The following is a 461373-nucleotide window of genomic DNA, read 5'->3' on the forward strand; positions in this document are numbered from 1 at the left end:
AGCTGGAGATTAACAGCGTTAGATAACATAGCTTTAACAAAAAACTTTGATAATTTAGTATACCACGTTTTTTAGACAATGAAGAAATGTAAAGCAAAAAGAAGAGGAATAATCCCTCTCCTAATGAGAAAATATTTCTTCATAGAACTTTTACCCTCTCTTAACATACAGTAAATAATTATCTAGATTGTTTATGGTATATATGAAGAGAGGGTACTTATTCCGAAAGAAAACTCACCGTAAGATGATTTCCTTTATTTATATCCATTCGATTGCTTTTCCTGTTTGTCATCCAAGTTCCTTTTTTCATGATTATTTAAATTATCTTTTTGTTCTTCAATCGCTTTTGCGGGAGTGGGGTTTTGAATATCCCCTGGAACTTCAGGGATAATTCTTGATGTAATGTCCGAAAGTTCATTTAAGATTCCGCGAACTGGTTTTCCATGTTGGATATCTTTAGCCACTTCTTTAATCCGAGCATTTAAGTCCGGATCAGCAACAACCACGGCCTTAGCTCCAAACGGGTCATGCTTTAATGTTTCTCCAACTGAATATTTGATCGTCCCAACCTGTGAGCGTTCAATATCAGAATCAATATCTATCCCAACAATGGCATAGTCACCAAAAACTACTGCAGTTGCATCATTTACATGAGGAACCTTTGAAGCTAAATCAATAAGTCTTTTGGCAGTGTCAGAATCTGTTACCTGATCTGTTTGTTGAATCGTTGAATGATTCACATTTGTTGCCTGTTGCCTCTTCGTATTAACATTCTCTTGACCTTGTTGATGTGAAGAACAGCCGCTCAGTAAAAGAAAACTGGCAAAGAAATAAGGTATAATGCGATTTATCAATTATAGGACCTCCTTTATGTTCATATTTTTCATGTGTTTTTCTAGATTATCAAAGGTAACTATCCACAAGTACATAGAGCGGGAATGCATATACTGATGGAAGTTTCCTTTATAGTCTGTAATTGTTCTTCTATCTTTATGCAGATTGACATATATTTTATCAACAGTCGTCTCGTCCACTATAAAAAGGGGCATTCACCTTAGTTTCGATCAATCGAGCAAATAAAAAATGTGAAGGGATACGCCGGTGGAACTTTATCATATATGAAGTCACCACCTTGAATAACAACACAAATATTCCGACAAAAGATTAGGCGGGAGGCGTCCTTTTGAACAAAATTTATGTGTTAGATACGAATGTTTTACTGCAAGATCCATACGCTATTTTTTCATTTGAAGACAATGAAGTTATCATTCCTGCAGTTGTATTGGAAGAATTGGATTCAAAGAAAAGATATATGGATGAAATCGGCAGGAATGCGAGACAAGTCTCAAAGCTTATAGACGGTTTTCGTGAAAAAGGAAAATTGCATCACGGAATTATGTTGCATAATGGTGGGGAATTAAGAATTGAGCTAAACCATCGTTCTTTTCATGAGCTCCAAGAGATTTTCATCGAAAAGACAAATGATAATCGAATTCTTGCAGTAGCTAAAAACCTTTCACTTGAAGAACAAACGAAAAAAAATGGCAAGTCAGTCATCTTAGTTAGTAAAGATACCCTTGTTCGTGTGAAGGCTGATGCAATTGGGTTATTATCCCAAGATTTTCTAAGTGACCGAGTTGTTGAGCTGGATCATATTTATAGTGGCTTTCAAGAAATTTTAGTTTCGCGAGAGCTACTTAATCAATTTTATGGAAAAGGAAGTTTGCTTGTTTCAAGTATTACAAAAGAAACACTCCATCCTAATCAATTTATATTGATGAAAGATATTCTAGGTACCTCCGCTTCTGCTGTTGCTCTCGTTGATTTTACTGGAAAGACCGCAAGAAAATTGATCTTTGATGAAGATCATATATGGGGCATTAAAGCTAGAAATGTTCAACAGATTATGGCGATGGAGATTCTTCTTAGATCAGATATTCCTCTCGTTACTCTAATTGGAAAAGCAGGTACAGGTAAGACGCTAATGGCTCTTGCGGCAGGCTTAATGCAAACTGAAGATCTTGGCCGATATAAAAAGCTACTTGTTGCAAGGCCTATCGTGCCGGTAGGAAAGGATATAGGGTATTTGCCAGGGGAAAAGGAAGAAAAGCTAAGACCATGGATGCAACCGATTTTTGATAATTTAGAGTATTTATTTAACACAAAAAAGCCTGGAGAATTGGATGCAATTTTGGCAGGTATGAGTTCGATTGAGGTCGAGGCACTCACATATATTCGAGGTCGAAGTATCCCTGATCAATTTATCATAATAGATGAAGCTCAAAACCTTACGAAACATGAAGTGAAAACGATTTTAACGAGGGTTGGCGAAAGAAGCAAAATCGTATTGATGGGGGACCCCGAACAGATAGACCATCCATATCTTGACGAATATAATAATGGGCTAACCTATGTAGTGGAGAAATTTAAAGAACAACAGATTGCGGGTCATGTTAAATTAATAAAAGGAGAAAGATCTGGTTTGGCCCAGCTTGCCGCCACTCTACTTTAAGTGCGTATTTAATAAGGAGGATAAGTACGAGGAGCGATTGTCTCTATCAATTCGCGTATACAGTAACGTTGAGGACCGGGCTTGCACAGGACGTGCGCGATTTTAACAGAAGGTCATTTATGAGCCTTAATGCAATTCGTAAGCTTTTTAACCGAACTTTTTGAACAACCTCTTTAAGAGAGGCTCTTTTCGTAAAGTTTGTTGTTTTTAACAAGTAACAAATTCGAGCAGATGTTGATTGTAGTTGATATGCGAGACTCCTGCTTAGAGAAGCGTGTTGAGGGAGACCCCGTAAGTGCAAAGCACTGAGGAGGCTCCTTTAGACCGCCCGTACAAAGGAGTGTCTGCAACGGAAATCACCCCAGGATATTCGTGTAAATATCATTTAAAAGCAATAAAGTATGCGAGAACAGCCTAAAGAAAAAACGTTGCTCCTTGACGAAGAGTCGGTAAAACACTCAGACACTTTGTCATGGATCTAACTTTACATTATCGCATAATAAATGCCTGTACATCTTTAATTGGTTGATTAATATTGGATCCATCTCCAAAATAAATGTACATTGGGCCATTTTCTTTTATAGGCTTACCATCAATAGAAAAGCCTAGAACAAATGCTTCGGCAGCTTCTTTAGTAAACACTTGTTCCGTATTCGCTGTTTTGACAACAACTTCAGAGGCATTAGAATCGGGTTCAGCATTATCCAGAAAAGGCTTGAAAGGAATGACAAACGTACCTTCTAATAGACGTTGTTTCTCAAACTTTCTTTCTGTCTTTAATGTTGGGGGCATTGTTGCTCCCTCGCGGATTTCTTTTTCCCAATGCTTGGATGCTGCAATCGTATATTCCTCTAATTCATTTTCCACTTTCTTCTCAGCATGAAAATAGGTTTCAATTTCAACTTTACGGTCGTCAAAGATCCAAACCCCAGGATCTAATGTTATTGGAAATTTCACTTTCCCTTGAATAAATACGATGGGCTCCATCTATAAACATTCCTCTCTGTATGTATGGTCAAAAAGACTCTAACAATAATTATACAAGAATAAGTATAAAGAAACTTGCTAAAAAAGTCACAGAAAACCTTTTCATTTGTCCAGGTGGTTTCAAAGTCGTTCTCCCAAATGGTTCGGTTCTTGTTCGCGTCTAAGCTTTCTGAAGCATACAGGGTGTATAATACTATAAAGGCGCTACCAAAGGACATGGTCCACGCCGACGAAGCCAAAAATTCAGGAGCGATCAGTTTGTCCTTATACAATAAGACGTTAACGTTTTTCTAAGAGTTAAATTGGCTTACTATTATATGTTTGAATAGATAGATTATTGTAGACAAGAGCTGGGTGACGGCTTATCTAATTATCCTTGCTTTTTTAGACAACTAAGGGTAAAATTTATAGATAAGAATGTACGCTTCATTGGCGGGGGGATTTCGTATGGCATCTGAAATGCTTGTCAATCATCAAGAAAAAGCTTATGCTTTATTAAAAGCAGATGCTGACAAGATTCTTAAATTGATAAAAGTACAAATGGATAATTTAACTATGCCTCAATGTCCTCTATATGAAGAGGTTCTAGATACTCAAATGTACGGCCTATCTCGTGAAATAGATTTCGCTGTTCGTTTAGGTTTAGTCGATGAGACGGAAGGAAAGTCACTCTTAGAATCGCTTGAGAGGGAACTATCTGCTTTACATGAGGCTTCTTTACGAAAATAATATAGTAAGAAATTAACTCAAACGAATCATCATAGTTGTTTGAGTTTTTTTATATAATTCAATTATATTATATTAGATTCCTATTATTGTTATATACTTTTTTATTATAATTGTATTATACTATGCAATAATAAATTCTATAATCAAAACTATTTTGAATTTTAAAAAACCATTGACTAAAACGGTTTTTTGGACCAGAATTATGAATAAAAATGTCGTAATGTTCAAACTATGCCTCATAATAAAAATTGTTTAAATGTGCAATAACTATGTGTGAATAAGATCTTGATTTGAATCTTGCTCTTTTTACAATATACAAATGAAAAATACATAAAAGTAGGTGTGAGTTAATGGTAAAACGTATAAAAAAAGTTTTGGCAGCAAATCGGGGAGAAATCGCAATTAGGATTTTTCGAGCTTGTACAGAATTAAATATCAGAACTGTAGCTGTATACTCAAAAGAAGATCAAAATTCTTACCATCGTTTTAAAGCGGACGAAGCATATTTAGTTGGGGAAGGAAAAAAACCAATTGATGCTTATTTAGATATTGAAGGGATCATTGAAATTGCCAAGAAAAAAAATGTTGATGCGATTCATCCTGGATATGGATTTTTAGCAGAAAATATTGATTTTGCTCGTCGTTGTGAGGAAGAAGGAATTATTTTTATTGGTCCTGAGACAAAACATTTAGATATGTTCGGTGATAAAGTAAAAGCAAGAACTCAAGCTGAACTAGCGAATATTCCTGTTATTCCAGGAAGTGATGGTCCTGCAACTTCTGTGAAAGATGTAGAGGCATTTGGTCAAACGCATGGTTTTCCAATTATTATTAAAGCATCGCTTGGCGGTGGTGGACGAGGCATGCGTATTGTTAACAACCTAGAAGAAGTTCAGGAGGCGTATACAAGAGCAAAATCTGAAGCGAAAGCGGCTTTCGGTAATGATGAAGTATACGTTGAACGCTTTATTCAAAATCCAAAACATATTGAAGTACAGATCCTTGGAGACAAACATGGGGAAATTGTTCATTTATATGAGCGTGACTGTTCCGTTCAAAGACGTCACCAAAAGGTAGTGGAAGTAGCTCCATCCGTTTCTTTAACAGAAGATCTAAGAATGAGAATTTGTGAAGCTGCTGTACGATTAATGGAAAATGTTAACTATGTGAATGCGGGGACGGTTGAATTCCTTGTTGCAAATCATGAATTTTACTTTATAGAAGTAAACCCACGTATACAAGTTGAGCATACTCTTACTGAAATGATTACTGGAATAGATATTGTTCAGTCACAGATATTAATTGCTGAAGGTCATAAATTATACGAAAAGGAAATTGGTATCCCTCATCAAGCTGAAATTACAACGAATGGTTTTGCTATCCAGTCAAGGGTAACAACTGAAGATCCATTAAATGATTTTATGCCGGATACTGGGAAATTGGCGGTTTATCGTTCTGGCGGTGGCTTTGGAGTACGTTTGGATGCAGGGAACGCATTCCAAGGTGCAGTTATAACACCTTATTATGATTCCTTATTAGTTAAAGTTTCGACTCATGCACTTACCTTTGAAAAAGCTGCAGCGAAAATGGTGCGTAATTTAAAAGAATTCAGAATTCGTGGAATTAAGACAAACATTCCGTTCCTTGAAAATGTAGTAAAACATGAGAAATTTATAACTGGCGAATATGACACTTCGTTTATTGATACAACACCTGAACTGTTTTCCTTCCCTGTGCGTAAAGACCGTGGTACGAAGATGCTTTCCTATATTGGGAATGTAACAGTAAACGGCTTTCCTGGAGTGGAAAAGAAGAAGAAACCAGTGTTTGAAAAACCAATCATTCCAATCATCTCAGCAGATGTTCCGACACAGCCAGGAACAAAGCAGATACTTGACGCAAATGGTGCTGATGGTCTCGTGAAATGGATTAAAGAACAAAATGATGTCCTGATCACAGATACGACGTTTCGTGATGCTCACCAATCTCTTTTAGCAACAAGGATTAGAACAACAGATTTATTGCAAATTGCTGAACCAACGGCAAAACTGGTGCCGAATCTGTTTTCTCTTGAAATGTGGGGAGGAGCTACGTTTGATGTAGCTTATAATTTCTTGAAAGAAGATCCATGGGACAGGCTTCTTGGGTTAAGAAAGAAAGCACCAAATGTCCTTTTCCAAATGCTTTTACGCGCATCTAATGCTGTTGGCTATAAGAACTATCCGGATAATGTAATTGAGGAATTCGTCCAAAAATCTTCACAAGCAGGGATCGACGTATATCGGATTTTTGATAGTTTAAACTGGGTTAAAGGAATGGAAGTTGCTATTGACGCTGTTCGACAATCCGGGAAAATAGCAGAAGCAGCTATTTGTTATACAGGAGATATAAACGACCCAACACGAGTGAAATATTCAATTGACTATTATAAAAATTTAGCGAAGGAATTGGAGAACCAGGGAGCACATATTCTTGGAATCAAGGATATGGCAGGTCTCTTAAAACCAGAGGCTGCTTATCGATTGATTTCGGAACTTAAAGATACTGTAGATATACCGATTCATTTACACACTCACGACACAAGTGGAAATGGTACGTATATGTATGCAAGGGCGATAGATGCAGGTGTTGATATTGTTGATACAGCACTTGGTTCAATGGCTGGGCTCACTTCTCAACCAAGTGCTCAAACGCTTTATTACGCCCTTGAAGGAACGAAACGTCAACCGAAGCTTGAAATTAATTCTCTTGAGAAATTGTCTACCTATTGGGAAGGTGTAAGAGCGTATTACCAAGATTTCGAAAGTGGTATGGTTTCACCACATACAGAAATTTATCAACACGAAATGCCTGGCGGACAATACAGCAATCTTCAGCAACAGGCAAAGGCAGTAGGGTTAGGCGATCGATGGAATGAAGTGAAAGAAATGTATCGCCGTGTAAATATAATGTTTGGGGACATTGTTAAAGTTACGCCTTCTTCCAAAGTTGTTGGTGATATGGCTCTATTCATGGTCCAAAACGATCTATCTGAAGAAGATGTCATGACAAAAGGAAAGACAATGGATTTCCCAAATTCAGTGATTGAACTTTTTGAAGGGTATTTAGGTCAGCCAGAAGGGGGATTCCCTAAAGAATTACAAGAAGTGATTCTAAAAGGTAAAGCTCCAATTACCGTAAGACCTGGTGAATTATTAGAGCCAGTTAATTTTACTGCATTACGAGATGACTTATTTAAAGAACTTGGTAGACCGGTTACAAGTTTTGATGTGTTAGCCTATGCGCTTTATCCTAAAGTATTTTTGGATTATGTAAAAACATGCGAACAGTTTGGTGATTTATCGCACCTAGATACGCCAACATTCCTTTATGGTATGGGGCTTGGTGAAGAAATAGAAGTGGAAATCGAAGTAGGTAAGACTTTAATTGTTAGACTTGTTTCGATCTCCGAGCCGCAAGCTGATGGTACGAGAGTGATTTATTTTGAATTAAACGGTCAATCCCGTGAAGTAATCATAAAAGATGAGGGCATAAAGTCATCTGTTCAAGCCAAGCTTAAAGCAGACTCGAAAAATCAATCACATATTGGAGCTACAATGCCAGGCACAGTACTAAAAGTAGTTGTTGAAAAAGGAGATCAAGTTAAGCAAGGGGATCACCTTATTATAAATGAAGCAATGAAAATGGAAACGACTGTACAAGCTCCATTCTCTGGAGTTATTACAGATATCCATGTTAAAAATGGCGATGCAATTAGTACAGGAGATTTATTAATAGAAATAACTAAATAACGAAAAATAGAAGGCTGACCTAGGTCAGCCTTCTATTTTTCGTTTGTATTAATGAATCGTGACTGAAGAACTTGATGTGTCTTCATCTTTATTTTTCATATGCGTTGTTTGTATTAATGCCAATTCATTCTTTTTGCTTCTAGAGGTTAAAAGTAGTAAATAGCTGAGAACGCCAAAGAAACAAGCGATAAATAAGGCATGAGAGAGTGCGATTATCAGATTCAGTCTTGAATAGATAATAAGAGCCCCAGCGACTACTTGAAGAAAAACAAGGATTAACGCATAAAGCCAACCCCAATAGAGTACTTTCTGCTGTCGATACCGCCTAAATGCTAGAACCGTTATATAAAGGACCCAAATGAAGATGAGCCCAGCAGCTGCCCTATGACCCATTTGTACCCATTCATACATGTTAGAAGGTAGTATAAACTCATCATTGACACAAAGCGGCCAGTCTTTACATACAAGACTGGATTCTGTATGCCTTACTAATGCGCCAGTATAGACTACAAAAAAACAATAAGAGATTAAACCGAAGATATGAAATTTCATTCGTTTGTCAACGATCAATTTATCTGCTTCAAACTTCTTGTCCACTTCAAAGATCAGTAATGTTAGCAAGAAAACAGCAGCAAAAGAAATTAATGAAATTCCAAAATGTGCAGCGAGTACAAAATCGGATTGCCCCCATTTAACCGCTGCTGCTCCGATTAATCCTTGAAGAAGAAGAAAACAAAAAGAGAGAGCAGAAAGAAATTTAGTTTCCCGGATATCACCAATCTTTCTCCAGCTCCAAACAGAAAGAATGAGAACCATGAGACCTACAACACCGGATACTATTCTGTGTGCGAATTCAATTAATAGTTCTGATGTAATTACTTTTGGAATGAGCTGGCCTTCACATAATGGCCAAGAACGCCCACAACCCATACCAGAATCCGTTTTAGTTACGAGGGCACCTCCTAATAAAATAAGCAACATCCCTAACGTTGTTAAAACAGCAAACCATTTTAAACGCTTTTGCATGGTACTCCACCTTCTTTAAGTGCTTTTGAATAATTACAATTTCGACTATGTATGTATCTTAGCATATTTATATCAACTATGATGTCAATATTTCGACAATTGTTGTAATTATATGTGTAATCAGTTATTTGGGGACTTTTTGAACACGCACTTTTAGTTATAGAAAAACACTTACTTGATAATAGCCACGATAGCCACGTGAAAAGGATATTACAATAAGAGTTATACATCGTTATACCTTTAGAACTAATCTAACTTAATCAGTGGAGAAAAATTATAGTCTAATTATTTAGATTTTTCATAAAGAAGGTTGAAAGTTTTCAAAGAGTCTGGTAGAAATAAAGAGTATGTATAAAAATGATTTCTAATTGTTTATTCCTTAGGCAAGGTGGAAGTGAAGATCTTTCCTGATAGAGTCACAATTCCGTCATAAAGAAAAGGAAAAACATACACAAAAGAATTGGAAAGTGTGTTTTAATATCAGAAAAAGGTATTTACTTCATTTTGCTTTTATAGTATTTTGGGTGCCAGTCTCTATATTAGGAAAGTTGTCGAAGCTTTGGGTAACATTGCTTTTAATAATTTGACGCTTCCATAGTTACAAATAATGAAAAGTATGGAATAATGGTAAGGAACCTAAATACATTAACGTATTTGTCGAAATACTCTAAGGAGGAATGAATAATGTCTGATTCGAGAGTATTGACAGAAGCTGATATGAAAACTAACTCTATATCTATTTCTGACAATGAAACAACACCATGGAAGGATTTCCTTGCTTTAATAAAAATAGGAATCGTAAATTCTAATTTGATAACAACCTTTACTGGTATATGGCTTGCACTGCATTTTACTGGCATGCCATTTTTAACGAATTTGGATAAAGTGTTCTTTGCTTTGGCTGGCTCAGCTTTAATAATGGCTGGCTCATGCAGTTTTAATAATTATTATGATCGGGATATTGATCATTTGATGGAAAGAACGAAAAATCGTCCTACTGTTACCGGCAAGGCAAGTGCTTCAAAAGTTCTGATTCTTAGCTTTGTATTGATTGGCCTTGGGATCGCTATGCTAGCAATGACTAATATGACAACTGCAATCTTGGGTAGTATTGGCGTTTTTGCTTATGTTGTTCTGTATACAATGATTACCAAAAGAAGGTATGTATCAAATACAGTAGTTGGCAGTATTTCCGGGGCAATGCCACCATTAATTGGGTGGGCAGCAGTTGATCCTGGATTAGGAATCATTCCCTGGATGTTATTTTTAATTATGTTTTTATGGCAACCTCCACATTTTTATGCACTCGCAATGAAAAGAGTGGAAGAATACCGCGCTGCTGGTGTCCCGATGCTTCCAGTTGTTAAAGGATTTAAAGCTACCAAAAGATCTATGGTCATTTGGGTAGCATGGTTGATTCCTGTTCCGTTTTTCATGACAGCTCTTGGGACAACATATGTAGTATTAGCAACAATCTTAAGTGTTGGATGGTTTATCCTTGGGATTTATGGATATAAAATGAAAGACGACTTAAAATGGGCCAAGCTAATGTTTGTCTATTCATTAAATTACATGACTATTTTGTTTGTAGCAATGGTCATACTTACACTTATTTAAGTAGTTAACTAAAAAAATTCTAAGAATGTCTCAAAAGGGCAGTACCCTTATGAGGCATTCTGATAATACATAGACAATTGTTTAAGAGTAAATAGAATTGTTATCATACCGCATCACTTTTATCCCACATTAATGGGCAGTAAGACCCCATCCCTTAAGGCTTCGAGGAATCAAAGAAGCGTAAGAGAGGAGAACTGCCTCATAAAAGCCTGATTGAAGATTCACTTTATTTTTTTTTATTCCTTCAAAAGGGAATTCTTTCTTTAATTAGAAATTTAAGATAGAAAGAAATTCAAAACTTGCACATTTAATAATTGTGAGAAATTTTTTACGAAAGAGGGGTTTCTAAAGCATGAAAAAAAGGCTTAGAAAGTGGCGTCTGATTTCATTATTCGCGATAATGACGCTAATTCTAGCAGGCTGTGGAGAAGCAAATCTATCCGCGCTAAAACCAGCTGGAGAAGTAGCGCAAAAACAGTTTGACTTGATGGTATTAAGTACGTTAATCATGGTAGTGGTTATCATCGTGGTAGTCATTCTTTTTGTTACCGCTATCGTTCGTTTCCGTCGTAAAGATGGTGACGAAAGTATTCCGAAACAAGTTGAAGGAAGCCACAAACTGGAAGTGATTTGGACGACTATCCCAATCTTGCTTTTAATTATTATGGCGATTCCAGTCGTAACTTACACATTCGAGTTGGCTGATACTTCCGCTATGGAAGTGAAGGATAAGGATGGTAAAACAAAGGATGCTGTAGTTATTAACGTCCGAGCAAACCTATACTGGTGGGAATTTGAATATCCCGATTATGGGATTTTCACAAGCCAGGATTTAGTTGTACCTACAGATGAAAAGGTTTACTTTAATCTTGAAGCTTCAGATGTTAAGCATTCATTCTGGGTACCGGCAGCAGGCGGTAAAATGGATACGAACGTAGACGGCGTTAACCAAATGTATCTTGTATTCGATAGTAAGAAGTCTAATGAAGCGCAAAATTTATTTTACGGAAAATGTGCAGAACTTTGCGGACCTTCCCATGCCTTAATGGATTTTAAAGTCGTAACGAAATCTAAAGATGATTTTAACTCTTGGGTAAAGAGTATGCAGACTGTTGCCAAAGAACCAAAAGTTGCTGAAGGCGAATTAGCACAACAAGGACAAGAAATCTTCAATCAAAGTTGTATTGGATGTCATGCTGTTTCAACAAGTGGCAATGGCGCTGGGATGGGACCTAACCTTGCAAACTTTGGAGAGCGTGAACGTATTGCTGGTTTTCTGCCTCATGATAAAGAAAATTTGAAAAACTGGATTAAAGCTCCAGATGATTACAAACCAGGTAACACAATGGCTGGTAAGTATGGCAAATTGACAGATGAGCAGATTGATGCACTTGCTGAATATTTACTTAATCTTAAAGTTGAAGATAAGTAAACATATTGATTGAATTGGAGGTTAAATCGTGAGTACGTACGCTAAGAAACAAGGATTTGGCGCAACGTTATGGGATTTTATGACAACAGTCGACCATAAAAAAATCGCCATTCTTTATTTAATATCCGGCGGACTATTCTTTATTCTCGGTGGCTTGGAAGCGATGTTCATTAGAATTCAGCTTGCAGTACCTGATAATAACTTTATGAGTGCCGGAGTTTTTAATGAAATGATAACGATGCATGGTACTACCATGATTTTTTTGGCAGCGATGCCTATATTATTGGGAATAATGAATGCTGTCATGCCGCTTCAAATTGGAGCGCGTGATGTCGCGTTTCCATTTCTAAACTCTTTAGGTTTTTGGATGTTTTTCTTCGGTGGTGTTATGCTGAACCTTTCATGGTTCCTGGGCGGCGCACCTGATGCGGGATGGACATCATATGCATCATTATCCATCCATTCTCAAGGACATGGAGTAGACTTCTATGTATTAGGACTTCAAATATCAGGATTTGGTACGCTTATTGCAGGAATTAACTTTCTTGTTACGATCATTAATATGCGAACTCCAGGTATGACCTATATGAGAATGCCTATGTTTACATGGACAACTTTTGTTGTTTCTGCACTAATACTTTTTGCTTTTCCTCCGTTAACGGTTGGATTAACTTTAATGCTTTTTGATAGAATGTTTGGAGCGAATTTCTTTGATGCTGCTGCAGGCGGTAATACAATTATCTGGGAGCATTTATTCTGGATTTTCGGGCATCCTGAGGTGTATATCTTAATTTTACCTGCGTTTGGTATTTTCTCTGAAATTTTAGCAACATTTTCAAGGAAAAGACTATTCGGATATTCATCTATGGTATTTGCAACTGTTTTAATTGGTTTCTTAGGATTCATGGTTTGGGCTCACCATATGTTTACGGTTGGCTTGGGTCCGATAGCGAATGCGATTTTTGCAGTAGCTACGATGGCGATTGCTGTACCAACAGGAATCAAGATCTTTAACTGGATTTTTACCATGTGGGGCGGAAGTGTCAGATTCACGGTTCCAATGCTATATGCTGTATCATTTATCCCGTCGTTTACGATGGGGGGAGTAACTGGGATTATGCTTGCTGCTGCACCTGCAGATTATCAATATCATGACAGTTACTTCGTTGTAGCTCACTTCCACTATGTAATTGTTGGTGGAGTTGTCCTTGGTATTCTAGCTGGTATTACGTATTATTGGCCAAAAATATTTGGAACGATGTTAAATGAAACATTAGGGAAGTTTACTTTCTGGTTATTCTTAATTGGATTCCATTTAACTTTCTTCATCCAACACTTCCTAGGTTTATGGGGGATGCCGCGCCGTGTATTTACGTATCTTCCAGGGCAAGGTTGGGACATATCTAACTTAGTCAGTACAATAGGAGCAATGTTTATGGCAGTGGGAGTAATAATTTTGTTAATCAATATTATTATTACTTCTGTGAAAAACGTAAGAGTTGGCAACGATCCATGGGGAGACGGACGTACATTGGAGTGGGCGATTCCTTCACCACCGCCGTTCTACAACTTTAAGCAGTTGCCACTTGCTCGCGGCTTAGATGCTTATTGGATTGAAAAAATGGAAGGTAAAAAGGAAATGACACCTGCAGAACCGCTCGGTGACATTCACATGCCAAATGGATCTATCATTCCTATATGTATTACTTTCGGTTTGTTCATTGCATCATTTGGGGCATTGTACAACATGGATGATAAGCCTTGGACAATACCAGTTATTATTATTGGTTTATTGATTACATTCGGTTCAATGCTGATTCGTTCGATAAAAGACGATCACGGGTTCCACATTCATAAAGAAGACTTGATGGACGATAAAGATAAGGAGGTAAAGGCATAATGCACGTAGAAGAAAAATTTACAGATGCTACATGGCCTGCGGCTCCTGAAACAGCAACGCTAGAAGGAAAAAATAAATATTTAGGATTTTGGTTGTTCCTTGGTGGAGAGACTGTTCTTTTCGCTTCGCTTTTTGCAACCTATCTTGCGTTAAAAGATAAGGTGCCAGATTCAGGAATGCTGCTTGCTAAGGATTTATATGAAATCCCGCTAACATTTGCAATGACAATGATCTTATTAACAAGTTCATTAACAAGTGTTTATGCAATGTATCACATGAAAAATAACAGTTTCCAGAAAATGCAAACTTGGCTTCTTATTACGGTTGTGCTTGGCTTTAGTTTCCTAGCATTAGAAGTTTATGAATTTAATCATTATGTTCATTTAGGTCATACATTTACTAGTAGCGCATATGGTTCAGCCTTCTATACGCTTGTAGGATTTCATGGCGCGCATGTCACGTTTGGTCTAATGTGGTTTTTATCACTTATGTTGCGAAATGCAAAACGTGGTTTAAGCTTATATAATGCACCTAAATTCTTTGTTGCAAGTTTATACTGGCACTTTATTGACGTAGTTTGGGTATTCATCTTTACGGTCGTTTATTTAATGGGAATGGTGGGATAACTGATGACAAATCAACAATCTAATTCAGCGAACCCGAATTTAAATTTAGAATATCGACGCAAACAAAATGCAGAAGAAATGAAGCATCAAGTCATTACTTTTTCAATGATGATTTTCTTTACGCTTATCGCCTTTGCAATGGTGGCAATGGAATCAATCTCACGTTGGTTTACAATTCCAGTCATTCTTCTTCTTGCTGCAATTCAGGTCATTTTTCAGCTTTATTATTTTATGCATATGAAGCATAAGGGACATGAAACGATTGCGTTATTTATTTATTCTGGATTGACAGTAGGGTTAATCACTGTCCTTGTCTTTCTTACAATCGTTTGGCTTTAATTTTTGAGAAAGAGCTGGCGCTTTAAACTGCCTGGTTCAAAAATACTAACTAATCAATCTGGATTATAGTGTTACAGTTGAGTCGGTGCTTTAGGGCCGGCTCTTTCTTATCCTGTCTATTATTGGATAACAATGTTTTGGTTCATACGAAGACTGGATTGTTAAAAGTAACCAATTTTAAGGGAAATACTAGTCTCTGTTATAGAAAAAGAGGTATAATAGGGGTAATAAGTGTAAAATAGAGGTGTTAAATATGTCTATCGATATTTTTGGTTTTCGTGCATTATGGAGTCCATATTTCTTAGTTTCTTTGATTCTGGTCATTGTCAGTTATGTTTTACTCGTATCTAAATTTCGCCGTAAGTTTATTAATAATGAACCAGTAGGAATAAAGCAGCAAGCACTTTTCATTACAGCAATTGTGTTATTGTACGTTGTTAAGGGATCTCCTTTGGATTTACTGGGACATATTATGTTCAGTGCACATATGACTCAAATGGCTTTTTTGTATTTAGTTGTACCGCCCTTGCTAATAATGGGAATCCCTGAATGGCTTTGGCGTTATATCCTTCACGTACCATTAATTAAAGGGATGTTTAATGTCTTTACGAAACCACTTTTTGCATTAATTACTTTTAACGCTTTATTTTCTTTTTACCATATTCCTTTAGTTTTCGATTTTGTGAAAACTGATATGTTGTTACATGCAGGGTATACGATACTGCTGTTTATTTCGGCCATATTTATGTGGTTTCCACTAGTCAATCAATTGCCTGAACGAGCTAGTCTTTCTGGTGTTAAGAAAATTGCCTATGTATTTGGAAGTGGAATCTTAATGACGCCTGCTTGTGCACTAATTATTTTTGCAACTGATCCGTTGTTTTCAACTTATTCAGATGCGTCTGCTTGGTTAGTGGCAATGGAATTATGTGTTCCAGCTTCTGCACTGTCTGGCTTAACTTTAAGTGGTCCTGAAATGTTTAATGGACTTCCAATCATGGATGATCAACAACTTGGTGGCGTTCTTATGAAGATTATTCAAGAAATTGTTCTTGGCGTTACACTAGGTTATATTTTCTTCGCATGGTACCGTAAGGAAAACGGATCAAATGATGAAATAGACCCTATCCCGCCCCATTTACAGCCAGTTAAATAGAACTTTGCATGAAAATCTTAACAATAAAAATAAATTAGAAGATTTTATCGAGGATTTCTCAAAAGGGTCTGACCTCGCACTCTAATCAGTCTGTAGTGTCTCTTACACTAATCTTGTACTGTATTTAGTTGTTGCGTGGTCTGACCCTTTGCTTTTTTGTATCGTAAATAGGCTTGTGATTGACGCTAGAAATCATAACTTTAAGAAAAAATAAAGCAAGTTGCATTCATTTGATCTTTAAAAGTGAGCATTCTGTTAAGAATATACGAACTTGTTGAATTTTTGAATGATGTCTTATAAAATGAATACGATGAATATAAATAGAGAGGGCGTTAAAGCAGATTATGTCTTTACCAATTCTTCCAACGATTAGTACGTTTTTTATTGTCTTGAGTTCAATCACCGTGGCAATTGGTTGGTATTTAATTAAGAAACGTAATTTTAAGGCTCACCAGAATACAATGTTAGCTGCGGGTGTATTTGCTATCATTTTCTTTATCATTTACGCTTCAAGAACAGTTTTTCTTGGGAATACGTCCTTTGGTGGCCCAGATGATATTAAAATCTATTATACCGTTTTTCTGGTCATTCATATTACCCTAGCAACTGTAGGAGCAATACTTGGTATCATGATGTTTACTTTAGCTTTTAAAAAGAAATTTGCTACTCACCGCAAGATTGGGCCATTTACAAGTGTTATTTGGTTCTTAACTGGAATAACGGGGCTTGCAGTGTATTTTCTATTATATGTTCTTTACCCAGGTGGAGACACTACATCGCTTATTAAAGCTATTCTTGGCACTTAAATTGAAAAGATTGAATACATTCTAGAAAAAAGGGGATGTCCCAAAAACAAAGGTTTAGGCTCCACTATTACAATATACAGTTTAAGTTAAGTGTTTGTAACACTATAAACTGTGTGTAAAGTGTGAGGCCAAGACCCATTTGGGGCATCCTCTTCTTTTTGATATTTCTTATAATCCGTTGAATTCATCCAGTTCTTTTTTCAACTCTGCTAATATGCTCTCACATTGTTTAACTAGGGTGGATGGGAACTGTTCATCTTCTCCATATTCTAGACCGTGAGGATAGTAATGCTTGCCTAATAGTGGAACTAGTAACTTAATAACTGCTTTATGAGCCCCTACATCACCTTCAACCGCATACCCTTGTACACGAAGATAAAAAACACCATCCTTCACTTCGAATTTACGATCGTAACTGACACGTTCGTAATCCCATTGTTCAGCTCTAACTAAACCATAGTCAGTCATTAGACTATCAAGGCGATTTAAATCTCCAGTCATGTTTTCAAATCCATATTGTTCGAATCTCACGAAAAAACCCCCTATTCATACAATTAAATATGTAGTAAATAAAATAAATCAATGGTACATGTTATAATCCTTAAAGGTTTGTATAGACCAAATTCCCTCATATTTTATAATAGTATGAATTTATACAAGTTGCAATCGCTATCTTTCCGTTTATTGGTATCATTCACAGAAACTCCATAAATATTAACGGATTTTTAACATTTATTCTAAAGATATCAGCGGTCCATTTTCTATAATAAGTGTAATAATCATGATATAATTAGGATTAGGCATGAAGGGGTAAATTAGTATCATATGATTTGTTCTCGAAATTTAGGAATTAATAAACGAGTACTAATTATTTTGACTTGTTATATGGGCTATAAAATCCATTTACGGTATGTAGGATCATGCGAGAATGCCTGCGGGTGCGGCTTTTTAAAATAGACTTTGTCAAATGACCATCAGAAAAGGAACATAAAATACGGAATTTCTTAAGCTCAGAAGGCGTTCTAATAGGAATTAAGGAACTTCGTGATTCTTTCATAGTTCAGGACGCTTTTACTTTTTTAAAAAGAAAAAGAGAGGGGAGTGTCTTCTGAAGACGTTCGCTAGAATTATTTTTTTCGTTATTGTATTTTTTATTTTAGGAATTTATTTTAATTTTGATTGGAATGTCAAGCAGGATGCAGTTCTTGATGGATCAAAGGAGGCCAATTCAGGGGGGATGACGAATCTTGAGAGAAGTAAAGCCCCTACACTTGAAAATGGATTAATCAAGCCTAAAAGCGGATTGGCGTTGACAATAGGGAAGGGTCAAGATGAAGTCTTAAAGTCTTTTGGTGAACCAGATAGAGTAGATTTATCAGCATATGGGTATGACTGGTGGATTTATAATAAAAAGCAAGATACTTATTTTCAGCTGGCAATGGAGAAAGGGAAAGTAGTATCTGCCTATGGAATAGGTGATTCAACAGATGTTTCACCGTTTTCTATTGGACAACCGATCGACGAAATATATTCAAGTTTGTTTTTTGAGACATCTGTTGATATAGATACGGATTTAGGTTCCTATCGTTTTGAGTTATCAGAAGAAGATATGAATATAAGACCGTTAATTAAGATAGGTGATATTTACATCCAGCTCTATCTAGATAAATTTACAGGGACCGTGTCCAGTGTTCGATATTTAAATGCTGAAACATTGATTAAGCAAAGACCATATGAGGTAACATACAGTGGTGAATTAGTGGGCGAACCTGAATTTTCTGAGGAAGACTGGTTAAAGGTAGAGAATGGAAGTAAACAGCAAATATTCGATTTCACTAATATTATACGAGGTCGTTTTGATTTGGATCCGTTAAGCTGGGATGAACCTACTTCAGAGGTAGCTTTTCTTCATAGTTCTGATATGTATCATGCTGAGTATTTTTCGCATACGTCACCAACTGAAGGGGAGCTTGCAGAGCGATTGAAGACAGGTGAGGTCATGTATACAATCGCAGGTGAGAATATAGCAGCCAAATATGTAGATGCTATTGAAGCCATGGAAGGATGGTTGAATAGTAAAGGTCACCGAGATACCATGCTAAATAAAGAATTTACTCATTTAGGAGTCGGAGTTTATCAAAAGTATTACACGCAAAATTTTATCGGGAAATAACGGTTAGGCGAGAAATAAAGTTATTTGAATAACTTTATTTCTCGCTTTTTTTTTGGATACTCTAAGATTTTATCTCGCATTAACGGGCAGTAAATCCCTCACTGATTGAAGTTTCACTTTATTGTATGGCGTTCTTCATATTATATGAACTCTAGATTGTTTTGTTTAAGTAGCACATATTTTTTCGTTCAGCATAATTTGAAAATAGGCTAATGCTTTATTGTGAGGTGAGGAAGAATGGTTAAGAGAAAACGCCCATCCGTTGATAAATTTAAGGAATTCGTACGAACACATCCTGGATTGACCGATCAAGTTAAGGCGGGAAAATATTCTTGGCAGCAGCTGTTTGAAGAATGGTATTTATTAGGTGACTCTCATGAGAAATGGATCACATATATGGAAGAGAAAAAAGATCAACCAGTAGAGGAAACAAAAGAAACGGATACAGGGGATATAGTTAGTACACTTGTAAATACATTTAAAAACATGGATATTGCACAAGTTCAACAATATATTTCAAATGCCAACCAAGCTTTGGGAGCCATCCAAGGCATTCTCACTTCCTTTCAAGGAGATCAGTCTGTAAAAGTAGAGCCGAAAAAAATAGAAACACGCAAAAATCCATTTGAGTTTAAAAAAGACTGATAAAAAGGGGGAGATCTTGATGCGTCAAGACGTTTATGAGGTAATTAAAGAAAATGAAGATTTATTGAAATTGTTAAGGATGCAGCCACATTGGTATCGTAAATTAATGAGGAATCCCCAATTGCTTGAAAAATTAGATACAGATGCAGTTTTTTTCTTTAAGAAGTCGATTCCAGACCGAGTGTCGAAGTTTTCTGATGGAGTTCAATTTGCTTCGATGATGATGAATATGTTTCAAGCGATGAAAACACCTTCAACATAAGTTATATGTAGAAAAGGGGATAAATCTCTCTCCGTTGCAGAAGCTAAAAGCAAAGGGAGGGCTATTTCATGCGATATTTTGTAGTTATTTTACTCATTGGGAGTTTGTTGACTGCTTGTAGTAATAAGATTCCAGAGCCAGAAAATGTAGCAAAGGCTGCAACGAAGAACGAAATCAGCGATCCTTTCAATGTAAATTATTTCGTTAAGGGAAATTCGGTATTCGTGGAATGCTATATAAAGGATTATTCTTTTTCAAATCATAATCAAAAGCACCAGACGACTGTTTATGTTTATATGGACGACAAGAAAGTAAAAGCAGTAAATACAGCTGCCTTTATTATAAAAGATATACCAGTTGGACCTCATCAGATGAGACTTGTCATTCATAATACCGGAAAGAAGGTTGATCTTATTAAACAATTTAAGGTACATATAAGTTCAACAATCTGAGTGAAATGAAATTGAACAATGGAATTATATTGAAAAAATTAAGAAAAGAAGGTCGCTTCTAGATCCTATACATGATAAAATAATAGTGGAGGTGAGCGAATCTAATGCTTGCTACTATGGAAAGAGTCAGTATTTTACAAAAAGCAGAAGCCTTGGCTGAAATGGTTATTGAATCCAAAATTGGTCAAGAGTATTTTGAGCTTTTATATAATTTGCGCCATGATCAAGGGGCTCAAGATAAGATAAGGAAGTTTACATCTTTAAAAGACCTGTTTGAAGAAGTGCAACGCTTTGGAAAGTACCATCCTGACTATAAGCGTGTAAACTTAGAAATTCGTCAGGTCAAGCGGGAGATGGACATCCATCCTTCTATTGCTGCCTTCAAAAGAGCAGAAACAGAATTACAGGCTGTATTGGATGAAATCAGTCATAGGATAGGACATGCTGTGTCTCCTTTTATAAAAGTACCTGCAGGAAGCCCGTTTTTCGAATCAGGGTCAAGCTGCGGTGGCAGTTGTGGCACGGGTGGTAGCTGTGGATGCTCGGCATAAAGTGAAACTTCCATCAGTGGAGGTATTACAGCCTGTTAAACCGGGATAAAAGAAAAAGGTCTGGATGTCCAGACCTTTTTTATTAAATATAAAACTAAATGAAATTAGTTGTGGCAATCATATCGAATCGTACTTCGTCAAGCTCCAAGGCGTTATAGAAAGATAGTTGAAAAAAAAGGAACCGCTATGCTAAACTTAACTAAACTTATTTTGAATTTTTCGTAATTTAGAGAAACATATCGGGGATAAATGGTTGATTCGTTGTTAAAACATTAAATTAATCACATTATTCAATTATTCTTTAATAAAACTACTATTGATGGAATTCTGTCAATAAAAAAGGAGCAATTATAAAGATGTTTGGAACAAGACAAGCTCTTATTGTATATTTACATACATTGAAACAAGCTAAAATGCTTCGGAAGTTTGGCAATATTCACTTTGTCTCTAAAAAGATGAAATACGTGGTCATATACACAAATATGGACGAAATCGAGACATTGTCTCAAAAATTGAATAGCTATTCATTTGTGAAAAAAGTTGAAGTGTCCTATAAGCCGTTTTTGAAAATGGAATTTGAGAACTCTAGGCCTGACAAAGCGAAAGAATATGATTATAAAATGGGAATCTAAAAAAGAGCCAGCTCATAATAAAATGAGCAGCTTTTTTTTATTGAATGAAGTATTTGTTTTTCAAATAAGTTTGGTGCATTTGCTGTCCTTATTGAATAATCAGCATTTATCATTGTAAAGCTGGTAAGTATCTGTTCATGCGAAGAATCCCGATAAGATGCTGATAGTATAGCCCGATTTCAGCGAATTGTTTGGAGTTTTTTACCTGTAATTCGATGATTGATTTATTTAATTCAGTAGCAAGATTAAAAAAAAGTTCGTATCGTTTATTCGCTTTATGATTTGGATTTGGAACGCCTTCCCTGCACACATATAGTGGTTGGAAATCACCAGGCTGTGTAGGTTTTAAAACGATTACAAGGGAGGTGATGGGTGTATCATCCAATTCGGTATGTAGTGCAAGTAGATGGACAATTCTATGCTTGTTTGATCTTCCAATTTCTAGTAATTCATATAGATCTGAATAACCACTTCCAAGCTCGATAAATCGTTGTATCAATTCAATCGCTCCTTCGTCTTTTCATCATCTTTACTTTATCATTTTAAAAAGCGTATGTAAAAGTAACAAAAAACAATCGTGAGCAAAAGGATGGGTGCAAGAACTAGGATGATTTCTTCCAATATAACTTCTAAGTACATATACTCTTTCTTGAAAACAGGCTTGAGGATTTTACTAAAATCACATTCCTTTTAAAATAGGAAGGGGTCATAATAGATTAGATGAAAAAAATGACAAATATGAAATATATGTACTGCTTTTAGAACGTGATAGTTCTTTTGCTTTATCCCACTCTTAACTGGTAGTAAGATCTCCACTGATGGAAGTTTCACTTTATAAATCTGATGTTAGTCTTCGTTTGAATGAACAAAACCTAAAAAAAACCTGCAGAGTATGCTCTGCAGGGTCCTTCTATTTCCTTCATAAAAGGAAGAAGGTAAAGGGAGAGGAGAAACCGGAGGAAGGTCTTATGGGGAAATGTAAGACTTCTCCGCGGTTGGCAACAACACCTACGAAAGTGATGTTGTTACTCTTATTATCACCAAATATCTCTTTCTTATTCAAAGGAATTAGAATTTTTTTCACCTAACTTGTTATATCGTTCTAACTGTTAATAATATGCATAGACAAAAGTATTACTTTATCTCGCGATAATGGGCAGTAAGGCCCCCGGTGATTGAAGATTCACTTTATATTGGTATATGAGCGAAATAGACTTGGAGCTCTTTATGTAAAGTGTTGGCTTACATTTTTGAATATGATAGGATAAATGAGAAATGAAATTAGTTGAAAAATGTGGTGGAAGATATGAGGGTTGTTTCTGGAACATGTAAGGGAAGACCGTTAAAAGCTGTATCAGGGACAGGGACGCGTCCCACAACAGATAAAGTAAAAGAATCTATTTTTAATATGATCGGACCGTATTTTGATGGCGGACAGGTACTTGATTTGTTTGCTGGAAGCGGTGGACTTGCGATTGAAGCGTTAAGTAGGGGTATGGATAAGGCCATTTTGGTAGATCGCGATTACCAAGCATTTCAAACAGTGAAAATAAACCTTGAAGCATGTGGATTTACAGATCGCTCAGAGGTATATAAAAATGATGCTGAGCGTGCCTTGAAGGCCATTATAAAACGCAGTCTATCCTTTTCGCTGATAGTGCTTGATCCTCCTTATAAGCAGCAAAAGTTAGTGAAATTGCTTGAAATGATTCATGATGCAAAGATTCTTGAAGAATCAGGTATTATTGTCTGTGAGCATGGCGATGATGTTGTGCTTCCTGAGAACGTGAATGATTTAGTTAAATGGAAACATGAAAACTACGGAATCATTTCTGTTTCAATATTTAGATGGAGAAGTATCCGTGGTGAGCAGGAGGAATTGTAAATGGGGAAAATCTCTATTTGTCCAGGTAGCTTCGATCCAATTACACTAGGACATCTTGATATTATCCAAAGAGCTGCAAGAGTGTTTGAAGAGGTAAATGTAGTGGTTTTAAATAATAGCTCGAAAGCATCGCTGTTTACAGTCGATGAGCGTCTCGGATTAATTCGTGAAGTTACGAAGCATATTCCAAATGTTAAAGTTGATTACTTCCAGGGTTTAACAGTAGATTATGCCAAAAGCGTTCATGCAAGTGCAATCATTAGGGGGTTAAGAGCTGTATCTGATTTTGAATATGAAATGCAGATTACCTCCATGAACCGTGTCTTAGATGAGCAAATTGAAACTTTCTTCATTATGACGAATAATCAATATTCTTTTTTAAGTTCTAGTATTGTGAAAGAAGTGGCCAAATACGGTGGAGATATTACAGAATTAGTCCCAGAAGTGGTTGCACAAGCACTGTGTGAAAAATTTGCTGATCAATAAAAGATTGGATGAACAAAAAGCGTCGAACCTCTTTGTGCAAGAGATAGAATGCTTTTGTTCATCTATTTTTTATCTGGGGAATTCCATAATATAGTTAGTTTTTTTAGGTATAAGATGACGCTGATCATATTCAATGTACAAAGTTTCTCTTAATTCCGATGATGAGATAGAGTGTCAAAAATGCAAGTGTAATTAAGGGACCATAATCCATCATTTTTTCATAAAAATGAATGCCAATACCATTGTCATTCATCATAAAAACGGGATTGGAGTTCGAAGGCTGTCCATTTAAGCCGATTTTTTCGTAGATGGGTTTCCAAAGAATAAAGGTAAAAGCAGCAGCCAAGAAGCCATGAACAATTCGAGCGAAGAAAAACGGTGAAAAACGAATGTCAGTGTCAGCTAGGATACTCGCTACTTGAGCTTGGATGCTAAACCCGCTAAAGCCAAGAATAAAACTTGTAATAATTGCCTTCTGCATGAGAGTTGCTTCTTCGACACCACTTGTCATTTGAGAACCAATGGTTATCTCGGAAAGACCAGAAATGAATGCCATACTCAATTCTTCTGGAAGATGAAGTGTATGTAATATGGCGATAACTCCTTGTGCAAAGAAGGTAGTAATATTCATGTGAAATAGTAATTTATTGATTACAGAGAATAAGATAATAAATCCACCAATCATTAATAAAGTGTGGATGGAAGAAAGCACAGCGTCGCCGAGTAATTTACCAAGTGGTCGTTTTTCGTTCATACGGGTCCGATGCATTTGCTGGAGTGCAGTCTTAATGGAAGATGTCTTTTTATGATAAGAGTTCGACTTCTCTTCATCTTTTCCGTAAAATCTCATCATAAGCCCAACGCAAATATTACCTAAATAATGAGAAATCGCGAGCATAATGCCAAGACTAGAATTATGAAAAAAACCGACTGATACGGCCCCAAACATAAACAACGGACTTGAATAATTAGTAAACGACACAAGCCGCTCCGCTTCAATTCTCGAGAGCTGCTTTTCTTGACGCATTCTTGCCGTATATTTGGCACCAGATGGAAATCCGGATGCCATACCCATTGCCAAAACGAATCCCCCAACCCCTGGAACTTTAAATAGAGGCCGCATTACTGGTTCGAGAATAACACCGATAAATTTAACCACCCCAAACCCAATTAGTAATTCCGAGATAATGAAAAATGGCAGCAAGGATGGAAAAACGATTTCCCACCACATATTCAATCCTCTAATAGACGCTTCAAAAGCATCTTCAGGAAAGGATATTAAACCTATAGCCATAGTAATTGCTGAGGCAGCTAATACGATTGTTTTGATTTTTGTTTTAAACAAAATCCAAGCCTCCTTAAAAGGGAATATGCTATGCACTTATTTAGAGAAATGATAAAATAGGTATAATATGTAAATTTGTTCATTGCGATAGAGTAATCTTGTCCACCTAGATACACAATATGCACATAAGCCCGCAATTAAGACCATAACTTTGATAAGAAGTCTGAAATAACTAGATTGTTCAAAGAAAGGGGGAAGTTAACTTTGAGAGAACCGAAAATCGGGCTGGCCCTTGGTTCAGGTGGAGCTCGAGGATTTGCTCATTTGGGAGTTATAAAGGTTTTAAAAGAGGCGGGCATTTCGATTGATATGATTGCAGGCAGCAGTATGGGGGCGTTAGTTGGATCTTTTTACGCGGCAGGGTCGGATGTAGAACGGTTATATCGGTTATCTAAAGCGTTCAAAAGAAAGTATTATTTGGATTTTACCGTTCCTAAAATGGGGTTTGTCGCGGGGAAGAAGGTGAAAGAGCTCATTCGAGTATTTACATATAACAAAAGGATTGAGGAATTGGATATTCCGCTTGCTATTGTTGCCACTGATATCAAAAAGGGAGAAAAGGTTGTTTTTCAAAGTGGCCCTATAGCAGATGCTGTTAGAGCCAGTATTTCTATTCCAGGAATCTTTGTCCCTGAAAAAATTGGTGATCGGTTATTAGTAGATGGCGGTGTCATTGATCGAGTGCCGGTATCGGTCGTAAGAAGCATGGGGGCAGATCTTGTGATTGCTGTTGATGTTTCAAATGTGAAAAAGGAAATAGAGATTACCTCCATTTATGATGTGATTATGCAAAGTCTCGATATTTTACAAATGGAGCTAACTGAAAGTAGAAAACTTTCATCTGATGTGATGATCCGGCCACATGTGGAAAATTATAATTCAAAATCTTTTACAAATATAAACGAAATAATTACTATTGGAGAAGAAGAAGCTAGATTAAATATCGATAAAATTAAACAATGTATTCATACTTGGAAGGAGTCCCACAATAATGAGTCGTAAAATTTATATACGCTCTTTCCTTATAGCGTTAGTCCTGATTGTCGGTTCAACCTTTTATTATTTGCCTTACTATGTAACAAAACCGGGCATGGCGCAGGAACTTGAACCGATTGTTACTGTAGAGGGTGGAGATAAGGCTGAAGGTAGCTTTATGCTAACTACAATAAGAATGGGAAAAGCAAATATATACTCTTATGCTATCGCGAAGTTCAGTGATTATCAGGAGTTATTTGCTGAAAAGGACATTCGTATAGAGAATGAAAGCGATGAAGAATATAACCTAAGGCAGCTGCATATGATGGACGGATCAAAGAATCATGCGATTCAAGTTGCATATAAAAAAGCAGGAAAATCGATAACTTTTGATTATCATGGGGTTTATGTGCTAGGTGTAATGGAAGGGATGCCTGCTGCAGAAGCATTAAATCCTGGTGATCAGATTATTAAAGTAGATCACTTGAAGTTCCGATCTTCCCAGGAGTTTATTGAATACGTTGCTGAAAAAAAAGAAGGCGACGAGGTTGAGATTGTTTATATTCGCAATAATAAAGAGCAAACGGCTAAGATGAGGCTGAAGGCATTTAAGGAACAACCGGAAAAAATCGGAATCGGGATTTCGCTTGAAGATGATAAGAGTCCCGTCACAAATCCAGCTATTAAAATTGATAGTGAGCAAATAGGTGGACCTTCCGCAGGACTGATGTTTTCACTTGAAATTTATAATCAGCTGACAAAAGGTGACCTTACAAAAGGGTACCGAATTGCAGGAACTGGTACAATGTCTGAAGATGGAACAGTGGGTCCAATTGGCGGGATTCAGCAAAAGATTGTAGCTGCAGATAAAAGTGGAGCGGAGATTTTCTTTGCACCAAACGAACGAGGCAGTCAAAATTCGAATTACGATGAAGCCTTAGTAGCTGCAAAGGATATTAAAACAAAGATGAAGATTGTACCTGTAGATACATTTGATGATGCGCGAACTTATTTAGAAAACCTACCTTATAAAAACAAATGATGACTCATTGGGCTGCCTCTTTCAGAAATGAATGTGGGGAAGACCAATAGCCATCTTTTTTTAGTCTATGCTAATGGGTGTGTGATCCTGTAATTTCATACGATATATGAGTAAGTCTATTAACTGATAATAACAGGTGATTCATATTCACGCTTCATTAATAAGTGTTGGTAAGGTTGGCTTAGGCCAAGAGCGTATACCTGAGAAGCACGTATATCAAGTTGGATGGATGGATCATTAAATGCGGACAGCTTGGATATAAGCGGAATGGGAAGATTTTTCTTGATTTCACGTAAATATTCCCGTCCGTTTGCATTCATCCCGAGTAACCTTAAATAGGATGGTGCTTTTTGGAATGCTTGCATATCATCTTTTTTCGTTCTGGTTAATAGGTGAACACACATTCTTTGAATCCTTGTCCATGTATAGCGTTTTGTTTTTAGTAGCGTCATAAATTCATGAAAGGATGAAGCAAGTGCTGCCATTTCCTTCATTCTAAACTCGATTCCTTCTTCAATTTCATAGATATCGGCAAGTTCTGCCACTGATGCTGAAAGAATTTGATATTTTAGCAATGGCCAGAATTTTTCCCAATCGTGAAAAGAATGGTAGACTGTTAAATATTGCTGTAGTACCTCTTTTGTCGATTTAGGTACGTATGTAATGATGTCCTTCAAGTTTGTTTTATCGGCTATCGCTTTACGTATACTTGTTGCACTAGCAATTGGGCTTTTAGAAAGCTCAGTTTCATGATAGCCCGCTGCAATTCGGTGAATGGTCAATGGTTTGATTTTAAATTGTTTTGACAAGGCTGCTTTAACGTATTCTAGACCGAGAATATTATTGGGCTGTGTTAAATCGAGTACTTCTTCATGTCCTACTAGCTCATTAAACGCTAACGATGCTGCCTTAGGATAACTGCATCCGGCCTTTAGGTGGTGACGAACCTTTTCATCAAAATCATCTTTATTTTCCATTAAAAATTGATAGGTAAGCATAAAAGGTTCTAGACGACCATCTTCACTCCCAAAACAAAATGCATCACAATCAAGTGCTTCAAGAATACTAATAGCACCTTCGGCAAAAATTCCCGCCTGCTGTGTAGCAAAAGGATAAGGCAATTCAAAAACAAGATCTACTCCTCCGGCAAGAGCCATTTTTGCACGGGCCCATTTATTCACTAAGGCAGGTTCGCCGCGTTGGAGGAATGGACCGCTCATGATAGCGATGGTTACGTCGGCATTTGCCGCTTGTTTGCTCTCGAGTGCATGATATACGTGTCCATTATGAAATGGATTATATTCAACTACGATACCTACTGCTTTCACTTAACTACCTCCTTAAAAATAGCGTATATAGTTCTACACTTACTTTATCATGAAAATGTAAGGGCTCCAAATCACGAAAAATCACAGTTTAGCAAAGTAATGTTTGCATTGCTGTGAAAAATGGATATTATAGTAGGAGTGAGATTCGCGAAACCTGTGAAAACTAGAATGATGAGCGAAGTTTAATACATTTGGTTGCTTAGCTGTAGACGCCATCGTATCGAGTCGCTAGCTGAATAATCTGTTGGGGAGAAACCCACCGTGCAGCTTGCTCGTCTTATGCTTATCGCCGATAAACGTGCGCCTTCCGCTTTTCTGGGTGTAAAGAAAAAATATTGACAAACGGTAGATAGACAGCTATAATTACCTTTGTTGCCTTGAGGTGATTGATTTGAAATGGACGATTGGCCAACTTCAAAAATTTCGGGATAAAGAATTACGGATAGATGAATTTGTGGATATTTCCGATATTAAGGAAAGAGATTCACAAATTCGCGATGTATCGCCAATAAAGGTAACTGGAAGAGTTGATATTCACTCATCAGACATTACCTTTCATCTGCATTTATCTGGAACATTAATTCTTCCTTGTTCTCGAACACTGGTAGATGTGAAATATCCGATTGATATTGATACAACAGAAACCTTTATACTTAAAGCGGAACTTGCTGAATATGCAATGGATGAAGCGACTGCTGTTATTGGTGATGTTGTGGATCTTATACCAGTAATTAAAGAAAATTTATTGCTTGAAATTCCGATGCAGGTTTTTTGTGAGGATGTCAATGTTGAAGGCGCTGCTCCTCAATCTGGGGAAAACTGGTCTGTTTTGAATGAGGAAGAACAGAAGCAGAAAGTAGACCCTAGATTAGCAAAGCTTGCAAACTATTTTGACAACAATAAAGAATCGTAATGGGGAAACGAGAAGAATGGAATCATTCATTCTTCATTGCTTCTTGACTTTTTATAAGGAGGTGGGAATAATGGCTGTACCTGCTAGAAGAACGTCTAAAACTGTAAAAAGAAAACGTCGTACACACTTCAAATTAGTAGTACCTGGTATGACAGAATGCCCAAGCTGCGGTGAAATGAAACTTTCACACCGTATCTGTAAAGAATGTGGAACTTACAACGGAAAAGAAGTTGTAAGCAAATAATTTCTTAAAATAAAAAAGCACAAAGATTATTATAATCTTTGTGCTTTTTTTATTTTAATGAAAGCAGTTTGAACCGTTTAACTATTCACAAGAATGAGGAACTAAGGTTATTACAAGCAGGAATTGATGGCCATCATAAAGAATACTATCTTATTCAATGAAAGTGAGATTTGTGTACATGAAAACTGTGTTTTATTGGAAGTGTACAATGAACTTGGGTTTTTAAAGCTTATCATTAACCAACCTAAAAACAGAAATGCTATTAACTATGAAGTTATGGATAAAGTGAAACTTCAATCACCAGCTACCTTCGATACTTCTAAGCCTTGAGGTGGGGTCTTACTGCCCGTTCATGCGGGGTAAATTAGATGATGTCCTAATAAACTGCTTAAAAGAATGATTCTGTGGAATTGTATGCCAAACATTAGAAGACAACAGAACATCATAGAGCAGTAGCAAAATTTATAGAAAAATCAGGTATGATATTTTTTCCCTTCTTCTATCTTATCTAGCAAGTGCATATGAATGTAGTACAGTGAGGTTGACTTGTAACCAATAGGGGTAGACCCCTTGCGAGTCGCACCCCATCATCTTTGAGTAAAGAATTTGTACAGAAATAAGCCAAGTGCAAACTGGTCTTTTAAGAAACAGACTTCTTACCCAAAAAGTATGAGAGTACACAGTTATGCATAGAGGATAAAAAATAAGTTGGGGGGATTTCAATGTCAATAGCAAGGCAGGATGCATGGACTCAAGATGAAGATGTTCTACTGGCTGAGGTGGTTTTACGTCACATTCGCGAAGGAAGTACCCAGCTCAATTCCTTTGAAGAGGTGGGAAAGAATTTATCACGAACTGCTGCTGCTTGCGGTTTTCGCTGGAACTCACATGTAAGAAAACAGTATAAATCCGGTATTGAACTGGCAAAAATTCAAAGAAAAGAAAACAAAAAGCTTCCGTTAATAGAAAAAGAAGAAGTTGTCTCTACTATGACAGAAACCTCTGTTGACATTCCACAATTACAACTAACTAACTCAACAATTACTATGCAAGATGTTGTCCAGTATCTTACGCGTGTAGCGGAACAAACGTTAAATGATAGCCGTGACAGACAATTGATTACACAAGAGTATGATAAACTTCTGCGAGAAAACGAGAAATTGAAACATGATAACAAAAAGCTGTTTGAAAAACTGAGCTCAGTTGAAGATGACTATAATGCGTTGCTTCAGATTATGGAACGAGCAAGAAAATTAATTGTGTTAGAAGAAGATAAAAAAGAAAAAAAGGTGAAATTCCAAATGGATAAGAACGGAAACTTAGAAAGGGTAGAAAAGTAGCTGAAGGAAAGAGGGAACGTTTACTCTTTAGGAGAAAACTTTTGTGAAGATTGACTCTATATTAAAATCGTTGGAGAAATTTAATTCTTACCATAATAAATAGCACAAGCGGTACTAGATACCTGTTTGTGCTATTTATTATGTTTTTATTGGATTATAGTAGTTTCAGGTGTCCATAATAATGGATTTTCCCCCAAATCTCGATCCATGTCATATGAAACTGAATGAAAGTCCATTTTATCCCAGAATTTCTCTGATTTAACCCTAGGATTTGTTTTAATCGGTTTTCCGAAGCTTTTCGCGAATTCAACGAGTGACGATCCGTAATGTTTTTGTCTATAATACGGCAATACTTCAAGCTTCCATAATTCTAAAAAATCTTGTTTCGGTTCGAAATATTGATCGAATTTTGCTTTTCTTTCGTAAAGGCTCATCCTAGCAACAAGCTTGTCACCAAAGTAGATTCCGTAAAAAGGAGACTCACTATCGTTTTCGATAATATTTGTTTCTAAGTCATCCATCATCGATAGCTCTTGAATGCCATACTCTTTGAATTTTTTAAATTCTTCCAGCGTTTTATAATTTACCAATAATCGTTCCACTTTATAGTCCATAAAAAGCTCCCCTTTTTTATCGCAGTTTGTGTGAGTATTAGGAATCTGTTAATAGCAAGTTTAGCCGGGCTATCAATAGAATTCTGAAAAAGAAACCGTTTTACACGTATTATATAATATTTAGTGAAACAATTCCCTAGAAAGATACCTAATTAACATAATATAAAAAATAATTGGAATTATGTACATTTTTTAGGTGTGAGAAGGAGATCGCGATAGATAGTCGTATAATAAGTAAAAAATTGACCGTTACATCATCTTCGAAAATAGTTTCTAGATAAAGAAGATTTCATTCCAAGTGGTGGTTAAGTTTGGTAACATAAATGAATAATGACATAATCGCGTGTTAAAACGCAGTGAACTAGTGTGAAGGAAGACGATTTGTTAAAAATAGGGAAAATCAACCTTAAAAAAGTTGGTGTGGCGGAGCGTAGCAGCAAATTAGACTTTTTATACAAAATCTAGTTTACTTTTCAATTTAAGCGGTAATGCTGTTTAAATTAATGATGCACTGCCCTATTTCCCATCATAAAAAATGGAAGGTAGGGAGTTATGAACATAGGGATAATCGGCGGCGGATCAATCGGCCTACTTTTTGCTGCTTATTTAAGTGATACATATGAGACTACATTATATACAAGAACGAAAGAACAGGCTGATGAACTTATGGAGCTAGGGGTAACGCTTAAAAGAGATGGGTTCACTATGATTAATAGGGTAAAGGCGGTACCAATTTCCATGGGCATTACTGATCATAACTTATTGTTCATAGCTGTTAAACAATATCATTTTGAAGATGTTTTCCCCATTATTCAGGACATGGTAATTCCGCTTGTTTTTTTACAAAATGGATACTCACATATAAAAATGATGAAAGAGGCAGCTTCAAAAGAAATTTATGTCGGGGTAGTGGAACATGGGGCACTAAAGCAAGGCAGTACAACGGTTGAACACACTGGAATAGGGGTGACCCGAATTGCAGTCTATTCGGGTCATCTGGATAACTTTCCATTGATTCACGGAAATGCAGGGACGTTTCCTTTTATAGCTGAAAAAGATTATCAAGAAATGCTCCAAAAAAAATTATTAGTAAATGCAATGATTAATCCTTTGACTGCCATATTAAAGGTTGAAAATGGTAAATTGATTGATAATCCCTATTTATATGCCTTGTTTAAAAAGTATTTTGAAGAGCTCTCGAATATATTTGAACTTGAAAATAGTGAACATGTTTTATGCCATATTGAACAAGTTTGTCTGGCAACTTCGAAAAATCGTTCTTCCATGTTAAAAGATATCGAATCAGGAAGGAGAACGGAAATTGACGCCATTACAGGTCAAATAATGGAGACGGCAATAGAGAGGGAGAAACCGTATGAAATGACCGCATTTATATATTCCTTAGTTAAAGGGATGGAAAGTAGGGAGAGTGAGTAACATGATATCAATTTTCTCAAGTGTAGCGGCGACTTTCATAACAATGCCTATCCTTGCGTATATCATTTTTTTCATTGCTGTGAAGCAAGTAACCGGAAATCATCGGCGGTCTGTTCATGTCGCAATGGATATCAGCACCCTCTTGTTTATGTTTTCTGTGCACTATCTCATAGTGGCTATCTGGGATCGCCACATTATTTGGATTCTACTCTTGGCGATGATTGCAATTGCATGCATGGTAGTAGTTGTTCACTATCGGGTAAAGGGTGAAATCATATTTCAAAAAGTATTAAGAGGTTTTTGGAGGCTTAATTTTGCTTTTTTCTTTTGTGTTTATTTTGTCTTGTTACTTTATGGAATAACAACTAGAGTTCTGTTAACCTTTTAAATGACAATATAAAGGAGCGCTAAAGTTTTATAGTGCATGTTCAAAAAGGAGGATAAAGTGAAACTTCAATCAGTGGAGGGACTGCCCGTTAATACGGGATAAAAAGAACCGAGAAGTTCGAGGAGCACATCTCGAGAGGATCGGAACGTATGAGGTAATACGTGAGGACCGGAGAGGCCGAGCTTGGATGCAATTCTTTTTTACCGGACTTTTTGAACATCCTCTTATAAGTAGACTAGAGGTCGTGGGCAACTTTTTTTGTATTCTGTAGATGTGATGATATACTCAATTTAGAATTGTAGAAGCAGAGAAAGGGAGTACATAAATGGAGTTGAAAGATCTCGCTTTACCATCACTAAATGCATTTGCTTCAGACTATCTTACTGATCAATTAGAAGTAGATGATTTTTTTCATTACAGTTTATCTGATAATGAGAAGTATCATAAACGATATCAAGAAGTGATGTCACGAAATTTCTTTCGTGACGAATTGGCTGATTCTATAGAGAAATATATGGCACAGTATTCTTTGTCGATTCCCGTTAAAGAAAATATAGAGGCATTCCGAAAAGAAGATTCTGTCGTAGTTATTGGAGGACAGCAGGCAGGTCTGCTGTCAGGCCCCCTTTATACGATACATAAAGTGATTTCCATTATTAAATTAGCGGAAGAACAAGAAAAGGCGTTGGGTAAAAAGGTGATTCCGGTTTTTTGGATTGCTGGTGAGGATCATGATTTAGCCGAAGTGAATCATGTTTATACGTTGAAGAATGGAATTCAGGAGAAAAACACGTACCCATTCTATCATCCTTTTAAATCGATGATTTCGGATCTTGAACTGAACACAGAAACAGCGCAAGCTTGGGTAAGTGAAATTTTCGAAACATATGGGGAAACAGACTTCACCAATAAATTACTAGCTGATACAAATGAAGTCATTAAGCGTTCTACTACCTTTGTTGATTTTTTTGCCTGTTTAATTGATAACTGGTTTCATGACTTTGGTCTTTTGATGATAGATGCTGCTGACCCTGGATTAAGAAAACTGGAATCAGAGTTTTTTGCAATGTTCATTGATAAAGCGGAAGAAATTACTAAGGCTGTACACGCGCAGCAGTCTTTTATGCAGCAAAAAGGATATAAGCGGATGATTGACATTCAAGAAAAAGCGGCTAACTTGTTTTACTATGATTCGAAGAAAAAGGATCGGATGTTACTAGAAGTGGTGAATGGTGTTTTTTCTGGAAAAAATAAGGAAGTATTATTTACTCAGCAAGAGCTTCGTGAATGTTCTAGAGTAACACCTGAACGATTAAGTAATAATGTAGTAACGCGGCCAATTATGCAAGAAATGCTATTTCCCGTGCTTGCATTTATATCTGGGCCTGGGGAAATTGCCTATTGGGCAGAATTGAAGCAAGCTTTTGAACTATTCTCTATGAAAATGCCCCCAATCATTCCAAGGCTAAATATAACGATAATCGAGCGAGGGATTGCCACAGATCTCAAAGAGGTAGGGATGAATCTTGAAACTGTGCTAACAACTGGGACTAAATCAGCACAGAGCGAATTCCTTAATACTGTCAAGGATCATTCAATCGAGGTATTATTCCATGAAATGAAAGCGAAGCTAAGTGAGAATCATGAATTGTTTACTGAAAGAGCTATAAGCCTTGATAAAGGGTTAGACCCATTGTTACAGAAAAACCGGAGATTTATCGAGAAACAGCTTGATTTTATTTATGGGAAAATGAATGAAAGTTCACGTAAGAAGCATGAAGTGGTCTTGAATAAATATCAGCGGATTGAACATTCGTTATTTCCACTCGATGCTCCTCAGGAAAGATTGTGGAATATTTTCTATTATTTAAATAAATATGGTACAGATTTTATAAACGAACTGGTTCAGCAGCCATATACATTTAACAACAAGCATAAAGTTATTTATCTATAAGAGGTTGTTCAATAGTCCGGAAAAAATGATAGGCGAATTTTATTATTTCTAGTGCAACTAAAGGACCGCACGTATTAACTGTACATACTTTTAAGACGAAAGGGATTATCATTCCTCGAGTTTGCCGGATTTTTTGAACATCCTCTTTAACGAATCATGATAAGAAGACAGGCGATTTTTTTGGCGCCCGTCTTCTATTTTTTTTGCTTGAAGGACATGGGGCGGGGCTTCACGACTTAATAATATAGCCAATCTGCTTAACAGATATACGTACATTATTAAGAAAGTATTTCAAATCCGACTCCGCACCGCCACCATTGTGATTAGGTGAATGTAGTGTGCTATAGGGATGGATCCTTCGTGGTAAATGGTGATGTTATACGCCATATTCGTTTTGTTAGGATTATCGTCAAATTAGTCAGATCATTTGAAGGGAAAATACGCTGTAAAGAAAATTCACTTTATAAAAAAACTGGATATTTAAGGAGGGATAACTTACTAAGTACAGAATTTATATAATAAGTGGTGAAAAGTGGAGGAATGTGGTACATTGTTAAAAGAAAGTGGGGGTAGTGGGCATGTTCATGGGGGAATATCATCATAGCATTGATCCAAAAGGGCGTATTATCATTCCGTCTAAGTTCAGAGAACATCTCGGGGAATCATTTGTTTTGACTCGCGGTCTTGATCAATGCTTGTTTGGCTACCCGATGGATGAATGGCGTCAATTGGAGGATAAGCTGAAGGGCTTGCCATTGACAAAGAAAGATGCCCGGGCTTTTACTCGATTCTTCTTTTCTGGTGCGACTGAATGTGAACTGGATAAACAAGGAAGAATTAATATTCCCACACCACTTACTTCATATGGAAAATTAGAAAAAGAATGTGTTATTCTCGGAGTTTCCAATCGAATTGAGATTTGGAGCAAGACCATTTGGGAAAACTATTTTTCAACATCAGAAGATTCTTTCGCTGAAATAGCCGAGAATATGATAGGCTTCGATATTTAAACGAAGAATCTACATCATTAATCGATTGGAAGGATGTATTACATGTTTCAACACACTACCGTACTACTCAAAGAGACTGTGGATGGATTACAGATTAATCCAGATGGCATATATGTCGATTGTACACTTGGAGGAGCAGGCCATAGCGCTTATTTAGCATCTCAGCTTTCGGATAAAGGCAAACTCTACGCTTTTGACCAAGATGAAACAGCCATCAAGAATGCTCATGAAAAATTGAAAGAATATGGCGATAGAGTGATATTAATTCAAAATAATTTCAAACATATTGCAGAAGAACTTTTACTAAGAGATGTTCATGAAGTGGACGGAATTTTATATGATTTGGGTGTTTCATCTCCGCAACTTGATACCCCTGAACGTGGATTTAGCTACCACCATGATGCACCACTAGATATGAGAATGGATCAAAGTGCAAGATTATCCGCTTATGATGTAGTAAATACTTGGACATTCCAGGAGTTAACGAAAATTTTCTTTCGATATGGTGAAGAGAAGTTCTCCAAGCAAATTGCTCGGAAAATAGAGGCAGCTCGTGAAATTAAGCCGATTGAAACCACCGGTGAGCTTGTTGAATTAATTAAAGAAGGAATACCAGCTCCTGCAAGACGTAAAGGCGGTCATCCGGCCAAACGTGTATTCCAGGCGATACGAATTGCTGTAAATGATGAGCTGGGTGTTTTCGAAGACTCTCTTGAACAAGCGATAGCATTACTTAAGCCAGAAGGTAGAATTTCTGTGATTACATTTCATTCATTAGAGGACCGTATTTGTAAATCTGTTTTTAAACAGAACAGTGATTTACCGGAAATGCCGCACGGTCTACCTGTCATTCCTGAAGAATTTCAACCCATTCTAAAATTAATCACAAGAAAACCTATTCTACCATCGCAAGAAGAATTGGAAGAAAATAATCGCTCACGTTCAGCCAAGCTGAGGATCGCTGAAAAAAGATAAGGGGGAATCAAAATGAGCTCGGTTGCGAAAAAAATTCAAGAACAACAGATTCAAGAGCAACAAAGATCTGTACAAACCGTCATTGTCCGTAAAATGAAAATTTCCTTTGGTGAAATGATATTAATCTGTGCTCTTGCTCTTGCCATTGCTTTTCTAGGGACCAAAGTTATTTCCAATCAGGCAGCGATTTATAAAACGAATAAATCAATTCAAATGACAAATCATTCTATTGATGAGCAGACTCGGTTGAATGTAGATTTAAAAGAACAAGTCAGTGAATTAAGCACATATGAAAGGATTTGGAAAAAAGCAGCCGACCTTGGTTTAAAGCTTAATGAAAATAATGTAAAGGTTGTGCAGGAATAATGCAAATGAAGCAAAAAAATATGAAGCTTGGAGCAGCGTTTTTATTCGTAGTATTCGGGCTGCTCTTTTTTGCGTTACTTGCCCGTTTTTTCTATATTGAGGCTACAGGACAAGCTGGTGGAGAAGTTCTAGCAGCAAAAATGGAAAAAAAATACGAAAAACAACGGGTGCTTGAAGCGAAAAGAGGCAGCATTCTAGATACAAATGGAGAAGTCATTGCGGAAGATACGGCTTCATACACTCTATTTGCCGTATTGGACGAAAAGATGAAACCCAATTATGTGGTTGATCCGAAACGAACTGCCAAAGAATTAGCTAAAGTAATTGATATGGATGAAGCGGGGATATACGCTCTACTTTCAAAAGATAAGAAACAAGTGGAATTCGGAAATGCCGGCAAAGATATTTCCTACGAGGTTAAATCAAAAATTGAGAAATTGAAGCTCCCTGGAATTGCATTTAGTCGAGAAAATAAACGTTTTTATCCAAATGGAGTGTTTGCTTCCCATTTAATTGGCTATATTGAAAAAGATGAAAAGTCAAATGAAATGATTGGTAAGATGGGGATTGAAAAATTCTTAAATAAAGAATTAAAGGAAACAGATGGAAAGCTAACGTTTGATGGTGATAGATGGGGCTTCTCATTGCCTAATAGCAAAGAAAATGTAATAGCTCCAGTGAATGGTACAAATGTTTCTTTAACAATTGATAAAAAGATTCAGACCTTTTTAGAGGATTCGATGTCTAAAGTACAGGAAAAGTATGACCCAGAACAAATCATTGGAATCGTGTCCAACCCGAAAACAGGTGAAATTTTAGCGATGGGTCAAAGGCCGACCTTTCATCCGAAAACGAGAGAAGGACTGACAGATACGTGGAGAAACCTCGCGATCGAGGAGCCTTATGAACCTGGTTCAACGATGAAGATATTTACCTTAGCGGCAGCGGTTGAGGAAGGTGTATTTAACCCTAATGACACCTTTGTTTCAGGAAGTTATAACATAAAAGGAACGAAACCTATTAATGACCATAGCGGAATGCCTAGCGGGGAAAAGATGTCATTTCTGGAAGGGATTCAACGTTCCTCTAACGTTGGAGTTGTTACGATTGCGATGGACCTCCTTGGAGAAGATAAACTTCGTGATTATCTTACAAAGTTTGGTTTAGATCGTCTTACTGGAATTGATTTACCTTTTGAAAAAACTGGTACGATTCAGTACAAATATAAACGTGATAAAGCAATGACTTCTGTTGGACAAGCGTCTTCGATGACTGCTATTCAGCAAATTCAAGCGGCGTCTGCTATAGCTAATGATGGAAAAATGATGGCACCTTATGTGATTAAAAAGCTGAGTGATCCAAATACGAACGAAACCATAAAAAAAACCAATCCAACTATGGCAGGTCAGCCGATATCAGCTGAAACTGCGAAAAAGGTTCGTGAGTATTTAGGTACTGTCCTTACTGCAGAACATGGGACAGGAAAAAAATACAAAATTGATGGCTATGAAGTAGCTGGAAAAACAGGGACTGCTCAATTTAGCACAGGTGATGGTATATCGAGAGGTGGCGGAAACTATATTTTTTCTTTTTTAGGAATGGCACCACTTGATGATCCGGAACTGGTTGTGTATGTCGCGATAAAAAAACCAAAACTGAAAGCCGGTGAAGTTGGGTCAGACCCAGTAGCCGAAATCTTTAACCCAGTTATGAAAAGCAGTCTGCAATATTTAAATATTGAACCAGCTAATATTCCGAATCAAACCTCAGAGAAAATTAGCGATTATACGGATCGACCTGTGAAGTCTGCAGTGGAAAGTCTTAAAAAATCGGGATACGAAGTCGTTACGATTGGAAAAGGTACTACGGTTATAAATCAGGCGCCAAAAGCTGGAACCAATTTACTAGAAGGTGAAAAGATCATCCTCCGAACGGAAGGAGCTATGCTTGCCCCAGATTTAACTGGTTGGTCTTTAAGAGACGTCATGAAGCTGGCGAATATTGCGAAATTGAAATTAAATGCTGCAGGAAACGGGTATGTCGAGAGTCAGAACTTTAAAGTAGGCGCCGTTATGAAAGAGGCAGATTATTTCCTCGTAAACTTGAAAAAGCCTGGAGATATTGTTCAAGAAGAAATGGAATCTAAAGATAAAGAAGAAATGGAATCTAAAGATAAAGAAGAAATGGAATCTAAAGATAAAGAAGACGAAGTGGTTGATTAAAGGGTAAGGATGAGGATTTCCTCATCCTTTCTTTTTTTTGTATGAAGGACATGGGGCAGGTCTGCGCAACTTACTAATATAGCCAAACCATTTATCGGGCATGCTGGTTTTATTTGGGAAAGAACAAAAATTCTGGCTCCGCACCGCCACCATTGTGATTATGTGAGTGTAGCGTACTTAATGGTATATTCTTCATAATAATTGGTGGTGTTTTAACACCAATCGGTTTTTGTATTAAAACTAGTATTCTTAAATCCAGCACCTTCATTTTGTTCTAGTTATTTCTTGAACAACATATAACTTGTACAAGCAGGATGAAAATGGAGGTGCCTTTTTGTGCGTGTTTCAAATGTAACGGTAAGAAAACGGTTGGCAATCTTCTTGCTTATTGGGCTTACGGTCTTTACGATCATTGTTATTCGATTAGGAATTGTTCAATTTTATCTTGGAGAGAAATTAACGGGACTTGCTGAAGATTCTTGGAGCAGAAATATTACTTTTGAACCCATGCGAGGGCAAATTCTCGATCGGAATGGTGTCCCATTGGCAACGAATATCTCGGCTCCGACGGTATATGTCATTCCAAGGCAGGTTGTCAATCCTGCTGAGACAGCAGAACAACTTGCTTCCGTGTTGGACATGGACAAAGAAAAAGCATATAAACTAATTACAAAACATACTTCGAGCGAAAGAATTCCCGAAGGAAGAAAAATCTCTCATGAAAAAGCAAAAAAAGTGAAAGCTCTAGGTCTAAAAGGGGTATACATTGCCGAAGATTCGAAGCGATATTATCCATTTGGTGAATACTTATCCCATGTGCTCGGATTCACCGGAGCTGATAATCAAGGATTAATGGGAATTGAGCTTTCCTATGATAAAGAATTAAGCGGTGAAAAAGGGTATGTGAAATTATACACCGATGCAAAGGGGAAAAAATTAGAAAATATGGCGGATGACTTTAGTGCGCCCGTAAATGGTGATGATCTGAAATTGACCATAGACAACAGGATTCAAACGATTATTGAAAGGGAGCTAGATCTTGCTGAAGCGACTTATAATCCAGATGGTATCATTGCCATTGCAATGAACCCAAACAACGGGGAAATTCTAGCAATGTCAAGCAGACCGACATTTGATCCTGCCAACTTTCAAAATGTGAAAAGTGAAGTTTATAACCGAAATCTTCCTGTGTGGAGTTCTTATGAGCCGGGTTCAACTTTCAAGATTATTACTCTTGCCGCAGCATTGGAGGAAGGGAAGGTTGACCTTGAGAAGGATACGTTCTATGATCCAGGATACATCGAAGTGGCGGGAACAAAGCTTCATTGTTGGAAAAGAGGCGGACACGGATCGCAAACGTACATGGAAGTCGTTCAGAATTCATGTAACCCTGGTTTTGTGGAGCTAGGAATGCGGCTTGGGAAAGACAAACTTTTTCAATATATTAGTGATTTCGGTTTTGGGCAAAAGACAGGGATTGACCTTCAAGGTGAAGGGACAGGAATCCTGTTCGATATCGATAGGGTAGGCCCTCTCGAACAGGCCACTACCGCGTTTGGACAAGGTGTATCAGTCACTCCAATTCAACAGGTAGCGGCTGTAGCCGCAGCGGTAAATGGCGGTACATTATATACCCCTTACATCGCTAAAGAAATGGTTGATTCACAAACAGGTGAGACAATCATGCGAAAATCGCCCCAAGCGAAAAGGAAGGTTATTTCTGAAGAAACTTCGGCAAAAATCCGTGGGGCACTGGAGGCTGTTGTAGCAAAAGGAAGTGGTACTGGGGCATATGTAGATTCATATCGTGTTGGTGGAAAGACCGGTACTGCGCAAAAAGCGGAGAATGGACGTTATTTAGAGAATAACTATATCGTTTCATTCATCGGCTTTGCACCAGCGGATCATCCTGAAATTGTCGTTTATGTAGCGGTCGATAACCCGAAAGGAACTGTTCAATTTGGTGGGGTAGTAGCTGCACCTATCGTAGGAAATATTATGGAGGATGCACTGCGGACAATGGGTGTGAAGCCACGCGATACACAAATTGAAAAGAAAACGAAATGGGACGATCCTGTTATGGTTGAATTACCGGATGTAGTAGGATTAACTGCAAAGGAATTGCAAACACAACTTATCGGCAAAGTGAATCTAGATGTAAGCGGGGATGGGACTATGGTAGTAAAACAATCTCCAGAAGCAGGTGTGAAAGTAAAAGAAGGGTCAACAATTAGAATTTATCTTGGCGAAAGTTCAGAATAAGTATAGAATAATAAAGAAACAAATCAAGCGGCTGGGTTAATTTCAGCCGCGGTTTTTTTACGCAGTGAAAGGATTGTTCATGTCTGTTTTACATAAGGACTAATCCTAACCTCGACAGATTGATTGCATTACATTATAATTATGCCTTTAAATAGGCAGAGAGGAATGGAAAAATGAGACTTCAAGCGATACTTTCAACCTTACATTCTTTGACTTTGTTTGAAGGGGAAAATCCTGAAATAACCTCCATTGAACATGATACAAGACAAGTAAAAGAGGGCAGTTTATTTGTTTGTGTGAAAGGTTATACAGTGGATGGCCATGACTTTGCAGAAAAAGCAGTCGAACTAGGTGCAGCCGCTATTTTAGCTGAGAAACCAATGAATGTAGGAGTTCCAGTGTATGTCGTTCGTGATACCAAACGAGCTATGGCAGTCGTTGCCGATGCCTTTTACAATCATCCTACCCAAAAGCTTAAACTAATTGGTATAACAGGAACAAATGGCAAGACAACAACGAGTCATTTGCTTGAAAAAATCTTTCAGGATGAGCATGTGGCAACAGGTTTAATCGGAACGATGTACACGAAAATTGGCGACAAAAAAGCTGACACAAAAAATACGACACCAGACAGCATTACGTTACAACAAATTTTTCATCAGATGACGCAAGTTCAAGTGGATACAGCCATTATGGAAGTATCTTCTCATGCATTGGAACTTGGAAGGGTTCATGGCTGTGATTATGATATTGCCGTATTTACGAATCTTACCCAAGATCATCTTGATTTTCATGGAACGATGGAACGATATAAGTTTGCAAAATCCTTGTTTTTCTCACAGCTTGGCAATGCTTACCTAGATAATCGACCAAAATACGCGGTGTTGAATGCAGATGATGAGGCGACAGAAGATTTCATCAAGGCAACGGCTGCACATATTCTTACATATGGAATTGATCAAGAAGCAGATATTATGGCTAAGAATATTTCAATCCATTCTAGTGGAACTCAATTTACATTAGTAACAGCTGGAAGAGAGCAATCCGTGAACCTAAAGCTAATTGGTAAATTCAGCGTCTATAATGTTCTTGCTGCCATAGGGGCTTCTTTATGTGCTGGAGTAAAACTTGATTCAATTATACGGTCACTTGAATCTGTTCAAGGAGTGGCTGGCCGCTTTGAGCTTGTCCAGGGAGGTCAGGATTTTGCGGTAATTGTCGATTATGCCCATACGCCAGACAGTCTTGAAAATGTCTTGAAAACAGTGCGTGAATTTGCACATAAGAAAATATTTGTTGTCGTGGGTTGTGGTGGGGATCGTGATAAAACAAAACGGCCAATCATGGCGAAAATTGCATCAGAGTGGGCGACAGACCCTATTTTCACTTCCGATAATCCTAGAAGTGAGAATCCAACACAAATTTTGCGAGATATGGAAAAGGGAGTTCATGAGAAGAATTATCAGGTTATCCAAGACCGTAAAGAAGCGATAGATTATGCAATCTCTATTGCAACAAGTGGAGATGTTATATTAATCGCTGGAAAAGGACATGAAACTTATCAAATTATAGGTGATCAAGTGCTTGACTTCGATGATAGATTGGTCGCGAAAGAATCGATTTTACGAAATAGGAAGTAATTAGAGTTAGTTTGCGTATACTAAAAAAAGAGTGGAATTTATTTCCTTTAACCTAGATAACTATATGTTATTTCAACCAATTTTGATGTCTAGCGAAAACTTCTACTCATAAGCCAAGCAATATCAAGGATTAGAGGAATCGAAGAGGCATAGGGGGGGGAAGCCCCCCACACTGATTGAGTTTCACTCTATTATACGTACTATAAAAAACAGAAAGAGATGGAATTTTGAAAAATGATTATTATGAAAAGTAATATAAGTATTCTGAATAAAACATCTGAAACATATTATGGAATGGATGAAATAACGGCAGTGGAATTTATAAATTGTAATACTGCATTAGGAATGAGGGAATAGATTCATGTTAGAACAAGTAATTTTTTATACAATATTGACAGGGTTTTTAATTACAGTTCTTCTATCACCAATTTTTATCCCTTTCTTACGTAGGCTCAAATTTGGACAAAGCATTCGGGAAGAAGGACCTAAATCTCATCAGAAAAAATCTGGGACACCGACAATGGGCGGCTTGGTCATTTTACTTGCTGTTGCGATTACAACATTGACAATGGTATTTAAATTTTCTGAACCATCTATAGAAATTTATTTATTGTTGTTAGTTATGATTGGTTTTGGCCTTTTAGGTTTCCTTGACGATTTTATAAAAGTGGTAATGAAACGTAATCTGGGCTTGACATCACGTCAAAAGCTAGTTGGACAAATTATCATATCCGTCATTTTTTATCTAATCTATCGCAAGACAGATGCTTTCGTACCTGAAATTGCTATTCCAGGAACCGACTTGGCGTTAAATGTAGGTTGGTTTTATATCATCATTGTGATTTTCTGGTTGGTTGGTTTTTCAAATGCTGTTAATTTAACAGATGGCTTGGACGGACTTGTCTCAGGAACGTCTGCGATTGCTTTTGGTGCATTTGCTGTGTTAGCCTGGTACCAATCACAATACGATGTCGCGATTTTTTCTGTATCCGTAGTAGGGGCCGTCCTTGGATTCCTTGTATTCAATGCCCATCCTGCAAAAGTGTTTATGGGAGATACCGGATCTTTGGCATTAGGTGGCGCTGTTGCTGCCATCGCACTGTTAACAAATCTAGAGCTACTATTGGTTATTGTCGGCGGGGTATTTGTCATTGAAACACTATCTGTTATTTTACAGGTTGCCTCCTTTAAAACGACAGGAAAACGGATTTTTAAAATGAGTCCTTTGCATCACCATTATGAATTGGTTGGCTGGTCCGAGTGGAGAGTTGTCGTTACATTTTGGTCGGTTGGCTTATTATTTGCTATTTTAGGAATCTATTTAGAGGTGTGGTTATAAGTGAAAGAGACTACAAGTTATTTAAGGAAAAAAATATTAGTGTTGGGATTAGCGAAAAGTGGAGTAACCGCAGCATCCCTTTTACATAAATTAGGTGCTTTTGTTACAGTCAATGATATGAAGCCATTATCAGAGAATCCAGAAGCACAAGGCTTACTGGAACAAGGGATCAAAGTGGTTTGTGGAAGTCATCCGATTGAATTACTTGATGAGGGCTTTGAACTCATTGTGAAAAATCCAGGGATCCCTTATCGAAATCCGCTTGTTAAGGGCGCAATTGAAAGAGACATTCCAGTCATCACGGAAGTTGAATTGGCCTATCATGTAAGTGAAGCGCCATTTGTTGCGATAACGGGAACGAATGGAAAAACAACAACTACGACGCTTATCTTTGAAATGCTCAAAGAGGGTGGAAAGTTGCCGTTGATCGCTGGGAATATCGGTACGGTTGCTTCAGGTGTGGCAGAAAATGCAACAGCTGATGAAACGATTGTGATTGAATTATCATCATTCCAATTGATGGGGATTGATAGATTTAAGCCAGAAATCGCAGTTGTAACCAATATTTATGATGCTCACCTTGATTACCATGATTCAAGACAGGAGTACATTGAAGCGAAAACGGCGGTTATGAAAAATCAAATCGGCAGTGATTATTTTATCTATAATGCGAATCAAGAAGAAACGATGAATATGGCAAAGAATTCTTTGGCAGAGCTTGTTCCATTTTCAATAACTAACAAGCATGAAAATGGAGTGTATATTGAAGGTAATGCCGTATATTTCCGCGGTGAGCGTATTGTTAATGTTTCAGATATTCGTCTACCTGGAAAGCATAATTTAGAAAATATACTCGCGGCTGTAGCAGTTGCAAAACTTAAAAATGTCAAGAACGAAGCAATCCAGCATGTTCTTCAAACCTTCCAAGGAGTTACACATAGAACTCAATATGTAGCAACGATTGAGGGAAGAATGTTTTATAATGACTCTAAAGCAACGAATATTTTAGCGGCTCAAATGGCACTATCATCATTTGATGTTCCGGTTATCTTGCTTGCTGGAGGACTTGATCGAGGCAATGAATTTGATGAACTAAAACCATATTTAAAGCATGTAAAAGCTGTTATTACATTTGGTGAAACGGCAGAGAAAATTGAACGAGTTGCACGTGATGTAGGAATATCTATCGTAAAACATGTCGATAATGTAGAGAAAGCCGTACCAGCAGCGTATGAAGTTTCAAAAGAAGGGGATTGTATCCTACTTTCACCTGCATGTGCAAGCTGGGATCAGTATAAAAGTTTCGAAATAAGAGGAGACATGTTTATGGAGGCAGTGCATAAACTGAAATAAGAGCTTCTTATCAGAACACTGAGCTTGCATAATGGAGAATGATTTTTGCTTCTCTTGTTTGAATGACATCTTTTAAAAAAAGTGATAGAGTAAAACTCCTATTATTTGGAGTATAGTTTATACTCAACGGATGGTTAATCTCATTCTAGTATCGCGAATCTTGATTAACGCTATGAACCCGATTGATTGAACTAAACCTCCACTTAAGCTTCGGTACGATTACAGTCCGATAATAAGGGGGAACGTACTTATCACTTTTTTTGACTTATTATGCTTAAATTAGCGTGATAAGAATAGAAGGCTCGTACAGGCTCTAATACGTACTAGAGGTGTATGACAGTGCCGTTGAAAAAATCAAATCCGGATTTTATTTTAATTATTGTTACTTTAAGTCTGCTGGCGATTGGGTTAATCATGGTGTATAGTGCTAGTGCGATATGGGCTGCTTACAAGTTTGAGGGAGACTCGTTCTACTTTGCAAAACGACAGCTTCTATTTGCTGGAGTTGGGGTCGTCTGCATGTTCCTCATCATGAATGTTGATTATTGGACATGGAGAACATGGGCAAAGCTCATTGTTATCGTTTGTTTTGTTTTGCTGCTCGCTGTTTTAGTCCCTGGTATAGGTGTAGAGCGAAATGGTTCACGAAGCTGGATTGGTGTTGGTGCATTTTCGATTCAGCCATCAGAGTTTATGAAATTAGCCATGATTGCATTTTTAGCGAAATTTTTATCAGAACGGCAAAAGTTCATTACCTCCTTCAAGAAGGGATTAATGCCTTCGTTGGGACTTGTGTTTTTAGCGTTTGGCCTAATCATGTTACAGCCTGATCTTGGGACAGGTACAGTCATGGTAGGAACTTGTGTTGTTATGATTTTTATTTCAGGGGCAAGGGTGATACATTTTGCTTGGCTCGGTTTACTTGGAGTAGCGGGCTTTGTGGCTCTCATTGCTTCGGCACCTTATCGAATAAAGCGAATTACCTCTTTTCTAGATCCTTGGGCAGACCCACAAAATAGTGGCTTTCAAATGATTCAGTCCTTTTATGCAATCGGTCCTGGCGGATTGTTTGGACTTGGACTTGGACAAAGCCGACAAAAGTTTTTCTACTTACCTGAACCGCAAACGGATTTTATTTTTGCCATAATTTCAGAAGAACTTGGGTTTATAGGTGGGACATTGGTGATTTTATTATTTGCGTTGCTTTTGTGGAGAGGGGTCCGGATTGCGTTAGGAGCTCCAGATCTATATGGGAGTCTTGTTGCAGTCGGAATCATTGCAATGGTAGCAATTCAGGTGATGATTAATATCGGAGTCGTGACAGGGCTAATGCCTGTAACTGGAATAACACTTCCGTTACTAAGTTATGGCGGATCATCTTTAACCTTGATGCTAATAGCAATAGGAGTGTTATTAAACATAAGTAGATATTCAAGGTATTAAAAATCAAAGCATTGCCTCCTATTGATGATTTGAATGGACGGTAGCGCTGTCATATCTAACTATATGTCAAGGTGAATAGGAATTGCCTGAAGAATGAGGAATCTCTTTCTATGGGCAATTCCTATTTTGAATCATAAGGGCGTAGTATGTGTTCTGTACTAGATAGGAATAAGAACTATCGAGAAATAGTTATGCATCACCCGATCATGTATCTGCAACACCATAAGGTCAAAAATTTCCTACCCTCTGAAAAAATAGTACTAATTTCTTTTTCGAGCGTACATAAGCCTGTTTAATCTGTATACTAAGTACAAACTTTTATACATTCAAAATTGTGTTATGGGTCTTTAGGATTATTTTTGAAAAGGGTTTGCATATTCCTTATTTAATTCAAATATTACCAAGTTGTTTCTGGATTAAAAACCAGTGTTTATTGTGGTAATGAAAGGGTGTTTAGACTATAGTATAAGAGGGTAAAAGCTGACAGTGCTTTGTTTTCTATATCTTAGAAAAAAATTACTAGGAAATTTAGTGAAAAAAGATCATTGATATTCACCGTTTCTATACATATAATATGCGATGTCTCATCAGAATTTATTCCGTATTAACGGGCAGTAAACCCCTCACTGATTGAAGTTTCACTTTATAGAGAGGCGATCGGATTATTCAAATCGAACCGTTCAAACTTTTATAGCATACAATGGAAGAACTTGAAATGAAGGAGGATTATGATGAAAGAAGTAATAGAGAAATTAAACCAGATGGAAGTGGGTAAGGTGCGTGAAAACGAACCACTTGCAAACCATACAACAATGAAAGTTGGCGGTCCGGCAGAGATTTTCATTGAGCCATCGTCCCTTGAAAATTTAGAAAAAGCGATGGAGATCATAAAGGAACATAACATCGAGTGGCGAGCAATAGGTCGTGGATCAAATCTGCTCGTCTCAGATCAAGGTATAAAAGGTGCTGTTATTAAATTAGGTAAGGGATTAGACTCATTAGAAATAGAGGGTACTGATATCACAGCAGGGGCAGGTTTCTCACTTGTAAGTCTGTCTGTACAATTTAGCAGGAAAGGACTTTCAGGTTTAGAATTCGCGAGTGGAATACCTGGTTCAGTTGGTGGCGCTGTGTATATGAATGCTGGTGCCCATGGTTCAGATATTTCTAAAGTATTAAAAAAAGCATATATTCTGTTTGCTGATGGAACACTACAATGGTTATCAGCAGCAGAAATGGAATTCTCCTATCGAACCTCGATCCTTCAAAAAAAACGACCGGGCATTGTTTTATCGGCTGTTTTTCAATTAAAGTCAGGCAACCGGGAGGAAATTGTTGCTGCAATGCAGAACAATAAAAATTATAGAAAAGAAACGCAGCCATATGATTTGCCTTGTGCAGGAAGCATCTTCCGTAATCCGCTGCCACATTATGCTGGCCAGCTTGTTCAGGACGCTGGATTAAAAGGACATGCAATTGGTGGAGCAAAAATTTCTGAAATGCATGGGAATTTTATTGTCAATACAGGTGAAGGTAGTGCAAAGGATGTGTTAGCTTTAATCCAGCATGTAAAAGATACTGTATACGGAAAATTTGGGGTTAAACTTGAAACAGAAGTCGAAATTATTGGTCGAAAATAACTTCTGTAGTATACGAATCATGCTTAATCGTGTGCTATAAAAATATCCTGAAATAATCTCATTCGTATTATTATGAGATCTTATTCCTGCCAATTGGCAGCAGGCGGATTACAGCATAGTCCATTTGTTTTCAGGAAGAGGTGAGGGAGATGGAAAAAGGAAAAATTGTTTCCATTGAAGATCGTATCCCAAAATTAAAGAAGCTTAGAAAAAGAAAAGCGAATAGAAGGTTGATTCTATTGCTATCATTCTTTTTTATTCTAATTGCTAGTGTTTTGTATTTTCTTTCTCCACTTAGCTATATTAAAGAAATTAAGGTAAGGGGGAATCAATATTTATCATCAGATCAAATTATTACGTTAAGTGGCTTAACAATTGATACTAACATTTGGAAAGTTAACAAAAGTGAAATGATAAAAAAAATGAAAGAAAGTCAAGAGGAAATTGAGTCTGTTAGCGTTTCAACACAATTTCCAAATTCAGTGTTGCTCACGATAACCGAATTTGAAAGAATCGCTTATCTTTCAAAAAACAGTCGATTTTATCCAATCATGGAAAACGGCAAGATCCTGACCAAGCTTGAACGCGGAGAAATTCCAGTTTTCGCGCCTGTGCTGATTGATTTTACTGAAGGTGATGCATTAAACCTATTATTGGATGAATTGAAAGAATTGCCTGAAGAAATTCGAAACTCAATTTCTGAAATTCGTAAGGAACCTACCAAAACGGACGCCTATCATATAACGTTGTTTATGAATGATGGGTTTGAAGTGAGTGCGACTAGCAGAACTTTATCTAAGAAAATGATACATTACCCTTCGATTGTTGCTCAATTAGATCCAAATATAAAAGGGGTCATTAATCTTGAAGTGGGCTCTTTCTTTAAAGCTTATAATACCCCTAATCTAACGGAAGAGATTGATGGGGAGAAACAAGATGAAAATCATTAAAGGTAGAAAAGTCATCCTTTCCATTGTGAGTCTTGTCCTTGGGTTTATGGTTGCTTTTTCCTATAATCTAACAAAGCAAAAACAGAGGGAAGCCAACCTAGTAAATCAAACGTGGGATCGAGAATATGAGCTTAGAGAACAGCTAATCGAACAAGAAAAAGTGAACAGGAAACTCAGTCAGGAATTACGGAAAAAGCAGGCACAAGTAACAGATATTGAAAAAGACCTTTCAAAAGAAAAGGAATCCTCGTTTAAACTTGCAAAAGAAGCTAAGAAATATCGGATGTTTCTAGGGAAGATTAAAGTGAAAGGACCAGGACTTACCGTGACGCTTGCAGACGGTATGACTGGAAAAGTAGATGATAATATAAATGATTACCTAGTTCATGAACAGCATGTTTTTAAGGTCATTAATGAATTGTACATATCAGGTGCAGCTGCGGTGGCTGTTAACGGACAGAGGCTGAATCATAATTCGTATATTGTTTGCAATGGTCCTGTAATTACTGTGGACGGACAGCAGTATCCTGCCCCTTTTGTGATCACGGCAATTGGGGATACTAACGTGTTGGAGGCTTCACTTAACTTAGCTGGAGGAGTCAAAGATCAATTAGTGAATGAAAATATCATATTCACGATATTGAAGCAAAATGAAGTGGAAATGGAACCGGTATTTAGTAGCTAAGAAAATTCACCGTACCAAAGAAAGCTTGGTGACACTTTTGAAAAAAAGGAATAAAATCGCCTTTACTTTAATTGCGGTGATCATTGGATTTATGGTAGCCATTCAATATAAAACGATTAAAGAACCATCCATCAAGCAGGTAAGGGATACGCGTGATTCCTACGAGCTTAGAAGCGGTATATTAAAGGAGCAGAAAGTCCAAACTGAATTGGTTCAGGAAATCAGTAATTTAGAAGAAAAGCTTGCTCAATACGATACAACAAGAAGTCAGAGTAAGGAGCAAATTCTAAGTGAAACGTTGGAAGAGCTCAAAAGCGAAGCAGGAATGACTGAAGTGAGTGGAAAAGGAATTATTTTAACCATTAAACCAATTGAGGAAAACATTCTATTAGGTGAGAACATTCCGAATGCTTCTCCTGAGCTTTTAAAACGGCTGCTAAATGAGTTATACCTATACGACGCAAAAGAGATTTCGATAAATGGGCAGAGGATTATTACTACATCTGTTATTCGAGATATTAATGGACAAACAAAGATTGATGGCAAGAGTGTATCAAGGGATTCAATTGAAGTAAGGGTACTTGCAAAAGACGCCAAGAAACTTAAAGAAAGGATTCAGGTTTCTCCGACAATAGATAATTTTTATGTGGATAATTATGAGGTTACTATTTCTAACCCATTGGACAAAGTAACGCTACCTTCTTATCAAAACTCATTAAATATTCAATATATGGAACCCATTGATGAATAGGAGGACAAATAACCTATGTGGCTTCCTATTTTTGGCCTTTTAGTAGGCATCACTTTAGGCCTTTTAACAGATATCAAAATTTCCGCTGAATATGCGAATTATTTGTCGATCGCGATTCTTGCAGCATTAGATACTTTAGTTGGTGGAATTAGGGCGCATTTACAAAATATCTATGATGAAAAAGTTTTTGTATCTGGATTTTTCTTTAATATCATCTTGGCTGCAAGTTTAGCTTTTCTAGGCGTACATCTTGGTGTAGACTTATATTTAGCTGCTGTTTTTGCATTTGGTGTAAGATTGTTTCAAAATATAGCAGTTATACGACGCGTAATGTTAACAAAATGGTCCCTTTTTAAAGAAAAAACAGAAAAAAATTAGTGTTTTTTTAAAGGAAATATGTTATGCATGACGAATATTGTTAAGAAGTGTATCGTTTATGAAACAGATGACATGACATGTGCAACTCGAATTTGTTTAACACATGTACGATTCTGCTTTGAAAAATAGACAGACTATCCAAAGGGAAAACGATTCTTTGGTAGCTATATCACTACAAGTGCGTGTTCAAAAAGGAGGATAAAAAGAGCCGAGAAGTTCGCAAGCTTTTTTACCGGAGTTTTTGAACAACCTCTACAATATGGTTATGAAGGATAGAAAGAACATTTGTATTACCTACTGTTGTTTTTTAGAAAAATGTTAAAACTTGAAGGAGGTGCCATGGAATGAACAGCAATGAAATTTACGTAAGTCTCGACATCGGTACATCCAGTATTAAAGTAATCATTGGTGAAATGGTTAACGATACATTAAACATAATCGGTGTAGGAAATGTAAAATCAGAAGGATTAAAAAAAGGGTCAATCGTAGATATAGATGAAACCGTTCAATCTATTCAGCGAGCCGTTGAACAGGCAGAACGAATGATTGGGATGGAAATCAATAAGGTAATAGTCGGTATAAGCGGTAATCATGTAATGTTACAACCTTGCCATGGCGTTGTCGCAGTTTCAAGTGATAATAAGGAGATAACCATTGCGGATGTTGTAAGGGTTAGAGAGGCAGCCGAATTGATTACGATTCCTTCTGACAGGGAGATTGTCGATATTATCCCAGTTCATTATAAAGTGGACGAGCTTGATGAGATTAGCGATCCAAGAGGCATGATTGGTGTTCGATTGGAAATGAGAGGGATATTAATCACAGGTATGCGCACGATTTTACATAATTCATTAAGATGTGTAGAAAGAGCAGGCTTGGAGATTACAGATATTGCGCTTCAACCACTTGCTGCGGGCTCTCTTGTGCTATCAAAAGATGAAAAAGAACTTGGTGTTGCGCTTCTCGATATTGGCGGTGGTTCAACAACACTTGCTGTTTTCGAACAAGGGTATTTGAAACATACATCTGTGATACCAATTGGCGGAGAGACGATTACTAAAGACCTATCTATCGTATTACGTACAACAACAGATGATGCAGAGAAAATCAAAGTTAAACATGGGCATGCTTTTTATGATGATGCATCAGAAGAAGATGTGTTCAATATACCTATTATCGGTAGCGACCAGCACCAACCTTGCAATCAGCTGATGTTATCTGACATAATCGAAGCAAGGATGACAGAAATATTTGAACTTGTTCAAAACGAATTAAATAGAATTGGCGAGAGTGATCTTGCAGGAGGATTTGTATTGACTGGCGGCGTTGTAAAGATGCCAGGAGTTTTAGAACTTGCTCAATATATTTTCCAAAACCGAGTGAGGACAGCTGAACCGAATTATATTGGTGTTCGTGAACCTCAATATACAACAGCTGTTGGATTAATTAAACATGCTTGTAAAAAGGCAAGAACACAAAAAAATAATCAAGCTCCTGTAGCTGCAAGTCCAGCTTACGAAAATCGGGAACAGACTCAAAAAATGCAGCAGCCTCAACCGAAAGAACGAGTGGAGAAACCTCGGACCGAAAAAGGTGAATCTAAATTCAAAAAGATCCTTGGTTACTTTTTTGAATAGACAGGAAATTATCGGAATATCGTCAAATTAGGAGGATTATCATGTTAGAGTTTGATTCTAATCTAGAAACATTAGCTACTATAAAAGTCATCGGTGTAGGCGGGGGCGGTAACAATGCCGTAAACCGTATGATTGAGCACGGGGTCCAGGGGGTAGAGTTTATTTCTGTTAACACAGATGCGCAAGCTCTAAATCTATCAAAAGCAGAAATTAAAATGCAAATCGGGGGTAAACTTACTCGTGGATTAGGTGCAGGTGCAAATCCAGAAGTAGGTAAAAAAGCGGCTGAAGAAAGCAAAGAACAAATTGAAGAAGCGTTAAAAGGCGCGGATATGGTATTTGTAACGGCAGGAATGGGTGGTGGTACGGGTACTGGTGCAGCGCCTGTTATCGCTCAAATTGCAAAGGACTTAGGAGCGTTGACTGTAGGTGTTGTTACACGTCCCTTCACATTTGAAGGACGCAAACGTTCGACACAGGCTCAGGGTGGAATAGGTGCAATGAAGGAATCGGTCGATACGCTAATTGTTATTCCAAATGATCGATTACTTGAAATCGTTGATAAAAGTACGCCAATGCTTGAAGCATTCCGTGAAGCTGATAATGTCCTTAGGCAAGGTGTTCAAGGGATCTCTGATTTGATTGCGGTTCCTGGGTTAATTAACTTGGACTTTGCAGATGTTAAGACGATTATGTCTAATAAAGGTTCTGCGCTCATGGGAATTGGTATTTCTTCTGGTGAAAACCGTGCAACTGAAGCAGCAAAAAAAGCCATCTCAAGTCCACTTCTTGAAACATCTATCGACGGTGCTCAAGGGGTCTTAATGAACATTACTGGCGGAACGAACTTAAGTTTATTTGAAGTTCAAGAGGCAGCGGACATTGTTGCAAGTGCTTCTGATCAAGAGGTAAATATGATTTTCGGTTCTGTTATTAACGAAAACTTTAAAGACGAAATTGTCGTAACAGTGATCGCTACAGGCTTTAATGATGCGGAAGAGATTAAACCTGTATCGTCAAGACCTTCTTTTGGACAAGTGCGACCTTCATCACCAACTTCAACTACTGGAGTTAAACGTGAAGTAAAAAGGGAAGAACATGTCGAGCAGCAACAACAACAACAGCCTGTTCGTAATTCTAATCAAGCAGAAGAAGCATTGGATATCCCAACCTTTCTACGTAACCGTAATAAACGACGCTAATTTGTTGAGTTATAAAATTTAACAGGTTAAAAGAGCATGTTCAAAAAGAAGGATAAAAGAGCCGAGAATTTCAAGAAGAGACAGAGCTTTGATGCAATTCGTAAGCTTTTTTACCGGACTTTTTGAACACCCTTTATAATAAGACTCTTTTCTACAGAATAAAGAGAGGATGCCCATTAAGGCTCTATCCTCGCACTCTATACACATAAACTGTGTATAGATGATGTGAGGTCTAACCTTTTTGATATGGGGCATCCTCTTTTTTTGCGTGCTTATCCATTCCTTTTTGAAAATTGGGAGTTTCACTTTATCGAATTCCCTGATTCAATGACAACTAAGGTAAGAATGTTACGTTGTTTAATCATTATTTGTGTCACTCACTTTTTTTAGTAGATAACGTTTTACTTTGTAGCCTGTATGCTCTAAGTAGCGCTCCTTGTCCCGTTTCCTCCACTAACAAAGATCATCAGCGAACCATCTTCCCTTGATTTTTTCTACAAAAAAGCAGAAAAACTCCTAAAATATCCAGTCATAATGTGACACACTTTCTGATGCAAGGTACGATATACTTTTTGCTAACAGAAGGTGTGCAAGCTATTCTGTAAAATGATAAAAATTATTATGATTTTTTCGGTCTTGTTTTAACAAGACGCGTTCCCTTTTCTTGCGAGAAAGAAGATATTCATTAACAAATTCTGGTTGTTGCGCAAGTAGCCGAACTCCTGCATGGTCCAGCTCAACCTGATTGATGGGGTAGAAGAGTACCCTTTACAGGTTTACGCAGGACGTGCTGACTTCTGAGTTTGCGCAATTCTAAAAGGGGGGTGTATATTTGACGCTCTATTTGGATGTTATCTGGTTATTGAATTGGTTGTTTGATTGTCTTTTGCTTTACTGGACTGCGATTTTGTTAAAGCGGAGAGTTCCTTTCTGGAGAGTTCTTGCGGGGGGGTTCCTTGGTTCTCTCATTATTGTCTTATCTTTTACTTCATATCATTTGTTTACTGATAGAGTGTTAGTAAAACTATTATTCTCCATTTTTATGATTTTAACAGTGTTTGGTTTTGGCAGGTTTAAAGTTTTCGTGAAAAATTTGGCTGCGTTGTATTTCGTTACTTTCTTGTCTGGAGGTATTTTGCTCGGTCTCCATTATTTATTTGAATACAAGGTTTTATCTGGACAGCACACTATGTATAAAGGGATTAATCAATTCGGTGACCCAGTCAGTTGGATATTTGTTATGATTGGATTCCCGCTGGCATGGCAATTCTCAAGGAGGACTTTAGAATCGATAGAAATGACGAAGATTAACCATCAACAATTAGTTAAAGTTACGGTGAAAATTGATGATTTCATTTGTTCAGTTGAAGGTTTTATTGATAGTGGAAATCAGCTGTATGATCCAATTTCGCAGTCTCCAGTCATGATTTTATCACTAAAAGGCCGAGAAAATATGATTCCAAAAGATATGGTAGCACTTTTTGAAAATCCAGATATTCTACTTAATGACGTGGGAGGCACTCAGTATACGTGGGCGGATCGATTACGAATTATTCCAAGTAAAGTTGTTGGAAATGATCACCAGTTGTTGACTGCGATTAAATCCGACTGGATTGAAATTATTCAAAATAAAGATATTTTTCGCGTGAAAACTGGACTAGTCTCTTTTACCTTCCAAACGTTATCGGCAGATGGAAAATTTGACTGCATTGTCCATCCGAAAATGGTAACGGGTATTCCAGTCCAAGCCGTTTCATGAGAAGGGATATATAAAACATACTCACATTTGTAGAAAATAGAAGGGAGAATTCAATTGAAAAAAACTATTCTGCGTCTCACCTATTACTGGTATAAACTATTGTTTAAGCTCGGGTTGAAAACAGACGAAATTTTCTACATTGGAGGGAGTGAGGCCTTGCCACCTCCGCTCTCCAAAGAAGAAGAGGAAGTGTTAATTAATAAATTACCAAAAGGTGACGAAACAGCACGTGCCATGCTAATTGAGAGAAACTTACGACTTGTTGTTTATATTGCGAGAAAATTTGAGAATACAGGCATTAATATCGAGGATTTAATCAGCATTGGTACAATAGGCTTAATCAAAGCTGTTAATACTTTTAATCCAGAGAAAAAAATTAAATTAGCTACATATGCATCCAGGTGTATCGAGAATGAAATCCTCATGTATCTGCGGAGAAATAATAAGATTCGTTCTGAGGTGAGCTTTGATGAGCCGCTTAATATCGATTGGGATGGCAATGAGTTACTGCTTTCCGATGTACTTGGAACAGAGGAAGATATAATTACGAAAGATCTAGAAGCTAATGTAGACCGAAAATTGTTAACAAAGGCACTTACGCAGCTTTCTGATCGAGAGAAACAAATTATGGAACTACGATTTGGATTAGCAGGACAAGAAGAAAAAACACAAAAGGATGTAGCGGATATGTTAGGGATTTCTCAATCTTATATTTCTAGACTAGAAAAAAGAATTATTAAAAGACTTAGAAAAGAATTTAATAAAATGGTATGAAAAAAAATTTTCTAAATGCAAATAGCGATTGGCACTGGGTTGATCTTTAATCGGTGTTTTTAACGATCCCTCACTGTGCATATTTTTCAAACTCCGGGAGATACTTAATTTTGAAAGGCAGCTCCTGTGAGGAGGGAAAAATTTTGTCTCGTAACAAGGTTGAGATTTGCGGTGTTGATACATCAAAACTACCGGTATTAAAAAATGAAGAAATGCGGATACTCTTTAAAGAAATGCAAGGTGGCGATACATCAGCGAGAGAAAAACTGGTAAACGGCAATCTTCGGCTCGTGTTGAGCGTAATTCAGCGCTTCAATAACCGGGGGGAATTTGTGGATGATCTATTTCAGGTAGGCTGCATTGGTTTAATGAAATCGATTGATAATTTCGATTTGGGTCAGAATGTTAAATTTTCGACATATGCTGTCCCGATGATTATCGGAGAGATTAGAAGATATTTACGTGATAATAATCCAATCAGGGTTTCCCGCTCGTTAAGAGATATCGCCTATAAAGCTTTACAGGTAAAAGAAAAGTTGATGAGCCGAACATTGCGCGAACCAACTGCTGCAGAAATTGCCAAAGAATTAGATGTATCCCACGAAGAAATCGTCTTTGCACTCGACGCAATTCAGGATCCAGTTTCATTGTTCGAGCCAATTTATAATGATGGTGGAGATCCGATTTACGTATTAGACCAATTAAGTGATGAAAAAAATAAAGACAGTCAATGGATTGATGAGATTGCGTTGAATGAAGGAATGCGTCGTCTGAATGAACGAGAGAAAATGATTCTCCGAAAACGATTTTTCCAAGGGAAAACCCAAATGGAAGTGGCCGAGGAAATTGGCATCTCACAAGCACAAGTATCAAGACTTGAGAAGGCAGCAATTCGGCAAATGAATAAGAATATCCAACAATGAAAAATTATTGTTTGGACAGTAACCGACTCCATTTCTTGGCATATGTCAAGAATATGGAGTTTTTTATGTATTAATGTGTGTATTAAAAGTTGAACTAAGAAAGTTTTAAAATCAAGTACATGTGGTTTCTTTTTAAACATATACATAGTATTAAGAAATAACATGGCGTAAAACTCTACAATTTAGTTTGACGGAAGGCTTGATAAAATTGAGAAACTATTCAAATAAATTGGCGGAGCAGAGTTGCAGTTTTATCCTGCATTAACGGGCAGTAAGACCCCCACCTTAAGGCTTGGAGGAATCTAAGATGCGAAGGTGGGGGATGAAGAAAATCCTCACTGATTGAAGTTTTACTTTATTAAAATGATATTTAATTTTGAATAAAGAAGAGGAGCTGATCAAAATGGTCAGAATATCTGAATTTCAAATAAAAGATATTGTCAATATAGGGGATGGAAAAAGATTGGGAAATATGGTGGACCTTATTATTAATCCTCAAGCAGGTTCCATTGAAGCGATCATTGTATCGAATGGAAGCAGAATGCTTGGTATTTTTGGAAAAGACGAAGAGATTATCATTCCATGGAAAAAAATAAAAAAAGTCGGTGAAGATGTTATTCTAGTTGAACATTCATTTGCATTTAAAGAAAACCTTGATGATTAGCAAGTAATTCTGCTTTTCATAGTGAAAATAAAGGGTAATGTGATACACTAAATAAAAAACAAGAGGTAGGGATTATGACAGAACCATTTCTATTGCATGAAGAAGAGTTTTTTTATCTCGAAAGCTGGATGAATAAGTTTCCAGGGCTAGTCGCAGGTTTCACTACAAAAAATGGTGGAGTTAGCAAGGCGCCCTATGCTTCGTTGAATATTGGCTTTCATGTGGGTGATAACAAGGAGGATGTTGTCGCAAATCGCAGTCTGCTAGCCGAAAAGCTATCTTTCCCTTTAACCGAATGGGTTTGTGCCGAACAGACGCATGAGACAAAGGTTGTGAAAGTTTTGCCGTCTGACTGTGGAAAGGGTGCGAAGGATTATCTTTCCAGTCTCAAAGCAACGGACGGACTTTTTACAACAGAGAAACAAATTCTCCTCACCCTTTGTTATGCGGACTGTGTTCCTCTTTATTTCATCGCACCAAAGCATAGCATGGTGGGAGTAGCTCATGCGGGGTGGAAGGGAACAGTCGCAGGGATTGCAACTTCCATGATCCAGTCATGGAATCAAGCGGGTATCCTGTCATCAGATATTCATGTAACGATTGGTCCATCCATTTGTGGCGATTGTTATGTTGTCGATGATAAAGTTGTCAAGTTTGTGCAGAAATTGCTGGAAGATTATGACGAAAAGCCATATAATTTAATTAGTGAAGGACAATATAACCTAAATCTGAAACAGGTCAATGCTGAAATTCTAGTAAAGGCCGGGGTTCCTCGAGAACAAATAGACATTTCTACACTATGTACCAGCTGTGAAAACGAAAAGTTTTTCTCTCATCGACGTGATCAAGGAAAGTCAGGACGTCTCATGAGTTTCATTGGCTGGAAGGAGGAATAAAGGGAACATTGAGAGTAGTAGATAATAAAACGATCATTGATGAAAAAATAAAAGCTGCATGTCAGAAAAGTGGCAGAAACAGTGATGAAATTACGATAGTAGCCGTGACAAAATACGTTTCAGTGGAGCGTGCTAATGAAGCAATAGAGGCTGGGCTTATGTCTCTCGGTGAAAATCGAGATGAAGGGCTTTTAAATAAATATGCTGTATTAGGGGACAAGCCAACCTGGCATTATATTGGCAGCCTGCAAACTAGGAAGGTCAAAAATATCATTGATAAAGTGGAATATATACATTCTCTTGATCGGATGTCATTGGCTGAAGAAATTGAAAAACGGGCAACTAGGCCGATAAAATGTCTAGTGCAGGTAAATGTTTCTGGTGAAGAGTCTAAGCATGGAATGACTCCTTTAGAGACGTTATCGTTTATTCGTAATTTAGAATCTTTTACAAATATTCAAATAGCTGGGTTAATGACAATGGCTCCTCTTACGGAAGATGAAAATGAACTTCGGGCTTGCTTTAAAAAATTAAAGGAGCTACAAAAAGAAGTTCAAGCTGCCAACATGACACATGCACCATGTATGGAGTTATCAATGGGAATGTCGAATGATTTTACTATTGCCATTGAAGAAGGTGCAACGATGATTCGCATAGGAACTGCATTAGTCGGTGGGGAATCCTAAGGAGGTATACGTTTCATGTCATTCGTATCAAAATTTAAATCATATTTCGCGTTAGATGATGAATATGAATACAGAGAAGAATTGGTCGAGGAAGAGGTGAAGGAAGCGAAACCAATGAAATCATCGAAAAGCGCGCATTCCTCCCAGAATGAAAATAAGAATGTAGTAAGTTTGCAAAGTGTTCAAAAATCTTCTAAAGTAGTATTATTAGAACCGCGTGCATATGCAGAAGCCCAAGAAGTAGCAGATCATTTAAAAAATCGTCGTGCAGTTGTCGTAAACTTGCAACGAATCCAGCATGATCAAGCTAAACGTATTGTCGATTTCCTAAGCGGAACAGTTTATGCGATCAGTGGTGACATACAAAAAATTGGTACAGATATATTCTTATGTACTCCGGATAATGTGGATGTTTCCGGAAATATTACCGGGTTTGCTTTGGACGAGGAGTACGAAGAAGCGAGGTGGTAAAGCGAAATGACAATGTTAGTTGGGATTTTATTAACGGTAATTAGATTTTATTCATATGCACTAGTTGCCTATATTTTAATGTCATGGTTTCCTAATGCAAGAGAAACAGCGATTGGGCAGTTTTTAGCTAGAATCAGTGAGCCATATTTAGAACCGTTTAGAAGATTTGTTCCGTCTTTTGGAATGATTGACTTTTCACCAATTGTTGCAATACTTGCTCTGCAGTTTGCAGGATATGGGATCAGGCAGATTTTCTCATGGCTCTAAAGGCTTTTTATAGTGCGTGTTCAAAAAAGCCAAGAAATTTTGCGAGCGATAGTCTCAAACCTTGCGGGTATCCAGTAATACGTAAGAACTGAAGAGACGAAGTGACAAAGAAATTCGCAAGCTTGTTTACTGGACCTTTTGAACAACCTTTTAAAGGGAGTATTATTTCATGAATATTTACCAGCATTTCAGGCCGGAAGAAAAAGAGTTTATTGATCGTGCACTTGGATGGATAGAGGCAGTAAAGCAGAATTATTCTCCCAGATTAACTGATTTTCTTAATCCGCGTGAACAACAAATCTTACTTGCTTTGGCTGGAAATGATGCTGCCGCTTTGCTGCGATTTTTTGGAGGCAGTGAAGTGGTAGAGCGCAAACGTGCCCTCATTTATCCCGATTATTATGTTCCAGAGGAAGCAGACTATCAAATGACTTTATACGAAATATCGTATCCAAAGAAATTTATTTCGCTTACGCATAGGCATGTTCTAGGAACACTTATGTCGCTTGGTTTGAAGCGTGAAAAATTTGGTGACATTTTAGTAGATGGACAGAATATTCAATTTATCGCGGCTGCGGAAATTGAGGATTATCTTACTGCAAACTTAGAAAAGATGGGCAAAGCTTCTGTTTCCATAAAAAAGCTTTCTTTAACAGAAATTATTGTAGAGCAAGGGAACTGGGAGGAGCAGAGTCATACCGTATCATCGCTTCGACTTGATGCCCTACTTGCAGCCTTTACTAATTTATCGAGACAAAAAGCCCAAGCCTTACTAGCTGCTGGCAAGGTAAAGGTCAATTTCAAAAGTACTGAGCAGGGTTCAATGGAATGCCGTGAAGGTGACACTTTATCTGTGAGAGGATTTGGTAGAGCCAAGGTCTTGTCGATAGATGGTAAAACGAAAAAAGATAAATGGCGAGTTAGTATCGGCAGGAAAAAATAACGAAGAAATTAGTAGGAAACACGTGAATGTTGTCATAAATATAAGACTTATAGAGAATACGTGGAGGTGCATCATGCCATTAACCCCGATTGATATACATAATAAGGAGTTCAGTAAAGGCTTCCGTGGATATGATGAAGATGAAGTAAATGAATTTCTTGATCAGATTATTAAGGATTATGAGCTGATTCTCCGGGAAAAAAAAGAACTTGAACAGAAACTGAATGAAGTAGACGATCGTCTTGGCCATTTTAATAATATTGAGGGAACACTGAATAAATCCATCATCATTGCTCAAGAGGCTGCCGAAGAAGTAAAACGTAACGCCCAAAAAGAAGCAAAGTTGATAATTAAAGAAGCTGAGAAGAACGCAGATCGGATAGTTAATGATTCACTCAGCAAAGCAAGAAAACTTGCTCTGGAAATTGAAGATTTGAAAAAACAATCCAAAGTATTTAGGATAAGGTTCAAGATGCTAGTTGAAGCGCAGTTAGATTTGCTAGGTTCAGATGACTGGGACCACCTAATGGAATATGAAGTCGATGCAACAGAATTTGCAGACAAAGATTCATAATCCCTTCTTGACTTTTTGCACTTATTTCGCATATAATTTCTTACAATCAACTTAATATTGATATGAAACGATGATAGGGATAGTAAATGCATTCATACACTTATTTAAGCGAACTGGAGATGGTGGAAGTCCGGTATAAGTGAACGTATTGAATATCACCCTGGAGTTCCGAGTCGAACCCGTTAATGGCAGTAAACAAGGCGTTACATTCACGTTACGAATGCTTGAGAGGATAAAGATTGTCTAATACTTTATCTAGCCAGGGTGGTACCGCGGGAATATAAGTCTTCTCGTCCCTATTTTAGGGATGAGAGGACTTTTTTTGTTGCTTAAAAACGTTACAGAATTTTTTATGTCGATAGAGACTGGGTCTATCTGTATTCAGCAAAGCATAACCCCGTATAGCCTCCAGTTTAGGGAGTCAAAATACAGACTATTTATTTGGAGAACCACATGCTTTATCAGAATTATACAGGATGTGCTGACTACAATGTTCGCCAGAGGATGTGGTGGACGATAGGAGAAGTTCCGTAAAGGCGTTTTAAGCTTTTCTAATAGGATGGAGGAAGAATAATGGAATACAAAGATACTTTATTGATGCCAAAAACAGAATTTCCGATGAGAGGAAATTTACCGAAAAGAGAACCTGAAATGCAATCAGCATGGGAAGAAATGAATATTTATCAAAAGGTTCAGGAAAAAACGAAAGGCCGTCCGCTTTTCATCCTTCATGATGGACCTCCCTATGCAAATGGAGATATCCATATGGGGCATGCTTTAAACAAGGTTTTGAAGGACTTCATTGTTCGTTTTAAATCAATGAATGGTTTTCACGCGCCATACGTACCTGGTTGGGATACACACGGTCTTCCAATTGAAACGGCTTTAACAAAAAAAGGTGTAAAGCGGAAAGAAATGAGTGTCGCAGAATTTCGTAAGCTTTGTGAAGAATATGCATATCAACAAATTGATGGTCAACGTGAGCAATTTAAACGTTTAGGTGTTCGTGGCGATTGGGAAAACCCATATATTACTCTAAAGCCTGAATACGAAGCACAGCAAATTAAAGTGTTCGGTGATATGGCGAAGAAAGGGTATATTTATAAAGGGAAAAAACCAGTTTATTGGTCTCCTTCAAGTGAATCTGCACTTGCTGAAGCTGAGATCGAATACCAAGATAAACGCTCAGCATCGATTTATGTTGCGTTTGATGTTGTAGACGGTAAGGATGTCCTTGAAAAAGGCACGAAAATCGTGATCTGGACAACGACTCCTTGGACCATTCCAGCAAACCTAGGTATTTCCGTTCACCCTGATTTGACATATGTTGTCGTAGAAGTGGATGGAACACACTATGTAGTTGCACAAGCACTACTTGAAGCAGTCACTGCGACAATCGCTTGGGAAAATCCAACTGTTGTTAAAACGGTAAAAGGGAATGAACTAGAACACGTTTTAGCGAAACATCCTCTATATGACCGTCAATCGCTTGTTATGCTCGGTGAACATGTAACAACAGATGCTGGTACTGGTTGTGTGCACACTGCGCCTGGACACGGGGAAGATGACTTTATCGTTGGTCAAAAATACGGTCTTGATGTTTTGTGCCCAGTTGATGAAAAAGGGGTTATGACTGAAGAAGCAGGAGAGTTTGCGGGTCTTTTCTATGATGAGGCAAATAAACCGATTACTGAAAAGTTACAGGAAATTGGCGCATTATTAAAATTGAGCTTCATTACCCACTCATATCCACATGACTGGCGGACGAAGAAACCGACAATCTTCCGTGCAACTGCTCAATGGTTTGCATCCATTAAAGATTTCCGAAGTGATCTATTGACAGCAATTGAAGAAACAAAATGGGTTCCAGCTTGGGGAGAAACTCGTCTGTATAATATGGTTCGTGACCGTGGAGACTGGTGTATTTCTCGTCAACGTGCTTGGGGAGTTCCGATTCCTGTCTTTTATGCAGAAGATGGCCAGGAAATCATCACAGATGAGACGATTAATCATGTATCTGATTTATTCCGCGAACATGGATCAAACGTTTGGTTTGAACGTGAAGCGAAGGACTTGCTTCCGGAAGGATTTTCACATGTTGGTAGTCCAAATGGTCTCTTTACAAAAGAAACAGATATTATGGATGTTTGGTTCGATTCAGGATCATCACATCAAGCCGTTTTGGAAGAGCGTGAAGACTTGCAACGCCCTGCTGATTTGTATTTAGAAGGGTCAGACCAATATCGCGGTTGGTTTAACTCATCGCTTTCAACAGCAGTAGCAGTAACAGGGAAAGCGCCGTATAAAGGCGTACTAAGTCATGGTTTTGCTCTTGATGGCGAAGGTCGTAAAATGAGTAAGTCAATTGGCAACGTCGTAATACCAGCAAAAGTAATGAATCAACTGGGAGCAGATATTCTTCGTTTATGGGTTGCTTCTGTAGACTATCAATCAGATGTACGTGTATCTGACCCCATTCTTAAACAAGTGGCAGATGTATATCGTAAAATTCGAAATACATTCCGTTTCCTTTTAGGGAATTTGGAAGGATTTAATCCAGAAACCGATAAAGTTGCATTTGAAAATCTTCATGAAGTCGATCAGTTTATGATGATTAAATTGAATAAATTGATCAAACAAACAAAATTGGCCTATGAAAACTATGAATTTGCATCCATCTATCACCTTGTCAATAATTTCTGTACGCTTGATTTAAGTGCTTTCTACTTGGATTATGCAAAGGATATTTTATATTGTGAGGCACCGGATAGCCACGATCGCAGAGCTATTCAAACTTTCTTATACGAAGCACTAGTAAGTTTGACTAAGCTTGTTTCACCGATCCTTTCTCATACAGCAGATGAAGTTTGGGCATTCATTCCTGGTGTTTCCGAGGAGAGCGCTCAGCTAACATTAATGCCTGAAGAATATTCAGTGACCAACACGAACACCATCGAAGAAAAGTGGAATGCTTTCTTAGATCTTCGTGATGATGTACTCAAAGCGTTAGAAGAAGCAAGAAATCAAAAAGTGATTGGGAAATCTTTGAACGCCAAAGTAACTGTTTATGTAGATGAAAAAGAAAAGACTTTGTTGAATAGCATCGAAGAAAATCTTGAACAACTATTCATTGTTTCTAAGTTTGAAGTAGGTGGAACAGTGGAAGAGGCTCCTGATCAAGGAATTAAATTAGACAAAGCCGTAATCGTAGTTGAAAAAGCTGAAGGTGAAACATGTGAACGCTGCTGGAATGTTTCAGAAAAAGTCGGGACAGTTGAAGCACATCCAACTCTTTGCCCTCGCTGCGCTACAGTTATGACGGAACATTATACAAACTAAATTAGCCATCCAATAAGGATGTGTCATCAGGTCTGTTTTCCACATCATGATATCCAGAGAACATCATGATGTGGGGACAGGCCTTTTAGAGGTTGTTCAAAAAAGTCCGCTAAAAAAGCTTGCGAATTGCATCAAAGCTCTGTTGCTCCTCGAACTTCGCGGTTCTACTTAATCTCCTTTTTGAACACGCATTTTTAAAATTCGGCTTAAAAAACAATCTTCATTATGCAATGAATCAAGATTATGCTACAATTCATAAGAAAAGATTGCGATTAGTTTGGGGGATTGAATGTGTTCTACTATATAATTGCCCTGTTGGTTATTGCAGCTGATCAGTTAACGAAGTGGTTGGTTGTAAAAAAGATGGAATATGGGGAAAGTATCGAAATTATTGAAAATTATCTATATATAACTTCACATCGAAATCGTGGTGCTGCCTGGGGAATTCTTCAAGGTCAAATGTGGTTCTTTTACGTGATTACGATAGTCGTCATGATCGGCATCATCTACTACATTCAGAAATTGAGCAAAGAAAGTAAACTTCTCGGAGTAGCGCTTGGCTTAATGCTAGGTGGAGCGATTGGTAATTTCATTGATCGAGTGATCAGAAAAGAAGTAGTGGATTTCGTTCATACGTACATTTTTAATTATAGCTTCCCAGTATTTAATGTTGCCGATTCAGCACTTTGTATTGGTGTTGCCTTACTCGTAATTTATATGTTTTTATCAGAAAGACAAGAAAAAAAGGAGCGAAAGAATGACTAATTTTACATACAACATTGAATCAACAGAAAGTAAAGCGCGAATTGACAAGGCGTTAGCAACTTTGAACGCAGAATGGTCTCGTAATCAAGTTCAGCAATGGATTAAAGAGGGCCATGTTCTTGTGAATGGTGTTGCTGTGAAAACGAATTACAAATGTCAAGAAGGCGATGAGGTCATCGTTACAATTCCTGAACTTGAAGAATTGGATGTTGTCGCAGAAGAAATGAATTTAGAGATTTTCTATGAAGACAGTGATGTTCTTGTCGTGAATAAACCTCGCGGGATGGTCGTTCACCCGGCACCAGGTCATACTTCTGGGACACTCGTGAATGGTTTAATGGCACACTGTACGGATTTATCAGGAATTAATGGCGTCATGCGTCCAGGAATTGTTCATCGTATTGATAAAGATACATCTGGTTTATTAATGGTTGCTAAAAATGATATGGCCCATGAAGGTCTTGTACAACAGTTGGTTGATAAATCCGTAACTAGAAAATATCAAGCAATTGTACACGGTGTGATTCCCCATGATTTTGGAACGATTGATGCACCAATTGGTCGTGACAAGAAAGATCGCCAAAGTATGACTGTGACTGATGAAAATTCAAAAAATGCTGTCACTCATTTCAGGGTAATCGAACGATTCAAGAATTTCACTCATGTTGAATGTCAATTAGAGACAGGGAGAACCCACCAAATTCGTGTTCACATGAAATATATCGGGTATCCGCTCGCTGGAGATCCGAAATACGGTCCAAGGAAAACATTGGATATAAATGGACAAGCTCTACACGCAGGACTGTTGGGCTTTGTACATCCAAGATCGAAGGAGTATATAGAATTCGAAGCACCGCTTCCAAAAGAGTTTGAAGAATTGTTGGATTACTTAACTAAAAGTAATTGACAGCTTTGAGAAATAGAGATAAAATAAAAATAAGTTAAATATGAACCTTTAAACCGGTCCAGTGAGACCGAGAAGGAAAACGGATTAATTGGCCGACCTTATGTTGCCAATTTTTAAAAAATCCCTATGCCTTCTTGGTATGGGGATTTTTTAATGATAATAAACCCATCATATAGTGAGAAGGGGAGACATACATGACTGAGAAAGCCATAGTGTTAGATGAACAAGCGATTCGTCGTGCACTGACTAGGATTGCGCATGAGATCATCGAGAAAAATAAAGGCATTGAAAATTGCGTTTTAATTGGGATTCGAACACGAGGAATTTACCTTGCAAATCGATTGGCAGAAAGAATCAGTGAAATCGAAGGCAAGGGGATACAAGTGGGAGAGCTTGATATCACACTTTACCGCGATGATTTATCAAAAACGACAGCGGATGGAAATCCGATCGTAAACGGATCAGATATTCCAGTCGAAATTGAGCAAAAAACCGTTATTCTCGTGGATGACGTTTTGTATACAGGCAGAACAGTACGGGCAGGAATGGATGCACTAGTTGATATGGGAAGACCTTCACAAATCCAGCTTGCAGTCTTAATAGACAGAGGTCATCGAGAATTGCCGATACGTGCGGATTTTGTGGGTAAGAACGTACCAACATCCCAAACAGAGAAAATATCTGTCGCCTTAACTGAAGTTGATCATGAAGATCAAGTAAGTATATTAGAAAAATAAATAAAGCCCTTTTTAATAGGTGGTCCTGAGAGGCTGACAAAGGGGAGTATGCTAAAGACGTGATCATGCCTTTATACAGGCATAATCAACTCTTAAGCAAACCTCTTTGTGCACACGGCAAAGAGGTTTTTTTATGTGAATGGGAGGAAAGTTTCGTGGAACAAGTAAAGAAAAAAGACATCATGTATGATGTAGAAGATGTACCTAAATTAGGACATTGGATTACATTAAGTTTACAGCATTTATTCGCCATGTTCGGTGCGACAGTACTTGTTCCCTTCTTAGTAGGACTAAGTCCAGCGGTAGCACTCGTATCAAGTGGACTAGGAACATTAGCATACCTACTTATTACAAAAGGAAAGATTCCAGCCTATCTAGGATCATCGTTCGCCTTTATTTCACCAATTATTGCCGCTAAAGCTTCGAGTGGTCCCGGCAGTGCCATGATCGGCTGTTTCGTTGCAGGTTTGGTATACGGGCTTGTTGCATTAATTATTTATAAAGCAGGTTTAAATTGGTTAATGAATATCCTACCGCCGGTTGTCGTTGGTCCAGTTATTATGGTTATTGGCTTGAGCTTAGCTCCAACGGCTGTCAATATGGCGATGTATATGAATCCAAATACAGATCATCAAATTTATAGTATTACGAATATCACAATTGCCCTGATTACTTTAATTGTAACGATTGTTGGGAACATTTATTTTAAAGGCTTCTTCGGATTGATCCCGATTTTAATCGGTATTACCGTCGGATACATTTGCTCCATTATTGCTGGCATCGTTAATTTTGAACCAATTCGAGAAGCAAATTGGTTTGAAATACCAGAATTCATGGTGCCATTTGCAACATACACACCTACATTTTCTTGGGGTGTCATCGCCATTATGGTTCCAGTCGCGATTGTGACTCTTTCCGAACATATTGGCCATCAAATGGTATTAAGTAAAGTAGTGGGACGAAACTTCCTTGAAAAGCCTGGCTTACATCGTTCGATTGCAGGGGATGGTGCAGGGATTTTGATTGGCTCAATCATTGGTGGGCCACCCCTTACCTCATATGGTGAAAATATCGGTGTGCTAACAATGACAAGAGCATACAGTGTATACATTATCGGTGGTGCAGCGGTAACAGCCATCATTTTCGGATTTGTTGGTAAAATTTCTGCAGTAATTAGCTCGATTCCTTCAGCAGTTATGGGCGGCATCTCCATTCTCTTGTTCGGAATCATTGCATCAAGCGGCTTGAGAATGCTGGTCGATAATAAAATCGATTTTGATAAAAAACGAAATTTAATGATCGCCTCTGTCATACTAGTATTAGGGATTGGCGGTGCATTCCTGAAATTATCGGCTGAAATTTCCTTATCTGGAATGGCATTATCTGCAATCGTCGGCATCTTACTAAATCTTATCTTACCTGGAAGAGAAAAAGTATCAGGAGATATGTTTGAAAATTAATCCTTTTAATAAAAAATACCATATAGATTTTATCACCTTTTAAACGAAGTCCAGAGAGGCTACTAAGGGTGTGATAGGAAAAGAGAGGTGAATGTACTTCATCTTCTATCTTTGCCTACCCTCACCCTGTCCTTTTATGGCAGGGTATTTTTTTAAGCTTAATCGTTAATGGGGAGGGAGCCTTATCATGAAAAATTTATTGACAATGAGTGAATTGACTACGATGGAAATCGAGCAATTGCTTATAGAAGCAGAGCAGTTTGCTAATGGAGAAACGTGGAGACCGTCGCAACAGACAATGATTGCTAATTTATTCTTTGAAGCTAGTACAAGAACAAAGAGCAGTTTTGAAGTGGCTGAAAGAAAGCTTGGCTTAGAAGTTATTCCTTTTGATGCGGGAACATCTAGTGTTCTGAAAGGAGAAACGCTTTACGATACGGCAAAAACATTAGAGTCAATTGGTGTAGGGGCTCTTGTAATTAGACATGAGACGGATCAATACTTTAATGAACTTATCGGTAAATTGAAAATCCCGGTGATCAATGCAGGTGATGGTTGTGGTCACCATCCTACTCAATCCCTTCTCGATTTAATGACGATTAAGCAGGAGTTTGATAGCTTTAAAGGGTTGAAAATTGCCATTATTGGTGACATATTACATAGCAGGGTTGCGAGATCGAATGCAGATGCCCTCACTAGATTAGGTGCGAATGTCGTTTTTTCCGGACCACCTGAATGGTTTAATCAAAATATGAATCAGGGAAGTTATGAACCTATTGATGAAGCGGTTGCCACTGCTGATGTTGTTATGCTTTTACGTATCCAGCATGAACGTCATCATCAAAACAGTGAGAAAATGATCGATGATTATTTACAAAGATACGGCCTCACAAAAAAACGTGAAAAAACGATGAAAAAGCAGGCTATTATCATGCATCCAGCACCAATTAACCGCGGTGTAGAAATAGATAGTGAATTAGTTGAATGTGAGCGATCACGTATCTTTAAGCAAATGGAAAATGGTGTATATGTAAGAATGGCCGTATTAAAAACAGCGCTAGCAGAAAAAAAAGGGGGAAATATTCATGAAGAAACTAATCAAAAATGGAGTATTGCTCGATAAGAACCACCAATTATTTCATGCAGATATTGAAATAGTAGGTAATGTCATCACGAAAATTGGGCCAAATTTATCAGGGGAAAATTGTGAAATGATCGATGCTTCAGGACTGCTTGTTGCTCCAGGTCTTATCGATCTTCATGTACATTTACGTGAACCAGGCGGTGAACATAAAGAAACGATCGCTTCTGGAACGCTTGCTGCTGCAAAGGGCGGTTACACTACACTAGCTACGATGCCCAATACACGACCTGTTCCTGATACGAAAGAACATCTTGAGAGTATTCTTTCAATAATTGACGAAACAGCACATGTTCGTGTATTGCCATATGCCTCAATTACGATAAGGGAAGCAGGAAAAGAACTCACGGAATTCGCTACATTGAAAGAAACAGGCGCATTTGCTTTTACTGATGATGGCGTGGGGATTCAGAGTGCAGGGATGATGCTTGAAGCGATGAAGCGAGCGGCAAAGCTTGGAATGCCAATCGTTGCACATTGTGAAGAAGAAACATTAATCAATAAAGGGTGTGTACATGAAGGGAGTTTTTCTGAAGCCCATGGACTCAGAGGGATCCCATCTGTATGTGAATCCGTACATATTGCTCGTGACATCCTACTTGCAGAAGCAGCGGGCTGTCATTACCATGTGTGTCATATAAGTACAAAGGAATCGGTAAGAGTAGTCAGAGATGCTAAACGGGCAGGAATTCATGTTACGGCCGAGGTGTCTCCACATCATCTTCTTCTATGTGATGAAGATATACCAGAATTGGATACGAATTATAAAATGAACCCACCGTTAAGAGGGAAAGAAGATCGGGCTGCTCTGATTGAAGGATTATTAGACGGTACCATTGATTTTATCGCGACTGACCATGCCCCACATCATGAAAAGGAAAAAGCAGAAGGTATGGAATTAGCTCCATTCGGAATTGTTGGATTAGAGACTGCGTTCCCGCTTTTATATACAAACTTTGTAAAAACAAACATCCTTACTATCGGACAGTTACTTGATTATATGACAAAAAAACCTGCCGAAGCATTCTCCCTTCCATATGGTGAGATCAAAGAAGGAGCTTGCGCAGATATTGTTTTGCTAGATTTAGAAGTAGAACAAATCATTGATCGAAATGAGTTTGTTTCTAAAGGAAAGAATACACCATTTCATGGGCAAACATGTACAGGATGGCCGGTTATGACAATTGCAGCAGGTAAAGTAGCATGGGAAAAAGGAAGTGTAAAACAATGAAAAGACAACTAATCTTAGAAGATGGTACGGTTTTTATTGGCAAAGCATTTGGTAGCACGACTGAAAAAATTGGTGAAGTTGTATTTAATACAGGAATGACGGGGTATCAAGAAATTTTGTCAGACCCTTCATACTGCGGACAAATTGTAACATTAACATATCCACTGATCGGAAATTACGGAATAAATCGTGATGATTTTGAATCGATTCATCCAGCGATTGCTGGAATGGTCGTTAAAGAAGTGGCGGAACTCCCGTCAAATTGGCGCAGTGAATTGTCTTTGGATGAATTTTTAAAACAAAAGGGAATCCCAGGGATAAGCGGCATTGATACGAGAAAGCTCACAAGAATCATTCGTAACCATGGAACATTAAAAGGGATCATTTGCGGCCTGAACCATAAATCGGAAAGTATTATCGAACAAATGAAAGCAACCGTTTTGCCTGTTACCCAAGTTAAGCAAGTTTCGACGAAAACAGCATATCGCAATCCAGGCAGAGGATATCGGGTCGTACTTGTTGATTATGGAATGAAACAAGGTATTTTAAGAGATTTGAATGATCGTGGATTCGATGTAATTGTTGTGCCACATAATTCTACGGCTAAAGAAGTGTTAAATCTCCATCCTGATGGCATCATGCTATCGAACGGACCTGGAGATCCAGAAGATGTAACGTGTGCGATTGAAATGATCAAAGAACTACAAGGTAAAGTTCCGATTTTTGGAATTTGTTTAGGTCATCAGTTGTTTGCTTTAGCAAATGGATGCAAAACCGAAAAAATGAAATTCGGCCACCGCGGTTCGAATCATCCTGTGAAAGACTTACGAACTGGAAAAGTTGCCTTAACTTCTCAGAATCATGGCTATACCGTAAACGTAGACTCGATCCAAGGAACAGACCTTGAAGTAACTCATATTGCATTGAATGACGAAACAATTGAAGGGTTAAAGCATAAAACATACCCAGCATTTACTGTGCAATACCATCCAGAAGCATCACCAGGTCCACAAGACGCTAATTACTTATTTGATGAATTTTACAAAATGATTGAAGCCCATGCGGCGGGAGGGGAAGTATTATGCCAAAACGTACAAATATAAAAAGCATCCTTGTGATTGGTTCAGGTCCTATCGTCATCGGTCAAGCAGCAGAATTCGATTATGCAGGAACTCAAGCTTGTATGGCTTTAAAAGAAGAAGGATACCGCGTCATTTTGATTAATTCAAATCCAGCAACGATTATGACAGACAGTGAAATGGCTGACAAAGTTTATATAGAGCCGATTACACTTGAATTTGTAAGTAAAATTATCCGTAAAGAACGTCCTGATGCTTTATTGCCAACATTGGGAGGCCAAACAGGACTAAATATGGCAGTAGAGCTTGCGAATGCTGGAATTCTCGAAGAATGTGGCGTCGAAATACTTGGAACAAAGCTATCTGCGATTCAACAAGCGGAGGATCGAGATTTATTCCGTAACTTAATGAATGAACTTGGCGAACCTGTACCGGACAGTGAAATTATTCATAACCTAGAAGAAGCAAAACAATTCGTAGAACAAGTAGGCTACCCAGTCATTGTCCGCCCAGCCTTTACATTAGGTGGAACAGGCGGTGGGATTTGTTCAGATGAAGACGAATTACTTGAAATTGTAACTGGAGGACTAAAAAGCAGTCCGGTTACTCAATGCTTGTTAGAAAAAAGCATCGCTGGCTTCAAAGAAATTGAATATGAAGTAATGCGTGATGCGAATGACAATGCAATCGTTGTCTGTAATATGGAGAATTTCGATCCGGTAGGTGTCCATACAGGCGATTCGATCGTAGCTGCGCCAAGCCAAACATTAAGTGACCGTGAATATCAAATGCTTAGAAACACATCATTAAAAATCATCAGAGCGCTGAAGATCGAAGGGGGCTGCAATGTCCAGCTTGCACTTGACCCAGACAGCTATCAATATTATGTTATTGAAGTGAATCCGCGTGTAAGTCGTTCTTCTGCACTTGCATCAAAAGCAACAGGCTATCCGATCGCTAAACTAGCTGCAAAGATTGCCGTTGGGTTAACGCTAGATGAAATGATGAACCCGGTAACAGGTAAAACATATGCAAGCTTTGAACCAGCTCTGGATTATGTCGTAACGAAAATTCCTCGCTGGCCATTCGATAAATTCGAATCAGCTAATCGGAATCTCGGAACACAAATGAAAGCAACGGGCGAAGTAATGGCAATCGGACGTACATTTGAAGAGTCAATCTTAAAAGCGGTCCGTTCACTAGAAGCAGGTTTCCATCATTTAGAGCTACAAGAAGATACGGATGATGCTGTAATCGAAAAGAGAATCCGAAAAGCTGGTGATGAACGATTGTTTTATATCGGTGAAGCCTTACGCAGAGGTGTGACGATTCAAACGATTCATGATTGGAGCGAAATCGATTTATTCTTTTTACAAAAATTAAAAAACATCGTTGATTTTGAAAAAGAATTAAAGCAGAATCCATTTGATGAAGAAGTATTATTGACGGGTAAGCAAATGGGCTTTTCTGATAAAAAAATTGCATCTCTTTGGCAAGAACAAGAAATAACGGTATACAAGTGGCGAAAAGAAAAAGGGATTATGCCGGTATACAAAATGGTTGATACGTGTGCAGCAGAATTCGAGTCAGAGACACCATACTTTTACGGTACGTTTGAGGATGAGAATGAGTCAGTAGTGACAGATAAGAAAAGTGTTGTTGTCCTTGGATCAGGCCCAATCCGCATCGGTCAAGGCGTAGAGTTTGATTATGCGACCGTTCATTCCGTTTGGGCGATAAAAGAAGCAGGGTATGAAGCCATTATCATCAATAATAATCCAGAAACTGTATCAACTGATTTCAGTATTTCTGACAAATTGTATTTTGAACCGTTAACCATTGAAGATGTTATGCATGTGATTGACCTTGAAAAGCCGATTGGGGTTATCGTTCAATTTGGTGGGCAAACGGCGATCAATCTTGCTGCACAATTAGCGGAACATGGAGTGACGATCCTCGGTACATCACTTGAAGATTTGGATCGGGCAGAGAATAGAGATAAGTTCGAACATGCATTATCAGAAATGGCGATCCCACAGCCAAAAGGAAAAACAGCCTTTTCGGTTGAAGAAGCAGTCAAAATCGCAACAGAAATTGGCTATCCTACATTAGTCAGACCTTCCTATGTGCTTGGTGGTAGAGCGATGGAAATTGTCGATAAAGAAGAAGAACTTCTGCACTATATGAAACATGCAGTGAAAATTAATCCGGAACATCCTGTCCTAATTGACCGTTATTTAACAGGAAAAGAAATTGAAGTAGATGCCATTTCAGATGGGAATACAGTTGTTATTCCGGGAATAATGGAACATATCGAGCGTGCTGGCGTCCATTCAGGCGACTCTATTGCCGTCTATCCTCCGCAAAATATTACCACTTTGCAAATGGAGAAAATCGTAGAATATACGGAGAAATTAGCAAAAGGACTCAATATTATCGGCTTACTTAATATTCAATATGTCATAAGTAAAGATGAGGTATATGTAATTGAAGTAAACCCTCGATCTAGTCGTACAGTTCCGTTTTTAAGTAAAATCACGAATATTCCAATGGCTAATCTTGCCACGAAGGTCATTCTAGGTAAGACATTAGAGGAACTAGGGTTTAGCAATGGACTTGTGCCTGAGAAGAAAGGTGTCTATGTAAAAGTACCTGTGTTCTCTTTTGCGAAATTGAAAAGAGTTGATATTACTTTAGGACCTGAAATGAAATCTACAGGTGAAGTAATGGGTAAGGACGTCACATTGGAAAAAGCGTTGTATAAAGGGCTTGTTGCATCTGGTATGGAAGTTAGGGAACATGGGTCAGTCTTGTTGACAGTGGCTGACAAAGATAAACAAGAAGTGTTACAGCTTGCAAGGCGCTTTCATGCAATTGGTTACAACCTTATTGCAACAAGCGGTACCGCAGCCATGCTGAAAAATGAAAACATCCCAGTATCAATCGTTGATAAAATCGGCTCTGAGCATAAAAATGTTCTAGATGTAATTAGAATGGGTGAAGCACAGCTTGTTGTGAATACATTAACGAAAGGAAAACAGCCTGAGCGTGACGGTTTCAGGATTCGCCGCGAATCGGTTGAAAATAATATCCCTTGTCTAACATCACTTGATACAGCTGAAGCGATTCTTGGGGTAATTGAGTCGATGAATTTCACAGCAGAGCCAATGGAACATGCATCTCAGAGTCGGGAGGTTATCTATACATGATAAAAAATGAGGCAATGAAAATCGTCAGCCAACAAGAAATTGCAGAATCGATTTATGAGCTGACTTTATCCGGAAGCCTTGTTTCTGAAATGAATCAACCAGGGCAATTTGTACACATTAAGACAGGAAACGGGTATGAACCACTTTTAAGAAGACCGATTAGCATCTCGGCAATCGACAAAGAGAATAATACCTTTACAATGGTATATCGTGCAGAGGGAAAAGGGACCTCTCTGTTATCGCAAGAAAAGAATGACGCTGCAATTGATGTTCTTGGGCCACTTGGAAATGGATTTCCGGCAGAGGCTGCGATGCCAGGAGAAACAGCGTTGCTAGTCGGAGGAGGGATTGGTGTTCCTCCTTTATACGAACTATCACAACGGTTAACGAAATTAGGTGTAAATGTTATCCATGTCCTAGGTTTTCAAAATGCTGCGACGGTTTTTTATGAAGAGAAGTTCCAAGCGTTGGGTGAAACCTATATTACAACAGTCGATGGCAGCCATGGAACAAAAGGTTTTGTAACGGATGTTATTGATAAATTAAGTGATAGCTATACAACAATCTTTGCTTGTGGGCCAACCCCAATGCTTCGTGCATTGGAGTCTGCCTACAAAGAAACGAAAGAGGTATTTCTTTCACTTGAAGAACGGATGGGCTGTGGAATCGGCGCTTGCTTTGCTTGTGTGTGTCACACAGCCGATGATCCGACAGGTTTTCATTATAAAAAAGTATGTAGTGACGGTCCGGTCTTTCGTGCGGGAGAGGTGGTTCTATGAATATGCTTGATATCCAATTACCAGGGTTAGACTTAAAAAACCCAATCATGCCTGCGTCTGGCTGTTTTGGCTTTGGTAAGGAATTTGGGAATTTATATGATTTGAATGTTCTTGGTGCGATTATGGTGAAGGCCACAACCCCCGAACCACGTTTTGGTAATCCGACACCAAGAGTTGCTGAAACGTCTTCTGGGATGTTAAATGCGATTGGACTGCAAAACCCAGGTTTAAAGCACGTTATGGAAGATGAATTACCATGGCTTAACCAGTTTGATGTGCCGATTATTGCTAATATAGCAGGATCTCAAGTAGAAGATTATGTAACGGTTGCTAGGGAAATCAGCAAGATAAGTAACGTGAAGGCGCTCGAATTAAATATTTCCTGCCCCAATGTCAAGGAAGGAGGGATTACGTTTGGAACGGATCCTCTCGTTGCAAAAAACGTAACGGAAGCGGTTAGAGCAGTCTCAGAAGTTCCAGTATACGTGAAGTTATCTCCAAATGTTACAAACATCGTGGAAATGGCTCGAGCTGTCGAGGCTGGTGGCGCCGATGGTTTGACAATGATTAACACATTAATGGGCATGCGTCTTGATATGAAAACGGGTATTCCAATCCTCGCCAATAAAACAGGTGGATTATCAGGTCCGGCGATTAAACCAGTCGCTATACGAATGATTTATGAAGTGAGTCAAGCAGTAACGATTCCGATCATTGGTATGGGAGGCATCATGACGGCAGAAGATGTTATCGAATTTTTCTATGCAGGAGCAAGTGCTGTCGCTGTCGGAACTGCTAATTTTACCGATCCATTTGTTTGCCCGAAAATTATTGAAGAGTTACCCGTTCTTCTAAAAAAATTAGGATATAATCATATATCAGAATGTACGGGAAGGAGTTGGAATAAACATGAGCAATTTGCCAATCATCGCGCTTGATTTTCCAGGAATTAAGGAAACGAAAGATTTTTTATCAAAATTCCAAACAGAAAAATTATTTGTAAAAGTCGGGATGGAATTATATTATCAATCGGGTCCTGGGATTGTAGAGTACTTAAAAGAAAATAATCATCAAGTATTCCTTGATCTAAAGCTTCATGATATTCCTAATACAGTGAAAAGTGCTATGAAAGTACTTGCCAGCCTTGAAGTGGACATTACAAATGTACATGCTGCAGGTGGTCAAAGAATGATGGAGGCTGCATTGGAAGGTCTAAATTCCGGGACAGTATCCGGAAAAAATAGACCAACTTGTATCGCGGTTACGCAGTTAACGAGCACAAGCACTAGTCAGATGAATAAGGAACAATTAATTGAAGGAGAATTGGAACGATCAGTGCTCCACTATGCTCGCCTTGCTAAACAATCAGGATTAGATGGAGTGGTCTGTTCACCACTTGAAGTAAGTAGTATCCATTCTGAATTAGGTTCGAACTTCCTAACTGTGACGCCAGGTATTCGTTTGGCTGATGGAAACGCACATGACCAGATTAGAATCGCAACTCCACAAAAAGCGAGAGAGCTCGGTTCAGACTTCATAGTCGTCGGCAGGGCGATTACCGGAGCAAATGAGCCACTATCCGCTTATCAAACAATCAAGAGAGCCTGGGAGGGTATACAACATGTTAAATGAACAAATTGCAGAACAATTATTAAAAATTAAAGCCGTATTCTTACAACCGAATGACCCATTCACATGGTCCTCTGGTATTAAATCCCCTATTTATTGTGATAACAGATTAACCCTTTCTTATCCTGATGTTCGCAGACAAATAGCGACTGGCTTGCAAACATTAATTGCAGAACATTTTCCTGATACCGAAATTATTGCTGGGACAGCGACAGGAGCGATTGCCCATGCTGCTTGGGTAAGTGAAAATATGAATCTGCCGATGTGCTATGTGCGTTCTAAACCAAAAGGCCATGGTAAAGGCAATCAAGTAGAAGGAAAAGTAGGGCCGGGTGATAAAGTTATTGTCATTGAAGATCTTATTTCAACGGGAGGAAGTGTGATTGATTCCGTACAGGCTCTTCGTGAAGCTGGTTGCGATGTATTAGGGGTTGTATCGATCTTTACATATGGATTAGAGGAAGGAAGAAAACAACTTGAAACAGCTAATATACGATCTTATTCACTAAGTGATTATGCTAGCTTAATCCAAGTTGCGAGCCGTGAAGGGTATATTTTAGAAGAAGATATTGAGAAATTGAACAATTGGAGAGTAAACCCTACGGATACAGCGTGGATGACCGTATAACTGATTTAAAATACCCCCGCATACAACAAGTGTGCGGGGGTGAAATTTATATTCATTTCTCTTCCTTCATATTAATGACTTGATCTGGGCTAGGCGTCACATAAACCGTTTGTTGGTTATCGTATATAACAAATCCAGGTTTTGAACCATTCGGTTTTTTTACATGGCGCACTTTTGTGAAATCGACCGGTACTGAACTGGACGTTTGCGCTTTACTGAAGTAAGCAGCCAATCCTGCAGCTTCTTTGATCGTTTCACTGCTTGGATCTTCGCTACGGATGATGACATGGGAGCCGGGAATGTCTTTAGTATGAAGCCAGATTTCATCACGACGTGCAAATTTATTCGTTAAGTACTCATTTTGTTTATTGTTTTTACCTACAAAGATTTGCGTGCCGTCGTTCGAATAATATTGTTCAAGCACAGGCTTTGCATTTGCAGGCTTTTTCATGCCTTTTTTTTGTTTCTTTTTTATATAACCTTCTTCTTGTAGCTCTTCACGTATTTCATCAATATCTTTTGGTGACGCGGATTGTAGCTGCTGATGTAAACGATCGAAATAGGCAACCTCAGCTTCCGCTTTCTCAATTTGTTCTTGAACAAATACAACAGCGTTTTTTGCTTTCTGATATTTCGAGAAATACTTCTGTGCATTTTCTGCTGGTGTCTTTTGCGGATTCAGATTAATGGTAACAGTTTGGCCATCTTCTTCGTAATAATTGATGACTTCAATTTCTTTCATGCCACGTTTCATTTGATAGAGATTTGCGGTTAACAGCTCACCGAACAGTTGATATTCTTCTCCACGTTCGCTTTCTTGCAATGTTCTTTCAAGCTTGCCAATTTTCTTTTTGTTTTTTTCCAATTCATTCGAAATAAATCGTTCTAGATCATTGCCTTGCTGTTTCACACGATCTCTTTTGGCCTTGCCAAAATAATAACGATCTAGCATCTCGCTTAAGGTTGCAAAAGAGCGTCCTTCGCCTTGAATATGTTGTAGTTCTATCATATAGAATGATTCTTTTTCATCAGAATTCACAATACTAGGCGAATATTCACGGTTCGCAAGTTTCTTGATTAACGATAAAAAAGCGGTGGGAAGTGTAGCCCGGTTTACTAGTCCGGCTGTATGAATCACTTCTTTCGCAAATAGTGGGGAGACACCAGCGAAACGGGCCACTATTTGTTTATCCACTTTACCTGCATTAAAATCAATTGCTTTTAACACATCATCTTCAGTTGCGGTGAATGGATTCATTTTTTCCTGAGCTGGTGGTGCAATATAGGTTTGTCCAGGCAAGATAGCCCGGTGACTATTTACCGCATATGAAACATGCTTAATGCTATCTAGAATCGTGTTCTTTTCCTTATCGACCAAGATAATATTACTATGGCGCCCCATGATTTCCACAATTAATAGTTTCTGTGACAGGTCCCCGAGCTCGTTTCTCCCTTTTACTTCAATCATTAGCATCCGATCGAGGCCTTCTTGGTAAATGTTTTCAATTGTATAGCCTTCTAAATGTTTACGCAGTAACATGCAAAACATCGGTGGCTCTTTTGGATTTTCGTAGGTTTCTTCTGTAATTTGAAATCGTGCATAACTTGGGTGTGCTGATAATAAGAGTTTATGATTTTTCCCACCCGCACGAATGATTAGGATGAGTTCATTTTTATAAGGCTGATGAATTTTACTGATTCTCCCACCGTTCAATTGCGAAAATATTTCTTCTGTCATTGCTTTTGTAAATAATCCGTCAAAAGACATATGTATATACTTCCTTTATTTTAATTTTTTTTACCTGTCTTAAAAGGGTCTGACCTCGCACTAATCCGCAATATACAAGGCTATTACACTAGATGTAATCTATGTACAATAATTGCGGGGTCAGACCCATTCGTTATGGGTATCTACCTACTTTTCGTAATTATAGCATGTTTTAGGACGAGTCTGAATAAACATGGATTAAGACAAGTTTAAGGAGAAATTATTCAAAGCTTAAAAGATAGCTGAAGTTGGTTACAGCAAGAAGCTGGAAAGTAAAATTAATCTACATTGTCTGGGCAGGGTTGGATTCATTCTATGTGGAGGATGTGTGATATGTAATGAAGTTCAGGGAAATGGATACGCAACAAATAGAGATGGCCTTAGAAACAAGCGTCCGGCTTGGATTGGAAGAGACAGAGGTGAATAAAAGGCAGCAATTGAAGGGCTATAATGAACTTCAAGAAGGAGAAAAGCAGTCAGCTATCCTGTTATTCTTTGCACAGTTTAAGGATTTTATGGTTATCGTTCTACTTGCTGCGACCTTAATCTCAGGGATTCTTGGAGAATACATCGATGCTATCGCGATCATTGCCATCATTTTAGTGAATGGTTTTTTAGGATTTTTTCAGGAGCGGAAAGCAGAGAAATCTCTTGAAGCATTAAAGCAGATGGCTGCACCACAAGTACAAGTGCTTAGAAATAGTGAATGGAAAAGGGTACCATCCCGAGAAGTTGTCGTAGGTGACATTTTGAAGTTTACGAGTGGCGACAGGATAGGTGCCGATTTAAGAATTATAGAATCAGCATCTTTAGAAATTGAGGAATCCGCGCTTACTGGAGAATCTGTTCCTGTAGCAAAGCTGAGTGAAGCAATTCAATATGAAGTTGAAAGTATCGGTGACGAGGCTAACTATGCATTTATGGGAACGATGGTGACTCGAGGAAGTGGAACAGGGGTAGTCATTGCAAAGGGAATGGAAACGGCAATGGGGAAAATAGCCGACTTACTCCAATCCGCAGAAACGCAGATCACACCGTTGCAGCGCAGACTGGAGCAGTTAGGTAAAATCCTTATTTTCACCGCACTTTTATTAACTTTTGTGGTTGTGGTGACAGGGATATTACAGGGGAATGATCTTTATACGATGTTCTTGTCGGGGGTTTCCCTTGCGGTAGCTGCGATACCAGAAGGTTTGCCCGCAATTGTTACGGTTGCATTGTCACTTGGTGTGCAGCGAATGATTCGAAAGAATGCGATTGTCAGAAAACTACCTGCCGTTGAAACTTTAGGGTGTGCTTCGGTCATTTGCTCCGACAAAACAGGAACGATGACGCAAAATAAAATGACGGTTACTCATCTTTGGAGCGGTGGTAAAACATGGAATGTATCAGGAACTGGGTATCAGCCTGATGGCGAATTCTATGATGGAGAGAAGAAAGTAGTTCCAAAATCAGACAAATCACTGCACCAGGTGCTTACATTTGGGCTCCTTTGTAATCATGCCAATTTGGTAGTAAAAGATAGTAAGTATGTAGTAGATGGAGATCCAACAGAAGGCGCCTTGCTTGTAAGTGCTATGAAAGCAGGATTAACCCGTGAATCGATCATGAACAATTTTACGATTGTGAAGGAATTTCCATTTGACTCAACAAGAAAGATGATGAGCGTCGTTGTTAAAGACGAGAATGGCAAGCAATTTGTTGTAGTAAAAGGAGCTCCTGATGTACTGATCTCTCGTTGTGATTCGATTCTATGGTCACAGAAATCACAATTCCTTTCGAAAGAAAATATCCAACATGTACAAGAAGCGATTAATGATTTGGCAAGTCAAGCATTGCGGACCATTGCGATTGGCTTTAAGCCATTATCGCCAGGGACCATTCTGCTGGATGAAGCAGAAGCTGAAAGAAATTTAGTCTTTATCGGTTTACAAGGTATGATAGATCCTCCAAGACCTGAAGTTGGGCTTGCAGTTAAAGAAAGTAGAGAAGCAGGGATAAAAACGGTAATGATTACAGGTGACCATGCACAAACGGCAAAAGCCATTGCCAGTCAATTAGGAATTTTACGAGGAAAAGAAAAGGTGATTGAAGGGAAGCAGTTGGCAGAAATGTCAACGGGCGATCTAGAAGATGTTGTTGAAGATGTGGCTGTGTTCGCTCGTGTATCACCTGAAGATAAGTTGAAGATTGTCAAAGCATTTCAGAATAAAGGGCATATTGTGGCAATGACTGGTGATGGTGTAAATGATGCACCAGCCATTAAAACCGCAGATATTGGGATTGCCATGGGGATTACCGGAACCGATGTAGCAAAAGAAGCTTCATCTTTGATTCTGCTTGACGATAATTTTGCTTCCATTAAAGCTGCAATTGCTGAAGGGCGAAATATATATGAAAACATCCGAAAATTCATTAGGTACTTGCTTGCTTCCAACGTTGGCGAAATAATGGTTATGTTTTTTGCAATGCTAATGGCATTGCCGCTACCTCTTGTCCCAATCCAAATTCTTTGGGTAAACCTTGTAACAGATGGGTTGCCGGCTATGGCTTTAGGGCTGGACAAAGCAGAGGGAGATTTAATGAAACGCAAGCCACGTCATCCAAATGAAGGCGTTTTTGCAAGGGGCTTAGGGTGGAAAATTATTTCACGCGGGATTCTAATCGGGCTAGCAACATTAATTGCTTTCATTGTGGTGTATAAAAATAATCCAGACAACCTCGTTTATGCACAAACGATTGCTTTTGCAACATTAGTTTTGGCGCAGTTAATTCATGTATTTGATTGCCGTAGTGAAAAATCTATTTTTTCGAGAAATCCCTTTGGTAATAAATATTTGATTGGTGCAGTAATCTCATCACTACTGCTATTGCTCGTTGTAATCTATTATCCGCCGTTTCAACCGATTTTTCATACAGTGCCGATTGCTATGCGTGATTGGCTACTAGTAATAGGTATGGCATCAATTCCAACTTTTTTGCTTGCTGGAACGTTTTTAGTAAGAAAAACAAAGTAAAGGGAATCTTCCATCAGAGGACAGCTTCCTCTAGATAGTTAAGGCCTACACGATGTGAGTCACATAGACATAGACATGAGGCCATATTTTTTAGTCTGTGATCATTAATTCCGGGGTTTTCTAAACTGTTATTCTTCACAAACTACTCTTTGATCTGCTCATAAAAATTGAAGTGAATGGTATTACAGCCTGTTAAATGGGGGTGAACTATGATATAATTTTTAAGGTAGTAGAGATTGTCTCTATTACCTTTTTATTTGGGTAGATTATATGACGACATACCAAATTACATATACAGGTATAAGTGCGTGTTTAAAAAGGAGGATAAAAAGAGCCGAGAAGTTCGCAAGCTTTTTTACCGGACTTTTTTAACAACCTCTATTAAGTATGACTAATCTTATTTTGACGTATATATTGAACTGTTCAACATCGGCCAATGGTGGTTCCTTCGATTGTTTTCATCTATCATTTTGTTAAGTAGGAAGTGATGCTATGGTAGTTAGTATGACCGGTTATGGAAGAGGTAAAGCTGAACAAGATAAAATCAAGGTCACGGTAGAAATGAAGACCGTTAACCATCGTTTTTGTGAATTCGTGATTCGCCTACCTCGTCAGCTTCTAGTCCTTGAAGACAAATTAAAGAAAAAAGCGAATGAATACATAAGAAGAGGTCGTGCAGAAATATTCATCACCGTTGAGGGTGAAGGACTTGTTTCTAAAAAACTTAAGTTAGATTGGGAGCTGTCCGATCAATTTTTTTCATTGATGGACAAAGTGAAAGAAAAATATCAACTGGAAACATCTGTAACCCTTCATGATGTACTTCAACTGGAAGAGCTATTATCTGTCGAAGAGGAACCTACCGAAAATAAGGATATGGAGCAAGTCCTCTTTGACGCTTTTATGGAAGCACTTGAAAAGCTTAAGGAAATGAGGCTTCGGGAAGGGGTAGAGCTGTATAATGATTTGCAGGGTCAACTCGAAAAATTTCAAGTTGTCGTTGCGGAATTAAAGCAGTATGCACCTTCTGTTGGTGATCAGTATCGAGAACGTCTTGCCCAAAAGCTGACTGATTTTACAAATGGGCTTGTGGAAGAAAGTAGACTCTTGACTGAAGTCGCCGTTTTTGCTGATAAAGCCGATGTTACTGAAGAATTAACTAGGCTTGAAAGTCATAAACTTCAATTTTTAGATACACTTGAGCACACAGAACCTATCGGGCGAAAACTTGACTTTCTAGTGCAGGAAATGAATCGCGAAGTAAATACGATAGGTTCGAAGGCAAATGATTCAATAATAACAAAGAATGTAGTCGAAATGAAAAGTTTACTTGAAAAAATGAAAGAACAAGTTCAAAATATCGAGTAGTCTGTTTATGTTCTTTTGATTGAGGCGACACTAGATATGGATGGGGGACAAAAATGTCTATTAAGCTCATAAATATTGGTTTTGGAAATATTGTTTCGGCTAATCGTATTGTATCAATCGTGAGTCCAGAATCGGCTCCGATCAAACGAATCATCCAAGATGCACGTGATCGCAGTTCATTAATAGATGCAACTTACGGTAGAAGAACGAGGGCGGTAATCATTACAGACAGCGATCATGTCATTTTATCCGCCGTCCAGCCTGAAACGGTTGCAGCCCGTCTTCATGACCGGGATGAAAGTGTAGAAGAGGGGTAATGGAGTACTATGAGAGAAAAGGGTTTATTAATTGTTTTATCTGGTCCATCCGGAGTTGGAAAGGGAACAGTAAGGAAAGAAATATTTTCACAACCTAATACGGCATTCGAATATTCGATATCCATGACCACTCGTCTTCCGCGGGAAGGGGAAGTCGATGGGCTTGATTACTTTTTTAAGAGTCGCGAAGAATTTGAAATTCTGATTGAACAAGGCAAACTACTGGAATACGCAGAGTTTGTTGGTAATTATTATGGAACGCCAGTTGATTATGTTCGTGAAACACTGGATTCTGGTAAAGATGTATTTTTGGAAATTGAAGTGCAAGGAGCTCGTCAAGTAAGAGAAAAATTCCCTGAAGGGTTATTTATTTTCCTTGCCCCGCCAAGTCTTTCAGAGTTGGAGAACAGAATCGTTAACCGTGGAACAGAATCAGAAGAACTAATTCGTCAACGAATGCTTGCTGCAAAAGCAGAAATTGAATTAATGGATTTATACGATTATGTTGTTGAAAATGACCATGTTGTTCATGCCTGTCAGCGAATCAATGCAATTGTGGTTGCTGAGCATTGCAGACGAGAACGCGTATCTACCCGTTATAAAAAAATGTTGGAGGTTAAATAAATTATGTTATATCCATCTATCGATTCATTATTGCTGAAAATTGATTCTAAATACTCACTTGTATCTGTTGCAGCTAAACGTGCAAGACAAATGCAAATTAAAAATGACTGCAAAATCGAAAAGCCTGTGTCTTATAAATCAGTAGGTCGTGCTCTAGAAGAAATTCATTCAGGTAATTTAACGTATGATAACCAATATGAAGAAAAGTAAGTATTAATTGTACGAAAGCAAAAACAGCTTTTGGCTGGACAGTAACTATTGACAGACAAGGGTCAGACTTTCTAAAGAACAATAGCAGATGAAGCTATTGATTGGGAAGTCCGGCCCTTTCTTGCATTTTTATTCAATTTAAGCAGTCCGTCATTAGTCAAGTAATGTATAACGCATAAGAAAACTTCTTTTGTATCATTTTGACTTATGTATGATTTTTAGTCACTATAGTGAACACATAAGGTATGACCCGTTATGGTGTTCAGCCTAAAATCAAGATGCTTGCGCTTTTTATCCCGCATTACCAGGCAGTAAAATCCCCACCTCAAGGCTTAGAGGAATCAAGGAACGTAGGGTGGGGGATAACTGCCCGTAAAAGCCTGATAGATGAACCAATCGGGTTCGTAGAGTCGCTTTATCGTAGCAGAGCGGAGATGTTAGCGACACTAGAACGAGACTAACAATCGGTGGGGAATGAAGAAAATCCTCACTGATTGAAGTTTCACTTTATGTTATCCTTCATAATAAGAAAAAAGAACATGTGTTGGGGGGAAAGTGTATGCTTACTAATAAAAAGATTCTTCTTTGTGTAACTGGTGGGATTGCGGTTTTCAAGGCTGCTGCATTAACGAGTAAACTAACTCAGGCTGGTGCACAAGTGAAGGTGATGATGAGTGAATCAGCGGGGAAATTTGTGACTCCGCTAACGTTCCAAGCCTTATCAAGGCATGATGTATATATAGATACATTTGATGAAAAAAATTCAGCAGTGATTGCCCATATTGATTTGGCTGATTGGGCGGATGTGATCTTAATTGCACCAGCGACAGCTAATATAATTGGAAAGATGGCAAATGGAATTGCTGATGATATGATTTCAACGACATTACTCGCAACCGTTGCTCCTGTTTGGGTTGCTCCGGCGATGAATGTTCACATGTATGCTCATCCAGCTGTTCAGCAAAACATGGCAACTTTGAAAAGCTTTGGTTATTCATTTATTGAGCCTTCTGAGGGGTACTTAGCTTGTGGCTATACAGGAAAAGGGCGTTTAGAGGAACCTGAAACGATTGTGGAACAGCTTTCTGCCTTTTTTTCAAACAAAACGAAAGAACTATCTTTGAGCGGGAAAAAAATCGTCATAACAGCAGGGCCTACCAGGGAACATATTGACCCTGTACGTTATCTTTCTAATCGATCTACTGGCAAAATGGGTTATGCTCTTGCTGAACAAGCCCTTGCTTTAGGTGCGGAGGTTGTATTGATCACAGGACCTGTTTCATTATTGCCCCCTGCCAAAGCGGAAACTGTGCAAGTTGAGACTGCATCGGAAATGTATGACCAAGTGATGAAAGTGTATGAAGGGGCGGACGTGGTCATAAAATCAGCCGCCGTTAGTGACTATACACCTAAATTCGCTCATTCGAAAAAAATGAAGAAACAACCAGGGGAAAGTGCCCTTGAACTAGAACGAACGAAAGATATTTTGCTAGAGCTTGGTAAGAAAAAAACAACGCAAATACTGGTAGGTTTTGCAGCAGAAACAGACAACCTAAAAGAGTATGCGGTAGGAAAACTGCACAAAAAGAACGCTGATATGATTGTTGCTAATAATGTAACAACCGAGGGAGCGGGGTTTGGCCATGATACAAACATTGTCACTCTATTTAAGAAAGACGGTACAAATCTTGAACTTCCTTTGATGAGTAAAACTGAAACCGCTAAAGCAGTCTTGCTGGAAGTTGTGGAGATGTTGAAAAAGGAATGATGATACATGAACATTGCGACAGTCATTGTTGACGTCCCTGCGAAACAAACCGACCGTGAATTCGATTATACGATTCCAGATAAATGGCTTCATATTATCCAGCCTGGTATGCGAGTCATTATTCCGTTTGGTCCAAGAATGGTTCAAGGGTTTGTGACTGGTTTGAAAGATAAAAGCGAATGGAAAAAACTTCGGTCTATTAAAGAACCGATGGATATCGATCCTGTTTTAAATGATGAGCTCTTAGCATTAGGAGATTGGTTAACAGAAGAGACACTATGCTATAAGATTTCTGCTCTTCAGGCGATGCTTCCGTCAGCTATGAAAGCAAAATACGAGAAAATTATTAAAGTAAATGAACAAAAAAGAAATCAGGTTCATCCGGATATTTTACAAATGATGGGGAATAAAGATGCTCTTTCCTGGAAGGAGGTCATTGACGGTGATAAAGCCTCCCTTTTCCAAAAAGAGGTCCAAAAAGGTCATCTAGAAGTTCTATATTATGTAAAAAACCGAAATAATAAAAAAACGATGCGAATGATAGTACCTGCACTAAACATGGAAGATTTAATTAAGGCCAAGCAATCACTTCCTACAAGCGCAAAGAAGCAGCATGATATTTTGGCTTATTTCGTTGCAACGCCAAAAAAGGTCTTGCTTAAAGAATTATTAGATATCACACATGCATCTAATGGTACAGCGAAGTCACTCATCGATAAAGGGATTTTATTGGAAACAAATGAGGAGGTATATCGTGATCCGTATGAAAATCGAACATTTGAAAAGAAACCGTTCTTTGAGCTAACCGATGAACAAGCAATCGCGATTGCCCCTATTAAAGAATCGATTAAGAATAATTGTCATGACGTTTTTTTACTGTATGGCGTTACAGGTAGTGGTAAGACAGAAATTTATTTGCAAGCGATTGATGATGTGATAAAAAAGGGCGGCGAGGCAATCATGCTCGTTCCAGAAATTTCATTAACTCCACAAACAGTCAAACGATTTAAAGAGCGATTTGGTGAACAAGTTGCTGTGATGCATAGTGGCTTATCGATCGGTGAGAAATACGATGAATGGCGAAAAATTCACCGTAAAGAAGTAAAAGTCGTAGTCGGTGCTCGTTCTGCCGTATTCGCTCCGTTTGAAAATCTGGGAATTATTATTATCGATGAAGAGCATGAATCCAGTTATAAACAAGAAGAAACCGTTCGATATCATGCAAGAGATGTGGCGATACAACGAGCAAAATCACATAACTGTTCTGTCATTCTTGGCAGCGCGACTCCGACACTTGAATCATTTGCAAGAGCGCAGAAAAACGTGTACAAGCTCCTTACCTTAAGCAAGCGAATGAATGACCATGCACTTCCTGCGGTAGAAATTGTTGATATGCGAGAAGAATTACGTAACGGCAACAGATCGATGTTTTCTGAATTATTGTTTACGAAGCTTCAAGATCGCTTAGAAAAAAAACAACAAACCGTTTTGATGCTAAATAAAAGAGGACACTCTTCTTTCGTGATGTGTAGAAGTTGTGGGTATGTATCAAATTGTCCAAACTGTGAAATTTCACTTACATATCATCGATCGAATCATTCGTTAAAATGCCATTATTGCGGGCATGAGGAAGCGATGTTAGCTGAATGTCCAGAATGTGGAAGTGAACATATTCGTTTCTTTGGTACAGGTACCCAGAAAGTTGAAGAGGAATTGACGAAAATATTGCCGGAAGCTAGAGTGATTCGAATGGATGTAGATACAACTACTAGGAAAGGGTCGCATGAGCGTCTGCTTCAAGCATTTGGGGAAGGGAAGGCAGATATCCTTCTTGGTACACAAATGATTGCAAAAGGACTAGATTTTCCGAATATCACCTTAGTCGGTGTTTTGTCAGCAGATACGATGCTACATCTGCCGGATTTTCGTTCCTCAGAAAAGACCTTTCAATTGTTAACCCAAGTGTCAGGGCGAGCGGGCCGCCATGAATTGACAGGAGAAGTTGTCATTCAAACGTATTCACCGGAGCATTACAGCATTGAGTTATCAGGACAGCAGGATTATAACACCTTTTATCAAAGAGAGATGACGATAAGAAGGAGCAATCACTATCCGCCTTATTATTATATCGCCCTCGTTACGGTTTCTCACGAAGACTTAATGACCGCTGTTTCAGTTACTGAAAAGATTTCAGGTTTCATGAGAAATGGATTAAGCCCAGGTGCAATGATTCTCGGACCATCAGCATCACCAATTAGTCGGATTAACAATAGATATCGCTACCAATGTCTGATAAAATACAAACGGGAACCAAACCTTCATCAATGCTTTAAAACAATTAATGACCATTATCAGCAGGAACTCGCACAACAACATTTACAAATATCGATTGATTTAAATCCTCAAATGATGATGTAAAAATCAACCGTGTTTTTCTATAGGAGGAATTACAAGTTTTGGCTATTTTACCGATTGTTTTGTATCCAAATGAAATTTTAGAAAAAGAATGTGAAAAAGTAACAGATTTTGATAAAAAGTTGGCTAAGCTGTTAACAAACATGTATGATACGATGATCGAAGCGGATGGGGTAGGACTAGCGGCTCCGCAAATTGGTTTAAAGAAACAAATTGCCGTTGTTGATATCGATGATCATCATGGAACAATTGAAATGATTAATCCGGTTGTTTTAGAGACCGACGGAAAACAGGTCGGTCCTGAAGGGTGTTTAAGTTTTCCAGATTTATACGGAGAAGTTGAACGTCCATATAAAGTGAAGATCAGAGCCCAAAATCGTAAAGGTGGTTTTTACGAATTAGAAGCTGAGGACTTTCTTGCTCGTGCAATCCTACATGAAATCGACCATTTACACGGCGTGCTTTTTACAACTAAAGTTAGTCGATATCTAACAGAAGAGGAATTGGAAGAGGAGGAAGCATAATGACGAAAAAAATTGTTTTTATGGGAACACCAGATTTTTCCGTTCCTGTGCTGCAACGCGTAATTAAAGAAGGCTATAATGTAATTGCTGTCGTTACACAGCCAGACCGGCCAGTGGGACGAAAAAGAGTACTGACTCCTCCACCTGTAAAGATCGAAGCAGTGAAACAAGGAATCCCTGTATATCAACCTGAAAAAATCCGCAATGAAGCGGAATTAGCAGAAATCCTTGCCTTAAAACCGGATTTAATTATTACAGCTGCCTTTGGTCAAATTCTTCCGAATAAGTTGTTAGAAGCTCCAGAATATGGCTGTATCAATGTACATGCTTCGCTTTTACCAGAACTGCGAGGTGGAGCACCTATCCATTATTCCATTTTACAAGGAAAAGAAAAAACCGGAATTACCATTATGTACATGGCGGAGAAACTAGATGCCGGAGATATCTTGACACAAGCAGAAGTTAAGATCGAAGAAGAAGATAATGTTGGTACATTACACGAAAAATTAAGCCAAATTGGATCTGATTTGCTTGCTGAAACGATACCTAAGCTTTTCAATCGAGAAATCACGCCTGTTAAGCAAAATGATGCCAAAGCAACATTTGCCCCTAATATTAAACGAGAACAGGAAAAGATTGACTGGGACAAAAGCGGTGAAGACATATATAATCATGTTCGCGGATTAAATCCTTGGCCAGTTGCTTATACACTATTAAAGGGTGAAACACTCAAAGTATGGACTACAAAAAAAATACAGCTCTCGTCCCCTGTACAGCCAGGTGTTGTGATAGATGTTCTTGAAGAAGGATTTGTTGTTGGTACCGGAAACACGACGGCTGTTTTAATTCTTGAGCTTCAGCCTGCAGGCAAGAAAAAAATGTTGGCGAAAGATTATTTACGCGGAGCGGGCTCTTTTATTAAAGTGGGCTTAAAGATTGGAGAATGAAATGAAACAAACGAAAAAGGGTGTAAGGGATATTGCGCTTGATGTCCTCGAATCCGTTGAAAAGAATCAAGCATATAGCAACCTGCTACTAAACTCAATGATTAACAAACATCAATTATCATCGGCTGACAGCGGTTTGCTCACAGAAATCACATACGGAACGATTCAAAGGAAAATGACGCTCGATTACTATTTGCAGCCTTTTATCAAAAATGAAAAAAAGACGCTTTCCTGGGTAATCAACTTGCTACGTTTATCGGTTTATCAAATGGTTTATCTTGATAAGGTACCCGATCATGCGATTATTTATGAAGCGGTTGAAATTGCAAAAAAACGGGGACATAAAGGCATTACATCTATGGTGAATGGGATTCTACGGAATGTACAGAGAAAAGGTCTCCGGTCACTAGAAGATATTGAAGATAACGCCGAGCGACTTGCCATTGAGACGAGTCATCCGACCTGGCTCGTAAAGAGATGGATTGAACAATTCGGATTTGAAAAAACAGCTGATATGTGTGAAACAAATTTAACGGCCCCTGTACAATCAGCAAGGGTGAATGTTAAGAAAATCTCTAGAAGTGAATTGGTTAGTACGCTGACGGAAGAAGGCTATGATGTAGAAAAAAGCCCGATACTTGATGAAGCAATTTATTGCTTAAAAGGGAATCTTGCACATTCAGAAAGCTATAAAATGGGCTTTCTCTCTATTCAAGATGAAAGTTCTATGCTCGTTGCTCATGCATTGGATGCCACTGGAAATGATATCGTTCTCGATTGTTGTGCAGCTCCAGGTGGAAAATCGACACATATTGCAGAAGGGTTGACTACCGGGCAAGTAGTGGCGATTGATCTTCATGAGCACAAAGTCAAACTAATTAAAGATCAAGCCCAGCGGTTAGGATTAAGAAATATTAAAACCGAAGTATCTGATAGTAGAAAAGTTCAAGAATTATTTAATAAAGAAGGTTTTGACAAAGTTCTAGTAGATGCTCCTTGTTCCGGTTTAGGTGTAATGCGCCGAAAACCGGATGTGAAGTATACGAAAACAAAAGATGATATAATAAAACTTTCTAGTATCCAAAATCAACTTTTAGAAGCAGCTGCACCGCTTGTGAAGAAGGGCGGCAACCTCATTTATAGTACATGTACAGTCGATCAAGAAGAGAATGATACTGTAGCTAATCATTTTTTGGAAAAACATCCGGACTTTGAGCGAGATTTGACGTTAAAAGACAGAATGCCAGAAAGCGTGCAGCCGCTTGTCAACGATTATAAATTGCAAGTATTTCCACAGGATTTCGGCAGTGATGGATTTTTCATTGCTAGTTTTAGAAAGAAGGTGCTGTAATGGCAGAAACGGTAACAACAAGAAGAAAAACAGTAACGAAACCAGAAAAGCCATCTATTTATTCATTGGAGCTTAACGAATTAAAACAATGGTTAACAGAAAATGGGGAAAAAGCTTTCCGTGCGGAGCAACTTTTTGAATGGTTGTATAAAAAGCGTATAACAAGCTTTGAAGATATGTCTAATTTATCAAAAGAACTACGTGGAAAACTCGATGCTAGCTTTACGATTACAACGTTGAAGACGCTTGTTCAACAAACTTCCATTGACGGAAATACGATGAAGTTCTTATTTGAATTGCATGACGGTTACTCGATTGAAACTGTGCTTATGCGCCATGAATATGGGAATTCTGTTTGTGTAACAACTCAAGTTGGTTGCCGTATCGGCTGTACGTTCTGTGCCTCTACACTTGGTGGCTTAAAAAGAAATTTAGAAGCAGGAGAAATTGTTGCCCAAGTCGTAAAAGTACAACAAGCCCTTGATGAAATGGATCAACGAGTAAGTTCAGTCGTTATTATGGGAATCGGCGAACCATTTGATAACTATGATGAAATGATGAGCTTTTTGAAAAATATCAATCATGAAAGAGGATTGAACATCGGGGCTCGCCATATTACAGTTTCAACAAGTGGGATTATTCCAAAAATCTATAAATTTGCTGATGAAGAATTGCAAATTAATTTTGCTTTATCCTTACATGCGCCAAATTCCGAGCTGAGAAGTAAATTAATGCCAATCAACCGTGCTTATAAATTACCGGATCTTATTGAAGCGATCAAATACTATACCGAAAAAACGGGCAGAAGGGTTAGTTTTGAATACGGCTTATTCGGCGGTGAAAACGACCAAGTTGAGCATGCTGAAGAATTGGCAGATTTAATTAAAGGAATAAAGTGCCATGTAAACTTGATTCCAGTAAACTATGTGCCAGAACGCAACTATGTTAGAACACCTCGTGAGCAGATTTTTGAATTCGAAAAAACGTTAAAGAAACGAGGCGTCAATGTCACGATTCGTAGAGAACAGGGTCATGATATCGATGCAGCTTGCGGCCAGCTTCGTGCTAAGGAGCGCAAAGAAGAGACGAGGTGACAGAAGTCTATGAATGACATCTTTTTAACAAATCAGGGGAAAGTCCGCCAACATAATGAAGATAATGGCGGAATCTTTCTTAATCCCCATGGAGTTCGCCTTGCCATTGTAGCCGATGGCATGGGCGGGCACCGTGCTGGTGATGTAGCAAGTCAAATGACCGTTGAATTTTTGCAAAAACGTTGGGAAGAAGAATCAGGTCCGATGTTTTCACCAAATGAAGCGGAATCATGGCTTCAGCGGGAAATAAAGGAAATCAATCGTCTTTTGTTCATATATTCTGAGGAAAATTCAGAATGTCAGGGAATGGGTACTACAATTGTAGCTGCCATTTGCACGAATAAATTTTCAACGATTGCTAATATTGGCGACAGCCGCTGTTATTTGTACAATGAATCAGGTTTTAAACAAGTGACTGAAGACCATTCTTTAGTAAATGAGCTCGTACGAAGCGGTCAAATTTCAAAGGAAGATGCTGAGAATCATCCTCGTAAAAATGTCTTACTTCGTGCTCTAGGAACTGAAATCAATGTTGAGATGGACATTTTCACGATTATATGTGAAGAAGCCGATGTACTTTTACTGTGCTCTGATGGCTTATCGAATAAAATTAGTGAACAAGAAATGATCACCATCATTACGAATCAAGATGAATTAGATAAAAAAGCCAATTCTTTCATTACAATGGCGAATGAATATGGCGGAGAAGATAATATCACCCTTGCCCTACTTCGATTTTTTGATAATAGTGAGAGTAGGTGAGCCTTATGTTAATTGGTAAAAGAATTAACGGCCGTTATAAGTTATTGGAAATGGTCGGCGGCGGTGGGATGGCCAATGTATATTTGGCTCAGGATATGATTCTTGAACGCGAAGTAGCGCTTAAGATTCTCCGTATGGATTTCAATAATGATGAAGAATTTATCAAGCGTTTCAATCGTGAGGCCCAATCTGCAACAAGTCTTACTCACCCGAACATCGTCAGCATTTATGACGTTGGAGAAGATGGTGATATTTATTATATTGTTATGGAATATGTGAAAGGCCTAACCCTTAAACAATACATACAAAAGTTTTATCCGGTCCCGATTGAAAAAGCACTGGACATTCTTAAACAAATTACGTCTGCTATTTCTCAAGCGCATCATAACGGAATCATTCATCGAGATATTAAGCCACAAAATATCCTGATTGATGATCATGGGAATGTGAAGATTACTGATTTCGGTATTGCCCTTGCATTAAGCGCGACCAATATTACGCAAACGAATGCTGTACTTGGCTCCGTTCATTATCTGTCACCAGAACAGGCAAGAGGAGGCATGGCAAATAATAAATCGGATATTTATTCGCTTGGCATTGTCATGTTTGAACTATTGACAGGAAGACTGCCGTTTTCGGGGGAATCGGCTGTTTCAATTGCTCTGAAACATCTTCAATCAGAAACACCTTCTCCGAAACGTTGGAATCCTTCTATCCCGCAAAGTGTCGAAAATATTATTCTTAAGGCGACTGCCAAGGACTCTTATTATCGCTATGGAACTGTAGATGAAATGGAAGATGATATAAGGTCTGCACTGAATCCCGAACGCACGAATGAAACTCCGTTTGTGATCCCTGAGGATATGGACGCGACAAAGGTAATTCCAATTATTACAAGTGACAATATGACTGGGATAGATGAAACGATTATTCGTGGACCGGAGAAAAATACGGTGGTTTATCCAGAAGAAGAACTAGATGAACCACAAAAAGGGAACAAAAAAACTAAAAAGGTTAAGCAAAATAAACAGAAACGAAAAAAGTGGCCGCTGATCTTATTATTTACTTTCCTTTTATTGCTGGCTGTAACAGCTGGAGCGATATATGCTTATCCATATATTATGGGACCGAAAGATGTCACAATCCAAGATGTAAGTGGAGAAAAAGCAGATGATGCGATTGCGATTCTTGAAGAACAAGGCCTTGTTGTAACGAATCCTATCCTGTTAGACGACGAAGTAGTACCTGAAGGAAATGTCATTCGTATCGATCCACAAGAAGGGCAGATTGTAAAAGAAGGAAGAGAAATTAAAATGTTCGTAAGCAGCGGCAAAAAGAAGATTGTTATTGCCGACTATACAAACAGGATCTATGATGATATTCAATCGCTAATAGCTGGCCGTTTTAAGGATATAATCATCACCCAAGTTTTTGATGAAAGTGAACCAGGTACGATTGTCTCACAAAGTCCAGCATCCGAATTGGAGCTAATACCGTCTGATACTGTGCTTGAATTGACGGTAAGTAAAGGACCTGATTATATACCTTTAAAAAATCTTAAAGAATTCAATCAAACAGGGCTGGATGACTACGAGAGTGATGCAGAAATTACGATTAATGTAGTAAGAGAAGAATATAGTGATACAATTGGTGAAGGTCTTGTCATTTCTCAAGAACCCGCCCCTTTTACGAAAATAAAAAAAGGAAGCCAAGTCAATGTTGTACTATCGAAAGGAAAGGAAGAAATTCCTCCCAAACAAGTGAATGTAAACATTACAATACCGTATGAATCGGAAGAAGAAGGAAAACCGCAGGAAATTCAGATTTTCATTGAAGATATGAATCATAGTATGACAGAAACGTATGAACCACCATTCTTTATAACTTCTGAGGCGTATCGAACATTAGAATTCACCGTTCAGCATAATAAAAAAGCCGGATATAAAGTCGTCAGAGACGGTCAAGTGATTTTGGATGAAAAAGTGGAATATCCGAAAGAGTAATCAAACATCTAAGGAGTGAGTCTATGCCAGAAGGAAAGATCATTAAAGCACTGAGCGGTTTTTACTATGTGTTGGATGGGGAGGAAGTCATTCAGTGCCGTGGTCGAGGGGTTTTTCGGAAAAATAAAATCACCCCGTTAGTTGGTGATTCAGTCGTGTATCAAGCTGAGAATCCTACTGATGGATATGTCTTAGAAATTAAAGATCGCAAGAATGAACTAGTCAGACCTCCAATTGCCAATATAGATCAGGCGATTCTTGTTTTTTCTGCAGTGGAGCCAGATTTTAGTACAACCTTGCTAGACCGTTTTCTAGTCGCTATCGAGGATAATGAAATTGAGCCAATCATTATTATTAGCAAAATTGATCTTGTAGTGGAAGCTAAAAAAGCAAGCTTGGATCAATACATGAGAGATTATCAAGAGATTGGCTACACCGTTATTAAAACATCTAGTATTACAAGCGATGGGATTGAAGCGCTACTGCCGCAATTATCAGGAAAAACAAGCGTCTTTGCTGGTCAATCCGGCGTAGGGAAGTCCTCCTTGCTAAATACAATCAATCCAGAATTAGCGTTAGAGACAAATGATATATCCAGCCATTTAGGACGAGGGAAGCATACTACACGTCATGTAGAGCTTATTCATGTAGGTTCAGGTCTCGTTGCTGATACACCTGGTTTTAGTTCACTAGAATTTATGGACATTGAAGTAGACCGTTTAGCTTATTGTTTTCCAGAAATCTATCAAGCAGGTGAAAGATGTAAGTTCCGAGGTTGTTTACATGACAAAGAACCTAAATGTGCAGTAAAAGAAGGGGTAGCTCAAGGTGAAATCCCTAGCTACCGCCATAAACATTATCTTCAAATATTAGAGGAAATAAAAGATAGAAAGCCGAGGTATTAACAAATGGTTAAAATTGCACCATCGATTCTTTCTGCAAATTTTGCAAAGCTAGGTGAAGAGATTAAGGATGTCGAAAGAGGGGGAGCGGATTATATTCACGTTGACGTGATGGATGGCCATTTCGTTCCGAACATTACTATAGGTCCGCTAATTGTTGACGCAATCCGTCCGGTTACTGATTTACCATTAGACGTTCATTTAATGATTGAGGCCCCTGATCAATATGTGGAAGCATTTGCAAAAGCAGGAGCGGATTATATTACTGTTCATGTTGAAGCTTGTCCGCATCTTCACCGAACAATCCAATTAATCAAATCTTTTGGTGTGAAAGCAGGTGTCGTGCTTAATCCAGCTACACCGGTTTCATCGATAAAGCACATTATTGAAGACATCGATCTTGTTCTTCTGATGACGGTGAATCCCGGTTTTGGCGGACAGAAATTCATTCACGCAGTCCTGCCTAAGATTAGCGAAGTGAGAGAGATGGCCGATGCTTTGAATCCGGAACTTGAAATCGAAATCGACGGTGGAGTAAATGAAGAGACGGCGAAATTATGTGTTGAGCATGGTGCAACCGTTTTAGTAGCAGGATCAGCTATTTATAATGAAAGTGACCGAGCTTTAGCAATAAAAAAACTTCGCGGGTAATAATGAAAAACCGACTCCTTTAGCGGATGGATCGGAGAGGGGAATCCTTTTCGAATCTATTTTGAATAAGGGGCGGTTTTTTTATATTCTAAAATGGAGGTACAGCTAATGATAATTAGTATTGTAGCGGGTGGACCGGTAGCTTTACTCCCCGATTTGAACGTATATCGAGAGAAATCAAGCATATGGGTGGGGGTGGATCGAGGTGTCTACACGCTCATGCAACACGATATTGTCCCAGATGTAGCGTTCGGAGATTTTGATTCTGTTACAGAAGCAGAGCTTGCAGACATCAAGAAAACATTGAATCATCTGGAAATATATCCAGCTGAGAAAGATGAAACTGATTTAGAGATTGCCTTCAACTGGGCGCTTTCAAAACACCCAGAAGAAATCTATGTATTTGGTGCAACGGGGGGAAGAATGGATCATTTTATCGGAAATCTTCAACTCCTGCTAAAAAAACCACTCCTCGAGCAAAAAAATAATCTGAACATTTTTATCGTAGACAAGCAGAATCTAATATCGTTCAAAACACCTGGTACATATTCTCTGGAAGCTATGAATGATAAAAAGTATGTCTCTTTCCTACCTATTTCAACTGAAGTAAAAGGAATTACATTGGCAGGTTTTAAATATCCGTTGACCAATCATGTTCTGCCCCTTGGTTCAACCCAATGCATAAGCAATGAACTTATTTCGCAATGTGGGAATTTTTCATTCACTGATGGCATATTAATGGTGATAAGAAGCAGTGATTAATCATCACGCTTGGCAGGATAAACGGACGTATTTTATTTTACCGATATCTGCTAATGAAATGATAACAGGCAATTAGTGATGTTTCTGAATGTAAGAGCAGATGTATACGAGGAGGGGCATTATGAAATTTTATACAATTAAGCTACCAAAAGTCATAGGCGGCTTGGTAAGAGCGATGCTTGGAGCGTTCAAGAAAGGCTGAAGATATATATTTGATAACAAACACCCGGATTTTGGGTGTTTTTTTTGAGAAAAAACTAAAGTTCTTTATAATACGTGTTCAAAAAGAAGGACAAAAAGAGCCAAGAAGTTCTGCGAGCGCATCTCAAGAAACTTTCGCGTATGCAGTAACGTTTGGATCGGACTTGCACAGAAGGTCATTCATGTGCTTTGATGCAAGTCGCCAGCTTTTTTGCCAGTTTATTATACATCCTCTTATAGCGGTGACTAGTGGATCTTATTGAATGGTACAATTCTGCTTGAGGAGAAAGCAGCGTTATGTATCCAATGGCAGGTTGGGACTTCTAGGCATTGTTGCCGATAAATTAAAAAGGCACCCTTATGCAAGGATGCCGTTTACATTATACGCGTTCTACTTTACCAGATTTAAGAGCTCTTGCAGAAACGTATACACGTTTAGGTTTACCGTCAACTAAAATACGTACTTTTTGAAGGTTAGCCCCCCATGTACGTTTGTTAGCATTCATTGCGTGTGAGCGTTTATTACCAGATCGAGTTTTTCTACCAGTGATTACACATTGACGTGCCATATTAAATTCCCTCCTAACTACTAATGCTTAGGTTTTCATAGTATCTTAAGTCTTATGAAATACCTTAATAATTTATCACACCTATCTGGAGAATGCAATACTTCTGTTCATTACTTTCAAGAAAAATACCTTGACATACATGACAGATAATTGATTTATACTAATACGGCATGACAATTCCTTTTAATACACTTGCCAATATAGTAAAATGTTTATAGCTAATGAGATTTTGGGAGGGGAACGTATATGTCTATTGAATTAAAAACTAAATTTGGACAAATTGATATTTCTAACGATGTAATTGCTACAGTTGCAGGTGGCGCTGCAGTGGATTGTTACGGTATTGTAGGAATGGCTTCTAAGAAACAAATTAAAGATGGCATAACGGAAATCTTGCGTCGTGAGAACTTCACTAAAGGTGTGATTGTACGCCAAGAGAATGATGAAGTCCACATTGATATGTTTATTATTGTAAGCTATGGAACAAAGATTTCCGAAGTTGCGCACAATGTACAGTCAAAGGTAAAATACACCCTGGACAAAACGGTCGGATTAGCTGCAGATTCAGTTAATATTTTTGTACAGGGAGTTCGCGTAACGAACCCTTAAATCGAGGAGGAAGTTTTGTGTCAATAACAAGCTTAGATGGGAAACGTTTTGCGGAAATGATCATTCAAGGTGCCAATAATCTGGCAGCGAATGCTAAAATAGTTGATGCATTAAACGTTTTTCCTGTTCCTGATGGTGATACAGGGACAAATATGAATTTATCGATGACTTCTGGTGCGAAGGAAGTACAAAATCATGTACAAGTTCATATAGGGAAAGTTGGGGCGGCGCTTTCAAAAGGGTTGCTGATGGGAGCACGTGGTAATTCAGGTGTTATCCTTTCCCAACTATTCAGAGGGTTTTCAAAATCGATTGAAATGAACTCCGAAATAAATAGTCAGGAATTTGCACGAGCATTTGAAGCTGGTGTTGAAACAGCATATAAAGCAGTGATGAAACCTGTAGAAGGAACCATTCTCACCGTTGCGAAAGACGCTGCAAAACAAGCGATGATGTCTGCTATGAAACATGAAGACCTGATCGTGGTGATGGAGGAAATAGTGAAAGAAGCAAATGCTTCTTTGAATCGTACACCAGACTTGTTGCCAGTATTAAAAGAAGTCGGGGTAGTAGACAGTGGTGGACAAGGTTTAGTGCTTGTGTATGAAGGTTTTTTAGCTGAATTAAAGGGTGAAGATCTTCCTGGTACACTTGACCGTCTTCCGTCTATGGGTGAACTAGTTAGTGCTGAGCATCATATGAATGTCCAAAGCCACATCAATACCGAGGATATCGTGTATGGTTACTGTACAGAGTTCATGGTGAGACTTGAAGATGCCAAGACTTTAAAAAAACCATTTGTCGAGGAGACATTCCGGAATGATTTAAGTCGATTTGGTGATTCCTTACTAGTGATTTCGGATGATGAAGTGGTAAAGGTACATATTCATTCGGAGACTCCTGGAGACTGTCTGAATTATGGACAGCAATACGGTAGTTTAATTAAACTAAAAATCGAGAATATGCGCGAGCAGCACACAGCTATTGTGGGTGAAACAAATGCTACTTTAACTGTAGGGTCAAAACCGAAAGTAAAAGAAAAATACGGCATTGTTTCAATATCAATGGGTTCAGGTATTAGCGAATTGTTTAAAAGTATTGGTGCGACCGTAGTTATTGAGGGTGGACAAACGATGAATCCGAGCACTCAAGATATCGTTAAGGCTGTCAGAGATGCGAATGCAGAAAAAATTATCATCCTGCCGAATAATAAGAACATTATTATGGCTGCACAACAAGCTTGTGACCTTCTTGGAGACCATGTAGTTGTTATCCCTTCTAAAACGGTTCCTCAAGGGATGTCAGCGCTCTTAGCGTTCAATCCATCCACCGGCATTAACGAGAACGCTGTAGCTATGGGAGAAGCTTTGTCCCATGTCAAAACCGGTCAGATTACGTATGCGATCCGTGATACGAATATTGATGGATTGGAAATTGAAACAGGGGACTTCATGGGCTTATCAGAAGGTAAGATTCAAACGAAGAGCAAAGAAAAGCTTCAAACGGCTAAAGATCTTTTGACAAGCCTGATCGATGAAGATGCTGAAATTCTAACGATCCTGTTCGGAGAAGATGTAACGCAGGACGAAGTAGACCAATTGGTAGAATTCTGTGACGAGACCTTTACTGATATCGAAATTGAAGTTCATAGCGGAAATCAGCCGCTCTATTCTTTTATCTTCTCAATTGAATAATCATCTTTCAATCGTCCATTAAGAAAAGAAATAACTAGGATTACTCCCAATCTTTTCTCTTGCTGATCTAAGTTGTAAATGTCAAAATAGAACTGCGTGCCTTCTCGGTATTGCGGTTCTTTTTTATCATTAGAAACATTGACATACTTATGTGTTCCGAAGTTTTTTAGAGTGAATGATTCGTAATATTCTTACGCTTGAAGTTTCATTTTATTGGAACTTGTTCTTGATTTATTAATAAAATAATAAAAGGTATGGTTGATAAAGAATCTGAAACCTAAGGAGAGTAATCGATGAAGTATAAAAGCGTATTTGACATTATCGGTCCCGTGATGATAGGTCCTTCAAGTTCGCATACCGCTGGTGCGGCAAGGATTGGACGAGTTGCCAGAAATCTCTTCGGACGCGAACCGGAGTGGGCTGATATTTATTTGTATGGATCATTTGCAAAAACATATAAAGGGCATGGAACAGATGTTGCGCTTGTTGGCGGTTTACTAGATTTTGATACATTTGATGAACGAATTAAACAATCATTAGATTTAGCAGCTTTAAAAAAAATGAAAATTTCTTTTCATGAAGAAGAAGCGGTGCCAGACCATCCAAACACAGCGAAATTAGTGATTGGTGACACGCAAGGTGAATTGGAATTGGTTGGTATTTCTATTGGTGGCGGAAAGATTGAAATTACTGAACTAAATGGATTCAAGTTGCGATTGTCTGGTCACCATCCTGCTATTCTAGTTGTGCATGATGACCGTTTTGGAGCGATTGCTAACGTGGCTAATATTTTATCTAAGCACGAAATGAATATAGGTCATATGGAAGTGTCACGTAAGGAAAAAGGAAAAATGGCTTTAATGGTCATTGAAGTAGACCAGAATATCGATGACATTGTTTTAGCGGAAATTGAAGGACTTCCTTATATTACGCAAGTTGCGAGAGTAGTGGATTAACGATTACTAGAACATACAAAATAAGAAATATGAAAATATTAGTGCGTGTTCAAAAAGGAGGATAAAAAGAGCCGAGAAGTTCGAGGAGTGATCGCCTCTAGACCTGCGCGGTTTTAACAGAAGGTCATTCATGAGCTTTGATGCAATTCGCAAGCTTTTTTACGGGACTTTTTGAGCATCCTCTATAAGTTTTTTTTAAGCAGTTAAGATGTCTAGTGCAAGGCGCCATCTGTTTAAGGTTACAAGCCAATCCGTTAAGAAGGTCAAGAACGATATTCATGTCGGCTCTCTTGTGCTTGTCACGGATAAGCGAGAGACTTTTAGTTTGTCTAAGGAGGATATTAAATGTTTCGAAATGTAGCGGAATTAGTAGAAATGGCAGAGTCCCAACAAAAGAAAATTTCTACAATCATGATTGAACAGGAAATTGAAATAACCGGAAAAACGCGTGAACAAATCTTGAAACAAATGGAAAATAATCTTGATGTCATGGAAAAAGCGGTGGAAAGGGGACTAGCAGGAGTTACATCTGTCTCAGGGTTAACGGGTGGCGATGCTGTTCTTATGCAAGAATATATAAAAAAAGGAAACTTTCTTTCTGGTGAAGTGTTGCTTGATGCAGTAAGTAAAGCGGTTGCGACGAATGAAGTGAATGCTGCGATGGGAACGATATGTGCAACGCCGACTGCTGGTTCCGCAGGGGTTGTTCCAGGAACACTTTTTGCAGTACAAAAAAAGTTAAATCCTACCCACGAACAAAAAATTGAGTTTCTTTTCACTTCAGGCGCTTTTGGGTTTGTAGTAGCTAACAATGCATCCATTTCGGGCGCTGCTGGCGGTTGTCAAGCTGAAGTAGGGTCAGCGGCAGGAATGGCAGCAGCGGCAATTGTGGAAATGGCAGGAGGCACGCCACAGCAATGTGCACAAGCAATGGCTATAACACTGAAAAATATGCTAGGACTTGTTTGCGATCCAGTGGCGGGGCTCGTGGAAGTACCTTGTGTAAAACGGAATGCAATGGGAGCGGCAAATGCAATGGTAGCGGCTGATATGGCTCTAGCTGGTATAACAAGTCGTATCCCTTGTGATGAAGTAATTAGTGCAATGTTCAAAATTGGTCAATCGATGCCATCTGCACTAAGAGAAACGGGTGAAGGAGGATTGGCGGATACACCAACTGGTCGAGCTTTAGCAGCTAAAATCTTTGGTATGCCGCTTACGCAAGAGTGAATCTGTCATTATTAGATCCTGTGACCGCCATTAAGGGAATTGGAAATGAAACAGCAGTGGCCCTAGAAGAGCTGGCCGTTACAACTGTTTTGGACCTATTTGAATATTTACCATTCAGATACGAGGATTATCGATTAAAAGATTTAGAAACGACTGAGCATGATGAACGGGTTACAGTTGAGGGGAAACTTCACAGCCAGCCATCGCTTACTTATTACGGCAAGAAAAAGTCGAGGCTGATGCTAAAATTATTAACCGGCAGATACTTAATCACGGTTATTTTTTTTAATCAGCCTTATTTAAAAAGCAAAATGAACATAAATGATGTAATTACTGTGACCGGTAAATGGGATCGTCATCGCCAAATGATAACCGGAAATGAATGCCATTTTGGTTCTCATAAGGTGGAGAATGAGTTTGAACCCGTTTATTCGGTGCGCGGAAGTATATCTGTCAAAGGACTACGAAGATATATTACAAATGCTTTTGCACAATATGGAGCGTTGCTTGAAGAAAACTTGCCGGATTCATTACTAACTCGTTATAAGCTGATGCCTCGTCCAAATGCACTTCATTCAATGCATTTCCCTGAAAATGCACAGACTGTCAAGCAAGCTAGAAGACGATTTGTATACGAGGAATTTTTATTATTTCAGCTAAAAATGCAGGCCATGCGTAAAATCCAAAGAGAGCAATCACGCGGAATCCAGCAAATATTTGATGAGGAAAAGGTAAAGCTGTTCATCGAATCTTTACCTTTTCCGTTAACAGATGCTCAAAAACGTGTGGTAAATGAAATTTCAGTTGATATGACATCTCCTTTTCGAATGAATCGTCTGCTTCAAGGAGATGTAGGATCAGGGAAAACCGTTGTGGCTGCAATTGCTCTTTTTTCTTCTGTCACAGCAGGATATCAAGGTGCACTAATGGTGCCTACAGAAATATTGGCGGAGCAACACGCCCATTCCTTAAAGGCTATGCTTGAACCAGTAGGGATTTCGACTGATCTTCTTACAAGTTCGGTCAAAGGGAAAAGACGGCGTGAGCTTCTTTTAGCTCTGGAAAAGGGAGAAATAGATATTTTAATTGGTACCCATGCGCTCATTCAAGAAGAAGTGAATTTTTGCAACTTAGGTTTAGTGATCACGGATGAGCAGCATCGTTTCGGTGTGCAACAGCGGAGAATTCTCCGAGAAAAAGGGGAAAGTCCTGATGTACTCTTTATGACTGCGACGCCGATTCCGCGAACATTGGCGATTACGGTTTTTGGAGAAATGGACGTTTCTACTATCGACGAAATGCCTGCAGGTAGAAAAGTAATTGAAACGTATTGGGCAAAACATGATATGCTCGACCGAATACTCCATTTTATTGAAAAAGAATTGCGTCAGGGACGTCAAGCATATGTCATTTGTCCACTTATCGAAGAGTCTGAAAAACTCGATTTGCAAAACGTGTTGGATGTTCATGGGATGCTCACCCACTATTATGCGGGGCGTTTTCATGTAGGGTTAATGCATGGACGTTTACCTGCTGACGAGAAAGAAAGTATCATGAAGCAATTCAGTGAAAATGAGGCTCAGATACTTGTCTCCACAACCGTGGTTGAAGTGGGTGTGAATGTTCCAAATGCGACGGTCATGGTCATATATGATGCAGAGCGGTTTGGTCTTGCCCAATTACATCAATTGAGAGGCCGTGTCGGTAGGGGGAGTGATCAGTCGTATTGTATCCTTCTTGCAGATCCTAAATCAGAAAATGGTAAAGAGCGGATGAAGATTATGACAGAAACGAATGATGGCTTCGTTCTATCTGAAAAGGATTTGGAGTTGCGTGGTCCTGGTGATTTTTTTGGAAAAAAACAAAGTGGATTACCTGATTTTAAAGTAGCTGATATGGTTCATGATTACCGTACACTTGAGGTAGCGAGAGATGATGCAGCTCGATTAATTGCTTCAGAAAGTTTCTGGAATGACCCCCAATACGAACTACTTAGAAAGAGCCTTGAAGAAACGGGCGTATTGACTGGTGAGAAGCTTGATTGATAGATTTTTTAAGTACGTGTTTAACAAGTATTGAAGCTTTTCCTAGCACCTGCTACGAACGGGGGACAGTTATGTTAACATAACTTGTTTTTTGTAGCCCAGGACTGGTGACAGTTTAGTTTGAAAAATATGAGAGATATATGTTTTAAACGAGTTTTGATGTCTAATTCAAGCATCCGAACTCCTCTAGCCCGTAAGCCAAGCAATCTGATGGGGGAGAAGGCCGTTCCTCATGCAGCTTTGCTTGGCTTATGTAGATTTTAGGTTGATCAATCTGCTTGCGCTTTTGTTCTTGCAATCTGCTTTTTTTATCTATATACTACTATTAGTACCTAGTCATAATACTATGGATGGTGACCTTCAAAATGCGAAGAAATAAGAAGGAACGCCAGCAGTTGTTAATCGAAACGATAAAGGAAAACCCTTTTGTTACAGATGAGGAGCTGGCTAATAAATTTTCGGTTAGTGTACAAACTATACGTTTAGACCGACTTGAATTATCAATACCTGAGCTTCGTGAGCGCATTAAAAATGTAGCGGAGCAAACATTAACTGATGAAGTACGAGCTTTACCGTTGGAAGAAGTCATCGGTGAAGTAATTGATATACATTTAGATCAACAAGCTATTTCAATTTTAGATATAAAAAAAGAACATGTTTTCCAACGAAACGGGATAGCAAGGGGACATCATTTATTTGCACAGGCAAACTCTTTAGCGGTTGCTGTCATTAATGACGAGTTGGCTTTAACAGCAAAAGCTTCTATCTTGTTTACCCGTTCAGTAAAGGAAAACGAAAGAGTTATTGCTAAGGCGAAGGTGCAGAAGACTGATCATTTGGCAGATCGTTCTCTCGTTGAAGTAAGTAGTTTTGTAGGGAATGAACTGGTTTTTAAGGGAGAGTTCGAGATGTTCCGATCATGTCAGCAAGAAAAGGATGAAAAACGATGAAGATAGCGATGGATGTAATGGGTGGAGACCATGGTCCGAAAGAAACAGTACTCGGAGCGATGAAGGCTGTTCAAGCATTTCATGATGTAGAGATTATTCTTGTCGGAGATGAAGCTCAAATCAACGCCCACTTGACCAATAATGAACGAATCACAATCATACATACAGAAGAAAAAATTCTAAGTACGGATGAGCCTGTGCGTGCAGTACGAAGGAAAAAGACGGCGTCGATGGTATTAGCTGCCCAGCAAGTAGCAGATGGAGTAGCGGATGCATGCATCTCTGCGGGTAATACAGGTGCTTTAATGGCAACAGGACTTTTCGTTGTCGGTCGGATTCCAGGTATCGAGCGTCCGGCACTTTCACCGACTTTACCAACAATCGATGGTAGAGGTTTTGTCTTGCTTGATGTCGGTGCGAATGCAGATGCGAAGCCTGAACATCTTGTCCAATATGCTATTATGGGTTCGATCTATGCTGCGAAAGCTAGGGGGATTCAGAACCCTCGTGTTGGCCTACTCAATATTGGGACCGAAGAGAAAAAAGGTAATGAATTAACAAAACAAGCTTTTACACTCTTAACAGAAGCTAATATTAACTTTGTTGGGAATGTTGAAGCTAGAGACTTGCTTGAAGGTCCTGCAGATGTGGTTGTTACTGATGGGTTTACTGGCAACATCGTACTCAAATCCATTGAAGGGACAGCCATGAGTGTATTTACGATGTTAAAGAGTGCATTAATGAGCAATATGAAAAGTAAGTTGGCAGCAGCTGTACTAAAGCCAGAGCTAAGGGTAATTAAAAACCAAATGGATTACTCTGAATACGGTGGAGCAGCCTTATTTGGATTAAACGCCCCTGTCATTAAGGCACATGGATCATCAGATGCTAATGCCATCTACAATGCAGTAAGGCAGACAAGAATTATGGTTTCTAATGAAATGGTAACAACGATTAAGACTGCAATCGAATGAAAATAATACATGTAGGGAGAGAAAGCTATGGGGAAAATTGCTTTTGTTTTTCCAGGTCAAGGATCACAAATCGTTGGAATGGGGAAAGATATGTATGAACAAAATGAAAAAGTACAACAAATTTTTCATTCTGCTGATACAACACTTGACTACTCGTTATCAGATCTTATTTTCAATGGCCCACAAGAAAAGCTTACATTAACTTATCATGCACAACCCGCTATTTTAACTGTGAGTTATGCATTGTTTGAAGCATTGAAGGGTGAAGGGATCTCTCCTGATTACACAGCAGGACATAGTTTAGGAGAATATTCGGCTTTAGTTGCTAGTCAGGCAATCGACTTTAAAGATGCCGTACATACAGTGAGTAAGCGTGGAGAATTTATGGAAGAAGCGGTTCCGAATGGTCAAGGAGCAATGGCCGCGATTTTAGGGATGGACCGTGAAATATTAGCGGACATTACAGAATCTGTTACAAAAAACGGAGAACCAGTTCAATTAGCGAATATTAATTGTCCTGGTCAAATCGTTATTTCAGGAAGCGCAACAGGGGTAGAACTTGCGGGAAAAGAAGCGAAAGAACAAGGTGCTAAGCGTGCTATCTCACTTGATGTTAGTGGTCCTTTCCATTCTGTTCTTATGGAGCCGGCTGCATCTAAACTTCAATCTGTTTTGGACGAAATTGACGTTCGTGATTGTAGAGTTCCTGTTATCTCTAATGTAACGGCACAACCAGTAACCGCTGCAAATGCTATTAAAGAAAAATTAATTGAACAGCTGTACTCCCCTGTCTTATGGGAAGATAGTGTGAAAACATTGCTTTCTTTAGGGGTAGATACGTTTATTGAAGTCGGTCCTGGGAAAGTCTTGAGCGGACTGATTAAGAAAATCGATCGTTCTGTTACGATTTATTCCGTCTATGATACAGAGAGTTTGAATAAGACAGTAGAAGCATTGAGGGGGGAATAAAATGTTATTAGAAGGGAAATACGCACTTGTAACAGGTGCTTCACGTGGCATTGGTAAGGAGATAGCGCTTGAACTGGCCCGACAAGGTGCGCATGTTGCAGTAAACTATGCTGGAAGTGAAGCGAAAGCAAATGAAGTGGTGGAAGAGATTCAATTATTAGGTCGAGAAGCTTTTGCTATTCAATGTGATGTGGCTAATTCTGATTCTGTGACAGCGATGATCAAAAGCGTTACTGAAAAATTTCCGCGCATTGATATTATGGTGAATAATGCTGGAATTACTAGAGATAATTTGTTGATGAGAATGAAAGAAAATGAATGGGATGATGTCATCAACACAAACTTGAAGGGCGTATTCCTTTGCACAAAGGCGGTTACTCGTCCAATGATGAAACAGCGCAGTGGTAGAATTATTAATATTGCTTCTATCGTTGGTGTTAGTGGAAACGCTGGACAGGCGAATTATGTTGCTGCTAAAGCGGGCGTGATTGGATTAACGAAAACGGTAGCGAAAGAGCTTGCTTCAAGAGGAATTACAGTGAATGCTGTAGCGCCTGGGTTCATCACTTCGGATATGACTGAAACGCTTACAGATGAAATACAAAGTGCTATGCTTTCACAAATTCCGTTATCCCGCTTCGGTGATCCAAAAGATGTTGCTGGAGTTGTAACTTTTCTAGCATCAGAAGCTAGTGCTTATATGACTGGACAAACACTACATGTTGATGGTGGTATGGTCATGTAAAGACCGCTTTTCATTTTAAAGATAATAAAAGGCTATCGAATTTTTTGATAAAAATTCTTGCGCTTTTGAAAAAAAACACTATAATGGCTTGAGGGGAGGTGAATGCAGTGGCAGACGTATTAGAACGCGTAACGAAAATCGTAGTAGACCGATTAAATGTTGAAGAAGCTGAAGTTAAATTAGAAGCTTCATTCAAAGAAGATCTTGGTGCGGATTCCCTTGATGTAGTAGAACTAGTTATGGAACTTGAAGACGAGTTCGGCATGGAAATTTCAGACGATGATGCAGAAAAACTTACAACAGTAGGAGATGCTGTGAATTACATAAAGAGCACGATGTAATGAATTAATCTCGGAGAGAACTACTATAGGTAGTCAGTCAAGGACCAGATTCCATAAAACCATTCATTTTGAAGCTTCATGATGAATGTGGAATCTGGTCTTTTTCTATATGTTCAAAAGAAAACGGAATACAGATACGAATATGGGTTTTTGTTCCAAAATTAAATAGTTAACTGCGAGATGTTAATATGTGGCATACTAAAAGTGTATGTTTAAAGAATAAAAAAGTAAGAGTGGCGTAAAAATTCGTCTGCTATTTTACTGGGCTACTTGAGTAATCCCTAGTACGAAAAAACACCCTCTAATTTTGATTGAGATATGCCCAATTGAATGGGCGTATGGGTTTTTCTTATGATATAATACAAAATAAGCTTGGCTGTCTTTGTCAAGCTTATTTGCACTACTGAATTCATTTGGTGTCCAACCGCGGGCGAATTGGTTCGTGGTCATAAGCCCATTCATTTCGATTAGGAGTAACACTTCCGGTCCTCTTGTATGACTTGTGCGAAAATCGATATGTGGGCTCCCTTTAGTTTTTAGTTTAGCTAGGATTATTGAGTTGTTAGTGGAGGGTTTTTTAAGATGAGAAACAATGGAAATAAGCGAAAGTCAGCAATGAAAGATTCGATGTTTAAACAATTTCAAGAAAGCACAGGTTTTCTTTTTACTAATGAAAAATTGTTAAAGCAAGCTTTTACCCATTCATCTTATGTGAATGAGCATCGCCGGAAGCCTTATGAAGATAATGAAAGGCTTGAATTTTTAGGAGACGCAGTACTTGAATTAACAGTATCCAAATACTTATTCAATAAATATCCGATGATGAGTGAAGGGGAACTTACGAAGTTAAGAGCAGCAATCGTTTGTGAGCCTTCTCTTGTTTCGTTTGCGAATGATATATCATTCGGTAAATTGATTTTGCTTGGAAAAGGGGAAGAAATGACAGGTGGAAGACAGCGTCCTGCTTTACTTGCCGATGTATTCGAAGCATTTATCGGTGCCTTGTATTTAGATCAAGGACTTGAAAGAGTCGTTCAGTTTTTGGAAAAAGTAGTGTTTCCTAAAATTAATGAGGGTGCTTTTTCTCATGTGATGGATTATAAGAGCCAATTGCAGGAACTCGTGCAGCGAGATGGAGTTGGAATACTTGAGTATCAAATTATGCATGAAAAAGGACCAGCGCATAACCGGGAGTTTGTTTCAAAAGTGTCCTTGAACAATGGAGAGCTAGGGATTGGGAGCGGTAAGTCAAAAAAAGAAGCAGAACAACGTGCCGCTCAGATTGCATTATCAACTCTTAGAGAAGCAAGGAAATAGATAGAATGAATGATTCAACGAGTAGAGTTGAAAAGAGGGGGAGAAAGTATGTTCCTCAAACGATTGGACGTTGTGGGATTTAAATCCTTTGCAGAAAGGGTTTCCGTAGATTTTGTGCCGGGAGTAACAGCGATTGTCGGTCCAAATGGAAGCGGAAAAAGTAATATTATTGATGCTGTTCGTTGGGTATTGGGTGAACAGTCTGCAAAATCACTAAGAGGCGCGAAAATGGAGGATGTCATTTTTTCTGGGAGTGACTCAAGAAAGGCGCTTAATTTCGCTGAAGTAACTTTAACCTTAGATAACGAAAACAATACGCTTCCAATCGACTTTCATGAAGTCAGTGTTACTAGAAGAGTGTATCGTTCAGGTGACAGCGACTTTTTGATTAATAATCAATCTTGTCGACTCAAGGATATCATTGACTTATTTATGGATTCAGGCCTCGGCAAGGAAGCCTTCTCTATCATCAGTCAAGGGAAAGTCGAAGAGATACTGAGCAGTAAAGCGGAAGAAAGAAGAGTCATCATTGAAGAAGCTGCTGGTGTATTAAAGTATAAATCCAGAAAGAAAAAGGCAGAACATAAGCTATTTGAAACACAGGAAAATTTAACCCGGGTACAGGATATTCTTTCTGAATTGGAAGGGCAGGTCGAACCATTAAAGATTCAATCTTCCCTGGCAAAAGAATTTTTAGAAAAAAAAGAAGATCTTAAACAAATTGAAGTCGCTTTAACTGTTCATGAAATTAAAACACTTCATGAAAAATGGAATAGGCTATCTCAAGAGTTAAAGCGGCATACTGATCAGGAAATGGAATTATCAATATCACTTCAGAAAAAAGAAGCAGATGTAGAAAACATTCGTGATCATATTTATGCATTGGATGAGTCTGTTAATGAACTTCAGGCGGTATTGCTTCACGCAAGTGAGGAGCTTGAAAAACTTGAAGGTCGTAAAGAAGTTTTAAAAGAACGTAAAAAAAATGCCTCACAAAACAAGCATCAACTTGAGAAATTCATTGTAGATGGTGAGAAAAGCATTCTTTCTCTAAAAGATGAAAAGGATCGTGAAGGTAAAGTATTAGCGATTTTAGAGAGTGATGTAAAAGGGCTTCAGAAAGATCTTAATGAAAAACAAAAAAGTATCGGGCTGTTGAGCGCAAATCTTGAGGAAACAATTGAAACCTTGAAGAGTGACTACATTGAATGGCTGAATAAGCAAGCTGCTGCAAGAAATGAAACACAGCATCTGCAACAACAGCTTAATCAGCAGAAAACGAGAAATGCCCGTCTTGATCAGGAAAACGGTAAATATCTCAGTGAACGTGCAGAGGTTGAAAAGAAGAAAGTAATCAGTCTCGATGGTTTCAATGAAGTGACACAGCAAATTGAACAGCATGTTTTTTCTTTTCGAGAAGAACAGAAAAAGCTCGAGTCTATTAAAGCAACCTATCAAAAACAGGAAAAGCTTCTATATCAGGCCTATCAATTCCTTCAGCAATCCAAGTCCCGTAAAGATATGCTTGAAGAAATGCAGGACGATTATGCTGGATTTTTCCAAGGTGTCAAAGAAGTGTTAAAAGCGAAGAATGATACGTTACATGGAGTGGAAGGGGCAATTGCTGAGTTAATTAAAGTGCCTAAAGAATATCAGCAAGCCATAGAAACGGCACTTGGAGCTTCCATGCAGCATATCGTAACGGATACAGAAAATCATGCAAGACAAGCGATCAGCTATCTGAAACGAAATGGATACGGTAGAGCGACCTTTCTGCCTTTAACTGTTATAAAATCGCGTGAGCTCTCACCTTCACAGCTTCAGTTATTGAGCAATCACCCTTCATTTATTGGGACAGCTGAAAGTCTTGTTCAATTCAATAATAGGTATTCGAATATAGTTGCTAACTTGCTCGGCACCGTCATCATTACAAGTGAACTTAAGGGTGCAAATGAGCTAGCGAAGCTTACTTCTTATAAATATCGCTTCGTCACACTGGAAGGTGATATTGTCAATCAAGGTGGATCGATGACTGGAGGAGCTGTGAAGCAAAAGCAATCATCCCTTTTATCAAGAAAGAATGAGCTTAATGAATTGAATGGGAAGCTTTTGGCAATGGAAGAAAAGACAGCTTTGCTTGAACAGCAAGTTAAACAGCAAAAGCGAGATATTTCAGTCGAAGAAGAAAAAATCGAAGAAATTCGTAAAGTTGGGGAAACACTCCGTTTAAAGGAACAGTTATGCAAAAGTGAAATCCGTGAAATTGAATTGCAGGAACGAAATATTAATGAACGATTGCATTTATATGACCTGGACAAGCAAGCTATCTTAGATGAATCTCGTCAGAAATCAGCTCGACTTCAGGAAGTAAATGAACTGTTAAATCGATGTTTGATTGAAATTAATAAACTGGATGAAGAAATTTCCTCATTAAGTAAGCAAAAACAGTCTCAGCAAACGTCAAAAGAAACGCTGATTGAAGAAACAAATGAGGTAAAAGTGCAGCTTGCTTCAAAGCGTGAGCAGCTCCAAAATCAATCCGAAAAATATACACGAATTAACAATAGCCTTATGGAAGAAATCCGTAAGGTAGCGGATTATCAAGAAGATCTGTCTCTATTATCGAGTGAGATGACAGATAGTTCAAGCGGTGAGGAAATAATAGAAACAGCTGCTCAAAATAAGCTTGTTGATAAAAATGAAGCAATAAAACTCATTGCACAGAAACGTAAAGAAAGAGTTGATTTACAATCACAATTAGAAGATTATGAATGTGAGAGTAAGGAACAGAAGCGAGTTCATAAAGGAATTGCAGAGGCAGTAAAGGATGAAGAAGTTCGGCTTAACAGATTGGATGTTGAACTTGAGAATCGACTTAATCATTTACGTGAAGAATATTTTCTTTCCTATGAGGGAGCGCTGGAGCAGTATCCATTAACGATTGAGGCAGATATTGCTAAAAAAAAGGTTAAATTAATTAAGCTTGCGGTGGAAGAGCTTGGGACGGTTAATCTTGGGGCAATCGAGGAATATGATAGGGTAGCAGAGCGATATCAATTCCTCTTAGAACAGAAAGATGACCTTCAGACAGCTAAAGACACCCTTTTCCAAGTGATTGATGAAATGGATGATGAAATGAAACGGCGGTTTGCCGAAACCTTTTATGCGATTCAAAGTCAATTCGAAACAGTATTTAAAGCGCTGTTTGGCGGAGGTAGGGCTGAGCTTAAGTTGACGGATGCCAATGACCTTCTACAAACAGGTGTAGAGATTATTGCGCAGCCACCTGGGAAAAAACTGCAAAATCTTGCATTACTTTCGGGCGGTGAAAGAGCATTGACTGCAATTGCCCTTTTGTTTTCAATATTAAAAGTTCGTCCAGTTCCTTTTTGTATTCTTGATGAAGTCGAAGCTGCCCTTGATGAAGCAAACGTTCTCCGGTTCAGCCAATTCTTGAAAAAGTTTAGTGAAGAGACACAATTTATTGTAATCACTCATCGAAAAGGGACGATGGAAAGTTCAGATGTTCTATATGGAATGACGATGCAGGAATTAGGTGTTTCCAAGCTAGTATCCGTTCGAATGGAAGAAACGAAAGAATTAGTGAAGTCTTAGTATTTTATATAAATGGAGGAAGTGATTAGATGAGTTTTTTTAAAAAGCTTAAAGAGAAATTCACAACACAAACCGATTCAGTTTCCGAAAAATTTAAAGAAGGCTTAACGAAAACGAGAGATTCATTTGCTGGAAAAGTAAATGATCTTGTTGCTCGTTATAGAAAAGTGGATGAAGAGTTTTTTGAAGAACTAGAAGAAATTCTCATTAGTGCGGATGTTGGTTTTGAAACGGTTATGGAATTGATTGACGAGCTCAAAATGGAAGTGAAGCGTCGCAATATTTCAGATACTAAGGAAGTACAGGCTGTCATTTCTGAGAAGTTGGTTGAAATCTATAACAGTGATGATGAAGGCTCATCTACATTAAATCTGCAAAAGGATGCACTTACTGTTATTTTATTTGTTGGTGTGAATGGTGTCGGGAAAACGACAACAATTGGCAAACTTGCTCACAAATTTAAGTCCGAAGGGAAATCTGTTCTGCTTGCTGCTGGTGATACATTCCGTGCTGGAGCGATTGAACAGTTGGAAGTATGGGGCGAACGTGTAGGTGTTGAAGTCATTAAGCAAGGGGAAGGATCTGATCCTGCAGCTGTGATGTATGACGCTATTCAATCTGCTAAGGCGAGGAAAGCTGATATACTAATATGTGATACAGCAGGTCGACTTCAAAACAAAGTAAACCTGATGAAAGAATTAGAAAAAGTAAAGCGTGTGATTGAAAGAGAAATACCTGGAGCCCCACATGAAGTGCTGCTTGCTTTAGATGCTACGACGGGACAAAATGCGTTAATTCAAGCGAAAACATTCAAGGAAGCTACAAATGTTTCTGGAATTGTATTAACGAAGCTTGATGGGACTGCAAAAGGCGGTATCGTCCTAGCCATTCGCAATGAATTGAAAATTCCCGTTAAATTCGTCGGTCTTGGTGAAAAAATGGATGACTTACAGGAATTCGACGCTGAAAAATATGTGTACGGACTTTTCGCTGATGTAATCGAACAAGAAGCCTAGAACGTAACTTAGATAATCTGATAAATAAGCTAATTTCTTTTGAGGCAACATCCTAAACATTAAGAATAGAAGTTGATTTCATCTCTGAAAACAACTTCTATTAAAAAAAACGGTAAATCTGAAACGGAAGAATATATGTAGCGTTTGCACCAAGTAAAAAAAATCAGAAACTGTATTCTGTAAAGGTTTCAGCTTGACATCCGAATAATAAGCAGGTAAACTATAAACTTGTAAAGGGTTTTCACTTAACAGGCAGGGGGTTACACTTATGCTCGAGAAGACAATGCGGATTAATTATCTGTATGATTTCTACCAAACATTGTTAACTGAAAAACAACAGAGCTATATGTCCCTCTATTATCTGGATGACTACTCTCTAGGCGAGATTGCAAATGAATATGAGGTAAGCAGGCAGGCAGTCTATGACAATATAAAACGAACTGAAGCAATGCTAGAGGAATATGAAGCGAAATTATTGCTATTCCAAAAATTTCAAGAGCGTAATGAATGGATTTCCAAGGTGAAAAAGATGGTGGATGAAGGTTCACTATCGCATGAAACCCTTATAATAGCGATTTCCGAGCTTGAGAAATTAGATTAGGAGGCGGTATGTATGGCATTTGAAGGATTAGCCGACCGACTGCAAGGCACCATGCAAAAGATTCGCGGCAAAGGAAAGGTTAACGAGGCGGACGTAAAGGAAATGATGCGCGAAGTTAGATTAGCGCTTCTTGAAGCCGATGTTAACTTTAAGGTTGTCAAAGATTTTGTCAAACGTGTGAGTGAGAGAGCGGTAGGCCAGGAAGTTCTCAAAAGCTTAACCCCTGGTCAGCAGGTCATAAAAGTCGTTAAAGAGGAATTAACTGAGCTGATGGGCGGCGAACAAAGTAAGATTGCCGTGTCTACCCGTCCGCCAACTGTTATTTTGATGGTCGGTTTACAAGGCGCGGGGAAAACGACAACAACTGGAAAGCTTGCCAATCTTTTAAGAAAGAAATACAATCGAATGCCTATGCTCGTTGCAGCTGATATTTACCGTCCAGCAGCAATCAAACAATTAGAAACACTTGGTAAACAAATTAATATGCCTGTTTTCTCCCTTGGTGATCAAGTCAGCCCTGTTGAAATAGCAAAACAGGCGATCGAAAAGGCGAAAGAAGATCATCATGATTATGTGCTGATTGATACAGCTGGACGACTTCATATTGATGAAAACTTAATGGATGAATTGAAGGACATTAAAGATTTGACGAAGCCTGATGAGATTTTTCTAGTTGTTGATGCGATGACTGGTCAGGATGCTGTCAATGTCGCCCAAAGCTTCAATGAACAGCTCGGTTTGACTGGTGTTGTATTGACGAAGTTAGATGGGGATACACGAGGTGGAGCAGCTTTATCTATTCGTTCGGTTACAAATACTCCGATTAAATTTGTCGGAATGGGTGAAAAAATGGATGCACTAGAGGCGTTCCATCCAGAACGAATGGCTTCAAGGATTCTCGGTATGGGAGATGTACTAACTTTAATCGAGAAAGCACAGATGAACGTCGATGAGGATAAAGCTAAAGAACTTGAGAAAAAAATGAGAACAGCATCTTTTACGTTCGATGATTTCCTCGAGCAACTTGGCCAAGTGAGAAATATGGGTCCGCTTGACGATTTACTGAAAATGCTCCCTGGAGCAAACAAGATCAAAGGAATGGATAATCTTTCTATTGATGAAAAGCAAATTGGTCATGTCGAAGCGATTATTCGCTCGATGACACTTCAAGAAAAAGAACATCCTGAAGTCATCAATTCAGGTCGGAAAAAACGAATTGCTAAGGGAAGTGGACGATCGATTCAAGAAGTAAATCGCTTACTTAAGCAGTTTGAGGACATGAAGAAGATGATGAAACAATTTACAAACATGCCTAAAGGCAAGAAAAAGGGATTTAAACTCCCATTCATGTAAAGTTTTTAACAGATTACACACGTCTGTTAAGAAAAAAACCTTTACAAACATGCTAGACATTTGATAATATATTATCTTGTGTGAAACTATTCGGAGGTGCTTATTTAAAATGGCAGTAAAAATTCGCTTAAAACGTATGGGAGCTAAAAAGACTCCTTTCTATCGTATCGTAGTTGCAGATGCTCGTTCACCACGTGATGGACGTTATATTGAAGTTGTTGGGACATACAATCCAGTAACTCAACCTGCACAAATTCAAATCAACGAAGAGCTTGCTCTTAAATGGTTACAAGACGGTGCAAAACCATCTGATACAGTACGTAACTTATTCTCAAACCAAGGCATTATGGAGAAATTCCACAATGCAAAACTAGGTAAGTAATTTTCCTAGATGAAAGACTTAATTGAAACAATTGTTTCAGCTCTTGTCGATCATCCGAGAGATGTTCAAGTAATGTCTCGGGAAGAAGATGACCGAATCCTTTACACCCTCTCTGTTCATAAGGAGGATATGGGGAAAGTCATCGGAAAACAAGGGCGTGTAGCTAAGGCGATTCGGACTGTGGTATATGCAGCAGGATCCTCACAGCATAAGAAAATCTATTTGGAGATTTCCGAATAAGGGAGGGTTAATACCCCTCCTTTTTTTGTAATAAAAAAATAGTACCACTCTAGAAATATACTCGCCGTAAATCCAAATCAATGAAATCATCGTTACATATTGGGTATAATAAAGCATGCATATTAAAAGTTGTTTAATCTTACATATAGAACAAAAACGCAAATGCTGAATAACTTATAGATATCACATTGTAAGGGTTTAGCATGAAAGAAATACAAACATGTAGGAGGCGCTGGAATGAAAATTATCAAATCAGTCATGGTTAATCAAGTATTAACAGAGACCAGCAAGAATCAACTCCTTGAAAAGTACAAATCAAAACGTCTTCAACTTCAAAAAGAATCGGAACAATTGCGCTTTGAATTGAAGAAATTAGAGAAGACGAGAAATTTTCAACCAGCGAGTCTTCGTACCCACTTCGAAAAAGAAGTCAATCAACGACAAGATAAAATTAAACTAATAGAATTTCAAATCGAACAATTGGAAATATTACCAATTGGAAGCGAATTAAAAGAACGTGAAATCCAAGGTATTGTAAGTGTAGAAATAGGCGACAACTGGGATGAAATCATACACACAAAAACGATTGTGATAAAGGATGGAGTTGTCTCTGAAATCCGTTAGAGGTGATAGTATGGAAAATTGGTTTAATGTAGGGAAAATTGTAAATACACATGGAATCAAAGGAGAAGTCCGAGTCATATCTAAAACGGACTTTGCAGAAGAGCGTTACAAGCCCAAAAACGTTTTACATCTATTCAAAGGAAATGATAAACCGATGGCACTCACAATTGAGAGCCATCGTAAACATAAGAATTTTGATTTGTTGACCTTTGAAGGATATTACAATGTAAACATGGCTGAGTCTTTAAGAGATGGGATATTAAAAGTGCCAGAAACACAGCTTGGTCAGCTAGATGAAAATGAATTTTATTTTCATGAAATTATTGGGTGTATGATTTTCACAGATGCTGGTGAAGAAATTGGCCAAATTCATGAAATTTTAACACCTGGTGCTAATGATGTTTGGGTTGTGAAAGGTAAAAAAGGGAAAGACATCTTAATCCCTTATATCAAACAAATTGTAAAAGAAGTGGATATAGCTAACAAAAAGATCATCATTACTCCTATGGAAGGGCTGCTTGATTGATGAAAATTGATGTCCTCTCCTTATTTCCGGAAATGTTCGAAGGTGTTTTCGGTTCTTCGATATTGAAAAAAGCTAGCGAGAAAGATGCCGTAACCTTTCAAGTAACAAACTTTCGTGAGTATGCCGATAATAAGCATTCGACTGTAGATGATTATCCATATGGCGGTGGAGCTGGCATGGTTTTGAAGCCGCAACCGATTTTTGATGCAGTTGATGCTTTAAGCGCTCAATCCGAGACAAAACCAAAAGTCATTCTTCTTTGCCCACAAGGGGAACGCTATGATCAAAGGAAGGCAGAAGAATTGGCGAAAGAAGATCATCTCATTTTCATTTGCGGTCATTACGAAGGGTACGACGAACGAATTAGAGAACATGTCGTAACAGATGAAATTTCAATTGGCGACTATGTACTAACCGGTGGTGAACTGGGGGCAATGGTCGTTATTGACAGTGTTGTTCGGCTATTGCCAGGTGTGCTTGGAAATGAAGACTCACAAGTCCATGATTCTTTTTCCACAGGCTTGCTAGAGCATCCGCATTATACAAGACCCTCAGATTTTAGAGGTATGAAAGTACCGGACGAGCTTATTTCCGGAAATCACAAGAAAATTGATGAGTGGCGAACAAAGGAAACACTGCGAAGAACGTGGAATCGCCGTCCTGATTTGTTAGAAAACTACTCATTAAATGATAGTGAGAAAAAATTATTAGCAGAGATTCAAAAGGAAAAATGACGACACTTGTAATTCTTCTAATATTATGATATGATATTTTTCGTGACTTGAGCAATAATGTTCAGTCTTATAACGATGTTCCGCTGCAACGCTAATGTTGGCAAGAGCATCCGGGAGGAGTAGATAAACATGCAACAACTTATTCAAGAAATTACTAAAGAACAACTTCGTACTGATCTTCCAGCGTTCCGTCCTGGTGACACTGTACGTGTACACGTAAAAATAGTTGAGGGAACTCGCGAACGTATCCAGTTATTTGAAGGTGTTGTAATTAAACGCCGCGGTGGTGGAATCAGCGAAACTTTCACAGTACGTAAAATTTCGTACGGTGTTGGTGTTGAGCGTGCATTTCCTTTACACTCACCAAAAGTAGCTAAATTAGAAGTAGTTCGTTTCGGTAAAGTCCGTCGTGCTAAACTTTACTACCTACGTGAGCTTCGTGGTAAAAAAGCACGTATTAAAGAGATGCGCCGCTAATCAGCATAATCTCATTGATTTTGCGTGTTAACAGGATTGAACTTAACAGAAACAGTATATAAGTGCGTGTTCAAAAAGAAGGATAAGAAGAGCCGAGAAGTTCGAGGAGCGAATCTTGAGAGGACCGGAGCGTATGTAGTAATACGTGAGGACCGAAGAGACAGAGCTTTGATGCAATTCGACAGCTATTTTTACCGGACTTTTTGAACATCCTCTATAAGGTAAGACATCCGTCGGTGGGGATTAGGTCCACCGATGGTCAGTTGAACCGATTGGGCTTTTACGGATAGTTGATCCTCATCATGCTTCTTTGGGCTTAGATAGAGGAAACGACCGTTAATGCGGGTGAAATTAGGAGCTTGTTTATCAGGCTCCTTTTTTGTACCCGAAGTGAGAAAGACCTCGTATAAGATACCTAGTAGTTTTCCTTATCCCCTATATTCTAGTGAAATGAGAAGTGCTTCACTGCAAGGAGGATTATTGTGGCAAAGAAAAAGAATGAGATTTGGGAATGGACAAAAGCGATTTTGATTGCTGTTCTTCTTGTGGTAGTCATTCGTTATTTCCTATTTGCACCGATCGTTGTAGATGGATATTCTATGGCTCCTACTTTGGATACACAAGAACGAATGATTGTCGATAAATTCAATTACAAAATAAGCGATCCAGATCGCTTTGATATTATCGTTTTTCATGCTCCAGAAGGTAAAGATTATATAAAGCGGATAATCGGTCTTCCAGGAGATAAAGTTGAATATAACGATGATACCTTATATGTGAATGGAAAAGCTTATCCTGAGCCGTATTTAGATGAATATAAGAAGCAGCTGACAGATGGCGGTCCGTTAACAGAATCATTTACCTTAATGGATATTACCAATAGTGACACAGTACCTAAGGGGCATCTCTTTGTAATGGGTGATAATAGACGCGCAAGTAAAGATAGCCGGTATATTGGATATGTATCATTTGATAAGGTGGTAGGCAAAACAAAATTAGTATATTGGCCAATTAACAGATTTAGATTGGTTGAATAGTTAGGAAGGTGGATTCCATTGACGATACAGTGGTTCCCAGGCCATATGGCCAAAGCGAGAAGAGAAGTAACGGAAAAACTAAAATTAGTTGATATTATTTACGAATTAGTGGATGCAAGAATCCCGCTAGCATCGAGAAATCCGATGATAGATGAAATTATTCAGCATAAGCCAAGAGTTATTTTATTAAATAAAGCTGATATGGCAGACCCAGCCAGAACGAAGGAATGGCTCGCATATTATCAATCACAAGGAAAAAAGGCCATTGCCATTAATTCGCAAGAAGGACAAGGTCTTGGGCAAATTACCGCGGCATCAAAAGAGCTGCTGAAAGATAAATTTGACCGTATGAAAGCAAAGGGAATCAAGCCAAGAGCGATTCGTGCCATGATCGTCGGTATTCCAAATGCTGGAAAGTCGACGCTTATTAATCGATTAGCGAAGAAAAACATTGCTAAAACGGGTAATACACCAGGTGTAACGAAAGCACAGCAGTGGATTAAGGTTGGTAAAGAGCTTGAGTTATTGGATACACCAGGTATATTATGGCCAAAATTTGAGGATCAAGAAGTCGGCATGAAGCTTGCGTTGACAGGTGCCATTAAAGATACTTTATTAAATCTACATGAAATATCTCTATACGGTATCCGCTTTTTAGAAAAAGAATATCCTGCACGTTTAAAGGAACGTTATAATCTTGAAGTGATTCCCACAGAAACAGTGGAGCTATTTGATGTGATTGGGAAATTCCGAGGATGCTTAGCAGCTGGGGGAATGGTCGATTACGATAAAACAGCCGAGCTAGTTGTTCGCGAAATCCGTTCTCAAAAAATGGGCCCATTAACCTTTGAAAAGCCAAGTGATATGGCTGAACAAACTGAAGAATGAATAAGGAGCAGGAGTGCATGTAAACAGTCAAACTGTTTGACGCAAATTCCTGCTTTTTTTGTATGGAGGACATGGGGACTTAGGCTTCGCGACTTACTAATCTAGCCAACTTAGCGGGTATACTGATTTTATCAAGAAATATTCAAAATTTCGGCTCCGCACCGCTATCATTGCGATTAGGTGGCGTTTTAACGCCATACAAGTTTTGTATTACAGATTATAAAAAGTATTATGAAGATGCCGATAAATAACACAAAGGTGAAAAAAATGACAAAGAATATGAAAATAAAGGACATTGCCGAAAGACTATCTACAATTAAAGAACCCAGTGATCTTTTCCTTGATCAATGTAAAATGGATGATCGAAAAGGTGTGAGTGATCTTTTACTAAAATGGAACAATCATTATCAAAAAGAGCTCCATTTACAAAAAGCATTTAAACAAATGTGTACAAATGAAACTGAACTTAGAAAACAAGGTTTCTCAATTGTTGCTGGAATTGATGAAGTAGGTCGCGGGCCACTCGCCGGACCTGTTGTCGCTTGTGCTGTGATCCTACCGGAAGACTTTTACTGTCTAGGTCTTACTGATTCAAAGCAGTTATCCGAAACAAAGCGAAATCATTATTTTGATATCATCCGCGATCAAGCGGTGGCAATTGGTACAGGTATTATAGATAACGAAGAAATTGATAAAATAAATATTTATGAAGCAACAAAGAAAGCGATGCTAATGGCGATAAAGAATCTAAGTATATTGCCAGACTATTTACTAATTGATGCAATGAAACTTGAAATTCCTGTTCCACAGCTGTCGATAATAAAAGGCGATAGTAAAAGTATCTCAATTGCGGCAGCATCAATCATAGCAAAAGTAACGCGAGATCGAATGATGAAAGAGTATGCAGTTCAGTACCCACACTATGCATTTGAGAAGAATATGGGATATGGAACGAAAGCGCATTTAGAAGGATTAGAACAATTTGGGATCACTCCATGGCATAGGAGGAGTTTTTCACCTGTAAAAGAAATGTCTTAGAGAGGATATTCAAAGAGTTCGGTAAACTAGCTTGAGAATTATGTCATCGCGCATGTCCTGTGCGCAACATAGAAGTCAGCACAACCTGTGTAAGTCCAGTCACAAATGTTGCTGTATACGCGCAAGGTTCCAGAGATGTGTTCCTTGAACTTTTTATCTTCCTTTTTGAACACGTACTAGAAATAAAACGAATGGTTTTAGGATGTGGCATAATGCAACCGACTCAATTACTAACGCACACAAGACCGGTGGATGGGCTTCAAGGGAAAATGACATTCCATAGTGGCCAAATTTTGCTTGGGAAAATGACAAAGCTGTTTCCGAATAATATGGCATCGGTACAAATCGGTTCACAAATGGTTATGGCGGCTTTGGATGTACCTTTGAAGGCTGGAGAAAGATATTGGCTTCAAGTGCAACCAGATGACGGACAAGTCCGTTTAAAGCTTCTTGAAGCTATTGCTTCAAGTGAGATGGGAAGTAGTAAGGCGGCAGAACAAGTACTAACACATCTATCTCTGGGCAAGAGCAAAGAAGCAACCTTCATTGCAGACTATTTTTTGAAAAATGAATTGCCGATTACAAAAGAGATTATGGAGGAGTCACTTCGTTTTTTTAAGGATTCTAGTATAACAGGTCAAGGACTTACCATCATTAAAACGATGCTTGTTCAAGAGCTTCCGTTTGTAAAAGATGTATTTATGGCCCTACAATCTGTGGAAAACGGAAAACCATTTCATATCATTTTGTCAACTCTTCTTCAGAATCTATTAAAAAGTGAAAAACACACGCCTACTTCGGCGCAAACAAAAGAACTACTAGAAACTCTTGTACTTCCGAAACAAGAGTTAATGGAAAAAATGGGTATGCAAAAGGTCCTTTCGCTATGGTTAAAAGCTGAAACTCCTGTTCATGTCCGTGAGGGAGCCTATACACTCCTGCAAAATGCTGGGTTAATTCCTCATCATGTATCTGAATCAGAGTTACTGTCTGCTTTTCTAGACAAAATCATGCCTTCGGGAAGAAGCAATGCAACAGCTGTCGTAAGGGAGGGTTTATCGTATCTTTCCAGTCAAGGACTCATTCAGCCTACTGAAACAAACGATATATTAAGTGAATTAAATCGTTTATTACGTAATGCTGGAGAAAGACAAAACCTACATATCACGTCACTTGCAAAAACGCTCTTGTCGGCTGTTCATGCAAATTTTGAAGCGAAGGCTTTTATCAGTGCTGACCAAGGACAAAATCCAGTGATAAAGCTATTAAACAATAATCCAGATACAGTTCAAGTGGCAAGCAGTAAGATCGGTGAACTTTTACTAAAAGTTGCTACATCTGACCAAATCGTAACTGATACAACGGAACCCCAAACTGTTGCATTAAAATCTGTTTTACAAAACGATTTTAAAGTAGTCAATTTTTCGAATGCTGGATCGTTATCTTCTTCATTCAAAAAGATCATATCTCAAATGGGATTTGGATTTGAATCCGTCTTAGCTACAGAAAAGCAAGTATCCGATAATCAATTGGAAACGCTAAAACCATTATTAATGAAATTGATGCAGGAGGATCTGTCAATGACCGTTAAAAATTCGGCGGAGCAGGCTATTCAACGAATTACAGCCCAGCAAATTCTGGCTCAGGAAAATGGTCCGCTTCAACAGCTGTTCATGCAAATTCCATTAACAATGGGGACACATCAAACTGATTTAACGATGCAGTGGACGGGAAGAAGAAAAAAAGATGGTACGATAGACCCGGCATATTGCCGAATTCTCTTTTATTTAGAACTTGAATCTCTTAAAGAAACAATCATTGATATGGGCGTTCAAAATCGTGTTGTTAACGTGTCGATTATCCATGAACATCCTGATCGGCTTGAAATGCTTGTGACGCCATTTATTGAAGTGCTAAAGAAAAATTTAGAGGAAATGGACTATAAGTTATCAAGTATTGTTTTTGAAAACGAGGCTGGAAAGACACAGCTAAAGAAAAAGTCACAAGTTGCCATTAATATGAACGATACTTATAGTGGATTGGATTTACGAATATGAGTGAAAAACGAAAAGCAGCGATTGCTCTGCAATACGATGCAAAAAAAGAATCAGTCCCGAAAGTACTTGCAAAAGGCAAAGGAAAAGTTGCAGAAAACATTCTTGAAGCGGCCAAAGAACATAATATCCCGATTCAGGAAGATCCATCATTAGCAGAGCTACTTGGTAAGCTGGACATAAATAAAAAAATACCAGAAGAGTTATACATTGCGGTTGCGGAAGTATTTGCTTTTGTATATAAGGCAGATAAAGAAGCGAATAAACAAAAAAATGATAATTTAGGATATAAAAAGTAAGGGTCGGACTTCACACTTCATACACAATAAGCTGTGTATTGTAGTTGTGGAGTCTGACTCTTTTATTTTGGTGAATATGTAAAAAATGATTGGAATAAATTTTCATATAAAACTATATTCCAATCAATTTTTTTAAAAGTACCTGCTTATTACACGAATATAGAGGAGGAGAAATTGGATGAATTTAAACAATATTTTAACTGAAAAAAGAAACCCTAATACGATGAATATCGATGAACTTTCCAGTATTGATGTCATAAAAATGATTAATCAGGAAGATAAAAAAGTTCCTGCAGCAGTTGAGTCTATTCTTCCTGAAATCGCCGATATGGTTGATAAAATTGTGAATTCTTTTCAAAATGGCGGAAGGCTAATTTATGTTGGAGCAGGAACGAGTGGAAGATTGGGTGTTCTTGATGCTTCAGAATGTCCCCCAACGTATGGAACCGATCCAAGTCTTGTAGTTGGCCTTATTGCCGGTGGTTTGAAGGCGCTTCAATTGGCGGTAGAGGGAGCTGAAGATGACCAAGAACAAGCTATAGAAGATATTAAAAACTTACATGTTTCAGAGAAGGATTGTGTGATTGGAATTGCTGCCAGCGGTCGAACACCTTACACAATTTCAGCGATGAAACAAGCGAGAGAACTAGGAGCAACTGTAGGTGCTGTTATTTGCAGTCCCCACTCAGAAATGGAAAGTGTAGCTGACATATCAATGTTTGTAGAAGCAGGACCTGAGGTAATTACTGGTTCGACCCGAATGAAGGCAGGGACAGCTCAGAAGCTAGTGTTAAATATGCTTACAACAGCCAGCATGATTAAAATAGGTAAAGTGTATAGCAATTTAATGGTTGATGTGCAACCAACCAATGAAAAACTTCGTGTACGGGCAAAGGCTATTGTCGTAGAAGCAACAGGTGCAACTATAACAGACGCAGAGGATGCTTTACAGAAATATGGTTCTGTTAAAACTGCTATTCTATCAATTGTAACAGGGGTAGAGGGAAACGACGTACAAGAAACATTGAATAAACATCATGGGGAACTAAAAGCAGCAATCGAGGAATTAATGAAAGAAAATACTAACGGAAATTAAAATCGGCTAGAACATGTTTTTCGTATCAGCATCATAGAATGAACCAACTCCTGAAAATCTGGAAATGGAGTTGGTTCGATTAAAATTATTTCATGGAAATTAGTCATCTAATAAAGAGGGTGGGGGAAAGAAATGAGAAAGGAAGAACGCTTAGCAAAAGAGATAAGTGAAAAAGTCGGAGGAGCCTCGAATATTAGTCAAGTTGCTCATTGTATGACTAGACTACGCTTGCAGTTGAAAGATGCTGGCAAAGCAAACATTGTCGAAATTAAAGCGGTAGAAGGGGTAATGGGAGTTATTGAGGACGAAACCTTACAGATTGTCATCGGACCAGGGTTGGTAAATAAAGTGGCTTTAGAAATGAGTGCGCTTACAGGTCTTGCTGTAGGTGAAGTGGATGAAGAAAAATTGGATGATTTAGCAACGATAAAGCACAATGAAATACGTTCGAAAAACAATACACCTTTTAAAAATTTGCTAAGAAAAATCGGTAATATTTTTATCCCACTAATCCCTGCTTTAGTTGCTTCAGGTATTATAAATGGAGCAGCCAACTTTGCCAAGAACGCAGGTGTTGATCCTACAGCAACTTGGATGCAGTTATTATTATTTATGGGTGGCGGTATTTTTGCCTACTTAGGTGTACTTGTCGGTTGGAATACGGCAAAAGAATTTGGTGGCACACCGGCACTCGGGGCCATTGCTGGAATCTTCATCTTCAACCCTGCCCTTGCCACCGTAGAGTTGTTTGGAGAAGCGCTTCAACCGGGACGTGGCGGATTATTTGCTGTGATCTTTGCAGCCTGGCTGATGGCCGCTACCGAAAAACGAGTTCGTACAATCATCCCAAATGCCGTTGATATTATTTTAACACCTTTAATTACGGTCTTATTTGTTGGTTTTTTAACGTTATTGCTAATCCAGCCAATTGGCGGTTATTTTACAGCAGGAATTACAAATGGAATTAATGCGATTATTGAATATGGTGGAGTATTCGCCGGCTTTATACTAGCAGGTACATTCTTACCACTTGTAATGGTCGGTCTTCACCACGGCTTAACCCCAATCCATATGGAATTAATCTCGAGTACTGGTGTTACAATTCTGCTTCCAATTTTAGCGATGGCTGGAGCTGGTCAAGTCGGTGCAGCTATTGCTATTTTTGTCAAAACGAAAAATAAGAAATTGAAGAATATTATCAAGGGTGGATTGCCTGTTGGATTTTTAGGAATTGGCGAACCCTTACTTTACGGGGTTACATTACCACTTGGGCGGCCGTTTTTAACTGCTTGTCTTGGCGGTGCAATGGGTGGCGCTTTCCAGGCATTTGCACAAACGGCTTCAACGGGGATTGGAGTATCAGGTCTATCACTTATTCCGCTAATCGATGGGAAATATGTGATGTATTTTCTCGGGCTTTTAGTTGCGTATGCTTTTGGCTTTATTTTCACCTACCTTTTCGGTTTTAAAGAAGGAATGGCTGATAATATTAAGTGATGGGAAGAGGTGTTCCGAAAGGGTGTGACCTTTCGTTATGGGACACCCTCTTCTTTTTTGAATTTAAACGACTTGTGTAGGAGGAATGATGATGTTAGGATGTTCAGTTTATCTTGGACACATAAGTGATGAAGAACAGGATGCGTATCTAAAAGAAATGTCACAGGTGGGATTTCAGTTTATTTTCACCTCAATTCATATACCTGAAGACGATTCGACTCACTTTAAGGACTTACTAAAAACTTTAGGTAGACAGGCGCTATCATACAATATGGATTTGATGGCCGACATTTCTCCTATTGCCTTTCAGCTTTTAGGATTCACACCGGAAACCATTGGAGAAATAAAGGAGTGGGGAGTAAATGGATTAAGGGTTGATTATGGCATGGAGCCCTCTACCATTGCTAAACTTTCACACACTATGAAGATTGCGTTGAATGCGAGTACAATTAATCTTGATTTTTTTCAAGATCTTTTAAAAGAAAATATCAATCTGAATCAAACAGAGGCATGGCATAATTATTATCCTCGAATCGAAACAGGTCTTGATAAGGGGGACTTTATTAAACAAAACACGATGCTTAAGAAATTAGGATTTAAGGTAATGGCATTTGCTCCAGGAGATGGGGTGCTCAGAGGGCCACTTTACGATGGATTGCCTACACTCGAGAAACACCGTAATGTATCGCCCTTTCAATCTTATCTTGAGTTAATTCATGCATGCGGTGTAGACAAGGTGGCGATTGGAGACATTTCGCTTAAAAAAGATACCATTTTCCAATTTAAAAAAGTAATGGATGGTACAATTCCGCTAAGAAGTATCTTATATACACAGCATCCGCCAACAAAATCCATCATCGCCCTAGACCATTGTAATCGCATGGATGCTGCGCGGGATGTCATTCGATCAGAAACATCAAGAATTTATACCGCGAACCAGAATTATAGCATTCACCCCGAGAATACAACTGAAAGAGTAGTAGGTAGCATAACGATCGATAATGAACGGTATGGTCGTTATCAAGGGGAAATGCAAATTGTGAAAAGGAATTTGCCGATTAATGGAAAAGTAAATGTAGTCGGCCGAGTTATTGAGGAAGACCTAAGTCTATTAAAGTATATAAAATCAGGTCAAGATTTCACCATTATAGATCATTTATTGAACTAGCTAATTCTCGGAGTAAAAAGAATTGTAGAAAAGTTTTAGTGGGTTTAAGTAGACAAGTAAAATTCCATTATATACAATGAAAACGTAAGCTATTTCATCCCATATGAAAACGTTATATTTAATATAGTTAGCTTCTCTGTAAATCGAAGAGAAGTTAGGACCATTTCGATGAGACGGATTAAAATGATTGGTTGTTTAATTCCGGCTTTTTAACATGTTTATCATGTACATCATTCGAATTTGGTGTAAAATGGGATATGTGTTTTGCGTTTTATCATTTTAATAGTTTTATAGTTGACAAGGAGGATGGGAAATGAATATCCATGAGTATCAAGGTAAAGAGATCCTCAAACAATACGGGGTATCTGTTCCGAGTGGCCGTGTAGCATACACTGTTGAGGAAGCCGTTGAGGCCGCCAAAGAACTAGGAACAGAAGTTGTTGTTGTGAAAGCTCAAATTCACGCAGGCGGCCGCGGTAAAGCGGGCGGTGTTAAGGTTGCGAAAAATCTTGATGAAGCGCGTACATATGCAGAAGAAATTCTTGGGAAAACGCTTATCACTCACCAAACTGGTCCTGAAGGGCAAGAAGTGAAGCGTCTGTTGATTGAAGAAGGCTGCGACATTAAGAAAGAGTACTATGTGGGTCTTGTTTTGGACCGTGATACATCGCGTGTCGTTCTAATGGCTTCAGAAGAAGGCGGAACGGAAATCGAAGAAGTGGCAGAAAAGACACCTGAAAAAATCTTTAAGGAAGTAATTGATCCAGTTGTTGGTTTATCAGCATTCCAAGCTAGGAGAATTGCTTTTAATATTAATATCCCTAAGGAATTAATCAATAAAACTGTAAAGTTCATGTTGGGTCTATATACTGCATTTGTTGAAAAAGATTGTTCAATTGCAGAAATCAATCCACTTGTAATAACAGGTGACGGAAGTGTAATGGCATTGGACGCTAAAATGAACTTTGATGATAACGCTTTATTCCGTCATAAAGATATTTTAGAATACCGTGATCTTGACGAAGAAGATCCAAAAGAAATTGAAGCATCGAAATATGACTTAAGCTATATTTCATTAACTGGAAATATCGGTTGTATGGTAAACGGTGCAGGTCTTGCGATGTCTACGATGGATATCATCAAACATTACAGTGGCGACCCAGCGAACTTCCTTGATGTTGGCGGCGGTGCGACTGCAGAAAAAGTTACAGAAGCATTCAAAATTATTTTATCTGACAAAAATGTAAAAGGTATTTTTGTAAACATTTTTGGCGGAATTATGAAGTGTGATGTAATTGCTGAAGGTGTGGTTGAAGCAGCTAAACAATTAGGGCTTGATGTTCCAGTTGTTGTTCGTCTTGAAGGGACAAACGTTGAACTAGGTAAACAGATTTTGAAAGATTCCGGTTTGAATTTGACACCTGCTGAATCGATGGCAGACGGTGCACAAAAAATCGTATCACTTGTAGGATAATAGGCAGGGGGGACCAAAAATGGGCGTATTTATTAATAAAGATACTAAGGTCATTGTTCAAGGTATTACTGGTTCAACGGCTTTATTTCACACAAAACAAATGTTGGAATATGGAACAAAGATTGTTGGTGGAGTAACTCCAGGAAAAGGTGGAACTGAAGTTGAAGGTGTGCCAGTTTATAACACAGTGCTTGAAGCTGTTAATGCAACTGGTGCCACTGCATCCGTGATTTATGTACCAGCTCCATTTGCCGCAGATGCGATTCTAGAAGCAACAGATGCAGAATTAGATCTTGCAATTTGTATTACAGAACATATCCCAGTTATGGATATGGTGAAAGTGAAGCGTTATATGGAAGGCAAGAAAACTCGCTTAATTGGACCAAACTGTCCAGGCGTTATTACGGCAGATGAATGTAAAATTGGCATTATGCCAGGATACATCCATACAAAAGGTCATGTTGGTGTCGTTTCTCGCTCTGGTACGTTAACGTATGAAGCCGTTCATCAATTGACACAAGCTGGGATTGGACAAACTAGTGCAGTTGGAATTGGTGGAGATCCAGTAAATGGAACAAACTTCATCGATGTGCTTAAAGAATTCAATGAAGATCCTGAAACATATGCAGTCATCATGATTGGTGAAATTGGTGGAACTGCTGAAGAAGAAGCTGCGAAATGGGTAGCAGCTAATATGACGAAACCGGTTGTTGGCTTCATCGGTGGGCGCACAGCTCCTCCAGGAAAAAGAATGGGACATGCTGGTGCAATCATCTCTGGTGGAAAAGGAACAGCAGATGAAAAAATCCGCGTTATGAATGAATGTGGAATTAAAGTCGCTGAAACCCCAGCTGTAATGGGTGAAACACTAATTACTGTCCTAAAAGAAAAAGGCATCTACGAACAATGTAAGACAAATTAATTTTTGATACATGAGGCTGTCTCAAAACCATGGTTTTGAGACAGCAACTACGAAAAATACAGTGCGTATATAAGACGTAATACTGTGTGTTGTTCCGAGGTCTTCCTCTTTTGAGACAGCCTCTAATTTTGTCAACGATTGTTCCCCACGTTAAAAACCGCTATAGGAGTGATCTACATTGAACATTACCGATAAAATCATTCATTTACACCATTGTCGCGGTGTAGGATGGCAAACCATGAAAAAGATTCTTTTAGCAGACCCCTCTCTAACGACACTTTATACTCAATCCTTTACCCAATGGCAAAAAATCCTTCCAATCCCTGTTACTAAACTACAAATCTTTTATCATGATCTTCATCATTTAAATATTCAAGAACTGATTCAACAATATAAAAATAATGATATTGAAATTGTAACGATCGTAGATGATGATTATCCAAATCTCTTAAAACAAATCTATGATCCGCCTTGGGTTCTTTATTTAAGAGGTGATAGAAGCTTGTTAACCTTTGAGCACAGTTTAGGGGTGGTCGGATCGAGACAGCCGTCTGAGTACGGTGTGGAAGCCCTAAAAAGGGTATTGCCACCTCTTATTAAGAAGGATTATGTCATTATCAGTGGCGTAGCGACAGGAATTGATGCTGCTGCACATCGAATAGCGATCGCTTGCAAAGGAAAGACAATCGGTATTCTCGGAGGTGGCCACTATCATATGTATCCTGTTAGCAATATTCCCTTGGCCACAAATATAATCAAATACGGATTACTCATTTCAGAAACTCCGCCATCAAGACGCCCCGAACCATGGATGTTTCCGGTAAGAAACCGAATTATTAGTGGATTATCCAAAGGGGTATTTGTTGTTGAAGCAAAGGCGAGAAGTGGTTCTCTGATAACAGCGAATCTTGCATTGGAGCAAGGGCGTGAGGTTTTTGCGATACCAGGAAACATTACGAGCGAATTATCAGACGGGTCGAATTTCTTGATTCAAGAAGGAGCTAAGATGGTACTTACAGCAGCAGACATTGACGTAGAGATCGTATATTAAGTAATTTACACCTATTTTCTTCTATTGAATACGAGTTTCCTAGGTGTTAAGTCTTAGTGTGAAAATAAACGATTTGAATGGAGGAGGGCAGTCTTTTCGAGGTGTCCTCTTTTTTATTTTATCCTGTATTAACGGGCGGTAAGACCCCCACTGAATGAAGAGTCACTTTATAAAACCTATTTCCTATTGAAAGAAATCTGATTATAATGAAAAAAAAGCATAGTCAGATTATTATAATAGATATACAAATAGTGAAATATGTACCAAGAATTTTCGTGAATTACATAAATTTATTCCTTTCTTGAAAAAAATAAAAATCTATAGAAAAAGGTTGATAATTTAGTAATACTAGTATAGATTTTGCATCATAGTCCTGTTTTAATCTCTTTTTTGAAATCAATTTCTTATATGCGAAATAAAATAAAAAATGAAAGAAGATTGACAAATGATTTTTCTATGATTAATAATAGTGAAGATTTATATTACCTCTTGAGGAGGATTGATTGAATGTCAGAATACTTGGTAATAGTGGAATCACCAGCAAAGGCGAAAACAATAGAACGTTATTTAGGAAAGAAATATAAAGTAAGAGCTTCTATGGGACATGTTCGTGATTTGCCTAAGAGTCAAATGGGTGTAGATGTCGAACATGAGTATAACCCGAAATATATCACAATTCGTGGAAAAGGTCCTGTACTAAAGGAACTGAAAACAGCTGCAAAAAAAGCGAAGAAAATCTATCTCGCAGCTGACCCTGACAGGGAAGGGGAAGCGATTGCATGGCATTTAGCTCACAGTCTAGGTGTAGATATTGCATCAGATTGTCGAGTGGTATTTAATGAAATTACAAAAGAAGCAATTAAAGAGTCGTTTAAAACCCCTCGTCCAATCAATATGGATTTAGTGGATGCTCAGCAAGCACGAAGAATCCTTGATCGTTTAGTCGGATACAACATTAGTCCTTTATTATGGAAGAAAGTCAAAAAAGGTCTAAGTGCTGGACGTGTTCAGTCTGTTGCGGTACGGATGATCATTGACCGGGAAAAAGAAATTAAGGGCTTTGAGCCAGAAGAATATTGGACGATTAAATCCGATTTTCTTAAAGGGAATGACCAATTCGAAGGATCTTTTTTCAGTAAAGCAGGAAAACGTGTTGAACTTAAGTCAGAAGATGATGTTAAACAGGTATTGGATGCCATCACCGGAAGTGAATTCAAAATCAATAAGGTGACAAAAAAGGAAAGAAAACGTAACCCTGCAGCCCCATTTACAACATCTTCGCTACAACAAGAAGCTGCAAGAAAGTTGAATTTCCGTGCAAGAAAAACAATGATGCTAGCTCAGCAGCTGTATGAGGGGATCGAACTAGGAAAAGAAGGAACGATTGGATTAATCACTTATATGAGAACAGATTCCACTCGTATTTCAGACAGTGCTAAAGAAGAAGTTCGTAGTTTTATCGGAAATGCATATGGTCAGGAATATATTCTAAAGGAAGAACGAAAAGATAAAAAGCAAACGAATTCCCAAGATGCTCACGAAGCAGTCAGGCCGACTAGTTCGCTTAGAGATCCTAGTTCCGTTAAAGAATATTTATCGAGAGACCAATTTCGCTTATATAAATTAATTTGGGAGCGCTTAGTATCTAGTCAGATGGCATCAGCGGTTATGGATACGATGACAGTTGATTTAATTAATGCTGATATTATTTTTAGAGCAAATGGTTCTAAAATAAAGTTTCCTGGATTCATGAAAGTATACGTAGAAGGTACTGATGATTCAGTGGAAGAAAAAGAAAATATGCTTCCTGAAGTGAAGGAAGGCGATACGTTTTTTTCAAAAGATATCGAACCGAAGCAGCATTTCACTCAGCCACCGCCAAGATATACGGAGGCAAGACTTGTAAAAATGCTTGAAGAATTAGGAATAGGACGCCCTTCCACATATGCACCAACTTTAGATACCATTCAAAAAAGAGGGTATGTATCGCTCGATAATAAACGTTTTATACCGACAGAGCTAGGAGAAATTGTTCTAGAATTAATTATGGAGTTCTTTCCGGATGTACTTGACTTGGCATTCACCGCTAAAATGGAACGCGAATTCGATAATGTTGAGGCCGGTAATATAGAATGGGTCCAAGTAATTGATGAATTTTATAAGGAATTCGAAGTCCATCTAATAAAAGCAGAAGCAGAAATGGAAAAAGTAGAAATCAAGGATGAACCGGCAGGGGAAGACTGTGAGGAATGCGGAAATCCAATGGTTTTCAAAATGGGCCGCTATGGGAAATTTATGGCCTGTAGTAATTTTCCGGATTGCCGCAATACAAAACCGATAGTGAAAGAAATCGGTGTGAAATGTCCGAAGTGTCATGATGGTAATATTATTGAAAGAAAAAGTAAAAAACGCCGCCTATTCTATGGATGTGATCGTTATCCGGAGTGTGACTTTATTTCTTGGGACAAACCACTACCAAGACCATGTCCGAAATGTGAAGCAACATTAGTAGAGAAAAAATTGAAAAAAGGTGTACAAGTACAGTGTGTAAACTGTGACTATAAAGAAACACCACAGAATTAGTTTTTAAGGTGAGTGTATAGCTCACCTTTTTAACTTTATTTAAAAGAAACTTTTATATTGGCGTAGAGTGACTATTTTAATCTGCATTACCGGGCAGTAAAGCATGCACCTAAAGGTTTAGAGTTTAGATGGCGGATGAAGAAAACCCGACTGAATGAAGTGTCACTTTATAAAATTACACATCATCTAGTTTTTTATATAATTGGTAAGTGATGTCGATTAACTCTCATTACGTCTCCTTTTACTGACAAAAATGTAAGAGAGAGAGGTATTTATTAGTAAATAGTTGGTGATAATGCTTGAAACTTTCATCTTTCCTGTATGTAAGGTAAAATGCAGTGGACAAGGAGTTTCTGTAGGTTATATAATTTACTATTGCTGATAGTAACAGAAACGATTTCTCGTTGTGAGTGTTTGGGAAAGATAAGCATGATTTACATATACTTGATATTCATATTCATATTTATATGCGGAGGTACGTAAAATGAAAGAAACAGTTGTCAATGTAATCGGGGCTGGACTAGCTGGTAGTGAAGCGGTCTGGCAACTTGCTAATCGTGGAGTTAAAGTGAATCTATACGAAATGCGGCCTGTTAAGCAAACACCTGCCCACCATACAGATAAATTTGCTGAACTTGTTTGTAGCAACTCTTTGCGTGCCAATGCTTTGACAAACGCTGTTGGAGTTTTGAAAGAAGAAATGCGGCAGCTGAATTCCGTCATCATGCTAGCTGCAGATGCATGTGCGGTTCCAGCAGGAGGAGCTTTGGCGGTTGACCGCCATGAATTTGCCGGCAAAGTGACAGAGTTGGTGAGAAATCATCCCAATGTTACGGTAGTGAATGAAGAAATGGCAGAAATACCTGAAGGTCCGACTATCATTGCAACAGGGCCCTTAACAAGCCAAGCGCTTTCAGAAAAGCTGCAGGAAATTATGGATGAAGAATATTTGTACTTTTATGATGCAGCTGCGCCGATTATTGAAAGAGACAGCATCAATATGGATAAGGTATATCTGAAATCTCGCTATGATAAGGGAGAGGCAGCATATTTGAATTGTCCGATGACTGAAGAAGAATTCAACCGTTTTTATGATGCGCTTATTGCTGCAGAGACTGTTCCACTTAAGGAGTTTGAGAAGGAAATCTTCTTCGAAGGTTGTATGCCGATCGAAGTAATGGCGTCTAGAGGGAAAAAAACGATGTTATTTGGACCGCTGAAACCTGTTGGTCTTGAAGATCCGAAAACAGGAAAAAGGCCATATGCCGTTATTCAATTACGTCAAGATGACGCAGCCGGAACTCTTTACAATCTTGTCGGTTTTCAGACACATTTAAAATGGGGGCCTCAAAAGGAAGTCCTTCAATTAATTCCAGGTCTTGAGAATGCGGAAATTGTACGTTACGGGGTTATGCATCGAAATACGTTCATTAATTCACCTAAAGTATTAAAACCGACTTATCAATTTAAGAATCGTGAAGATTTATTTTTTGCTGGTCAAATGACAGGTGTTGAAGGGTACGTAGAATCAGCAGCCTCAGGACTAGTTGCTGGTATTAATGCCGCGAAAGTGGCATTAGGGCAGGAACCAGTTACATTCCCAGCTGAAACGGCAATCGGTAGCATGGCGCGATATATAACAGCCACCAATGCAAAAACATTCCAACCAATGAATGCAAACTTTGGTATTTTTCCAGAGCTTGATGAGAAAATCAGAGGGAAGAAAGAACGAAATGAGAAGCATGCATCTAGAGCGTTGGAAACAATTCAGAAATTTATGAAGAATTTGTAAATTTGTTTGCCTCCGATATTAAAATGTGATACTATTTAATAGCCTTTGCGAGGTGTACTGAATGTTATACGCAAATCAAGCTTTACCTTCTTTTATAGAATATTTGCAAATCGAAAAAAATTGTTCACACTATACCATTGAAAGTTATCAACGGGATATCGAAGAATTTGTTTTGTTCATGACTGAACAAGGTATGCAGTCGATTGATTCTGTTGAATATTTTGATGCGCGCTTATTTTTGACGCAGTTATACGAAAGAAATCTTTCCAAACGAACAGTTGCAAGGAAAACATCCTGCTTACGGAGTTTTTATAAATTTTTAATGCGTGAGGGGCTTGTGAAAGAGAACCCTTTCTCCCTTGTAACGCTTCCTAAAAAAGATCAAAAGTTGCCGCGTTTTTTATACGAAGAAGAGTTGAATCAATTGTTTTCATCACTGGAACTTGATTCACCAATGGGATTAAGAGATGCTGCTTTATTGGAATTGTTATATGCAACTGGGATACGTGTCAGTGAAGGCTGTGATATTAAGCTTCAAGATCTTGATTTTTCTCTAGGTACCGTTTTAGTACATGGTAAAGGAAAAAAAGACCGCTATATGCCATTGGGCCAATATGCCAAAGATGCTCTAGCTTCTTACATACAAGATGGAAGAGCAAAAGTGATGACCGCACATACGAAGTCCCATCCCTTTTTGTTAATAAATTTTCGTGGAGATCCACTAACACCAAGAGGGGTGCGTTATATACTAACAGCAATTATAAAAAAAGTTGCAAAAGATATAGAATTGCATCCTCATATGCTGAGGCATTCATTTGCCACACATCTTTTGAATAATGGTGCGGATTTAAGGACAGTCCAAGAATTATTGGGCCATTCTAAAATTTCGTCAACACAAATTTATACACATGTAACAAAAGAACAATTAAGAAAAGTTTACAATGCATCACATCCGAGAGCTTAACAGCTTTTAAAAGGAGAATCGTTATGGGAGAATTTCATGCAACTACAATTTTTGCTATTTCGCATAAAGGTGAATGTGCCATGTCCGGAGATGGGCAGGTTACGTTAGGAAATTCAGTAGTGATGAAGCATACGGCGAGAAAGGTACGTCGGCTTTTTAACGGAAAAGTATTAGCTGGGTTTGCTGGTTCTGTTGCGGATGCTTTTACATTATTTGAAATGTTCGAAGCAAAACTCGAAGAATATAATGGGAATTTACAAAGGGCATCTGTAGAATTGGCAAAGCAATGGCGGAGTGACAATATTTTGCGCAAATTAGAAGCGATGCTAATTGTTATGGATCAAAATGACTTGCTACTTGTTTCTGGAACTGGTGAAGTGATTGAACCTGATGACGGAATTCTTGCTATCGGATCTGGAGGGAACTATGCTTTAGCTGCTGGTCGTGCGCTAAAGCAATTCTCGGGTGAAAACTTAACCGCAAAAGAAATCGCTCAATCATCTTTAAAAATAGCTGCAGAAATCTGTGTGTTTACTAATACAAATATTATTGTAGAAGAATTGTAAGTGAGAGGAGCTGTGTGATATGGCAAACAAATCGAATTTAACACCGAGGCAAATCGTTGAAAAGCTTGATCAATACATTGTTGGACAGCGTGATGCGAAACGTGCTGTAGCTGTTGCCCTTCGTAATCGTTATCGCCGCAGTTTACTGAACGATCAATTACGTGATGAAGTTGTTCCTAAAAACATCCTAATGATCGGTCCAACAGGAGTAGGGAAAACTGAAATTGCTCGAAGAATGGCTAAGCTAGTAGGTGCTCCTTTTATAAAAATAGAGGCAACTAAATTTACTGAAGTTGGATACGTCGGTAGAGATGTTGAGTCTATGGTTCGTGATTTGGTTGAAACATCTGTACGGCTTGTCAAAGAAGAAAAGAAAGAAAGCGTAAAGGAACGGGCAGAAGAAAATGCAAATAACCGCCTGATTGAGTTACTTGTTCCTTCAAGTAAAAAACAATCGAATTTTAAAAATCCGCTAGAGGTATTTTTTGGTGGTGGAACGAATGATTCCTTTGAAGAAGAATCCACAAAATCAGCCGAAGACTTAAGCCTGCGGGAAAAGCGGAAAATTGTGAAAGAAAAGCTTGCACTTGGTGAACTAGAAAATGAACTCATCACTGTTGAAGTCGAAGAACAGCAAGCATCGATGTTTGATATGCTCCAAGGTTCGGGAATGGAACAGATGGGTATGAATATGCAAGATGCACTTGGCAGCTTAATGCCTAAAAAGCAAAAGAAGCGAAAATTAAAGGTAAGTGAAGCAAGAATTGTATTAGCGAATGAAGAAGCGGGTAAATTGATTGATATGGATGAAGTAACGCAAGAAGCGGTGTACAGAGCTGAACAAACGGGCATTATTTTTATTGATGAAATTGATAAAATTGCCAGTAAGAAATCTGGAAGCTCTTCTGCGGATGTTTCTAGAGAAGGTGTCCAGCGTGATATTTTACCAATTGTAGAAGGTTCTACGGTTGTAACGAAATATGGTTCTGTAAAAACCGATCATGTATTATTTATCTCTGCTGGAGCTTTTCATATTGCGAAACCGTCAGATTTAATTCCCGAGCTTCAAGGACGCTTTCCAATTCGTGTAGAATTGACTAAGTTGTCAGTTGATGATTTTGTGCGAATCCTTCATGAGCCAGATAATGCATTAATTAAGCAATATATGGCATTATTGGCAACAGAAGGTATAGAAATTGAATTTTCTGACGAAGCTATTCGTAGGATTGCGGAAGTTGCTTTTGAAGTAAACCAAAATACAGACAATATAGGGGCTCGTCGCCTGCATACAATTATGGAAAGACTTCTAGAGGATCTTTCATTCGAAGCTCCGGATATTACATTAGAAAAAATAAAGATTACTCCGCAATATGTAGATGAGAAGCTAGGATCAATTGTGCAAAATAAAGATTTAAGTCAATTTATTCTTTAATCTAGGAAGTATGAACCAAAGAAGAATCACCAAATAAGAGAGTGTACTCGTTAGTTCTCCTAGATTAAACGATATTTGGACCCAACAACTATTTAATCATTGAAGCAAGGCAATTTAGGAGGAAAACTGTAATGAATTTATTAGAAAAAACAAGAAAAATTAACTCTATGCTGCAAAATGCGGCTGGTCAACCTGTGAATTTTAAAGAAATGGCTGAAAGCTTAAGTGAAGTTATCGAATCGAATGTATACGTTGTAAGTAGAAGAGGGAAGCTTTTAGGATTTGCTATTAACCAGCAAATTGAAAACGAGCGAATAAATCAAATGCTAAAAGACAGACAATTCCCTGAGGAATACACAAAAAACTTATTCAATCTACATGAAACATCTTCTAATTTAAATATAGAGAGCGAATATACAGCATTTCCGGTTGAGAACAAAGAACTGTTTGCGAGTGGATTGACAACAATTGTACCTATTATTGGTGGTGGAGAGCGTTTAGGAACCTTGATGCTTGCTCGTCTTCAAGAACAATTCCATGATGATGATTTAATTTTAGCTGAATATGGAGCTACGGTAATTGGTATGGAGATTCTACGTGAGAAAGCAGAAGAAATTGAAGAAGAAGCGCGTAGTAAAGCGATCGTACAAATGGCGATTAGCTCATTATCATATAGTGAGTTGGAAGCAATTGAACATATTTTCGAGGAACTAAAAGGCAGTGAAGGTCTTCTAGTTGCATCTAAAATTGCAGACCGTGTAGGTATCACTAGATCAGTTATTGTTAATGCATTAAGAAAATTAGAAAGTGCTGGAGTCATTGAATCACGTTCATTGGGAATGAAAGGTACGTATATTAAAGTCTTGAACGATAAGTTTTTATTGGAACTTGAAAAATTAAAAAATAATTAATTGATTGATTAGAGGATGTCTAAAGGGTTGAACGAGGACCTGTCAAGTAGACACCTAAAAAGAGTTCTATAATACGGCATGAGCTAGGTAGTGTACCTGACTCATGCCGTATTTATTTGGTATTCGCTTTGTGTTAGTATCAATCAAGTATTCAAAAATGAAGTTTTGGATTTCTTATATTCTCCTGCACTTATCACTTCCATGTATCAAACCATGCTTGTCATTAATAATCAGCCCCTCCATTTATATACTTATTCGATCAAAATTTACAAACTCTTATTGGTTATATTACATTTCGCCCCTTTTTCTGTATGAATAAATCCATTAAGATATAGAACAATTGCTTTCATTTTTAGATGAGATAAGCACGTTTCCTGCATATCATTTTGTTTACCTTCTATAAAAAAACCAGAACTTCAAAAAATAGGTTGAAAATACGTCTACATAATAGTTGTTATCTCGTATTTTGAAGCATCCTCCTTTCGTTTTTTGTGAAATTGAGAATGCACATGTTAGAAAAATGTTGTTAGTGTCGATTAACTGTAATAGAGGTAAATTCTCCTTAATCCCCTTTTTGATAATCAAAACTTTGAGATAGAGTTTTCTGAAAATAATGTATAAGAGGGAATTATTTCATAAAATAGGATATTAATTGTATTTAATTACCTAGATTTTTGTCAATGACAATATTTTGTAGCCATAATTCAAATATATTTCACTGAAAATAGTTCTAAAGTATCGGTTAAAAATGCAAAATTTTCTTTATAGTTAATAGGGCAATTAACAAATGTGGAATTATTTATGTCGAATTTTTGTTAATCAGTGAAATAAAAAGCATATATTGTAATAATTATTCCACTAAATAGAAAAAATGTTACAAAATTAGACAAAAAACGACTAAAATAGTTCTTTTGGCATGGTTAATTATGTCGAATCTTAATGGACAGCATTCGTTAACTTCTTTAAAATAGTTATTATACAATTGTGTTTTTTGTTACAGATATTATATTTTTTTAACATTAAATACGAAGGAGGGTTACGATGAACATTTTTTCTTCTACTTTTACTACCCTTGAGCAAGCATTGAATTATTCGAGCACAAAGCAGAAAATTATTTCTGAAAATATAGCGAATGCAGATACACCGAATTATAAAGCGAAAGATGTAAAATTATCTAAATCCTTCGGTTTGGATTTAGAATCTTCCATTCAAGCTTATCGAACAGATCAAAGGCATTTTACATATAAACCTCTTTCTTCTGACCTAAGTAAAGTATTTGTTCAAAATAATGTACAGTACAATAATAATGGCAATAGTGTGGATGTCGACAATCAAATGAGTAATCTAGCATCCAATCAAATCTATTACAATGCTTTAATTGAAAGAACGAGCGGAAAATTTTCTTCGTTGCTAAATGTCATTAAGGGAGGAAGATGATTAGAATGTTTCAAAGTTTAAATACGACTGCATCAGCTTTAACAAGTCAAAGGTTAAGAATGGATGTCATTTCTTCTAATATGGCAAACGCTGAAACAACTCGATCAGAGTATGTCAATGGTCAATGGCAGGCATACAAAAGAAAATCAGTTGTGTTACAGGAAAATGGAAATCAATTTTCGAATTATTTACATAATGCAATGGATAAAAGTACAGGATCTGGTAATGGCGTACATGTTTCAAGAATTATTAAAGATGAGACACCTTTTAAACTTATCTATAACCCTAATCATCCGGATGCGAATGTAGATGGTTACGTGGAAATGCCAAATGTTGACCCGTTAAGAGAAATGATTGACCTAATGAGTGCGACACGCTCATACGAAGCAAATGTAACAGTATTTAATGCTTCAAAAGGGATGTTAATGAAAGCTTTGGAAATTGGAAAATAGATTGGAGATAGTATGTTATGACTGGAATGGATATTTCTATTAATCAAGGATCTTTGCCGGCAATCACCCCGCAAAAACAAACACCACTCTCTACACCATTTAAAGCCCAGCAAAGCTTTGCAGCTGCATTAAAGGAGTCTTTGAATAAAGTAAATGAAGCACAAACTGTCTCTGATGAGTTAACAGTCAAAATGGCAAAAGGGGAAAATGTTGACCTTCATGAAGTAATGATTGCATCACAAAAGGCAAGTGTAACTCTTCAATTAACTTTAGAAATGCGAAATAAAGCAGTGGAAGCTTATCAAGAAATGATGAGAATGAACATCTGACAAGTATCTTTAACTCCACAATAATTCATAGAGCGGTTGACGAAAGGAGACCGAGCTTAAACTTAAAAAGAATGACCGGAGGATTAAGATGAATGAAGTGATCACCAATTTTAAAAGCAAAATAACGGCATTTTGGGGAAGTAAAAGCAAAAAGCAAAAAATCATGATGATTAGCATGGCCACTGCAATAATCTTAATAGCCATAGTATCCTCCATCCTTCTTACACGGACCACTATGGTTCCACTATATAGTAATTTGTCACCCTCTGAGACTGGAAGCATTAAAGAAAACTTAGATAGCAGAGGAGTTGCCAATGAGATTAAGGATAATGGGGCGACGATTATGGTCCCAGAGCAAAATGTTGATACTTTAAAGGTTGAATTGGCAGCAGAAGGAATTCCGGATTCAGGGAGCATTGATTATTCGTTTTTCGCACAAAATGCGGGTCTTGGCATGACCGACAATGAATTTAATGTGTTAAAACTGGATTCGATGCAAACTGAATTGGCAAATTTGATAAAGAACATCGATGGAATAAATAATGCGAACGTAATGATTAATCTTCCGGAAAAAGGCATTTTCGTTAGTGATGCATCAGAAGAAGCGTCAGCGTCTATTGTACTCGATACAAAACCCGGTCATAAATTTGATGAAGGTCAAATTAAATCACTATACCATTTAGTAAGTAAAAGTATCCCCAATTTACCTACTGAAAATATCGTCATTATGAACCAGAATTTTGAGTACTTTGATTTAAAAAATGAAAATAGTTCGGGAAACACCTTTGTTGCTCAAAATGAAATTAAGAAGGAAATCGAACGTGATATTCAAAGACAAGTGCAAAACATGCTTGGGACCATTATGGGTCAAGATAAAGTAGTGGTTTCGGTAACCGCCGATGTCGATTTTACACAAGAAAACCGTGAAGAAAATCTTGTAACGCCTGTAGATGAAGAAAATCTAGAAGGGATTGCAATTTCTGCACAACGGGTAAATGAAACGTATACAGGTGATAATACGGTAGCAGGAGGCGTACCTCAAGCAGAGGATTCTTCTGATTCATTGGGTTCGTATCAAGCTGGTGCAAATGGAAACGGCGATTATGACAAAATGGATGAAACGATAAATTATGAAGTTAATAGAATTAAGAAACAAATCGTGGAAAGTCCATATAAGGTAAAAGATCTAGGTATTCAAGTGATGGTCGAACCGCCAAACCCTAAAGATGTAAACTCACTTTCACAACAAAGTCAAGATGACATCACGAAAATATTGAGTACGGTTATCAGAACGACTATTGATAAAGACAATGTTGGCACGGCACTTACAGATGCAGACCTTGCCAATAAAATTGCTCTTTCAGTACAACCATTTAACGGAAAAGTTACATTTGACAGTCCACAACAAGCTAGGATCCCAATCTGGGTGTATATTGCAGGGGGCGTTCTACTACTAGCTGTCATTATTTTATTAATTCTATATCTTCGTTCAAGAAAACGTGACGATATTGATTTAGACGAATTAGAAGAATTGCAAGAGAGTGAGATGCTTGAAGTTGCTGATTTATCTGAAGAACAGGAAACAGAATCTACATTAAAACGCAAGCAACTTGAGAAATTGGCTAAAGAGCGTCCGGACGAATTTGCCAAACTATTACGAAGCTGGATTGCAGAAGACTAGGAGGAATGAAGGTGTCAGAACGAAAGAAAAAAGGACTTACTGGAAAGCAAAAAGCAGCCATCCTTCTTATTTCTCTTGGACCAGATGTGTCTGCTTCTGTTTATAAGCATTTATCCGAGGAAGAAATAGAAAGACTTACACTTGAAATTTCTAGTGTTAGAAAAGTAGATTCACATGAAAAGGAAGAGATCTTAGAAGAGTTTCATAATATTGCCCTAGCACAGGATTATATTACTCAGGGAGGCATTGGATATGCCAAACAGGTACTGGAAAAAGCGTTAGGTCCCGATCAGGCTGCTACTATTATTAATAGACTGACTTCTTCACTGCAAGTTCGGCCATTCGATTTTGCAAGAAAAGCAGATCCTGCCCAAATTCTAAATTTCATCCAAAATGAACATCCGCAAACGATTGCGTTAATCCTTTCATATCTGGATCCAGCTCAAGCTGGACAAATCCTTTCAGAGCTGCCACAGGAAGTACAGGCAGATATAGCGAGAAGAATTGCAATCATGGATAGTACTTCTCCTGAGATCATTAATGAAGTGGAACAAATTCTTGAAAGAAAACTATCAGCAACCGTTACACAGGATTATTCACTAACGGGTGGAATTGAGGCAGTGGTTGATGTGCTTAATGGTGTAGACCGACAAACGGAAAGAACGATATTGGATGCACTTGAAATTCAAGATCCTGAGCTTGCTGAAGAAATTAAGAAGCGGATGTTCGTCTTCGAGGATATCGTTACACTTGATGGACTTGCGATTCAACGTGTTATTCGCGAATCTGATAATGAAGATCTTAAATTATCACTTAAGGTTGCAAGTGTTGAAGTGAAGGAAATCGTCTTTCGAAATATGTCGAAACGAATGGTTGAAACATTCCAAGAAGAAATGGAATACATGGGACCCGTACGCCTGCGTGATGTAGAAGAAGCACAATCAAGAATTGTTGGGGTCATCCGCCGTCTAGAGGAGTCTGGTGAAATCATCATAGCTCGCGGCGGAGGAGATGATATTATTGTCTAGAATTATTAAATCCCAGTTTGCTAAGACAGCTGAAGTAAAAAATAAACAAATCAAGATTCGTAATTTCGATTTGTCTGATTCACCTGAGGGGCAAGTAAATGTTCAAGAATATTTGATTACAGAGCAAATAGAGGATGCAAAGCGTGAAGCAAAAGCGCTTATTAAAGAAGCTGAAACTAAAGCCGGTCAAATATTGCAAGAAATTGAGCAAGCCAAAGAGTATTGGGAAAATCATGAAAAAGCAGAGCATATGAAGCAAGCCTATGATTCTGGCTTTGCAGAAGGTGTACAAACTGGCAGAAGTAGTGGGTATGAAGAGTGGATAGACAAAATCAATCAGGCGAAAGAGATTGCCAACTCTTCAAAGGAGGAATATGTAAAATATATAAATTCTTCAGAAGCGATGATTTTAGAATTGGCTATTGCTGTTGCTGAAAAAATTATTGATCAAAAGCTAAAAGAATCGAGCGAAGCTTTTTTATCTATCGTAAAAAGGACGATTAAAGAAGCGAGAAACTATCGAGAAATTCAACTTCATATAAATCCTGTACATTATGAGGAAATAATAGAACAAAAAGAAGACTTACAAGCCATGTTCACAAAAGAAACGGCCCTAATTATCTATCCTGACCCTGAACTATCAGAAGACAGCTGTCTGATTGAGTCTGCTAACGGAAGAATTGACGCTAGTGTCGATAGCCAGCTAAGAGAAATTAAGGATAAACTAGTCGATCTGTTAGAAGGGGGGCAATAATGAAAGCAAGTGATCTATTAGCCCATATTCCAGGATTGAATACGTTTAAGCACTATGGCAGGGTAAAGCGTGTGGTAGGTTTAATGATAGAATCGCAAGGACCTGAAAGCTCTATAGGGGACATTTGCTATATCTACACGGAAACAAAAAACAGAAAAAAAAAGATTCGTGCTGAAGTTGTCGGCTTCAGAGACGAGATCGTCATTCTAATGCCTTACACAGCAGTGACTGAAATTTCTCCAGGTAGTATAGTGGAAGGCACTTCTAACTCTCTTGAAATAAAAGTAGGGGCTGGCTTATTAGGCAAAGTCATCGATCCACTTGGATTTCCTTTGGATGGTTCACTGCTCCCAAAAGGACTTTCTTCTGTACCGGTTGACCAAGATCCTCCTAATCCTATGGAAAGACCTCCAATTGACGAACCGATTGATGTTGGAGTCAGAATGATTGATAGTTTACTAACAGTCGGTAAAGGACAAAGGGTCGGTATTTTTGCTGGGAGCGGCGTTGGGAAAAGTACTTTGCTCGGAATGGTAGCTAGAAATACAACAGCAGATTTAAATGTGATTGGACTAATCGGCGAACGTGGTCGGGAGGTGCGGGAGTTTATTGAGAAAGACCTTGGTCCTGAAGGCTTGGCTCGTTCGATCGTAGTTGTAGCAACATCTGATCAGCCTGCTTTAATGAGGATAAAAGGAGCGTTAACAGCAACAGCCATTGCGGAATATTTTAGAGACAAAGGTCTTAACGTTATGCTCATGATGGATTCAGTAACTAGGGTTGCGATGGCGCAACGAGAAATCGGCTTAGCTGTTGGGGAGCCGCCAACTACAAAAGGATATACGCCTTCTGTTTTTTCCATACTCCCTCGCCTACTAGAACGTACAGGAACGAATCAACTAGGAACGATTACTGCTTTCTATACTGTGCTTGTAGACGGAGACGATATGAATGAACCGATAGCTGATACCGTTCGTGGGATATTGGATGGTCATTTCATTCTTGATCGCAAGCTGGCCAATAAAGGACAATACCCAGCGATTAATGTGTTAAAAAGCATTAGCAGGGTGATGAATAATATCGTTGAAAATAATCAAAAACTTGCTGCTGAAAAATTACGAACAGCTTTAGCTACTTACATAGAGTCAGAAGATTTAATTAATATCGGGGCCTATAAAAGGGGATCATCGAAGGAGATCGATGATGCAATTAAAATGCAGCCTCAAATCATTTCATATATGAAGCAAGGTACCCATGAAAAAATGTCGCGAGAAGAAAGTGTCTTTAATTTGAAACAGTTGATGGGAATAGGTGAATAAAAGATGATCTTTCAATATAAATTCGACAAAATCCTAACCATTAAAGAGATCGAGAAAAATGAAGTCTTAGCAAAATATAATGAAACGATAAAAAGATTTGAAGAAGTTGCTGAAAAGCTCTATAAGCTGCTAAAGAAAAAAGAAGATCTGCTGCAATTTCAACAAGAAAAGCTTACGCAAGGTCTCACTGTTCAAGAGATTCGTCATAATCAACAATTCATGGATAATCTTGAAAAGATCATTGTGTACAATCAAAAAGAAGTGATTCAAGCCAGACATGCAATGAATATGCAACAAAGTAAGCTGATGGAAAAAAATATAGAAGTAAAGAAATATGAAAAAATCAAAGAAAAAGATTTTCAAAAATTTCTAGAAGAAATAAAAGAGGCGGAAAACAAAAATATGGATGAAATTTCTATTCGTCAGTTTTTTAGTAAAGGTTAGTAGGTGATCGCATGAAAAAGATAGACGAAACAGAGCATGTAGAGTCGAACAAATTTCAAGTCATATTATTTAGTGTCCTCATATTTCTTTTGTTTACGCTATTAGTTCTAGTCATCTACTTAAGCTTTACAGGAACGAACGTATTTAAAAAATCAAAAGAATTTAGTGAAAAGATTCCATTTGTTTCTCAACTCTTAGACAAAAACGATGAAAAAGATCCAAATACCTCGACTGAAAATTTCCAAGAAAAAGTTGTTGACTTAGAAGCTGAGATTAAAGATCATCAATCGGAGATAAAAAAGCTAGAAAGTTTAATTGATTCTAGAGATAAACAGCTTGAAAGAAACGAACTTGAAAAACAACAATTAGAAATGGAAATCGAGGAACTACGTTCAGCTCAAGAAATAAATAATCGCGCGTTTCAAGATATCGTCAAAACATATGAAACGATTTCTCCCAAAAAATCTGCACCTATCATTTCTAAAATGGGTGATGAAGAGGCTATAAAGATTCTTAGTAGTATTAAAACGGACAAGCTTGCAGCAATACTAGAACAATTGACGCCAGATGATGCGGCAAGATTTACAAAGCTTTTAGCTTCTAAAAGCAGCACGAATTAAAAGTAGTATATACATTCAATTGAAGGGAGGTGAAAAAATGAATACAGGAATGGTAATGGCTTCTATGCCAGCTTCGGTAAGCAAGACTCAAAATCAAACTGCTGTAAAAACGTCGGATAACGAGCATTCATTTGGCAGTATTTTTGGAAAAGTAATCTTATCATCAGAATCAGAGGATGCAAAACCAGTTGATGCTGAAAAGCTTTCTGAAGAGCAACTTTCCATATTAAATGGGCTCATCAATGAATTGAATGCAAAGGGCAATAATGGGGAAGAGGAAGTCAATCCCAATATACTTCTTGTTGATGAAACGGCACAATTATCTGCAGTACTAGAAGAGCACGATCTAAGCACGATGATGAATCTGCTTAATGAGAAGATTGAATCGAATGAAGAAATTGATGTAATAGAAATATTATCAATCTTAACTACTTTAGCAAATATGGATGAATCTCAATGGAGTCGGGTAGATATAAACAAAATTGGTGAAATCCTTACATTTACCAAATTACAAGAAGCCATGATTTCGGCCAACCAGATAACAGATAATGAAGCAGTGATCAGTAAGACTTTGAAACAGCAGCTGGACACCATTTTGACAAAACTAGAATCAATGGTAGAAAGTGAGCAACAACAGTCATCTGCATCTTCTACGTCTAATAAAACGTTGGCTGGTGAAGCATCACTTGCTTTAATCAAGAATACATATATCCGAAACTTTGCGAGTGTAAACCAAGAAAGTGAAGAAAACTTGGTTCAAACACCATCATTAAGAACAATTGAGACCACGCAAACTGGTCAATCCTTTATTCCACAAATGTCTAAATTAGAACAATTTGTATTAACTGTTGAAAAAAGTGGCCAACCAATTACCCAAGAACAATTTGTCAAAGCATTTGAAACGATATTGAATAAATCAAGCTTTACAAATGCAAATGGTACGCAAAAGCTATTGATCCAATTAAATCCTGAACATCTTGGATCAATGCGAATTGAACTTATTCAAAAGGATAATGTGATGGTCGCTAGAATTATGGCAACAACGGCACAGGCGAAAGAGATGTTAGAGAGTCAATTACAAGGCTTGAAACATTCATTTGTAGGCCAAGGTATTCAAGTAGAAAAAATAGAAATATCACAGCAACTTAGCGCATTCTCTCAAGAACGATTCTATCAAAGAGATTCGGACACGTCTGAGCAGCAAAATCAACAACAAGATAAGCAAGCTGATGAAGAAACAGCCACAGAGTTTACCAATCAATTTGAAGAAGCTTTATTAAATGTTGAAGTGTAGGTGAGAAAAATGACAACAATTGATACATCATTATTACTGTCGAACAATTCAAAAAATAAAGTAACCAACAAGGGTGATGCACTTGGCAAAGATGATTTCTTAAAGCTATTGATGGCTCAGCTACAAAACCAAGACCCAACAAGTCCTATGGATAATACGGAATTTGTCTCACAAATGGCAACTTTTACTTCTATGGAACAAATGACAAACATTGCTACTGGAATTAATAGCTTAATTGATATTCAAAATCAAAACAGCCTTTTAGCATATAACAATTTTGTCGGCAAAGAAGTGACATGGCATAAAATCAATGCGGACGATTCGAGAGAACCCGAAGGAATAAAGGTTGAAGAAGGAACGGGTGTTATTTCCTCGTTAGAATATAAAAATAACGGAGTGACTTTTATTCTTGAAGATGGAACAAAGTTGGAGCCAGGTAATATATCTAAATTGAATGCAACGTCCTCAACTAATAGTTTAGTGTCTTCAAGTGAATTAATCGGCAAACTTGTTACATATTTAAGTCCAGAGAATGAAGAGGTTTCAGCTATTGTTAAATCGGTATTGCTGAAGGATGGAAAAACAATATATGAGTTAGCAGATGACCAGTCTACTAAACTGACTGCAGATCAGCTAATAAAAATCTCTGCACCTTAAGGAGTGGAAATATGAAAATGAATGGATTCAGACCGATATCCAATCTGCCCACTCAACTCGCTTCATCCAAACAACCGCAAAACAAGAATGAAAAAACAGGTTTTGCTGCTCATTTTCATACAGCTGTTCATACTAAATCAAGAAATCTTTCAATTAGTAAACATGCTCAAATGAGGCTAGATCAAAGAAATATTCATATCGACGAAACGACTTGGACCAAGATTGAAGAAAAAGTTCAAGAAGCAAAAAAAATAGGGATTACCGAATCATTAGTAGTTCTTGAAAATGCTGCACTCGTAGTAAATACGAAAAATAACATCGTCATAACTGCCATGGACAGGAATGAATCAGCTTCCCACATTTTCACAAATATCAATGGAACGATTCTTATAGATTAAAAGGGCTGGACCTGCAAAGGAAGCCTTGGCTGTGGAATGATAGAAGCAGCCTATTATGAAAGGAGAGTAAAAACATGCTTCGTTCAATGTACTCAGGTATTAGCGGGTTAAAAAACTTCCAAACTAAATTAGATGTAATTGGTAATAATATTGCCAATGTAAATACTTACGGTTTCAAGAAAAGCAGGGTTACATTTGCGGATACAATGAACCAAACTATTTCAGGTGCCAGTGCGTCAACTGCCAACCGCGGGGGGAAAAACTCGATGCAAGTTGGATTGGGATCAGCGGTATCAACCATTGATACGATCCACACCCAATCTAGTCTGCAAAATACAGGCCGTTCACTAGATCTTGGTATCTCAGGTGATGGTTATTTCGTTGTTGCAAACGGTAATGCTTTGTCTTATACACGCGCTGGAAACTTTTATTTGGATAATAATGGTACTTTGGTAAATGGTGATGGGTATAAGGTGCAGGCCTTTGATACCGAAGGAGTTCTTGGGGATGTCACAGTTAACGTAAATGCTGTGTTACCAGCAACTAAAACTACAGAAATTATTTTTTCAGGCAATTTATCTAGTAATACAGTAGGTCGCAACTCTTTCACTCAACAAATGAAAGTAGTTGACGAAAAAGGCGTTTCTCATACAATAGATGTTCATTATATTAGACAAGCTGACACAGGTACTTCTCCTAATACAGTACCCTCAAACAAATGGGACGTTTTTGTTGGCGGTAATAGCCCTTTTAATGCAGATGGTACTATTAATGCTACTGTTCCTACACAGGTTATTGAATTTACTAATGGTAAAGTTACATCACCAAATGCAACCGTGACACCAACAATTTCTTTAAACGATGTGACTCCAAGTGTATCGTTAAATGTTGCACTTGATTTTTCTAATCTAACCCAAATCGCTGAAGCCACTTCAGCGCAAGGTACTCCAGATGGAAGCTTGGAAGGTTCCTTAGAAAGCTTCACTATCGGTCAAACAGGTGAAATTAGCGGGGTTTATTCGAATGGCAAGGTAAATACAATTGGGACAGTGGCAGTCGCCAAATTCAGCAACACATCTGGCCTTACAAAAACTGGTGGAAACCTATTCCAAGAATCGATCAGCTCAGGAACAGCGAATATTGGGTTAGCTGGTAACGGACGAGGCACGCTTGCTGCTGGATCACTTGAAATGTCTAACGTCGATCTTTCAGAAGAATTCACGGACATGATTGTTGCTCAGCGTGGTCTTCAAGCCAATACTAGAATCATTACAACATCGGATGAAATCCTTCAAGAACTAGTGAATTTAAAACGATAAGTTAAGGGAGGGAGGAGGATGATTTATTAGCAAGGTTCAGACCCCGTATCTACTATTACAGTATAAATACAGGTAAACACCCCTGTGTATTATTGTATGTGGAGAGTGAGGTCAGACCCTTTAGAGTCATCCTCTATAAATTATTATTAAAGTGACAAGGTTAAATGGTACTAGCTACACTATCAATGCTTTATTCATAGAAACAATAGAATCACATCCAGATACCACGATTACTCTGACGAATGGGAAGAAACTTGTTGTGAAGGAAAAAGAAGCAGAGATCATTCATTCAGTTATTCAGTTTTACCGTTTGGCCAATGTAATTGGAATTCGTAGAGAGGAGGATGGTTCTGAATATGAAAAATAAGCTTTTGACCATCATATTAATTATTCTCGTTGCGATTACGTTGGTAGGAGTTGCCTCAGTAGCAGCCATTGCTTATTTTAAAAATGATCATGCTAATGTAGAAAAAGAGCTTAGTATTGATGAAATTATTAAGACTTCGGTTAATGTTCCGGAGATTACTACGAATCTTGCCAATGGCGATTTTATTAGGATGACGCTGACGATTCAAACAGACAGTAAAAAAGCCAAAACAGAGCTTGAAAAAAGAGACTTTCAAGTCAAAAACCTTTTAATTACCGAGCTTTCTGAATTAAAATCAGACATGTTGCGAAGTAAAGTTGGCAAAGAGCAGTTCCAAGAAAGTATGAAAACGAAGCTGAATGAAATTATGCAAGAAGGAAAGATTGTACAGGTTTATATAACCTCCTCGATCCTTCAATAAGTAAACTTCCGAGGAATTGTACGAATTTGAAGGAGGAATTTTGGAGGTGAAATAATTGTCAGGTGAAATACTGTCGCAAAATGAAATTGACGCTCTACTCTCGGCACTTTCAACAGGGGAAATGGATGCGGATGAATTAAAAAAAGAAGAATCTGAGAAAAAAGTAAGGGTATATGATTTCAAACGTGCTTTACGTTTTTCAAAGGATCAAATTAGGAGTTTAACAAGAGTTCATGAAAACTTTGCTCGCCTACTAACGACATATTTTTCGGCTCAACTAAGAACGTATGTGCAAATTTCTGTTGCTTCTGCCGATCAAATTCCTTATGAAGAATTTATTCGCTCGATTTCGAAGATGACCATATTAAATGTTTTTGAGGTACCTCCATTAGATGGAAGAATTATTATGGAAGTCAATCCTCATATTGCTTATGCAATGATGGATCGGGTACTTGGTGGTAAAGGCGTAAGTGTCAATAAAGTGGAAAATTTGACTGAAATCGAAACAAGAATAATGTCGAATCTATTTGAAAATGGTTTTGAGAATTTTCAAGAGGCGTGGGCAGGTATATCGGAGATTGAACCTGTTTTAACAGATTTCGAAGTGAATCCGCAGTTCTTGCAAATGGTTTCTCCGAATGAGACAGTTGTCGTTATATCACTTAATACCCAAATCGGGGAAACGTCAGGAATGATTAATATTTGTATTCCTCATGTTACATTGGAACCAATTATCCCGAAGCTTTCCGTTCATTATTGGATGCAGAATAAGAAGAAAGAACGTTTACCAGAAGAGGTTAAAGTACTAGAGGAAAGAATAAAAAATGGAGAGCTGCCGATAATAGCTGAATTAGGAGAGACCAACATATCAATTCAAGATTTTCTCCATCTTGATATTGGGGATGTTATTCAACTGAATAAGACGATTGAAGAGCCATTGAGTATTAAGATTGGTGGAGTGCCGAAATATGTAGCTCAGCCAGGAAAAGTAGGGAAAAAATTAGCCATTCAAATTCTTGAATACATAAAGGAGGAGGCCGAAGATGGTAGGTGATGGAATGCTTTCACAAGACGAAATCGATGCTTTATTAAAAGGCACAGATGATCAATTTGATCAGAAAAGTGGACCTCAAATTGATGAATATCTATCGTCTATGGAGCAGGATGCTTTAGGGGAAATTGGGAACATCTCGTTCGGTAGCTCGGCAACTGCACTGTCTACTTTGTTAAATCAAAAAGTTGATATTACGACACCGGCAGTTACAATTATTGAAAAAAGTAAACTTGCAGAGGAATTCCCTCATCCATATGTAGCCATTCAAGTCAATTATACAGAAGGTTTTTCTGGAGGAAACCTTCTTGTTATTCAACAAAGTGATGCCTCGATTATAGCCGATCTCATGCTCGGTGGAACAGGCATTAACCCGCCTGAAATGTTGGGGGAGATTCAATTAAGTGCCGTTCAAGAAGCAATGAATCAGATGATGGGTTCTGCAGCAACTTCTATGTCTACTGTGTTTAGTAAAAGAGTGGATATTTCACCGCCAAGTCTAGAATTGATTAATTTTATTGAAGGACAAGGCAAAGACACAATCCCTAACGACGATCTCATTGTGAAAATTTCTTTTCGACTTTTAGTTGGTAATTTAATAGATTCTAATATTATGCAGCTATTGCCTTTGAAATTTGCTAAAGAATTAGTTGCAGAATTATTAAACCCAGCTCAGTCAACTCCTGATTCAAATGCTCATCAGGAGGAAGTTACGCAAACGAATCATACAAAAGAACCAGTTGAACAAAAGTATTATTCTGAACAGACAAATAATCAAACTCAGCAACCGAGAAGTGTACCGACGTCAAGCTCTCATGTTCCACAACAATCGGGTCCACAGCATTTAGGATCAGGATCTCATGCTCAACCAGTAAATGTACAACCTGCTAGTTTTACTAGCTTTCAAACCTATCAAATGCAAGAATCAGAAGCTAAGAATTTAGATATGCTATTGGATATTCCACTTCAGATAACGGTGGAGCTTGGTAGAACAAAACGTTCAATTAAAGAAATTTTGGAACTATCATCAGGATCGATTGTCGAGCTTGATAAACTAGCTGGGGAACCAGTGGATATTTTGGTGAATAACCGATTAATAGCTCAAGGTGAAGTAGTTGTAATTGATGAAAACTTTGGAGTTCGAGTGACTGATATTGTTAGTCAATCGGACCGACTAAAAAAACTCAGATAAATTGGAGGAAATTGAATTATGGCTCACAGAATTTTGATTGTTGATGATGCAGCATTTATGAGAATGATGATTAAAGACATATTATCAAAAAATGGTTTTGAGATTGTTGGAGAAGCAGCGGATGGGGCGCAAGCAGTTGAGAAATACCGCGAGTTACAGCCTGATCTTGTCACAATGGATATTACAATGCCTGAAATGGATGGAATTACAGCCTTAAAAGAAATTAAAGCGATTAACCCTGCAGCAAAAGTAATTATGTGTTCTGCTATGGGACAACAAGCAATGGTCATTGATGCCATTCAAGCAGGTGCACGGGATTTCATTGTAAAACCATTCCAAGCAGATCGTGTACTTGAAGCAATTAATAAAACATTAAGCTAAAAAATAAGAGGGTGTCATTTTGTTTTCTATTAAAAAATGGATTACTATCCTAATAATAATTGTTTTCGGGATGATAAGTTTTCAGGGGCAAATTTTTGCAGAAGATCTGACTAATCAAACCGTAAAAGATGCTTATAGTAGCCTTGAGAAACCAAATGATACAAAAGAAGCAGAGAAAGCTATCAAACAAAAGGACGATGCAAAAGTTGAAAGCTCCCCAAGTAAGGAGCTTTCAATTTTAGATTTTGTTCGAGTAGCTGCTGCTATTATTTTTGTTGTAATTTTACTCTACGGATTACTTTGGTTTATGAATAAAAGAAATAAAGCCTTTCAGAAAGCTAATTTTGTTGAAAACCTCGGCGGTACTAGTCTAGGATCTAATCGCTCTGTGCAGATTGTAAAAGTGGGTAGGCGAATTCTTGTTGTAGGTGTTGGCGAAAATGTATCTCTGTTAAAAGAGATTGAAAATCAACAGGAATATGAAGAAGTCATTAACAATCATAATGAGAAAATGGATAATATGATGGTTCCAAGGGATATAGTAGCCAAAATGAAAGGAAAATGGGGGGAAAAAGAAAACGAAAGTCATAATTTCCCATCTCAATTAAGCACGCAGCTTAAAGAGATAGCTAAAACAAGAAAAAAAGTATTGAGTGAGCTGGATAAAAAGGAGAGAGACTTGAATGAATGAATTTATGCAGTTGTTCAATAGCGGTGATCCGGCAAGCGTCTCAACTTCAATAAGACTCATTCTTTTGCTCACTGTCTTATCTCTTGCTCCGAGTATCCTAATTTTAATGACTTGTTTTGCAAGAATTGTGATCGTTTTAAGCTTCGTCCGAACAGCTCTAGCTACTCAACAAATGCCTCCAAACCAAGTTCTTATTGGACTTGCTTTATTCATGACATTTTTCATAATGGCTCCCACATTCCAGGAAGTGAATGAGGTTGCATTAACTCCTTTGTTTGCGGAAGAAATTAATTTAGAAGAAGCGTATGACCTTGCGGCTAGTCCATTTAAAGAGTTTATGAGTGCACATACAAGACAAAAGGATCTCGCATTATTCTTAGATTATGCAGGGGTAGATAAACCTGAAACGATACAAGATATTCCACTAACTGCGCTTGTTCCGGCCTATGCGATTAGTGAAATGAAGACGGCCTTTCAAATTGGCTTCATGATTTTTATTCCTTTTTTAGTTATTGATATGATTGTTGCAAGTATTCTTATGTCCATGGGAATGATGATGCTGCCGCCAGTCATGATTTCACTACCCTTCAAGATTCTCTTATTTGTCTTGGTAGATGGATGGTATTTAGTCGTGAAATCATTATTACAAAGTTTTTAAGTAGGTGAGGTAATGAACGAAGATTTTGTTGTAAAAGTAGCTGAACAAGGGATTTATACGGTATTAATTGTTTGTGGACCTTTGCTTTTGATTGCGCTTGGAATTGGTCTGGCTGTTAGTATTTTTCAAGCGACAACGCAAATTCAAGAACAAACACTAGCTTTTGTACCAAAAATTGTTGCTGTATTGTTGGGGCTTGTGTTTTTAGCGCCATGGATGCTAAGTCATTTATTATCATATACAAGTGAAATATTTAATAATTTAAGTAGATTTGTAGGTTAAACGATGCAAGAATTATTGCCGCATTTTCCAGCCTTTTTATTAGTTTTAGTACGCGTTACAGCTTTTTTTGTAACCATGCCTATTTTTTCACACCGTACGTTGCCGACCACATTTCGAATAGGGATCAGTTTTTTCCTAGCTTGGATTATGTACTATACCATTGATTCACCCATTCTAGTGATTGATGGTACATATATGCTTCTAATTCTAAAAGAAGTAATCATTGGATTAGTGATTGGACTTGTCGCTTATATGATTATGGCAGCAATTCAAATTGCTGGAGGGTTTATTGATTTTCAGATGGGTTTTGCTATTGCGAATGTAATCGATCCTCAAACTGGGGCACAAAGTCCGTTAACAGGGCAATATTTATACACGATATCGTTATTATTTTTATTGGCAACGAATGGCCACCATCTTCTTTTGGATGGCATTTATTATAGCTATCAATTTATCCCGATTGATCAGGTAATCATTCCATTTGGTAATGAAAACTTGATAGAATTTATTATCAAGGCATTTAGCCAGATGTTTCTTATTGCTTTGCAAATGTCGATTCCTGTTGTCGGAAGTTTGTTTTTGGTCGATATCGGCCTCGGTATCGTTGCAAGAACAGTGCCACAGTTAAATATCTTCGTTGTTGGAATTCCTGTGAAAATGCTTGTTAGTTTTCTTGTACTAATGATTGTAATGGGCATGATGATGGTTGTTGTTCAACATTTGTTTGAATATTTACTTGTCATTATGAGAGGTTTGATGCAGTTGATAGGAGGGGCCTAGTATGAATAGACTACGTCTGGACTTACAGTTTTTTGCCGGAGAGAAAACAGAAAAGGCCACTCCTAAAAAAAAGCAGGATTCACGGAAAAAAGGACAAGTTGCGAAAAGTCAGGATGTTAATACGGCGATAAACTTGCTTGCGGTATTTCTACTTTTGCTTTTCATCGGTCCTTATATGTTTGAAAAAATATCTAGCTTGCTTATTGAATTCTTCCAAAATTCGATGCTTATTCAAGTTACTGAAGAAAGTGCTCCGTTATTATTGATAGAAGTGTTAAAAGAAATGGGACTCATCTTAGCTCCTATACTGGCAGCCGCTTTAATCGCAGGTGTAGCAGCAAATTATATGCAAATAGGATTTATGTTTTCTACAGAAACGATTCAGCTAAAACTGGAAAAATTAGATCCAATTAAAGGATTTAAACGTATATTTTCAATTCGAGCAATTGTCGAATTACTAAAATCAATATTAAAAATATCAGTCGTAGGCTTAGTCACGTTTTTTGTTATTTGGCAGAGAATGGATGAAATTATGGTGTTGTCAAAAAAGTCAATAGGGAATGCCATGACAACTTTAGCTGATATTACGGTAAAGGTTGGTATTTATGCGAGTAGTGCCTTATTGGTTTTAGCGCTATTAGACTATCTTTATCAGAAATATGACTATGAAAAAAACATCCGGATGTCTAAACAAGATATTAAGGATGAATATAAAAATATAGAAGGCGACCCGCTTATTAAATCTAAAATTAAACAAAAACAGCGTGAAATGGCGATGCAACGCATGATGCAAGAAGTACCTAAGGCAGATGTAGTGATTACAAACCCAACACACTATGCAATCGCCTTAAAATACGATGATCAAAAATCTGATGCACCTTATGTGATTGCGATGGGAGTAGACTTTGTCGCACAAAAGATTAAATATATTGCAAAAGAAAATGATGTAGTGCTGGTTGAAAATCGACCGTTGGCAAGGGCTCTTTATGATCAAGCAGAGATTGGACAAGCGATTCCTGAAGAGTTCTTTAAAGCGGTCGCGGAAATACTTGCTTTTGTTTATAAGACAAAGGGGAAAATTTAAATCATGTAATGGATTTAGGTGTCAAGTGAGTCTGCCATCTGGCAGCGTTCATCTTAAAAGGCGCTTACGCTTTTCCGATAGGAGAGAAGAATATGTCTGCAAGAGATTTACCGGTATTAGTAGGAGTCATAATGATTGTGGCCATGCTGATTATACCGTTGCCAACCTGGTTATTAAGTGTCTTAATATTAGTGAATATAGCACTTGCTTTGATGGTTTTGCTTATGGCAATGAACATGAAGGAAGCACTGGAATTTTCAATATTCCCGTCATTATTATTGATTTTGACACTGTTTAGATTAGGGTTGAATGTATCAACAACAAGGGCTATTTTGTCACATGGAGAAGCAGGTGGTGTCGTTGAAACATTTGGAACGTTTGTAGTCGGAGGCAATGTCTTAGTAGGTCTTGTTGTTTTCATGATTCTAGTTATTATTAATTTTCTAGTTATTACTAAAGGTTCAGAGCGTGTATCTGAGGTGGCAGCGAGATTTACATTAGATGCAATGCCAGGTAAACAAATGAGTATTGACGCCGACTTGAACGCTGGCATGATTTCTGAAATAGAAGCTAGAGAGAGACGTGAGAAAGTAGGTAGGGAAGCGGATTTTTACGGCTCGATGGATGGTGCAAGCAAATTTGTAAAAGGTGATGCGATTGCTGGAATCATAATGGTAATTATCAACCTTGTCTTTGGAATTTTGATTGGAGTTGTACAACTAGGTTTAGCATTTGGAGAAGCAGCCACTCATTTTTCCATGCTTACAGTTGGTGACGGATTGGTCAGTCAAATTCCGGCACTTATGATATCAACAGCTACTGGTATAGTGGTGACAAGAGCAGCATCTACTGGGAACTTAAGTTCGGATATCATGTCGCAACTGTTTGCTTATCCTAGCCTGTTATATGTTACAGCTGGTACGATGTTTTTACTCGGTTTATTTACACCAATACCTGACTTATTAACAATACCATTAGCTGCATTATTCGCATTTGGTGGATATAAAATATCACAAACGCCTAAAAAAGATGATGTGGAGTTCCAAGAATCAGAAGAAGAAATGCAAGCAGATGAAATGAAGAGCCCTGAAAGTGTTGTTAGTTTACTAAGTGTTGATCCAATTGAATTTGAATTTGGATATGGCTTAATTCCGCTTGCAGATACGAATCAAGGCGGTGATCTGCTTGATCGTGTGGTCATGATTAGAAGGCAGCTAGCGATAGAAATGGGACTCGTTATTCCGGTCGTTCGAATTCGTGATAATATACAGCTGAATCCAAATGAATACCGATTGAAGATAAAAGGAAATGAAATGGCTAGGGGCGAGCTTTTACTTGATCATTATTTAGCTATGAGCCCCGGAATTGAAGATGATTCGATTGAAGGCATTGATACAGTAGAGCCTTCATTCGGATTGCCTGCTAAATGGATTTCAGAGGATATGAAGGAACATGCAGAAATAATGGGCTATACAGTCGTTGATCCACCAAGTGTTGTTTCAACGCATATTACTGAAGTGATTAAAACGAATGCACATGAGCTTCTTGGCAGACAGGAAACAAAACAGTTAATTGATCATTTGCACGATTCTGCTCCTATCCTGGTGGATGAAGTGACACCAAACCCATTAACCATAGGTGACGTGCAAAAAGTGCTGGCTAAGTTGCTTCGTGAAAAGGTGTCGATTCGCAACTTGCCGATTATTTTTGAAACATTAGCTGATTATGGAAGGATTACTTCTGATACTGATTTGCTGACTGAGTATGTAAGACAAAATCTTGCAAGGCAAATAACGAGTACGTTTACGATTCCCGGTGAGAGTTTAAAAGTTATTACGCTTTCGGGAAGGATTGAAAAGCTTATTGCAGATGGTGTGCAGCAAACAGAACATGGAAATTTCTTATCGCTTGATCCAAATGATTCACAAGCCATTTTAGAATCAACTGCTTCGAAATTAGAAGAATTGACATTAATGGAACAAACGCCAATTGTTCTTTGTTCACCTGCAGTCAGAATGTATGTAAGACAATTAACGGAAAGGTATTTCCCAAAAGTGCCAATCCTTTCTTATAATGAGCTGGAATCTAATGTAGAGGTACAAAGCGTTGGGGTGGTGAATGTGGATTGAATGTAAAAAGATATCAAGCCGAGTCTATGACAGAGGCGATAAAGATGGTTCGTGATGAATTAGGAAATGATGCTGTTATTTTGAGCTCCAAGCCCATTTTCACCGGTGGTTTTTTAGGGATGTTTAAGAAAAGGAGCATTGAAGTCTTTGCTGCAGTTGATCCGCAAGTCACACCTGCACAAGTAGTCACGAAGCAAAAGCTAAAAAAGGTTCCATTAAATGCTATGAAAACAGTCCCTAAAGACAAGCAACCGGTTGAGGCATTAACGAAGCAAAAGTTAGAACCTATGCAAACATCTACCGAAGTAATGAAAGAATTGGAAGACTTGAAAACGATGATTAAAGAATTGAAGCAGCGTCCGGACAAGACATATCCGGAACCAATCCATTCCGTTTACCAATTATTTGTTGAACAGGAAATTGATCAAACGATTCAAAGAGATGTTATGGATCAACTACTAGTAAATTGGTCTCAGAGTCATGGGGGGAGTTCTGAAGAAGAATTCTCGAATCAAGTTAAAGCAGAGCTATTAAATCAGTTTTCAACCGTTAAAGATTGGGGATTTCATGCAGAAAAAAAATATCTGAATATTGTCGGTCCAACAGGAGTAGGAAAGACGACAACTCTCGCGAAAGCTGCCGCATTGTGTATGTTAAAGCAAAATAAAAGAGTTGCATTTATTACAACAGATACATACAGAATTGCAGCAATCGATCAATTGAAAACCTATGCTAAGATTCTGAATGTACCAATTGAAGTGGCGTACAATCTGGAAGACTTTCAAAAAGCAATCGAACGTTTTTCCCATTATGATCTAGTCTTCATTGATACGGCAGGACGAAACTTTCGCAATGCAGATTATGTTCGAGATCTTCAGAATATTATTGATTTCTCGGTTGAGATGGAAACGTATCTTGTCCTATCGTTAACATCAAAACAAAAGGATATGGAAGACATATATCGACAGTTTTCAATGATACCCATTAAACAAGTTATTTTTACGAAAGCAGATGAAACATCCACTTATGGTGCGATGGTGAATTTCACTATCAAAAATGAAATGGGTGTAGCTTATGTAACAAATGGTCAGAATGTACCAGATGATATTGAAATGGCTAATCCGCAATTATTGGTGAAAATGGTTCTTGGAGAAAAAAACTATGCGTGATCAAGCTGAAAACTTACGAAATTTTATTGAAAAACATGAACATTCGCAAGCTTCCAAAACGATTGCAGTGATAAGCGGAAAAGGCGGTGTGGGAAAGTCAAACTTTTCGTTAAACTTCGCCATAAATTTAGCGAAACGTGGTAAACGAGTGCTGCTTTTCGATATGGATATAGGAATGGGGAATATTGATATATTATTTGGACACCACTCCCCGAATAGTATTATGGATTTCTTTCATGGCAATCTAACAATTAGAGAAACGATTTCATCAGGACCGGACAATATTTCAATTATTGCAGGTGGAACTGGATTAACGAAATTATTTTCTTTAGATGACGAGCTATTTAATCGGTTTATCGAACAGTTTAATGAGTTACTTCATGAATATGACTTGATTCTCTTTGATATGGGTGCAGGGATTAATGAAGATACGGCTAAATTGCTATTGTGTGTTGACGAGTTAATCGTGATAACGACTCCAGAGCCCACTTCCATAACAGATGCTTATTCAGTCATGAAATACATTAATTCAGTAAGTTCTGATATACCCTTTCATGTAATATGTAACCGGATAGCGGAAGAACAGCAAGGCAAAGAAACGATGAATCGATTACAAAGTGTCATGAGAAAATTTCTACAAAAGGAAATCATTCCACTTGGATATCTTCCAGATGATCGAACGGTTATACAAGCTGTATCTAAGCAAATTCCTTTTATTCTTTTTGATCCAAGTGCCAATATATCTATGGCGTTGTTAGATATTACCTCTCGATACTTAAATCATTCTTTCTCAGAAAAAATAATGTTTAGGCAAAGTCATTTTCTTGGAAATTTAAAAAGGTTTTTTCTTGGAGGGTAGGCTGTTAACATGAGCAAAATTAAAGTATTAATCGTCGACGATTCTGCGTTTATGAGAAAACTTATTAGTGAATTTTTAGCAGAAGATAGCAGGATTGAAGTAATCGGAACAGCAAGAAATGGCCGGGATGCTATTAATAAAATCGAGAAAGAAAAACCAGATGTTATCACATTAGATGTTGAGATGCCGATTATGGACGGGCTTTGCGCATTGCAAATCATCATGAAACAAACGCCAACAGCTGTGATTATGCTCTCTAGCACGACAAAAGAAGGTGCTGAAAATACGTTAAATGCAATGGAGATGGGCGCTATTGATTTTATTGCAAAGCCATCAGGTGCTATCTCACTGGATTTATATAAAATTAAAACGGATTTAATTAATAAAATTGTCGCTGCAAGTAAAGCGAATGTATCGAAGTTACAAAAAAATACCTTAAATATTGAAAATATCCAAGGAAACTCTGAAAATTATAGTAAAATAGAACTAGTTCACGATCGTAATTTGAGTCCGCAAATAAGCGAAAAGGCGCCAAATGAGAAAAAAATTATTGTAATTGGGACTTCAACTGGTGGACCTAGAGCATTGCAAACCGTTTTAACACAACTGCCCCCAAATATTGAGGCGCCGATTTTAGTTGTACAGCATATGCCTCCTAGTTTTACAAAATCACTCGCAAATCGTCTTAACACGTTATCGGAAATTACCGTCAAGGAGGCAGAGGATGGAGAGATTTTAAAAAAAGGAACCGCCTATATTGCACAAGGAGGCTACCATTTAAAAATAAAAAAAGTTGGAACTAGTTTGGCAATTCATGTGGATCAATCTCCTTTGAGAAATGGGCATCGCCCTTCGGTTGACGTATTATTTGAATCGGTGAGCCAGATCAATGATGTTGAGAAGGTAGCGGTTGTTATGACAGGAATGGGTATGGATGGTGCAAATGGTCTAATCGCGCTCAGTAAATCAGGTAAACTATCCGCAATTGCTGAATCAGAGAAAACATCGATTGTTTTCGGGATGCCTAAAGCGGCAATTGCAACGAATGTAATTAATAAAATAGTTGATGTGGAAGACATTGCAAAAGCGATTGTGAATTATTGCTAATAAGAAAGGCGGATTACTATGGATCTTAATCAATATTTAGAGGTATTTATCGAGGAAAGTAAGGAACATCTTCAAACTTGTAGCGAACAGTTGCTAGAGCTCGAAAAACATCCTCAAGATTTAGGAATTGTGAACGAAATCTTTCGATCTGCGCATACGTTAAAAGGAATGTCAGCAACGATGGGATATGAAGATTTAGCCAATTTAACGCACAAAATGGAAAATATATTAGATGATATTCGTAACGAAAAAATTCAGCTATCTTCTGAAATATTCGATGTGATTTTTTTAGCTGTTGACGATTTAGAAGCAATGGTCATGAGCATTGCGGAAGGCGGAAATGGAAAAAGGGATGTAAGTGAAGTTGTGGCTAAGTTAGAGATGATTGAGAATGGGGAATCCCTACTTTCAATCGGTGCAGCTGAAGTAGCTGCTGCAGTTGAACTGCCGATACGTGAGTCTATTGAAAAAAGCGTCTATGATGAATTTGAGCTGACTGTTATACAGCAATCAAAGGAACAAGGTTTTGAAAGTTATGAAATAAAAGTGAGTTTGCGTGAGGATTGTCTTTTAAAAGGCGCTCGCGCGTTTATGGTATTCGAAGTATTGGAGAAACTCGGAGAAGTCATAAAATCGAATCCATCTGTTGATAAACTTGAAGAGGAACAATTTGATCATTCCTTTTGTGTAACCGTCGTGTCGAAAGAGTCTGTGGAAGCTCTTCAAAAGAAAATTATGAAAGTTTCCGAGGTCGACGAAGTCATTGTAAGTCAATTAGAGTTGTCTGAACTGAGATTGGCTTTGAACGAAGTAGATGATCATAAATTGATCATGAATAAAGAGAATCAAAAAAGCAATAATGAACCTGTTGTCCCATTAGCCTCCACCAAAGATGAAAAAACGAATCATCCTGCTAGCAAACAGCATAATAAAACAATCAGGGTTAATATAGATCGTCTCGATGTGCTCATGAATCTTTTTGAAGAGCTAGTAATTGATCGGGGAAGATTAGAACAAATCTCGAAGGAATTAGAAAGTACGGAATTAGACGAAACGGTTGAAAGAATGTCAAGAGTAACGGGAGATCTTCAAAATATTATCTTAAATATGAGGATGGTCCCGGTCGAAACGGTCTTTAATCGCTTCCCGAAAATGGTTCGTACATTAACACGAGATCTTCATAAAAAAGTATCTTTGGAAATTTATGGTGCAGAAACCGAGTTAGATCGAACCGTCATTGATGAAATTGGTGATCCAATTGTCCATTTACTCCGCAATGCACTTGATCATGGAATTGAGATGCCGGAGGTGCGAAAAGCGAATGGCAAACCTGAAGAGGGTACCGTCATGTTGAAGGCTTATCATAGTGGAAACCATGTTTTCATCGAACTGAAGGATGATGGTGCAGGGATTAACCGGGAAAAAGTATTGAAAAAAGCCATTGCAAACCAAGTAATTACGGAACAACTTGCTGCAACTCTTACTGATAAACAAGTATATGAATTGATATTCGCTTCTGGTTTCTCTACAGCAGACCAAATATCAGACGTATCCGGACGAGGGGTAGGTTTGGATGTGGTAAAAAGTACGATTGAAGCTCTTGGCGGTGTGGTTTCCATTGATTCTAATGAAGGGAAAGGATCAGATTTTCTCATTCAATTACCACTTACATTGTCGATTATTTCTGTTATGCTCGTTGAAATTCAACAGGAGAAATATGCAATTCCGCTTTCATCAATTATTGAAACCGCAATTATCAATAAAACGGATATCATGAATGGTCATAATCAACAAGTAATTGATTTTAGAGGCAAGGTATTACCATTAATCTTCCTAAAAGAAATATTTGAGGTTCCTGAAACGATCGAAGAAGATGGATATTATTCAGTCATCATTGTTAGAAAAGGTGATAAAATGGCTGGATTAGTTGTCGATTCGTTTATTGGACAACAAGAAATTGTTTTAAAATCTCTCGGTAACTATTTGTCCTCTGCTTTTGCGATATCTGGAGCTACTATTTTAGGAGATGGTCAAGTCGCTTTAATTATTGATTGTAACGCTTTAATTAAGTGAAAAAGAAGGATGGTAATCAAGTGTTTTTTCCAGAAATGACTTGTTCGTATGAGCATGTCCAGAATCATCATACATATTTTTCATGGAGTTTTGACGATGAATTAAAATAATAGATTCACGCAAATGTGATTAAATGAAAACTTTTGAACGGTCTTGATATGCTTTTTTACTTGAATACATATATTTTTAGGAGGTTCTAATATGGAAGAAATCGTCACTTTAGAGACGGTGAAAGTGATCGTTTTTCAAATTAAAGATAAAGAATATGTGATACCTGTCTCCAAAGTTCGTGGAATTGAAAAAATGATGCATATTACCCGTGTTCCAAGATCATTACCATTTGTAAAAGGAGTAATCAATCTTCGGGGTGTGATTACACCTATCATTGATTTACGTGCTCGTTTCGAAATAGAAAAGGCTGAGTATGATGATCGAACAAGAATCATTATTGTGACATTGGACAATATGGAAGCTGGTTTGATTGTTGATTCTGCAAACGATGTGCTGGATATTCCAGAGACAAGTATAGAACCTCAGCCCGACGTTATTGGAAATGTAGCAACGGAATATATTAGCGGTGTTGCGAAGATTGAAAAAAGACTATTAACCTTGCTGAATCTTGATCAAATCCTTAATCAAGATGAAGTAAAAGATTCAGTTGTTAAAGAAGCATAAGACGATGTCCTATATTGATAAAATTACCACCGTTCATTTGGATATCTTAAAAGAAATTGGGAATATCGGGGCAGGTCATGCTGCTACCTCTCTATCCACGATTCTTGGTAGGAAAGTAAATATGAATGTTCCGCGTGTGAGAATTCTATCATTTAATGAAATGATTGAACTTGCTGGTGGACCAGAAACTGTTGTTGCGAGCGTCTTTCTAAGAGTTGAAGGGGATGTACAGGGAAATATGTTCTTTCTATTACCTTTAGATCAGGCCGCTCGCTTCAGTGAACAAATGACGGGAACAGAAGTGTTCTCCTTTGATCATCTTCCCTATTCTGAATTAGCACTTTCTGCCTTATCGGAGTTAGGAAATATTCTTTCAGGCTCTTATTTATCCTCTCTATCTGATTTTACGAAATTAAGCTTTTACCCATCTGTTCCTGCTTTATGTATTGATATGGTCGGTGCTACAATCAGCGCTGGATTGATTGAACTCTCTCAGGTAAGTGACTTTGTTATTGTGGTTGAGACCGAGATTGGCGAAGATGTAGAAAGTTCAACTTTCATTAACGGACATTTCTTTTTTCTATTAGATCCTGATGCCTATGAAGTTGTTTTTACTTCATTGGGAGTACCTTTACATGGTTGAAGTATCCAATATAGTCAAAGTAGGCATTGCTGATATGAATATTGTTCAATCTCCGGCTCTTATACGTACTTCAGGTCTTGGGTCATGTGTAGGGGTAGTTGTTTATGATCAATCAAAAGAAATTGCGGGTATGGCACATGTCATGCTTCCGGACTCTACTTTATCAAAAATGGGTCAAATCAATCAGGCAAAATATGCAGATACAGCAATAAAAGAATTAGTGGAGAGAATTGTTCGAGATGGAGCATCAATAAGAAAACTTAAGGCAAAGATTGCTGGTGGATCGCAAATGTTTCAGTTTTCTTCAGGTACAGATTTAATGAGGATCGGACCAAGAAATGTAGCAGCAGTAAAAAAAGAATTAATGGCGTTACGTATACCAATCGTGGCTGAAGACGTGGGCGGAAATAGCGGTAGAACAATCGAATTTAATCCGAAAACAAGTTTGCTCAATATTAGAACGGTAAATAAGGGAACTAAAGAGGTATAGAAGTAATACGTTTACACTTTAAGTGCTTATTCAAAATTGAAGCGTAGCGGATGTATTAGCGACAGTAGAAAACGGGACGAACCTACAGTGGGGGGGAACAAAACCCCCACTGATGGAAGTTTCACTTTATAGCGTTAGGAGGAGGTCTCGTGTCTCAACTGACAACCGAGGAAGAGCGGTTATATTGGAAATATTGGGTTGAAAACAAAGATCCAAAAGCAGGTGATATGCTAGTGAAAAGGTACATACCGCTTGTATCCTTTCATGTCCAAAGAATTTCAGTTAATTTGCCTAAGAGCGTAAGCAGGGGTGATGTGAGAAGCCTTGGGATGATGGGGTTGTTTGATGCACTAGAACGCTTCGAACCTAACCGGGATTTAAAATTTGACACCTATGCTTCATTCCGAATTCGCGGCGCTATCTTAGATGGTCTACGCAAAGAAGATTGGCTTCCTCGAAGTGTAAGAGAAAAGACAAAAAAAATTGAAGTAGCAGTTGAAAAATTAGAACAGGAACATATGAGGAAAATTGGCGCGAAAGAAATTGCTGAAGAGTTAAATGTTTCTGAAGAAGAAGTATATACAGCGATGAATGAGAATTTTTTTGCAAATGTATTATCAATGGATGAAAACCCGCAAGATCAGGAAGATAAAGAAGGTCTGAGTCATCATATTAAAGATGACATGACTTTAATGCCAGAAGAGCAATTGATGAAAAAAGAATTATACAAAGAACTAGCCAAAGTAATTGAAACTTTAAATGAAAAAGAACAGCTTGTATTACAGCTTTTTTATAAAGAAGAGTTAACGCTAACGGAAATTGGTAAAATAATGAGTTTATCAACATCAAGAATTTCGCAGATTCACTCAAAGGCGATTTACAAACTCAGGACATTATTACAGGGTGCTATCCTGTAATAATGTCCTGTTTCTAGCGAAAGAGGGATATTATGTCAGGCTTTATAATGTTTATTATGTTTGTATTGAACATCTTTACGATTATGGCAATCATTGTTTTATATACGCGTCAAAATCGCTTGGCGAATTTTGAGAAGGTCCAAGAAAGCAGAGCCCGTGAAATGGAAGAATCAATGGCTGCCTTTGTGTTGGAATTAAAAGAAGAAAATGACCGATTGATTCGTGCGCTTGCTATGAAAGATGCTGTTTCAAATGAACTAAATGCTAGTGAAAAGATTCACTCACAAAAAAACTCGAGCAGCTCTCAAAAGCAGTCAGCTAGTCCAACAAGAAAACTAGTGCATAGCAAAGAAGAGGATGCAACATCGTTAAAATTACCAGACTTACCAATCACCCATGAAGATAAACTTGAGATTTCTACAAATCGATTAGAAGAACATGGAGATGGGTCTAATCAGAGTATATCTTTTCAAGAGACATTAAAACAAGAGCTTCAAAATCATGAACACAAGGTTAAGCCGACCCTCTCTGAGCAAGTGAACGATATGCTTCAGAAGGGCATGACCACAGAAGAAGTAGCCAAAAGTTTAAACAAAGGTAAAACAGAAATTGAACTTTTATCTCGGTTTAACAGGCTGTAATACCCCACCTCAATTTGTGTGAGAGAATCAAGTCATAAATTGATGGGGGATAAACAGCTTAATCTAGCTGCGACTCCTAGCCCATCTGAGGTTATAAGCTGTAATACTCTGTGGCAAACTACGCCACGCCGTATTCCATCTTATGCTTGCCGGACTATCACAGGACGTGAGGGATCTTAGGAGACGTACCTTAGACCAGTCGCCTCGCTTTTTGAAGTAAATCCCCGATTGGTGAGATACAGTGAAACTTACCGAGAGTTGCGCAGAGGTTTAGTAGAACGGGACTAACCATTAGTGGGAATGAAGAAACCCCACTGATGGAAGTATCATTTTATTAAGATTTAATAGACAATCGTGAAAACTACTTGCTTGTATTTTGTGATTATGCTATAGTTTGTAATGGTGTTATTACACACGTTTCGTAATCTAGTCAGATGGTGCTGTTTCGACAGTGTCTGCATGGAAATGATCGAAGCGGAGGATAAACAAAACCATTTAGGAGGAACTAATAATGTCAGTAATTTCAATGAAACAATTGCTTGAAGCTGGTGTACACTTTGGACACCAAACACGTCGCTGGAACCCAAAAATGAAGAAGTATATCTTCACTGAGCGTAACGGTATCTACATCATCGATCTTCAAAAAACAGTGAAAAAAGTTGATGAAGCATACAATTTTGTTAAAGAATTAGCTGCTAATGGCGGAACAATTCTATTTGTTGGTACAAAAAAACAAGCTCAAGAGTCTGTTAAAGAAGAAGCAATCCGCTCTGGTATGTACTATGTTAACCAACGCTGGTTGGGTGGAACTTTAACTAACTTTGAAACAATTCAAAAACGTATTGCTCGTCTTAAAGAAATCGAAAAGATGGAAGAAAACGGGACATTCGAAGTACTTCCTAAAAAAGAAGTTATCCAACTTAAAAAAGAATGGGATCGCTTAGAAAAATTCCTAGGCGGTATTAAAGATATGAAAACTATCCCGGATGCGATTTTCATTATTGATCCACGCAAAGAGCGTATCGCAGTTGCGGAAGCTCATAAATTGAACATCCCTCTAGTTGGTATTGTTGATACAAACTGTGATCCAGATGAGATCGATGTTGTCATCCCAGCTAACGACGATGCAATCCGTGCAGTTAAATTATTAACTGGTAAAATGGCAGATGCTATTCTTGAAGCTAAACAAGGCGAAGAAACTGCTGCAGAGCCAGCTAACGCTTAATCTGTATTAATAATTTAGCCTGGCGCTAAAACGCGCCAATTTAGTATAAAGGACAAATTATTTGATGTGCTAAACTCACTTCATTAAAAAGGTGGCGGAGATAAGTCAGATTTCGTAAGCTTACTCCTAGACTAATATGACACTAACAATGGTTGGACATAAATGTATTTTACGGAGTTCCGTCCCCTTGTCCTTCATACAAAAAAGGTGATAAGAGGATAATGCCTTTTATCACCTTTTTTTGGGATTACATATTGCGCTTTGCATTTGAACCCGAAATTTTGTTTGAGATTTGTATATTGTATTTAATAAGAGGAGGATTTTATAATGGCAATTAGTGCACAATTAGTAAAAGAATTGCGTGAAAAAACTGGTGCAGGGATGATGGACTGTAAAAAAGCCCTTGTTCAAACTGATGGAGATATGGAAAAAGCAATTGATTTCCTTCGTGAAAAAGGAATTGCAAAAGCAGCAAACAAAGGTGATCGTATTGCTGCTGAAGGGTTAACTTCAATTATTGTAGACGGAAATGAAGCGGTAATTCTTGAAGTAAACTCAGAAACTGATTTCGTAGCAAAAAATGAAGGATTCCAAGCGCTAGTAAAAGAACTAGGAGAGCACTTACTTGCTAACAAACCAGCAACTGTAGAAGAAGCTCTTGAGCAAACAATCAACGGTGTAAAAGTTGCTGATCATATCAATGCAGCGGTTGCTAAAATCGGTGAAAAATTAACATTACGTCGTTTTGAAGTCGTTACAAAAACAGACAACGATGCATTCGGTGCATACCTTCATATGGGCGGTAGAATCAGTGTGCTTTCTCTTCTTGAAGGAACAACTGATGCAGAAGCAGCTAAAGACGTATCTATGCACATTGCTGCTCTAAAACCGAAATACGTATCTCGTGACCAAGTGGACGCAAGTGAACTTGATCGTGAGAGAGAAGTATTGACTCAACAAGCTTTAAACGAAGGAAAACCAGAAAAAATTGTTGCGAAAATGGTTGAGGGACGTATCAATAAATTCTACGAAGAAATTTGTGTTGTAGACCAAACTTTCGTTAAAAATCCTGACCAAAAGGTTGGACAATTTGTTGAATCAAAAGGCGGAAGCGTTAAATCTTTCGTTCGTTTTGAAGTAGGCGAAGGAATTGAAAAACGTCAAGAAAACTTTGCTGAAGAAGTAATGAACCAAGTTAAAAAAGACTAATTTACACTTGAATTGGTTAAATAGGGAGCACAAATGTGTTCCCTATTTTTGAACCGTAATGGAACATAAGAGCCGAGGCTTGAATGTGGTTCGACTCATTAAGTTATCCATTAAAAAGTTCAGTAAAATGTGAAAGTTAAAATGAAATTAGATTACATAGTTGGAGGTTCTAGATGAGCAACCCGAAATATAAACGAGTCGTATTAAAGCTAAGCGGTGAAGCACTAGCCGGTGCTGAAGGTTTTGGAATCAATCCAGCCGTTATTAAATCAATTGCTGAACAAGTAAAAGAAGTAGCTGAACTAGATGTTGAAGTGGCAGTCGTTGTCGGCGGAGGAAATATTTGGCGAGGTAAAATCGGAAGTGAAATGGGAATGGACCGTGCAAATGCTGATTACATGGGCATGCTTGCAACCGTCATGAATTCATTAGCACTTCAAGACAGCTTAGAACAGCTTGGGATTGAAACGCGCGTTCAAACTTCAATTGAAATGAGACAAATTGCAGAACCTTATATTAGACGCCGTGCAATCAGACATCTTGAGAAAAAACGAGTCGTTATATTTGCGGCTGGAACCGGAAATCCTTACTTTTCTACAGATACGACAGCAGCGCTTCGAGCAGCCGAAATTGAAGCGGAAGTCATTCTGATGGCAAAGAACAATGTTGATGGAGTTTACAATGCAGATCCTGCAAAAGACAAAAACGCAGTTAAATATGATCAGCTAACCTATTTAGATGTGTTGAATGAAGGCTTAGAAGTCATGGATTCGACAGCTTCTTCACTTTGTATGGATAACAATATTCCATTAATGGTCTTTTCTATTATGGAAAAAGGAAATATTAAACGAGTTGTGATGGGCGAATCGCTCGGAACGATTGTTAGGGGGAAATAAAATGCCAAAACAAGTTATTGACAATTCAAAAACAAAAATGGAAAAGGCAATTTCAGCTTATACGCGAGAATTGGCTAGTATCCGTGCTGGCCGTGCTAATGCTTCATTGCTAGATAGGATATCTGTTGAATATTACGGTGCACCGACTCCGGTTAATCAAGTAGCAGGAATTTCTGTTCCAGAAGCAAGACTTTTGGTTATCCAGCCTTATGACAAAACAATCCTAGGCGATATCGAAAAAGCGATTCTAAAGTCTGATCTTGGTTTGAATCCTTCCAATGATGGGTCAATCATTCGTATTGCTATCCCTGCATTAACAGAAGAGCGTCGAAAAGAGCTTGTCAAAATGGTTCGTAAGGAAGCAGAAGAAGCTAAAATTGCAATACGTAACATTCGTCGTGATGGAAATGACGATTTGAAAAAGCTTGAGAAGAACGGTGAAATGACTGAAGATGATTTACGTGGTTATTCAGACGATATTCAAAAGCTTACAGATAACAATATTAACAAAATTGACGATATCACGAAGGACAAGGAAAAAGAAATTTTAGAAGTGTAAACCATTCTGTGAGGGTAATGCGAACTGGGCTATGCTACTAAACAATAGATCACATAACTTGAATAAATAGCTAGTTTTACATGGGAATATGTAATATAGTGCCGCTTGCGCTACCTTATTAGATTTGGCTATCTTTACAAAGACTTTTTCGAATAAAATTATGACATATTAAAGCCATATATGTACTTCTGATTAAAGTAATCAACAACCGCCGGACATTCTGTACCATTCAACATAACCTGAATGATAATGTAATGAAGCTCACTGGAGTCTTCTTTAACATTTTACTTAAGGCATACTGAATGGATTGCAAGAATGATTTCGGCTTTTTTTTTGAAAAAATCTGCACATTCTGATTGAACGAGGGATAATCGGTTCATATTGAAAACAGATAGATGAAAATGTGCTTATATATTGCGATAGAGACTTTTGGGTCATTAATAGTTAATTAAAGGTTTTGATCCTGGTTTGTAGTTTCTCTTGGTCATTTTCTTCTAATCGGACAATCTTTTTCATATTAATAATAGGAGAAGCGGTCTTTTTTTGATATTATAATATAGATTCTGTCATTTTCATTTTCGATATAGTATATAGGAATGTGTAGAGAACAGCACTACCTGATGGGGGACAAAAGTATGTATTCAATATGGAAGCGTTTTGGAAAGAAAGATGCTTCTTCCGATTTAGCTCAAAAAATTCAACAAGTAAAAAAATCTTCAGTTCCAAAGCATATCGCCATCATTATGGATGGGAATGGTCGTTGGGCTAAGAAACGTGCCTTGCCGAGAATAGCTGGCCATCATGAGGGAATGAAGGTTGTACGGAAGATAACTAAACTTACAAGCCAGTTAAATGTGAGCATTTTGACGGTGTATGCTTTTTCCACAGAAAATTGGAAGCGCCCGAAAAGTGAAGTGGATTATATTATGAAATTGCCAGAAGAGTTTTTGGGAACATTTTTGCCCGAACTTATCGCTGAGAACGTGAAGGTCGAGATGATGGGTGAAATTGATTTATTACCAGAACATACAAAACGCGCAGTAAAGCAAGCTGTAGAAGAAACAAAGAATAATACAGGTCTTATCTTGAATTTCGCATTGAATTATGGCAGTCGTGCTGAGATACTTATGGCTGTTAATAAAACAATAAAAGATGTTAAAAATGGTATAATAGATGAAACTGTAAACGAAGTGCAATTTTCTAACTATTTAATGACTCATGCACTGCCTGATCCTGACCTTTTGATTAGGACGAGTGGAGAAATTCGTTTAAGCAATTTTATGCTTTGGCAGGCTGCATATTCAGAACTATGGTTTACTGATGTTCTCTGGCCTGATTTTAAGGAAGAGCATTTGTTGGAGGCAGTAGAAGAATATCAGAAGCGCACAAGAAGATTCGGTGGTGTCTAGTTAAGAAGGCGAGGAAATGTGATTCATGAAGCAAAGAATTATTACGGGTATTATTGCAGCTGCTGTATTTTTACCCATCGTTAGTTTAGGTAAGCTTCCATTTCTAGTACTGATTTATTTGCTCGGTACAATTGGTTTATATGAATTGATTCGAATGAAAAAACTGCCGTTGAATTCGTTTGCTTCAGTGATCTCGTTTGTGATGCTCTGGTTAATACTTATCCCAGAATCAGCAAACGGAATTTTGGCAGGTTCCGGCTATGATAAAACGCAAATTATTATTGGGGGAGTATTAGTACTACTCATTTCCACTGTTTTATCGAAAAATCGTTTCATGTTTGATGATGCTGGTTTTTTAGTAATCTCCGTTATCTATATTGGAATGGGCTTTTATTACTTATTTGAAACAAGAGACACAAATGGTTTAACGTATGTATTTTTTGCCTTATTTACGATTTGGGCAACAGATTCAGGCGCCTATTTTATTGGGAAATCGATGGGGAAACGGAAATTATGGCCTGAGATCAGTCCGAATAAAACAATTGGCGGATTTATCGGTGGAATTATTTCTGCATTAGTTATCGCAGTTTTATTTTCTATGTTCTCTACGATTGACAGAACATTAATTGAGCTGTTGTTTATGAGTATTCTTATAGCGATTTTTGGTCAGTTAGGAGATCTTGTACAATCAGCTTATAAACGTCATTATGGTGTCAAGGATTCAGGTAAGCTCTTACCTGGGCACGGTGGGATATTAGATCGATTGGATAGTTTGATTTTCATTTTACCGATTTTGCATTTTTTACAAATTCTTTAATGTTTGAATTGGTTTTAGGAGATGAATGACAATGAAATATATTAGTCTTTTGGGTGCTTCTGGTTCGATTGGTCAACAAACAGCAGATGTTGTTCGACAACATCCAGATCAATTTAAAATTGTCGCTTTTTCTGTTGGGAAAAATGTGGAACTAGCTAGAAAATATATTAGTGAGTTTCAACCAAGTCTAGTTTGTGTTCAAACAAAGGAAGATTCTCAAACTTTACAATCGGAATTCTTGGGAACAGGTATTTATTTTACATATGGTGATGAAGGGTTAATTGAAACTGCTGTTTTTGACAAAGCAGATATTCTGGTAAATGCGGTAATTGGTAGCGTTGGTTTGTTTCCAACGCTTCAAGCAATCAAAGCAAAGAAGGATATCGCTTTAGCGAATAAGGAAACATTAGTGACAGCGGGGCATTTAGTCATCGAAGAAGCAAGGAAAGCTAGCGTTAAACTACTTCCTGTTGATAGTGAACATTCAGCTATTTTTCAGGCTTTACAAGGTGAAAAAGAAAAAAATATGGAACGCTTGATTATTACGGCTTCAGGCGGTAGTTTCAGAGATCTCTCCCGTGCGGAATTGGTTGGGGTAACCGTAGATCAGGCACTTAACCATCCAAATTGGTCAATGGGTGCGAAAATTACGATTGACTCCGCTTCGATGATGAATAAAGGGCTTGAAGTAATTGAAGCACACTGGTTGTTTAATCTCCCATACGAAAAGATTGATGTTTTGCTTCATAAGGAAAGTATTATTCATTCAATGGTAGAGTTTCATGATTCTAGTGTGATCGCACAACTAGGTACACCAGATATGAGAGTACCCATTCAGTATGCTCTTACCTATCCGGATCGCCTTCCACTGTCAACAAGCCATCGATTAAACCTGGCTGAGATCGGGAAGCTACACTTTGCGGAGATGGATTTTAATCGTTTCCCATGTTTGCAATTTGCATATGAAGCAGGTAAAATAGGCGGAACAATGCCAACCGTCCTAAATGCAGCAAACGAGGTTGCAGTTTCGGGATTTTTAAAAGGAAAAATCTCTTTCTTAGAAATCGAAACATACATTGAACAAGCGTTAAATCGTCATACACCAATTGATAATCCAGATCTTACGACGATTCAAGAAGTGGATGTAAGTACACGTAGATTTATTCAAACATTACTGAAATAGAGGTGAAATGCACGTGCAAACATTGCAAACTGTAATTTCCTTTATCGTTATTTTTGGATCCCTTGTTTTTTTTCACGAACTGGGACATTTAGTATTCGCGAAACGTGCAGGGATACTATGTAGGGAATTTGCAATTGGTTTCGGACCGAAAGTATTCACCTATAAAAAAAAGGAAACTGTTTATACGATTAGACTGCTTCCACTTGGCGGTTATGTTCGTATGGCAGGTGAAGATGCCGAAAATCCAGAACTAAAGCCTGGATATCGTATCGGGTTAGTTACAGATGAAAGTAGCCTAGTTAAGCAAATCGTTTTAAATAATAAAGATAAATATCCTGATATTCGTATTATCGAAGTGGAATCGGCGGATCTTGAACATAAGCTTCTTATTCAAGGGTATGAGGATGGCGATGAGGGAGAATTAAAGACCTTTCGTATTCATGAAGAAGCCGTTGTTGTAGAAGATGGTGTGGAGAATCAAATTGCTCCTTATGATCGACAATTTGTATCCAAATCACTTGGACATAGAACGCTGACGATTTTTGCCGGTCCGATGATGAACTTTGTGCTGGCATTTATTATCTTTGTCATGATTGGATTATTTCAAGGGATTGCAGTCAATGAGTCAAGACTTGGTGAGTTAACGGATGATGGCTCTGCGATTGCTTCTGGATTAAAGGCTGGAGATGAAATTCAATCGATCAATGGAGATGAAGTCACTACATGGGAAGATGTTCAAGGAAATATTCAAAAACATCCCGGTAAAGAAATTGAATTTGTAATCTTACGTGATGGTCAGACATTATCCATTCCGGTCGTACCTAAAGAAATAGAACGAGAAGGTGAGAAGATCGGTGTGATCGGTGTTTATGCCCCAGTAGAAAAATCACCGCTAAAGGCATTTTCGTACGGTTTAACTGAAACTTATCACTGGACGAAACAAATCTTTGTCATTCTAGGACAATTAATTACAGGTGGATTTACACTTGATAGCTTATCTGGTCCTGTGGGGATTTATAAATCCACTGAAGAGGTTGCTAAGTCAGGAATATTCATGTTAATGAAATGGGCAGGGTTACTAAGCATTAACCTTGGGATCATGAACTTACTACCATTACCAGCACTTGATGGCGGCAGACTCTTATTCTTCCTTGTCGAATTTCTACGAGGAAAGCCAATTGACCGCCAAAAAGAAGGCATTGTCCACTTTATAGGATTTGCACTCTTGATGTTATTGATGATTATGGTTACATGGAATGATATCCAACGATTTTTCTTATGATTAATACCTAAAATTTCTAATTGCTTATATGAAATACAAAACAGTCAAAAGACGATAGTGCATTTTGGAACTGTGCTGTTGTCTTTTTGTCACGTTCAACGAATTATCTCCTATATAATTTGTAAACCTAAGGTTTCATTTCTATATCTTTAAGCGTAGAATTGCTGAATTATCTCCTGTATAATTTGATAGAAGGAATTAAAAAGCACGACCGTGATTAAAAATAAAGGTTCCTATTTATAAAAGAGGTGCAATGATGAAACAAAGTATGACGTTCATTCCAACATTAAGAGAAGTACCTGCAGATGCAGAAATTAGAAGTCACCAGCTTTTACTACGGGCAGGCTATATGCGACAAAATTCTAGTGGAGTATATAGCTTTCTACCATTAGGAAAAAAGGTGCTACAAAAGGTAGAGCAGATAGTACGTGAAGAAATGGATAATGCAGGTTCAGTAGAACTATTAATGCCTGCGCTCCAGCAAGCAGAATTTTGGCAGGAGTCAGGTCGCTGGTATACATATGGACCGGAACTTATGAGATTAAAAGATCGTCATGATCGTGAATTTGCCCTAGGTGCAACACATGAAGAAGTGATCACGAGCCTAGTTCGCGATGAAATTAAATCTTATAAGCGTTTGCCATTAACTGTTTATCAAATTCAGACGAAATTCAGGGATGAAAAAAGGCCACGTTTCGGATTACTACGCGGTCGTGAATTCATAATGAAAGACGCATATTCCTTCCATTCTAGTCAGGAAAGTTTAGATGAGGTTTATCAAAGATTGTTCACAGCCTATTCAAATATATTCAGTCGATGTGGATTAGATTTCCGTGCTGTTATTGCTGATTCCGGGGCGATGGGTGGAAAAGACACACACGAATTTATGGTTCTATCTGAAGTAGGGGAGGATACAATTGCCTACTCAGACAGCTCGGATTATGCAGCCAATATTGAAATGGCGCCTGTTGTATTAGAAGATGTGACAAACACCGAACAAGCAAAAGATTTAGCAAAAGTTGAAACAATCGGCAAAAAAACAATTGAAGAAGTGGCTAGTTTCCTACAAACAGATGCGAAAGCTTGCATCAAATCACTTCTTTTCAAAGTGGACGAAAAGTTTGTATTAGTATTAGTTCGCGGCGATCATGAAGTGAATGATATTAAATTAAAAAACATCTTCGGCGCAGCAAATGTGGATCTGGCTTCTGCTACAGATACGGAAGAAATACTAGGTTGTGCTATAGGTTCACTTGGTCCCATTAAATCTTCTGCAAATGTTGAAGTGATTGCAGATCAAGCCGTTGAAAAGTTAGTCAATGCAGTTTGTGGTGCCAATGAAGAGGATTACCATTATGTGAATGTAAATCCTGGCCGCGATTTCTCCGTATCTCAATACGCGGATATTCGCTTTATTCAAGAAGGGGATAAATCTCCAGATGGAAATGGATTAATTAAGTTTGCAGAAGGAATCGAAGTAGGGCATGTGTTCAAGCTTGGAACGAGGTATAGCGAAGCGATGAATGCTGTTTACTTGGATGAAAACGGCCGTAATCAACCAATGATTATGGGGTGCTATGGAATTGGCGTTTCCCGGACACTTGCTGCAGTTGCAGAGCAGTTTAATGATGAAAAAGGTCTCCTATGGCCAACCAATTTAGCTCCTTATCATGTCCACTTGATCCCTGTTAATATGAAGGATGAAACTCAAGCTGCTCTTGCTGAGGAATTATATAGCGCATTGAAAAAACAAGGCTATGATGTACTTATGGATGATCGTCAAGAGCGTCCAGGTGTCAAATTCGCTGATTCGGATTTAATTGGACTGCCAGTTCGAATCACAGTTGGGAAGAAAGCATCTGAAGGGATCATTGAAGTGAAAATTAGAAAGTCAGGCGAAATGCTGGAAATCGGTACAGACGCCTTAGTGGAAACTTTGTCTGAAATCCTAGGCAAATAATAAAAATAGAGCAATAGAAAGGCATCGGTCATTATGAAGATGCCTTTTTCTATGTGAGCATAACTCTTACCAATTCGAAATAATTAATAGAAATGGGAAAACTTTACAAAGTGTTAATGGGGAATTCTGGTTCTTCAGGATAAGAAGAATATTCTTGTTGTGGTATAATTACCACTGTTACATTTTGAACATGAAGGCGCCCTGCCGTTTCTATATTTAGTTTGAAAAATGTAAAAGAAAGAAGGAGGATGACAATTGGATCAACAAATGAACAACGGTCGAGAGAGGTTTCAACTCTTGCTCAGTCAGCTTAAGTTAACGGATGATGCATTTGTACAGTATTTTTATGGTGCTGAGATTGAAAAACTTTTGATTGAAAGAGAATCAAAGAGCTGGCATTTTGTCTTCAAACTTGAAGAACTAATTCCTTTTCGTGTTCATGCAAAATTCTCTACACAGCTTGCGAGTACATTTGCTCACATTGCTAAGATATCATTTAGCTTCAATGTGCTTCAGCCAAAGGTTACAGAAGAATTGGTCAAGGAATACTGGAAAAATTGCTTAAGTGAACTTCAAGGGATTTCACCAGCACTGCTCTCGCTTTTAAATGAGCAAGATCCAAAGATTGTAGGTCATCGGATTATTGTTTCTGCTCGAAATGAAGCAGAAGCTGGTCAGTTAAAGAAAAAGTATTCAAGTTTGATTTCTAACAACTATCAAGTATTAGGCTTTCCTCCAATGTCGCTCGAAGCAGAAGTAGCCGAAATTAAATCAAATAATGATTATCAGCAGTTCTTAAAAGAGAAACAAAAAGAAGACGAAGAAAAAGGTTTGGCAGCATTACTCGAAATGCAGAAGAAGGAAAGTGAAAAATCAGCGGATGGATCTCAATATGAAGGACCTGTTAAAATCGGTTATACGATTAAGGAGGATGCTGATTTCAGACGTCTTGAACAAATCATGGAAGAAGAAAGAAGAATTGCGATTGAAGGATATGTGTTTGATGCTGAAGTCAAAGAACTTCGCAGTGGCAGAACATTACTGACCTTTAAAGTAACGGATTATACAAGCTCAATTATTGTGAAAGTATTTTCAAGAGACAAAGAAGATGCAGCCATTTTGGCCAGGGTGAAAAAAGGGATGTGGGTCCGAGCCCAAGGAAGTATCCAAACTGATACATTCATTCGTGATTTAGTCATGATGGCAAATGATATTAACGAAATTACGAAGCAAGGCCGTATCGACTATGCGCCAGAAGGTGAAAAACGGGTCGAGCTTCACCTTCATACACCGATGAGCCAAATGGATGCAGTCTCACCAGTTTCAGCGCTCGTTTCCCAAGCGAAGAAATGGGGACATACAGCGATTGCGATAACGGATCATGGTGGTGTTCAATCATTCCCAGAAGCGTTTAGTGCTGGTAAGAAAAACGGTATTAAAATCCTGTATGGAGTAGAAGCGAATTTAGTCGATGATGGGGTCCCAATTGCTTATAATGATGCGCACCGTCTGCTCGAAGAAGATACGTATGTTGTTTTTGATGTAGAAACGACTGGTTTATCAGCTGTTTACGATACGATTATTGAGCTTGCAGCAGTGAAAATTCAAAACGGGGAAATTATCGACCGTTTTGAATCGTTTGCAAACCCGCATCACCCTTTATCAGCGACAACTATCGATTTGACTGGTATTACAGATGATCTTGTGGAAAATGCTCCAGATGTGCCGGAAGTTCTTGAAAAGTTTCGGGTTTGGGCCGATGATGCAATCTTAGTTGCCCATAATGCAAGCTTTGATATGGGGTTTTTAAATGTTGGCTATAAAAAGATGGGGCATCCCAAAGCTGCAAATCCTGTTATCGATACATTAGAATTAGGTCGCTTTCTGTATCCAGAATTCAAAAATCATCGTTTGAATACGTTGGCTAAAAAGTTCGATATTGAACTGACCCAGCATCACAGGGCCATTTATGATGCTGAAGCAACGGGATATTTACTTTTAAAAATGCTCAAAGATGCTTTAGAAAAAGAAATCCTGTATCACGACCAATTCAATGAGCATATGGGTGCCGGAAATGCTTATCAGCGCTCAAGACCTTATCATTGTACACTCATCGCCCAGACTCAAGCGGGATTGAAGAATTTATTTAAGCTTGTGTCCCTTTCTCATATCGATTATTTTTATCGAGTACCTCGGATTCCTCGATCAAAGCTGAAAAAGTATCGTGAAGGAATTTTGATTGGCTCTGGATGTAATAAAGGTGAAGTGTTCGAGGGAATGATGCAGAAAGGATTCGACGAAGTCACCGAGATTGCCGAATTTTACGATTATCTCGAGATTCATCCGAAAGATGTTTATCAACATATGATTGAAATGGAATATATTCGCGATGAAAAATCATTAGAGGGTATTCTTTCTAATATTGTGAAACTCGGGGAAAAGCTAAATAAGCCAGTTGTGGCAACAGGGAATGTTCATTATCTTGAGCCGAATGATAAAATTTACCGCAAAATATTAGTAAATTCACAAGGTGGTGCCAATCCGCTTAACCGTCACAAATTACCGGATGTCCATTTCCGGACCACAGATGAAATGTTAAAGAACTTTGAATTTCTCGGTAAAGATCAAGCTCGGAAAGTTGTCGTTGAAAACACGAATAAGATTGCAGACATGATTGATGACATAAAACCGATTAAAGACGATCTGTATACGCCGAAAATTGAAGGTGCAGATGATGAAATGAGAGACATGAGCTATAGTATGGCACGAAGCATCTATGGAGATAATCTCCCTGAAATCGTAGAAGCACGTCTTGAAAAAGAATTAAAAAGTATAATTGGTCATGGTTTCGCTGTTATTTACTTAATTTCTCATAAGCTCGTAAAAAAATCTCTTGATGACGGCTATCTCGTTGGTTCACGGGGATCCGTCGGTTCATCGTTAGTCGCAACAATGACGGAAATCACAGAGGTTAATCCGTTACCACCACATTATGTTTGTCCAAATTGTAAAAAATCTGAGTTTTTCAATGATGGTTCAGTGAGCTCTGGATTTGACTTACCAGACAAAGACTGTCCAGACTGCGGTACAAGCTATAAAAAAGACGGACAAGATATCCCATTTGAAACGTTTTTGGGATTTAATGGAGATAAGGTACCTGATATCGATTTGAATTTTTCCGGTGAATACCAACCCAATGCTCATAACTATACAAAGGTATTATTTGGAGAAGATTATGTTTTCCGTGCTGGGACCATTGGTACAGTTGCTGAGAAGACTGCTTATGGATATGTAAAAGGGTATTCATCTGACAATAATCTTCATATGCGCGGTGCAGAAACCGATCGTCTTGTTGCTGGCTGTACAGGCGTAAAAAGGACGAGTGGTCAGCATCCAGGGGGGATTATCGTAGTACCAAATTATATGGATATTTACGATTTTACACCGATCCAATTCCCAGCAGACGACCGCAATTCAGAGTGGAAAACGACACACTTCGATTTCCACTCTATACATGATAATATTCTAAAACTTGATATATTAGGTCATGATGATCCGACAGTCATAAGAATGCTGCAAGATTTGAGTGGAATTGATCCGAAAACGGTTCCCACCGATGATCCAGAAGTTATGAAGATTTTCAGTGGTACAGAGACCCTCGGAGTCACAGAAGATCAAATTATGTGTAAAACTGGAACGCTTGGCATTCCGGAATTCGGGACCCGGTTTGTCCGTCAAATGCTTGAAGATACGAAACCGACGACATTCTCGGAACTTGTTCAGATTTCAGGACTTTCACATGGAACCGATGTATGGCTTGGAAATGCTCAAGAATTGATTCATAACCGGATTTGTACGCTGAGTGAAGTTATTGGCTGCCGGGATGATATAATGGTGTATTTAATTTATCAAGGTCTAGAACCTTCCCTTGCATTTAAAATTATGGAATCTGTTCGTAAAGGGAAAGGACTGACTGAAGAATTTGAAGCAAGCATGAGGGAAAATGAAGTTCCTGAATGGTATATTGATTCTTGTAAAAAAATAAAATATATGTTCCCGAAGGCTCACGCAGCTGCATACGTATTAATGGCGGTGCGAATCGCTTATTTCAAAGTACATTTACCATTATTGTATTATGCAGCATATTTCACGGTAAGAGCCGAAGATTTTGAAATTGAAGCGATGACAAGGGGATCCCAAGCTATTCGTTCAAAAGTAGAAGAGATAAATGCGAAAGGACTTGATGCATCAACTAAGGAAAAAAATACGCTGACAGTGCTGGAACTAGCACTTGAAATGTGTGAACGGGGCTATTCATTCAGTAAAGTTGATTTGTATAAATCAAGCGCAGATGAGTTCCTCATTGAAGGGAATTCACTAATTCCTCCATTCAATTCAATTCCTGGACTTGGAACGAATGCAGCGATCAATATAGTGCGTGCTCGCGAAACTGGAGAATTCCTTTCCAAAGAGGATCTTCAACAGCGTGGAAAAGTATCGAAAACCATTTTGGAGTATTTGGACAAGCAGGGCTGCTTAGAATCATTGCCTGATCAAAACCAACTTTCTCTGTTTTGAAAACTGCTTTTGACAAAATACGAAGAGATAAACGCGGGCATTATATTCGCCAAACCTTATGAAATAAGGAAATCGAACGAACAAAGCTTGCACTTTATTTGCATAAATCCCTTGACTATGGTATATTTTTATTGGAAATACTAAGCAGAACCAATGGAAAGAGTGGGGAAACCCACTCTTTCGTGTTGTAATTGACTAAATTTTTGAATCCATTACAAAGATATGTATACGGACCATGTATGGAGGAAACGAATGAGTAAAAAAGTAACGGAAACCGTAGAAGAACTTGTGATTCCAATTTTAGATGAATTGGCACTTGAATTGGTAGAAGTCGAGTATGTCAAAGAAGGAAAAAGTTGGTTTCTTCGTGTTTATATTGACAAAGAAACTGGTGTGGACATTGAGGACTGTGGAACAGTAAGTGAAAAATTAGGCGAAAAACTGGACGAAACAGATCCAATTCCGCAAAACTACTTCCTTGAAGTTTCGTCTCCTGGAGCGGAAAGGCCTTTGAAAAAAGAGCAGGATTTTCAAAAAGCACTTGGGAAAAATGTTTACATAAAAACATATGAACCAATCTTGGATGAAAAAGAGTTTGAAGGAACCTTGAAAAGCTTCGACGGAAATGAAGTAACGATAGAAATGAAAATCAAAACTAGAAAGAAAACGGTAGTAATCCCTTTTGAGAAGGTTGCTAAAGCAAGGTTAGCCGTTACATTTTCTTAAAAAATATTTAAGGGGGAACAACCATGAGCAGTGAGTTATTGGATGCTCTCAATGTTTTAGAAAAAGATAAAGGAATTTCAAAAGAAGTTCTGATTGATGCCATTGAGGCAGCGTTGATTTCGGCATACCGTCGTAATTTTAATCAGGCGCAGAATGTTCGTATCGATTTAAATTTTGAAAAAGGTACAATGAGAGTTTTTGCAAGAAAGGACGTTGTGGATCAGGTGTTTGATGCACGACTTGAAATCTCTTTGGAAGAAGCAAAACAAATTAATCCTAGCTATCAGCTTGAAGATGTTGTAGAGCTGGAAGTTACACCGAAGGATTTTGGAAGGATTGCGGCACAGACTGCTAAGCAGGTTGTCACACAACGAGTACGTGAAGCGGAACGTGGTATCATATATTCAGAATTCATTGACCGTGAAGAAGACATTATGACCGGAATTGTTCAACGTCATGATTCTCGGTTTATTTATGTTAGTTTAGGGAAAATTGAGGCATTGCTACCTATTAGTGAACAAATGCCAAATGAACAATATAAACCACATGACCGAATTAAAGTGTTTATCACGAAAGTCGAAAAAACTTCAAAAGGTCCGCAAATATTCGTATCACGCACACATCCTGGCCTATTAAAGCGATTATTTGAAATTGAAGTTCCAGAGATTTTTGATGGAACAGTCGAAATCAAATCGGTTGCACGTGAAGCTGGCGATCGCTCCAAAATTTCCGTTCATTCTGATAATGAAGAAGTCGATCCGGTAGGTTCATGTGTGGGTCAAAAAGGACAACGAGTTCAAGCGATTGTTAACGAGCTTAAAGGCGAAAAAATCGATATCGTTAAATGGTCAGAAGATCCGGTCGTATTTGTCGCTAACGCATTAAGCCCATCGAAGGTACTTGAAGTGATCGTTGAAGAAGCAGAAAAAGCAACAACAGTCATTGTTCCTGATTACCAGCTCTCACTTGCTATCGGGAAGCGAGGACAAAATGCACGCTTAGCAGCAAAACTGACTGGCTGGAAGATTGATATTAAAAGTGAAACAGAAGCTCGTGAAGCAGGGATTTATCCAGTTGAAGAACAAGAGTTTCTGTTAAGTAGAGACAGCTACGTTGATGAAGATGAATTTGTCGAAGATGACGAATAAGGTAGAGGTGATCGATTATGAAAAAAATACCAATGCGCAAATGTGTTGCAACTGGTGAAATGAAGCCGAAGAAAGAGTTGATTCGAATCGTTCGATCAAAAGAGGGCGAAGTAAGCATTGATCCTACAGGGAAAAAAGCTGGGCGTGGTGCTTATTTAACATTAGATCAAGAAACGATTATGCTTGCCAAGAAGAAAAATATCCTGGCCAATCAACTAAGTGCGGCAATCGATCCTTCTATTTATGAACAGCTACTTGAATTAGCGGATAAGGAGAATACTTCTACAAGATGATACAACAATGGATGTCTCTATTAGGTTTAGCAAATCGAGCGCGTAAACTAATTTCAGGAGAAGAATTAGTTGTAAAAGAAGTGAGAAGTGGTAAAGCCAAGCTAGTTATTTTGGCCGCAGATGCCTCTTCCAATACAGAAAAAAAAATCACTGATAAATGCTTGTATTATCAGGTTCCTTTAAAAAAAGTCGAAAATCGGTTTTTACTCGGTCAAGCGATAGGGAAAGATGCACGTGTTACTGTCGCTGTCTTAGATGAAGGTTTTGCAAGAAAACTCCAAACGTTGCTCGATTAAATTTTACGGGGGTGAACGTATGACTAAAATACGTGTACATGAATATGCAAAACAAAAGAACGTTTCAAGCAAGGATGTAATTAATAAACTCAAAGAAATGAATATAGAGGTATCAAACCATATGACAACATTAGACGATTCTACGATCGATAAATTAAATCATTCAATACAACCAAAAACACAACAGCCTACCACAGCTTCTTCCACTGTGGAAAAATATGAAGAAGAAGCAAACGAGAAAAGCAATACAGTTAATAAGGAAAAGGTGAAGAAAAAACCGCCTGTTAAACCGGTTGCAGGCAAAACCTCCCCTCAAGGTGGACAAAGAAACAACTCCAATAGAGGGAAAGGGAATAATTTTAATAACCGTAATAGAAACAATAAAGGCAGAACCCAAACTCAAACACAAGCTCCAGTTCAAAAAAGAAAAGAACGCGAGCTACCTGCTAAAATTACGTTCGTTGAATCATTAACCGTTCAAGAACTTGCTAAGAAATTGCATCGTGAGCCATCGGAAATTATCAAAAAATTATTTATGCTTGGTGTAATGGCTACCATTAACCAAACATTAGACAAAGATGCAATTGAATTGATTGCTGGTGAATATGGTGTTGAAGTAGAAGAAGAAATCTTAGTTGATTTAACAGATCTTGAATCTCTCGTTACTGAAGATGCTCCAGAAAATATGATTGAACGTCCATCAGTTGTTACGATCATGGGTCACGTTGACCATGGTAAAACGACACTACTAGACTCAATCCGTAACACAAAAGTAACAGAGGTAGAAGCTGGTGGAATTACCCAACATATCGGGGCATACCAAGTTGAAGTAAGCGGGAAGAAGATTACGTTCTTGGATACTCCTGGACATGCTGCGTTTACAACGATGCGTGCGCGTGGTGCACAGGTTACCGATATTACCATTCTAGTTGTGGCAGCAGATGATGGCGTAATGCCACAAACGGTAGAGGCAATCAACCATGCTAAAGCAGCAGAGGTTCCAATTATTGTTGCTGTTAATAAAATGGATAAAGAATCTGCCAATCCTGATCGCGTAATGCAGGAATTAACAGAACATGGACTTGTTTCCGAGGCATGGGGTGGAGATACGATATTCGTTCCGATTTCTGCAAAACAAGGTGAAGGAATCGATACTTTGCTTGAAATGGTCTTGCTTGTTGGTGAAGTGGAAGAATACAAAGCAAATCCAGAACGTAGAGCTGTTGGTACAGTAATCGAGTCTCGTCTTGATAAAGGCCGTGGAACAGTTGCTACATTGCTTGTTCAAAACGGTACTCTTAAAATTGGAGACCCAATCGTAGTTGGTAACTCATTCGGGCGTGTACGTGCGATGGTTAACGATCTTGGTCGCCGGGTGAAAGAAGCTGGTCCATCGACACCAGTTGAAATTACAGGCTTGAATGAAGTTCCAGATGCAGGGGATCGTTTTATCGTTTTTGAAGATGAAAAAACAGCCCGTCAAGTCGGGGAAACTCGTGCACAAAGACAACTGGCTTCATCACGTAATGAAAAATCAGTTGTTACACTTGATAACTTGTTTGAGCAAATGAAACAAGGAGAAATAAAAGAATTGAATATCGTTTTGAAAGCAGATGTTCAAGGTTCAGCAGAAGCTGTTGCAGCATCACTTCAAAAAATTGAAGTAGAAGGAGCCAAAGTGAAAATCATTCACTCTGGTGTAGGTGCAATTTCAGAATCTGATATTATCCTTGCTTCTGCTTCAAATGCAATTGTCATTGGGTTTAATGTTCGCCCTGATGTGAACGCTAAGCGAGCTGCAGAAACAGAGAATGTTGAGATTCGTCTTCACCGTATCATTTACAAAGCGATTGAAGAAATTGAAGCAGCGATGAAAGGGATGCTTGATCCTGAATTTGAAGAAAAAGTCATCGGTCAAGCAGAAGTACGTACAACATTCAAAGTTTCAAAAATTGGTACAATTGCTGGTTCCTATGTAACGGACGGGAAAATTACTCGTGACTCTAGCGTGCGTTTAATCCGCCAAGGCATTGTGATTTTTGAAGGTGAATTAGATACATTAAAACGATTTAAAGACGATGTAAAAGAAGTTGCACAAAACTATGAATGTGGAATTACGATTAAGAACTTTAATGACCTTAAAGAAGGAGATGTCATTGAAGCTTACGTTATGGAAGAAATAGAGCGTAAATGATTATCAGTTCTGTCGTTTGTGAATGCATCATTTATGACGCCCATTCTTTAAAGGATAAACGGGCTGTCTTACAAAGAGTGCTGACAAGGCTAAAACAGAAATTCAATATTTCTGTGAGCGAAGTAGGTTTTCAAGAAACGTGGCAACGAACACAAATTGCCATCGTTGCAGTGACCTCTTCTAGAAAAGCGACTGAGAGAGAAATACAGAATGCCCTGCAATTTCTAGATTCTTTTCCGGAACTAGAACGAACACTAACAGATATAGAATGGCTATAGGACGAGCGAGGTGATGTAAATGAGCCATCGTGCGAATCGTGTAGGCGAGCAAATGAAGAAAGAATTAAGTGAAATCATCGGTCGCAAAATAAAAGACCCCCGGATTGGTTTTGTTACGGTTACAGATGTTGCTGTTACGGGTGACCTTCAACAAGCAACTGTCTATATCTCTGTACTTGGAGATGAAGAGCAAAAAGAAAATACGTTAAAGGGTCTTTCAAAAGCAACAGGTTTCATCCGTTCAGAAATCGGTCAGAGAATCCGTTTAAGGAAAACGCCGGAAATTTCTTTTGAATTTGATGAATCGGTTACTTATGGAAATCGAATCGAATCACTTATTACTCAGATTCATTCAGAGCAGCCTGCTAATAAAGATGAAGAATAACAAGTGAATGAGTGCGTCCCATAAAGAAAAGGTCAGACCTGTACCTACTATATACAGATTATATAAAGTGTTTTACTACTTTATACTGCTGTTGGGTGTAAGGTCAGACCCTTTTGGGACACCCGCATTCAGCATTTTTTTCTTTGAAAAAACAGGTAGACAATCGTCTATCTTTTTTTCTGTCAAAAATTAAGAGAATACAAAACGAATATGGCGTTAAAACGCCACTATTGACCATGAAGGATCTATCATTAAGCACGCTATATTGCCTAATCACAATGGGTGGCGGTGCGGAGCCGGAATTTCGGATGCTTTTTCGAGTAAATAAGTATACCTGCTAAGTAGTTTGGCTACATTAGTAAGCCGTGAAGCCCCGTCCCCATGTCCTTCATACAACATGAAAAGAGGTGTCAAAAATGGAAGGGATTTTGCCTTTATTAAAACCTAAAGGAATGACTTCGCATGATTGTGTTTTTAAACTTCGGAAAATCTTAAAAACAAAAAAAGTGGGTCATACAGGCACTCTCGACCCAGATGTTACAGGAGTCTTGCCTATTTGTATTGGAAGGGCCACGAAAATTGCTGAGTATATTACAGATGCTGGAAAAGCATATGAAGGTGAAATCACGCTTGGCTTTTCAACAACTACTGAAGATAGCAGTGGTGAAAAACTGGAAGAAGCAATTATTTCCGATGTGATCACAAGAGAACGAATTCTAGAAGTGTTTCAATCTTTAACTGGTCTAATCACGCAAACACCACCCATGTATTCTGCAGTCAAGGTGAACGGCAAGAAATTATATGAGTATGCCCGAGCTGGTATTGAGGTTGAAAGGCCTTCAAGGGAAGTAACAATTCATGAATTAACATTACTAGATGATCGTGAAGTATTTGCGGGGAATACCATTTCATTTAAATTCAGGGTGAAATGCAGCAAAGGGACATATATACGAACGCTTGCTGTTATGATGGGAGAACGTCTCGGCTATCCAGCTCATATGTCCAGCTTAATTCGAACAGAATCAGCAGGGTTGACTTTAAATGATTGCAAAACGCTTGAAGAAGTGAAAGACCTTTTCGAGGAAGGAAAAGAAAAGGAATTTTTGCTACCGCTTGAACGTGGTCTCTATCATTTGCCGAAATATCAGATTAATGATAAAGTAGCAATGAAAATCTTAAACGGTGCGGTTCTAACGCAACCAGATGATTTAGATTATGTTAAAGGTGAACCATTTGTCATGATAAATGAAAATGGAAGAGCCCTAGCAATTTATCAAGTGCATCCCGTAAAAGAACAAGTAATCAAACCAGTTAAAGTTTTGGTAATAGATGAACTGTGAGGTTTACCGGGAGAAAGAGGAGATTTAAACGTGAAAGTAATGACAATAGAGCATCCTCAAACATTTAATCCTGAAGAATTTCCACCTTTAGTTATCGCCATAGGATTTTTTGATGGGATACATATAGGACATCAGAAAGTGATTCAGACCGCAAAAAATGTTGCTGAGAAAATGGGTGCCAAATCAGCGGTGATGACTTTTGATCCCCATCCATCTGCAGTTCTCGGGATAGAGCAACAATCGGTTAAATATATTACGCCGTTGCAAGAAAAGATAGCGATTATTGAAGAGCTTGATGTTGATTATGTTTTCGTTATTCATTTTACAAAAGAATTCGCAACACTAACTCCTCAACAATTCGTGGATAATTATTTAATCAAACTTCATACCATTCATGTTGCAGCAGGCTTTGATTTTTCATATGGAAGGTTCGGTGAAGGAACGATGGACACGCTTCCACTTCATTCAAAAGGTCAATTTACACAAACTGTTGTTGAAAAGCAAACAATAGCAGAAGAGAAAATTAGTTCAACTAGGATAAGAAAAACCTTGCAAGAAGGCGATTTTATTGACTTTTATAAGCTAACAGGAAGATGGTATTCTGTACGAGGAACCGTCATACATGGTGAAAAACGCGGAAGGCAGCTTGGGTTCCCGACTGCAAACATTGACATCAAGGATCGATATATCTTCCCATCTACAGGTGTGTATGCTGTGAAAATTCAAATAGATCATAAATGGTTTAATGGTGTTTGTAATGTGGGGTATAAACCAACATTTCATGAGAAGAGACCTGAATATCCGTCCGTTGAAGTTCATGTGCTTGGTTTTGATCAAGTGATATACGGAGAAGATGTCGCTGTCGAATGGCATAAAAGGCTCCGCAGTGAACAAAAATTTGCCGGCCTGGAAGAATTGGTTCAACAGATTGAAATAGATAAAAATCATGCAATTGAGTATTTTACGCAATTAGGTGGCTAGAACTTGCATTCTGTAAAAAAAGGTTGTATGATATTCAAGTATGAAAATAACCGTTGCTTGGCTAAGCGAGTCTCCGACGCTGGCTCAGTAATAGGGGATTTTACAGAAACTTTAGGAGGAATAAACAATGGCAATTACACAATTACGTAAAAACGAACTTATCACTGAGTACCGCACTCACGACACTGATACTGGATCACCCGAGGTTCAGATTGCAGTATTAACTGAAGAAATCAATAACTTGAACGGTCACTTACGCACTCATAAAAAAGACCACCATTCACGTCGCGGTCTTCTTAAAATGGTTGGTAAACGTCGTAATCTTCTTACTTACCTTCGTAATAAAGATGTTACTCGCTACCGTACATTAATTAATAAATTAGGCTTACGCCGATAATTATTCGAAAAAGCGGGAGAATTTCCCGCTTTTTTGATGTTTGAAGACAAAAGTCATTTTACATAATGTGTAAAAGGGAGATTATTTGAAAAAAAACTTGTTTTTTTCAAATATACTCCATTTTGCTGTTAATGCTTATTTATTTCGTGCATAATAGGAATAGTTTGATTATGGAAGCTTTATTAATTTGACATATATGATAATGAAGATTTTAGATAAGGTTTAGGTGAAAACGACCAGGCCTCTAAAGTGAAGATCAAGAGAGGGGTTTAATAGAAAGATGGGACAGAACAAACATACGTATTCATACGAATGGGCCGGAAGAACATTAACTGTTGAAATTGGCCAGTTGGCTAAACAAGCAAATGGAGCTGTGCTTGTTCGGTATGAAGAAACAGTTGTATTAAGTACAGCCACTGCATCAAAGGAACCAAAGAACGTTGACTTTTTCCCATTAATGGTAAGTTATGAGGAAAGATTATATGCAGTTGGGAAAATTCCGGGTGGATTTATTAAGCGTGAGGGAAGACCAAGTGAAAGAGCAATTTTAGCAAGCCGTTTGATTGATCGTCCAATTCGTCCTTTATTTGCTGATGGGTTTAGAAATGATGTACAAGTTATCAGTATGGTGATGAGTGTAGATCAAGATTGTTCTTCTGAAATGGCCGCAATGCTAGGTTCATCTCTAGCGTTATCCGTTTCAGACATTCCGTTCGAAGGGCCAATCGCAGGTGTAGTTGTTGGTAGAATTGATGGGAAATTCATTATTAATCCGAATGTTGATCAGCTTGCACAAAGCGATATTAATTTGACTGTAGCTGGAACGAAAGACGCAATTAATATGGTTGAAGCAGGGGCTAATGAAATACCTGAAGAAACGATGCTTGAAGCAATTATGTTTGGACATGATGAAATTAAGAAATTAATTGAGTTCCAAGAAAAAATCGTTGCTGAAATTGGCAAAGAAAAAATGGACATCAATCTGTATCAAGTAGATACTGAGCTTGAAGCTGAAATTAAAAGTCTTTGTGAAGCTGATTTAAACAAAGCCGTACAAGTTCAGGAGAAACATGCTCGTGAAGCGGCTATTAAAGAAGTAAAAGACCGGGTGCTGTTGCAATTCGAAGAAGAAACAGACGAAGACAAATTAAAGCAAATTAAAGAAATCTTAAATAAATTGGTGAAATCAGAAGTACGTCGTTTGATTACAGAAGAAAAAGTTCGCCCAGACGGCCGTAACCCGGATGAAATCAGACCGCTTTCTTCTGAAATCGACATCCTTCCTCGTACGCATGGCTCAGGATTATTTACGCGTGGACAAACTCAAGCTTTGTCGATCTGTACTCTTGGTGCACTAGGAGATGTTCAAATTTTAGACGGACTTGGTACTGAGGAATCCAAACGATTCATGCATCACTATAATTTCCCACATTTCAGTGTTGGCGAAACAGGACCAATCCGTGGTGCCGGACGTCGTGAAATTGGTCATGGTGCACTTGGAGAAAGAGCATTAGAGCCAGTGATACCAAATGATAAAGACTTCCCATATACCATCCGACTTGTATCAGAGGTACTTGAATCAAACGGTTCGACTTCACAAGCAAGTATTTGTGCAAGTACGCTTGCTATGATGGATGCGGGTGTTCCTTTGAAAGCACCAGTAGCTGGGATTGCGATGGGACTTGTTAAAACTGGAGAACACTATACCATTTTAACAGATATTCAAGGCATGGAAGATCACCTAGGCGATATGGACTTTAAAGTTGCAGGTACTGCAAAAGGTGTTACTGCTTTGCAAATGGATATAAAAATTGAAGGTTTATCAAGAGAAATTCTTGAAGAAGCCCTTCAACAAGCAAAACGTGGAAGAATGCATATTCTTGAATCAATGATGTCAACTATCAATACACCACGCGAAAGTCTTTCAAAATATGCACCAAAAATCTTAACGATGGCAATTAACCCAGATAAGATTCGTGATGTAATTGGACCAAGCGGAAAACATATCAATAAAATTATTGAAGAAACTGGCGTGAAAATTGATATTGAGCAAGACGGTACGGTGTTTATTGCGTCTACTAATGAAGAGATGAACCAAAAAGCGAAGAATATTATTGAAGATATTGTTCGTGAAGTAGTTGTTGGTGAAGTCTATCTTGGTAAAGTAAAACGAATTGAAAAATTCGGCGCGTTTGTTGAAATCTTTAATGGTAAAGATGGTCTTGTACACATTTCTGAGCTTGCTGAAGAACGTGTAGGCAAAGTTGAAGATGTTGTAAAAATAGGCGATGAGTTATCTGTTAAAGTCGTTGAAATCGATAAACAAGGAAGAGTAAATCTTTCTCATAAAGCAATTCTAAAGGCTCAAAAAGAAAGTGAAGAAAAATCAGAGGTGTAAGAGTGTTTAGAAATATCGATAAAATGGATGCATGCGATTCTTTGTGAATTTGCATGCTTTTTTCTATTTAGACATTTAGATAAAGGCCAGAGTAGATCGTTCGCTTGGTCTATTCGTATCGATGAAAGCACGGAGGCACTTGTTTGTGGGGGAATTCGGCGAAACATAAGACTGTGGAGATCATAGTATTTTTCTTTTTTAAAGGAGCTTGCACTATTACTATAGTCAGTGACTACTTTCGTTCTACCTTGTCCATTCTCCTCATACCATTTATATGAGGGGAGCTGTAAAAGATGAGGAAATTAGGCCAGATAGTTGCGTTTAGTGCCATTGCAGGTATATCATGGTTATTAGTGCAAAATCCATATGTAGATTTGTATGTAAAGTCGATAGCAGGGCAGACTGTTGTTGCAGTAAAGCAGAGTGACTCTCTTATGTTAGAGATTGAATCAAAGGCGAAGGAGTATGAAATAGCTCCACAGGATGCAAAAGTTGATTCAATCTGGAAAACGGTACCTGGTCTAAACGGTCTTAAAGTAGACGTTAGGGAATCTTATAAGGCAATGAAAGACAAAGGGATTTTTAATGCAAAAAAATTGGTTTTTGAACAAGTTTCGCCTAATGTACATATAAGCGATTTAACTCCTGCGCCAATTTACCGGGCACATCCTGAAAAACCCGTCGTTTCACTTTTAATAAATGTGGCATGGGGCAATGAATATTTACAGGATATGCTTGCCATACTTAAGGAAAATGAAGTAAAGGCTACCTTCTTTTTGGAAGGAAGATGGACAAAGAATAATCCTGAACTAGCAAAAATGATTGAACAAGGCGGACATGAGATTGGCAATCATTCTTATACTCACCCTGATATGAAGTCACTATCCCAAACGGCTGCTAAGAATGAAATGCAAAAAACAAATGAAGTGATTGAGGCTGTAACAGATAAGAAAGTAAAGTGGTTTGCTCCACCGAGCGGGAGTTTCCGTGATGAAACGGTTGAAATCGCTGACAGTCTTGGGATGGGTACAATTCTTTGGAGTGTCGATACAATTGATTGGCAAAAGCCAAGTCCAGATGTTCTACTAAATAGGGTTCTTAGTAAAGTTCACTCAGGAGCATTTATCTTGATGCATCCAACAGACGCTTCTGCATCGTCATTAGAGGTAATGATTCAACAATTGAAAAAGAAAGGCTTGCAAATTGTAACCGTTTCAGAAGCTGTAAATGAAAGAAGACTGATTCAATAGAGATATCAGTTTACAATTTGCCTGCGCTTTAAAACCGCAAAGAACAAGGAGGAATGTTCATTGATTAAGAAATATACATGTCAAAATGGTGCAAGAATAGTACTCGAAAATATCCCAACAGTCCGTTCAGCTGCGATAGGGATCTGGATTAAAACTGGCTCCCGTAATGAAACACCAGAATTGAATGGGATTTCCCATTTTCTCGAGCATATGTTCTTTAAAGGTACGACCACTCGTAATGCGCGAGAAATTGCTGAATCTTTCGATAGCATTGGCGGACAGGTAAATGCCTTTACTTCAAAGGAATATACTTGCTATTATGCAAAAGTGCTCGACAACCATGCGAGCTTTGCACTTGAAATCCTTTCTGACATGTTCTTTAATTCTACGTTTGACGAAGAAGAATTGAAGAAAGAGAAAAATGTAGTGCTTGAGGAAATTAAAATGTACGAAGATACTCCAGATGATATTGTTCATGACCTGTTAAGTGAAGCAGTATATGAAAAGCATCCACTTGGGTATCCAATCCTTGGCACAGAAGAAACGCTTGATACGTTTACAAGTGAGACGTTAAAACAATACGTTCATGATATGTATACACCGGACAAGGTCGTTATTTCCATTGCTGGGAATGTGGACGAAAGCATGATTCAAGAAGTTGAAAAATATTTTGGATCGTTTACAGGCAGTGATATTCGAACTGAACTTATTAAGCCTATTTTTCATCAAAATCAATTCACAAGGAAGAAAGAAACTGAACAGGCCCACCTATGCTTAGGTTTTGAAGGCTTGAGCATCGGTCACGATGACATGTACAGTTTAATCACTCTTAACAATATTTTGGGTGGCAGTATGAGCAGCCGTCTTTTCCAGGAGGTTCGTGAACAACGCGGCCTTGCCTATTCAGTTTATTCCTATCATTCGAGTTATCAAGATAGCGGTTTAGTGACGATCTATGGTGGTACTGGAGTTAATCAGTTAGAAAGTCTATATGAGACGATACAACTGACTTTAGACACGCTAAAACGGGAAGGGATCTCTGCAAAAGAACTAAGAAACAGCAAAGAGCAACTAAAAGGAAGCTTGATGTTGAGTCTTGAAAGTACCAATAGCAGAATGAGCCGTAACGGTAAAAACGAGCTATTGCTTGAGACCCATCGTTCTCTGGATCGGATTGTAGAATTAATTGATGAAGTAACGGAAGAGCATGTAAACAAGATGGCTCAGCAAATTTTTACAGATTCTTATGCTTCTTCATTAGTTAGTCCGCTAGAGAGCTGGAATAAATAGTCTCACAAAAAAAGAGGGTCTAACCTCACACTCTATACACCGTTTCATGTGTCGTGTTCACATCTTAATGGTATATAGTAGATGTGGGGTTTGACCCTTTTGTTATGAGACAGCTTTATTTGAGAGAAATCCCTTTTTTTAAGTAAATTTCGATGTTCGATGAAAGCAGTTCGGTCACTTAAGGGCTATTGTGAAGCTTGCAACTTTCTTATCACAATAGTCATTCTAATACTTCTATTCTTGGACAAAGTAGGATATAGATGAAATATGAACATATGAGGAGGAGATATTTTGAGGCTTAGTGAATTAAGTGGAAAAGAGATTGTCGATGTGGCCCGTGCTGAGCGATTAGGAGTATTGGGTCAAACTGATCTTGAAATTAACGAAAAGGGACAAATAACAGCTTTAATCATCCCTTCTTTAAAGTGGTTCGGATTAAAGCGGCAAGGACGTGAAATAAAAGTGCCTTGGGAGCACGTAAAGAAGATTGGTTCAGATATGGTGATTATTGATATAGTGGAAACCCAATATGAAGAATAAAGTCTAATGTTTATTTTTACTGCCTTAGGGCGGTTTTTTTGTGACTTACTGCAGTTTTATCTCCAAAATCGAATGTAAGATACACATCATACAATCACCTATCTTGAAAGGATTACATAGGATGTAAGGGTAAAACAATGAAAAAAACGCGGAGATATTTCCATGAAAAAGAAGGTGACGGTTTTAATGCTCACAGGCTTGCAAATCGCAGTTATTGGCGGGGATGCTCGTCAGCTAGAGGTAGTTCGAAAACTGACTGAACTGGATGCAAGACTCTGGCTAGTAGGCTTTGAACAGCTTGAACATTCATTTACTGGTGCGGTAAAAGAGAAGCTTGAGGATGTAGATTTTTCTGAGATTGATACAGTTATACTACCTGTTGCAGGTACAAATCTTGAAGGAAAAGTAGATACAATTTTTTCAAATGAAGAAGTAACAATCACGGAAGAAGTTGTGTCGAAAACTCCACCTCATTGTACGTTTTATTCTGGAATTAGTAATGGATATTTAACAGGAATTATGAAAAATACCAACCGGCGTCTTGTACAGCTTTTTGAAAGGGATGATGTAGCCATTTATAACTCAATCCCGACCGTCGAAGGTACAATTATGATGGCTATACAGCATACAGACTTCACGATCCATGGTTCGAATGTAGCCGTTTTAGGGCTAGGTAGAGTCGGCATGACTACAGCGAGAAGCTTTCAAGCTCTTGGTGCGAAGGTAAGAGTAGGAGTTAGAAAAACGGAAGATATTGCAAGGATTACGGAGATGGCTATGACGCCTTTCCATATCAATGATTTAACGAAGATGATGAGAGATGTAGATATATGCATTAATACGATTCCATATCCAATTATTACAGCAAGTGTACTGGCGAATATGCCTGTTCATACCCTAGTCATTGATCTTGCTTCAAAACCGGGAGGTACAGATTTTCGTTATGCTGAGAAAAGGGGAATCAAGGCATTGCTTGCACCAAGTTTGCCTGGTATTGTTGCACCGAAAACTGCAGGTAAAATATTGGGGAATGCATTGTCCGAATTAATCAATGAAGATATGAAAAAGCGAAAGGGGAAAAAGAAATGAGCCTAAAAGGTGTACGAATCGGTTTCGGATTAACTGGTTCGCATTGTACGTATGATGCTGTTTTTCCGGAAATTGAAAAATTGGTGAATGAAGGCGCTGAGGTCATTCCAATCGTCACATCGACTGTTCAGCATACAGAGACAAGATTTGGAAAAGGGGAAGACTGGATTGATAGGATAGAAAAGTTGACCGGACATCATGTGGTCGATACAATAGTAAAAGCAGAGCCATTGGGTCCGAAAACTCCTCTTGCTTGTATGGTCATTGCTCCGATGACGGGAAATTCAATGAGTAAGATGGCAAATGCATTAACCGATTCACCAGTGCTTATGGCCGCAAAAGCGACGATGAGGAATCACCGTCCAGTCGTCTTAGCCGTCTCAACGAATGATGCTCTGGGACTTAATGGAATGAATTTAATGAGATTAATGGACTCAAAGGATGTTTATTTTGTACCATATGGTCAGGATGATCCGGAGAGGAAACCGACTTCGATGGTAGCAAGAATGAGTCAGATACGTGAAACCATCATCGCTGCATTAGATGGCAATCAAATTCAACCAGTAATCATCGAGAGATTTAAAGATCCCTCATAAATTTTAAATAATGAAACAGATGAAAATGCCAATAAGTAGTCAGACTTTTGTCAATTTTTTGCTTGTATTGCCCCGATTACGACATAAATTAGTAAAATCCTGTTTCTTTCGTGCATGGATATGTTAAAATAAATGATATTTCTATTAAAAATGTTACTAGCATTGATGACAAATAGATAGAAGTCATTATGTGAATGGAAAAGGGGTAAGGGAAATGGAAGAGACAAAAGGATTAAATATTGCGGTTGTTGGGGCAACCGGAGCAGTAGGACAACAAATGATAAAAACACTTGAATCAAGAGAACTGCCTATAAAAAAAATCACTTTTTTATCTTCGGCCCGTTCGGCAGGAAAGAAACTTTTATTTAAAGGCAAAGAAATTGAAGTTCAGGAAGCAAAGCCTGAAAGCTTTGAAGGTATAGATATTGCGTTATTCAGTGCGGGTGGAAGTATTTCTAAGGAATTGGCACCTGAAGCAGTGAAACGCGGGGCGATTGTGGTTGATAACACAAGTGCTTACCGCATGGATGAACAAGTCCCTTTAGTTGTTCCTGAGGTAAATGAAGAGGACTTACGCAACCATAACGGAATCATTGCAAATCCGAACTGTTCAACCATTCAAATGGTCGTAGCTCTTGAACCGATTAGAGAGGCTTATGGTTTAAATAAGATTATTGTTTCGACTTATCAAGCTGTTTCTGGAGCAGGTGCTGCAGCAATCGATGAATTAAGAGAGCAGTCTCGTGACTTACTTGATAACCAAGAAATTAAACCGGCAGTATTACCAGTGAAAGGCGATAAAAAGCATTATCAAATCGCATTTAACGTAATCCCGCAGATTGATACATTTCAGGAAAACGGTTTTACTTACGAAGAAATGAAAATGATTAATGAAACGAAAAAGATCATGCATATGCCCGAATTGCATGTAGCTGCAACCTGTGTAAGACTACCTGTAGAGACCGGCCATTCTGAGTCAGTATATCTTGAAACAAATGCAGAGGGCATTACAGCAGCCGATATCAAAACATTATTAAGTGATGCGCCAGGAGTCGTGCTTCAAGATGACCCAGAAAATCAAATTTATCCGATGCCGTCCGATGCTGTCGGAAAGACCGGCGTCTTTGTTGGCAGAATTCGTAAAGATTTGGATAAGGATAATGGATTCCATCTATGGGTAGTATCTGATAACCTTCTTAAAGGTGCTGCTTGGAATTCGGTTCAAATCGCGGAAAGTTTATTGAAATTAGGATTAGTTACGGTAAAATAAAGATAGCATTTATCAGTAAAGCGAAATTATTCGTTAGATTGTAATGAAAAAGAGATATGAGAAGCAATGTGGCTGGTGAAAAAAGGCAGACCCAGTAACTACTGATTACAGTATAAAAGTTTTATTTAATACCAATTACTGTAGTAGAGTACGAAATCGGACCTTTTTGAGCTAGCCCTTTACATTTGAGGTGTGAAGAATGAAATTCATCGTTCAGAAATTCGGGGGAACTTCTGTACGAGATGAGGAAAGCAGAGCACATGCTAAGCGTCATATTCAAAAAGCGCTAAATGATGGGTTCAAGGTTGTGGTCGTCGTCTCGGCAATGGGAAGAAAAGGAGATGTCTATGCAACGGACACGCTTTTATCACTCGTAAATGGTTCAGACAGCAAACTCTCAAAAAGAGAACAAGATTTACTTTTATCCGTGGGGGAAACAATCTCTTCGGTTGTTTTCACGAATACACTACTGGATAGTGGAATAAGCGCGACAACCTTTACAGGGGCTCAAGCCGGATTCCTAACAAACCAGGATCATACAAATGCCAAAATTATTGACATGAAATGTGATAGAATAAGAAGAGAGCTAGAACTTCATGATGTTGTTGTTGTTGCTGGCTTTCAAGGAGCAACTAAAAACGGGGATATTACGACGATTGGACGAGGCGGAAGCGATACATCTGCTGCTGCTCTTGGCTCAGCACTGCAAGCTGAATATGTCGATATATTCACCGATGTAGAAGGTATTATGACAGCTGATCCGCGCATAGCAGACTATGCCCGCCCACTATCTGTAGTAACCTATAATGAAGTATGTAACATGGCATACCAAGGAGCGAAAGTCATTCATCCTAGAGCTGTCGAGATTGCCATGCAGGCGAAGGTACCGATTCGTATCAGATCTACTTATTCAGATGGTCTCGGAACATTGGTGACGAGTATGAATAAAGGCAGCCATGGCGCTGAGATAAAAGAAAGACTTGTGACAGGGATCGCCCATGTTTCGAAAATTACTCAAATTAAAGTGAAAGCAAAGAAAGACCAATATAATCTTCAGGCTGAAGTATTTAAAGCGATGGCAAATGCTTCAATAAGTGTCGATTTTATTAATATTTCACCAAACGCAGTCGTCTATACAGTTACAGAAGAAATGACAAGCAATGCCATTACTATTTTGGAAAATATGGGGTATGAGCCATTTATCCAAAGGAATTGTGCGAAAGTCTCGGTTGTTGGGGCTGGGATTAATGGAGTACCTGGTGTTGCTGCCAAAATCGTCACAGCATTATCAGAACGAGAAATTAGCATTTTACAATCCGCGGATAGCCACACCACGATTTGGGTGTTGGTGAAGGAACAAGATTTGTCAGTTGCTGTGAATGCACTACATGACGCATTTCAATTGCATGAAGAAACCCCGGAATACCGGATAACGGATCGATAACTTTATTCAAATTATCGTATCCATGATGAGGATCTCATCTTATAAAATCAAGAGGTGTATGTATGATTAACTTTGGTAGAGTTTCAACCGCAATGGTTACTCCTTTCGATAAAAAAGGGAATATTGACTTAGCAAAAACAACATTATTGATCAATTACTTGATCGAAAACGGCACAGATTCATTAGTAATATCAGGTACAACTGGAGAGTCACCTACCTTAACATCTGAAGAAAAAATTGCGTTACTCAAGCATGTTGTTAACATTGTAGACAAACGAATTCCTGTTGTTATGGGAACTGGCAGCTATAATACGTATTCAACAATTGAGCTTACGAAAAAAGCAGAGAAAAATGGTGCAGATGCCATCATGCTAGTGGCTCCTTACTACAGTAAAACAAATCAGGAAGGTCTTTATCAGCATTTTAAAACGATAGCAGAGAACACATCCCTTCCGGTTATGGTATACAATATCCCTGGAAGAGCGGCTGTAAATATTACTCCAGAAACGATTATTAGATTATCTGAAATTGATAATATTGTGGCTGTTAAAGAAGCAAGCGGTGATTTGATTGCCATGACCCAAATCATTTCAGGCACTAATGAGGATTTTCAATTGTATAGCGGAGATGACGGCATTACCCTTCCTGTTCTTGCAATTGGTGGCGCTGGGGTCGTATCAGTCGCATCACATATTATCGGGAATGAAATGCAGCAAATGATCGAGTCTTTCTTTGTAGGGAACCTTAAAGAAGCAGCTAAACAACATCAGGCATTGCTTCCGGTATTCAAAGGCCTATTTGCAGCGCCGAGCCCAGTTCCAGTCAAGACAGCTTTGCAAATGAAGGGGATTGATGTCGGTTCGGTTAGACTGCCACTTGTGCCACTTACTGAACAGGAAAGAACGGCACTTGGCACGACTATTTTATAAAGTGAAACTTCAATCAGTGGGGGTTTTCTTTATCCCCACTGATTGTTAGTTGAACCAATCGGGCAGTTATCCCCCACCTACGCTTCTTCGATTCATCTAAGCCTTGAGGTAGGGGTCCTGACTTTCCGTTAATGCGGGATAAATATAGAAATCGTATACAAGCCAATCGGTAACGATTGGCTTGTTGTATATAATGAATGTATGCGCTTTTAAATTTAAAGAAATTATTTGCAGTAATTTTGACTCCTATTTTTAAAATAAATCAAGTTTGAAAGTGAAAGAATAACCTGTTTTTTAAAGCATCAGTTATAATGGATACAATTGGATTTCGAACTGCATTTACTCGAGGAGGATATAAGGTTGACTAGAGATGATATGAACGGCATTAGAGTTATACCCCTGGGAGGACAGGGAGAGCTTGGGAAAAATATGTATATTGTTGAAGTAAATCAAGATATGTTTCTGCTTGATGCAGGTTTAATGTTTCCAGAAGATGAAATGTTAGGCATTGATGCGGTTATTCCAGACATTACGTATGTGCTAGAGAACAGAGAAAGGGTAAAAGCAATATTTTTAAGTCATGGGCATGACGACCATATAGGGGCATTGTCTTATGTTTTAAAATACATTAAGGCACCTGTGTATGGTACAAAATTAACATTGGCCCTAGCCAAAGAGAAAATGAAGGAAAATGACTTTAAAGGCAAGGCGGAATTTATTGAAATTCAGTCTGATTCAATATTGAACTTTCAAGCGAGCAGAATCAGCTTTTTCCGGACAAATCATAGTATACCTGACTCTATTGGGATTGCGATTCATACAGAGGAAGGTACAATTGTCTATACGGGTGCTTTTAAATTTGATCAGGCGGCACCAGATATGTACAAGCCTGAAATAGGAAAAATGGCGGCTCTTGGAGAAGAGGGAGTACTCTGTCTGCTATCGGATAGTACAGGAGCAGAGTCCCCAGGCTATACCCCTTCAGAAGCAATTGTAGAACAAGATACGATACAGGCATTTCAACAAGCAAGAGGACGATTAATCGTTGCTTGCTTCGCTTCTAATATTATCCGTATTCAACATGTATTTAACGCGGCAGCAATCAGCGGCAGAAAAGTTGTGGTGGTCGGAAAAAACATACAGCGTGTATATGAAACCGCCTTAAAACTAGGTTATCTTACATTACCTGATGATTTAATTATTCCAGTGTCAGAACTTAAACAATATCCCGATCATAAGTTAGTTATATTATCGACCGGTCACCAAGGTGAACCAATTACAGCGTTGCAAAAGATGGCAAAAGGTACGCATAAGCAAGTTTCAATAAAACCGGAAGACACAGTGATTCTTGCAGCTTCTCCTTTAAAAGGTGGAGAGGTGAAACTATTTAAAACGATTGATATGTTATACCGGGTAGGTGCTACAGTTGTAACCAATCGTTATACAGTACATGTTACCGATCATGGCAGTCAGGAAGAACTGAAAATGATGCTAAACCTAATGAAGCCGAAATACTTAATGCCAGTACATGGAGAATATCGTCAATTATATGCTCACCAAAAGCTGGCGATTGGGGCTGGTCTACAAAAAGATCATGTTGTTGTCGCAGATAAAGGTGATATGATTGAAATGACCAATAATCAAATCAGACTTTCAAGCAAAGTATCTTCCGGAAATGTATTAATTGATGGAAGCGGTGTTGGAGATGTGGGAAATATTGTACTCCGCGATCGTAGGCTCCTGTCTCAAGATGGAACGTTAATCGTTGTAGTAACGCTGAACAGAGGAGATAAATCGATTGTAGCTGGTCCTGAAATCATTTCGCGTGGATTTGTGTATGTCCGTGAATCAGAGAAACTGATGGATGAAGCAACAGAACTCGTTTATAACATTGTCCAAAAAGCAAGGACCCGCCATCCTTTCGATTGGGCCGTATTGAAACAAGATATACGTGATTCATTAAACCAATACCTTTTTGAGAAAACGAAGAGACGGCCGATGATCTTGCCGATTATTATGGAAATTTAATATTATGATAAGGTCCTAGCAGTGTGAAATAGCTAGGACCTTTTTGTACAAAAAAGATATTGACAGTTGGGGTGTACTACGTGTATAGTACATATAAATAGTGTATGACCTATATAATACATACACTATTAAAGTAGTTCAAATTAGGAGATGGTTTCATGAATGCTACTTTTAATAATCGTGATCCTGTTTATTTACAGGTTGTACGATATTTTAAGGAACAAATTGCAAACGGAAATCTTGTGGCAGGACAAGAAATTCCATCTAGAAGAGAGCTTGCGGCCACGATGAAAATAAATCCGAATACGGCTCAAAAGGCGTATAAAGAAATGGAGGAGCAAGATTTGATTACGACTGAACGGAATTTCCCAAGCAAAATTACAAAAAATGAAAATATCTTACAAAGTGTAAGAGAGGAATTAATTATTACGGCAGTTGAATCGTTTTTGCAGTCCATTCGCCCGATAAATGTTCCGATCGATGAGTTGCTTCGAATTGTACAGGAAAAATATTCGCAAGAAAGTAGTAAGGAGGGACTCTAAATGATTGAAGTTAATCAGCTCACAAAAAAGTTCGGTAGAAAAAAAGTACTAGATGGTGTTTCATTCACGGCTAATAAGGGAGAGATTACATGCTTAATCGGAATTAATGGTGTTGGAAAAACGACCACATTAAAGGCAATCATGGGGCTGACGTCATTTAGTAAAGGAAGCATATTAATTGATGGACAAAAAATCAATAAGAACATGTATGAAAAAGTAGCATTTATTCCGGATGCGATTACAATGCTTCCACAAATGACAATTAAACAAGCGATGCAATTTATGCAGGATTTCTATCAAAATTGGAATCAAGAACGAGCGACAGAGCTTCTTACTTTCTTTAAGTTAGATGAAAAATCGCGTATTTCAGAATTATCAAAAGGAAACACAGCCAAAATTAACTTGCTGATGGGATTGGCAATTGACGTTGATTATATTTTAATGGATGAACCATTCTCTGGTATCGACATCTTTAGTCGTGAACAAATTGCGGATGTGTTCGCAAGCCATTTAATAGAAGACCGGGGTGTCATCATCACTACCCATGAAATCAATGATATCGAGCATTTGATCGATAAAGTCATTTTATTGGATAATGGCATCGTTTTAAAAGAATTTAATACCGAACAAATGCGTCAGGAAGAGGGGAAATCCGTTGTTGACGTGATGAGAGAGGTGTATCAAGGATGAAAAGTTATGTAAAGCTTGTCAATTTTGAAGTCAATCGTTTTATAAAAATTTATGCGTCATTATTAATCATAACACTCCTTAGCCAATGTATTGGAGTGATTGTTATTTCAACAGGTTTAATGAAAAGAGCACATGAAGTCATGTTTGAGCAGAATTTGTCTGAGAAAGCATATTTGCATCAATTTGGTGGTTTTGATTTTACCCACATTTCATCAACCCTTTGGTTTATAGGTCCGATTGCCTTATGTATTGCCGCCCTTATCTTTTATAGTTTTTTGATCTGGTATCGTGATTGGTTTGGGAAAAATACATTTGCTTATCGCTTATTAATGTTACCAACTGCAAGAATTTCATTATATTTTTCTAAGGCTACAGCGATTCTGGTTTTAATTTTTGGTTTACTTGCTTTTCAAATGATCCTATTACCACTTGAGAATGCATTATTTGAATCACTAATTCAAGAAAACTTCTTACAGACGAGCATGGATGTCTCATCCATTCTTCAGTCAAATGGTATTTTGGGAATCATCATTCCGCCATATTTTAGTGATTTACTCATCTCATATGGAATAGGCATAATGTTTGTGTTTGTTCTTTTTACCTCCATTCTGTTTGAAAGAAGCTTTCGTCTAAAGGGGATTGTATTGGGTATTCTTTATTTTATCGCAGCGGTTTTATTATATCTATCACCCCTGTTTATTATAGGTAACGAAACGATGCCTGTTTTATATCCGGAAGAGATTTTTGCAATTTTTCTAGTACTTGGAATTTTTATAATAGGTGTTTCTATCATAATTGGAAATTGGCTGATATCAAAACGGGTATTAGTTTAAGGAGGAAAGGCTATGAAAAGGTATATGAGCAGTATTATACTCGTATGTGTGTCAATCATCATCATCGGAGCCTATTATGGAAAAATGATGGTTAGCGCTAATAATTTTCCGGAGTACTCAATAAAAACATTAGAGGGCCGTGAAGGAGAAATAAAAGATGTTACTTTAAGTGGTTTTGTTGAAAAAGATGGCAGAACTAATAGTGTAAAGATTACTTCGAATGAAACACTATATCAGAGTGAGCAATCGTATTTGCAACGATTGACTGGAAATAATGATCCTAAAATTGAGAAACTTAAAAAGGAGCATCGCTCCTTTATGCGTGGACAAGGAAATATTCACTCTTTTTATCAAGATTCAGATTTTATTGCGTATGCAGAAGCGGATTACAAATCATCTTCAATAGATCATTCATATAAACACGTGTTTAACATTGGCTTATTGGACTTGGCTTCTGATAAGGACATATCATTCAAAATGAGTGTTCCTGGTGAAATATTCAACCATATCTCAGTGTTAGATGTACAACTCATTCAATCCAAATTAAAAGTGGTCACTAAAAATTACATATATACCAACACTGATGTGGATGATGTGGAAGTACATGTATATACTTTTGATCTTGGTAATCAGAAGCTACTAAATGATGAAGTGATCATCACGCCGCAACAAATCAAAATGGGCTATGATGTCTTAGATTCAATGGGACTAAACCCTCAGTCGCCTCGAAATTCTATCGTTTTTATTAAGCGACCTGAAATTGTAAATCAAAGTGAAGGATCAGCAAGTAATACTAATAAAGCAGCAATATTGGAATATGTTTATGAAAAAAATCATTTAGAAACGATTGAGTTGCCTGAAACATTAGAAACTCGTATTGTGACAAGTCAAAATTATTTGATTGGAGATAAGTTGTATATAATCAATCAAGATGCGAAAGGTATGCATGTAACAACATTTAATATCACAAACGAATCCATAACAAATGATCAAACTTTTCCAATTAATAATAATGATTGGGGAGGAGCATTTCCGATTGTCATTAAAAATGATCGAGTGTACGTACTTGCGACAAATGATTTTGAAAAAGATAATACGTCAAATGTGCCACCGCAATTATTTATCGGCGAATTAAAAACGGGTAAAACTTTATTTAAAGGTGAAGTGATCCCGAAAAAGGCGGATCAAAAGTTTGACACAAAACCATTAGTTTTACATTCATTAGAAATTAACTGAATAATAATCCGCATTTAACAAAATGTGGCCACTATATTCACTTTGAATTCTTAACAAGAACTATTATCAACAGACGGTTAATAAAAGAGGTTGATTATCTACATATAGTAGGTAATCAACTTTTTTTATTCGGGTAGAATTCTTTGGTTCTTCAAGTTAAATGCAATGGGATTATTATTTTTCCATTGATATTACTCTGTAAAGAATGAACCTTACCAGCTTAGTTCATACTAACTCTATTCATAATCTGAAAGGGGATGGGTAGATTGGATCGAGGAAAGATGGAAAATCCTGATGAAGGACGACAAGAAGAGAAAGGCTCGACACTTATAGAAAAAATTCAACAGCTTGGACAAACCAATGTTCCACAGATGTCGAAAGATTCAAAAATACATTGCTTAACGATTGTAGGCCAAATCGAAGGTCATATGCAGCTGCCACCTCAAAATAAAACAACGAAATATGAGCATGTGATTCCGCAAATCGTTGCGATTGAACAAAATCCGAATATCGAAGGGCTGCTTGTTATTTTAAACACGGTCGGTGGAGATGTAGAAGCTGGCTTGGCAATTGCCGAGATGCTTGGTTCATTATCAAAGCCGTGTGTTTCTATCGTGCTTGGTGGTGGTCATTCGATTGGTGTACCAATAGCTGTTTCGTGTGATCATTCATTTATTGCTGAAACCGCTACGATGACAATCCATCCAATTCGTTTAACAGGTCTCGTCATTGGGGTCCCGCAAACATTTGAATACTTAGATAAGATGCAAGATCGCGTAATCAACTTTGTAACTAAGCACTCAAAAGTTACGGAAGAACAATTCAAGGATCTTATGTTCGCAAAAGGAAATTTAACTAGGGATATTGGAACAAATGTTGTCGGTCAAGAGGCTGTCGATTATGGAGTCATTGATGAAGTAGGAGGAGTTGGTCAAGCGATGAGGAAATTAAACGAATTAATCGATCAATCCAATCAAGAGCAAGAGGGTAATGAGGAGGGCATGCTGCAATGACGTTGTATACGATTGTACCAGAGGAATACATTTTCCCAGGGCATTCTGAGGCACATGAAAATATTCATTTTCTTAACTATGGCGGGATTCCAGTAATATGTGAACAATCTGATCATTATTCGTTTCGGGTGGAAAGGATTGTAAGCACAGACCCTGCTCATTTTTTAGTAAAAGGGATTGAGCCAGGTAGCATTCTATCTGTTAAACAAAGCTTTCTTAACTAGAAAAAACGTCCATGAAAGCTATTTTATGCTATACTAAAACTACTTACGAATAAGCAGCCTCTTGGCTGCTTTATTCATTCTTGAAAAAATCGTGTACATAAAATGCAGGGAAAATTAAGGTGATAAAATGGCGAAGAAAAAACGCAGAAAATCAAAAGTGTCAGCGAATTTAAAAAAAACAATGAAATTTGAACTGATTGGCTTAAGTCTTCTTGGCCTATCAGCAATCGCCATTGCTGAGCTTGGTGCAGTTGGTAAGGCGATTACCTTTTTGGTTCGTTTCTTTATGGGCGAATGGTATATTCTGCTCTTACTTGGTCTAATTGCAATCGGATTATTTTTAATGGTGAAGAGGTCGGTGCCATTTTTGCTAAAGCGGCAATTAGTTGGCTTCTATTTAATTGTGATGAGTATTCTTATGCTCAGCCATGTTAGATTATTTACCCTATTGGCAGATGGTGGTCCGTTTCAAAAGCCAAGCGTAATCCGAAATACTTGGGACTTATTTTGGATGGAGGTCAATGGGAAGACAAGCACCCATGATTTAGGAGGGGGAATGATTGGAGCAATCTTGTTTGCAGCATCTTACTTTTTATTTGATGCAGCAGGCTCTAAAATTGCTGCTTTTATCTTCATAATAATAGGAGTCATTTTATTAACTGGCAAAACGTTAGGGGACACGCTCGGTAAGTTTTTTATTTCTTTTTCCAATTTCGTGTCGGAACAGTGGTCTGCTTTTATTGACGATATGAAGACATGGACACAAGAAAAAAAGGAACGTAAAAAGCAAAAAATAGAGCTCAAAGTAGAAAAAGAGAAACAAGAAGAAAGTAAAGAACCTTCATTGGAGGAAGGGGAAATCGAAATCATTGCCCCATCTAATCGCTTAATCTCCAATTTTGCCGAGACGGCATACGGTGAAAAGGATGATTCAAAACCAATTGAATCCATTGAAATGGATAAGCAGTCAGAAGATTTTGAGGGCATATTGGAAGAAGTAGGAGATATTGCCCCTCCTATGACGTTTACTGAAGTGGAGAACAAAGAATACAATCTTCCAGCACTTTCAATATTGAATCAACCTAAAAAGACAGATCAAAGCGGAGAGTATAAATTAATTCATGAAAATGCGGCAAAGCTTGAGCGGACATTTTTAAGTTTTGGAGTAAAAGCCAAAGTAACCCAAGTGCATCTGGGCCCCGCGGTTACCAAATATGAAATACATCCCGACGTTGGCGTGAAGGTAAGTAAAATCGTATCTTTGTCAGATGATCTGGCGCTTGCACTAGCTGCTAAGGATATTCGAATTGAAGCACCTATCCCGGGAAAATCAGCGATTGGAATAGAAGTTCCAAATTCTGAAATTGCTATGGTTTCTTTACGTGAAGTATTGGAAGCGAAGGAATTTGACAAGCAAGAATCTAAACTACAAGTTGCTCTAGGACGGAATATTTCAGGCGAAGCAGTGAAGGCTGAGCTGAATAAAATGCCGCATTTACTAGTTGCTGGTGCGACGGGAAGTGGTAAATCTGTTTGCATTAATGGAATCATTACGAGCATTTTGATGAGAGCAAAGCCACATGAAGTAAAAATGATGATGATTGATCCGAAAATGGTTGAATTAAACGTGTATAACGGCATTCCTCATTTGCTTGCCCCGGTAGTTACGGATCCTAAAAAAGCTTCACAAGCTTTAAAAAAGGTCGTAAGTGAAATGGAACGACGCTATGAGTTGTTCTCTCATTCAGGCACTAGAAATATCGAGGGGTATAATGAATATATCAAAAACTTTAATGAGGAAGAAGAAGATAAACAACCGTTATTACCGTATATTGTCGTCATTGTCGATGAGCTAGCTGACTTAATGATGGTTGCTTCTTCTGACGTGGAAGATGCCATTACAAGACTTGCACAAATGGCAAGAGCAGCAGGAATTCATTTGATTATTGCAACACAAAGGCCTTCAGTCGATGTTATTACAGGGATTATTAAAGCTAATATCCCGTCTAGGATCGCCTTTAGTGTTTCCTCGATGACGGATTCAAGAACGATCCTTGATATGGGGGGCGCTGAAAAACTCCTAGGTAGAGGTGATATGCTGTTTCTACCGGTAGGTGCGTCTAAACCAATTCGTGTTCAAGGTGCTTTTTTATCTGATCATGAGGTTGAGGATGTTGTGAATTATGTGATATCACAGCAAAAAGCTCAGTATAATGATGAAATGATCCCTGATGAGATCGTAGAAACAACTGGTGAAGTGGAAGATAGTCTATATGATGATGCCGTTTCGCTTATTGTTGAAATGCAGACAGCATCTGTTTCCATGTTGCAAAGGCGTTTTCGAATTGGTTATACTCGAGCTGCTCGATTGATCGATGAGATGGAAGCGAGAGGGATCGTTGGACCATATGAAGGTAGTAAGCCGAGAATCGTCTTAATCGCAAAAGACCCTTCTAACGAAGCAAATCTGTCATAAGGTGCGATATGGTATTAAATTGAAGGAAGTAAAGCAAAGAAACTAAGGTGGGGTAGTTAAACTTCAATAACTAGATTTTCCCTGAAAATCTAGTGTCACTTTCAAGTTAATTAATAACCACTTAAAAAGCTGTCTCAAAAACGAAGAAACAGCCTCGAAATTAAATACAGTGAAAATGTGGATGTAACACCTATACTGTATATAGCGTACGAGGCCGGCTTCTTTTTTGAGACAGCCCTTATAGATTATAATACTTCAGGTAAGTGTTCCGTACAAAAGGCTCGAACAGCCTCAATCTCTTCATCTTCCAATTCGAAGTCTAGCGGTTTATCTGTACCTCTTTCAAGTAGATCATATTTAATGATCGCTGATTGATTATCTTCTACTTTATATAATACACGAATGTAAATTCCTGCTTCCGTAAATAGTTCATCATCTTCAGGAACTGTAATATCAAGTAATATTTCATACCGTTCCCCCGTTAAAATCCCAAATGGATCTTTCAGCTTTTCAATACTATACTCCGTAATCATTACCATATAATCATCCTTCCAAAGTCTTATCTCTATTATTATACCTCATAATTCAAGTTTAGTATGCCGAACAAAATAATAAATAGAAATAGTGGAAGGAAATTTCTATAATAGGGTTATATACTAAAAAATCTAAGTAATAGTATGACCTACTCCCCTTTTGATATATAAGAAAATAATGCGTATAATACGAATTTCCTAGACAAAAAATGAATAGTAATACATATGGGGTAATTATCCAGCTTTGTAGTCTGTAAAGTTTCTGAAAAATTAGTAAGACCATATTCGTTATTTTTCGACAAATTGCAAATCTCTATTTATTTATAATGGGAAAAATGGTATAGTATTTTGGATTAGTAGGAATGATTATACCTCAGAGGTCTGAAGTCTGAAGAAAATAAGTTGGAGGAACCTGCATGTCTATTAAGTCTGATCATCGACATTTATACTTACAAGTAATCGATCACCTCAAGCAGGATATTGAAGAGGGTACATATAAAGAGAAAGAGAAATTACCTTCAGAATTTGACCTTGCGAAGAAACTCGGCGTAAGTAGAGCTACTCTACGTGAAGCGTTACGAATTCTTGAAGAAGAAAACGTAATAATCAGAAGGCATGGGGTCGGGACATTTGTGCATGCCAAACCGGTGTTTAGCTCAGGAATCGAGCAGCTTAATAGTGTCACCAATATGATTAAGCAAGCAGGGATGAAACCGGGAACTATTTTCTTGAGCTCGACAACCCTGGAACCGACTGACGATGACATCCGCCGCTTTTCTTGTGCAATAGACGAGGAAATTGTAGTGATTGAAAGAGTAAGAACTGCGAATGGGAAGCCAGTGGTTTATTGTATTGATAAGATCCCGGCAAGTATTCTTAAAGGGAACTTCGATTACAGTGAAGAATCGATTTTTCATATTCTTGAAAGAGAATCCAGCCGTATGATTACTCATGCGATCGCTCAAATTGAGCCGATTGGGTATCATGAGAAGGTTTCTCCGATTCTAGAATGTGAACCGGAAGCTGCGTTACTTGTTTTAAAGCAAATGCACTTCGATGATAGGGACGAACCAATCCTATATTCGGTCAATTATTTTAAAGCGGATGTGTTTAGCTTTCATGTGCTTCGTAAACGAATCTAATTTTTTTGCAAGCGATGGAAACGTAGACAATTGGTCATTGCGTGCAATTCTACTAAGCATCAATTAAACTTAGGAGGTACATACCTTGAAAAAACGTAAAATGGGGTTAGTTATGTCACTTGTACTTGCTGCTGGAACGATTTTGGCTGCATGTGGATCAGATGATGGTAAAAAGGATGAAGGGGCTACAAAAGAAAGCGACAAATTTAAAGTTGCTATGGTAACGGATACTGGCGGTGTTGATGACAAATCCTTCAACCAATCTTCATGGGAAGGCATTCAAGCATTCGGTAAAGAAAATAATTTAACTGAGAAAAAAGAGTACACATATCTTCAATCTAAATCAGACGCTGATTATAATACGAACTTAACTCAATTAGCCCGTCAAAACTACAATTTGGTATTCGGAGTTGGTTACTTACTTCAAAGTTCGATTGAAGAAGTGGCTGCACAACGCAAAGATACGAATTACGCTATTATTGATGCGGTTTCCAAAGGTGATAATGTCGCAAGTATCACATTTAAAGAACAGGTTGGTTCATTCCTTGTAGGGGTAATTGCCGGAAAAACAACGAAAACAAATAAAGTTGGTTTTGTCGGTGGAATGGACAGTGAATTGATTAAGAAATTCGAATCAGGATTTATTGCTGGTGTAAAAACAGCAAATCCTAAAGCTGAAGTGATCATTCAATATGCAGGAAGCTTTGGTGCTCCTGACAAAGGTCAAGCTATTGCGAACACTTTATATTCTTCTGGAGCAGATATCATTTATCATGCAGCGGGAGCTACTGGTAATGGGGTATTTAAAGCTGCTACAGATTTAAAGAAACAAGACCCTAGCAAAGAAATTTATGTAATCGGTGTTGACCGTGACCAGTATGAAGAAGGCGCTGTAGAAGTTAATGGTAAACAAGAAAACGTAACTTTAACTTCAATGGTTAAACGTGTTGACGTAGCAGTTCAAGATTTATCTAAAAAAGCGATGAATGGTGAATTCCCAGGCGGAGAAATAGTTGAATATGGTCTTGAAGAAAACGCTATTGCAATTTCTGAGCATACAGACCATGTTTCTGAAGAAGCTTTAAAAGCTGTTGATGAATATATTACTAAAATCAAAGCTGGTGAAATTGAAGTTCCTAAGACTAAGGCAGAATACGAAGATATGGGATTCTAATTTTGAACTAAAGGAAGAAGGAATAAAAGGGGCAAGCACTTAGCCTTTTATTCCTTCTTTTTATGGCGATTTAAATGGATGTATTTTGAAAAAGGTGAAGGAAAAGCTATGATCATTCATAGTTTTTCATTTGATTTTTTCTAATGTAAAGATAGTAGAAGCATGGTGTTTATCTACCTCTTTAATAAAAAAATCACTTTTATTTCATAACATGGACTACGGGGAAATTATTATGAATACCTGACTCATCCAATCAATCATTTGTGTATTTAAATAATCACGCTGGAAATAGTTCTGTTACTCACAATCCGTTAGTGAGCGAACACACGATAAGTGTAATCGCCTCGTTTTTTTGATGAAATTCTCGTTTGTTTAGAAAAATAATGTTTCCGATAACCGAGAGCCAAAGGTTCAGTTGAAAGATTCACTTAATTATAGGAGTTGATGGTGTGGAATATGTAATTGAGATGCTCAATATTCGTAAAGAGTTCCCGGGCATAGTTGCAAATGATAATGTAACACTACAAGTAAAAAAGGGAGAAATACATGCTTTGCTTGGGGAAAATGGAGCAGGGAAAACGACGTTAATGAACGTTCTTTTCGGTCTTTACCAGCCAGAAAAAGGAGGAATTCGTGTAAATGGCGAACCGGTCAAAATTACAAATCCTAATATTGCTAATGATTTAGGAATCGGGATGGTACACCAACATTTCATGCTTGTAGATCCTTTCACTGTCACGGAAAATATTATCCTTGGTAAAGAACCTTCAAAAGCTGGGAAAATCAATTTAAAGGATGCCAGTAAAAAGGTAAGAGAGCTTTCTGAGAGATATCATCTTAGTGTCGATCCCGATGCAAAAATTAAAGATATTTCAGTTGGAATGCAGCAACGTGTCGAAATCTTAAAAACATTATATCGCGGTGCGGAAATTTTGATTTTTGATGAGCCCACAGCGGTACTGACACCACAAGAAATCAAAGAATTAATGATAATCATGAAATCTCTTGTTAATGAGGGGAAATCGATTATTTTGATCACTCATAAATTGAAAGAAATTATGGAAGTATGTGATCGTGTTACCGTCATGCGTAAAGGTGTAGGGATTGGTACAGTAAATGTAAGTGAATCAGACCCGAATTCTTTGGCAAGCCTTATGGTTGGACGTGATGTTGTATTTAAAACGGAGAAAAAAGAAGCAGCTCCAGCAGATGTTGTTTTAGATATTAATGGTATTAGCGTCAAGGACGCTCGTGGGATCCAGGCTGTTAATCAATTAAGTCTTTCAGTCAGAGCTGGTGAAATAGTCGGAATAGCGGGTATTGACGGAAATGGTCAAACAGAGCTCATAGAAGCAATTACTGGATTAAGAAAAACAATTAGTGGTTCTATTAAAATCAATGGGAAAGAAATACAAAATCTAAAACCGAGAAAAATCAGTGAATCTGGTGTAGGACATATTCCAGAGGATCGTCATAAACATGGCTTAGTCTTGGATTATAGCATTGGTGAAAATATCGTCTTACAAACGTATTATCAAAAGCCGCTTTCTAAATCTGGCGTCTTAAATTATTCGAAGATTTTTGATCAAGCTAGAAACATTATCGCGGAATACGATGTTAGAACACCAAGCGAATATACGCCTGCTCGTGCACTATCAGGAGGTAATCAGCAAAAAGCGATCATAGGTCGTGAGGTAAACCGTAATCCTGATCTATTGATTGCAGCACAACCGACACGTGGCCTTGATGTTGGTGCGATTGAGTTCATTCACAAACGTTTGATCGAACAACGTGATAATGGGAAAGCAGTTTTACTTATTTCATTTGAACTTGACGAAATCTTGAATGTTAGTGATCGGGTGGCGGTTATTTATGAAGGGGAAATTGTTGCTATCGTCAATCCAAGAGAAACAACTGAACAAGAACTAGGATTGATGATGGCTGGAAGCAAGCGTATGGAAGTAGGTGGGAAATCTCGTGGTTAAAAAAATGTCCGGTTTGTTTATACCCATTTTATCGGTTGTGCTCGGCTTATTAGCAGGAGCTATTATTATGCTTGTCAGTGGTTATAATCCAGTTGACGCATATATCGCATTATTTTTTGGGGTTTTTGGTGATTCATATTTTCTCGGAGAAGCGATCCGAACAGTTACACCGTACATTCTTGCTGGTTTAGCTGTAGCATTTGCTTTTAGAACAGGTCTTTTCAATATTGGTGTCGAAGGTCAGCTTCTTGTCGGTTGGTTGGCAGCTGTTTGGGTGGGAATAACTTTTGAACTGCCAATGTTGATTCATTTGCCGCTTGCTATTCTTGTTGGTGGATTAGCAGGAGCTTTGTGGGCATTCATACCTGGGTTATTAAAAGCCAAATTTAGAGTACATGAAGTAATTGTATCGATTATGCTTAATTACACGGCTCTTCATGTCACTAATTATATTATTTCCTATGTGCTAACTGATAAATTAGACAAGACCAATAATATTTTTGAAACTGCAACACTAAGATCACCATTTTTATCTGGATTAACGGATGGTTCACGCCTCCACTGGGGAATCATTGTTGCAATGATCTGTGCCATCATTATGTGGTTTATTCTTGAGAAAACGACAACTGGATTTGAACTGAAAGCAGTTGGTTTTAACCAACATGCATCTGAATACGCTGGAATGAATGTAAATCGGAACATTATCATGTCAATGGTTATTTCAGGAGCATTTGCTGGATTTGCTGGTGCGATGGAAGGGCTTGGTACATTTGGTTACGCTTCGATAAAAGGCGGATTTACCGGAATTGGTTTTGATGGAATTGCAGTTGCCCTTCTAGGTGGTAATACAGCAATAGGAGTTGTACTAGCGGCATTCCTATTCGGTGGTTTAAAGGCTGGGGCTCTGAATATACCAGTTGAAACGCCGATTCCCAACGAGATCGTAGACATCGTCATTGCTCTGATCATCTTCTTTGTTGCATCTAGCTATTTCATTCGCTGGATCTTAAACCGAATTAATAAAAAGGGGGTGAAATAAGTGGATTTTTACCAAGTACTGCAAATTATTATTCCATCGATGATTGGACTTGCAGCCCCACTTATCTTCACTGCGCTTGGCGGTGTGTTTTCAGAACGTACAGGTGTTGTAAATATAGGTTTAGAAGGTTTAATGGTAATTGGTGCTTTTACAGGTATTGTGTTTAACTTGACGTTTGCTGATGTATTTGGATCAGCTACACCTTGGCTTGCTGTGTTGGTTGCCATGGTTGCCGGAATAATTTTTTCCCTTCTACATGCCGTAGCATCGATTACGTTTCGTGCTGATCAGACGGTCAGTGGGGTTGCGATCAACTTGTTGGCTGTTGGTCTTACTCTTTTCTTAGTTAAAAAGCTTTATGGAAAAGGGCAAACAGACATGGTTACAGAAAATTTTGATCGCGTTGATATCAAATTCCTAAGTGATATTCCGTTTATCGGTAAAATATTTTTCTCTAACGGGTATTATATCTCTTACATTGCGATTGTTTTAGCCGTTGTCGTTTGGTATATTATATTCAAAACGCCATTCGGTTTACGTATTCGAGCTGTTGGCGAACATCCAATGGCGGCCGATACAATGGGAGTAAATGTTGCAAAAATTCGTTACGCTGGTGTCCTTTTATCAGGAGCATTTGCTGGGATTGGCGGAGCTGTCCATGCAATGACAGTATCCAATGAATTCAGTCACTCCACGATTAATGGGCAAGGTTTTATGGCAATTGCTGCAATGATCTTTGGTAAATGGCATCCTCTTGGCGCAATGGGTGCGGCACTATTCTTTGGTTTAGCGCAAAGTTTAAGTATTGTTGGAGCTAGCTTGCCATTTTTCAAAGATATCCCTGGTGTCTATTTATTGATAGCACCATATGTGTTAACCATTATCGCTTTGACTGGCTTTATTGGACGTGCAGACGCTCCGAAAGCATCAGGTCTGCCTTATATTAAAGGAAAAAGATAAAAATTAGTTGAACGAGGGTGTCTCATAAGGGTCTGACCTCGCACTCTAAATCAGTATGTAGTGTTTCATACACTTCTTTTATACTGATTTTAGTTGTTGCGGGGTCTGACCCTTTACTTGTTTTTTGTGCTTAGCGTATAAGATGCCATACTTTATATGGAAATTGTTTTAGGTCTATCCGCATTATTCGCAATCGCTTTCCTTCAAGGCCTATCTAGTCAGGCGCTTGCACCTTTGTTTTTATCCTCATAAAATAGTATGAAATCTAAAAAATTAAATAATAAAAACCATGATACTTGCATGAATTTTCTTAAACAAGGTATATTTTAGAAGAAGAGAAAAGTTCTTGAAGAAAAATTGTATGCATTCAATTTCTTCTAACAGGTTTAAAAGCACTTGAACTAACAAACAATATAAAGATAAAAAATGAATGAGGAGGTCTATTTAATGGGAATCTCTCTTGATACAATAAAGAAAAACCCTGGCTATTCAGTGCATATCGTCAAAACAGCTCAATACAAAACGAATACACTTGTACTTAAAATGAAAGCACCCCTTAAGCATGAAACAGCGACATATCGTTCATTGCTTCCGTATATATTGCAAAGTAACACAGCTACATACAAGACGACACCAGCATTACGTTCGTATTTGGATGAATTATATGGTGCGAGCTTTTATGTAGATGTTGCCAAAAAAGGGGAATATCAAATCATTAGTTTTGTCCTTGAAATAGCCAATGAAAAATTTCTTCATGATTCTGAGCCTTTACTAGAAAAGGGAATTGCCTTCTTAGCAGATGTCCTATTTAATCCGAAAAAGGATGGCGAAAGCTTTGATATAGGGACGTTTAATAATGAAAAAAGATCGCTTCAACAGAGAATTCAATCCATTTATGATGACAAAATGCGGTATGCAACGACGCGCCTTGTGGAAGTAATGTGTGAAGAAGAGCCTTATGGTATAGATGCTTTGGGGGATATCGAGTCATTAGACAGCATTACAGCAGAATCATTGTATAGTTATTACAAGCAAGTGCTCGTGGAAGATGAAATGGACGTTTATGTAATAGGTGATATTAATGAAATAGATGTTCAAAAGCTGTTCAATCAACATTTCAAGCTTCCTAACCGTGAGCCCGAAAGAATGAAAAGTGTGCAGAAAAAGGTAAACACAGTGAAGGAAAAGATTGAGGAAATGGATGTTAAACAGGGGAAATTAAATATTGGATATCGTACGAATATTGTATATGGAGACCCTGATTATTATGCTTTACAAGTCTTTAACGGAATATTCGGCGGTTTTTCTCATTCGAAACTTTTTATAAATGTCAGGGAGAAAGCAAGTTTGGCTTATTATGCGGCGTCTCGTTTAGAGAGCCATAAAGGCTTGTTAATGGTTATGTCGGGCATTGAATCAGCCAATTATGATCAAGCTGTTACCATTATTCATGAGCAAATGAAAGAAATGAAGCAAGGTAATTTCAGTGATGAGGAATTATCTCAAACAAAAGCAGTAATCAAAAATCAACTATTAGAAACAGTTGATTCGGCTCGCGGTCTCGTAGAAATCCTTTATCATAATATTGTTTCTGGCTATGCTATTTCTTTGGAAGAATGGCTGAAAAAAACTGAATCTATTACGAAAGAGGAAATTGTAGATGTTGCCCAAAAAGTTGAGTTGGATACCATTTATTTCATGAAAGGGACGGAGGTGTAAAAAATGGAGAAAATAACATTTGAACAACTTCAAGAAGAAATATTCCATGAAAAAATGACGAACGGTTTGGAAGTATATATTTTACCAAAGAAAGGATTCAATAAATCATTCGCGACTTTCACGACGAAATATGGTTCGATTGATAATCATTTTGTTCCTCTTGGTAAAAAAGACTATGCAAAAGTACCAGATGGTATCGCGCATTTTCTAGAGCATAAGCTGTTTGAAAAAGAAGATGGAGACGTGTTTCAACAGTTTAGTAAGCAAGGGGCTTCTGCTAATGCCTTTACTTCTTTTACAAGAACGGCATACCTTTTCTCTAGTACTGCAGACTTTGATCTTAACTTAAAGACACTCGTTGATTTTGTTCAAGATCCTTATTTTTCTGAGAAAACAGTGGAAAAGGAAAAAGGAATTATTGGTCAAGAAATAAAAATGTATGATGATAATCCTGACTGGCGTCTTTATTTTGGCACCATTGAAAATATGTATCATAACCATCCTGTGAAAATTGATATTGCTGGAACAGTTGAATCCATTGCTGAAATTACGAAGGATTTACTTTATGAGTGTTATGAGACTTTTTACCATCCAAGCAATATGTTGTTATTTATTGTTGGACCTGTGGAACCAGGAGAAATTATGGAGAAAATCCGCAGCAACCAAGAAGGTAAGGAGTTTCAATCGCCGCAAGCAATAAAACGCCAATTTGAAACGGAGCCTTCGGATGTAGCTGTGAAAGATCGAACATTGCACATGAGTGTTCAAACACCGAAAATCATGCTCGGAATTAAATCGGCAGATCTCAATTTAAGTGGTCAAGAGCTATTAAAAAAAGAACTAACCGTAAGCATCTTGTTGGAAATGCTTTTAGGAAAAAGCTCGCCTATCCATGAAGATCTGTATACGAGCGGTTTAATTGACCAAACATTTTCCTACGACTTTACCCAAGAGAATGGCTTTGGATTTGCGTTAATAGGAGGGGATACGGCACATCCTGAAGAATTAACAGCGAAGTTGAAACAAATTCTTTTTGAGGCGAAAACGGGGAAAGGGATTAGTGAAGAAAGCATGAAGCGAGTGATTAAGAAACGAATCGGCTTATTTTTACGTTCACTAAATTCCCCAGAATATATTGCAAATCAATTTACACGCTATGCTTTTAATGATATGAATTTATTTGATGTTGTACCAGTGCTTGAACAAATTGAATTTAATGATGTCTTGGCTACTACTGAAAGATTGATTGATGAAAAATTTATAACGGTTTGTCAAGTGCTGCCTAAATAAGTTGAGGATGGCTCATACAAATGATTTTTCTTTGTATGAGCTGTTTTCTTTTTGTGGTGGTTTTAAGGAGGGAATTAAGATGGAAAAACGGTTTGCACTTATTACAGGAGCAAGCGGGGGAATCGGGAGCGCAATTGCAAGGAAGCTTGCAGCAGAAAATTATTCATTGTATCTTCATTACAATCGGAATGAAGAAGCAATTGTTGCACTTATTAAGGAATTATCATCTTATGATATTGAACTCATTCCGATACAGGCTGATTTAGGTGATGTTGATGGATATAAACATTTATGCAAACAAATCTTTTCTTTACATACGATTGTTTTGAATAGCGGCAATAGCTTTTATGGATTAGTGACCGATATGGATGACTCTACTGTTGCACAAATGATTCAGCTTCATGTGACTAGTCCTTTTCAGCTTACAAGAAATTTGCTTCCTAAATTAATGAGTAATCGCGGTTCAATTGTCGCAGTTACATCAATATGGGGACAGACTGGTAGTTCATGCGAAGTGCTTTACTCGATGGTCAAAGGTGGGCAAAATGCATTTATTAAAGCATTGAGCAAAGAAACAGCGCTAAATGGTATCCGAGTCAACGCCGTTGCGCCTGGAGCGGTATCGACGGCTATGCTAGAATCCTTTACAGAAGAGGAATTAGAAATCTTACAGGGAGACATTCCAATGGGAAGAATCGGTGAAGCGAATGAAATTGCTGATGTTGTCGCATTTCTTCTCTCTCAGAAAGCCTCCTATATGACTGGACAAATTATAGGGGTAAATGGGGGCTGGTATGTGTGACTTCCTTGAATAAAAAATAGTCAATTTTCGCATGCTAATATGGTACCAATTAAGGAAAGGATGATAATCAATGTCTGTATTAGAAAATTGGGATCAATGGAAAGATTTCTTAGGTGACAGATTGAATCAGGGGGAAGAGCAAGGACTTTCCCAAGATGCAATAACTGGCTTGGCAGTTGAGATTGGGGATTATCTGGCGAAACAAGTAGATCCAAAAAATGACCAAGAACGTGTATTGTCTGATCTGTGGTCGGTAGCAAATGAAGATGAGAAGCATGCTATTGCTTGCTTGATGGTTAAGTTAGTCGACAACAACGGCACGAGCTAAAGACATTAGGATGATTCAGAAGTTTTGGACCTCAAATTAGAGGGACTGACTAATTGAATCATCCTTTTTCATTAACATGTAATCTAGGTACGTAGAGAATCATCTTAAATTAAGTTAAGTAATGTTTTCCCTTTTAACTTTTACTGAAATGCTATATTATAGAGACAAGACAATTTTATTTTCATGAAATCGGGTTTCTTTGGGAAAAATCTCTTCTTCATTGATAAATTGCGTAATCTTTAAATATGATAAAAAGTCTAGGTTCCCCTTTCTTGATAAGGAGTGTGTATAGTGGAGAATAAAGAATGGTATTTTGAATATGAAATACAAAAAAACCGACCAGGTTTATTAGGGGACATCTCTTCATTACTTGGTATGCTATCGATAAATATCGTAGCGATTAATGGTGTTGATGAAGGAAGAAGGGGCTTGCTTTTGCTGGCTAATGACAGCAGAAATATTGAGAGATTTGAGTCAATTCTATCGACAATGGATACAATAAAGGTAATTAAGCTGAGAGAACCTCATGTGCTTGATAAATTAGCTGTCAGACACGGTAGATACATACAAAGGGATGCAGATGAAAAAAATACGTTTCGTTTCGTGAGGGATGATTTAGGGATTCTTGTAGACTTTATGGCTGAACTATTTAAACAGGAAGGTCATAAATTGATTGGGATTCGTGGAATGCCAAGGGTTGGGAAAACAGAATCGATTGTCGCATCTAGTGTCTGTGCGAATAAACGCTGGTTATTTGTATCGTCCACATTGCTTAAACAAACGATCCGCAGTCAGCTTATTGAAGATGAGTACAATAATAATAATATATTTATTTTAGACGGGATTGTATCTACAAGACGCGCCAATGAAAGGCACTGGCAGCTAGTTCGGGAAATCATGAGGCTAAATGCAGTGAAAATAATTGAACATCCAGATATTTTCGTTCAAAATTCGGAGTACAAACTTGAGGATTTTGATTACATCATTGAGTTAAGAAATACTCCTGATGAAGAAATTACATATGAAGTAGTAAACCAAAACGATCAATTACAAGGGTCAGAGTTTGGTTCATTTGATTTTTAATTTGGCAGGTGTTTGATTTGACGGAATTAGGTAACAGATTGAAGGAAGCTAGAGAAGAAAAGGGTTTAAGTTTAGATGACTTGCAAGAAGTAACAAAGATTCAAAAACGTTATTTAATAGGGATCGAAGAAGGCAATTATTCGATGATGCCGGGTCAGTTCTATGTTCGGGCGTTCATTAAACAATATTGTGAAGCGGTTGAACTTGAACCAGAGGAAATTTTTGATCAATATAAAAATGAGGTTCCTGCCGTATATCATGACGAACTACCTGAGTTGTCACGCGTTCAATCAAGAAGATCGCTACCGACGAGTTCGAAAGCCATGGAGCTATTTCCGAAAATATTAGGATTATTATTTTTCATTGGAATCATAGTCTTACTTTATTTCTTGTATTTGAAATTTTTCCCAAGTGAAAGCCCAAAGGTAGTTGATGATAATGTAGGTGTTGTGGATCACGGACAACCTGATAATTCACCATTAAATCAAGGTAGTAATACTGATGCTAATGAAGACAAAAACACTGATAAAACAGATAAGAGCAAAGATGAGCCAGTTAAAGAAGAGGTTATTGTGGAAACACCAACCCAGGAATTAGCCATGATCAGTACTAGCGGTTCAAACAGCGTATATGCACTGAAAAACGCCGCAACATTTAAATTGAAAGTTGCCTCTATAGGGGAAGCGTGGGTTAAAGTGAAAAACGGTAGCGGCCAGACACTTTTTAATGGACTTATAAAATCTGGAGAAGCCAAAGAAATTGATGTAACGAATGAATCCGAAGTAGTCATCCGTACGGGAAGAGCCTATGAAACGGAGATTTTTGCTAATGATCAGAAACTCGAATATGCTATTTCTCCAACAGAGAAAGACGTTCAAAATGTAACGATACAATTTACAAAAGCTGAATAGTCATCTTTATGATGGCTATTTTTCGCTTGTCGTATAAAGAAATGAATCTTATGCTATTCAACTTTGGAGGGTACTATTGTGAATTTGCCAAATAAAATAACAATATCAAGAATTATCTTAATACCTATTTTTGTAATTATTATGCTCGTACCTTTTTCTTGGGGGGAGTTGATGCTGGGGGACTACACTCTTCCAGTTAATCATTTGGTAGGGACTATACTTTTTATTCTTGCTGCTTCAACGGACTGGGTGGATGGACACTATGCCCGCAAATATAATATGGTCACAAACCTTGGGAAATTTCTCGATCCTCTTGCTGACAAATTACTCGTTTCAGCAGCTTTAATTGTATTAATTGATTTGGATTTAATGTACAACCAATCATGGATTGCTATTGTCATTATTAGTAGGGAGTTTGCCGTTACAGGCTTAAGGCTAGTACTTGCGGGAACGGGTGAAGTAGTTGCCGCCGATATTTTAGGGAAAATAAAAATGTGGGCACAAATTGTAGCTATATCAGCATTGTTATTACATAATATTCCTTTTGTTTTGATTTCATTCCCATTCGCTAATATCACTTTATGGATTGCGTTGATTTTTACTGTTTGGTCTGGATGGGATTATTTCGCAAAAAACAAAACTGTATTTATTAATTCTAAGTAATTGAATTTGTGGGGGATGGAAATGAACGCAGAAATCATCGCGGTTGGATCTGAATTACTATTAGGTCAAATAGCCAATACAAATGGGAAATTTTTATCTAAGCAACTAGCAGAAATAGGAATTAACGTTTATTTTCATACTGTTGTAGGTGATAATAGTGAACGGCTTCAATCTGTTATCGAGATTGCAGAATCTCGTGCTGACTTCATTATTTTTACAGGCGGACTTGGACCAACAAAGGACGATTTGACGAAAGAAACGATTGCCCGTCATTTAGGAAAAAATCTTGTTTTTGACAATCATGCTTTAACAGCTATCCAAGCGTATTTTACAAAGACTGGACGGGAAATGACAGAAAATAATAAAAAGCAGGCACTCATTTTAGAACATGCGGATGTACTTGCAAATGATCACGGAATGGCCCCTGGCATGATTCTTACTTTAAAGGATAAGACATATATGTTACTACCCGGACCTCCAAAAGAGTTGGAGCCTATGTTTTTAACATATGGGTATAAAAGGTTAATGGAAAAGCTAGATAAACAAGAACGCATTGAATCAAAGGTACTGCGCTTTTTCGGGATTGGAGAGTCGTTACTAGAGACGAAGATAGATGACTTGCTTGAAAATCAAACAAATCCGACGATTGCTCCACTTGCAGGCGATGGTGAAGTGACGCTAAGGATTACCGCTAAACATGAGTCAAAAGAAATATGTGATCAGCTGATTAGCGAAGTTGAAACGGAAATAATGAAACGTGTGGGAGACTTTTACTATGGAAGCGACCAGACTTCTTTAATTAAGGAACTGGTAAAAGAGTTAACTGCAAGAGGTATGTCAATTGCCGCTGCAGAAAGTTTGACAGGTGGGATGTTCCAAGAGCAATTAACGACAATTCCTGGAGCTGGTAAAGTCTTTAAAGGCGGAATTGTTAGCTACACAAATGATGCTAAATCTAGTCTGCTACAAATTCAAGATGCAACTATTTCCACATTTGGTGTCGTAAGTCAGCAATGTGCAATCGAAATGGCCGAAAATATTCGAACACAGCTTGATGCAGATATTGGGATCAGCTTTACTGGAGTAGCGGGTCCTGATGAACAGGAAGGGAAACCTGTAGGGACCGTTTTTATTGGCATGGCTTTTCGCAATGGGATTTCGAAAGTTGAGAAACTAAATCTCTCTGGTAGCAGGGCACAGATCAGAATAAGAAGTGTAAAAAAAGGTTGCCATTATCTATTGAACCATCTATCTACCTAATTTTACAAGAGAATGTCTCATAGGGTGAAATGAGGCATTCTCTTTTTGTTTTGGAAATATTAAACAATATCTTTATGGGGAATTATTTAGCTTGCAGAAGCAACAAGGGCTAAAACAAGCCACAAATTGCATCTTTTTATAATGCTGCATTAATTTTCAAAAAGATCAAAATTGTATTATTAAAGCTTTTGTTAATGGGAAATGGAATTTTTGCTAGACAGAAATGCTGTTTTTAAGTTATTATTGCTTTAGTAATAAACGAATGAATGTTCGTTTTTTGCTTGGCAAATGAAAGAAAAGAGTATATAGTAGAGATAGACACCAAAGAGGGAATTAAGCGAGTATTTTAGATGGATGAAAGACAATCACAAATAGAAATGCATGAACGTATTCTTACTTTCTTCCATTCTTTTTTAGAAGTCGAATTAGTACAGAAGTTTGAATATTACCCTAGCATACTAAGCCTGGGGAAGAGCTACTGCTTTATTTTAAAAATTTATTATCTAATCAGCTAAGCTGATTAACCTATAGAGGAGGAACTTGAGTGAGCGATCGTCAAGCGGCACTAGAAATGGCATTGAAACAAATTGAAAAACAATTTGGTAAAGGTTCCATCATGAAGTTAGGAGAACAAACAGATAGAAGAATCTCAACAATTTCAAGTGGTTCATTAGCATTGGATGTAGCTTTAGGAGTGGGTGGATATCCACGAGGCAGAGTTATTGAAATATATGGTCCAGAAAGTTCTGGTAAAACAACGGTTTCCTTACATGCGATTGCAGAGGTTCAGGCTAATGGCGGTACCGCTGCATTTATTGATGCAGAGCACGCTTTGGACCCCGATTACTCACAGAAACTCGGAGTCAACATTGATGAGCTATTGCTATCACAGCCAGATACTGGTGAGCAGGCACTTGAAATCGCAGAAGCATTGGTCAGAAGTGGTGCGGTAGATATTATCGTCATTGACTCTGTGGCGGCACTCGTTCCTAAAGCTGAAATTGAAGGCGAGATGGGAGATTCTCATATGGGTCTTCAAGCTAGGATGATGTCACAGGCACTTAGAAAACTATCTGGTGCAATTAATAAATCCAATACCATTGCTGTTTTCATTAACCAAGTCCGTGAAAAGATTGGTGTAATGTTTGGAAACCCTGAGACGACTCCAGGCGGCCGTGCTTTGAAGTTTTATTCATCAGTAAGACTTGAAGTGCGTCGCGCTGAACAATTGAAACAAGGTAGTGACATAGTCGGTAACAAAACGAAAATTAAAGTCGTTAAAAACAAGGTAGCGCCTCCATTCAAGCAAGCAGAAGTAGATATTATGTATGGTGAAGGAATTTCCAGAGAAGGCGAAATCATTGATATGGGATCAGAATTAGATATCGTTGAAAAGAGCGGGTCATGGTATTCCTATAACGGTGAAAGACTAGGGCAAGGACGAGAAAATGCTAAGCTTTTCTTAAAAGAAAATAAAACTATTAAACTTGAAATAGCACAGAAAATTCGCAATCATTATAATCTAGATGGTGAACATGAATTGCCTGCAGGTAGTGAGGAAGAAAAGGAAGACATGAGCCTGCTCGACTAATTGTGCCAAAGAAAAGAAGCCTGATGAAAAACTAGGCTTCTTTTCTTTATATATATCTTTATATATATGGTTTGAATTGGTAATTTTTGGTCAAGAATAATAATATAGCTTAGCAAGGCTAATTCGATGATCAGGCAAAATAATTAAGGTTGTAAGGATATTTTCTAATTTTTTTGGAACCGTTCTGAATATTCATGTATAGAGTCTTTGCAAACTCTTGACAATAAAATTTCTCAACTATACAATTAACATGTATATTTTACATTTTTTAAAATGAAGAATTTTGAAAAGCCAAGTGCTGTATATTGAAGTCATGTACAATGTACTTGCCGACAGTTCAACTTTATTAAGTAAAAGTTCATAGCAAGGGGAGGTGAAACGATGGAACCTATTCAACTCATCATCTCCAGTTTGCTTGGCCTATTCGTCGGTGCAGTTGTTAGCTATTTTGTTTTTAAGAATATTACTCAAAACAAAATAGCAGGGGCGAGAAATTCTGCTGAACAAATTCTTGAAGATGCAAAACGGGAAGCAGATGCTCTGAAAAAAGAAGCCCTATTGGAAGCAAAGGATGATATTCACAAAACTCGTTCAGATGCCGAGCGTGAAGTTCGAGAACGAAGATCTGAATTACAAAAACAAGAAAATCGATTATTACAAAAAGAAGAAAACCTTGACCGTAAAGATGAATCGTTAGATAAACGTGAAACTCTTTTGGAAAAGAAGGAAGATTCTCTTGACCAAAGACAACAGCATATTGAAGACATGGAAAGCAAAGTGGATGAGATGGTTCGTAAGCAGCAAACAGAGCTTGAGCGTGTATCAGGCCTGACTCGTGATGAAGCAAAAGCCATTATTATTGATCGTATTGAAAATGAGCTGGCACACGATATTGCTCTTATGATTAAAGAAACAGAGAACCGTGCAAAAGAAGAAGCTGACAAAAAAGCAAAAGATATACTCTCACTTGCAATTCAGCGTTGTGCTGCTGATCATGTTGCTGAGACCACCGTTTCAGTAGTCAATCTTCCAAACGATGAGATGAAGGGTCGTATTATTGGTCGAGAAGGCCGGAATATTAGGACACTTGAAACGCTTACAGGAATCGACCTTATTATTGATGATACGCCTGAAGCAGTAATCTTATCTGGATTTGACCCAATAAGACGTGAAACAGCTCGTCTAGCACTAGAGAAGCTTGTACAGGATGGTCGTATCCATCCAGCACGAATTGAAGAAATGGTGGACAAAGCAAGACGTGAAGTGGACGAGCACATCCGAGAGATCGGAGAGCAAACCACATTTGAAGTAGGGGTCCACGGATTGCATCCTGACCTTATTAAGATTCTGGGTCGTTTGAAATTCCGTACAAGCTATGGTCAAAACGTCTTGAAGCATTCTATAGAAGTAGCACACTTATCTGGTTTATTAGCTGCTGAGTTAGGTGAAGACGAAACACTTGCACGTCGAGCAGGACTTCTTCACGATATCGGAAAAGCAATTGACCATGAAGTAGAAGGTAGCCATGTAGAGATTGGTGTAGAATTGGCCACGAAATATAAAGAACACCCAGTCGTTATCAATAGTATCGCTTCTCATCATGGTGATACTGAACCAACATCCATTATTTCTGTACTAGTCGCTGCTGCAGATGCTTTATCAGCAGCAAGACCAGGTGCCAGAAGTGAGACGCTTGAAAACTATATCAGAAGACTCGAAAAGCTGGAAGAGATATCTGAATCCTATGATGGAGTGGAAAAATCATTTGCGATTCAAGCTGGTCGTGAAGTACGAGTTATGGTAAAACCAGAACAAATTGATGATCTGGGGGCACATCGACTTGCAAGGGATATCCGTAAGCGGATAGAAGAAGAGTTAGATTATCCAGGACATATTAAAGTAACCGTGCTACGTGAAACGAGAGCAGTTGAATATGCAAAATAAACAAAGCGTTTGGGCCATTAAGGTCCAACGCTTTGTTTTTCTTTTAAAGTGTAAGTAAAAGTGATTTAAAATGGATTTTGGTGTCGAGATCTCGATTTATGGTATTTGTCATTATGATTATGTTAAAATAACTAGTTTTTTGTATCGGATGGTCGGCGACGATTTTTCTAAGTGGTTATCCACGTAAAAGTTCAGGAAATGAAATGTGGTACAATAGAAAAGAATAAATGATTAAAGTTTGGTTTTTGGAAAGGAATTAACTATGAAATTGCTTTTTGTTGGAGATGTAGTCGGTTCACCAGGAAGAGATATGGTGAAAGAGTATTTACCGAAAATCAAGGAGAAATATCGACCGCAAATTACCATTATTAATGGGGAAAATGCTGCTGGGGGTCGCGGGATTACCGAGAAGATCTATCGGCAATTCCTTGAATCTGGAGCTCAGGCTGTGACGCTTGGTAATCATGCTTGGGACAACCGTGAAATTTTTGAATTTATTGAATCTGCGAAGAATTTAGTACGTCCTGCAAATTTTCCAGAAGGAACCCCAGGTGCAGGGATAAAATATATCAAGCTAAATCAATTAGAGATTGCAGTGATTAATTTACAAGCAAGAACGTTTATGCCTGCTTTGGATTGCCCATTCGTTAAAGCAGAAGAGCTTGTAGAAGAAGCTAGAAAGCGTACACCGATAATTTTTGTTGATTTTCATGGCGAAGCTACGAGTGAGAAACAGGCGATGGGTTGGTTCCTCGATGGGAAAGTGTCTGCAGTTGTTGGTACTCACACACATGTTCAAACGGCAGATAATCGTATTCTTCCAAAAGGCACAGCTTATTTATCGGATGTTGGAATGACGGGTCCGTACGATGGTATTCTTGGAATGGAGAGAGACGCTGTCATCCATCGTTTCTTAACAAGTCTACCTGTGCGTTTTGAAGTACCAAAAGAAGGAAGAACAATCTTAAGTGCAGTCATCATAGAGATTGATGAAAAAACTGGAAAAGCAAACAAAATAGATCGATTATTAATAAACGACGATCATCCGTTTTTTCATTAATCATTAAAACAGCCTTGCGTAAGCGGGCTGTTTTTCACGTTTTCCTGCATTAACGGACAGTAGCATCTCTATGCTAGGGTTTTATGTAGGGGAATTTGAAGAATTCTAATAGAGAAAACTGTCCGTAAATGCCTGATTGATCGAAGCGTTTGCTGCGATCTTAGCGACAGACAGTAGAACGGGACTAACCATTAGTGAAAAGGCTGTCGCTAATAGAAGTTTCACTTTATTTTCCCATCTTGTCATACCTGTATTTATTCATGAATATAGTAGCAGTGGATAGAGTCATACCTTTTGAGCCACATTTCAAACAGGTAAGGGAAAACAAGGAGGGCTAGGAATGGAAATATTAAAGGTTTCAGCAAAATCTAATCCTAATTCTGTAGCAGGCGCCCTAGCCGGGGTTCTAAGAGAAAGAGGATCCGCGGAAATACAAGCTATTGGTGCCGGGGCGTTAAATCAAGCTGTCAAGGCAGTAGCAATCGCAAGAGGATTTGTAGCTCCTAGTGGAATGGACTTGATTTGTATTCCTGCCTTTACAGACATTAAGATTGATGGAGAAGAAAGAACAGCAATAAAACTGATCATAGAACCAAGATGAAAATAAAATTCAGAATTTCCTGTTTGGATAGCCAAGCAGGTTCTTTTTATGGAAGAAATGGCGTCAATATGCCTATTAACTATCTGATCTCCTGTATAAAAAAGAGAAAGGAAAGGAAAGGAATCACAACATGAAAATATTCGATGCTCATTGTGACGTTCTGATGAAAATGTTTAGTGACGCGACTATTTCCTTTCATGATCAAGCCAAGTTAGATATAACATATGAATCATTAAAAGAGAACGGAGGAAAAGTTCAGTGCTTTGCCATATACATACCTGAAAAAGTTCACCCTGATCTACGTTTTATGGCGGCTTTGTCTATGGTCGAGTTGTTTGTTAGTAAAATCGTTTCATTGCCACAAATAAGATGGATCCGTACGAATGAAGACATTCAAAATCTTAAAGTTGATCAAATTGGAGCCGTTTTAACACTTGAAGGATGTGACTGTATCGGTGCAGACATATTGAAACTCAAGACTTTACTAAGGCTTGGAGTTCGTTCAGTGGGACTTACTTGGAATTTCGCGAATATGGTGGCAGATGGTGCTAAGGAGTTAAGAGGAGCGGGTTTAACAAGATTTGGTGAAAATGTGATTCAAGTATTAAATGAGTATAAAATTTGGACGGATGTTTCCCATTTATCAGAGCGGGCGTTCTGGGATGTAATTGAACGGGCCCATGATATTATTGCTTCTCACTCGAATGCGTATAAACTTTGTCCGCATCGAAGGAATCTTCGAGATGACCAAATTTCTGCATTGATAAACAAAGGAGCACCGATTGGGATCACATTCGTACCTGAATTTCTAAAAAAAGATAAAAAAGCAACAATTACAGATGTGTTAAAGCACATTGATTATGTCGGTAGCCTTGGGGGACAAAAAAGTCTTGGCTTTGGTTCCGATTTTGATGGAATTGATGATAAAGTTTTAGGCTTAACAAATTATCGTGGATACTATGAATTAATCAATACCCTCACAAAGAACTACTCAGCTGATTTTGTTAAAGATCTATTGTTTAATAATTTTGTAAAGAAGTTTCCTTCTGATTTGCAATTTTGTTAATTAAACATGCTAGTGGGATGCTAAAATTTGAATTTAAAAAGAAGATCACATAAAAACAGACTATAACCTCATAGTCTGTCATAATAAACGGTTTTAAAAACCTGCATTATTAGAAATTGTTACGGCAGCCACAATGATTTTTTCTGCGATGGCAGCAGAAGTTGAATGAAAATAAACAGCAGCAATTTTTTTGATGATGATTGTGATGATGATTGTGATGATGATTGTTATTAGAGGAATCTACGATGTTTTTTGTAGAACACTGGCATTTATCTTTCTTTTTCTTCTTATCACAAGAACATGGTTTGAAGCATTTAGAGTGATTGGATTGGTTACAAGAACATTTATGACACGGTTTAAAGCAAGTAACCGGGCCAACTTCTTCAAATGACCGGATTCCGCAATTATGCTTTTGACCCATTTGTTTCCCTCCTTTATATGAGTGCTACAGTACAAGATATTGTATGCGTGCTTTGTAGTGTGGGTTTCAGGCATCAGCCCGTTAATAAGATAAATGTGCCAGTACAATTTACTTAGTATCGATAAAGAAATTCAATTCAATAGTTGCTTTTAGCGCAGAAAAGCATTACATCAAGAGTGAATTAATCAGATGAATGAATTTTTATGTAAAATATATGAAATCACATGAATAAAATATGGTCGTTTTACAATCCGTATTAAGTATTATCCTTGTTTTTATGTCGGGAGAGTGTACATGATGAATGGAAAAATGAAAGCGATTGTCAAGCATAAACGGGGGTATGGTGCTGAAATACAAACGGTCGACATTCCAAAGATTCATGATGAAGAGGTACTTATAAAAGTTAAAGCTACATCCATATGTGGTACGGATGTGCATATTTATACATGGGATGAATGGTCAAGGAGAAGGGTGAATCCACCTTATGTGTTTGGCCATGAATTTTCAGGTGAGGTAGTGGAAATTGGTGCCCGTGTTACGAGTGTAAAAGTGGGGGATTTTGTATCTGCAGAAACCCATATTGTATGTGGAGCATGCCTACAATGTTTAACAAGTCAATTTCATATTTGTAAAAATACAAAAATAGTAGGTGTGGATACACAAGGATGCTTTGCGGAATATGTAGCATTGCCACAAGGAAACTTGTGGAGAAATCCAATTGGTATGCACGTAGATATTGCATCCATTCAAGAGCCGTTGGGCAATGCGGTTCATACAGTATTATCTGGGGATGTAGCAGGAAAAACTGTGGCGATTATTGGTTGCGGTCCGATTGGATTGATGGCGATTGCTGTAGCAAAAGCGGTAGGTGCATCAACCGTTCTTGCTATCGATATAAATGATTATCGATTAAAGTTGGCGGAAAAAATGGGTGCGACACATGCCATTCATTCCAAACTCCATGATCCAGTAGCTTACGTAGAACAGCTTACCAATGGTAGCGGTGTCGATGTTGTTTGCGAAATGAGTGGACATCCAACAGCTATCAAGCAAGGATTTAAAATGATCACAAATGGTGGCCGTTTATCGATATTAAGTTTACCTTCAGAATCTGTAGAAATTAACATAACCGAGGATATTGTATTTAAAGGCATTACCGTGCAAGGAATCACAGGTAGACTTATGTTTAAAACGTGGCATCAGGTTTCAAGTTTGTTAGCATCAGGTCAAGTTAATATTGGCCCATTGATTACTCATCATTTTCCATTAATAGAATTTGCAAAAGGCTTTGATTTAATGATAAAAGGGCAATGTGGAAAAGTGGTTTTACATCCGTAACCAGATTAATAGATTGTCACCTTATATGTTAGGAGGAATAGAGATGAAGGGTTTTGAATATTTGCAAAAAGAATTAGATACTATGCAAAAGCAAGGTGTATTTCGAAGTTTAATTGAATTAGAATCCGAACAAGGATCAAAAGTTATGATTGAAGGAAGAAGCGTGATTCAGCTTTCTTCAAATAACTATCTAGGTTTATCCAATCACCCACGTTTGAAAAAAGCAGCATTGGCTGCAGTTGAGCAATTTGGAGCTGGGACAGGATCTGTCCGTACTATCGCAGGAACATTTACTATGCACAATAAACTTGAAGAAAAACTAGCAAAGTTTAAACATACTGAAACGGCTCTCGTATTTCAATCAGGATTTACAACGAACCAGGGCGTGCTTTCTGCTATTTTAACAGATGAAGATGTTGTTATTTCGGATGAATTGAATCATGCCTCTATCATTGATGGAATCCGATTAACGAAAGCGACGCGTAAAGTATATAAGCATGTTGATATGGAATCGTTAGAGCAGACACTCAAAGAAACGCAAGAGTATCGAAAAAAACTAATTGTCACAGATGGAGTATTTTCGATGGATGGAGATATCGCTCCCCTTCCTGCAATTGTCGAACTGGCGGAGAAATATGATGCGCTGGTTATGGTTGATGATGCGCATGGATCGGGTGTATTAGGGGAGAATGGCCGAGGAACTGTTAACCATTTCGGTCTGGATGGCCGAGTGCATATTCAGGTAGGTACGCTTAGTAAGGCAATTGGGGTACTTGGTGGATATGTTGCAAGCACAAGAACATTAATCGATTATTTAATTCATAAGGGCCGTCCATTTTTATTCAGTACGTCGCACCCGCCTGCTGTAACTATGGCTTGTATGGAGGCGGTGGACGTGTTGTTGGAAGAGCCTGAAAGGATTGAAAAGCTTTGGAATAATGCCGAATTTTTAAAGGAAGGCTTGAACGCATTAGGGTTCAATACGGGACACAGCAAAACGCCTATAACACCTGTAATAGTTGGCGATGAAGGATTGTCTCATCAATTTTCGGATAAATTGCTTCAATATGGAGTTTTTGCACAAGACATTGCTTTCCCAACCGTAGCAAAAGGAAGGGCCCGAATTCGAACAATTGTAACGGCTCAGCATACGAAGGAAGAATTACAACTAGCGTTGCAAGCTTTTGAAAAAGCTGGAAAAGAGCTTGGGATTATTCAATAAGAGGGGTTTCCTATAAGATAGGGGCAGACTACAACAATTATTACTGCCAGTTTAAAGACGTAAGTAACATGATAGGAGCGGTGAAACCTTTTGGAATATCCTTAATCCGTGGCTGAAATCCGAATAAAAAGGATAAAGGATTGTTGAAATTCCTTTAATAGTTTAAAATGGTATGTTGTAAGTCAAGAATAATAGGATGTATGAATGGTACATGCAAATGGAATTGAAAGAGGGGATATTCTTGAACGAAAAACAACGCCTGGAAACGCAACAAATAACTGCTGAAAAGCCAGCGGACAAAAAATCCGAAAAGGACTACAGCAAATATTTCCAAGCTGTATACGTTCCACCTTCCTTGAAGGAAGCGAAAAAGCGCGGCAAAGAAGAAGTGAAATATGATCAATTTGCCATCCCAGAACAATTAAGTGGAATGGGCGAGGGTCGTAAGTTTTTTATTCGTACTTACGGCTGTCAAATGAATGAACATGATACAGAGGTTATGGCTGGTATTTTTATGGCATTAGGGTATGAAGCAACTGACACAGTTGACGATGCCAATGTAATCTTGCTTAATACATGTGCAATCCGAGAAAATGCTGAGAATAAAGTATTTGGGGAACTCGGACATTTAAAATCATTGAAACTGGAAAAGCCGGATTTATTACTTGGTGTATGTGGCTGTATGTCACAAGAAGAATCAGTTGTAAATCGAATTCTATCGAAGCATGGTTTCGTAGATATGATTTTTGGTACACATAACATCCATCGCTTGCCTCATATTTTACATGATGCCTATATGTCTAAGGAAATGGTCATTGAAGTATGGTCTAAAGAAGGAGATGTGATCGAAAATCTTCCTAAAGTCCGTAAAGGGAAAACCAAGGCTTGGGTTAATATTATGTACGGTTGTGATAAATTCTGTACCTACTGTATTGTTCCGTATACAAGAGGGAAAGAAAGAAGTCGCCGCCCTGAAGAAATTATTCAAGAAGTGCGTCATCTTGCAGCACAGGGCTATAAGGAAGTCACCTTACTTGGGCAAAACGTAAATGCTTATGGGAAAGATTTGGAAGATATCGAATACGGTCTAGGAGACCTTATGGACGAAATACGCAAGATTGATATACCGCGTGTTCGATTCACAACAAGCCATCCGCGAGATTTTGATGATCATTTAATTGAAGTTCTTGCAAAAGGTGGCAATCTACTTGAACATATCCATCTACCCGTCCAATCTGGAAGCAGTGATATTTTGAAAATCATGGCTCGTAAATATACGAGAGAACAGTATTTGGAGCTTGTAAGAAAAATTAAAGCAGCGATTCCAAACGCTACATTAACAACGGATATTATTGTTGGTTTCCCAAATGAAACAGATGAACAATTCGAAGAAACGTTATCATTGTTCCGTGAAGTCGGATTCGATGCGGCGTATACGTTCATTTATTCACCTCGTGAAGGGACTCCAGCTGCGAAAATGAAGGATAATATACCGATGGAAGTCAAAAAAGAGCGTTTGCAACGATTGAATGCACTTGTAAACGAATCGTCTGCTGAAAAAATGAAGACATATGAAGGTCAAATTGTTGAAGTGCTTGTCGAAGGTGAAAGTAAAAATAATCCAGACGTTTTAGCCGGATATACGACGAAAAATAAACTAGTCAACTTCAAAGGACCTAAATCTGCAATTGGCCAAATTGTGAAAGTGAAAGTGATCGAAGCGAAAACATGGTCGTTAAAAGGTGATATGGTTGAAGAAGTGGCAGCGGTCAAAGGGGAATAAAGATGGCGAACTTTACAAAAGATGAAATTCTAGCTAAAGCAGCAGATCTAGCGAAAATGATTGCAGAAACAGATGAAGTTGACTTTTTCAAACGTGCAGAAGCGCAAATTAATGAAAATCAGAAAGTGCGTGAAATGATTGCGAGCATGAAAAGTCTGCAAAAGCAAGCTGTGAATTTCCAAAATTACGGAAAAGAGAAGGCTTATCAACAAACACAAAGCAAACTTACCGCAATTGAAGAAGAATTGGATGATTTACCAATTGTTCAGGAATTCAAGCAGTCACAGGTGGACGTAAACGACTTATTACAAATGGTTGCTTCACAGATTTCTAATCGAGTAACAGATATTATTATTGAAACGACTGAAGGCGATCTATTAAGTGGCGAAACGGGTTCTAAAGTGCGCGCAGGTGGTAATGGTTGTTCATAAATAAGACAGAGAGGATGCCCCAATTAAGGGACATCCTCTTTCTTTTACCTGAAAAAAGCGTGATATCATTACTAATTCTTGCTATCTACCGACTCCAACAAGCTATGACACATATCCCTATGGGGACGCATAGACTAGTGTAGGTTAAAAACTAATTACATCCAGTTTCTAAATCAAAATAACTTGCACACTAGACTTTTTACACGCATAGGATGAATGGAAACTGTATGAGGAGGGTTCGCTAGCATGTCACACTATAGAGAGATTATAACGAAAGCGGTGGTGGCAAAAGGACGAAAATTTACGAAGTCCCAACACACCATTTGCCCGGCTCATCATCCCACAAGCATTCTAGGCTGTTGGATCATCAACCATAAGTACGAAGCAGAGAAAATTGGCAAGAAGGTAGAAATTCGCGGCAGCTACGAGATTAACGTTTGGTATTCGTATAATCATAATACAAAAACCGAAGTCGTCACAGAAAAGGTTACGTATTGTGACTTTATCTCGTTGAAATATCGTGATCCTGATTGCCATGATGATCAAGATGTTATAGCAAAAGCTGTACAACAGCCAAATTGCATTGAAGCCTGCATTTCTCCATGTGGACAAAAAATCATTGTTCATGTGGAACGGGAATTCTTTGTGGAAGTCATTGGAGAGACGAAGGTTTGTGTTGCTGTTAATCCACATGGCTGTGATGATGATGACTGGTATTCAGATTTAGACGATGATTTCGAAGATCTAGATCCAGATTTTCTAGACGAATTTGAAGATGAATAAATCCAAGGATTAAACTTTAGCACCTGCAATCAGACCGGATGTGCAATCGTTCATCCGGTTCCATTATGGAAAAATGTTGCTATTTTTTATTGTAAATAAAATGATTTGAAATTTTTGCTTGACGCTTTTCCAAAAGAGTATACGTGAAACCAGCAGGGGCCGTATGTTATAATGAATCCAAACAAAGATCTTAGCAGGAAAGGTTTTGAAACAATGGCAGCGAATACGCCGATGATGCAACAATATTTAAAAATTAAGGCAGAGTATCAAGATGCCTTTTTATTTTTTCGTTTAGGCGATTTTTATGAAATGTTTTTTGAAGATGCCGTACATGCTTCACAAGAACTCGAAATTACGTTGACAAGCCGTGGTGGTAGTGAAGACCGTATTCCAATGTGCGGAATCCCTTATCACTCTGCAGCTTCTTATATAGATGTTTTAATAGAGCGAGGATATAAAGTCGCAATTTGTGAGCAAACTGAAGACCCTAAGCAAGCAAAAGGAGTCGTTCGTCGAGAAGTAGTCCAATTAATAACCCCAGGTACGAAAATGGATGGTAAAGGGATGGATGAGAAAGAAAATAATTACATTGCCTCTATCACTGATTTTTTCGATGGGACATTCGGATTTGTCTATGCTGACTTAACAACTGGGGAAAGTAAGGTTACTATTACGAATGGTTCTTTTGATAGCGTGTTTAATGAATTAGCGATCGTTGGGGCGAAGGAGGTCGTGTTAGAAGCTAATTTCCAAGAAGCTCGGCAAAAGCAGCTGAAGGATCGAGGTGTTTCTGCACTTTCTTACGAAGATCAAATCGATGTAAACGATCAGTTTTCAAACTTATTAACAAATCTAGAGGATCAAAAGAGTAAAAAGACGGCATCAAGACTGATGCATTATTTATTTCGGACTCAGAAAAGAAGCCTAGATCATCTGCAAATTGTGCAGTCCTATGAAACGGATCATTATATGAAGTTGGATTATTATTCTAAAAAAAATTTAGAACTCACCGAAACGATTCGTGGTAAAGGCAAGAAAGGTTCCCTTTTATGGCTACTCGATGAAACAAAAACAGCGATGGGTGGAAGGATGCTCAAGCAATGGATTGATCGCCCTTTAATTGACAGGGCCCAAATCGGTCATAGAAGCAATCTTGTTGAAACACTTATTCGTCATTATTTTGAAAGGCAAGACCTTCGCGAGCGTTTAAAAGAAGTATATGATCTGGAAAGATTAGCTGGTCGGGTCGCGTTTGGCAATGTCAATGCAAGGGATTTAATTCAGTTAAAGCGTTCGCTGAAACAGCTCCCGAATATACGTGACATTATTGCTAGTATTGAAAATGAAGATATGGCTTTGCTATCTGAAGCAATTGATCCTTGTGAAGAGCTGACCGATTTATTGGAAACATCACTCATTGATAATCCACCACTTTCGATAAAAGAAGGGAATTTCATTCAAGACGGGTTTCACGCGGAATTGGATACATACCGTGATGCTAGTCGGAATGGGAAGACATGGATTGCTACGCTTGAACGAGAAGAGCGAGAAAAAACCGGGATTAAATCGTTGAAAATCGGCTATAATCGAGTGTTTGGTTACTATATTGAAGTAACGCGAGCAAATCTTCAGAATCTGGATGATTCCCGTTATGAACGGAAACAAACCTTATCGAATGCAGAGCGGTTTATCACTCCTGAATTAAAAGAAAAAGAAGCATTGATTCTTCAGGCTGAAGAAAACAGCATACGGCTTGAATATGATCTGTTTATCGGGATTCGTGAGCGTGTTAAAGAATTTATCCCACGTTTGCAAGCTCTGGCTAAACAAGTCAGTGAGCTAGATGTGCTACAATGCTTTGCGACGATAAGTGAAGAACGGCATTATGTAAAACCTGCGTTTTCAGATGATAGAAAGATTGTATTGCAGAATGGTCGACATCCAGTCGTTGAGAAAGTATTGCAATCACAGGAATATGTCCCTAACGACTGCTATATGGACACTGAAAGAGAAGTTTTGCTTATTACAGGTCCGAATATGTCGGGGAAAAGTACGTATATGCGTCAGATTGCCTTAACGTCTATTATGGCGCAAATCGGTTGTTATGTTCCGGCAGACGAAGCGATATTACCGATATTCGATAAAGTGTTTACCCGGATTGGGGCTGCAGATGATTTAATTTCTGGGCAAAGTACTTTTATGGTTGAAATGTTAGAAGCAAGGAATGCCATTACGAATGCGACTGCAGATAGTTTAATATTATTTGATGAAATAGGCCGCGGTACAAGCACATATGACGGTATGGCACTTGCTCAAGCGATCATTGAATATATTCATGGAGAAATAGGAGCGAAGACGCTCTTTTCGACTCACTATCATGAACTGACCGTTTTAGATGAAGAACTACCAAAATTGAAAAATGTTCATGTAAGTGCTGTTGAGCAAAATGGCCATGTTGTATTTCTTCATAAAATAAAAGAAGGTCCTGCAGATAAAAGTTACGGAATCCATGTAGCAAAGCTTGCTCAATTGCCAGAGGCGTTGATCAACCGTGCAAACGTCATTCTTTCACAGCTTGAACAAGGAAATACATTAGCTGTCCCACAAGCAGCCAGCTCTGAGATTGTTTACGAAGCAAATAATCAACCTAAACAAGAATCAGCAAATGAAGCTCAATTATCATTTTTTGAACAGGCGTTGCCTTCAGAGGAGAAGGTCTCTTCTTCAAAAGAAATTAAAGTACTTGAGGATCTAAAAAAAGTAGAAATATTGGACATGACACCACTTGATGCACTAAATATGCTTTATAAACTGCAAAAAAAACTAAAATAAATGTGAGGTGATAACTTGGGAAACATTGTCCAACTCGATGAAGCGTTATCGAATAAAATCGCTGCTGGTGAAGTAGTTGAACGACCTGCATCAGTTGTCAAAGAACTTGCGGAAAATGCGATTGATGCGAACAGCTCAATCATTGAAATTGAAATTGAAGAAGCGGGGTTATCCTCAATTCGGATTATTGATAATGGTGATGGGATTCTTCCAGAGGATGTAAAAAAGGCATTTCATCGCCATGCGACTAGTAAAATCAAAGATGAAAATGATCTATTCAGGATTCGTACTTTGGGGTTTCGTGGTGAGGCGCTCCCAAGTATTGCATCCGTTTCTAAATTTGAAATGAAAACAAGCACAGGAGACGGACCGGGAACGAAGATTATGCTTGAGGGGGGACTTATTAAAGAGTTATCCGCCCATTCCAGTAGAAAAGGCACGGATCTGCTCGTTTCTGATTTGTTTTATAACACGCCTGCACGTTTGAAATATATGAAAACCATCCATACGGAGCTAGGGAATATTACAGATGTCGTCAACCGGCTTGCTCTATCCCATCCAGAAGTCTCTTTTCAACTTACACATAATGGGAAAAGATTACTCCATACGAACGGCAATGGTGATGTTCGACAAGTTCTTGCTGCCATTTATGGGATTAATATTGCGAAGAAGATGATCCCAATTACTAGTGAATCATTAGACTTCACCATTCAAGGCTATCTTGCTTTACCGGAGATTACTCGTGCATCCAGAAATTATATCTCAACGATGATAAATGGAAGATTTATCAAAAACTATCCATTGGCAAAAGCAATCTCGGAAGGTTTTCATACGCTACTTCCAATCGGTAGATATCCTATAGTTCTTCTATCTATTCAAATGGATCCAATATTAGTCGATGTCAATGTACATCCTGCAAAAATGGAAGTGAGATTGAGTAAAGAACAAGAGTTGAACCAGCTTGTCACTGAAACAATAAAATCAGCCTTTAAGGAAAGAGCATTAATTCCAAGTGGATTCGCTCCAATACAAAAAGAACAGTTGAAAAGTGAGCAAACGTCACTAGACCTAGGACATGTCGATCAAAAGGGGAATGAAATACTTGAAAGTGCAAAAAAAGACTCAACGATTATAAAAGAAACGTTGAGGAATGAAGGGGAAAATCATCAAATCAGTGGTCAGTCATATATTCGTGATGAGTCTGCTTTGCAACTTGACAGAGCATATCCCGATAATCTACATGAAGAAATAAGAGTCTTTCAACCATACCAAGAAGATAGAGTGAGTCATGAAGCAGCAGATGAGGACTCACCGACTGAATTTCATTGTGAAACAAATATGAATGCGGTATTTTCTGATGGGACTGAAATCATTGCGAAAGATGTGCCAAGAGTGCCTGTTCTTTATCCGATCGGTCAAATGCATGGAACGTATATCTTTGCCCAAAATGAAAATGGCCTGTATATTATTGATCAACATGCTGCCCAAGAACGAATTAAGTATGAGTATTTTTCAGACAAAGTGGGTCGTGTTGAAAATGAACTACAGGAAATGCTCGTCCCTATTACATTGGAATTTTCTAATGACGAGTGCATTCGCATTAATGAGAATACGGAAGAGTTGGAAAGAGTCGGGGTTTTTCTAGAAGAATTTGGTTACAATTCCTTCATTGTACGAGCTCATCCGCAATGGTTCCCTAAAGGGATTGAACAGGAAATAATCGAAGAAATGATTGAACAACTCTTATCTATGAAAAAAGTGGATATAAGGAAACTTCGTGAAGAAGCAGCCATCCTCATGAGTTGTAAGGCTTCCATTAAAGCCAATCGCCATCTTCGCAATGATGAAATTCAAGCACTTTTGGATGAACTCAGACAATCATCTGATCCTTTTACATGCCCTCACGGCAGGCCGATTATTATTCATTACTCAGGTTATGACATGGAGAAGATGTTTAAACGCGTGATGTAGTTTATAAAGGTAAGACTAATTTAGTGTATGCAGTCTGGAGAAAATAACTTTACGTGCGTTTAATAGGTATAAACGATTTATCATTTGTCTATGATGAATGATGTTTGACTGCTTTAAACGTACGAAAAGTAAAACTTAAATAAGGCAGTGAATGTTTTGGAACAAGAGAACAATAAGTTACTTGTCATTATCGGCCCAACAGCAGTTGGGAAAACAAAACTGAGTATAGAAATGGCGAAGCGTTTTAATGGTGAAATTATAAGTGGAGATTCTATGCAAGTTTATAAAGGGATGGATATCGGAACAGCCAAAATAACACCTAACGAAATGGATGGCATCCCTCACTTTCTGCTAGATATTAAAGAACCAAATGAATCATTTAGTGCGGCTGATTTTCAAGAACAAGCGAATCAGGCAATTGCAGATATTCAGAAGCGTGGTAAACTGCCGATTATTGTTGGAGGTACAGGTTTGTACATTCAATCTGTAATTTATGACTATCAATTCTCAGAGGCCCCTTCTAATTTAGAATATAGAAAAAGGCTAGAATCTATTGTGGAAACAGATGGAATTGAACCTCTTATTGAGAAGCTTCGGTCAATTGACCCTGAAAGTGCTGAGAGAATTCATCCTAACAATATTAGGCGCATTATTCGAGCGTTGGAAATTTATTATTGCACAGGAATCACGATGTCTAATCAACTCGAAAAGCAAACATCCGAATTAAAGTATGATACAGCTCTTATCGGCTTGACGATGAACCGTGAAGCACTTTATCGGCGTATTAACCACCGCGTTGATGTTATGGTGGAACAGGGATTAATGGAAGAAGTAAAGAGCTTTCATGAACAAGGTTTGAGAGATTGTCAGTCGATACAGGCAATTGGATATAAGGAATTATACGATTACTTCGATGATAGGTTAACGATCGATGAATCAGTTGAAGCATTAAAACAAAATTCACGACGCTACGCTAAGCGTCAACTTACTTGGTTTCGTAATAAAATGGATGTAAAATGGTATGAGGTGCAGGAACAGGGAAATAATTCATTTGTTTCTGAAGAAATATCCACATATATAGCAGGAAAGCTATCACTTAACGCGAATATGTAATACATAGAGAGAATGAGGAGGAATAATGATGAAACAAGTAAATATTCAAGATCAATTTTTAAATCAGTTAAGAAAAGATAGTACATATGTGACTGTTTTTTTATTAAATGGTTTTCAAATTAGAGGACTTGTTAAAGGATTCGATAACTTTACCGTTTTATTTGAATCTGAAGGAAAGCAGCAGTTGGTCTTTAAACATGCGATTTCCACTTTCGCTCCACAAAAAAATGTGCAAATTGATTTTGAAGCAAAAGAATAAATGAAATTATACGTACAACGATCCCCACTTAAAAACAGAACCATTCTTCTGTTTTTAAGTGGGTATTTTTATTTGGTCTAGAAAATATAGCTGTGGTGGAGTTGTAGTTCGTTAAAATGGGGTGTTTGATCCAAGTCGCGTGCTTCATTTTTCGTATTGAAGCCCCACGAAGGTCTAGTCTTTCTAGTTCCAGTACCCGATAAAGCTGTAGAAGAAAAGATAATAAGCTTCAAGAAGGATAAACACACCTTCTTGGCTTTTCTTATGTTTGCTCTTTTGTTGTGCTGTACTATTTTTAACAAATACTACTGATATAACTCGTTCATGAATATAAATAAATGAGGGATTATTTCTCGGGAAAGCGCAGGAAATGACATGATTCTCATTTAATTATGGAAAAACAAAATAATTGGCGAACATTATGAGAGTTTGTCATTTCTAATCGTTCTATGAGAGGTGAATACATTGGAACAACCGATCCGTAAAAAAAATAACGGACAGATTAATATTGTCTTAAATGGACAAAAGCGGAAGCCTATACCGAAGGATCCGCCGATACGTGAAAGACACGATCAAGATATTCCTCCTCAACATATAGCGCTGAAAGAAATGGAAGAGGAACTAGGAGTATTGGTCGGGATGGATGAAATGAAACGGATGATTAAAGAAATATACGCATGGATTTATGTAAACAAGAAACGGGAAGAGCGGGGGTTGAAGGCCGGACGGCAAGCTCTTCATATGATGTTTAAAGGTAACCCAGGAACAGGGAAAACTTCAGTAGCTAGGTTAATCGGCAGGCTGTTCCATAAGATGAATGTTTTATCTAAAGGTCATTTAATTGAAGTGGAAAGAGCGGATCTTGTAGGCGAGTATATTGGGCATACAGCTCAAAAAACTCGTGATTTAATTAAAAAAGCAATCGGCGGAATCCTGTTTATTGATGAAGCTTATTCTCTTGGTAGAGGAGGAGAAAAGGATTTTGGGAAAGAAGCGATTGATACGCTTGTAAAGCATATGGAAGATCGTCAGCACGAATTCATATTAATCCTTGCCGGTTATTCAAAGGAGATGGATCATTTCCTAACCCTGAATCCTGGTCTTCATTCAAGATTTCCTATTGTGGTAGACTTTCCGGATTATTCGATTGAACAATTGATGGAAATCGGACAAAGAATGATCGATGATCGGGAATATGTACTTAGCAGGGATGCGGAACGTAAATTGAAGGAGCATTTAATCATAATCAAGGCCGATCCGAGATTGGTGTCTTTTTCAAATGGGCGTTATGTTCGAAATATTATTGAAAAATCAATACGGTCACAAGCGATGCGATTATTGCTTGAAGATTCATATGATCGAGGAGACCTTGTGACCTTAAGGAGTCAAGATCTTGTTTTTGAAGAAGACGAAGAATAGATAAAGTGAAACTTCAATCAGCGGGGTTTTTCTTCATCCCCACTGATTGTTAGTCCCGTTGTAGAGTCGCTAATATCTCCGCTATGCTTCGATAAAGCGACTCTACGAATCATAGACTAAAAAGTACGCCGCGTCCTGCGGCAATGTCTGTGCGACCCACTTTCTGTGGCCTCAACTATATCTTTTGAAAACCACAAAGGTAAGTTTCACTGTATCTCACCAAACGAACCTTTATGGGCAGTTTGTCCCCTACCTATCTTCTTTGTTCCTCATAAGCTTGAGGGGATACTGTCTGTTAAGCGTGAGATAAAAGTAAACCCGATTTACTAATTGAAAATTGTCTAAAAGAAAACAATATTCTTGATGATTATTAGAAAAGGGCTGCTTTTAGGAGATGAGAAATGCCTAAAGTGCAGCCCTAATTCATTTAAATTCACCTTATATAACATACTAACAATCAGTTGTATTGTTTAATATTCCTTGCCGGAAGTTTCCAGTTGTACGAGTAGGAAAGAACTCTTAATGCTGTAATCGCAAGGAATAAGCTATATAACTGCCAAGGTTCTATAGAACTGTTGAGACCTATGAAAAGGCCACAAATAATTGCCCATAAAGCGTATATTTCATCCTTCAAAACAAGCGGTTTTCTATGCGCTAATAAATCTCGAATCATTCCGCCGCCACAACCTGTAAGTACGGCAGCTACGAGAACGGCGCTTAAAGGCCGATTTAAGTCAATGGCGTAAAGTGCTCCTTGAATGGCAAAAGCTGAGAGCCCAATTGAATCAGTGAAATTGCCCCATGTTTTCCAATGTTTTAATAAATTTTTGGGGAAGAGAAATACAATCGTTATAGATACTATTGCAATAATAAAGTTTGTGCCTTGATCCCATAACGCGGAAACGGGAACACCAATTAATAGATTTCGTAAGGCTCCCCCGCCAAAAGCGGTGACGACTCCCAAAATATAAACGCCTAATATATCATATTCTTCTTCCATCGCAATAATTGCGCCGCTTATAGCAAAAGCAATCGTGCCAATTATTGTTAATATTTCCCATGTCATCGAAATTCCTCGCTGTTCTTTCATTATTCTATTTTATGACAACCTATCTGATTTTAGCAGAAATCACTGGTTTTTCAAGAGTTTTCTACTGCTAACAAGCTTAGAAGGTGTTATGATTATTAACGACTTTTCTGTGGAAAAGGGGCGGGACTTCGCAAAATTAGCTTCGCGCCACCACCTTTATAAGATGATGCAATTTGAGAACCTGAATCTTTTTTTACGCTTTAGTTGGGTTCAGGATGCTCATGACTGTTTTATTAGGATGAATTGTGAAAGGGGATGTTCATTTGTTATGATTAGGACATTCATCACTACTTTATCTTAAAAATCTGATTTTAATGATTGGAATAAGAAGGAGACTCAACATGTATCAGCATTTAACGAATGGAGATAGACTTAAAAAATTAACAGAACAGGCTGAAGCTCAAATAGCCCCAATACACCAAGATATTCATACGATGATGGAGCTAAACCAGTTTCGTGTTTTACAAAGCTTCCAAAGCAATAGAGTAAGTGATTCGCATTTTATTCCTACTACAGGGTATGGATATGATGATTATGGAAGAGATACATTAGAAAAAATTTATAGTGAGGTATTTGGTGGAGAAGCAGGTCTAGTACGACCGCAAATCATTTCCGGAACTCATGCGATTTCCATTGCATTGTTTGGTATTCTACGGCCGGGAGATGAGCTATTATACATAACAGGCAAGCCTTATGACACATTAGAAGAAATAGTAGGGATTCGTGGTACGGGAATCGGTTCATTAAAAGAATTTAATATTGATTATAATTCTGTTATGTTAACGGATGAAGGGGGAATAGACTTCAATGCTGTGAAAAAAGCAATTACTCCTCAAACAAAGATGATTGGTATTCAACGTTCGAAAGGATATGCAACGCGGCCATCCTTTATGATATCTGAAATTGAAGAAATGATATCGTTTGTAAAAGATATTAACCCTAACCTAGTTGTTTTTGTTGACAACTGTTATGGGGAGTTTGTTGAAGATAAGGAGCCTTGTCATGTAGGTGCGGATTTAATTGCAGGTTCTTTAATAAAAAATCCAGGTGGTGGCCTTGTAAAAACGGGCGGCTATATCGTCGGAAAAAAAGAATATGTTGAAGCGTGTTCCTACCGTTTAACGTCGCCAGGTATTGGAGCGGAAGCAGGAGCCTCTCTTTATAGCCTTCAAGAAATGTATCAAGGTTTCTTTCTCGCACCTCATGTAGTCGGTCAAGCTTTAAAGGGTGCGGTTTTTACATCAGCATTACTTGAAATGTTGGGTATGAATACCTCACCGAGATGGGATGCCAAGCGAACAGATTTAATTCAATCTGTTCAATTTGATGATAAGGATAAAATGGTGGCGTTTTGTCAAGCGATCCAATATGCCTCACCGATCAATTCTCATGTTACACCTTATCCGAATTATATGCCGGGATATGTTGATGATGTTATTATGGCAGCAGGTACATTTATTCAAGGGGCAAGCATTGAATTGACAGCAGATGGTCCTACTCGCCCACCGTATGTAGCGTATGTTCAAGGTGGGTTAACGTACGAACATGTAAAAATTGCTGTGCTAACAGCGGTAGATTCCTTGATTGACAAGAAATTGATTTAGGGGAAGGTTATGATGGGAAGCGTGTGAAATTGCGTCTTCATACGAATGGGTTGCAAAACTTTTTATGAGCAATTCTGTTATAAAAAAACTAAAATAAAAACGTGTTAGGAAATGTAACATATGATTGACAATAAATCTAACATTTAATATAATATAAATAAGAAAACCAATAAGGAGGATGCTGAAGATGAGTAGTAGCAACATTCGGCGTTCGATGCCTCTTTTCTCAATTGGAATTGTCATGCAGCTTACCGAATTGTCCGCTCGTCAAATTCGTTATTACGAAGAGCATCAATTAATTACTCCTATGAGAACAGAAGGAAATAGGCGACTGTTTTCCTTGAATGACATAGATCGTCTCTTAGAGATTAAAGATCTACTAGAACAAGGTGTCAACTTAGCCGGTATTAAGAAACTTTTATTTGTAAATGAAACGGAACTTGTTCCAAACGAACCGATTCAGAAGTCAGAAGAAATCAAGAAAGATCTCAGTGATGGAGAATTGCGGAAGCTTTTAAAATCAGAACTTTTGCATGGTGGCAGACATCGCACTACGCTGCGTCAAGGAGATATGTCTAGGTTTTTTCATTAAATAAAATCAAAAAACAGAATTTAGAGAGGAAGTTGTTCATGGTAAAGTATACTCGTGAAGATATTATTCGTTTGGCCAAAGAGGAAAATGTGAAATATATTCGACTCCAATTTACGGATATTCTAGGAACAGTTAAAAACGTAGAAATCCCAGTAAGTCAGTTAAATAAAGCACTAGATAATAAAATGATGTTCGATGGTTCTTCAATTGAAGGATTTGTGCGTATCGAAGAATCTGATATGTTATTACAACCAGACCTTAATACATGGGTGATTTTTCCGTGGACTTCAGAAAAAGGGAAAGTTGCACGTTTAATCTGTGATATATATACGACAGAAGGAATTCCTTTTAGTGGTGATCCACGTACCAATCTGAAACGAGTCTTAGCTGAAGCGAAAGAAATGGGCTTTACAGAGTTTAATCTTGGACCAGAGCCAGAATTTTTCCTATTCAAATTGGATGCTAATGGTGAACCTACACTTGAATTAAATGATAGAGGTGGTTATTTCGACCTTGCACCAACAGATTCAGGTGAAAATTGCCGTCGTGATATCGTACTTGAACTAGAAGAAATGGGCTTTGAAATAGAAGCTTCTCACCATGAAGTAGCACCAGGTCAGCATGAAATCGATTTTAAATATGCAGATGCCGTGAGTGCTTGTGATAATATTCAAACGTTCAAACTTGTAGTAAAAACAATTGCTCGTAAACATGGTTTGCATGCAACATTTATGCCAAAACCACTGTTCGGAGTAAGTGGATCTGGTATGCACTGTAACGTATCTTTATTTAAAGATGGTGAGAATGCATTCTATGACAAATCAGGTAACCTTCAATTAAGTGAAACGGCTGAACAATTCATTGCAGGGATCATTAAGCATGCTCCGAACTTCACTGCTGTAACGAACCCAACCGTTAACTCGTATAAACGTTTAGTACCGGGTTATGAAGCACCTTGCTATGTTGCGTGGTCAGCTCAAAACCGTAGCCCACTTGTACGTATTCCGGCTTCTCGTGGAATAAGCACTCGTGTTGAAGTACGAAGTGTTGACCCAGCAGCTAATCCGTATTTAGCACTTGCTGTCATACTGAAAGCAGGTCTTGATGGGATTAAGAATAAAATGACTCCACCAGCTCCGATTGACCGTAACATTTATGTAATGACTAAAGAAGAACGGGAAGAAAATGGTATCGTAGATCTTCCTGCAACATTATTTGCTGCATTGGAAAAATTAAAAGAAGATGGAGTGATTATGGACGCTCTAGGTGATCACTTATTAGAACATTTCATTGAAGCAAAAGAGATTGAGTGGGATATGTTCCGCACGCAAGTTCACCCATGGGAACGCGAGCAATATATGAACATGTACTAATATAATGAAAGCCTTGGTATTACTGAGTTTATCAGTAACCAAGGCTTTTATATTTATTGTGGAATACTCGGTAAAATTCCAATTGACCACATTTTGACCACATTTTGACCACATTTCATTTTATTTCATATTTATATTGTTCATAATCCATGTATTTTGAATAATTATCAACGCTTCTTACTTCCAAAACTTTTGAGACGTGAGCATATACATCTGCAGTAGTCTGAATCGATTTATGACCTAAACGTTCTTGGACTTCTTTTAAACTAGCCCCGGATTCAAGAAGCAAAACTGCATGTGTATGTCTCAATCCGTGAATAGTTATATGTTTTGAAATTCTGGCATTTTTGCATATTCTATTAAATGATCTTTGTAATGTGGATTTAGCAAAGGGAAGACCGTCTCCTCGTTCAAACACAAGATTCGTTTCACTATGGATATGGTATGTATGCATAGACTATCCATAGACTGGGGGGAGAAGAAGAACTAAGAACTAAGGATAAGAAAGAGAATAAGAATATAGATGATGATGATACGCGCACGCGCGACTCCTTAATTCAATTTTTCATCTTTCAAAAAATGTATAGGCGTCTCGATATAATCTTCGATGTCATATTGAAATTTACCGTCTACTAATCTAAAATTATTGAGCAGAGGGACTTTCACCAACTTCACGTCTGTTTGTTTAGACTTCTGAATTTCTTCTTGCAGATTGAATTTTTCAACTTTATTTATGATTTTCATTGTGAAATCTCCGATAGAGAATATATGTTCTGTTTAGGGTTAAAAGAAAAGCCTACAGTGAGGCTATTTTAAAATTGTTATTTTATATTTTTGAGAATCTTGTTCATCTGTTCTTCATTCGATTTTATCGAATCACAAGTGTGTTTTGTATTTGGGAAAAAATCAAAAGCAAATTACTCTATTGTTTCTTGATTATCAATGTCATAATAGCTTGCGATTATCTCTGAAAAAAGATTATTGGATATTCTTGAAAAACGTATCAATATCTTCAACTTTTGATACAAGATCTGGAATATCTCTAAATGAAAGATTGGTTAAACAACTTTTCAAATAGTAGGTTTTCTCATTTGTGTTTTTGTTTGTCCGAGATCCCAGTCGTGCATTGATAAAGCCTGTTTCTTCAACTATAGGATTTCCTTTCAAGAAATTGGCAATTTCGTTAGATTTTACTGTGTATAATGTAGTATCTTTTTGTTGATTGGAATATTGTCCAACCAAATACCCAACGATTGCATTGCCTTGTGTAAGAACCGATGAAACAAAAAAGTCGCTTAAAGGATTTCCTTTTTCAACTGAGTATTCTTCCATCTTCATTTTTAATAACTTTTTATAGGATTCAGAATTTGGCAGAACTACATTTACACCTTCAAATTCTTCGAAAGTTCCTAATGATTCGATTTCTTCTGTAGTGTAATAAGTCTTTTTATCATCATGTTGTATTTCGCTTATATCTGTTGTTCTTTCTTGCGTTGCTTGATTATTCGTTGTAACGTCAAACTTTTCGCTAATAATTTCAGCTAAGGATTCTTGAATACATTTTTGAACTAAAGGTCGAGCGGTATTAATAAACTGTTGAGTTACTTTAAATTTAAACCGTTCTTTTATTACAAATTTAATAAAGTCATCGTTTGGACTTTCAAAAATTTCTTTAATAACTGATTTGAAAGATTGAGTGTACATAAGAGATTCAGCTAGATTTTTTATACTTTCATAATCGTAAAGATTTTTAGAAAACTTAACTAAGTGGTCGAAATCTTCTTCAATATAATTGGTTAAATTAAAAATAAAAAATGGTTTGGAATCCATGATGTTGGCATTATTTAAATCAGTAAAAAAGTGATACTCTATTCCGTTTGTTAAAATTCCCAATCTCACACTAGGGAACGTACTAAAATATCTACTTAATTGCGGTGCACTTTTATTAATCTTATTGTTCATTGATTTAGCTTCAACAAAAATTTTAGGTTCCCCATTTATAGAGATAGCGTAGTCTACTTTCTCATTCTTTTTATGGAAATCTGCTGTGAATTCTGGTGTAACTTCTTGGGGGCTATAGGTATCGTATCCAAGTCCTCTGAGGAATGGTAAAATCAAAAATTGTTTTGTTGATTCCTCATTATTTATTAGTTCCTTATTGTCATTAACAACTTTATTTAACATTTCTAACGTTTCTTTAAGATTCATCTTGCGTACTCTCCTTTAGATTTACCATTTTCAGGTGTTAAATAAATTCTTTAAGCTTTCTATTTTGTTATCAACTATTATTTATTTATATGTTTATCGGGCGAAAAGCCCAGAAATACCCAAAATAAAGACACGAACATATTTTTGTGATGTAATCGTAACGTGTGAATATACCTAGTTAATAGTTAAATTTTTTTATGTATGCTAATTCCTTAGGAACAGAATATTGCTCACATATTTTATGAATTGATATACTGCTATCTTTGTAGTCACATATAACATTGTCAGGGACAAGCAATTCAACAGCAAATCGATTAGCTTCTTTCTCGATTTTATCCACTGATAAGAGTGTATTTTTTCTCATAAATGGAGTATTTGCTCTTGGATGAAGCACGACATGACCTAATTCATGAGTACAAGTAAATAATTTATTATTGCTAGTTAAATTAGAATTGATATATATGTACTTGTTTCGTTTGTCATACTTGTATACCCCGTTGATTTCTTCGTGAAAGTCCCATTCGAACACAAAGCCATTTAAACACGATGCAAGTTCGAATGGATCTCTAGTATCATATTTCTTCGTAAGTTCAATAACCTTTTCTTTAATCCAACCCACTTGATTCGCCTCGCATTCCTATTCGGTTTCTTTATCTCTGTACTTCTTAGGAATGTATTTCTTATTGATTCGTTGAGTTTGACGAACCATGTGCTCCATCGCTTCCATAAGCGATTCTACTGCTTCCTCGCTAAGGGGTTCACCAGAAAACATGAGGCCGTCTTGACTAGATAGGTCTTTTTTTATTTCTTCCATACGCTTTGCGATGTCTTTCTCGTCTTTTTCTATGAGCGCGGATTTTGTAGTGCTTGGATTTGAAGTATTATTAACGCCGGTAAGTAAGTAGTCAATTGATACACCAAAGTAGTTTGCAAACTTTTCTAGTGTATTAAAATCAGGTTTTCTTTTATCTCTTTCATACATGCCGATAGTACTTTCGCTTAAAGAAAATAGTTTTCCGAAGTCCCCTTGAGATATACCAGACTCTTTACGTAAATCCCTTAAACGGCTTCCAAATGTAGTCATGTTCATCACCTGTTTACAATAATAACACGATTTGTGTTTGTTCATATTAAACCGCACAAAACGTGTCGTAAACACGTAGTGTGCGGTTTAATATGAACACATAGCAACATGATATGTGCGGTAAGGAGGACAAATTCATGGCAATGAACTTAAATGCAATTTCTCCTCACGATATGAGCCGTATGGAATGGCTTGAGGAACGTACAAAGGGTATCGATGGATCAGACGCAGGGATCATTCTTGGCTTAAATAAATATCGTACTGCATTTGAATTATGGCTTGAAAAAACGGGACAAGTTACACCACAAGAAATCGATAATGAAGCCATCTATTGGGGAAACGAGATGGAAAATGTGGTTGCCAAGGAATTTGAAAAGCGGACTGATAAGAAGGTGCGCCGAACAAACTTCATGTACTCTCATCCGGAATATCCGTTTATTAAGGCAAACCTGGATCGGCTTGTTATCGGTGAATCTGCTTTGCTTGAATGTAAAACAGCAAGTGCTTATCTAGCTAAGGGATGGGAGTCAGACGAAATCCCAGCTACTTATCTTGTACAAGTTCAACATTACCTCGGTGTTACTGATAAAGAAAAAGGCTATATAGCGGTGCTTGTCGGTGGAAATAAGTTTATTTGGAAAGAAGTAGAACGTGATGAGGAGCTTATCAATATGATTATCTTTGCTGAAAAGCATTTCTGGGAACATCATGTTCTACAAGGTATTCCTCCAGAGTTGGACGGATCCAGTGCTGCTGAAAAATACCTTAAAGAAAAATATGGCCGCGCTGAAAAGGACAAGGAGATTATTCTCCCATCTGACTATAAAGAGTATTTGTCTCAATATGAAAAAATCAAAGCTGATGAAAAACTCATCAAGTCTGCAAAAACGGAAATTGAAAATAAAATCAAGGCTGAACTAAAAGACGCTGAAACAGGACTGGTAGACAGCTTCCTTGTATCTTGGAAAAATCAATTACAAAGCAGAGTTGATACAAAGACTTTGAAGGAGAAATTTCCTGACATTTACCGTGAAGTCTTGAAAGAAACGAGTTTTCGTAAATTCGCTGTGAAAGAGATGGCTAATTAATGGCTACAAATGCTGCTTTAAAAAATCAATTAGGAAGCAAACAATCAGATGCATCAAAACAAGTTTCTGCCCAATCACTTGGTCTTAAGTCACTTCTAAATACACCAACTATGCAGAAAAAGTATGAACAAGTGTTAGCGAAAAAGGCTCCACAGTTTATGTCTTCTTTACTCAATTTATATAACGGTGATTCTTACCTTCAAAAAACAGATCCGATGACAGTTGTTACTTCAGCAATGGTAGCAGCCACTCTAGATCTACCGATTGATAAGAATCTTGGATATGCCTGGATTGTTCCATACAGTGGAAATGCCCAATTTCAATTAGGTTATAAAGGATACATTCAGCTGGCTTTGAGAACGGGTCAGTACAAATCAATTAATGTCATTGAAGTACGCGAAGGTGAATTGGTTAAGTGGAATCGTCTTACAGAGGACCTAGATCTAAATTTAGAAGGTGCAACATCTGAAAAAATATTGGTTATTGTGGATTTTTCAGATTAATCAACGGATTCGAAAAGACTGTTTATTGGACCAGAGCTGAGATTGAAGCCCATAAAAAGAAATTTAGTAAATCCGATTTCGGATGGAAAAAGGACTTTGACGCAATGGCTAAAAAGACAGTTTTATGAAATATGCTATCAAAGTGGGGAATTCTGTCTATCGAAATGCAGACTGCTGTTTCCAAGGATGAAAAGGAACCAGAAATGAAGGATATTACTGATGAAGCGAGTGAGGTGGAAGATTTTATAGAGCCGGAAATCATCGATGGGGCTCCTAAAACAGGAAAAACCGATTCGAAAGAAAAGCCTTCTGTAATTGATTAGGAAATTCCGTTTGACTGATGAGTAATTTCGAATATAAAACAAATGTCCTCCTTCCAGCGTGGAACTGGGAGGAGGCAAAGGATAAGGATCACTTAAAAAAGCTTGTCCTCAAATATATGCAAAAATCGTATCCAGATTATACCGTTATATCAGTTAAAAATGGTTTTGTGATATGCGAAAGGAGATAAGAGTATGGCGAAATATAGACAGGTACATATTGAATTTTGGCAGGATGGGTTCGTACTTGATCTTACACCGGAGGAAAAATACTTTTACTTGTATCTCATGACTAATAGCAAAACATCACAATGTGGTGTATATGAGCTCCCGAAAAGAATCGTTGAAACAGAGACGGGCTATAACCGAGAAACAGTAGATAAATTGCTTCAGAGATTCATTGATTACGGAAAAATCATTTATGACGATAGATCGAAGGCAATCATGATTGTCAATTGGGCTAAGTACAACTTCATCAAGAGTCCGAAAGTGATTGCTTGTATAAAAAAAGAACTTGAGGGTATCAAAAACAGGCATCTGGTTAGTGAGTTTATCAATAACTGTATAGCTCTTGGATATCAGATAGATGGTCTTACTATTACTTCTTGGGAGCCATCAGAGATTGCTCAATCAGAGATAGGTGTAGAAGAAGAGGACCAGAAATACGTAGAACCCTTTGTTATAGATGAACCTGTAGATGTAAGTCCAGTTCCACAAGAGGATCCTTTTCGGTTCTATGAAGAGAACGGCTTTGGTGTAATTGGCAGCTATATATCAGAAAAAATATCTTCCTGGTGTGCAGACCTTTCGGATGAACTAGTTGTATTGGCAATGAAGCGTTCAACAGAACAGGGGAAAAAGACGTGGAGATACGTTGAAGCCATCTTAACAGATTGGTTTGATAAAGGTTTAAAAAAAACATCAGAAGTCGAAGCCTATCAGCTTGAATTTAAAGAAAAACAGGCTCAGAAACAGAACAAGGTTACTCCATATAGAAGGGGATCAGCGAGGATTGAGGCTGTTCCAAAATGGATGCAAAATCAGCCAGCCGAAGAGTCTAATGAACCTGTGGATATTAAAGATTTGGAAGATCGTAAACGTAAAATGGACCAGATGTTTCAGAAAATAAATCCATAGTTGGAAAGGAAGGGTGCTTGATGGGATTACTTTACCAAGCTGTTCAATCTCAAAATGAAATGAAAAGGAAGTTTGTCTTATCTAGGTTAAAAGATATGGGTATCCATCATTCCCATACCGGTTTATCTATTGATCTATTAACTTATGAAGAATTGAAAATTGAACTAGCTAAAGCATCGGCGGTGAGGTCGTGAATTGCCCAGTTTGTAACCGCCCGTTAAAAAGCAAGAAAAGCATTGCTAAGGGCATTGGTCCTGTTTGTGCAACTAAGGGTAAATAAAATCGATATACGGCAACAAGAAGGTCATGGTCGATGGCCATGAGTTCGACAGCATTGCAGAATCTACATAACATCCGCATAGATGATGTTTCAAGAGTATTGATAAACAACATCGAAAATTAATGAATAGTAGACACATACTGTGTAACAAATCGCTCTGTTAATAATTGACCAAAAAGAACCTAATGCGGTTCTTTCTCATTCTACAACTTTAAATGGAGCGGCAAGTCCGCCGATAGTAGCTCGATATTCACCTGGCGTAAGCTCATACTTTAGATCATTTACATTAAGATCTAGGGATGACAATTTAGGATGAATAATACCTTCTTCTGTGAAAGACTCTGCTTTCATTGGTATTTTTCGCCATAGTCCTTCAACTTTTTTTTCGAGAAACACATGAGCGCCTGTCATATATTCTTCATTACTGTCATTTTGGATTTCAACAACAATCGTCTTAACTGTAGTTGGATATTTAGCTTTTTCAGTTTTGATGGTAACACCATTTTCAGAATCTGGACGTTTTTGAGCAGGGGATTCTTCAAGTTGTGAGTCATCTGCTTGGCAGCCAGTAAAGAAAAGAAGTAAAGCCGCAAAACAAAAAGCAATTAATGGATATTTTTTAATCACTAAAAAACCTCCTATCTTTATTGTACCAACGACTGGATGGGAAAACAGTAAGAGAAGTTAATGGATAGTACGACTATGTTATGCAACTGGATAAGCATTGTGTTGCTTAAGAATTTTCAAAAAAAACTGCTCCGAAATGGAACAGAAATATAAGAATTTATTTCACAGTTTTTAAAGGAACGATTACTTTGTTATAAAAAAATCTTTCCCATTTAGCTAACAATCCGTTCACGTTTTCACCACGTTGTATCTGAATTTCGTGATTTTTATGGAATGCTCTAACGCGCTCATTATGCTCTTTATGCCGTTGGTGCAAAGTATTATGGTTCATTATTCATCCTCCTTTCAGTGATTAATTTAATTATATGGTTAGGATAGATGAATTAAAAGTGATTCTATCAATAAAATGTGTGTTTCGGTGTAGACACAAACTGCGACATAGGAATAGAAAAATAAAAAAGAAAGAGCATAGTACTCTTTCAAATGTAGGATAAGTATTAATCTAATTATCCAGCCCATTTAGATATATTTCCATAACAACATTTTTTTCAATAAACTTAAGGGATTTCAAGAAAATAAACTATGAAGCAAAAAAAGTGTCGAACTTAAAAACTACTTTGGAATGATTTGGTTTTGGACTTTTTTTGTCAGTTTTTTAAAAACTAAATTGTAGGAATGTAGAATTAAATTTTCTAAAAAATCATCGGATAGATTTGAATCAAAATAAATAGAGTTCCAGTGTGTTTTATTCATATAATGCCCAGGAATAATGCCTTGATAGGTTTCTCTTAATTCTTCAGCACGAGTAGGTTCGCATTTTAAAGTGATAATTGGCTTTCTTTGAGAGTCTCCTCCCATCAAAGCAAACATCTTCCCGCCAATATGATAACGATCTGCTTGCCAGTCTACTTGGTAATCATGTGTCGTTCCGGGTAGTGTCAGACAAAATGATTGAAGTCTAGCTTTATCCATTTATAAGTCTCCTTTTTAAAGCCATCACTAAATACACACGTTCGATTACATTTATTATAATCAAAAACCTATGTATTTCAATAATTATTGTAAATGTAACGACTTTACTTTTAATAAAACAAGAAAAGGATCATGCGTAGTACGAATAAACACCAACAGAATAAGCTTCGCAGGGAATTGGGATGAAAAAATGGATGAAGATACTATCTTTCATCCAATGTAAGAACCATTAATCTGTAAATGATGAATACTCCAAGATAAGATCCAGTTATCAAGAAATAAGGATTAAGAAAAATACCATGAATTGTAGTCATAAATACAGCGTTGTCAATTAGGATCTGGTAAATAGATGTTGCCGCAATATTTCCAAAAATACTAGTTGATATAACAGCGATAATATTAAAAATTATTCGGAATATCTTTCTGTGATTCTGTAGAAAAACCATAATAATAGGAAAAGCAATGCTAGACACAACTAATAAAATCTTCAAAATGCCACTCCTTTCATAGCATGTAAGACTGTATTTAGCTAATTATTCCCTGAAATATAGGTAAATAAACAAAATGAAAATCAAATTTTATTACAAGTAGACACAAACTGTATAGTAAAAAGCCGATTGAAAAATTTCAATCAGCCCCTGTTCTTTAGATTTTTACTAGTTTCAATACCTGCGTTGAAAATAGATCCAACCATGATAAAGAAAAAAAGAATTTGTATTGCTGGGTTAGCTGTCCAATAGCCCAAGAAGTTCATGAAAACAAGGATGACAAATAAAAGAGCAGTAACTGTGGTTATAAAAAGGCGCCAGTTTAGAGTCATTTTAATCCCTCCAATATGTAAACTTCCTTTATTAAAAGGTTAACATATATAATTGGGATTTTGAACCATTAAATGATTTTACTAATATGCAGTTTGACTAAGCAGAGAAAAAAGAAGCTAATCAGATCAGCTTCTTCATCCCGCAATTGACGCATTCTCTTAGGAACTCACCATTGCCAACCGTAGACATAAAGTGAGCCTTGTCGCAATTGTCACATCTTCCGGACAGTTTATCTGGCATCTCTTTATAAGTGTATGTTTTTGTTAAATCTATCTCAACTGTTTCACTTTCCAAATCTTCACCTCAATCAACCTTTAATTATAAGGCAGAAATAAATATTGTAAACCGAATAAACAGTGAAGGAGTGAAGAGCATGTTCGATACTGTTGAGTGTCCTTATTGTGAACATGAAAATGATATGTCAGAAGGAACAGTTGATTTACCTAGTGATAATAAATTCGACCATGAATGTGAAAAATGTGAGCAAGAATTCGAAGTGTTTGTTGAGTTTGAACCTTCTTATAGTAGCGGGGCAATCGAGTATATAGAATGTGAAAGGTGTGGAACTGAAACAAGGGATATATGTAAGAGAGGGTGGATTTTTCCGTATCCCAAGCACATCAAGGAAAACAAAATTTGTAGAACGTGTTTTTATAAAGGGATGCACGAAGAGTTATCAAACAATTAATGCCAAATTTCGAATATCATGTACAGTGTGAAAGCAAACGTCATTTTGATACTAACGAAAGACACAAAAAAATCCGGCATTTGCCGGACAAATTAATGGGATACTCTTGAAAAAGGTTAGGGGTCTCTTCACTTCTTTATCTTAACGAGTAGATGTTACAAAACTATGAATAAATGTTTAAGATTCTATAAAAAATCATAAAAAGAAGCAAGGCTCACTGGTGATGTAGTGTATCTGACTAAACGCCTTGCCCTATACCTAACATATTATCCTTAATTATTATCTGCTACTCATGACTAAGGAGGTTTTATTTATGAGTCAAAACGAACGTGAATTTTATATCGAATGGCTTGCTATGAAAGGGGAATATGAAAAAAGCTTATATGTAAAAATGAAAGATCCAGAGCTTGAATATTATTACAAAGAGTTATTAGAACCAAATAAATAAAGACTGAGATTTCTCCCAGCCACCCAATTACATTTTACCACGGGAGGGATCTCAATGAAAGAAGCTGCCAGGCTTATTAATGAGAAATCTACTAGACTCCAAAATCTTGAAATTGATCCTAGGACAAAAAGACTGGAAATTGATATAATGGATGTAAAAGGAAGCTTTGCCATTGTTGTATGTGATGGGAAGGCAAAGCTTACTCGATTGCCGGAACATGGGGAAACGAAAATCGTCACTCATCAAGGTAAGATTAAACGGGTTAAGTTTGATGAGGGGGAAGAGTTTTGAAAACAGGTGTGTTTATAATTGAATCATTAGATCTTGAAGATGAAGTAAATGAATTATTTGAAGGTAAGATAATAACTCAAATGCTAAAAATGCTTGGTGTGGAGGTTTATTATACTTATATAAGGACAAAAAAAGAATTAAAAGTAATGATAGATAGGTATGAAAATTCAAACTATAAATACCTTCATATATCATGTCATGGTACTAAAAAAGGAATTGGCATGACTCTGGATGCTGATGTAATACCTTATAGTAAATTCAGTAATATGTTTAGCTACGAAGGAAACAATCAAAGGCTTTTCCTATCTTCCTGTAGTGCGCTAAAAGGAGATTATGCTCTAGAGGGTCTACATGATACTCAGTTTTTATCTGTAACCGGTCCATTAAATAATATCGCTTTTTCAGATGCTGTAGTATTTTGGTCCTCATTTTATCATTTGATGTTCAAAAAAAGTATTAAGAGGATGGAAAATGATCACTTTAAAGATACGCTAAACAAATTATCAAGTACTTTCAATTTAAATATGTGCACTTTAATTCGTGTTGGTCAAAATTATAATAGGCATGAATTTAAATATAAAAAGCAAAAAGATTTACAACTTTCATAATGAAGTTCTACCAGCTCTCTGGAGGACACTGAATGATCGGTTAACACCGTCGTTTGGTGTTCTTTTTTAATTTGATTAAATAAAGGAGCGATTGAATTGAAAGAAGCTGCCAGGCTTATTATTGAAAATTCTACTAGACTCCAAAATATTGGGGTTGATCCTAGGACAATGAGACTAGAAATTGATATAATGGATGTAAAAGGAAGCTTTGCCATTGTAGTTTGTGATGGGAAGGCCAAGTTTACTCGATTACCAGAACATGGGGAAACGAAGATTGTCACTCATCAAGGGAAGATTAAGCGAGTTAAGTTTGATGAAGGGGAAGAATTTTAAGCTTTTTCTTTAGAGGGAGACAATCATATGAAAGAAAAAGTACTAAGGTCTACTCACAAAATTGAAACTGAAGCAATTTTTAGTGAGTGTGGAAATTACCGATATTCTTTATCGCGCAGTGTAGCAGGGAAAGACGGGAAAATGACTTTTATAATGTTTAACCCTAATGTTAGAGATGACATACAATTAGGTGCTACAGCAAATTATTGCTTTAATTACGCAATTGAAAATAAATATGGAAAAGTTGAGATAGTTAATTTGTTTGCGCTGAGGACTAAAAGTATACGTGCTTTGAAAGAAAAAGTGAAAAATAATGGTATTGATCCAGTTGGTCCATTAAATAATTACTATATACAAAAATCTATACAGAACTCAGATAAGATTGTATTAGCTTGGGGTTCAAATGGTGGTTTTAATAGAAGGGATAGAGAGGTTTTAAAATTACTTAATGATTCGACGCTATTTTGCTTTAGTAAATCAAGAAAAGGTAAACCAGGTTATCCAAAACGTTCGATGGATATAGATATTACTCTGTTTGATTAAGGAGAAGGGTTTTGAAGGAATTTCAATTAAATAAATTAAGATATCAAAAGAAAGACAGCGTTGGATATCTACGAGCAATTGAGAAGAGTATAATGAAGAAAAAGCAGGTAAGGTCTCTAGAAGAAAAAGCAATTTTTAGAACGTTTCTAAAGAAGCATCATTCAGAAGAAGAAATTGAAATGATGATAAATGAACTAGAACTTAATAACACTAACGATAGTGACTATATTAAACTTGTATATTCCATCGTTATTCCTTTACTTGTTACTTTCTTTTCAATTATGTCAGTTGTAATTGTTTTTTTGTTCAATAGCGATTTTCAACTAGCTTTAAAAATAGCAGAAGCGAAACAAAGTTATGAACAAGTAAATGCATTAGAACTTCTTAAAAATTTTCTTATGACATGGCTTGCGGCTCTAATTTTTGTAATATGTAGTTCGCGTATATGGATGAAACAGTTACCAAAGAAAAAAATATTATATATATCGATTTTAAAATCAATTAAACATAAATAAAAGTTCTACCAGCACTCTGGAGGACACTGAATGTACGGGTAACACCGTCTTTGGTGTCCTTTTTAATTTGATTAAATAAAGGAGTGATTGAATTGAAAGAAGCTGCCAGCAAACAGATTGAGAGTATTTTGAAAGACTACCATTGGATGATGAACTCCATAAAGATATTACGAGATTCAATGAAAGATGCAGGTGAAGGACTTACTGCTCAATACGGCATTGAAGCCACACTCCCGAAACCACAAGGTTATACCGATGTGATTATGGAGCTGATAAACAGCCATAACACACAAACAATGGTGCAGGGTGAAAAATACTACTACAACGATTCGGATATTAAGAAGCGCAAATTTCATTACTGGAAAGATGGAATAAAGCAGATTGATGAAGATAAAACAAATCACCGTATACCTCATGGGTGGCACAAATTATTAGTGGATCAAAAGGCTGCTTATTTAGTCGGTAAGCCTGTTACCTTTAATGTGCCAGATGAAACTTACTTGGAGAAACTGAGTGAAATACTTGCTGATGAATTTGACGATGTTATGCCTGAACTGGTCATAGCTGCATCAAACAAGGGCAGAGAATGGCTACATCCTTTTATCAATGAGGAACAGATCCCTGCCGAAGAAGGTATTCCGATCTACGGTGGAGCTAAGAGAAAGAATATCGAATCTTTTATTCGTTTTTACCATCTGGATGAAGGCACTATAAAAGTTGAAGTTTGGGATAAACAACAGGCCATCTATTATGAGAAAACAGACCACGGTCATTTAGTCTTCGATGTGACAGAAGAAATCAATCCAGCACCACACTTCACCTATGGTGATAAAGGATACGGGTGGGGAGAAGTCCCTTTCATTGATTTCAAAAATCAATGATAGATTTTCGATCCAGAATGAAAGCAGCACTGCCTTCATTGTATCGTGGGTTACTGGTGAGGTGGCGACCTTTAATACAGGAAATAACTCGAAAATTAAAGTGGTTTTCGATGGTGGAGCAGGGGGTGTTAAACCTTCAACATACAAAAACCCGATGCTCACACTAGGCTCAACAGCAAAGCCATTCTTCCCACGCAATCCATCTTACCTGTTCGCCAACGTCAAACTAGGTCAAATTGGTGATAAAAAAGATAGTCTATTTAAACAGGATGGGAATTGGCTTTTGCGGAAAGAGGTTGAGAAGGATGTTGTTTTGGATGGGAGTTTGTGGTGGGCGCACCAACAATCAGCTACAGGTTTTAAAAGATTTAGTACGGTTATCCCAAGTACACTACCGACAACTAATGACCTTTTTACAATGACGAAACATGATGGAAAAAAAGTAGGCTACCAATATGGCTCATTTACAGAGGGAGACAAAGCATATGTCTATAATAACGCAACGTCTATATCAATAAATAACCTGGATTCAGGATATGCAGAAACCTACACACCATCAACAGACGAAATCAAAGCCTACTTCAACGGTTGGCAGGTTAAAACGGCAGACGGAAGCGGCAGCAAGCCTACAGCCTGGAAATCCATCGTAGACGGCTCGGATGCACCAACGCAAACCCTTGCGTATGTATCAGCTAACAAAGCACCTAATTACACGCCTTATAAATTGAGTTACGCTTTAGCTACTCCTGTTACGGAAGTCGTTAACCATTTAGTCGAGGGCGATTTGGTTGTTAATGGGCTGACTCAGGTTGAGGTTGGGGCTGGCGTGATTGTGAGGGAGAAGATCTTGCCTATTTTAAGTGGTGTATCTTACATTTTTAATGACAGGAACATCTCTACTGCTCCGTCAGCGCTATTCTCTAAGAAGATAGATAAAGTTATTTCTATATACAAGAACAATTCTTTAGATGTTAAATGGAAGATAGATACAGGTGGAGCGCCACACGGTAAACAAAGAATATATATTCTGCAAGCTGACTTTGATCCCACGGCTGAGTATACTGTTTCTTACACTGTCTTGGAAAAAGAAAAGCTAACCACGAATCCTGTATCTGTTCCTGTGAGTTGGGCGGGATCGTTACCTTCAGCAGTGAAGGATATAAATACAAAGTTGAGTGACGTGGCAACTACAGTGAGTGTCAACGTCAAGTCGATCGTCGATCTATATGTCAGAATCAAAGCGTTAGGAGGGTGAATATGTCATTTATTGAAAGAGTTATCGAAACGTTAATTGGTGACGGGATAATCACCGAAGAGGAACTTCAAGCCCGTATTGACGAGGAAAAAGCTAAGTCCCCTATTCCTCCATTGCAGGATGATAGCGCAGCTATGATGTTTCAAACGGCCATTCAGGGTATGGAGATTATGTCTCTGCAAGATGAAAATGCGGAGCTATTATTTAGACTAGCGATGATGGAGGCGAATGCAAATGTATAACTCGATTAAACGTTATTATGATATGGGTAAGTATACGGACGATCAGATGAAGGTTTTTGTGCAGGCAACGTGGATCAATCCAGAACAATATGAGGATATAACAGGCAAAGCGTACACAGAGTAGGCTTTTTTATTTTGCGTGACTTGAATAAAACAAGTTTGTCATTTTCCATTATTTACTTTAAACTGAAAAAGTGTAATATTACACCAAAAAGGGGAATGTGGATAATGAAAAAGTTTTTAATAGTTTTATTTTCGTTTTTTCTTATTTTTTTACTAGTTTGGGGAGGAATAAAACTAAACTTCTTCCTTTATGAAAAACGAGCTAATGAAAGAATAGCAAAAGTAATTGAATATCAAGGAGCATCTAAAGAGAATAGTCATATACTTGTTAATGTATATGACTATAAAAGGGAATGTTGGTATCAGAAGATTAAATTTAAAGATGATCCCGAAATCTCATATCAATATGAATATACTAGATCAGAAGATGAAGTAAGAATTTTTGCTATGTATAACAATATGTCTTTAGATTTAGCAAATAAGAAATCGAAATACCCTGTATATGATGTTTACTTTAAAGATGATAAGATAATAGAAGTTAATAAACGTTAAATTAATCAGATTTACCAATTGTTTAGGAAAAAGCATAGTAACAAAATCAAGTCGTCTACATGGGCGGCTTTATACTTGAGACATACCATACACAAATAAAAATGGAACTAGAAGCACCTGCAGAATAGGTGTATTTTTTATGTTTACATTTCGACAAAAATCAATTAATCTATTTCTCGGGGAAATAAGAAAAAGGTCCTACTGCTGACGGATCGCCGTGTGCGATGAAAGTCGCCTGCACGGTGAAGGCTCGTTATAAAGCCGAGATAGAAGGTATAAGACGAGAATAGTGGATTTACACCTTCCGATGTAACTGGAATAGCAACAAATGATAGAGATATGGAATTTACTTTTGCAATAAATCCAGAGACTGAAGATTGGAGAGCACATATTACTGGAATTTATTTAGATGGCGATAATTACTTATCTGATTTTACAATAAATCAACCAGGAATTATCTCTACAGATGGAATTGGTTGGGCTGCTGGAGCAACAATGACATTTACTATCAAGTCTACAGGTTACGAAGATGTCATTAAAACAGTAACATTCATAAATCCTTATAATTGATTACTTTTCTAGAAAAACCTCACCTTTATTGGCGGGGTTTTTCTGTGCAGCGAGAATAATAGAAAGGAGGCGGTGCTATTGCTTGTAGTTAAAAATCTAGCTGGTGATACGGAATTATACGAACACCCATTGAGGTGTATTTTTTCTGTTTACATTTCGACAAAATTCGATTATTCTATTTTCTGGGGAAATAAGCAAAAAGTACTATTATTGACGGATCGCCGTATGCGATGAAAGTCGCCCGTACGGTGAAGGCTCGTTATAAACCGAGATAGAGAGAAGGATAAGACGAGAATAGCGTACAAGAATTAGCTATAAATAATATTAATAGTGTTGTAAAAGATACAGGTGATACAAGCGGTATTAATGAAACAGTTTTAAATTCAGCAATCAATGGAATAAATGGAGTAACCGCAATTGCGGAAAACTTAGAAGTCTATCGCATTGCTATTGTAGAAGCCGAAGATGATGAGTTAGACTCAGCACAAAAAATATCAAATATGGTAAGCGAAATTAATAGGATATTTACTCTTGTGGATGCTGGAGTAACAGGTGGAAAAAATCCTGGAAAAAATAATTTAATAGTTAATATTGATGAGGATCAGATAGCTCCAGAAATTATAAAGAACAACTGGAAATATGTTGTACCTACCGTATATTCAAATGTTATAACAAAGACTGATTTATATCTCGATATGAAAGAAGCTAAAAATTATTCCAAATTGGAAAAGTCAGGGGCAGGTATTACATCTGGAACTTTTGGCTACGGTTCTAATACCTATTGGGCTGTTCTTTTCTTAGATAAAGATCTTAAAGTAATTGGATATGTCCCTATGGGCGCTTTAAATTAGATTGTGTAACTATCCAAAATCTGTCCAAGGTTAGTAGACGAATAGTTTGAATAAAGGCAATGTAGAGATTATACTTCTGCATTGCCTTTACTTTTTTAATGTATATTCTATGATCTTGAATATGCATTAGCAAGTTTCAATTCCAGTTATGAAGGTGTATTCTCACTTCTTTTATCTGTGCGTATTACGCATCAGATTCAAACTGTCTATTAGTTCAAATTGAATAATTACATGCCGAGAGTCCAATCACAGGGCTCTTTTTACATGCCCTAAGGAGGTTATTGCTTGTAGTTAAGAATCTAGCAGGAGATACGGAATTATACGAACACCCATTGAGGTGTATTTTTTCTGTTTACATTTCGACAAAATTCGATTAATCTATTTTACGGGGAAATAAGCAAAAAGTACTACTATTGACGGATCGCCGTATGCGATGAAAGTCGCCTGTACGGTGAAGGCTCGTTATAAAGCATGAATATGTATAAGGCGAGAATAGTTTAGTAAAACCGTTGGCTACAATAGGAATAATAAATAATGAAAATGGTTTTTCAGTTGACTTTTCAGAAACAGTTAAGTTGCAAATGGCTGGATGGACAAGTACTCACTTTGCAGAGTTGCCTAATGCTACGACTGATTTTGATAACTATGAATTTATATTAGCCGATCCAGCTGACTCTGATGCTGATGATATTACATTTATTATTAAAAATGGTAATAATCTTCAAACTATGTATAAAGCAACTTATAGTACAGCTTCGGAAAAATGGTCTTTAGCTGAATTTACACCAGCGCCATAAATTTATATAAGAACCTCACCTTTATTGGTGGGGTTTTTTGCGCAAAATTACTGTGTATCTAGTAGATAGAAAGGAGGCGGTGCTATTGCTTGTAGTTAAAAATATGTCTGGTGAAACGGAGCTTTTAACCAGCATCAAGAATTGTGAAATAAACGAAGAAGTAAACGGAGATTTTTCAATTTCCTTTACTTCTTTTTTTACGGCGAGAAATGCTCATTCATATCCTTTGTTGGATTATGAATCAATCGTAGAACTCGATGGCCACGAATTTCGTGTGAAAAATTTCTCGGAGGTCCGCAATCAAAAAAACATCGGAGCGCAGCATGTCTTTTTTGACCTAATTGAACATCAAGTTTATGGTCTTATCGGTGGCACAAGGCATGCGTATGATATTTTTTCTTTTATATTAACAGGCACAGGGTGGACATTCGAGAATATGGATGTCGGTAATTTTGAGTTGGTTTTGAACTTTGGTGACAGCAACGTTTTATCTCTTATTTGGGATGCGTGCAAAATTTTTGATTGCGAAATTAAGATTATGCCCAACAAGCACATTAAAATTTATAAGCGCATCGGAGCAGATACAGACGAACAATTTCGTTATAAACACAATGTTAAAACGCTCAAAAAGTCCGTTGATACTACTAATTTACGTACGGTGATAAAAGGTTTTGGTGGAAATGGATTAGAGGTAACGTATAGGTCTCCTATGGCAGATGTGTACGGAGAACGACACGCGGAGCCTATCAGAGATGATCGCTATACAATTGCTGAATCCATGGTTGATCGACTCAAACAAGAATTAAATGATACTCCCGAAATCAGCTTTGAGCTTGAAGTTGTACAACTTGGCTTTGATGTAGCTTAGGGGACCGCCAGTGGACAATTCATGAGCCTATGGGGATTGACTTCAAAACTAGAATTGTAGCCCGCAAGTGGTATCCATTCACAAGTCGAAGTCCTGTTGTCACGTTGGGTAATAAAAAGACAACATTTACTAACCGTCTTACCGAAACTCGAATTGAAATTGATGAAAATAAAAAAGAAACCCGGTCTAAATTTGAGCAGACGAATGAAAAATTCAGCATGGAAGTTCAGCACATTGATGGTAACGTTTCGGAAGCAAAAGTATTTTTTGAAATAACTGCAGATAATATCACAGGACAAGTCGAGCGCCTAAATGGAGATATTCAAAGTGCCGTATCTCTTATAGATCTAAAAGCAGATGGTGTTTTAATAGAGTCTAAGGCTTACACGGATTCGGAAATAAATCAAAATTATAATTATTTTGACGGTCAGATTGAAGCTGTGGAAGCATCGATAAATGTGGTTGCCGGAACAGTTGCCCTTAAAGCATCTGTCAACTATGTAGATTCACAGGTAGGCGCTGTTAATTCAACTATCGGTGGACTAGATACTTGGATTCGAAGCGCCGAAGGGTCATCATTAAGTGTTCAAGCAGGGTTGATAGCCTCAAAGGTAAGCCAGAGCGATTTTAACGGCAATACAATAGCATCTTTGATTAATCAATCTGCGACTACAGTTGATATCATAGCAAGCAAGATTAACCTTGTTGGAGCCGTATCAGTCCTGTCTGATATAACTGGCAGTCTTGGCACTATCACAGCAGGAAATATAATCGGAACAACTATTCGTGGTGGGCAATTTGTTTTAGATGGCGGAACTTTAGACCTGCGTTTAGGTAATATCATATGGGGTAATAACGTGCCGGGTAATGTGCTGTATGCTCAAAAAGCAGGGAATGCTAATACATTAAATGGTTCTTACACATATCAAAGTTTTAGTTTATCAGGACATGTCCACGCGGATAATCAGTACGTTAAGCCGTACACAGGGCAATCTCTGAAGCTGTGGCGCAGTGGCAATAGAGTGCGGATTTATGACGGCTCATCATATACAGAACTAACAGGAACAGTAGGATAAAAAAGGGAGGAACTAAAATGAATATTACATTTCAATTAGCGAGTGGAGCAACTATTAACGCAACAATACCAAATTACGATGCAAAAGCATTAGCAGAAAGCTTGAACGATCATCGCACACAATTTGTATTATTAGGCACAACAGGTATGCATAAAAATGAGATTCGTCTTTGGTATCCAACGCCGACAAATGAACCGACGGGATAGTTTATATTTGAGGGTTCTATGAGCCCTCTTTTTATTTTGATAAAAGGGGAGAAATGTTGGAGAGATTAGACATATTTTTTAAAGTAGCAGCCACATTAGCAGGAGGCGTTACAGGTTATTTATTTGGGGGGGAAGCATTGATAAATACCCTATTAGTGTTTGTTGCTATTGACTACTTATCGGGATTAATTGCATCGGCTGTTGAAGGGAAACTAAGTAGTAAAATTGGATTCAGGGGCATTGCGAAAAAGGTAATGATATTTGCTATTGTTGCCGTTGCTCATCTTATCGATAGAGTAATAGGAGAAAATGACCTTGTTAGAGATGCAGCCATTTATTTTTATATGGCGAATGAGTTACTATCAATTATCGAAAACGCAGGGCGCACAGGTCTGATCGTACCGGAGCAAGTAAAAGGGATGGTGCACGTGTTAAAAGGAAAAGCGAAATAAGCTGTCCACACGGATGGCTTTTTTGTTCATATAAATAAGAATAAGAGGTGACAAGTATGAAAAAAGTAAAAATTGATCCAGGACACGGTGGGAAAGATCCGGGTGGGGTAGCTAACGGCCTGCAAGAAAAAAACATCGTTCTTGATCTCTCAAAAGAAATGAAAAAGTATTTGGATGAAAATTATACAGATCATGAAACCACACTTACACGGAATACCGATGTCTTTATAGAACTATCTGAACGAGCTAATATTGCCAATAGGGCTAATGCTGATGTGTTTATCTCCAATCATGTGAACGCTGGTGGTGGTACAGGCTACGAGTCTTATATCTACACTAAACCAAGTGCTGGTTCTGTAAAATTACAAAGCTTAGTTAATGCTGAAGCTCTTGCTACTGCTAAAAAATACGGTTTAGGCCCCCATGGTGATGACAGTAAACAAGGTAATCTTGCTGTTGTTCGTCAAACTAATATGCCTGCAGTATTAACGGAAATTGCTTATATCGACTCCAAAGATGCTGAGTTGCTAAAGAATAATAATTTCATCAAGGATATGGCTGCAGCATATGCGAGAGGTGTTGCGAAGTATTTGAATTTACCAGCAAAGCAAGTGGTTTCAAATGTAGTTACTGATACAAAGAAATATAGATTAAAAACTGGAGTCTTTCCGACTGCCGAGGCGTTGGTCGAAGGCAAAAAGCGCCTGTCCGAAAAGTACAACTGGCTTCTTTATGAAGTACCTGAAAGCACTAACTTTAACCCTGGTTATCGTATTATTACAGGTACATTAACGAGTAAAATAGTAGCTGAAGGATATGCTGAAGAAATCAGAAAAGTATTCGGGTGGACTGTGTATGTTGCAGAAGCCTAAGTTTAGAACGAATTGGTTTGGGGAAAATAATGATTACCCCTGTGATTCATATGCGAAAGCCCTTCTCTTAATCGAGAGGGGCTTATCCTGTTGAACCTTTATGTAAATAAATCCTTAACAATTCCTCAGTTCTATTCCTCAAGCGCGGATTAAAGTAGGTGTGATGTTCTTCGACGTCTTTGTATATAAAAGAATACATCGTGAAATCAGCATCTCTTTTAATTTCTTCTAGTTTAATTTTTTCCTTACACAAATGGTCCCTGGCAATTTTTAAATCCTTCCGTACAGCCGTAATTGCACTCTCAACTATATCCACATAGGGTGATTTTATTTTAAAAGATCCTTGTTCAATCAAAACTTTATCTCGTTCCAGTATTTTAAGAAGCATTGATAAATACAAAGCTGTTTCTATAAACTCTCTGTCTTTCTCAGGAATCCTAGTCATGGTTATACCTTTCTACAGCTACTACACAATCGAGATCAATCCTAATCTCCCCACTTAATAAATCAAGTATTAAATATTTCATTTGCTTATCCACTTTGGCCACAATTCCTATATTATTGACGAGATTATCTGCCTTCCAGAAGGTGATACGAACTGGCAACGTGTAGTTGAGTGACTCCATTACTGCAATACCAATTTGCTTGAATACTTGCTCGTCTAATACCGTCTTCTTTAAAAGTTCACTTCTTATCAAATAATCATCTCCTTTTTTATTATTATATACAAACGAACGTTCGGAAACAACTTGAAATCAAACAATCGTTCGTATAAGATGATTGTAATAAAGTTGCGAAGAAAGTAGTTTAAAAGATCGAGTGAAACTGGTTTTTCATGCTATCTTTAATTATTTATTTGTAAAAAAAGGTATGAATATTTCGGTACTTGTTAAGTGTAAGAAAAATGATAGATGTATAGGAGAGAGGAGTTAAAATGAAATCTGAAAGTTTGTTCCGAGATATTATGAATGAGGTTGGAAGTATAGAGAACTGTGTTCTAAAAAGAGAAGTCCAAAATAGTGAATATGAGGGATTACTTTTAATAATAAATAAACACGTTTACAGAAGTAGACTTGCTAAATTAACTCCTAAAAAGAAGGGATATTTTGTTGCATTTTGGGAAAAAGATACTATGGGAATCAATCACGCTTATAGCTATGAGAATTCACCAGAAAAATTAATCGTATCTGTCATAGATAACGAGAGGCGGGGGCAATTTATTTTTCCTAAAAAAGTGCTTCTTAAATATGGAATATTGAAGAGTCCTAAGCAGAAAGGGAAAATGGCACTTAGAGTTTATCCAAGTTGGGTAACTGAATTGAATACAAATGCTGCCAGGACTCAATCATGGCAAACAGAATATTTTATTGATTTATCAGATGACTTTGAAGTTGAAAAATTAAAGAAATTGTATTTATTATGAAAAACGATATTAAGGAGAGCTACTGTCAAATTCGCAATTGGGGGATTTCTTTAACGATTCGCCTGCCGAAATTGGCAATCTTTTTTATAAAATGCTCGTACAGAGAAAAAGACTCTCCTACATTTTGATCAATCTTTGTTCAAAATGTAGGAGAGTCTTTTATTATGAAATCAATGTTTTAAACTAATTTTTAATCGAACTTTATTTCAAACCAACAAAAAGCCAGCATTTTATCAGCTGCTAAACCACGGATTCGAAAAGGGGTAATTCATGCGTAATTCTATACCAAGAAAGAGACAGCAAGAGGTTTTAGATGCTGATCATTCGGAGCAGATTTGTTATTTAATAGTTTCATAAAAAAACTCTTTTATGACCTAGAGTTCTATATGGTATCATGCAATCACAGAAAGATGTTCGTGACCAACAAATTATTTTTACCCATAATTGGCTTGAAAGTTGAAATAAGTAACCGATATAAGTTGGGTGGTAAATTTCAAGTATTATAAAAAAAGAATAGTTTCATAAACTACTAAGAAAGGTGTCAACTTAATGAAATTTAAACCACTTAAACTTACTTCAGCCATTCAAGCGAAACTCATTTTCATATAATTCTTTTATTGATTGTACCGATGTTAATTTTGGGAATTTTTAGCTATCATAATAGCGCAACAAGTTTAGATGAAATTGGTAAGTCAATTTAAAAAATAGTGTGGAATTTACCCTTGAGATAATTGAAGCAGGAAATAATAGTAAGCTAGTACATTAGGCAATTTTGAACAACCGTGGAATGTAAACTATAAGAAATTGAGGTACAAGAAGTGAAGAAACGATTTAATTTTAAAAGTATTAAGATGAAAATGTTATTTGGGTTTTCATTAGTTATTTTACTTGTCGTTCTATTTGGAATTTATAATTTTTCGGCAATTAAGAAGAGTAACGAGGAAGCTAAAAATATTGTAGAGAAAGAGGTGCCGCTATTAATTGCTAATGAACAAATGGCTAGAACTATGGCGAATCGAATATCAACAGCCCGTGGTTACGTGTTATATGGTGGTGATTATAAAGATCGATTTAATGAATATACAGAAGAGGGTAAGCGTAATGAAGCAATTGTTAGAGAGATAGGGGCTTCCGAGGAATTTGACCAACTTATCGAAAAGACCGTTGAGTGGCGACAGTTTGTTGCAAAAGAAGTATTCGAAGAGTATGACAAAGGAAATATCGAATTGGCTCGACAAAATCTAGCAGAAAAAAACCAGGTTGTACGTGAAATTATGGTTGGTTATGAAGAGCTGGCAAATAAAAGTCGAGATTCGATTAATAAGACAGAGAGTAAAATTATAGCAAATGGGGGAAAAACACTATTTGTAGCCACGATAGTAACAATTTTGGTTATTTTGGTTAGTGTAGCTGCAGCACTGATTACTTCCAATATTATTGCAAAACCAATCATAAAAGTGATGGAGCGAATGAAGTTAATTTCAAGTGGTGATCTAAGCAATGAACCATTAGAAACAAAGTCACAAGACGAAGTAGGTCAGCTTGTTGTTGCAACAAATGAAATGAGTAATAATATTCGTGAATTACTAAGTGAAATCAATGTAGCCTCTGGATCAATAACAAGTCAAAGTGAAGAGTTAACTCAATCTGCAAATGAAGTGAACGCTGGTTCTCAACAAATTGCCACTACTATGCAAGAATTAGCCGCCGGTACTGAATCAGAAGCCAGAACTGCAAGTGAACTGGCCAACATTATGGGGTTATTTTCAACTTCAGTTCAAGAAGCTAATTCTAATGGAGAGCTAATTCAAAAAGCCTCAAATGAAGTTTTCCAAATGACTAGTGAAGGTAGTCAATTAATGGAATCATCCAACAAGCAAATGGCTAAAATTGATCAAATTGTGCAAGATGCAGTACATAAAGTGCAAGGTTTAGATGTTAAGTCACAAGAAATATCGAATTTGGTTTCGATTATTCAAGAAATTGCTGCCCAGACCAACCTCCTAGCATTAAATGCAGCAATTGAAGCTGCCAGAGCAGGAGAACACGGTAGAGGTTTTGCCGTCGTTGCAGATGAAGTCAGAAAGCTTGCTGAACAAGTCTCTAGTTCTGTAGCAGATATTACTGACATTGTCGCTGGTATACAATATGAATCCAGTTTAGTAACGACATCATTACAAGATGGATATAACGAAGTTAAGCAAGGAACAACCCAAATAAAGACGACTCGAGAAACCTTTGCTTCAATCAGCTCAGCTGTAACAGAAATGGTAAACAGTATTAAAACGGTATCTGAGAACTTATCAAGTATTTCATCAAACAGTGAAATAATGAATGGTTCTATCTCAGAGATTGCAGCTATTTCGGAAGAGACAGCTGCTGGAGTAGAACAAACCTCTGCCTCGTCTCAACAAATAAGCAGCTCGATGGAAGAAGTAACCAACAGTTCTGATGACCTTGCGAAATTAGCTGAAAAACTTAATAGATTAGTTCGTCAATTTAAGCTTTAGTTGCATGATATAAAAATAGAGAGTAGTTCGCCAAAAAGCGAGAATAAAAATCTAAGATATTAAATTCATTGATATATGTAGATTACTCTCAAATTCTAAAATATCATGATTCTATTGAAGAGATTGCAGCTTCCGTTATTCAATTATAGGGCGCGATTGTGGAATATCCAATTGATTACAAGGCCTTTTTACAAATGAACTTTAAAGGAAATCGGGAATGGAGTATAATTGACCACCATCTGACCACCAAATAAAAGTTTATAGTTGAAATAGAATGAAAGAAGGATGTAAATAGGTTTTATAAATCACAATAAATAAGTAATTATGTACCATTATGAAATTCTATGAAAGTCGAAGATATGTTCCGCACGCAAGTTCACCCATGGGAACGCGAACAATACATGAACATGTATTAATAGGTAAAAGTCCTGATACGGCTAGTATCGGGGCTTTTTTTTACATCGGGCAATTAAATAGTTTTCCGCCTATTTTTGTGATTGCCCGATTTTTGCCCGGTTTTGCTTTAAAAAAATTATTCAAGGACATTTTTCAAATGTTCCTCAAATTTATTCATAGTTTCAAAATCGATACTTTTACTAATGTGTGAATAGACATCAGAAGTTATTTGCATACTTCCGTGGCCTAAACGCTCTTGTAACTATTTTGTGCTAGCTCTGGCTTCCAATTGTAATACGGCATGCGTGTGCCTTAATGAATGAATTGGTAAGTTAGGGAGACCAGTCCTTTTTAATATTCGGGCAAAGGAATTAAACAGACTTGATTTTGGCATGTAATCTCCGTCATTCCGACAAAGAACAAGATTATATTCAAAATGATAGTTATCATTTAGTGCGGTTTTGTTTTGATTCTGATATTTCTTGTGGAAATGCAGATCATTAGCAAGTCCCTGACTAATTGTGATGGTTCGTTTAGAATGGTAAGTTTTAACGTCTCCAAACATTTCGTCAGGGTTTTTAGATGCTTCTTGGAAATCAAGTGACTTATTAATATTGATTGTTTTTTCTTTCAAGTCCATATCCTAGCTTACGCTGAACCAACAGGGGAAAGTAGTCCTAGGGTGGTTGTCCCATCTACGATAGCAACCGACTATGTTGAGCTCGAAATCGAACTCAAGCCCGAAGCAATCTTACACGATCCACGGCTGCCACTTTTTGAAGTCGGCAAAACCGAATATGACAAAATACTTGTAAATTGCGATGAAAATACTGTTTTATCGAGATATCCTTGTGTACAGGGTAAGCAAGATTTACAGGGCGTTTCCGTGATAGCAGCTCTTTACAAAAAAGAGCATTAAAAATTCTATGCTTATATAAAAACGGTAACCCAATTGTTAATTGTACTGCCAGTTCTAATGATAGGTGGGCGAAAGTATCTGAGTCTACTGCCTACGGAAATGAAAGATTAGTTGTTGTCAGCAGTTTATTCGACTCAACAGCCGAGTACACCGTAACCTACATCGCCGACAAAGAAAAAAGTATACGGTGAATCCAGTGAGTGTTCCTGTGAGTTGGGAGGGATCGTTTAAGTCCGCATTTAACGATGTGGTGGCAACAGTAAGTGTCAACGTCAAATCTATCATTGAGTTGTACGTCAAAATAAAAGGATTAGAAGTGTGAAAAAATGTCATTTATTGAACGGGTTATCGAGAAACTAATTGGCGATGGGATAATCACCGAAGAAGAACTTCAAGCCCGAAATGAAGAAGAAAAGGCTAAATCACCTATTCTTCCTTTACTGGATGATAGTGCAGCTATGTTGTTTCAAACGGCAATGCAAGATATGGCGATTATGTCATTGCAAGATGAAAATGCGGAGCTCTTATTTAGACTAGTAATGATGGAGGCGAATGCAAATGTATAACTCAATTAAACGATATTATGATATGGGCAAATATACGGACAATCAGATGAAAGTATTTGTCCAGGCTGGATTGGATTAATGAAGATGAATATGGGGTTATTACAGGCAAAGCGTACACAGTGTAGGCTTTTTAATTTGTTGAAAGTTTCAGAAAATAAAGAGTGACATTTTTTTATTTCTCTTTATAATTAATTTCGGGGAAATAAGCAAAAAGTACTATTATTGACGGATCGCCGTGTGCGATGAAAGTCGCCTGCACGGTGAGGGCTCGTTATAAAGCCTTTGGGTATAAGACGAGAATAGCAATCATGCACCAGCTATTATAAGTCAGTATGAAGGAGCGACCTTGAATGTCGGGGAATTAACATATCCATCACTAGGCAACCGATTCGAGGATGTTGATGGTGACGCATTAACGTACAAGTTTGAATCAAGTGATCCATCAGTTGCAATTGCTTCTTTATCTAGTAATGGTTATGACATGGAAATTAGTGGATTATCCGCAGGGTCTACAACAATAACTGTCACTGCAAATGATAATCATGGCGGAACTGTGGATATGTTTTTTACTGTCACAGTAACTCTGCCATTAACTAATCCTTCCTCAGGAGATATCTTAGTATTAAATACTGTAGGTACGGATGAGATTTTCGTTTACGCTCCACAGGGGTTCACAGTGAAATTATATGCTATGGAAAACGGTGGTAATATTTTAGGTCAGAAGGTTTCTGAATCATATGATGATGAAAATGGACGTGGTCCGGTATTAAATGAGAACGGCGAGGTAATATACAGAGCTGCTATTTCTCTATCAGATGTATCATCATTATCAAACGTATTTGTGACTTTAACAGAACCCGGAAAGAGGGAAAGTGTACGAGTTCTTGCACCAGTAAATTCTGAAAGTAGAATAATAACTAAAGACAAAAATGTAGTCAGTGTGAACAATTCAATTGGTTTCATTTCAGTCAAATCTACTGTAAAAGTCAGTGATATTAAAGCAGCTATTAATTCTAAAAACGGAACAACCCAAAGTTATAAATTTATGTATAATATAGGCGATGATAATTATGAGTATTCCGATTCAAGTTTAATATCTAATGTCTATGTATCATGGATAGACGTGATCGCCCAAGACGGTTCAAGCAAAGGGCAGTATATTATTGACTTTATCAAATAAGGAAATAAAAAGTCGTCCAATCGGGCGGCTTTTTATTATGTGTAAAGGGGAGAAACGATGGAGAGATTAGACGTATTTTTCAAAGTAGCAGCCACATTAGCAGGAGGCGTTACGGGCTATTTATTCGGGGGGGGGTATACTTTGTTTCAAATTCTATTGGTATTTGTGGCAATCGATTATATGACAGGATTGCTTGCATCAGCGTATGAAGGCAAACTTTCAAGCAAGATTGGATTTAGGGGTATTGCAAAGAAAGTGATGATATTCGCAATTGTCGCTCATTTAATTGATACGGCAATTGGTGAGAATCATCTTATTAGAGACGCAGCCATTTACTTTTATTTAGCGAATGAACTTTTATCAATTTTAGAAAATGCAGGTAGAACAGGATTACCGGTTCCATCGCAAATTAAAAATGCAGTTCTTGTTTTAAAAGGAAAAGCAAAATAAGCTGTCCACACGGATGGCCTTTTTTGTTCATATAAATAAGAATATAAGGTGATAACGATGGTAAAAAAAATTTGATCCAGGACATAGCGGGAAAGATTCGGCTGGGGTAGCAAACGGACTGCAAAAAAAAACATCGTTCTGGACATTTCAAAAGAAATGAAAAAATATCTTGATGAAAACTATACAGGTCATGACAGTCAGTTAAAGTTGTTTAGTACGCAATTCGAAAATTATCAGCAATAAAATAACTACTTTAAAGATACATTTATTAAAACAACTATTCAAGAAAATAAATTGTGGTTACATTCAGTATACTTTAATATTATTTTAAATTACTAATTATTATAAATAATCAGATTTAGTACTAGAAAATGCTCATGGTACTATGGTATTATATTGGTGTCGACATGAATATACAAAATCCAACAATTTGATTAAAGGAGAAATCTAACATGAGGAAATACATAATTAAAGATAATAATTCGAGTCAAATCACAGGGAGGCAAGTATTCCTAAAAGCAGATAAAACACAAACTTTGAACTTTGACTATGCTCACGTATACCCTGAAGTAGAGGCATTCAATATAATAGAACATGATGATAACATGGAATTGATTGAGGTCAATGTAGTAGTTGTTTGAGAAGTTAGATAGATACACAGCTTTTGAATTTATTGAATCACTAACCCGATTGGTGAGGCATTAGTGAAGATATGAAGATTATTTACGATATAAATTAGATAGCTTTATATCTTCACTCAATGACAATATAAAATCTAATTAATAAAGGGGAGAATTTAACTATGAAAAAATACGTAATTTTAGACGTTGTTTCAACTAAGTTAACCGGGTACAAGTGTTTCTGAAAGCAAATAACACTCAAGTATCAAACTATGATCGTGCTCATGTATTCCCTGAAGATGAAGCAATGGTAATAAAGAGGGAGAATGATAAACTGGAATTGTTTGAGGTAATTGTTTTATTAGTTTAAAGATAACTTTACATAATATATAGCAATCGATCATATAATGAAAATAAGAAGCAACAACTCAATAAAGAGAGTGCATAAAATGACTAAGAACATAAATTTATTAAATGAAGCGTTTAATATACTCGCGAAATACAACTTGGTTAATATGGATATTGAACTACAAATGAGAATTGAAAATCACTACAGTTGAAGGGGATGTATCTAATTAAGTGGGTAGAGAACGGGAAGAACAAGAGTATAGTTGCAGCTTCTTGGATTACACGACTAGTATTAGAAGAAGAACTTGTGAATAAACAAATTCGGTTTGAAAGTGAAATTATATAACAGAAAGGATTATTAATCATGATAGTAATGACTGTAGATGAATTAGAGGAGCATTTAGCTCCTCATGTACATACTGGAAAATAGAGACAAAGACAATCAAAAGGCCTCACGAAATACGTATAGATGTGATTGAACGTGATGATTATGTATACGAAGATGACAAGGGTAAGATGTGCAAAGGTCGAGATATCAATAGACCATATTCAATGTTACTGAGTAGGAAAGGTGTAATTGGATATGTGGAACATCCGTATAAGGAAATAACAGCAGCAAATAAGACTGATTTTGAGAGAATGACAAAACTAATTGGAACAACTGTTAAATTTGACTAACACATATATTGAAATAGATAAAATTACAATTAAATCACGATTTTCATAGAATTTAGAAATAAATTGTACGGTAGAGAAAGGAGATAAATATGGATATAAAAACTTATCATACTGATGTAAATAGTACGCATATTACAGTTTCGAACGGTGAAAAAAGACTTCTAAATAAAGTGTTTGGATTACTTGAAGAGAGGGGATTCAAAATTCAAACAGACCAACGTATTTTGAGGGAAAGTCCAATTTTAGCGGATACACATTGGGAAGGTATTAAGGGGCAATTACAGTTCTAATCCCATATTTATCTAGCGGGGTTTGATATAGAGTTCTTTCAAGAAGTAGTAATTGAAAATAGAAATGGGGGCTATTACGATTTTGACAAACTTGAAAAGATGCCGTATCTCATCCGGTGTGAATTCTTAATATCACGTAAACATATTTGCGAGTTATTAGAATCAGAGGGATATTCCAATCGAGCTGAGCCGTCATTTAAATATGCATATGACAGAGTAATGTATAAAATTAAAAGCCGATTGAAACAATTAAGGCATAATGTGAAGCTATAGAGTTTATTAATGGTTATTTAGAAGGTGATATCAGAACAGTGACTAAAAAAATAGGCGGAATATTCAGTAATTTTGTAGAGATTGATGTGAGAGATGGAGTACAATATAGGAAGGTTAGGAAAGTTAATAGTTTATTAATGTCAGTTTGAATATATTAATCAATTTAACTTAATTGGGAATAAAAGGATAATGGTTGTGCGATATAATCCTGACTTGCTGTTTACTAGAAATAGTTTATCTAGTTATTTAGAAAGTATTAAAAATCAGGTAAGAGATGAAATTCAGAAATTGGAATAAAGTTACATTATGGGCGTTGCCAAAGAATCATTTATTCAATATGCGAAGGAGAAATATACTGCTGAAAATATAGTAGTTGATATAGATAATGCTTTTGTCGAACCAATTGATGAAAACATACGTGCAGAGGATTTTCCTGATTTTTTAAATGTATATGCTGGAAAGTCATATCCAAAGCCCGTTTATTATTTCTATTTACCGTTTAGTGGTAAAAAAGACTTGCTATTTATGCAAGCTTCCACTTATACGTATAATCCACGGAGAGCATCAGTACAAAGTGAGTTCTTAGTTTATAGATATGTTCAGTATGATGATGATATGGAAAAAGTAAATAATGAATAATTCAATTATGGTAATGAGATTTTTGCAAAGTGGCAACCTGTAATTGATATGTTCGAAGACAGTGGAATCTCACCTGAAGAAATTTTACTTCTAAAGGAATTCTTCGAACAGGTTAAGCAAAAAAGTTTAGGATAAGGAGGGACGTTATGAACAATCTTCTTTTGAATAATATTAATAAAAAACTAACTAATGTAGAATTTACTTATAATGGTAATGAAATAGAGGCTATATATTTAACTTTTGATGAGACTAACAAGGTAGAAATTAGTTGTGAAGCACCTTTTGCTGATTTTGGTGCATGGTTAAATCTGAAAAGCAATCAATAAAATCTTAGATTTACTAGGATATAAAAAGAATAATAGGAGCTGTCTATGAGTTACGGAGGAAGCGCACGGATAAACGGAGTAACATTTCAATCTGATGACGTCGTAGTTACGGCAAGAAGAGTAAAAGGGAAAATTAAAGTGGATGATAGTGGAATTTTCGATGAGTATGAATATGTAGAAAATGAAGGATTCGATATTGATTATACTATTAGTAAAATTCCTTTTTCAAGAGGGCTGTGGGCGCTGCTGAGAACAATATTTAGAACAGTAATACTTTTTATTACTTTAACTGTAGCATACTTATTGATATTCCGGGATGATGTTAATAATGAAGTTATAAACATACCTTACCAACTAATAATATCAATCCTAATTTTCGGTGCTTTATTAATAAGATTCACTCCATTGTCAAAATATCATGCTGCTGAGCACATGGTGGCAAACTGTTATGATAATAATGAAAAATTAAATGTCAAAAATGCTTTGAAACAGTCAAGAGTTTATGCGAACTGTGGTACAAATTTTGTATCTTTTATAGTAATTATTTTTGTATTGTTGATTTTTATTCCCGTCACAAAAGAAATAAACTATTTTATATTATACATTATGTCATGGGCAATCGTATATGAGCTAATCCAAATAGAGAATGAGTTATTAAAAAATTACTAAAACCTGTCTATTTAATTGGGTATTTTCTACAATATACTTTATTTACTTCAAAGCCAGACAAGAAACATATTGAAGTATCTTTAGCTGCATTTACTAGGATGCTTAAAATACAAAAAATAATTGACGATATGTACTCTTAATAAAAGAGGCATTGCATTCGGAGTTATGGTCAGTGCTATTTACAATTGGAGCTAATAAGCTTATTATTTATACTTACTTTAAATTAAAGTAGGGGAGTTCTAATTAGTGAATGCTATAATATTTGATTTAGAGTTAAATAAGACTTTTAGAAAAGGTCAAACTACGAGTATAGTAGAGATAGGCGCAGTTAAAGTATGTTTAGAAGATATGAAAGTGTTGGATACTTTTCAGGTATACATTATGCCTCATATCGGTATAAGAAAAGCAACGATAAAAATGATAAAGATGACTGAAGCAGATATAAAGACTGCTGTAACACCCAAAAGAGCCTTAAATAGATTCATTGACTGGATAGGCGAAGACTATTATCTGTGCTGCTGGGGGAATTCAGATAAGCTATTCTTAATAAATGAGTGCGTAAATGAAGGTATCACCTTAAAATGGTTAAAAAATTATAACGACATTCAACCGAATATATCCAATGTACTTGTTAACCGAGACCAAATGAAACTAAAGGATGCAATAAACCAATCAAATATCGCTGTACAAGGAAATTTCCATAGTGGTTTATATGATGCAATCCACACCGCAATGTTAATGACTAAGCACATTGATAAAATAAGACTTAAACGAAACTCTGCTGAATTTAATTATTCAATTAGGTGTCCGATATATAAACGTTGTAAAATATGTTCAATTGAAAAATTCTATAAGGAATTTCAATTGATTAAGGAAAACAAAAGAGGATTTACTTGTACAGAGTGTATAACTAGTATGATGGTACTTGATAAAACATGAAATTTATAAGGAAGTATGCTGCATATTCTTCTTGTGAGTGTGCAGTAAAAGTACATATGAAGGTGAATTTATAAAACTAGAAGGATATACTAATGAGGAAGTCGAGCTATACATATAGCTTATATGATTTAGAGCCGAAATTAGAAAAACGTGTCACTGTTGGATCATTACCTTTTAGAAACAAAAGAGAGAAACGGAAAATCAAGTATAATCTTATATTGGCATTTAATAATAATGTAAAATTTATTGAGCAAAACGGCTTCATTATGTACGAATATCAGGAGAAAGTACAGGCTATTTAATAAGAAAAATAATTAAAATCATAAAGATAAATTTACATAATAAATAATGATGAACTTTACGATACATGGTATATTAATTATAGTTGGGAAATTAATTCCAGCTCTTCCAGTCGAGGACTATCATAGGAAATGAACACGCTTGGTACTAGTAGGGAAAATATACTTGTTGAGGTGATTAGCATTGAAATACTTTGATTTTAAACTCTACATAAGAAATTTACAACTGAATGATGAAACCATTCTATCAAAGCTTGCTGGGTATGCATCTACAAGTGGTTTCATTAAATGGTTGGATGATCCTAAGCGTGATATTCAAGATTTTGACAGATTAATTAAAATAGTAAAATATCTTTTCCCAGATCGGGAAACAGAAATTATGGAAAGATACGCTATGACATTAGAGTCAAATGAAAAGACTGCTAGACAAATTTTGGAATATCTATCCTGCAACAGACGAATGGAAGCCTTTAGACAGCTATTGGATAGGATGTTGGGAACAATAAATAAAGAAAGTCTAGAATGGGCTAAAGTCCATAATTTACAGCATGAGTGGCTGATTAATTCTTATACTCTAGATAAAAATCAATTCTTAAATGATGTATCTCACTTAAAAGTGAAGGACGAATACTTGAATGTTTTTGTGAAAATAATGAAATGCTACATTTACCATTATAAGAGAATCATAAAATGGCATGTGAGATAACAAAAGAGGTGCTATTGAAATAGACAATCTAAAAGGAAGTTACCTAAAGAATGTCTACACTGCTAAATTGAACGAAGTTATATCATACATTAATTTATGGGTATTCGAGAAATACTTTCTTATTGCGGTAGAGATTTGTATGAAAAGATTAAGAATGATGAGTTAGATTGAAATATAAGAATTAATCGAAATGATTAAGTATAAAAACCTCTCCAAATAGAGAGGTGTCAAAGCAATTTAAACTTGAAAATCTTTTTTTAATAGCACTTTACATAGCGGACAGTCAACTTTATCAAGCTTTTTGAATTTAATCTTTCTTAAGTCAGATCTTGTAAAAGTTAAAAAATGGTTATATTTTTCTCCGCAAATACAAGTGTGTTCATCTTTTACAATGTGTATCTCATTGGTATTACTCAATACAACTGTGGGGTAATGCAAGACACGCCCTCTTTTCTCTAATTTTCAGGCAAATTAGAAAGGGGATAAACTTGGTAACCCGGCTGTCATGGTGATTAGATATCACTTTAGACCCGTGGCTTTGCGTCTTTTACTTTCATAAAATTTGCCACATATATTGTATCACAGGTAAATAGTAATAGATAAATTTATGTTACTTCTATTTACTCAGTAGGCACTAGATTTTCCTGAATAAAACATTTATTTTATGAATAAACGACAGTTGCACGAAGGTTTGTGATATTGCTAGAAAAATTAACGGAATATTATAATAGAATGTGAGGTGATAAAATGAAAATCGACCATCATGTAATGTACAGGTTGGTACAAAAAGTAATAGGAGTTAGCGATGATTGCAAAATACAAAAATATATCAATGATAATTATTATGAAGTTGTCTACAGAATACTGGAATTCATAAATGAATCTATTTTATTAATTGAAAATTATGCTCCAAGTCGCCGTGACACACTCGATTATTATATAAACGGGGAAACTTTGCTTATTATGAAACCAAAGAAGGCCGAATTAGTTACGCTATATGACATTACGCTTGATGCAGAGGATAGAGAGAACAGTCATAAGATTAGACAATACGTCAAAAAATAAAATTAAATAATGGCAATGTTAAACGAATAAGTAAACGACAAGCTCAACAAGATCAGATTACTAAGCATCTAGAGTATATGCTAGTTTATCTAGAAGGTATTCTAACCGAAGATAAGGTTTCCAGCATTGAATGTGAAATAAAAAAATCAATAGAAATTTGCAAAGATCATGCTTCTGAGGCAAAAAGCTTAAGGATGGAAAATAGAGAAATGATTCATTCATCTTGAAAGTGTTGTGTCAGAATGCTATATATTGTGGTATAATTATAGATCATACAATTAATTTGATTAATGAAGTATTGATACATTTAGGAGGAAATTATTTTAATGTCAATCGAAATAGGCAGCAAGGTACAGGGGAAAGTAACAGGAATCACTAATTTCGGAGCATTTGTAGAGTTACCAGGAAACATAACCGGACTTGTACACATTAGTGAGGTTGCAGGTAGTTATGTAAAAGATGTTAATGATCATCTTAAAATAGGAGATCAGGTTGAAGTAAAAGTCTTAAGTGAAAAAGAAGGCAAGATTGCTTTATCGATAAAGCAAACCATTGATAGGCCTGAAGGACAGCGTGAAACTTATACTAAGCGACCATTCCGTAAAACTGATAATCGTCCAAAAAGTAATTTCCAACCAAAAGAAACCTTTGATGATAAAATGTCCAAATTTCTAAAGTCCAGCGAAGAAAATTTATCATCGCTTAAACGTAATACCGAATCCAAACGGGGCGGTAGAGGCGGAAGAAGAGGTTAACATATAATAAAACAGCGATTTTAACTTAAAAGATTGTGAATTCAGCTAAGGAATCCTTTATTTAACAAGGGTTTTTATATGTGTAAATTCACAATCTTTTTTTGTTTTATATTTGAATATAATTTAAAGATAAATTTATGAAATTAACTATAAATTGGTTGTTGCATAACTTTACTGTATAAAGAGTTTGTACAAAGAATACTTGGGAGGAAAGATAAATCATGATGTTAAAAGATGGGGAAATATTAAACCATGTGGTTCAGCATTCGCCTAAGTGGAGTACATACAATCAAATTAAAGTTAAAAAAGAAATGATCGAAAGCTAATCTAAATGATATTAAAAATAAGATTACAGAAAAAACATTCCGGAAATACATTCATCAGAAGTATATAAGCAAATAATGAGGTTTTTAGATCAAAAGAAACCTAAAAGTAATAAATACGAAAGCAATGAAACGAGTAATGCCTATACTAAAGATGTAACAGATTACTTTTCAATAATTAGAGACCAAGATATTAAATTTTTAAAGCAAGAAGATATGAATATTAGACTGGATGACTTTGAATACTTTATAGAGTTTCTAGAATTGTCAGGACTATACGCCAATGCGACCATTAATAGGAAGGTGTCTAGTGTGAAGTCGTTACTTGAGTATTTACACTCAAAGAAAATTGTAAATGACATCAGTTACTTGAAACGGATAAAAAGTAAGGCAGATGATTCTGAACGACACGGCATATTGACAGTTAGTGAAGTAAAGCAGATGTCTGATTTAGCTCTTGAGGAAAGAGAGAAGGGCATTATAAAAAAGTATTTCTTTCTTACTGGGATTAAATACTGCTTTAAGAAAAGACGAGCTACTAAATTTAAAGTGGATTGCCTTTCATATGGAAGGTTCAAGTGTTTTGATAAGTGGTATAGGAAACGTTAAATTTAGAAAAGAGATTTCTACAAAGTTTTATGAGGAGTTAATGATTTTAAATAAAGGCCAAGAAAAAGTATTTGATATATCTTCAGATAGTATTGTAAACGTGTTCAATCGGATTAGGAAGAAAATGAGCTTTCCTAAACAACGTAACATTGTTATTCAGAGTATTAGAAAAGCTGTCAGCAGTAATTTTTATAAGTTAACTAAAGATCCTTTTACAACTATGAGATTTGCAAATCATAAGAATTTTAACACTACAGTTAGATATATTCAGGAGGAAGGTTATGGAGCAATTACAATTACTGAAGATATAGATTTAGATTTGCACAAGAAGATTAGTCATCAGAGTTTATTGGATGCTTTAAGTGAGATGGATGAATCTTTTGTGCTGTTACTTAATAATAAGATTAAAGAAAATCAAAATAGAGAGCTAAGAAATTAAGGGGAAAATATGTAATTATTGTTTACGTTGAATTTTAAAGACTGTATATTATTATCAATAGATATTTATAAGATTACGCTTAAAGGGGTGGCACTATTTAGTGAGAGCAAGTAGAAGTGAATTAGAAAATACATTGCAAGATGTTATATTAGAGATAAAACATGATAAGAAGAAAGTTAAAAATATTAAAACAGGATTGAAGGCGTACAGTATTCCTCCTGGAGCAGTACAGAGATATTTTGCTAATCCTCAAGAAATTCTTCCGGAATTAGATCTGAGAATTCTTTGTTTATTAACTGAAGAAATCTATTTAGAAACAATGTTAGATGGTTTAAATCCTACAAATATATTTGAAGAACAAGAGTTAAAAGTGGCTAGAACTTTTGATTATTCATTATTAAGTAGCATTAACATGATTGATTTTCCTATATATTTAAATAATGTCATCATGATTGATTCTGAGAATTTTGTTACAGTTTGGAATGGTAAATTTATAAAACAATTAATGGATAATCAGCTGTTAAGGTATAACTTTGATACTCAAAGAGAGCATATTAAAGTAAAAAGAAATAATACAATTCAAAAGGTAATCAACTTAAATAGTAAATCTGTAGATGAAATTGCACAAGCAGCGTTAAAAGGTGAGTTAGAGAAAACGACTATAACTATTAACGCATTAGTTGGTACTGCTGATGACGGAGAAGAGTTAGAGTATGATGCTAAAAAAATGCAATTGATTATTAAAGATGGAACATTCTTGGACATTGTTGATGGGATGCATCGAATCTTTGGGATAATTAATGCATTAGAATCTAATCCTGAAATAGAACATGAGTTTATTATTTCAATAAAAAACTTTAACACTAAACAAGCTCAACGTCATTTAGCTCAAATAAGTACATTCAATCCAATTTCAAAAACACATATAGAAGCATTAAAGGAATCAAGAAAATCAGATATGGTTGTTAGACATTTAATGAGAGAATCTGATTTAAAAGGAAGAGTATCGCAGACCTCAACTCCAAAGCCGACTTTGGGAGAAGTTGTTTCTTATAATACTTTAGCAGATACAATAGATGAAGAATTTCAAATGAAAACCAAATTAGATGCGGAAGAAGTTGGTGAGTATCTTACTAAATTTTTTGATCATTTAATTGGGACTTATTCGGAGGAATTTGTAGATAATCTAGGAAAAGATAGGAATTTGATTAGTGAAAATATAATGTTCGCAGGTTATATTATATTAGCAAGAAAAATGTTGGATGATAAACTTAAAATTCGAAATCTTAAAGAGATAATAGATGAACTAAATATAACTAGAGATAATGAAGTCTGGGAAAAAGTAGGAGTTCTAGATAAAAATAAAAATTTTGTAAGTACTGCTAAACCGAAGGTGAAAATGTATTTCAGGAATCTTGAGTTGAATAAGTTTAAAGCTGCAGGAGGTATTGAATAATTGTGGCCGAATTATATCAAGAACACATAAAGGAACAATTTTTAAGTCAATATGATAATAAAAGTACAATAGATACAATAAAGCATATTTTTATAAAGAGTGCTGAAACAGAGTTATTAAAAGAAAAAGACTTGTTTGATTTCACTATAGAAGAAATTGAAGATATGATGAGGGAGTTAAATCCGAAAACTACAAACTCAGCAAGAACATACGGGAGATTTATTAGAAAATACATCGAATGGTCAATAGAGCCTAAAGGTTATAGAAGAAGTAATATTAACCTAATATCGTCAAAGCATATGTCTTATTTTGATAATTTTATAGATAGGTCATTGAAACTTTTATATACAGATGAAGAGATAAGTGAAATGTTAGAGAAGCTGGTTAATTATCAAGATAAAGTGATAGTTTGTCTTTTATTTATAGGGGTAGCAGGGGATGGTCTTTCTGAGATATTAAATTTGACAAGTGATGATATAGATTTTGAAAATAGAATACTTAATTTGAGAGATGATGATGGGGACAAACGACCATTAGAAGTATCTAAAGAAGTAATAGAAATAATCGAAGGTGCACTAGATAAAGAAAATATCCATTATTTATTAAAGAACGGACAATCGACTGGTAAGAAACCACATGCCCTTTTGGTGGATAATGATTACGTAATTAAATCAACCTTAACTAATAATCTTGTGAACCCAGAGAAAGCAAGTAAGCATCTAATATTTAGAAGGCTTTCAATGATGTCCGATAAAGATGTTCTTGATTATCCATATTTAACTGCTAGAAACATCGAGAAATCAGGTAAAATAGCTTTAGCAAAAGACTTATATATAGAAAGAAAGACACTTGGTAATGACGAATTAAAAATAATTGGTGATAAATTCGGTATGAAAAAAATTATGAGAAATGGTGAATTGGGCTATAATCTTCATTCTCTAAGGCAATATATCAACATAGAAAATTTGAAGGACTTGTATCCAGAAATATTTGAATGAATTAGCAATTTTAAATCCCTTAATAATTAGAAGGATTTAAAATCACATACAATAAAGATAAAATTATACGTTGCGATTTTATTAAAATGAAAATGAAATTTGGAAGTTTGTGAATTATATACATGAAAAAACTAGTAAGAGGTAAACTTGTAATTGACATAGAAGTGGTCATGGAAGTCGCGAAGGAATCTGAAATACTTAAAACATTTACGAATGATTCACTGCAATTTAAGGATCAACTATTAGATACTGGGAAAAGTATACATAAAATAAAGGAAACATCTCATGATATGAAATGGGAAACAGTAGAAAATGCCAATGAGGAAGAATTTGAGACAGTGGTAGAGTTTGAAGAAAGAATTTTGAAAGAAGAGGACAAAAAAATACTGAGCGTCAACTCAGCATTAAAGCTTTCCATATCATGACTGCAATCATGATTGGTGAAAAGTAGATACATCTTAAAGATATTGAGGACTTTTCTTTTTAACATTAATAAAAGTAAAATTACGTGACGTGGTCAAATTAACGAAACTTGTATTTTAATTAAAAATAAATTTACAATAAAGGGAGTGCCTAGTATGAACATTGAGCTTACACCAAATGAATATTATTAAAGAAGAGCAGAATAAGGTTGATGATCAACCATGTACAGTAAAAACTGGTTGCCTCTAAAAACATTAAGAAGTCAACCAGAGTATTTGATTGAATAAATTATTGTGCAGTTAAGCCACCATCAATTACGAATTCAGAACCTGTAGAATAGCTTGATTCTTCGGAAGCTAAGAATAAAACAAGATTTGTTACTTCTTCTGACTTTGCGACACGTTTAAGTGGAATATGTTTCGCAAATTCTTTAATGACTTCAACAGCATCGCCTTCTGTTACCATTGGTGTTTCTATCACACCTGGATGTACTGAGTTTACGCGAATACCGTAGCGTGCAAAATCTATCGCTGCTGCTTTTGTCATTCCGCGAACTGCAAATTTAGTATCGGTATAACCAATTGCTCCAGCTACTAAGCCATTCATTGAAGAAATATTGACGATTGATCCGTTTTCTGTTTTTTTCATAGATGATACAACTGCTTTCATCCCTAAAAATACAGATACTTGATTAATATTTACGATTTTTAAATATTGCTCTAATGCTGTATTTTCAATAGAATTGTTGACACTAATACCAGCGTTATTCACTAAAATATTTACGGGGCCAAAAGCTTTTTCAGTTTCAGCGACGACTGCTTCCCAATCTGCTTCACTAGATACGTCTTGTTTAATAAACATAGCATTTTCGCCAAGCTCCTGAGCAAGTGCTATACCTGCTTCTTCGTTTAGATCTGTTATTACAACTTTTGCGCCTTCTTCAACAAATTTACGTGCATGTGAAGCACCCATACCACGTGCTGCACCTGTAATAATAGCGACTTTATTTAATAATCTTGTCATAATAGCACCTCTTTTGGTTATTTTGATAGTTCGACTATCATTTTCTACAAGTTTATTTTATAATAGTTATAAGAATATATCAAGATAATAGAAAGGGTTGTAAAATTTTGGAGATTAATACTAGAGAAAAAAATAAAAAGCAACGCACAGAACAAATTATTCTTGCTGCTGAGGAATTATTTTCAGAGAAAGGCTTATATGACGTACAGATGCAGGATATTGCCACAAAGGCTAATGTTGGTATCGCGACATTATTTCGTTATTTTCCAAAAAAAGAAAATATAATTGTGGAAGTAGCAGTCTTTGTTTTAGGCAAGTTTCAAGAAGACTTACAAAAGATTGCTGAATCAGAAAAAAATGCATTTGATAAACTAGAGCAATTATTTGATTACTTTTTAGAGGTAGCAAATGGGCCAGCTAGAAAAGTTACGTTATTTCGTGAAGCATTTGAAAGTTATTCTTCATACAGAAATGAGCCTTTAGAAAATATTAATGCTTATATAGAAATACAAGAGGTTTTATCGCATGAGATATTCAAAATCATTAAGCAAGGCGAAGTTGATGGTTCCATTCGTTCAGATATAAAAACGGAATTAGCTCTTGCCACAATAACGAATTGTTTTGGTATGTTTTCAACTAAAATTACGCTGCATGAACAGGTGGCTAATTTTTCATCAGGAATTACGGCCATTGACCAGCAACAATTTTTAAAAGAGTTGTTTCTTGGTTATATTAGGGCTTAAAGGATCGACCATCAAATTTTTCAATAGTAGTCAAACCTACAGATGAGCAAAAACATAAAATAATTAATTTTAATAAAGCATTAAATGAGCTGCCTGTATTAGAAGCTTTGATTTCTATGGATGGTGGGATATCCTATTCAACTGAAAGTATTAAGTTAGATATAAGGAAGTTATATGTGAGTGATTTATTTCTATAAGAGTCAATTAAGATAACTTTATACAAAAAACAGATAGTGGCCGACGTTGAGGGTGAATATACATGTCAACCTTATACAATATCGATAACTACAAAGAAAAACTAATTGAGCTAACTGGTCATTCTGAAGCACACGTTGATAAATTCATAGAAACTTTCAAAGCAAGATTAGACAATGTGAGTATTTCATCGTTTCGTGATGCGTTTATCAGTTATGAAGCTGTTAAACATAATGCAATAGAAGTTAATGACTTCATAACTCAGTTATTTGGTAGATATCCCTTGTTGTTAGGAAGATTGTTAATTCATCTAGTTGAGGAAGAACTAAACATATAAAAACAGAGTTTCATTGTATACATAAGAGGAGAGAAAGGTCAGAAGGTAATCTCTCCTCATCTATAACTTTTAATATCAGTTGAAGATTAGCGGGTATATCCACCAAGTTGTTGTTCAGCCATTTGTACTAAACGTTTTGTAATTTCTCCACCTACAGATCCGTTGGCGCGTGAGGTTGTTTCAGCTCCTAATGTAACTCCGAACTCTTGCGCAATTTCATATTTCATTTGATCTAATGCTTGTTGTACTCCTGGAACAACTAAATTATTACTGTTGTTACTTGTCATGATGTACATCTCCTTAGAATTTTAGAATATGGTGTTGCAAGAATAGTTTGTGTTAGTAGGAGAGTTTTATACATAGAATTCGAAAAATATTAAAAAGATAACATTATGTGATTTAGAGTATTGGTTGTTTGGCGAATGAAGGTAAGATTTTTGAGCAGTTGGTTGAACAAAGTTGCTCCGAACAGGGTACGTTTTTCTTTCGTGTACGAGATGTGAATCCTATGGCAATTAAAAAAGGGCAATCTGTTCCAAAAAATAAATATGATGCTCTAATATTTCGTAAAAATCATCTGTTTCCTGTTGAGTTAAAAAGTACGAAAGCAAAAAGCATTTCAATGAAGGAAAGTATGATCAAAGCTCATCAAATTAAAAATCTGAAAGAAGCAGCAAAATTCGATGGCGTAATAGCGGTTTTTTTGTTTAACTTCCGTGAGCCTGACAATAGAACGTTTTTTGTCCATATAAATGACTTTCTGGATTATCAAAACATAGCTGAGAATCAAATAAAGGAACATACATAAGTAAAGTGAATAAGAGTTCTATTCCGATTGCCATCTGTGAGGAAATTGGGACTGAATTAAAGAGTGTGAAGAAAAAGGTTAACTATAGGTATTTTATTAATGGATTGATTTTGACAATCCTTTTAAATTCAATACTTCTCCTCTTAAATATTGGTGAATATTAGGTTGGGATATGTTCCGCACGCAAGTTCATCCATGGGAACGTGAGCAATATATGAACATGTATTAAATCGTGGGAAGCCATGACACATCTAGTGTTGGGGCTTTTTTGTTTTGGGCAGATTACGCCTTTTCCATTGGCGTTTTAGCAATTGCCCAAGAATTGTCCAAAAAATAAATTAATCAAGGACATTTTTCATATGTTCTTCGAATTTGTTCATTTGGTCTTGATCAATTTTTTTACTGATGTGCGAATAAACATCAGAGGTTATTTGCATACTGCCATGTTCTAAACGTTCTTGTAAATATTTCATACTCACATCGGCTTCCAATTGTAAAACGGCATGTGCGTGTCTTGAAGAGTGAATAGGAAGTTTAGGCAAATTAGCTTTTTTAAAAATTCTAGCGAACGAATTAAAAAGACTTGACTTAGGTATATAGTTTCCAGCGTTTCTGCAAAAAACTAAATGTAATTCAAAGTGATAATTATTATTTAATGCGGTTTTATTTTGATATTGGTATTTTTGATGAAACCTCAGATCATTAGCAAGTCCCTGGCTAATTGTGATGATGCGTCTCGAATTTATATGTTTTTGTATCACCAAACATCGTATCTGGATCACCTTTAGGTGCTTCTTTAAAATCAAGAGACTTATTAGTGTTTATAGCGTTATTTTGGAAATCAACATCTGTCCACTGAAGTGCAGCTGCTTCACCTTTACGCATTCCTGTTTCAATAAGAGTTTTATAAAAAAACCAATAAATATAATCATAATTATAAGCTTCTCTTAGGAAATCTGATATGTGCTCCGATTCAATGAACTTAATTTCTTGGTCTTTCAGCTCGCCCTTAATCGTAACGCTAACGCAAGGATTCTTTTCTACCTTATGTAAGGTAATAGCTTTTTCAAAAGCGTTATACATCGTTTCATGTATTATTACGACAGTGAGCTTGCTATATCCTTTGGGGTGATCGAATGAATGCTGTTTATCAAGATGAATTGAAACGAAATATTGTCATTGATCGATCGAAATAAATGAACATGACACATTCGTTACAAGAAGATGCTATCGACACCCTAGATGAATTGAAATACGAATTGGTTTTAGCTTCATTTCGTGAATTGGATATGAAAAGTAATACTAATAAGTGGTTTTATCCAAACGTTGATACTGATAAATCAACTTGTCTAGTTCTTGACTATATTTAATAGTTTCGGGACTAGAGATTCCATTTTCCATACCTGATTTAATCATTTGATTTTTTAACATATTAATATTTTTGTACAATACTGTGCAATTTAAGTGTTTTAGCATAATCTTTTAGCTCCTAAATTTTAAATGTATTAGTAAATTATGCAATAAATTGAGTAAAAATGGAACAATTTATTGTTCTGATTTATGAAGAAGTAACAATATGTTTAAAAACGCAACAGTCAACATTTGACACAAACTCAACTTCCGAATGATTCGAAACATCCCTCTGAAACACTCGAAACCATTCGGAAGTTCCGAAAGATCAAAAAAGTACGAAATAGAATTATTTTACAAGATTCGACAAAAATAAGTACCGCATAATAGTGTTAAATTCGCGTTAATTTTTATTTCAAGGGTAATTTTGGTCTCGCAATCGTTAAAAGGCCGTAAGGAGCTTTTAACTAGCAAATAAACAAAGGTGGTAATTTACGCATGGGATATTCTCGTGAAGAACAAGAAACTTCATTGGTTTTTGAAAACAGTACAGGTGAATGGATGGTTTACTCTACCGTTCCGAAACACATTAAAAAACTTTCAAATTTGTGTGAGTTAATCGTCATAGAATCGGAGGATGATAGACCGATCGCTGTAAAGGGTGTTTTATCGGAAAGCAGGTAAGTATGAGAAATCCCCGTGTGATGTCCGAAGAACAGAAACGAAAAGCATCTAAAAGGCTTTCTAAGGCTAGAAATCATGCAGTTAATCTACTATCTTATGTTTTAGGTGTAATTAGTCCGGTTTTGTTAATAAGGTCTGAAAATGACTATAAATAAAGGAGAATACGAGAATGTCCCAAACTCAATTGAATGTTTTATTTAAGAAGATCCAAAAAGATGATAAAAAAGAGGTTCTTGAGTTCCATGTGCAAGGGGACGAGCTGCCGAACTCTGAGCAACTAGTTGGGATGGCTGGATCCATTGTTTTTCTGAATGTAGAAACAAGCAAGGCTGGAAAGATTAACACGGAATCTAAGTCCATACAGCGTGACTCCAAGAAAACAACATTGAAATTCAATGTTAAAGGTGACAGTGAAGAGAAGATGAACAAGCTTTACCGTTTGCTGGCCGAAGTGTTTCTCACCTTCTGGAAGCTTCACAAACGTCCATTGAAGATATTAATAAACCGCATGAAGGAATTGAGTACACAATCGAGAAAGATGGTACAACAAAGGTTGCTGCCGATCAAATGTCTCTGGAAGATGTGAAGGAAGAGGAAGAAGGTCAGGTACATGATGTACTAGAGCAAAAAGAAGAGGATCCATTTGATTCTCCAGGCATTGACGAAGCAGATCAGCTAGATTAATAGCAAAAGCCTTAGGAGGAGAACGGATGATGGGTATGCAATTATCTTTCTTTCCATACGTTGACGAGAAACAGATTCGCTCCATTGTTGTTCAAGAGCTGAAAAAATATAAGGCACTTAAGATACAGCAGCAGAATAGACAGGAGCTAACGGAAAAAGGCATTTCGGGTAATATCTTTCCAAAACTTCTAGAAAATGATTTGGAGAACGAATTAAAGGTTATACATATGGAAAGAGCCTTGGAAAATAGCTTGGACCATATCGAAATGAAGTATCTAAGCCCTGAGAGACAGAATGACATTAATATATATGGAGCTTGGTTTGCAAAAGACACCATACTGCGAAAAGAAGAAGGTTGCTATATTCATGATTGCTTCTCTTTAGGAATAATATAGGACAAAAATAAGGACAAATTAAGGAGAAAAAGGCTGCTAAACTTGTGGACTTTTTTTCTGCGTATTTTTATAAGATTATCTCAGGAAGTAATTCAATGAAGGTTAAGGAAACGTTTAATGACTATGTTGGAAATTATGGTATATCAACTTCAGTAAGATACATAAATAAAATGTTAGCTGATGTGTATTTGCCTCATGGTATCAAGGTTCCTATAACCTATACTGCAGAAGTGGATATAAGGCAGATGAAAATACCAATAACATTAGAATTTCATTTAACTGAGGATGGAAAATTATCAGCAGAGTGGAGAATTTATTGGTTTGCTAATAAAGATTTGTAAGCATCCTTTCGAGGGTGCTTTTTATTTTGGAGAAAGAAGGAGTGGTTCGATTGAGTAAATTTATTAATCAATCCGATTGTAGCTGTTGTTAACATTCTTGAAGCAAAAGGAATTTTGACTAAAGAAGAAGTAAAAGCAGAAATAAAAAACTGGATGAAGAAGACAGGAAATCTTAAGGGAGACTACTTGTCCTTTTGTATCATCGGATACCTTTAACTCTTTGTTTCACCTCTAAATCATTAACCATTCGAGTTTGGATGCCCTCATAAAAACTATTCAATATAACATCTAGTGCAGCAACTAAATTATCATTTTCAATACCGTGATTCTTTAATTAGTTCTTCGTACATTATTACACCTCCTACCTAAGACATATTTCAACAGGAAGTGAGGAATAACCTTTTATTTTTGAAGAAAGAAGGTGATATGGGTTTTTCAATTTAATTTAGTTTTTTTGTCTAGTACAAGTTCTCACCTTTTGTCATAAGCTACAGCGTAAAGCATTAATAAAAAAAAGGGTGGGATTTTTTTATGAGTTGTAATTGTAGAAGATGTCGTGAGCATGCACAAAGGGAGGAAGTAATTACAAGCCCAACTAAAACAGTAGTAAACACTAGAACAAAAGAACGTGTGGTAAAGCACATTCATCCAACAGAAGTTATTAATGTTAACAGAACTGTTATTAGAAACGAACATTTCTTTCCAGTACATGAGAGAGAAGTTAATGAAGTAGTGGAGGAAAACGTTGATTGTGGAAGAGACTTTAATGACAACAATAGATGTAGACCGTTTTGGGACAGGTAATTGTGTAGGTTTAATATAAGAGAGCACTCATTCAATGAGTGCTTTTTTTATTATGAAGGATGATGGATATGGAGAAGCAGCAAGCAAATTGTATGAATAAATATTGTGGGGCAAGAATAGTCGGTACTTGTTTAGATGGAATTAAATGTCCTGTTTGTAATGATCTTGTTTAGTCTGCTCCTTATGATGGAATGCCAGGACATATTTAATTACAGCCTATTCAAAAAGAATAACAGACCTAAATATAACAAAGGATTATCAATAGAAATATCAGCAGATACAGATAATCTTACAGCGAAGCTAAGAGCAATCTCTAAACATGCATAAGCACTAGCCGATGAGTTGGAACAGATTGATTTATCTGTATGTGATTATTATGGATGGATTATGAATGGCAGCTGAATACAAAACCAAGGAACAAAAGAAGAGGTTCTACAGGTCGAGTGGATGGGAGCAGCTAAGACTCGAGGCTTTAAAGAGAGATAACTATGAGTGCCAAGAGTGCAAGCTTTAGGCATATAATTTCTATCATTATTACTACCAAAAGTGATTAATTAAAGAGAGAAGGCTTATGATGGCATATTAAGGGAACAGAACAGCTCCATTCTTTTCTTTATTCGAGGGGGAGAAAAATCCTTTACTACACAAGCTTCTCATTAGTACTATTTTGATAAATTACCATTTTTTGTTTATAAATGTCGAGTTGTGTGGTAAAATGACAGTGAAAATAAAAGGAGGAACACACAGTAGGATGAAGAAAACTAAATTGCTTCTCAGTATTGTTTTGTTGATTAGTCTTTGGATACCTCTGGGAGGTTCAAAAGTCCATGCTTCCAATACGTTTACAGATATCTCTCAAAATCATCGAGCTTACAATGAAATTACCTATCTAGCTACTGGTGATATTGTTAGCGGATCACTGAATGGTAGATTCAATCCGAATGATTTAGTTACAAGAGATCAAGCAGCAGCGATGATAGGAAGAGCCCTGGAACTAAATGGACAACAGAGGCCAACAGAGTTCAAAGATGTCGGTTCGGGTAACTTTGCATCAGGATACATACAATCGGCAGTAGATAAGAAGATTTTATCGGGTTATGGCGGTGGCATATTTAGGCCTGCGGCTGTTGTTAGCCGCGGAGAAATGGCTGTCATGATTAGTAAAGCATTTGGCTACGAATTCGGAGGTACGCTATCGGGTGCAGCAAATGCTCTGATGAGCATAGGAATTGCTCAAGGAATGACGAATGGCTCATTTGGAGCGGATCATTCATTAACGCGAATGGATTTTTCTATTTTCTTGGCAAGAGCCATAAATCCCAAACTGCGTGTTAATTCTTCAGTTACCTTTAGCAATGAATTATTCGTAACATCAAGTTCATTAAATGTTCGATCAGGACCAACTACGAAATACCCAGTGGTTGCATCAGTTGCTAATGGAGCAAGTGTGAAATCAGCGCACAAAGTAGGAAACTGGATATACATTCAAACGGGTGCAAAGGAAGGGTTTGTTAGTGGTTCATACGTAAGTTCTTCAGTCGACGCACCACCTGCATCATCACCTTTGGCGGATAAAACGATTGTCATCGATCCAGGTCACGGCGGTACAGACCCGGGAGCAGTTGGTTTTGGTCTCTATGAAAAAACGGTTGTCTTAGATACTGCTCTAAAGGTCAAGCAATTGTTAAAACAAACACCATTTGATGTTCAGCTTACTAGAGAGAAAGATGTTTATATCTCTAAAGATAACCGGTCAGCTTTTGCTAATAATTTAAAAGCGGATATTTTCGTCAGCATTCATGCGAATTCTGTTAACGATAGCAGTGCAAACGGAACTGAGACCTATTATTATAAGTCTGCTGCGACTAATACTAGAATTACTGAAAGTGCAGAACTAGCAAAAGCTATTCAAGCAAGACTAATTGAGGCTTGGAATCTCAGAGATCGTGAAGTGAAAACCGCTGAATATGTAGTTCTTAAAAAGACGAACATGCCTGCTGTGCTTGCGGAGTTAGGCTTCATAAGTAATGCCTCTGATAATGAAAAATTAGCATCACCATCTTGGCGTCAAAAAGCAGCGGATGCTATTTTTCTAGGAATATTAGATTACTACAAAGGAAATGGCTATGACGTTAAGAAGTATTATAATCTCGTAGAGTGAACATAGGAGGAGCTTTATAGGCTCCTTTTTCTCTACCCAAAAAGGAGAGTAGATGCGATTTTACCTATCATACACACGAAAATGTTGTTAAATCAATAAAAAAACAGAGCGAGTTCATATGCGGATTCGTCTGCTATTATACATACTTTTATATGTGTTTTTAGACCTGCGGGTACTCCAAAAGAGAACGGCTTAATAAAAATGAAAGGTTTGTTTATGTATTCATACGAAGAGAAAATGCCCGTTGATATTATGTATATAGGAGGGGTGTAAAAATGAAGAAAATATTACTAATTAGTATAGTATCACTTTCTCTACTGTGTCTTACGGCATGTACTGATAAAATAGAGACTCAACCAAAAGAGGAACAGAAAGAAAATGATGAGAAAGAAGTTACTCAGATTACACCAGAAGGTGGGTTAGGTGACACCTTAAAAGTGTTTGAACAAAATTATGGACCTAATTCAGGAAATAACGACCTGGCAAGTTTTAAAAACGATTACATACAACCAGGTTTTTGGGAGGGTAAAGCCAATAGTTTTTATTTTATGTTAATAAGGACAGACAAAGCCAATTGGACGAAAGAACAAGTATTAAATGAAATGAAAAAGGTGATTCCGAACGATGCTGTAAAGGTTAAGGAATATTTCTATCGGGACAATCCCCAAATGGAAGTTATTGAATATACGAGTGAATCTCTAAAGAATGTCTTTGATGATTTGTATGAACCAGAAGAGCCAGGAAATTTTAACGTCTTATTATATAAAGAAGAAGACATTTTTATTAGTGCTAGTGCGCATGTCGGTAAGCCCCCTGAAGAGTAATTTGATATTTTGCATAGAAAAAGTCCCTTCTCTTAATCGAGATGAGCATCTTTTGGATAATCGTTTGTTAAACTAAAGCACCAGTAAGTTGAATAAAAAACTTTATTTCGCTAACCACCACAGTTATTAATGGTAATTGACGTAGTTGCATTTGTTCCATAGGAAGGAAGAGCTGCTGTAATGTTCGCTATACCTGTATTGCTATTAGCTATATATGTTGCGTTAAAATTCCCCGCTGTGTCCGTTGTAACCGAGGATGGATTGACGCTACCAAGATTATTGTCATTTACTTGAAAATGTACAGATACCTCTCCGGCAGGACTCCCGTTTACGAATACTCGACCCGAAAGATTCGATGTGTTTCCACCTGTTCCGGCTGTACATATGGGACTTTGGGCAGCATTGAAGTTATTAATAGTTGCGGTAGGTTGAGAACAGTCGATGATGGTAATTGAAATGCTAGCGATTGTTCCAGAACAATCTGGCAGCGTGGCAATAATTGAGACTGTACCCGTACCGTTTGTGGCGATAAATACAGCTGCAAAATGCCCAGTTGCATTGGTAGTAGTCGCAGTGGGGATGAGAATACTAAGAGACGGGTTACTTACGGAAAGACTAACAATCATCCCTGCTTCAGCAGGACTCCCATTTATGAACACTTAGCCAGAAATAAATCCTGTGTTATTTCCTGAATTTGACGAACATAGTGTAGACGGGTTAATACTTAAAAATATCGACGATTTTGGGTTTGTTGTCCAACAATCATGCTGGCTTGTTGGACAATATTCATGATTGAGTTGTCTTGGGCCTGTTTTTCGAGTGACAAAACAATATCCCATCGAATTAACACCTCACTTATATAGGGTTAGTTAAGTTTATTCCAAATGATTAAGTTTGCTTGGACATTTCTCCCTTTCTTCGCAAGTGATGGTGTCTATATGGTTGTAAAAATGAAACCAATCATTTAATCTCTTACCTTCCCTCAAGCTCAGCCCTATTTTAATAAATCATAAGTTTTCAAGGGAAATTGCTTTGTACTTTTTTTATGTATACCCTCATCAACTCTTCACACCTATTTCTTAACCGCGGATTGAAATAATTATGGTGCTCGTTACCACTTATGCCAACCAACCAGTTTGACCCGATGCAAAGCAGTTCCAGCAGAGGTATATGAAACAGCTCTTAACAGGGATGCGGAGCCATATTTATTTCTAATTTTGTTTACCACATAGCCTAGCTCTCATTTTTTTCACCTGTATGGGAGGAAAGAAGAACAGGGACATTGTATAGTTGTTTACTTTAATTTGTATAGGTTTTGTGCTTCAATGACACAGAGTATGTTTGAAACGCAAGTCCACTCATGGGAAAGCGAGCAATACATGAATATGTACTAAGAGCTAGAACCCTTGATATCGTTGGTATCGAGGGTTTTGTTTTGTGGGCAGTTTGCCAAATTAATTAGGTTCAAAAGTAACTGCCCATAAATCACATCGCTCTCTATGAATTTTTGCTGGAAGAAGTTGATCTATATTTCATGATGGATTTCTCTTTAGATACAGAAGATAGGCAGCGGCTTGATGAGTTGCAGGATCGTTTGCCGCAGGAACTGCCGTTTTAAAGAGCTGACACTTGAAGATAGTACCCGGAGATCTTAGTTGGTAGAGGGAGGATTTTTAGGTTGTATTATCGGTTATATTTATTTCATTTGTTTACTTGGAGCCGAATCCAAAACGTTTTTAAAGAATTGGACCGTACAGTTCATTTAATCTCCAGTTGAGTTAAATGAATGTATTAATAATAATTTCTATGATTATGACAATCGTTTGGACTAAAACATCCAAAGGAATTGTCTAAAGAAATCATTCATTAACAGCACCACCTGGGCAATTATGAAATTGTATTTGAGCAATTGATATTACGTTCATTTTTGTTCATTAGCCATTTTACACAAAATTTTCGTAATTATAAATAGGTGTTTTAAGGTTATTAGACACATACTGTTAATTAATTCTCTAACAACCATCCTAAATCAGATGGTAGAAATTATTAGCCATTATTTCATAGCTATTATTATTCAATTATTTTCTTACTTGAAAGGAGCTCTATGTTTATTTTTAAAGGCTATAACTGCCGTTTTTAATGAAGCGTAATTGCCAATAGCAGCATATCCATAAAACCAGCCCATAAAAACACCTGCAATTAAGTTGTGTCGATGACTAATGAAAATGGAAATTAATAAACCCAGTATTAGTGCAGTAAGAGGCACAAACTTATCGGGGACTTTAAAAAATACTTTTATTAGTTGAGTTAGAATCATTACTACCGGTACTGCTATCACAGCATCCCAAAAATTTGTATGGATTATTGGAAAATTCATATTAAGTCACCTCTTAGATAGGGTGCCCCAAAAAAGAAATTTAATCTGCTTTGAATAATAACCAACCAAATGTCGCAGTATAGTCAAATAGGTGCAATGAACAGTTTGGATATCTGACACAAACTGTGGTACGAAACGTTACCTTATAAGTGTATAGGCACGAAATAGGAGAACTACTAAATAAGCAATTACAACTGATTAACCGAAACTCAGAAGGAAAGCCGTCATGTTGAGTTGAAACGAGTTATCTAATCTTCCTCTGCATGTAATGGTAGTAGCCTGAATGTGTATGAAGCTAGGTGAAGTTGGCTGAAAGAAACCTAAGTTGCTTATATAGGATATGGTTTATGATAGGTCGAGATGCTAAAATATTTATGGTGAGAATGTCTAATAGGACTGACGAACTTACGAATGTAAGGGTCTATATAGTTACTATGAGTGAAAAATATAGATTGATACAATCAGGGTCTCCATTGGTATGAAGGATTTTTGTTTTATGGGCAGTTTGACAAATATATTAGGTTCAAAAGTAACTGCCCATAAAATTTTGCAAAAAAATTATCCAAGGACGTTTTTATTTTTCAAATTTGTTCATAATGTCCTATTGGTTTATATCATTTTTGGGAAATACTAGTAGATTAAACTGGTTATTATTCTTTAAAACTACCTAAATTTGATTTTGAAACTTCTGATGAAAGCAAAATCTATATTCAGTGCCTGGCTTATTATGATAATATGTTTAGGATTATAACTTATTTCATCACCAAACAATTTGTTTTTATCGGGTAGATTAAAAAATGTTCATTAAGTTTATGAAATATTAATTAAGCTAACTTTGGTTGGCTTATTTTTATTGCAGTGTGAAGATTACGTGCAACAAACCATATATCGATTAAGTTGGTAATGTTGAATTACTCGACATCCTAAAAGTTAATATACTATTGATTAAATAATATTTATCGGGAGGGAACGAATGATGTGCGAAAAAAATCATCATATACTAAGTGTTATTGATTTTATGCATACGGATAACAAAACCTTATTTGTGAAAGTTGTAGGGTACGATGCGAATTTCAAAATAGAATTTAATGGGGAAATAAAATTCCTGAATGGAATGCCATTTGGAGATTTGATCCATGGACAAAGGTCAATTTTATCACCTGATTGCAGACAGTATATACGAGAGAATTTGTTAAATAAATATAGCGAGGGGAACTTTAATTAACTGAAGTCCAAATGGCTCCCGAGTTTGAATTAAATAATTAGCCTAAAAGACGTCCTGAAGCATATTTTGAATAATGTGCACTTTAAAAAGTCCCTTATTAGGTTTTTTTTATCTTTATCATTGTTGTATTACTTGGACATGTATAGTGTTCGTGACCAGCCAAAGTGACACCATTATACAGTTTAAATAAGTCTAAGAATAAAAAACATAAAAAGGGACATTCACCAATACACTAAACTATATGTTTTTGTTCAAGAAAATAGATAAGAACGTAAAAAAAGTATTGATGTTTCATTTTTAAGGCAATTATCTTCATACTTACGACTGTTATCAAATACAGGATGTATTACAGATTACAGGCAGTAAGACTCTTACGAAGGGACTTAGAGGAATCAAGAAAAGATAAGAGTGGATGACAAACTGTCCGTAAAGGACCGATTGGTTCATCTAACCATTTTTTGGGGATGTTGGACCCGGAAAATGGAAAACTCACTTTATTAGGTTTATTAAAGTAGAAGAGTAAAGGCTTATTAAAAGCCACTTTTTATGTTCTTTGTGAACCGTCTCCAAGATTTTGTGGCAAATACTTTGGAAGTGGGTTTAGAAAGAATATATTCTGAAAAAGGAGGGGTTAGTATGTTTGAAAGAGACGAAAAGTTGATTTTTGAAAGTATTGAGCGATTAGAAAACAATGAGTTGTTGGTTGAAAGTCAAAAAGAGGAATATTGCAAACTTTTAGAGCTACAAGAAATGAAATTTCTCGAAAGAGCTGAAAAAGTAAAGCCAATCATTTCGTACTTAAAAGAACATCATTATTCTTTCCATAATAAAAAGTTCGATTGTCGTTCATTCAAAGGCCCTGTTATTGGTCGAAATGAAAATATAGTGTACGTTTATGAAGGGGAATGGTCATTGGTTACTTCAATTAACCTTCAAACAGGGAAAAGAGACTCAATTATACTGAAGACTTTCTTAGATGAAAATTCATTTAAGGATGCAATGGATGCGTTATTAGAAACGACGTTCGTACAAGAGGATGAATTAACAAAAAGTCAAAAGAGAATAGAAAACGCAAACAAAGATCTCAATAGTGTATTTGGATAACTTTGAATGAATAGGATTGTTTTATAAGTAAGCGTCCAAAAGTCCCCATCGGTTACAGGTGGGGACTTTTGAACGCTTACTTTTCATTAACAAAGCAACAACCTAGAATTATAGAAAACGAATTCCGAATTTGCTAAACCACTGATTTAAGAATTGATAAATTATTTGTAATAGTTTCTAGAATCAGTTCATATGAATTAGCATAGAGAGGTTGTCCAAAGATCCGGGGAGAATCACTTTATTTACATGAATTGTATGAGTAACTGAAGTTAGAATGTTATCGAAAAAATAAACCTCCTGCAATAAACAGGAGGGAAAAAACACTATTAATGGATTTGACGATAAAGTCCAATAACTCTTCCGAGAATTGATACATTCCCTAGAATGATTGGTTCCATATTGGAGTTTTCTGGTTGTAATCTGATGAATTCTTTTTCTTTAAAAAAGCGTTTCACTGTTGCTTCGTCATCATCAGTCATGGCAACAACGATATCACCATTATTCGCGGTACTTTGTTGTTTTACAATAACATAATCGCCATCATGGATTCCGGCTTCAATCATACTATCACCCATAATCTCGAGCATGAAGACTTGTTCGTCATGTGCCGCCATCGATTCTGGAAGTGGGAAGTATTCCTCGATATTTTCAATTGCTGTAATTGGAAGGCCAGCTGTAACTTTTCCTAGTAATGGGACATTAATGACATTATTTTTTGGTATATTATTCGTTTCAGATTGATCTAGTATTTCAATGGCGCGAGGTTTGGTAGGATCTCGACGAATAAGTCCTTTACTTTCTAATCTTGATAAATGACCGTGAACGGTTGAACTTGAAGCTAAGCCAACTGCTTCTCCAATTTCTCTTACTGAAGGTGGATAGCCTTTAGTGCGTACTTCGTCTTTAATAAAATCCAATATATCATTTTGCCTTTTTGAAAGCTTTGACATATATTCACCCCTTCTCTCCTATTCTTATTTTTATTATATCACGCGAGAAATAAAGATACAAACATAAGTTCGAATGTTGTTGACTAAAAACAGGTGTTCGATTTATACTAGGATTATCAAATGACGAACAAGTATTCGATTTTGGAGGGATAAAAATGAAAAAACTATTAAAGAGTCATACCTATACACTTTTATTAGCAGGAATCGTATTTATTTTTTCTTTATTTTTCTCAATGAATAGAAATTATGATAATCTTGACAATTATATATCCGTTACTGTAGATCATGGAGATACTCTATGGAAAATGGCTGAAATGTACAATACAGACGATTTATCGAGAGATGAGTTCATTGAATGGATCATTACACATAATGAAATATATGCTAATTCGCTAGTACCGGGAGAATCTATTATTTTACCAGTAACTAAAACAAATCTAAGTCTAGCAAGTAAGCAATAAGAAAGTTGGAAAGAAAAATGAGAGCGATTATTTACTGCCGAGTAAGCACAGAAAAAGAAGCACAGGAAACATCACTTACGAGGCAGGAAGAAGAGTTAAGAAAACTAGCTAACAAATCAGAATTTGAAATCGTTTCTATAATTAAAGAACAAGCAAGTGGATATGAACTTAACCGTGATGGAATTTTTGAAATGCTGGATATTTTTAAAAAGAAGCAAGCTGATGTTCTTTTAATTCAAGACGAAACGCGACTCGGGCGTGGAAATGCGAAAATTGCGCTTTTTCATGTAATCATAAAAGAAGGTGTAAAAATTTATTCCTTATCACATGATGGGGAAATTGAACTATCTGATTCTGATTCGATGGTCATTAATATTGTTGGAATTGTTGAAGAGTATCAGCGGAAGTTACATAATATTAAGATTAAACGAGGCATGAAACGGGCGGTTGAAAATGGGTTTCGCCCGCAAAAAAATCTGAGCAATCAGGGAATGAGTGGTGGAAGAGAACGAAAGGAAGTTCCAATTGAGGAAATAGTAAAACTTCGAAAGAACGGACTAACATTTGCAGAAATTGCAGCTACTTTAAGAGGGTTTGGTTATCCAGTTTCAAAAGCTACTATAAATCGCAGATATTTAGAATATCAAGTCTCAAAAGAAGATTAACAAAAAGCAGAGAACTTGTATTTTTGCTCTTTTTTATATAACATGACACTATTGAAACAGTAAAGGAGCAAAAGTATGTTATCGAAAGAAAAATTAGCTCGGATAAATGAGTTGGCAAAGAAGGCTAAGTCGAGCTCTTTAACAGTGGAAGAAGCGAAAGAACAATCTAAGCTGAGAAGTGAGTACTTAGAAACGTTCCGTAAATCCATGACAGATACAATCGAGCATTTGACAATTGTTGATCCCGAGGGAAATGATGTAACACCTGAAAAGCTTAAAAGTATCAAAGATATAAAGAAGCGTTTGCATTAAGGAATGTAGAGTTAGAGAATATCGAATTCGATATTCTCTTTTGTTTTTTTGTCTTAGAATTCACGGATTTTAGTAGGGGAATAGGGTACTTTAATAAAGTGTCTGAATTATTGTTGTCTTTAATTTACATGACATTATAAAATAGTAAGGGCATACATACATGAAGGAAGGATGGTTTAATGTTAAATAAAACAGATGCACTTTCAATCAATACAATTCGCACTTTGTCAATCGATGCTATCGAAAAAGCAAATTCTGGACATCCAGGAATGCCGATGGGGGCCGCCCCGATGGCGTACACTCTTTGGACCCAGTTTATGAATCACAATCCAAAAAATCCAACTTGGTTTAATAGAGACCGTTTTGTTCTTTCTGCAGGACATGGATCGATGCTTTTATACAGCCTTTTGCATTTATCAGGCTATGATTTATCAATGGATGACATTAAAAATTTCCGCCAATGGGGTAGTAAAACACCAGGACATCCTGAATATGGCCATACTGCAGGAGTAGATGCAACAACTGGGCCTCTCGGACAAGGGATAGCAATGGCAGTAGGAATGGCTATGGCTGAACGTCATTTAGCAGCAACATACAATCGCGGAACATATAATGTAGTAGATCATTATACATATGGTATTTGCGGAGACGGAGATTTAATGGAAGGTGTTTCATCTGAAGCTGCTTCACTAGCTGCTCATCTTCAGCTTGGAAGAATGATCGTTTTATATGATTCAAATGACATATCACTTGATGGAGATTTGGATAAATCATTTAGTGAAAGTGTTGAAAATCGTTTCAAGGCATATGGCTGGCAATATATACGCGTAGAAGATGGAAATGATTTGACTGAAATCACTAAAGCTTTGGAATTGGCGAAAACAGATGAAACGCGACCAACACTTATTGAAGTAAGAACTGTTATTGGTTATGGTTCACCTAACCGTTCTGGAAAATCTTCCGCTCACGGAGCGCCTTTAGGTGCTGATGAATTAAAACTCACAAAAGAATATTATAAATGGACATTTGAAGAAGATTTCCATGTTCCGAATGAAGTTTATGAGCATTTTAATAAAACTGTTGTGGAAGAAGGCGGCAAGAAGGAATCGGCATGGGAAAATCTTTTTAATGATTACAAAAAAGATCATCCTGAATTAGCTTCTCAACTCCAAGTGGCAATCAATGGCGAATTACCTGAAGGGTGGGATCAAGATATCCCGGTATATGAGGAAGGGAAAAGTCTTGCTTCAAGGGCTTCAAGTGGTGAAGTATTGAATGCAATTGCATCTAACCTACCAAGCTTTCTTGGTGGTTCAGCTGATTTGGCTGGTTCCAACAACACGATGATTAAAACGGCATCAGACTTTGTTCCAGGTGAATATGAAGGGCGCAATATTTGGTTTGGCGTTCGTGAATTTGCAATGGGTGCGGCACTAAATGGAATGGCTCTTCATGGTGGAGTAAGCGTATATGGTGGAACTTTCTTTGTATTCTCTGACTACCTACGTCCAGCCATTCGTTTAGCTGCGCTAATGGGTCTTCCAGTAACGTATGTATTCACACATGACAGTATTGCGGTCGGCGAGGATGGACCAACTCATGAACCAATCGAACAACTGCCATCATTGCGCGCGATGCCAAACCTTGGTGTTATTCGACCTGCGGATGGAAACGAAACAGCTGCAGCTTGGAGAGAAGCCATTCAATCTAAGAACAAACCAACTGCACTTATATTAACTAGGCAAAATCTACCTACTTTAAAACACACGGCTGAACTTGCAAATGAAGGAGTTAAAAAGGGTGCATACATCGTGTCTCCTGCTAATAAAGTAGAAGCAGATGTTTTACTACTTGCGACAGGTTCAGAAGTTAATTTGGCTGTTTCAGCTCAGGCAGAACTAGCGAAAGTAGGAATTGACGCCGCAGTAATTAGTATGCCATCATGGGATCGTTTTGAAGCTCAATCTAAAGAGTATAAACAAAGTGTTATCAACCCTGCAGTGAAAAAGCGCCTAGCTATCGAAGTTGCGGCTCCATTCGGCTGGGATCGTTATACAGGAGATGAAGGGGAAATTCTTGCAATTAACCATTTTGGAGCGTCAGCCCCAGGAAATAAAATTATGGAAGAATTCGGTTTCACAGTTGAGAATGTTGTAAATCAAGTAAAAGCCCTATTAGAAAATTAATTTAGAAACGAGTTGGCATCTAATAAAGATACCGACTCGTATCTCTGTTTATTGAAGAAAATTAAGTGTAATCACTTTTTCATGGGGAAAAACACTATATTTGTAATGGTACATGGAAAAATAATAATTTCGACAAAAAAACAAGCTTTTTTCTCCATCAAACAACATATCTTTTTCGCTTTCAAGAATATAATACAGAAAAGAATGTTAGGAGGCAGTTAAATGAGAAGTTATCAAATCTATTTAATCGAAGATGAATTTGCCCGACATTATTTTGGTAGAGAGAAGATTTTTTTCAATTTGTTTTTGGAGTATATTCAATCATCTGACTGGCATAAGGGTATTTTGCAAAAACAAATCGAATATATTACAAAAAAAATTCCTGCTAGTAACGTTCATTTTTCATTCGAACAAAGTTTACAACGTAAACAAGGGTATTTAACCCAAAACGGGGTATATTATTTAAAAACAAAGAGTAACAGTAAAGCTACCGTATATATTTACGAACATTCCATTATGTTAAAAGCTGAAGGCGATTTTGATGCGGAAACTACTTTTTTTGAATGCATCCGTAAATGTGGGGCGAGCTTTCTGGCTTTTGATTTTGAGAATAAACGTTACGGCTGGTTAAAACCGATAAAAGAAAGAAAATATGGATAAATAGAGGACATGACGATGTGGAGTATTGTATAATAACGATTGGTCTAGTACACTTATAGTAGACAACATGAAGGAGGAAATAATATGCTTTGGCAAATAATTTTAGCCGCAGTTTTGGCTTTAATCGCCGGTGTAGCACTTGGCTTTTTCATCGCTAGAAAATATATGATGAGCTACCTAAAGAAAAATCCGCCGATTAATGAACAAATGCTTAAAATGATGATGATGCAAATGGGGCAAAAACCATCTCAGAAGAAAATTAATCAAATGATGAGCGCAATGAACAAACAGGTAAAATAAATAATCCCTTGTGGCTCTTACGTTCACAGCTCGTTTGATTACGATTATTATACAAGTTCTTCTCCTAGAAAATGTAGGAGAGTGAATCTTTCATTAGTAATTTGTCTTTTTTCTGATTTATCTTTCATTACTTTAATCAAAAACCACCTTTTCTGTTGAAAAATAAAGCAGATAAAGGTGGTTTTTTTGTTTGTTGTTAGAAGAAATTATTGAGAAATATTTGTATCATTGCCAAGCAAAGGGATTCACATCTAAAACCGTGATAAACAAAAGGTAGGGATACAAACAGTTAAAAATTTGTAACTACTCAGTCTACAGCTTTTACGCAAGACAAATAGAGGTCACTGCTAGTAGACAATGCCTCTTACTTTAGGAAGAAAAGAGCTCGATTTTCCCCTTCCCGAATGAATGAGCTTCGATTGAGTGAAAGACTGGTTTTCCTTGATTCTGATCCTTCGTACATGAAAATTTCTCACTGACTTGACTTTATGAACAGCTTTTTTTAGATATTTTAAACCCACCTTGAGAAATCATGCAAGGCGGGTTGTATGGTTTGAATGATTAACTGCTTATGCTAACCAATTTTTTTTAGGAACAATTGGTTATATTGATTTAGCAGTATGTCCAATTCCTGACTGTATACGATCGTTATTTGAGAATTAAGACCGTTTTTAGAAACGATTTTAATGAGCTCATTACGTTTTATTTCGATAAGCTCGAGAAATTCTAATCGGGTCACAACTGCTAGTCCTTTCTAAACATTAATAGAGAGGTGCTTATACCTGATGTAATCTTGTCCCTAAATATGTATGATACTTACAATATTAATTATACAAGCTTGTGGAAATAAATTCAAACACTTATTCATATTTTTATATGTTCACAATTCAGTAAATATCTTTTTCTTAGTGCATTTGGTAGAATGAGGGTAAATTGCTTTTCAGAGGAGTTGACATGCTTGAGTGACGTTAGCATATTATTAGCTTTTGGTGCGGGGTTTCTAAGTTTTATTTCTCCTTGTTGTTTGCCACTTTATCCAGCCTTTTTATCGTATATTACAGGGATGAGTGTCAATGAACTTAAAACAGAAAACGCTATGCTGCAGAAGAGAAGTTTATTTCACACGTTATTTTTCTTATTGGGTTTTTCTCTAATATTTATCGCTTTAGGTTTTACTACTTCCTTTCTTGGTGAGTTTTTTGAGAATTATCAAGATTTAATACGTCAAATTGGTGCTATCATTATTATCTTTTTTGGTTTAGTAATTGTCGGGATATTCAATTTTGAATTCCTAATGAAAAATAAACGAATTGAATTCAAAAACCGTCCAAGTGGGTACATAGGTTCCGCATTAATTGGTTTAGCATTTGCTGCAGGATGGACCCCGTGTACAGGTCCTATTTTAACAGCTGTTTTAGCAATGGGCGTCAACAACCCAAATTCTGCGATGCTGTATATGATTGCTTATATTCTAGGTTTTGCAATTCCGTTCTTAATTTTGTCTTTCTTCATCGGTAAAATGAAGTGGATAAAAAAACATAGCCACCGTATTGTTAAAGCAGGTGGATACATCATGATTCTTATGGGGATTGTGCTCTTCTTTGATTGGATGACGAAAATTATCATTATTTTCACAAATATTACTGGTGGTTTTCAAGGTTTCTAATATGTATTTTACATAACCATCCATCCATTAATAAATGAAATAGTAAATTCTGGTGAGTGAATTGTTTGAATATCTTATGAGATTACGGTAGCCTTTAAGGATACATATTAATTAGTTAGACTAAACATGTTGTTGAATTCTGTTCAGTATTATTTTTACTTGTTGCATGATTTGGGAGGGTTAAAAGGAATGGCTAGAATATTAGTAATTGATGATGCAAAGTTTATGAGAATGACCCTTTTAAATATATTAAATAAAGCAAATCATATAGTGGTCGGCGAAGGTGAAAACGGGGAAGAAGCAATTGAACTATATCGGCAATTACAGCCAGACATCGTTACTATGGATATAACTATGCCAGTAATGAGTGGCATAGATGCAGTGAAGGAAATAAAAAAGGAATTTCCACAGGCAAAAATAATTATGTGCTCAGCCATGGGTCAGCAAAAGATGGTTGTTGAGGCAATTGAAGCCGGTGCGAAGGATTTCATCGTAAAGCCATTTGATGAAGATCGAGTGGTAGAAGCGATTAGTAGGGTGAATAATTAAATGATTTCCTGCGATACCTAATAGAATTAGCCTCTTTGTGAAAGAACTTTTGATAATTTTTTGTAGTAGGATATAATAAGGTCACAAGTAACATACCTTATTAAATAAAAGGAATGAAATGGTTATGATTTATATATCATCAGCTGTAGCGCTGTTTATGGCCATCACTGTACTTATTGTTCGTTTAAAGGCAGCGAAAAAGCCAGTTAACTTGAAGAAAATTATTTTACCCCCGATTTTTATGAGTACAGGGGCTCTTATGTTTATGTTTCCGATGTTCCGATTAACTGGGGTAGAGGTGCTTGAAGCTGTGTTGGTAGGGATGGTATTTTCTATTTTCCTTATAAAAACCTCAAGTTTTGAAGTTCGGAACAATGAGATTTATATTAAGCGATCAAAGGCGTTTGCTTTTATTCTTATCGGATTGCTTATTGTCCGGTTGGTGGCTAAATGGCTATTAAGTTCCTCAATCGATGTTGGTCAGTTAGGTGGTATGTTCTTTCTTCTTGCATTTGCAATGATTGTACCTTGGCGGATTAGCATGTATCTTCAATATCGTAAAATCCATAATGAACACTTTGGAAGCAGTAAAATCGTAAAAGTATAAAAATCATGAATGTAAAAAGCGGTAGCAACTATTGCTAACCGCTTTTTTAGTGGCTTCATACTTCTCTACACAGACAAGTCATGGATGAAACTTTAATGAAGTGGCTAAAGCATAGTAGAAATTCATAAAGTTAATCTGAGGTACTGCTTGTCAAGATTTAGCAAAGTGTCTATAATAAATAGTATTAAATATTTGGAAAATTCGAGGTGGATGACGTGCTTGAAGGTTGGTTTTTATGGTTTATCCTTGCATGGACGGTCATTTTGATCACATTAATGGGGATTGGTGGATTCTTCATGTTCCGAAAATTTCTTAAGCGTTTTCCTAAAGAAGATGGAAAATCTGATATGGATTGGGAAGAATATTATGTAAGTCAAACTACTCATTTGTGGACAAGTGAACAGAAAGAATTACTCGAAGATTTAGTAAGTCCGATACCTGAACTGTTTAGAGATGTAGGTAGACAGAAAATTGCTGGTAAAATTGGAGAATTGGCATTAAAAGAAAAGTCGCAAACGATTACTCAGGATCTAGTTGTTCGGGGCTATATTATCGCTACACCTAAACGAGATCATAAATTTTTAAGAAAAAAATTAACAGAACGTCAAATTAACATGAATCCATATGAGCATTTATTTAGCTGAACATAGTGAAGCGGACAGTTTACAGGCTGTCTGCTTTTTTTATTTTCCACACAAAGCTTTAACTTGCTACTTGCCTTTCAGTCGGTTTAGTCCGACTACGAAGAATCTCCATACTTTAGTGCAGAGTCGTTCAGTATATATTGAGTAAATTCTTCGAGTTAACGATATGTAAAATGTGGTGTGACCAACTAATTATGAGTTTTGGTATAATGGAAGTACGATCAGGAACGGAGTGATTTCATGAAATTTATTCATACAGCAGACTGGCACCTAGGTAAAATTGTTCATGGTGTACATTTGACAGAAGATCAGGAGCATATGCTTTGGCAGCTAGTAGATGTCATTGAAGAAGAAAATCCAGATGCAATAGTTATTGCAGGTGACTTATACGATCGTTCTGTACCACCTACTGAAGCCGTAGAATTGCTTGATGAAATTCTTTATACAATTAACGTGAAAATGAAGAAACCAATTATTGCGATTTCGGGTAATCATGACAGTGCAGAACGGTTATCCTTTGGAACGTCTTGGTATCGTCAGAGTAATCTTTTTATCCAAGGGAAATTTAATAAGGATTTAATGCCAGTTCAGGTGAACGGCGTTAATTTTTACTGTGTTCCATATGCGGAGCCAGGTGTTGTACGTCAAGTACTGCAAGATGATCGAATCACATCTCATCAAGATGCAATGGCCACTATTACGTCGAAAATAGAACAAAATATTAATCCAAATGAACCGAATATTTTGGTCGGGCATGCCTTTGTCTTAGGCGGAAAAACAACGGATTCCGAGCGAGTTCTGTCTGTTGGAGGATCGGGTTGTGTTTCAGCGGAAGTTTTTAATGCATTCGACTATACGGCACTTGGTCATTTACATAGTCCGGATGCGCTCAATCATCCTAAGGTTCGGTATTCAGGCTCGTTAATGAAATATTCATTTTCAGAAGCAAAGCAAAATAAATCCATTTCCATTGTTGAAATGAACGAGAATGGTAGCTTTGATTTAAGGTATCGCTCACTATCCCCGAAAAAAGATATGCGAGAGATAGAGGGTTATATGGAGGAGCTGCTTGATTCTACTTTTTATCAATTTCAAAAAACGGAAGATTATTTGAAAATTACACTACTAGATGAAGGCGCAATTATTGATCCGATTAATCGGCTTCGTAAAGTGTATCCAAATGTCCTTCATTTAGAAAGAAAATGGGATTTGCTCGACCTTCGTCGAAAAGAATCGTTCTCATCCATTAAGGATGAAAAAAAATCAGAATTAGATTTATTTGAAACATTTTATGTGGAAATGACAGATCGTCATTTTGATCAAAAAAAGCGAGATATTATGGCTTCCGTTATTGACAACGTGAAAAGAGAAGGTGTATTGAGATGAGACCACTTCGATTAATGATGCAGGCATTTGGACCATATGCAGGGAATGAAATCATCGACTTTTCACAGCTTGGAAATCGCACAATGTTTGTGATTTCCGGAAAAACAGGAGCTGGTAAGACGACCATTTTTGATGGAATTAGCTATGCAATCTATGGAAAGGCAAGTGGCGAAGATCGAAATGGACAGGAGCTAAGGAGTCAATTTGCAGCAGATGATCAATTGACAGAAGTAAGTTTGGAATTTATGCTCCGTGGAAAATTGTATTATATTTGGCGTTCACCACAGCAAGAACGGAAAAAGAAGTCAGGTGAGGGCACGACAACGGTTACGGCGAAAGCAGAGTTATATGAAGTCCAATCGAACGATGAGAAGAAATTGCTTGGTGCGAATGTTCGTGAAGTGGATGAAAAGATCAAGAGCATTATCGGAATTGATGCCAATCAATTCCGTCAAATCCTAATGATACCACAAGGTGAATTCCGAAAGCTGTTAACTTCGGAAAGTAAGGAAAAGGAACAGATTCTTCAAAGACTATTTCATACAGAATTATATAAAACGATTGAAGATAAGCTGAAAGAAGAAGCGTCTGAATTAAAAAAGTTAAGTGAGAAAAGCAGGCTTGACAGAATTCGTTATATGAATGAAATTGCAGCAAGCGATAATGAAGAGCTGATAATAGAACTTAATCAAGATGAACCAATTGAGCAAAAGGTACTACCACTACTAGAACAACAAATTTCACATGATGAATCCCGTTTACTAGAACTGCAAACTGTCATCGATCAGAAACAAAAAGCTCGTGATTCTCTTAAGGAAAGCTTATTTCGTGCAGAAGAACAAATCAAGCAATTTTTAAATTTGGAAAAATTAACGATTGAAAAAGAAAAATTAGAAGCTGTAAAAATTGAAATTGATCAAGTGAAAATTCAAATTTCCAACGCTTACAAAGCAGCTGCGGCAGAGAAACAAGAACAATTTTATTTAAGAATCGGTAATCAAGTAAAAGAATTACAAGCAAATCACGAGCAATTAGAAAAGAAGCTTATGCAAAGTGAAGAAAAGAAAAAGAATTTGCAACTTCAATATGAAGAAGAATTAGCTAAAGCAGGCAAACGTGAGGAAGCAGCAGTAGTTGTTTATAACCTACAGCTGTTGAAGGAGTCAGTTGAAAATCTAGCTAATCAAATTCAAAAGACGACTCATTTGGAAAAGCAATGGCAGCAAATGGCCATCCAAAAGAATACGGCAGAAAATGATCTCATTACGATTGAAAAAGAAGAAGAAGCTACGCACATAATAAAACAAGAATGTGAACAAGCGGCTATACAATTTGCCGAATTGGAGAGGCAATCGGATCTCAACGATCAGATTTTGTTTAGAATAACGAAACTTATTGAAGTTACGAAAACAATGAATCAAGTAAAACAAGCAGTAGACCGCAATCAAATTAGTCTGGCTAATTCAAGTAGCAAACTTGAAAATGAAAAGTTGGGACTGGACTTATTAAACAAAAAATGGCGTGAAAGCCAAGCAGGTATATTAGCACAAATGCTCATTTCTGGTGAAGCTTGTCCTGTATGTGGTGGGGCAGAACACCCCAATCCTGCTCACTTTCAAGAAGATATGCCAAATGAAGCCGATATCGACCGACAAACGATTCTTGTACAAGCTGCTGAACAGAAAAAAGTACAATCAGAAACAGAATATTATCAAGTTAAATCACAATATGAATCAATCCAAGACACATACAATGAAAGAGCAGCAGAAGTAAAAGAACGAGCCCCTGAAATTGACTTTAACAACCTAGGCGAATTTGAAAAGGATTGTAAAGCCAATAAAAGAGAATTGGAACGTCGTTTAATGATGCTCGCTGATAAAAAAGCACAACTTGGGCAAATTACAGAAAAACTCTTTACCTTAAAAGAGAGTAAAGCAGAACTGAAACAGCGCTCGGTAGACTTGAAAAAAAGTGAAGATACTTCCCGTATAGCATATTTAGAGGAAAATGCCAAACTTGCTTCCTTAAAAGAAGCAGTACCTGATGCGATTCGAACCCCACAAGGGTATGAGAATGCATTGAACAATGCCATAACGCAACAAAAAATACTGCAACAGGCATTTGAAAGCACTCAAACGGCTCTGCAAACAGCGTTAGAGCAAGTGACGATCATACAAACCAATCGAACTTCGATTGGTAAGCAGTTGGAAACAGTAAAGCTTGAGCTTGATAAAGAACGACTTCGATTCAAAGATGATTTGAAAAATCAGGGATTCGAGTCGTACGGACAATATACAGCTTCGAAAAAAATAGAATCGGAATTAAAGGGGTTAGAAAATCAAGTTCAGGAATATGATAAACAATATCATACAGTAACAGGCCTTCATCACGATCTTGAATTGAAGTTAAAAGATATTGAGAAACCCGACTTAGTTAGCTTACAGAAAACTGTGCAAACGATTGATGAAGATTTGGAACAACATCGCAAATTGTATAATTTCATCTTTACATCGAAAGAACAGAATATCGTCATTCAAGAGAAAATTCTTGCGATTATTGAAGAACAAAAAGAATTGGATGAAAAATATGCGGTTATTGGTCACCTCCATGAAATCTCCAAAGGACAAAACCCGTTTCGCATTACATTTGAACGATATGTCCTTGCCGCTTTTTTAGATGATATTTTAAAAGAAGCAAATACAAGATTAGTAAAGATGACAAGTGGACGATATCAATTATTACGGAAAGTTGATCCGACTAGAAGAAATATTCAAAGTGGATTAGAGCTGTCTGTGTATGACCAATATACGGGACAAGAAAGGCATGTAAAGACATTATCGGGGGGGGAAAGCTTCAAAGCAGCATTGGCGTTAGCTCTTGGTTTAGCGGATGTTGTGCAACAAAATGCAGGTGGTATTTCATTGGAAACGATGTTTATTGATGAAGGCTTCGGTACACTTGATCCGGAATCTTTAGAACACGCGATTGAAACATTGATGGATATCCAAAACAGCGGTCGTCTCGTTGGCATCATTTCTCATGTGCCTGAGCTAAAAGAACGAATTGACGCACGTCTCGAAGTCATTGCCACACAGAAAGGGAGCAGAACAGTATTTCAATTTTCAAGCTAGTGTTAGTTGACAAAAAAGAAGGGCTACCAAAACAGGTCAAACTGAATCAAGAAGATATGATTGTTTCAATTATTAAGTTAATTTCAGAAACCAACATGCAATTTGGGACACATTCAGTAGAAAGGCTAAGTCTGCTAAATGTTTGATACTTGGTAGAGCTTTAAACCATTTGCCAAATCAGCTTTTTTTGATAAAAGAGAATATGACAAGGTAGTCGGGGCTTTAGTGAGCGAGCTTATTTCATACAACAAATAGACAAAGAGTCAGACCTCACACGTTCTATATATAGTTCGAATTGTAAATAGATAACTTTATAAACTGCATATAGAGTGTGAGATCAGATACTTTTGGACAAACTGTTATTTTTGAGCTTACATATCGTGACTAGAGTTGTGTTTTTGGCGGCTGTGATTTCTGTTTTTTACTTTATGCGACCCACTTAAAGGTGCAGGCTGTCCTGGGTTATCGCCTTTGGGAGCATTTTTCCTAATATCTTTTCCATCGTTTTTGTTCATTTTCTATCCCTCCTCTTACCATTTATGATGAGCAGGATTTTTTAGAATATGCACGGAATCACTTTCTATTTATTGTATAAACTTTGTCAATAGGTAAAACCTACTCATACATCGCAATTCGATGTTTTTTAAAAAAGGAGTGGGCAAAATTGCTGGATAAACAAGATAAAAGGCGAGCATTTCAAGAAGCCGACCAAAGCTTTAAGCAAGTGCAGGAAACGATGTATGAAATTGTTAAAGACGGACCTGAGTATGGTAGTCAGCTTAAACATGTGAAGCAAGAAATGGATGAAGCTTATCAACAAATTCAAAGTGCGCTACAGGTTGCCTCAGAGCATCAGAGGGAGCAACTACAGCGGTACCAAGAGGATCTTCAAAGTATGATCGAAGATGTTGAACAATCATAGTACTGAAAGAACCGCCAGCTGAACGTGTCACTGGCGGTTTTACTATTACTGGTTTTTCTTTCGCTTTTTATTATTTTGTTTTTGTTCTTCTGTCAAAGGTTGAGAAAATTCTTCGATATATTCTGCATTATTCCCTTTTGCCCTAGCTGCATTCAACCGAATAATATTGTCCGCTTTACGTTTAGTCATGAAGATCACCTCCACGTATAGCTTTAGTCATAAATGGGGTTTCTATGTAGATATATCGATAAAAGGAAGAACAGTCAGGATGCTTTGGAAAGAAAAATAATAATAACTAGATAATTTTTACTAGACGTTACTAATTCGTTGGTTTAATTATTAGTTTGTAAGAAAAAAATCACAAAAAGGTAAGTTAAACAAGATTGGTTTTAAGTTCTCTAAGAATTAAAAGAACACCTATACCATACACAATAGAAATTACTAAAGGCACAAGAATGAATGCTTGACTAACAAGGAGCCCACCTAAGATTAGAGAGGAAAGACAGGTGCCCAATGTAACAAATAAATAAGCTCTGCTTTTATAAATCCACATGTAAGGTAGAAAATGAGAACCTGCTAGTAACCCGATTGTGAAAGGGAGATATTCAGGTATATGCATATACACCATTATAAATACAGGTATGTAAAAAGCTTGTGGAGCTGCAACTATTCCTGCTAAAGTACCTAAAGGGTTGCCAGTAGCAAATAGATTAACACGAAGAATTTTACTAATTAGAATACCAAAAGGAAAAATGGCGCCTAAACCAAAAATCCAAATTAAATGTACAATGTCCATTGAAAAAACTAAGGGCATAAAGGTGAAAAGTAAAAAGACAATTGTGCCAGATATCAATAATGGAAACCCTTTTCGTGCTTCAAACGTGATTTCAGTTTGTAATTTTTCAAGTGTTCTACTCATAAATACACCCCCTGTCTAAGAATAGTAGTTTGTTTATAAGATAGCAGTGTTTTACTCAATTTACCATACCAGGTTAGAATTAAGGGCCTAATTTTAAGAATAGTCTAAATATAAGGTGCGGAAAAAAGTCCGTCATTGTCCGGATAAATAAGAGTCCTCTTGCAAAATGGGTTATTATCTTCACGGCGTTATCTTACCGCATGGAGAGACCTAAGTTTTTTACCCGAACCAAATTGACCACGAAAATACAAAATTTGACCACTAACTTTCCGATAAAATATGAAAAGTTATGGTGGAAAACTAATTATACTAGGGCGTACATATGAAAAGTTACGTAATGAATGAAATGAAGTCCGTAAAAGTGACTAATATAAGTAAAACTTATCAAAAACAATAACTTACTTGTTATTTACTTATACTCATTTCTATATTACTATTAGTTTGTAAGAAAAGTTTTGATGGGAGAAGATTCAAACTTTTCGACAAAAAAGGGGTTTTTTTATATAGTATTTATATAGTATAAGAAGAACATGGTGATGTGGAAATTCTTACACACCACGTTTCACTTTTTATGTTCAAATGTTTTTCGTAAAGTCTTATAGGGGGTAATATTCTGATGACAAAAAATGATGTGTATCAATCACGCTCTTCTTTTGAAATCGATGGAAAGCGCTATAACTATTATAATTTGGAAGCGCTTGAGAAAGCAGGAGTTGGAAATGTTTCTCGTCTTCCATATTCCATTAAAGTTCTACTCGAAGCGGTACTACGCCAAGTTGATGGTAGAGTCATTACTAAAGAACATGTTGATAATTTAGCTAAGTGGGGAACTAGCGAATTAAAAGACATTGATGTACCATTCAAACCCGCACGTGTAATTCTGCAGGATTTTACAGGCGTACCAGCTGTTGTTGATCTTGCATCTTTGCGTGGTGCAATGGCTGCACTTGGTGAAGATCCTGATAAAATCAACCCTGAAATTCCAGTTGATTTAGTTATTGACCACTCTGTACAAGTAGATAAAGCAGGTACATTAGATTCACTTGCAGTTAATATGGATCTTGAGTTTGAAAGAAATGCTGAGCGTTACCAATTCCTTAGTTGGGCTCAAAAATCATTCAACAACTATCGTGCGGTTCCACCAGCAACTGGGATTGTTCACCAAGTTAACCTTGAGTACTTAGCGAATGTCGTCCAATCTGTTGATACTCCAAATGGGGACTTAGAAGTCTACCCAGACTCTGTTTTCGGTACCGATTCTCATACAACAATGATTAATGGTATTGGAGTTCTTGGATGGGGTGTAGGTGGGATCGAAGCAGAAGCAGGCATGCTTGGCCAACCTTCATACTTCCCAGTTCCTGAGGTTGTAGGGGTGAAACTGACAGGTGAACTACCTAATGGCACTACAGCTACTGACCTTGCTTTAAAAGTGACACAAGTGCTTCGTAAACATGGTGTAGTTGGTAAATTTGTTGAATTCTTCGGTCCAGGAGTAACCAATCTCCCATTAGCTGACCGCGCAACAATCGCGAACATGGCTCCAGAATATGGTGCTACTTGTGGTTTCTTCCCAGTTGATGGAGAAGCAATTGACTATCTTCGTTTAACTGGCCGTGACGAAACTCTTATTCAAGTAGTTGAAACATATTCCAAAGCAAATGGAATGTTCTATACACCTGACAAAGAAGATCCAGTTTACACAGATGTGATCGAGCTTAAATTATCTGACATTGAACCGAATCTTTCTGGTCCTAAACGTCCACAAGATTTGATTCCACTTTCACAAATGCAGCAATCATTCAAAGAAGCGCTTAATGCACCTATGGGGAACCAGGGCTTTGGATTGGAATCTTCTGAAATTGACAAAGAAGTAACTGTGAAATTCACAGACGGACATGAGTCAAAAATGAAAACTGGTGCAATTGCAATCGCTGCAATTACAAGCTGTACAAATACGTCTAACCCGTATGTTATGCTTGGCGCTGGTTTAATCGCGAAAAAGGCAGTAGAAAAAGGCTTGACTGTACCTGATTATGTAAAGACATCATTAGCACCAGGGTCTAAAGTTGTTACTGGGTACCTGCGTGATGCAGGTCTTCAAACTTATTTGGATCAATTAGGCTTCAACGTAGTTGGTTACGGCTGTACAACATGTATTGGGAACTCAGGTCCACTTGCTGAAGAAATCGAAGCGGCAATTGCTAAAGGCGATCTTCTCGTAACGTCTGTACTTTCCGGTAACCGTAACTTTGAAGGGCGTATCCATCCATTGGTGAAAGCGAATTACCTTGCATCTCCAACACTAGTCGTAGCGTATGCTTTAGCTGGAACAGTGGATTTCGATCTACAAAACGATTCATTAGGTAAAGACCAAGATGGTCATGATGTTTACCTAAAAGATATTTGGCCTTCTCAAGATGAAGTAAATACTGTTGTTAAAGCAACAGTAACACCAGAATTATTCCGTAAAGAATATGAAACAGTATTCAACGACAACGAACGCTGGAATGAAATTCAAACAAGCAATGAAGCGTTGTATACGTTTGATACAACTTCAACATATATTCAAAATCCGCCATTCTTTGAAGGAATGTCACCTGAACCAGGTACTGTTGACGCGCTTTCTAGTTTACGTATTGTAGGTAAATTTGGTGATTCAGTTACAACGGACCATATTTCTCCTGCAGGCGCAATTGGTAAAGATACACCTGCTGGTATTTACTTGCGCGAAAATGGTGTAAAACCACGTGATTTCAACTCATATGGTTCACGTCGTGGTAACCATGAAGTCATGATGCGCGGAACATTCGCAAACATTCGTATCCGTAACCAAGTTGCTCCTGGTACAGAAGGTGGATTCACAACTTACTGGCCAACTGGCGATGTTATGGCAATCTATGATGCTTGTATGAAATATAAAGCAGATGGTACAGGTCTTGCTATCTTAGCTGGTAAAGACTACGGAATGGGAAGCTCACGTGACTGGGCAGCTAAAGGTACAAACCTTCTAGGCATCAAAACAGTTATCGCTGAAAGCTTTGAACGTATTCACCGTTCTAACTTAGTGTTAATGGGTGTTCTTCCGCTTCAATTCAAAGCGGGAGAAAATGCTGAAACACTTGGATTAACTGGTAAAGAAGCAATCGATGTACAAATTGATGAATCTGTAAAACCACGTGATATCGTAAAAGTTACAGCTACTGATGAAGCTGGAAACAAAAAAGAATTTGAAGTACTCGTTCGTTTTGACTCTGAAGTTGAAATTGACTATTACCGCCATGGCGGGATCTTACAAATGGTCTTACGTGATAAATTAAAAGGCTAATTTCACTAAAAAAATAAGGATGTCCCAAAAGGGTCTGTCTTCGCTTACAACACAAAGTTTATTGTGTCTTACACTTCATGTAAACTGTATGTTGTAGGCGAGGTTGCCCCTTTAGTTATGGGACATCCTCTTTTTTTGTGAATTGCGTCAAAATTATGAAAAAATTAGTTGGTTTCATTGAGGATTCGGTTAAAAATCTTTATAACTTCTATAATTATTGGTAAAATGTAGTTGAGGATCAATACGACATATAAAAATTATCGAATAGAATTAGGTGAATACATATGTATAAAAAAGTAATTGCAGCAGTTTTTCTACTTGCGCTCATTGCTGTTGTTATAGTTCAGGCTATGGAGCCAAAAAGAGGCCTTGATATTGGCCTAAAAGCACCAGACTTTGAATTGGAAACGCTAAGTGGTGAGAAGGTAAAGTTATCAGATTATCAGGGTAAGAAGGTAATGCTTAATTTTTGGGCTACTTGGTGCGGCCCTTGTCGCGAGGAAATGCCTGATATGGAGACGTTTGCAAAAGGATTAGATAAGGATACAGTGATTCTTGCGGTCAATTTGGATCCACAGAACGATGTTCAAACCTTTGTAGATGAAATGGGGGTTACTTTTCCAATCCTTCTAGATTCTCAAAACATAAAAAACGCTGTAAAAAAACGATATAAAGTATCCGCTATGCCGACTACATATTTTATTGATAGTGAAGGGCTTATAGCCGTTAAGCATATTGGCCAAGTGTCCCTGCAATCAATGGAAAAATATATCGCGGATATGAAATGACGAAATCAAATGATTTCGTCATTTTTATGTATTCAGCTAATTGAATTTTTTGAAATTTCACTTATAAATCATTCGTTAATTGGTAATAGTAGTGATAAATACAATTAGTAGGTGGGTGAAAGGTTTGAAACGGAAAAAAAAGACGTTTGAAGAGTTAATTAATGAAAATAAGCAAGAATTGTTGCAAGACGAAGAGCGTTTGGCAAAGATTGAAGATCGTATTGAACGAAGGCATTTACAAAAAGTGGAGTAGCATTTAACAAATAATTCCGGTCATGTTTGCTTATCATTCGGTCATCCTATTCTTGAGGAGGGGAAAATTGATGAGCAATCCTAAAAAAGATTCTAAACATTTTGCGCCGAACCAAACCGGAACAAAATCTCGCGCTGCAGGTGGGAATAAAGGAAAACAAATGCAAGACCAAAGTGGGCAGCACCCTCAAGTTATTCAGACAAAGGGTGAATAACATAAAGAGTTAACATAAGCTTAATTATGTTAACCTTTAGGATTTCATTTTTTTATGGGAGGCATTTCGATGAATCATAAACATAATCCAGATGATCGTAGTGATAATGTCGAAAAACTTGAAGATATGATTCAGAACACGATGGAAAATATCGATGCGGCTGAAGAAACATTGGAGTTCACTTCCGGTGATAATAGAAATGCGATAAAGGAAAAAAATCAACGAAGACAAGAAAGCATTGAATCTTTTAAAAATGAAATTGAAGATGAAAAACAAGCTCGGGAGAATGGTTTTGAATGAATAACATTAAATAGATGGTAAAAAAGAAGGAAGAAGGAATTCTTCCTTCTTTTTTATGGGGGAAAAAGTGAACTATTCTTTCAACGAGAAAAGGGACGGCTTGATATGATAAGATGGAGAGGAATTCGTAACTGGAAGATGGGATAATAATGGATACTAGGAAGATGATTGAACAAAATTATTATGAAGTAAAAATAAAAGAATTAACAGAAGAGATAAATCAAAAAGGGTATATAAGTGATTTACATACGATCTTGAATGTCTTAGCTGAGATTGAAAACGATGATTCACCAGCAGATACGTATTCTTACAAATCAGAGCTATTTAGCATGCTTGCCGAAAGTCAGAAGTTTCTTCATGGAGAGGACTCACTATATGAAACATGGCTCAGAGAAGCAGTCAGCGCTGATGCGAAGAATATGCGGGCAAATGAACTTCTAGTACGCTCTGGCTGGAAGAAATATCGCGAAGTGTTTTCTGCCATCGAATTTCCGTTAATACGTGAAACAGATAATCGTACAGCAAAGAAAAAAATAGCCGAAGAGTATATTTCTTTATGTAAGAAATATATGGGAGCGATGGTAGAACAGCGTAGTAATCTTGAAAAATCACTAGAACAGGCAAAAAATCATGTTGACCTTGATATCATCCAAAACTATGAAGCGGCAATTTCTCTGCTTTTTGAAGTATCTAAAGAGATTACAGAACTTCTTCAGGCAGCAAAGGAATATGAGGAGTCCATTTCAGGTGTATTTCATACAGCGACACATTTCAACGATATGAAAGAACATCTGGATCGTATAACGGCAGTGAAAAAACAGTGGACGGATTTATTTCAAACGAGCAACGATGTCTTACCCCAAACCAAAGATGCACTTGACGAACTGCAATCAATGATTGGGTTAACTGAAGTAAAAAATAGAATGAATGAGTATTATCGATTTCTGCAATACCAAAATAAAAGAAAAGAACTTGGTCTTCAAATTAAAGATGAGCTAAGTCTAAATATGGTTCTAACTGGTAATCCAGGAACAGGTAAAACGACCATTGCTCGACTTCTAGCTAAAATTTATCATGAACTAGGTGTACTTCCCCGTGAAGAGGTAACAGAAGTGGATCGCTCTCAGCTTGTAGGCTCATTCATTGGCCAAACAGAAGAAAGAGTTCAGAATGCTGTGGAAAAATCTCTCGGTGGTGTGTTATTTATAGATGAAGCATACAGTTTAAAACGAGAAGGTCAATCAGGGAATGATTATGGACAAACAGCAATTGACACGCTCGTTTCACTGATGAGTAATCAAAAATACGCAGGTAAATTTGCAGTGATATTAGCCGGTTATCCTGATGAAATGCGTCAATTTTTACAGGCTAATCCAGGCTTAAGAAGCAGATTCCCTCAGTCTAATCATTTCCAGCTCCCGGACTACACAACCCAGGAATTGCTCCAACTTGCAAAAGGGATGGCGCAAGATAATGATTATATGATGACGAAGGATGCAAATATTGAGCTTGCGCTTCGTATTGAGGCGGAAAAAGTAGATGAAACATTTGGAAATGCGAGAACCGTACGATCTATCGTCAGTGAGGCTATTTTTAAAAGAGGAGCTCGTTCAGACTTAAATGAACAACCTATTCTTCATTATACATCGCTCACTGGGGAAGACTTCCGGCGAAATGAAATAAAGTCTACTATCACTCCTGAAGAAAAGCTAGGTTTATTAATAGGCTTAGAGGAAATCAAAAAAGAAGTACAAGCGATTATTGCATTTGCTGAGATGCAGCAAGTTCGTCGCACTCATGGTCTCAAAGCCGTTCCTATTCAATCACATGCAGTGTTTACCGGGAATCCTGGGACAGGTAAAACGACGGTAGCCAAAATATACTCGGAGTTATTAAAAGAAACAGGGATGCTAAAAAGGGGCCATATGATTGTAGCAGGTCGCGCCGATTTTGTTGGTGAGTATGTTGGGCAAACAGCCATTAAGACGAAGAAAAAAATCCGTGAGGCACTTGGTGGTGTCTTATTTATTGACGAAGCCTATTCCTTATTTAGTAAGTCGGAAAATGATTTTGGAAAAGAAGTCATCGATACACTAGTTGAAGAAATGACAAAGCATAATGAAAACCTAGTTGTCGTTCTTGCTGGATATATCAATGAAATGAACAATCTTCTTGAGAGTAATCCAGGACTTCGTTCTCGTTTTCGTAAATTCATCCATTTTCCTGATTATAAAACTAAAGAGCTTTTACAAATTATTGAAAACTATGCGAATCAATATCAATACAAATTGGAAGACCAAGCCATTAGTTGGTTGAAAGAATATTTAACTGAACATCAGGTTAAAGGGAATGGACGCTTTGCAACGAGTTTAATTGATGAAGCTATACAAGAACAAGCAATGCGGTTAATGAATGAGTCGTGCGAAAAAGATTTGCAAAATTTGACCGTCTTAACAACAGATGATTTGAAAAAAGCAGCAAAAAAAATAGGGAAGAGTGAGATGTAATGTTAGTATCTGATAAAGAGATTGAAGTACGATATGCAGAAACGGATCAAATGGGCATTGTTTATCATGCCAATTATGTGATTTGGCTAGAAATTGGGAGAACGCAGCTTATTAAAGATCTGGGTTTTAATTACGCAGAGATGGAAGCAGATGGGATTCTATCTCCAGTCATAGATATTCAGGTATCTTATAAAAAACCGCTGCGTTACGGTGAAACAGCCACTGTTAAAACATGGATCGAGTCATACGATGGATTGCGTGTTGTTTATGGATATGAAATTTTTACCGGAAATGGAGAGTTAGCAGTATCTGCTAAGTCTTCTCATGTTTGTGTGAAAAAAGAAAACTTCAGACCGATTTCAATTAAACGACTTTTTCCAGAATGGCATGTGGCATATGAAACGAACAAGAAAAAGAATGAATAACAGTCAAAGAGTTCAAAAAGGCGAGTACATTAATTGTAATGACAGCAGCTTTAGAAATGGAGGCGCTTGTCTTGGCATTCGGTATCAAACGTAAGGATATTACTGAGTGGAAACAGAAAATAGATAACGGCGAAATTGCGTTTATTACTCACTACTGGTTGGATGATCGATTTCCAGATTGCAATACTGTTACGAAAGTAGGCTGTAATGATTTGGAGCAGCTAGCGGAGTGGGGAGCGCAGTATGGACTTAAGCGGGAATGGATTCACATCCGAAAGGACGGTTATTCTCATTATGATCTTCTAGGCGAAAAACAATGTGAAATCCTAAAAAAAGAAGGCATAGTGAATAAGCTTGATCGAGTGTAAGTGAAGTGTAAATCGTCTTGAGATAAAAAAAGCACCGAGCATCGGTGCTTTTTTTATCTCAATCATTATTTTTCGTAATGGAATTCAGGCTCGTTATATTTTTCATTAAAATTAACTTTCAAGTTATGACCATCAAAATACCATATGTCACTTTCTTCAACGAAAAAAGTAATGTCATCTTTTTGTACAGATGAACCCATATCAATAGGATGATCTTTGTTTACGCCTAATGAAAACCCACTCTGGATCGGGCTATGCCCCCCATATCTTGCAAAAAACCGAACGCTATCGCCATTATTTAAATTCAATTCTTCCTTATACCACGTGATGGCTTTATCAGAGATAATAATATTCATCGTAATCTCCTTCCAATATGCAATAAAGTGAAAATTCAATCAGTGGGGGGCTTCATCCCCACTGATTGTTAGTTGAACCAATCGGGCTTTAACGGGCAGTTATCCACCACCTACGCTCTAAGCCTTGAAGTGGGGGGACTGCCCGTTAAAGCGGGATAATTGTAGTATAAAGCATATTGAAAAAAGATGCGAATGATACGAATGTAGTCGGTTTAACAGGATGTTGGTCTATTTTTGCCACTTTCATGATTGGACAGCCTAATTAGAAAAAAAGAAGTATCGTGTAGGTATACTTAAAGCCACTTAATTTTCGGCTCTGTTTTATTCATAATTCGTTTAATATTTGCCCGGTGACGATAGCATATAAAAATGAAAAGTACTGTTAAAACAATTAATAAACCCCATTGCTCTATCTGAAAGACTAATACGTAGATAATTGCAAACAATGAAGTGATCATCGATGATAATGATACGTATTTTGTTACGTATAACGATAGAAAGAATACAGCTAGGACGATAGCAAATAATAAAGGGGCAAAGCCAAGCAAAATACCGCCAGAAGTAGCAACTGCTTTTCCACCTTTAAAGCGAGCAAAGATTGGGTACATATGCCCAATGACTGCGATGACACCAGGAATCAAAGGATGAAGATTATCTGCCCCGAATATAACCGGTAGCAGCGTTGCAAGTGTCCCTTTTAAAATATCCATACTCGTTACAATGAGACCGGCTTTGATACCAAGGGTTCGGAATGTATTTGTCCCCCCAAGGTTTTTGCTGCCATGTTCACGAATGTCAGTATTGTAAAATGTTTTGCCAATAATTAACCCAGAAGGAATAGAGCCTATAAGATAGGCAAGAATCAAAATTAGAATAATAGTAAACATATAATAGCCCTTTCTCGTCAAAGTTTAGAAGGTTCCTGTGTATGTATTTTATCATTTCTTCTTAAAAATACCATGGTTGTTAGAAAAAATATTTACTATTTACTATTCATGTTGAATGAAAGATGCTTAGTGTTTATTTTTATTCCAAATATATCCATTTCGTTTGCCGCGTAATCTTCATCCGCGGTATCGGATGCTTTCCTTCATAACTCTGATATTTTATCTATCAATTTTTAATCACAGGCAATAGTCTAAAATCTATCTTGAAAAAAGGGAATTCAAACGTTCAATATAGAACAAGTCTAATCAATCAAATTTTCGTAACAAGTAAACATCCCAAACTAAACTGTTACTTCTGGCAGTTTTAGCGATGGTATGCTAGAGGTTTCTGAGAAAAAGTGTTACTATTTTTTATGGCTCTTAAAACAGTATAGATTTTTTCAGATGATTGAGTGGATTTATTTTTATAAGAATGAAGGGATTGAGGATTCATGAAGACGATTTTTGCAGCCATACAGTGGGTGGCTTTTATGCTTGCGTCATCAATTGTTGCTCCGATAGCTCTGGCTGATTTATTCGGGTTAACAGGAGAGGATGCTGCGAGTTTTGTACAAAGAACTGTATTTATCTTTGCGCTTGCTGGACTTTTGCAAATATTTTTTGGACATAAATTGCCGATTAATGAAGCTCCCGCCGGACTCTGGTGGGGTGTTTTTGCAATTTATGCGGGCTTTAGCACCACGTTATTTTCGTCAGCAAGTGAAACTTTGCAAGCCCTTCAAGGAGCATTGATTGCGAGCGGGGTTCTATTCATTATATTAAGCATAGCAGGCCTAATTGATAAGATTAGCAAGTTGTTTACGCCAGCTGTAATAGGCATTTATTTATTATTACTCGTCATTCAATTAAGTAAATCATTTTTAAACGGTATGCTTGGTGTCGGATATGTTAGTGAAAGAGTAGATTTGAAAATTGCTGCATTAAGTTTCGTAACGGTTCTTTTGACATTTTATTTTACGAGGCATAAGCTTGACATAGTCCGCCAATATGCAGTGCTTGTTTCGCTTGCAGCAGGTTGGATTTTGTTTGCCGTATTTGGGGCAATTAAACCTAATACATACGCACCTGATCAAATTTTCACTGTGCCGCAAATATTCGTATATGGTAGACCATCATTTGATAGCGGAATGATCATGACATCGGTGTTTGTAACTTTGCTATTACTTACGAATATGATTGCTAGCATTAAAGTCGTTGAAATTGCGGTTCATTCGTTAATTGAAAAAAAAGCAAAAACAAATTTGCGGGCAGCGGGATATATGACTGGTATCAGCCAGATACTTGGAGGGGTATTTAGTGCGGTTGGTCCTGTACCATTATCTGGGGCAGCGGGGTTCATAGCTACTTCAAAAATTGCTGCTAAACTGCCATTCATCATTGGGTCCCTCTTGCTAATTGCATCTAGTTTTATTCCAAGTGTCATGAATTTTCTTGCATCCATCCCAGTTCCGGTAGGATATTCTGTCATGTTTGTTGTTTTTACCAGCATGATTGGTATGGCGTTTTTAGAAATAGAAAAAGAAGAAGAAGCTAACCGAGTGAGAACAGTGATTGGAATATCGCTTTTAGGGGGAGTAGGCGTTATGTTTGTTCCAGCTAGCGCATTTACAGGTTTACCTCCAATTGTCGTTTCTTTATTAAACAACGGATTAATTTTTGGATCGGTATTGTCAATTATTACAGACCAATGGACTAAAATTATCTATAAACGAAAACAAAGTTAGGTTTTAAAACAGTTCAATATGGGGAATGGATAGGATACTTCTCTCTTTGTTTAAAAATTTTCTTAGCAACAAGGAATTAGATCAAGGTAAAGCGAAGTTAAAACAAAAGGAGTGATGTACATGGCTATTGAGAATCCTAGTAGAGAAGAAATCGGTATTATATTAAAAAAGGCAAAACGAATCGCAGTAGTTGGTCTATCAGATAATCGAAACCGCACTTCATACATGGTTTCAGAGGCAATGCAGAAAAGTGGGTATGATATTATTCCGGTAAATCCAGCAGTAACAGAAGTTTTAGGCGTTAAAGCTGTTTCATCTTTAAAAGAAATTGAGGGGCATATCGATATTGTCAATGTGTTTAGGAGGTCTGAATTTCTTCCTGAAATTGCAAAGGAATTTGACGAGATTGATTCAGATATTTTCTGGGCTCAGCTTGGAGTCGAAAATCAGGAAGCATATGATTTCTTAAAGGAAAAAGGTTATACTGTTATAATGGATCGGTGTATTAAAGTCGAGCATGCCCTTACAAAGTAAAGGAAAAAGGAGCGGACTAACGCTCCTTTTTTTTGCCCTGTATTTGAATCATTATACACTCGAATTCAGAGTATACGAATTGTAAAATCATCAAGCTAATTTGCTATATTGAAAAATTTCGCTACAATAAACATAGATATGCCTTCGATAGGGCATTATTAATTATTCAGGTTAGAACATTTGTTCTTTTTGCTGGATTCATATATAATTGATTCATAATCATTTTTTATCCTTGCAATTCGTTTTCGCTTTTCCTAAGAGAATGAATAAGTTTTAATGAATTTTAGTGGTTAGCGCAAACTTAAACCTGAGGTGTATCTAGTCAAGGTTTGAACAACAAGCTAGCGCTTTTCTTAATATTTTCAGTCATTTCATCTTTTTGATATGGCCCGGAAATGGTGGTAAAGAAGGAAAGGGGAATTTCTGTGGCAAGAAGTACAAAAAATATAGAATATAATGATGAGGCCATTCAAGTATTAGAAGGACTTGAAGCAGTTCGTAAGCGGCCGGGAATGTACATCGGTAGCACAGATGCGAGAGGATTGCATCATTTGGTATATGAAATTGTCGATAATTCCGTTGACGAAGCATTGGCTGGTCACGGAGATATTATTATCGTTAAAATACATAAAGACAATAGTGTAAGTGTGACGGATAAAGGGCGAGGTATGCCAACTGGAATGCATAAAATGGGCAAGCCGACACCAGAAGTTATCTTGACAATTTTACACGCTGGTGGAAAGTTTGGACAAGGCGGCTATAAGACAAGCGGCGGGTTGCATGGTGTTGGTGCATCTGTTGTTAATGCTCTTTCTGAATGGTTAGTCGTTAGAATAAAACGAGACGGTTTTATTTATGAACAACGGTTTCATAATGGTGGAAAACCTGAAACGACCCTGGAAAAGTTAGGCAAGACAAATCAAACTGGCACAACGATTCATTTCAAACCAGACCCGAGCATCTTCTCAGTGACGACATACAATTATGATATCTTGTCGGAGCGATTACGAGAATCTGCATTTTTATTAAAAGGTATGAAAATAGAGCTGATTGATGAACGTCATGACCAAAAAGATGAGTTTTATTTTGAAAATGGACTTGAAGCTTTCGTTGAATATTTGAACGAGGAAAAAGATACTCTCCATAGTGTTGTAAGCTTTGAAGGCGTTCAGAATGAAATCGAAATGGACTTTGCCTTTCAATTCAATGATGGGTACTCAGAAAATATTTTGAGTTTTGTAAACAATGTTCGTACAAAAGATGGTGGAACGCATGAAGTCGGAGCCAAAACTGCGATGACACGGGCTTTTAATGATTATGCGAGAAAAACAGGATTATTAAAGGAAAAAGATAAAAACCTTGAGGGGACGGATATTCGCGAAGGTCTTTCAGCGATTATTTCTGTAAGAATTCCAGAGGAGCTTTTACAATTCGAAGGTCAAACAAAGGGGAAACTAGGAACAAGTGAAGCCCGTTCTGCTGTGGATGCCATTGTGTCTGAACATCTTACGTATTTTTTTGAAGAAGATCCTAGTACAAGTACGATGTTAATAAAAAAATCAATAAAAGCATCCCAGGCAAGAGAAGCAGCTCGAAAAGCAAGAGAAGAAGCTAGAAGCGGGAAAAAGCGAAAAAAATCAGATTCGATTCTTTCTGGAAAGCTTACACCTGCACAATCGAGAAACCCAGAGAAGAATGAAATTTATCTCGTAGAGGGTGATTCGGCCGGTGGTTCTGCTAAACAAGGCCGTGATCGCCGTTTTCAAGCCGTGTTACCATTACGTGGTAAAGTCATCAATACTGAAAAAGCAAAGCTTGCAGATATTTTTAAAAACGAAGAAATTAATACAATTATTCATGCGATTGGAGCGGGGGTCGGCCCTGATTTTAATGTAGAAGATACGAATTACAATAAAATTGTTATTATGACCGATGCAGATACAGATGGTGCACATATCCAAGTCTTATTACTTACGTTTTTTTACCGCTATATGAAGCCTCTTTTTGAAGCAGGCAAAGTATATATTGCTCTGCCGCCGTTATATAAGGTGAGTAAAGGGACCGGGAAAAAAGAAGTAATGGAATACGCATGGAGTGATGAAGAGCTTCAAGGAGCCATTAATAAAATTGGCAAAGGCTACATTATTCAACGATACAAAGGACTCGGCGAAATGAATGCCGATCAGCTTTGGGATACGACGATGAATCCAGATACAAGAACATTAATCCGTGTCAAAATTGATGATGGTGCACGTGCAGAACGTCGTGTGACAACGTTAATGGGTGACAAGGTTGAACCGCGTCGAAAGTGGATAGAATCCAATGTTGCATTTGGTCTCGAAGAAGAATCGAACATTTTGGATAACGAAAATATGTCGATTTCAGAGGAGGGCAACTAAGAGATGACTGAGGAAAAAGTACTTGACTTACCTTTAGAAGAAGTAATTGGCGATCGATTCGGTCGTTATAGTAAATATATTATTCAAGATCGTGCTTTACCTGACGCACGTGACGGATTAAAGCCTGTTCAACGTCGAATCCTTTATGCTATGCATGTTGAAGGAAACACCCATGAAAAGAATTTCCGTAAATCAGCCAAGACTGTCGGGAATGTCATTGGTAATTATCATCCTCATGGTGATTCTTCGGTCTATGAAGCAATGGTACGAATGAGTCAGGATTGGAAATTAAGAAATGTTATGATCCAAATGCATGGAAATAACGGTAGCCTTGATGGTGATCCGCCAGCAGCTATGCGTTATACAGAGGCGAGGCTTTCTAGAATTGCTTCAGAATTGCTTCGGGATATTGAGAAACGAACGGTTGATTTTGTGCCAAATTTCGATGATACCGCTGTCGAACCAGTTGTGCTTCCAGCGATGTTTCCGAATCTACTTGTTAATGGCTCGACCGGTATTTCAGCAGGTTATGCAACCGAAATGCCGCCACACCAACTTGGAGAAGTCATTGATGCTGCCATTATGCGTATTGATAACCCTAAGGTGACGGTTGATGAATTGATGACCGTTCTTAAAGGACCGGATTTTCCCACTGGAGGAATTATTCAAGGTGTTGGTGGTATTAAGAAAGCGTATGAGACAGGTAAAGGAAAGATTATCATTCGGGGAAAAGCCGACATTGAAGATCTCCGTGGTGGTAAACAACAAATAGTTGTTACGGAAATACCTTATGAGGTGAATAAGGCAAACCTGGTTAGAAAAATGGATGAATTCCGCCTGGATCGAAAAGTAGAAGGTATTTCCGAAGTTCGTGATGAATCGGACCGAACTGGACTTAGAATTGTAATTGAATTGAAAAAAGAAGCAGATGCCAATGGGGTTCTGTATTATCTATACAAAAATTCGGATTTGCAAGTCGCTTACAATTTTAATATGGTTGCCATTGACAAAAAAAGGCCGACTTTGATGACTTTACCAAAACTTTTGGATGCTTATATTAATCACCGAAGAGAAGTAATCGAAAACCGTTCACGTTATGAACTGCAGAAGGCACATGATAGAGCACATATTGTTCAAGGTTTAATGAAGGCTTTATCCATTCTCGATGAAGTGATTGCAGCAATCCGTGCTTCGAAAGATAAAAAAGACGCAAAGAATAATTTGATGGCGAAGTTCGGTTTTACAGAGCCTCAGGCTGAAGCGATTGTTTCCTTGCAATTATATCGTTTGACGAATACGGATATTACCGCACTTCAGGAAGAGGAAAAAGAGCTGAAAAAGAAAATTGAAGAGTTAACGAAGATTTTAGAAAGCGAAAAAGCACTATTTCAGGTCATGAAAAAAGAATTAAAATTTATTAAAAAAGAATTCAATGATCCACGCCGATCAGTTATTGAAGATGAAATTGAAGAAATTAAGATTAACCTTGAGGTGTTAGTTGCAAGCGAAGATGTGATTGTAACTGTCACGAATGAGGGATATGTTAAACGAACGTCCTTAAGGTCGTACACAGCATCTGGTGGTCAAGATTTTGGAATGAAGGACTCAGATCGGCTATTGCAAAAATTAGAAGTTAATACAACGGACGTGCTTCTGATGTTCACGAATAAAGGAAATTATCTATACTGTCCGGTTCACCAGCTTCCGGATATTCGCTGGAAAGAAACCGGTCAGCATATTGCTAATATTATTCCAATCGACCGCAATGAACAAATTGTAAAGGCAATTCCAGTTAAAAACTTTGAACAATCTCATTATTTGTTATTTGTAACAAGAAACGGTCTTGTAAAGAAAACAGAGTTGGGTTCGTATAAAGCACAGCGCTATTCTAAGCCTTTAGTTGCAATCAATGTAAAAGGCGACGATCTTTTGGTAGATGTTCATTTAACAGATGGAAGCAGCGATGTTTTCTTAGCAACGAACATGGGCCTTTCGCTTTGGTTCGATGAAGAAGAAATCAGTCCTATTGGTGTCAGGGCAGCTGGAGTTAAAGGCATTAACTTAAAGGATGGAGATTTTGTGACGGGTGGTAAAATTCTTGAAAAAGAAACATCAGAAGCCATCTTAATTGTGACACAGCGCGGAGCCGTGAAGAAAATGAAGCTTGCTGAATTTGAGAAATCAACGCGTGCTAAACGTGGTCTCGTTATGTTAAAAGAACTAAAATCAAATCCTCATCGAGTAATTGGTCTTGAAACAGTCATACCGAGTGATACAATTTTTATTGAAACAGAAAAAGGTATCATTGAATCTATTCATGTTAGCGGATTACGTTATACAGATCGCTATACAAATGGCTCGTTTATTATAGATGAATCGGAGGCAGGAAAAGCGAAAGAGATTTGGAAGAGAAGTGTAGAAGTAGATAAAACAAATCCAGATTCCAGATAACTGGTGTAATCTTAGAATGTTCTACAAGATTGAATGCTTATTAATAATAGTTTTCAAAAGAAGCGTGTACAAGGAAATTTCTTGTACACGTTTTTTTCATATTTTACATTTTGTTGGTAACAATAAGACATGCTTACAAATAGTAGAGGAAGAACGTAGATGAATGTTTTAAATTCTCCACACATTATATGGAATAAAAATATTTCGAAGTCGAAAATAAGTCAGAATAGAACAAGCGGATAAATAAAGCTTTACCAATAGATTGGAAGGTGCTTACATGAATGTTCAAACTAATATACTGAAATACTTAATTTTCCTACTAGCCGTTTTTTTTACATACCAAGCAGTATCTGCCCAAGACAAGGACATTGCAAACGAGATAATTTTGGTTACAGAAAAGCGAGATGTCACAGGAGATAATATCGCAGATCGATTGGTGATTAAAGGCCTAAAGTACGAGGAAGATACAGAATTTTTAAAGGAAATAACATTGTATGTTGATACGGGAGAAAAAAAGTTTGAACAACCACTCTCAAGCGGTTATAAGCCAACCATTCAATTTGTTGATGTTAATAAAGATGGCACTCTCGATGTGTTTATTACTACAGAAACTGGCGAAAGCGGGGGAATATTGAATTCCTTTTTATTCAGTTTTAAGGATCAAATGATGAAGGATTTAACAGTGCCAAAAACGGTCCCAATCACAGCTCAATTTCTAGATAACTATCAAGCGAAGCTTACTATAAATGGGAAAAAGCCATTGGTCATTGATTTGTCTGACCGTAAAGAAGAGTACGAACAATCAGGAATTTATACAAATGGTATTTTGAATGAAGCGACAGAACTTTTGGTCGATGGTTTTTCTACTTTAAAACCAGCATTTCTTGTAGGAAAATGTACAGGGTTAGTGGGGATTCAATTAGTCAGCGGTGTATATCATACGGATGGAATTGCGCTTGTTGAATCAAAATGGATTTATGAAAAAGAAAAATGGAAGCTCGTAAAAGCAAAAATCAAACCGCTGCAGCCTAAATAATCCCCACTGATGATTATTTAGCTCGTAGTTGTTTATTTCTACGTATTGTCATTCATGACTATTTTATTTCATATGTATTAATACAAGCAGAATAAGCAATTGGATTTAGTAAATCCCCGACAGACAAACTGCAAAAAAATATCAAATCCTTTGTTACTGTAATAGACGTCTATAAAGCGTATATCTCCTTTTTTTATCAGGAAATTACGTACTTAAAGCCAGACCATAAAAAAACGGCAATCGTATTTAACCGCCAACTAGTCGGTCTGGGAACTTGATTCTTAGTATCCCAAACAAAAAGGAGGCTTATTATGGATTTTGAATTATCGAAAGAGCAGCAGATGATAAAAAAAATGGTTCAAGAATTTGCAGAAAAAGAAATCAAACCGATCGCCATTGAACTTGATGAGAATGCTCGATTTGCCGAGGAAGTATTTAAAAAAATGGGGGAACTTGGTTTATTAGGTCTGCCATTTCCAGAACAATACGGTGGTTCAGGTGGAGATACGATTTCTTATGCCATCGCTGTTGAAGAAATTGGCAAGGCTTGCGGAGGGACCGGGTTAAGCTATGCTGCAGCTGTATCACTTGGATCAAGTCCAATCTATTACTTTGGCACAGAAGAACAAAAACAAAAATACCTTGTTCCATTGGCTCAAGGGGAAACATTAGCAGCCTTCGGATTAACTGAACCGAATGCTGGTTCCGATGCAGGTGGAACGAAAACGACAGCTGTACTTGAAGGCGAGGAGTATGTGATCAATGGTGAAAAATGCTGGATTACAAACGCTGGCTTTTCGAGAACTGTCACGATTACAGCGGTAACTGGAAAAGATAGTCGAGGAAAGAATATCATCTCAGCTTTTATTGTACCAACAGATGCATTAGGGGTATCGATTACTTGTAATTATGAAAAAATGGGTGTCAGAGCCTCTAACACTTGTGCAATTGTTCTAGACAACGTCCGAGTTCCAAAAGAAAATTTGCTTGGCAATGCAGAAAAGGGATTTAAACAATTTTTGCATACACTAGATGGAGGAAGAATTTCCATTGCGGCTCTTGCAGTCGGTATCGCACAAGCGGCATTTGATCGGGCCCTTGCCTATTCCAAAGAACGTATTCAATTCGGCCAATCGATCTCGAAGTTCCAGGCGATTCAATTTAAATTAGCTGACATGGCCATGGAAATTGAATTAGCACGCAACATGGTATATAAAGCGGCATGGCTAAAAGATAAAATGAAATCGTTTACGAAAGAATCCGCATATGCCAAATTGTTTGCAACAGAAACCGCATTCCGTGTGAGCAATCAAGCAATCCAAATCCATGGTGGATCAGGCTATATGCGTGAATACGAAGTGGAACGATATTTACGTGATGCAAAACTGCTTGAAATTGGCGAAGGAACTTCCGAGATTCAGAGATTAGTGATTGCTAGACAGCTTGGTTGTTGAAGATAAATACGTTTAACAATCCAAACATGTTCATGTGAAGAATAAATAAATTACGCGAAAAATCATTTGAGAATTTGACTGAATCTACTTCATCTGGAGGATTATGATGATAAAAAAAATACTAATTGCAAATCGGGGTGAAATTGCTTCAAGAATCATACGAACTTGCAGGAAAATGGGAATTGCTTCAGTAGCTGTTTATTCGGAGGCAGACAAGGACGCCCCTTATGTGTCAAAAGCGGATGAAGCATTTTTGCTTGGAGGTCCTCGAGTCAATGAAAGCTACTTAAATGCAACGAAAATATTCGAGATAGCTAAACTTGCAAACTGTGATGCTGTGCATCCAGGCTATGGTTTTTTAAGTGAAAATGCTAATTTTGCACGAAAATGTGCCAAAGAAGATCTGATTTTCATCGGTCCGCACCCGGATCTGATCGAAAAAATGGGTAATAAAGTCGCAGCGCGCCAATTGATGGAATTAAAAGGACTACCAGTAGTTCCTGGTTTGTCGCGACCGCTCGTTGATAGCAAAGAAGCAGTTTGGGAAGCGGAAAAAATCGGCTATCCCGTCATGTTAAAGGCAGCAGCTGGCGGTGGCGGTATAGGCATGCAGGTAGCAAACGATGAAGTGGAGTTACTGAAGATATACGAAGGCAACCAAAAGCGAGCTCTTATGTTCTTTGGGAATGGTGAGATGTTCATAGAAAAATTCATTGAAAAGCCGAGGCATATCGAAATTCAAGTGCTTGCAGACACATTTGGTCATAGTGTTTATTTATGGGAAAGAGAATGCTCGATCCAAAGACGGCACCAGAAAGTTTTTGAAGAAGCTCCGTCTCCGTTTCTAGATAACGAAACAAGGGAAGCGATGGGAAATGCAGCGGTGAAAGCTATTGAGACGATCGGCTATTATAATGCTGGAACACTTGAGTTCCTCGTTGATGTGGATAAGAACTTTTATTTTTTAGAAATGAATACTCGGCTTCAAGTTGAACACACGGTTACCGAAGAAATCACGGGTTTGGATCTTGTTGAACAGCAAATTAGGATTGCCCAAGGAGAACCATTGGCTTTTAAACAATCAGAGATTCATAGAGATGGTCATAGTATTGAAGTCCGAATCTATGCTGAGGACCCTGTTACATTTTTTCCTTCACCAGGGAAAATTACCGCGTTGAAAGTGCCGCAGGAAGAATATATTCGCCATGAGTTAGCCGTTCATGATCGCTCTGTCGTATCTCATTTTTATGATCCGATGATTGCGAAATTAATCGTAAAAGGCAGTTCCCGATCACAAGCAATCCAACGCTTAGTTGAAGCCCTTGATTTCTATAAAGTGGAAGGCATTAAGACGAATTTACCATTATTAAGACAAATAGCAGTTCATGAGAAGTACAAACAAGGTGAAACGACTACTGATTTTATCGAAACATATATTAAGAAGAATGGCACAACGATATAGGAGGGGTCTACATGTCAGAAGTAATTGCAAGTATGGCAGGAAGTGTGTGGAAAATTGTTGTGTCTGAAGGAGAAAATGTAAGCAGCGGACAAGAAGTCATCATTCTTGAATCGATGAAAATGGAAATACCACTTGCAGCAGGAACATCAGGCAAGATCAAGCAGATTCATATATCGGAAGGTGATTTTGTAAATGAAGGCGATGTCCTGGCGATTATAGAATGAACTGGCCCAAAAACGTAACGATTAAGGAAGTTGGACCACGGGATGGTTTGCAAAATGAAAAATTAATTTTATCGACAAGTGACAAGATTGCATGGATTGATCGATTGTCTTACTCAGGACTTACTTATCTTGAAATAACTTCATTTGTCCATCCAAAATGGATTCCACAGCTTGCAGATGCAGTGGAAGTCGTACGAAATATCAAGAGAAACCCAAATGTCACCTATGCGGCCCTAGTTCCAAACATGAAAGGACTTGAATCGGCAATCGCTTACTCAGTTGATGAAATATCCGTTTTTATGTCAGCGAGTGAAACACATAATAAACAAAACATTAATAAAACCATATCAGAGACGTTTCCTATATTACAGGAGGTAATAGCAGCGGCGATAGATGAGGGAAAAACGGTTCGCGGCTATATTTCAACGGTATTCGGCTGCCCTTATGAGGGGGATGTTGATTACAATCAAGTGCTTAGAATATGTGAAAAACTATTTACATTGGGGATTGGCGAAATATCGTTAGGTGATACAATCGGCGTTGCTTCCCCAAAGCAGGTAGAGGATTTTTTAAATCAAGCGCTTAAACGATATCAACCGCAGAGTTTGGCGATGCATTTTCATGACACGAGAGGAATGGCACTTGCGAATATTGTAAAAGCACTTGATTATGGCATTACAACCTTTGACTCGTCACTTGGAGGACTAGGAGGGTGCCCATATGCGCCGGGTGCAAGTGGAAATGTAGCTACAGATGATTTGGTTCATATGCTTGAAAAAATGAACATCCATACAGGTGTGAATGAAAAATCCCTAGTAGATTCAGCTTTGTTTGTTCAGAAAAAATTAAATAAACCACTACCAAGTCATAGAATGGCTATGTACTCCTATTCAAAAGGATGAAAAATGATGAGTGGCGGTGTTTGTAAATGCCAAATCTAATTAAAATATCGAAACAGGAAAATTTTGTAAGTGTCGTAACGTTAAATCGACCAGCTCAAGCCAATGCATTATCAGTCAAACTATTGGAAGAGCTTAATCATGCACTAGAGACAGTAACAACGGATCCAACTGTACGTTGTGTCATCATAACCGGTACTGGAGATAAGGTTTTTTGTGCCGGAGCCGACTTAAAAGAAAGATTGGAGATGGATGAAGCTCAGGTGAGACGGACAGTCAAATTAATCTGTAGTACGATGGATGTTGTTCAAAATCTACCGGTTCCAGTTATTGCCGCCATAAACGGTGCTGCTTTTGGCGGCGGATTGGAGCTGGCTTTAGCGTGTGATATCAGGATTGCTTCGAATATAGCGAAAATGGGCTTAACGGAAACATCATTAGGGATTATCCCTGGTGCTGGTGGGACACAGCGTCTACCTCGAATCGTTGGCGTGCCTTTCGCAAAAGAACTCATTTTCACCGCCAGAAGAATCGATGCTGAGGAAGCACTTAAATTGGGCTTACTTAACAAAATTGCTGAAGCGGATCAGCTAATGAACAAAGCATTAGAACTCGCTGCCGAAATTTCAAGAAATGCTCCGCTAAGTCTAAGAGCGGCGAAAAAAGCCATAAATGAAGGAATCGATACGGAAATTGTAACTGGTTTGGAAGTTGAAAAAAGATGGTATGACACAATTATTGAATCGAAAGACCGCTTGGAAGGACTTCAAGCATTCATGGAAAAAAGACGGCCCTTGTTTACTGGAAAATGAGAGGAGTTGCACGCATGTCAATTGTAGGAAAGTTACAGCAAGCCACCGAACAAATAAAACGAGGCGGCTTACAAAAATACCATGAGAAAAATATGGAAAAAGGAAAATTATTTGTTCGTGACAGATTACGCTTACTTTTAGATGCCGACATGGAAATCGAAGACGCGTTTTTTGCAAACTGTGAAAGTGACGGCCTGCCTGCTGATGGAGTTGTTACTGGAATAGGGAAAATCGACGGACGAACCGTATGTGTAATGGCCAATGATTCTACAGTCAAAGCTGGCTCATGGGGAGCGCGAACGGTTGAAAAAATAATCCGTATTCAAGAAACAGCTGAGAAATTAAATGTCCCACTCCTATATTTAGTTGACTCAGCGGGAGCACGTATTACGGATCAAGTAGACATGTTTCCTGGAAGAAGGGGAGCAGGTCGAATTTTTTATAATCAAGTAAAACTGTCTGGAAAAGTTCCACAAATTTGCCTACTTTTTGGCCCTTCAGCGGCTGGGGGAGCGTATATTCCCGCCTTTTGTGATATTGTTGTGATGGTAGAAGGTAATGCATCAATGTATCTTGGCTCCCCAAGAATGGCAGAAATGGTCATCGGTGAAAAAGTGAGCGAGGAAGAAATGGGAGGAGCAAGAATGCATTGCAGTGTTTCTGGATGTGGTGACGTTCTTGTAAATTCCGAACAAGAATCGCTTGCATTTGCTCGTCGTTATCTGTCTTATTTTCCTGAAAATTATCAACAAAAGCCACCTGCATCCGAAATTCGTCTTCCTGTAGCGTCGGAAAAGACACTAGAAGAAATAATTCCGGCCAATCAAAATGCCTCATTTAATATGTACGAATTGATTGATCAGCTTATTGATGAGGACTCCTTCTGTGAAATCAAAAAGCTATTTGCTTCTGAACTCATTACAGGTTTGGCAAGAATGAATGGCCAATCAGTGGGCGTTATCGCCAATCAACCGAAAGTAAAGGGCGGAGTGCTGTTCCATGATTCTGCTGATAAAGCCGCCAAATTTATTATCTTATGTGATGCCTTTAACATTCCACTATTATTTTTAGCGGATATTCCTGGGTTCATGATTGGTACTAAGGTGGAAAGAGCGGGTATTATTCGTCATGGAGCGAAGATGATATCGGCTATGAGTGAGGCGACAGTGCCGAAAATTTCCGTTGTAGTGAGAAAGGCGTATGGCGCTGGATTATATGCAATGGCAGGTCCAGCTTTCGAGCCAGATTGTTGTTTGGCATTGCCTAGTGCATCCATTGCCGTCATGGGTCCGGAAGCTGCTGTCAATGCTGTTTATGCAAATAAAATTAACGCATTACCTGAAGAAGAACGAGCGGCATTTATCGAATTGAAGCGTGAAGAATATCGAAAGGATATCGATATATATCGGCTAGCATCAGAAATGATTGTCGATGATATCGTCCAGCCAAATCAACTCCGATCAGAGCTGATTCGCAGGTTTACCGCATATAACAGTAAACAACTTTCATTCACTCAGAGAAAGCATGGGGTGTACCCAGTCTAGATACAAAGCCTTTTCATATTGTGAATCTGTCTGAAAAGAGTATAATTTCGAGCATTACACAGATGTACACTTTTATTATGTTGAATATCGTAATTGTGAGGCCTGACCAAATACGTTTGGGACAGCCTCATTTTTTTGTATATTTCCAAACTACCAATCATCCAATTTTCGATTACTGACGCCTTATAAAAGGCATGAAAGCAGGTAAAGTTATTGAAAAACAAGTGTAAGGAGTATAGTATAATAATAATTATGTATTTTAGGGAGTGAGGGAATGGGGAAAAAAGCCTTAATTAATATTGATTATACAAATGACTTTGTCGCAGATAACGGTGCTTTAACTTGTGGTAAGCCTGGTCAAGAATTGGAAAGAAGAATTGGAGATATTACGAAAGAGTTTATTAATCAGGGTGATGAGGTCTTTTTTGCCATTGATATCCATGAAAAAGATGACCAATATCATCCAGAAACGAATCTATTTCCACCGCACAATATTAGAGGTACAATGGGAAGGGATTTGTTCGGTTCTTTACAAAATATATATGAAGCGAATAAGAATAAAGCAAATGTTCATTATATGGATAAAACGAGGTATTCGGCATTTTCCGGAACAGACCTCAGTATCAAATTACGAGAACGCGGTATAACCGATGTGTACCTTGTAGGTGTTTGTACAGATATTTGCGTGCTTCATACAGCTGTAGATGCATATAATCAAGGATTTACAATCTCGATCTATCAAGATGCAGTAGCATCATTTGATCAGGCTGGGCACGAATGGGCTTTACGCCACTTTAAAAACTCACTAGGAGCAAATTTGCTCTAAATAAAAATAAATAGGAATAGAAAACCTACCCACATCTTATTTGAGGATAAGCCTGTGGGAATTTTGACGATATGGATGATGATATAATTCGTCAAAGAATGTTGGTTGTTCTTAAAAAAGGGGGATTTTCTCCGTCATTGCAGGGGATAGTACATTTTAATACTGCTGTGCGGGAGGATGTTTTTATGGGGAATACATATATGGATGATAGCTATGCACTTCATACAGATCTATACCAAATCAATATGACACAAACCTATTGGGAAGACAATATTCACAATAAAATGGCCGTGTTTGAAGTTTACTTTCGAAAGCTACCTTTTAACAGTGGCTACGCAATCTTTGCAGGTCTTGAGAAAGTCGTTCATTATATTGAGAATTTTCGTTTCTCCCACTCTGATATAGAGTATTTACGAGAGCAAATTGGATATGCAGAGGACTATCTTGCTTATTTGGAAAGCATGAGGTTTACGGGTCAGATTCGATGTATGAAGGAAGGTGAGCTTGTATTTGCTAATGAGCCGATTTTACGTGTGGAGGCTCCGCTTGGGCAAGCGCAAATCATTGAAACTGCCATTCTTAATATTATAAATTATCAAACGCTTGTTGCTACTAAGGCCTCACGGATTAAGCAAGTGATTGGCGAAGAATCAGCGATGGAATTCGGCACAAGACGGGCTCAAGAAATGGATGCTGCTTTATGGGGAGCAAGAGCTTCTTATTTAGCTGGCTTTGATTCAACAAGCAATGTGCGAGCAGGAAAGGTGTTTGGTATCCCTGTTTCAGGAACACATGCTCATTCCATGATCCAGGCATACAAGGATGAATATACCGCCTTTTATAAATATGCCACATCACATAAAGACTGTGTATTTTTAGTTGATACCTATGATACCCTCCGTTCAGGCATCCCTAATGCAATTAAGGTTGCCGATGAACTTGGTGATCGGATTAACTTTATAGGTATTCGTTTAGACAGCGGGGACTTAGCATATTTATCAAAAGAAGCACGAAAAATGCTCGATGAAGCAGGATATCCTAATGTGAAAATTGTTGCTTCTAATGATTTGGACGAATACACAATTATTAACTTGAAGCAACAAGGAGCAAAAATAGACATCTGGGGTATAGGAACAAAGCTTATTACTGCTTTTGACCAACCAGCTTTAGGAGCCGTATATAAGATGGTTTCGATTGAAGGCGAAAGTGGGAATATGATCGATACGATTAAAATTTCCTCGAATCCAGAAAAAGTTTCAACACCGGGTTTGAAACGTGTCTACCGAATTATCAATTCAATAAACTTACATTCTGAAGGCGATTATATCGCTATGGAAAACGAGAATCCTCAAGCAGAGGAGAAATTAAAGCTGTTTCATCCCGTTCACACATTTTTAAGCAAGTTCGTCACCGATTTCAATGCAGTTGATTTGCATGAAGATATTTTTATCAGTGGTCAACTTGTCTATGAACTGCCTCATATTGAACAAATAAGAGAATTCTCAAAAGCGAATTTATCTGTTCTATGGCCTGAATATTTGCGTGCACTTAATCCTGAGGAATACCCTGTTGATTTAAGTCAAGCCTGCTGGGACAATAAGATGAAGAACATTCAAGAAGCGACAACTAAAGTAAAAGAAATGCTATGGACTAGATAAACTGGGAAGAGAGGTTTAGGAGACTATGCGTCCTTTACAGAAAGAAATTGTAAAAAAATTATTAGTACAGCCTACGATTGACCCGAAAGAAGAATTTAGAAACAGTGTCGATTTGCTCAAAAATTATCTTGAAAAATATTCATTTCTAAAAAGTCTTGTACTAGGCATATCGGGTGGTCAAGACTCCACTTTATGTGGGTATATTGCTCAAACTGCAGTGAATGAATTGAATGACGAATCAGGTAAGGAGGAGTATCAATTTGTCGCTGTCAGCCTGCCATATGGCGTTCAAGTAGACGAAGATGACCGTCAATTGGCATTGCAATTTATTCAGCCGAGTAAGACGGTAACGGTCAATATTAAAGTTGCCGTTGATGCTTCAGTTAAAGCAGTAGAAGACGGTACAGGCGAGAAGCTGAATAATTTCTTAAAAGGAAACGTTAAAGCACGTGAAAGAATGAAAGTTCAATACGATTTGGCCGGAATTTATAGCGGTGTTGTATTGGGTACTGATCATGCAGCGGAAGCAGTAACAGGATTCTATACAAAGCACGGAGATGGAGCAGCAGACTTAGTCCCCCTTTATCGTTTGAATAAGAGACAAGGGAGAGAAATTCTAAAATATCTGAATGCTCCAGAACGTTTATATGTAAAAATCCCAACAGCAGATTTGGAAGATGACAAACCGCAAATTCCTGATGAAGTGGCTTTAGGGGTTACCTATGATGATATTGATGATTACCTTGAAGGCAAGGAAATCAAAGAAGATGCGGCTGAAAAAATCGAAGGCTGGTATAAGAAAACAGAACATAAACGGAACCATGCGATAACGGTTTATGATACGTGGTGGAAATAAGAAACAAGAAAATTTGCTCTTGCAACGGCAGGAGCAAATTTTTTTGTTTTTTTTACATAGTTAATCATATTTGAGCTAGTTATCTATTAAGTGTTTTCTGGATGGTGTCTACCTGGTGAACTTTGGGGATTCTTCTTTACTTGAAAGTAGAGATATTTTTCTGAATTATTAAAAATCTCATTAATTATCTCAGATCTAGCAATGTGTGGCCCGTATTACACATACAAGATTATCACAATGATTTCATACAACTTCTGATGTCGCCACTCGAATAACACCATATATGAAATTCAATCAGTAGTGTAACCTTACCCTCCCACTTTAAATAAATTATGTGAAAAACGCCTTTTTTAGCGGAACATGACAAATGAATGAGCCAAGCTGTCCGAATTAGCATTAACTATATTAATCATTTAGAAAAGAGGTGAATTATATGTCTGCTAGTATTATTAGACGCCCGGATGTAGTAACTATACTTTGGCAAAGAAATCTGTTAACACCTTTCACACCTACAATTGTAGAGGCTACAGTGATTGGAAGCGCGAAGCCCTGCAATTTAAATGCTGGTCAATCTCTCATTACAGCATCAATTTGTTTATTGTCTAATCGATTTGTATTAGTATCGAACATAGACTTAGGTGTATTCGGAATTTCTGAATTTGTCCGTCTATTCTAATATGTAAATAGGGGACAAGTTATTTTAGAGTGTACGAATCTAAAATAACTTGTCTATTTATATAAACAGAAAAACCAATTAAATTATGGCAAATATAACTGAATCTAAAGAAGGAGAGGAGAATTCTATGATTTCAAAAGATGAAGGCAGTATAGCAGAAGATTTTAAAAAGTTTAATTAACTGCCTACAAATCAAGATTCATTTAATTTAAAGCAATAAATTTTTTTCTCAATTCTTCTTCAGAGACTACGATCTTACCACTCATATCTTCAGATTGCAGTACATAGCTTTTCACGCCAATGAATTCTGATTCGGAAATTACAAAGAATTTAGTACCTTTTTTGTACATATTGCGATAATTTTCAATTAATTTAAACAACTTCACATTTATCACCCTAAATTAAGCGAGAACCTGTTCTATTAACTTGCTTGATGTGGTTAATTGTTTTTATGATAACTTAAACATACGTCTTACAGTGTTGCATGCAAGAATATACTTTAATCATTCAAATCGTTTAAATGAAATCATTAATATTCTCATTTACCCAGACATATATAGTATCTCGAACTTCTGCATCATTTTCCCCAAGTTGTTCAGCAAGTAATTTAATTTCAGATGGAAGATTTTTCAACACTTCATCAATTTGTTGTTCTGATGGACCAGTACCCAGTACATCAACAAAACACTCATGGATTATATCTCTCATTTTATTAGTCTCCTTTAATTAATCTTTTTACTAAAAGCCCCATGCCTTTATTTCTAATCGTTTTGTCGGGAGTTTTATTATAATGTATTTCCTATGCTCTTTCTCTTTAAGATATGAGGGTAAATATCTCTCTACATTATGATTGTTAGCATAGCAAACTGTCTCTAATAAACCGTTCCCCTTATGTTGCTCACGATCAGTCTTATACTCTTGCTCTGTGGATTCTGTGAAGTCTTGTTCATTTAAATACTCGTGAACTTGTTCATCCGTAAGCGAATAGTACATTTTGTCACCTTCCTTAAATACTATTATAGATCCTCTCATAGTTCAACTTATTCAAGCAATATTTATTGACTACATATACATATGGTATTCTAATAATTATCAAGTAAGAAGAAGAGCATATGATTACCTAAAAAGGGAAAGAAGTCGCCTATTGAAAAAGTTAGAAAATAAAAGGTAATAATTATCTATTGTCGAAAGTATAGTTGGGGTGTTAAAAAAAGAAAACGTTGAAATATTGTAACGTTTTGTGCGAGGTGTAATTATTACGAAATACTACAAGAAGGAAGACTTTATAAGCACTCTGTAACAAGGGGAATATTGGAATTCAACTTATGCGGTTATCATTTAACTAGAATATGTTTTAGACTCGGAATACATATCTACTTTTTAGGGGTGATACTATGAACGAATATAATGTTACGGTTAAGAATGGTAGTACGATCATTTTATCAGACGTAATTGAAGCTGAAGATGAAAGAGATGTCCTTGGGGCACTATTAATAAACAGCGAATTATTCAAGCAACCATTTACAGATATTAGAATTTTAGAACGTTAATTTGTTACCGACAAGCTCATCTGCTAGAATCAACCTCACTAACCATACGAGTAGGTGGTATTATGTGCGGACGCTTTACTTTGTTCACTGACATAGAAGAAATGATGCTGATATAAGTAGTGTTAACTTTGAAAACTTAGAGAAATATTTAGCTATGACAAGAGCTGATATTTAAACATCCTTTTTTTCAATCCACACAGACTCCTTCGAATAATGTATAATGATGGTATATTTTACATATAGGAGGATGCAATTAATGAATGGTTTCTTTGGCCTTTTTGCAATAATACCTATTTTAATTTATCTAGGTCTTCTTGTTTTAAGTGTTTATTTTATTGTTAAGGTGATAAAGTTTATGAATGCTAAGACTAGATTAGATGAACAGAAAAATGAAAAGCTTGATGAACTGATTAGGGCTATTGAAAAATGTAATAAAAATGATGTTTAGAACTTCATAGATCGAAACAGACAATTTAGTGCCAATCTAACTTAAGGAGCACAACATCATGTCATTTACAGAACTATTCTTATTATCGGACATATGGAATATTGCAGGTCCATTAATCATAACTGCAATATCAATACTTGTTACTGGTATAGTCTCAATTATTATACTTAAAAGCATTCCGAAAGGGCTTTTAAAAGAGGTTATACGAATTTTCTTAATGGTTGCTATAGTGGGTATCACGTTAGGTACACTGTACATATCAGCAGAAGTTTGGGGATCATAAAAGTAATAAATTTATATAAGATTAAGAAAGATGACTTACAAATTAGGGGAAAGGGGGCTATGAAACGTTCTTTACATGAAGCTACCGCACGAAAAGGACGTAAGATCAAAAATGTTATCAGTAAGCGAAATGAAAAGAACACCAAACAACTCAAGGGGTTGTTGTTTCATTACAGGGTTTACAGGGACAAGCGAGGCTTACGTCAAAACGATTGACGGGGAGTACATCACGATGCCGAATAAATCTTATCAACAAGTGAATGTAAGTTTAGTAGAGCGGTTATGTCGAAATAATAATTGGCAGTTTGTTCAAAACCTTTAGGCTAAAGCCTACAGAAATTCATCTCCCCCTTATCGTTGGGTTACGCCCTTCACACGATTGAAGAGGGAGACTTCTTCCGAGTACGTTAAAGTGTTATAAAACGGACGGTAGATTAGAAAATAAATTGATCGGAAGTTATTAAGGCAGTTAGCTGAAATAAGCTGAATGGATAGCGGAGAATGGAGAAACAGCGTACAGTAATACACAGAAAAAAATAAACCATAACAAGAAATATTATATAGAATAGCTCGTTAGAATACATAAATCACAACAGCTAGAGGGAAAAGAGATGAACTAATGTAAAGATGTTCAAGTGATGAATAGCTCTTTACAGGAATTACATCTCGAGTTCTAAAGTAAGCTATCATTCTTGGGTACATAACTTGCACATCGTTGGGCCATTCATTTTCAATATATAAGTTTTTAGATGAAAAGGTAAGCTGATATTAGCAAGATGATTGAAGACACACACTCATTAATTAGGGAAGCTTAAAAGAATGTAAGAGAAGTGATTGGGTTGAATGATGAAATGATTAAAATTATAGAGAGAAGTATTCAGGAAGATGATTTCTTTTACTGTTATAATATGAAAGAGTAATCAGTAAAGGAGAGTATAAGAATGAAAGAAACAATTCTCAAATTGGCAGAATTACTTAATAATATCCATGACTTTATTCAAATCTACGTTAGTAATCAGTTAAATCTAGGTTTAAATGATAAAGACTTACACTTCTGGGTTATGGGTATTATTGGGATTTTTGTGTTTATTTTTGTGCTAATTGTATCAAAATTTATATCCAAACTGCCTTTTGGGATTACAATACTATCATTTATATATAGTTTCACGTTTATGGTCGTTTTAGTTTTTGCAATTGAAATACAACAAGCACTTACAAAGAGAGGCAATATGGAATTTCAAGATGCTGTTGTGGGACTATGGGGATTCGTTGTATTTTTTATAGGTTTTGTGATAATTTCATCAATCTTCTTACTAATTAAAAGGTTATTAACTAGGTTTACTGATAAAGATTCTAATGGAAAAGTTCATCTTTAATATTTATTATGAGAAATTTAATTTGATTAGCATCCATTTTGGGTGCTTTTTATTTTTGTCTAAATTTGAAGGGAGAATGTTAAATAGTAATAGGTTAAGAAAGTAGACACAATTTTATTTGATTTTATCATCTACCATGCTTTTGCTTGGTGGTCTGTTGATTCAGTACAGAAGGTCTTCTGTACTGAATCAACAGGATACATATTGTGTCACCTTGAGTTAGCTATAACGTCTTTCAAAATCATTAGGTGATAGATCATCATTGGCGGAATGAAGGCGTTTGGCGTTATAAAAAATCTCGATTTACTCGTAAAGATCTTTCTTTACTTGTTCACGTGTTTTGTACTTGTATAAATAAATGAGTTCTTCTTCTAGTACACTGTGAAAAGACTCTATACAGGCATTGTCGTAACAGTTCCCATTTCGGCTGCCGGTAATTGTACGCTCGAGTAAGAGCCAATAGAGTCAATTCCTTTGCCATTTGTTTATCAGCTGCCCATCCAATAATTTTACGAGAATATAAATCCATGACACTCGCTAAATACACTCAGCCTTTAGAAGTAGGAATATATGTGATATCTGAAACCCAGACCGATTGCGGTTTATCTGCGTTAAACTGTTGATTTAGAATGTTTTGAGCGACTGGCATAGTATGTTTAGAATTTGTAGTCGCTTTATTCTTCTTACGAGTCTTGGATTGAATGTTTTTTTCTCCATAATTTATGCCACCTTTTTTGGGCTAACCTTCACACCTTGGTGTTGAAGATTTTTGACGTTTTGCACGCAGACTTACGGGACATCAAGCCACTTATAATAGCCGCATCGTGAAACACCCAGCACATTGCCCATCTTCTCCGCATGGTAACGGAAGCGATTCTCATAGATAAAGATGGTCTTTAGCGAAGTAGTGCATCCCCTTTTTTTAGATGACATATCCTCTTCAAGATCTCTTATTCGTTATTGGAAAGCTCTCATTTGTTGGCTTTCCGGCATGGAAGGTAGGCTTTCACTGATAAATCTTCTCCATATTTTCTTTTCCAGTTATGAATCGTATTTGCATTAAGATCTAAATCTCTGGCAGTTTGAGCCACTGTTTTGTTCCATCATCATCTGAACAATACTTCTTTTAAAATACTTATCAAATGTTTTTACTTGTCATTGTAGACACCCCATTATTCGTCCTTATTTTTATAATAAACTGTGTCTACTTTTGAGTCTAACATCACTTATCGGTTTTGCTACTAAATTAGAATAGTAACAAAACCAGTGAAAAAACTTCCAATTAGGGGTATTACAGTGCTTACACTCCCAATCGTTCTTCCAGATATAAAATTCTAAACTTTAATTCATAATTGCTATCTAAGATCCCTATAACAATCTGATTATCTTCAGTTAATGTGACATATCTGAAAATTTCACCACCTTCGATCATTAAGTTTGTATCTGGTGGTGTCTCCATTTTTGCAAAAACAGATTGTGTGTATTCAAGTGGAAGAATATCATCAATTCCTTCCACTGGTCTACCAAGCCACTTAAACATTATATCTTTCAGTGACATTTGCTCAATTATCGATAAATTCCCCTTAAATGTTAGTTTATCTACAGTTACTTCTTTCAACTTGATCACTCCTTAATAGTAGATAAAGTTTATACGTAAAGATCCTTAACAACAAGGGTATTCCAATGACAAAGGTTTTACATTTTGATTACTTTAAGGAATAAAGAACTGATTTAGTGTGTTTTAAATCGGAAACTATTAAGACTAATAGAAGTATTATGCAGAATCAGATGAAAAAGACAGGCTATACATATGAGGGTGTTAAGAAGTTAATGGAAGAATATAAGGCAAGTAAATAATTGAATTTCACAAAAGGTTTGATTATTGTCACTGACAAATTAGCTGAGTTAAAGAAAATACATAAAGACTTAATAGCTGAAATATCGAAAACGCAGGGCGAACAGGTCTTATCGTACCAGAGCAAGTAAAGGAGTGGTACAAGTTTTAAAAGGAAAAGGGAAGTGAGCTGTTCACACGGGTGGTTTTTTTAATTCATACAAATAAGAATATGAGGTGATAAAAATAAAATTGATCCAGGGCACGGTGGTAAAGATCCAGAAGGGGTAGCCAATGGTTTGCAAGAAAAAAACATTGTTCTGGATATCTCAAAGGAAATGAAAAAGTATCTTGATGATAACTATACAAATCATGAAACTATTCTCACGCGGGCTACAAATGTATTTATAGAACTATCTGAATGTGCTGCTATCGCCAATAAGGCTAATGCAGATGTTTTTATAAGCAATCATAATATGATAAGTAAAAGAATTGGGAGGGGAATTATGGCGAAAATACAAGGGGAAATTCATATAACTAAGGATTACATTTACGTTTTTGGAGATTTGACAAAGAAGTCAGTAAAAATTGAAAACCGCATGAACCATGAACATTTTTTAACTGGTGAGGCTTTTAGAAGGTATGACGAAGCGAATCTCATTACTTTGAGAGAGAAAAGGAAGCTGGAATATGGGGAAGTTGGAAAATAAGTATTAACAATAGCTATCTATATGGGGGTGGAGAAATGGAAATTCAATTTCTAAGTTATTAAATTTTATAGGAGTTATTACAATAATTTTAGGAATAGTTATCGGTTTCATTCTAGGTTATGAAGAAGGCTTATATGAACCGACGATGAAATGGTCAACAGTAATAATCTTCTCTATGTCAGGCGCGATATCAGGAATTATGTTTATTAGTTTTGCAGAAGTTATCAACTTGCTTAATAAATATCTATAGGTATTAATGGTTCGGGTATAGAAAGTGTTAAACCAATTCAAATAAATGATTCAGTAACAAAAACTAAATCTGAAAAATATGACAAGATTTTAGGGAATGGGAAATAGGAGTGAACTTATCAATTCGGAGCTGTGGTAATAATATCTTTCTTTTAATTACAAAAATATCTAGGAATATCTCTCCGTTTGCTACATACGTATAGAATGTGTACGGGATACTAAATTAGTTAAGGGGAGTAGCCACATTGAATCAAATCGTAATCAAAGAAAATATTAAATTCGCAAATAACTATTTGTCCAATCTTCATGAAGAAGGAGTTAATGATCCTAACAAATATATAAAATATCAGCAAATAGTGAAAATTAACTATCTCATTCAAAAATACAACTTGCAACCTAATCACAAAATTATCAATGAATACTATAGTGATGAAGGCAATCTAGTTAAGCGTGTAGAACACACAGTAGAAGAATACATTCACATATAAATTGAATAATGGCCAAATAAAATTTATATGTGAATGTATGGATGAAGGAGTAGAGTCTAATGAAATATATTGTTCCGCCATTATTAGCCTACTTACTTGTATGTATTATTGCTGTCTTATCCCCAGCTTCTGAAGGTTATAATGCAGTAGGTTGGAAATTGTTTGTTGGGCAACTTTATGCAATTCCAGTTTTAATCGTTGTTGCATTGATCACATTATACTTGAACAAAAAACGTTTAAAAAAGAAAAATGAATAAATAAGATGTGAATAGCCAATTAATGAGTATTATTGCATATTAACAAAGTTGATATTTCCGCCGTTATCGCTCACTAATCAGTGGGCTTTTTTTGTTTAATCTTCCAATCTATACAGCATTATAGAGTGATTCACAGCGGAGATAACCATCCAACTAAATATAAAGGCGATATAAAATAAACATTCAGGATCAGAAAAAAAGAAAGTTCAAATTTTAAGGGTATTAGCGTAAACCTTTAGTTTACGGTTTGTGTTTTTTTCATAAAATCACAATTTTATTGAAATAGGAAAGAGATCAATCTAGAAGAACTTCGTAGGAGACCTGAAATTCAAGTTCAAGAAGATGTAGAAAAAATCATAAAAAGCGCCCCATTAAGAGGCGTTTTTTTGTACACCTTATTTAATTAAAGCCCCCGTTAGTTTAGAAAGATTGATTATTTCTTAATTCATCATAATGTTTTTTTGGATTAGAGATATTGTTATTAATAAAAAACCTTGCCTGTTGTTTGAACATATCAATGTAAGAGTCTCTATCAATGCTTAAATTTCCCAATTTATCAACGACTCCTTGAACTTGTACAGTATCAGTTTTTAAATCAATCTGAGGAAATTCATGACGTACTCCTGTTGGTTTAAAAATCGTATATCCAATATTAGATTTATCTGTGTTATCATTCATTTTCCCCCTAATAAAATTTTGTATAAATACCTATCTAAAGAAGTCAAGGCTGATCAAAATGATTTACAATTCGCTTCGAGTTTAAGGTGGAGAGAGAAAATTACTGAAGATTGTGGTATTGACAATGAAGATATTGATTTTATTATTAAAAGGTTAGAAAGAACAGGTTTTATTAGTGAAATTACAGGAACATATTTTGATTATGCTGGAGGTGAAATTAAGATTACAAAATCAATTTTAAGATTCATGGAGTATATTAAAACAGATTCCTTAGTGAGCGAACTTCAACGTATGGTTATAATAAATAATTATCGAAGCATTCTACTTTGGGTGCTTTTTATTTGCAGGAATTTATCTCCTTTTTGCCGAAATAAGTACAATAGGGAGATGATGCTATGAGTTATAAAGTGAAATATATGTTATTTGACCGTGTTGGTGCTAGGTTAGTACCAAACAAACAGTATAACTATACCATCGTTAGTGTGAAATATACTGAAGATCAAAACGATATGTATACGAATGTAAAAGACGAATTGTCAAGAGTCATAGGACGCCCATCTACAGAATTTAAAGTACTAAGTTATAGTGAAGTTTAAGAGTATCCTTTCAGGGTACTTTTTTATTTGGATAATAGAGAACATTTGTTATTAGAACCAAGAGAATCTATAAAGGCTGTTTAAGGTATATAAAAAGAGATATAACTAGAGTCCTTTTAATAAATGGGATGATTTGTTTGGTTTGTGTATCAAAAACGGATGATTTTGACACATATTAAGGAGAAGACAAGGAAGAGGATACTCCAGAAAATATTCATCTGAACTCCTTTATGTTTGAACCTATTTTAGATATTTCAGACCATCATTTAAAGCAACTATACAAAGATGTCGTAAGATTACTTGAAGAAGTAGAAGGTACAGAGTCATTAAGGTAGGTCGCGTCGATTCTTAGAAGTTATAACCTAAAACAACACAAATTCATTTAAGCATGGATATTTTGAATTAATTCAATTTCAAGAAATGTTTGATTTATAGCGTAATACTAATTGTACAAGCATTCAGACAATTATTTAATGATCTCATCAAGTTTATCGCTTACTGAACGTTGCATGTCTGGGAGCACGTGGCTATATGTGTTAAGAGTCGTTTCGATATCTTTATGGCCGAGCCGATCTACTATAAGCTTCACATTTACATTTTGTTGTATCAATAAGCTCGCATGGGTGTGTCGTGTATCACACGCCTTATAAGCTGTCATATGTGCTCGCTAATCTGAGAATCACTTAGTCGAGGGTGATAGCTGATGGATTTAGAACATATTAGAGTCAACATGGAATTCCTACTGAGGAATTGGATAAAGTGGAAGAGTCAGTGGCATTGTCCGAGCTAGGAGAATCATTAGTCGCCACCTTTCAAAATGACAATCAGCTAGGCGATTTAGTTGCTTTATTGTTCGTGCAAGTGAATGATCTTGCCAACCTAGTTTTACAACAGCAAATGGAATTGGAGGCGCTAAAGAATGCTTAATTTATATCGTTACATGATTGATAATAACATGAAAAAACTTGAGGGAATTCCTAATCCATATAGACGGATGCTGGAGGAAGAAGGGTATACAGTCGAGGAAGCACCTACAGTAGAGTAAGGTGTATTTTTTATTGAAATAAGGAGTTCCATGAATACTATAGAACTATATATATTGGGGAAATAAGTTTTAGAGATCTATTGATGACGGATCGCCGTGTGCGATGAAAGTCGCCCGCACGGTGAAGGCCCTATCGAAAGCCGAGAGATAGAGAAGGTATAGGCCGGGGATAGTAAACCTGAATTAACTGAATTAAATGCCTTCGTTGGTGGTAAGCCTGTTTTCACTTTTACCGACAATCCGGATTGGAGAAACAAACTGCATACAATTAAATTGGTTGAAAATAGATATTCTGGTAATATTACAGATTTATTCGAAGTTACATCAGGGAAGTTAACATACACAGGACCAGGTTCATATGGTCCTTATATCTATCAATGGACGTTCTCAGCTACTAGTTATGAAGATGTTTTGTTGTAACTTTAGATTTAAGCGGTTCAATCGAAGCATTAAGTGTGACAAACAGCGATCTTTTGCAAAAAGATTAAATTTCTAAAAAGCATCCCGCACTCGGGGTGCTTTTTTCTTTAACATTAGGTGGAAACTGCGACATAGATTGAATCAGGGATTAGCATTTTGTTAGTCTTTTTTTGGTTGACTCCTCTTCGATATCCGACTGAATGAAATCACAGTTTTATAGAAAACAGACCTAACAATTATTGTTGGGTCTGTTTATGTTTCACTTATAAACGGTATATGGAATATTTACTTTAGGATGCCCATAGGCATATGCAGCTACCTCATACTCTTGGAAAACTAATCGCATTCCACCATCAGCATAGACAAACTGAGTATCTCTAGTAATATCGAAATCATTCAGAGAACCAATAAAAAAGTTTTCGTTACTGACCATTGTATTATAAGCATGTCTTTTAACTTTTAAATAGTTGTTTCTATTTTTTAGTACATCATGGATAACTATACGGTTTCCGGTACTAAGACTGAAGTTATAAGTAGTAGCAACTGTACTTCCGTGAGCACCGCCCATGTATCTGTAATCATACATGATAATGCTTAGAGTGTTGTTTTTATTGTAAGCAATTTCATACGAAGTCAGATACTCCCATTGGAATGCGAAGTCAGGATAAGTCCCATCATCTTCTAACTTCCACTCATCTAAATCTTCTAACATTAATTGTTTGTATTTTATTGAATTTTTAATGTGATTTCGAAGAGTATTATTAATCTTATCTTGAACTGACTTTGTCGATAATCCAGAAATTTGTGGATAAACTAATTCTTTATCTGCTTGAACTGTTGTTTTTCCTACTTTAGCTACAATTGTTTTAGCTGCGTCAAACTTTAGGGATTTAGTAGTAACATAGGCTTTTTTCTTGTTGTATTTAACTTCAGACCAACCTGACTTAGTTTTAGAAAAAATGGTGATATTGTCACCCTTTTTCAAGTATCCAACCACTTTATACTTTGTCCCTGCACCATTTCTAATTTCAAGTTTATTCACAGTAACCGTAGCTTTTGAAGTGGATGCAGCTTCTGAATTAGTAGTAAATGAGATGAGTAAAGTAAATGCAATAACTAAAGCAAATGATATCTTCAATATTTTCTTCATTTTACTTCCTCCTTATTTTGATTTGCCATATCAGTATAAAGGAAAATAAATGAAACTTAAAGGATAATTTTAGGTAATTTTTTATGAGGGGAGTAATACAATTAATTTATATTGATGAATTATACCAGTCCATTCAGGGCTTATTTTGTGTTTTAAGGAGGTGGGATTTTTGATAACAATAAGAGATGCACAAGGCCATATTGAACCTATAAGTGACTATCAAGATTTAGAAATAATTGAAGAAGTTAACGATGATTTTTCTTTAACTATAGCAGTATTAAACAGTCCTCTGTTTCATTGACGATTTTAATTTTTAGCAACTCTAAAGTACCGCCTTCTACTATGCCTTTTTGTCCAGCTTCAGTAAAAACAATTTTACCAGTTGCAGTTTACTCAGGTTTATTACTAACTTCTTTTTGTTCTGCCTGTTTTGGTCAGCACTTCCTTGCTTTTCAACGGCGCCACACGTAGCTAAAAACAGAGTTGAACTAGTAATAATGAACTAAAAAATAATTGCTTCAAGATAGTGACCCCCTAATTTTTTTATTAAAGGAAATAATACTATGTAAAAGTAAATTTTAACAGACAATTGGTCTGTTTTTGTGAAACAAGCCATGCAGAAGAAGCGTTTGAAGGGATGTTAGGTAGGAGAATAGAACGCCTATAAACGTCTCTAATGGCGATAAAATGGAATTTAAAAGTAATGGGAATGGAGCGTTGAGCGTTGAGTATTAGGATTTGAAAGAGTATTTAGTTTGAAATATTTGTTTTATTAACTATTTATATCCTATGATGGTATAATTTTACTGAAAAGGAGGGGTATTATGTTAAGCAAGTTAAGTAAGTATGTATTGGCAATACTGATAGGCGTATCAGCACTATTATCTTTTAGTTCGTTAAGTGTTAAAGCAGAATCACCGACAAAAACAGCATATGTGAATATTTCCAAAGGAACTCTCGCTGCTAGAAGTGGAGCTGGTGAGAAATTCAAGACCATTGGCTCTTTTAAAAAGGGTGCTAAAATTCAAGTCTATTCTCAAACTAAGAATGGTTGGACTGAAACACGTTATAATCAGAAACAAGCTTTTGTAGCCACGAAGTATATTAAAGTCAAGAATCCAACAGTGTCATATATGATGGATAAAACAAAAATTTATACTTATAATTCTAAAGGAAAATCATATACACATGTGTACACAGGTAAATATTCAGGTGACTGGGATGTATGGAAGGTAAATAGAGATAATATCTATTTAGTGTTTGAAAATGACAAAGGATTATATACTGGTTATCCGGAATCAGAGTATTATATTGATTTAACCTACCCTATTAAAATAAGAGGATCATGGTATCAGGGATACGAAGACGAGGGAAAGACTCGTTATACATCTACAAATAAATCAGTATCAACTGCTGCTGGAGTCTTCAAAAATTGCATAGAGATAAAAAGTGACAATGGATATGTTTCTTATTATGCAAAAAACGTTGGGTTAGTAAAAACTAAATTCAACGGAAATACAGTATCAGAACTAACTAGTTTAAAAAAGAAATAACAGTTGGAATTAATGTAAGACTATGAAGAGCCTTATTTTATGGGCTTTTTTATTTGTATTAATTCTTTCAATCAAATCCGTAATTTCACAATCTAAGGCTTCACATAACTTGTCAAGTGTATCGAATTTAATACCAGCAGTTTCTTCATTCAATTTATTTCAATTATAATCACATTTAGTACGCACTGGTTAAACCTGCGTAGGTAAAAGATGTTTATTTCACAGTCTCGACTTTTGTTTCACTAGCAGAAGAAGTGGTCATTACAAACAAAAGGCAAATGCTTAATGAGATGGAAAAGGCAATTAATGAAGTTACTGTCAAACAATTAGTTAATCAAATCGCTAAAGAAAGCCTTACAGGAAGAATTGACGATTTTAATTTTGAAATGATCAAAGAAAGAACAAGCGTTATTAAGAAGTTTTAATCGCCACGTTTAAAGTGAGCGAATTCATCGGAAGACATAAGGACCCTTGTTTTTAGTGGGAGTCCGTACATGAAAAATTCGAATTATAAAGGGGATAACTAAAATAAAAAAATCTAATATAAATGTAAATGTTGAGGCTAAAAACACAATGGAAAATTTCTATAGAAACGAAACTTGGTGCATATTGTTGGAAAGGGGAAACGGAAAGTACCTGTGTTGATATCGCTGGACTAGTTGAACTGTTAGAGAACGTGAAACCTATCCATATACAGCCTGGTGTAGAAGTTACGTTTGAGATAGATTATGAACCAAAGCCAAAGGAAGTCAATGTATCAAATGGTGATGCCTTTTATGCCTTGGTTTTGGAAGTGAGATGAATATTTGTAAACGCAACTAAATAGTGGAGGGAGAAGTGTAGCAGGAATGGAAATATACGATTTTATAAGATTAGTTTTTATAACTTTTATTATTGCTATATCTATTGTTTTATTTGCCCAAAGAAAACGAACCAACATCGTTAATGGATTCGTTGTCAGTATCATTGCAATCATTTCTATAATTGTTACTGGAATTAACTTAATTATTATGGGATACATAGCTGATGAATTAGGCTTAGGAGGAGATGTTGTTTCCTCATACATGTTTCTTATTATTTTAGGACTGAATGCACTTAACTCGTTTATTTATTTCAAAAATAAAAAGGTAAAGAACTATTAGGTTAAGCAATAAGACCTTTTATCGTGGTTTAAAAAGGGAAGTAAAGGGAGGAGGGATATGATGATAAGAAGTAAAGTGGCACTCATTAGTTCAGCTATTATTTTAGGTATATGCATGTATTTATATTTCCCGTTTCCTAATCACGTAATGTTAGAAGTACGTTCCACATTCATGTCGTTTCCAATCCGTAATCAAGATGGATTTATTCCCCTTGGTATAATTGGGTCCATTTTGTTTATAATCGCTATGTTTTTATTTGTCATTGGCATGAAGAAATATCGCTTTCGGACAATTATAATAGTTGTAATCGTATATACAATTTTACCTAATCTTCTAATTGCAATGTACCAAGAAACGTTAGCAAGTGGCATTTTAGCAATTTCATACGATGGTAATGGCAATTGCCATTTTGAGTATGTGAGCGAAAACGAATTGAATGGGGAATGTAATCTTGTGTTACATAATCGAAGTAGTAAAGATGTGTCATTTGAATTAGAATTTTTAGATTCTTTTTTAATGGAAGATGAAGTACGAATGGAGTCACTTATGAATATTGCTGGTCCATATAGTATTACGATAGAAGCAAATCGTAAAAAGTCTATTCATTTGAAGGAGTTACTCGAATTATCAGATGTTCCCAAACATATTGAAGGAGGAACATCATTCAATATTCATTTTAAGTTAATTGAAGGAGGGAAAACGCGAACATTATAGCAGATGTTTCTCTTTACTTAAATGGAGTTAAATCGGTTGGGAGGTGAGACATGAAGAAGCTGATTCTAATTATATTGGTTTTTACAATAATTCTTATGTTAATTGGATGCAATTTCATGGAAGAACAGAAGGCAAAAAGCGTTACTAAAAATTATTATAATGCTCTTAAAGATGAAGGTTATGGAGAGGCGCTTGAACAACTGTATTTGTATGATTATACAGAAGATAGACATCCTACAGATGGCACAACATTGAGCGAAGAAGAGGCGAGAAAGTTTTATTTGTGGAAGATTGATTATTTAAAAGAACAAAATTATAAAATCAAGGGTTATGAAATTGAAAATATTAGATATGAAGATGGTCATACATTTTTCTTGAAATTTCACTTAATGTTGAGCAAAATGGGGAAAGTTTTGAACGGTCAGAAACAGTAGATGTTTGGGAAGGAAAAGCATGGATTATCGAAGAGGATGACCCTTTGGCGACGTTTCGTGATGGAAAGATGAATTTTGATATAGAAAAAGAACTGCAAGAAGATGGAATTGATTTCCCTGTTCGATTAAACGATATAAACTAACAATAGTAATAATTTAACAATCTTTTATACGGAGTGAGGATGTTGAGAAAATATTTATATGCAGGGATTTTACTTGGAGCTATCGTTTTAGTAGGGTGTGTAAATGAGGAAATGGAAATTGAAAAGACATCGGAATCTTTGACTGATGGACAAACAGTAGAAATTGAGAGTTTATCTGATACCAACAAAGCCGAAGAAGTTGTAGTGGTAGCACCAACTCTTTTAGATTTAACTCAAGAACAAAAGGAGGATTATTACAAGGAATATGTTACTACCATAGAGAAAGTAAATTCAGAGTATGGAGCAAACTTGGAAATTGAACCTATTGACGAGTTTCTTGATGAATATTGGGTTGAAGTAGAAGAATTTGAGAAAATGGTAGAAGATAGAGCAAAAGCTAAGATTATTGTGTCAAAGAACACCGATACTTATGCTCCTGATTTAGTACCGAAGATAGCAAGACTTCATACTGGGTCCAATGTAAGGACAATTAGTTTTTCAGGTTCTTTTGAGACACAATTAAATTCAAATACACCTGAAGGCAGACAGTTGTTCTCAGGGATGAACTCTATATCTTCGCAAGTAGAGGGTGACGATGGAATCTGGATACAAACAGGATATGATTATTTAACACTTGATAGTGGTCGTTCATATAGTGTTATTGTAGGAGGAAAGTACTCAGAAAAGGGTGTTTCTTCTCCTTGTTTCGTAGAGATAGAATTTCATTGTAATAAATATGGTGGCATTAGTTGATGATGTTGTAGATATAAAACATTAGACGAAGAATCACCAAATACCTACTACATATGTAAAATTTGTTTTTGGGAAGATGATGGGATTCGATTTGATGACCCCGATTATGAAGGGGGGCAAATGAAGTATCTTTAAGACAAGCACAAAAAAATTATTGAATTTGGAGCATCAGAAAAACGCTTTATTAAAGATGTGAGAAAACCAAACGAAGAAGATATTAAAGACTCTAATTGGAAATCGTTTATTTAGAGAAAGGTATTAAACTAACAAGTGCGATTGTTAAATAAGAGCAGTGCAGCGGCTTTTTTTTCTAAATTGGAAGGAGTGTACATATGAAAGCTAACCAAATTATTTTGTCATTATTTCCAATTCCATTCTTATTTCACTTTTATGAGTATAATAGTCACCTTGTTAAACAAGAAGCCTATATATATCTATGATGAAGACGGATTGTGTGGGTTTTTATGGCATGTATTTAGTTATGAGAAGAAGAAGTGTTTGAAAGAGGAACAAGTAGATATAGCCTTTAACAAAGGACAAAAACAGTCTTGTTATGTTTTTTATCAGCATTCCGATGATGCTTATATACTTGAAAATGCTTCATCTTTAACTGCTAATGATTTCGTAAATGAATATGATGTTTATGTGGTGGATAAAGGATTTAACTGGACTTATGTAAGAACTCATGAAACAGGCTGGTGTGGTCCATATTTCAGTAGAAAAGTTAAGACAATCTAAAGCTATATAGAGAGTGGGAGTATCTTGAAAGCTATTTTTCCAATATTGATGGTTATCTGTTGTCTGATTTTTGCGGGTTGCCAATCACCACAAGCAGAAACAATGGTTCTCTTAGATGAAAAAATATCAGAAGTTAAAATTTCAAAATCAAAGGGATTCGGAGGGATGAACGAAGAATTTATTCTAACCTTCAAAGATAAAGAATCCTTAGATATTTTTGAAAAGGCAATTACAACTGCTATTAAACAACTAGGGAAGGTTGATATAGCTGAACCAGAGTACGATGTAATGGTTGAATACATGGCAGAAGAAGGGGAACTGCCTACACATGGAATTCATTTATGGCTGGGAAAGGAAAATGAAAAAAGCACCTTCATGTATATTGCTGATGATTCTGTTTATCTTACATCTCCGCAAATTACGAAGAAATTAAGAATGTTGATATTTTCAGAAAAATGAGCGTAATAGTTTACTCTATGCAAAACAAGATGTATCAGACGTATGGAAATGGGTGAGAGAACCAAGGATTTATATTAAGGAGAATATCGCCTACATCCATGTAGTTAAGTTAGATGGGCTAAATATCTTCTACACTTTAGAAAAAGAAAAAAATCAGTGGAAAGTTGTTAAAAAGGAATCGAAAAAACTTCTGACTGTAGGAAGTGAAGTGATTCTTGAAAAGGTATTTTTAAGGTCGATAGGTAAAGAGATACTCGAAGCGTCTAAAACATACTATGGAGAATTAAGGCTATTTGATTCAGAAAGAATTATTGATATCGTACGTAATGGATTTGATACAATCACAATGCGGGTGCCAGGGTTTGAAGTAATAAAATATGAACATAAAGATGTTTCGGATATTACGAAAATACCATTTGAAATAAATTGATTTTTGCGAAATAAAAGATTTAGAATGGTTTTTGACTGGTTTTGCTCTTTTGCCCTTCCTCCTAACCCTGACACGAGTTAAAATTGGGTGACTCCAGTTTTCATCGTGTTTTTTATTTTTTATGAAAAAAAAGCAGGGGGATAGCAGGACCTGGAAGTGAGTATATGAGAGGATAAAATAGTTTTCAAAGATTGATTTATCGATGTTATAAATAAAGAGAAAAAAGTGAAAGAAGGCAAGAAGGAACATAAGGGAAATGATTCTTTTTTAATCTCGAAGAATAAAGAATGCAGGAAAAATGGCTGAGTAAGCGCATGAAAAAAATAGGAGAGAAGGGAAAGCTTTTAGTGTCTTTCGATATTGTAGGGTTAGTGTTACTTTGTAAATTGTTTATATCAAGCAGGGTAAAAAAATAAGTATAAATAAAAGAGGAAGAATGAGAAAAAACGAAAATGTGTTATAGCATTCAAAACTATTGAATCATGTGTGAGGATTAAAAAAATGGATAAAGAATCGGTCCAATCTTTTTGCCATTCCGCAATATTTTTTCATGACTTAAAATCAATCATGTTCCTTTATGATATAAATAGGAAACTTATTAGCAGAGAGGATGAGTCAAAAGGATTTGGCACTTTTCTTATGAGTCATCCTCACTACTATTCGTGTGAAAATTGTAGGAGAACTTTAACAAGTGAAAGAACAGAATTATTTTTTTATGGTCACAAACCTTCTATTCATGCCTATTTCGTGTTCACAATATTGGTCACATTTTTGGCCATAAATCCAAATTTTTACGCTATACTCCCCTTAATCTCTACTCCGTCTATTCCTTCTGCCGTATCCTCTCCAAAATCGCCATCACATCATCAGGTTTATGAAATTCAATCGGTGAGACGCCTTTTTCAAACACAATGGATTCCGCATCCACAAGTAAAACATAACGGCCATTAATTTTCCCTAAATGGACATTCTCGCCGAAATCAGAAAGCAATCCTTTCACAGAAGTATTGCCAATTGTCATCCGCATTTCTGCATCAGGTGTATGTTCAACGATTTGTGCTGTGGCTTCAATCACTTGATGTGTGTCGAGTCGCTCTTGAATCTCACGTTTTTCGCTCGCTTCCCAAACTTCCATCGCCTGTTCAAATTGTTGCAGTTCTTCGCTGTTATCAGCGAATGTTTCTTGAACATGCTCCTGTACCATATTCATGACTTGTGCTTTCAAAATTTCTGGCATGGATTCACCATAATCAACGAATTTCAAGAAATCTTCGAAATAACGAGCATGTGAAGCTTGATGAATTTTCAGTTCGCCAGGTTCAACCATGCCTTCTTCTGGCATGTAGGGATATTGGATGGATTTCATGTTGATTTATCAGGCATTTGATACACTATTCAAGTCATTGGTCACGCACTTGGTCACATTCCAATAATTTTATCCAATTTTTGCGAGACGGATTTTTGCATATCTGGTAGAACATGACTATAAGTATTGAGCGTTGTTTGAATATCGGAATGACCTAACCGCTCCGAGATAAGCTTCACGTTTACATTTTGCTGAATCAAAATTGTGGCATGAGTATGTCTAAGGTCGTGAAAACGTATCTTAGGTAAGCCCAGCTTCTCTACTAGATTATAGAACTCTTTTCGAAAGTTTCTCGGTATCATGGGTTTACCGTCTCGAGTGCAAACAACTAAGTCGTTATTATGATAACTTTGCCCGTGAATAAGCTTTTCTTGCATTAGCTGCTTCCTGTAGGTTTTCAACTCATCGACAAGTTTATTTGGGATGTGGATGGAGCGTATGCTTGACTGGTTCTTTGCCCCTGCCTTTATTTCAGCGTTTTGCATAAGTGTTTGTCTCACAAAGATAGTTTGTGCTTTGAAATCAATGTCTTTCCACCTTAGACCTAAAACCTCTCCTTGGCGCATTCCAGTATAGATTGAAATGAGAAATCCGATATTACAGCGGGTAAGCCGCTTAATATTCTTAGATTCCCTGATAAAGAAATTGACTTGTTCGATAGACCAAACATTTATTTCTTTTCGCTTTATCTTTGGAAGTGTAATTCCTTCTGAAGGGTTATACTTGATAAGCTTCAAGACTTTAGCTTTCTTTAGAGATGCGCTGACAATTCGAAAAATGAGATGAATAGTGTGTTCTGAATAAGATGTGTTGTTCACGAGGTCATTAACAAATTTTTGAATTTGGATTGGAACTATTTGCTGTAATTTAAGATGACCGAGTCTTGGTCTAATGACATTTCGATAAAAGATTGAGTGAATCTCAAAGGTGGATTGCTGTAATCGATTTTTTCTTTCTTGAAACCACTCATCCATGTATCTATCGTAGGACATTTGTGTTAAATCAAGAAACTCATTTTCTAATATTTCAGCCTTTAACTTAGTCATCGTTTCCATGGCATGACGTTTGGATTCAAAACCTCTTCGTTTGATTTGCTTACGTTTCCTTGTGAGAGGGTCTATCCCGCCATCGAAAACAAAATCCCATTTACCTGTCTTTTTATTTTTAGTAATGCTTCCTTTCATTGCACAAAGACCTCCATATGGTCGTAGGCTTGTTGAAAGGTTTCCATTTATTACTGCATTTTATCATAAATTGTTGATTAGGTTAAGAGTATTGAATTTTTTATGCGCTTTACACGAATAAAGAAATGAACGCCATTTAAATAATTTAATATTCGTAAGCCAAACCTGCTTCCTGCTTGCTTTATATTGGGGGGGCTAGTTAAAACTAATTGAAGAAATTAGTTCTCAAAAACATACTCTAGCACACCATTTCCCCGACTTTTGAGTAAATCCGATTCGAAGACACTCATATTTGCTTCAAGATTATCATAATTAAAAAAGTTCTAAAACAGCGCCAAATCAACAAAATATTTAAAAGGTTAACTTTTTACTTGTAATATAATACAGAGTATATATACTCCGAAACTATAAAATATAACTATAAATATAATATAAGTTAATATATTTCTGTATTAAAGTAGTAGTAAAAAGTTAACCTTTTATATTTGATTGTTATAAAGCTCTTTTCTTGTATGAGTAAGTGCTTTAGTTATGAATATGGTTACGTCAATGTTCAACTAAATAGAAACGGAGAAAGAACTCTTTATAAGACTTTTGAATTATGGAAAAGAGCTTTTCCTGAATTGGATGAAAATGAATATAACTGCATGAAGTAAGCAAAGAGAAAACAACTTTACTATATGTTTAGATTATTAATTTTAATTTATAATAGATAGAACGGGAGCGGCACTCTTTCCTTGGGTGGGATAATTTATATCAATTTAATATTATTTATACTTTAGAGTACATATAACATGTTTCCTGCCAATTCAAATTGAAAGTTAGCTGTTTGTGGCAATTAAACTATGCATGTTTCGGAAGTATGAATTCTAATAGGAATGTATGTTTAATACAAAGATAATCAAAAATAACATGCAGTTTTCTGCATAAATATTATTTTTTGTTATAACGTCCTTATTAAAGTAACGGGCAGTTTAGTGGAACAAGGTTTGCCACATACCACCATTGATATCCTTATGATTTTATCTATACAATGAAGCAAAAACATACTTTGAGAGAGTGAAAAACTTGAAACATAATCAACTTTTATTCTTGTCGTTAGTTAGTAGCATATTGGTTATTTTAATTGCATTTTTTCAATGGAATCTGATTGAAATAGTAACAGAATTTTTAATGCTACCTATTTGGTTAGTGGTATTTGGATTTTTTATTGTCATTACAGTAAAAACAATTATCAATTTATTTAAAAATACGGATTGGAAGCCGTTTGCTATCCAGTTATTAACCGTCTTATTATGGCTGTTCTTTCCTTTCACTCAAGTTATGTTAGATTTGGACTTCAAAACGAATAAATCAGAAAGAGAAGAAGTTGTGAAAATGGTGGAAAACGGCACTCTTAAACCGAATATTTCATACGATTCATCAATTATCCAATTACCTGAAAAATACGACCAATTATCTAAAGGTGGAGGGGAGATTGTTATTGAAAAAAACGGTAGCTTCATTTTATTCTTCACATACCGTGGAATGTTAGATAATTTCTCTGGATTCGTGTATTCACCTAATGATAAGAAGCCAAGTCAACATGATTTTGATGGAGATTTTAAACAAATAGAAAAGTTAGATGAAAATTGGTATTTTGTAGGTTCTTACTAAGCTAACGGGTGCTTTAGTTGAACAGTGGGGTTGCTGTGGGAATCCCATTTCTTATTTGATCGTTACGATTGTGCCCTATCAGTTAGTGTACGATTTTTTGTCCAAAATGAAAATCAGTAAAGAAGTGCCCTTGCCCGCAAATTATGCATGGGCACTTTATTTCAATAGATATCCATTCTTACTTTTGTGAATTAGTAATTGTACCAATCGTCGTAATCGTTGTAGCCGCTATAACAACCACCACAACCACCACAGCCGAAGCAGCCGAAGCAACCGAAACATCGGAATCCTCCACAACGCATACCGCCGCAACGCATACCGCCGCACATCATGCCACCGCACCGCATACCGCCGAATATTATTCTCGAATCCTGACTCTGAGGACCCATTGGAATTAACTGACCAACTTGGAAATTATCCATTCCCAAAGTTTGAAGGTCATTTTGAAAATTGAGCATTTTGATCACCCCTGTTTATTTAATAATTAGGTTGAACTGACATCTAACAAGAGATTTGAACGAAGAAATTTTTTCAGTTATGTGTAATTAAGAGATACTACGTGTACTATCTTCAATAAAATATGCTTACTTTTAGGTGGCTGTTACTGGTTTAAAAGCCTATTTCATGTTAGAAGTATCATAAAATGTTGTGTCTAGAAGTAACGATGGTGATTAATTTTATTCAACTTGTTTTAATTCTCAACGAAAGATCTCTTTAAGGGGAAGATTTCCTTTTGAAAAGGAAGGAACCCCATCAACCTTATTCTTGTTAGGAACGAGAGGTGGACTACTATCCTTGTTTGTATAAGAGCAAGATTGTGAAGTATTACACTTAAACTAACGGGTGCTTTTGTTTAATAAAGAAAATAATTAATAAGTAGAAAATATGCAAATTTTTATTCAAAACTTGATTTCTTTCGGCTTATTTCCTATGCAAAAAAATACTACCATAAACTGCATTTTTTGATTGCCGAATACAAGTTAGCTTAATTTGGGGTGCATTTCACATTGGCTATTAGTGTATGAATATTCTATCCTTCTTGAGGACAAATATTTTCAAGACAGACTATCATAAATTCTATATAATAGGAATATGGGTATTTTGTAGGAGGTATATAGAATGGGTTTATTTCGCGAACTAGGTAATGGGCTGGGAACTCTAGCTGGAACCGTTGTTGGTGGACCAATTAAATTTATAGGAGAAGTCACAGGTGCATCACTACTTGAGGATATCGGTGATGGTGTAAAAAAGGCATCTGCTTTCGCTGGAGATACAATTGGAACGTTAACGGATGGAGCAGTTAATACGGTTTCAGGAATCGTTCAAGATGATGTAAATAAACGAGATGAAGGTCTCAATGACATGGGAGCTGCTGTAGGTATAACAGCAAAAGGTGTTTATTATACAGCTAAAAATGCAGTAAAGAACAGTGGTGAAGTTATTGTTGGAGCTATTGACGGTGATATGGATATGGTGAAAAAAGGTGCTTCAGGACTTGTTACAACTGTAGCAGTAGGAGCTTTAGCTATAGGGGTCGTCGATGTCTTAGATGGAGCGGATGGAGTTTCTACAGACGCTAACATCGCTCAGGAAAATACAGATAATCAGTCACCAGGTACTCATGATGTAAAACCTGGCTATGTAGAGGGCTATACAAGGGCTGACGGTACGGTTGTTTCAGATTATTATCGTGATGGTGATGGGAATCCAAATACTCAATTAACAGAAGAGCAAGGCGGTGGATACGACCGTTCAAACCCTGACAATAATCCTAATAATAATCTAAATGTTTAATCTAATACATTTGCTCTCATCCCCCCCTTGCTAAGCTAAGAAGGGGGTTTTTGGTAAGGTGGGGGATTGCCCATGATATTAAATAGGCGAATATTAATGCTCTAGAAAGCTTTAAACAGGGTGTTACAGGGTGTTAATAAATCATTACTGAATTTAACGCTGCTTAAACAGTCTATTAAAGGGAATAATTGTAGGGTATGGGTTTCTAGATGGTATAAGTAAGAAGTCGTAAATCTGTTAAGATATGATGCTGTAACAATAGGTAACCATATGGAGTAGACTTTTTTAGATAGTGAACTAAAAGGCTGAGTATCCTTATTAAATTAAATGATTACAATATTTTACAATTTAAAAAGAAATTTAATTATATTTATCATTTTTATGTATCAATCCATTGACATTGGGTCATTCGTATAATACAATTATTAGTTGACTAAAATTACGACGGCGTGTTATTATGTGATTAACATAATAACTTTTTTTATTGAAAAAAAGAAGAGTACATGGGGTGGTAAGGTGATAAATTTAGAACATCAAAATAATGATTTTGAGGAAGACTCTATTTATGCTTATAAAGAGTTAAATATTAACTTCCTGGACACTGATGAAGGTAGAGAATACGCAATATCAAATTTTGAAGCCAATAAAATGATTCAAGAATTAGTAGAAAAGGAAATAGAAGTTGATGAAGAAGAACACAAACTTGTTTTTCCAAACCCTTATAGAAATGACAAATATGCCATTGAATATAAAAAAAGATATACTAGGAAAATAGATATTTTTGAGAAAAGTATATTGGACAAAGAAACAGGAGTAGGCATGTTCAGCGCAGTATGCATGGAAGCAGGATTAGGTAAGTCATACCATGCTAATCGTATTATAGGTAACCACTTGAACGAATTCTTAACTGAAAGAGAGCCAAGGAATTTTCTTTTAGTAAAAAGATTTAATTCGGAAATTGAAGAAGCTGTACGTTCAATTCCAATTCTTCCAAATGATACAAGAGTGTTAGGTATCACTAGTGATAATTGGAGTGAGGAATGGGTTAATAAACTCGAAGACTTAGAGAAATTTAGAGTAATTGTGATTAGCCATAAAAGATACATGGATTTGTGTTTAAATGATGAGTTCCGCATGGCATTTACAAAAGGCAGGCACACATTAATCATAGACGAAAAGCCTATTTTCCCTAATTACTCGTTTTCTGAAAAAATATATAAAGAGGTACAACAGGTTGTACCACCACAATTAGACTCTGAGTTTATAAAAATTTCAAGCCCCTTTTTAGAAGCCATTAGGAAGCAAAGGTCATTATATGATGCTAATAAATGCCCTGTTGTTAAAGATATAGGAAACTTGGAAGACTTAAAGGTATTTCAAAAGAAAATTGAGATAAATAAAAATTCAATCACTAATATTAGTAAAATTTATGATTATATTGATACTCTAAGAGTGATAGGAGCTTCTAAAAATATATTCTATCATGGGCAAAGATTGGTTACCTCTAACACAAATCATCGATTGTGGGGTCTAAAGAACAACATAATACTTGATGCTAGTGCTGATATAGATTATACATATAGGATTTCACCTTGGATAAAGCTTTCAGTGCAAAAAGGAATTATCAAACATAAAAATTCTATTGTTTATAGAGTAAACTATAACTCAAGTAAGACTTCAATAAATAAAAGGAAGGAAGAGTATTTTGATAAGGTTTGCGAATTGATAGTAGAAAGAAAAAAAATAGGAATGAAAGTTTTAATCGTTTGTTTAAAGACTCACGAAAAAGACCTTCTAAATGCTTTGGAAAAAAGGGATTTTGATTCCATTGGAGTTGGAAACGATTACAAAGATGAAGAAATTGCAATAAATTGGTTTGGAAACCTAATTGGTAAAAATTTATATAAAGATTTTGAACAATGTTGGGTTGTTGGTACTCAGCATTTACCCATGGAAACCTACCCAGTACAATATCTTCAATATAGCGGAGTTGAAGCACTTGAGGAAGATGTAATTCAAATAGAAAAAGGTAGATTTAAGAACAATAAGTATAAATCCTTACAAATTTCATATTTAGCTAGTGAAATCTATCAAAGTATTAAGCGAATACAAAGAAATGAAAAACCTAATGCAGAATTTTATATTGTTAATAACGATGAAGATGTTTTTGAAATGGCAATTAAAAAATTGAATGGGGTAAGGAGAGGAGGATTAATTGAACTTAACATCGAAAAGAATGATAAACGTAAAATGGGTAAAGATAACAAAATAGTTGAATTAGTAGAGTATCTTAAAAATTTGCCAAAAGGGATTCATAAGAAAAAAGATATAAGAGAAAAATTTGGAATACATCCAAGTAACTTTAGTAGATATTTAAACCCGAATAATTTAGAAATTAAAGCACTAATAGATGCTGGGATTATTGAAATTCAAAAACAAAAAGTTATTAAATTCTAAGTTTATTTCGTGAATACTATATCTTTCTCTTTCAATATTAAAAATCTCATCACTTTCTTTTATTATTTATGGAAGTAGTGATGAGTTTTTATTAGAAAGTGAAAAATGGAGATATAGATTAGGTTACGTCTTAAAATCTGCGAAGCAGTTTTAAGGCGACACTCCACTTTGTGGAACAAGAGTGGAGGGGCAACAGCGAACGTAGTGAGGTGAATGGGGAGCCATCTTTTGGGTTTATCTTGGTTTAAATAATGATTAAACCCATTCCATATTCTTTATATTAAATTTCTATAAAAGGGATTCTACTTCCTTTGCTACCGCACATTTTGCTTCGCAAGAATGTTTGGTTCGTCTTGAATCTGCTGCGCAGAATTCCAGACGTAAACTTATACATACCTACAAATTTGCTTTTAAGCAGCGATATTAATGTAAAAATTAAAACGTAATATGTTTTTTTTATTCCGTATACAACGACAATCTACATCTAAACTAAAATGAGGGACAAACATCATGAAAGATTTACTTAAAACATGCACTAAATGCAGAAAGAAAAAACCTAATACAGATTTCTATCCCAAGCGGGGTAAATGCAAGACTTGCTATAAAGAAACATATGGATATCTTAGTATAAAAAGAAAAGAATTGCTTGAGAGACTTCCCAACACGTTAACTAAAGAAGAAGAATACCAACTCATGGTAGACTCTAACTTTAATTGTATGCTTTCGGGGGTTGGTGGAGGAATAAACCTTGACCATTTTGTACCGCTTGCTTTAGGAGAGCTAGTGTTAGAGTATGGTCTTGGTGGGACAACTTACGAGAACATAATTCCTATTTCTGCAACATTAAATCAATCCAAACAATCTAGAAATCCGTTTGAATGGTTTGAAAAAGCGAGGGTTAAGTACCATCTTGATTCTTCTCTTTGGAATCAAGTAGTTCAGTATATGGCTGATAAAAATCAAATGACTAGTATTCAATATAAGAATCGTATTAACGCTTGTTATAAGCATGATAAAGTAATAAAGTGGGCTGAAAATTTAAATGAATCTCTGAGTAGAGCTAGTCGGAATCCGAAAGCATTATTAAGACAGGCAATACGAAAAGGAATAAATATTGATGTTGTGATTAAAAAATATGGAAACCAACTTTCAGTAGAATATATAAAGTCGCAAAAAGAGTATATAAATGAAGTAAAACTTGAATATGTTGAAAGAGGTGGTTTAGAATTTACACGTCAACGGTAGAAATATATATGTGAGATTTGCTTTTGCTTAGGTGGAGTGGTGGTGAAATAAGTATTTTGTTTTTATTTATAAATATAGTAAAATAGTGCTAAAAAAGCAGGATGTTGAATTATGAAGAGACAAGATATAATATTTGAATTTAAAAAGAAGATAATGAAAGTTGAAGATGAGCATCTCTTAAAGTATTTCTTTGATGGTAAATACTTTTCATTACATCCACTTTTATCATCTTTATGTTTATCACTGGGAAATGTAAATGAAGTTAACCCGGGATATGCTGATGAAATGATAAGAAGATTAGTAGCTTTAAAGGGTAAAAAGGAAGAAACATTAGAAGATATTTTATCAGTCTTTTCTGAAATACTTATCGCTAACCACGCAGTAAGTATTGCAGATTCTATTGATGGGAAAAAATACTTTTTGAATGAGCCTGGATTGAAGCAAAAGAAAAAGAATCCTGAATTTCGGTCTGTTTATAATGGAAAGTATTATTGTGCTGAGGTTAAAAAGCCAAAATTGATTAGTTATAGAAAGACTAGAAAAAGACCATTTCAGTTACCAGCTAGAATGCCTTCTGATTTGTCTTTAGGGTCTAAGGAAGAGACTACCTTACCAAGGGATAATCCAATTAAAGATTTTTTGATTAGCGCTCAGGCAAAGTTTGAAGCGTATCGTGAAGAGTATTCTGATGATTATCGACTATTATTTATAATGTGGGATGATTTCATGTATGAGCCTATTTCTGCTTTAAAGCATCCTTTCCAAGGTTTGCTTACAAAGAATTCGTTTTATAAAGATTCTGAAGGTTTTGCTGTTGAATTTCCTCTTATAGATGGTATAGTCATAGTTAAACATCTTCATAATTTCGAAAACGCTCTTTTAGAATTTCCCCTTAATGACGATATAAGACATGTTTTTCAATATGAAAAGCAATATCCTTTACATGCATTTATTCAGAATCCTTCTGGTCGAAAAGTTCCTGGCGAATTTTTAGAAGCTTTCGATTGTATGGAAGAAGATGCGTTTAACTTATTTGCAGATTATGCAATTACAGACTTTGTTTTTTGGATATAGAAGATATAAATTATTTATTAGCGTTAATTGTATATCCGAGCGTATTTCATAATATAGATATGGTGCAGCGAACAACGAGAGATTCGGTTGTTTGTTTCAGTAATCATGATATATAGCCCCTTGGGGGCTTTTACTTATGGGTTGTTGATAGTAACAATATTATTGATACAAACTCTAATATTATTATAAGAATGCATTAAAGTATATAATATTACCCAAAAACACTTACATTTTGTAGGTGTTTTTTTGGTAAGGGATTGTTAAAACTGCTTGAAATAAATTTTCATTTTGAGGTAATAACACACCTAGTCCCCCACCCCTGTTAATATTTTTACGATACGAGACCGATAATTCAAGAGATTATTAACCTTTTCTATATATCATTCTGGATTATTATGTTAATTTAATTTATGGCGAAAATACCACATCGTTAGGTTTTCTTCGCATTATTACGATGATGAATTTCTCCTTTTAACTACAAATACTCCAGCTTAGAGTGATTTATAAATCGAAGGATGCGGGATTTTTTAATACTTTTTTTAGGATTATATTATACGTGGTATAATTTACCTAAAAAGAAAGATAGTGTTGAAATTGAAGATAGCATTTGTGAGTTGTACTAAATAAAAAAATTTTATCCATTTTAAGCAGGTAAGATGTATCAGAAGTTTACAATGTTTAGCAAGGCTGTTAAATACATTGAACAGAACAATTATGATAACTGGTTTATACTATCTGCTAAATATGGACTACTAAGTAAAGAGCAAATGATAGTACCATATGATTTAACATTAAAAAATATGAAAGTATCAGAACGAAAAAGTGGTCTGAAATTGTCCTTAAACAAATAGGGAATTTAAAATTTAATCAGACCACAAATTGACTTTTATGCAGGGGGAAAATATCGGGAATGCTTAATCCCAGCTCTTGAACATCAGGGTATTGTCTAATGTGCCACTGCAAGGAAAAGCAATAGGTGACCAATTACAATTCTATAAGGAAAACTCTAAGTAACAATAATTTATAGTGAAAGGGTTTAATTAGATGGCAATTCCAAAAGAGATTAGTCGAATACATGTCCTTGAAGCACTTGAAAAAACGAAGAGAGTAGGTATTGAGAGTTATAGGCAATCTACTGGTTATGACCTTGTATTTAAAGGTCAAAGGTATCCTCCTAAAGAGGTGTTACACCTAGCTAGTTTTGAAGCAGTTGGTAGAGAAGTAGATATATTGTATGGTGGAGACCAAACCAACGATAAATTGATTAATCTTGGCTTTGAAATTGTAATTAAAAATACAGATATTGAAATTGGTTTAGTTCATGTAAGAACAATGAGACTAAAGAAGAAAGAACAAAATGAAGAAATTGAACTAGAAATATTAATTGAGGATATCGAGTCTGAAGAAATCGAACAGTATGAACCAAGAGCTGAAGGAGCTGTGGTCACAATTTACGGCAGCAGATATGAACGTGATGCAACAAACCGTAAACGTGCAATTGAAATACATGGTTTGTCTTGTAAAGTATGTGGTTTAATTTTGAAGAAGTTTATGGGGCTAGAGGGAAGAACTATATAGAAGTACATCATATTAAACCTTTAAGTACACTAGAAGAAGAGATGGGCGTAGGCACTGAGAAAGACCTTGTACCAGTCTGTGCTAACTGTCATAGGATGATACCTAGAAGAAAAGATGAAGTTTTAACGGTAGAACAATTAAAGTTATTAATCAAAAATAAAATTTGAAATTAAAAGTTTGTGAATGAAGTAGTCCAGTTTGTGTCAGTTACTCGGAATAAGGCTTTGTATTCTACCCTGCCAAATGAAGAATAAAGGGAATATGTTTGAAAAATATAGTAAGACTTTAGTAGGATTGAAAGACAGATAAGGGAGGTTAAATAATGAATTATAAATTTAAAGGTTATAATTGGATTGAATTAGCAGAATGTTGGGGAATTGAAGTTGGCTATGATTATCTTAATGTAGTTGGAGAAAATGCTGATGAAATGAAAGAACTTTTAAAATCACCAGAAAGCATTGAAATAACAAAATATATTAATGGTACTAAAATGGTCTTTACAACAAATAATGAAGAAGAAGTTTTGGCAGAAAAGGTCAGAAGGCATATATTATCAAGCCTTGACAAAGAAACAGGCGATTTTAAAGATAAGCAAATCCGTATAGACTTGAATGAATTCTTAAAGGCACTCATAATACAGTCAAAAAAAGTTGATTATGCGTATCCGATTTATGAGGGAATATTGGCTGTAGAAGATGATGATACTCTTGCTAGATGGATTTGTAATAGTCTGGAGAGTTTATGGAGTTAATGCATCAACTATTTCTTAAACTGTTGTATACATATGTGTGAAACATGATAATAAAAGACACAATAATTAAAATAATGAAAGGTTTCTTGTGAAATGCGTTGTACCATATGCTTTTTGTGATTCTTTCGGGATAAGTTCTCCTTGCAATCAGCATTGCAATACGGACAAAATTCTTTGCTGTTTCTCATCAAACCACTCCTTTTAGAAAAATCCCATAGCTACAGGTGGAGCTGATATAAAAGAGGTACAAGTTTCTGATGATTTTAATGTATTATGGATTCCCAAATAGCTAATTCTACTGTATTTTCTATGAATTTAAGTATAAAGAATAAAAGAAATCGGCTAATAATGCAGAATAAAATTAAAGCAATTAATAAGGAGTTAGTTTTACAAAAAGACTGTTGGTTTTCGAGTCCCTTACAAGCTGCTGCGAATATAATGGAGCGAGGTACAGATGGAATGAATGGAATTTGTTTGCAGGACAAGACTTAAAAGAAATGGAATGAGTTATTTAGAATGCGAGAAGAATTGTTTAAAGATTTAAATGATGAGTATATAAAAGAACAGGCAGAAGAATTTAATACATATAGTAAATATATGTATTACAGTAAATTGAAGATTAGGTCTTTAGTAGCGGTAGTGATCGTATTGTTATTAGCAATGATTTGCAAATATCTTAAATGGGAGATCTTAGAAGATAATAATATCTCTAAGTCTTTGAAGGATTTTGGGATTTATGACCTGTTTGAATTAACTACTTTTAATTTTGAAATAACTATTTTTAGTTTTTATATTATTATAATTATTGTCTACAGTTCTATAACCGTTTTTTTGAAAAATAAAATAATAAAGAGAATAAATGCAGATTATACACGATTGCCATGGATGACTATTTTTAGAAAAAGAAATTTTTTTTGGATTTTTATATCTCCAGACTATTTATTAGCTAATGAAAGTAAAGATAAACTGGTGGAAAATATTGAGATTCATGAGATAAATAGCAATAAAAAACCGAGATGGTTTGAAATAAATGAAGGTTGTAGGGAACTTTCTAATTATGAATGGTTAAAAATTCAAATAGAGAGAAAATTTCTTGTTAAATGGGCTAATTGGTTAAATGTATTTTTAAGTTCAATGCTATTCGTAATAATAGTAAGTGGTTTATATTTTTTAGAAATAATCTTTAAAGAACGTGTATTCTTTGATAAATGGAGTGCGATAGTGTGGATATTTATTGCTCAGTTAATAAGTTTTAGAATTCTTTCTAGGGGTGTAGAAATTATTATCGCTTTTTATAAAGATGTTGTAAGAGTAGATTCAAAGATGTTTTATAATAAGTGGAATAATAAAGAAATGGACATTGATCAAAAATTAGATAATGCTATCTATTTAAATGGTTTCCGTTTTACAATTTTAAGGTCGCAAGGAAGATTATCTTTAGCAATACATACATTGCTAGAGATGTTTATTTTGTTTGCAGCAATTTACATAGCGTTGTCTATTAATATTACAGATTTTTGGGGTAAAGACGTTACTCCTAACCTATTAACTCCTATTCTACATAGTTTGAGTATAGGTGTTTTTAATGTTTCGTTTGACCCTAAATTTAATTTAATACAAAGTATTTTTCACGTAGCGCAAATTTTGTTGAGTTGTGTGTTAATTTTGTTATCTGTTTCACAATATTTAAATGGTGAAACTGAATTTAATGATAAAAAAAGCTTTGAATATAGATTTTATAAAGCTTTAGATACGGTAAAAAGAAAACCCGATGATAAATTAAAAAGGAGGTTTATGGAAAGTAATATAGGTGTTTATAAAATATATTATGGCGAAGGAATAAAAATAAAAGTTAGAGAAAAAAATGTACATCATAATTATATTGATAAAATTGGACTACAAAGCTGTTCTATAAAGTGGAAAAGGAGGAGATTTTCTACAAGAGGGAGTCTTGAAATCCAACATTGTAAGTCCATAACCATGAAATTTGTAGGTAAGGATAAAATATATCTTTACTTATCTTGATTACATAACCCGGATTTTTTTAAAATTATGGGATCTTTATTATTTTTTATATTTTTCAATAAAAGGTATATAATATGGTTAAAATGGAAATTAAGAACAAATCGTAAAGTTGATTTGGTATATTTTGTGGAAATGAAAAAGGGGGAACTAGGAGGAGTTTGGTAGATCATTATTATAAAAAATTCAGATCATTAGCCTACGGCTTACGGATATTTCCGTAGGCTTTATTTGTTAATAGGTACTTTTAAGATATTAGATTTGATATATAGTAGAAAATCCAAGCGTTATGATAAACAAAAGTTATAAATTAATGAAATATCGATTTTATTAATTGACTAAATTCAAATCATAATTGTTCTCTTTTTACTTATAAAAGCCCTTCTTTAACGGTAGAACTAAATTTTAAATATTATTGCATTGTTCTTTTATAGACAATAGTTCCAATAGTTAATGTTAATATATAACTAGTATAGTAAAATTTACATAGAAAGAACTTGAGAGGAAGAAAATTTTAATGAAAATTTGGGAAGGAAAAGAGTGGGAGAATCATATACAGCTACTCTTGAAAAGACATCATGGAACAGATTATCAAGATGTTTCAGATGAAGATGGTGGAGACTATGGACTTGAAGGTTTTTCTCTAGATGGTTGTGTATACCAATGTTATGCAGCCAAAGAACCTGTTACAACAGAGGAATTATATGAAAATCAAAGAGATAAAATCACGAGAGATATAAATAAATTTGTAAAAAATAAATCACATTTAACAAAAATATTTGGAGAATTACAAATTAAAAGATGGATTTTAGTTGTTCCTAGATACAAAAGTGCAAGATTACTTAAGCATACTGAAAAAAAATCACAAGAAGTAAGACAGGAAAAATTACCTTATGTAGCAAATGATTTTAAAGTATTAGTTATTACAGATGATTATTTTAAGGTCGAACAACAAGAATTGAAGAATACAACACTGAACTTTATTTCAAAAGACGTTTCATCAGAGGATATAGAAAGTTGGAAAGGTGAAAGTGAGAATTTAACTTTAATCAATAATTTAGTGAGGAAAGTCGATAAAATAAATCGATTATCACCTTCACAGAAAAATAATTTTATTGATACAACAATAAAGTATTTTATTACAGGTCAACATTTACTTTCACACTTGTTTAATTTATATCCCGATATATATGAGAGAGTAATTTCTTTTAAATCTTTTAAAGAGGACTTTATTCAATTTGGTTTACTTACAGATATGGACGAGGAGTTAAAAAAATTTCAGAGCACTTTTTTTCAGTATAAGAGTGATTTGGAGAAGGAGTTAGATGGAATAAATCCTAATTCCTTATCGGTTTTATCATATGAAGCTGTTTCAGATTGGCTAATGAGATGTCCATTAGATTTTTAAGGAGATTATAAAATGAATGAAAATGAGTATTTAGATGCTTTAGATATTAATTATAAATTTAATAAAAGGTCTTCGCCAATCCCCCCTGAACTAAGACCTATTTGGAAACTAGCGATAGTAGTATTAATTTTAGATAAATGTTGTTTGAAGTACACAAGTAGTTTTCAAAAAATGCAAATTTTATGTTGGGCTGTAAAGAATATGAAGAACCAAAGTGAGTTATTAAATTTTATAACCAATCGAAATACTGATGGTTACTTTAATCTGGTGGTTAGATATGAACCAAGTGTTAATAGAATAATAGATATTGCTTTAGCTGAAGAATATATAGAACTAGTTAATGGAAATAGAATTAGACTTACTGACAAAGGGAAGAAATTTGCTGGTGAAATTGACAAAGCAACTGACATTCTTGAAAACGAGAAATGTTTTTTCAAATTAATAGGGAAAGGTCTTAGTGAAAAACTTTTGTCGGAGTTAACAAAGGAGCTAAGAAAGAATGACATTAAAAATTAATAGGTTAATAATAAAAATTGAAACAACAGATGGAATGTTTGGAACTGACATGTTATTTAACAGAGGTCTTAATGTTCTTAGAGCAGAAAACTCCAGTGGAAAATCAACTTGTGTAAATTCAATTATATATGCTCTTGGACTTGAAGGAATGTTGACTTCTAAACATGAAGTACCTTTGCCTTACGTTGTGAAAGATAAATTAGAGTATGAGAAAGATGTCTATACAGAGGTATTTAAATCGTCAGTGTATTTAGAAATTGAAAATGATAAAAAGGACGTTATTACTTTAAAGAGGGATGTAAAGGGAGGAAATGATATTCATTTAATTACTGTATATGAAAGTTCATATAGTAGTGATTTAAACCTTCAACAGTCAAGAGATTATTTTGTTAGACAGTCTGGTAGTGCAACAAGAGAGCGTGGCTTTCATAAGATGTTAGTAGAATTTTTAAGCTGGGAATTACCAGAAGTAACAAAATATAATGGGGCACTTACTAGTCTTTATGTTGAATGTATTTTTCCTTTAATGATAGTGGAACAAAAAAGAGGATGGTCCGGGATACAAAGTAATACTCCAAAACAATTCAGTATTAAGGAAGTAGAAAAAAGAGCATTAGAATTCTTATTGGACTTAGATTCATACTCGCTTACCTTAAAACGTGAAAAGCTTATTTCAGAACTACAAGAACTGAAAAATGGTTGGAAAAATAAGATTAAGGAAGTTGAAAGTTTGCCCAAAAGGATAAATGGAAAGGTAGTAAACTTACCATTGAATCTTGACGAAAAAACTACTCTAGAAAAGACACAAATATTGGTTTATGCAAATAACAAAGCATTAAAATTAACTGAAGTGTTGAAAACAGAAATTGAGGAACTAAAAAAAATAAATGCTCGTGATTTGCAAACAGTGGAAGAAAATAGAAAAGAGTTATTAAAAAGTTTGAACCACTATGAAGAAGAATACTATAGATTAGAACAGGTATCTCAGGAATCTATTCAAAAATATGAACTTGAGCAAAAATATTTAGTTACTGTTAATAAGAGAATTGACGCTACTATTGAGGATTTAAGAAAATATAAAGATATTGAAAAAATACAAAAATTAGGTTCACTAGATGAAATGGAATTTAACACGGGATTATGTCCCACATGTCATCAAAAGGTAGAGGATTCATTATTAAAACAGCACAGTAATTCAAATCCGATGTCAATAAAAGACAACATTAAATTTCTAGAAGAACAGAAAAAAACATTTGAGTTTATAAAAAATAACTCTGAAAGAAAACTTGAGGAAAATAGCTCTCAATTAAAGACTTTAAGGGATGAAATAGAAAGAGCTAGAGAAAAAATAAGAAGTATTAAGTCAAATTTATTATTACCTGAAAATCATTTGAATGAAGATTTAATTAGAGAAAGGGTAATTTTAAAAGAAAAAATTAAATTTAAACAAGAAATAATGAATGATTTCGAACTGGTGATGGGTGGCTTTGAGAATATAAAAGAAGAATTTACTTTGGTAAATAAACAATTAAAAGAAATACCTGACAATCTTCTTTCAAAAAAGGATAAACAAAAGTTACGGATTCTAGAAAAGAAATTTAAAGAACATGTAAGTGCATATGGTTTATCAAGTGTTGATACATCCTCATTATATATATCATTTGATACATACAAACCTATGCTTGATGGATTTGATTTAGAATCTAACCTATCTGCAAGTGATTTAATTAGAACGATATGGGCTTATTATATTTCGTTAACAGAAGTAGAAGGAACTAACCACTTAAATTTATTAATTTTAGATGAACCAAAACAACAAAGTGCAGATAAAATGAGTTTTAATAATCTATTGAAGGAATATTCTAAAATAAAAAACACTCAAGTTATTTTTGCAACAAGTGAATCTGAAAAGGATATTAAACCTGTCTTAGATAAAATAAAATGTAAATTAATTAATGTTAGCGAAGGAAAGATTTTTAAACGAATTGATTAATAATTAAAACAGTTGATACCATGAATAAAATGCTTAAGGATTTGCAAGTAGTCCTAATTATAAGAGGATGTGAGTAAATAATAAGCGTGTTTCGCATCATGGATTTTTAGCCATCTTCCTCCTACATACCTTTACAGGAAAGTAGGAGGATTGAAAAGTGGTTTATATGAAATTCGTTAATGAGATAATAATTTTTAAATGATACTAAATTGAAACAAAGGAATGAAGATGAGTTTTATCTATTTTTCTAATATGTTAAAATTAACAGTTTGAACCGACGTATAGACCGTACGAATATTAGGTAGAAAACTGTCGGAGTGGTGTGGATAAACATTGATATATCAACACTTTCTAGGGGCTAAATGTGGTACTGGTGTCTGCCACGGTCTTCAAAACCGGGAAGCAGGGTATTAACTACCATTAAAATAATTACATACAAATAAAAAGCCAGTTAACAGGTTTAAAGCTGACTGTCTTTTGTTTTTTCCTTTTCTCAATAAATTTTTGATTTTATTCAATATTAGTAGTTTTCTTCTGTAAGGATAATATAAGTTGTTTGTAAAAAAGGAATTGATTTAGGATTCATGGTATATTTTATTTAGAAATAAAAATTGTAGGGTTTATCTGATTTTGAGGTGACTATCTAGTTAGGCGAGAGCATGTATAAATGAGACAGAATCGCTGGAGGTTTTCAAGTACGAGGTATAGAATACAAGAAAATTAAAATTTTGGTGGTGTATAGTTATTGAGTTATAATGCAAAAGTTTTTAGAGTTCTAATTGCATCTCCCTCAGATGTAACAAAAGAAAGAGAGCTTATACCCGAAGTTATTTATAAATGGAACACTATCAATTCAGAAGAAAAAAAGGTAGTGTTACTTCCAGTAAAGTGGGAAACACATAGTACGCCACAGATGGGGAGTAGACCTCAGGAGATTATTAATAAACAAATTATAGGATCTACAGATATTCTAATTGGGGTATTCTGGACAAAACTTGGTACTCCAACAGGAGTTGAGGAATCTGGCACTGTTGAGGAAATTCGTCAGTTTATTGATGCAGAGAAACCTACGCTCCTTTATTTTTCTGAAATGCCAGTTGTTATGAAAAGTATTGATTTAGCTCAGTATACAAGGTTACAAGAATTTAAAGAAAGTTGCTATAAGCAAGGGTTAGTACGTAGTTATGATAGTGTGGATGAGTTTACAGAACTCCTAAGCAATCATCTGACATCGACTGTACGTGAATTAAATGGTGAATTTACAGAATTAGAAGCCAAGCCATCAAACAATTTGTTACTTAACTATGAAAAAGTTTTAAGACGTTATGAAACAGAATGGAGCTTTGAAAGAGATGGTTCGCCAGTTAATGTAAATGAAGGAAAACGGATACTAAATCGTATGTATAATGAACTACTAGCTATAAGCGTTGAGGGTCTATATGAAGATAACTCAGAAAAACAGAGCATTCTTCATAAGAGCTTAACGAAGATTAAAGGATTAGAGAAACATCAATTATACCTCGATGGTGGGAAATCCTATAGTGAGTTTTGGAGACTAGGTGACAGTGTATTTGAAGATCTTAGAAATGGGATTTTAACTTAATTATCTTTGTGCAACAGTATTATCTTTCTGTAGATAATACTGTTGCAAGGTTGAGAAGAAAAGTGAGACCAGATACTTCATCGTCAGACTGAGTATTTATTCTTCTATTTTCAATTCCCGTTCCTAATGCTACTCCTGTATCTATAATATCCGATCTTGTACCTACTGGTTGTCCCATTGACAAACACAAACTATCTTTTTCATTTGGGGAAAGGATATTTTTAAACCTCGTTGCTCGTTCTATCCTCATTTTAGCATCAATATCAATTAGTATAGGTCTAATATGGCTGTCGACAAAATCATTGGAATCATACATTAAATCAGTTATAGAAACATTTGAATTCAATGAGTTTTTAAATTGTTGAGAAAAACGAAGCATTTTTGACCAAAACAAGGGGAGGTAGTCTCTTAGATTGTATCTGGTCTCTAAGATTACTTCGGGATTAGCTGCTTTTATTGGGGGAAGAACTAGATCTATAGATTTCATAGCAAGAATAGATGCAAGAAACTTAGTAGAATATTTATCAGCTTGCATGTGTTGATGGATATGATTTTTTCCGAAAATGGGTATAAATCCCTGTTGTAATTTATCTTTATAGTGATCCTCATCTTGATTATGAGCTAAAGTAACTTCCATAGGATTTACTCTAACTTTGTATGTATTCAGTTCACCAGGAGCGCCCTGCTTTACCAATTCAGCATTCATTACCCTGTTATTTGGAAAAAAATCAGACATTAAAATTTCACCAAATAATTTATGATTATGAACAGAAAAATCTAATACTGTTTTCAGGTATCTATTAGCAGTGATTTGTTGATTAGCTGTTAAATTTATTAAAGGATTTGAATCATTTGAAGAAACAGCTTGTATTTCGATCTCTATTTTTTCAGAAGAGTTTTGAAATCTATACCTTTCTGCAAAGTTTATCACATATTCAAGATTGTTAGGTAAATGAATTTTATCAAAGAGTAAACACATAGTTGTCAGTAGTCTTGCGTCGTTTATATAAAACCCAGACATATAAATGCCAGTAAAGGTAGAGAATTCTGGTTTAAATAGATTTATGATAATCACCTCTTTTTAAGTTAACAATATTATAACATATTAAATATTAAGAATGGAGAATATTAGGAAGCATTGATGTAAGAACTAAAATCTTATAGCTTTTTTGGTCATTTATCCTATGGGATAATTTATGTTGCTGTTTTGAAGGACGTTAAGGGGATGGATGCTAAGCAGATTAAATTGTTGTAAATCCTTTATTATATCATTACTACGTGACAAAATTAGTCAATCGTTTTATTCGGTGTTTTAGTATCGATGATTACAAAAGAGTGTGTATGAGCCCAAACTGTAGTCGATTTGCTACCAACAATAAGAGTAAGTCTTTATGGAGATGTAATGAAGATTTAGCTAAGGGAAATAGAGATATATAAAATCTCATATGAGTATACTCTATTGATACATTTTGGGATGATTGATATACTTAGGTTATAAGTGTCTCATATACATGTATCAAAATGTGAGGGGTGTTGGGATGAAATATGGTTATGGTCGTGTATCGTCAGCAGGGCAAAATCTAACTTCACAGATTAAACAATTGCAAGAGACAGGGTGTGACACGATTTTTAAAGAGAAGGTTAGCGGAAGAAAGAAAGAGGATAGAGAGCAATTCAATCTACTCCTTGAGACTGTGCAAGAAGGTGACAAAATTGTTGTTACGAAGTTAGACCGATTTGCGAGAAGCACAAAGGATGCTTTAAACACAATTGAATACTTAAACAACAAAGGTGTCTCCCTGATGGTCTTGAACATGGGAGGGGACAAGGTTGATACAGGAACAGCGATTGGTAAATTAATGATTACTGTTCTATCTGGTATAGCCGAATTTGAAGCTGACATGATTAAAGAAAGACAATTGGAGGGTATTGAAGAAGCCAAAAAAAGAGGTGTATACAAAGGAAGACCTAAGAAGTACACAGAGAGGAATACAGGATTGCAACATGCTCTTAATTTATTTCATAATAGAGATATAAATAAGATGACCGTTAAAGAGATTGAAGAGATAACGAAGATAAGCAGAGCGACATTGTACAGAGCGGTCAAGGAGCGGGAGGGAAAACAATGACAATAATAACGGAAGCCATTTGGCTATCTGAAAAAGTTTTGTGAGGTATAGGTCATTTGATATAATTAATCTTGTGAATTTTCGTAAAAATGTTATGAGTTGATTTTTATATAACGGATTTTTTATATAGCTTTAGTTAAAGGAAATTATTTGTATCATAACAGGAGGAAATAATGCAAGCACATGAAACAAAAATTCAACCAATCATAGAAGGCACAAAACAATATTTAGTACCTATGTTTCAACGAACCTATAGTTGGAAAATTAATGAATGGAAACAACTTTGGGAAGATATACTTGAAATTGACGATCTTGAGGAAAATAAGGGACACTTTATTGGTTCAATTGTTAGTATGCCAGTACCTTCTGCTCCTCATGAGGTTCAGAAATATTTATTAATTGACGGTCAACAGAGACTTACTACAATAGTAATAATTTTAGGAGTAATCCGAGACCTTGCAAAAGAAAATGATAGCATAAGGCTATCAAAAGAAATCAATAATACATTATTAATAAACGAATATGAAGATGGTGACTCCAGATTTAAGTTACTACCTACTCAAGCTGATAGAGCAAGTTTTAGAGAAATAATTTTTCCTAATAGTGATGGTAATATCGACAATAACAGTTTAATTATACAGGCATACAACTATTTTAAAAAGCAAATAAGTAGCTCTGATATTGAACTAAGACAACTAAAAACCTCATTAACAAATAGGCTTTCATTAGTCAGTATTGTATTAGCATCTGATGACAACCCTTATTTAGTATTTGAAAGTTTGAATGCTAAAGGAAGACCTTTAACACAATCTGATTTAATAAGAAATTTCTTTTTTATGAGGATAAATCAAGAACAACATGATTTAATTTATAATCAATACTGGAAGCCAATGCAAGAAACATTAGGAGATTTCTTGACTGAATTTATAAGACATTTTTTAATGAAACAAGGGAAGTTAGTAAGGAAAAGTGAGGTATATATCAAATTAAAAGAAACTGCAGAAAAAGAAGTTGCTCTAGAATATATACAAAAAATATATACATATTCAACTTATTATAATAAGTTAATATATCCAAATGCTGAAAATGATAAAGAATTGAGAGCTAGTTTAAGTAAACTAAATAGAATCGAAGCAACAACTTCTTATCCGTTATTATTAAATCTTTATAATTTATATAATGACAATATTATTAACAAAAATGAATTTAAAGAAATTTTGGATGTTCTAGAAAATTATTTAATACGTAGGTTTGTTTGCGATATACCTACAAACGAACTTAATAAGATATTCCTATCCTTATGTCAAAAAATCGAAGGCTATAAAGGTGTAGAGGTTGTTAAAGAGATAAAATCCGCTCTTCAAAATAAGGGCTACCCTAAGGATACAGAGTTTAAATATAATCTAATACATTCAAGGTTGTACTCTGCAGGTGACAGAAGTAGAAAAACGAGGTTAATATTGGAGATTATTGAAGAGTCCTTTAATCATAAGGAAAAAATTGATTTTCATAATTTATCTGTGGAACACATCATGCCCCAAACACTAAAGCAAATTTGGAAAGAGGAGCTAGGCACTGCTTGGGAGGAAGTACATAATCAATATTTGCACACTTTAGGTAATTTAACACTCACTGCATATAATTCTGAACTGTCTAATGAAACATTTGCTGTAAAAAGAGAACAGCTAAACAATAGTCATTTAGAATTGAATAAATATTTCAAGGATATCGAAAAGTGGGATGAATCGAATATTAAAGATAGAGCAAGTAGTTTGGCTGAAAGGTGTTTAGTTATTTGGGCTTACTTTGGTTCAGAAGAATTTGAGATTAAAGATGTCAAAGGAACATCACCTAGATTACTTTATTTCTTTAATAGGTGGCATGAGGTTAATTCGTGGAGAGACGTATGGGCAACAACTATAAATAAAATTATTGAAAAGGACGAGAAAAATTTAGACGTATTACTAGAAAATTACCCGAATTTAGTATCTAGAGATAACAAGGCATTTAAACGAAATTATGTTTTAAATAATAATATTTACATTAATGTAGATTTGGATGCCCGGGATGTTTATAGACTTTGTAATAGGATATTAGAGTTACTAAAAATAGATAAAGAAGAATGGTCAGTTGAAATAAAAAATTAAATGTTATGATTAATTTATTGAATTAAAACACTTACTAAATATTGTGAGTGTGTATTAGTTTGTTAAACGGGATATGTTTCTTCAATTTTTTCTTACTTTGTTAACGTTTCTAAAGAAATAGAATAAATGTTAGGGACGCTTTTAACTATTGTTATTTATAATTTTTTTGAAATGTTTAAGAGCTCATCTGTCCTCAAAATCAAATTGGAAAACCTATTGAATTAACTTATTCCTCCATATGTGATAAAATGGAATTAATCCGTACATAGTTCAAATTATTAATTAGAGCTATTTACGAACTATGCAATACCTTCACATATAAATAGGAAGAAATAAGTTAGATAACGTTGATTTAATCATGTTTTGTATAAAATTCTATGTCACGTACAGACCGTATCGCAAAATATATTGCATTTGGAATACGTTGGAGCGTAAATAATACTCGTATTTAAAGCTAATATTGTAGGCACTCTTGAAGAGTGTCTTTTTTATTTATGTAAGAACATAAAAAAATCAATGAAACTTGTAAATATTTGATAAAATATATTTAAGGAACTTATTGACTGTTAGGAAACTAGGAGGTTTTTTAACAGTGAAAGGTAGTATCAAGAAGGACAAGAAAACAGGTAAGTATTACTATGTAATCGATATGGGCATTGACCCATTAACAGGGAAACGGACACAAAAAAAGAAGAGGGGTTTCATCTTTAAGAAATGCTACCAGAACAGGTGAAATAGTTGTGAAAGGCATCCGATAAAGTAAGGGTGCCTTTTTTATTGTACAGATAAATATTAATAGGAAAAACCACTCTGCTTTTTTGCAAGCGGAGTGGCTCCAGAAGTATAATTTCATTAAATGGAAACCTAAAATACAAGCCATAAGACCTTGATTTTTTATTTCTTGTGGTCACAATCGTGGTCACAAAAATGCGTGGAATCACAGTTATATCAACACTTTTAGCGTTCAAACATACCCAACAAACCCCTTAATATTCACCTATTCCTTCTGCCGTATCCTCTCCAAAATCGCCATCACATCATCAGGCTTATGAAATTCAATCGGTGACACGCCTTTCTCAAACACAATTGATTCTGCATCCAATAGCAACACATAACGACCATTAATTTTCCCTAAATGGACATTCTCGCCGAAATCAGAAAGCAATCCTTTCACAGAAGTATTGCCAATTGTCATCCGCATTTCTGCATCAGGTGTATGTTCAACGATTTGTGCTGTGGCTTCAATCACTTGATGTGTGTCGAGTCGCTCTTGAATCTCACGTTTTTCGCTCGCTTCCCAAACTTCCATCGCCTGTTCAAATTGTTGCAGTTCTTCGCTGTTATCAGCGAATGTTTCTTGAACATGCTCCTGTACCATATTCATGACTTGTGCTTTCAAAATTTCTGGCATGGATTCACCATAATCAACGAATTTCAAGAAATCTTCGAAATAACGAGCATGTGAAGCTTGATGAATTTTCAGTTCGCCAGGTTCAACCATGCCTTCTTCTGGCATGTAGGGATATTGGATGGATTTCATGTTTTTCGTTGTGATGGCCATTTCTACGTTGCGAATTAAAGTTGCTTCGTCCGAGATAGAAGCGACTTTAGGTTCGAAATCGCATTTAAGCAGGAATACGAATGGTTCATCAAAGTATTTTGTTAATTTTGCACTTGCAATGAGAAAAACCCCACCGCGAACTGCACTTGTGTCTAAATATGCGCTGACAAATTGCTCATTTTCTTCATGAAATTGTTCCTTTGAGTCCGCAAAACGAACACGATTGAATAAATTATAGTTCGGATTAGAGTCTAACTCATGACCTTCCTCGACGATAAAAAAGCCAATTTTAGTTGGAACTTGTTCGGCTTTTGGATGCCGATCTACTTTACGCTTGCTAATCTTCATTAATTCCCCATCAAGGAAATCCTTGAGTGAACTTTCTTCATACTCTTCTTCGTCCAATGTTTGGAAATGCTTATATCGCTTGTCCGCCTGATCACCTTTTCCCTCGACGGATATAACGTAAAAGGATAAATATTGTATTGAAAAATCCATTGCATTCACCTATTTTCTTTATTTCATGCTTATTTAGTATAAGAATGCGTGCTTGTTCCGTCAATGAGCATGTTTTAGTTTTTGATAGAACAGGGATGTTCAATCATTAAGAAATAGTATTCATTCAATTGGCAGGAAAGCGAGTGTTAAATTTACCATTGTTGTTAAAGTTTTAAAATTTTTACCGATATATAATTAAACGATTTAATACAGTTTTGAGGAGCTAAGATTAATGAACCCATTTATTAAGAGAAACAAAAAAAAACATGAGGGAAACTTGTACGAACAATATGAAGAGATCGTTGAGATTAATGTTGAAAACTATCAGGATGTTTTAACTCAAATGAACATGATTCAACTAACGAAAAAAGATTTATGTATTGCGCGTTCGTTTCAGCCATTGGTTAAAGAAAATTTAGAAGAGATTGTTGGAAATTTTTATCTGAATTTAGAAAAACAGCCGGGGCTGATGAGAATTATTCAAGATAATAGTTCAGTTGAACGATTGAAAAAAACATTGTTTCGACATATATATGAAATGTTTAGTGGACAAATTAATGATGAATACATAAAGCAGAGAAATATCATTGCACATGTGCATGTTAGAATTGGGTTGCAACCAAAATGGTATATGTGTGCATTTCAAGATTTACAAAAATCATTAATTGATTTGGTTACACCAATGGCAGAAACTATTGAAGAGTACCGTGAAATCGTACTTGTAATCACAAAACTATTAAGCTTAGAACAACAAATCGTTCTGGAAGCTTATGAATTGGAAAGTGAAGAGATCCGTAACCAAATTGAATCGGAAAAACAAGTTATTAAAACGACTATACAAACAAACACTCATGAATTAGCGGCAGTCAGTGAAGAAACGAATGCTGCTACACAAGAAATTCAGAATAAAATCAGTGAAATTCAATCTTTAACAGAGGTAGGCTCCAATATTGCAATTGATACTGTTCAAAAGTCAAAAGAAGGAGTTACTCTTTTGAAAAATGTGGAAACGTTGATGGTCAACTCTCAAGAAGCCATGAATCAATTCTCTAACCAGATGGAGCACTTAACTAATACTTCGCTTAAAATAAATGGAGTGGTTACAATGGTTACACAAATCGCTGACCAAACAAATTTATTGGCGTTGAATGCTGCAATCGAAGCAGCAAGAGCTGGTGAAAATGGTAAAGGGTTTGCTGTCGTAGCAGGAGAAGTAAGGAAGCTTGCTGAAAATACGAAGAAATCAGTATCTGAAGTTTCATTGTTAATTAGTGGAATCCAATCTTATACAGAAGAGATGAGCTCCTTTATAAATTCAGTCAAGGATGATATGAAGAATGCAAAGGAACATTCTGGAGAAACGACGGTGTTTTTTAATCAAATTCTATCTGCGATGGAAAAAGTAATGAAACAAAATGTGAATATAGCTGGTGAAATGACCGATTTTACAGAAATCTTCCAAAGTCTTAGCTCTGGGTTTGATAAAGTAGCCGTTTCTTCAGATGAATTAAGTCGCTTAACGACAAATTTATAAGTTGAAAACTAAGGAATCTGAATCGAAAGATAAATGAGGGTGTCCCATAAAGACCTAGCACTCTAAATCAGTATACAGTGTTCCATACACTAATTTTGTGCTGTATTTAGTTATTGCGAGGTCTGACCTTTGATTTCGAGAATAATTATTACAGGAATTTCCTCGTTAGAATATATAATAATTCTCTAGTCAATTAAAAAATGAAGTAAAAAGCCAAATAAACATTTTTGTTATGAAAAACCCGAATTTCCAATGAAATTCAGATCTCATCTGAAAAAATTTGGTGATTGAGTTTACGGTTATTTCAACATTAACCCCGTTAGAATATTTAATTTACTCCTATTCTCAAAAAAGTAAAAGTAAAAAATGTTTCTTTAAGGGGCGGATTGAGAAAAATGTATCTGAAGCTAAATTAAAGGAAGCTAGAAAAGACAAGAGATTTCCTATTATTAGATAGGAATTTTAAATTATGCTAATGTATATTTTTGGTTCAATAGATAGCTGTCAGTGTGCTATTTAAAAGTCTACAAATAAAAACCTTGTCTGCTGATTAAAAAAATGGTATAGTAATAAAGCGATGAGCTAATTTGCATAAGACGAGGAACATGCTTAACGCACGTTAGGGATGTGGCCCAACGGTTTCTCGCCGCAAACGCATCAAAGACGCCTGCTTTGCAGGCGTCTTTTTCAATGTAATAAATGGAAACTAGGTTACCCTAAAAAACACGTAATTAGATCTCGCATTTTAGGTTATAAAGACTATTAATTGTGTGTAGTGTGCACAAACTAACCATTATTGGAAATCACGTTTATTTTTTTGAAACTTCTTTTGCAATTTTTATGTCTTCTTTTACATCCTCTTTAATATCATCTGTTAATTCTTTTGTCGCTTTTTTAAATTCCCGTAGTGAATTTCCGACGGCTCGTCCAATTTCAGGAAGCTTACTAGGACCAAAGACGATAAGTGCTAATATAAGGATGAGAATTAAACCTGGCACACCAATATTGGAAAACATATTTTCACTCCTCTTGTGTAGATATCTATTATTATAGACTTTTATCAAGCGTTTGCAAGATGGATATTTAGCGTAAGACTCCTGATCATACTAAGAATAAAAAAGTAAAATGAATTGTATTTTTCTCAATCATTTAGGCTTGCAATCTTTGTTCATTTCAGATATTATACTAATACAAGCTGCGTTGTACGTATTGATAATTAAGTTTTAACCTTTAAGCTGTAATAGGGAGTTTTATATCAAAACAAGAATGTCAGGCCTTTTTCATTGACTGAGGACATACAGGACTGTTTTTGCAAACACCCACTTTGAGGAGTGGTGGTTTAAAACTTTATTACTGAGCTTACGGCAATGGCGGCTACCTAATTGTTAGGGACAAAACCAGTTCTTTATAGAACTGGTTTTTTTAATATTCCAAAAGAAATCTCTCGTATCCAAGGATCCAATTCTTGGGTATGGGAGTGTTCTACATATATGTCTTAAGATTTTCCACGCCTCAGGAAACAGCTAAAGTACATGAATCTCATCAATTCTAAGGATTCAGTATCTGTTTTTAACTCCGCCAATTCATTAATATATTGTCTTCATTCGTCTAATCTATCTTACCAACATTTTAATCTTTTTATGAAAGAACAGATGTGTTCCTGCAAAAGGAGCTCATTTAAATGAAAATTATAATAAGACTTTTAGCAGTTCTTGATTAAATTTGTCTTTTTCATCATAAAAAAGACCATGTCCGCTATTTTCAAAAGGAATGAGTTTAGACTGAGGGATATTCTTGTGCATCACCTGAGCTAATTCATACGGACATACTTGATCTTTTTTACCATGCAGAATAGTTGTTGGAATCCTGATTGCAACTAAGTCGTTTCTTAGATCTTCATCACGTAAGGATTCAGAAGCCTTCATTGTCCCTTGACCAGATGCTTCAAAACCAAGTGTCAAAAACCAGTCGTTAAATTCACGACTAATTTTACTTGCAAAAAACATCTTGCCGAATTCATCAAGTATCTTTGGTCGATCCTGATAGGCTTGACTAATAATTGAATTTACTGCCGAAACCGGCATTCCATACGGAAAGTTATTCCTTTGAACAAACGATGGGGCTGCAGCACCTGCAAGAATTAATTGGCTAATATTGTGCCCGGCGTGTCTAGACATATAACGGGTTGCAATGACACCACCGATTAAAAAGGCAATTAAAGTAGGATTAGTTAATTTTAACGTGTCAATAATCCCGCGGATATCATCAGCCATTTCGTTATACGAGTATAAGCTAAAGGGGCGATCTGATTTTCGAAATCCACGTAAGTCAAGTGCAATGCAGCGAATCCCGTATTCAGGCAGAATATCTAACTAATATTCGTACATTTTATGATTGACAGGCCAACCATGAATAAATAAGGCTGGTTTCCCATTTCCAATATCCTCTACAAAAATATTTACATTGTTATCAGTCTGGATATAATAGGCCATTAAATCACCCTCTCATTCACCGGTATATGGATCGAATGATGAAAAAAATGATAAGATATTCGAAACTATTTACAACGTTTATCCCTGAATTATCTGACCAAATAAAAAGATACTTGCGAAATCAGACAAGATGATATAATCTTAATCCCAATAAACTTTTTATTGCGAGAATTCAAAAAATGAATAATATTCAAACGATAGGTGTTAAAAGCAACAAGCAACATGTTTTTAACTTAAAAGGGAAGTTCGGTGTAAATCCGACACGGTCGCGCCACTGTTATGGGGAGTTCTTTATCGTTAACCACTGTTTCATCATGAAATGGGAAGGGATAGAAAACGATGAACCTAAGTCAGGAGACCTGCCTATTGGATGCGCTTATTACCTACGCGAAAATAGGGAGGAGTGATAGCCGTATGTTGAAACTGATTGCTAGTCTCAACTCTAGTTAACTATGTCTATCATTAGTCTCTCTTTATTGCAAAGAGAGACTTTTTTATTGAGGCAATTAAAATTGAAATGGGGGAACAATAATGGGAATTAAAAGTTCAAACGTAGGCTATCCGAGAATTGGTGAAAATCGCGAATGGAAAAAATGTTTAGAATTGTTTTGGGCAGGAGAGCTGACCGAGTCGCAATTTACAAGCAAGATGGAAGAAATTCGCCTATCACATTTACGAAAACAACAGGAAAAAGGAATTGATCTCATTCCTGTCGGTGATTTCAGTTATTATGATCATGTATTAGATACAGCTGTTATGTTTGGGCTCATCCCAACACGATTTAAAACAGAAGGAAAGCAACTTTCACTTCAAACCTATTTTGAAATTGCCAGAGGCAGTAAAGGTAAAGTAGCATCAGAAATGACAAAATGGTTCAATACAAACTATCACTATATCGTGCCCGAGTTAGAAGATGCACAACCGGTTTTAGTAGAAAACTGGCCATTGAAATTATATAAAGAAGCAAAAGAAAAATTAGGGATAAATGGGAAGCCTGTCATCCTCGGGCCGATCACTTTTTTGGCATTGTCAAAAGGATACGATGATCAAAAACGCAAGGAATTGTTACAAGCGCTTATTCCACTTTACGTCGAAGTATTGCAACAATTAGAAGAAGCGGGTGCTGAGTGGATACAAATTGATGAACCACTTTTAGTAAAGCAGATTGATCGTGAAATTTTACGTGATGTTAATGAAGTGTACACAGCTTTTAAAAAGTCCGTCCCAAACGTAAAAATCATTCTACAAACGTATTATGAAAGTATCGAACATTATCAAGCCATCGTTCAATTACCAGTTGCAGGAATTGGTCTCGATTTTGTTCACGACGAAAACATGAATATTGCTCAATTACAAGCAATTGGTTTCCCGAAAGATAAGGTTTTGGCAGCAGGAGTCATTGACGGCCGAAATGTCTGGAAAGCCAATTTACAAGAGAAAGCAAAACTCATCGGAACATTAACAAGTATAGTTGACGATAATCGTCTCATAATTCAACCATCTTGTAGCTTACTTCATGTTCCTGTGACAGTGAAAAGTGAACAAAGCTTAGAGGCCATTGTTAAAAATGCACTATCTTTTGCAGATGAAAAACTGGATGAAGTGGTCTTGTTAACGAAATTTGCAAAACATGAACTAACTGTTGAAGAGCTTGACAAATGTGACCAAGCAGTTAGATTATTAAATCATTCATCGTTCCGAAACGTGAGAGAAGTGCAAGATACATTAGTAAATTTATCTCATTATTCAATAACTCGCGTAGATGCAAGCGAACGAAAAGCATTGCATGATAAACGATGGGATTTACCATTACTTCCAACGACAACAATCGGTAGTTTCCCGCAAACGAAAGTGGTACGAAAGCAACGTTTGAAATGGCGAAAAGGGGAACTATCAAACGAACAGTATGAGCAATACATTAAAGAAGAAATTAAAAAGTGGATTGATATTCAAGAAGAACTTGGTTTAGATGTACTCGTTCATGGTGAATTTGAACGGACAGATATGGTTGAGTTCTTTGGTGAAAAATTAGCAGGTATTGCGATTACAACGTATGGCTGGGTGCAATCATATGGTTCACGTTGTGTTAGACCACCAGTTATTTTTGGTGATGTCGTCTTAACAAAACCAATGACAGTAAAAGAAACGGTTTATGCGCAAAACTTGACCACAAAACCTGTAAAAGGCATGTTAACAGGCCCTGTGACCATTTTAAATTGGTCATTTGTGCGTGATGACATAAGTCGTAAAGATGTCTTAAGTCAATTGGCATTGGCAATCCGACAGGAAGTCGAAGCTTTAGAAGCAAGCGGTATCGGTATGATTCAGGTCGATGAACCAGCCTTAAGAGAAGGATTGCCGTTGAAAACAGAAAAAACTGAAACCTATTTAAAAGTAGCGGTTGATGCTTTTAAATTATCAACATCGTCTGTGAAGGAAGAAACACAAATTCATACTCATATGTGTTATGCGAACTTTGAAGATATTATTGAAGCCATTGATGCACTTGATGCAGATGTCATCTCGATTGAAACGTCAAGAAGTCATGGTGAATTAATTCGCTCATTTGAAGAACATTTGTATCATAAGGGGATTGGTCTTGGCGTTTATGATATTCATAGCCCGCGTGTACCAACATTGGAAGAGTTATCACAAAATATAGAACGTGCCCTGCAAGTCTTAGATTACCGTTTATTCTGGGTTAACCCTGACTGTGGTTTAAAAACGCGCGGTATTGAAGAAACAGTCGTGGCATTAAAATTAATGGTAGAAGCAACAAAGCTTTATCGTGAAAAGCTTGAAGTAAAACAAACACTGAATGTATAAGAAGGATAATAAAAGGTGTAGGAAATATGGTGAATGCTTAAGAGAAAATGCTTAGGCCTTAATAGCGACTTATCAAACGAATGAATAATCGTTTTATTCGGAATTTTCACCAAATTATTTCTTGACATTTGTTAATCACAGCTATAGAGTAATAGTTAATTAAAACTAAATATGTAACTTTCTTATCCAGAGAGGTGGAGGGACTGGCCCTTTGATACCTCAGCAACAGACTTTTTTGTACTGTGCTAATTCCAGAAGCGAAAAGCTTGAAGATAGGAAGAGTGAATAGCCATGGTGCAAAAACCTCTTCTGATCTTAAGAAGAGGTTTTTTATTTTAACACGCGAAATAGCGGTAAAAACTAAAGAAGGAGGATGATTTTAAAATTAATGGAATATTCGTGATATGACATCAGTATTAAATGAGTAAATTTATAGCTAGATAATTTTGTTTTTTTAAAATCAATACTTCTCGAGATGTGCGAAGGGATTGTCCCGAAAAAACCTCAGTAACCGGCATATGCTAAAGCGAGTAAGTGAATGTTTGATAGATGGAGAGAATGTTTCGATAATTCCTTCATCAACATGTTGTTTTTTTCTTATATAACAACGAAATTAGTGAGAGTATCCTAAAACGAGAGCGTCACACCACAGAACTTCAATATATCGTTAAAATTATGTGTATATCACACAATAAACCGTGTATAGGGAGTTAAGGTTAGATCTCTTTAGGACGCCCTCAGAAAGGAGGGATTTATGGATTTTCGTCAAGAATTGAAGAACAGAATATTAGTTGGAGAAGGAGCAATGGGGACATTATTGTATTCCCACGGCATTGATCTTTGTTACGAAGAATTGAATATCACGAATCCCAATCAAATTGAAACAATTCATCAGGCATATTTGAATGCGGGAGCAGATATTATCCAATCGAATACATATGGAGCTAATTTTCATAAATTAAAGAGGTATGGATTGGAAGATCAAGTAAGTCAAATTAATCGTAAAGGCATTGCGATTGCTAAAAAGGTCGCTGTACAAGGGAACGCATTTGTATTCGGTACGATAGGTGCATTAAGGAGTATACGTAAATCAGATTTAAGCTTAGAGGAAATCAAACGTATTTTCCGAGAACAATTATATAGTCTCCTACTTGAGGCACCAGATGGACTATTGCTTGAGACATTTTACGATTTGGAGGAATTAGAGACCGTTCTTCAGATTGCACGGCAAGAAACGGATTTGCCAATTATCTCAAATGTCTCATTACATGAACTTGGAAATTTACAAAACGGGATGTCGTTAAACGAGGCTTTTCAAAGATTAGAGCAGTTGGGAACAGATGTAGTCGGCATCAACTGTCGACTTGGTCCGCATCATATGATTCGCGCATTGGAATCCGTTTCGTTACCAAAACAAGCGGCACTTGCCGTTTTTCCGAATGCTAGTTTACCAGATTATGTCGATGGAAGACTTGTATATGATGCAGTACCTGAATATTTCGCTTCATCAGCACTAGAGCTCAGAGAGCAGGGGGCATCCATTATCGGTGGCTGTTGTGGCACGATGCCTATCCATATTGAAGCAATAAAAAATGCGGTAAGATTGTTAGCGCCTGTTCTAGAAAAGGAAATTAAAGTAAGGGAAATTGAGATTATCGAAGTGGGAAATTCTGATGAAGGGCTAGCATTCCATGAAAAAGCGAAAGTGGAAAGAACGATTTTAGTAGAATTGGATCCGCCGAAAAAATTAGGGATTGAAGCCTTTATGAATGGTGCCGTTGCCTTAAGGAAAGCGGGGGTAGATTCCGTTACAATGGCTGATAATTCGCTCGCCTCACCGCGAATTTCCAATGTGGCATTAGGTACACTTTTGAAAACACAGCATGAAATAAAGCCGCTTCTTCATATAACATGCCGTGACCGTAATTTAATAGGTCTACAATCGCACTTGTTGGGGCTGCAAACGCTTGATCTAAATGAGATTTTAGTCGTAACAGGTGATCCATCTAAAATTGGTGATTTTCCAGGTGCGACATCTGTATATGATTTATCATCATTAGATTTAATTAGTCTTATCAAACAATTTAATGAAGGACTTTCTTATTCAGGGCAAAGTCTAGGTCAAAAAACGAATTTCAAAGTTGCTGCTGCTTTTAATCCAAATGTCAAATATCTCGATAAAGCAGTTAAGCGGGTTGAAAAGAAGATTGCCTGTGGAGCTGACTCCTTCTTGACGCAACCGATTTATTCCGTCAAACAAATTGAAGATGTATACGAAGCAACGCAACATTTAGATACACCTATCTTTCTTGGTATTATGCCATTAACAAGTTCAAGGAATGCGGAATTTATCCATAACGAAGTGCCTGGTATCAACTTGCCAGAAGAAGTCCGCAGAGCGATGGCATCTGCAGGCAATGATCCAAATAAAGCCAAAAATGAAGGGATAGCCATTGCCAAGGAATTGGTGGATGCTGCAATGGATAAATTTAAGGGCATCTATTTAATTACCCCGTTTTTATACTATGAAATGACGGCAGAATTAACGCAACATATCAGAAAAGTAGATAGTAGGCATACTTCGGAGGTGGGAGCATATGAGTAAACGGTTAATTCAGGAACAAATGAAAAGAAAAATTTTATTATTAGATGGCGCGATGGGGACCATGTTACAAGCTGAGGATTTAACCGCTGAGGATTTTGGTGGTGAGCAATATGAAGGTTGTAACGAATATTTAACGATTACCCAACCCGATGTCATTCGTTCCATTCATGAAAAATATTTGGCAGCTGGTGCAGACATCATCGAAACAAATACATTTGGTGCAACAAGTATCGTGCTTGATGAGTATGATATAAGTTATCTGGCATATAAACTAAACAAAGAATCTGCCGAGATTGCTAAGGCGGCCTGTGAAAAATATTCGAGTAAAGAATGGCCTAGATTCGTGGCAGGAGCTATGGGACCAACGACAAAAACTTTGTCTGTAACTGGTGGAACGACATTTGAAGCATTGACCGCTTCTTATGAAGAACAAGCGTTAGGTCTTCTTGATGGAGGGGTAGATTTACTTTTAGTTGAAACATGTCAGGATATGTTAAATGTAAAGGCAGCCTTTTCTGGAATCAAAGGGGCGTTTGTCAAATACGGACGGGAAATCCCGATCATGATTTCTGGCACAATTGAACCGATGGGAACGACACTTGCCGGTCAGTCGATAGAAGCATTTTATCTTTCATGTGAACATATGAATCCACTTGCAGTCGGATTGAATTGTGCGACTGGACCAGAATTCATGATTGACCATATCAGAACACTGGCGAATTTATCAAATAGAGCAGTTAGTTGTTACCCTAATGCGGGACTCCCAGATGAGGAAGGGCATTATCATGAATCGCCGAATTCTTTAGCAGAAAAAATGAAACAGTTTGCAGAAAAAGGATGGGTTAACATTATTGGTGGTTGCTGCGGAACGACACCTGAGCATATTGTTGAATTGGTAAAAGTACTTGAATTGATTGAGCCACGAATAATTGAAACTCATACACACGGTCATGCAGTATCAGGAATCGAACCTCTTATCTATGATGATTCCATGCGTCCATTATTTGTCGGAGAACGAACAAATGTTATCGGATCGCGTAAGTTCAAGGAATTGATTAGAGAAAAGAAATTTGAACAAGCGGCAGAAATTGCTCGAGCTCAAGTGAAAAAAGGAGCTCATGTTATTGATATTTGTCTGGCTGATCCTGATGACGATGAATTAGGGAATATAAAAGAGTTTGTTACTGAAGTGGTAAAAAAAATCAAAGTACCACTTGTGATCGATACGACGGATGAAGCTGTCTTGGAGGAAGCGTTAAAAAGATCGCAAGGGAAGTCAATCATAAACTCCATTAACCTGGAGGATGGAGAAGAACGATTTGAAAAGATTGTGCCACTTATCCATCAATATGGTGCTGCCGTCGTGGTGGGTACAATCGATGAAGAAGGGATGGCGGTTACAGCGGAAAGAAAGCTTGAAATCGCCAAGCGTTCTGTTGATTTACTTGTCAATAAATATGGTTTGTCAGAAAGTGATTTGATTTTCGACCCACTTGTTTTTCCAGTTGGGACAGGCGATGAGCAATATATCGGCTCAGCCCTTGAAACGGTGAAAGGAATTCAGGCAATCAAAGAAACATTTCCGGATTGTTTGCTGATTCTTGGGATATCTAACGTTTCATTCGGTCTCCCACCAAGGGGAAGAGAAATACTTAATGCCGTTTTCCTTTATCACTGCACGAAGGCGGGGCTGGATTACGCAATTGTCAATACGGAAAAACTAGAACGTTTTGCTTCGATACCGGAAGAAGAGATCAAATTGGCTGAAGCTCTTTTGTTCGATACATCATCAGAATCATTAGCTACTTTCACAGAATTTTATCGTGGTAAAAAGGCGGAGAAAAAAGAAAATGCGGCCATCTTACCTCTAGATGAACGATTGGCCAATTATATAATTGAGGGAACGAAAGAAGGTTTAATTACTGATCTCAATAAGGCGCTTGATCGTGGGGATGCACCGCTTGAGATTATCAATGGACCGCTAATGGATGGCATGGGGGAAGTAGGACGTCTATTTAATGACAATCAGCTCATCGTTGCTGAAGTTTTACAAAGCGCAGAAGCTATGAAAGCGGCGGTTACATATCTTGAACCGCTAATGGAAAATGAAGAAGACAGTGCAAAAAAAGGAAAAGTGCTACTAGCGACTGTCAAAGGGGATGTGCATGATATTGGCAAGAACTTAGTGGACATTATTCTTTCCAATAACGGCTATGAAGTGATTGATCTTGGGATAAAAGTATCGTCACAACAAATTATTGAAGAGGTTCGCAAGCATAACCCGACAGTTATTGGACTTTCAGGCCTGCTTGTAAAATCAGCCCAGCAAATGGTTCTCACGGCGCAGGATTTAAAACAAACAGGCATCGATATTCCCATTCTAGTAGGGGGTGCCGCATTATCACGTAAATTTACAGATTTTAAAATTTCGCCAGAATACGATGGCCCTGTTTTATACTCAAAAGATGCAATGGATGGGCTTGCTGTCGCAAATATTTTACATGACGATCATAAAAAAATAGAGTATCTGAGAGAATTAAGTGAAAAACGGGAGACAGCAAGGGTCAATGCGGCGATCGTGGCTACGATGGAAAAACCGGAACGAAAAAAGGTAGAAGTAAAACCGTTATCTGTTGTTCCTGTCAAGAAGCCACTTGATCAAATCCGTCATATATTGAAGGATTATCCGATAGATGTTGTTCAGCCATACATAAATCGGCAAATGTTGATTGGTCACCATCTTGGTTTGAAAGGAAAAGTAGCTGAACTGGTAAGAAAGGGTGATGAGCGGGCGATTGAACTGAATGAACTTGTAGATGAATTAATCACTTTCTTAAAGTCGGACCATGAGTACGGTTTAAATGGAATTTATCAGTTCTTCCCTGCTCAAAGCGAAGGAAATAAGGTCAAAGTATATAATCCTGACAACCACAATGAAATTTTGGAAGAATTCGATTTTCCTCGTCAGGACAGTAGCCCTTATTTATGTCTTGCCGATTATGTAAAACCTGTTTCGTCAGGTGAAATGGATTATGTCGGCTTCTTTCTTGTTTCGGCAGGCAAGGGAATTAGAAAATGGGCAGAAAAATGGAAGCAAGAGGGTGACTTTTTAAAAAGTCATGCGATACAATCACTTGCTCTTGAAACGGCGGAAGGATTTGCTGAAAGAATGCATCATTTGATGAGAGACGCACAAGGTATTAGTGATCCGATAGATATGACGATGAAAGAACGTTTTGCAGCAAAATATACAGGTCAACGTTTTTCATTCGGTTATCCAGCATGCCCTAATCTCGAAGATCAGGAAAAGATTTTCCGTCTCTTAAAACCACAAGATATTGGGGTAGAATTGACTGAAGGTTTTATGATGGAACCAGAAGCTTCCGTCTCAGCAATCGTTTTTGCGCACCCTGAAGCACGATATTTTAATGTTGAAAGGTAAAATCTTAGTAAACAATAATTCTTTATAAACAATCGATATATTAACAACTAAAAAGGTACTTGTGAATACATAGAGTAGTATTCTAAGTAGATTTTTGTATAGAGATGGAGAATATTAGATTTGTTTTTTAGGTAGTCTACCATTATCTACAAATGTATTCATATTACCACTACTGGTAGTCTAACTATTTAAGCTGTGGACTCATTAATAGTTGTACACAGCATATTTTATTTGTCATTAATAAATCGAAGGTTAATGACAAAGTAATGCTGATCCGTAATCTTATTTAAATCGATTTTTGACAAAAAATAACTTTTACTAAGCTATCCAAAATGGACAAAATAAGTGTTAGTTATTACAAATACCTGATTTGGTATATATCTACTAGTAGTATATATTTCTTATCTTTCTCAAGCTGGAGAAACTTAATAGCATTCGTCATCTATCTACAAACATCGTTCCTTTTATAATTTTTGTAGACCCTGCTTTGTCCTTTCTCTGGGATATTTGCTTGCTGGACATATTATTGATTTTTGGTGGATTGATCTAGACGCTCAAAGCTTTTAAACCTATTGTTCATCAAACTAAAAACTATTGTAGAAAAATGATCAGATAAAAGATAACTTGGTTCGAGAGCTGCTTTAGTTGCAAAAGGACTACTCTTAAGCGACGTTGTTGTTACTCATATTCAGAAAATTATTAAAAAACAAGAAAAGTAGATAATTATAAATAGCACCGATCGATTTAAAGGGAGGTGTTTTTTTATAATTATAGAAGTTTGAGTATTTTAGATGAATTAAAATAAAAAGGTGGGTAAAAAGTAGTGAAAATGCAGCTGGATAATAATGGTGTGAATATTATCAAATTTCGCAAACTAAAAAGCCCATCTTTTGATTTTAATTACTCCTGTAAAATATCTATCCATAAATCACAATAAAAGTTATACTGTAGTAATAATGCTACTTTTATACCACTTAGAATAAATACATCTTGGAAATAGTTTATAAACAAAGGGTGGTAAGTTTGAGAGATAAAATAGTCGTAACGGGATATGGGGTAAAAGCACCGAATACAAATAATATAGGACAATACATATATAATTTAAAAAATGGGGTTTGTTGTTTAGATACTGTTACAGACCTTTCACCAAATGGAGAAAAAACTATTATTGGACGTATACATAGTGGTTTAGATGAATTTGAGTCTGATAAGAGGTTTAAACGATTACCAAGGGCTACTTTGCTTGGTATGGCATCAGGAAAGGAAGCCTTGAATCAAGCGCGACTTTCGAATTTAGCGGATAAAAAGGTTGGACTGTTTTTTGGAATCTCAGTGGGAGCAATTGGTGAGAAGCTTTTTCATGATTCGATCATTCATGTAAATGAAAATAATTATAGGAATGTGCCCATAACTTTTTCACATTTTTCGAATTATCATAGCATTACTGCTGAAATTGCCCATTATTTATCAATAAAGGGGATAACAAAAACGATAACGACTGGTTGTACATCTAGTTTAGAAGCTATCCAAGACGCAATGGTTTACCTGAAGAGTGGTATTATAGATGTGGCTGTTGTTGGAGGTACAGATAGTTTAGTAAATAAAATGGCTTGTTTTGGTTTTGCCAAAACAAAGTCAATTCCCATAAATCAAACACTAAATGTAGGTGCAGTACCATTCAATCAAAATAGTAAAGGGTTTGCTATTTCTGAAGGTTCTGGCGTAATAATTCTGGAAAGAGAAGAAGATGCACGAAAGAGGAAGATTGAAATCTTAGGTGAAATTGAAAATATAGTTTCGAACAATGATGGTGTACATATCTATTCTGTAGAAGAAACTGGTGAACAAATGATTAGCGCTTTAAAAGAAGTGATAGAAGGGAGGACACCAGATTATATTAATAGTCAGGCATTAGGAATTCAAGTGAATGATAGGATTGAGGAACATTGTTCAAAAATATTATTTAACCACAAGGTTCCTTATACTTCAATCAAAAGTATGATTGGTAATCCATATGGAGCTATTGGAGTATTGCAGGTTATTTCTTCTTTAATTAGTATTAATCACGGATTTATCCCTCCAACAATTCGAACCAATAAAGAGGGATATGAAGAAATGAACATTGTAACAGAACCTTGGCATCAAGAGGTAAATGAAGTAGCAATAACGAATCATGGTCATGGGGGTAACAATGCCTGTGCATATATAAAGAGACATAAATAGAGTGGTGAGTTAGAAATGATCATATCGTTTTTGATTATTAGTATAGGTATAATCCCTATAGTATTGGCGATTTCTATATTAAAGATTTATAAAGGTTCGGAATTATCATATGCCTTATTGTTTTATATGCTATCCATTAGTTTTTGGCAAATAGATATTGCAGTATTATATTTGAAAGGGATCCTTTCCGAAGAACTTATTCTCTGGCTATTCAAGTTTTTTAGGGCAGGTCCAACATTCATGATACCCTTAGTGTTTTATTTATCCTATGTAACCGTAAAAAAACATTCGGCATATATTAAAGATAACCAATTTTATCGTCCTTTAGTATCCATTTTTACTCGGAAAGTATTGGTTTTATTAGTGGTTTGGAGTACCTTTGTTTTTATTGTTAATTTAACAGATTACGGGGTAAGTGGATTGAGAGAAGTCCAGATTACCAATACCAACAATACTTTTTACTTTCCAGAGTATGGACGGCTTCATTCTTTATATGTATTTCACACAGCAAGTTTTCTAATTTTTATCGCTTTTTCTTATTTTGTTTCTAAATTCATTCAGAATATTTATTTAAAAGGATTTTTAGGTACATTTTCTTTATGCTCTTTTTTATTGTATCTTTCAGGTTTTTTAAACTTTGTACCTGGAGCAGGAGCACTGTATAGCAGCTTGGGCGTTATTATTTTTTCTGTCATCATAATCTTCTCTTTTGTAAAAATGAATACAATGATGACAATCAATTACAACCGATTATTAGAGCGTCAAAAGAAGCTAGATTATACGGGTAATTTAACTGCGAGTTTAGTTCATGAAGTGAAAAATTCACTACAAATTATTAAAGGCTATTCAAAATTAATGAGTGAGCTAACGCCGTTACCAGAACAAGGTAAAAATATGAATGAAATGATTCAAATTGCTGCAGACCAGTTGCATGATTTAACAGTAAATTACACTGAATATATAAAATATAAATCAATTGAATTTAAAATGTTCGATTTAAATGAAATAATAGATCAAGCAATTGAATTATCGATAGAATCACTCAAAGAAAACTCTGTAGAAATTTCCTTTGAGAAAAAATATAAAACTTTAAAAGCTTATGTAAATCATACATATATAAAACAAGTGTTTGTAAATTTAATTAAAAATAGTTTAGAAGCTATTCCGCAGGAGAGAAAGATCAGACGAATCGCATTATCTACTCAAGTTGAGGGTGATAAAATCATTATAGATATCGTAGATACTGGAATAGGGGTGCCTTTAGAAAATTGGGATGCAATTTTTGATCCTTTTATATCTTTTAAGAAAGAAGGACTAGGTTTAGGGCTACCTTTTATAAAAAAAATCATTTTTGAACATCGTGGAAATATAAAAATTGTCGATAGCAGTTCTCATGGAACACATTTTCAAATAATATTACCCCAATATGTATTCAGTGACTTTTATACTCATTGAGTGATTCGTATAAAATATTTTCCTGTTGAATAAGTGAAACTTCTATTAGTAGGATGTTCTTTCATCCCCCATCTAACTTCTTTGTTTCTCATAAGCTTGAGGTGGGGGCTTACTGCCCATTCGTTCAGTGTGGGATAAACAAAAAATAATATAAATTATAGGAAAGCACCTAATTGGGTGCTTTTTATTTTTCCGTAAAGGTATAATCGCAATTAACACAAGTAGCAAACGACAGTATATGTATTTACTGCTTAACATGGGACCTTTTTAGTGAATCGTGTCTTAAAAAGAGGTCTGATTATTTTTGTAAGTCGAACAGCCTACCACGCTCACCTCTCATTTTAACTTTAGGCTTGTTAAAGCTCATTGTTGTTTGAAAAGAAAGGCGTGTGAGACTCCTGCGGAGAAAGCGAGTCAAAAAGGGAAGACCCCACAGGTTGCACTGCGCCGAGAAGACTCCCGGACCGCCCGCTCAAAGCGAACACCTCTCACTGCAATCAACAGGCAAGTTTAACAGAGCCTAATTATAAAGAGATGGATACAAAACGTATCCTTTCTCAACGTGAAATTTAATTGCCAACAACCCATAGAGGTATATATATCCAGTGAAATGAATAGTAAAGAGTAAAAGGGGATGGTTACAATAACTATGATTGTTTGGATAGTTATATCAAGTTTTCTTTTATTTATTATCCTTGAAACAGGAATATCTCTTTGGGTAAACAATTGGTCATTTGAATTTCGATTATCTAAATTAAAAGAACTCTCTATTAAAAAGTATATAAAGATTAAGCGTGGTAGGAAAGAAGGGAAGAGGTATACCGAGTAATACACAAAATTTTAGTCAAGATCAACAGTTGCCATTGTGGTGGTTTTAAAATCTATCAAACGCTGGTGTTTAGCCTATTAAATTAAAAGTTCAAAATAGACTAAGGTTTATAGCAAAAACTCGTCCCTATTCATAGAATAAAGAAACGCTGTAATCAGTGCTATTAGATTGGAGCTACCCAAAACAGGTTATAAGTGCGGATTCTCCACATTTAGCATTAGTAAAGGTGGTGGCGCTTGCATGTTTTGGGTTAAATTGAAGGGAGAGGATAGCGTTGCCTAATGTTCAATTAATACCCTTCCATGTAAAAGGAATTACAGAAAATACTTTTGAAGTCCCACGTGGGATTAGAATGATTCGTGCGCGTTCTATTTGGAGAGAAGGGTTTAAGGGTGAGAACATAGTCGTAGCCGTAATCGATACAGGATGCCAGCCAGACCACCTTGATTTAATGGGTCAAATTATTGGAGGGTATAATTTCACGGGCGATTATAATGGTAACCCTGCTAATTTTTCCGATAATAATGGACATGGGACTCATGTTTGCGGAACCATTGCAGCAGCAGAAAATGGGTTTGGCGTAGTTGGTGCAGCACCTAAAGCGAAGTTACTAGTCCTTAAAGCTTTAAATGGATCAGGAGAAGGAACAACAGACAACATTTCTTCAGCTATTCAATACGCTATCAATTGGACGGGCCCAAGAGGGGAAAAAGTACGGGTTATCTCTATGTCATTAGGGGGACCGAACGATGATCCAGCCTTACATTCATCGATTAAAAACGCAGTTCAAGCAAATATAATGGTCGTATGTGCTGCAGGAAATGAAGGGGATGGAATCGCTGATACAGTCGAGAATAGCTATCCAGCTGCTTACCCAGAAGTTGTAGCAGTAGGCTCAGTTAACCAGCGTGGACGCATATCTAGATTTAGTAATTCTAATGGTGAAGTAGATTTAGTAGCCCCTGGAGAGCAAGTTGTATCAACCTTTCCTGGTAACCAATTTGCCGTCTTATCAGGTACATCGATGGCTGTTCCTCACGTGTCAGGAGCAGTTGCACTTTTGATAGATAAATATGAAACAATTCGTGGGCATAAATTAACAGAGTTAGAAGCATATAATGAACTCTTAAATCAAACAGTTTCACTGGGCAATCCAGAGACTCAAGAAGGGCATGGATTGCTGAAACTAAATCACCAGAAAGTAGAAAAATTAAAAGAACTTTTAACAGGGTTTAGTTTGCGCTTAGAAAACAGCTAAGATTATTAACATCATAAATACAGTGTATATTATGACTTTCCATGTAAGAACTAATTACAAAAAAGGCAAAGGGATAGCTACGTCGAAATTAGAAAGCGACAATATCGCTGACTTGTAGCTTTGATTTTGACAATGAGGTATGTAAATAAAATAACTAAAGATATTTTCCCATAAATAAAAACTGTGGGTTTGGGTGCAATAGAAAACGGCAGCGATACTTTGCTGCCGTTTTCATTTCTAATTATGTTCTTTACTATCTTTTGCTTGTTTCGCCATTTTTTTATGTATTTCTGATTCAATTGCCTGCACATGATCATCTTCAAGTTTTTGCATTGGTTGAGGATGAAACCATTGAATTTCTCCTTCATGAACAAAGCCTTTGTATTCATCTCCTTGTACTTGCAAAGTGAATTGTTGGCGTTCATGTAGCCGGTCTTCAAATGCTGGGATTATTTCAAAATCTTTAATTCCACTAGAAACGCCGTATTGACTCATTAATTCATATATGGTATTTTCAATAATTTCTACTTTACCTTCACCAATCATTTGTTTTGGATGAGGATGAAGCCATTGAATCTCATCCTTATGAAAATGACCTTTAAACACATCTTCCTGAATCTTAAAGGTAAATGCGTGACGCTGATAAACCCGATCCTCAAACACTGTTTCTACTTCAAAATCTTTAATTTCAGACATACTTAGCCTCCTTAAGAAAGTTTCTAAATAAGTATGTTCCCTAGCTTATACTAAATATCCTAGTTTTGCAAGAAAAGGGAGCACATTACCAAAAAATAGAGTAATATTTCATTAATATGATATATCTGTGATATTTGGTAATGTTACTTCAATTAGGTGGGAATGCTGTGCTAGGATTTTTGAATCAAAGTTTTGTAAAGTAAGCATTTATAGAGTGAATACCATCTGCGTTGTTTCGAAAAGCTTCGGTAGTGAATGTACCCCCATTGTTCGCTTCATATAGAATTCGTATAGTCTTCCATAAATCTCAAGAATGATAAGATTTGTTGTATAAGAGGAACTTATTGAGGTCTTAAAACAAATACAGAAAAAGAAACTTATTAGGAGATAAAAAATCTGAGAATCATTTAGATCCAATCCATAGATTATTAATGGGAAATCGTGTACTCTGTAAAAGTATGTTTTACAGCACTTATTTTTTACATACAGATATAAGACAATGAAGGTTCTTCTAATGAAGATATAACTTTGTAGGGAATCATATTTCAAGACAGAAATTGAACAGGAAAGAGGAAAGGGAAGAATGGAAACACGAAGCTATAAGCAGTCTACGATTGTAGCGCTTCTGCTTGCAGGAGCGTTTATTGCAATATTGAATCAAACACTTATGATTACAGCAATACCGCCGATTATGAAAGAAATGAATGTTACGGCGAATAGCGCTCAGTGGCTAACGACCGTTTTTATGTTAGTGAATGGGATTATGATACCGATCAGTGCCTTTTTATTGGAGCGTTTTTCAACGAGGCAGCTCTTTATATCCGCGATGAGTATTTTCGCTTTCGGAACATTAGTTGCGGGTGTCGCTCCTAACTTTGAAATGCTTTTACTTGGAAGAGTGATACAATCAAGCGGAGCCGGTGTGATGCTGCCGCTTATGCAAACCGTATTTTTAATGATTTTTCCAGTTAATAAGCGCGGAGCAGCAATGGGTTTAGTTGGACTCGTCATGTCCTTTGCACCGGCGATTGGTCCAGCCTTGTCAGGATGGGTAACCTCTCATTATTCTTGGAGGCTCTTATTTTTCATAATACTACCGATTGCTCTTATTGATATCTTGATTGCATTTTTTGCAATGAAAAATGTGACAGAGGTAACTAAACCAAAAGTAGATATCCTGTCAATTATTTTTTCTTCTTTCGGGTTCGGAGGATTACTTTACGGATTTACGTGCGCTGGAAATAATGGCTGGCTAGCCACAAGTACGCTCGTCACGCTAGGGTTAGGTGCATTTGCACTTGTGCTGTTTATTACAAGGCAATTGCGATTGGAACATCCAATGCTTGAATTCCGGGTGTTTAAGAATTCTATTTTTCCGCTAACGGTGCTCGTTGGAATGATTACCTTTATGGGATTAATCGGGTCAGAGACGATCATCCCACTATTTATGCAAAACATGAGGGATTTTACAGCATTTGAAGCAGGCCTAGCCCTATTACCCGGAGCTCTAATTACCGGTTTGATGTCACCTATTACAGGGAGAATTTTTGATAAAATCGGTGCGAGATGGCTAGCGCTTACGGGCTTAACGATTATTACAGTGTCTTCGTTTGCCTTATCGAATTTAAGTCCCTCCACATCCTTTACGTTCATCACGATTATGTACGGAATTCGAATGTTTGGTTTATCGATGGTAATGATGCCGGTCGCAACGGCAGGATTAAACCAACTGCCGAAACGGTTGATTGCTCATGGAGCAGCCATGGACAATACCATGAAAATGATTGCGGCGTCGGTCGGTACTGCTATTCTTGTCACTGTAATGACTACGACGGCTGAAACAGCCCAACAACGTCCGGAAATCTCTAATCCAGATATGTACGGAGCAAATGTTGCGTTTATCGTCATCTCGATTCTCTCATTAGTAGGCGTAATGATTTCTTTTTTCATAAAAAACAAGAAGTCACCGGAAGAAGTAAAGGAAAAACAATCTGAGGATGGAAGTGCAAATGAGCAGTAACATCACGTATTCTTGCGCTCCATAAACCGAAGATGAAAAGGGTTCTTGATACTCTTTTCATCATTAATTCGAACTTGTGAGAAAAGCCATCTTCCCCTTTATACCTAAATTCCTTATGATGGGTTTAGAGGGGAATTAAGGAGGCTTTAGATGTTATTGTTTTTCAAAATTTTTGTATGGTCGATATTTGCTGCTTTGGTCAGCTATGTCATTTTATCTTGGAAATACCAGGAACAAATTAGGAATAAGATAGAAGTAATCCGGAAAACATGGTATCTTTTATTTGTTTTAGGTGCAATCATTTATTGGAGCATGTACCCTACAAGTATTTTTGTCGATTGGAACTATTATTTGATTATTGCCCTCGTATTTGTGTTGATTGATATGTTTGTTTTTCTTAGTATGTATTTTACAAAAATTGGAGACAACGAATTGTCCTTTGCATCGAAGGCGATTGCTGAAAGTGATCAATTAATTACGGATAATCGAGAAAAACTAAAGAATATGTTTCAACTATTAAAGAAAGAGGGAATACCAGAATATTACCAAACTAATTCGGAATATTTGGCCTATTTGGGAATCCTTCTTCAAGCTTATGTCGAGAAAGACGGAATGAGCGTTCAAATCCATCCTTTTAGGACAGAAGAGGAGAAACAATTGGCGTTAAATGGATATCCTCACTTGAATGAAAGTGCCATCCGTGCTACATTGGAAAGAGAAGATACGTACTATAATGACGATGAAAAGATGGCTCTACATCCTGTAAGTCTTTTAACAGAACCTTTTATAATAAAAATAAAATCTCGAAATTTTGTATCAGAAGTGGATTGTTTACTGATTGCTTTGCTGATTATGATGTTCGATATGGTTATAAAACATAGATAAAGGCGGTGAAGGATCTTGAGTATTTATAACAAAGCCAATGAAAATGACACTGTTGCTGTAAGAAAACCAAAGGTGAAAATCCCAGAGGTCAGTTTAAGTCCACATACAAAAAAGGTCATGGAACAAAATGAACGCATTATCCTAAACCAAAAGACTAAAGCGCCGAGATTAAAACGACTAAGAGAAATATGGTAAAAAAATAGAGGATGCCCCATATGAATGCCCCGCATTTATTACATACAGTTAATGAAGTGAAAGTAACACTAAAAACTGTGTGATGAATACGAGGTCAGACACTTATGGGACATCCTTATTTTTTCATGGTTTTCATAATATTACATATACTATAAAAAACATATATGACGGAGTGGAATCATTTGAACAGAAAACCCGAGAGAGTGAACATACCGGTACCTTCAACATCTCCATCGGAAAGAAAAATTCATGAGCAAAATGAATCTGTAATAAGGCTTCTCAGGAATTTAAAAGAAAAACGCAGGATTTTCGGAAAATGACTTTTTTTAACAGGCTGTAATAACCCCGGAATTACCATCAGTGGGACTAAAAATGCTTCACTGATGGATGATGCTTCGCTTTATTTATAAATAGTGCTAGGAATTATAATTACTGGCTGTCCAGAAGAATAGGGTGCTACTTCATATGATTGAAAAATCAAAGCGATACCATCAACAACAAAATAAAATGCATGATCTTTGGTCACCTTAAAGGCATTTAATGTATCACTGTCAGTAAAAAATACATCTGGATGCTGTTTGATATATTCTGTGGCATAAGTTGTTACCTTAGCAAAATTGGCATCATTTATAATAATATCATCAAGCTTATACCGTTTGCCGTTATCTGTATTGAAATTATAAGTCGTGACTACTGTATTTCCGTGGGCACCACCAGAAAATTGATAATCATATATCAAAATGCTGATTTTATGATCTTTATTAAATAATACTTTATAACTCGAATTATATTCATATTGACACGCAGAGGGCGCTTCTTTACAAAGGGGATCGCCTTGGATTTTTTCCATGGACTTCTTTAATTTCTGATAGTCATTATACGAATTTTGTATATGTTTTTTTAAAATAGCATTGATTTTGTTTTGAGCCGTTTTGTTCTTTAAATCAGATATTTGGGGATAAGTTAAAAAATCTAAATCTTTATATGTGTGTGCCATAACTTTAACTGGAGCACTGGCATAAGATTTTGCTGAAGATAGTGCGAAGAAATTCAATAGGAAAAAAATAATCATCACCAATAAAGCTTTCAATACGAATGGTTTTCTCATAGAATGCCTCCAATAATTTGGTATATGCTGTTAAGCTAAGTATTCTTTAAAAAGGTGTTCTTTATCCAAAGGGAAGTAAGATAAAGATAATTTTTCAAAACAGCATAAAAAAAGAGAGTTATTTATGATCGATAAAAAACTCTCCATTAAATAAATTATAGGATTCATCAATACAAGCATCATCATCATGTATAATCGGTTCCAAACAGTGTCCTTATCTTCGGAGATTCAGATCTGTAAATTCAGCTTCAAGAAAATCTGCTTGTTGGTGCGAAAGTTTAATTGTGACTTCATTATTGTTTTCATCGGAAGCTTTAAAAAGAACGTAGCTATCGACTGAATTACGCAAAGTCACATTGCTTAGTGTTAGATTCATATTAATAAGTTCATACCTGGCTTTCATAGTTAAAAGAGTTCTCCGAATGCACTTCAATAGTATGTGTCCATTATATTTTACTTGATGATGTATAAATATACAATTGTTCTACTTACGAAATTACTGAAGAAATAGTGAAATATAAGATCTATTTTTGCAAGTGGCTAGTAAAATTATTTGTATAGCTATGATACTAGTAATACGAATCGTTCGTTAAGTAATTTGGAAGGGGAAAGACCATGGGAAACAAAATTGCGATTGTAACGGGTTCATCCAGCGGATTTGGATTATTAACTTCATTAGAATTGGCCAAGCGAGGTTTTCAAGTTATGGCTACGATGAGGAATCTGGAGAAGAAAGCTGAACTAATAGAGAGGGCAGAGTTGGCTGCAATTGCTGATCGGATTGAAATCTATGAGTTGGATGTTACGTCTGAAGCTTCGATACGTCGGTTGAGAGATTGTATTGAAATGAAAGGAAGAGTAGATGTATTAGTGAATAACGCTGGGTATGCGGGTGCTGGATTCGTGGAAGATATTCCGATTGATGAATATAGACAACAATTTGAAACGAATGTCTTGGGTGTAATTGCAGTAACCCAGACTGTACTTCCTTTTATGAGAAAACAAGGCAATGGGAAAATCATTACAATTAGTAGCATTAGTGGTACAATGGGCTTCCCTGGATTATCTCCCTATGTTTCTTCGAAGTTCGCTATTGAAGGATGGAGTGAATGTCTTCGTCTAGAGCTGAAGCCGTTTGGAATAGACGTTGCCCTCATTGAACCAGGCTCATATAAAACCAATATTTGGACAAATGGAAAACACATAACAGAAAAATCTCTACATAAAAATTCCCCATATCATGAATATCTCATGAAAATGGAAAACTACCTTAAATCTAGCGAAAGTTCATATGGTAATCCAATAGAAATCGCTGATAAGGTTGCAAAACTATCGACAAGTAAAGAAATGAAGCTCCGTAATAAAATTGGAAGAGGCGTTACATTAAGTATTTTACTAAAAAGCATACTTCCATGGAGAATTTGGGAGAAAATGATCTTAACGCGATTGGATAAGTACTAATAGGATTTATTTTACTTTTCCTAGGTGACAAAAGAAATGACCAAAATAGGGTGGGAACAGATTGGATAATCATAAGCAAATACCAACTTTTATATACACGTATGCTTGTCGTATGGATGAGCGTGCACTTTGTTACATGGAGATGCGGTCTTTATTTGGGATCGAGACGAAAACAAATATTTTGAAAACAGGTATTAAAGTCGATCCGAGCCGGAGTCCTTTTATAAAAGAAAGAATTGACGTCATATTTGAAGGGGATGACCTATCAGAAATCCTAGAGCAGGTTCAATCTATTGAATTGCATGAATCGACATTCAAAGTGAATTTTGTGAAAATTAATGACCTTGATAAATCGGAGCAAATTGAATATAAGGATCGTCGTAAGATAGAACGAGAATTAGGTTTACGAATCAATGGAGAGTTCGATATCCATCAACCTGATTATGAGTATGGCGTAGTGACCAAGGCTGGGCGCTGGTACTTTGGAAACTATCGAAAAGGTGAGTCCATTTGGCTTCGCCATCAAAAAAAGCCTCATGAATATTCGACTGCGCTCAGTACACGTGTAGCAAGAGCTGTTGCTAACATTGCGGTACCGAATCCTGATGGGGTTCAAGCGATAGATCCATGTTGTGGTATTGGGACTGTTTTGGTTGAAGCACTTTCCATGGGAATTGATATTGTCGGGCGCGATATAAACCCACATATTATAGATGGAATAAATGAAAATATTGCCTATTTCGATCTTGAAGGCGATGTAGCATGTGGTCCAATTTCAGAAGTATCAGAGGATTATGATGTAGCCATTATTGATATGCCATACAATTTGTTTACACATGCTACACCTGAGGATCAACTATCCATTCTAAAACATGCCCGCCGTATTGCTAGTAAAGTAGTCGTGATATCGATTGAAACAATTGATCAAATGATTAAAGACTCTGGATTTGAGATTACAGATCGATGTATAGCTAGAAAAGGATTATTTTCAAGACAAATCCTTGTTTGTGAATAGTAGAGAGATCCTCATGCAGGATGAATAGATGCGTAACGCGATTTTGATTGACAGAGCAATAAACATGGGTAATCACTCAATTGAATGTATGGAAATATGATAGAGAAACTCTCAATTGGTGACGTCGAACTTGTAGTTTGACGTCATCAAGTAAAAAAACTGTTATTTTACTTGATAACAGTTTTTTCTTTCTCTCTTCTATCCATCCTGAAAATCTTTCTTTGTCCTCGTCTGTTAACCTCCTGCATTTTTATATTAACTTTAATTTTTTGAATATAAACCGTGATTGACTACGCTAAATTTTTAACATGGATTGAGATTGTTTATAAATTTCTTTTATTGCATTAATAATGGGACATTTTCTTGGGGAAGATGGTATTTATTCTGTTAGCTCAAATGCGCGAAACAGTTAATCAATGATACTTAATTTAAAAACAAGTTAAAAAGTGTAAGAATACCTAACGTTTGATATTGAACAAATAGTCTTCATACAATATAATGGTAAAAATAGTATATTTTGATTGGTGAAGGAGGCGTTTTATTGATTTTTGGCTATTATTTTCAATTCTATCCAACTTCATACGGGTAAGATACATGAATGGAATGATTATGTACGTGTATTTGTTAAAAAGTCAGAAAATTAAAAATTTTATTTCTGGAGATTTTCGATTGATTAGACATAAAGAGACAACTGTTTTGGTGGATAAGGAATCAAACTCATCGGTTCTTGCGTGCATGAATGAATGTATGTTTTTCATTAAAAATTCCTAGAATCACTTCTACATACTATAACACCTCTTTAAAATGATTAAATAAATCATTAGTAATTGTCTTCACTTCTTCACATTATTATTTGTTCAGTATGAAAAATGTAGACGAGATATCTTGTACCCACCTTATTAATAATAGAAAGGATCGTGGAACTATGACTGAGTTTATAACCAAATTAAGTGATATTATTTGGGGGCCACCGCTACTAATTTTATTAGTAGGAACTGGAGTTTATTTAACATTTCGTATATCTTTCCTTCAGTTTAGTAAACTACCATATGCTTTAAAACTCGCTTTTTCAAAGAATCAAGATCAATCTTCAGAGGGTGACATCTCTCACTTTCAATCATTAATGACGGCTTTGGCTGCTACGATTGGTACAGGTAATATTGCGGGTGTAGCTACTGCCGTTGTCTTAGGTGGACCAGGTGCAGTATTCTGGATGTGGATTACGGCACTTGTTGGAATGGCAACCAAGTATGCTGAAGCGATCCTTGCAGTAAAATACAGAACAGTTGGAAAACGTGGCGAAATGGCTGGTGGTCCCATGTATTATATTGAAAGAGGGTTAGGATGGAAATGGCTAGCTGTTCTATTTGCTCTTTTTGGTGCCATTGCTGCGTTTGGTATAGGTAGTACAGTTCAATCCAATTCTGTAGCTGCCGCAGTTGAATCTAGTTTTGGTCTAAACCCTTGGATAACGGGTGCGATATTAACGATTGCAACTGCCCTGGTTATTTTAGGTGGTATTAAAAATATCGGTAAAGTTACAGCATATTTTGTACCGATTATGGCCATTTTTTATGTAGTTGGTGGACTAGTTATCATTTTATTTAATATTACGGAAGTTCCTGCAGCCTTAGCTTTGATTATTAAAGATGCGTTTACAGGGGAGGCGGTAGCGGGAGGTGCGATCGGTGCAGTTATTCGTTATGGCGTAGCTCGCGGAGTATTTTCTAATGAAGCGGGTATGGGATCTGCTCCAATTGCGGCAGCTGCGGCTAAAACCGATCATCCAGGACGTCAGGCACTTATTTCGATGACTGGAACCTTTCTTGATACGATCATCGTGTGTTCGATAACTGGTATAACGTTAGTAATGGGAGGGTTATATACGGATAGCAAATTATCTGGTGCAGCATTAACTACCAAAACTTTCGACCAGATGCTTCCAGGAGTTGGTGGGTGGATTGTTACGATTGGTATTATCTTTTTTGCTTATTCCACCGTATTAGGATGGGCATATTATGGAGAGAAATGTTTTGAATACTTATTTGGAATTCGCTCAATCATATGGTACAGGATTTGTTACACTTTATCTGTCGTTGTTGGTGCTGGTATGAGCCTCGGGTTGGTGTGGACCATTGCTGATGTCTTTAATGGATTAATGGCGATTCCGAACTTGATTGCTCTTGTTGCTCTGGCCGGAGTTGTAGTATCAGAAACAAAAGATTTTAATAAAATATTGGCGCAGGAAAAAAGAGAGAAAAAGAAAAATGTCGATATCACACATTCCACATAATAAATAGGATAATGAGAAAAGAGGCTAACTAAAAGTTGATACTTTTGGTAACCTCTTTTTTGTTTCCTAATACATATCATTTAGAAAGTATTTCAAGGAAAAATTTAATTGAAGTATAATTAATTATTGAAGAATAGTTCATTGTTAAGCTATTTTAACGAAATAATAATTGTTCCACCATTTGGAATAAACATTAGGTGGGGTGGTCAACAATAATTTATTAAAATAGGAAGTAATGCCCGTTTTCAAGGAGCAGATTTCATTTATTCCTATGCGATCAAACTCCAAGATCTTTTAAAAGCTATGCGCTATTAGTCTTGAACTTTTGTATTCATGACTTGAATAGTCAGATGAAAGTATAATCAAGTTTCAAGTTATTGGATGACCTGTATACATTGGGTGATGTCGTACATCAGAGCTAAATAACATTTTGTCTAGGTTTCGTTAACCAAACGTTAATCCCAACCTTTTTACATATCGTTACATAATGCATCATGGTTAGTAAAATAGCTCCTGTGTTCATGCCTAAAATAACACCAGTCATATTCAAAGAGGCTTGAGATCCTAAGAGATACATCAGCATAAATGAAATGATGTGGGACCATACCGTATGGATGAAAGCGTCTTTCACTAATCCTAATCCGATTAAATAAGCCTGCATCGGGATGATGAAGAAGTGGAATAAGAAATAAGGTCCTAAAAGTTTTAAGTAGACCGCTGCTGTAGTCGAAGAAAAAAAGAGTGAAGTTAATGGTTCTGAAAATAGGTACATAATGAAGACAGCAGGGAATCCATAAAGTAGTGTTAAGGACATGGATTTTTGCAATAAATTCCTTAATTTCTGGTAATCTTGCTTGGCATAAGCGTCTGATACATTCGGAATGAGCATAATCATCAATGAATGTGCGATAAAAGCAGGGAAAAAGCCGATTGTCATAGCGACTCCCATCAACATCCCAAAATGTTCAGTCGCCATAACGGCACCAAAACCAGCTGATAGTAGGGCTGAGTGAATTAAAAAAGGCTGGATGGCATTGGTAATGGCGTGAAAAATACGAAGTCCCACGGTGGGAACCGATACAGCAAGCAGCTTATAACGTGCATGTTTACCTGAAATCATGGTATTCGAAACTTTTCTCATCGTTTGCATTTGAATGATAAATAAGCTAATCAAATAGAGAAACACAATGAATTCACTAGCAATTAATATAATCAACGCACTTAGTAGCGATTTTTCTTGGTCAAATTGTAGAAAATGAAAGATAAGTAAGAGCAATAGAAATTGAAAGCCTTTTTTTAGGAAGTTTGAAAAGGCGATTTTCCCCATTTCTTGAACACCCATGAAATACCCTCTTGCGATCGTTGAAAAAGCAGCGATCGGGATTAACCCAATTAGTAGCCATTTTACATATGGATGGAAGTTATTCAAAACATTCGAAAATGATACGACGATTAATATTAAAAGAAACGTAATTAGTATCGCGTATCCAGCTAATTTGAGGGCATGCTGTAGTAAACTATAATGAAGTTTTGGTCTATTTTCAGCGACGAATTTTGAAATGGAAACCTGTAATTCGAAACCAGAAATAATATAAGCCAAGAAAATGATTGGCAGTATAGACATATAAAGTCCCATTCCTTCTTCACGAAGTTCCCTAGCAAGGATCATATTGACAAAAAATTCAACACACTCCCCGAAAAACGCTGCAACAATCAATATAATGGTCCCTTTGTAAAAAGATTTCATGCTGACTCACTCCCAATAGGTCTTTGTATAAAGATATGAGACAGGCTTTGGATTATTCTTATGTCAAAAAGAAGAATGAATGATAAAGTGGAATTTGTGTAAATTATTTCCATGAAAACAGAGGTTATGCCGTACAAAATGTTACGAAGTTCTGTAATCGTAATGATGTGATTAATGCTATACTTGAGATAGATTCGATATCTAAAAGGAGTGGAAATCCCATGAAGTACATGAAATCGCAAATGAAACAGTTGATCAAAGACAATGAAGAATTACAAAAGCGCTTAAAAGAGTTGATGGAAGAACACGAACTTGAGAAAAATTTTGCCCTTAGAGCTTTGTACCATTCAGAAGTTGCTGAAGGAGGAAAGTATCAGTTGGCATACCAAAAACTTGACTTACCCAAGGGGTAGGTCATTTTTAAAAATTCGTACTTAAGACTATTTACGGAAAAATAACAAGCTCATTTATATTCATTACGATGAATAGTGCCACTTGAAATCATTATAAGGATTGTGAATAGTTGTACTTAAACTAACAAGCAGTTTAGTTGAACAAGAATGAAGATACATAGGGGGATCAGATATGATTGATGTTGGTTGGCTTAATATTGGCAGTCTCGTGCTTGGAATAATTGCTTGGCTACTTCCTGTTGTTAATCTCATACGAGATAAAAAGCAGGACAATAAGAATTGGGTCGCTCTTTCCATTATGAGTATTAGTGCTTGTGCTATTTCGCTATGTTTCCAAATTTTCTATAACTATCATCTGGTAAAGATTGAGGATTGGGGTGCTCTTATGGACACAATGTATGCTGTGGCGTTTGCCGCAACAGTTCTTCTCATCGTTACCATCATATTAAATGGAATTAATCTGATTGTATATCGTAACAGAACAGCAAAGTAGGATGTAAATTCCAGTCTGTAAGGTTGAAATAATTAATTCATAATGCAAAAAGGATTAATTCACACTTTTCTTAACGAAGATTGTGAAAGGGTGTACCTAAGGTAACGGGGTCTTTGGTTCAATAAGTATAGTAAAATATTACATCAAAAAAACGCTCAGATTTCTGAGCATTTTTATTTTCCATTTATATTTCCAGTGTGCTACTGATATATATGCTGATTAGTATGATATTTCCATTGTTTTCCCCATCAACCGAACTCGTTAGAAGCTATCCCCCTGTACTTTTTGTCGCTTGAGAGAGTTTGATTTCTCTGATCGAATGCATGTGATTAGATGAATCTCTGGACTACCCTATCGATAATGCTCTAACAAAGAGAAGAACTCTTTAACAAAATGATAAAAGACTTGTTCAGTTGGCGCCAAGCTTCTATTTTTTGAAGTGATAACCCCTACGGTCCTTTGCACTTGTGGTGTATCAATCGGTATTTTTACAGTGAAACGTGGTGTTGTTTCATAAAGTGTCCCATCCGGTAAGATGCTCAGCCCTATCCCTGCTGAAACGAGACCCTTTATTGCATCCATATCTTCTCCCTCTGCAATGATGTTTGGTGCAAAGCCTGCTTGTAAGCAAGCATCTACTGCTATTTTCTGAAGGACATATCCTTTGGGAAATAATACAAAGTCGTCATTTCGCAATTCGCTAAGGGACAAGCTCTTTTTCTCTGCCAAAGGATGACTAGCAGGGACTAAAGCGGAAAAATTTTCAGAAAATAAAATATCAGCCTTAATATCTGGTTCATTTGTCGGAACAGGACCAAGCAAAGCTAGCCCGATATCTCCATTTTTAACAGAATCTATTAAAAATGCATAGGAGCCTTGACGGAGGTGATAGGAAACGTTCTGGTATTTTGCTTTAAAAGCGGAAATGACCGTTGGTAGTGTATGGTTTGCTAAGCTAGTTGGATAGCCGATTTTTATCGTTCCGTTTTCCGGATCTAAGTACTCGTCAACCTTCTCTTTCGCGTAATCAACGGCCTTAATCGCTGCTTTTGCATGAATTAAAAAAATTTTTCCGATTTGCGTGAGTTTAACATTTCTACCGACGCGCTCAAATAAACTCACACCAAGTTCTGCTTCAAGTTTAGAAATTTGTAAACTAATTGCAGATTGCGCTACATGTAGATGATCTGCAGCGGCTGTTACATGCTCCCGTTCAGCGACTTCGATGAAATAGATTAATTGACGCAGTTCCATTACTTCCCCTCCTTTATTCTTTTTCGAGATTGTTTATATCTAAATGATATATTATTTAAATCGATTTGGATACATAGAATATCGCGTGAGTTTAAAATTTCTTACTAATTTAAATGATGCGAAAATAGATGAATGTAGATATTAGGATGCATGGAACACTACATTTTTATTAATCATATAAAATCAATATAATTTATATCTAAATGATATATTGTTTATATTGATTGGGAAAATTACAATAAAAAACAAAGATACTGTGCAAAAAGAAACGGGGGAGAAAATGATGACCTATAATCAATTACCAAAAGCGCAAGGTCTCTACCGTCCTGAATTTGAACATGATGCATGTGGAATTGGCTTATACGCTCATATAAAAGGAAATGCAACACATGATATTGTGAAACAAGGACTTCAAATGCTTTGTCAATTAGATCATCGTGGCGGACAGGGAAGTGATCCGCATACAGGGGATGGCGCAGGATTAATGGTGCAAATTCCAGATGAATTTTTCCGGAAAATTTGTTTAAACTTTCATTTACCTGAAAAAGGACGTTATGGGGTAGGAATGATCTTTTTTTCAAATGATCAGACGGAGCAAATAAAGATTGAGGCGCAAATAAACGAATTAATAGAACTAGAGGGACAAACGGTTCTTGGTTGGAGAACTGTGCCTGTTGATGTCAGAATAATCGGGAAAGTCGGTATGGAGACATGCCCAACGATTCGCCAGGTTTTTATCGGAGCAAATAGAGATATCCAAGATGATTTAGCATTTGAACGTAAATTATTTATAATTAGAAAACAAGCCGAACAATGGGCGAAAGAACGTGAGTATCGTTTTTACTTTGCTAGCCTTTCAAGTAGAACGATTGTTTACAAAGGATTGCTAACACCCAAACAAGTAGATGCCTTTTACCTAGACTTACAGAACGATTCTTTTGTTTCTGCTTTCGCTCTCGTACATTCCCGATTTAGTACGAATACTTTTCCGAGCTGGGAAAGAGCGCATCCGAATAGGTACCTTATCCATAATGGAGAAATCAACACGCTACGGGGGAATATTAACTGGATGAAAGCTCGTGAACAAAGGCTTGTTTCTGAAGCATTTGGAGAAGATTTATCAAAAGTGCTACCGATTATTGATACAAATGGTAGTGATTCATCAATATTAGATAATGCTTTGGAATTCTTTGTGCTAGCAGGTAGGAAACCCGCTCATGCAGCGATGATGCTAATTCCTGAACCTTGGGCAAATAACCCGCATTTGTCGAAAGAAAAGAGAGCATTTTATGAATATCATAGCTGTTTGATGGAACCATGGGATGGACCGACAGCCATTTCTTTTACGGATGGGAAACAAATTGGGGCTGTTTTAGATCGAAATGGTTTACGTCCAGCACGTTATTATGTGACAAAAGATGATTATATTATTTTCTCATCGGAAGTTGGTGTCATCAACGTTGAACCAGAAAATGTATTGTACAAGGAACGTTTGAGCCCAGGGAAAATGCTTTTACTTGACCTAGAACAAGGACGCATAGTTTCCGATGTGGAAGTAAAATCGGAAATGGCAGGGGCTTATCCGTATCAAGAATGGTTGGATGAACATCTTGTTCAATTAGATAATATGGAAAGAGAAGAAGACGAAGTCGCGGATTTGCTTTCGCGTCAAAAAGCGTTTGGTTACACGTATGAGGAAGTCAAGAAAAATTTGCTGCCCATGATCACGGAAGGAAAGGACCCGCTAGGTTCTATGGGGAATGATAGTCCACTGGCTGTATTATCGGATCGTCCACAATCTCTTTTTAACTATTTTAAGCAATCCTTTGCCCAAGTTACCAATCCACCAATTGATTCGATTCGTGAAAAAATTGTTACGTCAACGATGACATACTTGGGGGCAGAAGGGGATTTGCTTCAACCTAATGAAGAAAATTGCTCTAGGATTCAGCTTGAAACGCCTATTATAACGAATAGTCAAATGGAACAATTGAAAGTGATCAAAGGCTTTAGAAGTGCATGTATACACACTATATTTTCTGAAAATTTAGAAAATAAACTTGAGTGTATTTTTCGAGAAGCAGATCAAGTAATTGCTGAAGGTGCAACCCTATTAATATTATCAGATCGATATATGAATAAAGATGAAACGGCCATCCCATCTTTATTAGTAGTAAGCGCCTTACATCATCATCTTGTTAAACAAGGAAACCGTACAAATGTAAGCATAATTGTTGAAGCCGGAGATGTAAGAGAAGTTCACCATTTTGCTGCACTTATTGGATATGGTGCGGATGCGATCAACCCATATCTTACTTATGCCACTTATAAAGAAGCAATCTTAGATGGAAGCTTATCTGTCTGCTATCAAGAAGCAGTTAAAAGGTACGGCAAATGTATTACCGATGGTGTCGTTAAAGTTATGTCAAAAATGGGTATTTCGACGGTACAGAGCTATCGTGGTGCACAAATTTTCGAAGCAGTAGGCATTGGTTCAAGCGTTATCGACCGTTACTTTAGTGGAACGGCTTCACAAATTGGTGGGATTGACTTAGCGACTATAGAGGAAGAAGCTAGGATTCGTCACATGAAGGCATTCGTTGATTCGAATGATGATACGTTAGAGTCAGGAAGCGATTTTCAATGGAGAAAAAACGGTGAACATCATGCCTTTAATCCAAAGACAATTCATACCCTGCAATGGGCTACCCGCAAAGGTGATTATGAATTGTATAAACAATATTCATATATGGCAAATGAGGAAAGGATTGGATTCTTACGCAATTTATTTTCATTTGATCCATCTCGCCAAACCGTAGCAATTGAGGATGTGGAATCTGTTGACTCGATCGTCCGCCGATTTAAAACCGGTGCGATGTCCTTTGGTTCTTTAAGTAAAGAAGCGCACGAAACATTAGCAATTGCGATGAATCGGTTAGGTGGGAAAAGCAACAGTGGTGAAGGCGGGGAACATCCAAATCGTTATATCATAGACGAAAATGGCGACAATCGTCGAAGTGGCATTAAGCAAATTGCCTCAGGTCGCTTTGGTGTGAAAAGCCATTATTTGGTCAATGCAGATGAATTGCAAATTAAAATGGCACAAGGAGCGAAACCAGGTGAAGGAGGGCAGCTTCCTGGTAATAAAGTGTATCCATGGGTTGCGGAAGTCCGGGGTTCTACACCAGGTGTTGGACTCATTTCTCCGCCGCCACATCATGATATTTACTCCATTGAAGATTTAGCACAGTTGATCCACGATTTGAAAAACGCCAATCGTGACGCAAGAATCAGCGTGAAGCTAGTATCAAAAGCAGGCGTTGGGACCATTGCAGCTGGTGTAGCCAAGGGCGCTGCAGATGTTATCGTTATCAGTGGGTACGAAGGCGGAACTGGTGCATCTCCTAAAACTAGCATTAAACATACAGGGTTACCCTGGGAACTTGGACTTGCAGAAGCACATCAAACATTAATGCTGAATGGCTTACGCGAGAGAGTCATTTTAGAAACAGACGGAAAGCTCATGACCGGAAAAGATGTTGTCATGGCCGCGATATTAGGGGCAGAAGAATTTGGTTTTGCGACAGCACCACTTGTTGTTCTAGGTTGTGTCATGATGCGTGCTTGTCATTTGGATACTTGTCCTGTCGGGGTTGCGACACAAAACCCGGAGCTTCGTGCAAAATTTACCGGGAATCCAGATCATATTGTGAACTTTATGCGTTTTGTTGCCGAGGAAGTTCGTGAACTTATGGCGGAACTTGGATTTAAAACAGTTGAGGAAATGGTTGGTCGTACAGATGTCTTACAAGTAAGTGAGCGAGCAAAAAATCATTGGAAAGCAAAACATTTGGACTTATCCACGCTGTTATATCAGCCTGAAGGAATTCGTACGTTTCAAACACCCCAAAACCATAAGATTAATGAATCACTAGATATTCAAGTCATTTTGCCAAGCGTTCTCCCAGCTTTAGAAGATCAGATACCGGTGGATATCACGCTTCCGATTACAAATGTCAACCGTGTTGTTGGAACCATCGTTGGTAGTGAAGTTTCAAAACGATATGGAGAAGAAGGATTACATGAAGATACAATCACGCTTCGTTTTACAGGATCAGCCGGGCAAAGTTTCGGTGCCTTTATTCCGAATGGATTGAGTCTTCATTTAACTGGTGATGCGAATGACTATCTCGGAAAAGGACTATCTGGTGGAAAACTGATTGTGAAGGCACCTTATGAAGCTCAGCTTGTAGCGTCAGAGAATGTAATTGCCGGAAATGTTGCCTTAATTGGTGCAACTAGCGGTGAAGCCTATATCAACGGTCGCGTTGGAGAACGTTTTGCGGTTCGTAATAGTGGTGTAAACGTTGTTGTGGAGGGAATTGGCGACCATGGCTGTGAATATATGACTGGTGGATGCGTTGTCATTTTGGGCAACGTTGGAAAAAACTTTGCGGCAGGTATGTCAGGAGGAATTGCTTACGTTCTTGCCGATCATCGTGATGAGTTTATGGCACTGTGCAACCAAGAGATGATCGAACTTTGTGAGATTGATGATCGACGTGATGTCGCGATACTGTGGGAAATGATTCTTAGTCATTATATTTACACAGGTAGTATCAAAGCGTGTAATGTGATTGAGAATTGGGATGAGATCGCTGGAAAATTTGTAAAGGTCATTCCAAAAGACTATAAACGCATGTTGGAAAGTATTCAAGAACAAAAACAAACTGGTTTAACAGACGAACAAGCGACAATGGCTGCATTTCAAGCGAACACCGGACGAGAAAAGAGAAATTCTATTCAAATATTTGAAACAATGATGAAATAAGAAAGGAGAGAGGAATATGGGAAAAGCAACAGGATTTATGGAATTTACTCGTCAAAAACCAAAAGATAGAGATCCACTTGCGCGATTAAGCGACTGGAAAGAGTATTCATCCCCTTTGTCTAATAAGATGTTAAGTCAACAAGGAGCGCGGTGTATGGACTGTGCCACTCCTTTCTGCCATATGGGTTCGGAAATACAAGGGATGACAACCGGGTGTCCAATTCACAATTTAATCCCAGAGTGGAATGATTTAGTTTATCGTGAGCGATGGAAGGAAGCGTTAGAGCGGTTGCTTAAAACGAATAATTTCCCAGAATTCACAGGTCGCGTTTGTCCAGCTCCTTGTGAAGGGTCTTGTACAGTAGCCATTTCCGATCCAGCGGTCACAATTAAAAGTATTGAGCGAAGCATCATTGATAAGGGATTTGAAAATGGCTGGATAACACCGCGTATACCAGAAAAACGGACAGGGAAGAAAATCGCTATTATCGGCTCAGGCCCTGCTGGTTTAGCAAGTGCGGATCAACTAAATCAAGCAGGCCACAATGTAACCGTCTATGAACGGTCAGACCGTGCAGGAGGATTATTAATATACGGTATTCCCAACATGAAGCTTGAAAAAGACATTGTCGTGCGCCGCATCCAATTACTAACTAAAGAAGGCATCAACTTTGTCACAAATACGGAAGTTGGCAAAGATATCTCAACCGAAGAACTTCAAAACCAATTTGATGCCGTTATCCTTTGTACAGGGGCTCAAAAACAGCGTGATCTAATGCTTGAGGGCAGGGAAGCGAAAGGAATTCATTTCGCAATGGATTACTTAACAACTACTACGAAAAGTTTACTAGATTCCAATTTTGAGGACGGCCAGTTCATTGATACAAAAGGCAAGGATGTAATCGTAATCGGAGGTGGAGATACAGGAGCTGACTGTGTCGCTACCGCAATCCGCCAAAATTGTCGTAGTGTCGTGCAATTTGGCAAGCACCCAAAATTACCAACATCTCGTACGTCCGAAAATATGTGGCCAGCCTATCCGAACGTCTTTACACTCGAATATGCGTATGAAGAAGCTGAAGCAAAATTTGGTGATGATCCCCGTGAATATTCTATCCAGACGAAGAAAATTGTCGCAGATGAAAAAGGACATGTAAAAGAGCTGCATACCATTCAAATGAAAAAAACAAAGGATGGAGATGGAAAATACTACTATAAAGAAATTCCAGGATCCGAAAAAATCTGGCCCTCACAATTGGTCTTCATCGCAATCGGGTTTGAAGGAACAGAACAGCCGTTATTAACTCAGTTCGGTGTAGCAACAACGAATCAAAAAATCAACGCTGTCTATGGCGATTACAAAACAAATATCGAAGGAATCTTCGCGGCTGGTGATGCAAGAAGGGGTCAAAGCCTCATTGTATGGGCGATTAACGAAGGTCGTGAAGTTGCACGTGAAGTAGACTGTTATTTGATGGGAAGTTCAAAATGACCTTAAGTTCTTTCATAAAAAAACCTGATTCCAAAATTAGTGGAATCGGGTTTTTAAATGCATACGTCATTAAGAATAAGACTACAATCTGTTTTTTTAAGTAAAACAGAATTACATGGAGTCTAAAAAAATATTTTTTCGCTTAATGATTGCTAGTGAATTGGGTAAACCTAAAAGAAAAGCTTGTACACTTTATAATTAAACTTATTTTAAGAAGATAGTGCTTAAGGAGGACCATATGAAAGTAACGGATATACTTGTTCAATGTTTAGAAAGTGAAGGGGTCGAATATGTTTTCGGCATTCCTGGTAAAGAAATTCTTGATCTCGTAGATTCCTTATCCCGATCTAACCAAATTCAGTTTGTGAATGTTCGACATGAACAAGGGGCTACTTTCATGGCGGATGTATATGGAAGGTTATCGAGTCAGGTGGGGGTATGTTTATCGACGCTTGGACCCGGTGCTACTAATTTGTTGACAGGAATAGCAAGTGCGAAGCTAGATCATTCACCTGTAGTGGTCATCACAGGACAAGCTGCTTTTGAAAGACAACATAAAGAATCCCATCAGTATTTGGATATAGCAAAAGTATTTGAACCTGCAACAAAATGGAGTATTCAAATCAAAGATTCACAAAGAATTCCTGAAATGATCCGAAAAGCCTTTAGAGTCGCAAGGATGGAGAAACCAGGACCAGTAGTATTAGAATTACCGGAGAACTTAGCAGAACAAATGATTTCAAGCAAACCCTTACCGGCTACTTTTGTTCCACAAAGTATTCCTGTAATGGATTCGCTAAAGGCTGCAATATCACTTATTCAACAATATAAGAAACCACTTGTTATTATTGGTAACGGAGTGATTAGGCAAGAAGCCGTAGCTGAACTTCATACCTTTATTGAAGCTCTTCAAGCACCGGTGATTCATAGCTTTATGGCAAAAGGAGTTTTACCTAAACATCACCCACTTAATTTCTTCACTTTTGGGTTCAATAAAAATGATGAAGTTTTAGCTGTCATCAAGGAAGCAGATTTGCTTATTGTCATTGGAGTTGATTTCGTGGAAAAGTTACCTAAAGAATGGAATGAAAAAAAACTGCCGATTTTACATTTAGATGCAATACCCGCTGAAATAGATGAGTATTATCCCGTACAGGTAGAATTGGTCGGAAATATCAAGCAATCCTTAAGGGAGTTTAATCGACTTACTATTCCAACTAAATCATGGGTACCTTTCGGAGATCTTCAAGAAAAAATCAAGAAATCTTATCAAATTGAAGAAATACCACAAGATCTTAAATCATTACCTTTAACGATAGAGAAAGTCTTACATATTATCGAAAAGCTCTCTTCAAAGAATACTATTGTGATTTCAGATGTCGGTGCCCATAAAGTGTCAATTGCTCGTACTTATCAGCCAAAACAGCCGAATAGGCTTATTATATCAAATGGGCTAGCCTCAATGGGAATTGCTATTCCAGGGTCCATAGGTGCTAAGTTAGCTTGCCCCAATGATTCCGTAATTTGTATAACTGGAGATGGTGGGGCTTTAATGAATTTTTCAGAAATAGAGACAGCCAAGCGTTTAGGACTTTCTATCATTATCATTATTCTAAATGATTCAATATTAAAATTGGAACAGGAGACGATGAATAAAATGTTTGGAAAGAGCTATGGAGTAGCATTTCAAAACCCGGATTTTGTCCAGTTGGCAACTAGCTTTGGAGTCAAAGGGGGACGAGTGTCTCGAGTAGCTGAATTTGAAAATATGCTGAAAGAGGCATTAGAATCTTCAAATGAGCTTGTAATAATTGACGTTTCTTTACAAATCTAATACGTGCTTTCTTTTCAATACGATAGAATAGGGACTACTCTCCTTTGAATATATAAAAATAGAGGCTTTTTAGGGGGGGTACGGTGGAACGTCCTTATCCAATGGTTCGAATTACAAAACCGGAAGATATCTTGGTTCCATCAAGCTATAAAATTAAAGTATTTGCTGGGAAACTTATGACACCCATTAATTTAACGTTTACAGATCAAGGGGATGTGCTCATCGCAGATGCTGGAGTAGGTTCAGGAAATGGTAAAGTGTTAATACACACCTCAACCGGAATAAGAGTAATTGCTGAGGGATTTAACCCTCCGCTACGGGGATTACATTTTATAAGGAAAAACATCTATGTTGCTCATCGAGGGTTTATTACAATAGTAAAACCAGATGGTTCTAAGAAGGAGATTATTTCAGGATTACCGAGCCTCGGTGATCATCATAACAATCGTGTGATATTCGGCCCTGAAGGTAAGATGTATTTCGGCCAAGGAACAGCGACTAACTCCGGTGTTATTGGTGAAGATAATAGCAGGTGGGTGAAGCAGCATCCGTACTTTCATGATTATCCAGGATCTTTCATTCCGCTAGTCGGACAAAACTTTGAAACAAGAAATATTTTATCTGATCAATCAGGTGAACGTGTATGGACAGGAGCGTATTCTCCATTTGGTGTCCCTTCCTATCGAGGGGAATATATAAAAGGCATGGTGAAGGAGAGCGGTAGTATATTGAGAGCCAATCCGGACGGAACTCAGCTTGAATTAATTGCTTGGGACTAAGGAATCCATTTCGTCTAAAGTTCGATCGACCAAATCGCTTATTTTGCGGAAATCATGGAATTGATGTCCGAGGAAATCGGCCTGTCAATCAATCTCCGGATGAATTTCAATGGATCAGGCAAGGAATGTGGTATGGATGGCCTGGTTATACAGGGGGGCAACCTGTGACAAATTCTATGTTCAAACCAGAAGGAACGCTACAGCCAACCTTTTTGCTTAGACAGCACCCCATGTAGCCACCAAAACCTGTCGCTACAATTGCTCCCCATTCGGCCATAATGGGCTTTGATTTTAACTATGACCCTATAGGATTTATTGCTGAGTATGGAAGTGAGGCACCAGATACGACTGGTGGAAAAGCCTCTCCGTTAGTTGGTCACCGCGTTTCTAGGGTTCATACTGAAACAGGAAAAATCACGACATTTACTGTCAACAAAACTGGACTTGCAGCAAGTGCAACGGGTGAAGGCGGCTTGGAACGGCCGATTGATGTTACGTTTGGGAAACAAAATGAAATGTTTATTACCGATTTTGGCATCTTTAAACCACCTGGAAGTACTAAACTACTGATTCCAAACACAGGTGTAATTTGGAAAGTTACGAAGATATAATCGCTTTTACTCTTTTAAAAATGGTTATACTGATTTCAACCCAAACCCAGTTATAAAGGATAGCGAATAATAAAATAAGACCTAGTGTGAGGAAAGAAAAAGTCTGAGAAACAGTAGGACCTAGTACTGGGAATTCGAAACCGTACAATAAGATGATAATTCCAATCGTTAATAGTGTAGCACCGCTAACAATAATACTTACCCTCGTTTTGAAAAAGTAAAAAGCAGCTCCAGCACCAATCCCTAATAAACCTGTTGTAAAGGGGAAAATAATGAGTTCGCTTGGCTGAAGAATAAGGAGTAATCCGATTGTTAGCAAATAGGAAATCCAACCAAGAGGAATGGAAAGCATGGAGCAAAAAAGGATAGGAGCAGTAGCTAGTGGGCTAATGAAATAACCGATTCCAGGGAAAAGGCCTCCAGCTGATTGAAAGAGTGCGGCTAGACTCGCGAAAAGAGAGCCTAACACAAGCCGTTTGGTTTTAGATAGTCTAAGAAAAGTATGTTGAGTAGATTTGATCTCATCAGAAATGGATTTTAATGAATCCATGGACTTCACCTCATTTAGACTTTTTTACACTATATGTGTCATTTCTAAAATATTTGCTTGAATTGATAAATTACGTGATACTTCTCATACAAAATGGCATCCTTTTATAAATAAGAAAAGATATACTGTATTAGCTTTCAATATACTCAATAGGAAATATGATAGTCGATGTACTCTTAAATAAATGAAGATGTCTCATAAGCTATCTGGACGAAACTACTATCACAAAGTAACTATGGGGACATCCAGTTTACATGTGGGGCATCATCATTTTTTTGTTTTTTATGTTGTCCATTAGACGAGGCAGAAGGACGAAGAAGAAATAAGAATGTGGCGACATTATAAGTTCTGAATTTTTAAGACGCTTGAGACCTATCGCTACTCAAAAAATTTACTTTTCAAGAATGATCTCTTTTTATGATCTATTCCTTTAAAATACCAATCAGCTGCGAAATTTGATCTAAAATTCTAAATATAAACTAAAAAAAGAATATTTTTTTACATTAGCGCTTTCAATTTATTATTGACGGATAATGTCGAAAGTGATATTCTACATGTATAAATAATTAGTTAGTTTAATGAACAAATTAATTAATTGCATTTTAATTCGAAATTGGGTAACACTTTTTATTTAATTCCTTTTGAAAAGGATTACAAACGAGGGTACTTTTAACTGAAAAAGGGGTGGGTTTTATGGGAGCACCAGCATTAGCATCAAAAACAACAGCTACTAGTTCCAAAAAACTGAGTTTAAAAGAGAAAATGTCCTACGGTTTTGGGGATGTTGGAAACGGTCTCATGTTTGATATGGGACAGATTTATCTTTTGAAATTTTATACGGATATATTAGGAATTTCATCGTACTGGGCCGGCTTAGTCTTCTTAATTTCAAAAATTTTCGATGCCTTTGCCGATGCGAGTGTCGGGGCTTTTGTTGATTCTCGAACGAACATCTCAAAACGCGGAAAGTTTCGACCATTTATTCTTTGGGGGTCCATTCCTCTCGCCATCTTAACAGTCGTTTCATTTATAGCACCGGATTTTTCCGATAGTGGAAAAGTTGTCTGGGCATTTGGTACGTATATGGCATTTGGACTTGCGTACTCTATTGTAAACATTCCTTATGGATCTTTATCTGCAGCAATGACTCAAGATCCAATAGATCGCGCGTCACTTGGATCATTTAGAGCGATTGGGAGTCAAATGGCTTTACTGATTGCAGGGGTTTCTGTTATTCCGATTGTACTTCAGTTTTCTGACCATAAGACTGGTTATCTTGTTGCCGTTTCAATCATGGCATTGTTTGGCGTAGTTTTCCACTTTATTTGTTACCGTAACACAAAAGAAAAAATTGTAAGACAGCAGAGAAAAGAAAAAATTCCACTTCCAGTATTGTTTAAATCATTGTTATCTAATAAACCATTAATTGTACTTTGTTTAGTATCATTGTTCATGATTGCAGGTAGCAATCTTCGTACAGCTGTCCAGTTATACTATTTGGAATATAACTTAAACAATCCGAGTTTAATGGCGATTCTGACTTTCCTGAGTATTGGACTTGCGATTGTTGGTTCTATGTTTATACCGGCTCTTGTAAAACGAATTGGTAAAAAGAAAACGTTTGCTCTTGGGCTTGTGATTGGTATCACAGCTGATATTGTTAACTTTGTGTTGCCAACTGATACGACAACATTCTTGATTGCATTTTCAATCGGGAGCTTTGGACTTGCTTTTGCTATGGGCCTTCCATGGGTGATGGTTGCTGATGCTGTTGATTATCATGAATGGAATTCAGGCGAACGGACAGAAGGTGTGGTCTATTCATCATACAGTTTCTTCCGTAAATTGGCACAAGCACTTGCAGGTTTCATTCCAGGGGTTGCGTTAGGAGTGATTGCTTATGTTCCAAATGTACAGCAAACTTCAGAAACACTGCTTGGCCTTAAAGGACTAATGTTCATGGTACCTGCTAGTCTAAACATTATTGCACTTGTTATTCTGGTGTTATTTTACAAATTAACAGATGCTATGTATAGCAAAATCGTCGAAGAATTAAAAGAAAGAAATAGCAAAAATAACCCAGATTTAGCTTAAGTTTTATCACTAAATTAAAGAGTATGATTCGAATTAACAACTAAATTCTTTAAACAAACTCCCCTTTTAGCAGACTTGCTAGAAGGGGAGTTTGTTGTATTTAGAAAAATAGAATCCATTTTTATCTTGCATTGGCGGAAAGTCAAGTCTCCCACCTTAAGGTCTAAAGGAATCGAAGAAGCATAGGTGGGGGATAACTTGCCCGTAAATGCCTGATTGGTGAGATAAAGTTGTAGTGTTAAAAGGGTAAGTTTGCATCCACAGGATGTAGATCAAATAGACGAAGGACTAAAGGACGCGGCGTACTTAGTCTGTGATTCATTGTATTGACAGAATATGTTTACGGATATATCATCCATCCATACTTATTAAACGGGATCCGGTATCTTTTATTAATTGCAAACAAAAAACTCCCCTTGTTAGCAGAATGCTAGAAAGGGGAACCGCCTATATAATTACTTTCGATTTTAGCATCGCATCTTCTTCATATGTTAAATTAAGCATTGGAACATCGAGGAAATGTTTGATGGCTAGTGCGCAAGCTCCCATAGCGCAAGCTTTTTTCCCAATTGAGGATATCGACAGTTCACGATAATGACTGATAGAAGACGTAAGGTTTTCTTTAATTTTATTAACGGACTCTGGTAACATTCGAAGCAGTTCACTATATAACACTAAGACATCGGGATTATACAAATTAATCATATTGTTTAAACCAATTGATAAATAGTAAATAAATTCTTCGATTCTCTCAAGCACGACCTCATCGCCTTCGTCCATCCATCTTTGAATTTGATCATAACTCAGATTCTTGATTTGCCGTTCTTCAGACAGTTGTTTGAAAAAACTCGTTTCGGATGCGTATTGCTCCCAACAACCCAAATTTCCACATTTACAAGGTTTTCCTCCAGGTACGACAATCATATGGCCGATCTCACCTGCAAATCCATCATGACCACGAAAAAACTCACTGTTCATCATCATGCCAAGACCGATCCCTGAAGAAAGGCTTGCACATAACAAATTGTCAGTTTCATGATGGACAAAGACTCGTTCAGCAAACGAGCATAAGTTTGCATTGTTTTCAAGATAAATATTAATGTCAATTTCTTTCTGTAGGTCCCTTTTTAAAGGGATGTCTCGCCACTGTAAGGATGGAACATATTGAATAACTTCATCTTTCGTAACGAGCCCATGGATACCGATGACAATTCCAATAATTCCATAGAGGCTATCTGAAAAATTTGTAATGAATGATTTGATCTCGTTGATTAATATACGAAAAATCGATGTGTATTCTGTGGTATTTATTTCGATATCTTTTGTAGAAATAGGATGGCCAAGCAAGTTTGATAGAGTAAAAGAAATATGGCCATAGTCAAGGTCAATACCTAACGAGTATCCTGCTTCACCGTTTATAGAAAGCATAATTGGCTTTCTGCCGACTGCATAATGCTCTAGTTGCCTTTCAACAATGAGACCTTCTTCTAATAAAGAAACAGCTTGTGCTGAAATGGTTGCTCTTGTTAAGTCTGTTGCTTTCGAAAGATCTGCTCTAGAAATCATGCCTTCCTCAATGATTTTTTTGATGATTAATGATCGATTGATTTTTTTTATATAAGATGCATCCCCCGTAACCATGCATTTATTCCCCCGTTCGTGAGCTGTTTTTATGTATGCGTTTTCATTATAACAGTTTTCACAACATTATTCCTAACTATTTTAAGAATATCTTCAATAAGGGGAATTGACGAAATAAAAAAAAAGTGATAAATTAGATTTGTAATTAATTTGTTTAACAAACAAATTAATTGAGAGGGAATTTTGAGTAGTATTATTACTGTTTTTGAAAAGGTTTACAGGAAAGTGTAATATAAGTTTTATCACAAAATTTGGAGGAGAAAACTTTGAAGAATTTTTTAGACAAAGACTTTTTACTAGATTCAGCTACTGCAGTAAGTTTATATGAAAATGCAGCCTATCAACTACCGATTTTTGACTTTCACTGCCATTTAAATCCACAAGAAGTGTGGGAAAATAAGCCTTTTGAAAATATTACACAATTATGGCTTGCTGGAGACCATTATAAATGGCGAACCATGCGTATGAACGGGATAGGTGAAAGATTCATTACTGGTGACGCATCGGATTATGAAAAATTTGCAGCATGGGCACAAACCGTACCTCATTTAATTGGCAATCCACTTTATCATTGGACACATATGGAATTAAAATCATATTTCGGTATTGAAAAAAGCCTTAGTCCAGAAACAGCAAGTGAGATTTGGGAAGAATGTAATGAGAAATTGCAACAGCCAGAATACAGAGCAAGAGGATTTATTGAAAAATCAAATGTTAAATTTATCGGAACTACAGATGATCCAGTGTCAAATCTTGAATATCATCAATTACTAAAAGATGATTCAACATTTACAGCTATCATCGCTCCAACATTCCGTCCAGATGGAGCACTTTTTATAGAACGTCCAACATTTGAAAGTTGGCTTGAAAAATTGGCACAAGTTTCAAGTTTTGAATCTAGTTCTCTGGATGGTTTATTGAATGGACTTAAACAACGAGTTGCATTCTTCCATGAGAACGGTGGCCGCGCATCTGATCATGATATTCCAAAGATGTTTTATAAGGAAACGACGAAATCAGAAGCAGAAATGATTTTCAATAAACGACTTAGTGGCGCACAACTTTCAGAGGATGAAATCGTCGCATATCGTTCATTCCTTTTAAAAGAACTTGGAAAAATGTATGCTGAAAAACAATGGGTGATGCAGCTGCACATGGGAGCAATTCGTAATAACAACACAAAAATGAAGGAACTGATTGGCCCAGATACAGGCTTTGACTCAGTGGGTGAGGCAAATGTAGCAGAAGGGTTGTCACATTTCCTTGACGCACTAGAACAGCAAGATGCGTTGCCTAGAACCATTCTTTATAATTTAAATCCAAAAGATAATGCTGTGCTCGCTGGAATGATGGGGAACTTCTACGAAGAAGGTGTTCCAGGGAAAATTCAATTTGGGTCTGGATGGTGGTTTAACGACCACATCGATGGAATGGAAAGACAAATGAAAGATTTAGCTAATGTTGGCGTACTTAGCCATTTTGTCGGCATGCTGACAGACTCACGTAGCTTCCTTTCTTATGAGCGTCATGATTATTTCCGTCGGATTTTATGTAATATCCTAGGAAATTGGGTAGAGGAAGGTAAAGCTCCTAACGACACGGCTTACCTTGAACAAATGGTTAGAAATATTGGATATAACAACGCTGAAAGATATTTTTTGGAGAGATAAGATTAAGTTGAGTAAACTTCTTGAAACCGGGCAAATGCCTGGTTTTTTTCATAGTGCTTTAGGATTTCGTAGTAAGTAGTCCAAAAAGGGTCTTTACAGTAGTCAATATTCTTATTCGTGCGAGCCAAAATCAACTGAGAATACGTACAATAATAAATAAAACGGTTTTTCTCGAAAATTCTACATGAGTTAATTGACTAACAATAAGAAAAATGTTAAATTATCTATATATTATAGTTAATTTGTTTAATAAACAAATTAATAATGCTTTGTTCAAATTTAAGCTACTAAAACGATTGAAATAGGCAAATTCCAGAAAAAGTTTTCCTATTCACAAGTTGAAAAGAAGATCTTTTTCATTGCCTCTTACATACCCTTAAATATTTTGAAAAAGCAACGATAGTATTTTTTTGGATTTAACCAAATTAATTATAATCAATTGAGTAAACACTAACATCGATGTTATGAATTTAAAGGCGTGATAAAGATGTTATACCCAATTACTACAGAATGATGTAATGAGAGTGTTAAACTTTATCTAAACTTTATATTAGATATTTCTGTCTTATTCGACCAATTTTATGTAAAATGGTATAAGAGAACTCATATCATGCTTTAACAAAAAAACTAATGTGTCAAGAAAGGAATTCGATATGTCAAAACAACAAATTGGAGTTATCGGTTTAGCAGTAATGGGGAAAAACCTTGCATTAAATATTGAAAGTCGTGGATATTCTGTTTCTGTTTTCAATCGTTCATATGATAAAACAGAAGAGTTTTTAAAGAACGAAGCAGAAGGAAAAAATTTCGTTGGTGCAAAAACAGTTGAAGAATTTGTTAACTCATTAGAAAAGCCACGTAAAATTCTTTTAATGGTTAAAGCTGGTGCAGCGACAGACGCAACGATCGATTCATTAAAACCATATCTTGAAAAAGGCGACATCCTTATGGATGGTGGAAATACTTTCTTCCAAGATACAATTAGACGTAATAAAGAACTAGCACCTACAGGTATTCACTTCATCGGTACAGGCGTTTCTGGTGGTGAAGAAGGAGCGTTAAAAGGACCTTCGATTATGCCAGGTGGACAAAAAGAAGCATACGAGCTTGTGGAACCAATCTTAACTGCCATTTCAGCAAAAGTTGAAGGCGATGCTTGTGTTACATATATTGGACCGAACGGTGCTGGCCATTATGTAAAAATGGTTCATAACGGAATTGAATATGGGGATATGCAATTAATTTGTGAAGCATATTTTATTCTTAAAAACGTACTTGGTCTAAGTGCAACAGAACTTCATGATGTGTTTGCAGAGTGGAATAAAGGTGAGTTAGACAGCTATTTAATCGAAATTACTGCTGATATCTTTACAAAAGTGGACGAAGAAACAGGAAAACCACTTGTTGATATGATCCTTGATACGGCTGGACAAAAAGGAACAGGTAAATGGACAAGTCAAAACGCTTTAGATTTAGGAGTTCCACTTCCGATTATTACAGAATCAGTATTTGCTCGCTTTATCTCTGCAATGAAAGATGAGCGTGTCAAAGCAAGTAAATTGTTAACAGGACCTAAAGTTGAAGCATTTAAAGGTAAAAAAGAAGAGTTAATTGAAGCAGTACGTAAAGCACTTTATTTAAGTAAAATTGTTTCATATGCTCAAGGATTTGCACAAATGCGCGCAGCATCAGAAGAATATGATTGGAATCTAAGCTATGGTGATATCGCGATGATTTTCCGCGGTGGTTGTATCATCCGTGCTCAATTCCTACAAAAAATTAAAGATGCATATGACCAAGATCCTAAATTGGCAAACTTGTTATTAGATCCATACTTTAAAGAGATTGCTGAAAGTTACCAAACTGCATTGCGTGAAGTTCTAACGTTGGCTATTGAGAGTGGAATCCCAGTACCATCATTCGCGAGCGCAATTGCTTATTATGATAGCTATCGTACTGAAACTTTACCAGCTAATCTTTTACAAGCTCAACGCGATTACTTTGGTGCACACACATATCAACGTGTGGACAAAGAAGGCGTGTTCCATACAAACTGGATGGGCGAGTAAGTAAGAATAGAAATGAGAAAAAGGACGAAACCTTATGTATAAAGGTTTTGTCCTTTTTCATATTGTTTGAATCTAACCCATTTGAATATGTTCTTGACCAATTCCGTCAACAGTTTGTCAATAAAGTATGATGGATTACATTTGAATAGACTATCCAATTTCAAGTTGCTTGTTGGTCTACGGATTGCAACGTATGTCTCTAAGTATCCATGGTAATACCAATACTAGAATGACCCAATCTTTCAGATATTAATTTCGCATGAACACTTTGATTGATAAAAGATTAATATATGGTTCATTATAAAAATTAAATGCTTGTTGAGAATTTGTTTTCATATTTCTTATCAAAGACATTCTGAGTCATTTTCTTTTGGTGCAGATTTTAGATTAATACCTTTGAAAATACGTATTATAGGGATCTATCTTGCAGAAAGAATTGTGCTCAATTTGCTTTTAAGGGACATATATATTTAATTAAATAATAAATTTTTTAGAAGTGATTTATAACAATTAAGTGCTGTAGAACCAGCAATTGAGAATGTGTAGAAGCAATAAATATAATAGCGAAACGAAATAAAGACCTACTAACCATCCGTTAGTAAGTCTTGTCTTAACTTTTTGTCTTTAATCTAAATGATACTGTTGTTTAATCACTTCAAAAACATCGTGTAAAACTGGGGTATTTTGTCGGCTTACCAATAGTAAAATTCCGCCTTCAATCATGGCACAATGGATTCTGCGTTTTTTTTTCAGATTAATTGATTCATCTAACTGATGATTCTCAATCATTTCCGTTAAAATATCAGTGACTGAGTTTATCCAATGATTAAAAAAATTCTTCAATTTTCACTTGAAATTCCTCATCTTGGACACTCATTTCAATTGCCAAATTTCCCATTGCATATCCGTACTTAATTTCCATTTCTGCATGACTTGTCTTGGCCCATTTGAGCATACGATTTAACTTAGTAATAGGGTCATCTGAATTATTAAAAATTCCAATTATTAACTGTCTTTCCCAATCTTTGACTAGATCTTCTACAACAGCTAATCCAAGATTATGTTTTGATTGAAAGTAATGGTAAAATTGTCCTTTTCCTATATTAGTAGCTGCCATAATATCGCTGACTGATGTCGTTTGGTAGACCTTGGAGTGTATAACCTCTCTAGCTATTCGTATAATTTCCTGTATTTTAGAAGACATAATAACACAACCACAATCTTGATAACTTTGAATCATACTAGCCGTGTGTGCATAGGAACCACCTGCGCGTAATGCGGAAGTAACGATAATAGCTTCTGCGAGTTCTTCACTTGTTGCATCGAGTTTTTCTGCCTTTTTAGTATGAACGTCGATGCAATATGGACATTGACTGGCTATTCTAGATGCAGTCGCGATAATTTCTTTAAATTTAGCAGTGAGTTTTCCTTCTTTAATTGTATATAAAATCAAATATGATAGACAGAAATGTGAAAAATGACTAAAAAAGAAGATCCTCGTGCCATTAGAACACAAGAAATGTTAAAAAACGCTGTATTAACTCTATTAAATGAGGGATTATCCATTAATCAATTATCTGTGCAAAAAGTGACGCAAAAGCTTTATTAAATCGAACAACATTCTAATTACACTATCAAGATATGGACGATTTGATTGCTCAATTAACAAATGACATTTTACGTGAGCTAACTGATAAAATTGAAGCGCTCATTCAAGTGCAAGACATCAATGAAAAAAACGATTAATTCAATTACTAGATTATCTTTATACACAAAGACATCACCTACTCGTACTTTTTCAAATTGAACAATTTGAAAAACATCTGTTTAACCTGATGAAAAAATTGATTGAAATACGTAGAATTAACAGTAACAAAACCACTCCGAAAATTTATATCGAATTAGAAATTAAAACAGCTTCTTTAGTCGGTGTCATTATGTGGTGGTTAAAAAATGGCTTACATTTAAGTGCTGATTATATTGCCGATCAAATTTATCTAATGTATAAATCCTAGTTAATATTACTAGACACGATAAGTACAAATTAAATTTCTTGGTAGAAAAACCTCACTTACTTATGATAAGGCTCAGCGAATCATAAACGGAAGAATGTCATTTATTAATAAAGTGTAATCAATGCAGGAATTGTAAAATTTGGATTCGTTTCAAGTGGTGTTTGGACAACTCAAGAAGTTAAACTCTTAATTCGGTTGCTGTACATTAACCGAATAGTTGAACGCAAATATCATCCTGAATGAGTTGGTATCCTCGTCCTTGCTTTTCGAAGATCTTCATGCTAAAAGGAAAATAAACCTGTTGTCCAATTTGAACTAAACTTCCAAAGTAGGAAGGATCTTGGCGATGTACAAAAGAACAAGAAAAAGGATTTTGATCAAGAACTTCTGGGTCAAGTAAACGGCAGATAAAAAATAACTTTATTGGAAATAGAATATAAAACATGAATGCTCTTTTCATTTTGTTTTACTTCTTTCATGTAGGAACTTTTAATTTATTTCAAATAATTGTACTATAGTATAGTGTGTACATTAGCAAGGAGTGAACATCTTTTGAATACAGAAGGAAATCTAGCTTTGAAGGAGCAGCCAGAAGAAATAACCCAACACAACGTCCCATCTTACCTAATTAAAATGAGGGGAAGAGGAAAGAGTCCTCTGAAAGTAAATGTGAAAGATGTTATAACTGGATTGATAGGTGGATTTATTACGATCTTTATTCTTGGATTATTAACAAGCTTTACATCTACCCCATGGTTAATAGCTTCGTTTGGTGCAAGTTGTGTATTAGCATTTGGGCTTTGGCATTCTCCTTTATCACAACCTAGAAATATCATAGGCGGACACTTCATTTCAACTTTAATAGGATTAGTTGTTTATCATATATTTGGAAATGAACCATGGTCTCTGGCCTTAGGAGTAGGATTAGCTATCGGTTTGATGATGTTAACCAAAACAACCCATCCTCCCGCCGGGGCAGATCCAATCATTGTAATGTTTGGTGCTTACTCATGGGAATCTTTATTTACGCCAGTATTAACAGGATCCATTATTATTGTGTTGATCGCATTATTAATTAATAATTTACGAAGTAATAGAAAATATCCTGTGTTTTGGATATAAAAGTAATGAAAAAAAGCCCAATTTCTCAATTTAAAGCTGAGAAATTGGGCTTTTTAATATTGGTATTTCCTTCACATTGTAAATTCACGTTTTATTGGTGGTACCCCATGCCCATCAAGCTAATGAAACGAATTTCCCCCAAAATAAAAAAGCGTTATTCTTTCAGTAAACTACTCGAAAAGGATGACGTTTTTTCATGGACCTCTCGCTTTCTGAAGAATTACAATGCTTTCTATTTCCAATAGTCCTACAAGATCTCGCCAAATAAGTTGGTTTTGTGCAGCGATCCAGTAAATATCAAGAAGACGAACTCATCGCCCTTTGCGTTTGGCTCAGCCAAGAAGTCGCTAGTACATCGCTTACACTATATAAGTCGATTAAGAGGCTTCGACGGGCGTACTCATGAGCCCAGAAGGACTGAATCAACACTTTAATCCATTACTTCGATTTACTCCGTACACAGAAACTCTGTGCGACAAAATCGCGAACTTCACGTATCATTTCTATTTTCAAACGTATTCGGATTCTAGATGCGATGGTGTTTCAGCTACCTGATTCCTTCGCCACTGATTATCAAGGCTCTGGAGGGAGTAGTAACAGGGCTGGTGTAATACGATCTGCTTAGTGGCCAATTCTTAAATGTGCAGCTAGGGTCAGGAAAAAATAACGACAAAACATATGGTACGGATAGCCTTGAAAATGTGAGGCAGGTGATTTATGCCTGCGTAACTTAGGTTATTTTGATTTGCGAGATATACAAGCGATTCATGAGTTGAGAGCCTATTATATATCTCGATTGAAATTAAATACACGTATTTACGTGAAAAAACCGGAACCAGAGTATTTCAAAAATGGAACGTTGAAAAAGCACACAGAATATACTCAGCTCGTATGGTACAGATCATGAAGGAACTGGAACCAGGTGAGACCATTGAAATTCCGGAAGCATGATTTCATTCATGATTCTCTTTTTTTATGGTCTAGGAGTAAATGGATGGGGAAAAAAGTATTGAAGTGGATGATTAAAAATCATTTAAATTCATTAAGATAGAAGAGTAGGTTACCTACAAATCACATTAACCCTAAAAATGGTTGGGTGTGTGAATTGATTCACACTTATTTTGATTAGTTTTTATAGTGTGTTTTAAAGGAATTACTTTATTAATTGGGGATGATGTGTTGGTGTACACCGTCAATCAGATTAAGAAGCGGAAAGCATTGGATAATATCAAACCATATACGTCAGGTAAACCAATATGGGAAGTTCAAAAAGAATTAGGGGTAGAAAAGGTAATTAAGATACAATGTTTTAAAAGGGGATTATATAATAACCATCTTGCTTTATTCTTTTTTAGCTATTGGATTGATATAGATTTTCATCATTCTTCCTTACCCTTTATATAAAATTCTTTAATATGTAGTCCCAACACCTCGGAAAAAGGGCTTAAAGTAACGATAAAAAGACACCCTAGTGCATGGTTTTATTGAGAAACGCGCTTACCATACAAAAGAGGTGTCCTACATAACATGTTAATACTAACCAATACACGAAGACCAATAATGATCTGCGAGAGTAAACATACCTAGTACTATCTTAAACTGCGTGAAAGTTCTGTGAAAATAACACCTAGAGCAAAGGCGCCAGCATCAGGATAACCCAGGCTTCTTTCTCCAACCGTACCAGCACGGCCCATTCGAGCTACGATTTCCTTTGTATATTCGGCTCCTTCAACAGCAGCCAATGCCCCTTTTTCAAAAGCGGTCTTAAAGTCCGCACCAGCAGCTGCACTTTCTGACCAAGAATTTGCATAAGGCACAAGCGCATCCACAAGGGTTTTATCGCCTATCTCTGCTCCTCTTCCGAAAGATCGCTCGCCAATGAACTGTATTCCCTTGACTGAAGCATGCAACATTTCAGCAAACTCTCTTACTGTTAATTCCATTTTCTCTTCCGTAGCCTTACTAGCAGCTCGGAAAGCTGCACCCCAAATTGGACCAGAAGCACCTCCACAATGTTCCATAATAATCATAGAGCACGCATCGAGAAAGTTCCCTATATGTAAGCGCTCTTGATCCAAAATCATGCTCCATTCTCGTTTTAATTGCTTGAATCCCTTGGAGATGCTCATCCCAAAGTCGCCATCGCCTGCATATGTATCCAATTCGCAGAATGGCACTTCGTTCTTGATAATAACTTCACTCATTTTATCTACAAGATAGATGATATTATCTAATGTGATTACCTTATCTTTGATTATAGCGTGTTCTATTGCTGTTTCTGTCTCGAAAAAAACAGGCTTCTTCTCTACGGGATCCCTAATGTCAACGTATTCCACACTCTCAATTGGTCCATCTACTCTAAAAGCAGGTGTATGACATTCTCTAGATAGCAATGTTTTCAACTCATCATCTAGTTTCATCACTGTCAGGGAAATTCCGGCCATATCAATACTAGTCATGTAATTACCGACAAAGGTTCGATCAATTCGTATATTTCTTTTATTCAACTCGCGAGAAACCGCATTGTTAAAAAGATAAAGCTCTTGCAATGGTGTACCACCAAAGCCGTTTACTAGGATAGCAATTTCTGAAGGAACATCATCATCTAATCCTAAATCCTTCAGAAGGTCAGTTGTCATGCGTAAGGCCAATTCGTCTGCGGTCGAAACTTTTTCCCGTTTTATGCCTGGCTCTCCATGAATGCCTACACCATATTCCATCTCATCCTCATTTAATTTGAAAGTGGGCGATCCATTAGCAGGAACCGTACAGGAGGTTAGTGCTAGACCAATGGTTCGAACATTTGCCGCTGCTTTTTCCGCTACGGTTTTGACCTGCATCAGATCCCTACCTTCTGCTGCTGCTGCTCCGGCTATTTTATGTACCAATACAACGCCTGCAACGCCACGACGCCCTACTGTATAGAGACTGTCTTCTACTGCAATATCATCATCTACTCTGATATATTCTACTTGAATGCCATCCTCGGTAGCTAAGTAGGCTCCATTTTTAAAGTTCATTATATCCCCACTGTAATTCTTAATGATCAGTAGAGTACCTTGTTTGCTGGCGGTTGCTTTAATCGCCTGATATACCTGTATCTGTGAAGGGGAAGCAAACACGTCTCCGCATACTGCAGCATCTAGCATTCCTTTTCCGACAAACCCGGCATGTGCCGGTTCATGGCCACTACCACCACCGCTAATTAGGGTTACCTTATTTTCGTTCAATTCTTTTTTCTTAATTATCTTATACTTTTTTAAGAACTCGAGTTCGGGATGAGCCATAACCATCCCATTGCACATCTCCATGACGAGAGTTTCAGGTTTATTAATAATTTTTTTCACTTGTTATTCCCCCTTTATTTGACAATCTCAGAAACTTATTAGTTTATTGATTTATGGAGTAGTGAGGAGATACCTACTTTTAAAAAAGGTATCACATATTATTTCGCCAATGTTATTGGCATCCCTTCTTCATCTTACTTGTCTCTTTCGTATTATAAGATTACTCAGAAACTTTTTTGGGTTGACATTATAATATGAAAGGGGGGCAATCACATAAAAAAATAAAGAATTATATAGAATGTTAAAGGGAAAATACTTTTAGATGTAAATTATATGCGTCTAATTTTTATTTTCCTTTTATTTCTAACAATTTTACTATATACCAGTAGATTCTTGAAAACATCAGTACTAATGGTTACGATACTCCTTCTAAAGGTTTGAAATAATATTATCCATCCAAAATAGTTAGAATAAATTATCAATAAAGTGACCAGAATTAAAATTTATTGTAAAATCATAAAAAGGTATTGTGAAATCTTAACAGAGACAAACCTAGATCCATACATTCAAGGTTTGTCCCTGTTTTCTCTTGTATTGTACTGAGGTTTCAATAAAGAAAGCAATATGAGTCAAATAACATTGAAATCTAAGCAGTTTTAGAGAATGTTTTTTATTAAAAATTCCATTAAAATAAAAGTAGCTTCAGTTATATCAACATAATTGATAGCGTTTTCGTAAAGGTGTGAGGAAGATGGATGAATGGATATATGGCCAGTATAGAATGCAAGGAATGCTAACTCCTTCATTTACTTTTCATTCTCACCACGAATATGAAATTTATTTTTTTCATGCAGGAGAATGTAAGTATTTAATTAACAATCGGATTTATGAATTGCAACCGGGTGACATTATTCTCTTGGATGGTTTAACTTTGCATAAACCGAACCCTCGTTTAGTAAGTACGTATACGAGGAGTGTTATTCATTTTTCTCCGACTTGGCTGCAGGAATTATTGTCTGTTCTTGGACTGCCCAATTTATTGGATCCGTTTCAAAAGCTGAACAATTTCTTGCTTCGTACCGGGTATGATGAATCAGGAAGATTTGTTGATGGAAAGATCGAGCGGATAGCGAGCTTGCTTTCGTACAGTAATAAACTGAGACAACAAACAGATCAAAAAAGCGAGTTAGTTGAAGCTGAAGTCAAGATTGAGTTAGTTCAATTATTGTTGAAAATTTATAAAATGAGTCAAAAAGATTTAGCTCATGTGATAAGCGAAAAAACGGAAAAGGAACATCACGCTGAGGCCATTGCCTCATGGATAGATGCCCATTTTTCCGAAAAGATTAGTTTAGATCGTATGGCGACGGAGTTGAATCTGAGCAAGTACTATGTCTCACATGTTTTTAAAGAAGTCACAGGGTTTACAGTGATGGAGTATGTGATGGGATGTCGTCTAAATCAAGTGAAGTATTTGTTGGAAATGGAACCAAACCAATCTCTAGCAGAGGTATCTCGTGCTTCGGGATTTGAGAGTGTATCGCATTTTAGTCGGTTTTTTAAAGATAAAGTGGGCATTACGCCATCACATTATCGTAAAAATAAACAAATTCAAGCAAGTAATTCCCAAAATTAATCTTTCAAACGATTGATATTCAGCATGAAGGAGGAACACGCATAAATGAATATGGTTAAAGACTTAATGATTTCAGGTTTTTCAGATGAAATCTCGTCTGATTTTGATACTCAGCTTGAAGTTGTCGCAAAACTAGGTATGCATTATATATCATTACGTGGGATTGACGGTAAAAATATTGGAGATTTCAACGTAGATGAGATAAAAGAAACTGTACTACCACGTCTTCAAAATGCAGGCATCCGTGTTTCTTCAATAGGGTCGCCCATTGGCAAAGTGTTTATTAACGATGAAGAAGGTTTCGCAAAACAAAAAGTGATGTTGGACGAGCTTTGTCAAATTAGTAATTTATTAGATTGTAAATATATCCGTATCTTCAGCTTCTATATTCCAAAAGGTGAAAATGCCGATCAATATAGTAGTGAAGTAATAACGAAAATAACAGAGTTTGCTGCTATTGCAGAAAAATATAATGTTATTTTATTGCATGAAAATGAAAAGGATATCTATGGTGACATAGCAAAACGCTGTCACGAGATTCTGAAGGCGGTTGATTCTCCATATTTTAAAGGGATCTTCGACTTTGCAAACTTTGTGCAGTGTGGTGAAGACACTATGGATTGTTACGATTTGCTAAAAGATGAGATTGTTTATATTCACATCAAGGATGCTGTAACAACAGATAGTGAAAACGTTGTGTGTGGTACTGGCGAAGGGAACATACCTGAGTTACTTGCCCAGTTTATCCAAAGCGGTTACAAAGGCTTTTTAACACTTGAGCCGCATCTTGTATTATTTGATTCATTAAAGGATTTAGAACTTGAGGATGCTACAGAAGTGATTAAGGATAACAAAGGGCTTGATGGTGCTGGAGGATACAAACTTCAATATGATTCATTATTAGAAATACTTAAAAATATAAAGAGCGAGGAGAAATCATTATGAAAACGGTTAGATTAGGAATTATCGGAATTGGTGCGCAAGGTGGAACGTATGCTGGATTTATTTCAGAAGGAAAAGTGAAAAACATGGTAATTGGAGCTATTTGTGATATTGATCCAGCTAAAAAGGCAATGTGTGCAGAAAAGTATCCAAACGTACCATTCTATGATAACTATATTGACATGCTTGAGAGCGGTAATGTTGACGCAGTCGTTACAACTGTTCCACATTACTTACACCCAGAAATCGGAATCGCAGCATTACAAAGAGATATCCATGCATTGGTAGAAAAACCAGCAGGTGTTTATACGAAGCAAGTAAAAGAATTAAATGAATTTGCAGCATCAAAACCAGAGTTGACTTTCGGTATTTTCTTCAACCAAAGAACAAATCCACTTTATCAAAAAGTAAAAGAGATTATTGATAATGGTGAAATTGGGAAAATCCGTCGTACAAACTGGATGATTACAACATGGTGGAGACCACAGGGTTATTATGACCAAAGTGCCTGGAGAGCAACATGGGAAGGAGAAGGCGGTGGTGTATTAGTAAACCAAGCACCACACCAACTTGACTTGCTTCAATGGATTTGTGGTATGCCTAAAAAAGTTTATTCTAACGTCAAATACGGCTATCAAAGAGATATCGCTGTTGAGGATGAAGTAACAACATTGCTTGACTATGGGAATGGAGCAACCGGAGTATTTATTACGTGCACACATGATATTTTGGGTACTGACCGTTTTGAAATTTTGGGTGATAAAGGAAAAATTGTTGTGGATGATAGTAAGAAAATTACAATTAAAAGACTTAACACACCTGAATCTGAAATGAGTGCTACTATGAGCTGGGCAGATGTAATGTCCATTTTCACTGGTAAAGGTCTATCAGATATTTACACTGAAGAAGTGCTTGAATTTGAAAGTGTATGGGGTGGACAACATATCTCTGTTTTGGAAAACTTCGCTGCAAATATTGTAGAAGGTACACCACTAATTGCACCTGGTAGCGATGGTATACATGGTGTTGCGTTTGCTAATGCGATCCATCTATCAAGCTGGTTAGGTAAAGAAGTTGAGCTTCCAGTTGATGAAGACTTATACTTTGCTGAATTAAACAAAAAGATTGAAGAAGAAAAAAAGAGTCCTGTTAAACAATAAATATAATATTCAATGAACTCATGGCTAGATTGGTCATGAGTTCGTTTAAAAAGGAGTTGGGCGTATGCTTAAAGTAGCAGTTATTGGACTTGGAGATATATCCAAAATCCATATCCCAGCTATTATATCCAATCCAAATGTTGAACTAGTAGCGGTATGTGATACTGATCAAACATTAAATGATGCTGTACCTGGTGTGAATTTTTATACAGATTATCACGAATTACTTGATAAAGAATCGCTGGATTGTGTGCATAATTGCTTGCCACATCATCTTCATTTCCCTGTAACAAAAGCATGTGTTGAAAAGGGAGTTCATGTATTTCAAGAAAAACCTTTATCATTGAACACAGAAGAGGGATATGAGCTAGTAAAACTTGAGCAGGACAACAAGGAAGTTAAAATTGGTGTCTGTCTTCAGAATCGATTGAATGAGTCTTTTGAAAAACTTCAAGAACTTGTTATTAGCGGACAATATGGCAAAATAATCGGTATTAAGGGAATAGTTTCCTGGTTTAGACCGAAAGATTATTATGATGCGAAACCGTGGCGGGGCAAAATGGAGTATGCCGGTGGAGGAGTCATGATTAACCAGGCACTTCATACTTTAGATTTAATGCAACTGATCGGCGGTGAAATTGCATCCATCAGGGGATCTATTGACAATTTATTGGATTATGGCATTGAAGTGGAAGACACAGCGACTGCCAACATCAAGTTCAAAAACGGTGCTTCCGGTCTATTCTTTGCAACGGTTGCTAATTCGGGAAATTCCAGTGTTGAACTTCAAGTCGTCTTTGAAAAGGAAAAATTCACAATCAAAGATAGCATTTTAACAAGATTAAATGAAAATGGTAGAAAAGAAGAGATAATAGAAGACGAAAAATTGCCTGGAACAAAATTCTATTACGGCGCAAGCCATACAAAATTAATTCATAAATTCCATTCCTGTATAGAAAACAACATGCAGGATTATGTTCATGCTAAAGATGCACTAACATCCATTCAAATGATTGACGCGATTCGCAAATCATCAGAGTTAAAAAAAGAAATTAAATTGGAGGTTTGACAGAATGACAAAAGGTAAAATTGGCGTTCAAATGATGATGCTTAAAGGCAAAGTCGAAGAACTAGGTGCTTATGAAACAATGAGAAAAATAAATGAACTTGGATATCACGCTGTCGAAGTATCACAAATTCCAATGACTGCAGAAAATGTATCTGAGTTAAAGAGAGCGAGTTTTGACTTTGATATCAAAATCGCTGCGATGTCTGCTGCCCTAGAACCAATGTTACCAGGCGCTCCAGGTGAAACATTGACAGATGATTTCGAAAAAATTGTGAATGATTGCAAAACATTAGATTGTAATTTCTTACGTATCGGTATGTTGCCGTTAACTGTAATGGGCGATAAAGATAAAATCATGGATTTTATTAATAAAGCTGAAATCATGGCAGAGAGATTAGCTGAACATGGTATTGAATTATACTATCATACTCATCATCTCGAATTCCAAAAATACGATGGCGAATATCTATTAGATTTGATAAAAAATAACACGACTAAGCTTGGTTTTGAGTTAGATGTTCACTGGATTCAAAGAGCTGGCGTAAATCCTGTTGAGTTTATTAAACAATACGCAGGTCGTATTTCGCTATTACACTTGAAAGATTATCGAATTGGACAAATGGATTTAAGTGAAGTGGACTTTAATGATATGGCTAAATTCATGAATATCTTCACAAATACGATTGAATTTGCAGAACTTGGTGAAGGTAACCTTGATATGAATGCCATTATTGAAGCTGGACTAGAAAGTGGCGCACAGTATTTCTTAGTAGAACAGGATAATACATATGGCCGTGATCCATTCGATTGCCTGCAAACGTCTGCTGAACACTTGAGAAAAATTGGTTATGCAGATTGGTTTTAATTGAAAGGGAAAAAAACAGAAATAAAATAACGGTATAAAATCAAGGAATCAGGAACCGAATTTAGACAAATGTCTTTTTCGGCTTCTGATTCCTTTTTTAGAATTACCTTTACTAACGACTTACTTACAATCCGTCGATATAAAAATTAAGAAATGTCAAAATAATTTCAATTAGGTAAAAAAAATCTATATGATTCTATTAATAATTTTCATACAATAATTAGTGTAGCCAATAAACATAAGGGGGTGTAAATGATAGGATCTTCTAGACTTATGAACAATGTATATGTTGTATGTGATTGGATAATTAGATTACTTTATCTTAATCTACTATGGATTGTTTTCACGATCGCTGGACTAGTAATCGCTGGTATATTCCCTGCTACAGTTGCTTTGTTTTCAGTACTCAAGGAATGGATTCATGAAGGGAAAAATGTAAGGGTTTTCAATGTTTTTTTGAACATATATAGAAAGGAATTTTTAAAAGCAAATCGATTGGGTATCATATTATTTTTCATTTCTATCGTTTTTTACACGGACTGGCTATTTACAAACCAACTCTCAGGTACCTTGGGGATGATTACAAAAGGAGTTCTGCTAGGAAGTGGTTTCGTATTCGGGATTACATTGTTGTACGTGGTTCCGGTATATCTTCAAGTAGATGGAAAGGTGTTT

The 461373-nt window shown here is 36.8% G+C and carries 448 protein-coding genes, 14 pseudogenes, 3 riboswitches and 1 other annotated feature (1 of these 466 cut by a window edge); of the genes and pseudogenes, 395 read left to right on the forward strand and 67 right to left on the reverse strand.

The window, feature by feature from the left end; all coding sequences use genetic code 11:
• Positions 1-254 precede the first annotated feature (254 nt).
• Positions 255-854: a YhcN/YlaJ family sporulation lipoprotein gene (locus tag ACIQZI_RS11275; RefSeq protein ID WP_253722490.1), complete on the reverse strand. Its 600-nt coding sequence runs from the start codon at positions 852-854 to the stop codon at positions 255-257.
• A 329-nt stretch (positions 855-1183) separates the two neighbouring features.
• On the opposite strand from ACIQZI_RS11275, the gene ACIQZI_RS11280 reads away from it, so the two are divergent.
• On the forward strand, positions 1184-2512 hold the full coding sequence (locus ACIQZI_RS11280) for a PhoH family protein (RefSeq protein WP_403073128.1): 1329 nt from the start codon (positions 1184-1186) through the stop codon (positions 2510-2512).
• A 489-nt stretch (positions 2513-3001) separates the two neighbouring features.
• Here ACIQZI_RS11280 and ACIQZI_RS11285 read toward each other — a convergent pair whose 3' ends face one another.
• Positions 3002-3499, reverse strand: a complete 498-nt coding sequence (locus ACIQZI_RS11285) for a peptidyl-prolyl cis-trans isomerase (RefSeq protein WP_403073130.1) — start codon at positions 3497-3499, stop codon at positions 3002-3004.
• Positions 3500-3946: 447 nt separating this feature from the next.
• Between ACIQZI_RS11285 and ACIQZI_RS11290 the strand changes: the two genes are divergently transcribed.
• Both ACIQZI_RS11290 and pyc read left to right on the forward strand, forming a co-directional pair.
• On the forward strand, positions 3947-4228 hold the full coding sequence (locus ACIQZI_RS11290) for an Fpa/YlaN family protein (protein WP_049680650.1): 282 nt from the start codon (positions 3947-3949) through the stop codon (positions 4226-4228).
• A 350-nt stretch (positions 4229-4578) separates the two neighbouring features.
• On the forward strand, positions 4579-8019 hold the full coding sequence (gene pyc / locus ACIQZI_RS11295; RefSeq protein ID WP_403073132.1) for a pyruvate carboxylase: 3441 nt from the start codon (positions 4579-4581) through the stop codon (positions 8017-8019).
• 48 nt (positions 8020-8067) lie between these two features.
• Here the strand turns inward: pyc and ACIQZI_RS11300 are convergent, their stop codons facing one another.
• Positions 8068-9045 carry a COX15/CtaA family protein gene (locus ACIQZI_RS11300; RefSeq protein WP_403073134.1) on the reverse strand — a complete coding sequence of 326 codons (978 nt, stop codon included), beginning with the start codon at positions 9043-9045 and terminating at the stop codon, positions 8068-8070.
• Positions 9046-9729: 684 nt separating this feature from the next.
• On the opposite strand from ACIQZI_RS11300, the gene cyoE reads away from it, so the two are divergent.
• From cyoE to ACIQZI_RS11335, 7 genes are all read left to right on the forward strand, one after another.
• Positions 9730-10662: a heme o synthase gene (gene cyoE, locus ACIQZI_RS11305; RefSeq protein WP_403073136.1), complete on the forward strand. Its 933-nt coding sequence runs from the start codon at positions 9730-9732 to the stop codon at positions 10660-10662.
• A 352-nt stretch (positions 10663-11014) separates the two neighbouring features.
• On the forward strand, positions 11015-12094 hold the full coding sequence (gene coxB, locus ACIQZI_RS11310; protein ID WP_403073138.1) for a cytochrome c oxidase subunit II: 1080 nt from the start codon (positions 11015-11017) through the stop codon (positions 12092-12094).
• 28 nt (positions 12095-12122) lie between these two features.
• Positions 12123-13994 carry a cytochrome c oxidase subunit I gene (gene ctaD, locus ACIQZI_RS11315; RefSeq protein WP_403073140.1) on the forward strand — a complete coding sequence of 624 codons (1872 nt, stop codon included), beginning with the start codon at positions 12123-12125 and terminating at the stop codon, positions 13992-13994.
• Entirely contained in the window at positions 13994-14620 is a 627-nt protein-coding gene (locus ACIQZI_RS11320; RefSeq protein ID WP_062181521.1) for a cytochrome (ubi)quinol oxidase subunit III, read from the forward strand. The genes ctaD and ACIQZI_RS11320 overlap by 1 nt, the downstream gene beginning before the upstream one ends.
• A 3-nt stretch (positions 14621-14623) precedes the next feature.
• Positions 14624-14959 (forward strand): cytochrome c oxidase subunit IVB, encoded by a 336-nt coding sequence (gene ctaF / locus ACIQZI_RS11325; RefSeq protein ID WP_403073142.1) that lies wholly within the window; start codon positions 14624-14626, stop codon positions 14957-14959.
• A 253-nt stretch (positions 14960-15212) separates the two neighbouring features.
• Complete coding sequence (ctaG, locus tag ACIQZI_RS11330) at positions 15213-16115, forward strand: cytochrome c oxidase assembly factor CtaG (protein WP_403073144.1); 903 nt, start codon at positions 15213-15215, stop codon at positions 16113-16115.
• A 344-nt stretch (positions 16116-16459) separates the two neighbouring features.
• Positions 16460-16921 (forward strand): DUF420 domain-containing protein, encoded by a 462-nt coding sequence (locus ACIQZI_RS11335; RefSeq protein WP_403073146.1) that lies wholly within the window; start codon positions 16460-16462, stop codon positions 16919-16921.
• 168 nt (positions 16922-17089) lie between these two features.
• Here ACIQZI_RS11335 and ACIQZI_RS11340 read toward each other — a convergent pair whose 3' ends face one another.
• Positions 17090-17452, reverse strand: coding sequence for a YugN family protein (locus tag ACIQZI_RS11340; RefSeq protein ID WP_403073148.1), 363 nt, complete (start codon positions 17450-17452; stop codon positions 17090-17092).
• A 706-nt stretch (positions 17453-18158) separates the two neighbouring features.
• Between ACIQZI_RS11340 and ACIQZI_RS11345 the strand changes: the two genes are divergently transcribed.
• From ACIQZI_RS11345 to ACIQZI_RS11370, 6 genes are all read left to right on the forward strand, one after another.
• On the forward strand, positions 18159-19094 hold the full coding sequence (locus ACIQZI_RS11345; protein WP_253722488.1) for a CAP domain-containing protein: 936 nt from the start codon (positions 18159-18161) through the stop codon (positions 19092-19094).
• Positions 19095-19331: 237 nt separating this feature from the next.
• Positions 19332-19739 (forward strand): spore coat protein YlbD, encoded by a 408-nt coding sequence (ylbD, locus tag ACIQZI_RS11350; protein ID WP_403073151.1) that lies wholly within the window; start codon positions 19332-19334, stop codon positions 19737-19739.
• A gap of 19 nt (positions 19740-19758) precedes the next feature.
• Entirely contained in the window at positions 19759-20001 is a 243-nt protein-coding gene (locus ACIQZI_RS11355) for a YlbE-like family protein (protein WP_403073153.1), read from the forward strand.
• Positions 20002-20069: 68 nt separating this feature from the next.
• Positions 20070-20453 carry a hypothetical protein gene (locus ACIQZI_RS11360; RefSeq protein WP_062181498.1) on the forward strand — a complete coding sequence of 128 codons (384 nt, stop codon included), beginning with the start codon at positions 20070-20072 and terminating at the stop codon, positions 20451-20453.
• Positions 20454-20557: 104 nt separating this feature from the next.
• Positions 20558-21004: a YlbF/YmcA family competence regulator gene (locus tag ACIQZI_RS11365; RefSeq protein WP_062181495.1), complete on the forward strand. Its 447-nt coding sequence runs from the start codon at positions 20558-20560 to the stop codon at positions 21002-21004.
• Positions 21005-21360: 356 nt separating this feature from the next.
• A complete protein-coding gene (locus tag ACIQZI_RS11370; protein ID WP_062181492.1) occupies positions 21361-21636 on the forward strand; it encodes a YlbG family protein in 276 nt (91 codons plus the stop codon).
• A gap of 109 nt (positions 21637-21745) precedes the next feature.
• Here ACIQZI_RS11370 and ACIQZI_RS11375 read toward each other — a convergent pair whose 3' ends face one another.
• Positions 21746-22135 carry a DUF7147 family protein gene (locus ACIQZI_RS11375; RefSeq protein WP_403073156.1) on the reverse strand — a complete coding sequence of 130 codons (390 nt, stop codon included), beginning with the start codon at positions 22133-22135 and terminating at the stop codon, positions 21746-21748.
• An 807-nt stretch (positions 22136-22942) separates the two neighbouring features.
• Between ACIQZI_RS11375 and rsmD the strand changes: the two genes are divergently transcribed.
• On the forward strand, positions 22943-23521 hold the full coding sequence (gene rsmD, locus ACIQZI_RS11380; protein ID WP_403073158.1) for a 16S rRNA (guanine(966)-N(2))-methyltransferase RsmD: 579 nt from the start codon (positions 22943-22945) through the stop codon (positions 23519-23521).
• Entirely contained in the window at positions 23522-24007 is a 486-nt protein-coding gene (coaD, locus tag ACIQZI_RS11385; protein WP_403073160.1) for a pantetheine-phosphate adenylyltransferase, read from the forward strand.
• A 130-nt stretch (positions 24008-24137) separates the two neighbouring features.
• Here coaD and ylbJ read toward each other — a convergent pair whose 3' ends face one another.
• The gene (gene ylbJ, locus ACIQZI_RS11390) at positions 24138-25352 is read right to left on the reverse strand and encodes a sporulation integral membrane protein YlbJ (protein WP_403073162.1); all 1215 of its coding nucleotides are present in this window, start codon (positions 25350-25352) and stop codon (positions 24138-24140) included.
• A gap of 204 nt (positions 25353-25556) precedes the next feature.
• Between ylbJ and ACIQZI_RS11395 the strand changes: the two genes are divergently transcribed.
• Together ACIQZI_RS11395 and ACIQZI_RS11400 are read left to right on the forward strand one after the other, a co-directional pair.
• The gene (locus ACIQZI_RS11395; protein WP_403073164.1) at positions 25557-26354 is read left to right on the forward strand and encodes a patatin-like phospholipase family protein; all 798 of its coding nucleotides are present in this window, start codon (positions 25557-25559) and stop codon (positions 26352-26354) included.
• Entirely contained in the window at positions 26344-27369 is a 1026-nt protein-coding gene (locus ACIQZI_RS11400; protein WP_403073166.1) for a SepM family pheromone-processing serine protease, read from the forward strand. The genes ACIQZI_RS11395 and ACIQZI_RS11400 overlap by 11 nt, the downstream gene beginning before the upstream one ends.
• A gap of 119 nt (positions 27370-27488) precedes the next feature.
• On the opposite strand, the gene ACIQZI_RS11405 is transcribed toward ACIQZI_RS11400, so the two are convergent.
• Positions 27489-28697 (reverse strand): nucleotidyltransferase, encoded by a 1209-nt coding sequence (locus ACIQZI_RS11405; protein WP_403073168.1) that lies wholly within the window; start codon positions 28695-28697, stop codon positions 27489-27491.
• A gap of 391 nt (positions 28698-29088) precedes the next feature.
• Here ACIQZI_RS11405 and ACIQZI_RS11410 point away from each other — a divergent pair, with 391 nt between their 5' ends.
• From ACIQZI_RS11410 to ACIQZI_RS11425, 4 genes are all read left to right on the forward strand, one after another.
• Positions 29089-29610, forward strand: a complete 522-nt coding sequence (locus tag ACIQZI_RS11410) for a YceD family protein (protein WP_403073998.1) — start codon at positions 29089-29091, stop codon at positions 29608-29610.
• Between the two features lie 70 nt (positions 29611-29680).
• Positions 29681-29854, forward strand: a complete 174-nt coding sequence (gene rpmF / locus ACIQZI_RS11415) for a 50S ribosomal protein L32 (RefSeq protein ID WP_028392959.1) — start codon at positions 29681-29683, stop codon at positions 29852-29854.
• A 126-nt stretch (positions 29855-29980) separates the two neighbouring features.
• Positions 29981-30184 (forward strand): hypothetical protein, encoded by a 204-nt coding sequence (locus tag ACIQZI_RS11420; protein WP_403073170.1) that lies wholly within the window; start codon positions 29981-29983, stop codon positions 30182-30184.
• Between the two features lie 392 nt (positions 30185-30576).
• Positions 30577-31194 carry an RsfA family transcriptional regulator gene (locus tag ACIQZI_RS11425; protein ID WP_403073172.1) on the forward strand — a complete coding sequence of 206 codons (618 nt, stop codon included), beginning with the start codon at positions 30577-30579 and terminating at the stop codon, positions 31192-31194.
• 146 nt (positions 31195-31340) lie between these two features.
• On the opposite strand, the gene ACIQZI_RS11430 is transcribed toward ACIQZI_RS11425, so the two are convergent.
• On the reverse strand, positions 31341-31808 hold the full coding sequence (locus tag ACIQZI_RS11430) for an N-acetyltransferase (RefSeq protein WP_062181459.1): 468 nt from the start codon (positions 31806-31808) through the stop codon (positions 31341-31343).
• Positions 31809-32360: 552 nt separating this feature from the next.
• On the opposite strand from ACIQZI_RS11430, the gene ACIQZI_RS11435 reads away from it, so the two are divergent.
• From ACIQZI_RS11435 to pyrE, 42 genes are all read left to right on the forward strand, one after another.
• Positions 32361-33245: a 2-dehydropantoate 2-reductase gene (locus ACIQZI_RS11435; protein ID WP_403073175.1), complete on the forward strand. Its 885-nt coding sequence runs from the start codon at positions 32361-32363 to the stop codon at positions 33243-33245.
• Between the two features lies 1 nt (position 33246).
• Positions 33247-33633 (forward strand): DUF3397 domain-containing protein, encoded by a 387-nt coding sequence (locus tag ACIQZI_RS11440; protein WP_403073177.1) that lies wholly within the window; start codon positions 33247-33249, stop codon positions 33631-33633.
• A gap of 325 nt (positions 33634-33958) precedes the next feature.
• Positions 33959-35587: a bacillithiol biosynthesis cysteine-adding enzyme BshC gene (gene bshC / locus ACIQZI_RS11445; RefSeq protein ID WP_403073179.1), complete on the forward strand. Its 1629-nt coding sequence runs from the start codon at positions 33959-33961 to the stop codon at positions 35585-35587.
• A 578-nt stretch (positions 35588-36165) separates the two neighbouring features.
• The gene (mraZ, locus tag ACIQZI_RS11450) at positions 36166-36597 is read left to right on the forward strand and encodes a division/cell wall cluster transcriptional repressor MraZ (protein WP_062181444.1); all 432 of its coding nucleotides are present in this window, start codon (positions 36166-36168) and stop codon (positions 36595-36597) included.
• A 42-nt stretch (positions 36598-36639) separates the two neighbouring features.
• Positions 36640-37572: a 16S rRNA (cytosine(1402)-N(4))-methyltransferase RsmH gene (gene rsmH / locus ACIQZI_RS11455; RefSeq protein ID WP_403073181.1), complete on the forward strand. Its 933-nt coding sequence runs from the start codon at positions 36640-36642 to the stop codon at positions 37570-37572.
• A gap of 12 nt (positions 37573-37584) precedes the next feature.
• The gene (gene ftsL, locus ACIQZI_RS11460) at positions 37585-37938 is read left to right on the forward strand and encodes a cell division protein FtsL (RefSeq protein WP_062181437.1); all 354 of its coding nucleotides are present in this window, start codon (positions 37585-37587) and stop codon (positions 37936-37938) included.
• A gap of 5 nt (positions 37939-37943) precedes the next feature.
• Positions 37944-40160 carry a penicillin-binding protein gene (locus tag ACIQZI_RS11465; protein WP_403073184.1) on the forward strand — a complete coding sequence of 739 codons (2217 nt, stop codon included), beginning with the start codon at positions 37944-37946 and terminating at the stop codon, positions 40158-40160.
• A gap of 336 nt (positions 40161-40496) precedes the next feature.
• Entirely contained in the window at positions 40497-42422 is a 1926-nt protein-coding gene (locus ACIQZI_RS11470) for a stage V sporulation protein D (RefSeq protein WP_403073186.1), read from the forward strand.
• 173 nt (positions 42423-42595) lie between these two features.
• A complete protein-coding gene (locus ACIQZI_RS11475) occupies positions 42596-44062 on the forward strand; it encodes a UDP-N-acetylmuramoyl-L-alanyl-D-glutamate--2,6-diaminopimelate ligase (RefSeq protein ID WP_403073188.1) in 1467 nt (488 codons plus the stop codon).
• Positions 44063-44423: 361 nt separating this feature from the next.
• Positions 44424-45401 carry a phospho-N-acetylmuramoyl-pentapeptide-transferase gene (mraY, locus tag ACIQZI_RS11480; protein WP_062181425.1) on the forward strand — a complete coding sequence of 326 codons (978 nt, stop codon included), beginning with the start codon at positions 44424-44426 and terminating at the stop codon, positions 45399-45401.
• The gene (murD, locus tag ACIQZI_RS11485) at positions 45402-46754 is read left to right on the forward strand and encodes a UDP-N-acetylmuramoyl-L-alanine--D-glutamate ligase (protein WP_403073191.1); all 1353 of its coding nucleotides are present in this window, start codon (positions 45402-45404) and stop codon (positions 46752-46754) included.
• A 333-nt stretch (positions 46755-47087) separates the two neighbouring features.
• A complete protein-coding gene (spoVE, locus tag ACIQZI_RS11490; RefSeq protein WP_403073193.1) occupies positions 47088-48197 on the forward strand; it encodes a stage V sporulation protein E in 1110 nt (369 codons plus the stop codon).
• Between the two features lie 731 nt (positions 48198-48928).
• Positions 48929-49837 (forward strand): UDP-N-acetylmuramate dehydrogenase, encoded by a 909-nt coding sequence (gene murB, locus ACIQZI_RS11495; RefSeq protein WP_062181416.1) that lies wholly within the window; start codon positions 48929-48931, stop codon positions 49835-49837.
• 149 nt (positions 49838-49986) lie between these two features.
• Entirely contained in the window at positions 49987-50787 is an 801-nt protein-coding gene (locus tag ACIQZI_RS11500; RefSeq protein WP_403073195.1) for a cell division protein FtsQ/DivIB, read from the forward strand.
• Entirely contained in the window at positions 50774-51472 is a 699-nt protein-coding gene (locus ACIQZI_RS11505) for a DUF881 domain-containing protein (protein WP_253722484.1), read from the forward strand. The genes ACIQZI_RS11500 and ACIQZI_RS11505 overlap by 14 nt, the downstream gene beginning before the upstream one ends.
• On the forward strand, positions 51438-52223 hold the full coding sequence (locus tag ACIQZI_RS11510; protein WP_403073198.1) for a DUF881 domain-containing protein: 786 nt from the start codon (positions 51438-51440) through the stop codon (positions 52221-52223). Before ACIQZI_RS11505 ends, ACIQZI_RS11510 begins: the two co-directional genes overlap by 35 nt.
• Positions 52224-52238: 15 nt before the next feature.
• Positions 52239-52601: a small basic family protein gene (locus ACIQZI_RS11515; protein WP_062181404.1), complete on the forward strand. Its 363-nt coding sequence runs from the start codon at positions 52239-52241 to the stop codon at positions 52599-52601.
• 344 nt (positions 52602-52945) lie between these two features.
• Complete coding sequence (ftsA, locus tag ACIQZI_RS11520; RefSeq protein ID WP_403073200.1) at positions 52946-54238, forward strand: cell division protein FtsA; 1293 nt, start codon at positions 52946-52948, stop codon at positions 54236-54238.
• A 41-nt stretch (positions 54239-54279) separates the two neighbouring features.
• Positions 54280-55440, forward strand: a complete 1161-nt coding sequence (gene ftsZ / locus ACIQZI_RS11525; RefSeq protein ID WP_403073202.1) for a cell division protein FtsZ — start codon at positions 54280-54282, stop codon at positions 55438-55440.
• Positions 55441-56272: 832 nt separating this feature from the next.
• A complete protein-coding gene (gene spoIIGA / locus ACIQZI_RS11530; RefSeq protein ID WP_403073204.1) occupies positions 56273-57199 on the forward strand; it encodes a sigma-E processing peptidase SpoIIGA in 927 nt (308 codons plus the stop codon).
• Positions 57200-57253: 54 nt separating this feature from the next.
• Positions 57254-57973, forward strand: a complete 720-nt coding sequence (gene sigE / locus ACIQZI_RS11535; RefSeq protein ID WP_028392934.1) for an RNA polymerase sporulation sigma factor SigE — start codon at positions 57254-57256, stop codon at positions 57971-57973.
• Between the two features lie 143 nt (positions 57974-58116).
• Positions 58117-58896 (forward strand): RNA polymerase sporulation sigma factor SigG, encoded by a 780-nt coding sequence (gene sigG / locus ACIQZI_RS11540; protein ID WP_062181394.1) that lies wholly within the window; start codon positions 58117-58119, stop codon positions 58894-58896.
• 403 nt (positions 58897-59299) lie between these two features.
• The gene (locus ACIQZI_RS11545; protein WP_049680699.1) at positions 59300-59560 is read left to right on the forward strand and encodes a YlmC/YmxH family sporulation protein; all 261 of its coding nucleotides are present in this window, start codon (positions 59300-59302) and stop codon (positions 59558-59560) included.
• Positions 59561-59634: 74 nt separating this feature from the next.
• Positions 59635-60456, forward strand: a complete 822-nt coding sequence (gene pgeF / locus ACIQZI_RS11550; protein ID WP_403073208.1) for a peptidoglycan editing factor PgeF — start codon at positions 59635-59637, stop codon at positions 60454-60456.
• Between the two features lie 8 nt (positions 60457-60464).
• The gene (locus ACIQZI_RS11555) at positions 60465-61142 is read left to right on the forward strand and encodes a YggS family pyridoxal phosphate-dependent enzyme (protein WP_403073210.1); all 678 of its coding nucleotides are present in this window, start codon (positions 60465-60467) and stop codon (positions 61140-61142) included.
• Positions 61143-61157: 15 nt separating this feature from the next.
• On the forward strand, positions 61158-61613 hold the full coding sequence (locus ACIQZI_RS11560; protein ID WP_403073212.1) for a cell division protein SepF: 456 nt from the start codon (positions 61158-61160) through the stop codon (positions 61611-61613).
• Between the two features lie 6 nt (positions 61614-61619).
• Positions 61620-61880 (forward strand): YggT family protein, encoded by a 261-nt coding sequence (locus tag ACIQZI_RS11565; protein ID WP_403073214.1) that lies wholly within the window; start codon positions 61620-61622, stop codon positions 61878-61880.
• Positions 61881-62049: 169 nt separating this feature from the next.
• Positions 62050-62823, forward strand: a complete 774-nt coding sequence (locus ACIQZI_RS11570; protein ID WP_403073216.1) for a YlmH family RNA-binding protein — start codon at positions 62050-62052, stop codon at positions 62821-62823.
• Between the two features lie 73 nt (positions 62824-62896).
• Positions 62897-63397 (forward strand): DivIVA domain-containing protein, encoded by a 501-nt coding sequence (locus tag ACIQZI_RS11575; RefSeq protein WP_062181377.1) that lies wholly within the window; start codon positions 62897-62899, stop codon positions 63395-63397.
• 61 nt (positions 63398-63458) lie between these two features.
• Positions 63459-63698, forward strand: a binding site (T-box leader).
• A 272-nt stretch (positions 63699-63970) separates the two neighbouring features.
• Entirely contained in the window at positions 63971-66736 is a 2766-nt protein-coding gene (ileS, locus tag ACIQZI_RS11580; protein ID WP_403073218.1) for an isoleucine--tRNA ligase, read from the forward strand.
• Between the two features lie 291 nt (positions 66737-67027).
• The gene (lspA, locus tag ACIQZI_RS11585; RefSeq protein ID WP_403073220.1) at positions 67028-67501 is read left to right on the forward strand and encodes a signal peptidase II; all 474 of its coding nucleotides are present in this window, start codon (positions 67028-67030) and stop codon (positions 67499-67501) included.
• Entirely contained in the window at positions 67494-68408 is a 915-nt protein-coding gene (locus tag ACIQZI_RS11590; protein WP_403073222.1) for an RluA family pseudouridine synthase, read from the forward strand. The genes lspA and ACIQZI_RS11590 overlap by 8 nt, the downstream gene beginning before the upstream one ends.
• Positions 68409-68602: 194 nt before the next feature.
• Positions 68603-69145, forward strand: a complete 543-nt coding sequence (gene pyrR, locus ACIQZI_RS11595) for a bifunctional pyr operon transcriptional regulator/uracil phosphoribosyltransferase PyrR (RefSeq protein WP_062181366.1) — start codon at positions 68603-68605, stop codon at positions 69143-69145.
• 182 nt (positions 69146-69327) lie between these two features.
• Positions 69328-70605 (forward strand): solute carrier family 23 protein, encoded by a 1278-nt coding sequence (locus ACIQZI_RS11600; RefSeq protein WP_062183319.1) that lies wholly within the window; start codon positions 69328-69330, stop codon positions 70603-70605.
• A 187-nt stretch (positions 70606-70792) separates the two neighbouring features.
• Positions 70793-71728 (forward strand): aspartate carbamoyltransferase catalytic subunit, encoded by a 936-nt coding sequence (locus ACIQZI_RS11605; protein ID WP_403073225.1) that lies wholly within the window; start codon positions 70793-70795, stop codon positions 71726-71728.
• A complete protein-coding gene (locus ACIQZI_RS11610; protein WP_403073227.1) occupies positions 71691-72977 on the forward strand; it encodes a dihydroorotase in 1287 nt (428 codons plus the stop codon). The genes ACIQZI_RS11605 and ACIQZI_RS11610 overlap by 38 nt, the downstream gene beginning before the upstream one ends.
• Positions 72974-74080, forward strand: a complete 1107-nt coding sequence (locus ACIQZI_RS11615; RefSeq protein ID WP_403073229.1) for a carbamoyl phosphate synthase small subunit — start codon at positions 72974-72976, stop codon at positions 74078-74080. The genes ACIQZI_RS11610 and ACIQZI_RS11615 overlap by 4 nt, the downstream gene beginning before the upstream one ends.
• Positions 74059-77265 (forward strand): carbamoyl-phosphate synthase large subunit, encoded by a 3207-nt coding sequence (gene carB / locus ACIQZI_RS11620; protein WP_403073231.1) that lies wholly within the window; start codon positions 74059-74061, stop codon positions 77263-77265. Before ACIQZI_RS11615 ends, carB begins: the two co-directional genes overlap by 22 nt.
• Positions 77265-78044, forward strand: coding sequence for a dihydroorotate dehydrogenase electron transfer subunit (locus ACIQZI_RS11625; protein ID WP_403074001.1), 780 nt, complete (start codon positions 77265-77267; stop codon positions 78042-78044). The genes carB and ACIQZI_RS11625 overlap by 1 nt, the downstream gene beginning before the upstream one ends.
• Complete coding sequence (locus ACIQZI_RS11630; protein ID WP_403073233.1) at positions 78041-78982, forward strand: dihydroorotate dehydrogenase; 942 nt, start codon at positions 78041-78043, stop codon at positions 78980-78982. Before ACIQZI_RS11625 ends, ACIQZI_RS11630 begins: the two co-directional genes overlap by 4 nt.
• Positions 78954-79676 (forward strand): orotidine-5'-phosphate decarboxylase, encoded by a 723-nt coding sequence (gene pyrF / locus ACIQZI_RS11635; protein ID WP_403073235.1) that lies wholly within the window; start codon positions 78954-78956, stop codon positions 79674-79676. Before ACIQZI_RS11630 ends, pyrF begins: the two co-directional genes overlap by 29 nt.
• On the forward strand, positions 79666-80301 hold the full coding sequence (gene pyrE / locus ACIQZI_RS11640) for an orotate phosphoribosyltransferase (RefSeq protein WP_403073237.1): 636 nt from the start codon (positions 79666-79668) through the stop codon (positions 80299-80301). Before pyrF ends, pyrE begins: the two co-directional genes overlap by 11 nt.
• A 52-nt stretch (positions 80302-80353) precedes the next feature.
• Here the strand turns inward: pyrE and ACIQZI_RS11645 are convergent, their stop codons facing one another.
• Positions 80354-82069 (reverse strand): Rqc2 family fibronectin-binding protein, encoded by a 1716-nt coding sequence (locus ACIQZI_RS11645; RefSeq protein ID WP_403073239.1) that lies wholly within the window; start codon positions 82067-82069, stop codon positions 80354-80356.
• A 338-nt stretch (positions 82070-82407) separates the two neighbouring features.
• Here ACIQZI_RS11645 and ACIQZI_RS11650 point away from each other — a divergent pair, with 338 nt between their 5' ends.
• The 17 genes from ACIQZI_RS11650 (at position 82408) to spoVM (ending at position 100986) form a co-directional block, all read left to right on the forward strand.
• The gene (locus tag ACIQZI_RS11650) at positions 82408-85086 is read left to right on the forward strand and encodes a calcium-translocating P-type ATPase, SERCA-type (protein ID WP_403073241.1); all 2679 of its coding nucleotides are present in this window, start codon (positions 82408-82410) and stop codon (positions 85084-85086) included.
• A 492-nt stretch (positions 85087-85578) separates the two neighbouring features.
• A complete protein-coding gene (locus ACIQZI_RS11655) occupies positions 85579-86454 on the forward strand; it encodes a YicC/YloC family endoribonuclease (protein WP_403073244.1) in 876 nt (291 codons plus the stop codon).
• Between the two features lie 53 nt (positions 86455-86507).
• Positions 86508-86771, forward strand: a complete 264-nt coding sequence (remA, locus tag ACIQZI_RS11660; RefSeq protein ID WP_049680722.1) for an extracellular matrix/biofilm regulator RemA — start codon at positions 86508-86510, stop codon at positions 86769-86771.
• 9 nt (positions 86772-86780) lie between these two features.
• Positions 86781-87395 carry a guanylate kinase gene (gene gmk / locus ACIQZI_RS11665; protein ID WP_062181323.1) on the forward strand — a complete coding sequence of 205 codons (615 nt, stop codon included), beginning with the start codon at positions 86781-86783 and terminating at the stop codon, positions 87393-87395.
• Positions 87396-87398: 3 nt separating this feature from the next.
• On the forward strand, positions 87399-87605 hold the full coding sequence (gene rpoZ, locus ACIQZI_RS11670) for a DNA-directed RNA polymerase subunit omega (protein ID WP_062181321.1): 207 nt from the start codon (positions 87399-87401) through the stop codon (positions 87603-87605).
• A 559-nt stretch (positions 87606-88164) separates the two neighbouring features.
• Complete coding sequence (gene coaBC / locus ACIQZI_RS11675) at positions 88165-89373, forward strand: bifunctional phosphopantothenoylcysteine decarboxylase/phosphopantothenate--cysteine ligase CoaBC (protein ID WP_403073248.1); 1209 nt, start codon at positions 88165-88167, stop codon at positions 89371-89373.
• Between the two features lie 6 nt (positions 89374-89379).
• Positions 89380-91791: a primosomal protein N' gene (priA, locus tag ACIQZI_RS11680; protein ID WP_403073250.1), complete on the forward strand. Its 2412-nt coding sequence runs from the start codon at positions 89380-89382 to the stop codon at positions 91789-91791.
• Positions 91792-91829: 38 nt separating this feature from the next.
• Positions 91830-92312, forward strand: a complete 483-nt coding sequence (gene def / locus ACIQZI_RS11685; protein ID WP_062181313.1) for a peptide deformylase — start codon at positions 91830-91832, stop codon at positions 92310-92312.
• Positions 92312-93259 (forward strand): methionyl-tRNA formyltransferase, encoded by a 948-nt coding sequence (gene fmt / locus ACIQZI_RS11690; protein WP_403073253.1) that lies wholly within the window; start codon positions 92312-92314, stop codon positions 93257-93259. Before def ends, fmt begins: the two co-directional genes overlap by 1 nt.
• 1 nt (position 93260) lies before the next feature.
• On the forward strand, positions 93261-94610 hold the full coding sequence (gene rsmB, locus ACIQZI_RS11695) for a 16S rRNA (cytosine(967)-C(5))-methyltransferase RsmB (RefSeq protein WP_403073255.1): 1350 nt from the start codon (positions 93261-93263) through the stop codon (positions 94608-94610).
• Positions 94610-95704: a dual-specificity RNA methyltransferase RlmN gene (rlmN, locus tag ACIQZI_RS11700; RefSeq protein WP_049680730.1), complete on the forward strand. Its 1095-nt coding sequence runs from the start codon at positions 94610-94612 to the stop codon at positions 95702-95704. The genes rsmB and rlmN overlap by 1 nt, the downstream gene beginning before the upstream one ends.
• A gap of 9 nt (positions 95705-95713) precedes the next feature.
• Positions 95714-96466 (forward strand): Stp1/IreP family PP2C-type Ser/Thr phosphatase, encoded by a 753-nt coding sequence (locus ACIQZI_RS11705; protein ID WP_403073257.1) that lies wholly within the window; start codon positions 95714-95716, stop codon positions 96464-96466.
• A gap of 5 nt (positions 96467-96471) precedes the next feature.
• Positions 96472-98469 (forward strand): Stk1 family PASTA domain-containing Ser/Thr kinase, encoded by a 1998-nt coding sequence (gene pknB, locus ACIQZI_RS11710; protein WP_403073259.1) that lies wholly within the window; start codon positions 96472-96474, stop codon positions 98467-98469.
• A 23-nt stretch (positions 98470-98492) separates the two neighbouring features.
• Positions 98493-99374 carry a ribosome small subunit-dependent GTPase A gene (gene rsgA / locus ACIQZI_RS11715; protein WP_403073261.1) on the forward strand — a complete coding sequence of 294 codons (882 nt, stop codon included), beginning with the start codon at positions 98493-98495 and terminating at the stop codon, positions 99372-99374.
• Between the two features lie 3 nt (positions 99375-99377).
• Positions 99378-100022: a ribulose-phosphate 3-epimerase gene (gene rpe, locus ACIQZI_RS11720; protein WP_062181285.1), complete on the forward strand. Its 645-nt coding sequence runs from the start codon at positions 99378-99380 to the stop codon at positions 100020-100022.
• 108 nt (positions 100023-100130) lie between these two features.
• Positions 100131-100784, forward strand: a complete 654-nt coding sequence (locus ACIQZI_RS11725) for a thiamine diphosphokinase (RefSeq protein WP_403073264.1) — start codon at positions 100131-100133, stop codon at positions 100782-100784.
• Positions 100785-100905: 121 nt separating this feature from the next.
• A complete protein-coding gene (spoVM, locus tag ACIQZI_RS11730) occupies positions 100906-100986 on the forward strand; it encodes a stage V sporulation protein SpoVM (protein ID WP_062181279.1) in 81 nt (26 codons plus the stop codon).
• A gap of 379 nt (positions 100987-101365) precedes the next feature.
• Here the strand turns inward: spoVM and rpmB are convergent, their stop codons facing one another.
• The gene (gene rpmB / locus ACIQZI_RS11735) at positions 101366-101554 is read right to left on the reverse strand and encodes a 50S ribosomal protein L28 (protein ID WP_028392895.1); all 189 of its coding nucleotides are present in this window, start codon (positions 101552-101554) and stop codon (positions 101366-101368) included.
• Between the two features lie 246 nt (positions 101555-101800).
• Between rpmB and ACIQZI_RS11740 the strand changes: the two genes are divergently transcribed.
• The 10 genes from ACIQZI_RS11740 to acpP all read left to right on the forward strand — a co-directional run bounded on the left by ACIQZI_RS11740 (position 101801) and on the right by acpP (position 112067).
• Positions 101801-102163 carry an Asp23/Gls24 family envelope stress response protein gene (locus tag ACIQZI_RS11740; protein ID WP_062181275.1) on the forward strand — a complete coding sequence of 121 codons (363 nt, stop codon included), beginning with the start codon at positions 101801-101803 and terminating at the stop codon, positions 102161-102163.
• Positions 102164-102180: 17 nt separating this feature from the next.
• Entirely contained in the window at positions 102181-103857 is a 1677-nt protein-coding gene (locus tag ACIQZI_RS11745) for a DAK2 domain-containing protein (protein ID WP_403073266.1), read from the forward strand.
• A gap of 293 nt (positions 103858-104150) precedes the next feature.
• On the forward strand, positions 104151-104813 hold the full coding sequence (gene sdaAB, locus ACIQZI_RS11750; protein WP_403073268.1) for an L-serine ammonia-lyase, iron-sulfur-dependent subunit beta: 663 nt from the start codon (positions 104151-104153) through the stop codon (positions 104811-104813).
• Positions 104814-105158: 345 nt separating this feature from the next.
• A complete protein-coding gene (gene sdaAA, locus ACIQZI_RS11755; RefSeq protein ID WP_403073270.1) occupies positions 105159-106043 on the forward strand; it encodes an L-serine ammonia-lyase, iron-sulfur-dependent, subunit alpha in 885 nt (294 codons plus the stop codon).
• Positions 106040-108088, forward strand: a complete 2049-nt coding sequence (gene recG / locus ACIQZI_RS11760) for an ATP-dependent DNA helicase RecG (protein WP_403073272.1) — start codon at positions 106040-106042, stop codon at positions 108086-108088. The genes sdaAA and recG overlap by 4 nt, the downstream gene beginning before the upstream one ends.
• A 365-nt stretch (positions 108089-108453) precedes the next feature.
• Entirely contained in the window at positions 108454-109038 is a 585-nt protein-coding gene (gene fapR / locus ACIQZI_RS11765) for a transcription factor FapR (RefSeq protein WP_403073274.1), read from the forward strand.
• Positions 109035-110012 (forward strand): phosphate acyltransferase PlsX, encoded by a 978-nt coding sequence (plsX, locus tag ACIQZI_RS11770; RefSeq protein ID WP_403073276.1) that lies wholly within the window; start codon positions 109035-109037, stop codon positions 110010-110012. The genes fapR and plsX overlap by 4 nt, the downstream gene beginning before the upstream one ends.
• A 27-nt stretch (positions 110013-110039) precedes the next feature.
• Positions 110040-110981, forward strand: coding sequence for an ACP S-malonyltransferase (fabD, locus tag ACIQZI_RS11775; RefSeq protein WP_403073278.1), 942 nt, complete (start codon positions 110040-110042; stop codon positions 110979-110981).
• A gap of 1 nt (position 110982) precedes the next feature.
• The gene (fabG, locus tag ACIQZI_RS11780; RefSeq protein WP_403073280.1) at positions 110983-111726 is read left to right on the forward strand and encodes a 3-oxoacyl-[acyl-carrier-protein] reductase; all 744 of its coding nucleotides are present in this window, start codon (positions 110983-110985) and stop codon (positions 111724-111726) included.
• A 107-nt stretch (positions 111727-111833) separates the two neighbouring features.
• The gene (acpP, locus tag ACIQZI_RS11785) at positions 111834-112067 is read left to right on the forward strand and encodes an acyl carrier protein (RefSeq protein WP_028392885.1); all 234 of its coding nucleotides are present in this window, start codon (positions 111834-111836) and stop codon (positions 112065-112067) included.
• Positions 112068-112325: 258 nt separating this feature from the next.
• Here the strand turns inward: acpP and ACIQZI_RS11790 are convergent, their stop codons facing one another.
• Positions 112326-112547: a hypothetical protein gene (locus ACIQZI_RS11790; protein ID WP_403073283.1), complete on the reverse strand. Its 222-nt coding sequence runs from the start codon at positions 112545-112547 to the stop codon at positions 112326-112328.
• 102 nt (positions 112548-112649) lie between these two features.
• On the opposite strand from ACIQZI_RS11790, the gene rnc reads away from it, so the two are divergent.
• The 98 genes from rnc (at position 112650) to ACIQZI_RS12280 (ending at position 216070) form a co-directional block, all read left to right on the forward strand.
• Positions 112650-113384, forward strand: a complete 735-nt coding sequence (rnc, locus tag ACIQZI_RS11795; RefSeq protein WP_403073285.1) for a ribonuclease III — start codon at positions 112650-112652, stop codon at positions 113382-113384.
• A 48-nt stretch (positions 113385-113432) separates the two neighbouring features.
• Positions 113433-116999 carry a chromosome segregation protein SMC gene (smc, locus tag ACIQZI_RS11800; protein WP_403073287.1) on the forward strand — a complete coding sequence of 1189 codons (3567 nt, stop codon included), beginning with the start codon at positions 113433-113435 and terminating at the stop codon, positions 116997-116999.
• Positions 117000-117028: 29 nt separating this feature from the next.
• Positions 117029-118015: a signal recognition particle-docking protein FtsY gene (gene ftsY / locus ACIQZI_RS11805; RefSeq protein WP_403073289.1), complete on the forward strand. Its 987-nt coding sequence runs from the start codon at positions 117029-117031 to the stop codon at positions 118013-118015.
• Between the two features lie 268 nt (positions 118016-118283).
• On the forward strand, positions 118284-118616 hold the full coding sequence (locus ACIQZI_RS11810) for a putative DNA-binding protein (RefSeq protein WP_062181238.1): 333 nt from the start codon (positions 118284-118286) through the stop codon (positions 118614-118616).
• A gap of 12 nt (positions 118617-118628) precedes the next feature.
• On the forward strand, positions 118629-119969 hold the full coding sequence (ffh, locus tag ACIQZI_RS11815; protein ID WP_062181235.1) for a signal recognition particle protein: 1341 nt from the start codon (positions 118629-118631) through the stop codon (positions 119967-119969).
• A gap of 109 nt (positions 119970-120078) precedes the next feature.
• Entirely contained in the window at positions 120079-120351 is a 273-nt protein-coding gene (gene rpsP / locus ACIQZI_RS11820) for a 30S ribosomal protein S16 (protein WP_049680754.1), read from the forward strand.
• Between the two features lie 9 nt (positions 120352-120360).
• A complete protein-coding gene (locus tag ACIQZI_RS11825) occupies positions 120361-120591 on the forward strand; it encodes a KH domain-containing protein (RefSeq protein ID WP_403073292.1) in 231 nt (76 codons plus the stop codon).
• Between the two features lie 237 nt (positions 120592-120828).
• Complete coding sequence (locus tag ACIQZI_RS11830) at positions 120829-121215, forward strand: YlqD family protein (protein WP_062181230.1); 387 nt, start codon at positions 120829-120831, stop codon at positions 121213-121215.
• 10 nt (positions 121216-121225) lie between these two features.
• The gene (rimM, locus tag ACIQZI_RS11835; RefSeq protein ID WP_403073294.1) at positions 121226-121741 is read left to right on the forward strand and encodes a ribosome maturation factor RimM; all 516 of its coding nucleotides are present in this window, start codon (positions 121226-121228) and stop codon (positions 121739-121741) included.
• Positions 121741-122475 (forward strand): tRNA (guanosine(37)-N1)-methyltransferase TrmD, encoded by a 735-nt coding sequence (trmD, locus tag ACIQZI_RS11840; RefSeq protein WP_062183317.1) that lies wholly within the window; start codon positions 121741-121743, stop codon positions 122473-122475. Before rimM ends, trmD begins: the two co-directional genes overlap by 1 nt.
• 129 nt (positions 122476-122604) lie before the next feature.
• A complete protein-coding gene (gene rplS, locus ACIQZI_RS11845) occupies positions 122605-122952 on the forward strand; it encodes a 50S ribosomal protein L19 (protein ID WP_049680758.1) in 348 nt (115 codons plus the stop codon).
• Positions 122953-123434: 482 nt separating this feature from the next.
• Complete coding sequence (gene lepB, locus ACIQZI_RS11850) at positions 123435-123989, forward strand: signal peptidase I (protein WP_062181223.1); 555 nt, start codon at positions 123435-123437, stop codon at positions 123987-123989.
• Between the two features lie 18 nt (positions 123990-124007).
• Positions 124008-124877 (forward strand): ribosome biogenesis GTPase YlqF, encoded by an 870-nt coding sequence (gene ylqF / locus ACIQZI_RS11855; RefSeq protein ID WP_062181220.1) that lies wholly within the window; start codon positions 124008-124010, stop codon positions 124875-124877.
• Positions 124878-125144: 267 nt separating this feature from the next.
• Positions 125145-125915 (forward strand): ribonuclease HII, encoded by a 771-nt coding sequence (locus tag ACIQZI_RS11860; protein ID WP_403073297.1) that lies wholly within the window; start codon positions 125145-125147, stop codon positions 125913-125915.
• Positions 125916-126127: 212 nt separating this feature from the next.
• Positions 126128-127972, forward strand: coding sequence for a hypothetical protein (locus tag ACIQZI_RS11865; protein ID WP_403073299.1), 1845 nt, complete (start codon positions 126128-126130; stop codon positions 127970-127972).
• Entirely contained in the window at positions 127969-128268 is a 300-nt protein-coding gene (locus tag ACIQZI_RS11870; RefSeq protein WP_403073301.1) for an EscU/YscU/HrcU family type III secretion system export apparatus switch protein, read from the forward strand. The genes ACIQZI_RS11865 and ACIQZI_RS11870 overlap by 4 nt, the downstream gene beginning before the upstream one ends.
• A gap of 178 nt (positions 128269-128446) precedes the next feature.
• Positions 128447-129364, forward strand: a complete 918-nt coding sequence (gene murQ, locus ACIQZI_RS11875; protein ID WP_403073303.1) for an N-acetylmuramic acid 6-phosphate etherase — start codon at positions 128447-128449, stop codon at positions 129362-129364.
• A gap of 132 nt (positions 129365-129496) precedes the next feature.
• The gene (locus tag ACIQZI_RS11880) at positions 129497-130861 is read left to right on the forward strand and encodes a PTS transporter subunit EIIC (RefSeq protein ID WP_062181208.1); all 1365 of its coding nucleotides are present in this window, start codon (positions 129497-129499) and stop codon (positions 130859-130861) included.
• A gap of 91 nt (positions 130862-130952) precedes the next feature.
• Positions 130953-132029 carry a DUF871 domain-containing protein gene (locus ACIQZI_RS11885; protein WP_403074004.1) on the forward strand — a complete coding sequence of 359 codons (1077 nt, stop codon included), beginning with the start codon at positions 130953-130955 and terminating at the stop codon, positions 132027-132029.
• 313 nt (positions 132030-132342) lie between these two features.
• On the forward strand, positions 132343-133503 hold the full coding sequence (gene sucC, locus ACIQZI_RS11890) for an ADP-forming succinate--CoA ligase subunit beta (protein WP_062181202.1): 1161 nt from the start codon (positions 132343-132345) through the stop codon (positions 133501-133503).
• Positions 133504-133522: 19 nt separating this feature from the next.
• Positions 133523-134425 carry a succinate--CoA ligase subunit alpha gene (sucD, locus tag ACIQZI_RS11895; RefSeq protein WP_403073306.1) on the forward strand — a complete coding sequence of 301 codons (903 nt, stop codon included), beginning with the start codon at positions 133523-133525 and terminating at the stop codon, positions 134423-134425.
• A 178-nt stretch (positions 134426-134603) separates the two neighbouring features.
• Positions 134604-135476 (forward strand): DNA-processing protein DprA, encoded by an 873-nt coding sequence (dprA, locus tag ACIQZI_RS11900; protein ID WP_403073308.1) that lies wholly within the window; start codon positions 134604-134606, stop codon positions 135474-135476.
• Between the two features lie 507 nt (positions 135477-135983).
• Positions 135984-138059 carry a type I DNA topoisomerase gene (topA, locus tag ACIQZI_RS11905; RefSeq protein ID WP_062181194.1) on the forward strand — a complete coding sequence of 692 codons (2076 nt, stop codon included), beginning with the start codon at positions 135984-135986 and terminating at the stop codon, positions 138057-138059.
• A 484-nt stretch (positions 138060-138543) separates the two neighbouring features.
• On the forward strand, positions 138544-139851 hold the full coding sequence (trmFO, locus tag ACIQZI_RS11910; protein ID WP_403073310.1) for an FADH(2)-oxidizing methylenetetrahydrofolate--tRNA-(uracil(54)-C(5))-methyltransferase TrmFO: 1308 nt from the start codon (positions 138544-138546) through the stop codon (positions 139849-139851).
• A 61-nt stretch (positions 139852-139912) separates the two neighbouring features.
• Entirely contained in the window at positions 139913-140815 is a 903-nt protein-coding gene (gene xerC, locus ACIQZI_RS11915) for a tyrosine recombinase XerC (protein ID WP_062181188.1), read from the forward strand.
• 23 nt (positions 140816-140838) lie between these two features.
• Positions 140839-141381, forward strand: coding sequence for an ATP-dependent protease subunit HslV (hslV, locus tag ACIQZI_RS11920; protein ID WP_062181185.1), 543 nt, complete (start codon positions 140839-140841; stop codon positions 141379-141381).
• Positions 141382-141400: 19 nt separating this feature from the next.
• A complete protein-coding gene (gene hslU / locus ACIQZI_RS11925) occupies positions 141401-142813 on the forward strand; it encodes an ATP-dependent protease ATPase subunit HslU (protein ID WP_062181183.1) in 1413 nt (470 codons plus the stop codon).
• A gap of 131 nt (positions 142814-142944) precedes the next feature.
• Entirely contained in the window at positions 142945-143724 is a 780-nt protein-coding gene (gene codY, locus ACIQZI_RS11930) for a GTP-sensing pleiotropic transcriptional regulator CodY (RefSeq protein WP_062181180.1), read from the forward strand.
• Positions 143725-144765: 1041 nt separating this feature from the next.
• On the forward strand, positions 144766-145161 hold the full coding sequence (gene flgB, locus ACIQZI_RS11935) for a flagellar basal body rod protein FlgB (RefSeq protein WP_062181177.1): 396 nt from the start codon (positions 144766-144768) through the stop codon (positions 145159-145161).
• Positions 145158-145613 carry a flagellar basal body rod protein FlgC gene (gene flgC / locus ACIQZI_RS11940; protein WP_403073315.1) on the forward strand — a complete coding sequence of 152 codons (456 nt, stop codon included), beginning with the start codon at positions 145158-145160 and terminating at the stop codon, positions 145611-145613. The genes flgB and flgC overlap by 4 nt, the downstream gene beginning before the upstream one ends.
• Before the next feature lie 17 nt (positions 145614-145630).
• Positions 145631-145942 (forward strand): flagellar hook-basal body complex protein FliE, encoded by a 312-nt coding sequence (gene fliE, locus ACIQZI_RS11945; RefSeq protein ID WP_403073317.1) that lies wholly within the window; start codon positions 145631-145633, stop codon positions 145940-145942.
• A gap of 88 nt (positions 145943-146030) precedes the next feature.
• Positions 146031-147623 (forward strand): flagellar basal-body MS-ring/collar protein FliF, encoded by a 1593-nt coding sequence (fliF, locus tag ACIQZI_RS11950; protein ID WP_403073319.1) that lies wholly within the window; start codon positions 146031-146033, stop codon positions 147621-147623.
• Between the two features lie 5 nt (positions 147624-147628).
• A complete protein-coding gene (fliG, locus tag ACIQZI_RS11955; protein WP_403073321.1) occupies positions 147629-148651 on the forward strand; it encodes a flagellar motor switch protein FliG in 1023 nt (340 codons plus the stop codon).
• Entirely contained in the window at positions 148644-149405 is a 762-nt protein-coding gene (gene fliH, locus ACIQZI_RS11960; RefSeq protein WP_403073323.1) for a flagellar assembly protein FliH, read from the forward strand. The genes fliG and fliH overlap by 8 nt, the downstream gene beginning before the upstream one ends.
• Complete coding sequence (fliI, locus tag ACIQZI_RS11965) at positions 149405-150724, forward strand: flagellar protein export ATPase FliI (protein WP_403073325.1); 1320 nt, start codon at positions 149405-149407, stop codon at positions 150722-150724. The genes fliH and fliI overlap by 1 nt, the downstream gene beginning before the upstream one ends.
• Before the next feature lie 3 nt (positions 150725-150727).
• The gene (fliJ, locus tag ACIQZI_RS11970) at positions 150728-151168 is read left to right on the forward strand and encodes a flagellar export protein FliJ (protein WP_403073327.1); all 441 of its coding nucleotides are present in this window, start codon (positions 150728-150730) and stop codon (positions 151166-151168) included.
• Between the two features lie 11 nt (positions 151169-151179).
• Positions 151180-151788, forward strand: coding sequence for a MotE family protein (locus tag ACIQZI_RS11975; RefSeq protein WP_403073329.1), 609 nt, complete (start codon positions 151180-151182; stop codon positions 151786-151788).
• Positions 151789-151825: 37 nt separating this feature from the next.
• On the forward strand, positions 151826-153082 hold the full coding sequence (locus tag ACIQZI_RS11980) for a flagellar hook-length control protein FliK (protein ID WP_403073331.1): 1257 nt from the start codon (positions 151826-151828) through the stop codon (positions 153080-153082).
• Between the two features lie 9 nt (positions 153083-153091).
• Positions 153092-153739, forward strand: a complete 648-nt coding sequence (gene flgD, locus ACIQZI_RS11985) for a flagellar hook assembly protein FlgD (RefSeq protein ID WP_403073333.1) — start codon at positions 153092-153094, stop codon at positions 153737-153739.
• 11 nt (positions 153740-153750) lie between these two features.
• The gene (locus tag ACIQZI_RS11990) at positions 153751-154137 is read left to right on the forward strand and encodes a TIGR02530 family flagellar biosynthesis protein (RefSeq protein WP_403073335.1); all 387 of its coding nucleotides are present in this window, start codon (positions 153751-153753) and stop codon (positions 154135-154137) included.
• Between the two features lie 74 nt (positions 154138-154211).
• Positions 154212-155456, forward strand: a complete 1245-nt coding sequence (locus ACIQZI_RS11995; RefSeq protein WP_062181151.1) for a flagellar hook protein FlgE — start codon at positions 154212-154214, stop codon at positions 155454-155456.
• Between the two features lie 142 nt (positions 155457-155598).
• Complete coding sequence (locus ACIQZI_RS12000; RefSeq protein ID WP_082675047.1) at positions 155599-155823, forward strand: flagellar FlbD family protein; 225 nt, start codon at positions 155599-155601, stop codon at positions 155821-155823.
• A complete protein-coding gene (gene fliL / locus ACIQZI_RS12005) occupies positions 155813-156244 on the forward strand; it encodes a flagellar basal body-associated protein FliL (protein ID WP_062181148.1) in 432 nt (143 codons plus the stop codon). The genes ACIQZI_RS12000 and fliL overlap by 11 nt, the downstream gene beginning before the upstream one ends.
• Before the next feature lie 55 nt (positions 156245-156299).
• Positions 156300-157298, forward strand: coding sequence for a flagellar motor switch protein FliM (gene fliM, locus ACIQZI_RS12010; protein ID WP_062181146.1), 999 nt, complete (start codon positions 156300-156302; stop codon positions 157296-157298).
• Positions 157288-158487 carry a flagellar motor switch phosphatase FliY gene (gene fliY, locus ACIQZI_RS12015; protein WP_403073339.1) on the forward strand — a complete coding sequence of 400 codons (1200 nt, stop codon included), beginning with the start codon at positions 157288-157290 and terminating at the stop codon, positions 158485-158487. Before fliM ends, fliY begins: the two co-directional genes overlap by 11 nt.
• A gap of 18 nt (positions 158488-158505) precedes the next feature.
• The gene (cheY, locus tag ACIQZI_RS12020) at positions 158506-158868 is read left to right on the forward strand and encodes a chemotaxis protein CheY (protein WP_049680789.1); all 363 of its coding nucleotides are present in this window, start codon (positions 158506-158508) and stop codon (positions 158866-158868) included.
• A gap of 19 nt (positions 158869-158887) precedes the next feature.
• Positions 158888-159559 carry a flagellar biosynthetic protein FliO gene (locus ACIQZI_RS12025; protein WP_403073341.1) on the forward strand — a complete coding sequence of 224 codons (672 nt, stop codon included), beginning with the start codon at positions 158888-158890 and terminating at the stop codon, positions 159557-159559.
• Positions 159552-160217, forward strand: a complete 666-nt coding sequence (gene fliP, locus ACIQZI_RS12030) for a flagellar type III secretion system pore protein FliP (protein WP_403073343.1) — start codon at positions 159552-159554, stop codon at positions 160215-160217. The genes ACIQZI_RS12025 and fliP overlap by 8 nt, the downstream gene beginning before the upstream one ends.
• Positions 160218-160229: 12 nt before the next feature.
• Complete coding sequence (fliQ, locus tag ACIQZI_RS12035; protein ID WP_403073345.1) at positions 160230-160499, forward strand: flagellar biosynthesis protein FliQ; 270 nt, start codon at positions 160230-160232, stop codon at positions 160497-160499.
• A gap of 3 nt (positions 160500-160502) precedes the next feature.
• A complete protein-coding gene (fliR, locus tag ACIQZI_RS12040; protein WP_403073347.1) occupies positions 160503-161279 on the forward strand; it encodes a flagellar biosynthetic protein FliR in 777 nt (258 codons plus the stop codon).
• A gap of 1 nt (position 161280) precedes the next feature.
• Positions 161281-162363 carry a flagellar biosynthesis protein FlhB gene (gene flhB, locus ACIQZI_RS12045; protein WP_403073349.1) on the forward strand — a complete coding sequence of 361 codons (1083 nt, stop codon included), beginning with the start codon at positions 161281-161283 and terminating at the stop codon, positions 162361-162363.
• A gap of 92 nt (positions 162364-162455) precedes the next feature.
• A complete protein-coding gene (gene flhA / locus ACIQZI_RS12050) occupies positions 162456-164492 on the forward strand; it encodes a flagellar biosynthesis protein FlhA (protein ID WP_062181128.1) in 2037 nt (678 codons plus the stop codon).
• The gene (flhF, locus tag ACIQZI_RS12055; protein ID WP_403073352.1) at positions 164489-165661 is read left to right on the forward strand and encodes a flagellar biosynthesis GTPase FlhF; all 1173 of its coding nucleotides are present in this window, start codon (positions 164489-164491) and stop codon (positions 165659-165661) included. Before flhA ends, flhF begins: the two co-directional genes overlap by 4 nt.
• A complete protein-coding gene (locus tag ACIQZI_RS12060) occupies positions 165654-166520 on the forward strand; it encodes a MinD/ParA family protein (protein ID WP_403073354.1) in 867 nt (288 codons plus the stop codon). Before flhF ends, ACIQZI_RS12060 begins: the two co-directional genes overlap by 8 nt.
• 9 nt (positions 166521-166529) lie before the next feature.
• Positions 166530-167627, forward strand: coding sequence for a protein-glutamate methylesterase/protein-glutamine glutaminase (locus tag ACIQZI_RS12065; RefSeq protein WP_403073356.1), 1098 nt, complete (start codon positions 166530-166532; stop codon positions 167625-167627).
• Between the two features lie 18 nt (positions 167628-167645).
• Positions 167646-169700, forward strand: a complete 2055-nt coding sequence (locus ACIQZI_RS12070) for a chemotaxis protein CheW (RefSeq protein WP_403073358.1) — start codon at positions 167646-167648, stop codon at positions 169698-169700.
• A 201-nt stretch (positions 169701-169901) separates the two neighbouring features.
• Positions 169902-170375 (forward strand): chemotaxis protein CheW, encoded by a 474-nt coding sequence (locus tag ACIQZI_RS12075; RefSeq protein ID WP_403073360.1) that lies wholly within the window; start codon positions 169902-169904, stop codon positions 170373-170375.
• 4 nt (positions 170376-170379) lie between these two features.
• Complete coding sequence (locus tag ACIQZI_RS12080; protein ID WP_403073362.1) at positions 170380-171018, forward strand: chemotaxis protein CheC; 639 nt, start codon at positions 170380-170382, stop codon at positions 171016-171018.
• A complete protein-coding gene (locus ACIQZI_RS12085) occupies positions 171011-171508 on the forward strand; it encodes a chemotaxis protein CheD (RefSeq protein WP_062181108.1) in 498 nt (165 codons plus the stop codon). The genes ACIQZI_RS12080 and ACIQZI_RS12085 overlap by 8 nt, the downstream gene beginning before the upstream one ends.
• 149 nt (positions 171509-171657) lie before the next feature.
• The gene (locus ACIQZI_RS12090; protein WP_403073364.1) at positions 171658-172425 is read left to right on the forward strand and encodes a FliA/WhiG family RNA polymerase sigma factor; all 768 of its coding nucleotides are present in this window, start codon (positions 171658-171660) and stop codon (positions 172423-172425) included.
• Positions 172426-172457: 32 nt separating this feature from the next.
• Positions 172458-173066, forward strand: coding sequence for a hypothetical protein (locus ACIQZI_RS12095; protein ID WP_403073366.1), 609 nt, complete (start codon positions 172458-172460; stop codon positions 173064-173066).
• A gap of 511 nt (positions 173067-173577) precedes the next feature.
• Positions 173578-174291 carry a 30S ribosomal protein S2 gene (gene rpsB, locus ACIQZI_RS12100; protein ID WP_028392826.1) on the forward strand — a complete coding sequence of 238 codons (714 nt, stop codon included), beginning with the start codon at positions 173578-173580 and terminating at the stop codon, positions 174289-174291.
• 327 nt (positions 174292-174618) lie between these two features.
• A complete protein-coding gene (gene tsf / locus ACIQZI_RS12105) occupies positions 174619-175500 on the forward strand; it encodes a translation elongation factor Ts (protein ID WP_403073368.1) in 882 nt (293 codons plus the stop codon).
• 173 nt (positions 175501-175673) lie between these two features.
• Positions 175674-176396, forward strand: coding sequence for a UMP kinase (pyrH, locus tag ACIQZI_RS12110; protein ID WP_062181097.1), 723 nt, complete (start codon positions 175674-175676; stop codon positions 176394-176396).
• Position 176397: 1 nt separating this feature from the next.
• The gene (frr, locus tag ACIQZI_RS12115; protein WP_062181094.1) at positions 176398-176955 is read left to right on the forward strand and encodes a ribosome recycling factor; all 558 of its coding nucleotides are present in this window, start codon (positions 176398-176400) and stop codon (positions 176953-176955) included.
• A 635-nt stretch (positions 176956-177590) separates the two neighbouring features.
• Complete coding sequence (locus ACIQZI_RS12120; protein WP_062181091.1) at positions 177591-178364, forward strand: undecaprenyl pyrophosphate synthase; 774 nt, start codon at positions 177591-177593, stop codon at positions 178362-178364.
• Between the two features lie 25 nt (positions 178365-178389).
• The gene (locus ACIQZI_RS12125; RefSeq protein ID WP_403073371.1) at positions 178390-179181 is read left to right on the forward strand and encodes a phosphatidate cytidylyltransferase; all 792 of its coding nucleotides are present in this window, start codon (positions 178390-178392) and stop codon (positions 179179-179181) included.
• Between the two features lie 31 nt (positions 179182-179212).
• Entirely contained in the window at positions 179213-180364 is a 1152-nt protein-coding gene (locus ACIQZI_RS12130; RefSeq protein ID WP_403073373.1) for a 1-deoxy-D-xylulose-5-phosphate reductoisomerase, read from the forward strand.
• A gap of 22 nt (positions 180365-180386) precedes the next feature.
• Positions 180387-181646, forward strand: a complete 1260-nt coding sequence (rseP, locus tag ACIQZI_RS12135) for an RIP metalloprotease RseP (protein WP_403074006.1) — start codon at positions 180387-180389, stop codon at positions 181644-181646.
• A 256-nt stretch (positions 181647-181902) separates the two neighbouring features.
• Positions 181903-183606, forward strand: a complete 1704-nt coding sequence (locus ACIQZI_RS12140) for a proline--tRNA ligase (protein WP_403074008.1) — start codon at positions 181903-181905, stop codon at positions 183604-183606.
• 267 nt (positions 183607-183873) lie between these two features.
• Positions 183874-188184, forward strand: a complete 4311-nt coding sequence (locus tag ACIQZI_RS12145) for a PolC-type DNA polymerase III (protein ID WP_403074010.1) — start codon at positions 183874-183876, stop codon at positions 188182-188184.
• 252 nt (positions 188185-188436) lie between these two features.
• On the forward strand, positions 188437-188910 hold the full coding sequence (gene rimP / locus ACIQZI_RS12150) for a ribosome maturation factor RimP (protein WP_403073375.1): 474 nt from the start codon (positions 188437-188439) through the stop codon (positions 188908-188910).
• A gap of 23 nt (positions 188911-188933) precedes the next feature.
• A complete protein-coding gene (gene nusA, locus ACIQZI_RS12155) occupies positions 188934-190058 on the forward strand; it encodes a transcription termination factor NusA (RefSeq protein ID WP_062181077.1) in 1125 nt (374 codons plus the stop codon).
• A 17-nt stretch (positions 190059-190075) separates the two neighbouring features.
• Entirely contained in the window at positions 190076-190351 is a 276-nt protein-coding gene (gene rnpM / locus ACIQZI_RS12160; RefSeq protein ID WP_062181074.1) for an RNase P modulator RnpM, read from the forward strand.
• Positions 190348-190647: a YlxQ family RNA-binding protein gene (locus tag ACIQZI_RS12165; protein ID WP_062181072.1), complete on the forward strand. Its 300-nt coding sequence runs from the start codon at positions 190348-190350 to the stop codon at positions 190645-190647. The genes rnpM and ACIQZI_RS12165 overlap by 4 nt, the downstream gene beginning before the upstream one ends.
• 19 nt (positions 190648-190666) lie before the next feature.
• Positions 190667-192841 (forward strand): translation initiation factor IF-2, encoded by a 2175-nt coding sequence (infB, locus tag ACIQZI_RS12170; protein ID WP_403073378.1) that lies wholly within the window; start codon positions 190667-190669, stop codon positions 192839-192841.
• Positions 192838-193119 carry a DUF503 domain-containing protein gene (locus tag ACIQZI_RS12175; RefSeq protein WP_062181066.1) on the forward strand — a complete coding sequence of 94 codons (282 nt, stop codon included), beginning with the start codon at positions 192838-192840 and terminating at the stop codon, positions 193117-193119. The genes infB and ACIQZI_RS12175 overlap by 4 nt, the downstream gene beginning before the upstream one ends.
• Before the next feature lie 19 nt (positions 193120-193138).
• Entirely contained in the window at positions 193139-193504 is a 366-nt protein-coding gene (gene rbfA, locus ACIQZI_RS12180; protein WP_062181063.1) for a 30S ribosome-binding factor RbfA, read from the forward strand.
• Between the two features lie 416 nt (positions 193505-193920).
• The gene (truB, locus tag ACIQZI_RS12185; RefSeq protein WP_062181060.1) at positions 193921-194844 is read left to right on the forward strand and encodes a tRNA pseudouridine(55) synthase TruB; all 924 of its coding nucleotides are present in this window, start codon (positions 193921-193923) and stop codon (positions 194842-194844) included.
• Between the two features lie 30 nt (positions 194845-194874).
• Positions 194875-195825 carry a bifunctional riboflavin kinase/FAD synthetase gene (gene ribF, locus ACIQZI_RS12190; RefSeq protein WP_403073381.1) on the forward strand — a complete coding sequence of 317 codons (951 nt, stop codon included), beginning with the start codon at positions 194875-194877 and terminating at the stop codon, positions 195823-195825.
• A 127-nt stretch (positions 195826-195952) separates the two neighbouring features.
• Positions 195953-196222: a 30S ribosomal protein S15 gene (gene rpsO / locus ACIQZI_RS12195; protein ID WP_049680822.1), complete on the forward strand. Its 270-nt coding sequence runs from the start codon at positions 195953-195955 to the stop codon at positions 196220-196222.
• A gap of 280 nt (positions 196223-196502) precedes the next feature.
• Positions 196503-198620, forward strand: a complete 2118-nt coding sequence (pnp, locus tag ACIQZI_RS12200; protein ID WP_062181054.1) for a polyribonucleotide nucleotidyltransferase — start codon at positions 196503-196505, stop codon at positions 198618-198620.
• Positions 198621-198913: 293 nt separating this feature from the next.
• On the forward strand, positions 198914-199870 hold the full coding sequence (locus ACIQZI_RS12205) for a polysaccharide deacetylase family protein (protein WP_403073384.1): 957 nt from the start codon (positions 198914-198916) through the stop codon (positions 199868-199870).
• Between the two features lie 60 nt (positions 199871-199930).
• The gene (locus tag ACIQZI_RS12210) at positions 199931-201160 is read left to right on the forward strand and encodes a M16 family metallopeptidase (RefSeq protein WP_062181048.1); all 1230 of its coding nucleotides are present in this window, start codon (positions 199931-199933) and stop codon (positions 201158-201160) included.
• Between the two features lie 291 nt (positions 201161-201451).
• The gene (locus ACIQZI_RS12215) at positions 201452-201700 is read left to right on the forward strand and encodes a YlmC/YmxH family sporulation protein (protein WP_403073387.1); all 249 of its coding nucleotides are present in this window, start codon (positions 201452-201454) and stop codon (positions 201698-201700) included.
• Positions 201701-201886: 186 nt separating this feature from the next.
• The gene (gene dpaA / locus ACIQZI_RS12220) at positions 201887-202789 is read left to right on the forward strand and encodes a dipicolinic acid synthetase subunit A (RefSeq protein ID WP_062183302.1); all 903 of its coding nucleotides are present in this window, start codon (positions 201887-201889) and stop codon (positions 202787-202789) included.
• Positions 202786-203385, forward strand: coding sequence for a dipicolinate synthase subunit B (locus ACIQZI_RS12225; protein ID WP_062181042.1), 600 nt, complete (start codon positions 202786-202788; stop codon positions 203383-203385). The genes dpaA and ACIQZI_RS12225 overlap by 4 nt, the downstream gene beginning before the upstream one ends.
• 214 nt (positions 203386-203599) lie before the next feature.
• The gene (gene asd / locus ACIQZI_RS12230) at positions 203600-204655 is read left to right on the forward strand and encodes an aspartate-semialdehyde dehydrogenase (RefSeq protein WP_062181039.1); all 1056 of its coding nucleotides are present in this window, start codon (positions 203600-203602) and stop codon (positions 204653-204655) included.
• A gap of 199 nt (positions 204656-204854) precedes the next feature.
• Positions 204855-206099 (forward strand): aspartate kinase, encoded by a 1245-nt coding sequence (gene dapG / locus ACIQZI_RS12235; protein ID WP_062181036.1) that lies wholly within the window; start codon positions 204855-204857, stop codon positions 206097-206099.
• 62 nt (positions 206100-206161) lie between these two features.
• Positions 206162-207028 (forward strand): 4-hydroxy-tetrahydrodipicolinate synthase, encoded by an 867-nt coding sequence (dapA, locus tag ACIQZI_RS12240; protein ID WP_062181035.1) that lies wholly within the window; start codon positions 206162-206164, stop codon positions 207026-207028.
• Positions 207029-207403: 375 nt separating this feature from the next.
• The gene (locus ACIQZI_RS12245; protein ID WP_403074013.1) at positions 207404-209056 is read left to right on the forward strand and encodes a ribonuclease J; all 1653 of its coding nucleotides are present in this window, start codon (positions 207404-207406) and stop codon (positions 209054-209056) included.
• Positions 209057-209214: 158 nt separating this feature from the next.
• The gene (locus ACIQZI_RS12250) at positions 209215-209598 is read left to right on the forward strand and encodes a GntR family transcriptional regulator (protein WP_403073391.1); all 384 of its coding nucleotides are present in this window, start codon (positions 209215-209217) and stop codon (positions 209596-209598) included.
• Positions 209599-210288 (forward strand): ABC transporter ATP-binding protein, encoded by a 690-nt coding sequence (locus ACIQZI_RS12255; protein ID WP_062181030.1) that lies wholly within the window; start codon positions 209599-209601, stop codon positions 210286-210288.
• Positions 210285-211121, forward strand: coding sequence for a hypothetical protein (locus ACIQZI_RS12260; protein ID WP_403073393.1), 837 nt, complete (start codon positions 210285-210287; stop codon positions 211119-211121). The genes ACIQZI_RS12255 and ACIQZI_RS12260 overlap by 4 nt, the downstream gene beginning before the upstream one ends.
• Before the next feature lie 12 nt (positions 211122-211133).
• Complete coding sequence (locus ACIQZI_RS12265; RefSeq protein ID WP_403073395.1) at positions 211134-212357, forward strand: hypothetical protein; 1224 nt, start codon at positions 211134-211136, stop codon at positions 212355-212357.
• A gap of 281 nt (positions 212358-212638) precedes the next feature.
• The gene (locus ACIQZI_RS12270; RefSeq protein WP_403074015.1) at positions 212639-213370 is read left to right on the forward strand and encodes a ClpP family protease; all 732 of its coding nucleotides are present in this window, start codon (positions 212639-212641) and stop codon (positions 213368-213370) included.
• Positions 213367-213594, forward strand: a complete 228-nt coding sequence (locus tag ACIQZI_RS12275) for a YlzJ-like family protein (RefSeq protein WP_062181019.1) — start codon at positions 213367-213369, stop codon at positions 213592-213594. The genes ACIQZI_RS12270 and ACIQZI_RS12275 overlap by 4 nt, the downstream gene beginning before the upstream one ends.
• Before the next feature lie 127 nt (positions 213595-213721).
• On the forward strand, positions 213722-216070 hold the full coding sequence (locus ACIQZI_RS12280) for a DNA translocase FtsK (protein WP_403073398.1): 2349 nt from the start codon (positions 213722-213724) through the stop codon (positions 216068-216070).
• A gap of 245 nt (positions 216071-216315) precedes the next feature.
• Here ACIQZI_RS12280 and ACIQZI_RS12285 read toward each other — a convergent pair whose 3' ends face one another.
• Positions 216316-216609, reverse strand: coding sequence for a DUF6509 family protein (locus ACIQZI_RS12285; RefSeq protein ID WP_403073400.1), 294 nt, complete (start codon positions 216607-216609; stop codon positions 216316-216318).
• A 410-nt stretch (positions 216610-217019) separates the two neighbouring features.
• Between ACIQZI_RS12285 and ACIQZI_RS12290 the strand changes: the two genes are divergently transcribed.
• From ACIQZI_RS12290 to ACIQZI_RS12365, 16 genes are all read left to right on the forward strand, one after another.
• Positions 217020-217745 carry a GntR family transcriptional regulator gene (locus ACIQZI_RS12290; protein ID WP_062181010.1) on the forward strand — a complete coding sequence of 242 codons (726 nt, stop codon included), beginning with the start codon at positions 217020-217022 and terminating at the stop codon, positions 217743-217745.
• Positions 217746-217830: 85 nt separating this feature from the next.
• Positions 217831-218919, forward strand: coding sequence for a BMP family lipoprotein (locus tag ACIQZI_RS12295; RefSeq protein WP_403073403.1), 1089 nt, complete (start codon positions 217831-217833; stop codon positions 218917-218919).
• Between the two features lie 449 nt (positions 218920-219368).
• Positions 219369-220904, forward strand: coding sequence for an ABC transporter ATP-binding protein (locus tag ACIQZI_RS12300; protein ID WP_403073405.1), 1536 nt, complete (start codon positions 219369-219371; stop codon positions 220902-220904).
• Positions 220897-221943 (forward strand): ABC transporter permease, encoded by a 1047-nt coding sequence (locus ACIQZI_RS12305; protein ID WP_062181001.1) that lies wholly within the window; start codon positions 220897-220899, stop codon positions 221941-221943. Before ACIQZI_RS12300 ends, ACIQZI_RS12305 begins: the two co-directional genes overlap by 8 nt.
• On the forward strand, positions 221944-222903 hold the full coding sequence (locus ACIQZI_RS12310; RefSeq protein WP_157279552.1) for an ABC transporter permease: 960 nt from the start codon (positions 221944-221946) through the stop codon (positions 222901-222903).
• A 447-nt stretch (positions 222904-223350) separates the two neighbouring features.
• Positions 223351-224622 (forward strand): EF-P 5-aminopentanol modification-associated protein YfmF, encoded by a 1272-nt coding sequence (gene yfmF / locus ACIQZI_RS12315; protein WP_062180998.1) that lies wholly within the window; start codon positions 223351-223353, stop codon positions 224620-224622.
• Positions 224623-224625: 3 nt separating this feature from the next.
• Positions 224626-225912, forward strand: coding sequence for an EF-P 5-aminopentanol modification-associated protein YfmH (gene yfmH / locus ACIQZI_RS12320; RefSeq protein ID WP_403073409.1), 1287 nt, complete (start codon positions 224626-224628; stop codon positions 225910-225912).
• Positions 225913-225991: 79 nt separating this feature from the next.
• Positions 225992-226714, forward strand: coding sequence for an elongation factor P 5-aminopentanone reductase (gene ymfI / locus ACIQZI_RS12325; protein ID WP_403073411.1), 723 nt, complete (start codon positions 225992-225994; stop codon positions 226712-226714).
• A gap of 70 nt (positions 226715-226784) precedes the next feature.
• Positions 226785-227042 (forward strand): DUF3243 domain-containing protein, encoded by a 258-nt coding sequence (locus ACIQZI_RS12330; RefSeq protein ID WP_062180988.1) that lies wholly within the window; start codon positions 226785-226787, stop codon positions 227040-227042.
• 291 nt (positions 227043-227333) lie between these two features.
• On the forward strand, positions 227334-228125 hold the full coding sequence (locus tag ACIQZI_RS12335) for a DUF3388 domain-containing protein (protein WP_062180986.1): 792 nt from the start codon (positions 227334-227336) through the stop codon (positions 228123-228125).
• 8 nt (positions 228126-228133) lie between these two features.
• Entirely contained in the window at positions 228134-229036 is a 903-nt protein-coding gene (locus tag ACIQZI_RS12340) for a helix-turn-helix domain-containing protein (RefSeq protein WP_403073414.1), read from the forward strand.
• Between the two features lie 78 nt (positions 229037-229114).
• Positions 229115-229699: a CDP-diacylglycerol--glycerol-3-phosphate 3-phosphatidyltransferase gene (pgsA, locus tag ACIQZI_RS12345; RefSeq protein ID WP_403073416.1), complete on the forward strand. Its 585-nt coding sequence runs from the start codon at positions 229115-229117 to the stop codon at positions 229697-229699.
• A gap of 21 nt (positions 229700-229720) precedes the next feature.
• The gene (locus ACIQZI_RS12350) at positions 229721-230959 is read left to right on the forward strand and encodes a competence/damage-inducible protein A (RefSeq protein WP_062180977.1); all 1239 of its coding nucleotides are present in this window, start codon (positions 229721-229723) and stop codon (positions 230957-230959) included.
• A gap of 544 nt (positions 230960-231503) precedes the next feature.
• Positions 231504-232550 carry a recombinase RecA gene (gene recA / locus ACIQZI_RS12355; protein WP_403073419.1) on the forward strand — a complete coding sequence of 349 codons (1047 nt, stop codon included), beginning with the start codon at positions 231504-231506 and terminating at the stop codon, positions 232548-232550.
• Positions 232551-232931: 381 nt separating this feature from the next.
• Complete coding sequence (gene rny, locus ACIQZI_RS12360) at positions 232932-234494, forward strand: ribonuclease Y (RefSeq protein ID WP_062180971.1); 1563 nt, start codon at positions 232932-232934, stop codon at positions 234492-234494.
• Between the two features lie 262 nt (positions 234495-234756).
• Positions 234757-235554: a TIGR00282 family metallophosphoesterase gene (locus ACIQZI_RS12365; RefSeq protein ID WP_403073421.1), complete on the forward strand. Its 798-nt coding sequence runs from the start codon at positions 234757-234759 to the stop codon at positions 235552-235554.
• A gap of 105 nt (positions 235555-235659) precedes the next feature.
• Here the strand turns inward: ACIQZI_RS12365 and ACIQZI_RS12370 are convergent, their stop codons facing one another.
• Positions 235660-235800: a hypothetical protein gene (locus tag ACIQZI_RS12370; RefSeq protein ID WP_403073423.1), complete on the reverse strand. Its 141-nt coding sequence runs from the start codon at positions 235798-235800 to the stop codon at positions 235660-235662.
• A gap of 94 nt (positions 235801-235894) precedes the next feature.
• Between ACIQZI_RS12370 and spoVS the strand changes: the two genes are divergently transcribed.
• The 12 genes from spoVS (at position 235895) to spoVK (ending at position 250793) form a co-directional block, all read left to right on the forward strand.
• Entirely contained in the window at positions 235895-236155 is a 261-nt protein-coding gene (gene spoVS / locus ACIQZI_RS12375; RefSeq protein WP_028392768.1) for a stage V sporulation protein SpoVS, read from the forward strand.
• Between the two features lie 130 nt (positions 236156-236285).
• A complete protein-coding gene (locus ACIQZI_RS12380) occupies positions 236286-237221 on the forward strand; it encodes a dipeptidase (RefSeq protein ID WP_403073426.1) in 936 nt (311 codons plus the stop codon).
• A gap of 718 nt (positions 237222-237939) precedes the next feature.
• Positions 237940-238980, forward strand: a complete 1041-nt coding sequence (gene tdh / locus ACIQZI_RS12385) for an L-threonine 3-dehydrogenase (protein WP_403074017.1) — start codon at positions 237940-237942, stop codon at positions 238978-238980.
• 43 nt (positions 238981-239023) lie between these two features.
• Entirely contained in the window at positions 239024-240202 is a 1179-nt protein-coding gene (locus ACIQZI_RS12390) for a glycine C-acetyltransferase (protein WP_403073428.1), read from the forward strand.
• A gap of 241 nt (positions 240203-240443) precedes the next feature.
• Entirely contained in the window at positions 240444-241985 is a 1542-nt protein-coding gene (gene miaB / locus ACIQZI_RS12395; RefSeq protein WP_403073430.1) for a tRNA (N6-isopentenyl adenosine(37)-C2)-methylthiotransferase MiaB, read from the forward strand.
• 2 nt (positions 241986-241987) lie between these two features.
• Entirely contained in the window at positions 241988-242416 is a 429-nt protein-coding gene (locus ACIQZI_RS12400) for a YlbF/YmcA family competence regulator (RefSeq protein WP_062180960.1), read from the forward strand.
• 246 nt (positions 242417-242662) lie between these two features.
• Positions 242663-243199 carry an outer spore coat protein CotE gene (locus ACIQZI_RS12405; RefSeq protein WP_062180956.1) on the forward strand — a complete coding sequence of 179 codons (537 nt, stop codon included), beginning with the start codon at positions 242663-242665 and terminating at the stop codon, positions 243197-243199.
• A 213-nt stretch (positions 243200-243412) separates the two neighbouring features.
• Positions 243413-246031 (forward strand): DNA mismatch repair protein MutS, encoded by a 2619-nt coding sequence (mutS, locus tag ACIQZI_RS12410; RefSeq protein ID WP_403074019.1) that lies wholly within the window; start codon positions 243413-243415, stop codon positions 246029-246031.
• 15 nt (positions 246032-246046) lie between these two features.
• The gene (mutL, locus tag ACIQZI_RS12415) at positions 246047-248002 is read left to right on the forward strand and encodes a DNA mismatch repair endonuclease MutL (RefSeq protein ID WP_403073433.1); all 1956 of its coding nucleotides are present in this window, start codon (positions 246047-246049) and stop codon (positions 248000-248002) included.
• Positions 248003-248158: 156 nt separating this feature from the next.
• Positions 248159-249115, forward strand: coding sequence for a tRNA (adenosine(37)-N6)-dimethylallyltransferase MiaA (gene miaA / locus ACIQZI_RS12420; protein ID WP_403073435.1), 957 nt, complete (start codon positions 248159-248161; stop codon positions 249113-249115).
• Between the two features lie 28 nt (positions 249116-249143).
• Positions 249144-249374, forward strand: coding sequence for an RNA chaperone Hfq (gene hfq / locus ACIQZI_RS12425; RefSeq protein WP_062180756.1), 231 nt, complete (start codon positions 249144-249146; stop codon positions 249372-249374).
• 465 nt (positions 249375-249839) lie between these two features.
• A complete protein-coding gene (gene spoVK / locus ACIQZI_RS12430; protein WP_403073437.1) occupies positions 249840-250793 on the forward strand; it encodes a stage V sporulation protein K in 954 nt (317 codons plus the stop codon).
• Positions 250794-251250: 457 nt separating this feature from the next.
• Here spoVK and ACIQZI_RS12435 read toward each other — a convergent pair whose 3' ends face one another.
• On the reverse strand, positions 251251-251859 hold the full coding sequence (locus tag ACIQZI_RS12435; RefSeq protein WP_062183254.1) for a trimeric intracellular cation channel family protein: 609 nt from the start codon (positions 251857-251859) through the stop codon (positions 251251-251253).
• Positions 251860-252224: 365 nt separating this feature from the next.
• Between ACIQZI_RS12435 and ACIQZI_RS12440 the strand changes: the two genes are divergently transcribed.
• The 3 genes from ACIQZI_RS12440 (at position 252225) to glnA (ending at position 255452) form a co-directional block, all read left to right on the forward strand.
• Positions 252225-253487 carry a methionine gamma-lyase family protein gene (locus ACIQZI_RS12440; protein ID WP_403073439.1) on the forward strand — a complete coding sequence of 421 codons (1263 nt, stop codon included), beginning with the start codon at positions 252225-252227 and terminating at the stop codon, positions 253485-253487.
• Between the two features lie 187 nt (positions 253488-253674).
• Positions 253675-254079 carry a MerR family transcriptional regulator gene (locus ACIQZI_RS12445; RefSeq protein WP_403073441.1) on the forward strand — a complete coding sequence of 135 codons (405 nt, stop codon included), beginning with the start codon at positions 253675-253677 and terminating at the stop codon, positions 254077-254079.
• A gap of 38 nt (positions 254080-254117) precedes the next feature.
• Complete coding sequence (gene glnA, locus ACIQZI_RS12450) at positions 254118-255452, forward strand: type I glutamate--ammonia ligase (RefSeq protein WP_403073443.1); 1335 nt, start codon at positions 254118-254120, stop codon at positions 255450-255452.
• Positions 255453-255567: 115 nt separating this feature from the next.
• On the opposite strand, the gene ACIQZI_RS12455 is transcribed toward glnA, so the two are convergent.
• The 5 genes from ACIQZI_RS12455 to ACIQZI_RS12475 form a co-directional block, all read right to left on the reverse strand.
• A complete protein-coding gene (locus ACIQZI_RS12455; protein WP_403073445.1) occupies positions 255568-255906 on the reverse strand; it encodes a tyrosine-type recombinase/integrase in 339 nt (112 codons plus the stop codon).
• A gap of 98 nt (positions 255907-256004) precedes the next feature.
• Positions 256005-256196, reverse strand: a complete 192-nt coding sequence (locus ACIQZI_RS12460) for a hypothetical protein (RefSeq protein ID WP_403073447.1) — start codon at positions 256194-256196, stop codon at positions 256005-256007.
• A gap of 234 nt (positions 256197-256430) precedes the next feature.
• Positions 256431-257660: a type I restriction endonuclease gene (locus tag ACIQZI_RS12465; RefSeq protein ID WP_403073449.1), complete on the reverse strand. Its 1230-nt coding sequence runs from the start codon at positions 257658-257660 to the stop codon at positions 256431-256433.
• Between the two features lie 178 nt (positions 257661-257838).
• Complete coding sequence (locus ACIQZI_RS12470; RefSeq protein ID WP_403073451.1) at positions 257839-258279, reverse strand: ImmA/IrrE family metallo-endopeptidase; 441 nt, start codon at positions 258277-258279, stop codon at positions 257839-257841.
• 18 nt (positions 258280-258297) lie between these two features.
• On the reverse strand, positions 258298-258744 hold the full coding sequence (locus ACIQZI_RS12475; protein ID WP_403073453.1) for a helix-turn-helix domain-containing protein: 447 nt from the start codon (positions 258742-258744) through the stop codon (positions 258298-258300).
• A gap of 137 nt (positions 258745-258881) precedes the next feature.
• Here ACIQZI_RS12475 and ACIQZI_RS12480 point away from each other — a divergent pair, with 137 nt between their 5' ends.
• From ACIQZI_RS12480 to ACIQZI_RS12500, 5 genes and pseudogenes are all read left to right on the forward strand, one after another.
• Entirely contained in the window at positions 258882-259832 is a 951-nt protein-coding gene (locus tag ACIQZI_RS12480; RefSeq protein ID WP_403073455.1) for a YqaJ viral recombinase family nuclease, read from the forward strand.
• A pseudogene (locus ACIQZI_RS12485) lies at positions 259832-260658 on the forward strand (recombinase RecT). Before ACIQZI_RS12480 ends, ACIQZI_RS12485 begins: the two are co-directional and overlap by 1 nt.
• Before the next feature lie 192 nt (positions 260659-260850).
• A complete protein-coding gene (locus ACIQZI_RS12490; protein ID WP_403073457.1) occupies positions 260851-261792 on the forward strand; it encodes a DnaD domain-containing protein in 942 nt (313 codons plus the stop codon).
• Between the two features lie 20 nt (positions 261793-261812).
• Positions 261813-261986, forward strand: a complete 174-nt coding sequence (locus tag ACIQZI_RS12495) for a hypothetical protein (protein ID WP_403073459.1) — start codon at positions 261813-261815, stop codon at positions 261984-261986.
• Entirely contained in the window at positions 261983-262072 is a 90-nt protein-coding gene (locus ACIQZI_RS12500; protein WP_403073461.1) for a DUF6011 domain-containing protein, read from the forward strand. The genes ACIQZI_RS12495 and ACIQZI_RS12500 overlap by 4 nt, the downstream gene beginning before the upstream one ends.
• 198 nt (positions 262073-262270) lie before the next feature.
• Here the strand turns inward: ACIQZI_RS12500 and ACIQZI_RS12505 are convergent, their stop codons facing one another.
• The 4 genes from ACIQZI_RS12505 to ACIQZI_RS24295 all read right to left on the reverse strand — a co-directional run bounded on the left by ACIQZI_RS12505 (position 262271) and on the right by ACIQZI_RS24295 (position 264786).
• Positions 262271-262699 (reverse strand): immunoglobulin-like domain-containing protein, encoded by a 429-nt coding sequence (locus ACIQZI_RS12505; RefSeq protein WP_403073463.1) that lies wholly within the window; start codon positions 262697-262699, stop codon positions 262271-262273.
• A 157-nt stretch (positions 262700-262856) separates the two neighbouring features.
• Positions 262857-263030: a hypothetical protein gene (locus ACIQZI_RS12510; protein WP_403073465.1), complete on the reverse strand. Its 174-nt coding sequence runs from the start codon at positions 263028-263030 to the stop codon at positions 262857-262859.
• 281 nt (positions 263031-263311) lie between these two features.
• Positions 263312-263671, reverse strand: coding sequence for an MmcQ/YjbR family DNA-binding protein (locus tag ACIQZI_RS12515; RefSeq protein WP_403073467.1), 360 nt, complete (start codon positions 263669-263671; stop codon positions 263312-263314).
• A 941-nt stretch (positions 263672-264612) separates the two neighbouring features.
• Entirely contained in the window at positions 264613-264786 is a 174-nt protein-coding gene (locus tag ACIQZI_RS24295; protein ID WP_483878417.1) for a DUF8096 family protein, read from the reverse strand.
• Between ACIQZI_RS24295 and ACIQZI_RS12520 the strand changes: the two genes are divergently transcribed.
• The 21 genes and pseudogenes from ACIQZI_RS12520 (at position 264743) to ACIQZI_RS12620 (ending at position 276603) form a co-directional block, all read left to right on the forward strand.
• Positions 264743-265180 (forward strand): hypothetical protein, encoded by a 438-nt coding sequence (locus ACIQZI_RS12520; RefSeq protein ID WP_403074052.1) that lies wholly within the window; start codon positions 264743-264745, stop codon positions 265178-265180. The two genes, ACIQZI_RS24295 and ACIQZI_RS12520, sit on opposite strands and share 44 nt — an antisense overlap.
• Positions 265181-265493: 313 nt before the next feature.
• Positions 265494-265628: a hypothetical protein gene (locus ACIQZI_RS12525; RefSeq protein WP_403073469.1), complete on the forward strand. Its 135-nt coding sequence runs from the start codon at positions 265494-265496 to the stop codon at positions 265626-265628.
• A gap of 54 nt (positions 265629-265682) precedes the next feature.
• Positions 265683-265919: an XtrA/YqaO family protein gene (locus tag ACIQZI_RS12530; protein WP_403073471.1), complete on the forward strand. Its 237-nt coding sequence runs from the start codon at positions 265683-265685 to the stop codon at positions 265917-265919.
• The gene (locus ACIQZI_RS12535) at positions 265916-266527 is read left to right on the forward strand and encodes a hypothetical protein (protein ID WP_403073473.1); all 612 of its coding nucleotides are present in this window, start codon (positions 265916-265918) and stop codon (positions 266525-266527) included. Before ACIQZI_RS12530 ends, ACIQZI_RS12535 begins: the two co-directional genes overlap by 4 nt.
• Before the next feature lie 168 nt (positions 266528-266695).
• A complete protein-coding gene (locus ACIQZI_RS12540; RefSeq protein WP_403074022.1) occupies positions 266696-266860 on the forward strand; it encodes an XtrA/YqaO family protein in 165 nt (54 codons plus the stop codon).
• A 27-nt stretch (positions 266861-266887) separates the two neighbouring features.
• Positions 266888-267403, forward strand: a complete 516-nt coding sequence (locus ACIQZI_RS12545; RefSeq protein ID WP_403073475.1) for a DUF1643 domain-containing protein — start codon at positions 266888-266890, stop codon at positions 267401-267403.
• Positions 267404-267414: 11 nt separating this feature from the next.
• Positions 267415-267918 (forward strand): hypothetical protein, encoded by a 504-nt coding sequence (locus ACIQZI_RS12550; protein WP_403073477.1) that lies wholly within the window; start codon positions 267415-267417, stop codon positions 267916-267918.
• Between the two features lie 92 nt (positions 267919-268010).
• Positions 268011-268799, forward strand: coding sequence for a phage portal protein (locus tag ACIQZI_RS12555; protein WP_403073479.1), 789 nt, complete (start codon positions 268011-268013; stop codon positions 268797-268799).
• Complete coding sequence (locus ACIQZI_RS12560; protein WP_403073481.1) at positions 268780-270054, forward strand: hypothetical protein; 1275 nt, start codon at positions 268780-268782, stop codon at positions 270052-270054. Before ACIQZI_RS12555 ends, ACIQZI_RS12560 begins: the two co-directional genes overlap by 20 nt.
• Before the next feature lie 2 nt (positions 270055-270056).
• On the forward strand, positions 270057-270296 hold the full coding sequence (locus tag ACIQZI_RS12565) for a hypothetical protein (protein WP_403073483.1): 240 nt from the start codon (positions 270057-270059) through the stop codon (positions 270294-270296).
• Complete coding sequence (locus ACIQZI_RS12570) at positions 270289-270420, forward strand: XkdX family protein (RefSeq protein ID WP_403073485.1); 132 nt, start codon at positions 270289-270291, stop codon at positions 270418-270420. Before ACIQZI_RS12565 ends, ACIQZI_RS12570 begins: the two co-directional genes overlap by 8 nt.
• A gap of 104 nt (positions 270421-270524) precedes the next feature.
• Positions 270525-270911 carry a DUF3139 domain-containing protein gene (locus ACIQZI_RS12575; RefSeq protein WP_403073487.1) on the forward strand — a complete coding sequence of 129 codons (387 nt, stop codon included), beginning with the start codon at positions 270525-270527 and terminating at the stop codon, positions 270909-270911.
• A 318-nt stretch (positions 270912-271229) separates the two neighbouring features.
• Positions 271230-271481, forward strand: a complete 252-nt coding sequence (locus tag ACIQZI_RS12580) for a hemoblobin-interacting domain-containing protein (RefSeq protein ID WP_483878419.1) — start codon at positions 271230-271232, stop codon at positions 271479-271481.
• Between the two features lie 533 nt (positions 271482-272014).
• Positions 272015-272332, forward strand: coding sequence for a hypothetical protein (locus ACIQZI_RS12585; RefSeq protein ID WP_403073489.1), 318 nt, complete (start codon positions 272015-272017; stop codon positions 272330-272332).
• 509 nt (positions 272333-272841) lie between these two features.
• A complete protein-coding gene (locus ACIQZI_RS12590) occupies positions 272842-273129 on the forward strand; it encodes a hypothetical protein (RefSeq protein ID WP_403073491.1) in 288 nt (95 codons plus the stop codon).
• 85 nt (positions 273130-273214) lie between these two features.
• On the forward strand, positions 273215-273997 hold the full coding sequence (locus tag ACIQZI_RS12595; protein ID WP_403073493.1) for a phage tail protein: 783 nt from the start codon (positions 273215-273217) through the stop codon (positions 273995-273997).
• Between the two features lie 29 nt (positions 273998-274026).
• Positions 274027-274083: pseudogene (locus ACIQZI_RS12600) on the forward strand (hypothetical protein); the annotation flags it as partial.
• Between the two features lie 18 nt (positions 274084-274101).
• Complete coding sequence (locus tag ACIQZI_RS12605; RefSeq protein WP_403074054.1) at positions 274102-275073, forward strand: hypothetical protein; 972 nt, start codon at positions 274102-274104, stop codon at positions 275071-275073.
• A gap of 17 nt (positions 275074-275090) precedes the next feature.
• The gene (locus tag ACIQZI_RS12610; protein WP_403073495.1) at positions 275091-275279 is read left to right on the forward strand and encodes a hypothetical protein; all 189 of its coding nucleotides are present in this window, start codon (positions 275091-275093) and stop codon (positions 275277-275279) included.
• 53 nt (positions 275280-275332) lie between these two features.
• Positions 275333-275731, forward strand: coding sequence for a phage holin family protein (locus tag ACIQZI_RS12615; protein WP_403073497.1), 399 nt, complete (start codon positions 275333-275335; stop codon positions 275729-275731).
• 56 nt (positions 275732-275787) lie between these two features.
• Positions 275788-276603, forward strand: coding sequence for an N-acetylmuramoyl-L-alanine amidase family protein (locus tag ACIQZI_RS12620; protein ID WP_403073499.1), 816 nt, complete (start codon positions 275788-275790; stop codon positions 276601-276603).
• Positions 276604-276685: 82 nt separating this feature from the next.
• Here the strand turns inward: ACIQZI_RS12620 and ACIQZI_RS12625 are convergent, their stop codons facing one another.
• Complete coding sequence (locus ACIQZI_RS12625; protein WP_403073501.1) at positions 276686-277048, reverse strand: YhjD family protein; 363 nt, start codon at positions 277046-277048, stop codon at positions 276686-276688.
• Positions 277041-277301, reverse strand: a complete 261-nt coding sequence (locus tag ACIQZI_RS12630; RefSeq protein WP_403073503.1) for a YolD-like family protein — start codon at positions 277299-277301, stop codon at positions 277041-277043. Before ACIQZI_RS12630 ends, ACIQZI_RS12625 begins: the two co-directional genes overlap by 8 nt.
• A gap of 236 nt (positions 277302-277537) precedes the next feature.
• On the opposite strand from ACIQZI_RS12630, the gene ACIQZI_RS12635 reads away from it, so the two are divergent.
• Positions 277538-278026: a MepB family protein gene (locus ACIQZI_RS12635; protein ID WP_403073505.1), complete on the forward strand. Its 489-nt coding sequence runs from the start codon at positions 277538-277540 to the stop codon at positions 278024-278026.
• A gap of 818 nt (positions 278027-278844) precedes the next feature.
• Positions 278845-280536 carry a methyl-accepting chemotaxis protein gene (locus ACIQZI_RS12640; protein ID WP_403073507.1) on the forward strand — a complete coding sequence of 564 codons (1692 nt, stop codon included), beginning with the start codon at positions 278845-278847 and terminating at the stop codon, positions 280534-280536.
• A 532-nt stretch (positions 280537-281068) separates the two neighbouring features.
• Here ACIQZI_RS12640 and ACIQZI_RS12645 read toward each other — a convergent pair.
• Positions 281069-281575 (reverse strand): annotated as a pseudogene (locus ACIQZI_RS12645) (site-specific integrase); the annotation flags it as partial.
• 602 nt (positions 281576-282177) lie between these two features.
• Here ACIQZI_RS12645 and ACIQZI_RS12650 point away from each other — a divergent pair.
• From ACIQZI_RS12650 to ACIQZI_RS12745, 20 genes are all read left to right on the forward strand, one after another.
• On the forward strand, positions 282178-282417 hold the full coding sequence (locus ACIQZI_RS12650) for a hypothetical protein (RefSeq protein WP_062180658.1): 240 nt from the start codon (positions 282178-282180) through the stop codon (positions 282415-282417).
• Between the two features lie 22 nt (positions 282418-282439).
• Positions 282440-282496: a hypothetical protein gene (locus ACIQZI_RS12655; protein WP_403074024.1), complete on the forward strand. Its 57-nt coding sequence runs from the start codon at positions 282440-282442 to the stop codon at positions 282494-282496.
• Positions 282497-282763: 267 nt separating this feature from the next.
• Positions 282764-283597, forward strand: coding sequence for a hypothetical protein (locus ACIQZI_RS12660; protein WP_403073512.1), 834 nt, complete (start codon positions 282764-282766; stop codon positions 283595-283597).
• Between the two features lie 57 nt (positions 283598-283654).
• Entirely contained in the window at positions 283655-284047 is a 393-nt protein-coding gene (locus tag ACIQZI_RS12665) for a phage holin family protein (protein WP_403073514.1), read from the forward strand.
• A gap of 452 nt (positions 284048-284499) precedes the next feature.
• The gene (locus tag ACIQZI_RS12670; RefSeq protein ID WP_062180652.1) at positions 284500-284688 is read left to right on the forward strand and encodes a hypothetical protein; all 189 of its coding nucleotides are present in this window, start codon (positions 284500-284502) and stop codon (positions 284686-284688) included.
• A 798-nt stretch (positions 284689-285486) separates the two neighbouring features.
• Positions 285487-285693 (forward strand): hypothetical protein, encoded by a 207-nt coding sequence (locus ACIQZI_RS12675; protein WP_403073516.1) that lies wholly within the window; start codon positions 285487-285489, stop codon positions 285691-285693.
• 89 nt (positions 285694-285782) lie between these two features.
• On the forward strand, positions 285783-285983 hold the full coding sequence (locus ACIQZI_RS12680) for a hypothetical protein (protein ID WP_403073518.1): 201 nt from the start codon (positions 285783-285785) through the stop codon (positions 285981-285983).
• Between the two features lie 579 nt (positions 285984-286562).
• Positions 286563-286895 (forward strand): hypothetical protein, encoded by a 333-nt coding sequence (locus ACIQZI_RS12685; RefSeq protein ID WP_403073520.1) that lies wholly within the window; start codon positions 286563-286565, stop codon positions 286893-286895.
• 146 nt (positions 286896-287041) lie between these two features.
• Positions 287042-287221, forward strand: coding sequence for a hypothetical protein (locus ACIQZI_RS12690; protein ID WP_403073522.1), 180 nt, complete (start codon positions 287042-287044; stop codon positions 287219-287221).
• A gap of 45 nt (positions 287222-287266) precedes the next feature.
• Positions 287267-287890 carry a DUF1385 domain-containing protein gene (locus tag ACIQZI_RS12695; protein ID WP_403073524.1) on the forward strand — a complete coding sequence of 208 codons (624 nt, stop codon included), beginning with the start codon at positions 287267-287269 and terminating at the stop codon, positions 287888-287890.
• A 246-nt stretch (positions 287891-288136) separates the two neighbouring features.
• On the forward strand, positions 288137-288829 hold the full coding sequence (locus ACIQZI_RS12700) for an exonuclease domain-containing protein (protein ID WP_403073526.1): 693 nt from the start codon (positions 288137-288139) through the stop codon (positions 288827-288829).
• 92 nt (positions 288830-288921) lie between these two features.
• Entirely contained in the window at positions 288922-289131 is a 210-nt protein-coding gene (locus ACIQZI_RS12705; protein ID WP_403073528.1) for a hypothetical protein, read from the forward strand.
• 181 nt (positions 289132-289312) lie between these two features.
• Positions 289313-289834, forward strand: a complete 522-nt coding sequence (locus ACIQZI_RS12710) for an AimR family lysis-lysogeny pheromone receptor (protein ID WP_403073530.1) — start codon at positions 289313-289315, stop codon at positions 289832-289834.
• A 487-nt stretch (positions 289835-290321) separates the two neighbouring features.
• Positions 290322-290411, reverse strand: a riboswitch (cyclic di-GMP riboswitch).
• Between the two features lie 170 nt (positions 290412-290581).
• Positions 290582-290899, forward strand: a complete 318-nt coding sequence (locus tag ACIQZI_RS12715) for a hypothetical protein (RefSeq protein ID WP_403073532.1) — start codon at positions 290582-290584, stop codon at positions 290897-290899.
• 326 nt (positions 290900-291225) lie between these two features.
• A complete protein-coding gene (locus ACIQZI_RS12720; protein ID WP_403073534.1) occupies positions 291226-291654 on the forward strand; it encodes a S1 domain-containing RNA-binding protein in 429 nt (142 codons plus the stop codon).
• 401 nt (positions 291655-292055) lie between these two features.
• Positions 292056-292586: a site-specific integrase gene (locus tag ACIQZI_RS12725; RefSeq protein WP_403073536.1), complete on the forward strand. Its 531-nt coding sequence runs from the start codon at positions 292056-292058 to the stop codon at positions 292584-292586.
• On the forward strand, positions 292543-293025 hold the full coding sequence (locus ACIQZI_RS12730; RefSeq protein WP_403073538.1) for a site-specific integrase: 483 nt from the start codon (positions 292543-292545) through the stop codon (positions 293023-293025). The genes ACIQZI_RS12725 and ACIQZI_RS12730 overlap by 44 nt, the downstream gene beginning before the upstream one ends.
• Positions 293026-293125: 100 nt before the next feature.
• Positions 293126-294481, forward strand: coding sequence for a DNA sulfur modification protein DndB (locus tag ACIQZI_RS12735; protein WP_403073540.1), 1356 nt, complete (start codon positions 293126-293128; stop codon positions 294479-294481).
• Between the two features lie 2 nt (positions 294482-294483).
• Positions 294484-295479 (forward strand): phage lytic cycle repressor MrpR family protein, encoded by a 996-nt coding sequence (locus ACIQZI_RS12740; protein WP_403073542.1) that lies wholly within the window; start codon positions 294484-294486, stop codon positions 295477-295479.
• Positions 295480-295601: 122 nt separating this feature from the next.
• A complete protein-coding gene (locus ACIQZI_RS12745; RefSeq protein ID WP_403073544.1) occupies positions 295602-295904 on the forward strand; it encodes a hypothetical protein in 303 nt (100 codons plus the stop codon).
• Between the two features lie 286 nt (positions 295905-296190).
• Here the strand turns inward: ACIQZI_RS12745 and ACIQZI_RS12750 are convergent, their stop codons facing one another.
• Positions 296191-296925, reverse strand: coding sequence for a glucose 1-dehydrogenase (locus ACIQZI_RS12750; protein ID WP_062180600.1), 735 nt, complete (start codon positions 296923-296925; stop codon positions 296191-296193).
• A gap of 107 nt (positions 296926-297032) precedes the next feature.
• Here ACIQZI_RS12750 and ACIQZI_RS12755 point away from each other — a divergent pair, with 107 nt between their 5' ends.
• The gene (locus ACIQZI_RS12755) at positions 297033-297668 is read left to right on the forward strand and encodes a TetR/AcrR family transcriptional regulator (protein WP_403073546.1); all 636 of its coding nucleotides are present in this window, start codon (positions 297033-297035) and stop codon (positions 297666-297668) included.
• Positions 297669-297927: 259 nt separating this feature from the next.
• A complete protein-coding gene (locus ACIQZI_RS12760) occupies positions 297928-298200 on the forward strand; it encodes a hypothetical protein (RefSeq protein ID WP_403073548.1) in 273 nt (90 codons plus the stop codon).
• Positions 298201-298286: 86 nt separating this feature from the next.
• On the opposite strand, the gene ACIQZI_RS12765 is transcribed toward ACIQZI_RS12760, so the two are convergent.
• Complete coding sequence (locus ACIQZI_RS12765; RefSeq protein ID WP_062179636.1) at positions 298287-298487, reverse strand: alpha/beta-type small acid-soluble spore protein; 201 nt, start codon at positions 298485-298487, stop codon at positions 298287-298289.
• Positions 298488-298615: 128 nt separating this feature from the next.
• On the opposite strand from ACIQZI_RS12765, the pseudogene ACIQZI_RS12770 reads away from it, so the two are divergent.
• A pseudogene (locus tag ACIQZI_RS12770) lies at positions 298616-299172 on the forward strand (Holliday junction resolvase RecU).
• A gap of 174 nt (positions 299173-299346) precedes the next feature.
• On the opposite strand, the gene ACIQZI_RS12775 reads toward ACIQZI_RS12770, so the two are convergent.
• Together ACIQZI_RS12775 and ACIQZI_RS12780 are read right to left on the reverse strand one after the other, a co-directional pair.
• The gene (locus ACIQZI_RS12775; protein ID WP_403073551.1) at positions 299347-299790 is read right to left on the reverse strand and encodes a tyrosine-type recombinase/integrase; all 444 of its coding nucleotides are present in this window, start codon (positions 299788-299790) and stop codon (positions 299347-299349) included.
• The gene (locus ACIQZI_RS12780; RefSeq protein ID WP_403073553.1) at positions 299726-300091 is read right to left on the reverse strand and encodes a site-specific integrase; all 366 of its coding nucleotides are present in this window, start codon (positions 300089-300091) and stop codon (positions 299726-299728) included. Before ACIQZI_RS12780 ends, ACIQZI_RS12775 begins: the two co-directional genes overlap by 65 nt.
• Before the next feature lie 119 nt (positions 300092-300210).
• On the opposite strand from ACIQZI_RS12780, the gene ACIQZI_RS12785 reads away from it, so the two are divergent.
• Positions 300211-300378: a hypothetical protein gene (locus ACIQZI_RS12785; protein ID WP_216636897.1), complete on the forward strand. Its 168-nt coding sequence runs from the start codon at positions 300211-300213 to the stop codon at positions 300376-300378.
• Here ACIQZI_RS12785 and ACIQZI_RS12790 read toward each other — a convergent pair.
• On the reverse strand, positions 300311-300484 hold the full coding sequence (locus ACIQZI_RS12790) for an aspartyl-phosphate phosphatase Spo0E family protein (protein WP_082675035.1): 174 nt from the start codon (positions 300482-300484) through the stop codon (positions 300311-300313). The genes ACIQZI_RS12785 and ACIQZI_RS12790 overlap by 68 nt on opposite strands.
• Positions 300485-300856: 372 nt before the next feature.
• On the opposite strand from ACIQZI_RS12790, the gene ACIQZI_RS12795 reads away from it, so the two are divergent.
• The 8 genes and pseudogenes from ACIQZI_RS12795 (at position 300857) to ACIQZI_RS12830 (ending at position 306251) form a co-directional block, all read left to right on the forward strand.
• Entirely contained in the window at positions 300857-301042 is a 186-nt protein-coding gene (locus ACIQZI_RS12795; protein ID WP_403073555.1) for a hypothetical protein, read from the forward strand.
• Between the two features lie 169 nt (positions 301043-301211).
• Entirely contained in the window at positions 301212-301628 is a 417-nt protein-coding gene (locus tag ACIQZI_RS12800; RefSeq protein ID WP_403073557.1) for a hypothetical protein, read from the forward strand.
• A 127-nt stretch (positions 301629-301755) separates the two neighbouring features.
• Positions 301756-302110: pseudogene (locus ACIQZI_RS12805) on the forward strand (ArpU family phage packaging/lysis transcriptional regulator).
• A gap of 106 nt (positions 302111-302216) precedes the next feature.
• Positions 302217-302462, forward strand: coding sequence for a hypothetical protein (locus tag ACIQZI_RS12810; RefSeq protein WP_403073559.1), 246 nt, complete (start codon positions 302217-302219; stop codon positions 302460-302462).
• Positions 302463-302993: 531 nt separating this feature from the next.
• Positions 302994-303266, forward strand: coding sequence for a CotD family spore coat protein (locus tag ACIQZI_RS12815; RefSeq protein WP_403073561.1), 273 nt, complete (start codon positions 302994-302996; stop codon positions 303264-303266).
• Positions 303267-303657: 391 nt separating this feature from the next.
• A pseudogene (locus ACIQZI_RS12820) lies at positions 303658-303774 on the forward strand (HNH endonuclease); the annotation flags it as partial.
• A gap of 243 nt (positions 303775-304017) precedes the next feature.
• On the forward strand, positions 304018-305427 hold the full coding sequence (locus ACIQZI_RS12825) for an N-acetylmuramoyl-L-alanine amidase (protein WP_403073563.1): 1410 nt from the start codon (positions 304018-304020) through the stop codon (positions 305425-305427).
• 275 nt (positions 305428-305702) lie between these two features.
• Entirely contained in the window at positions 305703-306251 is a 549-nt protein-coding gene (locus tag ACIQZI_RS12830) for a hypothetical protein (RefSeq protein WP_062180559.1), read from the forward strand.
• 110 nt (positions 306252-306361) lie between these two features.
• Here ACIQZI_RS12830 and ACIQZI_RS12835 read toward each other — a convergent pair whose 3' ends face one another.
• Complete coding sequence (locus tag ACIQZI_RS12835; protein WP_403073565.1) at positions 306362-306910, reverse strand: hypothetical protein; 549 nt, start codon at positions 306908-306910, stop codon at positions 306362-306364.
• 1427 nt (positions 306911-308337) lie between these two features.
• On the reverse strand, positions 308338-308628 hold the full coding sequence (locus ACIQZI_RS12840; RefSeq protein ID WP_403073567.1) for a hypothetical protein: 291 nt from the start codon (positions 308626-308628) through the stop codon (positions 308338-308340).
• Between the two features lie 973 nt (positions 308629-309601).
• On the opposite strand from ACIQZI_RS12840, the gene ACIQZI_RS12845 reads away from it, so the two are divergent.
• Positions 309602-309853, forward strand: coding sequence for a hypothetical protein (locus tag ACIQZI_RS12845; RefSeq protein ID WP_403073569.1), 252 nt, complete (start codon positions 309602-309604; stop codon positions 309851-309853).
• A gap of 636 nt (positions 309854-310489) precedes the next feature.
• The gene (locus ACIQZI_RS12850; protein WP_403073571.1) at positions 310490-310957 is read left to right on the forward strand and encodes a hypothetical protein; all 468 of its coding nucleotides are present in this window, start codon (positions 310490-310492) and stop codon (positions 310955-310957) included.
• Positions 310958-311283: 326 nt separating this feature from the next.
• Here the strand turns inward: ACIQZI_RS12850 and lexA are convergent, their stop codons facing one another.
• Positions 311284-311907 carry a transcriptional repressor LexA gene (gene lexA, locus ACIQZI_RS12855; protein ID WP_403073573.1) on the reverse strand — a complete coding sequence of 208 codons (624 nt, stop codon included), beginning with the start codon at positions 311905-311907 and terminating at the stop codon, positions 311284-311286.
• A gap of 155 nt (positions 311908-312062) precedes the next feature.
• On the opposite strand from lexA, the gene yneA reads away from it, so the two are divergent.
• From yneA to ACIQZI_RS12885, 6 genes are all read left to right on the forward strand, one after another.
• Entirely contained in the window at positions 312063-312368 is a 306-nt protein-coding gene (gene yneA, locus ACIQZI_RS12860; protein ID WP_454215360.1) for a cell division suppressor protein YneA, read from the forward strand.
• Between the two features lie 17 nt (positions 312369-312385).
• Entirely contained in the window at positions 312386-313033 is a 648-nt protein-coding gene (locus ACIQZI_RS12865) for a YneB family resolvase-like protein (protein WP_062180538.1), read from the forward strand.
• A gap of 75 nt (positions 313034-313108) precedes the next feature.
• On the forward strand, positions 313109-313345 hold the full coding sequence (locus ACIQZI_RS12870) for a DUF896 domain-containing protein (RefSeq protein ID WP_062180535.1): 237 nt from the start codon (positions 313109-313111) through the stop codon (positions 313343-313345).
• 179 nt (positions 313346-313524) lie between these two features.
• On the forward strand, positions 313525-315531 hold the full coding sequence (gene tkt / locus ACIQZI_RS12875) for a transketolase (RefSeq protein WP_403073578.1): 2007 nt from the start codon (positions 313525-313527) through the stop codon (positions 315529-315531).
• 222 nt (positions 315532-315753) lie between these two features.
• Positions 315754-316191 (forward strand): sporulation inhibitor of replication protein SirA, encoded by a 438-nt coding sequence (gene sirA, locus ACIQZI_RS12880; protein WP_403073580.1) that lies wholly within the window; start codon positions 315754-315756, stop codon positions 316189-316191.
• An 84-nt stretch (positions 316192-316275) separates the two neighbouring features.
• Positions 316276-316491, forward strand: a complete 216-nt coding sequence (locus ACIQZI_RS12885; protein WP_062180526.1) for a YneF family protein — start codon at positions 316276-316278, stop codon at positions 316489-316491.
• A gap of 574 nt (positions 316492-317065) precedes the next feature.
• Here ACIQZI_RS12885 and ACIQZI_RS12890 read toward each other — a convergent pair.
• Positions 317066-317230, reverse strand: a complete 165-nt coding sequence (locus ACIQZI_RS12890; protein WP_082675033.1) for a Spo0E family sporulation regulatory protein-aspartic acid phosphatase — start codon at positions 317228-317230, stop codon at positions 317066-317068.
• Between the two features lie 183 nt (positions 317231-317413).
• Between ACIQZI_RS12890 and ACIQZI_RS12895 the strand changes: the two genes are divergently transcribed.
• The 6 genes from ACIQZI_RS12895 (at position 317414) to ACIQZI_RS12920 (ending at position 324474) form a co-directional block, all read left to right on the forward strand.
• Positions 317414-318157 (forward strand): cytochrome c biogenesis CcdA family protein, encoded by a 744-nt coding sequence (locus tag ACIQZI_RS12895; RefSeq protein WP_403073583.1) that lies wholly within the window; start codon positions 317414-317416, stop codon positions 318155-318157.
• A 189-nt stretch (positions 318158-318346) separates the two neighbouring features.
• Positions 318347-318706, forward strand: a complete 360-nt coding sequence (locus ACIQZI_RS12900) for a response regulator (protein ID WP_062180518.1) — start codon at positions 318347-318349, stop codon at positions 318704-318706.
• Positions 318707-318824: 118 nt separating this feature from the next.
• Positions 318825-319313, forward strand: a complete 489-nt coding sequence (locus ACIQZI_RS12905) for a CcdC family protein (protein ID WP_403073586.1) — start codon at positions 318825-318827, stop codon at positions 319311-319313.
• Between the two features lie 215 nt (positions 319314-319528).
• Positions 319529-319957 carry a DUF2621 domain-containing protein gene (locus ACIQZI_RS12910; RefSeq protein WP_062180511.1) on the forward strand — a complete coding sequence of 143 codons (429 nt, stop codon included), beginning with the start codon at positions 319529-319531 and terminating at the stop codon, positions 319955-319957.
• Between the two features lie 240 nt (positions 319958-320197).
• The gene (locus ACIQZI_RS12915) at positions 320198-321343 is read left to right on the forward strand and encodes an exonuclease SbcCD subunit D (RefSeq protein ID WP_403073588.1); all 1146 of its coding nucleotides are present in this window, start codon (positions 320198-320200) and stop codon (positions 321341-321343) included.
• Positions 321340-324474, forward strand: a complete 3135-nt coding sequence (locus ACIQZI_RS12920) for an AAA family ATPase (RefSeq protein ID WP_403073590.1) — start codon at positions 321340-321342, stop codon at positions 324472-324474. Before ACIQZI_RS12915 ends, ACIQZI_RS12920 begins: the two co-directional genes overlap by 4 nt.
• A 371-nt stretch (positions 324475-324845) precedes the next feature.
• On the opposite strand, the gene ACIQZI_RS12925 is transcribed toward ACIQZI_RS12920, so the two are convergent.
• Positions 324846-324989: a small acid-soluble spore protein P gene (locus ACIQZI_RS12925; RefSeq protein WP_082190999.1), complete on the reverse strand. Its 144-nt coding sequence runs from the start codon at positions 324987-324989 to the stop codon at positions 324846-324848.
• 149 nt (positions 324990-325138) lie between these two features.
• Between ACIQZI_RS12925 and ACIQZI_RS12930 the strand changes: the two genes are divergently transcribed.
• Entirely contained in the window at positions 325139-325396 is a 258-nt protein-coding gene (locus ACIQZI_RS12930; RefSeq protein ID WP_403073592.1) for a hypothetical protein, read from the forward strand.
• Between the two features lie 45 nt (positions 325397-325441).
• Here ACIQZI_RS12930 and sspO read toward each other — a convergent pair whose 3' ends face one another.
• Both sspO and ACIQZI_RS12940 read right to left on the reverse strand, forming a co-directional pair.
• Positions 325442-325585 (reverse strand): small acid-soluble spore protein O, encoded by a 144-nt coding sequence (sspO, locus tag ACIQZI_RS12935; protein WP_062180501.1) that lies wholly within the window; start codon positions 325583-325585, stop codon positions 325442-325444.
• Between the two features lie 184 nt (positions 325586-325769).
• Positions 325770-326315 (reverse strand): DUF7010 family protein, encoded by a 546-nt coding sequence (locus ACIQZI_RS12940; RefSeq protein ID WP_062180498.1) that lies wholly within the window; start codon positions 326313-326315, stop codon positions 325770-325772.
• Positions 326316-326931: 616 nt separating this feature from the next.
• Here ACIQZI_RS12940 and acnA point away from each other — a divergent pair.
• The 8 genes from acnA to ACIQZI_RS12980 all read left to right on the forward strand — a co-directional run bounded on the left by acnA (position 326932) and on the right by ACIQZI_RS12980 (position 334498).
• On the forward strand, positions 326932-329643 hold the full coding sequence (gene acnA, locus ACIQZI_RS12945; RefSeq protein ID WP_403073595.1) for an aconitate hydratase AcnA: 2712 nt from the start codon (positions 326932-326934) through the stop codon (positions 329641-329643).
• A gap of 284 nt (positions 329644-329927) precedes the next feature.
• Positions 329928-330431: a TlpA disulfide reductase family protein gene (locus ACIQZI_RS12950; protein WP_403073597.1), complete on the forward strand. Its 504-nt coding sequence runs from the start codon at positions 329928-329930 to the stop codon at positions 330429-330431.
• Positions 330432-330555: 124 nt separating this feature from the next.
• A complete protein-coding gene (locus ACIQZI_RS12955; RefSeq protein ID WP_403073599.1) occupies positions 330556-330684 on the forward strand; it encodes an FbpB family small basic protein in 129 nt (42 codons plus the stop codon).
• 70 nt (positions 330685-330754) lie between these two features.
• The gene (locus tag ACIQZI_RS12960) at positions 330755-330898 is read left to right on the forward strand and encodes an acid-soluble spore protein N (protein WP_062180489.1); all 144 of its coding nucleotides are present in this window, start codon (positions 330755-330757) and stop codon (positions 330896-330898) included.
• Between the two features lie 69 nt (positions 330899-330967).
• Entirely contained in the window at positions 330968-331198 is a 231-nt protein-coding gene (gene tlp, locus ACIQZI_RS12965) for a small acid-soluble spore protein Tlp (RefSeq protein ID WP_062180486.1), read from the forward strand.
• 149 nt (positions 331199-331347) lie between these two features.
• Positions 331348-333705 (forward strand): AAA family ATPase, encoded by a 2358-nt coding sequence (locus ACIQZI_RS12970; RefSeq protein ID WP_403073602.1) that lies wholly within the window; start codon positions 331348-331350, stop codon positions 333703-333705.
• Positions 333705-334130 (forward strand): acyl-CoA thioesterase, encoded by a 426-nt coding sequence (locus ACIQZI_RS12975; protein ID WP_403073604.1) that lies wholly within the window; start codon positions 333705-333707, stop codon positions 334128-334130. The genes ACIQZI_RS12970 and ACIQZI_RS12975 overlap by 1 nt, the downstream gene beginning before the upstream one ends.
• A 71-nt stretch (positions 334131-334201) precedes the next feature.
• Entirely contained in the window at positions 334202-334498 is a 297-nt protein-coding gene (locus ACIQZI_RS12980) for a hypothetical protein (protein WP_403074026.1), read from the forward strand.
• Between the two features lie 65 nt (positions 334499-334563).
• Here the strand turns inward: ACIQZI_RS12980 and ACIQZI_RS12985 are convergent, their stop codons facing one another.
• Both ACIQZI_RS12985 and plsY read right to left on the reverse strand, forming a co-directional pair.
• Positions 334564-334854 (reverse strand): HesB/YadR/YfhF family protein, encoded by a 291-nt coding sequence (locus ACIQZI_RS12985; RefSeq protein WP_062180477.1) that lies wholly within the window; start codon positions 334852-334854, stop codon positions 334564-334566.
• A 293-nt stretch (positions 334855-335147) separates the two neighbouring features.
• Positions 335148-335741: a glycerol-3-phosphate 1-O-acyltransferase PlsY gene (plsY, locus tag ACIQZI_RS12990; protein WP_403073607.1), complete on the reverse strand. Its 594-nt coding sequence runs from the start codon at positions 335739-335741 to the stop codon at positions 335148-335150.
• Positions 335742-336232: 491 nt separating this feature from the next.
• On the opposite strand from plsY, the gene ACIQZI_RS12995 reads away from it, so the two are divergent.
• The 15 genes from ACIQZI_RS12995 (at position 336233) to ACIQZI_RS13065 (ending at position 354356) form a co-directional block, all read left to right on the forward strand.
• Entirely contained in the window at positions 336233-337525 is a 1293-nt protein-coding gene (locus ACIQZI_RS12995) for a purine/pyrimidine permease (RefSeq protein ID WP_062180470.1), read from the forward strand.
• 120 nt (positions 337526-337645) lie between these two features.
• Positions 337646-338059: a CoA-binding protein gene (locus tag ACIQZI_RS13000; protein WP_062180467.1), complete on the forward strand. Its 414-nt coding sequence runs from the start codon at positions 337646-337648 to the stop codon at positions 338057-338059.
• A 425-nt stretch (positions 338060-338484) separates the two neighbouring features.
• The gene (gene parE, locus ACIQZI_RS13005) at positions 338485-340458 is read left to right on the forward strand and encodes a DNA topoisomerase IV subunit B (protein WP_403073610.1); all 1974 of its coding nucleotides are present in this window, start codon (positions 338485-338487) and stop codon (positions 340456-340458) included.
• Positions 340459-340461: 3 nt separating this feature from the next.
• The gene (gene parC, locus ACIQZI_RS13010) at positions 340462-342909 is read left to right on the forward strand and encodes a DNA topoisomerase IV subunit A (protein WP_403073612.1); all 2448 of its coding nucleotides are present in this window, start codon (positions 340462-340464) and stop codon (positions 342907-342909) included.
• Between the two features lie 277 nt (positions 342910-343186).
• A complete protein-coding gene (locus ACIQZI_RS13015) occupies positions 343187-343945 on the forward strand; it encodes a hypothetical protein (RefSeq protein ID WP_403073614.1) in 759 nt (252 codons plus the stop codon).
• 311 nt (positions 343946-344256) lie between these two features.
• On the forward strand, positions 344257-345399 hold the full coding sequence (locus ACIQZI_RS13020) for an acyl-CoA dehydrogenase family protein (RefSeq protein WP_403073616.1): 1143 nt from the start codon (positions 344257-344259) through the stop codon (positions 345397-345399).
• Positions 345400-345505: 106 nt separating this feature from the next.
• Complete coding sequence (locus tag ACIQZI_RS13025; protein WP_403074028.1) at positions 345506-346861, forward strand: acetyl-CoA carboxylase biotin carboxylase subunit; 1356 nt, start codon at positions 345506-345508, stop codon at positions 346859-346861.
• An 11-nt stretch (positions 346862-346872) separates the two neighbouring features.
• Complete coding sequence (locus tag ACIQZI_RS13030; protein WP_403073618.1) at positions 346873-347085, forward strand: acetyl-CoA carboxylase biotin carboxyl carrier protein subunit; 213 nt, start codon at positions 346873-346875, stop codon at positions 347083-347085.
• Entirely contained in the window at positions 347082-347987 is a 906-nt protein-coding gene (locus ACIQZI_RS13035; protein WP_403073620.1) for a hydroxymethylglutaryl-CoA lyase, read from the forward strand. The genes ACIQZI_RS13030 and ACIQZI_RS13035 overlap by 4 nt, the downstream gene beginning before the upstream one ends.
• 26 nt (positions 347988-348013) lie before the next feature.
• Entirely contained in the window at positions 348014-348796 is a 783-nt protein-coding gene (locus ACIQZI_RS13040; RefSeq protein ID WP_403073622.1) for an enoyl-CoA hydratase, read from the forward strand.
• Between the two features lie 14 nt (positions 348797-348810).
• Positions 348811-350340: an acyl-CoA carboxylase subunit beta gene (locus tag ACIQZI_RS13045; RefSeq protein WP_403073624.1), complete on the forward strand. Its 1530-nt coding sequence runs from the start codon at positions 348811-348813 to the stop codon at positions 350338-350340.
• Positions 350341-350614: 274 nt separating this feature from the next.
• A complete protein-coding gene (locus ACIQZI_RS13050; RefSeq protein ID WP_062180438.1) occupies positions 350615-351166 on the forward strand; it encodes a cysteine hydrolase family protein in 552 nt (183 codons plus the stop codon).
• 185 nt (positions 351167-351351) lie between these two features.
• Positions 351352-352824 carry a nicotinate phosphoribosyltransferase gene (locus ACIQZI_RS13055; protein ID WP_062180435.1) on the forward strand — a complete coding sequence of 491 codons (1473 nt, stop codon included), beginning with the start codon at positions 351352-351354 and terminating at the stop codon, positions 352822-352824.
• A gap of 25 nt (positions 352825-352849) precedes the next feature.
• Positions 352850-353680: an ammonia-dependent NAD(+) synthetase gene (nadE, locus tag ACIQZI_RS13060; RefSeq protein WP_403073627.1), complete on the forward strand. Its 831-nt coding sequence runs from the start codon at positions 352850-352852 to the stop codon at positions 353678-353680.
• Positions 353681-354113: 433 nt separating this feature from the next.
• Positions 354114-354356, forward strand: a complete 243-nt coding sequence (locus tag ACIQZI_RS13065; RefSeq protein WP_062180429.1) for a hypothetical protein — start codon at positions 354114-354116, stop codon at positions 354354-354356.
• A gap of 203 nt (positions 354357-354559) precedes the next feature.
• On the opposite strand, the gene ACIQZI_RS13070 is transcribed toward ACIQZI_RS13065, so the two are convergent.
• The 3 genes from ACIQZI_RS13070 to ACIQZI_RS13080 form a co-directional block, all read right to left on the reverse strand.
• Entirely contained in the window at positions 354560-354742 is a 183-nt protein-coding gene (locus ACIQZI_RS13070; protein WP_062180427.1) for a hypothetical protein, read from the reverse strand.
• A 130-nt stretch (positions 354743-354872) separates the two neighbouring features.
• The gene (locus ACIQZI_RS13075) at positions 354873-355064 is read right to left on the reverse strand and encodes a hypothetical protein (protein ID WP_062180425.1); all 192 of its coding nucleotides are present in this window, start codon (positions 355062-355064) and stop codon (positions 354873-354875) included.
• Between the two features lie 30 nt (positions 355065-355094).
• Positions 355095-355349, reverse strand: a complete 255-nt coding sequence (locus tag ACIQZI_RS13080; protein ID WP_062180423.1) for a hypothetical protein — start codon at positions 355347-355349, stop codon at positions 355095-355097.
• A 401-nt stretch (positions 355350-355750) separates the two neighbouring features.
• Between ACIQZI_RS13080 and ACIQZI_RS13085 the strand changes: the two genes are divergently transcribed.
• From ACIQZI_RS13085 to ACIQZI_RS13100, 4 genes are all read left to right on the forward strand, one after another.
• Positions 355751-355906 (forward strand): hypothetical protein, encoded by a 156-nt coding sequence (locus tag ACIQZI_RS13085; protein ID WP_157279521.1) that lies wholly within the window; start codon positions 355751-355753, stop codon positions 355904-355906.
• A gap of 256 nt (positions 355907-356162) precedes the next feature.
• The gene (locus ACIQZI_RS13090; RefSeq protein WP_062180421.1) at positions 356163-356354 is read left to right on the forward strand and encodes a DUF4083 family protein; all 192 of its coding nucleotides are present in this window, start codon (positions 356163-356165) and stop codon (positions 356352-356354) included.
• Positions 356355-356412: 58 nt separating this feature from the next.
• Positions 356413-356637: a hypothetical protein gene (locus tag ACIQZI_RS13095; RefSeq protein WP_403073631.1), complete on the forward strand. Its 225-nt coding sequence runs from the start codon at positions 356413-356415 to the stop codon at positions 356635-356637.
• A 940-nt stretch (positions 356638-357577) separates the two neighbouring features.
• The gene (locus ACIQZI_RS13100; protein ID WP_403073633.1) at positions 357578-358012 is read left to right on the forward strand and encodes a hypothetical protein; all 435 of its coding nucleotides are present in this window, start codon (positions 357578-357580) and stop codon (positions 358010-358012) included.
• Between the two features lie 971 nt (positions 358013-358983).
• Here the strand turns inward: ACIQZI_RS13100 and ACIQZI_RS13105 are convergent.
• Positions 358984-359103, reverse strand: coding sequence for a terminase gpP N-terminus-related DNA-binding protein (locus ACIQZI_RS13105; protein WP_403073635.1), 120 nt, complete (start codon positions 359101-359103; stop codon positions 358984-358986).
• Positions 359104-359312: 209 nt separating this feature from the next.
• Positions 359313-359630 carry a CBS domain-containing protein gene (locus tag ACIQZI_RS13110; protein WP_062180407.1) on the reverse strand — a complete coding sequence of 106 codons (318 nt, stop codon included), beginning with the start codon at positions 359628-359630 and terminating at the stop codon, positions 359313-359315.
• A gap of 515 nt (positions 359631-360145) precedes the next feature.
• Here ACIQZI_RS13110 and ACIQZI_RS13115 point away from each other — a divergent pair.
• The 3 genes from ACIQZI_RS13115 to ACIQZI_RS13125 all read left to right on the forward strand — a co-directional run bounded on the left by ACIQZI_RS13115 (position 360146) and on the right by ACIQZI_RS13125 (position 361550).
• Positions 360146-360556, forward strand: a complete 411-nt coding sequence (locus ACIQZI_RS13115) for an N-acetylmuramoyl-L-alanine amidase family protein (RefSeq protein ID WP_483878418.1) — start codon at positions 360146-360148, stop codon at positions 360554-360556.
• A 494-nt stretch (positions 360557-361050) separates the two neighbouring features.
• Positions 361051-361293: a hypothetical protein gene (locus ACIQZI_RS13120; RefSeq protein ID WP_403073637.1), complete on the forward strand. Its 243-nt coding sequence runs from the start codon at positions 361051-361053 to the stop codon at positions 361291-361293.
• 59 nt (positions 361294-361352) lie between these two features.
• Positions 361353-361550, forward strand: a complete 198-nt coding sequence (locus tag ACIQZI_RS13125) for a DUF4017 family protein (protein WP_403073639.1) — start codon at positions 361353-361355, stop codon at positions 361548-361550.
• A 420-nt stretch (positions 361551-361970) separates the two neighbouring features.
• Here the strand turns inward: ACIQZI_RS13125 and ACIQZI_RS13130 are convergent, their stop codons facing one another.
• Positions 361971-362228 (reverse strand): hypothetical protein, encoded by a 258-nt coding sequence (locus ACIQZI_RS13130; protein WP_403073641.1) that lies wholly within the window; start codon positions 362226-362228, stop codon positions 361971-361973.
• Positions 362229-362246: 18 nt separating this feature from the next.
• Here ACIQZI_RS13130 and ACIQZI_RS13135 point away from each other — a divergent pair, with 18 nt between their 5' ends.
• Complete coding sequence (locus ACIQZI_RS13135; RefSeq protein ID WP_403073643.1) at positions 362247-362627, forward strand: hypothetical protein; 381 nt, start codon at positions 362247-362249, stop codon at positions 362625-362627.
• Positions 362624-362824 carry a hypothetical protein gene (locus tag ACIQZI_RS13140; RefSeq protein ID WP_062180390.1) on the forward strand — a complete coding sequence of 67 codons (201 nt, stop codon included), beginning with the start codon at positions 362624-362626 and terminating at the stop codon, positions 362822-362824. The genes ACIQZI_RS13135 and ACIQZI_RS13140 overlap by 4 nt, the downstream gene beginning before the upstream one ends.
• Before the next feature lie 466 nt (positions 362825-363290).
• Here the strand turns inward: ACIQZI_RS13140 and ACIQZI_RS13145 are convergent.
• Positions 363291-363461, reverse strand: a pseudogene (locus ACIQZI_RS13145) (tyrosine-type recombinase/integrase); the annotation flags it as partial.
• 122 nt (positions 363462-363583) lie between these two features.
• Here ACIQZI_RS13145 and ACIQZI_RS13150 point away from each other — a divergent pair.
• The 3 genes and pseudogenes from ACIQZI_RS13150 to ACIQZI_RS13160 all read left to right on the forward strand — a co-directional run.
• Entirely contained in the window at positions 363584-363751 is a 168-nt protein-coding gene (locus ACIQZI_RS13150) for a hypothetical protein (protein ID WP_403073645.1), read from the forward strand.
• Positions 363744-363869 carry a hypothetical protein gene (locus ACIQZI_RS13155; RefSeq protein WP_403073647.1) on the forward strand — a complete coding sequence of 42 codons (126 nt, stop codon included), beginning with the start codon at positions 363744-363746 and terminating at the stop codon, positions 363867-363869. The genes ACIQZI_RS13150 and ACIQZI_RS13155 overlap by 8 nt, the downstream gene beginning before the upstream one ends.
• A 210-nt stretch (positions 363870-364079) precedes the next feature.
• Positions 364080-364289, forward strand: a pseudogene (locus tag ACIQZI_RS13160) (hemoblobin-interacting domain-containing protein); the annotation flags it as partial.
• A gap of 259 nt (positions 364290-364548) precedes the next feature.
• Here the strand turns inward: ACIQZI_RS13160 and ACIQZI_RS13165 are convergent.
• Positions 364549-365439, reverse strand: a complete 891-nt coding sequence (locus ACIQZI_RS13165; RefSeq protein WP_062180387.1) for a PdaC/SigV domain-containing protein — start codon at positions 365437-365439, stop codon at positions 364549-364551.
• 169 nt (positions 365440-365608) lie between these two features.
• Here ACIQZI_RS13165 and ACIQZI_RS13170 point away from each other — a divergent pair, with 169 nt between their 5' ends.
• Both ACIQZI_RS13170 and ACIQZI_RS13175 read left to right on the forward strand, forming a co-directional pair.
• Positions 365609-365740 carry a hypothetical protein gene (locus ACIQZI_RS13170; protein WP_403073652.1) on the forward strand — a complete coding sequence of 44 codons (132 nt, stop codon included), beginning with the start codon at positions 365609-365611 and terminating at the stop codon, positions 365738-365740.
• 523 nt (positions 365741-366263) lie between these two features.
• Positions 366264-366992: an SH3 domain-containing protein gene (locus ACIQZI_RS13175; protein ID WP_403073654.1), complete on the forward strand. Its 729-nt coding sequence runs from the start codon at positions 366264-366266 to the stop codon at positions 366990-366992.
• 9 nt (positions 366993-367001) lie between these two features.
• Here the strand turns inward: ACIQZI_RS13175 and ACIQZI_RS13180 are convergent, their stop codons facing one another.
• On the reverse strand, positions 367002-367145 hold the full coding sequence (locus ACIQZI_RS13180; protein ID WP_403073656.1) for a helix-turn-helix domain-containing protein: 144 nt from the start codon (positions 367143-367145) through the stop codon (positions 367002-367004).
• A 101-nt stretch (positions 367146-367246) separates the two neighbouring features.
• On the opposite strand from ACIQZI_RS13180, the gene ACIQZI_RS13185 reads away from it, so the two are divergent.
• From ACIQZI_RS13185 to ACIQZI_RS13230, 10 genes and pseudogenes are all read left to right on the forward strand, one after another.
• Complete coding sequence (locus ACIQZI_RS13185) at positions 367247-367417, forward strand: hypothetical protein (protein WP_403073658.1); 171 nt, start codon at positions 367247-367249, stop codon at positions 367415-367417.
• Positions 367418-367545: 128 nt separating this feature from the next.
• Positions 367546-367794 (forward strand): hypothetical protein, encoded by a 249-nt coding sequence (locus ACIQZI_RS13190; protein ID WP_403073660.1) that lies wholly within the window; start codon positions 367546-367548, stop codon positions 367792-367794.
• Positions 367795-367840: 46 nt separating this feature from the next.
• Positions 367841-368134, forward strand: a complete 294-nt coding sequence (locus tag ACIQZI_RS13195) for a hypothetical protein (protein ID WP_403073662.1) — start codon at positions 367841-367843, stop codon at positions 368132-368134.
• Between the two features lie 57 nt (positions 368135-368191).
• Positions 368192-368848: a hypothetical protein gene (locus ACIQZI_RS13200; RefSeq protein ID WP_403073664.1), complete on the forward strand. Its 657-nt coding sequence runs from the start codon at positions 368192-368194 to the stop codon at positions 368846-368848.
• A gap of 116 nt (positions 368849-368964) precedes the next feature.
• The gene (locus tag ACIQZI_RS13205; protein ID WP_403073666.1) at positions 368965-369282 is read left to right on the forward strand and encodes a hypothetical protein; all 318 of its coding nucleotides are present in this window, start codon (positions 368965-368967) and stop codon (positions 369280-369282) included.
• A 182-nt stretch (positions 369283-369464) separates the two neighbouring features.
• Positions 369465-370178, forward strand: a complete 714-nt coding sequence (locus tag ACIQZI_RS13210) for a hypothetical protein (RefSeq protein WP_403073668.1) — start codon at positions 369465-369467, stop codon at positions 370176-370178.
• A gap of 3 nt (positions 370179-370181) precedes the next feature.
• Positions 370182-370427, forward strand: a pseudogene (locus tag ACIQZI_RS13215) (CPCC family cysteine-rich protein); the annotation flags it as partial.
• Between the two features lie 159 nt (positions 370428-370586).
• Positions 370587-370916, forward strand: coding sequence for a DUF4275 family protein (locus tag ACIQZI_RS13220; protein ID WP_403073670.1), 330 nt, complete (start codon positions 370587-370589; stop codon positions 370914-370916).
• 24 nt (positions 370917-370940) lie between these two features.
• Complete coding sequence (locus tag ACIQZI_RS13225; protein WP_403073672.1) at positions 370941-371375, forward strand: YhfM domain-containing protein; 435 nt, start codon at positions 370941-370943, stop codon at positions 371373-371375.
• A gap of 52 nt (positions 371376-371427) precedes the next feature.
• Positions 371428-371805, forward strand: a complete 378-nt coding sequence (locus tag ACIQZI_RS13230; protein ID WP_403073674.1) for a hypothetical protein — start codon at positions 371428-371430, stop codon at positions 371803-371805.
• An 823-nt stretch (positions 371806-372628) separates the two neighbouring features.
• Here the strand turns inward: ACIQZI_RS13230 and ACIQZI_RS13235 are convergent.
• A pseudogene (locus ACIQZI_RS13235) lies at positions 372629-373174 on the reverse strand (DUF3900 domain-containing protein); the annotation flags it as partial.
• A gap of 50 nt (positions 373175-373224) precedes the next feature.
• Positions 373225-374355, reverse strand: a complete 1131-nt coding sequence (locus ACIQZI_RS13240; protein WP_403073676.1) for a site-specific integrase — start codon at positions 374353-374355, stop codon at positions 373225-373227.
• 1059 nt (positions 374356-375414) lie between these two features.
• Here ACIQZI_RS13240 and ACIQZI_RS13245 point away from each other — a divergent pair.
• Positions 375415-376011 (forward strand): hypothetical protein, encoded by a 597-nt coding sequence (locus ACIQZI_RS13245; protein ID WP_403073678.1) that lies wholly within the window; start codon positions 375415-375417, stop codon positions 376009-376011.
• 191 nt (positions 376012-376202) lie between these two features.
• Here the strand turns inward: ACIQZI_RS13245 and ACIQZI_RS13250 are convergent, their stop codons facing one another.
• Positions 376203-376469: a heterocycloanthracin/sonorensin family bacteriocin gene (locus ACIQZI_RS13250; RefSeq protein WP_403073680.1), complete on the reverse strand. Its 267-nt coding sequence runs from the start codon at positions 376467-376469 to the stop codon at positions 376203-376205.
• 661 nt (positions 376470-377130) lie between these two features.
• On the opposite strand from ACIQZI_RS13250, the gene ACIQZI_RS13255 reads away from it, so the two are divergent.
• From ACIQZI_RS13255 to ACIQZI_RS13320, 14 genes are all read left to right on the forward strand, one after another.
• A complete protein-coding gene (locus ACIQZI_RS13255; RefSeq protein ID WP_403073682.1) occupies positions 377131-377805 on the forward strand; it encodes a hypothetical protein in 675 nt (224 codons plus the stop codon).
• A 516-nt stretch (positions 377806-378321) separates the two neighbouring features.
• Positions 378322-380262: a hypothetical protein gene (locus tag ACIQZI_RS13260; RefSeq protein ID WP_403073684.1), complete on the forward strand. Its 1941-nt coding sequence runs from the start codon at positions 378322-378324 to the stop codon at positions 380260-380262.
• Between the two features lie 510 nt (positions 380263-380772).
• Positions 380773-381507, forward strand: coding sequence for a hypothetical protein (locus tag ACIQZI_RS13265; RefSeq protein WP_403073686.1), 735 nt, complete (start codon positions 380773-380775; stop codon positions 381505-381507).
• Between the two features lie 111 nt (positions 381508-381618).
• Positions 381619-382581, forward strand: a complete 963-nt coding sequence (locus ACIQZI_RS13270; RefSeq protein WP_403073688.1) for a hypothetical protein — start codon at positions 381619-381621, stop codon at positions 382579-382581.
• Between the two features lie 674 nt (positions 382582-383255).
• Positions 383256-383432, forward strand: coding sequence for a DUF6884 domain-containing protein (locus ACIQZI_RS13275; protein ID WP_403074032.1), 177 nt, complete (start codon positions 383256-383258; stop codon positions 383430-383432).
• A gap of 193 nt (positions 383433-383625) precedes the next feature.
• The gene (locus ACIQZI_RS13280; protein WP_403073690.1) at positions 383626-384159 is read left to right on the forward strand and encodes a hypothetical protein; all 534 of its coding nucleotides are present in this window, start codon (positions 383626-383628) and stop codon (positions 384157-384159) included.
• Entirely contained in the window at positions 384108-384326 is a 219-nt protein-coding gene (locus ACIQZI_RS13285) for an HNH endonuclease (protein ID WP_403073692.1), read from the forward strand. The genes ACIQZI_RS13280 and ACIQZI_RS13285 overlap by 52 nt, the downstream gene beginning before the upstream one ends.
• Before the next feature lie 155 nt (positions 384327-384481).
• Positions 384482-384910: a hypothetical protein gene (locus tag ACIQZI_RS13290; protein ID WP_403073694.1), complete on the forward strand. Its 429-nt coding sequence runs from the start codon at positions 384482-384484 to the stop codon at positions 384908-384910.
• A 348-nt stretch (positions 384911-385258) separates the two neighbouring features.
• Positions 385259-385402 carry a hypothetical protein gene (locus ACIQZI_RS13295; protein ID WP_403073696.1) on the forward strand — a complete coding sequence of 48 codons (144 nt, stop codon included), beginning with the start codon at positions 385259-385261 and terminating at the stop codon, positions 385400-385402.
• 24 nt (positions 385403-385426) lie between these two features.
• On the forward strand, positions 385427-386935 hold the full coding sequence (locus tag ACIQZI_RS13300; protein ID WP_403073698.1) for a hypothetical protein: 1509 nt from the start codon (positions 385427-385429) through the stop codon (positions 386933-386935).
• A 514-nt stretch (positions 386936-387449) separates the two neighbouring features.
• The gene (locus tag ACIQZI_RS13305) at positions 387450-388340 is read left to right on the forward strand and encodes a hypothetical protein (protein WP_403073700.1); all 891 of its coding nucleotides are present in this window, start codon (positions 387450-387452) and stop codon (positions 388338-388340) included.
• 12 nt (positions 388341-388352) lie between these two features.
• Complete coding sequence (locus ACIQZI_RS13310; protein WP_403073702.1) at positions 388353-388856, forward strand: hypothetical protein; 504 nt, start codon at positions 388353-388355, stop codon at positions 388854-388856.
• Positions 388840-390849, forward strand: coding sequence for a V-type ATP synthase subunit I domain-containing protein (locus tag ACIQZI_RS13315; RefSeq protein WP_403073704.1), 2010 nt, complete (start codon positions 388840-388842; stop codon positions 390847-390849). The genes ACIQZI_RS13310 and ACIQZI_RS13315 overlap by 17 nt, the downstream gene beginning before the upstream one ends.
• A gap of 745 nt (positions 390850-391594) precedes the next feature.
• Positions 391595-392452 carry a DUF4062 domain-containing protein gene (locus tag ACIQZI_RS13320; RefSeq protein WP_403073706.1) on the forward strand — a complete coding sequence of 286 codons (858 nt, stop codon included), beginning with the start codon at positions 391595-391597 and terminating at the stop codon, positions 392450-392452.
• Between the two features lie 19 nt (positions 392453-392471).
• On the opposite strand, the gene ACIQZI_RS13325 is transcribed toward ACIQZI_RS13320, so the two are convergent.
• The gene (locus tag ACIQZI_RS13325) at positions 392472-393473 is read right to left on the reverse strand and encodes a hypothetical protein (RefSeq protein ID WP_403073708.1); all 1002 of its coding nucleotides are present in this window, start codon (positions 393471-393473) and stop codon (positions 392472-392474) included.
• A gap of 517 nt (positions 393474-393990) precedes the next feature.
• On the opposite strand from ACIQZI_RS13325, the gene ACIQZI_RS13330 reads away from it, so the two are divergent.
• The 3 genes and pseudogenes from ACIQZI_RS13330 to ACIQZI_RS13340 all read left to right on the forward strand — a co-directional run.
• Positions 393991-394581, forward strand: a complete 591-nt coding sequence (locus tag ACIQZI_RS13330; protein ID WP_403073710.1) for a recombinase family protein — start codon at positions 393991-393993, stop codon at positions 394579-394581.
• 173 nt (positions 394582-394754) lie between these two features.
• Positions 394755-396728 (forward strand): DUF262 domain-containing protein, encoded by a 1974-nt coding sequence (locus ACIQZI_RS13335; protein WP_403073712.1) that lies wholly within the window; start codon positions 394755-394757, stop codon positions 396726-396728.
• Positions 396729-397320: 592 nt separating this feature from the next.
• Positions 397321-397455: pseudogene (locus ACIQZI_RS13340) on the forward strand (Arm DNA-binding domain-containing protein); the annotation flags it as partial.
• A 270-nt stretch (positions 397456-397725) separates the two neighbouring features.
• Here ACIQZI_RS13340 and ACIQZI_RS13345 read toward each other — a convergent pair.
• Positions 397726-398787 (reverse strand): DUF3900 domain-containing protein, encoded by a 1062-nt coding sequence (locus ACIQZI_RS13345; RefSeq protein ID WP_062180373.1) that lies wholly within the window; start codon positions 398785-398787, stop codon positions 397726-397728.
• 232 nt (positions 398788-399019) lie between these two features.
• On the opposite strand from ACIQZI_RS13345, the gene ACIQZI_RS13350 reads away from it, so the two are divergent.
• Positions 399020-400321, forward strand: a complete 1302-nt coding sequence (locus ACIQZI_RS13350) for a protoglobin domain-containing protein (RefSeq protein WP_403073715.1) — start codon at positions 399020-399022, stop codon at positions 400319-400321.
• Positions 400322-401130: 809 nt separating this feature from the next.
• On the opposite strand, the gene ACIQZI_RS13355 is transcribed toward ACIQZI_RS13350, so the two are convergent.
• Together ACIQZI_RS13355 and ACIQZI_RS13365 are read right to left on the reverse strand one after the other, a co-directional pair.
• Positions 401131-401337, reverse strand: coding sequence for a twin-arginine translocase TatA/TatE family subunit (locus tag ACIQZI_RS13355; RefSeq protein ID WP_062180367.1), 207 nt, complete (start codon positions 401335-401337; stop codon positions 401131-401133).
• Positions 401338-402009: 672 nt separating this feature from the next.
• Positions 402010-402813, reverse strand: a pseudogene (locus ACIQZI_RS13365) (alpha/beta fold hydrolase).
• Between the two features lie 182 nt (positions 402814-402995).
• A riboswitch (cobalamin riboswitch) is annotated at positions 402996-403194 on the forward strand.
• 147 nt (positions 403195-403341) lie between these two features.
• Between ACIQZI_RS13365 and metE the strand changes: the two are divergent.
• From metE to ACIQZI_RS13395, 6 genes are all read left to right on the forward strand, one after another.
• Positions 403342-405639: a 5-methyltetrahydropteroyltriglutamate--homocysteine S-methyltransferase gene (metE, locus tag ACIQZI_RS13370; RefSeq protein WP_403074034.1), complete on the forward strand. Its 2298-nt coding sequence runs from the start codon at positions 403342-403344 to the stop codon at positions 405637-405639.
• Positions 405640-405818: 179 nt separating this feature from the next.
• Positions 405819-405918: riboswitch (SAM riboswitch) on the forward strand.
• A 475-nt stretch (positions 405919-406393) separates the two neighbouring features.
• Entirely contained in the window at positions 406394-408244 is a 1851-nt protein-coding gene (locus ACIQZI_RS13375) for a bifunctional homocysteine S-methyltransferase/methylenetetrahydrofolate reductase (RefSeq protein WP_403073717.1), read from the forward strand.
• Positions 408237-411686: a methionine synthase gene (metH, locus tag ACIQZI_RS13380; RefSeq protein WP_403073719.1), complete on the forward strand. Its 3450-nt coding sequence runs from the start codon at positions 408237-408239 to the stop codon at positions 411684-411686. Before ACIQZI_RS13375 ends, metH begins: the two co-directional genes overlap by 8 nt.
• 1023 nt (positions 411687-412709) lie before the next feature.
• On the forward strand, positions 412710-413909 hold the full coding sequence (locus ACIQZI_RS13385) for a beta-ketoacyl-[acyl-carrier-protein] synthase family protein (RefSeq protein WP_403073721.1): 1200 nt from the start codon (positions 412710-412712) through the stop codon (positions 413907-413909).
• A gap of 15 nt (positions 413910-413924) precedes the next feature.
• Positions 413925-415364, forward strand: a complete 1440-nt coding sequence (locus ACIQZI_RS13390) for a sensor histidine kinase (protein ID WP_403073723.1) — start codon at positions 413925-413927, stop codon at positions 415362-415364.
• A gap of 1103 nt (positions 415365-416467) precedes the next feature.
• Complete coding sequence (locus tag ACIQZI_RS13395) at positions 416468-417451, forward strand: S8 family peptidase (RefSeq protein ID WP_403073725.1); 984 nt, start codon at positions 416468-416470, stop codon at positions 417449-417451.
• A 237-nt stretch (positions 417452-417688) separates the two neighbouring features.
• On the opposite strand, the gene ACIQZI_RS13400 is transcribed toward ACIQZI_RS13395, so the two are convergent.
• Positions 417689-418147, reverse strand: a complete 459-nt coding sequence (locus ACIQZI_RS13400) for a hypothetical protein (protein ID WP_403073727.1) — start codon at positions 418145-418147, stop codon at positions 417689-417691.
• A gap of 583 nt (positions 418148-418730) precedes the next feature.
• Between ACIQZI_RS13400 and ACIQZI_RS13405 the strand changes: the two genes are divergently transcribed.
• The 3 genes from ACIQZI_RS13405 to ACIQZI_RS13415 all read left to right on the forward strand — a co-directional run bounded on the left by ACIQZI_RS13405 (position 418731) and on the right by ACIQZI_RS13415 (position 421247).
• Positions 418731-420167: a DHA2 family efflux MFS transporter permease subunit gene (locus ACIQZI_RS13405; protein ID WP_403073729.1), complete on the forward strand. Its 1437-nt coding sequence runs from the start codon at positions 418731-418733 to the stop codon at positions 420165-420167.
• 150 nt (positions 420168-420317) lie between these two features.
• Positions 420318-421052, forward strand: a complete 735-nt coding sequence (locus ACIQZI_RS13410; RefSeq protein WP_062180335.1) for a type II toxin-antitoxin system SpoIISA family toxin — start codon at positions 420318-420320, stop codon at positions 421050-421052.
• 15 nt (positions 421053-421067) lie between these two features.
• Positions 421068-421247, forward strand: coding sequence for a hypothetical protein (locus ACIQZI_RS13415; protein WP_062180332.1), 180 nt, complete (start codon positions 421068-421070; stop codon positions 421245-421247).
• A 400-nt stretch (positions 421248-421647) separates the two neighbouring features.
• On the opposite strand, the gene ACIQZI_RS13420 is transcribed toward ACIQZI_RS13415, so the two are convergent.
• On the reverse strand, positions 421648-422355 hold the full coding sequence (locus ACIQZI_RS13420) for a DUF3298 and DUF4163 domain-containing protein (protein ID WP_403073733.1): 708 nt from the start codon (positions 422353-422355) through the stop codon (positions 421648-421650).
• Between the two features lie 214 nt (positions 422356-422569).
• Positions 422570-422758 carry a hypothetical protein gene (locus tag ACIQZI_RS13425; RefSeq protein WP_403073735.1) on the reverse strand — a complete coding sequence of 63 codons (189 nt, stop codon included), beginning with the start codon at positions 422756-422758 and terminating at the stop codon, positions 422570-422572.
• 212 nt (positions 422759-422970) lie between these two features.
• Between ACIQZI_RS13425 and ACIQZI_RS13430 the strand changes: the two genes are divergently transcribed.
• The 3 genes from ACIQZI_RS13430 (at position 422971) to ACIQZI_RS13440 (ending at position 427124) form a co-directional block, all read left to right on the forward strand.
• Positions 422971-423816, forward strand: coding sequence for an oxidoreductase (locus tag ACIQZI_RS13430; protein ID WP_403073737.1), 846 nt, complete (start codon positions 422971-422973; stop codon positions 423814-423816).
• A gap of 61 nt (positions 423817-423877) precedes the next feature.
• Positions 423878-424831, forward strand: a complete 954-nt coding sequence (locus ACIQZI_RS13435) for a TRM11 family SAM-dependent methyltransferase (protein ID WP_403073739.1) — start codon at positions 423878-423880, stop codon at positions 424829-424831.
• Between the two features lie 925 nt (positions 424832-425756).
• Positions 425757-427124, forward strand: a complete 1368-nt coding sequence (locus ACIQZI_RS13440) for an alanine/glycine:cation symporter family protein (RefSeq protein ID WP_403073741.1) — start codon at positions 425757-425759, stop codon at positions 427122-427124.
• A gap of 418 nt (positions 427125-427542) precedes the next feature.
• Here the strand turns inward: ACIQZI_RS13440 and ACIQZI_RS13445 are convergent, their stop codons facing one another.
• Positions 427543-428871 carry an oligosaccharide flippase family protein gene (locus tag ACIQZI_RS13445; protein WP_403073743.1) on the reverse strand — a complete coding sequence of 443 codons (1329 nt, stop codon included), beginning with the start codon at positions 428869-428871 and terminating at the stop codon, positions 427543-427545.
• 221 nt (positions 428872-429092) lie between these two features.
• Here ACIQZI_RS13445 and ACIQZI_RS13450 point away from each other — a divergent pair, with 221 nt between their 5' ends.
• Positions 429093-429284: a hypothetical protein gene (locus ACIQZI_RS13450; protein WP_062180305.1), complete on the forward strand. Its 192-nt coding sequence runs from the start codon at positions 429093-429095 to the stop codon at positions 429282-429284.
• A 172-nt stretch (positions 429285-429456) separates the two neighbouring features.
• Positions 429457-429777 carry a hypothetical protein gene (locus ACIQZI_RS13455; protein ID WP_062180302.1) on the forward strand — a complete coding sequence of 107 codons (321 nt, stop codon included), beginning with the start codon at positions 429457-429459 and terminating at the stop codon, positions 429775-429777.
• Between the two features lie 351 nt (positions 429778-430128).
• Here the strand turns inward: ACIQZI_RS13455 and gltC are convergent, their stop codons facing one another.
• On the reverse strand, positions 430129-431031 hold the full coding sequence (gene gltC, locus ACIQZI_RS13460; RefSeq protein WP_403073746.1) for a glutamate biosynthesis transcriptional regulator GltC: 903 nt from the start codon (positions 431029-431031) through the stop codon (positions 430129-430131).
• Between the two features lie 283 nt (positions 431032-431314).
• Between gltC and gltB the strand changes: the two genes are divergently transcribed.
• From gltB to ACIQZI_RS13490, 6 genes are all read left to right on the forward strand, one after another.
• Complete coding sequence (gene gltB / locus ACIQZI_RS13465) at positions 431315-435862, forward strand: glutamate synthase large subunit (RefSeq protein ID WP_403074037.1); 4548 nt, start codon at positions 431315-431317, stop codon at positions 435860-435862.
• Between the two features lie 16 nt (positions 435863-435878).
• The gene (gene gltD / locus ACIQZI_RS13470; protein WP_403073748.1) at positions 435879-437354 is read left to right on the forward strand and encodes a glutamate synthase small subunit; all 1476 of its coding nucleotides are present in this window, start codon (positions 435879-435881) and stop codon (positions 437352-437354) included.
• Positions 437355-437592: 238 nt separating this feature from the next.
• Positions 437593-439188, forward strand: a complete 1596-nt coding sequence (locus ACIQZI_RS13475; protein WP_403073750.1) for an acetolactate synthase large subunit — start codon at positions 437593-437595, stop codon at positions 439186-439188.
• An 83-nt stretch (positions 439189-439271) separates the two neighbouring features.
• Positions 439272-439967 carry a PQQ-dependent sugar dehydrogenase family protein gene (locus ACIQZI_RS13480; RefSeq protein WP_403073752.1) on the forward strand — a complete coding sequence of 232 codons (696 nt, stop codon included), beginning with the start codon at positions 439272-439274 and terminating at the stop codon, positions 439965-439967.
• Positions 439958-440203, forward strand: coding sequence for a hypothetical protein (locus ACIQZI_RS13485; protein ID WP_403073754.1), 246 nt, complete (start codon positions 439958-439960; stop codon positions 440201-440203). The genes ACIQZI_RS13480 and ACIQZI_RS13485 overlap by 10 nt, the downstream gene beginning before the upstream one ends.
• Before the next feature lie 42 nt (positions 440204-440245).
• A complete protein-coding gene (locus tag ACIQZI_RS13490; RefSeq protein ID WP_403073756.1) occupies positions 440246-440578 on the forward strand; it encodes a hypothetical protein in 333 nt (110 codons plus the stop codon).
• Here ACIQZI_RS13490 and ACIQZI_RS13495 read toward each other — a convergent pair.
• Positions 440565-441128: a hypothetical protein gene (locus ACIQZI_RS13495; RefSeq protein ID WP_062180287.1), complete on the reverse strand. Its 564-nt coding sequence runs from the start codon at positions 441126-441128 to the stop codon at positions 440565-440567. The two genes, ACIQZI_RS13490 and ACIQZI_RS13495, sit on opposite strands and share 14 nt — an antisense overlap.
• Before the next feature lie 693 nt (positions 441129-441821).
• Here ACIQZI_RS13495 and ACIQZI_RS13500 point away from each other — a divergent pair.
• Positions 441822-443222, forward strand: coding sequence for a glycoside-pentoside-hexuronide (GPH):cation symporter (locus ACIQZI_RS13500; protein ID WP_403073758.1), 1401 nt, complete (start codon positions 441822-441824; stop codon positions 443220-443222).
• A 447-nt stretch (positions 443223-443669) separates the two neighbouring features.
• On the opposite strand, the gene ACIQZI_RS13505 is transcribed toward ACIQZI_RS13500, so the two are convergent.
• On the reverse strand, positions 443670-444863 hold the full coding sequence (locus ACIQZI_RS13505; protein ID WP_403073760.1) for an ROK family transcriptional regulator: 1194 nt from the start codon (positions 444861-444863) through the stop codon (positions 443670-443672).
• 266 nt (positions 444864-445129) lie between these two features.
• Between ACIQZI_RS13505 and uxaC the strand changes: the two genes are divergently transcribed.
• Together uxaC and gndA are read left to right on the forward strand one after the other, a co-directional pair.
• Positions 445130-446533, forward strand: a complete 1404-nt coding sequence (uxaC, locus tag ACIQZI_RS13510; protein WP_403073762.1) for a glucuronate isomerase — start codon at positions 445130-445132, stop codon at positions 446531-446533.
• A gap of 653 nt (positions 446534-447186) precedes the next feature.
• Complete coding sequence (gndA, locus tag ACIQZI_RS13515; RefSeq protein ID WP_403073764.1) at positions 447187-448602, forward strand: NADP-dependent phosphogluconate dehydrogenase; 1416 nt, start codon at positions 447187-447189, stop codon at positions 448600-448602.
• A gap of 624 nt (positions 448603-449226) precedes the next feature.
• On the opposite strand, the gene ACIQZI_RS13520 is transcribed toward gndA, so the two are convergent.
• Positions 449227-449391 carry a hypothetical protein gene (locus ACIQZI_RS13520; RefSeq protein ID WP_403073766.1) on the reverse strand — a complete coding sequence of 55 codons (165 nt, stop codon included), beginning with the start codon at positions 449389-449391 and terminating at the stop codon, positions 449227-449229.
• Between the two features lie 37 nt (positions 449392-449428).
• Positions 449429-450055 (reverse strand): carboxymuconolactone decarboxylase family protein, encoded by a 627-nt coding sequence (locus ACIQZI_RS13525; protein WP_403073768.1) that lies wholly within the window; start codon positions 450053-450055, stop codon positions 449429-449431.
• A gap of 24 nt (positions 450056-450079) precedes the next feature.
• On the opposite strand from ACIQZI_RS13525, the pseudogene ACIQZI_RS13530 reads away from it, so the two are divergent.
• Positions 450080-450617, forward strand: a pseudogene (locus tag ACIQZI_RS13530) (TetR-like C-terminal domain-containing protein).
• A gap of 205 nt (positions 450618-450822) precedes the next feature.
• Here ACIQZI_RS13530 and ACIQZI_RS13535 read toward each other — a convergent pair.
• Positions 450823-451077 (reverse strand): hypothetical protein, encoded by a 255-nt coding sequence (locus tag ACIQZI_RS13535; RefSeq protein ID WP_403073770.1) that lies wholly within the window; start codon positions 451075-451077, stop codon positions 450823-450825.
• Between the two features lie 173 nt (positions 451078-451250).
• Here ACIQZI_RS13535 and ACIQZI_RS13540 point away from each other — a divergent pair, with 173 nt between their 5' ends.
• Together ACIQZI_RS13540 and ACIQZI_RS13545 are read left to right on the forward strand one after the other, a co-directional pair.
• Positions 451251-451739, forward strand: a complete 489-nt coding sequence (locus ACIQZI_RS13540; RefSeq protein WP_403074038.1) for an HPP family protein — start codon at positions 451251-451253, stop codon at positions 451737-451739.
• A gap of 196 nt (positions 451740-451935) precedes the next feature.
• Positions 451936-452687 (forward strand): annotated as a pseudogene (locus ACIQZI_RS13545) (IS4 family transposase); the annotation flags it as partial.
• A 641-nt stretch (positions 452688-453328) separates the two neighbouring features.
• Here ACIQZI_RS13545 and dhaK read toward each other — a convergent pair.
• Complete coding sequence (dhaK, locus tag ACIQZI_RS13550; RefSeq protein ID WP_403073772.1) at positions 453329-455086, reverse strand: dihydroxyacetone kinase subunit DhaK; 1758 nt, start codon at positions 455084-455086, stop codon at positions 453329-453331.
• 691 nt (positions 455087-455777) lie between these two features.
• Here dhaK and ACIQZI_RS13555 point away from each other — a divergent pair.
• The 6 genes from ACIQZI_RS13555 to ACIQZI_RS13580 all read left to right on the forward strand — a co-directional run.
• On the forward strand, positions 455778-456662 hold the full coding sequence (locus ACIQZI_RS13555) for an AraC family transcriptional regulator (RefSeq protein ID WP_403073774.1): 885 nt from the start codon (positions 455778-455780) through the stop codon (positions 456660-456662).
• Between the two features lie 45 nt (positions 456663-456707).
• Complete coding sequence (locus ACIQZI_RS13560; protein WP_403073776.1) at positions 456708-457607, forward strand: sugar phosphate isomerase/epimerase family protein; 900 nt, start codon at positions 456708-456710, stop codon at positions 457605-457607.
• A complete protein-coding gene (locus ACIQZI_RS13565; RefSeq protein ID WP_403073778.1) occupies positions 457604-458764 on the forward strand; it encodes a Gfo/Idh/MocA family protein in 1161 nt (386 codons plus the stop codon). Before ACIQZI_RS13560 ends, ACIQZI_RS13565 begins: the two co-directional genes overlap by 4 nt.
• A gap of 64 nt (positions 458765-458828) precedes the next feature.
• On the forward strand, positions 458829-459833 hold the full coding sequence (locus ACIQZI_RS13570; protein WP_403073780.1) for a Gfo/Idh/MocA family protein: 1005 nt from the start codon (positions 458829-458831) through the stop codon (positions 459831-459833).
• A gap of 4 nt (positions 459834-459837) precedes the next feature.
• Positions 459838-460698 (forward strand): sugar phosphate isomerase/epimerase family protein, encoded by an 861-nt coding sequence (locus ACIQZI_RS13575; RefSeq protein WP_403073782.1) that lies wholly within the window; start codon positions 459838-459840, stop codon positions 460696-460698.
• A 252-nt stretch (positions 460699-460950) separates the two neighbouring features.
• Positions 460951-461373 carry the 5' portion of a YesL family protein gene (locus ACIQZI_RS13580; protein ID WP_403073784.1) on the forward strand. 243 nt of this gene lie beyond the right edge of the window, so only the first 423 of its 666 coding nucleotides appear in the window; its start codon is at positions 460951-460953; its stop codon lies off the right edge, out of view.

Source organism: Peribacillus sp. NPDC096379 (genome assembly GCF_044762875.1).
GTDB lineage: Bacteria > Bacillota > Bacilli > Bacillales > DSM-1321 > Peribacillus.

Bases quoted from the DNA above. Each gene is read 5' to 3' on its own strand.
- ACIQZI_RS11285 (WP_403073130.1), bottom strand. From the start codon at position 3,499: ATGGAGCCCATCGTATTTATTCAAGGGAAAGTGAAATTTCCAATAACA.
- ACIQZI_RS11290 (WP_049680650.1), top strand. From the start codon at position 3,947: ATGGCATCTGAAATGCTTGTCAATCATCAAGAAAAAGCTTATGCTTTA.
- pyc (WP_403073132.1), top strand. From the start codon at position 4,579: ATGGTAAAACGTATAAAAAAAGTTTTGGCAGCAAATCGGGGAGAAATC.
- ACIQZI_RS11300 (WP_403073134.1), bottom strand. From the start codon at position 9,045: ATGCAAAAGCGTTTAAAATGGTTTGCTGTTTTAACAACGTTAGGGATG.
- cyoE (WP_403073136.1), top strand. From the start codon at position 9,730: ATGTCTGATTCGAGAGTATTGACAGAAGCTGATATGAAAACTAACTCT.
- coxB (WP_403073138.1), top strand. From the start codon at position 11,015: ATGAAAAAAAGGCTTAGAAAGTGGCGTCTGATTTCATTATTCGCGATA.
- ACIQZI_RS11320 (WP_062181521.1), top strand. From the start codon at position 13,994: ATGCACGTAGAAGAAAAATTTACAGATGCTACATGGCCTGCGGCTCCT.
- ctaF (WP_403073142.1), top strand. From the start codon at position 14,624: ATGACAAATCAACAATCTAATTCAGCGAACCCGAATTTAAATTTAGAA.
- ctaG (WP_403073144.1), top strand. From the start codon at position 15,213: ATGTCTATCGATATTTTTGGTTTTCGTGCATTATGGAGTCCATATTTC.
- ACIQZI_RS11335 (WP_403073146.1), top strand. From the start codon at position 16,460: ATGTCTTTACCAATTCTTCCAACGATTAGTACGTTTTTTATTGTCTTG.
- ACIQZI_RS11345 (WP_253722488.1), top strand. From the start codon at position 18,159: ATGACGAATCTTGAGAGAAGTAAAGCCCCTACACTTGAAAATGGATTA.
- ylbD (WP_403073151.1), top strand. From the start codon at position 19,332: ATGGTTAAGAGAAAACGCCCATCCGTTGATAAATTTAAGGAATTCGTA.
- ACIQZI_RS11355 (WP_403073153.1), top strand. From the start codon at position 19,759: ATGCGTCAAGACGTTTATGAGGTAATTAAAGAAAATGAAGATTTATTG.
- ACIQZI_RS11360 (WP_062181498.1), top strand. From the start codon at position 20,070: ATGCGATATTTTGTAGTTATTTTACTCATTGGGAGTTTGTTGACTGCT.
- ACIQZI_RS11365 (WP_062181495.1), top strand. From the start codon at position 20,558: ATGCTTGCTACTATGGAAAGAGTCAGTATTTTACAAAAAGCAGAAGCC.
- ACIQZI_RS11370 (WP_062181492.1), top strand. From the start codon at position 21,361: ATGTTTGGAACAAGACAAGCTCTTATTGTATATTTACATACATTGAAA.
- rsmD (WP_403073158.1), top strand. From the start codon at position 22,943: ATGAGGGTTGTTTCTGGAACATGTAAGGGAAGACCGTTAAAAGCTGTA.
- coaD (WP_403073160.1), top strand. From the start codon at position 23,522: ATGGGGAAAATCTCTATTTGTCCAGGTAGCTTCGATCCAATTACACTA.
- ACIQZI_RS11400 (WP_403073166.1), top strand. From the start codon at position 26,344: ATGAGTCGTAAAATTTATATACGCTCTTTCCTTATAGCGTTAGTCCTG.
- rpmF (WP_028392959.1), top strand. From the start codon at position 29,681: ATGGCTGTACCTGCTAGAAGAACGTCTAAAACTGTAAAAAGAAAACGT.
- ACIQZI_RS11420 (WP_403073170.1), top strand. From the start codon at position 29,981: ATGGCCATCATAAAGAATACTATCTTATTCAATGAAAGTGAGATTTGT.
- ACIQZI_RS11425 (WP_403073172.1), top strand. From the start codon at position 30,577: ATGTCAATAGCAAGGCAGGATGCATGGACTCAAGATGAAGATGTTCTA.
- ACIQZI_RS11430 (WP_062181459.1), bottom strand. From the start codon at position 31,808: ATGGACTATAAAGTGGAACGATTATTGGTAAATTATAAAACGCTGGAA.
- ACIQZI_RS11435 (WP_403073175.1), top strand. From the start codon at position 32,361: ATGAACATAGGGATAATCGGCGGCGGATCAATCGGCCTACTTTTTGCT.
- ACIQZI_RS11440 (WP_403073177.1), top strand. From the start codon at position 33,247: ATGATATCAATTTTCTCAAGTGTAGCGGCGACTTTCATAACAATGCCT.
- bshC (WP_403073179.1), top strand. From the start codon at position 33,959: ATGGAGTTGAAAGATCTCGCTTTACCATCACTAAATGCATTTGCTTCA.
- mraZ (WP_062181444.1), top strand. From the start codon at position 36,166: ATGTTCATGGGGGAATATCATCATAGCATTGATCCAAAAGGGCGTATT.
- rsmH (WP_403073181.1), top strand. From the start codon at position 36,640: ATGTTTCAACACACTACCGTACTACTCAAAGAGACTGTGGATGGATTA.
- ftsL (WP_062181437.1), top strand. From the start codon at position 37,585: ATGAGCTCGGTTGCGAAAAAAATTCAAGAACAACAGATTCAAGAGCAA.
- ACIQZI_RS11465 (WP_403073184.1), top strand. From the start codon at position 37,944: ATGAAGCAAAAAAATATGAAGCTTGGAGCAGCGTTTTTATTCGTAGTA.
- ACIQZI_RS11475 (WP_403073188.1), top strand. From the start codon at position 42,596: ATGAGACTTCAAGCGATACTTTCAACCTTACATTCTTTGACTTTGTTT.
- mraY (WP_062181425.1), top strand. From the start codon at position 44,424: ATGTTAGAACAAGTAATTTTTTATACAATATTGACAGGGTTTTTAATT.
- spoVE (WP_403073193.1), top strand. From the start codon at position 47,088: ATGACAGTGCCGTTGAAAAAATCAAATCCGGATTTTATTTTAATTATT.
- murB (WP_062181416.1), top strand. From the start codon at position 48,929: ATGAAAGAAGTAATAGAGAAATTAAACCAGATGGAAGTGGGTAAGGTG.
- ACIQZI_RS11500 (WP_403073195.1), top strand. From the start codon at position 49,987: ATGGAAAAAGGAAAAATTGTTTCCATTGAAGATCGTATCCCAAAATTA.
- ACIQZI_RS11505 (WP_253722484.1), top strand. From the start codon at position 50,774: ATGAAAATCATTAAAGGTAGAAAAGTCATCCTTTCCATTGTGAGTCTT.
- ACIQZI_RS11510 (WP_403073198.1), top strand. From the start codon at position 51,438: ATGAAGTGGAAATGGAACCGGTATTTAGTAGCTAAGAAAATTCACCGT.
- ACIQZI_RS11515 (WP_062181404.1), top strand. From the start codon at position 52,239: ATGTGGCTTCCTATTTTTGGCCTTTTAGTAGGCATCACTTTAGGCCTT.
- ftsA (WP_403073200.1), top strand. From the start codon at position 52,946: ATGAACAGCAATGAAATTTACGTAAGTCTCGACATCGGTACATCCAGT.
- ftsZ (WP_403073202.1), top strand. From the start codon at position 54,280: ATGTTAGAGTTTGATTCTAATCTAGAAACATTAGCTACTATAAAAGTC.
- ACIQZI_RS11545 (WP_049680699.1), top strand. From the start codon at position 59,300: ATGGTCAGAATATCTGAATTTCAAATAAAAGATATTGTCAATATAGGG.
- pgeF (WP_403073208.1), top strand. From the start codon at position 59,635: ATGACAGAACCATTTCTATTGCATGAAGAAGAGTTTTTTTATCTCGAA.
- ACIQZI_RS11560 (WP_403073212.1), top strand. From the start codon at position 61,158: ATGTCATTCGTATCAAAATTTAAATCATATTTCGCGTTAGATGATGAA.
- ACIQZI_RS11565 (WP_403073214.1), top strand. From the start codon at position 61,620: ATGACAATGTTAGTTGGGATTTTATTAACGGTAATTAGATTTTATTCA.
- ACIQZI_RS11570 (WP_403073216.1), top strand. From the start codon at position 62,050: ATGAATATTTACCAGCATTTCAGGCCGGAAGAAAAAGAGTTTATTGAT.
- ACIQZI_RS11575 (WP_062181377.1), top strand. From the start codon at position 62,897: ATGCCATTAACCCCGATTGATATACATAATAAGGAGTTCAGTAAAGGC.
- ileS (WP_403073218.1), top strand. From the start codon at position 63,971: ATGGAATACAAAGATACTTTATTGATGCCAAAAACAGAATTTCCGATG.
- ACIQZI_RS11590 (WP_403073222.1), top strand. From the start codon at position 67,494: ATGACTAATTTTACATACAACATTGAATCAACAGAAAGTAAAGCGCGA.
- pyrR (WP_062181366.1), top strand. From the start codon at position 68,603: ATGACTGAGAAAGCCATAGTGTTAGATGAACAAGCGATTCGTCGTGCA.
- ACIQZI_RS11600 (WP_062183319.1), top strand. From the start codon at position 69,328: ATGTATGATGTAGAAGATGTACCTAAATTAGGACATTGGATTACATTA.
- ACIQZI_RS11605 (WP_403073225.1), top strand. From the start codon at position 70,793: ATGAAAAATTTATTGACAATGAGTGAATTGACTACGATGGAAATCGAG.
- ACIQZI_RS11610 (WP_403073227.1), top strand. From the start codon at position 71,691: ATGAAGAAACTAATCAAAAATGGAGTATTGCTCGATAAGAACCACCAA.
- ACIQZI_RS11615 (WP_403073229.1), top strand. From the start codon at position 72,974: ATGAAAAGACAACTAATCTTAGAAGATGGTACGGTTTTTATTGGCAAA.
- carB (WP_403073231.1), top strand. From the start codon at position 74,059: ATGCCAAAACGTACAAATATAAAAAGCATCCTTGTGATTGGTTCAGGT.
- ACIQZI_RS11630 (WP_403073233.1), top strand. From the start codon at position 78,041: ATGAATATGCTTGATATCCAATTACCAGGGTTAGACTTAAAAAACCCA.
- pyrF (WP_403073235.1), top strand. From the start codon at position 78,954: ATGAGCAATTTGCCAATCATCGCGCTTGATTTTCCAGGAATTAAGGAA.
- pyrE (WP_403073237.1), top strand. From the start codon at position 79,666: ATGTTAAATGAACAAATTGCAGAACAATTATTAAAAATTAAAGCCGTA.
- ACIQZI_RS11645 (WP_403073239.1), bottom strand. From the start codon at position 82,069: ATGTCTTTTGACGGATTATTTACAAAAGCAATGACAGAAGAAATATTT.
- ACIQZI_RS11650 (WP_403073241.1), top strand. From the start codon at position 82,408: ATGAAGTTCAGGGAAATGGATACGCAACAAATAGAGATGGCCTTAGAA.
- ACIQZI_RS11655 (WP_403073244.1), top strand. From the start codon at position 85,579: ATGGTAGTTAGTATGACCGGTTATGGAAGAGGTAAAGCTGAACAAGAT.
- remA (WP_049680722.1), top strand. From the start codon at position 86,508: ATGTCTATTAAGCTCATAAATATTGGTTTTGGAAATATTGTTTCGGCT.
- gmk (WP_062181323.1), top strand. From the start codon at position 86,781: ATGAGAGAAAAGGGTTTATTAATTGTTTTATCTGGTCCATCCGGAGTT.
- rpoZ (WP_062181321.1), top strand. From the start codon at position 87,399: ATGTTATATCCATCTATCGATTCATTATTGCTGAAAATTGATTCTAAA.
- coaBC (WP_403073248.1), top strand. From the start codon at position 88,165: ATGCTTACTAATAAAAAGATTCTTCTTTGTGTAACTGGTGGGATTGCG.
- priA (WP_403073250.1), top strand. From the start codon at position 89,380: ATGAACATTGCGACAGTCATTGTTGACGTCCCTGCGAAACAAACCGAC.
- fmt (WP_403073253.1), top strand. From the start codon at position 92,312: ATGACGAAAAAAATTGTTTTTATGGGAACACCAGATTTTTCCGTTCCT.
- rsmB (WP_403073255.1), top strand. From the start codon at position 93,261: ATGAAACAAACGAAAAAGGGTGTAAGGGATATTGCGCTTGATGTCCTC.
- rlmN (WP_049680730.1), top strand. From the start codon at position 94,610: ATGGCAGAAACGGTAACAACAAGAAGAAAAACAGTAACGAAACCAGAA.
- ACIQZI_RS11705 (WP_403073257.1), top strand. From the start codon at position 95,714: ATGAATGACATCTTTTTAACAAATCAGGGGAAAGTCCGCCAACATAAT.
- pknB (WP_403073259.1), top strand. From the start codon at position 96,472: ATGTTAATTGGTAAAAGAATTAACGGCCGTTATAAGTTATTGGAAATG.
- rsgA (WP_403073261.1), top strand. From the start codon at position 98,493: ATGCCAGAAGGAAAGATCATTAAAGCACTGAGCGGTTTTTACTATGTG.
- rpe (WP_062181285.1), top strand. From the start codon at position 99,378: ATGGTTAAAATTGCACCATCGATTCTTTCTGCAAATTTTGCAAAGCTA.
- ACIQZI_RS11725 (WP_403073264.1), top strand. From the start codon at position 100,131: ATGATAATTAGTATTGTAGCGGGTGGACCGGTAGCTTTACTCCCCGAT.
- spoVM (WP_062181279.1), top strand. From the start codon at position 100,906: ATGAAATTTTATACAATTAAGCTACCAAAAGTCATAGGCGGCTTGGTA.
- rpmB (WP_028392895.1), bottom strand. From the start codon at position 101,554: ATGGCACGTCAATGTGTAATCACTGGTAGAAAAACTCGATCTGGTAAT.
- ACIQZI_RS11740 (WP_062181275.1), top strand. From the start codon at position 101,801: ATGTCTATTGAATTAAAAACTAAATTTGGACAAATTGATATTTCTAAC.
- sdaAB (WP_403073268.1), top strand. From the start codon at position 104,151: ATGAAGTATAAAAGCGTATTTGACATTATCGGTCCCGTGATGATAGGT.
- sdaAA (WP_403073270.1), top strand. From the start codon at position 105,159: ATGTTTCGAAATGTAGCGGAATTAGTAGAAATGGCAGAGTCCCAACAA.
- fapR (WP_403073274.1), top strand. From the start codon at position 108,454: ATGCGAAGAAATAAGAAGGAACGCCAGCAGTTGTTAATCGAAACGATA.
- plsX (WP_403073276.1), top strand. From the start codon at position 109,035: ATGAAGATAGCGATGGATGTAATGGGTGGAGACCATGGTCCGAAAGAA.
- fabD (WP_403073278.1), top strand. From the start codon at position 110,040: ATGGGGAAAATTGCTTTTGTTTTTCCAGGTCAAGGATCACAAATCGTT.
- fabG (WP_403073280.1), top strand. From the start codon at position 110,983: ATGTTATTAGAAGGGAAATACGCACTTGTAACAGGTGCTTCACGTGGC.
- rnc (WP_403073285.1), top strand. From the start codon at position 112,650: ATGAGAAACAATGGAAATAAGCGAAAGTCAGCAATGAAAGATTCGATG.
- smc (WP_403073287.1), top strand. From the start codon at position 113,433: ATGTTCCTCAAACGATTGGACGTTGTGGGATTTAAATCCTTTGCAGAA.
- ftsY (WP_403073289.1), top strand. From the start codon at position 117,029: ATGAGTTTTTTTAAAAAGCTTAAAGAGAAATTCACAACACAAACCGAT.
- ACIQZI_RS11810 (WP_062181238.1), top strand. From the start codon at position 118,284: ATGCTCGAGAAGACAATGCGGATTAATTATCTGTATGATTTCTACCAA.
- ffh (WP_062181235.1), top strand. From the start codon at position 118,629: ATGGCATTTGAAGGATTAGCCGACCGACTGCAAGGCACCATGCAAAAG.
- rpsP (WP_049680754.1), top strand. From the start codon at position 120,079: ATGGCAGTAAAAATTCGCTTAAAACGTATGGGAGCTAAAAAGACTCCT.
- ACIQZI_RS11825 (WP_403073292.1), top strand. From the start codon at position 120,361: ATGAAAGACTTAATTGAAACAATTGTTTCAGCTCTTGTCGATCATCCG.
- ACIQZI_RS11830 (WP_062181230.1), top strand. From the start codon at position 120,829: ATGAAAATTATCAAATCAGTCATGGTTAATCAAGTATTAACAGAGACC.
- rimM (WP_403073294.1), top strand. From the start codon at position 121,226: ATGGAAAATTGGTTTAATGTAGGGAAAATTGTAAATACACATGGAATC.
- trmD (WP_062183317.1), top strand. From the start codon at position 121,741: ATGAAAATTGATGTCCTCTCCTTATTTCCGGAAATGTTCGAAGGTGTT.
- rplS (WP_049680758.1), top strand. From the start codon at position 122,605: ATGCAACAACTTATTCAAGAAATTACTAAAGAACAACTTCGTACTGAT.
- ACIQZI_RS11860 (WP_403073297.1), top strand. From the start codon at position 125,145: ATGACAAAGAATATGAAAATAAAGGACATTGCCGAAAGACTATCTACA.
- ACIQZI_RS11865 (WP_403073299.1), top strand. From the start codon at position 126,128: ATGCAACCGACTCAATTACTAACGCACACAAGACCGGTGGATGGGCTT.
- ACIQZI_RS11870 (WP_403073301.1), top strand. From the start codon at position 127,969: ATGAGTGAAAAACGAAAAGCAGCGATTGCTCTGCAATACGATGCAAAA.
- murQ (WP_403073303.1), top strand. From the start codon at position 128,447: ATGAATTTAAACAATATTTTAACTGAAAAAAGAAACCCTAATACGATG.
- ACIQZI_RS11880 (WP_062181208.1), top strand. From the start codon at position 129,497: ATGAGAAAGGAAGAACGCTTAGCAAAAGAGATAAGTGAAAAAGTCGGA.
- ACIQZI_RS11885 (WP_403074004.1), top strand. From the start codon at position 130,953: ATGTTAGGATGTTCAGTTTATCTTGGACACATAAGTGATGAAGAACAG.
- sucC (WP_062181202.1), top strand. From the start codon at position 132,343: ATGAATATCCATGAGTATCAAGGTAAAGAGATCCTCAAACAATACGGG.
- sucD (WP_403073306.1), top strand. From the start codon at position 133,523: ATGGGCGTATTTATTAATAAAGATACTAAGGTCATTGTTCAAGGTATT.
- topA (WP_062181194.1), top strand. From the start codon at position 135,984: ATGTCAGAATACTTGGTAATAGTGGAATCACCAGCAAAGGCGAAAACA.
- trmFO (WP_403073310.1), top strand. From the start codon at position 138,544: ATGAAAGAAACAGTTGTCAATGTAATCGGGGCTGGACTAGCTGGTAGT.
- xerC (WP_062181188.1), top strand. From the start codon at position 139,913: ATGTTATACGCAAATCAAGCTTTACCTTCTTTTATAGAATATTTGCAA.
- hslV (WP_062181185.1), top strand. From the start codon at position 140,839: ATGGGAGAATTTCATGCAACTACAATTTTTGCTATTTCGCATAAAGGT.
- hslU (WP_062181183.1), top strand. From the start codon at position 141,401: ATGGCAAACAAATCGAATTTAACACCGAGGCAAATCGTTGAAAAGCTT.
- codY (WP_062181180.1), top strand. From the start codon at position 142,945: ATGAATTTATTAGAAAAAACAAGAAAAATTAACTCTATGCTGCAAAAT.
- flgB (WP_062181177.1), top strand. From the start codon at position 144,766: ATGAACATTTTTTCTTCTACTTTTACTACCCTTGAGCAAGCATTGAAT.
- flgC (WP_403073315.1), top strand. From the start codon at position 145,158: ATGATTAGAATGTTTCAAAGTTTAAATACGACTGCATCAGCTTTAACA.
- fliE (WP_403073317.1), top strand. From the start codon at position 145,631: ATGACTGGAATGGATATTTCTATTAATCAAGGATCTTTGCCGGCAATC.
- fliF (WP_403073319.1), top strand. From the start codon at position 146,031: ATGAATGAAGTGATCACCAATTTTAAAAGCAAAATAACGGCATTTTGG.
- fliG (WP_403073321.1), top strand. From the start codon at position 147,629: ATGAAGGTGTCAGAACGAAAGAAAAAAGGACTTACTGGAAAGCAAAAA.
- fliI (WP_403073325.1), top strand. From the start codon at position 149,405: ATGAAAGCAAGTGATCTATTAGCCCATATTCCAGGATTGAATACGTTT.
- fliJ (WP_403073327.1), top strand. From the start codon at position 150,728: ATGATCTTTCAATATAAATTCGACAAAATCCTAACCATTAAAGAGATC.
- ACIQZI_RS11975 (WP_403073329.1), top strand. From the start codon at position 151,180: ATGAAAAAGATAGACGAAACAGAGCATGTAGAGTCGAACAAATTTCAA.
- ACIQZI_RS11980 (WP_403073331.1), top strand. From the start codon at position 151,826: ATGAATACAGGAATGGTAATGGCTTCTATGCCAGCTTCGGTAAGCAAG.
- flgD (WP_403073333.1), top strand. From the start codon at position 153,092: ATGACAACAATTGATACATCATTATTACTGTCGAACAATTCAAAAAAT.
- ACIQZI_RS11990 (WP_403073335.1), top strand. From the start codon at position 153,751: ATGAAAATGAATGGATTCAGACCGATATCCAATCTGCCCACTCAACTC.
- ACIQZI_RS11995 (WP_062181151.1), top strand. From the start codon at position 154,212: ATGCTTCGTTCAATGTACTCAGGTATTAGCGGGTTAAAAAACTTCCAA.
- fliL (WP_062181148.1), top strand. From the start codon at position 155,813: ATGAAAAATAAGCTTTTGACCATCATATTAATTATTCTCGTTGCGATT.
- fliY (WP_403073339.1), top strand. From the start codon at position 157,288: ATGGTAGGTGATGGAATGCTTTCACAAGACGAAATCGATGCTTTATTA.
- cheY (WP_049680789.1), top strand. From the start codon at position 158,506: ATGGCTCACAGAATTTTGATTGTTGATGATGCAGCATTTATGAGAATG.
- fliP (WP_403073343.1), top strand. From the start codon at position 159,552: ATGAATGAATTTATGCAGTTGTTCAATAGCGGTGATCCGGCAAGCGTC.
- fliQ (WP_403073345.1), top strand. From the start codon at position 160,230: ATGAACGAAGATTTTGTTGTAAAAGTAGCTGAACAAGGGATTTATACG.
- fliR (WP_403073347.1), top strand. From the start codon at position 160,503: ATGCAAGAATTATTGCCGCATTTTCCAGCCTTTTTATTAGTTTTAGTA.
- flhB (WP_403073349.1), top strand. From the start codon at position 161,281: ATGAATAGACTACGTCTGGACTTACAGTTTTTTGCCGGAGAGAAAACA.
- flhA (WP_062181128.1), top strand. From the start codon at position 162,456: ATGTCTGCAAGAGATTTACCGGTATTAGTAGGAGTCATAATGATTGTG.
- ACIQZI_RS12060 (WP_403073354.1), top strand. From the start codon at position 165,654: ATGCGTGATCAAGCTGAAAACTTACGAAATTTTATTGAAAAACATGAA.
- ACIQZI_RS12065 (WP_403073356.1), top strand. From the start codon at position 166,530: ATGAGCAAAATTAAAGTATTAATCGTCGACGATTCTGCGTTTATGAGA.
- ACIQZI_RS12070 (WP_403073358.1), top strand. From the start codon at position 167,646: ATGGATCTTAATCAATATTTAGAGGTATTTATCGAGGAAAGTAAGGAA.
- ACIQZI_RS12075 (WP_403073360.1), top strand. From the start codon at position 169,902: ATGGAAGAAATCGTCACTTTAGAGACGGTGAAAGTGATCGTTTTTCAA.
- ACIQZI_RS12080 (WP_403073362.1), top strand. From the start codon at position 170,380: ATGTCCTATATTGATAAAATTACCACCGTTCATTTGGATATCTTAAAA.
- ACIQZI_RS12085 (WP_062181108.1), top strand. From the start codon at position 171,011: ATGGTTGAAGTATCCAATATAGTCAAAGTAGGCATTGCTGATATGAAT.
- ACIQZI_RS12095 (WP_403073366.1), top strand. From the start codon at position 172,458: ATGTCAGGCTTTATAATGTTTATTATGTTTGTATTGAACATCTTTACG.
- rpsB (WP_028392826.1), top strand. From the start codon at position 173,578: ATGTCAGTAATTTCAATGAAACAATTGCTTGAAGCTGGTGTACACTTT.
- tsf (WP_403073368.1), top strand. From the start codon at position 174,619: ATGGCAATTAGTGCACAATTAGTAAAAGAATTGCGTGAAAAAACTGGT.
- pyrH (WP_062181097.1), top strand. From the start codon at position 175,674: ATGAGCAACCCGAAATATAAACGAGTCGTATTAAAGCTAAGCGGTGAA.
- frr (WP_062181094.1), top strand. From the start codon at position 176,398: ATGCCAAAACAAGTTATTGACAATTCAAAAACAAAAATGGAAAAGGCA.
- ACIQZI_RS12120 (WP_062181091.1), top strand. From the start codon at position 177,591: ATGTATTCAATATGGAAGCGTTTTGGAAAGAAAGATGCTTCTTCCGAT.
- ACIQZI_RS12125 (WP_403073371.1), top strand. From the start codon at position 178,390: ATGAAGCAAAGAATTATTACGGGTATTATTGCAGCTGCTGTATTTTTA.
- ACIQZI_RS12130 (WP_403073373.1), top strand. From the start codon at position 179,213: ATGAAATATATTAGTCTTTTGGGTGCTTCTGGTTCGATTGGTCAACAA.
- ACIQZI_RS12140 (WP_403074008.1), top strand. From the start codon at position 181,903: ATGAAACAAAGTATGACGTTCATTCCAACATTAAGAGAAGTACCTGCA.
- ACIQZI_RS12145 (WP_403074010.1), top strand. From the start codon at position 183,874: ATGAACAACGGTCGAGAGAGGTTTCAACTCTTGCTCAGTCAGCTTAAG.
- rimP (WP_403073375.1), top strand. From the start codon at position 188,437: ATGAGTAAAAAAGTAACGGAAACCGTAGAAGAACTTGTGATTCCAATT.
- nusA (WP_062181077.1), top strand. From the start codon at position 188,934: ATGAGCAGTGAGTTATTGGATGCTCTCAATGTTTTAGAAAAAGATAAA.
- rnpM (WP_062181074.1), top strand. From the start codon at position 190,076: ATGAAAAAAATACCAATGCGCAAATGTGTTGCAACTGGTGAAATGAAG.
- ACIQZI_RS12165 (WP_062181072.1), top strand. From the start codon at position 190,348: ATGATACAACAATGGATGTCTCTATTAGGTTTAGCAAATCGAGCGCGT.
- infB (WP_403073378.1), top strand. From the start codon at position 190,667: ATGACTAAAATACGTGTACATGAATATGCAAAACAAAAGAACGTTTCA.
- ACIQZI_RS12175 (WP_062181066.1), top strand. From the start codon at position 192,838: ATGATTATCAGTTCTGTCGTTTGTGAATGCATCATTTATGACGCCCAT.
- rbfA (WP_062181063.1), top strand. From the start codon at position 193,139: ATGAGCCATCGTGCGAATCGTGTAGGCGAGCAAATGAAGAAAGAATTA.
- truB (WP_062181060.1), top strand. From the start codon at position 193,921: ATGGAAGGGATTTTGCCTTTATTAAAACCTAAAGGAATGACTTCGCAT.
- rpsO (WP_049680822.1), top strand. From the start codon at position 195,953: ATGGCAATTACACAATTACGTAAAAACGAACTTATCACTGAGTACCGC.
- pnp (WP_062181054.1), top strand. From the start codon at position 196,503: ATGGGACAGAACAAACATACGTATTCATACGAATGGGCCGGAAGAACA.
- ACIQZI_RS12205 (WP_403073384.1), top strand. From the start codon at position 198,914: ATGAGGAAATTAGGCCAGATAGTTGCGTTTAGTGCCATTGCAGGTATA.
- dpaA (WP_062183302.1), top strand. From the start codon at position 201,887: ATGCTCACAGGCTTGCAAATCGCAGTTATTGGCGGGGATGCTCGTCAG.
- ACIQZI_RS12225 (WP_062181042.1), top strand. From the start codon at position 202,786: ATGAGCCTAAAAGGTGTACGAATCGGTTTCGGATTAACTGGTTCGCAT.
- asd (WP_062181039.1), top strand. From the start codon at position 203,600: ATGGAAGAGACAAAAGGATTAAATATTGCGGTTGTTGGGGCAACCGGA.
- dapG (WP_062181036.1), top strand. From the start codon at position 204,855: ATGAAATTCATCGTTCAGAAATTCGGGGGAACTTCTGTACGAGATGAG.
- dapA (WP_062181035.1), top strand. From the start codon at position 206,162: ATGATTAACTTTGGTAGAGTTTCAACCGCAATGGTTACTCCTTTCGAT.
- ACIQZI_RS12245 (WP_403074013.1), top strand. From the start codon at position 207,404: ATGAACGGCATTAGAGTTATACCCCTGGGAGGACAGGGAGAGCTTGGG.
- ACIQZI_RS12250 (WP_403073391.1), top strand. From the start codon at position 209,215: ATGAATGCTACTTTTAATAATCGTGATCCTGTTTATTTACAGGTTGTA.
- ACIQZI_RS12255 (WP_062181030.1), top strand. From the start codon at position 209,599: ATGATTGAAGTTAATCAGCTCACAAAAAAGTTCGGTAGAAAAAAAGTA.
- ACIQZI_RS12260 (WP_403073393.1), top strand. From the start codon at position 210,285: ATGAAAAGTTATGTAAAGCTTGTCAATTTTGAAGTCAATCGTTTTATA.
- ACIQZI_RS12265 (WP_403073395.1), top strand. From the start codon at position 211,134: ATGAAAAGGTATATGAGCAGTATTATACTCGTATGTGTGTCAATCATC.
- ACIQZI_RS12270 (WP_403074015.1), top strand. From the start codon at position 212,639: ATGGAAAATCCTGATGAAGGACGACAAGAAGAGAAAGGCTCGACACTT.
- ACIQZI_RS12275 (WP_062181019.1), top strand. From the start codon at position 213,367: ATGACGTTGTATACGATTGTACCAGAGGAATACATTTTCCCAGGGCAT.
- ACIQZI_RS12280 (WP_403073398.1), top strand. From the start codon at position 213,722: ATGGCGAAGAAAAAACGCAGAAAATCAAAAGTGTCAGCGAATTTAAAA.
- ACIQZI_RS12285 (WP_403073400.1), bottom strand. From the start codon at position 216,609: ATGGTAATGATTACGGAGTATAGTATTGAAAAGCTGAAAGATCCATTT.
- ACIQZI_RS12290 (WP_062181010.1), top strand. From the start codon at position 217,020: ATGTCTATTAAGTCTGATCATCGACATTTATACTTACAAGTAATCGAT.
- yfmF (WP_062180998.1), top strand. From the start codon at position 223,351: ATGGGAATCTCTCTTGATACAATAAAGAAAAACCCTGGCTATTCAGTG.
- yfmH (WP_403073409.1), top strand. From the start codon at position 224,626: ATGGAGAAAATAACATTTGAACAACTTCAAGAAGAAATATTCCATGAA.
- ymfI (WP_403073411.1), top strand. From the start codon at position 225,992: ATGGAAAAACGGTTTGCACTTATTACAGGAGCAAGCGGGGGAATCGGG.
- ACIQZI_RS12330 (WP_062180988.1), top strand. From the start codon at position 226,785: ATGTCTGTATTAGAAAATTGGGATCAATGGAAAGATTTCTTAGGTGAC.
- ACIQZI_RS12350 (WP_062180977.1), top strand. From the start codon at position 229,721: ATGAACGCAGAAATCATCGCGGTTGGATCTGAATTACTATTAGGTCAA.
- rny (WP_062180971.1), top strand. From the start codon at position 232,932: ATGGAACCTATTCAACTCATCATCTCCAGTTTGCTTGGCCTATTCGTC.
- ACIQZI_RS12365 (WP_403073421.1), top strand. From the start codon at position 234,757: ATGAAATTGCTTTTTGTTGGAGATGTAGTCGGTTCACCAGGAAGAGAT.
- ACIQZI_RS12370 (WP_403073423.1), bottom strand. From the start codon at position 235,800: ATGACAAGATGGGAAAATAAAGTGAAACTTCTATTAGCGACAGCCTTT.
- spoVS (WP_028392768.1), top strand. From the start codon at position 235,895: ATGGAAATATTAAAGGTTTCAGCAAAATCTAATCCTAATTCTGTAGCA.
- ACIQZI_RS12380 (WP_403073426.1), top strand. From the start codon at position 236,286: ATGAAAATATTCGATGCTCATTGTGACGTTCTGATGAAAATGTTTAGT.
- tdh (WP_403074017.1), top strand. From the start codon at position 237,940: ATGAATGGAAAAATGAAAGCGATTGTCAAGCATAAACGGGGGTATGGT.
- ACIQZI_RS12390 (WP_403073428.1), top strand. From the start codon at position 239,024: ATGAAGGGTTTTGAATATTTGCAAAAAGAATTAGATACTATGCAAAAG.
- ACIQZI_RS12400 (WP_062180960.1), top strand. From the start codon at position 241,988: ATGGCGAACTTTACAAAAGATGAAATTCTAGCTAAAGCAGCAGATCTA.
- ACIQZI_RS12405 (WP_062180956.1), top strand. From the start codon at position 242,663: ATGTCACACTATAGAGAGATTATAACGAAAGCGGTGGTGGCAAAAGGA.
- mutS (WP_403074019.1), top strand. From the start codon at position 243,413: ATGGCAGCGAATACGCCGATGATGCAACAATATTTAAAAATTAAGGCA.
- hfq (WP_062180756.1), top strand. From the start codon at position 249,144: ATGAAACAAGTAAATATTCAAGATCAATTTTTAAATCAGTTAAGAAAA.
- ACIQZI_RS12435 (WP_062183254.1), bottom strand. From the start codon at position 251,859: ATGACATGGGAAATATTAACAATAATTGGCACGATTGCTTTTGCTATA.
- ACIQZI_RS12440 (WP_403073439.1), top strand. From the start codon at position 252,225: ATGTATCAGCATTTAACGAATGGAGATAGACTTAAAAAATTAACAGAA.
- ACIQZI_RS12445 (WP_403073441.1), top strand. From the start codon at position 253,675: ATGAGTAGTAGCAACATTCGGCGTTCGATGCCTCTTTTCTCAATTGGA.
- glnA (WP_403073443.1), top strand. From the start codon at position 254,118: ATGGTAAAGTATACTCGTGAAGATATTATTCGTTTGGCCAAAGAGGAA.
- ACIQZI_RS12455 (WP_403073445.1), bottom strand. From the start codon at position 255,906: ATGCATACATACCATATCCATAGTGAAACGAATCTTGTGTTTGAACGA.
- ACIQZI_RS12460 (WP_403073447.1), bottom strand. From the start codon at position 256,196: ATGAAAATCATAAATAAAGTTGAAAAATTCAATCTGCAAGAAGAAATT.
- ACIQZI_RS12465 (WP_403073449.1), bottom strand. From the start codon at position 257,660: ATGAATCTTAAAGAAACGTTAGAAATGTTAAATAAAGTTGTTAATGAC.
- ACIQZI_RS12475 (WP_403073453.1), bottom strand. From the start codon at position 258,744: ATGACTACATTTGGAAGCCGTTTAAGGGATTTACGTAAAGAGTCTGGT.
- ACIQZI_RS12480 (WP_403073455.1), top strand. From the start codon at position 258,882: ATGGCAATGAACTTAAATGCAATTTCTCCTCACGATATGAGCCGTATG.
- ACIQZI_RS12490 (WP_403073457.1), top strand. From the start codon at position 260,851: ATGGCGAAATATAGACAGGTACATATTGAATTTTGGCAGGATGGGTTC.
- ACIQZI_RS12495 (WP_403073459.1), top strand. From the start codon at position 261,813: ATGGGATTACTTTACCAAGCTGTTCAATCTCAAAATGAAATGAAAAGG.
- ACIQZI_RS12510 (WP_403073465.1), bottom strand. From the start codon at position 263,030: ATGAACCATAATACTTTGCACCAACGGCATAAAGAGCATAATGAGCGC.
- ACIQZI_RS12515 (WP_403073467.1), bottom strand. From the start codon at position 263,671: ATGGATAAAGCTAGACTTCAATCATTTTGTCTGACACTACCCGGAACG.
- ACIQZI_RS12525 (WP_403073469.1), top strand. From the start codon at position 265,494: ATGAGTCAAAACGAACGTGAATTTTATATCGAATGGCTTGCTATGAAA.
- ACIQZI_RS12530 (WP_403073471.1), top strand. From the start codon at position 265,683: ATGAAAGAAGCTGCCAGGCTTATTAATGAGAAATCTACTAGACTCCAA.
- ACIQZI_RS12540 (WP_403074022.1), top strand. From the start codon at position 266,696: ATGAGACTAGAAATTGATATAATGGATGTAAAAGGAAGCTTTGCCATT.
- ACIQZI_RS12545 (WP_403073475.1), top strand. From the start codon at position 266,888: ATGAAAGAAAAAGTACTAAGGTCTACTCACAAAATTGAAACTGAAGCA.
- ACIQZI_RS12565 (WP_403073483.1), top strand. From the start codon at position 270,057: ATGTCATTTATTGAAAGAGTTATCGAAACGTTAATTGGTGACGGGATA.
- ACIQZI_RS12570 (WP_403073485.1), top strand. From the start codon at position 270,289: ATGTATAACTCGATTAAACGTTATTATGATATGGGTAAGTATACGGAC.
- ACIQZI_RS12575 (WP_403073487.1), top strand. From the start codon at position 270,525: ATGAAAAAGTTTTTAATAGTTTTATTTTCGTTTTTTCTTATTTTTTTA.
- ACIQZI_RS12610 (WP_403073495.1), top strand. From the start codon at position 275,091: ATGAATATTACATTTCAATTAGCGAGTGGAGCAACTATTAACGCAACA.
- ACIQZI_RS12615 (WP_403073497.1), top strand. From the start codon at position 275,333: ATGTTGGAGAGATTAGACATATTTTTTAAAGTAGCAGCCACATTAGCA.
- ACIQZI_RS12620 (WP_403073499.1), top strand. From the start codon at position 275,788: ATGAAAAAAGTAAAAATTGATCCAGGACACGGTGGGAAAGATCCGGGT.
- ACIQZI_RS12625 (WP_403073501.1), bottom strand. From the start codon at position 277,048: ATGACTAGGATTCCTGAGAAAGACAGAGAGTTTATAGAAACAGCTTTG.
- ACIQZI_RS12635 (WP_403073505.1), top strand. From the start codon at position 277,538: ATGAAATCTGAAAGTTTGTTCCGAGATATTATGAATGAGGTTGGAAGT.
- ACIQZI_RS12650 (WP_062180658.1), top strand. From the start codon at position 282,178: ATGTCATTTATTGAACGGGTTATCGAGAAACTAATTGGCGATGGGATA.
- ACIQZI_RS12665 (WP_403073514.1), top strand. From the start codon at position 283,655: ATGGAGAGATTAGACGTATTTTTCAAAGTAGCAGCCACATTAGCAGGA.
- ACIQZI_RS12670 (WP_062180652.1), top strand. From the start codon at position 284,500: ATGAGGAAATACATAATTAAAGATAATAATTCGAGTCAAATCACAGGG.
- ACIQZI_RS12680 (WP_403073518.1), top strand. From the start codon at position 285,783: ATGGATATAAAAACTTATCATACTGATGTAAATAGTACGCATATTACA.
- ACIQZI_RS12685 (WP_403073520.1), top strand. From the start codon at position 286,563: ATGGGCGTTGCCAAAGAATCATTTATTCAATATGCGAAGGAGAAATAT.
- ACIQZI_RS12690 (WP_403073522.1), top strand. From the start codon at position 287,042: ATGAACAATCTTCTTTTGAATAATATTAATAAAAAACTAACTAATGTA.
- ACIQZI_RS12695 (WP_403073524.1), top strand. From the start codon at position 287,267: ATGAGTTACGGAGGAAGCGCACGGATAAACGGAGTAACATTTCAATCT.
- ACIQZI_RS12705 (WP_403073528.1), top strand. From the start codon at position 288,922: ATGAGGAAGTCGAGCTATACATATAGCTTATATGATTTAGAGCCGAAA.
- ACIQZI_RS12715 (WP_403073532.1), top strand. From the start codon at position 290,582: ATGAAAATCGACCATCATGTAATGTACAGGTTGGTACAAAAAGTAATA.
- ACIQZI_RS12720 (WP_403073534.1), top strand. From the start codon at position 291,226: ATGTCAATCGAAATAGGCAGCAAGGTACAGGGGAAAGTAACAGGAATC.
- ACIQZI_RS12725 (WP_403073536.1), top strand. From the start codon at position 292,056: ATGAGGTTTTTAGATCAAAAGAAACCTAAAAGTAATAAATACGAAAGC.
- ACIQZI_RS12730 (WP_403073538.1), top strand. From the start codon at position 292,543: ATGGAAGGTTCAAGTGTTTTGATAAGTGGTATAGGAAACGTTAAATTT.
- ACIQZI_RS12745 (WP_403073544.1), top strand. From the start codon at position 295,602: ATGAAAAAACTAGTAAGAGGTAAACTTGTAATTGACATAGAAGTGGTC.
- ACIQZI_RS12750 (WP_062180600.1), bottom strand. From the start codon at position 296,925: ATGACAAGATTATTAAATAAAGTCGCTATTATTACAGGTGCAGCACGT.
- ACIQZI_RS12760 (WP_403073548.1), top strand. From the start codon at position 297,928: ATGTCAACCTTATACAATATCGATAACTACAAAGAAAAACTAATTGAG.
- ACIQZI_RS12765 (WP_062179636.1), bottom strand. From the start codon at position 298,487: ATGACAAGTAACAACAGTAATAATTTAGTTGTTCCAGGAGTACAACAA.
- ACIQZI_RS12780 (WP_403073553.1), bottom strand. From the start codon at position 300,091: ATGTATAACGCTTTTGAAAAAGCTATTACCTTACATAAGGTAGAAAAG.
- ACIQZI_RS12785 (WP_216636897.1), top strand. From the start codon at position 300,211: ATGACACATTCGTTACAAGAAGATGCTATCGACACCCTAGATGAATTG.
- ACIQZI_RS12790 (WP_082675035.1), bottom strand. From the start codon at position 300,484: ATGCTAAAACACTTAAATTGCACAGTATTGTACAAAAATATTAATATG.
- ACIQZI_RS12795 (WP_403073555.1), top strand. From the start codon at position 300,857: ATGGGATATTCTCGTGAAGAACAAGAAACTTCATTGGTTTTTGAAAAC.
- ACIQZI_RS12800 (WP_403073557.1), top strand. From the start codon at position 301,212: ATGTCCCAAACTCAATTGAATGTTTTATTTAAGAAGATCCAAAAAGAT.
- ACIQZI_RS12810 (WP_403073559.1), top strand. From the start codon at position 302,217: ATGAAGGTTAAGGAAACGTTTAATGACTATGTTGGAAATTATGGTATA.
- ACIQZI_RS12815 (WP_403073561.1), top strand. From the start codon at position 302,994: ATGAGTTGTAATTGTAGAAGATGTCGTGAGCATGCACAAAGGGAGGAA.
- ACIQZI_RS12825 (WP_403073563.1), top strand. From the start codon at position 304,018: ATGAAGAAAACTAAATTGCTTCTCAGTATTGTTTTGTTGATTAGTCTT.
- ACIQZI_RS12830 (WP_062180559.1), top strand. From the start codon at position 305,703: ATGAAGAAAATATTACTAATTAGTATAGTATCACTTTCTCTACTGTGT.
- ACIQZI_RS12840 (WP_403073567.1), bottom strand. From the start codon at position 308,628: ATGAATTTTCCAATAATCCATACAAATTTTTGGGATGCTGTGATAGCA.
- ACIQZI_RS12845 (WP_403073569.1), top strand. From the start codon at position 309,602: ATGATGTGCGAAAAAAATCATCATATACTAAGTGTTATTGATTTTATG.
- ACIQZI_RS12850 (WP_403073571.1), top strand. From the start codon at position 310,490: ATGTTTGAAAGAGACGAAAAGTTGATTTTTGAAAGTATTGAGCGATTA.
- lexA (WP_403073573.1), bottom strand. From the start codon at position 311,907: ATGTCAAAGCTTTCAAAAAGGCAAAATGATATATTGGATTTTATTAAA.
- yneA (WP_454215360.1), top strand. From the start codon at position 312,063: ATGAAAAAACTATTAAAGAGTCATACCTATACACTTTTATTAGCAGGA.
- ACIQZI_RS12865 (WP_062180538.1), top strand. From the start codon at position 312,386: ATGAGAGCGATTATTTACTGCCGAGTAAGCACAGAAAAAGAAGCACAG.
- ACIQZI_RS12870 (WP_062180535.1), top strand. From the start codon at position 313,109: ATGTTATCGAAAGAAAAATTAGCTCGGATAAATGAGTTGGCAAAGAAG.
- tkt (WP_403073578.1), top strand. From the start codon at position 313,525: ATGTTAAATAAAACAGATGCACTTTCAATCAATACAATTCGCACTTTG.
- sirA (WP_403073580.1), top strand. From the start codon at position 315,754: ATGAGAAGTTATCAAATCTATTTAATCGAAGATGAATTTGCCCGACAT.
- ACIQZI_RS12885 (WP_062180526.1), top strand. From the start codon at position 316,276: ATGCTTTGGCAAATAATTTTAGCCGCAGTTTTGGCTTTAATCGCCGGT.
- ACIQZI_RS12895 (WP_403073583.1), top strand. From the start codon at position 317,414: ATGAGGGTAAATTGCTTTTCAGAGGAGTTGACATGCTTGAGTGACGTT.
- ACIQZI_RS12900 (WP_062180518.1), top strand. From the start codon at position 318,347: ATGGCTAGAATATTAGTAATTGATGATGCAAAGTTTATGAGAATGACC.
- ACIQZI_RS12905 (WP_403073586.1), top strand. From the start codon at position 318,825: ATGGTTATGATTTATATATCATCAGCTGTAGCGCTGTTTATGGCCATC.
- ACIQZI_RS12915 (WP_403073588.1), top strand. From the start codon at position 320,198: ATGAAATTTATTCATACAGCAGACTGGCACCTAGGTAAAATTGTTCAT.
- ACIQZI_RS12920 (WP_403073590.1), top strand. From the start codon at position 321,340: ATGAGACCACTTCGATTAATGATGCAGGCATTTGGACCATATGCAGGG.
- ACIQZI_RS12925 (WP_082190999.1), bottom strand. From the start codon at position 324,989: ATGAACAAAAACGATGGAAAAGATATTAGGAAAAATGCTCCCAAAGGC.
- sspO (WP_062180501.1), bottom strand. From the start codon at position 325,585: ATGACTAAACGTAAAGCGGACAATATTATTCGGTTGAATGCAGCTAGG.
- ACIQZI_RS12940 (WP_062180498.1), bottom strand. From the start codon at position 326,315: ATGAGTAGAACACTTGAAAAATTACAAACTGAAATCACGTTTGAAGCA.
- acnA (WP_403073595.1), top strand. From the start codon at position 326,932: ATGACAAAAAATGATGTGTATCAATCACGCTCTTCTTTTGAAATCGAT.
- ACIQZI_RS12950 (WP_403073597.1), top strand. From the start codon at position 329,928: ATGTATAAAAAAGTAATTGCAGCAGTTTTTCTACTTGCGCTCATTGCT.
- ACIQZI_RS12960 (WP_062180489.1), top strand. From the start codon at position 330,755: ATGAGCAATCCTAAAAAAGATTCTAAACATTTTGCGCCGAACCAAACC.
- tlp (WP_062180486.1), top strand. From the start codon at position 330,968: ATGAATCATAAACATAATCCAGATGATCGTAGTGATAATGTCGAAAAA.
- ACIQZI_RS12970 (WP_403073602.1), top strand. From the start codon at position 331,348: ATGGATACTAGGAAGATGATTGAACAAAATTATTATGAAGTAAAAATA.
- ACIQZI_RS12975 (WP_403073604.1), top strand. From the start codon at position 333,705: ATGTTAGTATCTGATAAAGAGATTGAAGTACGATATGCAGAAACGGAT.
- ACIQZI_RS12985 (WP_062180477.1), bottom strand. From the start codon at position 334,854: ATGAATATTATTATCTCTGATAAAGCCATCACGTGGTATAAGGAAGAA.
- plsY (WP_403073607.1), bottom strand. From the start codon at position 335,741: ATGTTTACTATTATTCTAATTTTGATTCTTGCCTATCTTATAGGCTCT.
- ACIQZI_RS12995 (WP_062180470.1), top strand. From the start codon at position 336,233: ATGAAGACGATTTTTGCAGCCATACAGTGGGTGGCTTTTATGCTTGCG.
- ACIQZI_RS13000 (WP_062180467.1), top strand. From the start codon at position 337,646: ATGGCTATTGAGAATCCTAGTAGAGAAGAAATCGGTATTATATTAAAA.
- parC (WP_403073612.1), top strand. From the start codon at position 340,462: ATGACTGAGGAAAAAGTACTTGACTTACCTTTAGAAGAAGTAATTGGC.
- ACIQZI_RS13015 (WP_403073614.1), top strand. From the start codon at position 343,187: ATGAATGTTCAAACTAATATACTGAAATACTTAATTTTCCTACTAGCC.
- ACIQZI_RS13020 (WP_403073616.1), top strand. From the start codon at position 344,257: ATGGATTTTGAATTATCGAAAGAGCAGCAGATGATAAAAAAAATGGTT.
- ACIQZI_RS13025 (WP_403074028.1), top strand. From the start codon at position 345,506: ATGATAAAAAAAATACTAATTGCAAATCGGGGTGAAATTGCTTCAAGA.
- ACIQZI_RS13030 (WP_403073618.1), top strand. From the start codon at position 346,873: ATGTCAGAAGTAATTGCAAGTATGGCAGGAAGTGTGTGGAAAATTGTT.
- ACIQZI_RS13035 (WP_403073620.1), top strand. From the start codon at position 347,082: ATGAACTGGCCCAAAAACGTAACGATTAAGGAAGTTGGACCACGGGAT.
- ACIQZI_RS13040 (WP_403073622.1), top strand. From the start codon at position 348,014: ATGCCAAATCTAATTAAAATATCGAAACAGGAAAATTTTGTAAGTGTC.
- ACIQZI_RS13045 (WP_403073624.1), top strand. From the start codon at position 348,811: ATGTCAATTGTAGGAAAGTTACAGCAAGCCACCGAACAAATAAAACGA.
- ACIQZI_RS13050 (WP_062180438.1), top strand. From the start codon at position 350,615: ATGGGGAAAAAAGCCTTAATTAATATTGATTATACAAATGACTTTGTC.
- ACIQZI_RS13055 (WP_062180435.1), top strand. From the start codon at position 351,352: ATGGGGAATACATATATGGATGATAGCTATGCACTTCATACAGATCTA.
- nadE (WP_403073627.1), top strand. From the start codon at position 352,850: ATGCGTCCTTTACAGAAAGAAATTGTAAAAAAATTATTAGTACAGCCT.
- ACIQZI_RS13065 (WP_062180429.1), top strand. From the start codon at position 354,114: ATGTCTGCTAGTATTATTAGACGCCCGGATGTAGTAACTATACTTTGG.
- ACIQZI_RS13075 (WP_062180425.1), bottom strand. From the start codon at position 355,064: ATGAGAGATATAATCCATGAGTGTTTTGTTGATGTACTGGGTACTGGT.
- ACIQZI_RS13080 (WP_062180423.1), bottom strand. From the start codon at position 355,349: ATGTACTATTCGCTTACGGATGAACAAGTTCACGAGTATTTAAATGAA.
- ACIQZI_RS13085 (WP_157279521.1), top strand. From the start codon at position 355,751: ATGAACGAATATAATGTTACGGTTAAGAATGGTAGTACGATCATTTTA.
- ACIQZI_RS13090 (WP_062180421.1), top strand. From the start codon at position 356,163: ATGAATGGTTTCTTTGGCCTTTTTGCAATAATACCTATTTTAATTTAT.
- ACIQZI_RS13095 (WP_403073631.1), top strand. From the start codon at position 356,413: ATGTCATTTACAGAACTATTCTTATTATCGGACATATGGAATATTGCA.
- ACIQZI_RS13100 (WP_403073633.1), top strand. From the start codon at position 357,578: ATGAAAGAAACAATTCTCAAATTGGCAGAATTACTTAATAATATCCAT.
- ACIQZI_RS13125 (WP_403073639.1), top strand. From the start codon at position 361,353: ATGAAATATATTGTTCCGCCATTATTAGCCTACTTACTTGTATGTATT.
- ACIQZI_RS13130 (WP_403073641.1), bottom strand. From the start codon at position 362,228: ATGAATGATAACACAGATAAATCTAATATTGGATATACGATTTTTAAA.
- ACIQZI_RS13140 (WP_062180390.1), top strand. From the start codon at position 362,624: ATGAGTTATAAAGTGAAATATATGTTATTTGACCGTGTTGGTGCTAGG.
- ACIQZI_RS13155 (WP_403073647.1), top strand. From the start codon at position 363,744: ATGCTTAATTTATATCGTTACATGATTGATAATAACATGAAAAAACTT.
- ACIQZI_RS13165 (WP_062180387.1), bottom strand. From the start codon at position 365,439: ATGAAGAAAATATTGAAGATATCATTTGCTTTAGTTATTGCATTTACT.
- ACIQZI_RS13175 (WP_403073654.1), top strand. From the start codon at position 366,264: ATGTTAAGCAAGTTAAGTAAGTATGTATTGGCAATACTGATAGGCGTA.
- ACIQZI_RS13190 (WP_403073660.1), top strand. From the start codon at position 367,546: ATGTTGAGGCTAAAAACACAATGGAAAATTTCTATAGAAACGAAACTT.
- ACIQZI_RS13195 (WP_403073662.1), top strand. From the start codon at position 367,841: ATGGAAATATACGATTTTATAAGATTAGTTTTTATAACTTTTATTATT.
- ACIQZI_RS13200 (WP_403073664.1), top strand. From the start codon at position 368,192: ATGATGATAAGAAGTAAAGTGGCACTCATTAGTTCAGCTATTATTTTA.
- ACIQZI_RS13205 (WP_403073666.1), top strand. From the start codon at position 368,965: ATGGAAGAACAGAAGGCAAAAAGCGTTACTAAAAATTATTATAATGCT.
- ACIQZI_RS13210 (WP_403073668.1), top strand. From the start codon at position 369,465: ATGTTGAGAAAATATTTATATGCAGGGATTTTACTTGGAGCTATCGTT.
- ACIQZI_RS13240 (WP_403073676.1), bottom strand. From the start codon at position 374,355: ATGAAAGGAAGCATTACTAAAAATAAAAAGACAGGTAAATGGGATTTT.
- ACIQZI_RS13250 (WP_403073680.1), bottom strand. From the start codon at position 376,469: ATGCTCAATTTTCAAAATGACCTTCAAACTTTGGGAATGGATAATTTC.
- ACIQZI_RS13255 (WP_403073682.1), top strand. From the start codon at position 377,131: ATGGGTTTATTTCGCGAACTAGGTAATGGGCTGGGAACTCTAGCTGGA.
- ACIQZI_RS13265 (WP_403073686.1), top strand. From the start codon at position 380,773: ATGAAAGATTTACTTAAAACATGCACTAAATGCAGAAAGAAAAAACCT.
- ACIQZI_RS13270 (WP_403073688.1), top strand. From the start codon at position 381,619: ATGAAGAGACAAGATATAATATTTGAATTTAAAAAGAAGATAATGAAA.
- ACIQZI_RS13275 (WP_403074032.1), top strand. From the start codon at position 383,256: ATGTTTAGCAAGGCTGTTAAATACATTGAACAGAACAATTATGATAAC.
- ACIQZI_RS13280 (WP_403073690.1), top strand. From the start codon at position 383,626: ATGGCAATTCCAAAAGAGATTAGTCGAATACATGTCCTTGAAGCACTT.
- ACIQZI_RS13285 (WP_403073692.1), top strand. From the start codon at position 384,108: ATGTGGTTTAATTTTGAAGAAGTTTATGGGGCTAGAGGGAAGAACTAT.
- ACIQZI_RS13290 (WP_403073694.1), top strand. From the start codon at position 384,482: ATGAATTATAAATTTAAAGGTTATAATTGGATTGAATTAGCAGAATGT.
- ACIQZI_RS13295 (WP_403073696.1), top strand. From the start codon at position 385,259: ATGCAGAATAAAATTAAAGCAATTAATAAGGAGTTAGTTTTACAAAAA.
- ACIQZI_RS13300 (WP_403073698.1), top strand. From the start codon at position 385,427: ATGCGAGAAGAATTGTTTAAAGATTTAAATGATGAGTATATAAAAGAA.
- ACIQZI_RS13305 (WP_403073700.1), top strand. From the start codon at position 387,450: ATGAAAATTTGGGAAGGAAAAGAGTGGGAGAATCATATACAGCTACTC.
- ACIQZI_RS13310 (WP_403073702.1), top strand. From the start codon at position 388,353: ATGAATGAAAATGAGTATTTAGATGCTTTAGATATTAATTATAAATTT.
- ACIQZI_RS13315 (WP_403073704.1), top strand. From the start codon at position 388,840: ATGACATTAAAAATTAATAGGTTAATAATAAAAATTGAAACAACAGAT.
- ACIQZI_RS13325 (WP_403073708.1), bottom strand. From the start codon at position 393,473: ATGTCTGGGTTTTATATAAACGACGCAAGACTACTGACAACTATGTGT.
- ACIQZI_RS13330 (WP_403073710.1), top strand. From the start codon at position 393,991: ATGAAATATGGTTATGGTCGTGTATCGTCAGCAGGGCAAAATCTAACT.
- ACIQZI_RS13335 (WP_403073712.1), top strand. From the start codon at position 394,755: ATGCAAGCACATGAAACAAAAATTCAACCAATCATAGAAGGCACAAAA.
- ACIQZI_RS13345 (WP_062180373.1), bottom strand. From the start codon at position 398,787: ATGGATTTTTCAATACAATATTTATCCTTTTACGTTATATCCGTCGAG.
- ACIQZI_RS13350 (WP_403073715.1), top strand. From the start codon at position 399,020: ATGAACCCATTTATTAAGAGAAACAAAAAAAAACATGAGGGAAACTTG.
- ACIQZI_RS13355 (WP_062180367.1), bottom strand. From the start codon at position 401,337: ATGTTTTCCAATATTGGTGTGCCAGGTTTAATTCTCATCCTTATATTA.
- ACIQZI_RS13375 (WP_403073717.1), top strand. From the start codon at position 406,394: ATGGATTTTCGTCAAGAATTGAAGAACAGAATATTAGTTGGAGAAGGA.
- metH (WP_403073719.1), top strand. From the start codon at position 408,237: ATGAGTAAACGGTTAATTCAGGAACAAATGAAAAGAAAAATTTTATTA.
- ACIQZI_RS13390 (WP_403073723.1), top strand. From the start codon at position 413,925: ATGATCATATCGTTTTTGATTATTAGTATAGGTATAATCCCTATAGTA.
- ACIQZI_RS13400 (WP_403073727.1), bottom strand. From the start codon at position 418,147: ATGTCTGAAATTAAAGATTTTGAAGTAGAAACAGTGTTTGAGGATCGG.
- ACIQZI_RS13405 (WP_403073729.1), top strand. From the start codon at position 418,731: ATGGAAACACGAAGCTATAAGCAGTCTACGATTGTAGCGCTTCTGCTT.
- ACIQZI_RS13410 (WP_062180335.1), top strand. From the start codon at position 420,318: ATGTTATTGTTTTTCAAAATTTTTGTATGGTCGATATTTGCTGCTTTG.
- ACIQZI_RS13420 (WP_403073733.1), bottom strand. From the start codon at position 422,355: ATGAGAAAACCATTCGTATTGAAAGCTTTATTGGTGATGATTATTTTT.
- ACIQZI_RS13425 (WP_403073735.1), bottom strand. From the start codon at position 422,758: ATGAAAGCCAGGTATGAACTTATTAATATGAATCTAACACTAAGCAAT.
- ACIQZI_RS13430 (WP_403073737.1), top strand. From the start codon at position 422,971: ATGGGAAACAAAATTGCGATTGTAACGGGTTCATCCAGCGGATTTGGA.
- ACIQZI_RS13440 (WP_403073741.1), top strand. From the start codon at position 425,757: ATGACTGAGTTTATAACCAAATTAAGTGATATTATTTGGGGGCCACCG.
- ACIQZI_RS13445 (WP_403073743.1), bottom strand. From the start codon at position 428,871: ATGAAATCTTTTTACAAAGGGACCATTATATTGATTGTTGCAGCGTTT.
- ACIQZI_RS13450 (WP_062180305.1), top strand. From the start codon at position 429,093: ATGAAGTACATGAAATCGCAAATGAAACAGTTGATCAAAGACAATGAA.
- ACIQZI_RS13455 (WP_062180302.1), top strand. From the start codon at position 429,457: ATGATTGATGTTGGTTGGCTTAATATTGGCAGTCTCGTGCTTGGAATA.
- gltC (WP_403073746.1), bottom strand. From the start codon at position 431,031: ATGGAACTGCGTCAATTAATCTATTTCATCGAAGTCGCTGAACGGGAG.
- gltB (WP_403074037.1), top strand. From the start codon at position 431,315: ATGACCTATAATCAATTACCAAAAGCGCAAGGTCTCTACCGTCCTGAA.
- gltD (WP_403073748.1), top strand. From the start codon at position 435,879: ATGGGAAAAGCAACAGGATTTATGGAATTTACTCGTCAAAAACCAAAA.
- ACIQZI_RS13475 (WP_403073750.1), top strand. From the start codon at position 437,593: ATGAAAGTAACGGATATACTTGTTCAATGTTTAGAAAGTGAAGGGGTC.
- ACIQZI_RS13490 (WP_403073756.1), top strand. From the start codon at position 440,246: ATGGGCTTTGATTTTAACTATGACCCTATAGGATTTATTGCTGAGTAT.
- ACIQZI_RS13495 (WP_062180287.1), bottom strand. From the start codon at position 441,128: ATGGATTCATTAAAATCCATTTCTGATGAGATCAAATCTACTCAACAT.
- ACIQZI_RS13500 (WP_403073758.1), top strand. From the start codon at position 441,822: ATGGGAGCACCAGCATTAGCATCAAAAACAACAGCTACTAGTTCCAAA.
- ACIQZI_RS13505 (WP_403073760.1), bottom strand. From the start codon at position 444,863: ATGGTTACGGGGGATGCATCTTATATAAAAAAAATCAATCGATCATTA.
- gndA (WP_403073764.1), top strand. From the start codon at position 447,187: ATGTCAAAACAACAAATTGGAGTTATCGGTTTAGCAGTAATGGGGAAA.
- ACIQZI_RS13520 (WP_403073766.1), bottom strand. From the start codon at position 449,391: ATGATTGAGAATCATCAGTTAGATGAATCAATTAATCTGAAAAAAAAA.
- ACIQZI_RS13535 (WP_403073770.1), bottom strand. From the start codon at position 451,077: ATGAAAAGAGCATTCATGTTTTATATTCTATTTCCAATAAAGTTATTT.
- ACIQZI_RS13540 (WP_403074038.1), top strand. From the start codon at position 451,251: ATGAGGGGAAGAGGAAAGAGTCCTCTGAAAGTAAATGTGAAAGATGTT.
- ACIQZI_RS13555 (WP_403073774.1), top strand. From the start codon at position 455,778: ATGGATGAATGGATATATGGCCAGTATAGAATGCAAGGAATGCTAACT.
- ACIQZI_RS13560 (WP_403073776.1), top strand. From the start codon at position 456,708: ATGAATATGGTTAAAGACTTAATGATTTCAGGTTTTTCAGATGAAATC.
- ACIQZI_RS13565 (WP_403073778.1), top strand. From the start codon at position 457,604: ATGAAAACGGTTAGATTAGGAATTATCGGAATTGGTGCGCAAGGTGGA.
- ACIQZI_RS13570 (WP_403073780.1), top strand. From the start codon at position 458,829: ATGCTTAAAGTAGCAGTTATTGGACTTGGAGATATATCCAAAATCCAT.
- ACIQZI_RS13575 (WP_403073782.1), top strand. From the start codon at position 459,838: ATGACAAAAGGTAAAATTGGCGTTCAAATGATGATGCTTAAAGGCAAA.